The 461373-nt window shown below is 37.4% G+C and carries 444 protein-coding genes, 1 other RNA gene, 7 pseudogenes and 3 riboswitches (2 of these 455 cut by a window edge); of the genes and pseudogenes, 301 read left to right on the top strand and 151 right to left on the bottom strand.

The genetic code is table 11. The annotated features are described in order from the left end of the window. Both QA539_RS03595 and QA539_RS03600 read left to right on the top strand, forming a co-directional pair. On the top strand, nucleotides 1–345 hold the 3' portion of the coding sequence (locus tag QA539_RS03595) for a S1C family serine protease (protein WP_419895454.1). 1062 nt of this gene lie to the left of the window's left edge; only the last 345 of its 1407 coding nucleotides appear in the window; its start codon lies beyond the left edge, outside the window; it ends in the stop codon at nucleotides 343–345. Between the two features lie 6 nt (nucleotides 346–351). After that, entirely contained in the window at nucleotides 352–1701 is a 1350-nt protein-coding gene (locus tag QA539_RS03600) for a TrkH family potassium uptake protein (RefSeq protein ID WP_419895455.1), read from the top strand. An 81-nt stretch (nucleotides 1702–1782) separates the two neighbouring features. On the opposite strand, the gene QA539_RS03605 is transcribed toward QA539_RS03600, so the two are convergent. Continuing rightward, entirely contained in the window at nucleotides 1783–3246 is a 1464-nt protein-coding gene (locus QA539_RS03605) for an ATP-binding protein (RefSeq protein ID WP_419895456.1), read from the bottom strand. Nucleotides 3247–3287: 41 nt separating this feature from the next. On the opposite strand from QA539_RS03605, the gene QA539_RS03610 reads away from it, so the two are divergent. Next, nucleotides 3288–4148, top strand: a complete 861-nt coding sequence (locus QA539_RS03610) for a hypothetical protein (RefSeq protein ID WP_219494320.1) — start codon at nucleotides 3288–3290, stop codon at nucleotides 4146–4148. A 56-nt stretch (nucleotides 4149–4204) separates the two neighbouring features. On the opposite strand, the gene QA539_RS03615 is transcribed toward QA539_RS03610, so the two are convergent. The 3 genes from QA539_RS03615 to QA539_RS03625 all read right to left on the bottom strand — a co-directional run bounded on the left by QA539_RS03615 (nucleotide 4205) and on the right by QA539_RS03625 (nucleotide 5510). Next, a complete protein-coding gene (locus QA539_RS03615; RefSeq protein WP_219494321.1) occupies nucleotides 4205–4804 on the bottom strand; it encodes a type II CAAX prenyl endopeptidase Rce1 family protein in 600 nt (199 codons plus the stop codon). A gap of 2 nt (nucleotides 4805–4806) precedes the next feature. Next, nucleotides 4807–4989 carry a YkvS family protein gene (locus QA539_RS03620; RefSeq protein ID WP_041635862.1) on the bottom strand — a complete coding sequence of 61 codons (183 nt, stop codon included), beginning with the start codon at nucleotides 4987–4989 and terminating at the stop codon, nucleotides 4807–4809. 65 nt (nucleotides 4990–5054) lie between these two features. After that, a complete protein-coding gene (locus QA539_RS03625; protein WP_219494323.1) occupies nucleotides 5055–5510 on the bottom strand; it encodes a sigma-70 family RNA polymerase sigma factor in 456 nt (151 codons plus the stop codon). Between the two features lie 212 nt (nucleotides 5511–5722). Between QA539_RS03625 and QA539_RS03630 the strand changes: the two genes are divergently transcribed. Next, complete coding sequence (locus QA539_RS03630) at nucleotides 5723–6196, top strand: competence protein ComK (RefSeq protein ID WP_419895457.1); 474 nt, start codon at nucleotides 5723–5725, stop codon at nucleotides 6194–6196. Here the strand turns inward: QA539_RS03630 and QA539_RS03635 are convergent. From QA539_RS03635 to QA539_RS03660, 6 genes are all read right to left on the bottom strand, one after another. After that, nucleotides 6193–7749, bottom strand: coding sequence for a M20/M25/M40 family metallo-hydrolase (locus QA539_RS03635; protein ID WP_419895458.1), 1557 nt, complete (start codon nucleotides 7747–7749; stop codon nucleotides 6193–6195). The two genes, QA539_RS03630 and QA539_RS03635, sit on opposite strands and share 4 nt — an antisense overlap. A gap of 99 nt (nucleotides 7750–7848) precedes the next feature. Then, a complete protein-coding gene (locus tag QA539_RS03640; protein ID WP_419895459.1) occupies nucleotides 7849–8832 on the bottom strand; it encodes an acyltransferase family protein in 984 nt (327 codons plus the stop codon). A 250-nt stretch (nucleotides 8833–9082) separates the two neighbouring features. Continuing rightward, nucleotides 9083–12682, bottom strand: coding sequence for a GW dipeptide domain-containing protein (locus QA539_RS03645; protein ID WP_419895460.1), 3600 nt, complete (start codon nucleotides 12680–12682; stop codon nucleotides 9083–9085). 214 nt (nucleotides 12683–12896) lie between these two features. Further along, nucleotides 12897–13367 carry a DUF2538 family protein gene (locus QA539_RS03650; protein WP_133421645.1) on the bottom strand — a complete coding sequence of 157 codons (471 nt, stop codon included), beginning with the start codon at nucleotides 13365–13367 and terminating at the stop codon, nucleotides 12897–12899. Nucleotides 13368–13378: 11 nt separating this feature from the next. After that, entirely contained in the window at nucleotides 13379–14671 is a 1293-nt protein-coding gene (locus tag QA539_RS03655; RefSeq protein ID WP_419895461.1) for an LCP family protein, read from the bottom strand. 78 nt (nucleotides 14672–14749) lie between these two features. Continuing rightward, nucleotides 14750–15880: a glycosyltransferase gene (locus QA539_RS03660; protein WP_419895462.1), complete on the bottom strand. Its 1131-nt coding sequence runs from the start codon at nucleotides 15878–15880 to the stop codon at nucleotides 14750–14752. A gap of 25 nt (nucleotides 15881–15905) precedes the next feature. Here QA539_RS03660 and QA539_RS03665 point away from each other — a divergent pair, with 25 nt between their 5' ends. Together QA539_RS03665 and QA539_RS03670 are read left to right on the top strand one after the other, a co-directional pair. Next, nucleotides 15906–16949, top strand: a complete 1044-nt coding sequence (locus QA539_RS03665; RefSeq protein WP_419895463.1) for a CDP-glycerol glycerophosphotransferase family protein — start codon at nucleotides 15906–15908, stop codon at nucleotides 16947–16949. Further along, nucleotides 16946–17977 (top strand): glycosyltransferase family 2 protein, encoded by a 1032-nt coding sequence (locus tag QA539_RS03670; protein ID WP_419895464.1) that lies wholly within the window; start codon nucleotides 16946–16948, stop codon nucleotides 17975–17977. Before QA539_RS03665 ends, QA539_RS03670 begins: the two co-directional genes overlap by 4 nt. Here the strand turns inward: QA539_RS03670 and QA539_RS03675 are convergent. The 3 genes from QA539_RS03675 to tagD form a co-directional block, all read right to left on the bottom strand. After that, a complete protein-coding gene (locus tag QA539_RS03675) occupies nucleotides 17974–18909 on the bottom strand; it encodes a CDP-glycerol glycerophosphotransferase family protein (RefSeq protein WP_423245841.1) in 936 nt (311 codons plus the stop codon). The two genes, QA539_RS03670 and QA539_RS03675, sit on opposite strands and share 4 nt — an antisense overlap. 79 nt (nucleotides 18910–18988) lie before the next feature. Further along, nucleotides 18989–19636 (bottom strand): hypothetical protein, encoded by a 648-nt coding sequence (locus QA539_RS03680; RefSeq protein ID WP_419895466.1) that lies wholly within the window; start codon nucleotides 19634–19636, stop codon nucleotides 18989–18991. A gap of 39 nt (nucleotides 19637–19675) precedes the next feature. Then, the gene (gene tagD / locus QA539_RS03685) at nucleotides 19676–20074 is read right to left on the bottom strand and encodes a glycerol-3-phosphate cytidylyltransferase (protein WP_120786474.1); all 399 of its coding nucleotides are present in this window, start codon (nucleotides 20072–20074) and stop codon (nucleotides 19676–19678) included. 110 nt (nucleotides 20075–20184) lie between these two features. On the opposite strand from tagD, the gene QA539_RS03690 reads away from it, so the two are divergent. Next, the gene (locus QA539_RS03690) at nucleotides 20185–22332 is read left to right on the top strand and encodes a bifunctional glycosyltransferase/CDP-glycerol:glycerophosphate glycerophosphotransferase (RefSeq protein WP_419895467.1); all 2148 of its coding nucleotides are present in this window, start codon (nucleotides 20185–20187) and stop codon (nucleotides 22330–22332) included. A gap of 368 nt (nucleotides 22333–22700) precedes the next feature. On the opposite strand, the gene QA539_RS03695 is transcribed toward QA539_RS03690, so the two are convergent. After that, a complete protein-coding gene (locus QA539_RS03695; protein WP_419895468.1) occupies nucleotides 22701–23765 on the bottom strand; it encodes an LCP family protein in 1065 nt (354 codons plus the stop codon). 295 nt (nucleotides 23766–24060) lie between these two features. Between QA539_RS03695 and QA539_RS03700 the strand changes: the two genes are divergently transcribed. From QA539_RS03700 to QA539_RS03755, 12 genes are all read left to right on the top strand, one after another. Continuing rightward, a complete protein-coding gene (locus QA539_RS03700) occupies nucleotides 24061–25317 on the top strand; it encodes a nucleotide sugar dehydrogenase (RefSeq protein WP_419895469.1) in 1257 nt (418 codons plus the stop codon). A gap of 53 nt (nucleotides 25318–25370) precedes the next feature. After that, nucleotides 25371–26558 carry a glycosyltransferase family 4 protein gene (locus QA539_RS03705; RefSeq protein WP_419895470.1) on the top strand — a complete coding sequence of 396 codons (1188 nt, stop codon included), beginning with the start codon at nucleotides 25371–25373 and terminating at the stop codon, nucleotides 26556–26558. 22 nt (nucleotides 26559–26580) lie between these two features. Next, a complete protein-coding gene (locus QA539_RS03710; protein WP_419895471.1) occupies nucleotides 26581–27387 on the top strand; it encodes an ABC transporter permease in 807 nt (268 codons plus the stop codon). Nucleotides 27388–27400: 13 nt separating this feature from the next. Then, nucleotides 27401–28534: a glycosyltransferase family 4 protein gene (locus tag QA539_RS03715; RefSeq protein ID WP_219494350.1), complete on the top strand. Its 1134-nt coding sequence runs from the start codon at nucleotides 27401–27403 to the stop codon at nucleotides 28532–28534. Continuing rightward, nucleotides 28531–28890 carry a hypothetical protein gene (locus QA539_RS03720; protein ID WP_101041764.1) on the top strand — a complete coding sequence of 120 codons (360 nt, stop codon included), beginning with the start codon at nucleotides 28531–28533 and terminating at the stop codon, nucleotides 28888–28890. Before QA539_RS03715 ends, QA539_RS03720 begins: the two co-directional genes overlap by 4 nt. A 10-nt stretch (nucleotides 28891–28900) precedes the next feature. Next, nucleotides 28901–29539 carry a hypothetical protein gene (locus tag QA539_RS03725; RefSeq protein ID WP_419895472.1) on the top strand — a complete coding sequence of 213 codons (639 nt, stop codon included), beginning with the start codon at nucleotides 28901–28903 and terminating at the stop codon, nucleotides 29537–29539. Between the two features lie 9 nt (nucleotides 29540–29548). Further along, nucleotides 29549–31729 (top strand): hypothetical protein, encoded by a 2181-nt coding sequence (locus tag QA539_RS03730; protein WP_419895473.1) that lies wholly within the window; start codon nucleotides 29549–29551, stop codon nucleotides 31727–31729. Continuing rightward, nucleotides 31701–32654, top strand: a complete 954-nt coding sequence (locus QA539_RS03735; RefSeq protein WP_419895474.1) for an ABC transporter ATP-binding protein — start codon at nucleotides 31701–31703, stop codon at nucleotides 32652–32654. The genes QA539_RS03730 and QA539_RS03735 overlap by 29 nt, the downstream gene beginning before the upstream one ends. Nucleotides 32655–32656: 2 nt before the next feature. Continuing rightward, the gene (locus QA539_RS03740; RefSeq protein ID WP_419895475.1) at nucleotides 32657–33826 is read left to right on the top strand and encodes a glycosyltransferase; all 1170 of its coding nucleotides are present in this window, start codon (nucleotides 32657–32659) and stop codon (nucleotides 33824–33826) included. Continuing rightward, nucleotides 33826–34029 carry a hypothetical protein gene (locus tag QA539_RS03745; protein ID WP_101152469.1) on the top strand — a complete coding sequence of 68 codons (204 nt, stop codon included), beginning with the start codon at nucleotides 33826–33828 and terminating at the stop codon, nucleotides 34027–34029. Before QA539_RS03740 ends, QA539_RS03745 begins: the two co-directional genes overlap by 1 nt. Continuing rightward, a complete protein-coding gene (locus tag QA539_RS03750; protein ID WP_419895476.1) occupies nucleotides 34030–36150 on the top strand; it encodes a glycosyltransferase in 2121 nt (706 codons plus the stop codon). 84 nt (nucleotides 36151–36234) lie between these two features. Then, nucleotides 36235–36627 carry a DegT/DnrJ/EryC1/StrS family aminotransferase gene (locus QA539_RS03755; RefSeq protein WP_419895590.1) on the top strand — a complete coding sequence of 131 codons (393 nt, stop codon included), beginning with the start codon at nucleotides 36235–36237 and terminating at the stop codon, nucleotides 36625–36627. Nucleotides 36628–36759: 132 nt separating this feature from the next. Here QA539_RS03755 and QA539_RS03760 read toward each other — a convergent pair whose 3' ends face one another. Further along, a complete protein-coding gene (locus QA539_RS03760) occupies nucleotides 36760–38262 on the bottom strand; it encodes a glycosyltransferase (RefSeq protein WP_419895477.1) in 1503 nt (500 codons plus the stop codon). Nucleotides 38263–38282: 20 nt separating this feature from the next. Then, nucleotides 38283–39215, bottom strand: a complete 933-nt coding sequence (locus QA539_RS03765) for an NAD-dependent epimerase/dehydratase family protein (RefSeq protein ID WP_419895478.1) — start codon at nucleotides 39213–39215, stop codon at nucleotides 38283–38285. 199 nt (nucleotides 39216–39414) lie between these two features. On the opposite strand from QA539_RS03765, the pseudogene QA539_RS10940 reads away from it, so the two are divergent. Both QA539_RS10940 and QA539_RS10945 read left to right on the top strand, forming a co-directional pair. Continuing rightward, nucleotides 39415–39591: pseudogene (locus QA539_RS10940) on the top strand (IS30 family transposase); the annotation flags it as partial. Between the two features lie 7 nt (nucleotides 39592–39598). Next, a pseudogene (locus QA539_RS10945) lies at nucleotides 39599–39766 on the top strand (IS30 family transposase); the annotation flags it as partial. Nucleotides 39767–40084: 318 nt separating this feature from the next. Here QA539_RS10945 and QA539_RS03775 read toward each other — a convergent pair. Beyond that, a complete protein-coding gene (locus QA539_RS03775) occupies nucleotides 40085–40495 on the bottom strand; it encodes an RrF2 family transcriptional regulator (RefSeq protein ID WP_219494382.1) in 411 nt (136 codons plus the stop codon). 142 nt (nucleotides 40496–40637) lie between these two features. Here QA539_RS03775 and QA539_RS03780 point away from each other — a divergent pair, with 142 nt between their 5' ends. Next, nucleotides 40638–41780: a globin domain-containing protein gene (locus QA539_RS03780; protein WP_419895479.1), complete on the top strand. Its 1143-nt coding sequence runs from the start codon at nucleotides 40638–40640 to the stop codon at nucleotides 41778–41780. Nucleotides 41781–41992: 212 nt separating this feature from the next. Further along, nucleotides 41993–42883 (top strand): nuclease-related domain-containing protein, encoded by an 891-nt coding sequence (locus tag QA539_RS03785; protein ID WP_419895480.1) that lies wholly within the window; start codon nucleotides 41993–41995, stop codon nucleotides 42881–42883. Between the two features lie 180 nt (nucleotides 42884–43063). On the opposite strand, the gene folD is transcribed toward QA539_RS03785, so the two are convergent. Then, nucleotides 43064–43912, bottom strand: coding sequence for a bifunctional methylenetetrahydrofolate dehydrogenase/methenyltetrahydrofolate cyclohydrolase FolD (gene folD, locus QA539_RS03790; protein WP_419895481.1), 849 nt, complete (start codon nucleotides 43910–43912; stop codon nucleotides 43064–43066). Between the two features lie 203 nt (nucleotides 43913–44115). On the opposite strand from folD, the gene purE reads away from it, so the two are divergent. The 11 genes from purE to purD are packed head-to-tail and all read left to right on the top strand — an operon-like array spanning nucleotide 44116 to nucleotide 55239. Continuing rightward, nucleotides 44116–44598 carry a 5-(carboxyamino)imidazole ribonucleotide mutase gene (gene purE, locus QA539_RS03795; RefSeq protein WP_283721685.1) on the top strand — a complete coding sequence of 161 codons (483 nt, stop codon included), beginning with the start codon at nucleotides 44116–44118 and terminating at the stop codon, nucleotides 44596–44598. Then, nucleotides 44585–45703 carry a 5-(carboxyamino)imidazole ribonucleotide synthase gene (gene purK, locus QA539_RS03800; RefSeq protein WP_419895482.1) on the top strand — a complete coding sequence of 373 codons (1119 nt, stop codon included), beginning with the start codon at nucleotides 44585–44587 and terminating at the stop codon, nucleotides 45701–45703. The genes purE and purK overlap by 14 nt, the downstream gene beginning before the upstream one ends. Further along, entirely contained in the window at nucleotides 45700–46401 is a 702-nt protein-coding gene (gene purC, locus QA539_RS03805; protein WP_419895483.1) for a phosphoribosylaminoimidazolesuccinocarboxamide synthase, read from the top strand. The genes purK and purC overlap by 4 nt, the downstream gene beginning before the upstream one ends. Before the next feature lies 1 nt (nucleotide 46402). After that, nucleotides 46403–46663, top strand: coding sequence for a phosphoribosylformylglycinamidine synthase subunit PurS (gene purS / locus QA539_RS03810; protein WP_120786440.1), 261 nt, complete (start codon nucleotides 46403–46405; stop codon nucleotides 46661–46663). Then, on the top strand, nucleotides 46663–47325 hold the full coding sequence (purQ, locus tag QA539_RS03815; RefSeq protein ID WP_133421616.1) for a phosphoribosylformylglycinamidine synthase subunit PurQ: 663 nt from the start codon (nucleotides 46663–46665) through the stop codon (nucleotides 47323–47325). The genes purS and purQ overlap by 1 nt, the downstream gene beginning before the upstream one ends. A 2-nt stretch (nucleotides 47326–47327) precedes the next feature. Next, complete coding sequence (purL, locus tag QA539_RS03820; RefSeq protein WP_419895484.1) at nucleotides 47328–49514, top strand: phosphoribosylformylglycinamidine synthase subunit PurL; 2187 nt, start codon at nucleotides 47328–47330, stop codon at nucleotides 49512–49514. Next, nucleotides 49493–50911: an amidophosphoribosyltransferase gene (gene purF, locus QA539_RS03825; RefSeq protein ID WP_419895485.1), complete on the top strand. Its 1419-nt coding sequence runs from the start codon at nucleotides 49493–49495 to the stop codon at nucleotides 50909–50911. Before purL ends, purF begins: the two co-directional genes overlap by 22 nt. A 2-nt stretch (nucleotides 50912–50913) precedes the next feature. After that, on the top strand, nucleotides 50914–51945 hold the full coding sequence (purM, locus tag QA539_RS03830) for a phosphoribosylformylglycinamidine cyclo-ligase (protein WP_419895486.1): 1032 nt from the start codon (nucleotides 50914–50916) through the stop codon (nucleotides 51943–51945). Then, complete coding sequence (purN, locus tag QA539_RS03835; protein ID WP_283721679.1) at nucleotides 51938–52504, top strand: phosphoribosylglycinamide formyltransferase; 567 nt, start codon at nucleotides 51938–51940, stop codon at nucleotides 52502–52504. Before purM ends, purN begins: the two co-directional genes overlap by 8 nt. Nucleotides 52505–52515: 11 nt before the next feature. Continuing rightward, the gene (gene purH, locus QA539_RS03840) at nucleotides 52516–53994 is read left to right on the top strand and encodes a bifunctional phosphoribosylaminoimidazolecarboxamide formyltransferase/IMP cyclohydrolase (protein ID WP_419895487.1); all 1479 of its coding nucleotides are present in this window, start codon (nucleotides 52516–52518) and stop codon (nucleotides 53992–53994) included. Nucleotides 53995–54003: 9 nt separating this feature from the next. Continuing rightward, nucleotides 54004–55239, top strand: coding sequence for a phosphoribosylamine--glycine ligase (purD, locus tag QA539_RS03845; RefSeq protein WP_419895488.1), 1236 nt, complete (start codon nucleotides 54004–54006; stop codon nucleotides 55237–55239). A gap of 78 nt (nucleotides 55240–55317) precedes the next feature. On the opposite strand, the gene QA539_RS03850 is transcribed toward purD, so the two are convergent. Continuing rightward, nucleotides 55318–55446: a hypothetical protein gene (locus QA539_RS03850; RefSeq protein WP_256447899.1), complete on the bottom strand. Its 129-nt coding sequence runs from the start codon at nucleotides 55444–55446 to the stop codon at nucleotides 55318–55320. A gap of 139 nt (nucleotides 55447–55585) precedes the next feature. Here QA539_RS03850 and auxA point away from each other — a divergent pair, with 139 nt between their 5' ends. The 5 genes from auxA (at nucleotide 55586) to ptsP (ending at nucleotide 60925) form a co-directional block, all read left to right on the top strand. Next, a complete protein-coding gene (auxA, locus tag QA539_RS03855; RefSeq protein ID WP_419895489.1) occupies nucleotides 55586–56848 on the top strand; it encodes a lipoteichoic acid stability factor AuxA in 1263 nt (420 codons plus the stop codon). Between the two features lie 191 nt (nucleotides 56849–57039). Continuing rightward, nucleotides 57040–58206 carry a class I SAM-dependent rRNA methyltransferase gene (locus tag QA539_RS03860; protein WP_219494406.1) on the top strand — a complete coding sequence of 389 codons (1167 nt, stop codon included), beginning with the start codon at nucleotides 57040–57042 and terminating at the stop codon, nucleotides 58204–58206. Nucleotides 58207–58265: 59 nt separating this feature from the next. Beyond that, a complete protein-coding gene (locus QA539_RS03865) occupies nucleotides 58266–58793 on the top strand; it encodes a DUF697 domain-containing protein (RefSeq protein ID WP_419895490.1) in 528 nt (175 codons plus the stop codon). 156 nt (nucleotides 58794–58949) lie between these two features. Further along, nucleotides 58950–59216: a phosphocarrier protein HPr gene (locus QA539_RS03870; RefSeq protein WP_099482422.1), complete on the top strand. Its 267-nt coding sequence runs from the start codon at nucleotides 58950–58952 to the stop codon at nucleotides 59214–59216. Continuing rightward, entirely contained in the window at nucleotides 59216–60925 is a 1710-nt protein-coding gene (gene ptsP, locus QA539_RS03875; protein WP_413474379.1) for a phosphoenolpyruvate--protein phosphotransferase, read from the top strand. The genes QA539_RS03870 and ptsP overlap by 1 nt, the downstream gene beginning before the upstream one ends. A gap of 88 nt (nucleotides 60926–61013) precedes the next feature. On the opposite strand, the gene QA539_RS03880 is transcribed toward ptsP, so the two are convergent. After that, entirely contained in the window at nucleotides 61014–61841 is an 828-nt protein-coding gene (locus QA539_RS03880) for a metallophosphoesterase (RefSeq protein ID WP_419895491.1), read from the bottom strand. Further along, nucleotides 61834–62058, bottom strand: coding sequence for a glutaredoxin family protein (locus QA539_RS03885; protein ID WP_283721675.1), 225 nt, complete (start codon nucleotides 62056–62058; stop codon nucleotides 61834–61836). The genes QA539_RS03880 and QA539_RS03885 overlap by 8 nt, the downstream gene beginning before the upstream one ends. 139 nt (nucleotides 62059–62197) lie before the next feature. Here QA539_RS03885 and QA539_RS03890 point away from each other — a divergent pair, with 139 nt between their 5' ends. From QA539_RS03890 to QA539_RS03900, 3 genes are read left to right on the top strand one after another with little or no spacing between them, the layout of a single operon-like run. Next, nucleotides 62198–63550 (top strand): cytochrome ubiquinol oxidase subunit I, encoded by a 1353-nt coding sequence (locus QA539_RS03890; RefSeq protein ID WP_219494413.1) that lies wholly within the window; start codon nucleotides 62198–62200, stop codon nucleotides 63548–63550. Further along, nucleotides 63550–64569: a cytochrome d ubiquinol oxidase subunit II gene (locus QA539_RS03895; RefSeq protein ID WP_219494415.1), complete on the top strand. Its 1020-nt coding sequence runs from the start codon at nucleotides 63550–63552 to the stop codon at nucleotides 64567–64569. The genes QA539_RS03890 and QA539_RS03895 overlap by 1 nt, the downstream gene beginning before the upstream one ends. A 15-nt stretch (nucleotides 64570–64584) precedes the next feature. Further along, a complete protein-coding gene (locus QA539_RS03900) occupies nucleotides 64585–65247 on the top strand; it encodes a potassium channel family protein (RefSeq protein ID WP_219494417.1) in 663 nt (220 codons plus the stop codon). 72 nt (nucleotides 65248–65319) lie between these two features. Here the strand turns inward: QA539_RS03900 and rnjA are convergent, their stop codons facing one another. Both rnjA and QA539_RS03910 read right to left on the bottom strand, forming a co-directional pair. After that, nucleotides 65320–67008, bottom strand: a complete 1689-nt coding sequence (rnjA, locus tag QA539_RS03905) for a ribonuclease J1 (protein ID WP_219494419.1) — start codon at nucleotides 67006–67008, stop codon at nucleotides 65320–65322. After that, on the bottom strand, nucleotides 67008–67220 hold the full coding sequence (locus tag QA539_RS03910; RefSeq protein WP_219494421.1) for a DNA-dependent RNA polymerase subunit epsilon: 213 nt from the start codon (nucleotides 67218–67220) through the stop codon (nucleotides 67008–67010). The genes rnjA and QA539_RS03910 overlap by 1 nt, the downstream gene beginning before the upstream one ends. A gap of 208 nt (nucleotides 67221–67428) precedes the next feature. Between QA539_RS03910 and QA539_RS03915 the strand changes: the two genes are divergently transcribed. Further along, nucleotides 67429–68208, top strand: coding sequence for a Cof-type HAD-IIB family hydrolase (locus QA539_RS03915; RefSeq protein ID WP_419895492.1), 780 nt, complete (start codon nucleotides 67429–67431; stop codon nucleotides 68206–68208). A 5-nt stretch (nucleotides 68209–68213) separates the two neighbouring features. Further along, complete coding sequence (locus tag QA539_RS03920) at nucleotides 68214–68471, top strand: hypothetical protein (protein ID WP_219494425.1); 258 nt, start codon at nucleotides 68214–68216, stop codon at nucleotides 68469–68471. 26 nt (nucleotides 68472–68497) lie between these two features. On the opposite strand, the gene def (QA539_RS03925) is transcribed toward QA539_RS03920, so the two are convergent. Next, nucleotides 68498–69052 (bottom strand): peptide deformylase, encoded by a 555-nt coding sequence (gene def / locus QA539_RS03925; RefSeq protein WP_219494427.1) that lies wholly within the window; start codon nucleotides 69050–69052, stop codon nucleotides 68498–68500. A 109-nt stretch (nucleotides 69053–69161) separates the two neighbouring features. Between def (QA539_RS03925) and QA539_RS03930 the strand changes: the two genes are divergently transcribed. The 12 genes from QA539_RS03930 (at nucleotide 69162) to QA539_RS03985 (ending at nucleotide 80477) form a co-directional block, all read left to right on the top strand. Beyond that, nucleotides 69162–69794 carry a YkyA family protein gene (locus tag QA539_RS03930; RefSeq protein WP_419895493.1) on the top strand — a complete coding sequence of 211 codons (633 nt, stop codon included), beginning with the start codon at nucleotides 69162–69164 and terminating at the stop codon, nucleotides 69792–69794. Between the two features lie 175 nt (nucleotides 69795–69969). Beyond that, nucleotides 69970–71085 (top strand): pyruvate dehydrogenase (acetyl-transferring) E1 component subunit alpha, encoded by a 1116-nt coding sequence (pdhA, locus tag QA539_RS03935; RefSeq protein ID WP_413474384.1) that lies wholly within the window; start codon nucleotides 69970–69972, stop codon nucleotides 71083–71085. 3 nt (nucleotides 71086–71088) lie between these two features. Then, entirely contained in the window at nucleotides 71089–72066 is a 978-nt protein-coding gene (locus tag QA539_RS03940; protein ID WP_219494430.1) for an alpha-ketoacid dehydrogenase subunit beta, read from the top strand. Between the two features lie 93 nt (nucleotides 72067–72159). Beyond that, entirely contained in the window at nucleotides 72160–73446 is a 1287-nt protein-coding gene (locus QA539_RS03945; RefSeq protein ID WP_219494432.1) for a dihydrolipoamide acetyltransferase family protein, read from the top strand. Between the two features lie 4 nt (nucleotides 73447–73450). Further along, nucleotides 73451–74857, top strand: a complete 1407-nt coding sequence (lpdA, locus tag QA539_RS03950; RefSeq protein ID WP_219494434.1) for a dihydrolipoyl dehydrogenase — start codon at nucleotides 73451–73453, stop codon at nucleotides 74855–74857. 67 nt (nucleotides 74858–74924) lie between these two features. Next, the gene (locus tag QA539_RS03955; protein WP_419895494.1) at nucleotides 74925–75203 is read left to right on the top strand and encodes a UPF0223 family protein; all 279 of its coding nucleotides are present in this window, start codon (nucleotides 74925–74927) and stop codon (nucleotides 75201–75203) included. 95 nt (nucleotides 75204–75298) lie between these two features. Next, nucleotides 75299–75841, top strand: coding sequence for a helix-turn-helix domain-containing protein (locus tag QA539_RS03960; RefSeq protein WP_099482090.1), 543 nt, complete (start codon nucleotides 75299–75301; stop codon nucleotides 75839–75841). Nucleotides 75842–75850: 9 nt separating this feature from the next. Continuing rightward, nucleotides 75851–76933, top strand: coding sequence for an ABC transporter ATP-binding protein (locus QA539_RS03965; RefSeq protein WP_219494438.1), 1083 nt, complete (start codon nucleotides 75851–75853; stop codon nucleotides 76931–76933). Between the two features lies 1 nt (nucleotide 76934). Continuing rightward, entirely contained in the window at nucleotides 76935–77741 is an 807-nt protein-coding gene (locus QA539_RS03970; protein ID WP_219494439.1) for an ABC transporter permease, read from the top strand. Beyond that, complete coding sequence (locus QA539_RS03975) at nucleotides 77738–78547, top strand: ABC transporter permease (RefSeq protein WP_219494441.1); 810 nt, start codon at nucleotides 77738–77740, stop codon at nucleotides 78545–78547. Before QA539_RS03970 ends, QA539_RS03975 begins: the two co-directional genes overlap by 4 nt. Next, the gene (locus QA539_RS03980) at nucleotides 78544–79617 is read left to right on the top strand and encodes an ABC transporter substrate-binding protein (RefSeq protein WP_283721670.1); all 1074 of its coding nucleotides are present in this window, start codon (nucleotides 78544–78546) and stop codon (nucleotides 79615–79617) included. Before QA539_RS03975 ends, QA539_RS03980 begins: the two co-directional genes overlap by 4 nt. A 92-nt stretch (nucleotides 79618–79709) precedes the next feature. Continuing rightward, on the top strand, nucleotides 79710–80477 hold the full coding sequence (locus tag QA539_RS03985; RefSeq protein ID WP_419895495.1) for a DUF4064 domain-containing protein: 768 nt from the start codon (nucleotides 79710–79712) through the stop codon (nucleotides 80475–80477). A 76-nt stretch (nucleotides 80478–80553) separates the two neighbouring features. Here the strand turns inward: QA539_RS03985 and QA539_RS03990 are convergent, their stop codons facing one another. The 3 genes from QA539_RS03990 to QA539_RS04000 form a co-directional block, all read right to left on the bottom strand. Further along, a complete protein-coding gene (locus QA539_RS03990) occupies nucleotides 80554–81219 on the bottom strand; it encodes a DUF1641 domain-containing protein (protein ID WP_219494447.1) in 666 nt (221 codons plus the stop codon). After that, the gene (gene fdhF / locus QA539_RS03995) at nucleotides 81219–84185 is read right to left on the bottom strand and encodes a formate dehydrogenase subunit alpha (protein ID WP_419895496.1); all 2967 of its coding nucleotides are present in this window, start codon (nucleotides 84183–84185) and stop codon (nucleotides 81219–81221) included. Before fdhF ends, QA539_RS03990 begins: the two co-directional genes overlap by 1 nt. Before the next feature lie 179 nt (nucleotides 84186–84364). Then, nucleotides 84365–84976 (bottom strand): YktB family protein, encoded by a 612-nt coding sequence (locus tag QA539_RS04000; RefSeq protein WP_219494451.1) that lies wholly within the window; start codon nucleotides 84974–84976, stop codon nucleotides 84365–84367. 103 nt (nucleotides 84977–85079) lie between these two features. Here QA539_RS04000 and QA539_RS04005 point away from each other — a divergent pair, with 103 nt between their 5' ends. Next, complete coding sequence (locus QA539_RS04005; RefSeq protein ID WP_219494453.1) at nucleotides 85080–85901, top strand: inositol monophosphatase family protein; 822 nt, start codon at nucleotides 85080–85082, stop codon at nucleotides 85899–85901. Here the strand turns inward: QA539_RS04005 and QA539_RS04010 are convergent. Further along, a complete protein-coding gene (locus QA539_RS04010; RefSeq protein WP_419895497.1) occupies nucleotides 85898–86770 on the bottom strand; it encodes a hypothetical protein in 873 nt (290 codons plus the stop codon). The genes QA539_RS04005 and QA539_RS04010 overlap by 4 nt on opposite strands. Nucleotides 86771–86961: 191 nt before the next feature. Further along, nucleotides 86962–87147, bottom strand: a complete 186-nt coding sequence (locus QA539_RS04015) for a DUF5325 family protein (RefSeq protein WP_219494458.1) — start codon at nucleotides 87145–87147, stop codon at nucleotides 86962–86964. Nucleotides 87148–87262: 115 nt separating this feature from the next. Between QA539_RS04015 and typA the strand changes: the two genes are divergently transcribed. Together typA and QA539_RS04025 are read left to right on the top strand one after the other, a co-directional pair. Beyond that, nucleotides 87263–89107 carry a translational GTPase TypA gene (gene typA, locus QA539_RS04020; protein ID WP_219494460.1) on the top strand — a complete coding sequence of 615 codons (1845 nt, stop codon included), beginning with the start codon at nucleotides 87263–87265 and terminating at the stop codon, nucleotides 89105–89107. Between the two features lie 10 nt (nucleotides 89108–89117). Then, nucleotides 89118–89462, top strand: coding sequence for a YlaH-like family protein (locus QA539_RS04025; RefSeq protein ID WP_219494461.1), 345 nt, complete (start codon nucleotides 89118–89120; stop codon nucleotides 89460–89462). A gap of 27 nt (nucleotides 89463–89489) precedes the next feature. On the opposite strand, the gene QA539_RS04030 is transcribed toward QA539_RS04025, so the two are convergent. Continuing rightward, a complete protein-coding gene (locus tag QA539_RS04030; protein WP_241427508.1) occupies nucleotides 89490–89966 on the bottom strand; it encodes a hypothetical protein in 477 nt (158 codons plus the stop codon). 120 nt (nucleotides 89967–90086) lie between these two features. Here QA539_RS04030 and QA539_RS04035 point away from each other — a divergent pair, with 120 nt between their 5' ends. The 3 genes from QA539_RS04035 to QA539_RS04045 all read left to right on the top strand — a co-directional run bounded on the left by QA539_RS04035 (nucleotide 90087) and on the right by QA539_RS04045 (nucleotide 95198). Further along, nucleotides 90087–90362: a YlaN family protein gene (locus tag QA539_RS04035; RefSeq protein ID WP_133420356.1), complete on the top strand. Its 276-nt coding sequence runs from the start codon at nucleotides 90087–90089 to the stop codon at nucleotides 90360–90362. A gap of 47 nt (nucleotides 90363–90409) precedes the next feature. Further along, nucleotides 90410–91609 (top strand): FtsW/RodA/SpoVE family cell cycle protein, encoded by a 1200-nt coding sequence (locus tag QA539_RS04040; RefSeq protein ID WP_219494466.1) that lies wholly within the window; start codon nucleotides 90410–90412, stop codon nucleotides 91607–91609. Between the two features lie 166 nt (nucleotides 91610–91775). Further along, nucleotides 91776–95198: a pyruvate carboxylase gene (locus tag QA539_RS04045; protein WP_419895498.1), complete on the top strand. Its 3423-nt coding sequence runs from the start codon at nucleotides 91776–91778 to the stop codon at nucleotides 95196–95198. Nucleotides 95199–95256: 58 nt separating this feature from the next. Here the strand turns inward: QA539_RS04045 and QA539_RS04050 are convergent, their stop codons facing one another. Continuing rightward, nucleotides 95257–96159 (bottom strand): COX15/CtaA family protein, encoded by a 903-nt coding sequence (locus tag QA539_RS04050; RefSeq protein ID WP_419895499.1) that lies wholly within the window; start codon nucleotides 96157–96159, stop codon nucleotides 95257–95259. A gap of 249 nt (nucleotides 96160–96408) precedes the next feature. On the opposite strand from QA539_RS04050, the gene cyoE reads away from it, so the two are divergent. The 7 genes from cyoE (at nucleotide 96409) to QA539_RS04085 (ending at nucleotide 102861) form a co-directional block, all read left to right on the top strand. Further along, a complete protein-coding gene (gene cyoE, locus QA539_RS04055; RefSeq protein ID WP_419895500.1) occupies nucleotides 96409–97329 on the top strand; it encodes a heme o synthase in 921 nt (306 codons plus the stop codon). A gap of 31 nt (nucleotides 97330–97360) precedes the next feature. Then, nucleotides 97361–98422 (top strand): cytochrome c oxidase subunit II, encoded by a 1062-nt coding sequence (coxB, locus tag QA539_RS04060; RefSeq protein ID WP_419895501.1) that lies wholly within the window; start codon nucleotides 97361–97363, stop codon nucleotides 98420–98422. 52 nt (nucleotides 98423–98474) lie between these two features. Further along, nucleotides 98475–100337 carry a cytochrome c oxidase subunit I gene (locus QA539_RS04065; protein ID WP_283721862.1) on the top strand — a complete coding sequence of 621 codons (1863 nt, stop codon included), beginning with the start codon at nucleotides 98475–98477 and terminating at the stop codon, nucleotides 100335–100337. After that, nucleotides 100337–100966 carry a cytochrome c oxidase subunit 3 gene (locus QA539_RS04070; RefSeq protein ID WP_012656642.1) on the top strand — a complete coding sequence of 210 codons (630 nt, stop codon included), beginning with the start codon at nucleotides 100337–100339 and terminating at the stop codon, nucleotides 100964–100966. Before QA539_RS04065 ends, QA539_RS04070 begins: the two co-directional genes overlap by 1 nt. Beyond that, nucleotides 100966–101313 (top strand): cytochrome C oxidase subunit IV family protein, encoded by a 348-nt coding sequence (locus QA539_RS04075; RefSeq protein ID WP_419895502.1) that lies wholly within the window; start codon nucleotides 100966–100968, stop codon nucleotides 101311–101313. Before QA539_RS04070 ends, QA539_RS04075 begins: the two co-directional genes overlap by 1 nt. A gap of 123 nt (nucleotides 101314–101436) precedes the next feature. Further along, entirely contained in the window at nucleotides 101437–102390 is a 954-nt protein-coding gene (gene ctaG / locus QA539_RS04080; RefSeq protein ID WP_419895503.1) for a cytochrome c oxidase assembly factor CtaG, read from the top strand. Nucleotides 102391–102399: 9 nt separating this feature from the next. Beyond that, nucleotides 102400–102861: a DUF420 domain-containing protein gene (locus tag QA539_RS04085; protein WP_419895504.1), complete on the top strand. Its 462-nt coding sequence runs from the start codon at nucleotides 102400–102402 to the stop codon at nucleotides 102859–102861. Nucleotides 102862–102925: 64 nt separating this feature from the next. Here QA539_RS04085 and QA539_RS04090 read toward each other — a convergent pair. Then, a protein-coding gene (locus QA539_RS04090) for an IS3 family transposase (protein WP_198479331.1) occupies nucleotides 102926–104067 on the bottom strand; the annotation gives its coding sequence in 2 pieces (ribosomal slippage) (nucleotides 102926–103797 and nucleotides 103797–104067; 1143 coding nt in all). Between the two features lie 362 nt (nucleotides 104068–104429). Here QA539_RS04090 and QA539_RS04095 point away from each other — a divergent pair. Further along, nucleotides 104430–110306, top strand: a complete 5877-nt coding sequence (locus tag QA539_RS04095; RefSeq protein WP_419895505.1) for a putative Ig domain-containing protein — start codon at nucleotides 104430–104432, stop codon at nucleotides 110304–110306. A 200-nt stretch (nucleotides 110307–110506) separates the two neighbouring features. Further along, nucleotides 110507–113191: a putative Ig domain-containing protein gene (locus tag QA539_RS04100; RefSeq protein WP_419895506.1), complete on the top strand. Its 2685-nt coding sequence runs from the start codon at nucleotides 110507–110509 to the stop codon at nucleotides 113189–113191. A gap of 108 nt (nucleotides 113192–113299) precedes the next feature. Here QA539_RS04100 and QA539_RS04105 read toward each other — a convergent pair. From QA539_RS04105 to QA539_RS04115, 3 genes are all read right to left on the bottom strand, one after another. After that, nucleotides 113300–114441 (bottom strand): IS3 family transposase gene (locus QA539_RS04105; RefSeq protein WP_198479331.1). Its coding sequence is split into 2 segments (ribosomal slippage): nucleotides 113300–114171 and nucleotides 114171–114441, totalling 1143 coding nucleotides; the frame shifts between segments, so codons are not numbered across the junction. A gap of 126 nt (nucleotides 114442–114567) precedes the next feature. Further along, nucleotides 114568–115617, bottom strand: coding sequence for a sporulation integral membrane protein YtvI (gene ytvI / locus QA539_RS04110; RefSeq protein ID WP_419895507.1), 1050 nt, complete (start codon nucleotides 115615–115617; stop codon nucleotides 114568–114570). Between the two features lie 70 nt (nucleotides 115618–115687). Beyond that, nucleotides 115688–116047, bottom strand: a complete 360-nt coding sequence (locus tag QA539_RS04115) for a YugN family protein (RefSeq protein ID WP_099482113.1) — start codon at nucleotides 116045–116047, stop codon at nucleotides 115688–115690. A 140-nt stretch (nucleotides 116048–116187) separates the two neighbouring features. Here QA539_RS04115 and QA539_RS04120 point away from each other — a divergent pair, with 140 nt between their 5' ends. Genes QA539_RS04120 through QA539_RS04130 form a run of 3 tightly spaced genes read left to right on the top strand, consistent with a single transcriptional unit; the run spans nucleotide 116188 to nucleotide 118264 of the window. After that, nucleotides 116188–117258, top strand: coding sequence for a CAP-associated domain-containing protein (locus QA539_RS04120; RefSeq protein ID WP_419895508.1), 1071 nt, complete (start codon nucleotides 116188–116190; stop codon nucleotides 117256–117258). 11 nt (nucleotides 117259–117269) lie between these two features. Then, nucleotides 117270–117692: a YlbF family regulator gene (locus tag QA539_RS04125; protein ID WP_241427494.1), complete on the top strand. Its 423-nt coding sequence runs from the start codon at nucleotides 117270–117272 to the stop codon at nucleotides 117690–117692. Nucleotides 117693–117700: 8 nt separating this feature from the next. Beyond that, complete coding sequence (locus QA539_RS04130) at nucleotides 117701–118264, top strand: class I SAM-dependent methyltransferase (protein ID WP_419895509.1); 564 nt, start codon at nucleotides 117701–117703, stop codon at nucleotides 118262–118264. A gap of 43 nt (nucleotides 118265–118307) precedes the next feature. Here QA539_RS04130 and QA539_RS04135 read toward each other — a convergent pair whose 3' ends face one another. Further along, a complete protein-coding gene (locus QA539_RS04135; RefSeq protein WP_419895510.1) occupies nucleotides 118308–119219 on the bottom strand; it encodes a glycerophosphodiester phosphodiesterase in 912 nt (303 codons plus the stop codon). A gap of 79 nt (nucleotides 119220–119298) precedes the next feature. On the opposite strand from QA539_RS04135, the gene QA539_RS04140 reads away from it, so the two are divergent. After that, nucleotides 119299–119550 carry a DUF2129 domain-containing protein gene (locus tag QA539_RS04140; RefSeq protein ID WP_413474399.1) on the top strand — a complete coding sequence of 84 codons (252 nt, stop codon included), beginning with the start codon at nucleotides 119299–119301 and terminating at the stop codon, nucleotides 119548–119550. On the opposite strand, the gene QA539_RS04145 is transcribed toward QA539_RS04140, so the two are convergent. Beyond that, nucleotides 119531–119917: a DUF7147 family protein gene (locus tag QA539_RS04145; protein ID WP_219494487.1), complete on the bottom strand. Its 387-nt coding sequence runs from the start codon at nucleotides 119915–119917 to the stop codon at nucleotides 119531–119533. The two genes, QA539_RS04140 and QA539_RS04145, sit on opposite strands and share 20 nt — an antisense overlap. 71 nt (nucleotides 119918–119988) lie before the next feature. On the opposite strand from QA539_RS04145, the gene rsmD reads away from it, so the two are divergent. Next, nucleotides 119989–120525: a 16S rRNA (guanine(966)-N(2))-methyltransferase RsmD gene (gene rsmD, locus QA539_RS04150; RefSeq protein WP_283721655.1), complete on the top strand. Its 537-nt coding sequence runs from the start codon at nucleotides 119989–119991 to the stop codon at nucleotides 120523–120525. Continuing rightward, nucleotides 120522–121019 (top strand): pantetheine-phosphate adenylyltransferase, encoded by a 498-nt coding sequence (coaD, locus tag QA539_RS04155; RefSeq protein ID WP_219494491.1) that lies wholly within the window; start codon nucleotides 120522–120524, stop codon nucleotides 121017–121019. The genes rsmD and coaD overlap by 4 nt, the downstream gene beginning before the upstream one ends. 1 nt (nucleotide 121020) lies before the next feature. On the opposite strand, the gene QA539_RS04160 is transcribed toward coaD, so the two are convergent. Beyond that, nucleotides 121021–122094, bottom strand: coding sequence for a tRNA(Met) cytidine acetate ligase (locus tag QA539_RS04160; RefSeq protein WP_419895511.1), 1074 nt, complete (start codon nucleotides 122092–122094; stop codon nucleotides 121021–121023). A 124-nt stretch (nucleotides 122095–122218) separates the two neighbouring features. On the opposite strand from QA539_RS04160, the gene QA539_RS04165 reads away from it, so the two are divergent. The 32 genes from QA539_RS04165 (at nucleotide 122219) to QA539_RS04320 (ending at nucleotide 155271) form a co-directional block, all read left to right on the top strand. Next, nucleotides 122219–122734 (top strand): YceD family protein, encoded by a 516-nt coding sequence (locus tag QA539_RS04165; RefSeq protein WP_219494495.1) that lies wholly within the window; start codon nucleotides 122219–122221, stop codon nucleotides 122732–122734. A gap of 19 nt (nucleotides 122735–122753) precedes the next feature. Then, entirely contained in the window at nucleotides 122754–122927 is a 174-nt protein-coding gene (gene rpmF, locus QA539_RS04170; protein ID WP_041635879.1) for a 50S ribosomal protein L32, read from the top strand. A gap of 144 nt (nucleotides 122928–123071) precedes the next feature. Beyond that, complete coding sequence (gene bshC / locus QA539_RS04175) at nucleotides 123072–124661, top strand: bacillithiol biosynthesis cysteine-adding enzyme BshC (RefSeq protein ID WP_419895512.1); 1590 nt, start codon at nucleotides 123072–123074, stop codon at nucleotides 124659–124661. A 138-nt stretch (nucleotides 124662–124799) separates the two neighbouring features. Beyond that, nucleotides 124800–125231 (top strand): division/cell wall cluster transcriptional repressor MraZ, encoded by a 432-nt coding sequence (gene mraZ / locus QA539_RS04180; protein ID WP_012656658.1) that lies wholly within the window; start codon nucleotides 124800–124802, stop codon nucleotides 125229–125231. A 9-nt stretch (nucleotides 125232–125240) separates the two neighbouring features. After that, on the top strand, nucleotides 125241–126173 hold the full coding sequence (gene rsmH, locus QA539_RS04185; RefSeq protein WP_219494499.1) for a 16S rRNA (cytosine(1402)-N(4))-methyltransferase RsmH: 933 nt from the start codon (nucleotides 125241–125243) through the stop codon (nucleotides 126171–126173). A gap of 12 nt (nucleotides 126174–126185) precedes the next feature. Then, a complete protein-coding gene (gene ftsL / locus QA539_RS04190; protein WP_086042285.1) occupies nucleotides 126186–126554 on the top strand; it encodes a cell division protein FtsL in 369 nt (122 codons plus the stop codon). Continuing rightward, nucleotides 126541–128790: a penicillin-binding protein gene (locus QA539_RS04195; RefSeq protein ID WP_423245805.1), complete on the top strand. Its 2250-nt coding sequence runs from the start codon at nucleotides 126541–126543 to the stop codon at nucleotides 128788–128790. The genes ftsL and QA539_RS04195 overlap by 14 nt, the downstream gene beginning before the upstream one ends. 36 nt (nucleotides 128791–128826) lie before the next feature. Next, nucleotides 128827–129795 carry a phospho-N-acetylmuramoyl-pentapeptide-transferase gene (gene mraY / locus QA539_RS04200; protein ID WP_283721652.1) on the top strand — a complete coding sequence of 323 codons (969 nt, stop codon included), beginning with the start codon at nucleotides 128827–128829 and terminating at the stop codon, nucleotides 129793–129795. Further along, entirely contained in the window at nucleotides 129796–131133 is a 1338-nt protein-coding gene (gene murD, locus QA539_RS04205; RefSeq protein WP_419895513.1) for a UDP-N-acetylmuramoyl-L-alanine--D-glutamate ligase, read from the top strand. A gap of 10 nt (nucleotides 131134–131143) precedes the next feature. Then, nucleotides 131144–132031, top strand: a complete 888-nt coding sequence (locus tag QA539_RS04210) for a cell division protein FtsQ/DivIB (protein ID WP_219494505.1) — start codon at nucleotides 131144–131146, stop codon at nucleotides 132029–132031. A 117-nt stretch (nucleotides 132032–132148) separates the two neighbouring features. After that, on the top strand, nucleotides 132149–133525 hold the full coding sequence (ftsA, locus tag QA539_RS04215) for a cell division protein FtsA (protein ID WP_219494507.1): 1377 nt from the start codon (nucleotides 132149–132151) through the stop codon (nucleotides 133523–133525). Between the two features lie 32 nt (nucleotides 133526–133557). Beyond that, nucleotides 133558–134691 (top strand): cell division protein FtsZ, encoded by a 1134-nt coding sequence (gene ftsZ, locus QA539_RS04220; protein ID WP_086042291.1) that lies wholly within the window; start codon nucleotides 133558–133560, stop codon nucleotides 134689–134691. A gap of 67 nt (nucleotides 134692–134758) precedes the next feature. Then, nucleotides 134759–135565, top strand: a complete 807-nt coding sequence (pgeF, locus tag QA539_RS04225; RefSeq protein ID WP_419895514.1) for a peptidoglycan editing factor PgeF — start codon at nucleotides 134759–134761, stop codon at nucleotides 135563–135565. After that, on the top strand, nucleotides 135543–136205 hold the full coding sequence (locus QA539_RS04230) for a YggS family pyridoxal phosphate-dependent enzyme (protein WP_419895515.1): 663 nt from the start codon (nucleotides 135543–135545) through the stop codon (nucleotides 136203–136205). The genes pgeF and QA539_RS04230 overlap by 23 nt, the downstream gene beginning before the upstream one ends. A gap of 9 nt (nucleotides 136206–136214) precedes the next feature. Beyond that, nucleotides 136215–136736 carry a cell division protein SepF gene (locus QA539_RS04235; protein ID WP_219494513.1) on the top strand — a complete coding sequence of 174 codons (522 nt, stop codon included), beginning with the start codon at nucleotides 136215–136217 and terminating at the stop codon, nucleotides 136734–136736. Next, nucleotides 136733–137026 carry a YggT family protein gene (locus tag QA539_RS04240; RefSeq protein WP_419895516.1) on the top strand — a complete coding sequence of 98 codons (294 nt, stop codon included), beginning with the start codon at nucleotides 136733–136735 and terminating at the stop codon, nucleotides 137024–137026. Before QA539_RS04235 ends, QA539_RS04240 begins: the two co-directional genes overlap by 4 nt. Before the next feature lie 74 nt (nucleotides 137027–137100). After that, nucleotides 137101–137874: an RNA-binding protein gene (locus tag QA539_RS04245; RefSeq protein ID WP_419895517.1), complete on the top strand. Its 774-nt coding sequence runs from the start codon at nucleotides 137101–137103 to the stop codon at nucleotides 137872–137874. Nucleotides 137875–137888: 14 nt separating this feature from the next. Beyond that, a complete protein-coding gene (locus QA539_RS04250; protein WP_219494518.1) occupies nucleotides 137889–138455 on the top strand; it encodes a DivIVA domain-containing protein in 567 nt (188 codons plus the stop codon). Between the two features lie 250 nt (nucleotides 138456–138705). Beyond that, nucleotides 138706–141450 carry an isoleucine--tRNA ligase gene (gene ileS / locus QA539_RS04255; RefSeq protein WP_419895518.1) on the top strand — a complete coding sequence of 915 codons (2745 nt, stop codon included), beginning with the start codon at nucleotides 138706–138708 and terminating at the stop codon, nucleotides 141448–141450. 136 nt (nucleotides 141451–141586) lie between these two features. Next, the gene (gene lspA / locus QA539_RS04260) at nucleotides 141587–142078 is read left to right on the top strand and encodes a signal peptidase II (RefSeq protein WP_099483238.1); all 492 of its coding nucleotides are present in this window, start codon (nucleotides 141587–141589) and stop codon (nucleotides 142076–142078) included. Next, a complete protein-coding gene (locus tag QA539_RS04265) occupies nucleotides 142065–142970 on the top strand; it encodes an RluA family pseudouridine synthase (protein ID WP_219494521.1) in 906 nt (301 codons plus the stop codon). Before lspA ends, QA539_RS04265 begins: the two co-directional genes overlap by 14 nt. A 155-nt stretch (nucleotides 142971–143125) precedes the next feature. Next, on the top strand, nucleotides 143126–143650 hold the full coding sequence (pyrR, locus tag QA539_RS04270; protein ID WP_133418592.1) for a bifunctional pyr operon transcriptional regulator/uracil phosphoribosyltransferase PyrR: 525 nt from the start codon (nucleotides 143126–143128) through the stop codon (nucleotides 143648–143650). Between the two features lie 106 nt (nucleotides 143651–143756). Next, complete coding sequence (locus tag QA539_RS04275) at nucleotides 143757–145067, top strand: uracil-xanthine permease family protein (RefSeq protein WP_419895519.1); 1311 nt, start codon at nucleotides 143757–143759, stop codon at nucleotides 145065–145067. 11 nt (nucleotides 145068–145078) lie between these two features. Further along, nucleotides 145079–145960, top strand: coding sequence for an aspartate carbamoyltransferase catalytic subunit (locus QA539_RS04280; protein ID WP_419895520.1), 882 nt, complete (start codon nucleotides 145079–145081; stop codon nucleotides 145958–145960). A gap of 11 nt (nucleotides 145961–145971) precedes the next feature. Further along, nucleotides 145972–147255: a dihydroorotase gene (locus QA539_RS04285; protein WP_419895521.1), complete on the top strand. Its 1284-nt coding sequence runs from the start codon at nucleotides 145972–145974 to the stop codon at nucleotides 147253–147255. Continuing rightward, nucleotides 147248–148342, top strand: coding sequence for a glutamine-hydrolyzing carbamoyl-phosphate synthase small subunit (gene carA, locus QA539_RS04290; RefSeq protein WP_419895522.1), 1095 nt, complete (start codon nucleotides 147248–147250; stop codon nucleotides 148340–148342). Before QA539_RS04285 ends, carA begins: the two co-directional genes overlap by 8 nt. Further along, on the top strand, nucleotides 148335–151508 hold the full coding sequence (gene carB, locus QA539_RS04295; protein WP_219494531.1) for a carbamoyl-phosphate synthase large subunit: 3174 nt from the start codon (nucleotides 148335–148337) through the stop codon (nucleotides 151506–151508). Before carA ends, carB begins: the two co-directional genes overlap by 8 nt. Before the next feature lie 11 nt (nucleotides 151509–151519). Then, nucleotides 151520–152278, top strand: coding sequence for a dihydroorotate dehydrogenase electron transfer subunit (locus QA539_RS04300; protein WP_219494533.1), 759 nt, complete (start codon nucleotides 151520–151522; stop codon nucleotides 152276–152278). Beyond that, nucleotides 152275–153192 carry a dihydroorotate dehydrogenase gene (locus tag QA539_RS04305; RefSeq protein WP_413474417.1) on the top strand — a complete coding sequence of 306 codons (918 nt, stop codon included), beginning with the start codon at nucleotides 152275–152277 and terminating at the stop codon, nucleotides 153190–153192. Before QA539_RS04300 ends, QA539_RS04305 begins: the two co-directional genes overlap by 4 nt. Continuing rightward, on the top strand, nucleotides 153189–153887 hold the full coding sequence (pyrF, locus tag QA539_RS04310) for an orotidine-5'-phosphate decarboxylase (protein WP_419895523.1): 699 nt from the start codon (nucleotides 153189–153191) through the stop codon (nucleotides 153885–153887). The genes QA539_RS04305 and pyrF overlap by 4 nt, the downstream gene beginning before the upstream one ends. Beyond that, nucleotides 153877–154488: an orotate phosphoribosyltransferase gene (pyrE, locus tag QA539_RS04315; protein WP_419895524.1), complete on the top strand. Its 612-nt coding sequence runs from the start codon at nucleotides 153877–153879 to the stop codon at nucleotides 154486–154488. Before pyrF ends, pyrE begins: the two co-directional genes overlap by 11 nt. Before the next feature lie 63 nt (nucleotides 154489–154551). Beyond that, nucleotides 154552–155271: a hypothetical protein gene (locus QA539_RS04320; RefSeq protein WP_219494540.1), complete on the top strand. Its 720-nt coding sequence runs from the start codon at nucleotides 154552–154554 to the stop codon at nucleotides 155269–155271. 56 nt (nucleotides 155272–155327) lie between these two features. On the opposite strand, the gene QA539_RS04325 is transcribed toward QA539_RS04320, so the two are convergent. Together QA539_RS04325 and pulA are read right to left on the bottom strand one after the other, a co-directional pair. Beyond that, the gene (locus tag QA539_RS04325) at nucleotides 155328–156974 is read right to left on the bottom strand and encodes a phospho-sugar mutase (RefSeq protein ID WP_419895525.1); all 1647 of its coding nucleotides are present in this window, start codon (nucleotides 156972–156974) and stop codon (nucleotides 155328–155330) included. Nucleotides 156975–157053: 79 nt separating this feature from the next. Beyond that, a complete protein-coding gene (gene pulA, locus QA539_RS04330; RefSeq protein WP_419895526.1) occupies nucleotides 157054–159093 on the bottom strand; it encodes a type I pullulanase in 2040 nt (679 codons plus the stop codon). A 198-nt stretch (nucleotides 159094–159291) separates the two neighbouring features. On the opposite strand from pulA, the gene glgB reads away from it, so the two are divergent. From glgB to QA539_RS04385, 11 genes are all read left to right on the top strand, one after another. Continuing rightward, nucleotides 159292–161211: a 1,4-alpha-glucan branching protein GlgB gene (gene glgB / locus QA539_RS04335; RefSeq protein WP_219494545.1), complete on the top strand. Its 1920-nt coding sequence runs from the start codon at nucleotides 159292–159294 to the stop codon at nucleotides 161209–161211. 36 nt (nucleotides 161212–161247) lie between these two features. Further along, a complete protein-coding gene (locus QA539_RS04340) occupies nucleotides 161248–162396 on the top strand; it encodes a glucose-1-phosphate adenylyltransferase (protein ID WP_419895527.1) in 1149 nt (382 codons plus the stop codon). Then, the gene (gene glgD / locus QA539_RS04345; RefSeq protein WP_419895528.1) at nucleotides 162396–163499 is read left to right on the top strand and encodes a glucose-1-phosphate adenylyltransferase subunit GlgD; all 1104 of its coding nucleotides are present in this window, start codon (nucleotides 162396–162398) and stop codon (nucleotides 163497–163499) included. The genes QA539_RS04340 and glgD overlap by 1 nt, the downstream gene beginning before the upstream one ends. A gap of 17 nt (nucleotides 163500–163516) precedes the next feature. After that, nucleotides 163517–164917 (top strand): glycogen synthase, encoded by a 1401-nt coding sequence (locus QA539_RS04350; protein WP_419895529.1) that lies wholly within the window; start codon nucleotides 163517–163519, stop codon nucleotides 164915–164917. A 10-nt stretch (nucleotides 164918–164927) separates the two neighbouring features. Further along, nucleotides 164928–167333: a glycogen/starch/alpha-glucan phosphorylase gene (locus tag QA539_RS04355; protein ID WP_419895530.1), complete on the top strand. Its 2406-nt coding sequence runs from the start codon at nucleotides 164928–164930 to the stop codon at nucleotides 167331–167333. Between the two features lie 132 nt (nucleotides 167334–167465). Further along, complete coding sequence (locus tag QA539_RS04360; protein WP_283721637.1) at nucleotides 167466–167837, top strand: GntR family transcriptional regulator; 372 nt, start codon at nucleotides 167466–167468, stop codon at nucleotides 167835–167837. 1 nt (nucleotide 167838) lies between these two features. Beyond that, nucleotides 167839–168936, top strand: coding sequence for a DUF1648 domain-containing protein (locus QA539_RS04365; protein ID WP_419895531.1), 1098 nt, complete (start codon nucleotides 167839–167841; stop codon nucleotides 168934–168936). Nucleotides 168937–168986: 50 nt separating this feature from the next. After that, nucleotides 168987–169082, top strand: a riboswitch (TPP riboswitch). 36 nt (nucleotides 169083–169118) lie between these two features. Continuing rightward, nucleotides 169119–169796 (top strand): thiaminase II, encoded by a 678-nt coding sequence (gene tenA / locus QA539_RS04370; RefSeq protein WP_419895532.1) that lies wholly within the window; start codon nucleotides 169119–169121, stop codon nucleotides 169794–169796. 178 nt (nucleotides 169797–169974) lie between these two features. Further along, the gene (locus tag QA539_RS04375) at nucleotides 169975–170985 is read left to right on the top strand and encodes a PTS sugar transporter subunit IIC (protein ID WP_219494561.1); all 1011 of its coding nucleotides are present in this window, start codon (nucleotides 169975–169977) and stop codon (nucleotides 170983–170985) included. 96 nt (nucleotides 170986–171081) lie between these two features. Further along, on the top strand, nucleotides 171082–171666 hold the full coding sequence (lepB, locus tag QA539_RS04380; protein WP_419895533.1) for a signal peptidase I: 585 nt from the start codon (nucleotides 171082–171084) through the stop codon (nucleotides 171664–171666). Between the two features lie 153 nt (nucleotides 171667–171819). Continuing rightward, entirely contained in the window at nucleotides 171820–173217 is a 1398-nt protein-coding gene (locus QA539_RS04385) for an alkaline phosphatase (RefSeq protein WP_423245842.1), read from the top strand. Nucleotides 173218–173262: 45 nt separating this feature from the next. Here QA539_RS04385 and QA539_RS04390 read toward each other — a convergent pair whose 3' ends face one another. Then, nucleotides 173263–173994 carry a transglycosylase family protein gene (locus QA539_RS04390; RefSeq protein WP_419895534.1) on the bottom strand — a complete coding sequence of 244 codons (732 nt, stop codon included), beginning with the start codon at nucleotides 173992–173994 and terminating at the stop codon, nucleotides 173263–173265. A gap of 531 nt (nucleotides 173995–174525) precedes the next feature. Here QA539_RS04390 and QA539_RS04395 point away from each other — a divergent pair. After that, entirely contained in the window at nucleotides 174526–176565 is a 2040-nt protein-coding gene (locus QA539_RS04395) for an ATP-dependent Clp protease ATP-binding subunit (protein WP_419895535.1), read from the top strand. A 95-nt stretch (nucleotides 176566–176660) separates the two neighbouring features. On the opposite strand, the gene QA539_RS04400 is transcribed toward QA539_RS04395, so the two are convergent. Continuing rightward, nucleotides 176661–178343 (bottom strand): Rqc2 family fibronectin-binding protein, encoded by a 1683-nt coding sequence (locus QA539_RS04400; protein ID WP_283721631.1) that lies wholly within the window; start codon nucleotides 178341–178343, stop codon nucleotides 176661–176663. Nucleotides 178344–178476: 133 nt separating this feature from the next. Between QA539_RS04400 and gmk the strand changes: the two genes are divergently transcribed. The 12 genes from gmk (at nucleotide 178477) to QA539_RS04460 (ending at nucleotide 191844) form a co-directional block, all read left to right on the top strand. Further along, a complete protein-coding gene (gene gmk / locus QA539_RS04405) occupies nucleotides 178477–179097 on the top strand; it encodes a guanylate kinase (protein ID WP_101141978.1) in 621 nt (206 codons plus the stop codon). Further along, the gene (gene rpoZ, locus QA539_RS04410) at nucleotides 179097–179306 is read left to right on the top strand and encodes a DNA-directed RNA polymerase subunit omega (RefSeq protein ID WP_099483212.1); all 210 of its coding nucleotides are present in this window, start codon (nucleotides 179097–179099) and stop codon (nucleotides 179304–179306) included. Before gmk ends, rpoZ begins: the two co-directional genes overlap by 1 nt. A gap of 55 nt (nucleotides 179307–179361) precedes the next feature. Then, on the top strand, nucleotides 179362–180540 hold the full coding sequence (gene coaBC / locus QA539_RS04415; protein WP_419895536.1) for a bifunctional phosphopantothenoylcysteine decarboxylase/phosphopantothenate--cysteine ligase CoaBC: 1179 nt from the start codon (nucleotides 179362–179364) through the stop codon (nucleotides 180538–180540). Then, nucleotides 180537–182918, top strand: a complete 2382-nt coding sequence (priA, locus tag QA539_RS04420) for a primosomal protein N' (RefSeq protein WP_419895537.1) — start codon at nucleotides 180537–180539, stop codon at nucleotides 182916–182918. Before coaBC ends, priA begins: the two co-directional genes overlap by 4 nt. Before the next feature lie 152 nt (nucleotides 182919–183070). After that, complete coding sequence (def, locus tag QA539_RS04425; RefSeq protein ID WP_419895538.1) at nucleotides 183071–183553, top strand: peptide deformylase; 483 nt, start codon at nucleotides 183071–183073, stop codon at nucleotides 183551–183553. Next, nucleotides 183546–184478: a methionyl-tRNA formyltransferase gene (fmt, locus tag QA539_RS04430; RefSeq protein ID WP_419895539.1), complete on the top strand. Its 933-nt coding sequence runs from the start codon at nucleotides 183546–183548 to the stop codon at nucleotides 184476–184478. The genes def (QA539_RS04425) and fmt overlap by 8 nt, the downstream gene beginning before the upstream one ends. Beyond that, on the top strand, nucleotides 184468–185772 hold the full coding sequence (gene rsmB / locus QA539_RS04435; protein WP_419895540.1) for a 16S rRNA (cytosine(967)-C(5))-methyltransferase RsmB: 1305 nt from the start codon (nucleotides 184468–184470) through the stop codon (nucleotides 185770–185772). The genes fmt and rsmB overlap by 11 nt, the downstream gene beginning before the upstream one ends. Next, complete coding sequence (gene rlmN / locus QA539_RS04440; RefSeq protein ID WP_012656707.1) at nucleotides 185772–186863, top strand: 23S rRNA (adenine(2503)-C(2))-methyltransferase RlmN; 1092 nt, start codon at nucleotides 185772–185774, stop codon at nucleotides 186861–186863. The genes rsmB and rlmN overlap by 1 nt, the downstream gene beginning before the upstream one ends. A 4-nt stretch (nucleotides 186864–186867) precedes the next feature. After that, a complete protein-coding gene (locus QA539_RS04445) occupies nucleotides 186868–187605 on the top strand; it encodes a Stp1/IreP family PP2C-type Ser/Thr phosphatase (protein ID WP_283721626.1) in 738 nt (245 codons plus the stop codon). A gap of 1 nt (nucleotide 187606) precedes the next feature. Continuing rightward, entirely contained in the window at nucleotides 187607–189577 is a 1971-nt protein-coding gene (gene pknB, locus QA539_RS04450; RefSeq protein ID WP_419895541.1) for a Stk1 family PASTA domain-containing Ser/Thr kinase, read from the top strand. Nucleotides 189578–189648: 71 nt separating this feature from the next. Then, nucleotides 189649–190518 (top strand): hypothetical protein, encoded by an 870-nt coding sequence (locus QA539_RS04455; protein WP_419895542.1) that lies wholly within the window; start codon nucleotides 189649–189651, stop codon nucleotides 190516–190518. 48 nt (nucleotides 190519–190566) lie between these two features. Further along, nucleotides 190567–191844 carry a cytochrome P450 gene (locus QA539_RS04460; RefSeq protein ID WP_419895543.1) on the top strand — a complete coding sequence of 426 codons (1278 nt, stop codon included), beginning with the start codon at nucleotides 190567–190569 and terminating at the stop codon, nucleotides 191842–191844. Between the two features lie 28 nt (nucleotides 191845–191872). Here the strand turns inward: QA539_RS04460 and QA539_RS04465 are convergent, their stop codons facing one another. Continuing rightward, nucleotides 191873–192160, bottom strand: coding sequence for a rhodanese-like domain-containing protein (locus QA539_RS04465; RefSeq protein WP_419895544.1), 288 nt, complete (start codon nucleotides 192158–192160; stop codon nucleotides 191873–191875). 69 nt (nucleotides 192161–192229) lie between these two features. Here QA539_RS04465 and QA539_RS04470 point away from each other — a divergent pair, with 69 nt between their 5' ends. The 4 genes from QA539_RS04470 to QA539_RS04485 all read left to right on the top strand — a co-directional run bounded on the left by QA539_RS04470 (nucleotide 192230) and on the right by QA539_RS04485 (nucleotide 194763). Beyond that, the gene (locus QA539_RS04470; protein ID WP_219494587.1) at nucleotides 192230–192523 is read left to right on the top strand and encodes a hypothetical protein; all 294 of its coding nucleotides are present in this window, start codon (nucleotides 192230–192232) and stop codon (nucleotides 192521–192523) included. A gap of 79 nt (nucleotides 192524–192602) precedes the next feature. Beyond that, nucleotides 192603–193478: a ribosome small subunit-dependent GTPase A gene (rsgA, locus tag QA539_RS04475; RefSeq protein WP_219494590.1), complete on the top strand. Its 876-nt coding sequence runs from the start codon at nucleotides 192603–192605 to the stop codon at nucleotides 193476–193478. After that, on the top strand, nucleotides 193478–194128 hold the full coding sequence (rpe, locus tag QA539_RS04480) for a ribulose-phosphate 3-epimerase (protein ID WP_419895545.1): 651 nt from the start codon (nucleotides 193478–193480) through the stop codon (nucleotides 194126–194128). Before rsgA ends, rpe begins: the two co-directional genes overlap by 1 nt. Next, nucleotides 194125–194763 carry a thiamine diphosphokinase gene (locus tag QA539_RS04485; protein WP_219494593.1) on the top strand — a complete coding sequence of 213 codons (639 nt, stop codon included), beginning with the start codon at nucleotides 194125–194127 and terminating at the stop codon, nucleotides 194761–194763. Before rpe ends, QA539_RS04485 begins: the two co-directional genes overlap by 4 nt. 46 nt (nucleotides 194764–194809) lie before the next feature. Here the strand turns inward: QA539_RS04485 and rpmB are convergent, their stop codons facing one another. Continuing rightward, on the bottom strand, nucleotides 194810–194998 hold the full coding sequence (rpmB, locus tag QA539_RS04490; protein WP_219494595.1) for a 50S ribosomal protein L28: 189 nt from the start codon (nucleotides 194996–194998) through the stop codon (nucleotides 194810–194812). A gap of 253 nt (nucleotides 194999–195251) precedes the next feature. On the opposite strand from rpmB, the gene QA539_RS04495 reads away from it, so the two are divergent. The 21 genes from QA539_RS04495 (at nucleotide 195252) to rplS (ending at nucleotide 214963) form a co-directional block, all read left to right on the top strand. After that, nucleotides 195252–195626, top strand: a complete 375-nt coding sequence (locus QA539_RS04495; RefSeq protein WP_099483194.1) for an Asp23/Gls24 family envelope stress response protein — start codon at nucleotides 195252–195254, stop codon at nucleotides 195624–195626. Between the two features lie 10 nt (nucleotides 195627–195636). Beyond that, entirely contained in the window at nucleotides 195637–197286 is a 1650-nt protein-coding gene (locus tag QA539_RS04500) for a DAK2 domain-containing protein (protein WP_419895591.1), read from the top strand. Between the two features lie 67 nt (nucleotides 197287–197353). Beyond that, nucleotides 197354–198019 (top strand): L-serine ammonia-lyase, iron-sulfur-dependent subunit beta, encoded by a 666-nt coding sequence (gene sdaAB, locus QA539_RS04505; protein ID WP_219494599.1) that lies wholly within the window; start codon nucleotides 197354–197356, stop codon nucleotides 198017–198019. Between the two features lie 12 nt (nucleotides 198020–198031). Next, the gene (gene sdaAA / locus QA539_RS04510; protein ID WP_219494601.1) at nucleotides 198032–198922 is read left to right on the top strand and encodes an L-serine ammonia-lyase, iron-sulfur-dependent, subunit alpha; all 891 of its coding nucleotides are present in this window, start codon (nucleotides 198032–198034) and stop codon (nucleotides 198920–198922) included. After that, the gene (recG, locus tag QA539_RS04515; protein WP_419895546.1) at nucleotides 198891–200927 is read left to right on the top strand and encodes an ATP-dependent DNA helicase RecG; all 2037 of its coding nucleotides are present in this window, start codon (nucleotides 198891–198893) and stop codon (nucleotides 200925–200927) included. The genes sdaAA and recG overlap by 32 nt, the downstream gene beginning before the upstream one ends. Nucleotides 200928–200939: 12 nt before the next feature. Continuing rightward, nucleotides 200940–201569 (top strand): class A sortase, encoded by a 630-nt coding sequence (locus QA539_RS04520; RefSeq protein WP_419895547.1) that lies wholly within the window; start codon nucleotides 200940–200942, stop codon nucleotides 201567–201569. Nucleotides 201570–201732: 163 nt separating this feature from the next. Beyond that, nucleotides 201733–202296 (top strand): transcription factor FapR, encoded by a 564-nt coding sequence (gene fapR / locus QA539_RS04525; RefSeq protein ID WP_099483189.1) that lies wholly within the window; start codon nucleotides 201733–201735, stop codon nucleotides 202294–202296. Between the two features lie 2 nt (nucleotides 202297–202298). After that, a complete protein-coding gene (plsX, locus tag QA539_RS04530; protein WP_099483188.1) occupies nucleotides 202299–203279 on the top strand; it encodes a phosphate acyltransferase PlsX in 981 nt (326 codons plus the stop codon). Continuing rightward, entirely contained in the window at nucleotides 203272–204168 is an 897-nt protein-coding gene (gene fabD / locus QA539_RS04535; RefSeq protein ID WP_413475318.1) for an ACP S-malonyltransferase, read from the top strand. The genes plsX and fabD overlap by 8 nt, the downstream gene beginning before the upstream one ends. A 1-nt stretch (nucleotide 204169) precedes the next feature. Beyond that, on the top strand, nucleotides 204170–204904 hold the full coding sequence (gene fabG / locus QA539_RS04540; RefSeq protein WP_419895548.1) for a 3-oxoacyl-[acyl-carrier-protein] reductase: 735 nt from the start codon (nucleotides 204170–204172) through the stop codon (nucleotides 204902–204904). 30 nt (nucleotides 204905–204934) lie between these two features. Beyond that, nucleotides 204935–205168 carry an acyl carrier protein gene (locus QA539_RS04545; RefSeq protein ID WP_041635894.1) on the top strand — a complete coding sequence of 78 codons (234 nt, stop codon included), beginning with the start codon at nucleotides 204935–204937 and terminating at the stop codon, nucleotides 205166–205168. Between the two features lie 151 nt (nucleotides 205169–205319). Next, the gene (gene rnc / locus QA539_RS04550; protein ID WP_413475316.1) at nucleotides 205320–206048 is read left to right on the top strand and encodes a ribonuclease III; all 729 of its coding nucleotides are present in this window, start codon (nucleotides 205320–205322) and stop codon (nucleotides 206046–206048) included. Beyond that, on the top strand, nucleotides 206048–209626 hold the full coding sequence (smc, locus tag QA539_RS04555; RefSeq protein ID WP_419895549.1) for a chromosome segregation protein SMC: 3579 nt from the start codon (nucleotides 206048–206050) through the stop codon (nucleotides 209624–209626). The genes rnc and smc overlap by 1 nt, the downstream gene beginning before the upstream one ends. Next, nucleotides 209623–210873, top strand: coding sequence for a signal recognition particle-docking protein FtsY (gene ftsY / locus QA539_RS04560; RefSeq protein WP_219494615.1), 1251 nt, complete (start codon nucleotides 209623–209625; stop codon nucleotides 210871–210873). Before smc ends, ftsY begins: the two co-directional genes overlap by 4 nt. Next, on the top strand, nucleotides 210866–211210 hold the full coding sequence (locus QA539_RS04565) for a putative DNA-binding protein (protein WP_219494617.1): 345 nt from the start codon (nucleotides 210866–210868) through the stop codon (nucleotides 211208–211210). Before ftsY ends, QA539_RS04565 begins: the two co-directional genes overlap by 8 nt. An 11-nt stretch (nucleotides 211211–211221) precedes the next feature. Further along, nucleotides 211222–212574, top strand: coding sequence for a signal recognition particle protein (gene ffh / locus QA539_RS04570; RefSeq protein ID WP_219494619.1), 1353 nt, complete (start codon nucleotides 211222–211224; stop codon nucleotides 212572–212574). Nucleotides 212575–212716: 142 nt separating this feature from the next. Beyond that, nucleotides 212717–212992, top strand: a complete 276-nt coding sequence (gene rpsP / locus QA539_RS04575; protein ID WP_041635895.1) for a 30S ribosomal protein S16 — start codon at nucleotides 212717–212719, stop codon at nucleotides 212990–212992. Between the two features lie 5 nt (nucleotides 212993–212997). After that, nucleotides 212998–213225: a KH domain-containing protein gene (locus tag QA539_RS04580; RefSeq protein ID WP_219494621.1), complete on the top strand. Its 228-nt coding sequence runs from the start codon at nucleotides 212998–213000 to the stop codon at nucleotides 213223–213225. A gap of 48 nt (nucleotides 213226–213273) precedes the next feature. Continuing rightward, on the top strand, nucleotides 213274–213771 hold the full coding sequence (rimM, locus tag QA539_RS04585; RefSeq protein WP_419895550.1) for a ribosome maturation factor RimM: 498 nt from the start codon (nucleotides 213274–213276) through the stop codon (nucleotides 213769–213771). Then, complete coding sequence (gene trmD, locus QA539_RS04590) at nucleotides 213771–214493, top strand: tRNA (guanosine(37)-N1)-methyltransferase TrmD (RefSeq protein WP_219494625.1); 723 nt, start codon at nucleotides 213771–213773, stop codon at nucleotides 214491–214493. The genes rimM and trmD overlap by 1 nt, the downstream gene beginning before the upstream one ends. A gap of 122 nt (nucleotides 214494–214615) precedes the next feature. Next, nucleotides 214616–214963 carry a 50S ribosomal protein L19 gene (gene rplS, locus QA539_RS04595; RefSeq protein ID WP_012656731.1) on the top strand — a complete coding sequence of 116 codons (348 nt, stop codon included), beginning with the start codon at nucleotides 214616–214618 and terminating at the stop codon, nucleotides 214961–214963. Nucleotides 214964–214979: 16 nt separating this feature from the next. On the opposite strand, the gene QA539_RS04600 is transcribed toward rplS, so the two are convergent. Genes QA539_RS04600 through QA539_RS04615 form a run of 4 tightly spaced genes read right to left on the bottom strand, consistent with a single transcriptional unit; the run spans nucleotide 214980 to nucleotide 221492 of the window. Then, entirely contained in the window at nucleotides 214980–217580 is a 2601-nt protein-coding gene (locus QA539_RS04600; RefSeq protein ID WP_419895551.1) for a YfhO family protein, read from the bottom strand. Beyond that, nucleotides 217564–220158 (bottom strand): YfhO family protein, encoded by a 2595-nt coding sequence (locus tag QA539_RS04605; RefSeq protein ID WP_419895552.1) that lies wholly within the window; start codon nucleotides 220156–220158, stop codon nucleotides 217564–217566. Before QA539_RS04605 ends, QA539_RS04600 begins: the two co-directional genes overlap by 17 nt. A 3-nt stretch (nucleotides 220159–220161) precedes the next feature. Then, nucleotides 220162–220539, bottom strand: a complete 378-nt coding sequence (locus QA539_RS04610; protein WP_419895553.1) for a GtrA family protein — start codon at nucleotides 220537–220539, stop codon at nucleotides 220162–220164. Then, a complete protein-coding gene (locus tag QA539_RS04615) occupies nucleotides 220536–221492 on the bottom strand; it encodes a glycosyltransferase family 2 protein (RefSeq protein ID WP_219494633.1) in 957 nt (318 codons plus the stop codon). Before QA539_RS04615 ends, QA539_RS04610 begins: the two co-directional genes overlap by 4 nt. A gap of 122 nt (nucleotides 221493–221614) precedes the next feature. Between QA539_RS04615 and ylqF the strand changes: the two genes are divergently transcribed. The 27 genes and pseudogenes from ylqF to infB all read left to right on the top strand — a co-directional run. After that, nucleotides 221615–222487 carry a ribosome biogenesis GTPase YlqF gene (gene ylqF, locus QA539_RS04620; protein ID WP_219494634.1) on the top strand — a complete coding sequence of 291 codons (873 nt, stop codon included), beginning with the start codon at nucleotides 221615–221617 and terminating at the stop codon, nucleotides 222485–222487. Next, entirely contained in the window at nucleotides 222477–223262 is a 786-nt protein-coding gene (locus QA539_RS04625; protein WP_419895554.1) for a ribonuclease HII, read from the top strand. The genes ylqF and QA539_RS04625 overlap by 11 nt, the downstream gene beginning before the upstream one ends. Nucleotides 223263–223370: 108 nt before the next feature. After that, a complete protein-coding gene (sucC, locus tag QA539_RS04630) occupies nucleotides 223371–224540 on the top strand; it encodes an ADP-forming succinate--CoA ligase subunit beta (RefSeq protein WP_419895555.1) in 1170 nt (389 codons plus the stop codon). A gap of 15 nt (nucleotides 224541–224555) precedes the next feature. Further along, a complete protein-coding gene (gene sucD / locus QA539_RS04635) occupies nucleotides 224556–225464 on the top strand; it encodes a succinate--CoA ligase subunit alpha (RefSeq protein ID WP_219494641.1) in 909 nt (302 codons plus the stop codon). Between the two features lie 130 nt (nucleotides 225465–225594). Continuing rightward, on the top strand, nucleotides 225595–226482 hold the full coding sequence (dprA, locus tag QA539_RS04640) for a DNA-processing protein DprA (protein ID WP_419895556.1): 888 nt from the start codon (nucleotides 225595–225597) through the stop codon (nucleotides 226480–226482). An 85-nt stretch (nucleotides 226483–226567) separates the two neighbouring features. After that, a complete protein-coding gene (topA, locus tag QA539_RS04645; protein WP_219494822.1) occupies nucleotides 226568–228637 on the top strand; it encodes a type I DNA topoisomerase in 2070 nt (689 codons plus the stop codon). 164 nt (nucleotides 228638–228801) lie between these two features. Then, complete coding sequence (trmFO, locus tag QA539_RS04650; RefSeq protein WP_419895557.1) at nucleotides 228802–230103, top strand: FADH(2)-oxidizing methylenetetrahydrofolate--tRNA-(uracil(54)-C(5))-methyltransferase TrmFO; 1302 nt, start codon at nucleotides 228802–228804, stop codon at nucleotides 230101–230103. A gap of 59 nt (nucleotides 230104–230162) precedes the next feature. Then, complete coding sequence (locus tag QA539_RS04655) at nucleotides 230163–231035, top strand: tyrosine recombinase XerC (RefSeq protein WP_419895558.1); 873 nt, start codon at nucleotides 230163–230165, stop codon at nucleotides 231033–231035. A gap of 11 nt (nucleotides 231036–231046) precedes the next feature. Beyond that, complete coding sequence (hslV, locus tag QA539_RS04660; protein WP_419895559.1) at nucleotides 231047–231589, top strand: ATP-dependent protease subunit HslV; 543 nt, start codon at nucleotides 231047–231049, stop codon at nucleotides 231587–231589. A gap of 10 nt (nucleotides 231590–231599) precedes the next feature. After that, entirely contained in the window at nucleotides 231600–232973 is a 1374-nt protein-coding gene (gene hslU, locus QA539_RS04665) for an ATP-dependent protease ATPase subunit HslU (protein ID WP_419895560.1), read from the top strand. A 16-nt stretch (nucleotides 232974–232989) separates the two neighbouring features. Beyond that, the gene (codY, locus tag QA539_RS04670) at nucleotides 232990–233763 is read left to right on the top strand and encodes a GTP-sensing pleiotropic transcriptional regulator CodY (protein ID WP_219494652.1); all 774 of its coding nucleotides are present in this window, start codon (nucleotides 232990–232992) and stop codon (nucleotides 233761–233763) included. Nucleotides 233764–233971: 208 nt separating this feature from the next. Continuing rightward, nucleotides 233972–234739: a 30S ribosomal protein S2 gene (gene rpsB, locus QA539_RS04675; protein WP_086038570.1), complete on the top strand. Its 768-nt coding sequence runs from the start codon at nucleotides 233972–233974 to the stop codon at nucleotides 234737–234739. Nucleotides 234740–234864: 125 nt separating this feature from the next. After that, complete coding sequence (gene tsf / locus QA539_RS04680) at nucleotides 234865–235746, top strand: translation elongation factor Ts (protein WP_219494655.1); 882 nt, start codon at nucleotides 234865–234867, stop codon at nucleotides 235744–235746. A 144-nt stretch (nucleotides 235747–235890) separates the two neighbouring features. After that, entirely contained in the window at nucleotides 235891–236613 is a 723-nt protein-coding gene (gene pyrH, locus QA539_RS04685) for a UMP kinase (RefSeq protein ID WP_219494656.1), read from the top strand. 25 nt (nucleotides 236614–236638) lie between these two features. Then, nucleotides 236639–237196, top strand: coding sequence for a ribosome recycling factor (gene frr, locus QA539_RS04690; RefSeq protein ID WP_219494658.1), 558 nt, complete (start codon nucleotides 236639–236641; stop codon nucleotides 237194–237196). A 140-nt stretch (nucleotides 237197–237336) separates the two neighbouring features. After that, on the top strand, nucleotides 237337–238086 hold the full coding sequence (locus tag QA539_RS04695) for an isoprenyl transferase (protein ID WP_283721623.1): 750 nt from the start codon (nucleotides 237337–237339) through the stop codon (nucleotides 238084–238086). Nucleotides 238087–238096: 10 nt separating this feature from the next. After that, nucleotides 238097–238882, top strand: a complete 786-nt coding sequence (locus QA539_RS04700; protein WP_099483165.1) for a phosphatidate cytidylyltransferase — start codon at nucleotides 238097–238099, stop codon at nucleotides 238880–238882. A gap of 156 nt (nucleotides 238883–239038) precedes the next feature. Further along, complete coding sequence (locus QA539_RS04705) at nucleotides 239039–240169, top strand: 1-deoxy-D-xylulose-5-phosphate reductoisomerase (RefSeq protein WP_219494662.1); 1131 nt, start codon at nucleotides 239039–239041, stop codon at nucleotides 240167–240169. A 2-nt stretch (nucleotides 240170–240171) separates the two neighbouring features. After that, complete coding sequence (gene rseP / locus QA539_RS04710; RefSeq protein ID WP_419895561.1) at nucleotides 240172–241452, top strand: RIP metalloprotease RseP; 1281 nt, start codon at nucleotides 240172–240174, stop codon at nucleotides 241450–241452. Between the two features lie 83 nt (nucleotides 241453–241535). Next, the gene (locus QA539_RS04715; RefSeq protein ID WP_219494665.1) at nucleotides 241536–243242 is read left to right on the top strand and encodes a proline--tRNA ligase; all 1707 of its coding nucleotides are present in this window, start codon (nucleotides 241536–241538) and stop codon (nucleotides 243240–243242) included. Nucleotides 243243–243313: 71 nt separating this feature from the next. After that, nucleotides 243314–247618, top strand: coding sequence for a PolC-type DNA polymerase III (locus tag QA539_RS04720; protein ID WP_423245843.1), 4305 nt, complete (start codon nucleotides 243314–243316; stop codon nucleotides 247616–247618). A 114-nt stretch (nucleotides 247619–247732) separates the two neighbouring features. Beyond that, on the top strand, nucleotides 247733–248200 hold the full coding sequence (rimP, locus tag QA539_RS04725; protein WP_219494667.1) for a ribosome maturation factor RimP: 468 nt from the start codon (nucleotides 247733–247735) through the stop codon (nucleotides 248198–248200). A 9-nt stretch (nucleotides 248201–248209) separates the two neighbouring features. Continuing rightward, the gene (gene nusA / locus QA539_RS04730) at nucleotides 248210–249271 is read left to right on the top strand and encodes a transcription termination factor NusA (RefSeq protein WP_219494669.1); all 1062 of its coding nucleotides are present in this window, start codon (nucleotides 248210–248212) and stop codon (nucleotides 249269–249271) included. Nucleotides 249272–249281: 10 nt separating this feature from the next. Further along, on the top strand, nucleotides 249282–249569 hold the full coding sequence (gene rnpM, locus QA539_RS04735; RefSeq protein WP_219494671.1) for an RNase P modulator RnpM: 288 nt from the start codon (nucleotides 249282–249284) through the stop codon (nucleotides 249567–249569). Beyond that, the gene (locus QA539_RS04740; protein WP_219494672.1) at nucleotides 249566–249898 is read left to right on the top strand and encodes a YlxQ family RNA-binding protein; all 333 of its coding nucleotides are present in this window, start codon (nucleotides 249566–249568) and stop codon (nucleotides 249896–249898) included. Before rnpM ends, QA539_RS04740 begins: the two co-directional genes overlap by 4 nt. Then, nucleotides 249891–250053, top strand: a pseudogene (locus QA539_RS10950) (translation initiation factor IF-2 N-terminal domain-containing protein); the annotation flags it as partial. The gene QA539_RS04740 and the pseudogene QA539_RS10950, both read left to right, overlap by 8 nt. 185 nt (nucleotides 250054–250238) lie before the next feature. Then, nucleotides 250239–252071: pseudogene (infB, locus tag QA539_RS04745) on the top strand (translation initiation factor IF-2); the annotation flags it as partial. An 82-nt stretch (nucleotides 252072–252153) separates the two neighbouring features. Here infB and ilvA read toward each other — a convergent pair. The 5 genes from ilvA to ilvD are packed head-to-tail and all read right to left on the bottom strand — an operon-like array spanning nucleotide 252154 to nucleotide 258030. Continuing rightward, on the bottom strand, nucleotides 252154–253416 hold the full coding sequence (ilvA, locus tag QA539_RS04750) for a threonine ammonia-lyase IlvA (RefSeq protein ID WP_219494675.1): 1263 nt from the start codon (nucleotides 253414–253416) through the stop codon (nucleotides 252154–252156). Nucleotides 253417–253428: 12 nt separating this feature from the next. Beyond that, on the bottom strand, nucleotides 253429–254421 hold the full coding sequence (gene ilvC / locus QA539_RS04755; RefSeq protein ID WP_101144158.1) for a ketol-acid reductoisomerase: 993 nt from the start codon (nucleotides 254419–254421) through the stop codon (nucleotides 253429–253431). Beyond that, nucleotides 254421–254666 carry an ACT domain-containing protein gene (locus QA539_RS04760; RefSeq protein ID WP_219494677.1) on the bottom strand — a complete coding sequence of 82 codons (246 nt, stop codon included), beginning with the start codon at nucleotides 254664–254666 and terminating at the stop codon, nucleotides 254421–254423. The genes ilvC and QA539_RS04760 overlap by 1 nt, the downstream gene beginning before the upstream one ends. Next, nucleotides 254663–256330 carry a biosynthetic-type acetolactate synthase large subunit gene (ilvB, locus tag QA539_RS04765; protein ID WP_219494679.1) on the bottom strand — a complete coding sequence of 556 codons (1668 nt, stop codon included), beginning with the start codon at nucleotides 256328–256330 and terminating at the stop codon, nucleotides 254663–254665. The genes QA539_RS04760 and ilvB overlap by 4 nt, the downstream gene beginning before the upstream one ends. 11 nt (nucleotides 256331–256341) lie before the next feature. Next, nucleotides 256342–258030 (bottom strand): dihydroxy-acid dehydratase, encoded by a 1689-nt coding sequence (ilvD, locus tag QA539_RS04770; protein WP_219494680.1) that lies wholly within the window; start codon nucleotides 258028–258030, stop codon nucleotides 256342–256344. Nucleotides 258031–258382: 352 nt separating this feature from the next. Here ilvD and rbfA point away from each other — a divergent pair, with 352 nt between their 5' ends. From rbfA to rny, 18 genes are all read left to right on the top strand, one after another. After that, a complete protein-coding gene (gene rbfA, locus QA539_RS04775) occupies nucleotides 258383–258727 on the top strand; it encodes a 30S ribosome-binding factor RbfA (RefSeq protein WP_012656768.1) in 345 nt (114 codons plus the stop codon). Nucleotides 258728–258784: 57 nt separating this feature from the next. Continuing rightward, nucleotides 258785–259681 carry a tRNA pseudouridine(55) synthase TruB gene (truB, locus tag QA539_RS04780; RefSeq protein ID WP_219494681.1) on the top strand — a complete coding sequence of 299 codons (897 nt, stop codon included), beginning with the start codon at nucleotides 258785–258787 and terminating at the stop codon, nucleotides 259679–259681. A 9-nt stretch (nucleotides 259682–259690) separates the two neighbouring features. Further along, a complete protein-coding gene (locus tag QA539_RS04785; RefSeq protein ID WP_219494682.1) occupies nucleotides 259691–260644 on the top strand; it encodes a bifunctional riboflavin kinase/FAD synthetase in 954 nt (317 codons plus the stop codon). 107 nt (nucleotides 260645–260751) lie between these two features. Beyond that, on the top strand, nucleotides 260752–261021 hold the full coding sequence (gene rpsO / locus QA539_RS04790; protein WP_015912457.1) for a 30S ribosomal protein S15: 270 nt from the start codon (nucleotides 260752–260754) through the stop codon (nucleotides 261019–261021). A gap of 114 nt (nucleotides 261022–261135) precedes the next feature. Next, nucleotides 261136–263247, top strand: coding sequence for a polyribonucleotide nucleotidyltransferase (gene pnp, locus QA539_RS04795; protein WP_219494683.1), 2112 nt, complete (start codon nucleotides 261136–261138; stop codon nucleotides 263245–263247). Nucleotides 263248–263307: 60 nt separating this feature from the next. Next, nucleotides 263308–264498: a M16 family metallopeptidase gene (locus QA539_RS04800; RefSeq protein WP_419895563.1), complete on the top strand. Its 1191-nt coding sequence runs from the start codon at nucleotides 263308–263310 to the stop codon at nucleotides 264496–264498. Between the two features lie 67 nt (nucleotides 264499–264565). Further along, complete coding sequence (locus QA539_RS04805) at nucleotides 264566–264820, top strand: hypothetical protein (RefSeq protein WP_219494685.1); 255 nt, start codon at nucleotides 264566–264568, stop codon at nucleotides 264818–264820. A 120-nt stretch (nucleotides 264821–264940) separates the two neighbouring features. Further along, nucleotides 264941–266614: a ribonuclease J2 gene (gene rnjB / locus QA539_RS04810; protein WP_419895564.1), complete on the top strand. Its 1674-nt coding sequence runs from the start codon at nucleotides 264941–264943 to the stop codon at nucleotides 266612–266614. 59 nt (nucleotides 266615–266673) lie between these two features. Beyond that, on the top strand, nucleotides 266674–268914 hold the full coding sequence (locus QA539_RS04815) for an FtsK/SpoIIIE family DNA translocase (RefSeq protein ID WP_241427499.1): 2241 nt from the start codon (nucleotides 266674–266676) through the stop codon (nucleotides 268912–268914). An 11-nt stretch (nucleotides 268915–268925) separates the two neighbouring features. Then, entirely contained in the window at nucleotides 268926–269639 is a 714-nt protein-coding gene (locus QA539_RS04820; RefSeq protein WP_413475280.1) for a GntR family transcriptional regulator, read from the top strand. A gap of 9 nt (nucleotides 269640–269648) precedes the next feature. Beyond that, nucleotides 269649–270881 carry an EF-P 5-aminopentanol modification-associated protein YfmF gene (gene yfmF, locus QA539_RS04825; RefSeq protein ID WP_419895565.1) on the top strand — a complete coding sequence of 411 codons (1233 nt, stop codon included), beginning with the start codon at nucleotides 269649–269651 and terminating at the stop codon, nucleotides 270879–270881. After that, nucleotides 270881–272149, top strand: coding sequence for an EF-P 5-aminopentanol modification-associated protein YfmH (gene yfmH, locus QA539_RS04830; RefSeq protein ID WP_219494689.1), 1269 nt, complete (start codon nucleotides 270881–270883; stop codon nucleotides 272147–272149). Before yfmF ends, yfmH begins: the two co-directional genes overlap by 1 nt. Further along, nucleotides 272142–272849 carry an SDR family NAD(P)-dependent oxidoreductase gene (locus QA539_RS04835; RefSeq protein ID WP_419895566.1) on the top strand — a complete coding sequence of 236 codons (708 nt, stop codon included), beginning with the start codon at nucleotides 272142–272144 and terminating at the stop codon, nucleotides 272847–272849. The genes yfmH and QA539_RS04835 overlap by 8 nt, the downstream gene beginning before the upstream one ends. Before the next feature lie 10 nt (nucleotides 272850–272859). Continuing rightward, nucleotides 272860–273651, top strand: coding sequence for a YmfK family protein (locus QA539_RS04840; protein ID WP_219494691.1), 792 nt, complete (start codon nucleotides 272860–272862; stop codon nucleotides 273649–273651). Between the two features lie 15 nt (nucleotides 273652–273666). Then, nucleotides 273667–274488, top strand: a complete 822-nt coding sequence (locus tag QA539_RS04845) for a helix-turn-helix domain-containing protein (protein ID WP_219494692.1) — start codon at nucleotides 273667–273669, stop codon at nucleotides 274486–274488. Nucleotides 274489–274504: 16 nt separating this feature from the next. Continuing rightward, nucleotides 274505–275086: a CDP-diacylglycerol--glycerol-3-phosphate 3-phosphatidyltransferase gene (gene pgsA / locus QA539_RS04850; protein ID WP_419895567.1), complete on the top strand. Its 582-nt coding sequence runs from the start codon at nucleotides 274505–274507 to the stop codon at nucleotides 275084–275086. A gap of 277 nt (nucleotides 275087–275363) precedes the next feature. Continuing rightward, the gene (gene recA, locus QA539_RS04855; protein WP_219494694.1) at nucleotides 275364–276425 is read left to right on the top strand and encodes a recombinase RecA; all 1062 of its coding nucleotides are present in this window, start codon (nucleotides 275364–275366) and stop codon (nucleotides 276423–276425) included. Nucleotides 276426–276751: 326 nt separating this feature from the next. Further along, nucleotides 276752–278311, top strand: a complete 1560-nt coding sequence (gene rny, locus QA539_RS04860) for a ribonuclease Y (protein ID WP_219494695.1) — start codon at nucleotides 276752–276754, stop codon at nucleotides 278309–278311. 75 nt (nucleotides 278312–278386) lie between these two features. On the opposite strand, the gene QA539_RS04865 is transcribed toward rny, so the two are convergent. Continuing rightward, complete coding sequence (locus QA539_RS04865; protein WP_041635906.1) at nucleotides 278387–278569, bottom strand: hypothetical protein; 183 nt, start codon at nucleotides 278567–278569, stop codon at nucleotides 278387–278389. Nucleotides 278570–278664: 95 nt separating this feature from the next. On the opposite strand from QA539_RS04865, the gene QA539_RS04870 reads away from it, so the two are divergent. The 7 genes from QA539_RS04870 (at nucleotide 278665) to QA539_RS04900 (ending at nucleotide 285092) form a co-directional block, all read left to right on the top strand. Beyond that, a complete protein-coding gene (locus QA539_RS04870; protein ID WP_099483140.1) occupies nucleotides 278665–279459 on the top strand; it encodes a TIGR00282 family metallophosphoesterase in 795 nt (264 codons plus the stop codon). A gap of 104 nt (nucleotides 279460–279563) precedes the next feature. Beyond that, complete coding sequence (locus QA539_RS04875; protein ID WP_419895568.1) at nucleotides 279564–281297, top strand: 2-oxoacid:acceptor oxidoreductase subunit alpha; 1734 nt, start codon at nucleotides 279564–279566, stop codon at nucleotides 281295–281297. After that, a complete protein-coding gene (locus tag QA539_RS04880) occupies nucleotides 281298–282161 on the top strand; it encodes a 2-oxoacid:ferredoxin oxidoreductase subunit beta (RefSeq protein ID WP_413475273.1) in 864 nt (287 codons plus the stop codon). Between the two features lie 68 nt (nucleotides 282162–282229). Beyond that, nucleotides 282230–282328: riboswitch (TPP riboswitch) on the top strand. A 34-nt stretch (nucleotides 282329–282362) separates the two neighbouring features. Continuing rightward, a complete protein-coding gene (locus QA539_RS04885; RefSeq protein ID WP_219494698.1) occupies nucleotides 282363–283364 on the top strand; it encodes an ABC transporter substrate-binding protein in 1002 nt (333 codons plus the stop codon). After that, complete coding sequence (locus tag QA539_RS04890; protein ID WP_099483136.1) at nucleotides 283364–283651, top strand: thiamine-binding protein; 288 nt, start codon at nucleotides 283364–283366, stop codon at nucleotides 283649–283651. Before QA539_RS04885 ends, QA539_RS04890 begins: the two co-directional genes overlap by 1 nt. Next, nucleotides 283651–284385, top strand: a complete 735-nt coding sequence (locus tag QA539_RS04895) for an ABC transporter permease (protein WP_419895569.1) — start codon at nucleotides 283651–283653, stop codon at nucleotides 284383–284385. The genes QA539_RS04890 and QA539_RS04895 overlap by 1 nt, the downstream gene beginning before the upstream one ends. Next, nucleotides 284382–285092, top strand: a complete 711-nt coding sequence (locus tag QA539_RS04900; RefSeq protein WP_241427501.1) for an ABC transporter ATP-binding protein — start codon at nucleotides 284382–284384, stop codon at nucleotides 285090–285092. The genes QA539_RS04895 and QA539_RS04900 overlap by 4 nt, the downstream gene beginning before the upstream one ends. A 50-nt stretch (nucleotides 285093–285142) precedes the next feature. Here the strand turns inward: QA539_RS04900 and QA539_RS04905 are convergent, their stop codons facing one another. Beyond that, nucleotides 285143–285820, bottom strand: a complete 678-nt coding sequence (locus tag QA539_RS04905) for a DedA family protein (RefSeq protein WP_219494700.1) — start codon at nucleotides 285818–285820, stop codon at nucleotides 285143–285145. 138 nt (nucleotides 285821–285958) lie between these two features. Here QA539_RS04905 and QA539_RS04910 point away from each other — a divergent pair, with 138 nt between their 5' ends. From QA539_RS04910 to miaA, 12 genes are all read left to right on the top strand, one after another. Continuing rightward, nucleotides 285959–287677 carry an ABC transporter ATP-binding protein gene (locus QA539_RS04910; RefSeq protein ID WP_219494701.1) on the top strand — a complete coding sequence of 573 codons (1719 nt, stop codon included), beginning with the start codon at nucleotides 285959–285961 and terminating at the stop codon, nucleotides 287675–287677. Then, complete coding sequence (locus QA539_RS04915) at nucleotides 287670–289520, top strand: ABC transporter ATP-binding protein (RefSeq protein ID WP_219494702.1); 1851 nt, start codon at nucleotides 287670–287672, stop codon at nucleotides 289518–289520. Before QA539_RS04910 ends, QA539_RS04915 begins: the two co-directional genes overlap by 8 nt. A 143-nt stretch (nucleotides 289521–289663) precedes the next feature. Next, entirely contained in the window at nucleotides 289664–291193 is a 1530-nt protein-coding gene (miaB, locus tag QA539_RS04920) for a tRNA (N6-isopentenyl adenosine(37)-C2)-methylthiotransferase MiaB (RefSeq protein WP_219494703.1), read from the top strand. A 2-nt stretch (nucleotides 291194–291195) separates the two neighbouring features. Beyond that, nucleotides 291196–291621 (top strand): RicAFT regulatory complex protein RicA family protein, encoded by a 426-nt coding sequence (locus tag QA539_RS04925; RefSeq protein WP_219494704.1) that lies wholly within the window; start codon nucleotides 291196–291198, stop codon nucleotides 291619–291621. Between the two features lie 89 nt (nucleotides 291622–291710). Then, nucleotides 291711–294251 carry a DNA mismatch repair protein MutS gene (gene mutS / locus QA539_RS04930; protein ID WP_219494705.1) on the top strand — a complete coding sequence of 847 codons (2541 nt, stop codon included), beginning with the start codon at nucleotides 291711–291713 and terminating at the stop codon, nucleotides 294249–294251. Between the two features lie 9 nt (nucleotides 294252–294260). After that, nucleotides 294261–296162 carry a DNA mismatch repair endonuclease MutL gene (gene mutL / locus QA539_RS04935; protein WP_419895570.1) on the top strand — a complete coding sequence of 634 codons (1902 nt, stop codon included), beginning with the start codon at nucleotides 294261–294263 and terminating at the stop codon, nucleotides 296160–296162. Continuing rightward, entirely contained in the window at nucleotides 296162–296704 is a 543-nt protein-coding gene (locus QA539_RS04940) for a glycerol-3-phosphate responsive antiterminator (RefSeq protein WP_219494707.1), read from the top strand. Before mutL ends, QA539_RS04940 begins: the two co-directional genes overlap by 1 nt. A 133-nt stretch (nucleotides 296705–296837) precedes the next feature. Continuing rightward, nucleotides 296838–297656: an MIP/aquaporin family protein gene (locus QA539_RS04945; RefSeq protein WP_099483127.1), complete on the top strand. Its 819-nt coding sequence runs from the start codon at nucleotides 296838–296840 to the stop codon at nucleotides 297654–297656. 17 nt (nucleotides 297657–297673) lie between these two features. Continuing rightward, the gene (gene glpK, locus QA539_RS04950; RefSeq protein WP_219494708.1) at nucleotides 297674–299167 is read left to right on the top strand and encodes a glycerol kinase GlpK; all 1494 of its coding nucleotides are present in this window, start codon (nucleotides 297674–297676) and stop codon (nucleotides 299165–299167) included. A 20-nt stretch (nucleotides 299168–299187) separates the two neighbouring features. Next, nucleotides 299188–300861 carry a glycerol-3-phosphate dehydrogenase/oxidase gene (locus QA539_RS04955; RefSeq protein WP_219494709.1) on the top strand — a complete coding sequence of 558 codons (1674 nt, stop codon included), beginning with the start codon at nucleotides 299188–299190 and terminating at the stop codon, nucleotides 300859–300861. Nucleotides 300862–300989: 128 nt separating this feature from the next. Next, nucleotides 300990–301886 (top strand): alpha/beta fold hydrolase, encoded by an 897-nt coding sequence (locus tag QA539_RS04960; RefSeq protein ID WP_219494710.1) that lies wholly within the window; start codon nucleotides 300990–300992, stop codon nucleotides 301884–301886. Next, a complete protein-coding gene (gene miaA, locus QA539_RS04965) occupies nucleotides 301879–302817 on the top strand; it encodes a tRNA (adenosine(37)-N6)-dimethylallyltransferase MiaA (RefSeq protein ID WP_219494711.1) in 939 nt (312 codons plus the stop codon). The genes QA539_RS04960 and miaA overlap by 8 nt, the downstream gene beginning before the upstream one ends. Before the next feature lie 229 nt (nucleotides 302818–303046). On the opposite strand, the gene QA539_RS04970 is transcribed toward miaA, so the two are convergent. Beyond that, on the bottom strand, nucleotides 303047–303520 hold the full coding sequence (locus QA539_RS04970) for a glutathione peroxidase (protein WP_419895571.1): 474 nt from the start codon (nucleotides 303518–303520) through the stop codon (nucleotides 303047–303049). A 58-nt stretch (nucleotides 303521–303578) separates the two neighbouring features. Between QA539_RS04970 and hflX the strand changes: the two genes are divergently transcribed. From hflX to glnA, 4 genes are all read left to right on the top strand, one after another. Next, a complete protein-coding gene (hflX, locus tag QA539_RS04975; RefSeq protein WP_219494713.1) occupies nucleotides 303579–304856 on the top strand; it encodes a GTPase HflX in 1278 nt (425 codons plus the stop codon). Nucleotides 304857–304860: 4 nt separating this feature from the next. Further along, on the top strand, nucleotides 304861–306120 hold the full coding sequence (locus tag QA539_RS04980; RefSeq protein ID WP_219494714.1) for an aminotransferase class I/II-fold pyridoxal phosphate-dependent enzyme: 1260 nt from the start codon (nucleotides 304861–304863) through the stop codon (nucleotides 306118–306120). An 86-nt stretch (nucleotides 306121–306206) separates the two neighbouring features. Beyond that, nucleotides 306207–306560, top strand: coding sequence for a MerR family transcriptional regulator (locus QA539_RS04985; RefSeq protein WP_419895572.1), 354 nt, complete (start codon nucleotides 306207–306209; stop codon nucleotides 306558–306560). Nucleotides 306561–306576: 16 nt separating this feature from the next. Further along, nucleotides 306577–307914 carry a type I glutamate--ammonia ligase gene (gene glnA / locus QA539_RS04990; protein ID WP_219494716.1) on the top strand — a complete coding sequence of 446 codons (1338 nt, stop codon included), beginning with the start codon at nucleotides 306577–306579 and terminating at the stop codon, nucleotides 307912–307914. 212 nt (nucleotides 307915–308126) lie between these two features. On the opposite strand, the gene QA539_RS04995 is transcribed toward glnA, so the two are convergent. Then, nucleotides 308127–308516, bottom strand: a complete 390-nt coding sequence (locus QA539_RS04995; protein ID WP_219494717.1) for a hypothetical protein — start codon at nucleotides 308514–308516, stop codon at nucleotides 308127–308129. A 268-nt stretch (nucleotides 308517–308784) separates the two neighbouring features. Between QA539_RS04995 and QA539_RS05000 the strand changes: the two genes are divergently transcribed. Together QA539_RS05000 and QA539_RS05005 are read left to right on the top strand one after the other, a co-directional pair. Then, on the top strand, nucleotides 308785–309288 hold the full coding sequence (locus QA539_RS05000) for a hypothetical protein (protein WP_219494718.1): 504 nt from the start codon (nucleotides 308785–308787) through the stop codon (nucleotides 309286–309288). 101 nt (nucleotides 309289–309389) lie between these two features. Further along, nucleotides 309390–309740: a hypothetical protein gene (locus QA539_RS05005; protein ID WP_219494719.1), complete on the top strand. Its 351-nt coding sequence runs from the start codon at nucleotides 309390–309392 to the stop codon at nucleotides 309738–309740. Between the two features lie 153 nt (nucleotides 309741–309893). Here QA539_RS05005 and QA539_RS05010 read toward each other — a convergent pair. The 3 genes and pseudogenes from QA539_RS05010 to QA539_RS05020 all read right to left on the bottom strand — a co-directional run. Beyond that, nucleotides 309894–310145: pseudogene (locus QA539_RS05010) on the bottom strand (integrase core domain-containing protein); the annotation flags it as partial. 95 nt (nucleotides 310146–310240) lie between these two features. Further along, on the bottom strand, nucleotides 310241–310768 hold the full coding sequence (locus QA539_RS05015) for a hypothetical protein (RefSeq protein ID WP_120786769.1): 528 nt from the start codon (nucleotides 310766–310768) through the stop codon (nucleotides 310241–310243). A gap of 117 nt (nucleotides 310769–310885) precedes the next feature. Next, nucleotides 310886–312232, bottom strand: coding sequence for an aspartate kinase (locus QA539_RS05020; protein ID WP_219494722.1), 1347 nt, complete (start codon nucleotides 312230–312232; stop codon nucleotides 310886–310888). Nucleotides 312233–312423: 191 nt separating this feature from the next. Between QA539_RS05020 and QA539_RS05025 the strand changes: the two genes are divergently transcribed. From QA539_RS05025 to QA539_RS05040, 4 genes are read left to right on the top strand one after another with little or no spacing between them, the layout of a single operon-like run. Further along, entirely contained in the window at nucleotides 312424–313638 is a 1215-nt protein-coding gene (locus tag QA539_RS05025; RefSeq protein ID WP_419895573.1) for a homoserine dehydrogenase, read from the top strand. A gap of 1 nt (nucleotide 313639) precedes the next feature. After that, entirely contained in the window at nucleotides 313640–314701 is a 1062-nt protein-coding gene (thrC, locus tag QA539_RS05030) for a threonine synthase (protein WP_419895574.1), read from the top strand. Continuing rightward, nucleotides 314701–315603, top strand: coding sequence for a homoserine kinase (thrB, locus tag QA539_RS05035; protein WP_219494725.1), 903 nt, complete (start codon nucleotides 314701–314703; stop codon nucleotides 315601–315603). The genes thrC and thrB overlap by 1 nt, the downstream gene beginning before the upstream one ends. A gap of 26 nt (nucleotides 315604–315629) precedes the next feature. Further along, on the top strand, nucleotides 315630–316439 hold the full coding sequence (locus QA539_RS05040) for a Cof-type HAD-IIB family hydrolase (RefSeq protein WP_219494726.1): 810 nt from the start codon (nucleotides 315630–315632) through the stop codon (nucleotides 316437–316439). Nucleotides 316440–316575: 136 nt separating this feature from the next. Here QA539_RS05040 and QA539_RS05045 read toward each other — a convergent pair whose 3' ends face one another. The 4 genes from QA539_RS05045 to QA539_RS05060 all read right to left on the bottom strand — a co-directional run bounded on the left by QA539_RS05045 (nucleotide 316576) and on the right by QA539_RS05060 (nucleotide 319943). Next, nucleotides 316576–316893, bottom strand: coding sequence for a hypothetical protein (locus QA539_RS05045; RefSeq protein WP_219494727.1), 318 nt, complete (start codon nucleotides 316891–316893; stop codon nucleotides 316576–316578). 62 nt (nucleotides 316894–316955) lie between these two features. After that, a complete protein-coding gene (locus QA539_RS05050; RefSeq protein WP_219494728.1) occupies nucleotides 316956–318395 on the bottom strand; it encodes an amino acid permease in 1440 nt (479 codons plus the stop codon). A gap of 176 nt (nucleotides 318396–318571) precedes the next feature. After that, nucleotides 318572–318721, bottom strand: a complete 150-nt coding sequence (gene rpmG / locus QA539_RS05055; RefSeq protein WP_283722175.1) for a 50S ribosomal protein L33 — start codon at nucleotides 318719–318721, stop codon at nucleotides 318572–318574. A gap of 28 nt (nucleotides 318722–318749) precedes the next feature. After that, nucleotides 318750–319943: a GTP-binding protein gene (locus QA539_RS05060; RefSeq protein ID WP_283722174.1), complete on the bottom strand. Its 1194-nt coding sequence runs from the start codon at nucleotides 319941–319943 to the stop codon at nucleotides 318750–318752. Nucleotides 319944–320122: 179 nt separating this feature from the next. Here QA539_RS05060 and QA539_RS05065 point away from each other — a divergent pair, with 179 nt between their 5' ends. The 4 genes from QA539_RS05065 (at nucleotide 320123) to QA539_RS05080 (ending at nucleotide 322275) form a co-directional block, all read left to right on the top strand. Continuing rightward, nucleotides 320123–321070: a metal ABC transporter solute-binding protein, Zn/Mn family gene (locus QA539_RS05065; protein WP_419895575.1), complete on the top strand. Its 948-nt coding sequence runs from the start codon at nucleotides 320123–320125 to the stop codon at nucleotides 321068–321070. A gap of 13 nt (nucleotides 321071–321083) precedes the next feature. Then, nucleotides 321084–321353: a 30S ribosomal protein S14 gene (gene rpsN, locus QA539_RS05070; protein ID WP_041635978.1), complete on the top strand. Its 270-nt coding sequence runs from the start codon at nucleotides 321084–321086 to the stop codon at nucleotides 321351–321353. Nucleotides 321354–321472: 119 nt separating this feature from the next. Beyond that, nucleotides 321473–321886 carry a hypothetical protein gene (locus QA539_RS05075; RefSeq protein ID WP_219494733.1) on the top strand — a complete coding sequence of 138 codons (414 nt, stop codon included), beginning with the start codon at nucleotides 321473–321475 and terminating at the stop codon, nucleotides 321884–321886. Between the two features lie 8 nt (nucleotides 321887–321894). Further along, nucleotides 321895–322275, top strand: a complete 381-nt coding sequence (locus QA539_RS05080; protein ID WP_219494734.1) for a VOC family protein — start codon at nucleotides 321895–321897, stop codon at nucleotides 322273–322275. 336 nt (nucleotides 322276–322611) lie between these two features. Here the strand turns inward: QA539_RS05080 and QA539_RS05085 are convergent, their stop codons facing one another. Continuing rightward, nucleotides 322612–323316 (bottom strand): ZinT family metal-binding protein, encoded by a 705-nt coding sequence (locus tag QA539_RS05085; RefSeq protein ID WP_219494735.1) that lies wholly within the window; start codon nucleotides 323314–323316, stop codon nucleotides 322612–322614. Between the two features lie 116 nt (nucleotides 323317–323432). Here QA539_RS05085 and QA539_RS05090 point away from each other — a divergent pair, with 116 nt between their 5' ends. Continuing rightward, nucleotides 323433–323573, top strand: coding sequence for a hypothetical protein (locus QA539_RS05090; RefSeq protein WP_219494736.1), 141 nt, complete (start codon nucleotides 323433–323435; stop codon nucleotides 323571–323573). A gap of 26 nt (nucleotides 323574–323599) precedes the next feature. Here the strand turns inward: QA539_RS05090 and QA539_RS05095 are convergent, their stop codons facing one another. Next, a complete protein-coding gene (locus QA539_RS05095; RefSeq protein WP_219494737.1) occupies nucleotides 323600–323809 on the bottom strand; it encodes a PspC domain-containing protein in 210 nt (69 codons plus the stop codon). A 315-nt stretch (nucleotides 323810–324124) separates the two neighbouring features. Beyond that, nucleotides 324125–324745: a transcriptional repressor LexA gene (lexA, locus tag QA539_RS05100; protein ID WP_219494738.1), complete on the bottom strand. Its 621-nt coding sequence runs from the start codon at nucleotides 324743–324745 to the stop codon at nucleotides 324125–324127. 144 nt (nucleotides 324746–324889) lie between these two features. On the opposite strand from lexA, the gene QA539_RS05105 reads away from it, so the two are divergent. The 4 genes from QA539_RS05105 to QA539_RS05120 all read left to right on the top strand — a co-directional run bounded on the left by QA539_RS05105 (nucleotide 324890) and on the right by QA539_RS05120 (nucleotide 327774). Beyond that, complete coding sequence (locus tag QA539_RS05105) at nucleotides 324890–325111, top strand: hypothetical protein (RefSeq protein WP_419895576.1); 222 nt, start codon at nucleotides 324890–324892, stop codon at nucleotides 325109–325111. 84 nt (nucleotides 325112–325195) lie between these two features. Beyond that, nucleotides 325196–325432 carry a DUF896 domain-containing protein gene (locus QA539_RS05110; protein ID WP_219494740.1) on the top strand — a complete coding sequence of 79 codons (237 nt, stop codon included), beginning with the start codon at nucleotides 325196–325198 and terminating at the stop codon, nucleotides 325430–325432. Between the two features lie 23 nt (nucleotides 325433–325455). Further along, nucleotides 325456–327441, top strand: a complete 1986-nt coding sequence (gene tkt, locus QA539_RS05115; protein ID WP_419895577.1) for a transketolase — start codon at nucleotides 325456–325458, stop codon at nucleotides 327439–327441. Between the two features lie 102 nt (nucleotides 327442–327543). Next, nucleotides 327544–327774, top strand: a complete 231-nt coding sequence (locus QA539_RS05120; protein WP_041635981.1) for a YneF family protein — start codon at nucleotides 327544–327546, stop codon at nucleotides 327772–327774. A gap of 97 nt (nucleotides 327775–327871) precedes the next feature. On the opposite strand, the gene QA539_RS05125 is transcribed toward QA539_RS05120, so the two are convergent. Further along, nucleotides 327872–328393: a hypothetical protein gene (locus tag QA539_RS05125; protein WP_419894901.1), complete on the bottom strand. Its 522-nt coding sequence runs from the start codon at nucleotides 328391–328393 to the stop codon at nucleotides 327872–327874. A gap of 152 nt (nucleotides 328394–328545) precedes the next feature. Here QA539_RS05125 and QA539_RS05130 point away from each other — a divergent pair, with 152 nt between their 5' ends. Together QA539_RS05130 and QA539_RS05135 are read left to right on the top strand one after the other, a co-directional pair. Further along, a complete protein-coding gene (locus tag QA539_RS05130) occupies nucleotides 328546–329220 on the top strand; it encodes a cytochrome c biogenesis CcdA family protein (RefSeq protein ID WP_147404560.1) in 675 nt (224 codons plus the stop codon). 11 nt (nucleotides 329221–329231) lie between these two features. After that, nucleotides 329232–329711 carry a CcdC family protein gene (locus QA539_RS05135; protein ID WP_099483102.1) on the top strand — a complete coding sequence of 160 codons (480 nt, stop codon included), beginning with the start codon at nucleotides 329232–329234 and terminating at the stop codon, nucleotides 329709–329711. Between the two features lie 10 nt (nucleotides 329712–329721). Here QA539_RS05135 and QA539_RS05140 read toward each other — a convergent pair whose 3' ends face one another. After that, complete coding sequence (locus QA539_RS05140) at nucleotides 329722–330207, bottom strand: DUF2621 domain-containing protein (RefSeq protein ID WP_012656908.1); 486 nt, start codon at nucleotides 330205–330207, stop codon at nucleotides 329722–329724. Between the two features lie 93 nt (nucleotides 330208–330300). Here QA539_RS05140 and QA539_RS05145 point away from each other — a divergent pair, with 93 nt between their 5' ends. From QA539_RS05145 to QA539_RS05165, 5 genes are all read left to right on the top strand, one after another. Beyond that, entirely contained in the window at nucleotides 330301–330501 is a 201-nt protein-coding gene (locus QA539_RS05145) for a DUF1659 domain-containing protein (RefSeq protein ID WP_041635982.1), read from the top strand. Nucleotides 330502–330524: 23 nt separating this feature from the next. After that, the gene (locus tag QA539_RS05150) at nucleotides 330525–330743 is read left to right on the top strand and encodes a DUF2922 domain-containing protein (RefSeq protein ID WP_419894902.1); all 219 of its coding nucleotides are present in this window, start codon (nucleotides 330525–330527) and stop codon (nucleotides 330741–330743) included. A 78-nt stretch (nucleotides 330744–330821) separates the two neighbouring features. Beyond that, entirely contained in the window at nucleotides 330822–331940 is a 1119-nt protein-coding gene (locus QA539_RS05155) for an exonuclease SbcCD subunit D (RefSeq protein WP_219494743.1), read from the top strand. Beyond that, nucleotides 331927–334953 (top strand): AAA family ATPase, encoded by a 3027-nt coding sequence (locus QA539_RS05160; protein ID WP_219494744.1) that lies wholly within the window; start codon nucleotides 331927–331929, stop codon nucleotides 334951–334953. Before QA539_RS05155 ends, QA539_RS05160 begins: the two co-directional genes overlap by 14 nt. A 92-nt stretch (nucleotides 334954–335045) precedes the next feature. Continuing rightward, entirely contained in the window at nucleotides 335046–335669 is a 624-nt protein-coding gene (locus tag QA539_RS05165) for an SCO family protein (RefSeq protein ID WP_219494745.1), read from the top strand. Nucleotides 335670–335697: 28 nt separating this feature from the next. On the opposite strand, the gene mscL is transcribed toward QA539_RS05165, so the two are convergent. Further along, on the bottom strand, nucleotides 335698–336060 hold the full coding sequence (gene mscL / locus QA539_RS05170; protein WP_219494826.1) for a large conductance mechanosensitive channel protein MscL: 363 nt from the start codon (nucleotides 336058–336060) through the stop codon (nucleotides 335698–335700). 194 nt (nucleotides 336061–336254) lie between these two features. Between mscL and QA539_RS05175 the strand changes: the two genes are divergently transcribed. The 3 genes from QA539_RS05175 to QA539_RS05185 all read left to right on the top strand — a co-directional run bounded on the left by QA539_RS05175 (nucleotide 336255) and on the right by QA539_RS05185 (nucleotide 341211). After that, entirely contained in the window at nucleotides 336255–337805 is a 1551-nt protein-coding gene (locus tag QA539_RS05175; RefSeq protein ID WP_419894903.1) for a glycine betaine uptake BCCT transporter, read from the top strand. 173 nt (nucleotides 337806–337978) lie between these two features. Continuing rightward, complete coding sequence (gene acnA, locus QA539_RS05180; RefSeq protein WP_419894904.1) at nucleotides 337979–340687, top strand: aconitate hydratase AcnA; 2709 nt, start codon at nucleotides 337979–337981, stop codon at nucleotides 340685–340687. 86 nt (nucleotides 340688–340773) lie between these two features. Then, nucleotides 340774–341211, top strand: a complete 438-nt coding sequence (locus tag QA539_RS05185; protein WP_219494748.1) for an acyl-CoA thioesterase — start codon at nucleotides 340774–340776, stop codon at nucleotides 341209–341211. 109 nt (nucleotides 341212–341320) lie between these two features. Here QA539_RS05185 and plsY read toward each other — a convergent pair whose 3' ends face one another. Then, a complete protein-coding gene (gene plsY / locus QA539_RS05190) occupies nucleotides 341321–341908 on the bottom strand; it encodes a glycerol-3-phosphate 1-O-acyltransferase PlsY (RefSeq protein ID WP_419895593.1) in 588 nt (195 codons plus the stop codon). Between the two features lie 196 nt (nucleotides 341909–342104). Between plsY and parE the strand changes: the two genes are divergently transcribed. The 3 genes from parE to QA539_RS05205 all read left to right on the top strand — a co-directional run bounded on the left by parE (nucleotide 342105) and on the right by QA539_RS05205 (nucleotide 348112). After that, nucleotides 342105–344141: a DNA topoisomerase IV subunit B gene (gene parE / locus QA539_RS05195; RefSeq protein ID WP_419894905.1), complete on the top strand. Its 2037-nt coding sequence runs from the start codon at nucleotides 342105–342107 to the stop codon at nucleotides 344139–344141. After that, on the top strand, nucleotides 344134–346545 hold the full coding sequence (gene parC / locus QA539_RS05200; RefSeq protein WP_419894906.1) for a DNA topoisomerase IV subunit A: 2412 nt from the start codon (nucleotides 344134–344136) through the stop codon (nucleotides 346543–346545). Before parE ends, parC begins: the two co-directional genes overlap by 8 nt. A gap of 130 nt (nucleotides 346546–346675) precedes the next feature. Next, nucleotides 346676–348112, top strand: a complete 1437-nt coding sequence (locus tag QA539_RS05205) for an alanine/glycine:cation symporter family protein (protein ID WP_219494828.1) — start codon at nucleotides 346676–346678, stop codon at nucleotides 348110–348112. Nucleotides 348113–348144: 32 nt separating this feature from the next. Here QA539_RS05205 and QA539_RS05210 read toward each other — a convergent pair whose 3' ends face one another. Beyond that, entirely contained in the window at nucleotides 348145–349116 is a 972-nt protein-coding gene (locus tag QA539_RS05210) for a DUF1002 domain-containing protein (RefSeq protein WP_419894907.1), read from the bottom strand. Between the two features lie 90 nt (nucleotides 349117–349206). Between QA539_RS05210 and glcT the strand changes: the two genes are divergently transcribed. The 4 genes from glcT to mprF all read left to right on the top strand — a co-directional run bounded on the left by glcT (nucleotide 349207) and on the right by mprF (nucleotide 356200). After that, the gene (gene glcT, locus QA539_RS05215) at nucleotides 349207–350067 is read left to right on the top strand and encodes a glucose PTS transporter transcription antiterminator GlcT (RefSeq protein ID WP_419894908.1); all 861 of its coding nucleotides are present in this window, start codon (nucleotides 349207–349209) and stop codon (nucleotides 350065–350067) included. Nucleotides 350068–350181: 114 nt separating this feature from the next. Continuing rightward, complete coding sequence (gene ptsG, locus QA539_RS05220; protein ID WP_219494753.1) at nucleotides 350182–352221, top strand: glucose-specific PTS transporter subunit IIBC; 2040 nt, start codon at nucleotides 350182–350184, stop codon at nucleotides 352219–352221. Between the two features lie 176 nt (nucleotides 352222–352397). Then, nucleotides 352398–353534 (top strand): AI-2E family transporter, encoded by a 1137-nt coding sequence (locus tag QA539_RS05225; protein ID WP_419894909.1) that lies wholly within the window; start codon nucleotides 352398–352400, stop codon nucleotides 353532–353534. A gap of 131 nt (nucleotides 353535–353665) precedes the next feature. Beyond that, nucleotides 353666–356200: a bifunctional lysylphosphatidylglycerol flippase/synthetase MprF gene (gene mprF, locus QA539_RS05230; protein ID WP_419894910.1), complete on the top strand. Its 2535-nt coding sequence runs from the start codon at nucleotides 353666–353668 to the stop codon at nucleotides 356198–356200. On the opposite strand, the gene msrA (QA539_RS05235) is transcribed toward mprF, so the two are convergent. Continuing rightward, nucleotides 356197–356700, bottom strand: a complete 504-nt coding sequence (gene msrA / locus QA539_RS05235) for a peptide-methionine (S)-S-oxide reductase MsrA (protein ID WP_219494756.1) — start codon at nucleotides 356698–356700, stop codon at nucleotides 356197–356199. The genes mprF and msrA (QA539_RS05235) overlap by 4 nt on opposite strands. Before the next feature lie 121 nt (nucleotides 356701–356821). Between msrA (QA539_RS05235) and QA539_RS05240 the strand changes: the two genes are divergently transcribed. Beyond that, nucleotides 356822–357763: an LCP family protein gene (locus QA539_RS05240; RefSeq protein WP_219494757.1), complete on the top strand. Its 942-nt coding sequence runs from the start codon at nucleotides 356822–356824 to the stop codon at nucleotides 357761–357763. A gap of 30 nt (nucleotides 357764–357793) precedes the next feature. Here the strand turns inward: QA539_RS05240 and QA539_RS05245 are convergent, their stop codons facing one another. Together QA539_RS05245 and QA539_RS05250 are read right to left on the bottom strand one after the other, a co-directional pair. Continuing rightward, nucleotides 357794–357982 (bottom strand): 2-hydroxymuconate tautomerase, encoded by a 189-nt coding sequence (locus QA539_RS05245; RefSeq protein ID WP_041635987.1) that lies wholly within the window; start codon nucleotides 357980–357982, stop codon nucleotides 357794–357796. A 48-nt stretch (nucleotides 357983–358030) separates the two neighbouring features. Further along, nucleotides 358031–359035, bottom strand: coding sequence for a cation diffusion facilitator family transporter (locus QA539_RS05250; RefSeq protein ID WP_419894911.1), 1005 nt, complete (start codon nucleotides 359033–359035; stop codon nucleotides 358031–358033). A gap of 160 nt (nucleotides 359036–359195) precedes the next feature. Here QA539_RS05250 and QA539_RS05255 point away from each other — a divergent pair, with 160 nt between their 5' ends. Next, a complete protein-coding gene (locus tag QA539_RS05255; RefSeq protein WP_219494759.1) occupies nucleotides 359196–359582 on the top strand; it encodes a sporulation protein in 387 nt (128 codons plus the stop codon). Nucleotides 359583–359760: 178 nt separating this feature from the next. Here the strand turns inward: QA539_RS05255 and QA539_RS05260 are convergent, their stop codons facing one another. After that, a complete protein-coding gene (locus QA539_RS05260) occupies nucleotides 359761–359901 on the bottom strand; it encodes a hypothetical protein (protein ID WP_186309442.1) in 141 nt (46 codons plus the stop codon). Between the two features lie 92 nt (nucleotides 359902–359993). Between QA539_RS05260 and QA539_RS05265 the strand changes: the two genes are divergently transcribed. From QA539_RS05265 to QA539_RS05275, 3 genes are all read left to right on the top strand, one after another. After that, nucleotides 359994–360458, top strand: coding sequence for an NUDIX hydrolase (locus QA539_RS05265; protein WP_219494760.1), 465 nt, complete (start codon nucleotides 359994–359996; stop codon nucleotides 360456–360458). A gap of 85 nt (nucleotides 360459–360543) precedes the next feature. Beyond that, nucleotides 360544–360795 carry a type II toxin-antitoxin system Phd/YefM family antitoxin gene (locus QA539_RS05270; RefSeq protein WP_086042489.1) on the top strand — a complete coding sequence of 84 codons (252 nt, stop codon included), beginning with the start codon at nucleotides 360544–360546 and terminating at the stop codon, nucleotides 360793–360795. Beyond that, a complete protein-coding gene (locus QA539_RS05275; RefSeq protein ID WP_219494761.1) occupies nucleotides 360795–361055 on the top strand; it encodes a Txe/YoeB family addiction module toxin in 261 nt (86 codons plus the stop codon). Before QA539_RS05270 ends, QA539_RS05275 begins: the two co-directional genes overlap by 1 nt. Here QA539_RS05275 and QA539_RS05280 read toward each other — a convergent pair whose 3' ends face one another. After that, nucleotides 361056–361505, bottom strand: a complete 450-nt coding sequence (locus tag QA539_RS05280) for a GNAT family N-acetyltransferase (RefSeq protein WP_219494762.1) — start codon at nucleotides 361503–361505, stop codon at nucleotides 361056–361058. Nucleotides 361506–361587: 82 nt separating this feature from the next. Between QA539_RS05280 and QA539_RS05285 the strand changes: the two genes are divergently transcribed. Continuing rightward, nucleotides 361588–362328: a hypothetical protein gene (locus QA539_RS05285; protein WP_419894912.1), complete on the top strand. Its 741-nt coding sequence runs from the start codon at nucleotides 361588–361590 to the stop codon at nucleotides 362326–362328. Between the two features lie 9 nt (nucleotides 362329–362337). After that, nucleotides 362338–362655 carry a phosphotransferase gene (locus QA539_RS05290; protein ID WP_419894913.1) on the top strand — a complete coding sequence of 106 codons (318 nt, stop codon included), beginning with the start codon at nucleotides 362338–362340 and terminating at the stop codon, nucleotides 362653–362655. A 42-nt stretch (nucleotides 362656–362697) separates the two neighbouring features. On the opposite strand, the gene QA539_RS05295 is transcribed toward QA539_RS05290, so the two are convergent. Both QA539_RS05295 and QA539_RS05300 read right to left on the bottom strand, forming a co-directional pair. Further along, entirely contained in the window at nucleotides 362698–363009 is a 312-nt protein-coding gene (locus QA539_RS05295) for a Txe/YoeB family addiction module toxin (RefSeq protein ID WP_419894914.1), read from the bottom strand. Beyond that, entirely contained in the window at nucleotides 363002–363259 is a 258-nt protein-coding gene (locus QA539_RS05300; protein ID WP_419894915.1) for a type II toxin-antitoxin system Phd/YefM family antitoxin, read from the bottom strand. Before QA539_RS05300 ends, QA539_RS05295 begins: the two co-directional genes overlap by 8 nt. Before the next feature lie 182 nt (nucleotides 363260–363441). On the opposite strand from QA539_RS05300, the gene QA539_RS05305 reads away from it, so the two are divergent. From QA539_RS05305 to QA539_RS05325, 5 genes are all read left to right on the top strand, one after another. Next, nucleotides 363442–363963 carry a GrpB family protein gene (locus tag QA539_RS05305; protein ID WP_419894916.1) on the top strand — a complete coding sequence of 174 codons (522 nt, stop codon included), beginning with the start codon at nucleotides 363442–363444 and terminating at the stop codon, nucleotides 363961–363963. A gap of 87 nt (nucleotides 363964–364050) precedes the next feature. Then, a complete protein-coding gene (locus QA539_RS05310; protein WP_419894917.1) occupies nucleotides 364051–364197 on the top strand; it encodes a hypothetical protein in 147 nt (48 codons plus the stop codon). A 51-nt stretch (nucleotides 364198–364248) separates the two neighbouring features. Beyond that, entirely contained in the window at nucleotides 364249–364545 is a 297-nt protein-coding gene (locus QA539_RS05315) for an isochorismatase family protein (protein ID WP_419895594.1), read from the top strand. Between the two features lie 131 nt (nucleotides 364546–364676). After that, entirely contained in the window at nucleotides 364677–365144 is a 468-nt protein-coding gene (locus QA539_RS05320) for a hypothetical protein (protein WP_419894918.1), read from the top strand. Between the two features lie 194 nt (nucleotides 365145–365338). Next, nucleotides 365339–366601 (top strand): Y-family DNA polymerase, encoded by a 1263-nt coding sequence (locus QA539_RS05325; RefSeq protein WP_419894919.1) that lies wholly within the window; start codon nucleotides 365339–365341, stop codon nucleotides 366599–366601. A gap of 165 nt (nucleotides 366602–366766) precedes the next feature. On the opposite strand, the gene QA539_RS05330 is transcribed toward QA539_RS05325, so the two are convergent. Beyond that, nucleotides 366767–367318: a helix-turn-helix domain-containing protein gene (locus QA539_RS05330; RefSeq protein WP_219494772.1), complete on the bottom strand. Its 552-nt coding sequence runs from the start codon at nucleotides 367316–367318 to the stop codon at nucleotides 366767–366769. A gap of 108 nt (nucleotides 367319–367426) precedes the next feature. On the opposite strand from QA539_RS05330, the gene QA539_RS05335 reads away from it, so the two are divergent. After that, nucleotides 367427–368614: a CynX/NimT family MFS transporter gene (locus tag QA539_RS05335; protein ID WP_283722170.1), complete on the top strand. Its 1188-nt coding sequence runs from the start codon at nucleotides 367427–367429 to the stop codon at nucleotides 368612–368614. Nucleotides 368615–368677: 63 nt separating this feature from the next. Here the strand turns inward: QA539_RS05335 and QA539_RS05340 are convergent, their stop codons facing one another. Then, nucleotides 368678–370291 (bottom strand): ABC transporter substrate-binding protein, encoded by a 1614-nt coding sequence (locus QA539_RS05340; protein ID WP_419894920.1) that lies wholly within the window; start codon nucleotides 370289–370291, stop codon nucleotides 368678–368680. Nucleotides 370292–370384: 93 nt separating this feature from the next. On the opposite strand from QA539_RS05340, the gene QA539_RS05345 reads away from it, so the two are divergent. The 3 genes from QA539_RS05345 (at nucleotide 370385) to QA539_RS05355 (ending at nucleotide 373529) form a co-directional block, all read left to right on the top strand. After that, nucleotides 370385–371599, top strand: a complete 1215-nt coding sequence (locus tag QA539_RS05345) for an MFS transporter (RefSeq protein WP_419894921.1) — start codon at nucleotides 370385–370387, stop codon at nucleotides 371597–371599. Between the two features lie 163 nt (nucleotides 371600–371762). Further along, on the top strand, nucleotides 371763–372803 hold the full coding sequence (locus tag QA539_RS05350; protein ID WP_419894922.1) for a M42 family metallopeptidase: 1041 nt from the start codon (nucleotides 371763–371765) through the stop codon (nucleotides 372801–372803). A 69-nt stretch (nucleotides 372804–372872) separates the two neighbouring features. Beyond that, entirely contained in the window at nucleotides 372873–373529 is a 657-nt protein-coding gene (locus QA539_RS05355; RefSeq protein ID WP_219494777.1) for a type 1 glutamine amidotransferase domain-containing protein, read from the top strand. A 28-nt stretch (nucleotides 373530–373557) separates the two neighbouring features. Here QA539_RS05355 and QA539_RS05360 read toward each other — a convergent pair whose 3' ends face one another. Further along, nucleotides 373558–373923, bottom strand: coding sequence for a hypothetical protein (locus tag QA539_RS05360; RefSeq protein WP_012656944.1), 366 nt, complete (start codon nucleotides 373921–373923; stop codon nucleotides 373558–373560). After that, complete coding sequence (locus QA539_RS05365; RefSeq protein ID WP_219494778.1) at nucleotides 373914–374585, bottom strand: hypothetical protein; 672 nt, start codon at nucleotides 374583–374585, stop codon at nucleotides 373914–373916. Before QA539_RS05365 ends, QA539_RS05360 begins: the two co-directional genes overlap by 10 nt. 210 nt (nucleotides 374586–374795) lie before the next feature. On the opposite strand from QA539_RS05365, the gene QA539_RS05370 reads away from it, so the two are divergent. Next, nucleotides 374796–376037, top strand: coding sequence for an aminoacyltransferase (locus tag QA539_RS05370; RefSeq protein ID WP_219494779.1), 1242 nt, complete (start codon nucleotides 374796–374798; stop codon nucleotides 376035–376037). A gap of 21 nt (nucleotides 376038–376058) precedes the next feature. Then, entirely contained in the window at nucleotides 376059–377333 is a 1275-nt protein-coding gene (locus QA539_RS05375; RefSeq protein ID WP_219494780.1) for an aminoacyltransferase, read from the top strand. Between the two features lie 98 nt (nucleotides 377334–377431). On the opposite strand, the gene QA539_RS05380 is transcribed toward QA539_RS05375, so the two are convergent. Further along, complete coding sequence (locus QA539_RS05380; protein ID WP_419894923.1) at nucleotides 377432–377815, bottom strand: MptD family putative ECF transporter S component; 384 nt, start codon at nucleotides 377813–377815, stop codon at nucleotides 377432–377434. 153 nt (nucleotides 377816–377968) lie between these two features. On the opposite strand from QA539_RS05380, the gene pepF reads away from it, so the two are divergent. From pepF to QA539_RS05405, 5 genes are all read left to right on the top strand, one after another. Further along, entirely contained in the window at nucleotides 377969–379768 is a 1800-nt protein-coding gene (gene pepF, locus QA539_RS05385; RefSeq protein ID WP_283722163.1) for an oligoendopeptidase F, read from the top strand. Between the two features lie 17 nt (nucleotides 379769–379785). Then, nucleotides 379786–380487 carry an SDR family oxidoreductase gene (locus tag QA539_RS05390; RefSeq protein WP_283722162.1) on the top strand — a complete coding sequence of 234 codons (702 nt, stop codon included), beginning with the start codon at nucleotides 379786–379788 and terminating at the stop codon, nucleotides 380485–380487. Between the two features lie 64 nt (nucleotides 380488–380551). Then, nucleotides 380552–381079 (top strand): helix-turn-helix domain-containing protein, encoded by a 528-nt coding sequence (locus QA539_RS05395; protein ID WP_086039228.1) that lies wholly within the window; start codon nucleotides 380552–380554, stop codon nucleotides 381077–381079. A gap of 11 nt (nucleotides 381080–381090) precedes the next feature. Beyond that, nucleotides 381091–381648 (top strand): IS3 family transposase, encoded by a 558-nt coding sequence (locus QA539_RS05400; protein WP_419895595.1) that lies wholly within the window; start codon nucleotides 381091–381093, stop codon nucleotides 381646–381648. Nucleotides 381649–381706: 58 nt separating this feature from the next. Next, nucleotides 381707–381955, top strand: a complete 249-nt coding sequence (locus QA539_RS05405; protein WP_219503253.1) for an IS3 family transposase — start codon at nucleotides 381707–381709, stop codon at nucleotides 381953–381955. Between the two features lie 44 nt (nucleotides 381956–381999). Here QA539_RS05405 and QA539_RS05410 read toward each other — a convergent pair whose 3' ends face one another. Further along, on the bottom strand, nucleotides 382000–382866 hold the full coding sequence (locus tag QA539_RS05410) for a CvfB family protein (protein WP_219494784.1): 867 nt from the start codon (nucleotides 382864–382866) through the stop codon (nucleotides 382000–382002). A 174-nt stretch (nucleotides 382867–383040) separates the two neighbouring features. On the opposite strand from QA539_RS05410, the gene QA539_RS05415 reads away from it, so the two are divergent. The 9 genes from QA539_RS05415 to lysA all read left to right on the top strand — a co-directional run bounded on the left by QA539_RS05415 (nucleotide 383041) and on the right by lysA (nucleotide 393065). Further along, complete coding sequence (locus QA539_RS05415; RefSeq protein WP_283722161.1) at nucleotides 383041–384642, top strand: ABC-F family ATP-binding cassette domain-containing protein; 1602 nt, start codon at nucleotides 383041–383043, stop codon at nucleotides 384640–384642. A gap of 62 nt (nucleotides 384643–384704) precedes the next feature. Continuing rightward, nucleotides 384705–384878, top strand: a riboswitch (Lysine riboswitch). A gap of 71 nt (nucleotides 384879–384949) precedes the next feature. Next, nucleotides 384950–386173 (top strand): aspartate kinase, encoded by a 1224-nt coding sequence (locus QA539_RS05420; RefSeq protein ID WP_219494786.1) that lies wholly within the window; start codon nucleotides 384950–384952, stop codon nucleotides 386171–386173. A gap of 18 nt (nucleotides 386174–386191) precedes the next feature. Further along, nucleotides 386192–387181 (top strand): aspartate-semialdehyde dehydrogenase, encoded by a 990-nt coding sequence (locus QA539_RS05425; RefSeq protein ID WP_283722159.1) that lies wholly within the window; start codon nucleotides 386192–386194, stop codon nucleotides 387179–387181. 11 nt (nucleotides 387182–387192) lie between these two features. After that, nucleotides 387193–388083, top strand: a complete 891-nt coding sequence (gene dapA, locus QA539_RS05430; protein ID WP_419894924.1) for a 4-hydroxy-tetrahydrodipicolinate synthase — start codon at nucleotides 387193–387195, stop codon at nucleotides 388081–388083. Then, nucleotides 388080–388802, top strand: coding sequence for a 4-hydroxy-tetrahydrodipicolinate reductase (dapB, locus tag QA539_RS05435; RefSeq protein WP_419894925.1), 723 nt, complete (start codon nucleotides 388080–388082; stop codon nucleotides 388800–388802). The genes dapA and dapB overlap by 4 nt, the downstream gene beginning before the upstream one ends. A gap of 12 nt (nucleotides 388803–388814) precedes the next feature. Beyond that, nucleotides 388815–389534, top strand: a complete 720-nt coding sequence (gene dapD / locus QA539_RS05440; protein ID WP_219494829.1) for a 2,3,4,5-tetrahydropyridine-2,6-dicarboxylate N-acetyltransferase — start codon at nucleotides 388815–388817, stop codon at nucleotides 389532–389534. A gap of 54 nt (nucleotides 389535–389588) precedes the next feature. Continuing rightward, nucleotides 389589–390734: a M20 metallopeptidase family protein gene (locus QA539_RS05445; protein WP_219491635.1), complete on the top strand. Its 1146-nt coding sequence runs from the start codon at nucleotides 389589–389591 to the stop codon at nucleotides 390732–390734. After that, the gene (gene alr, locus QA539_RS05450) at nucleotides 390731–391816 is read left to right on the top strand and encodes an alanine racemase (RefSeq protein WP_219491637.1); all 1086 of its coding nucleotides are present in this window, start codon (nucleotides 390731–390733) and stop codon (nucleotides 391814–391816) included. Before QA539_RS05445 ends, alr begins: the two co-directional genes overlap by 4 nt. Continuing rightward, entirely contained in the window at nucleotides 391794–393065 is a 1272-nt protein-coding gene (gene lysA / locus QA539_RS05455) for a diaminopimelate decarboxylase (protein WP_413474601.1), read from the top strand. The genes alr and lysA overlap by 23 nt, the downstream gene beginning before the upstream one ends. Before the next feature lie 143 nt (nucleotides 393066–393208). Here the strand turns inward: lysA and cspA are convergent, their stop codons facing one another. Then, a complete protein-coding gene (gene cspA, locus QA539_RS05460; RefSeq protein WP_016912585.1) occupies nucleotides 393209–393409 on the bottom strand; it encodes a cold shock protein CspA in 201 nt (66 codons plus the stop codon). Between the two features lie 214 nt (nucleotides 393410–393623). Beyond that, entirely contained in the window at nucleotides 393624–393923 is a 300-nt protein-coding gene (locus QA539_RS05465; protein ID WP_219491643.1) for a DUF1033 family protein, read from the bottom strand. Nucleotides 393924–394049: 126 nt separating this feature from the next. On the opposite strand from QA539_RS05465, the gene QA539_RS05470 reads away from it, so the two are divergent. Genes QA539_RS05470 through QA539_RS05480 form a run of 3 tightly spaced genes read left to right on the top strand, consistent with a single transcriptional unit; the run spans nucleotide 394050 to nucleotide 396202 of the window. Beyond that, nucleotides 394050–394316 carry an acylphosphatase gene (locus QA539_RS05470; protein ID WP_219491645.1) on the top strand — a complete coding sequence of 89 codons (267 nt, stop codon included), beginning with the start codon at nucleotides 394050–394052 and terminating at the stop codon, nucleotides 394314–394316. Between the two features lie 18 nt (nucleotides 394317–394334). Next, nucleotides 394335–395042 carry a 5-bromo-4-chloroindolyl phosphate hydrolysis family protein gene (locus QA539_RS05475; protein WP_419894926.1) on the top strand — a complete coding sequence of 236 codons (708 nt, stop codon included), beginning with the start codon at nucleotides 394335–394337 and terminating at the stop codon, nucleotides 395040–395042. Nucleotides 395043–395044: 2 nt separating this feature from the next. Continuing rightward, nucleotides 395045–396202, top strand: coding sequence for a toxic anion resistance protein (locus QA539_RS05480; protein ID WP_219491650.1), 1158 nt, complete (start codon nucleotides 395045–395047; stop codon nucleotides 396200–396202). Between the two features lie 12 nt (nucleotides 396203–396214). On the opposite strand, the pseudogene brnQ reads toward QA539_RS05480, so the two are convergent. The 26 genes and pseudogenes from brnQ to QA539_RS05610 all read right to left on the bottom strand — a co-directional run bounded on the left by brnQ (nucleotide 396215) and on the right by QA539_RS05610 (nucleotide 419812). Then, a pseudogene (gene brnQ, locus QA539_RS05485) lies at nucleotides 396215–397544 on the bottom strand (branched-chain amino acid transport system II carrier protein). An 84-nt stretch (nucleotides 397545–397628) separates the two neighbouring features. After that, nucleotides 397629–399470: a vWA domain-containing protein gene (locus QA539_RS05490; RefSeq protein WP_419894927.1), complete on the bottom strand. Its 1842-nt coding sequence runs from the start codon at nucleotides 399468–399470 to the stop codon at nucleotides 397629–397631. Continuing rightward, nucleotides 399470–400252 carry a MoxR family ATPase gene (locus tag QA539_RS05495; RefSeq protein ID WP_419894928.1) on the bottom strand — a complete coding sequence of 261 codons (783 nt, stop codon included), beginning with the start codon at nucleotides 400250–400252 and terminating at the stop codon, nucleotides 399470–399472. Before QA539_RS05495 ends, QA539_RS05490 begins: the two co-directional genes overlap by 1 nt. A gap of 156 nt (nucleotides 400253–400408) precedes the next feature. Beyond that, nucleotides 400409–400615, bottom strand: a complete 207-nt coding sequence (locus tag QA539_RS05500) for a DUF6501 family protein (protein ID WP_219491658.1) — start codon at nucleotides 400613–400615, stop codon at nucleotides 400409–400411. Nucleotides 400616–400655: 40 nt separating this feature from the next. Next, nucleotides 400656–401507 (bottom strand): VOC family protein, encoded by an 852-nt coding sequence (locus tag QA539_RS05505; RefSeq protein ID WP_419894929.1) that lies wholly within the window; start codon nucleotides 401505–401507, stop codon nucleotides 400656–400658. 68 nt (nucleotides 401508–401575) lie between these two features. Further along, the gene (gene odhB / locus QA539_RS05510) at nucleotides 401576–402811 is read right to left on the bottom strand and encodes a 2-oxoglutarate dehydrogenase complex dihydrolipoyllysine-residue succinyltransferase (RefSeq protein ID WP_413474593.1); all 1236 of its coding nucleotides are present in this window, start codon (nucleotides 402809–402811) and stop codon (nucleotides 401576–401578) included. A gap of 13 nt (nucleotides 402812–402824) precedes the next feature. Then, complete coding sequence (locus tag QA539_RS05515) at nucleotides 402825–405599, bottom strand: 2-oxoglutarate dehydrogenase E1 component (RefSeq protein WP_419894930.1); 2775 nt, start codon at nucleotides 405597–405599, stop codon at nucleotides 402825–402827. 93 nt (nucleotides 405600–405692) lie between these two features. Beyond that, entirely contained in the window at nucleotides 405693–407063 is a 1371-nt protein-coding gene (locus QA539_RS05520) for a HAMP domain-containing sensor histidine kinase (protein ID WP_419894931.1), read from the bottom strand. Next, nucleotides 407060–407731 carry a response regulator transcription factor gene (locus QA539_RS05525; RefSeq protein WP_413474590.1) on the bottom strand — a complete coding sequence of 224 codons (672 nt, stop codon included), beginning with the start codon at nucleotides 407729–407731 and terminating at the stop codon, nucleotides 407060–407062. The genes QA539_RS05520 and QA539_RS05525 overlap by 4 nt, the downstream gene beginning before the upstream one ends. Before the next feature lie 11 nt (nucleotides 407732–407742). Further along, nucleotides 407743–408339 (bottom strand): GNAT family N-acetyltransferase, encoded by a 597-nt coding sequence (locus tag QA539_RS05530; protein ID WP_012656972.1) that lies wholly within the window; start codon nucleotides 408337–408339, stop codon nucleotides 407743–407745. Nucleotides 408340–408534: 195 nt separating this feature from the next. After that, nucleotides 408535–409158 (bottom strand): phosphatase PAP2 family protein, encoded by a 624-nt coding sequence (locus QA539_RS05535; RefSeq protein ID WP_413474588.1) that lies wholly within the window; start codon nucleotides 409156–409158, stop codon nucleotides 408535–408537. An 11-nt stretch (nucleotides 409159–409169) separates the two neighbouring features. After that, nucleotides 409170–410180, bottom strand: a complete 1011-nt coding sequence (locus QA539_RS05540) for an undecaprenyldiphospho-muramoylpentapeptide beta-N-acetylglucosaminyltransferase (protein WP_244595302.1) — start codon at nucleotides 410178–410180, stop codon at nucleotides 409170–409172. 63 nt (nucleotides 410181–410243) lie between these two features. Next, the gene (locus tag QA539_RS05545) at nucleotides 410244–411710 is read right to left on the bottom strand and encodes a S41 family peptidase (protein WP_099483575.1); all 1467 of its coding nucleotides are present in this window, start codon (nucleotides 411708–411710) and stop codon (nucleotides 410244–410246) included. Nucleotides 411711–411792: 82 nt separating this feature from the next. Next, on the bottom strand, nucleotides 411793–412014 hold the full coding sequence (locus tag QA539_RS05550) for a YozE family protein (RefSeq protein ID WP_219491683.1): 222 nt from the start codon (nucleotides 412012–412014) through the stop codon (nucleotides 411793–411795). After that, the gene (locus QA539_RS05555; protein ID WP_219491686.1) at nucleotides 412014–412514 is read right to left on the bottom strand and encodes a PTS sugar transporter subunit IIA; all 501 of its coding nucleotides are present in this window, start codon (nucleotides 412512–412514) and stop codon (nucleotides 412014–412016) included. Before QA539_RS05555 ends, QA539_RS05550 begins: the two co-directional genes overlap by 1 nt. Nucleotides 412515–412528: 14 nt before the next feature. After that, nucleotides 412529–412960, bottom strand: coding sequence for a peptide-methionine (R)-S-oxide reductase MsrB (gene msrB, locus QA539_RS05560; RefSeq protein WP_219491687.1), 432 nt, complete (start codon nucleotides 412958–412960; stop codon nucleotides 412529–412531). Continuing rightward, on the bottom strand, nucleotides 412950–413480 hold the full coding sequence (gene msrA / locus QA539_RS05565) for a peptide-methionine (S)-S-oxide reductase MsrA (RefSeq protein ID WP_099483572.1): 531 nt from the start codon (nucleotides 413478–413480) through the stop codon (nucleotides 412950–412952). The genes msrB and msrA (QA539_RS05565) overlap by 11 nt, the downstream gene beginning before the upstream one ends. Nucleotides 413481–413484: 4 nt before the next feature. Next, nucleotides 413485–414033 (bottom strand): DUF2140 family protein, encoded by a 549-nt coding sequence (locus QA539_RS05570; RefSeq protein WP_241427512.1) that lies wholly within the window; start codon nucleotides 414031–414033, stop codon nucleotides 413485–413487. Next, complete coding sequence (locus QA539_RS05575) at nucleotides 414026–414871, bottom strand: DegV family protein (protein WP_419894932.1); 846 nt, start codon at nucleotides 414869–414871, stop codon at nucleotides 414026–414028. Before QA539_RS05575 ends, QA539_RS05570 begins: the two co-directional genes overlap by 8 nt. Before the next feature lie 4 nt (nucleotides 414872–414875). Continuing rightward, entirely contained in the window at nucleotides 414876–415604 is a 729-nt protein-coding gene (locus QA539_RS05580; protein ID WP_283722145.1) for a lysophospholipid acyltransferase family protein, read from the bottom strand. Further along, complete coding sequence (locus QA539_RS05585) at nucleotides 415597–416079, bottom strand: dihydrofolate reductase (RefSeq protein WP_219491699.1); 483 nt, start codon at nucleotides 416077–416079, stop codon at nucleotides 415597–415599. The genes QA539_RS05580 and QA539_RS05585 overlap by 8 nt, the downstream gene beginning before the upstream one ends. Nucleotides 416080–416088: 9 nt before the next feature. Beyond that, nucleotides 416089–417039, bottom strand: coding sequence for a thymidylate synthase (locus tag QA539_RS05590; protein ID WP_283722144.1), 951 nt, complete (start codon nucleotides 417037–417039; stop codon nucleotides 416089–416091). 247 nt (nucleotides 417040–417286) lie between these two features. Next, a complete protein-coding gene (locus tag QA539_RS05595) occupies nucleotides 417287–418117 on the bottom strand; it encodes a hypothetical protein (protein ID WP_419894933.1) in 831 nt (276 codons plus the stop codon). Then, nucleotides 418065–418499: a BrxA/BrxB family bacilliredoxin gene (locus QA539_RS05600; RefSeq protein WP_283722143.1), complete on the bottom strand. Its 435-nt coding sequence runs from the start codon at nucleotides 418497–418499 to the stop codon at nucleotides 418065–418067. The genes QA539_RS05595 and QA539_RS05600 overlap by 53 nt, the downstream gene beginning before the upstream one ends. Further along, nucleotides 418496–419620: a virulence factor gene (locus QA539_RS05605; protein WP_419894934.1), complete on the bottom strand. Its 1125-nt coding sequence runs from the start codon at nucleotides 419618–419620 to the stop codon at nucleotides 418496–418498. Before QA539_RS05605 ends, QA539_RS05600 begins: the two co-directional genes overlap by 4 nt. 9 nt (nucleotides 419621–419629) lie before the next feature. Continuing rightward, nucleotides 419630–419812, bottom strand: a complete 183-nt coding sequence (locus QA539_RS05610; protein WP_413474579.1) for a zinc-finger domain-containing protein — start codon at nucleotides 419810–419812, stop codon at nucleotides 419630–419632. A 126-nt stretch (nucleotides 419813–419938) separates the two neighbouring features. Here QA539_RS05610 and QA539_RS05615 point away from each other — a divergent pair, with 126 nt between their 5' ends. Together QA539_RS05615 and QA539_RS05620 are read left to right on the top strand one after the other, a co-directional pair. After that, complete coding sequence (locus QA539_RS05615; protein ID WP_219491712.1) at nucleotides 419939–420619, top strand: queuosine precursor transporter; 681 nt, start codon at nucleotides 419939–419941, stop codon at nucleotides 420617–420619. Further along, a complete protein-coding gene (locus QA539_RS05620) occupies nucleotides 420619–421008 on the top strand; it encodes a ribonuclease HI family protein (protein WP_219495198.1) in 390 nt (129 codons plus the stop codon). Before QA539_RS05615 ends, QA539_RS05620 begins: the two co-directional genes overlap by 1 nt. Before the next feature lies 1 nt (nucleotide 421009). Here QA539_RS05620 and QA539_RS05625 read toward each other — a convergent pair whose 3' ends face one another. The 4 genes from QA539_RS05625 to QA539_RS05640 all read right to left on the bottom strand — a co-directional run bounded on the left by QA539_RS05625 (nucleotide 421010) and on the right by QA539_RS05640 (nucleotide 427591). Next, on the bottom strand, nucleotides 421010–421780 hold the full coding sequence (locus QA539_RS05625; RefSeq protein ID WP_419894935.1) for an HAD-IIB family hydrolase: 771 nt from the start codon (nucleotides 421778–421780) through the stop codon (nucleotides 421010–421012). After that, a complete protein-coding gene (locus QA539_RS05630; protein ID WP_283722138.1) occupies nucleotides 421777–422733 on the bottom strand; it encodes a hypothetical protein in 957 nt (318 codons plus the stop codon). The genes QA539_RS05625 and QA539_RS05630 overlap by 4 nt, the downstream gene beginning before the upstream one ends. Before the next feature lie 63 nt (nucleotides 422734–422796). Further along, nucleotides 422797–423669 carry a 5'-3' exonuclease gene (locus QA539_RS05635; protein ID WP_283722137.1) on the bottom strand — a complete coding sequence of 291 codons (873 nt, stop codon included), beginning with the start codon at nucleotides 423667–423669 and terminating at the stop codon, nucleotides 422797–422799. Between the two features lie 526 nt (nucleotides 423670–424195). Next, a complete protein-coding gene (locus tag QA539_RS05640; RefSeq protein ID WP_419894936.1) occupies nucleotides 424196–427591 on the bottom strand; it encodes a dynamin family protein in 3396 nt (1131 codons plus the stop codon). 122 nt (nucleotides 427592–427713) lie between these two features. Here QA539_RS05640 and QA539_RS05645 point away from each other — a divergent pair, with 122 nt between their 5' ends. The 3 genes from QA539_RS05645 (at nucleotide 427714) to QA539_RS05655 (ending at nucleotide 430106) form a co-directional block, all read left to right on the top strand. Then, complete coding sequence (locus tag QA539_RS05645; protein ID WP_419894937.1) at nucleotides 427714–427890, top strand: cytochrome c oxidase subunit 2A; 177 nt, start codon at nucleotides 427714–427716, stop codon at nucleotides 427888–427890. A 12-nt stretch (nucleotides 427891–427902) separates the two neighbouring features. Further along, nucleotides 427903–428379, top strand: coding sequence for a cytochrome B5 (locus QA539_RS05650; protein ID WP_198479482.1), 477 nt, complete (start codon nucleotides 427903–427905; stop codon nucleotides 428377–428379). Between the two features lie 71 nt (nucleotides 428380–428450). Then, the gene (locus QA539_RS05655; protein WP_101140911.1) at nucleotides 428451–430106 is read left to right on the top strand and encodes a b(o/a)3-type cytochrome-c oxidase subunit 1; all 1656 of its coding nucleotides are present in this window, start codon (nucleotides 428451–428453) and stop codon (nucleotides 430104–430106) included. A gap of 46 nt (nucleotides 430107–430152) precedes the next feature. Here QA539_RS05655 and QA539_RS05660 read toward each other — a convergent pair whose 3' ends face one another. The 6 genes from QA539_RS05660 to QA539_RS05685 form a co-directional block, all read right to left on the bottom strand. After that, nucleotides 430153–431163, bottom strand: a complete 1011-nt coding sequence (locus QA539_RS05660; protein ID WP_419894938.1) for an MsnO8 family LLM class oxidoreductase — start codon at nucleotides 431161–431163, stop codon at nucleotides 430153–430155. 113 nt (nucleotides 431164–431276) lie between these two features. Beyond that, nucleotides 431277–432395: a THUMP domain-containing class I SAM-dependent RNA methyltransferase gene (locus QA539_RS05665; RefSeq protein WP_219491728.1), complete on the bottom strand. Its 1119-nt coding sequence runs from the start codon at nucleotides 432393–432395 to the stop codon at nucleotides 431277–431279. Between the two features lie 127 nt (nucleotides 432396–432522). Further along, an RNA gene (gene rnpB, locus QA539_RS05670) (RNase P RNA component class B) lies at nucleotides 432523–432890 on the bottom strand. Between the two features lie 49 nt (nucleotides 432891–432939). Then, nucleotides 432940–433254 carry a cell division regulator GpsB gene (gpsB, locus tag QA539_RS05675; RefSeq protein WP_219491731.1) on the bottom strand — a complete coding sequence of 105 codons (315 nt, stop codon included), beginning with the start codon at nucleotides 433252–433254 and terminating at the stop codon, nucleotides 432940–432942. A 10-nt stretch (nucleotides 433255–433264) separates the two neighbouring features. Beyond that, nucleotides 433265–433816, bottom strand: a complete 552-nt coding sequence (locus QA539_RS05680) for a DUF1273 domain-containing protein (protein ID WP_419894939.1) — start codon at nucleotides 433814–433816, stop codon at nucleotides 433265–433267. Further along, the gene (locus tag QA539_RS05685) at nucleotides 433813–434148 is read right to left on the bottom strand and encodes a DUF1798 family protein (RefSeq protein WP_099483547.1); all 336 of its coding nucleotides are present in this window, start codon (nucleotides 434146–434148) and stop codon (nucleotides 433813–433815) included. The genes QA539_RS05680 and QA539_RS05685 overlap by 4 nt, the downstream gene beginning before the upstream one ends. A gap of 77 nt (nucleotides 434149–434225) precedes the next feature. On the opposite strand from QA539_RS05685, the gene recU reads away from it, so the two are divergent. Continuing rightward, nucleotides 434226–434831 (top strand): Holliday junction resolvase RecU, encoded by a 606-nt coding sequence (recU, locus tag QA539_RS05690; RefSeq protein WP_283722133.1) that lies wholly within the window; start codon nucleotides 434226–434228, stop codon nucleotides 434829–434831. A gap of 21 nt (nucleotides 434832–434852) precedes the next feature. Further along, nucleotides 434853–437201, top strand: coding sequence for a transglycosylase domain-containing protein (locus QA539_RS05695; RefSeq protein ID WP_419894940.1), 2349 nt, complete (start codon nucleotides 434853–434855; stop codon nucleotides 437199–437201). 78 nt (nucleotides 437202–437279) lie between these two features. On the opposite strand, the gene QA539_RS05700 is transcribed toward QA539_RS05695, so the two are convergent. The 9 genes from QA539_RS05700 to QA539_RS05740 form a co-directional block, all read right to left on the bottom strand. Beyond that, nucleotides 437280–437591 (bottom strand): YpoC family protein, encoded by a 312-nt coding sequence (locus tag QA539_RS05700; RefSeq protein ID WP_419894941.1) that lies wholly within the window; start codon nucleotides 437589–437591, stop codon nucleotides 437280–437282. Beyond that, nucleotides 437588–438241 (bottom strand): endonuclease III, encoded by a 654-nt coding sequence (gene nth, locus QA539_RS05705; RefSeq protein WP_419894942.1) that lies wholly within the window; start codon nucleotides 438239–438241, stop codon nucleotides 437588–437590. The genes QA539_RS05700 and nth overlap by 4 nt, the downstream gene beginning before the upstream one ends. Beyond that, nucleotides 438231–438905: a DnaD domain protein gene (locus QA539_RS05710; protein WP_419894943.1), complete on the bottom strand. Its 675-nt coding sequence runs from the start codon at nucleotides 438903–438905 to the stop codon at nucleotides 438231–438233. The genes nth and QA539_RS05710 overlap by 11 nt, the downstream gene beginning before the upstream one ends. 128 nt (nucleotides 438906–439033) lie before the next feature. Continuing rightward, entirely contained in the window at nucleotides 439034–440329 is a 1296-nt protein-coding gene (gene asnS, locus QA539_RS05715) for an asparagine--tRNA ligase (RefSeq protein ID WP_419894944.1), read from the bottom strand. Between the two features lie 73 nt (nucleotides 440330–440402). After that, on the bottom strand, nucleotides 440403–442955 hold the full coding sequence (locus QA539_RS05720; protein WP_283722127.1) for a helicase C-terminal domain-containing protein: 2553 nt from the start codon (nucleotides 442953–442955) through the stop codon (nucleotides 440403–440405). 9 nt (nucleotides 442956–442964) lie between these two features. After that, on the bottom strand, nucleotides 442965–443930 hold the full coding sequence (locus tag QA539_RS05725; protein WP_419894945.1) for a biotin--[acetyl-CoA-carboxylase] ligase: 966 nt from the start codon (nucleotides 443928–443930) through the stop codon (nucleotides 442965–442967). Continuing rightward, complete coding sequence (locus tag QA539_RS05730) at nucleotides 443917–445128, bottom strand: CCA tRNA nucleotidyltransferase (RefSeq protein ID WP_419894946.1); 1212 nt, start codon at nucleotides 445126–445128, stop codon at nucleotides 443917–443919. The genes QA539_RS05725 and QA539_RS05730 overlap by 14 nt, the downstream gene beginning before the upstream one ends. A gap of 17 nt (nucleotides 445129–445145) precedes the next feature. Further along, nucleotides 445146–446279, bottom strand: a complete 1134-nt coding sequence (gene bshA / locus QA539_RS05735; RefSeq protein WP_419894947.1) for an N-acetyl-alpha-D-glucosaminyl L-malate synthase BshA — start codon at nucleotides 446277–446279, stop codon at nucleotides 445146–445148. 14 nt (nucleotides 446280–446293) lie between these two features. Beyond that, complete coding sequence (locus QA539_RS05740) at nucleotides 446294–446611, bottom strand: nucleotide pyrophosphohydrolase (RefSeq protein WP_419894948.1); 318 nt, start codon at nucleotides 446609–446611, stop codon at nucleotides 446294–446296. Nucleotides 446612–446669: 58 nt separating this feature from the next. Here QA539_RS05740 and QA539_RS05745 point away from each other — a divergent pair, with 58 nt between their 5' ends. Further along, on the top strand, nucleotides 446670–447542 hold the full coding sequence (locus tag QA539_RS05745; protein WP_419894949.1) for a YitT family protein: 873 nt from the start codon (nucleotides 446670–446672) through the stop codon (nucleotides 447540–447542). 51 nt (nucleotides 447543–447593) lie between these two features. Here the strand turns inward: QA539_RS05745 and QA539_RS05750 are convergent, their stop codons facing one another. From QA539_RS05750 to QA539_RS05840, 19 genes and pseudogenes are all read right to left on the bottom strand, one after another. Then, nucleotides 447594–448289 carry a zinc metallopeptidase gene (locus QA539_RS05750; protein ID WP_219491764.1) on the bottom strand — a complete coding sequence of 232 codons (696 nt, stop codon included), beginning with the start codon at nucleotides 448287–448289 and terminating at the stop codon, nucleotides 447594–447596. A 49-nt stretch (nucleotides 448290–448338) separates the two neighbouring features. Next, the gene (locus QA539_RS05755; RefSeq protein WP_219491766.1) at nucleotides 448339–448917 is read right to left on the bottom strand and encodes a DUF1405 domain-containing protein; all 579 of its coding nucleotides are present in this window, start codon (nucleotides 448915–448917) and stop codon (nucleotides 448339–448341) included. A gap of 53 nt (nucleotides 448918–448970) precedes the next feature. Further along, nucleotides 448971–449759 (bottom strand): menaquinol-cytochrome c reductase cytochrome b/c subunit, encoded by a 789-nt coding sequence (locus QA539_RS05760; RefSeq protein WP_419894950.1) that lies wholly within the window; start codon nucleotides 449757–449759, stop codon nucleotides 448971–448973. Nucleotides 449760–449789: 30 nt separating this feature from the next. Beyond that, the gene (gene qcrB / locus QA539_RS05765; RefSeq protein ID WP_012657017.1) at nucleotides 449790–450464 is read right to left on the bottom strand and encodes a menaquinol-cytochrome c reductase cytochrome b subunit; all 675 of its coding nucleotides are present in this window, start codon (nucleotides 450462–450464) and stop codon (nucleotides 449790–449792) included. A gap of 11 nt (nucleotides 450465–450475) precedes the next feature. After that, the gene (locus QA539_RS05770) at nucleotides 450476–450979 is read right to left on the bottom strand and encodes a ubiquinol-cytochrome c reductase iron-sulfur subunit (protein ID WP_012657018.1); all 504 of its coding nucleotides are present in this window, start codon (nucleotides 450977–450979) and stop codon (nucleotides 450476–450478) included. A gap of 117 nt (nucleotides 450980–451096) precedes the next feature. After that, a complete protein-coding gene (locus tag QA539_RS05775; RefSeq protein WP_219491771.1) occupies nucleotides 451097–451522 on the bottom strand; it encodes a DUF2487 family protein in 426 nt (141 codons plus the stop codon). Nucleotides 451523–451524: 2 nt separating this feature from the next. Then, nucleotides 451525–452052 carry a YpiB family protein gene (locus QA539_RS05780; protein WP_219491774.1) on the bottom strand — a complete coding sequence of 176 codons (528 nt, stop codon included), beginning with the start codon at nucleotides 452050–452052 and terminating at the stop codon, nucleotides 451525–451527. Beyond that, nucleotides 452039–453253, bottom strand: coding sequence for a tetratricopeptide repeat protein (locus tag QA539_RS05785; RefSeq protein ID WP_283722122.1), 1215 nt, complete (start codon nucleotides 453251–453253; stop codon nucleotides 452039–452041). The genes QA539_RS05780 and QA539_RS05785 overlap by 14 nt, the downstream gene beginning before the upstream one ends. Then, nucleotides 453253–454554: a 3-phosphoshikimate 1-carboxyvinyltransferase gene (gene aroA / locus QA539_RS05790; RefSeq protein WP_219491781.1), complete on the bottom strand. Its 1302-nt coding sequence runs from the start codon at nucleotides 454552–454554 to the stop codon at nucleotides 453253–453255. The genes QA539_RS05785 and aroA overlap by 1 nt, the downstream gene beginning before the upstream one ends. Next, entirely contained in the window at nucleotides 454551–455624 is a 1074-nt protein-coding gene (locus QA539_RS05795) for a 3-dehydroquinate synthase (RefSeq protein ID WP_419894951.1), read from the bottom strand. The genes aroA and QA539_RS05795 overlap by 4 nt, the downstream gene beginning before the upstream one ends. A gap of 9 nt (nucleotides 455625–455633) precedes the next feature. Then, nucleotides 455634–456794: a chorismate synthase gene (gene aroC / locus QA539_RS05800; protein ID WP_419894952.1), complete on the bottom strand. Its 1161-nt coding sequence runs from the start codon at nucleotides 456792–456794 to the stop codon at nucleotides 455634–455636. 119 nt (nucleotides 456795–456913) lie between these two features. Then, on the bottom strand, nucleotides 456914–457360 hold the full coding sequence (ndk, locus tag QA539_RS05805) for a nucleoside-diphosphate kinase (RefSeq protein WP_219491789.1): 447 nt from the start codon (nucleotides 457358–457360) through the stop codon (nucleotides 456914–456916). Between the two features lie 71 nt (nucleotides 457361–457431). After that, nucleotides 457432–458409 (bottom strand): hexaprenyl-diphosphate synthase large subunit, encoded by a 978-nt coding sequence (gene hexs-b / locus QA539_RS05810; protein WP_219491791.1) that lies wholly within the window; start codon nucleotides 458407–458409, stop codon nucleotides 457432–457434. Between the two features lie 5 nt (nucleotides 458410–458414). After that, nucleotides 458415–459137, bottom strand: coding sequence for a demethylmenaquinone methyltransferase (locus QA539_RS05815; RefSeq protein WP_283722118.1), 723 nt, complete (start codon nucleotides 459135–459137; stop codon nucleotides 458415–458417). Beyond that, nucleotides 459130–459561 carry a hexaprenyl-diphosphate synthase small subunit gene (gene hexs-a, locus QA539_RS05820; protein ID WP_219491796.1) on the bottom strand — a complete coding sequence of 144 codons (432 nt, stop codon included), beginning with the start codon at nucleotides 459559–459561 and terminating at the stop codon, nucleotides 459130–459132. The genes QA539_RS05815 and hexs-a overlap by 8 nt, the downstream gene beginning before the upstream one ends. Nucleotides 459562–459661: 100 nt before the next feature. Next, nucleotides 459662–459934 (bottom strand): HU family DNA-binding protein, encoded by a 273-nt coding sequence (locus QA539_RS05825; protein ID WP_041636009.1) that lies wholly within the window; start codon nucleotides 459932–459934, stop codon nucleotides 459662–459664. A gap of 111 nt (nucleotides 459935–460045) precedes the next feature. Then, on the bottom strand, nucleotides 460046–460747 hold the full coding sequence (locus QA539_RS05830; RefSeq protein WP_419894953.1) for a hypothetical protein: 702 nt from the start codon (nucleotides 460745–460747) through the stop codon (nucleotides 460046–460048). Continuing rightward, nucleotides 460740–460946, bottom strand: a complete 207-nt coding sequence (locus QA539_RS05835; protein WP_219491800.1) for a DUF2768 family protein — start codon at nucleotides 460944–460946, stop codon at nucleotides 460740–460742. Before QA539_RS05835 ends, QA539_RS05830 begins: the two co-directional genes overlap by 8 nt. Before the next feature lie 9 nt (nucleotides 460947–460955). Then, nucleotides 460956–461373, bottom strand: a pseudogene (locus QA539_RS05840) (NAD(P)H-dependent glycerol-3-phosphate dehydrogenase); it runs 582 nt beyond the window's last position.

The following is a 461373-nucleotide window of genomic DNA, read 5'->3' on the forward strand; positions in this document are numbered from 1 at the left end:
TTTTCTATACCTGCAAATGATGTCAAGAAACATATTAAAGCCCTAGAAAAGAGCGGTTCAATCAAGCGTCCGAAACTGGGGATCAGTGTAGAAGATTTAGCGGCAGCTGAATATACCGGAAACTTGAAACAAGGTGTGCAGATCATGCAAGTAGAAGCAGCATCTGTCGCACAGCAGGCAGGTCTTATGCAGGGTGACGTTATAACACATCTTGATCAGACGAAGATTGAAGATAAGATCCACTTCAGAAAAGTATTGTTCAACGATAAGAAGATAGGCGAAACGTTAACGGTTAAGCTTGAAAGACAAGGTATCAAAAAGACGATTAAACTTAAATTAAAGTAAGGAAGAATGATGATGACGAAGCTATTGATGCGGCTTACACCACAGCAAGGTATTGTACTCTATTATCTTGTTGCAATATTTATTTCATTCTTATTGTTGCGTATTCCGTACGTACATAAAGAAGGGATTACAATTTCATATATTGATTCGCTGTTTGTCGCAGTTTCAGGTATTAGTGTGACAGGGTTGTCCCCTGTATCCATCGTGGATACATATTCGACATTCGGACAGATGATAATTATTTTCATACTGAATCTCGGGGGTATCGGGGTTATGGCGATGGGAACGCTTCTTTGGGTTATCCTTGGTAAGAAGATTGGGATGCGCGAACGTCAGCTCATTATGGTCGATCATAATCAGTATAAGATGAGTGGCGTCGTAACATTAATTCTTGAGATTGTGAAGACGATGCTTGTAATTGAGCTGTGCGGTGCATTAATGCTAGCTTTTTATTTCTATAAGGATATGGATAGCATTACAAAGGCGCTGTTCCACGGGATGTTTGCAGCAGTATCTGCTACGACCAATGGCGGACTGGACATTACTGGAGACAGTTTAAACTCTTATGCAAATGATTACTTCGTACAGACGATAACGATGTTCCTCATTGTACTAGGAGCCATCGGATTTCCTGTACTCATCGAAGTTAAGAGTTATTTGACGAACAAGATACCGAACTTTCGCCTCAGTCTCTTTGCTAAGCTGACGATCGTCACATATATGCTGTTATTTATCCTTGGGACACTGACCATCTATGTGTTTGAATACCATCATGCCTTTAAGTCCATTTCGTGGCATAAAGCTTTATTTTATGCGATGTTCCAGTCAGCAACGACACGTAGCGCAGGACTTACGACCATCGACTTGACACAGCTGACAGATGCCACACAGTTCTTTATGTCTGGTCTGATGTTCATCGGTTCGAGTCCTAGTTCGGTAGGTGGTGGAATCAGAACGACGACATTTGCGATTCTGATACTATTTCTTATCAACTATAGCAATGGAAGAAACTCTATTAAAGTCTTCAACAAAGAGATTGACCCGATCGATATTAACCGTGCATTTGCCGTTATGGTGCTTGCGACGTTAATTTGTTTCAACGGACTGCTGCTTATATTATCATTTGAAAATGGTAAATATGGACTGCTTGAAATCTTCTTCGAGGTGATGAGTGCATTTGGTACGTGTGGGCTTTCTCTTGGCATTACTGCGGATCTGTCTAACTTGAGTAAGGTGGTCATCATGGTCTTGATGTTTATCGGACGTGTCGGATTGATTTCGTTCATTATTATGCTCGGTGGCAAGGCTGAACCAGAGAAGTTCAGATATCCGAAAGAACGTATCATGATTGGATGATCAATCGTTAAGTTAAGCAGCACATAATAATAAAAACCCGAATGATAAGAAGAAATGTCTTTCTTCATATCATTCGGGTTTTTATTGTACTGTCGGGAAAGAAATAATGAATGTCGTACCTTTTTGTTTCCTTGATACCACTTCAATGAAACCGTGATGGGCATCAACGATACTTTTAGTTATCGGTAGACCGAGCCCCGTGCCGTGCAGTTTTGTCGTAAAGAAGGGGTTGAAGAGTTCTTGCTGCACGTCTTTATCCATGCCTTCACCATTATCGATAAAGCGGATGACAGTAAATCCATTGGCATTCTCAACCGTAATCTTAAGTATTGCGGGGTCTGCATGTACCATTGCATCTTTGGCATTCTGGATCAAGTTGATGAGCGCTTGTTTGAACTGATCTTTAGAAACACTGATGAATGTCGGTTCATCTGTAAACTGTTTGACGACCATAATATTATGAATAGCCAGGTCGTAATCCAGAAAGTTTAAGATATCACGTATTATTTCTCGGACATCCACACGTTCTGTATCGACTGTTGTCGGTTTACCAAGTAACAGGAACTGGCTGACGATTAGATTGATACGTTCGAGCTCGCTTTTAACGATATGGAACTTCTGGTTATTATGTTTAGGATCGTACTCTAGTTCAAGTAACTCAACGAAGCCCTTTATTGAGGTCAGCGGGTTCTTGATTTCATGTGCAGTATTGGCAGCCAGCAACCCGATAATTTCTTTACGCTGCGTGTTGATATCTTTAAGTACCTTTTCGTTAGCACGTTTATTTCTGTAGCTGATATATAGTAGGTGTAATGTTAAGAAGATCAAAGATGCGATAAGCGTATAGATAAGCGCAGTGCTATAGACATCATAATAAATATTCCTATTTGTCGTCAGTGTGATTTCCCATGGTACTTTAAAGAACTTTTCGCTTGCAGAAATAGAATTTCTGTGTGGATTGATGGACTGGAAGATGATCTGATCATCAAAATCTTTGATAGTGACGGTCGTATCCTTCTGTAGGGAATCGATAACCGCGCCAATCGTATTCACATCGATTTCCATCGTGATGATATACTGCTGATTTAATTTGTTCACGCTTCTTGAAATGTAGAAGACCTTCTTATTAAATTCATTTTTTGTGACATTGCTAATTGAAGCGTGGTTCGAATTCGGCTGAACATTTCCCATAAAGAATGCGCGCGATTTCAATTTACTCCCGACTCTCATCTTTGAAGTTGCATGAAGAATCGTGCTCTTATCATCTAGTATATAGATGTTGATGATGCGAGGATCATTATGCTTAATCTCGTCCATCCTTTTTGTGACAGCGCTTGTATACTGAAATGACGTCGTAAGATTATCGTTGATAGATAGGGACTCATTGATGAATGAATCAACTTGATTACTATAAATATTGATTGAGCGTCTTAGTTCATCGTTAAGCTTTTCTTTTTCTAATTCTGCAAGCGAATAAGTTATGAGTATATTCATCAGGATAAATAGTATAAAATGATAAAGTACGTACTTTTTTATATTTTTCATAGGCACTCCACAGTAATTATTTAATAAGGGCAGGGGATTTCATGAAGAAAGGAATCATTAATATACATATTATCATAACAAGCGATATATGCGGGAGAATGTTCAGTGAAAGCAATCATCCTGGATTGATAAAAGCAGCGACGTTTGTAAGAATGCGTCGTACAGGCGATGATCTGTTACTGTTGAATAATGGACAGACATTAACGGGTTCTTATGCTGCGGAATACTTTGCAGCGCATCGATCATTTAGAAGAAATCCGCAGATTACGATAATGAATGCGATGCACTATGATGCCAGCAATATCAGTATCCATGACTTTAAGCTCGGCAGAATGTACTTCAACCGCTCACAGAGTCTAAGCGATTTTCCTTTTATTTCGGTGAATATCATCAATTCACGAACGAAGGAACCTTACTATAACAAACCCTATATTATCAAGACGATTAAAGGCATTAAGATTGCAGTCATTGCGATAAGCGAGATAGGAGATGTTACAGATATCATTGAAGATATTGAAGTGGAGCATCCAGTCAATGCTATACGCACATGGATACGTTATCTGTATGATGAGGAGAATCCGGATTTCGTCATTGGCTTGCATAATGGAGATATTCAGACGATTGAAAGAGATGGCCATCTGCGTACAGAAGGACTGGATTTAATTATTACCAACAGTAATGAAAGACTACAGGACACAGAGAGAGAGATCATCTATACTTCAGGTCAAGAACACTTAACGCAAGTGGATCTGGAATTTAAGGAACGCACGAATTCCTTTGAATATATTAAAAAGGATGTCGCTCCTGTAAGTATCGATCTATACCCAAATGATCCGAATCTGATGGAGAAAGTCTATTATGACGAGAAAGAATATAGACAATATAGTGAACAAATACAATAAAAAGTCTGACCTTAAGAAATCGTATAATTTCTTAAGGTCAGACTTTTTCATTGCGATTATTGCCCATAGATGATGAGCGTAATAATTGCTGTTACTGCACCGAGAACAGGCGTTATCAGTCGTTTCGTATAAAGATAGCTGAATGATAATATGAGCTGGATGATAAATAGTATAACGACAACTTCTAGGTCGACGGCATAGCTAAACAGCAAGGCGGATAATAGACTACTGATGACACCGGCAAGTATAGGGTGCATGTAACGTGTCATATTATCCTGCAGGAGTGCACGCATGAATAGTTCATGTAATGGAACGGCAACAATCAATGTGATGATGAGCTGCCATTTATAGTACACACCCATTGCTACAAGCTCACGCAGTAGTGCAGTAAATGATAATGCGAAATTCAGCTGTAGCAGGATACGATATATCAAGACGATAATAACGCTCGTTATCAGTCCCGCACCGATTGACGTCATCAGTCGTTTCGATGTGATATTACGCTCATAGAAGATATAGCCAAGCGATGAAAAGAGCAAAAGGCCGGTATAGACATGCCAGAAGACCTGTGCTTCATCACGTAACAAAAAGAGTACCACATGCATGAAAGCATAAATAGCAAATAGTACAACAAGCGCGTGGTCAATTTTTTTCACGGCTATGCCTCGTGAATAATCTTATAGCGTTTATGGTTGATTACAGTTCTTTCTGGTATTTCAAGCTTTTCAAAGTTTTCCATGTACGTACAGTCAACGATCACAGAATTTTCATTGATTTTTTCGACCACACCTTGCAGTCCGTCATGAAATTCAATGATATCTCCAATTTTAGCAACAGTCATAGTCATCCTCCTCAAAAAAGTACTAATGAACATTATACTAGAAAAGCATGCTGATGAGTATCTTTTTATATCAATTTCTGAAGTTTCTTCTGACAGGATTTGCGATATGCTTTCAGTGAAGAGGTGCTCAAGTTCATCAGCTGTGCAATTTCTTTTTGTTTATAGCCTTCTAGTGTCAGCATGAGCCAAGTATATTCATTAGGTTTAAGTTGCTCTAAAAAGGCCTGGTATTCTACTAGAGATTCATCCATATAGGTGAAGGATTCTATTGCTTCCATCGGTGCATAACGATCCAGTTCTCGTTTCAATTTGCGAATTTCATCGATAAAGCAGAAGTTCAGCTTCGTAAAGATATATTGCTGCATATCAGGCGTTTTCGTAGGATCGTACGTATGATAAATATTCCATAATCGGATTGTGGCGAGCTGATACATATCGTCATACATATATTGCAGGCGATACTTGTGGATCAAATAATGGATGATGCGTTCGTTATCTTGTAGCAGCTGTTCAAATGACATTGAAGATTCCTATTCTCAACATCTAGATATTGTTGTGATTTCCGGATAGCTTTATGTTAAAAAAAGAAATGATAAATAGGTAATTAATAAACGCACAAAATCTGTTGAAATGTTAAAGATTTTGTTAATTTTTCGTTTAAAATGCTTAAAAATCATCCAAAAAAAAGAAGATTTTGTATAATTATGTTGTAAAACAAATAAGGAGTGCTGTTATGGAGCTGCCAATATCTATACATACAATGTATCTCTATCAATATGGAGAAGTTGAAGGTCGGACAGAGTTAAGACGTTTTAATGAACAGACGATTATCATGGACAGGCCTGCAGATCAACTGCTCGATGAAACCCTTGTGCTCTTAGGGAGTTCACTTAGAACACGCAAATCATCTGCAAGGGTTCTGATGCGTACGAAAAAGTATATTCCGATTATGATGGAGGCGCATTTGAACTGGGCATTTTTTCAGGTTCATCAGAATAAGCAGCATTATAAAGCGTATATTAATCAGAAATATGTAACATACATAGAGGGGAGCGATGAATATACAGATATTACATTTCTGGACGGCGCGAAACTGCGTCTGCCACAGAAGGTGAAACATGTTCAGAAACAATATGAAAAGTGTATCTGTCTTGTCGATACACAGTATAAAATAATAAAACGACAATCATTGTATGATTGTCGTTAATGATGCCATAGGAATTTCTGTATCACTTTTTCGATGATATCAGGAATTTCTTCACTCACGCTCTTGATATGTATGCGTTCTGAAAGCTGATGAGGATCCTTACCGAAGGCACCAATATTGATGACAGGTGCACTTAGTGCCTGCATATCGGCAAACGGTATGCTATAGTTACGACCGTATCCAGGTGTCTGATTCATATAGAAATCCGCATCTTTCATGCTTGCCTGATAGTTCACATAGCTTAGATCTGAAATGCCATTGAAATAATGAATCTTTCTAAGCTTACGATGGTAGCATTTATCCATCTGCTTTATCGCGTATTTCGATATCTGTGTAACGAGCTTATCCTCACTTGAATTTATTGCCGGATAATAGGGTGGTGCAAAGTAGATGACGACAGTATAATCATTATGATGATGGGATGACAGTAAACCTTGAACAATCTGTTCAGTAATTTCCTGGTCAGTCTCAGCAGTAATCAATTGTTCGATATCGACATCATCTTGCTTTAGCAAATCGTGATAGGTGATGACGTTAATGTTCGGCATATCAGGCATGATGTGGGACAGGTCACGTTTAATTTCACTTACAGTACGGCGGACGATATGTTCAAACTGACTGAGCACACTTTCAGCCGTCTTTCTGAAGATAAACACATTATAATAAGCAGATGAGATAAACGGTGTCTGAACATTATAATCCTGCTTTAAGTCATGCATCTTTAAGGCAACAGGTAGCGGGGTCGTCTCTTTCTTATAATGTTCAGTGAATGCCGCATTGTATTCAATCTCCTGATTGATGCGACTGATAATATAGTTAGAACTGAGTCCTTTTAGGGGTTCACCTACATGTGTCTCCTTACCGTAGACCATCACACCAGGCATCAGCTTGCCAATGGAACCTGTATAGATATAATGTGTTTCATCGCTAGGAAGCTGGCTGAATGAAGGCTCAGAATTCATAATCAGCTTAACATCCAGCTGCAAGGACTGAACCCATTCATTTAAGAATGTAGTTGCAGCTTTCATACCAGATGATCCAACTTCTTCGTCCGGAACAGAAACGAGGATGATATTGACCGGCCAGGCCTCTAATGTCGCTTTTTCTAATATACTCATCTGCATCATCAATCCAGACTTCATATCCATCACACCGCGACCGAACAAATAGTGGTCAGAATGCACATCTCTTTCAACATCTTCATCAAATAGCGCCTGCCCTTTGAATGCTTCGATTAACGCATCACTGTCGAAAGCGTATGCCGCTAACTGCCCGTAGTCCTGCACATCCACTGTATCGTAATGACTCATCATAATAATGGTGCGATCCGTATCATAGCTCCGATATAGCGCACAAATAGCATTCTTATGATCTGATGTTTCTACAAGCTGAATATGAGATTCCGTATGCTTAAAGTAGTCGAGCTGTTCCAGCTGCTGCTTTAAGAAGAATGGGAAACGCTGTTCTCCTTCGCTGTTTGTCACACTGTCATTCTTTACAAGTCGTTTCAATAATTCAATTCTAGCTTCCGGGGTCTGCCATAATGTGTTCATAAAAAACTCCTTAAATAAGAATTGTGAGCGTCTCTGTTGCTGTCACTTACTCTTATTATACGCATAAAAAAGAATAAAAAAATAGCAATAGAACTAAAGCTACTTTTTTAGTTCTATTACTGGTGATGTGAGCTGTTTCACTTTACGATGGCTGAAGAAGTAGACGAGAAAGACCGTCGTGAGCACCATAAACGTCAATATAGAGAAAATATGGTCATTAAAGTAGTGGTTGAGGTTCTTCGCACGGAAGATACCGACGAATAATCCGTGCAGTAAATAGATGAACATCGTCCTCGAACCGATATAAGTCAATCTGAGCTCTCTGTTCGGCACAATATTCAAGAAACTTACCGTACTGATCAATATAATCAAGTACACTGCTGCGCGTTTAAGGCCACTATATATATCTGGTGTATGTGTTTCCAGTGATGCATAAGGTTTACTACCGAACAGCCAGCTGAAATCAATCTTAAAACACATATAGAAGATAAAGACAAAAAGCAATGTAATTATGGAGAATAACACATAGCGCTTATCTCTGACATGTTTAAAGTGTTCAGGCTGAGCATAATAACCGATAAGAAATAACGGCAGGAATACAAGCGTTCTGGACAGGCTTAACGTGTTGTTGATAAAGTCAAAGTAACCTGCTGCGATACCAATGAAGAACGTTATAGGCAGCACGATCTGAGGCTTAATGTCTTTAATAAAGAACAATATCAGCTGCCATGAAAATAAGCTCATCAAGAACCACATCGCCCATTGTGGATCGAAGGGATTTAATTTAATCGTCGACACATCATCGATGACATAATAATAAACAGCATAGAAAGTCTGAAAGATGATGTAAGGGACCAGCAGTTTCTTTGTGACCTTCTTAATATAGCCAGGTTTATGAATACCTTTAGCAAAGTAACCGGAAATGAGAACGAATGCAGGCATATGAAAGCTATAGATAAACATATAAAGTGCATATAAGAACGGACTCTCATCAATGTATGAACGTAATAAATGACCAAATACAACGAGAATGATGAGGTAAAGCCGCGCATTATCGAAATAGAACTCTCTTTGTTTTGTCATGGTTTACTCCTTTCAAATGATATAGTTTGCAACGATATCTTATATTGGAATAGATTATACATTTCGTTTCTAACCAATAACTACTATAGCCGTTATTCATTCCTTTTAATCATTAAATTGCAGAACACCAAGAATTGCATATTCTTGCTGTTCTTTTTATTGTGCGATAAAGGAATACAGCATAAAACCCGAATGATACAGAAAACACTGTATCATTCGGGTCTTGGATTGTTGCTTGTAAGCTTGAAGATTAGTATTCATGGATGACATAGTTCACTGCATCTAAACCTAATGTCTTGTACATGCTAGCGATAATCGCTGCATTCTTCGCTGCCCAGTTAATATCAGTTGCATATTGATGGGTTGCAGGATTTGCTGGATTCCACCTCATCTGATGTAATGTACGCTGACCATGATCGATATAAGCACTTCTGACATACTTTGCACCGCCGACAATCGCTTTAGACGGATTATCCCATCCTTGTGCTTTAGCATATTTAATGCCGCCGACTTCTGGGTTGTTATCATCAGCCTTTGCACCGTACATATTAAAGTACTTCGTGCCTTTTGAAGTAGTCGCAGTATTCGTGCTGTTGATACTAAGTCCATTTGCTAGCCTGCTTGAACCATGACCCGTCTCTAATATCGCATGGGCAATCAGGTAGACTTCATTGATGTTGAATTGCTGTGCTGCTTTAGCGAATGCTCGGCCTTGTCCGGCAAGTGCACCTTTACCGACAAGCAGCTTGTCTAATGTCTTTGCGTTGATGCCTTCTGATTTACCAAGGTCCAGGAATTGATATTTCATTACAGGGTCTGTTAGTTTATCTTGCGTACGCATTGCCTTTGTAACTTCAGCAGCTGTAGCGTTGCGTACATTGTATGCGCTCTTAGACGTACTGAACACAACTTTAGGTGCGCTGCCTGCATGAACTTTAGCAAGGTTCATCTGCTTTTTGACTGCAGCAGATAATGTTGTCGGTGATTTCAGCTTCGTAATGTTCTGCGTGAATAAGTCACTGGATGATACATAACCGATCTTGTTGTTATTATAGATGACCTTATGCCATAACGTACGGCCGACCTTATCCGTGCGAATCACTTGCAGTGTACCCCCTTTAACAGCAGACAGTTTATCGGTACGCTGTTTGTTCGCACCACTTGGAATATTATAGATATAGCTGGTCGGTTTCTTCACTGTATGTGCGGACTTTGTCCAGCTGACCGTAGCGGTCGGTACCGTCTTGATAAACTTGCTGCTGATCCATCCAAGTACCTTATTATTATCTGCTACCTTATAGTACGGTTCGTTGTTGCGTTTCGCAGTTTCGTTTACATAGACTTGAGTATCCACAAGCTTTGTAACAGGTTTGATTGTTTTGAGATCTTTATAGATCAGCACTTGTTTCGGTGCTGTACGACCAATCAGTTTCACCGGTTTAGACTTTGTGATGACAGGGGTTCTGTCTACTGAAATTTCATGCTGTTTCAGCCAGCCACTAATATTATTTAATGTACCATAAACATAGACAGACTGATTCACCGTCATTTTCTTAGAAGGTGTAAATGATTTGCCGATGAAGGGTTTCAACTGCTTTACAACTTGTCTCATCGTACCATCTGGCATGCTGTATAACGAAGTTGCTTTGCTGTTTACTTTATATTTACCATTCATCTTAACTTCTGAAGAACGGCTTGAGACTACAGCGTCACTTGCTTTCACCCAGCCACGCGGGATCTTTAGCTCATCTGTTAATGCATAGTAGGTTGCTCCGTTATACGTTGCTTTCTTATTCACATAATACGTACGGTTCGCCTTATCTGATGCATTAACACCTGACTTCTGATCAACTGAGGCGTAGATCTTAGAAGTTGGAAGTTTAACTTTAGCAACCATCTGAGCTGCAGACACCTTGATCGGCTGTGGTGCAGGCTTAACAACCGGTTTAGGGGCGTTCAGTGTCAGTTCGTTAAAGTTAATCCATCCTGTTAAATTGTTCACCGTACCGAAGTAGTAGTTCGTCTTTCCGACAGTGACTTTCTTTGTAGGTGTAAACTTCTTGCCGACATGTGATTTTAAGTTTGTAACAATTTGACTCGCTGTACCCCAAGGCGTCTTGTAGAGACTCGTTGCTTGGTTGTTAACGTTAAAGTTGCCCGTAACCGCCGTTTCAGCACTGCGATTCACTGCAGTCGTATCATTTGCTTTTACCCAGCCACGTGGCGTTTTCGTTTCGTCTGTAAGCGCATAGTACGTATTGCCGTTTAATGTCGCTTTCTTATTCACATAGTAAGTGTTGCCGGCCTTTTGACCCGCACTCACACCCGTTGCACTGTCAACAGAAGCATAGACTTTCGCCTTCGTGCTGTTGACGCGCGCCATCATCTGAGCGCTTGAAGTTGTTACTGTGCCCTTAACCGTCTCAGCAGGCTTTGGTGGCGTCGGTTGCACTGTAACCGGAGGCGTAGGTTTCGTACCATTTAACTTATAGTTATATTTCTCCTGTACAAGACTATAGAACTCATTGAAGGTATAGTTGTTTTCAGCGAACCAGCCAACGGGATCTGAGTGATCCGTACCGCCGAGATAGTTTGAAACGGCCTGGTGTGACCATACGGTACCTTTACCGTCGTTATGTGCATTATCAACCGGTAACTTATAGTAGATGAGATTCGTCGCCAAGTAATCTGCTAAGTTATTAACAGACTTACTGAAACGATCTTTCCCGTATACACGCACGAGCTCAACATTAATATTACGAGAATTCGATACACCGCCAGCTCCCCATGATAAGTAATCTGTATTCGCTGTCTCGATAATGTTATTATCATCAACGAAAGCGTGAACAAATGCGTTATTAATATTACGCGACATATATGAAATCTCGCCTTCAATCGTTGAATTCGGATTGGCGGTTTCATGAGCGACGATTCCTTCAGGCTTCGCAACACCATTACGATAGGCAATCTGTGGTGCATCCTTGAAATAACGTGTTTCATATTGAGGAACTTGATAATTATTATATTTGATATATTCATTTACTGACATGTTTGAAGGACTTTGAGCCTTTAACGTTCTGACATTTGATTTATTGTTTAAAGTACGTGCCTTGATGGACTTTGGTGCTTGCGCCTGTATGTTACTTTGTGTTGCTGAAGTCTTAAGTGTTGAAGCAGCTGTCTTAGGCGCTGTCGACTGTGTAGTAGTGTTCACAGATTTTAGAGCAGGTGCAGTCTTATTGGCTGTAGCAGCCGTTTGAGGTGCAGTCGATTGCGTAGTAGCGTTCACAGATTTTAAAGCGATAGCCCTCTTATTGGCTGCAGCAGTCGTTTGAGGTGCAGTCGACTGCGTCGTAGCGTTCACAGATTTTAGAGCGGGTGCTGCCTGCTCTACAGTCGGTGTCGTGGGTGTAACTGAAGTGTTCACTTTAGCAACGGTCGCTCTTTGTTTCTCAGCTGTCGTATCTGCTTGAACAGCAGGTGCTTTATCTGCAGATGAAGGTGACGGAGTGGCAGTCGTCTTAGGCGCCGTTGTAGACGAAGGCGTTGTCGCAGTCGATTTAGATGTTGAAGTTGTCGCAGCTTTACCTGCTTGAGACAAGCTGTATTGAGATTTTACATCTACAGTCGCCGTCTGAGTCTTCACTGGAACAGCTTGTGCTGGTGTTGGCTGCTGTGCAGGCGATGTCGCAGTCTCTTGTACAGTCTTTGTTGCTGTTGTAGGTGTGATATCAGTCTGTGTTTTTTCAGGTGTTACTTGTGTTTGTTCAGCTGCATGCGCCACCGTTGTTCCTCCAGCAAGCATCATTAACAGTGCAGCAGGTGTTTTGTAGTAAAATTTATTATCCATGTAAGTTTCCTTTCTAATATGAACTTATTAACAATGTAATTATATACTGTCAGAAAATTTTAGTATATAAGCTTAATGATTTGTAATAATCCCTTAACATTTGCAACACCAATCTTGATGATACGGCCCTGGTCATTATCACTATATATATCGAGTAAAGAACTAAAGCTGTACATAATAAAAAGGACTTATACCGTGTATAAGTCCTAATCGTCTAAAGCGCTTCTAATCTGATGATTGCTGTGTATTGCCAGAAGAGCTTCATCGTATTAATATTCCAGTGATTCATACCCATCGCAAAGCCGGAAGGTTTGAAGATCTGAACATCAGAAACTTCAAGCGCAGCTGCGATTAAATACTGATAATGCACATCAATTGATTTAAAGTTCTCACTTAAGTGTCCGTCATCAAATACGAAATCCAGTGGCACATCATAATCGAATATATTAAGCTGCTCAAAGATTTCAGGAATTCCTACAATATAGCAGGCGCCATCCATGAGCGGATTTTCGCTGGCATCTCCATAATAGATGAGTAATGCTTCATAGTTCTGACGGTGATAATCGTTCACGTAAAAGAAATCTTTACGCAAATTCTCTCTGTCTTTGTTCTCGATCATGATTGTTTCTAATCGATCAAAAACTTTATCAATATGCTGATACTTCTCATAAGTTTTGCGTGTCATAGGGGCCTCCCTTAATAAATATTCGTATCTATCTGTTCTTCTATAGTTGCTTCACTATTAAGATTGTTTTCTGGCACTACAGTTTCTGTAGTGTTATCTAGCTCCGGTGAAGGAGATTCACTGCTGTCTGTAGTATCATTAAACTCTGGTGAAGGGGCTTCACTGCTGTCTATAGTATCATCAAGCTCCGGTGAAGGAGATTCACTGCTGTTTGTAGTATCATCAAACTCTGGTGAAGGGGATTCGCTGCTGTCGTTAGTATTTTCATAAGCATCTCGAACTTCTTCTCTGTCCAGCTCCATCAAAGGAATGAGATCATTATAAAGCGTACGTACCTGGTAGTCCAGCAGGTCATCTTCTTCAGTCATCTTAAGCTCAAGGTCTTCATGCAGTAGTTTAGAAATATCATAGACGTCTTCCATTACTGGATTATAATAATAAACACCGTTATACATATAATCCGTGCCTTGAAGCTGACGTTGTGTAAACTTTACATCATTTGAAGCATAATACTGTGCCATCGCACTGATATCATTAAACGTTAAGTTATGCTTTGCATTGTTACCAAGAATCTCTATCAGATCGTCCAGCTTGCTGATTGAACCTGAATCTTTCGCTTTCTTAGCCAGTGCAACAATCATCTCCATCTGACGTTTACCACGACCAAGATCGGTGTCTACACTTCTGCTTCTGGCAAGGGCTAAAGCTTCATTGCCATTTAGAAGCCGGCGACCTTTCTCTATCTTAATTCTGCCTTTGTCATTCTTCGTCGGTTCGTCGATATCAAACGGCACATCGAACGTAATACCGCCAAGTTCATCCACAATGTCAACGAACGCCTGCATGTTCACTCTTACATAGTAATCTACTGGTACATTGAACTTCTGCTCCACAGCATGTGCTGAACTTTTAGGACCACCTTCAGCGTGCGCATGCGTAATCTTATCATACATCTTAACAGATGGAATGTAACTTAGTGTATCACGCGGTATACCAATCAGGCGGACTTGTTTGTCATCACGGTTAAATGTCGCGAGAATCATAGAGTCAGTACGTGCCTCGCTTATCTTCTGACCATTGTCGCGGCGCTCAGGACTGTCATCGATACCGAGGAACAGAATAGAGAAATTATCTACGGAAGGATTAACGGTCTTATCACGCAGTTGAGACTTTTCGTATGCTTTATTATAGGATGTATCGATTGCCGTCTTTGTTGAATGATATAGATAAGCACCATAAGCGACAGGGACTGCAATCAGGCTGAGTGACAATAGTATAAGCATCCATTTAAATATTCTATTCATTGTTACACTTCCTATTTTCAAATTAATAAACTATTTAATTATAAAGGCATAGAAGAGCATTTACAACTTTAGTTTATTTTAAAGTAATTGACGTCTTATTATGTTATATATCCCATCTTCAGAGAACTGAACGACTGTTGCATAGCCACCTTGTTTAAGATGTTGTCGCAACTGTGTATCATGAATAAGGGTAAGCATAGCTTCTCCGAATAACTGCGTGTTAAAACAATCTACTACCATCGCATTATCTTCATTGAGTAATGCTTTCGGTCCGATAGGTGCATTAAAGCTCACCACGTTACAACCTGCTTGCATGGCCTCAAGAATCACCATACCAAATCCTTCAGAACGAGAGGGCACTGCTACAATCATACTTCTACGATATATAGATGCAACATCCTGTGTCATGGGGTGAATGGAGATAATATCGTCGAGATGATAATGAGTGATCATGTCACGTAATTGACTCTGTTCATGGCCCTCACCGTATATATTTACTTTAAAGTCATATTCACGTAATGAAGGCGCGATATGATAGATACTCTCTATAAACAGATCGAATCCTTTCTCGTGTTCTAAACGCCCAAGACTTGAGATGATCGGTTGTTCATCTCGATGATAAGTAGTTTCTGGGATAATATTTGGCAATGTAAACACGTTCGGATGAAATGATGAATAGATATTACGATCTTCATCCGTTAACGTTGTAATGTAATCTAAGTTAGAATATGTAGATTTTATTAAAGACTGTAAACGTTCTGGATGTGCATTAAAGTGCATATGCTCCATACCGATAGTGGTTGTACGGCTATACTGTGCAATTAATATATTATACGTTGCACGTGTTCCGACAAGAAAGTCAGTATCAACATGCTGGATAGCCTGTATGATCTTACGTTCAATATATGCTGAGAACTGATTTAAACCGGGTTCATCAGACTGAATCACTTTTGGCTTCAGCAATGGTGTGAATGTATGAATTCTGTTCATAATCATTGGCACAATGTTTAATTTATTACTATAATCAATAATACATTCAACATTTATATTTTCGTGAGTCGGATAAGCAGGCGAAGTTTTACTTTTAAATACAGATAACAGTGTTACATCGTGACCTCGTGTACTTAATGTATTTGCAAGATTAATGATGGCTCTCGTTGTTCCGCCGATATAATATATATTGTGAACTAAAAATGTAAATGATTGCATGATAAACTCCTGACTGAGGTGTAGTATGAGAACATTAATCAAAGCGAGCTATATAATCCTATTAAAACTGTTAGATCGATTCATTGTTACCAGGCCAAAACCAAATCATATCGTAATAACAATGACATTTACAGAAGATCTATTACCGATAATAACGCAACTCGCTTCACAAAAAATCGATATTTCTCTATTATATCATCCGAAGTATAACGATGTTGTAAAGAAACAATTAAATTATCATAACATTAATGCGATTCCATTAAATAATAAATATCTATTTCAGCATATCAAGGCGGTGAAACGTGCGAAAGTTATACTGATCGATACGTACTATTTAATGTTCGGTGCTATTACAAAGCATAGAGATCAAGAAGTCATTCAAATATGGCATGCATCCAGTGCATTGAAACGATTCGGACTTGAAGATCGTTCTGTAGACGTATCAAACACCAAGATGATCCAGCAGTATAAAGATGTATATGACTTTACTGATAGTTATATCGTTGCGGGTGATCATATGATAGAAGTATTTAAACAATCATTGAATGCATCCGATAAGAACTTTATTAAAACCGGACTACCAAGACTTGAATATTCAACTGCATCACAAAGTGAAGCCGATACAGTACTATTTGTTCCGACATACCGAGATTACACGTTGAAGGAAAGCGATAAACTTAAGCAAGAACACGTGAAAAACCTACGCATCCGTGCACACCCTTCAGACCATAATTATGAGACGGATACCGAAATTTCGCAATTAACATTAGATGCGTGCTTGAATCTTGCAGATATTATTATTACAGATTATAGTTCACTCGCGATAGAAGCACTGTATAAAGGAAAGCGTGTCATGCTATATGTGCCGGATGAAGCGGAATATGAAGCTTCACGCGGATTAAATCAGTACTACTATGCATTGCCACAAGAAATAAAAGCATATACAGTTGAAGCATTACAGCAGAAGCTGATGCATATTGAACGTATCGACACAGATGGATGGACAAACTATCAGACGCAGCATGCAACACAAGATATCATTCAGTATATAAAGGAGCGATTACAGTGATAACGGTCATTATACCTGTATATAACGCGGAAGCCACAATAACACGTGCGCTTGATTCTGCGAGAGCAGCAGATTACATTATCTGTGTGGATGATGGCTCTACCGATAAAAGTCGCGAGCAGATTAAATTATGGCAACATCAAAATAGCAAACAAGTCATCTATATACATCAAGACAATCAAGGCGCGGCTAAAGCACGAAATAAAGGAATCATCGCAGCGACCTCAGACTACGTGATGTTTTTAGATAGTGATGATTCACTTGCTGAAGGCGTGATTGAGCATTTTAAACAACTGAGACAGAAACAACCAGCACACGATGTTTATGTAGGACACATACAGCATATGAAATCAAACAAATTAATTCCAATTAAAAGCCACACCTACACGTCAGGATCGACAACGTTATCTCGATCACCGGAATTGATGCAGTCAATCGGACCAGGAGCAAAGTTATACCGTAGAGATATATTATCACAGTTTGATGAGGATATTACATTCTGTGAGGAACATGCCTTTAATATTAAATGCCTGATGAATCGTGTCTTTGTAACGGATAAAGTTGTCTATTATTATCACATATCCACCGGATCCATCACTCAAAGCTATCAAAACGGCTCTGAATATATTAAAGATGCTATAAAAGCACGTCAACGTGTCTTTGATCTACTGGCAACCTCACAAAATTCACAGGAGCTTATGCAATACTATAGCTATAGAATGGACGAATTGATTGTCAGTTATTTAATCAAACACGTTTTGCGTGTTGAGCATGATGAAAAGTTTATCGATGATGTAATTCGCTATATCGAAGAGATGAGAACAAGCACCTACAACAATCAGAGCCTAAATCAAATCGTGCTCTTTGTAACACTGTATGGTAATAAATCAGAGCGACAACAGCTCGAACACTATATCAAAGCACATCACTTTAAATTGAAGAACTATATTTTACATCACCCTGTTAAAGGACAATTGTTTATACTAAAAACAAGAATAAAGGACAAAATAAAGCAGCTGCGTAATTAATGCAGCTGCTTTAAAATATAGTCATGTAATGGTTCGTTACTTGAAGTAGTATTGACATACTTATCAATATTGTAATAAGTTTCTGAGAGAATGGCATTGAATAAATCGTCCCTGTGATAATAAATTAAAGGTGATAACGTGTCGATAACGTCATTGTACACACCTCGAGAAGAAGTGTAACTTTCGATATCATCCATAATCATATAACAACGTTTATTCAGTGCAAGTGCATCGAACACAACAGATGAATAATCTGTCACGACAACATCACAGACAACGAGTAGATCTTCAGTTGGTAAATCACTGATAATACCATGAACAATTTGTGTTGATTCTGGATGTGGTTTCGAAATCACCTCATAATCAGTAAGCATATTAAAGTCAATCGGTTCATAGTCATACGTTTTCCATGTCGGAAGGTAGAGGAGTAATTGTTTGTTTGGATCAAGTGCATACTTTTGACACACACTTTCTCTCAGCTGTTCATAGGTTGCTCTATTACGAATCAGCTGTTTCATGTAATGCACTCGTGGATAGCCGACATCCTTTATACGTGAAGGATTGATATTAAAGGCTGTTTCAAATAAATGATTTGCTGACGGTGTATCTGTAATGAATACGTCCGTTCGTTGGAGCTTATTATACTTTCTAAGACGATATAAGAAGACAGAAGCATTCTGTACAGACTCTTTACTATCTAAAAACAACTGTTTAATTGGCGTACCATGCCATAGATTGATCACAGTACCCTTTGTATGAAAATCATCAGGTGCAAAGGATTCTAAAATTACGACACGCGCATTCAGAATAATAGCAGAGGATTCATTGACAGGTATCACACGGACGTTCAATTGCTCGAGTGTATCACGGTGGTGATCGCTCACGAAATAAATATCAAATGCATTAAAGCGTGAATCCTCCAATAAAGACATAAGCAAATAACGTGAGTTACCTCTAAAATGATAGTCGAAACCCATAAAAACAATATAAGGTTTTGTATCTCCGACAGCCTCACTCATTAGATCTTTGGTAAGGACGAATTTTTCGTTGGAAAAGTATATTGTAAAATCGCTTAAATAAAGAGGGTGGAAGCTTGAAATTTTGATTTAAACGATCTACGGACAATGTATAGGGCTTATTAATTGAATGAAATTCACCTTTTGAGCGTATACCATGAAATTGAAGGTACTGCTGCCATGGATATGACAACTCAGACTGTGCAATGGTACTTAACAATGCCTTAGACGGATAACTTTTCGATTCAAAGTCAAAGACAACATGTCCATCTATAGTAACTTGATCACTTAAATGCAGCACATAAATCATAATATCTATCGCACTGTCAAAAGTAATATCTGCTTTAGCTAACTGTGATTTCAATAAACGACTATTGTACACAATAGAAGCACAAAGATAGGGCTGCACAATCGCGCTTGCATTCACAACATCAAGGCCGAAACAATCGTATAAATTAATATACTTTTGATCTACCGTATAATCTACAAAAGTATGGAGTGCACTTGTCTCTACACAATTCAGCTGTGTGTCATTTACACGCATAGATGCATCAACCACAACAACATGATCCCGCTCACCAATCCATTCACACAGTTGACGACCAGATACTGCTTGATTTAATTTAACAATTTGTATACGCATACGTCACCTCATAAAAAAACCAGGACAATAGCCCTGGTATTATTTTGCGTCTCTGCCATATAACTCTTTTTTTATTTGAGTTGTTGAGATACCTTCAGTACGTTTAACATACACAACTTCACATTGATCTTTAAGAAAATCAAATTCGCCTTCCCAGTCATGCCCCATAACGAAAGTATCAACCTCAAATTTCGATACATCTGTTTTCTTCTGTTCCCAGTCATTTTCAGGGATAACTAAGTCAACATAACGAATCGACTCTAACATCATCTTACGTTGTTCATAATCATAATAAGATTTCTTGTTTTTAAGCTTATTAAACTCGTCAGTTGAAAGTGCTACAATAAGATAGTCACCCATCTCTCTCGCACGACGAAGTAATTCAATATGACCATAGTGCAATAAGTCGTATGTTCCATAGGTAATAACGCGTCTCAATAGATTGGCCTCCAGTATTTTATGTATAATTGTTAAGTTTATGTTAATATATTATAGAGATTTTGTAAACGTTTATAAATATAGTGCACTAAATGAATAAGGAGAAAAGTATGAATAAAATATCAGTAATAATACCCTATTATAATTCTGAAGATTATATAGTTGATACTTTAAAGAGTCTTGAACAACAGGAATATAAAGATTTTGAAGTGATCTTGATTAATGACTACTCAAATGACCAGTCTGAGACATTGATTGAAAGCTGGATTAAAGACAAGAATTTAAATATTAAACATTTGTACAATGAAAAAAATATGGGCGTGGCCTATAGTAGAAATCGAGGTCTAGAACATGCTACAGGTGATTGGATCTATTTTTTAGACGCGGATGATACAATTTCTTCTTTTACTTTAAAGTATATGTATGAGCATACAGAAGGTTTAGATGGCGTAATCGCACCAATGAATAAGTTTACTGTAAAAAAAGTAGAACGCATCAGTGAAGTTGAATTAGAAACTGAAACCATGTCGAATGTAACGAATCCAAATGCATTTCTTAGAAGAAACACAGTTTGCGGCATATTATATAAAAAATCTATAATCGATGAACATCAAATTAAATTTAATGAAAAGCTGCGTCTATATAGTGATTATGCTTTTTCGGTTGAATATCAAAAACACGTTAATGCCTTCATTAAAATCAAGAATAATGGATTTTATTATAGAGGTGAGGTGTACGATCCATTTAACAAACCTAATCTCTCGAAAAGTGAATTTGATTTAATGTTCAATTATTACGTCAAAGGCTATTTTTATGCACGTACGGTGGCCGACGACATCCGAGTGAAACGTTTCCTTGATAAAAAAATGATGGGAAGAATTAAAAGATATTTTAATCCGGACTTACGCCAAATCGCACAAAGATATAAACAACATGCTAAAACTTTAAATAAAATATTCTATGTTATGGATAAAAAGAGTTACAAACAATCAGGATTATTAATGAAAAGAGAAATCAGGTTATTAAAAAGGAAACAGTATGCTAAAGCGTATGAATTAAATAAATTTAGAAAGCAATCAAGAATATACAGAAGATTACTACTGAATAAAAAGTCGCGTGCACGTTCATTATATGATCTGAATCTTCATAAGAAAGCAATCAATGATAAACAGATTGTATTTGAAAGCTTTGCAGGTAAGAGTTATTCAGATAGCCCGAAATATATTTATGAATATATGTATAAAAACTATCCGGATTATACTTATATCTGGGTATTAAATCATCCTGATAAATTTGACATCCCTGGACCAGCGAAGAAAGTTAAAAGACTTTCGAAAGAATTTTATGAGGCATATGCAACAAGTAAGTACTGGGTCGCAAATGCACGTATCCCACTTTATTTAATAAAAAAACCAGGTCAAGTTTATCTTCAAACATGGCACGGAACGCCTTTAAAGCGTCTAGGTAACGATATGAAAGTTGTTAGAATGCCAGGAACTACGACCCCGGCATATAAATATAATTTCAAGAAAGAGACTGACCGATGGGATTATTTAGTTTCACCGAATAAATATTCATCTGAAATCTTTAAAAGTGCGTTTTGGATGGACCAAGAACGTCTTCTTGAAACCGGATATCCAAGAAATGATATCTTGACAACCAAACAAAATGATCAATCATTTATTGATAATCTAAAACAGAAGATTGGTATACCTGAAGATAAAAATGTCATCATGTATGCACCCACATGGAGAGATGATGAATTTATTAAAAAAGGGAAATATAAATTTGAACTTAAAATAGATTTAGAAAATCTTCAAAATACAATAGGAAGAGATTCTGTAATTTTACTGAGAATGCACTATTTAATAGCAAGTGCACTTGATATCTCGGAATTCGAAGGCTTTGCCTATGATGTATCAAGCTACCCAGATATTTCAGAGTTATATTTAATTAGTGATTTATTAATAACAGATTATTCATCAGTATTCTTTGACTACAGTATATTAAAGCGACCAACGGTATTCTTTAGTTACGATATTGATAAGTATAAAGATGATTTACGAGGATTTTATTTAGATTACCACAAAGATTTACCTGGACCGATCTATACAGACGCGTACAGTTTAGCAATGGCATTGAAAGACATTGATGTGTTGGCGTTGAAATATTCAACTCAAATAGATAAATTTCACGAAAGATTTAATCAGTGGGAAGATGGCAATGCAAGTGAGAAATTAATTAAAAAAATATTGTAAAGTAATCGTCAGATTGAGTGATAAATTTATTGATTGTTGTATTATATAACGGAATAACTAAGTCACTCTTAAAAATGAAGAATGAAATTTATCTGAAAAAACTTTATAGAATAAATAAGGAGAACGTCTTTGCTGTATATCTTTGCCTATGAAAGGTGAATAGAAACCAAACGGTCATTGTGAAAGAAATATACTAACTTTAAATAGACATATTTTTAAAAGAATAGATGCCTTTCATTTATTCCTTCAGAAACTGGACTGTCTCAATATGATGAGTTTGAGTAGAAAAAAAGCAATATTCCTTCACTATATGGTGAAGGAATATTGCTCTTTTTATTTTACGCATGAATATATTTTTATTATATTCCTTAATAAGCGAACTCATTTGTTTGTGTTTCAATTGTTGGTGTTTCAATTGTTTGCTCTTCAATTGCTTGTGTTTCAATTGTTTGGGTTTCAATAGTAGGGTATTCATAAGTGTCATTTTCTAAAGGTTGCGTTTCTAAGCCCAGGTTCTCTAGATACGTATTCTGTATGTGATTCTTTTCCTCTAGATTAGGAATAAAGTACCATAGGTTGTCGTTAAGAAATTGACCGTATCCTGTTAATTGAAATCTTTCGACCGTATTTAATGATTCTGAATAATTGCTGATTAAAGTTTTCAGGTCATCAAATGTCACATCTGTTACGACGTTTCCTTCTATCGTTTTTAATAATGAATCAATTTTAGATACAGAACTCATACTAATCAGTTTATCTGCCAGCGCCTGAATCACTAATTGCTGGCGTTCTTGTCTTCCGAAATCTCCGCCTGCGCCTACTTGCTTCCTACTTCTAATGAAAGATAGTGCTTCTTTCCCATTAAGATGCGTCAGTTCGCCTTGTACGAAATCATGACCTTCATAGCTGAAGGTTGCATTACTTACGACGTCGATTCCTCCGACTGTATCGATCATTTCTTCTATGCCATCCATATTGATTGTGGCGTAGTAGTCAATTGGGACATTCATTAATTTTTCCACAGATTCTACTGCCATTTTAGCACCGCCATGATTATATGCGCGATTAATTTTTTCGTGTGTATTATGCCCGGCAATTTCACTGTATGTATCTCGAGGTATCGATACCATTACGCTTGTATTTTTCGTTGGGTTGATACTTATGATGATGATCGTATCTGAGCGTCCTGCATCTCCTGTAGCGAGTCTTGTTGTATTAGAGTCAACTCCGAACAGTGCGATTGAAATAGCATCATGATCTTTGATTGATACTTGTTCCTTGCGTAGGTCGGACTTTTCTCGGCTGATGTTTGTATGGATTACTTTAGCAGTTTTCTCTACCTTTGTGTTTAATGTTTGATAAGCAACTGCTGCAGTTGCAAGTAATCCTATTAAGATGATGATGAGTGTGATTATCCATATTCTTTTTTTCATAAGTCGCTCCTGTCATGTTGGTGATATCTTGTAATATATTAACATAAAATTAAATTCGTTGATATTAAATTTTTTTCTTTTACATTATGTTTACAATCAACATATTATATTAAAAAAGTATATAAATGAGCTGTTTATTAACTCAATATTAATAATTTATAACCAACGTAAAAATACAATGAAGATTTGTTTAATCCTCACTTTTCCGTATTTTCTTAAGCTATACTACCCATGAAGTAGATAAAAAATATTACTTAATTAAATATGAGTTTTCTTGAGAAAAGGATGGATTCATTTGAAACTTACAACAATCGGTCTAGGGTACATCGGATTACCAACATCAATTATGTTTGCGAAACATGGAGTTGATGTTGTTGGGGTAGATATTAAACAAGAAGCTGTAGATAAATTAAATAACGGCCAGATTCATATAGAAGAACCTGGGTTACAAGAAGCATTGGAGGAAGTGCTGGCCTCGGGTAAGTTCAAAGCTTCGACGACACCAGAGCAGGCAGATGCATATATCATTGCGGTACCGACACCAAATAACAGCGATGAACATAAATCATGTGATATCTCGATCGTGATGTCTGGTGTTGAAAGTATCGTCCCATTACTTAAGAAGGGGAATATAGTAATCATTGAGTCGACGATTGCACCGCGTACCATGGATGACCATGTGAAGCCTTATCTCGAGTCTGAAGGATTTATAATTGGTGAAGATATCTATCTTGTCCATTGTCCGGAACGTGTATTGCCGGGCAAGATCATGCATGAATTAGTATATAACAATCGCATTATCGGCGGAATCACCCCTGCTTGTGTTGAAGCGGGTAAGCATGTATATGGGACCTTCGTTAAAGGTGAAATGATTGAGACGCAGGCGAAGACCGCTGAGATGTCCAAATTAATGGAGAACACATATCGTGATGTAAATATCGCGCTAGCGAATGAACTCGCTAAAATCTGTAACAATCTAGAGATTAATGTTAATGATGTGATTGAGATGGCAAATAAACATCCTCGAGTTAATTTACATAAACCAGGTCCTGGTGTCGGTGGTCATTGTTTAGCGGTCGATCCGTATTTCATTATCGCAGAGGCCCCTGAGCAAGCGCTGTTGATCAAACTTGCACGTGACATCAATGTGTCTATGCCTGAATATGTTGTGCGCCGTACGAAGGACATCTTATCTAGGCTCGGCGGCAACAAAGTCACTGTATTTGGCTTGACGTATAAAGGGGATGTGGATGATATTCGTGAATCCCCTGCATTTGATATTTATGAAATGTTAACTGCATCTCAATATGAAGTTGTCGCATATGATCCTCATGTGAAGCAGGAGTTTGTTGAAAAAGATATGGGAACAGCGGTTAAAGACAGCGATTTAGTATTGATATTGAGTGATCATTCTGAATTTAAGCAGCTCACTGATGGTGATTTTGATGGAATGAGAAATAAATATATTCTTGATACTAAGAACGTTGTTAAGACTAAGGATGAATTTAAAGAAGTTAAATACTATAACTTCGGGAATTTATACAATTTATAACTACAACAACAGAATACGTTCGTATTCTGTTTGTTTTTTAATAAGGAGTTTCTATGAAAAGCATATTGCTCATCTCACAAAATTTCTATCCTGAAATCGGATCTGCAGCAAACCGTATGAAAAATATATTCAATCATCTCGTGGATCATGGGTATGATGTCTATATCTTAACGACGCAGCCCTCTTACCCGAACGAGAAGATGTATAAAGATGAAAAATACTGGAATGATGAACGGTTAAATAACGTACCTGATAATAGGGTGATCCGACTAGCGATGCGTCATGAAAAACAAAAGAAAAGTATGTCATCAAGGCTTTATTATTATATTGAATTTATGCTGAAAGTGCATTACTTCGTAAAGCATACGGAAAAATATTTCGATCTCATCTATGTTACAAGTCCTAATATATTTGCACCATGGGGGACATTATTTCTACAGCGTGACATCACTACAAACAAGACGATACTCGAAATTCGAGATTTATGGCCGGACAGTGTGTCTGCCCTCGATAAGATTAATATCGACGTATTTATGCCGATGTTAAGATTGATGGAAAAACGGATGTATAGAAATGCAAAGAAAATTGTAGTGAATAATATGTCGTTCATTCCACATATTCAGAAATATGTAAAAAATAAGGACTTTCTATTCCTGCCGAATGCGATTAACGATGAAGAACTTAACTTTCGACCGAAAAAAGCAACATTCAGCGTCGTATATACTGGAAATCTAGGCTTTGCACAGGATAACAAACAGCTAGAGGAGATCGCCGTAGCACTTAATAAGAATAAAATTCCATTTAATGCGATTGTCTATGGCATACATGCCAATGATTTCAGACGATTTGTAGATGAACAGCAACTCGAATATGTTAACGTGTTTGAAACACTGCCAAAGTCTGAATGTCTTTCATTTACGAGTGAACATCACGTGGCACTCTCCATTCTTAAGCAGTCTGAAGTATTTATGAACGTACTTCCCGGCAAGGTGATTGACGCGATATGCATGGAGGTGCCCGTTGTAACCAACTTAGGGGGCTTCACTCAAGCGCTGATACAGGATTATGAAGTGGGTATTAATATTGAATCCGCGTCAACTGAAAAACTGGTGGAAGCCATCTTAACATACAAAGATGATCCGTTCATGCTAAGGCGTCATACAGAGAACACAAAGAAAATTCGTTCTGAAGTTTTTAGATGGGAGACAAATATTCATAAACTAATGGATTTTATCAGTTAAATAAATTGAAGAGGCTGTAATTATGAAAATTATTATCGAATTGTTAAAAGAGCAGATACGCAACTTAAATCTTATTTGGAAGTTATCACGCTATAATCTTAAAAGTGAATATTCGAATCATTATCTTGGGGCATTCTGGAATATATTACAACCTCTTATGCAGGTCGTTATTTATTACATTGTCTTTGGGATGGGGTTAAGAGGGAATGCACATAGCGGAGATATGAATTATTTGCTCCATCTGATTACAGGATTATTTCCATGGATCTTTATTTCCCAGGCAATTAACGCAGGTTCTAATACGATACATGCACAGTTAGGTCTAGTAACTAAGATGAAATTCCCTTCTTCTGTACTATTGTCTATTTCATATGTCATTAACTTTATTAATTTGTTATTTACGACACTGATCATATTTTTAATTTCATACTTTAATCACTTTGTATCGTTTGGTCATTACTTTGAATTTCTGTATTTCATATTTGCATCCTATATGCTGATCTTTGCATTTAATCTTATTATGAGTACATTGGTCATTCTTATCAGAGATACGAAGCAGATGCTACAGAACGTGCTGCGTATGTGTTTCTTTGTTACACCGATATTCTGGGATGCAAATACGGTTTCACCTGTACTAAAGGTGATTACGATGCTCAATCCATTTGCTTATCTCATAGGAATATATCGCAATGCATTCATTGAAGGAGAAGGGATGCTCTATGGGAATATCACAGATCATCTTTATTTCTGGACGTTTACATTTTTATTGCTGTATATAGGCGGACATATTCATTATCGATTCAAGAATCGTTTAGTAGATTATTTATAAATTGAGGTGCAAAATGAAATATTTGTTAATTACAAACGCTTACCCAAGTGAAGATAAGATTTATTCGAATGCATTCATCCATAGAAGAGTAAAAGCATACCAGCAGGCAGGTCTGGATATTGAAGTTGTCGTTATGACGACGAAAGTAAGATTTGATGCTGTCTATGACGGGGTCACTGTAAAGTTTCTCGATGAATTCCAGCTCGCTGATTATGTCAATGGTCATCCGTTCCATAAGCTGCTGATTCATTTTATGAATCTGAAGATGTTCCAGGCATTAAAGATGATGCACACAGTACCTCCAGTAATTATATGGATGCATGGGTTTGAAGCCGAACCTTGGTTTTCAAGGTATTACAACTTCTTATCGAGCAAGCAGTCATTTTTAAATGTAATGGAAAGAAAAGATAGTTATTACGAAGAAGTTAAAGAGATGTTTCTTGCATTGATGGATAAGGATCTGTATGATGCGACGTTTATCTATGTCTCAAAAAGCTATAAAGAAAAATATGTCGATCCATATCTCGGGAAGGTACCTGATCAATATCATATTATCCATAACCCGATTAATGAGTCCCTATTTCCGTATCGTCAGAAAAAACCGGAAGATAGATTTAACATTTGCAATATCAGACCTTATACAGCTAAGAACTATGCGAACGATATTACAAGAGATGTCATTATCGGTTTAAGCAAGAAGAAATATTTTGATGAGCTGACTTTCGAACTGCATGGTGACGGACCTTTATTTGATGATATAACGAAACCGCTTCAAAAATTCAGTAATGTCAAATTAAATAAAGCATTTGTGCAACAACATGAGATTCATGAAATTCACGCAAGAAACGGCATCTACCTTGGACCTACTAGACATGATTCGCAAGGTGTATCGCTGTGTGAAGCGATGAGCAGCGGCCTTGTGCCTATCTCCAATGATATCGGTGCGATTAAGGAATTTATATTAGACAAGGAAACAGGGCTTGTTGCAGATAGGGATGATGTTGCAGGAATGATCGAGCGTATCGATTTTCTGGTGAACCATCCTGATGTGTTTCTGCGTCTCAGCCACAATGCAGCGCAAGCGATAAGGCGACTGACTGGAGAAGAAATGATAACGAAAAAAGAACTTGAGGTGATTGAACGATGACAAATGAAGTGAACTGGGAAGCGGCATATAATGATTTAAAGTCTCAGATTGAATTTATGATGGAAGATACGAGACAGTTACTGGTAGATAATCCTGTCAAACTAAAGATCAATAAGATTGTCGTAGATAAAGATGAGACGTTCTCTTCATTAATTGTCGACGCTTCTGGTGATACGATGATGTATGCATGCTATCTCTATCATCAAAGGTCAAAGAAAGAGCTGGTCAAGACAAAGTATCAATATAGCAACACGTTCGTATTTCAACTACCGAAAGGGAAGTACTTTGCACGTCTCTTCGTAAAAAATCGCATGACGGGTCAGAAAGAAATCGATACGATTTCATTTACTGTGTAAGGAGGATATTATGACTTACGAACTGATTACGCGCTATCCTAAAGCAAAGACAACACTCAAAGTAAGTGCAGGAATTGATGCAAGTATATTGAAGCATATCACTCAGCAAGTAGATGATATCGATATATTACTGTCTGAAAGTCTTCCTGTTGAAGAAGGTACAAGAGACCTCGGAGATTTAGTGCATGCAACTCATGCTAAGAGGTTAACGTTGCGCATTCCAGTCTCTTTGTTTGATACATGTAAAGACAGTATCAACATTGAATATGAATTAGCAGAGATAGGTAATAATGCTGTTCATGTGTTCATTACATATAATTTAAAAAATAGAACGTTATCATCTATCAATAGCAGCAACATGATCAAGTGGTATCAAATTCAGCAGTATGAAAATATGGAAGCGTATATAGAGGGAACGGTGAACCGCACGATATATAAAGAGATGAAACAGTACCGAAGTCAACTTGGATGGGCAAATGCTAAGATTGAACGCTATGAGTCAAAGGTTCAGGCAGGTATTCGTGAAGATGAAGCGGCGAAATATAATGAGTTAATGAATAAGTATAAAGAAACTTTAAAACGATTAAATAATCTGCGTAATTCAAGACTCGGTAAATTACAGATTAAATATTGGGATTTAAAAGGATAGGTGAAGAGATTGAACTATCAGCATGATGCAAAGCTAAGATATGATGATCTGATACGTGTACGAAAGAAAATCGGTACGATAATGGAAGGGCTGACGATCATTACTGAAGCACTGGACTATGGTCACATACAATCACACTTATCCTATATTGTTATCCCTCAGGATAAGGCGGTATATGATGAACTTATTCGCAATCATCAATACGACAATGTATTGGTACTATCACCTGCGAAACAACTTGATATTAAAGAAGTTCTGAAATATGTACGAACTTCACATCTAACGTTTGTAAAAGATATTAAAGATCTTATATGTTCTGATGAACCTGTACATTTCAGGTCGAACCATATCTATATTGCGCAACGCGTTATGAATAGCGAGTTGAACCATGTACTGAAAGATGAAGAGACAAAAGAAGATGAAGAGATAGCGCCTGCACAGATCGATACGGAAAAGCAAACGTCTAAAGTAGTTCATCCTAATGTCGTAAAGATTCATGTCGATATTGAAGCTCTAAACGACTATGAACTACAGGACGGTGCTGTAGAATACCCTATGAATCATCTGCTTACTAAGCTCTATGAGTTTTACGGGATTATCATACCTAAACAATTTCTAGAGACCCATCGTTTGAAAGTGTCAATTACCGATAACCGTTTCGAAGCTATCACGGAAATGATATGTCATCATGCGTTTGTGATTACACCGCTTGCTGACATTCAGTATGTTGCTGAAGTGCGCAACCTTCTACACACTAAAGACTTAGAGACGATGCCTTCTTTAAATTATCTTAACGAAGTCGCACTATATCGTAATACTACGAGTGTCAATTCATTTATTCAGCATGTGGCGGATATCTTGTTACTCAGAATTGGTAATAAGATTGATAAAGGTGAAACAAAGCTTGAGATAGAACTAGATAAACTGAAAGCATTTAAAACGATCAACCTTGAAATTCTGAATAAAGGGCGTGCAGAGGAGCTGGTCATCGCCTACTGCTTCCCGCCATACAATGATACTTCTGGCAATGTCATGGCAAAGCGTATCTATATGGAAGGGAATAAAGTAGATATTATCTCAAATAATATGGATAGGATCCGTAAGAAGGATTATTCATTGGAAGGCATTGCAAAAGGGCTGATCGATACAAAGTTTATCGTTGATGCCAAACAGGCATTCAGCAGCTATGAAAGTATCGAAACGTTTACGCATCTAGGCATGGAGATATTCAGCACATTCAAAGATAAATATAATAAACTATATAGCCGTGCAATGTTCCCGGCGTCCCATTTCCTGGCGTATGAGATTAAACTGAGTAAACCTGAGATATACTGGCGCGCAGAATTCTCTGATCCATTATTAACAGATGTAAAATCTGAGAAAAGATTTTCACCGATTAAGTCTAATGAATACATTGAACATTTAAGAGAGACGCTACCTGAAGCCTATCAGGCGTTAGTCGATGACAACGTATTTAATGTATGTGAAATCTTACCACTCGCCTATGCAGATGAACTTATATTCACGAATAAATTACAGCTAGAATACATTATCAAACGCTTTGACAGTGATATACAGGAATCGATTCGTAAGCGTGCAATCATTTCTGCACATCCGACGTTGCCACAGTCATTCTATCATATGGAGCAGGCGAACTATGAATATGATGAGGCACAGCTCAACTTTGCATACTTCGGTAATTTCTATGATACACGTGGATTCAGAGAAATCGAGTTAATGTGTAAATACTTGATTTTAGATGGAATTACAAACTTCAAGGTTAATGTCTTCACAAATATAAATGCGAAGACGAATGGATTCTATAACAACAGCGATTTTAAAGATTATATTAGATTGAATCCCTACTTAGATTACTTTGAGTTCTTAAATTTAACTGAACAGATGGATATTCTGATGATTTATGATGCGCATACAAAAGGGATTAAAGAAGTTAATCCATATTTGCCATCTAAGCTTAGTGATTATCTCGGAAGCTCGGCTTACACACTGGCATTTATCGAAGAAGATAGTATATTATCTGAACAAGTGAATGAAAAGCTGTACAAAGTAGATATGAACCATTTTTCTGCATACGGAGCAACTGTTCGTGAAATAAACACACACCTTAATAAAGCGTTAACATTGAAAGAGGAGGTGTCTTATGGAGGTAGTGAAAGTAAAGGTCAATAACGTATCTAAAGCATATCCGGTCAACCAGAGTAAAAGTCAGAAAATACTGGATATCCTTAAGTTCTGGCAGCATAAGACACATGACGATGTGTATTATGCGCTGAAAGATATCAGCTTCGAAGTGAATGCTGGGGACAGTGTTGGACTTGTTGGATTAAATGGTGCCGGTAAATCAACGCTCTCAAACCTCTTGGGAGAAGTCATCTCACCTACTGCGGGGACGATTGAAATAAACGGCAGAAGCTCACTGATCGCTATATCTGCAGGATTAAATAATGAATTATCAGGGGAAGAGAATATCCGTATGAAATGTCTGATGCATGGTCTGACTGAAGAACAGATTAATGACCGTTTTAATGATATCATCGACTTCTCTGAACTCGGAGACTTCATTAAGAAGCCGATTAAGACGTATTCCAGCGGGATGAAATCACGCCTTGGTTTTGCGATCGCTGTCCATACAGATCCAGACGTACTCATTGTGGATGAGGCACTGTCTGTAGGGGATGACACATTCTCTAATAAATGCATCGAACGTATGAAAGAGTTTCAAGAAGAAGGGAAGACCATCTTCTTTGTCAGTCATTCTATCGGTCAGATCCAGAAGATGTGCAATAAAGCGATATGGATTCATTACGGCAAAATTGAAGCGCAAGGAGACTGTATTCCGACAGTCGGTTTATATGGCAGGTTTATTAGAAAATACAATCAGTTTGATAAAGAACAGCAGCTTGCATATAAAGAAGAACAGCTTCAAAATCAGATAGGCTCGATCAATGAAATAGAAGTAAATAAAGAAAATGTATCTAAAAATACATTATTCGGTCTGATCGGTGTTACAGCATTATTTATATTCAGTATGCTGTCTCAATTAAATGTCATACCACTATCACATTATCTAAATATGTTAAAAGGGATGTTTTAACCGTGAAAAAGGTGACCATGTTTGTCTGGAACAACTTTACTAATGACGCAAGGGTGACAAGAGAAGCGAAGACACTTCAGTCACATTATGATGTCGCTGTCATCGCTAAACGTGAAAATAATGAACGTCATATCCCGCTTAAACAAAGTTATAAGGAAGGATATAATGCTGTACGCGAACATAAGACAGAACTACCGAAATTTATAGCGGATCACATTTATAATAACAAATTAAAGACCATACTTTTAAAGCACATGCCGAATGCTTTCTTGATGATGAAGATGATCCAGGAAGGCTACAGGCAAGATGCAGATATTTATCACAGCCATGATCTGAATACGTTAATTCAAGGAGTTGCCTGTGCAAAATTGAGAACAGATAAACGTATACTAATATTTGATGCTCATGAAGTGAATACTAGCCGTACAAACTATAAGGCAGGTCTAGTCGGGACAATAGAAAAGTTTCTGATTCGATTTACGGATCGTACAATAGTAGAGAATGAGACACGTGCGACCTATCATGAGTTACTCTATGGATATCGACCGATGTCGCTCTATAACTACTCGGAATACTATGATATAGACGAAGTTGAAGCAATAGACCTTCCTCTTAAGTATGATAAAACCTTTATTTATCAAGGCGGACTACAGGAAGGACGTGGTTTAGAACGACTGCTTCGTGCGTTCTGGCAGGCGGATATCCCTGCAAATCTACTGATGGTGGGGGACGGAAAGATTCGTCCTCAGCTTGAAGCATTAACACGCTCGCTCAACTTACAGGACAAGGTGACCTTTACCGGTCGTGTTCCTTATGAGTCGTTACGTTCGTATACAAAGATTGCATATGCAGGATTTCAGATTCTGGAAAATGTGAATTTCAATCATTATTCTGCATCGAGCAACAAACTGTATGAGTATATGATGGCCCATGTACCTGTAATTGCCACAAATCTTCCTGAAATAAAAAATGTAGTTGAAAAAGAAGGGATAGGGCTTATCATAAAGCATGATTCAGAAGAAGAACTTACAGCAGCTATTCGTAAGATGTTTGAAGATGAAGCAATGAGAGACCAGATGAAAGCGCAGATGAAGATCAGTAAAGAGCAGTATAACTGGGAGAAGGAAAAGCAGAAGCTGCTGAATCTATATCAAGATCTTGAGGTGGACTGATGACAGAACAAGAGAAGAAGATACTTGTGGAGAGTTTAAATAATGAAAGATATGCACTGAACCAGCTTAAATATAAGGACATGGAAATCGCACTGCTAAAGAAGAAGCTCAGTCTATATGAACATAGATGGCATAAACTAATGAATCTCCTACCTGTGAAAGTATTACGCAGTGCAATGCGCTATGTAAAGGGGCTGAAGTAAATGCGTATAAGAAAGAGAATTCAGGAGATCGACGCGCTGCTATCAAGAATTGAACAAAATGCACCTCTATCTATTGAAGATGCAGTAGAAGCAATTGAGCAGCCGATAAAGCATAAAGGCATATCCGTCATCGTCCCCTTATATAAGAGCCGAAAGTATTTGCACCAATTAGTAGAGAATATTAACACCTTCAAAACAACGACGTTTGAAGTGATCTTTGTGTTGAATGGAGATGAAGACTCTGTTGAGGAAGACAAAGAGACCTTGAATTCACTTACAAAAGAATTCAAGTATCACATCATTGAATCAGGTCATGGCGCATCAATCGCCCGCAATAAAGGAATTGAAATTGCTCAATATTCTCATACGCTCTTCCTGGATGCAGATGATACACTTCATCCACACACATTATTTGAGCTAAGTAAGCATCTCGATTTCTCAAATATTTCTGTATTTCATCTCTATAATGTTCATAATGAAGAGATTGAACAGGATAATATCATAGAAAAAGAAAAGAACCAGCTTAAAGGACAACTGACATCTGACTATATGAAACTGACTAAAATATTATCCATGAACGGCGCGAAGCTGATTCCGACACATTATTTAAAGACCATAAGGTTTGATGAAACACTGACATCAGGAGAAGATGTCGTACTGATGACGCACATCTTAGCACGCTTCAGACCGATCATCAATGTCATTGACAGTACAGTATGTGTCTATTATAGACATATGACCGAGCACTCGGTAAGCAGGCAGTCGATGAGCTATGCATTTAACGTTACAGATAGAATCAGTGTTATACAGACACTCGCACAGTTACTCGACGCGGAAGACGATACATCAATAAGACAGTTCATTATGAATCGCATGGATGCTCAGGCAGGATTTATCAATAGATATCTGCATCATGATGTGACAGCTTATCAGCAGGTGATTCAGGATTTACAGCGCATACATGCTGAATACCTTCCGTATCAAACTGTAAACAAAGGACTCGCACAGACACTATACATCGGATATTGCTTTGCACCGTATAATGATACAAGCGGTGTTATCCTGGGAAAACGTATCGCCGAACGCAAAGTACCTGCTGATGTGATCTCCAATAATATGAGCGATGTGAGAACAACAGATTACACATTAAACGAACTATCAGACCCATATATCGCGAAACATTATGGCATTAACAGTAAATCCTCATTCAGTAACTATCAGCTGATGAATGTATTCGTGCAGCAAGGCACCAAGAAGCTAAAGAACAATACATATAAAGAAATCTATTCCAGAGTACTCTGGCCGGCGAGTCATCTATTAGCATGGAAACTAAAGACAAATAATACAAAATGGATTGCTGAGTTCTCTGACCCTGTACTATATGATATTAAGAATAAAGAGCGACACAGTAAAGTGCCATTTACCTATGTCAATAAAATAAAAAGACAGGCACCAGAAGAATATCATCCATACATCGATGATAACCTGTACAATATCGTAGAACTGCTCCCCTTTATATTTGCAGATGAAATCGTATTTACAAATAATAAACAGAGAACACAGATGATAAAGAGATTTACAGAAGACATACAGCAGGCAATTATCAAGAAATCAGTCATCACTCCACATCCAACACTGGATGCACAGTACTATGAGAAACAACGTGCACTGATCACAGTCGATAAAGCAACGTTCAATATCGGTTATTTCGGTAATTTCTATGAAACGCGTGGCCTTAAAGAAATTCAGGAACTGATAGATCATCCAGAACTTATTGAAGCACTCAATCCATCAAACTTACCATTAGAATTTCACATCTTTACAAGTAGTCCTATCAGTGTCAGACAGATGGTTAGTCTCTATGAAATGACTCAAGTAAATGTACATGAAGCATTGCCATACTTTGAATTTCTAAATGCGACGAAGCAATTCGATGCGCTTATTGTTATGGATGCACACACGAAGGGGATTAAAGAAGAGAATCCATATTTGCCGAGTAAGTTAAGTGATTATAAGGGAAGTGGCGTTCCTGTAATTGCATACTGTGAAGAGGGAAGTCCGATGGATGAGATGGAAACAATTCAAGGGATTAAGATTAGAATTAAAGAAGATGATGTGTAATGCGTCATCTTTTTTTGTGAATCTAAATTGAATTCTTTTAAATATTAACAATGGTTTGTTGGTTTTTATATAAAAATAAATGATATCGGTCGTGGTCAGATGGAAGTGCTTAATGATCGTGTAGCGAAGAAACGTGAAATTGTTGACCGCTATGTTGAGGGTCTTAAAGGAATCGACGGAATTTATTTCATGAAAGAACTAGAAGATAGCTTTAGTAACAGATGGTTATCTACGATGATTGTTGATAGTGAGAAAGTCGGCAAAACATCTGTTGAAATTATTGAACGTTTAGCCGGATTTAATACTGAAGCACGTCCAGTGTGGAAACCAATGCACTTACAGCCGTTATTTGAAGGTAAAGAATTTATTCAGGATGAGCATCAGGATGTTTCGAAATTCTTATTTGAGAATGGAATATGCTTGCCATCAGATACGAAGATGACTGAAGCAATTCAAGATACTGTGTCATTGATATGATTAAGACCTTTATAAATAGCTAATATAATGTCACCCCTCGATATATATCAGGGGTGATTTGATATAGGCAATAAAAAAATCACAAATCTTAACATTTCAAGATTCGTGATTTTTCCCAAAAGACTGTAGTGGTTATGATGTAACAGCTTTTATTAGAGAATCAAAATTATTAATTGCAGCTTGATAAGTAATGCCTTCTTTTGTTTTGACATTTTCTAATGGATTTTCGCTTATTGAAATCATTGCTTCTGCAAATTGCTCAATATTGTTAGGTTCAATTAAGTAACCATTTTCTCCATTCACTATAATTTCTCTTGGTCCATATCTGATATCATAGGCGATTACAGGACAACCTTCATTTATACTTTCCATGATACTTAATGGAAAACCTTCAAATTTACTAGTTAAAAGAGAAGCTTTAGATTCTCGGAAAACTTGAGCTGGATTATTGGTAAATTCTTGAATAGTAACTTCGTTTTTTAAATTATATTTCTCTATTAGATTCTCAATTTTTGTACGTTCTGCTCCTTTAACACCACCATATAAAACTAATTTAGTTTTATATCCTTTTTCTTTATATAGTTTATAGCTTTCTATTATATGAGATATTTGTTTTTCTTCGCTAAATCGTCCCATAAATACAAATTGATCTTTTTTGTCATTAATAATATCTTTAGGAGCATTTATGAAATGAGGAATTACTTTGAATTTTTCATCTGGTATATTGAAATCATTCTGAATATCTTCTTTTTGATGATTGGTAAGCACATAATATTTAGCTATTTTATCAGGATTATTAAGTGCGAGTTTATATGATCCTTTGATTTTTTCTCCTTCAAAATGCGAGCTATGGAAAACTAATATAGGTTTTATCTTTTTAGTAGAATTTATCAACGATTTGTCTAATAATCTTGCATCGTTAAAAATAATATCTTGATCTGAAAAATTAAAATCAAAAAAGTATGTGAATAACTCTTTTTCATTATTAAAACTTTCAACTAAAGTGCCATTAGAATAAATAAAGATACCAATTAATTTATTGTCATTTGTTTCTTCGTAATACTTTTTACAATATGGTTGCTCTTTTAAATCATAGAAAAATTCTGCTAATTTTTTATTTAATTTTCTTGAATAATTAGTTATTCTATGTAAATATCCTTCTTCGTTATATTCCCAACGCTCAACTTTATGTTTTACTCCTTGGACAAAATAATCTTCAAATTTAACTATATTTGAGTCGGAATAAAATTTTCTATACAACAGATATTTCCCTGTATCTTTATCATAATATCTTTCACAATTATTATCTGAATCTTTTTCTATGATATAATTTGATATTTTTATATTTTGTATTTTATTATTACTTTTGTTTATAAAAAGAAATGATTTGGATGGTTTTGTAAGCAATTGAAAGCCAGATAACCAGTCATAGAGATTAATGATTTTTATATTCTCTTTTAAAATTTTTTTATCATAAAAAATTTTATAAACAGAGTTATAATTCGGATTATAATTTGTAGTTAATATTGTTTGTTCAAAATCAAATTCATCATCTAAAAAATTAATCCTATTTAATAAAGATTTAGTTCGTCCACCATGTACTGGAGGTAATGTTGAAGCTACTGTATATATCATAATATTATCCCTCATTCACATTATTTTTTATTGTATCTTAAGTACTCTCTTATACCTTCATTTATTGTATATCTAGGAGAATACCCTATCTTTTCTAATTTTGTTATATCCGCATAAGAATACTTTATATCTCCTTTTCTTTCATCTTTATATTCATAAGGTATTGAATAATTATAATATTCTTGAAATACATCAAAAACTTCATTTAATGCAGTTTGTCTTCCAGTACCTACATTAAAAATCTCTCCATTGACTTCATCACTATTTAAAACTAACCAAAAAGCTTGGATTAAGTCATCTATATATACAAAGTCTCTAGTTTGTTCACCATCTCCGAAAAATGTAAACTTTTCTTTTTCTGAAAATTTTTGATTAAGTATGGATAGTACTCCAGAGTAATCTGATTTAGGATTCTGTCTAGGACCATATATATTAAAAAATCTTAATGATACAGTAGGTATATTATATAAATCATGATAAATTTTTGTATATTGCTCACTGGCATATTTTTGAATGGCATAAGGTGATAATGTATTAATTTGTGAATCAACAGATTTCGGCAATCCGTCTAATTTTCCATAAACTGCTGCTGAAGAAGCAAAAACAAATTTTTTAATATTAGAATTATATTCTTTAATAAGATTCAACAAGTTAATTGAAGCATCTATATTAATTCGATTAGACTGAAGAGGTTTTTCTATTGTCTCAACTACACTCACCATAGCAGCTAAATGTATTACAAATGTAAACTCATGTTTTTGAAAAATACTTTCGATATAGTCGTAATCACTTATATCTTTAATGTATATATTTGTTTGCGGAACAAACGGAATATTCTCTAAGCTGCCTGTTGATAAGTTATCTATAATATGAACATCAATATTATTATCTATTAATTTCCTCGCTATATGAGATCCTATAAAGCCTGCGCCACCTGTAATTAATGCTTTCATTGTAATCCTCCATTTTAGATTTTTTAAGTTTAGTAAAAAAATATTATATTAACAATCAATATTTATAGGAGCAAAGCAGCTATATAACTTTTTATTAAAAAGGCGTCGATTGTAAAACAAAGTTAGTCAACTAAAATAGCCGTCTGTGCTAAATTCAATATGTATTTCCGATAAAAGAAAAATAAGGAGTTAGTACAGAATGTCCTATAAACATTTTAACACGGATGAACTCACGTTCATAGAATCATATTACCAAGAGTATAAGCAAAGAAAATCAAATTGTGGCAGACATAGAATAGTACTTCCAGAAAATCAGTCAGCTTATATTCGAGAAAAAGTAGCCGATGGCTGGACACCTGACACCATTATTGGCAGAGATGATCACTCCATCGCAACGAGGATTGAATGAACATTTTAACAGTATACATAGACGCAGTGGATTAGATAAAGAACTAGACTTCATTTTAGTCCCTGATGGGCATATCATTAGTGTTGCTCAACGTATTAATTATCGTCCCAGAAAATCGCTGGGCTATAAAACATCATTGTAAGTATTTATGAGTTTAATCGAAGATGAGAAATTGTCTAACTTATTATGACAAACGAAATATTATAAAAAATGCTATCAATAATAATTTTAAACTTGAAGAAATTTACAAAAATAAATGAATTTACTGATAATAATAATACACAAAGAATTGTAGATGAGCTGGCTGTGTTAAATATCATATAGCATTTTTAGTGTCACCCCTCGATATATATCAGGGGTGATTTTTTTGCGTTTTCTGATGAAGCTGATGATTTCATTCTTCGTCATGCTGTTACTATTCTTTGTATTATAAAAGGACTTTGGATTATCCAAAGTCCTTTTATAACGCGATTTTTCTAAACAATATATCCTGCAGCGTATACTTATCTAGTACTGATAGATATGCATTCAATGCTTCACCGAGTACACCTTGCAGCCCACATATCCCTGCAATCGGGCATGTGTTTGTCTCACGATCAAAACATTCGACTAAGTTGAAATGTTCCTCGGTCTTTCTTATTAAAGCACCGATATTAATTTCTTCAGGTGCCATCTTGATGCGTATGCCGCCACCGCGTCCGCGCGTCGTTTCAATATAACCGAGCGTAGCGAGGTTATTCACAACCTTCGTCAGGTGATTCTTAGAAATCCCGTAAAAATTTGCAATTTCATCTATTTGAACACGGTGCTCTTGACGTGCGATATACATCAGGACACGTAATGAGTAATCTGAGTAAAGTGTTAGTTTCATGGTCATCTCTCCTTATCATCCATATTATAGCATTAGAACGTGAATTTTTTGTTCATATATTATATAAATGATTGTAATTTGTGTGGATGAGGTGTATATTAAAGATGTATTTATAATGTATCTTTAAAGAGGGGGAGTTAATGTGTTAACAGAAGAAACTAAGAATATTATCAAGGCGACGATTCCGGTACTAGAGGAGCATGGTACGGAGATTACTTCAGCATTCTATCAGCATATGTTTGAAGCGCATCCTGAGTTACTCAATGTCTTCAATAAGACGAACCAGAAGTTAGGGCGTCAGCAGACAGCATTAGCACAGACAGTTATCGCTGCGGCGAAGCATATTGATCGTCTGGAGGCGATTGTTCCGAATGTCAACCAAATCGCGCATAAGCACAGAGCGCTAGAGATTAAACCGGAGCATTATCCGATTGTGGGTGAGAATTTGATCTGGGCGATTCAGCATGTACTAGGTGATGCGGCAACACCTGAGATTGTGGAGGCCTGGACAGAGACATATGGAGTGATTGCTGATGTATTTATTCAGATGGAGGCAGCACTGTATGATGAAGCGGACTGGCAAGGATTTGTACCGTTCAAGGTTGTAGCGGTTAAGGAGGAGTCTCCTGAAATTAAGTCATTCACGGTGCAGAGTGATGCGGTTCAATTGAAACCTGTGAAAGCGGGTCAGTATATTACGGTGAAGGTGCATCCTGAAGATGAAACAAATGATGCATTACGTCATTATTCAATCTGTTCTGTTAATACATCTCGTGGACTTAAGTTTGCGGTTAAGCGTGACGTTGCAGGTGAAGAGAGAGGGATGGTCTCTAACTATCTACATGATCATGTGAAAGTAGGAGATGAGATTCTGTTATCTGCGCCGGCGGGTGAGTTCCTAGTTGATACTGATAATAAGGACCTCGTATTTATAAGTGGAGGCGTAGGTATGACGCCACTCATGAGTATGTTAGAGGATGAGGTGGATAAACGCAGCATTAAATTTATTCATTCAGCTTATAACCGTGATGCTGTTCCATTTAAAGATGAGATTACGAAGCTTCATAATAACAGCAATGTTGCGTTCTACTTTAACTATTCAGAAAGTGCGGGGCGCTTAACGAAAGAGAAGCTATCACGAATTATGAACGGTAACGAAGAAATCTATATGTGTGGTTCCGTTGGATTTATGGAAGGCATGCTTGAGATCTTCAGTGATATGGGCATCGATAGAAGCCGCGTACACTTCGAGCCATTTGGTCCGAAGATGAGTATTACAGTATAGTATCTGGTTAATAGAGCTATTAAAGCACAGCGCTAGCTGTGCTTTTTTTATTATGATATTTTAATTTCTGCATGAATTTTAAGCAGTTTTTTAATGATTTCTTGAAATTTTTTAATTTCTGCTTTATTTAAGGTTATTTTGATGTGCAGTTTTTGAAAAATAGGTTTTTGACAGATTTGGTGGTTACGGGTATGTTTTTTGTGAGGTGACATATGATAGCGAAATTTCATGAAACAAATGATAAATTATTGCTGCTGTACGAGTTATATGGTCGATTAGATTTATCTAAATCAGATTATGATTTATTGAGGCGTTATTTGTCTGGACTTGAAGGTGAACGCAAATTTCTGGATGTTATGGGTGAAATCGATGGTGTTGTGATCCTCTGGGATATTTATCTGGAGGACTATAGTGCGCAGTTTGATTTTTTAGTGTTAGCTGGACAGTATGTGTTCCATTTTGACGTTAAGCATTATAGTGGGGTTTATGCGTATAGGGATGGGTTGTTTAAAAGTGCGAATGGTCGTGTGAATAAGCGTTTGATGATGCAGCTTACTGCTAGTGAAGCAGGGCTAAAGCAGTTTTTACTGAAGTACGGCTTTCATTACAAAGTGACAAGTCGTGTTGTATTTATGAACGAATCGTTTCAATTAATCGGGGATACAGATAAATATATTTTGTTTTATTATGATATTGGACGTGTCGTGGACTATTTAAAGGGAAACGCCGGCATCTGTGAGGATATGATGAGGCTGAGTGAGACGCTGATCGCCCATCACGGGGATGAGTCCAAGTTTTATAATACTGATGATTATGATATGGATGATATAAAGCGAGGTATACGATGTCCGAAGTGTCGTCGTGTTGGTATGATTCGAGATGTTAAGGGTCATAAGTATCAATGTCGATGCGGGCATAGGGTGAGTAATCGTGAAGCGGTCGATATCGTGTACCGTATGTTAGAACTGTTTCGCGTGGATAAGATTCGTAAATGTGATCTGAATCGTCATCTAGAAATGCCGAACCGTACATTACAGAGAATTTTGAGCAAACATTATATAAAAAAAGGGATTAATCGAGGTATTTACTATGAAAAGAAGTAAAAATGGCACTGAAAATGGCGCTGAAAAATGATTTGAGTGCCATTTTCAGCGCCAAATCAGGTTATTTAAGAAATATTGGCACTCAAAAATGTACCAAAATAATAGCATATTAAATATTGGCCCGATAATGTACCTGCACGCACAAAAAAGACACCCAACTTCAGTTGAGTGTCTCACCTATTATTTCTGCGCACGTTTCGCTGCAAGTAATGTATTATTTAATACCATTGTAATCGTTAAAGGTCCTACGCCACCTGGTACGGGCGTGATTGCGCCTGCAACTTCAGAAACTTCATCATATACAACGTCCCCTGTTAACTTTCCGTCAACGACTGTATTTCCTACATCTACAATCACTGCGCCTTCTTTCACGACATCCTTCGTCACTAATCCTGGTTTACCTACAGCAGATACGATAACATCAGAGCGTTTTAATACTGCATCCATATCTTTACTGCGAGAGTGCAGTAATGTTACCGTTGCATTCGCATCTGTTAGCAGTTTCGCAACGGGTTGTCCTACGATATGGCTTCTCCCGATGACCGCAACATCCTTTCCTTCCAGGTCTATATCTGCATGCTTTAAGATTTCCATGATGCCCAGTGGTGTACAAGGGATATATGTTTCAACCCCTGCATAGAGTCGGCCGATGTTGATCGGATTGAAGCCGTCAACGTCTTTTTCTGGTGCAATCTTCTCAAGCACTTTCGTTTCATCGATTTGTTTCGGTAGTGGGACTTGAACAAGGATTCCATGTACATCGTCATCCTTGTTCAACTTGTCGATTTCTTCTAATAACGCCACTTCAGTCGTACTTTCATCAAGATGGATGATACTTGAGCTCATACCGATCTTCTCAGCAGATTTCTTCTTATTGTTCACGTAGCTCTGGCTTGCACCGTCATTTCCTACGAGGATCACAGTTAGATTTGGCGTAACCCCTTGTGCCTTTAACTGTTCGACTTCCTGTGCAAGGTTCGCACGATAATCCGCTGCAATTTTCTTTCCGTCTAATACTTTTGCTGACATTCCAGTTCCCTCCATTTATTCGAACATTTAATATTATTATAGCAGTAAACAATCTAAAAATACGAACAAAAAAATAAAAATTAATAAAAAAAACAATAATTGTTCGTTTTTACGTTGAAATCTGTATCTGTCATTGTTATGCTATATAAGTAATATACACATAAATGAAGACGGTTTTCAAATAATTATAAAGGGTGATAGTTGTGACAGTAGCAGTAATAATGGGGTCTTCTTCTGACTGGGAGACGATGAAAGAAGCGGTTACAATGCTTGAAGCTTTCGGCATCGACTACGAGGCGAGTGTTGTATCTGCGCATCGTACACCGCTCGCGATGATTGATTTTGCGAAGTCTGCTCGTAGTAAGGGCATTGAGATTATTATCGCGGGTGCTGGTGGTGCGGCGCACTTACCGGGAATGGTCGCTTCGATGACGACACTTCCGGTGATCGGTGTACCGATTGAATCGAAGGCTTTGAAGGGAATGGATTCCTTATTATCAATTGTACAGATGCCTGGTGGAATTCCGGTAGCCACGACTGCTATCGGTAAGGCGGGTGCTAAGAATGCCGGTATACTTGCTGCACGTATGCTCAGTCTGAAAGATACTGCTTTAGTAGCACAGCTGGATGATTATGAAGCATCTTTAGTCAAGAAGGTGGAGGCGATGCAGCATGACCTTAAATAAATTTGCGCTCGGTGACACGATTGGTATCATCGGCGGGGGTCAGCTAGGTAAGATGATGGCACAGTCTGCACAGCGTATGGGATTTAAAGTTGCTGTGCTTGATCCTGATGAGCGCTGTCCTGCACGCTTCGTGGCACATCATTTCGTGCATGCACCGTACAATGATATTGCAGGGTTGAAAACGTTAAGCCGCTATAGCGACGTCATCACATATGAATTTGAGAATATTAATGCAGAGGCACTAGAAGTCATTGCGAAAGAAAATCATGTACCTCAAGGTTTTGAGACGGTAAACATACTGCAGAATCGTCTCAGTGAGAAGGAAGCCATCGCAAGAAGTGGCGCTACGGTTGTTCCATATAAGCGTATCGAAGGTCCAGCGGATGTCGATGATGCTGTGCGTGAAATCGGTCTGCCACTCGTACTGAAGACTGTGTTCGGCGGTTATGATGGGAAAGGACAGCTTGTTGTAGCGGAGAAAGCACAGCTAGAAGAAGCATATAACATGGCTGATGGTACTATTCTCGTTGCAGAGAAGCGTATTGCGCTGGACCGTGAGATATCGATTACAGCGTCACGTAATCTTCAGGGAGAGGTCGTCTACTTCCCTGTACAGGAGAATGTCCATCGTAACCAGATCCTGTTCAGTACGATGGTGAAGCATGCGCATGAGTATACAGAAGCTGCGATTGCTGAAGTGGAGAAGATCATTCATAAGATTCATTTCGTGGGTACGTTTACTGTGGAATTCTTTATTGATAAAGAGGGTAAGCTCTATGTCAACGAGATCGCACCGCGTCCTCATAACTCCGGACATTACTCTATTGAAGCGTGTGATTATTCGCAATTTGATACGCATATTCTGTCGGTGCTTGGCTACAGGTTACCGAAGCAAATCAAGCTCCACAGTTCTGCTGTGATGTATAATCTGCTCGGCCAGGATCTAGACTTGATGGAACATCTCTTCCCAGAACATCCAGAATGGCATGTCCATGTATATGGTAAAGAGGCAAGGAAAGAAAATAGGAAGATGGGACATATTACCCTATTGTTAGGCGATGATACGGATACTTATTATCCTATATATAAGGAGCTGATGAAATGACTTTAGTTTATGAAGGAAAAGCAAAGCGTGTATACAGTACGGATGAGGACCATGTGTTCCGCATCGAATATAAAGATGAAGTAACAGCGGGGAACGGTGCAAAGAAAGATAGTATGGCTGGTAAAGGTCGGCTGAACAACTTGATTACAAGCTATTTCTTCGAGCGCCTTGCACAAGAAGGGCTGGAGTCTCACTTTATCAAGAAGTTAAGCGACACTGAACAGCTGGTTAAAGCAGTTACGATTATTCCGCTTGAAGTTGTTGTCAGAAACTATGCTGCAGGTTCAATTGTTAGGCGTCTCGGCTTTGATAAAGGCACGCAGTTCAAATCACCGCTTGTTGAGTTCTATTATAAGGAAGATGCACTGAATGATCCGATTATTACAGATGACCATGTGAAGTTACTGGGTATCGCAGATGATCAAGACATCGCTGAACTGAAACGTCAGGCGTTAATCATCAATGACATGCTCGTTAAGATGATGGATGAGATGAACTTACAGCTCATTGATTTCAAGATTGAGTTTGGTAAGGATCAGGACGGTAACATCCTGCTTGCAGACGAAATTTCACCGGATACTTGCCGCATCTGGGATAAGGACACGAAAGAAAACTTTGATAAAGACGTATACAGAGAAGACACAGGTTCACTGATTGATACTTATACTCAATTCTATAATAAACTGGAGGCGTTATAAAATGACTAAAATCGAACTATACATCACATTACAACCACAGGTATTAGACACACAAGGACAAACGTTAACACGTGCGGTACATGACCTGGGCTACACTCAAGTCAACGATATTCGCGTAGGTAAAGTGCTATATATGACAGTTGACGAAGCGAGCGAACAGGCCGTTGCGAACATAGTCAATACATTAAGTGAGAAATTATTTGCGAATACTGTAATCGAAGAATACAGCTACAAAATTGTTGAAGATGAGGAGACGAAATAATGAAATTTGCTGTGATTGAATTTCCAGGTTCAAACTGTGATCGCGATATGTTCAATGCAGCTTTGAATACTGGCTTTGAAGCGGAATATGTAGATTATCGTAAGACGTCACTTGAAGGTTTTGATGGTGTGTTAATTCCAGGAGGATTCTCATTTGGTGACTACCTGCGCTGTGGTGCGATGGCACGTGTTGCGCCAATCGTTCCTGAAGTAAAGCGTTTAGCTGCTGAAGGTAAGCCGGTGCTTGGTGTATGTAATGGATTCCAGATCCTGACGGAGATCGGGTTATTACCAGGTGCGCTAATGCATAATACGAAGCATCAGTTTATCTGTCAGAATGCGCCGCTTAAGATCGTCAATAACGACACGAAGTTTACACATAAGTATGATAAAGATGAAACAGTGATCTATCCGATTGCGCACGGCGAAGGAAATTACTACTGCTCAGATGAAACGTTAGCTGAACTGAAAGCAAACAATCAGATTATCTTAACGTATCATGACAATCCGAACGGCTCGATCGAAGATATCGCAGGAATCGTGAATCAAGCAGGCAACGTATGTGGTATGATGCCTCACCCGGAACGTGCGATGGAAGCATTGCTTGGTACGGATGACGGTGTGAAATTATTCGAATCCATTTTAGAAAGCTGGGGGAAATAATCATGGTCAAGTTTCTAGAACCAACTGCAAATGAAATTAAAGAGAATAAATTATACCAGGATATGGGGCTTTCAGATAAAGAGTATGACAAAGTTGCCGATATTCTAGGACGTATGCCAAACTATACTGAAATCGGAATCTTCTCAGTAATGTGGAGTGAACACTGTTCATACAAACATTCTAAACCTTTCTTAAAGCAGTTCCCGACGACAGGTGAACGCGTATTGATGGGACCGGGTGAAGGCGCAGGTGTCGTGGATATCGGTGATAACCAGGCCGTTGTATTCAAGGTTGAATCCCATAACCATCCGTCTGCCATTGAACCGTACCAAGGTGCAGCGACAGGTGTCGGCGGTATCGTCCGTGATATCGTATCCATCGGTGCACGTCCAATCCAGTTACTTAACAGCTTACGTTTCGGTGAACTAACAGAGAAGCAGAACCAGCGTCTATTCAAAGGGGTCGTTTCAGGTATCGGCGGCTACGGTAACTGTATCGGTATTCCGACAGTTGCAGGTGAAATCGAGTTTGACCGTCAGTACGAAGGCAACCCCCTTGTCAATGCGATGTGCGTCGGTATTATCGACCATGACAAGATCCAAAAGGGAACAGCGAAAGGCGAAGGCAATCCTGTTATCTACGTGGGACTTAAGACGGGTCGTGACGGGATTCACGGTGCAACATTCGCTTCTGAGGAGTTAAGTGAAGAAAGCGAATCTAAACGTCCATCAGTGCAGATCGGCGACCCGTTTGTCGGTAAGAAGCTGATGGAAGCGACACTTAAAGCCATCACCTTCCCTGAATTAGTCGGTATCCAGGATATGGGTGCGGCAGGTCTGACATCATCAAGTTCTGAAATGGCGGCGAAAGGTGGCAGCGGTATCCATCTTGAACTCGAGAAAGTACCAACGCGTGAAGCGGGTATCTCACCATATGAGATGATGTTATCTGAAACACAGGAACGCATGCTACTTGTTGTTGAAAGAGGGACGGAACAGAAATTCTTAGAGTTATTCGACCATTACGAATTGGATAATGCAGTGATCGGTGAAGTAACAAATACAGACCGCTTCGTATTGACATATGAAGGTGAAGTATTTGCAGATATTCCGGTTCAGCCATTATCTGACGAAGCGCCGGTGTACGTACTAGAAGGTCGTGCAGCAAAGTTTGATGATGTGCATCACGACTACTCTAATATCGATGCACAGGATACATTGATGAAGTTGTTATCTCACCCGACGATGGCTTCTAAGAGCTGGGCATATTCACAGTACGATCAGCAGGTCGGTGCAAACACAATCATTAAACCAGGACTATCAGCAGGTGTAACACGTGTTGAAGGTACGAAAAAAGCCATCGCTGCAACCTTAGACGGTGAAGCACGTTACGTATATAACAACCCGTACGAAGGCGGTAAGATGGTCGTTGCAGAAGCATACCGTAACCTAGTAGCTGTCGGCAGTTTACCTCTTGCGATGACGGACTGCTTAAACTACGGTAACCCTGAAAAACCTGAAATCTATCAGCAGTTAGCAGACTCTACACGTGGTATGGCTGAAGCGTGTGGTGCACTGAATACACCTGTTGTTTCAGGTAACGTCAGCCTATACAATGAAACGAAAGGTGACGCAATCTTCCCGACACCAGTAGTGGGTATGGTTGGATTGATTGAAGATGTTGATTACCTAGTAGATTTCAAACCTTCTAAAGGAGATACAATCTATTTCGTTGGTGATATTAAGGCAGACTTCGGTGGCAGCCAGATCGAGAAGCTATTATTCAATGAAGTCGCACATACTGATGTAACGATCGACCTCGAGCAGGAAGTAGCACGCGGTGAAGCGATTCGTCAGCATATTATTGACGGTAAGCTTGGTCATGTTCAAGCGGTCGGTAAAGGTGGGGTCGGTGTGAAACTTGCACAAATTGCAGCATACTTCAATACAGGTCTTGAAGCGCAGCTTGATGTGAATGATGCAGAACTGTTTGCTGAAACACAGGGGAACTACATTGTTATTGCGAAACAAGGTATGGAAATTAATATCGAAGGTGCGCAAGCAGTCGGTACATTCGGTACAGAATCATTTAAATTATCTACGAACCAAGGGGAAGTTACATTAGACGTGAATCGTATAACGGAGGCTTGGAAAGGGGCAGTTCACGCATGTATGACATCAGAGGTCTAAACGAAGAGTGTGGTGTATTCGGTATCTGGGGTCACCCAAATGCCGCGGAACTCACTTATATGGCACTGCATTCATTACAGCACCGTGGTCAGGAAGGTGCAGGTATCGTATGTTCTGACGAGAAGAATATTTATGGTGCGCGCGGCATGGGATTATTACCTGAAGCGATCAGTGAGGTGAAACTCGAGTCATTAAGCCGCTTTCATCACGCAATCGGTCATGTACGCTATGCAACGACGGGTGCATCTGAACTGTCTAACGTTCAGCCATTTATCTTCAAGCATTCTAAGGGCGACATTGGTCTTGCACATAACGGAAATTTGACGAACGCTGAGCAGATTAGGCTTGCACTAGAATCTGAAGGTGCAATCTTCCAGACGTCCAGCGACTCAGAAGTGTTAGGACATCTGCTGTTAAAGGCGAAATCAGATAATAAGCTGAATAACTTGAAAGCATCATTAAATCAGATTAAAGGTGCATTCTCATTTCTCGTGTTACATCCTGAAAAGCTCTTCGTAGCACGTGATGCACACGGTGTACGACCGCTGATGCTCGGTAAGGTTGATGGTGCATACTGTGTGGCAAGTGAAACGTGTGCGTTTACAGCGGTCGGTGCAGAATATATTCGTGATATCGAACCTGGTGAAGTGCTTACCCTATCCCATGAGGGTCTGGCAGAAGATGCCTATACGATGAATACACAGTCCAATATGTGTTCTATGGAATATGTCTACTTCGCACGTCCGGATTCAGAATTCCGTAAGCATTCATTATATGAAATACGTAAAGCTTTAGGGCGTAAACTCTATGAGGAGATGAATATCGCAGCGGACGTTGTAATCGGTGTACCGGACTCTTCATTACAGGCAGCGAAAGGTTTCTCTCTTACAAGTGGGATTCCGAACGAACAAGGTCTGCTCAAGAACCGCTACATCGGCAGAACATTTATCTCGCCGGATCAGAAGATGCGCGAACGTGCGGTCCGTATGAAACATTCACCGATTCGTGACGTCATTGAAGGTAAACGTGTCGTCGTTATCGATGATTCGATCGTACGTGGTACGACGAGCAAGTTTATCGTGAAGACATTGAAGCAGGCAGGTGCGAAAGAAGTGCATATGGCAATATCTAGTCCACCGCTCATTCATCCGTGTTATTACGGTATTGACGTATCAACGCACGCAGAACTCATCGCGGCAAATAAGAGCATTGCTGAAATCGAAGCAGAGCTGGAAGTAGACTCACTTACGTATTTATCGGTGGATGGTATGCACGAAGTATTCCGTTCATTTGACTCAAAAGGTGAATGTAATGCCTGCTTTACAGGGAACTACCCGATTGAAATCGTGGATCATGTATTACCGGAAGAAAAAGAGAAGAAGAAGAAGGGAGTATAATTATGGCTGAAAGTTATAAACAATCAGGCGTTGATATCCATGCAGGATATGAAGCGGTTGAACGCATGAAAAAGCATGTGAATAAGACGATGCGTAAAGAAGTGCTTGGAGGGCTCGGCAGTTTCGGTGCGGCATTCGACTTATCACAGCTGAACATGAAAGCACCTGTCCTCGTTTCAGGTACTGATGGGGTAGGTACGAAATTACGTCTTGCAATCGATAGTGATCGTCATGACACAATTGGAATCGATGCAGTGGCAATGTGTGTGAACGATATTTTAACGACAGGTGCGATGCCGTTATACTTCCTTGATTACTTAGCATTAAATAAAGTAGACCCTGTAATCGTCGAACAGATCGTTAAAGGTGTTGCTGAGGGCTGTGCTGAAAGTGAATGTGCACTGATCGGCGGAGAAACTGCAGAGATGGGCGATATGTATCATACAGGTGATTATGATATCGCTGGATTTGCTGTCGGTGCTGTTGAGAAGGATGCATATATTACAGGTGAACGTATCGCTGAAGGTGACGTGATATTAGGACTTGCTTCAAGCGGTATTCACTCAAACGGTTACAGCTTAGTCCGTAAGATCATTAAAGATAACAATCTCGATCTAGATGCTGAATTTGATAATGGTAAGACATTACTGGATGTCGTGTTAGAACCGACACGTCTCTATGTCAAGCATGCAAAGGCAATATTGGATGCAGCGGACGTACACGGTATGTGTCACGTGACCGGGGGTGGCTTTATTGAGAACGTTCCGCGTATCTTTGTGACTGAAGGACTATATCCGGAGATCGATGTCACAAACATTCCACGTCAGAAGATCTTTGACTTATTACAGGAAAAAGGCAGCATCGACAAGATGGAGATGTACAATATCTTCAATATGGGTATCGGATTTATCTTTATCGTGCCGGCTGATGCAGTTGAAAAAGTGCGTGCAGCCGTTAACGAAGAAGTGTTTGAAATCGGACGCGCCGTACGTGGGGATAAAGCAATCGACATCAAAGGTGTGGAATATGACTAAAGTCGCGATCTTTGCTTCAGGTAATGGTTCGAATTACGAGAAGATTATGGAGCATATTCAGGCAGGATTCCTGGATCATATTGAAGTGACAGGCCTCTATACAGATAAACGTAGCGCGTTCGCAATTGAGCGCGCACGTCGTTTTGATACGCCTGTACATGTCTATGAACTGAGAGCATTCGACGATAAAGCGGCATATGAGACAGCGATACTGGAACAGCTAAAGCGTGATGGTGTGGAATGGGTCATTCTTGCCGGCTATATGAAGCTTGTTGGCAGTACGTTACTTGATGCGTATGAAGGAAAGATGATCAACATCCATCCATCGATATTACCGAGCTTTCCTGGTGTTAACGCTGTCGGACAGGCGCTAGATTATGGCTGCCGTGTCAGTGGCGCTACTGTCCATTACGTTGATAGCGGTATGGATACAGGTAAGATCATCGACCAGATGAGCTGTCCGATCTACGAAGAAGATACAGAGGAAACATTGCAATTACGTATTCAGAATCTAGAGTACGAACTCTATCCACGCGTCATCAAGAAAATTATTCGATAAGGAGTCTACTTATGAGAAAAGCATTACTAAGTGTGTCAGATAAAACGGGGATCATTCCATTTGCACAGCAGTTAACAGAACTTAACTTTGAACTTTATTCAACTGGTGGTACGAAACAAGCATTAGAAGATAGCAATATTGCGGTAAAGTCAGTCAGTGAACTAACAAACTTTCCTGAAATTATGGACGGACGTGTGAAGACATTACACCCGAACATTCACGGTGGGATATTAGCGGACCGCAGCAACCCTGAGCACGTAAAAGCAATGGAGACTCACGGTATTCAGCCGTTAGATTTAGTGGTCGTGAATCTCTATCCGTTTGAAGCGACAGTTGCAAATCCAGACGTTACTGAAATAGATGCCATCGAGAATATCGATATCGGTGGGCCGACAATGTTACGTTCATCAGCAAAGAACTTCAAGCATGTCATCACTGTTGTAGACCCGGCAGATTACGAGGAAGTCATCGAAAAATTAAAAGCCGATACTTTAGACGAGACATTCCGTAAACAGCTGATGATCAAGGTGTTCACACACACCAATAAATACGATGCAGCCATTGTTAACTTCTTCAGCGATAATACATCAACGCTGCGTTACGGTGAAAATCCGCATCAGAAGGCGCGTTTCATCAAGACAGATACAAAACCGAACACGTTAGCTGGTGCACGCATTCTGCACGGCAAGCCGCTGAGCTTTAACAATATTAAAGATGCAGATGCAACACTGTTCTTAGTGAAGCAGTTTGATATGCCTGCTGCAGTTGCTGTGAAGCATATGAATCCTTGTGGTGTCGGAACAGGCGAAGTCGTCAGCGAAGCATTCCAGAATGCATATGATGCTGACAGCCAGAGTATCTTCGGAGGAATCGTCGCATTAAACCGTGAAGTGGATAAAGCAACAGCTGAAAAGATGCACGCCATCTTCCTGGAAGTAATCATCGCGCCGAAGTTCAGCGACGAGGCACTTGAAATCTTGACGGCGAAGAAAAACATTCGACTGCTTGAAATTGATATGGATACAGATAAAGATGAAGAAGAGTTCGTATCTGTTTCTGGGGGCTATCTCGTTCAGGATAAAGATCTGCTGAACGTAACGCGTGAGGATATGCGTGTCGTAACAGAGACAGAACCGACAGAAGCACAATGGAAAGCAATTGAGCTTGGCTGGAAAGTCGTTAAAAGCGTGAAGAGTAACGCCATCGTCCTTGCAAACGATAAGCAGACAGTAGGAATCGGTGCAGGTCAGATGAATCGTGTCGGTGCAGCGAAGATTGCCATCGAACGTGCCATTGAAATGAATGATGATGTCATCCTTGCAAGTGATGGCTTCTTCCCGATGTCTGATACGGTTGAAACTGCATATGCCGCAGGTATTAAATGTATCGTTCAGCCAGGGGGCTCTATTAAGGATCAGGATTCAATCGACAAAGCGAATGAATGCGGCATCGCAATGGTGATGACAGATGTCAGACACTTTAAACATTAGGAGGCAGCTATGAATATATTAGTAATCGGTAGTGGGGGTCGTGAGCATGCACTGGCGAGAAAGCTTGCACAGTCACCACGTGTCACGGAAGTGTTCGTTATTAAAGGCAATGATGCGATGGCCCGCGTGGCAACGCTTGTGGATATCGCTGAAGATGATCATGATGCTATCGTACAGTTTGCGCAAGATAACACGGTTGAACTTGTCGTTGTCGGCCCAGAGCAACCATTGATCGATGGCTTAAGCGATCGATTAAGTGAAGCAGGCATTAAAGTGTTTGGTCCGAACAAGAAGGCTGCCCAGGTGGAAGGCTCTAAAGACTTTGCGAAAGCATTGATGAAAAAATACGACATCCCGACAGCAAGCTATGAAACGATTGATAATAAAGCAGATGCACTAAAATACTTAGATGAAAAAGGGACACCGATCGTCATTAAATACGACGGGCTTGCTGCTGGTAAAGGTGTCGTCGTTGCAATGAACCGTGATATGGCGGTTGATGCCATCAATGATTTCTATGCTGAAGCAGGGGCTAAAGTGGTCTTTGAAGAGTATCTTGAAGGGGAAGAATATTCACTTATGGTAATCGTCAATGATGATTTCTGTATCCCGTTTGATACGATCGCACAAGACCATAAACGTGCTTTTGACAATGATGAAGGTCCGAACACTGGTGGTATGGGTGCATATTGTCCAGTAAATCATATCTCTCAAGATGTCCTTAAGACAACATATGATACAATCGTCTATCCGACAGTGCGTGCAATGCATGAAGAAGGGCTGAACTACTTCGGCGTACTCTATGTCGGTGCAATCCTTACAGCTGAGGGACCGAAAGTTATTGAATTTAACGCACGTTTCGGGGATCCAGAAGCGCAAGTGCTATTAAGACGTTTAGAAACAGATCTCGTAGCGTTGATTGAAGCTGCTCATAATAAGACTGAACTGGACTTAGTATGGCGTAACAAGGCGATATGTGGTGTCGTGCTGGCATCGAATGGTTATCCGGGCAGTTACGATAAAGGTGCAGTCGTAGAAGGCTATGATTATCAGGATGACTATATTGTGAGTGCGTTGAAACGCGTTGATGACACGTGGGTAACGAGTGGAGGACGTGTGATGCTTGCATTGGGTGAAGGTGATAATCTTCAACAGGCACAGCAAGCAGCATATGAAAATGTTAAGAAAATTAAGAGTGACGGTCTATTCTACAGAACAGATATTGGAAATAAAGGTCTGAAATAAAATGCACAAGAGAGGCTGGGACATTTGTCCCAGCCTCTCTTGTATTAAACGGCGGAACACTTTTGTCCCAGCCTCTATTTATTCAAATGTTTTTTGTACGTCTTCTTTAGTCTGTTCCTGACCTTCTGAATTACTATCTTGTTTTTTCTCTTCTTGTTCTTTAGCTTCTTCTGCATTATTCTTTAACTCTTCGTATTTTTCTGTCATGATAATTCCTCCTAAAAGTTGTTATAGTTTAGTTTACCCCTCTTCTCGATCATTAAACATCTCAGTCTTAAGCATGATTTTATTGAAATGCTAGGACATTTCTCATAAAACACATTATAATATGGAATGAGGTGGAATTATGAACTGGATTAAAAAACATTTCGAGATTCTGATTGGATATCTATTAGGTACCATGAATATGATTCTTGGAATATTTATCATTGTGAATCACAAACAGATTTCACATTTTAAAGATGTCGATATCAATAAGATGCATATGTATAGTTTCTTTGATTTTATCAATATTTATTCGTTTGAGCTGATCAAGCTGCTGAGTCATTATATTAATCAGTTTACACTTTTGTCTGGTGTGCTATTTATTGTCATAGGAGGGGCATTCTTCTATGTATCACGTAAGCTCAGACAGACGACACTTTATGATAAGGTGATTGCTCAAGTCTACCTTTTGTTCGGTGGATTACTGTATATCATCACATCGATTCTTATTTTTGAGATGTATGGCTTCTACGCACTGTTATATCTGCTTTTCTTCATCAGCGTCGTCTACTATACTTTGAACAGAAAGCGTCTGAATACGCATTTTAGAAAGCTGCATATCAATATTCTTATATTCATCTATGCGCTTGCATATTTTATGACACAGCTTGCGGTCTATGATAATTTGAATGAAGAGAAGGTGACACCGCTCGATGTGATGACCCTCAACTTCTTCTTTATCCTGCTTGTGCTTTTAGCAACATTATGTCTTGTTAACTATGTATTCTTGAAGCGTACGCTCGTTAAAGCATCCGATCACATGAAACGTACTGAGAAGAAGCGGGATTCTAAGATCAGCCGAATGATCCGTGAGAATACGAACATGACGATCAATAGGTTATCTGAAGAGTCGCTGAAATTAGATGAAAAGGTCGTCCTTATGATGCAGAGATGCTCTCTAAGAAAGCTCATCAACCTACAGGATGAGGATATCCCGTCGTGGTTTAAGTATCCGCGCTGGATCAAAGCATTTCATATCGAACTGCTACTGAGCAGTCTGCTGTTTATCATTACAGTAATCGAACTGAATAACCGCAACATGCTGTTTGAAGCGACGAAGTTCAATGTTGTGAAGATGCAGTATTTCTACGAATGGATTAATTTATTCGGAATGCTTTTAATCATAATTATGTACATCTATTTTACATTGATGATTCATTTTAGATCTCGCGGTTACTTCGGGCAGTTATTTACAATCTCATTTTTAATGATTAAAGTGATTGTTAGTTTCTACTTGATGCTATTTAAAGGAATCAACTTATCCCTATTCATCCCTCCGATACTTATATTACTGCTGTTAATACAGTTACCGCTGTATATAATCCATTTGCAGAAAAGGTACTGATAATTTCAACTGAATGTTTTTCTGAAATTCTATTGTGGAAAACTGGGATTCACGATATAATCGTTATGGAAACGTTACCATGGGGATGGGAGAAATTTCCGTGAATCAAATAATGAACGTGGAATAGACATCTGATAGAGATGTCTATTTTTTATGGTATAGTTAATGTATTAAATTTTAAGGAGAAATGTATGAAAAATGTAACGATTAAACGTAGTAAGCAGCAGAAATTTACCCATGGTTATGTCCTGCTGGAGACAGATGATGTGTATCAGACAGACCAGATTGAAGAAGGGGAGCTGTTCACCGTTAAGACCGAGCAAGGTGAACTTATTGGTACATTCTATTCAGGGTTACAGCATAAAGGTCTTGGATGGAAGGTAAGTGATGCATATTTACAGTTTATCGATGCTTCATATTTTATTAACCTCTTTGAAACCGCGAATGCAGAACGTGCCTCTCTATATAATAGTACAGATACGAACGCCTTCAGATTGTATAATGGTGAAGGCGACGGACTTGGGGGCTTTACGATTGATTCATACGATGGACACCTGTTGATCACGTGGTATTCAAAGGGTATCTATCATTTTAAGCAGGACATAATTGAAGCGGTGAAAGCTGTATTTCAGTATAAGACAATCTATGAGAAGCTACGCTATGATAAGAATGTGCCGACCAATCAGGTAAGCGATGAAGGTACGGAATTTCCAATCATAATTAAAGAGAACAATCTGCATTATATGATCGATCTGACGGACGGTGCGATGACCGGTCTGTTCTTAGATCAGCGCGATGTAAGAAAGAAGCTGCTCCATATGGATACGAAGCATCGTGATATGCTCAATCTGTTTGCGTACTCAGGTGGTTTCTCTGTAGCAGTGGGCAGTAATGGCTACAAGACAACCAATGTAGATATTGCGAAACGTTCGATTGAACTGATGCAGCAGAACTTTGCATTAAACGAGATGAATCTGGATGACCAGACATTTATCACGATGGACGCATTTGATGCGCTCGCTTATTTTACACGTCACCTAAAGACATTTGATATCATCGTAATCGACCCGCCGAGCTTCTCACGTCATAAGAAGAAGGTATTTACAGTTAAGGATAACTATCATGAACTGATTACACAGGCGCTGCCGCTCGTCAATTACGGCGGATATCTGGTACTGTCGACAAATGCGTCGAATGTATCACTCAAACAGTTCAGAGCAATGATAGAAGAGACGCTGACAGACCGTGCCGATTATGAGATTGAGCAGATCATGGGTCTACCAAAAGACTTCAAGACGACAGACAAGTATAAGGCATCTAAATATTTGAAGGTCGTGTTTGTAAAGATTAAAGGATGATTAAACAATAGCTATTCTGGGAATAAAGCTTTAGATATTTATTTTAGGAGGAATCTATTATGGGATTATTAGATACTGCCATTAATATGACGGCAAAACAATTTAAGAATAAAGAAGTGAAGACCCTCAGCTTACCGCAAAGTGAAGAGGATATTATAGAACGCCGTAAACGCGCAGAAAGTATGCTACACAATAAATCACTTATGTCGTCTGCTGCAGCCGTCGTGCCAATACCAGGGCTTGATGTGACAGCAGATTTAAAGCTGATGACTGATATTATCGAGAACATCAATAAAGAGTATGGCTTAAGTCATAAGCAGGTTAGCGGTTATGCAGATGATATTAAACAGAAGATCGTCTTTTCAGCTGCGAAGTCTGGAAGTGACTTCATCGGCAAGAAAGTTACAAAAGGCTTTGTTGCTGTGGTATTCAAGATGATGCTACGTCGTGAAGCACTGAAACAGTCAAAATGGGTGCCAGTTATCGGTCAGGCGGTCAGCGGTACAATCAGCTATTATATGATGAAGAAGCTCGGTGAGCAGCATATCGACAAATGCGAACGTGTCGCACGTGACCTTATCGTTTAAATGCTTTGTGAACATTTTAACAGAAATATTTGACAGCTTGTTGCTCTGTATCCAAATGATTGAGTTTCGTCAAAAAATTTGGTATATTGAAAGCGTATAGACAAGTAGTTTATATATTAAATTAATGCATAATGCAGCCAAAAGGAGATTATTATTATGGAACAAAAATCTTATGTAATTATTGACGAAACAGGAATCCATGCACGTCCAGCAACAATGTTAGTTCAAACTGCAAGTAAATTTGAATCTGATATTCAATTAGAATATAATGCGAAGAAAGTAAACTTAAAATCAATCATGGGTGTTATGAGTCTAGGTGTGGGTAAAGACGCAGAAATTACAATCTATGCTGAAGGTAGCGATGAGAAAGAAGCAATCGATGCAATCAGTGAAGTATTAGTTAAAGAAGGTTTAAGCAAATAATGACAACTTTAAAAGGTATCGGTGCATCAGATGGCATTGCAATTGCCAAAGCATACCTTCTGGTTGAACCTGATCTGTCTTTTAACAATGAAAAAGTAACAGATGTAGATGCAGAAGTTGAGAAATTCAAAGCTGCCATCAATCAATCAAAGGTAGAGTTGACACAGATTCGTAACAATGCAGAAGTAGCGCTTGGGCCAGATAAGGCAGCAATCTTTGATGCACATCTGCTTGTACTTGAAGACCCTGAACTTATTAATCCGATTGAAGATAACATTCGAAATAATCAGATGAATGCAGCAACAAGCCTCTCTGAAGTTTCAACGAACTTTATCACAATATTTGAATCGATGGATAATGAATATATGAAAGAACGTGCAGCAGATATTAAAGATGTATCTAAACGCGTATTGTCGCATATTCTTGGTGTGTCACTACCAAATCCAACGATGATTGATGAGCCTGTTGTCATCATTGCAGAAGACTTAACACCTTCTGATACGGCGCAGCTGAACAAGAAGTTTGTTCAAGGATTTGCGACAAATATCGGTGGGCGTACAAGCCATTCAGCGATTATGAGCCGTTCATTAGAAATTCCAGCGGTTGTTGGTACTAAAAATATTACCGGTGCTGTGCAGCAAGGAGATTTTGTAATTGTTGACGGTATTTCAGGAGAAGTCATCATCAATCCAGATGAGCAGACGATTACGGGGTATAAAGCACGACAATCTGCTTTCTTGCAAGAGAAAGAAGAATTAAAGCAGCTGGTTAACGATAAGACGGTCACTAAAGAAGGTAAGCACGTAGAGCTTGCTGCGAACATCGGTACACCGAATGATCTTGAAGGCGTTAAGAATAATGGTGCAGAAGGTATCGGACTCTATCGTACAGAGTTCCTTTATATGGGACGCGATACTATGCCTTCTGAAGACGAACAGTTTGAAGCATACAAGAAGGTGCTATCTGAGATGGATGGTAAACGTGTTGTTGTGCGTACATTAGATATCGGTGGAGATAAAGAGCTTCCGTACTTAAACTTACCGAAAGAGATGAACCCGTTCCTTGGATACCGTGCGATTCGACTTTGTCTGGATCAGCAGGATATCTTTAGAACGCAGCTTCGTGCGTTACTGCGTGCATCCATCCACGGTAAACTGAGCATCATGTTCCCGATGATTGCGACAATTAACGAATTCCGTGAGGCGAAAGCAATCTTAGAAGAAGAGAAAGCGAGTTTAACTGCAGATAAAGTTAAAGTTGCTGACGATATCGAGCTTGGAATCATGGTAGAGATTCCTTCTACAGCAGCAATGGCCGATATCTTTGCGAAAGAGGTTGACTTCTTTAGTATCGGTACGAATGATCTTATTCAATATACGATGGCAGCAGACCGTATGAGCGAACGTGTCTCTTATCTTTACCAACCTTACAATCCAGCAATCTTAAGACTGATCAAGCAAGTCATTGATGCCAGTCATAAAGAAGGTAAATGGACAGGGATGTGTGGAGAAATGGCAGGAGATACGACAGCGATTCCGTTATTGCTAGGTCTAGGTCTTGATGAGTTCAGTATGAGTGCGACAAGTATCTTAGGTGCACGTCGCCAGATTAAGAACTTAAGTCAGCCAGAGATGGCGAAAGTAGCTGAGCAGGCTTTAAACTGCGCGACACAAGAAGAAGTTGTGCAGCTCGTAGATGCATATCTATAATCTGAATTAAATTTAAGTTGAATCAATAAAACCCGAATAATAGGGAAAATGTAATTCATTTTCTCTATTATTCGGGTTATTTGTATAGTTATTTATTAATCTCGATCAGGGTGATCTCCGGTCGCGCACCGATGCGTACTGGAAAATGGGTCGTTCCGAGCCCGGTTGAGGTATGGAGCTGCATCTTATGCTGCCTGTACTTTAATGTATAGAGTCCGCGGTAATACTTTCTACCAAGCATCGGTCTCACTGGTGCACCGAGTATTGGCAGGGCGATCTGTCCGCCATGTGAATGTCCGGAGAGCTGCAGATCGACATCGAACCGTTTCGTGAAACGTGCAAAGTCAGGTTCGTGGATGAGTGCAATGGTATAGGCATCATGTGTCTTGTTGTAAAGCATCTGATCGATGTTACCGCCGCTATTGATGATATCGTCAGTCCCGCACATATAGATCGATTCATTATCATATGTAATATACTTTCCGTAGTTGTTCAGGATCTCAATTTCTGCATGCTGCATCACGCGTTCCAGGTCATGTGTGCGATGTGCGCGCTGATCGTGATTGCCATATACGAAGAACTTGTGACGCGCCTGTATCGTCTTAAAGAGCGGTATATAGCGGTCAGAATTTTCTTTGAAACGGTCCAGATTATCAAATACATCTCCTGTGATACAGACGATATCAGGTTTCTGCTGATTCACCTGTTTGATTACATGGATAAGATCTTCATAATCAAACTGAAAACCGATATGCATATCTGAAAGATGGACAATCCGTAAAGGTCTATCATGCTTCTTATGGAGTCCTTTAAGTTTGATGTGGCTGAGCTTCAATTGATTGACGGGATTAGGCATCAGCGGAATCAGTCGTTCACCGAAATGGTCGATAAAGGCATACATCAATTGTTTAAGCATGAAGATACGCTTCAATCTTGTCGATATCCGGCTGATAGAAGAGCGCGTCGTCAATCTTGATAAGCGGCGTGCTCATCGCATCGTAGTCTATCATTTCAATCTTATAGGGCATATGTGAAATATTTTTTTCGGTAAATGTATAACCTTTATTAGTGAAATATTGTTTTATAAATGTACATGGCGGACAATCGTCCTGTGTATAGATTTCAATATTCATAACAGTGCTCCTTTTTTTATAATGACATGATTATAACACAGATTTGTCATAAATAAGTGGTTCAATTACTTTAAAAAAGGAACAGAGTAATATACAATAAATGTTATGTGAGTATTATCACAAAAGGAGGATTTTATTAATGGATGGACTCGTTATGAGTAGAATTTTAACTGCGATGACTTTAGGTTTTCATATTATCTTCGCAACGATTGGCGTGGGTATGCCACTTATGATCATGATTGCTGAAGGTATCGGTATTAAGACAGGGAATATGAAATATATTGCACTTGCACGTCGTATGGCGAAAGCATTTACAATTACTGTCGCAGTCGGCGTTGTAACCGGTACAATTATCGGATTACAATTATCGTTACTTTGGCCGTCATTTATGAAGCTTGGGGGCCAGGTGATTGCATTACCATTATTTATGGAAACTTTTGCGTTTTTCTTTGAAGCAATATTTTTAAGTATCTACCTTTATACGTGGGACCGTTTCAAAAATAAATGGATACATTGGATATTAAATATTCCGATCATCATCGGTTCAACGCTAAGTGCACTATTTATTACAAGTGTGAACTCGTTTATGAATACACCACAAGGTTTCGATCTGAAAGACGGGGTGCTGGTGAATATCGATCCGATTGCAGCGATGCTCAATCCTTCATTCTTCGTACGTGCATTCCATGTAGTGACAACAGGTGGGATGACGATTGCTTTCTGTGTGGCAAGTGTCGCGGCAGTGAAATTACTGAAGAATAAGTTTGCTGAAGATAGACAGTATCATAAGTCAGCACTCAATATGGCGATGATTGTCGGTCTAATCTTCAGTTTATTGACCATTCTTGCAGGTGACCTTTCTGCGAAGTTCCTGCATAATGAACAGCCTGAGAAGCTTGCAGCGATGGAATGGCATTTCGAATCTGAGAAGCAAGCAGATCTTGTACTCTTCGGTGTGCTAGATGAAAAGACACATGAAGTTAAAGGTGCGATCAAGATTCCTGGTGTCTTAAGTTTTCTGGCAGATAACAGCTTTAATACAGAAGTTAAAGGATTGAATGAGTTTAAAGCAGATGAACGTCCGCCGTTAATTATTCATTATTTCTTTGATCTGATGGTATTTTTCGGGATGTTCTCATTTGCTGTGAGTGTCCTTTATGTCATCTTGAAGAAAGTACGTACAAAGGTGAGTACGAGCAACTTTATGCTTTATTTAATGGCACTTACAGGTCCGTTATGTATGCTTGCGATAGAGTTCGGCTGGTTCTTAGCTGAGATGGGCAGACAACCATGGTTACTCAGAGGATATATGAAAGTCGCTCAAGGCGTGACGCATGCAGAAGGTGTCAGCTTAGTGCTTGTAGGCTTTGGGTTACTTTATCTCATAATCGGATTCAGCTGTAGTTATGTACTCATCAGAATGTTCAAGGATAAGTCTGCAGCACAAGATATTGAAACATATGAATCAACGTATAATGGGGGTAGAGCATAATGGACTATCAACATATTGGAATACTCGTACTGTGGACGTTCTTATTCGGTTATATTATTCTCGGTGCCATTGATTTTGGTGCAGGATTCTTTATACTGTATGCCAAGCTGACACATCAGGAGAACGATTTAAGAGACGTCATCAAACGTTACTTGAACCCGGTATGGGAAGTAACGAATGTCTTCTTAGTCTTCTTCTTTGTAGGAATTGTCGGATTCTTCCCGGACACTGCCTACTATTTTGGAACGACATTACTGATACCTGTAAGTATTGCACTCCTGTTGCTGACGATACGAGGTTCGTTCTATGCGTTTGAGACATACGGTAAGGACTCTAAACTTGCATGGGTTGCATTATATGGTATCAGTGGATTGCTGATTCCGGCATCATTCTCGACAGTTCTGACGATTTCTGAAGGTGGATTTATTCATGAAACGAAGAAGGGGATCGCACTCGACTGGCTTGAACTCCTGATGAGCCCATTTTCATGGAGCGTAGTGTTTCTATGCATCATTTCCGTGCTGTTTATCTCTGCAGCATTCTTGACGGTCTATGCAAAGCGTGCAAATGATATGAAGGCGTATGGAATCTTAAGAAAATGGTATTTAATATGGGCATTGCCGATGCTTGTCATCTGTCAGTTCACATTCTTAAGTTTAAGACAGCAGAACGCACTGCACTTTAACACAGCAGTAGGTGATTACTGGTGGCTCTTCGGACTCAGTATCGTATGCTTCTTAATTGCACTGGTGCTGTATTACTTAGAGAAATCACTTGATATCGCATTTATCTTTGTCGTGCTGCAGTTTGCGACAGCATTCTATGGTTACGGCATCAGTAAATTACCATATATCCTATACCCATATGTGAATATGGATAAAGCAGTCGTGAATGAGACGATGGCCTTTTATTTAGTCGTCGCATTTATTTTAGGTTTACTTTTACTGCTCCCTTCATTATATTTATTAATGAGATTGTTTATCTTTGATGCAGATTATGTCAAAGGGAAAAAGAAATAATAAGGGGTAGTCATTATGGAAAAAGAATTTGTTGTCATTGGGCTTGGCCGGTTTGGTGGTAGTATCGTAAAAGAATTAAGTGCCCTTGATATGGACGTTATGGCGATTGACTCAGATGAAGCGCGTGTCAATGAGTATGCTGATATTGCGACGCACGCAGTGATTGCAGATACGACGGATGAGAATGTACTGAAAAGCCTGGGTATCCGTAACTTCGATCATGTCATTGTCGCGATTGGGGATAATATACAGGCAAGCATCTTGACGACATTAATCTTAAAGGATCTTGGTGTTAAGAAGGTTACAGCGAAGGCGCAGAATGATTATCATGCGAAAGTACTGAACAAAATCGGTGCAGACACAGTGGTACATCCAGAACGAGATATGGGCCGACGCATTGCGCACAATGTTGCGAGCTCCTCTGTACTGGATTATCTTGAACTTTCTGATCAGCACTCGATTGTTGAGATCCGTGCAGGTGAAACATTGCAGGGACATACTATTCTTGACCTGGATATCCGTGCAAATTATGGTATCAATATTATCGCGGTTAAGCGTGGCAGAGAGATTATCGTGTCACCTGATCCGGCTGTCGCGATTGAGAATGGAGACATTCTTATAATGATCGGTCATGATAATGATCTGAACCGTTTTGAGAAGAAGATTATGAAAGAATAGAAGATAACCCCGAATGATTCTAGAATCATTCGGGGTTATTGTTATTTAAATATACAGTGACGAGGGTGTATATTATTCTTTCTTATCTTTATTAACATCCATGATCATTGGAAGGATCATTGGTTTACGTTTCGTCTTTTCGTAAAGGTATGGTGCAAGCGTTTCGCTGATGACATTCTTAATATGATGCCATTCAAGTTCTTCGCCAGAATTTAATTTCTCGATAACGCGTTTTTTAAGTAGTCTGCTCGCTTCATAGATCATATGTCCAGATTCGCGCATATATACAAAGCCGCGAGAGATGATGTCAGGACCACTAAGCAGCTGATTCTTTTCGAAATCCACGCTGACAACTACGATGACTAAGCCTTCTTCTGACAGCATCTTACGGTCTTTGATAACAACGTTGCCGATATCGCCGATACCACTACCATCAACAAGTACATTACCAGCTTGTACACGACCTGCATGACGTGCTGAGTCATGTGTTAATGCCAGTACGTCACCATTTTCGTGAATAAATACATTATCTGGGTTCACACCACAGTCGACACCGAGCTGTCCGTGCAGGCTCTGCATACGATACTCCCCATGAATCGGCATAAAATACTTCGGTTTCATAAGGCGCAGCATCAATTTCTGTTCTTCTTGAGAACCGTGTCCAGATGTATGGATATTTGATAATTTACCGTGGATAACATCAGCGCCTGCTTTGTAAAGGGCGTTGATCGTACGGTTTACGCTTAATGTATTCCCTGGAATAGGGGAAGAACTGAAGATTACTGTATCTTCAGGAATAATAGAAATCTGACGATGCGTGCCATTGGCGATACGTGACAGTGCTGCCATCGGTTCCCCTTGAGAGCCGGTACATAGAATCAGTAATTTATGTTTCGGTACTGTATTGATCTTATTCGCTTCGATAAATGTTTCAGGGGGTACTTTAATATAGCCGAGTTCTGTACCAATCTTAATATTGTTCTCCATAGAGCGTCCGAATATGACAATCTTGCGGTCGAACTTCACGGCTGCCTCAATTGCTTGCTGCACACGATAGATGTTTGAAGCGAATGTCGCAAAGATAATACGACCTGTACACTTACGGAAAATTTGTTCGACGTTCTGTCCCACTTCACGTTCACTGATCGTAAAGTTCGGAATTTCAGCGTTTGTTGAATCTGATAATAGGCACAGCACACCTTCTTCGCCAAGACGTGCCATCTTAGCGATGTTGGCAGGTTCACCAACAGGTGTAAAGTCGAACTTAAAGTCGCCGGTATGCACAATCTTACCTTCAGGTGTATCTACAATGACACCGTATGCTTCAGGTATAGAGTGTGTCGTTAAATAGAAGGACACCTTCAAGTGTTTAAATTCAAAGATACTGTCTTCAGTTATTGGATTTAAACTTGCGGTCCTAAGCAAGCCATGCTCTTCTAATTTATTACGAATAAGGCCTAATGCTAATGGTCCGCCGTAAATTGGAACATTCAGCTGTTTCAGTAAGAAAGGCACGCCGCCAATATGGTCTTCGTGTCCATGGGTTATAAATAAGCCTTTAATTCTCTCTTTGTTCTCAATGAGATACGTGTAGTCAGGAATGACATAATCGATACCAAGTAACTCGTCCTCTGGAAACTTAATACCTGCATCAATGACGACAATCTCATCCTGATACTCTATTGCGTAGGTGTTCTTACCGATTTCGCCCATACCTCCAAGCGCGAAGACACCTACTTCATTTTTGCTTAATTGTTTCATTAAATTTTCTCCACGCTGTAATTTTCAGCTTTTTGTTCATACTCAAGGTGTGCACCTTCAAGTTTCTGAACAAATTCGATGTTGTAAGGACGATCGATTAAATATCTTCTCACTTGTTCTTCGCTCACTGCGTCGAAAAATTTAACCTGTGTGTTTTCACGAATGATTACTTCTGCTTTGTCTTCTTGATATAATACTTTAAAAATTGCCATGTTTATTGCCTCCTATAATTTACATAAAGAATGCCCTAGAAGTCTAGGGCTTAAATAACCGTACAAGACATTATTAAAAATGTATGAGTACTACTATATTACATGATTTTTAATATAAGTGTAAAGCCTTATGAAGCGAATAATCATATTTATATGAAAATGTACTGAAAACTGATAGTTTATAAATAAATATAGTAGGAGGACAATGATGGAACATAAATTAATATTATTTGATATTGACGGTACGCTTTATGATTACGACAAAAACATTCCAAATTCAACGATGGCTGCGATAAAGGCGTTGCAGACACAAGGGCATACTGTCGCGATTGCGACAGGACGTGCGCCATTTTTGGTGCAGCCAGTTCTGGAAGAGACAGGTATTAAGAACTATGTGTCATTTAATGGTCAGTATGTCTATGCGAATGATAATGTCATCTATGAAAACCCGCTCGATACTGAAAGCCTTAAAGCACTTGAACATGTTGCACATGGACATGATCATCCCGTGGTCTTCTTAACACATGATGACCTTGTAGCGAATATTGATTTCCACGAGTATATCAAGACAAGTCTGGATACGATGCATATGGCGCATCCACGTAAAGCTGATACTTTCTATATGCAGCACAAAATCTATCAGGCGCTGATATTTCATCAACAAAGTGAGGATGGAATCTATGATGGGCAATTTGAACATCTGAAGTTTATACGATGGCATGAACTGAGTCGTGATGTCGTGCCTGCTAACGGCTCCAAGATGAGGGGGATAACGCACCTTGCAGCCTCGCTTGGATTTAATATTGAAGAGACGATTGCGTTTGGTGATGGATTAAATGATATCGAGATGATCCAAGGTGCTGGCATTGGCGTTGTGATGGGCAACGGTGTTGATGAATTGAAACAGTATGCAGATTTCGTTACAAAAGCAGTTGATGAAGATGGTATAATGTATGCAGTTAAAGCATTAAATTTAATTGAAGGATGATGACGATGAATACACATGCACAAGAAATGTTAAGAGAGTCAGAAAATAAAGCGATTCATCTTAAAATGATAGAATTTAATGTCAGAGGAAATGATGTCGTAGCTACATTCTTGTACGAAGACCTGTTTGAAGCAGAAGATGTACATTTGGCGCCGAGACCGAAAGATCCGATGTTTCTGCATGTTGATGAGCTTGATGAAGTCACACAGGTGCTAGGTGAAAAAGGGATTGCATACCAAGTTAGAAACGATGAATTTATTTAAAAAAACCGAAGCTTAAGCTTCGGTTTTTATTCAACTGCAATGGCATCCTTTTGTACTTTCATTGGATCTGCTTTATCGATATGATCATAGAACATGACACCATTCAGATGATCGATTTCATGCTGAGCGACGATTGCACTGAAGTCCTTCAATCTAAGCTTCACTTCTTCGCCATCTGGGGTATACGCCTTGACGGTGATACGCGCATAGCGATGTACGATGCCCGGTACAGCTTCATCTACACTCAGGCAGCCTTCACCGGTCGGTAGATAGGATTTCTCGACACTATGGCTGATAATCTTGGGATTGATGAGCTGATGCGTCACATAATCGCCCTTTTTTTCGTCGTAGAAATGGATGACGAGCATGCGTTTCTTATAGTTCAGCTGTGGAGCGGCGATGCCGACACCACTTCTTAGCTGATACTTCCTGCTTTGTTCTTCATCCTGGCTCATCTTAAGAAACTCAAGCATATCATCGATCAGCTGTCTGTCTTCTGTTGATAGGGGGAGGGGAACTTCCTCAGCTTTCGCTCTTAATGTAGGATGTCCGTCCCGAATAATGTCTTTCATTGTTAGCATTGTCTTCACTCCTCAGAGTAAAATATATCAGATTATTAAGATATGTGCTATCGTTTGAAAATGATTTTGAAAAGATATAACATAAAGCCATAAATTAAGGAGGTTCAATATGAAGATAAGTAAATTAATATTTGCTTTGTTAATGGTTCTGTTATTAGCTGCCTGTCAAGGTAAGACAGAAGCGCTCGGCAATTTTGCCACGCAGATCGACACTTCTGTAAAAGCGGAAGAACCTGTTAAGACAACAGGTGAAAAACTACAGAAACTAGAGAATGATAAAGTGAAAATCTTTAATCAGATCAATAAAGCGAAGCAAGGTGAAATTAAAGGCTACGCTGACCAGCTGCTTAAAAATACTGACGACAGAAGAGATGCCATTGAAGAAGAAATAAAGGCAATGGACAAATCAAAAGGAATTTATGAAGATGCAAAAGCGATGACGAAAGATATCAAAGATGAAACACAGAAAAAGCAGGTCGCATCATTTATAGAGGTGAATGATAAAAAGTACACGCAGCACCAGCAGCTTATGAATAGCTATAAAGACATCCTTAAAACAGAGAAAGATGTATTTACATATTTGAAACAGCCACAGCCAAAATCTAAGGTGGTCAATGCCAAGATTGAAAATGTTACTAAGAAGTATGAACAGTTCAACAAAGATACTACGGCCTATGCCAACATGTTAAGAGCAGTCGAACAAGAGAAGACGAAAATGACAGATATCTTGAACGGTAAATAAGTGCTGCTGTTACATTTTTGATATATAACAGGTTCATTGTTTACTATAACACAGCGTGAAATAATCCTTATTTCATGCTCTTTATATTGTCACAAACTTTTTCTTTAACAGTAATACAATTTTGTGATATTATGAACTTGTAACGTATAAAAACTAGAAAGGTTTGGTGAATTGAATGGCTCCGAAAAAGCAAGCTCCATTCGATGCAGTTTCGACTCTACAAGAGATCGAATCAAAATTTGAAGTAGTACAAGTATTAGATTTAGATGGCAATGTCGTTAATAAAGACTTTATGCCTGACTTAACGGATGAACAATTGGTTGAATTAATGGAGAGAATGGTCTGGACGCGTGTATTAGATCAACGTTCTATCTCTCTTAACCGCCAAGGACGTTTAGGATTCTATGCGCCGACTGCGGGTCAGGAAGCTTCTCAATTAGCTTCTCATTATGCTTTAGAGAAACAAGATTACATTTTACCGGGTTACCGTGACGTACCACAATTAATCTGGCACGGTTTACCACTTACAAAAGCTTTCTTATGGTCCCGTGGACACTTTGTTGGGTCTCAAATGCCTGAAGGAATGAACGCTTTAGCACCACAAATCATCATCGGTGCACAATATGTTCAGACTGCAGGGGTAGCACTTGGTCTTAAGAAACGTGGTCAAGATGCAGTAGCAATTACTTATACAGGTGACGGTGGTTCTTCACAAGGTGACTTCTATGAAGGTATCAACTTCGCATCAGCATTTAAAGCACCTGCAATCTTCGTTATCCAAAATAATAACTATGCAATCTCAACACCACGTAGCAAACAAACAGCTGCGAAAACATTAGCACAAAAAGCAGTAGCGGTCGGTATCCCTGGTATCGTTGTTGATGGTATGGATGCTTTAGCAGTATATCAAGCAACGAAAGAAGCGCGTGACCGTGCAGTTGCTGGTGAAGGTCCAACATTAATCGAAACAATCACTTACCGTTATGGTCCACATACGATGGCCGGTGATGATCCTACACGTTACAGAACTTCAGATGAAGATGACGAGTGGGTGAAAAAAGATCCGTTAGTACGTTTCCGTAAATTCTTAGAAGCAAAAGGATTATGGTCTGAAGAGAAAGAAAATGAAGTAATGGACAGAGCGAAAGAAGACATTAAAAACGCGATTAAAGAAGCGGATGCGACACCAAAACAAACTGTGACGCAATTAATGGAGATTATGTACTCTGATAACGTTCCTCAAAATATTAAGGAACAGCTGGAAATTTATAAAGAGAAGGAGTCGAAATAAGTCATGGCACAAATGACAATGATTCAAGCGATTACAAATGCGCTTCAAACAGAACTAAAAAATGACGAAAACGTATTAGTTTTCGGAGAAGACGTTGGTGTCAACGGTGGGGTATTCCGTGCGACTGAAGGACTTCAAAAAGAATTCGGTGAAGATCGTGTATTCGATACACCACTTGCTGAGTCTGGTATCGGTGGTTTAGCGGTAGGTTTATCATTAACTGGTTTCCGTCCAGTAATGGAAATTCAGTTCTTCGGATTCGTATTCGAAGTATTCGATTCAATTGCAGCACAATTATCTCGTCAACACTTCCGTTCAGGTGGAACAAAAACTGCACCAGTTGTTATCCGTTCACCATTTGGTGGTGGGGTACATACACCAGAACTTCATGCAGATAACTTAGAAGGTCTAATGGCGCAAACGCCTGGTGTTAAAGTTGTTATCCCATCAAACCCATATGATGCTAAAGGATTATTAATTTCAGCAATTCGTGATAACGATCCTGTTGTTTACTTAGAGCATATGAAATTATACCGTTCATTCCGTGAAGAAGTACCTGAAGAAGAGTATACGGTTGAAATCGGTAAAGCAGCAGTGAAACAAGAGGGTACTGATTTATCAATCATTACTTATGGTGCAATGGTTCAAGAATCTATGAAAGCAGCAGAAACGTTAGCGAAAGATGGACATTCAGTAGAGGTCATCGACTTACGTACTGTTCAACCACTTGATATTGAAACAATCGTTGCTTCAGTTGAGAAGACTGGTCGCGTTGTTGTTGTTCAAGAAGCGCAAAGACAAGCGGGTGTTGGTGCGAATGTCGTATCTGAAATTTCAGAGCGTGCGATTTTAAGCCTGGAAGCACCTATTGGACGTGTATCAGCCCCTGATACTGCTTATCCATTTACTCAAGCAGAAAACGTTTGGTTACCAAACAAAGAAGACATTATCGCAGTAGCGAAAAAGACGTTAGAATTCTAATCTAGAAGATAAACGTGTAAAATGAAAAGTGACATCATGATGTTACTTTTCATTCATTTATTTTAATTCTTAATTCTTTAGGAGGAATTTATTGTGGCATTTGAATTTAAGTTACCTGCCCTTGGTGAAGGGATATTTGAAGGTGAAATCGTAAAGTGGTTCGTTAAGTCTGGCGACGAAGTACAAGAAGACGATATTTTGTTAGAAGTACAAAGTGATAAATCTGTAGTAGAAATTCCATCTCCAGTAACAGGAAAGATCAATACGATCGTGGCTGAGGAAGGAACTGTAGCAAATCTAGGTGAGGTTATCGTAACAATCGATTCTGATGACGCACACGCACAAAATGATGCTGCAGAATCAAAAGAAGAACCAAAAGAGGAAGCACAAGCTGAAACTACAGAAGCGCCTAAAGCAGAAGCACAAGCACCTGCACAAGACGTTGAAGTTGATGAAAACCGCCGTGTTATCGCAATGCCTTCAGTACGTAAATTAGCCCGTGATAAAGGGGTTAACATTAAAGCTGTTCAAGGTACTGGTAAAAACGGTCGTGTCTTAAAAGACGACGTTCTAGCGTATGCTGAAGGTGGACAAACAACTGCAAGTACACCTGAAGCACCAGCTCAAGAAGCACCAGCACAAGCAGCACCTCAACCAGTTGCAGCACCAGAAGGTGACTTCCCAGAAACACGCGAGAAAATTCCGGCAATGCGTCGTGCAATTGCAAAAGCAATGGTGAACTCTAAACATACTGCACCACACGTAACATTAATGGATGAAGTAGAAGTACAGGCATTATGGGATCACCGTAAGAAATTTAAAGAAGTTGCAGCTGAACAAGGTACGAAATTAACATTCTTACCATACGTTGTAAAAGCGTTAGTTTCAGCACTTAAAGCATATCCTGCTTTAAACACTTCATTAGATGATGCGACTGAAGAAATTGTACACAAACATTATTACAACATTGGTATCGCTGCTGATACTGAACGCGGTCTATTAGTACCTGTTGTAAAAAATGCAGATCGTAAATCAATCTTCGCGATTTCTGATGAAATCAATGAATTAGCAGTTAAAGCACGTGATGGCAAACTTTCTCCTAGCGAAATGAAGGGTGCTTCATGTACAATAAGTAATATCGGTTCAGCTGGTGGACAATGGTTCACTCCAGTTATTAACCATCCTGAAGTTGCAATTTTAGGTATTGGTCGTATCGCGCAAAAACCAATCGTTAAAGATGGAGAAATTGTTGCAGCACCAGTTCTTGCATTATCATTAAGTTTCGACCACCGTCAAATCGATGGCGCAACTGGACAAAGTGCAATGAACCATATTAAACGCTTGTTAAATAATCCAGAATTATTATTAATGGAGGGGTAAACAGATGGTAGTTGGAGATTTTCCTATTGAAACAGATACTATTGTAATTGGAGCAGGTCCTGGTGGATATGTTGCAGCAATTCGTGCAGCACAATTAGGACAAAAAGTAACAATCGTAGAAAAAGGAAACTTAGGGGGCGTTTGTTTAAACGTAGGTTGTATTCCTTCAAAAGCAATGCTTTCAGCTTCTCATAAATACGAAACAGCGAAACATTCTGAAGAATATGGAATTAAAGCTGAAAACGTAACTTTAGATTTCTCTAAAGTTCAAGAATTCAAAAACAGTGTTGTTAATCGTTTAACTGGTGGCGTTGGTTCTTTACTTAAAGGCCGCAAAGTTGAAATCGTTCAAGGTGAAGCTTACTTCGTAGACCAAAACAACTTGAAAGTGATGACTGAAAAAGCTTCTCAGACTTACACATTCAAGAATGCGATTATCGCAACAGGTTCACGTCCAATCGAAATTCCAAACTTCAAATTCAACAAACGTGTTATCGATTCAACAGGTGCATTAGCACTTCCTGAAGTACCAGAACACTTAGTTGTTGTAGGTGGCGGATATATTGGTTCTGAATTAGGAACAGCTTACGCTAACTTCGGTTCAAAAGTTACAATTTTAGAAGGCGCTAAAGATATCTTAGGCGGATTCGAAAAACAAATGACACAAGTTGTTAAAAAAGGTCTTAAAGCTAAAGGTGTTGAAATCGTTACTGAAGCAATGGCGAAGTCAGCTGAAGAATCAGAAAACGGTGTTAAAGTCACTTATGAAGCTAAAGGCGAAACACATACAATCGAAGCGGACTACTGTTTAGTAACTGTAGGACGTCGTCCAAATACAGATGAGTTAGGTCTAGAAGGTTTAGGCATTAAAATGACTGATCGTGGTATCATTGAAGTTGACGCTCAAAGCCGTACTTCAGTTGAGAACATCTACGCAATCGGTGACATCGTTGCTGGACCACCACTTGCACACAAAGCTTCTTATGAAGGTAAAGTTGCAGCTGAAGCTATTTCAGGTGAAAAATCAGAAGTAGATTACTTAGGTATTCCTGCTGTATGTTTCACTGAACCTGAATTAGCGACAGTTGGTTACACTGAAGCAATGGCTAAAGAAGAAGGATTAGACTTTAAAGCGTCTAAATTCCCTTACGCTGCAAATGGCCGTGCATTATCAATCGGTGAGACTGATGGTTTCTTAAAACTCATCACACTTAAAGAAGACGGATTATTAATCGGTGCGCAAGTTGCCGGTGCTGGTGCATCTGACCTCATCGCGGAACTTGGTTTAGCAATTGAAACGGGCATGACTGCAGAAGATATTGCATTAACAATCCACGCTCACCCAACATTAGGTGAAATTACGATGGAAGCAGCAGAAGTTGCAATGGGTCACCCAATTCACACAATGTAATAAACTTTACAATTTCAAAGTACTATTCATATTATATGAATAGTACTTTTTTTATGGAGGAATGTATATGAACTATAGTTATCCAATCGATACAGAATGGTCACAAGATGAGATTATAGATGTTGTTAATTTTTTGAGCTTGATTGAAGATGCGTATGAACGTAGTGTGAATACTGAAGATTTTCTTACGCTTTATCGCGCTTTTAAACAAGTGGCACCGACGAAGTCAGAGGAGAATCGTATCTTAAAGTCATTTGAACAAGTATCGACGTATTCCGGCTATCATACTGTTAAGCGTGCACAACAAGCGAAAGAAAATAACGAAAAAGTATTTTCAATGAAGTAAATTTTTAATGAATATTGAAATGTACATCGATTTTTGATACATTTAATACATTATTAAACTATTTGTTTATAATTATTAAACTAAGGTGTGAATGTATGGATATCGGAAAAAAGATAAAAGATTTAAGGCGCCAGAAGAATTTGACACAAGAAGAGCTTGGCGAACGTACAGATCTCTCAAAAGGATATATTTCACAGCTGGAACGCAATCTATGTTCCCCTTCAATGGAAACATTCTTTAATATTTTGGAGGTCCTGGGCTCTAAGCCAAAAGATTTCTTCAGTGAACAGCAATATGAGCAGCGTATTCATTATCCAAAGTCAGAACAGACAATCTATGATGAGTATGATGATGGCTACATGATTAACTGGCTCGTTCCAGATTCTAATGAATTTGATATGGAACCGGTCATTATAACGATTGAACCCGGTAAGAAGTATAAAAAGTTTTTACCAAGCATGTCAGATAGTTTTATCTATGTGTTACAGGGTGAAGCGAGTATTCATATCGGTAGAAGAGATTATCATGCGCAATGTGGGGAATCGTTCTATTTTAAGGCGAACGAATCCCATCAATTATTTAATCGAACAGACAAAGTGGCACGCGTACTGATTGTGGCGACAGAGTCTTACTTATAGAGGTGAACAATGAAACAATTTATTCAGTTTAACCATGTGACAAAGGCATATGGAGACAATACGATTCTTAATGATATCAGCTTTGAAATTGAAAAGGGTAAGTTTTATACCTTGCTTGGACCATCAGGTTGTGGGAAGACGACGATATTACGTCTGATTGCCGGCTTTGAGAAAGCATCAAGTGGCGATATATACTTTGATGAAGCGCGTATCAATGATGTACCGCCGAATAAACGTAAAGTGAATACCGTCTTTCAGGACTACGCCTTATTTCCACATTTAAATGTGTTTGAAAATGTAGCGTATGGTCTACGTATCAAGAAAGAAAATGAAGACAGCATTAAAACGAAGGTCCGAGAGGCGTTACAGCTTGTAAAACTTGCAGATTTTGAAAACCGTGATATTAAGGATATGAGTGGTGGACAACGTCAGCGTGTCGCGATTGCACGTGCCATCGTTAATGACCCGGAAGTGATATTACTTGATGAACCGTTAAGTGCCCTTGACTTAAAACTCAGAACAGAGATGCAGTATGAACTGCGAGAAATTCAAAATCGTCTCGGTAAAACCTTTATCTTTGTTACACATGACCAGGAAGAGGCGCTTGCAATGAGCGATTATATCTTTGTAATGAATAAGGGTAAAATTGAACAAAGTGGTACACCACTGGATATCTATGATGAACCTGTGAACCGTTATGTGGCGGACTTTATCGGAGAATCAAACATTGTAGACGGTATCATGGTCAAAGATTACGTCGTTGAGATGTACGGCAAACGCTTTGCATGTGTCGATAAAGGATTTAAACCAGATGCAAAGGTGGACATTGTAATACGTCCAGAAGATATCGAAATCACTGCACCTGAAATGGGTAAAATTCATGCGCTTGTAGACTCTACACTGTTCCGTGGTGTGCATTACGAAATCTGCTGTATTGACGAAGCAGGGAATGAATGGATTATTCAGTCGACGAAACCAGCGACACCGGGTGAACGTGTAGGACTTACATTTACCGAGGAAGCAATACATATTATGCTGCCTGGTGAGACAGAAGAAGAATTCGATCGTCGTATTGAATCATACGAGGTGTAGTATGCAAAGAGCGAAAAACTTTTTCTTAGTCCCTTACATGCTCTGGATTATTCTGTTTATCGTAATGCCGCTCGTTATGATATTTTATACGTCGTTTACGAATCACGATGGGCAGTTTACTTTTGAGAACTACCAGTCTTTTTTGACTCCGACATATTTAAAGATGACCCTATCTTCCTTTATTTATGCATCGATTATTACCTTATTTTGCTTAATTATTGCATACCCGATTGCGCTCGTCTTAAAGCAGGCGAAACATAAACAGCTATGGTTGCTGATTATTATCTTACCGACTTGGATCAATCTGTTATTAAAGACGTATGCGTTCATCGGTATATTCAGTAAACAAGGCACTATCAATGATGTGCTGCACTTCTTACATCTACCTGCAGCAAATCTACTGTTTACAGATACAGCATTTATCTTTGTATCTATCTATATCTATATACCATTTATGATACTGCCGATCTTTAATAGTATGAATGAAATTCCGGACAATTTAATCCAGGCATCACGCGATCTCGGTGCATCCGAGTGGATGACCTTTCGAAAGATCATCATGCCCTTATCACTTGAAGGGGTGAAAACAGGGATACAAGTTACATTTATCCCGGCTTTAAGCTTGTTCATGATTACCCGTCTGATTGCAGGGAATAAGGTTGTCAACTTAGGGACAGCAATTGAAGAACAGTTTTTAGTGACACAGAACTACGGAATGGGTTCGACGATTGCCGTATTCTTAATTTTAGCGATGGCATTTGTGATGATCATCACGAAATCTAAAAACGAAAGCGAGGATATAAAATGAAACTAAGAGGTAAATTATTTTTAGCGGTCGCACTTTTCATTTTATATTTCCCGATCTTCTATTTAATGTTTTATTCCTTTAATTCTGCTGGCAATATGAATCATTTTGAATCCTTTACGTTAGATCATTACAAGGCAGTGTTTGAGAATAAGCGCCTACTCGTTATTATCGTGAATACACTCGCTGTGGCACTTATTGCAGCAAGCATCTCTACAGTGATTGGTATCTGTGGCGCTATTGCGATACACTATATGCGCAATAAGAAGATTAAAATCGGACTATTGACATTAAACAATATATTAATGGTAAGTTCTGATGTAGTGATCGGCTCTTCGTTTTTAATCTTATTTACTGCGATTGGTCACTTTACAGGGCTTGGGCTTGGATTCTGGTCTGTACTTATATCACATATCGCATTCTGTGTGCCCATCGTGGTGCTGCTCGTATTACCAAAACTATATGATTTAAATACATCTCTTATTAATGCGAGCTATGACTTAGGTGCGAGCACATGGCAGACGATCAAAAATGTCATTATCCCGCATATACTCCCTGGTGCACTTGCTGGATTCTTTATGGCACTGACTTATAGTCTGGATGACTTTACAGTCAGTTTCTTCGTCACTGGAAATGGCTTTAGCGTATTATCTGTTGAAATCTACTCGATGGCACGTAAAGGCATTTCAATGGAAATCAATGCGATCAGCACATTAATGTTCTTAGTGGTGATGACAATCATTGCAATTTACTACGTAGTAACAACAAATGCAGATAAGAAGAAGTTAAAGGCAGGTGCAAAATCATGAAACAACTGATGCAGCTAATCTTCATCTCACTTGCAGTTGCCGTATTATTATTATTCTCAAGCCGCTTTATCAATCCACCGCCATCAGGTGGAAAAGGGAATGTCCTCTATGTATATAACTGGGGCGAATATATCGATCCTGATCTGCTTAAAAAGTTTGAGAAGGAAAAAGGGATTCGTGTCGTACTAGAGACGTTTGATTCCAATGAAGCGATGCTCGCAAAGATTAAGAATGGGGGGACAAGCTATGATATTGCTGTCCCTAGTGAATATGCGATTCAGAAGATGAAAAATGAAAAGTTATTGCTGCCCATCGATCATAATAAAATACCAAATCTAAAAAATATTAATAAAGATTTTATGGATCTCCCTTTTGATAAGAAAAATGAATACTCTATCCCATATTTCTGGGGTACTGTAGGCATTCTATACAATCCGGACACAACGAAAGACATTGATTTTTCGAGCTGGGATAGTTTATGGGATAAGCGCCTGAAAGACGACGTTCTTATTGTTGACGGTGCCCGTGAAGCACTTGGATTAGCGCTGAATAGTATGGGGGAATCTTTAAATGAGACTGACCCTGATAAATTACTTAAGGCTGAGCAGAAGCTTGAGAAACTTGCACCGAATGTAAAAGGTGTTGTAGCAGATGAAATTAATACGATGATGGTACAAAAAGAAGCGGATGTTGCGGTTGTATGGAGTGGCATGGGTGCTGATATCATGACAGAAAATGAAAATCTGGACTTTGTTGTACCAAAAGAAGGATCGAATCTATGGTTCGATAATATCGTCATCCCAAAAACGGCACAAAATATTGAAGGGGCACATGAATTTATTAACTTTCTGCTTGATGCACAAAATGCAAAAAAGAATACGGAGTGGGTCGGATATGCGACACCAAATAATGCGGCTTTAAGATTACTGGATAAAGAAACACGAGAAGATGAACGATTCTATCCAAATAAAGCAGTGCAGGAGAAGCTGGAAGTATATGAGGACCTTGGTTATGAAAATATAAAAAGATATAACGAACTCTTCCTTAAATTTAAGATGTCTTTGAGATAAGCGTATGTTGATTTCAGCCAATTTCAATATTTATGCATAAAATTTATTTGTGAGGGTACTATATAAGAAATAAGTTTAAAGGAGATGGATATATGAGTCGTAGAGAATATACTCAAACAGTACAACCCGTAAGTCGAGTTCCTGAAAAAATCTTTGGGTGGTTAGCATGGTTACCACTATTAGCACTTTCATTATTTGGTCTTTATCAATTATTAGTGAATGGGAACAACCCAGAATTCATTCAGGCAATGAAAGATGGATTGAATGAAGAGATGCAGAAAAATAACCAAATGGCAGATGCCTTTAACCAAATGGGGTTAACAGTTGAAGAAGCTGTACCATTATTTGTTAAGAGTTTCTGGTATTTCTTAGCTTATTCTTTAATCCCGATTATTTTAGGATTAATCGGATTACTTAAGATGAAGAAGAGAATCTTTGCAGGAATAATGTTATTGCTTGCTGGATTGTTTACAACACCATTCTTCTTTACATTCATCTTAGGATTTATTCCATTATTCTTCTTTATTTCAGCAATACTTTTATTTGCGCGTAAAGATAAAGTAATTAAGAATAATGACTATTATGAAGACCCTGCACATGTTGAGCGTGAACAGCACGCTGCACCATCATATGTTGAACGCGATGCTCGTATCGAAGAAGAAAAGGATTTCACTTATGATGCAGACGACAAGCATGACGATGTCGTGGTAGATGATGTAGAACGTTCTACAGTTCGTGAAGACAGAGTAGATACACATTTCGATAACAATATCGATAGTGATTCAGACCGTGTAACTTACGTTGATAAAACAAAAGATGCAGTCGACGAACGTCGAGACAACTATAACAATAGAAGATAAGTAAAACTTAAGACCAATATAAAAACCAGAAACGATTGTTTCTGGTTTTTATTATGAGGACAGGATTACTGTCCTTTTATTTTTTTAAGAGTAATGAGCCGATTGAAAGTGCTGCGCCACCAAGCGCTGCAATGCCAACGTACTTTGAATTTGAAGTGCCGCGTACTTCATCCCGCTTAGATTTACTCGGAAGTTCTGTGTGATGTGCATGCGCTACATCACCCGTATTTGTATGTACAGGGTCAACGATGCCCTGCTCCTGTTTCAGCTGCTGGAAGGATGTACCGAAACCCTTAACAAACTTTGTCAGTACGATAGAACCTTCAACGAAATCTTTATTTGTTAATACTTTAAGTAATCCGGTCCACCCAAGTGGTGTGCTTTGATTATATTCAGTCGATAATTTCAGACCTTTATTGAACTTCAAGATCATCGGTTCGATATCATTGAAGTTAAACTTACCTAATCCTTGGACGAGTAGGAGTGCGTTACGAATCGCCTGGTCACTTTCAGTTTCATTGATGGCCTTTAACACACGCGTTAATATCGGATCGCTTTGAGAGAGCGCAGCATTGGCTGCATTTAATGCTTCATGCTCATCGAGCTGTTCGAGTAAACGGAATAATTTAAGTAACGTATCTTTATGCTGGATCAGCTGATCTTCTAATTCACGTAATTCCTTTTGTCGGAGTGCTTCAATATCTACTTCAGTCGGTTTAATTACACGTGTTGGTTGTGCCATTATCTATCACCTCTCATTTTAACGATATCGCCTGGATACACATAGTCATCTCGTCTCCATTTCGCTTCAACGTTAACGCCCATTTGTGGTACACGGTTCCCGAAGCGGAAGTTGTTTTCTGGTAATGGTGATTTGTTGCCTTTATCTAGGATGATAAGCTTTGCCTTTGTTTCTTTGTAAGCTGGTGTTGATGTGTCTTTATCTGCGATAGAGCTTGAGAGCAGGTTAATCGCTGCATCGCCATTATCGTTCATCGGTAAGTAAACTTCTTTGCCGAATACACGGTCAGTAATTAATGCGCGTACATCAACCTTGCCGTAGGGTGACTGTAAGCGTACGAGGTTACCTGTTTGAATACCACGTTCGTCTGCAAGTTCCTGAGAAATTTCTAAGAATGCATCCGGTGTTTCCATTGCAAGACCTTTAACTCGATATGTCATATTACCTTCGTGGAAATGCTCAAGCAATCGTCCGTTGTTAACATGAATATCATATTGTGCTTCATATTCAGTCGGCTCTGTCCAGTCAACAGGGAAGAAGTTCGCTTTCTTATCATCAAATGGGAAGCCTTCTGTAAATAATAACGGAGAATCTGTGCCGTCTTCTTTAACTGGCCATTGTAAGCTATTGAACCCTTCTAGTCGATCATAGGATACACCTGAGTATATTGGTGTTAATGACGCGATTTCATCCATTACGTCACCTGGATGCGCATAATCCCAGTCTGCGCCCATATGCTTTGCAATCTCTTGAATAATCTTCCAGTCTGGTTTCGTACCTTCTAAAGGTTCCATTACTTGATAGAGACGCTGAATACGACGCTCTGTATTCGAGAATGTTCCTTCTTTTTCGAAACTTGGTGCTGCAGGTAGAATAACATCTGCATATTCAGCAGTTTTTGAGAAGAAGATGTCTTGTACAACGAAGAATTTCAGCTTTTCAAATCCTTCGCGGACGTAGTTGATGTTCGAATCAACGATACCCATATCTTCACCTTTTAAGTATAATACATCAAGCTCATCCGCATGCATTGCATCTACCATCTGGTGGTTATTCTGACCGACATTAGGGTTTAATGCTACACCCCATGCTTTGCTGAATTTTTCAAGCACCGCTTTGTCTGCAATCTTTTGGTAACCAGGAAGATGTGTTGGCATGCTTCCCATATCTGAAGCCCCTTGAACATTGTTGTGACCACGTAATGGATAAGATCCTGCACCTGGTTTCATATAGTTACCTGTTACTAGCAATAGGTTAGAGATCGCAGTAGAAGTATCACTACCCCCACGTTGCTGAGTCACACCCATCGCCCACATAACGGCTGTCGTTTTTGCTTCATGGATCATTTCTGCAATCTTGATAATTTCTTCTTTCGACATGCCAGTATGTTCTGCAGCATAATCGATTGTGTATTTCTGTAGTCCTTCAACGAGGGCAGTGTAGTTGTTCACATGCTTATCGATGAATGCCTGGTCCTGCCAGTTATTGTCGATAATATATTTCGTTACTGCATTTAACCACACTAAGTCACTACCTGGATTCGGACGCACGAACATATCAGCACGTTCTGCCAGCTCATGTTTACGGATATCTGCTACAAGTAATTTAGAGCCGTGTAATTTCTGAGCACTCTTTACGCGCGTTGCGATAACAGGATGTGCTTCAGCTGTGTTCGTTCCGAGTCCAATAATCAGTTCTGCACGTGCAATATCTGTAATCGAACCTGAGTCTCCTCCGTAACCAACCGTACGCCATAATCCCATCGTTGCAGGAGACTGACAGTAACGTGAACAGTTATCTACGTTGTTCGTACCTACGACTTGACGGGCAAGCTTCTGCATTAAGTACGATTCTTCATTTGTACACTTAGAAGAAGTGATGAACGCTAATCTTTCAGGACCACGCGTATCAATCGTCTCTTTAAATTTAGAAGAGATTAAGTCGAGTGCTTCTTCCCAGGTCGCTTCTCTAAAGCCATCCGCTTCACGAATTAATGGCTTCGTTAGACGTTCACCTGAATTTACGAAATCCCAGCCGAATTTACCTTTAACACATGTAGAAATCTGGTTCGCCGGTGCTTCAGGGCTTGGTTCTACTTTCAGCACTTCGCGACCTTTCGTCCATACTTCGAAAGAACATCCGACACCACAGTACGTACAAACTGTCTTAGTCTTCTTGATTCTATCCTTACGCATCTCTGCCTCAACGTCTGAGATGGCCATAAGCGGTGTGTACCCTGTTTCTACTGCTTTCGTAACTTCTACAGCCGGACGGAATGCGTCCTTAAGCATACCAGTTAAGAAACCAGCTTCACCAACCATGCCAACTTCCATCATTGCATTACATGGGCATACGGTAGAGCAGTGACCACAATTGACACAAGAGGAATCATCGATATTTAAGTCCGTATTCCCATCCCAGATGACACGTGGACGTTCTAATTCCCAGTCAATCATCAATGTTTCATTGACCTGTACATTCTGACAGGCTTGCACACAGCGACCACAAAGTATACATTGATCTGGATCATAACGGTAGAACTTACCGATATTCTTTGGTGCACCTTTAGGAGACTGGGCAGTAGCCTGATGATCTATCTTTAAATTCTTAACGGTATTATGTACTGTACAGTTTCCATTGTTAAAATCACATACTGTACAATAAAGTTCATGATTACGTAATATTCTGTCCATCGCAATCATCTGTGCTTCAAATGCTTCACTTGATCCTGTCTTGACAATGTCCCCGTCTTTAAGCTGTGTACTACATGAACGTACGAGCTCACCATTGACTTCAACGATACATGCATCACATGTTTCGATTGCACCAAGATCGGGGTGATAGCATAGTGCTGGAACATCAATGCCCTTAAACCTTAAGTAGTCGAGAATGCTTACATTGTTCGGAACTTCCATCGGTTTGCCGTTCAGCGTAATACTGACCGTTTGTGATGTTACATCATTCATAAAATTACCCCACTTCATATTTATTTTAAAAAATATATGCCCTAACCTAATTATAAATTATCTGAGTATTATTGCAATTTTATTATTGAATTGATTTCAGTAATGAATAGAAATAAAACAGATAAAAATATGAGACGAGAACAAATGATGCGTAATCATCTGCCCTCATCTCATACGTATTAAATATATAAAGGAAGTAATTTAAAAAACGTATCTTCTACCGCTGCTAAAAACTTTTTATCTGACATCAATGCATCATCATCAGGTAAGAATACTTTGCCGAATAATAGTTCTCCTTTTTTTACATTGATGAGACGATCGATATAACGTTTCAGCGCATCTTCATCTAGTGAATGAACTGCTTCATATGTCTTTTTCATATGATCGCCCTTAATGATAAAATCACGATCAAGTGCTAATATGTCATTAACTTGCTGCTGCCACTTTGCCGCCATGCGCTCTTTTTCAGGGGATTCATAGATAATACCAAAGAGTACGAAAACGTGGTCATCGAAGAGTCCAATCTGGAAGTGGGGCAGCATCTTGTAACCGCGTTTGTTTGTTGAAAATGCAACCCATGTATCGTTCGGTGGATTCGTTTTACGACGCAGATGTTTCGCTACATGTGGATAGAATGTTTCATCTGTATGCTGAGATAAATAGCTGCTAAAATATTCACCAAGTGCTTCTAGCTTCGGACGCGTTGTTTCGATCAATGCTTCCATACGCGGCTCTAAGCCTTCCACGTTAAAGACATTGAAATCTTTTGAAGTAAAATGATATTTTGCCATAGTTCACTCACCTTTTTCTTTTATATATACTATTATATACATAAAGTTGAAACAATTTTGCTTATGTTTAAGATATTGTATAATGATCCTAGGAGGAGATGCTATGGAATTATTTGAATTTATGAAACAGATTGTTTATCAGGCTGGCAGTAATATTAGAGCTCAACTTAATCAGCCGTTATTAATAGAAACGAAATCAAATCCAAATGATCTTGTCACGAATATGGATAAAGAAACCGAACAGCTGCTGTATGATGCAATAATGCAAGCTTACCCAATGCACCATATTATCGGTGAAGAAGGAAGCGGTACAGATATTACCTCTATGGAAGGTACGGTATGGATTATCGATCCGATTGATGGTACTTTGAACTTTGTACATCAGCAGGAAAACTTTGCGATTTCTGTCGGTGTATTTGTTGATGGGAAGAAGTATGCGGGTGTCATCTATGACGTCATGCGTGACACGATGTATAGCGCACGTGCAGGACACGGGGCATACAAGAATGAAGAGCCGATAGCACCACTTATTGATAGCGAACTGCATCAATCTATCATCTCGATGAACCCGAACTGGTTAACGAAAGATTATACGAAAGACATCTATAGTGACATCGTCATCAAAGCAAGAAGTGCAAGAAGCTATGGTTCAGCAGCGTTAGATTTCGCCTATGTTGCAACAGGCAAGGTGGACGCTTATATTACGCTCAGGCTACATCCATGGGACTTTGCCGGTGGCGCCATCATCGCTGAGGAAGTGGGGGCAGTCGTTACGAACCAGCTGAATGAACCGCTGGATATGCTCCATGCGAATTCAATTATGGTGGCAAACAAAGCGCTCCACGATGAAATTTATACACAGTATTTGAAACCACATTCAGCTGCTCTTGATAGCATCCATCAAGAGAGGTTCCATCGCCGTTAAATATAATAGGCACCTTTAGTTGTGCCGAACTTCTGGAAGTGTTTATTCAGCAGTTTCGTGAGTATAAAAGGTGGGAAGTAATGCGCTGTAAATTCAGCGAAATTACGTCTCGTCAGTCTTTGTTCGGATAATATCGCTTTAAACTGTGAAATATTATGATTGAACAAGCTTTCTGAATCGATGATTGCATTACAATGTGTGCAGTAATTCAGAGATTTGAAGCGGTTGAGTGTATTCAGCGCTAAGCAGTCAGGACAGCTGACACCCTTTTTGTAGTCGGGGAGATGGATTTCATGTATTACAGAAGTATCGACTAAGACAGTGCTAATGGTGCTGTTTTTTTTTTTTGAGCAGATACTCATGCGCTCAAGATAGGGTAAAATCTGATCCTTTAGCAGAATATCGCCCGGGTGACTATGGATATCAAGCATGAAGGTCTCATTGAACATCACACATTTTGTATACACGGGCAGTTGCGTTGAAGTTTCAGGCATCACATTGATAACAGAATACTTCATACAATGCAGTTCGGAAATATCGGCGTGTGTGGTATAAGTTGTGCTATTTATAAGCATACCGTCACCGTCAATATGATGTAAACCGCTATAATCATTGAACTTAAATAAATGTACTGCATTATCAGTGATAATAATCAGGTTGATATAGATATTGTGATGCGTCTGATACTGCCATATGCACTCAAAGTGTGTATGGTCAATCTGATTTAAAAGCGCCATAAAGGCATGCTCAAGCTGATAACGTTTATTCAGCTCATGTAGCTGTGCGGCGCAGTGCGTATTGGATGTACGATGGACAAGCGATTCCAGTGCAGTTAATGTATGAGGTTTGCTTAATGGTTTAATGTGCATATCAGTTCTCCTTTGCATTGATGATTATAATATAGCGACTCAATTGGAGATATTCAAATTGCTATATTTAAAAAATTACAAAAAAATCACACTAAAATTTAAAAATTTTAGTGTGATTAATTAAAAATAGTATGAAAGATTAAAAAATAGTGTCTCAAAATTAAAAAGCGGTAAATCGATAAAAAATTTTTTTAAAGCTCACCATTTTCACGAAACTTCTTCTTGAAAGTGAAGCCTACGCCAAAAGTGGCGATAAATAATATCACTGCTATACCTATAAGTAATAAGTTACCTTCAGCAAGTCCGATACTAAAGAGGATAAGCATCAGTACTGCGAAACAAGCAAGTGCGAATTGTGTAATTGTACTTTTCTTCATATAAATTTACTCCTTTTTACTTTCTATAAACTCCATGATATATTAATATCGTATTATATGATATAATATCACAGTTACATAAAAACTGTAAGTTGATTAAGAAGGGAAAGACCACATGACTAAATTAAGAGAAGATGTACGTAATATTGCAATTATAGCCCACGTCGACCATGGGAAAACGACTTTAGTAGATGAATTATTAAAGCAATCGGGAACATTCCGTGAGAACGAGCAGGTTGATGAACGTGCAATGGATTCAAATGATATCGAAAGAGAACGTGGTATCACGATTTTAGCAAAGAATACAGCGATAGACTATAAAGGAACGCGTATCAACATTCTGGACACACCAGGACACGCCGATTTTGGTGGAGAAGTGGAACGTATCATGAAAATGGTAGATGGTGTTATTCTTGTTGTTGATGCATACGAAGGAACAATGCCACAGACGCGTTTCGTATTAAAGAAAGCGTTAGAACAAAACTTAAAGCCAGTTGTTGTAGTAAATAAAATAGATAAACCTTCAGCAAGACCTGAAGAAGTTTTAGACGAAGTATATGATTTATTTATTGAATTAGAAGCAAATGATGAGCAGCTCGATTTCCCTGTAGTGTATGCTTCAGCAATCAATGGAACTGCAAGTTTAGATGCAGCGACACAAGATGAGAACATGCAGAGCTTATACGAAACAATTATCGATTACGTCCCTGCACCGATTGATAACCGTGATGAGGATCTGCAGTTCCAGGTTGCATTACTTGATTACAATGACTATGTTGGTCGTATTGGTATCGGTCGCGTATTCCGTGGAACGATGGAAGTGGGTCAACAAGTATCATTGATTAAATTAGATGGTACAATCAAGAATTTCCGTGTGACGAAGATCTTCGGTTTCTTCGGATTAAAACGTGTTGAAATCGAAAAAGCATATGCAGGAGACTTAATCGCAGTCTCTGGTATGGAAGATATTAACGTAGGAGAAACTGTGGCGCCAGTTGACAATCCTGAAGCGTTACCTGTTCTGCGCATCGATGAGCCGACTTTACAGATGACATTCTCTGTAAATAACTCACCATTTGCAGGTAAGGAAGGGAAATTCGTTACAGCACGTAATATTCAAGACCGTCTTGAATCACAGCTTGAAACAGACGTATCATTACGCGTTGAATCTGTAGGTCCGGATAGCTGGACTGTATCTGGCCGTGGGGAACTGCATTTATCCATCTTAATCGAGAATATGCGTCGTGAAGGTTTCGAACTTCAAGTATCAAAGCCTGAAGTTATCGTAAAAGAAATCGACGGTAAGAAATATGAGCCGTATGAGCGTGTACAAATTGATGTACCGGAAGAACATACAGGTTCTGTTATAGAATCTCTTGGAGTACGTAAAGGTGAAATGGTAGATATGGTTAATGGTGGTAATGGCCATACACGTCTTATCTTTAACGTGCCTGCACGTGGACTAATTGGATACCGTACGGAATTTATGTCGATGACACGTGGTTACGGTATTTTAAACCATACCTTTGATGAATATCGTCCATTACTTAAAGGACGTATCGGTGGTCGTCGTAACGGTGTTCTTGTGTCTATCGATAAAGGGGTAGCAAGTACGTATGCCATCTTAGCGCTGGAAGACCGTGGTGTAAACTTCATGGAACCAGGAACTGAAGTATATGAAGGCATGATCGTTGGTGAAAACTCACGTGATAATGACTTAACGGTTAACATTACGAAAGTGAAAGCAGCAAACAACATTCGTTCTGCGACAAAAGAACAGACAACAACGATGAAGAAACCGAGAATCTTAACACTTGAAGAAGCGTTAGAATACTTAAACGATGATGAGTTAGTGGAAGTTACACCAGAATCTATTCGTCTAAGAAAGAAAACATTAGATAAATCGCAACGTGAAAGAGAACAGAAGAAAGCTAAAGCTGCATTACAGGAAGAAGAATAGGAGTGATTAAATGAACTTTCTTATAGGGAACGTAAGCACGGATCCTGAACAAAGAATGTCATTTCTCGCAAAACTGTTTGCAGTAGATAAAAATCCAGAAGCTGGCATGTGGTATTTACTTATCGCAATCTTTATACTAAGTGCAATCGTCTATAATCTAGGCTTTGCACGTAAGTTAAAGCTATGGCAGAATGTAGTGATCTATATCATGCTATTTTTAGGATGCATCATACTTAACTTCCTTGCGGTATTTCTACCGGTAGGGGAAAGCCTGATCATCGCAGCCATCGTTTTAGGATTATATCGCTATCGACTGCATAAAGAACGTAATCAGAAAATAGAAAACAGAGATTAGGCAGCAGCCTGATCTCTGTTTTTATGTCTATATAATTTCAATTCCCGTTACATGGGCAAGTTTCAAATTTAGTGTATCTTCCAGTAAATAGGCATCGACCATCCCGTCATCATATAGACGTTTACCATCTTTAGAAAACTGAACATAAAAATTCGGTAACGCATCTAATTGAATCTCAGCACTTTCAGTTTCGTTAGTCAGCCTTATACGTGTAGCATCCTGATGAGGCTCGGCATTCCTAATAAATGGTTCGAGGTTCATTAAGAATGTCCCTTCAAGCAGTTGCTGCTTCTTGTATTTCTTTTCTGAAACAAGTGTCGGAGGCTTTGAACCGCCTTCTAATATCTCTCGATTCCATTCATAATTATCCTGAAATGAAATGGTATCATCATCAAGTTTAATCGTTTTCTTGATTGTATCCATCTCAACTTTACGATCATCAAAGATAAAAGTTGAAGGATCCAGTGTAATATTAAAATTTACTTTTCCCTTAATTTGAATTATCATCACAATCACCCTTTCAATCATATTATGATATACATTGGTCGATTAGTAAATGCTTGATTTTTAAAGGCTCGTGCTATAGAATTTTAAAGTATAGAATATGAAATGAGGGAGTATGCTATGCAGGGGAATAATGATTACAAACAAAAGGCATATGACCAGCTTAATCAAGATGCAGACAAGATTCTGCAGCTGATTAAAGTCCAGATGGATAACTTAACGATGCCTCAATGTCCACTTTATGAGGAAGTTTTAGATACACAGATGTTCGGGTTAAGCCGTGAAGTTGATTTTGCAGTGAAGATAGGACTTGTGGACGCCGATGAAGGGAAAGCATTACTTGTGACGCTTGAGAAAGAATTATCTAAGCTCCATGATGCGTTTACCAATATTTAAGTCTAAAGCGCATGCTTTAGACTATTTTTTAGAAATGAGCGGATTTGATGAATTACTTGAAAGAATTTTTTGATTATGTTAAGCACAATACTAAATATGTGGATTTTCCGTTGCTGATTACATATGTTGTACTTACGCTTACAGGGCTTGTGATGATCTACAGTGCGAGTATGGTTGCGGCGACACGTGGGACATTGACCGGTGGTATACCTGTCAATGCAAACTATTTCTATGTTAGACAGTTGTTTGCAATTATCCTTAGCTTCGGTATCGTTTTTGTAATGACTTATTTTATGTCGATTAATCTGTTGTACAACAAGAGATTACAGCAGTTTGCAATCTTTGGTGTCATGGCGCTGCTTATTCTCACCCGAATTTTCGGACGTGAGGTCAATGGTGCGAAGAGCTGGCTAAACTTAGGATTTATGCAGCTACAGACTTCTGAGCTATTGAAGATCGTGGTGATCATCTACCTGGCATATATCTATAACAAGAAACGTAATCTTGATAAACTGAGTACGGATATCATCGCACCACTTATTCTCGTAGGACTTTGTTCTGGTTTAGTACTGATGCAGAATGATTTCGGCTCCACAGCACTGATCCTGATGATTGTTGGCAGTATCTTCTTATATTCAGGTATTGCTATTAAGACGGTACTTAAGATGGGGGCATTAGTCGCTGTGAGTCTAGCGACCGTTACATTATTTTCTCTAGGCACGGGCCTTACAAACTTTCTCGGTGCCCATCAGAAACAGCGTTTTGAAGTACTTGCAAATCCCTTCAAAGATGAAAGTGGGGCAGGATATCACCTATCCAACTCACTGCTTGCTATCGGTAATGGGGGATTCTTCGGTAAAGGGTTAGGTAACGGGGTGATGAAGCTTGGGTATCTGCCTGAGCCGCATACCGATTTCATCTTTGCCGTGATTGCGGAAGAACTGGGGCTGCTCGGTGTGATTGTCATCATCAGTCTGCTCTTTTATATTGTGTTTAAAGGGTTTGTCTATGCAGCAAGCGCGCGTACAATGTTTCATAAGCTGATCTGTGTCGGCGTATCCAGCTATATCGGAATCCAGACATTTATTAATCTCGGTGGAATCTCCGGATTAATTCCTTTAACTGGAGTGCCGTTACCATTTTTAAGTTATGGTGGATCGAGTTTGATGAGTTTATCTATTGCAATTGGATTACTGCTTATGACATCGAAGGATATTAAGCGAGATAATGAACGAAGAAAAGTATAGAAATAAATTAGAGACTGGGTGATTAATGCCTTTCTCTTTTTTTATACTACCATGTGAAAGCGATAACAATATGACGAGTTCGTGTCAATTATGGCTAAAAGCAGAATGTTCTTAACAATTATAATATAATGTATAAGAAATGAAATGAACTGAGTGGAGGCTGTATATGAAAACGATTAAGAAATTACTTGTCGCTAACCGTGGTGAAATTGCAATACGTATTTTTAGGGCTGCTACAGAACTACATATTCCGACTGTTGCAATCTATTCTAAAGAAGACAAAGGTGCACTTCACCGATATAAGGCAGATGAGGCTTATCTCATTGAAGGCGCAAGTCCGTCTGATTGCTATCTTGACATTGAAGCGATTATAGAGACTGCAAAATCATGTGGTGCAAATGCAATTCATCCGGGGTATGGTTTCTTAAGTGAAAATCAGCAGTTTGCAGTGCGCTGTGCACAAGAGAATATCATCTTCATCGGTCCGGAAGTCCGTCATCTCGATATGTTTGGTGACAAGATAAAAGCACGTAATACAGCAATCCAGGCTGGACTTCCGGTGATACCCGGAACAAAGGATGCAATTAAAGGTTTAGATGAAGCGGTGCAGTTTGCACATGATAAGTATCCGGTTATGATAAAAGCACTGTCTGGTGGCGGTGGAAAGGGCATGCGTATCGTGCGCAATGCTGAAGAACTGGAAGAAGCCATTTCACGCGCGCAATCAGAGGCAATGAAATCCTTTGGAAGCAGCGAAATTTATATTGAACAGTATATAGATGCGCCGAAGCATATTGAAGTTCAGATCATTGGAGATAAGTTCGGCAATATTGTTCATCTCTTTGAACGAGATTGTTCAGTACAACGTCGACACCAGAAAGTAGTTGAAGTTGCGCCATCAGTCGGATTAAGTGATACCGTAAGAATGAACATCTGCAACGCTGCGGTTGATCTGATGCAGCAGATTTCATACGTCAACGCCGGGACGGTAGAATTTTTAGTTCAGGGAGAGGATTTTTATTTTATAGAAGTAAACCCGCGTGTTCAAGTAGAACATACGATTACAGAGATGGTCACAGGGATAGATATCGTTAAGTCACAGCTACTGATAGCTGATGGGGCAAAGTTAAGTGATGAACGCATCGCGATTCCACAGCAGCACGAGATTGTGACACACGGCTATGCGATTCAATGTCGAATTACGACAGAAGATCCTGCTAATAACTTTTTACCGGACACAGGTCGTATCACAGCGTATCGCTCAAGTGGCGGGTTTGGTGTGCGTCTTGACGCAGGTGATGGCTTCCAGGGCGCTGAAATCTCTCCTTACTATGATTCACTACTCGTTAAATTGTCTACGCATGCCCTTACCTTCAAGCAGGCTGAAGAAAAGATGGTACGTTCATTAAAAGAAATGAGGATCCGCGGTATTAAGACAAACTTACAGTTCCTTCTGAATGTAGTACAGCACCCTATGTTTACTGCAGGTAATTACAATACGCGTTTCCTGGAACTTTATCCTGAATTATTTGACATAGAAGCCCCTAAAGATAGAGGGACGAAGACGTTAGCATATATCGCTGATATTACTGTGAACGGTTTTCCGGGTATTAAAAAGACAGAGAAACCTGACTTTGAACTTCCGCTTACCAAGACCTTTAAAGCCACTGGTTTATCAGGAACGAAGCAGCTGCTGGATGAACATGGGCCATCTTATGTCAGCGACTGGATCAAAGCGCAACAAGAAGTACTGATTACTGATACAACATTTCGAGATGCGCATCAGTCATTGCTGGCAACGCGTGTGCGTACTAAAGATATGCTTGCGATCGCATCACAGACCAATCATCACCTAATTGATAGCTTCTCATTAGAAATGTGGGGTGGTGCAACATTTGATGTAGCATATAACTTTCTGAAAGAAGATCCGTGGGAGAGGCTCAGAAAGTTACGAACGGCTGTACCAAACATACTATTTCAAATGCTCTTAAGAGCATCGAATGCTGTCGGTTATAAGAACTATCCAGATAACGTTGTGCAACAGTTCATCCGAGCGGCAAGTGATAATGGTATCGATGTCTTTAGAATATTTGATTCGCTTAACTGGCTCGATCAGATGAAAGTAGCCAATGAAGCGGTACTGAATGCAGGTAAAATTTCTGAAGGGACCATCTGTTATACCGGCGATATATTAAATCCAAAGCGTTCAGATGTCTATACGCTAGACTATTATTTAAAGATGGCTAAAGCGATGGAACGAGAAGGATTCCATATCCTAGCGATAAAAGATATGGCTGGCCTGTTGAAACCTGAAGCAGCTTATATATTAATTCAGGCATTAAAAGCAGAAGTATCATTACCAATTCATCTGCATACACACGATACGAGTGGTAATGGTATTATGACGTACAATAGAGCAATCGATGCAGGTGTTGATATTATTGATACGGCGATTTCCAGTATGAGTGGACTGACAAGTCAGCCTTCGTTGAACAGTCTCTATTACAGTTTAGAAGGAAAAGACAGACAGGTACGTGCAGATATAGAAGGACTTGAAGCACTTTCACATTACTGGTCAGTGGTGCGCAAGTTCTATCATAACTTCGAAAGTGATATACAGTCACCAAACACTGAAATATACCAGCATGAAATGCCAGGAGGACAATACTCGAACATTGAACAGCAGGCGAAAAGCTTAGGTCTTGGCGATCAGTTTGAAGCGGTTAAAGATATGTATAAAAGAGTGAATATGATGTTCGGTGATATTGTTAAAGTTACACCATCTTCCAAAGTCGTCGGGGACATGGCATTATACATGGTGCAGAACAACCTTGATGAACAGACAGTTATAGAACGCGGAGAAAGCCTTGACTTCCCGGACTCCGTCGTATCCTTCTTTAAAGGAGAGATTGGACAACCGGCAAATGGCTTTCCTGAAAGATTGCAAAACGTCGTATTAAAGGGAAAAGAACCGCTTACTGTACGACCTGGGGAAGCATTAGCACATGTAGATTTCAATGAACTGCAGCAGACGCTTACAGAACGTTTTCAAGATGTCGCTGAGGAAGATGTCCTCAGTTATGCACTATATCCGAAAGTATTTGAAGTATATAAAGAGACAGAAGCGCGATATGGCAATATTTCATTGCTCGACACACCGACATTCTTCTATGGTATGCGCAAAAATGAAACTGTAGAAATAGATATCGATGCCGGCAAAACGCTGATTGTCAAACTACTGAGCATCGGACATGTGCACGAAGATGGATATCGTACGTTATATTTTGAACTTAACGGGATGCCAAGACAAGTACGTGTGAAAGATAATGCGGCTGAAGTAAGTGTCAATACATTACTTAAAGCAGATGCTAAGAATAACAAGCATATTGGAGCGCAGATGCCAGGTACGGTTGGAGAAATTAAAGTGTCAGCAGGAGCGCACGTTCGTGCGGGTCAAACGTTGATGATTACTGAAGCGATGAAGATGGAGACAAGTGTACAGGCGCCTGTAGATGCGGTGGTGAAACACATCCATGTAGCAACTGGAACAGCTATCCAGACAGGCGATTTGTTAGTCGAGTTTGAATAAAATAAAATAAGCGTTGGCAATGATTACATTGCCGACGCTTGTTTTTATGTGAAATCATTTATTTTGCTCTGCTAATAAGCAGGATAAAGTAACATAACAGGCCAAAGAGTAAAGTTATAAACAAGGCATGGAGTAACGCGATATAGAGATTAACTGCTGTAAATATCGTTAATGCACCAGTTGTTACTTGTAAACAGATTAATATGAAAGCAATCATATAACCGTATTTAATAACACGGTACTGCGCGTAGTTTCGCATAGCATGAAAGGCAACATAAGTCAGCCATATAAATAGAATGAAAGCAAGCGTTCTATGGCTCATCTGCACCCATTCATAGAAGTTCTGTGGCAGTGTAAACGCACCCTTACGACAGAGCGGCCAGCTGGAGCAGGCGAGGCTTGCTTTCTCATGGCGTACGAGTGCACCACTATAGATAACAAAATAGATAAAGCTTGTGAGCCCGATCGTATGACGTCTAAGCTTCGGCTGTAATGTGAGTTTAGTTGCATCAAATTTCTGATCGACTTCAAAGATAAGCAGTGTAAGTAGAAATACAGCACTGAAGCTAATCAGTGATATTCCGAAGTGAAGCGCAAGTACAAAACCATTCTGTTGCCACATCACTGCCGCCGCACCGATCAAAGCCTGTGCAAAGATAAATCCGATGCTCATATAGCAAAGGAACTTTGTTTCTTTCTTGTGTCCAATATATTTTATGCTGAGTATTACAAGCCATGTCACAGATAATAATGCGAGACCTGAGACGCCACGGTGAGCAAGCTCAATCAAGGTCTCTTTCGGAATATGAGTTGGTACAAACTTTCCGTGACAAAGTGGCCAGCTACTACCACAGCCATCTGCAGATCCTGTCTTTGTTACGAGTGCACCACCAATCTGAACAAATAACATGAGCACGGTCGTAAACAATGATAACCATTTTAAATTCTTTTCTTTTAACAACAAAAACACCTCTATCTATATTCTTAACATCTATAAATAATGTCATTTTATCTCATTTCTAAATAGTATATACTTAAGTTATAGTATATCAATCATAGGGATAAGTAAATGTGTCACATTCGTGAACAATTGAAATTACTTGTAAAAAAGAAAAATGTCACAATTTAATTTCGAAAATGTATAGAAAATGTGACAGTTTTCATATATTATTGTTATTATATGCGTTAGTATTGTAAAAGGAGGGTGAAAATGCAGAATGAACACATTTTAAAAGGTGTTAAACCAGTTGAACGGCGTCTGACTTTTAAAGATGTAAAAGCGATTGTGAAGCTTGGACTCGTACAAGGCAATTTAATACCGGCGTTTGCAGGTGCGTTTATTGCAATTATGTTAAGCGGTCGTTCATTTTTAAGTAGTATACCTGAACTTTTAACGATGCTTTTCGGCACTACACTAATTATGGCAGGAAGTTGTGCACTGAATAACTTTTATGACCAGGATATTGACAGTATTATGCCAAGTAAGCAAAATCGACCATCTGTAACCGGTAAAGTTTCTACAGCTTCGATTCTACAGCTCAGTCTTGTGCTTATGGTCGTCGGAGAAATGCTTTTGTTCATGATTAACATCGAGACAGGAATCATCGGATTTCTTGGCATCTTTGGCTATGTTGTCTTATATTCAGTCTGGTCTAAACGACATCTTGTGTCCAACACAGTAATAGGAAGTTTTCCAGGTGCGATTCCGCCGCTTGTTGGCTATGCAGCGATTGAACCATCTCTTAGCAGCACAGCGTGGATGCTTTTCATCATTATGTTTATATGGCAGCCTGCACATTTCTATGCGCTTGCGATTAAACGTAGTGAAGAATATGCACTTGCTAGCATACCGATGCTACCTTCAGTTAAAGGGTTTAAACGTACAAGGCTTTCCATGTTATTTTGGGTGCTGCTTTTGTTACCGACACCATTTTTTATGCAGGAACTCGGCACGGTATTTATCGTACTTGCTTCGGTACTAAATCTAGGATGGCTGTTATTAGCGATTTCTGGATTTAAATCAAATGTTAAAGAAAATAAATGGGCAATGACAATGTTTGTTTATTCTTTAAACTATTTGATGATATTTTTTGTTATGATAGTAGTAGTTACATTAATTCAAACGATTTGATTATGAATGGTGAAAGAGGGGTTAGAATTTAATGAAGAACAATTTAAAAAATGTAAAGCTGATCGGTTTATTTTCATTATTGTTAATGACCTTAGCGGGTTGTGGTAAAAATGAACTGTCTGCTTTACGTCCTGCAGGGGAAGTTGCAAAGGATCAATTTAATTTAATGATGCTTGCGGTAGGTATTATGGTTTTCGTTATTATTGTAGTAGTAGCTATCTTTATTTTAGCAGTATTTAAATTCCGTCGTGGCAAAGTCGGTGAAGACTTTGTACCGAAAGATGTTCATGGGAACCATAAGTTAGAAGTGATCTGGACAACGATTCCAATCATCTTACTTATCATCTTAGCGATACCAACTGTTATGTTAACATTTAAACTAGCAGATACGAAAGCAATGGATAAGGTTGATGCTAAAGGTAAGAATAAAGAAATGATTGTTGATGTAACTGCAAATCTGTACTGGTGGGAATTTGAGTACCCTAACGAAGGTATCGTAACAAGTCAGGAACTTGTTGTTCCTACAGATACAAAAGTTTACTTCCGTCTGCATTCAGCTGACGTAAAACACTCATTCTGGATTCCGGCAGTGGGTGGTAAGATGGATACAAACGTTGAAAACATCAATAAATTCTACTTAGTGTTTGATGATAAGAAAGCGCAAGACGCGAAAAACATGTTCTACGGAAAATGTGCGGAATTATGTGGACCGTCTCACGCATTGATGGACTTCAAAGTTAAAACAATGGATAAAGACCAGTTCAAAACTTGGGTATCTGATATGAAAGCTATCAAAAACCCTGTAGCAACAACAGATGCTAAAGAGGGCGAAAAAGTATTCAAGCAGTCTTGTCAAGGTTGTCATGCTGTAACACCAACTGGTAAAGGTGCTAAAGGTCCAAACTTAACAACATTTGGTGACCGTAACCGCGTTGCTGGTGTTATGGATCATAATGAAGAAAACCTTAAAAAATGGATTAAAGATCCTGAATCAGTAAAACCTGGTAATAAAATGACAGGTGCTTACAAAGTTTCAGATAGTGAAATTGATGCGCTAGCTAAATACTTAATGGAACGTAAAGTTGAAAAGTAGTAAATAAAGGGAGGTTACACATTTGGCTACACAAAAAAAGCGTGGTTTACTAATGGAGTACTTAACGACAGTAGACCATAAAAAAATTGCAATTCTTTATTTAATCATGGGTGGATTGTTCTTCGCCATGGGTGGTATCGAAGCGATGATCATTCGTATTCAGCTTGCAGTTCCTGAAAATGATTTCGTCTCTGCGGGATTATTCAATGAAATGATTACGATGCACGGTACTACAATGATTTTCTTGGCAGCAATGCCATTACTGTTTGCATATATGAACGCAACAGTACCGTTACAAATTGGTGCACGTGACGTTGCATTCCCATTCCTAAATGCATTAGGGTTCTGGTTATTCTTCTTCGGAGGTGTATTCTTAAACTTATCTTGGATTTTAGGTGGCGCACCAGATGCAGGGTGGACTTCATATGCTTCACTGTCACTTGCATCAGAAGGGCATGGGATTGACTTCTATGCATTAGGTTTACAAATTTCAGGTGCTGGTACTTTAATTGCAGGGATTAACTTCCTTGTTACCATTATTAATATGCGTGCTCCTGGTATGACATTTATGCGTATGCCATTAATGACTTGGACAACATTAGTTGCTTCAGCTTTAATCGTATTCGCATTCCCTCCACTGACTATCGGATTATTCTTGCTTATTTTCGATAGAATGTTTGGAACAGGATTCTTTGTAGTATCACAAGGGGGTAACACAATTATCTGGGAACACTTATTCTGGATTTTCGGTCACCCTGAAGTATACATTTTAGTATTACCAGCATTCGGTATTTTCTCTGAAATATTTGCAACATTCTCTAGAAAACGTTTGTTCGGTTATTCTGCAATGGTATTTGCAACAGTATTAATCGGTTTCTTAGGCTTCATGGTTTGGGCACACCACATGTTCACTGTAGGTCTAGGTCCAACAGCGAACGCTATTTTCGCAGTAGCGACAATGGCAATCGCCGTACCAACTGGTGTGAAGATCTTCAACTGGTTGCTTACTATCTGGGGTGGTAGTATCGAATTTACGACGCCGATGTTATATGCATTAGCGTTCATCCCTACATTCGTAATGGGTGGTGTTACTGGTGTAATGCAGGCATCAGCACCAGCTGACTATCAGTACCATGATTCATACTTTATCGTAGCGCATTTCCACTACGTAATCGTTGGTGGGGTAGTATTCGCGTTACTTGCAGGGTTGCATTTCTACTGGCCATTAATGTTCGGTAAGATGTTAAGTGAGAAATTAGGTAAAGTTTCCTTCGCACTATTCTTTATCGGTTTCCATCTAACATTCTTCCTACAACATTTCTTAGGATTAATGGGTATGCCACGTCGTGTATTCACTTACTTACCTGGTCAAGGTTATGACACATTTAACTTAATCTCTACTATCGGTGCTTTAACGATGGCCGTAGCAGTCATTATTTTATTGATAAATATTATCTTAACTACAGTGAAAGGTCCTAAAGTAGGACGTGACGCTTGGGGCGATGGCCGTACGTTAGAATGGTCATTACCAATCCCAGTACCATTTTATAACTTTGCACAGACACCACTTGTGCGTGGATTAGATGCATTTGATCTTGAGAAGAAACAAGGTAATGGTGAAATCTTACCAGCTGAGTCATTAGGTGATGTTCATATGCCAAATAACTCAATCTTACCATTCGTTCAGTCATTAGGATTATTCGTTGCAGCATTTGGTGCTTTATACTTAGCAGATGGACAAAAATGGGCACTTGATGCAGTTAAAGATTTACCGGTTCAACCATGGGCTCCATTTGTATTAGTTTTAGGTTTAGCGATTACAGCAGGAGCAATGATCGCACGTTCTGTAGTTGATGATCACGGTTATCATATTACTAAAGAAGAGCTTATCGAGTACGAAAGAGGTGTTAAATAATGGCACATCATGAAGAACAGATGACAGTCGAGAGATGGCCAAGTCATCCTGAGACAGCTTCATTAGAAGGTAAGAACAAATTATTAGGATTCTGGATTTTCCTAGGTGGAGAAACAGCACTATTCGCATCATTGTTTGCAACTTATTTAGCACTTAAAGACCATGTTCCTAGTGAAGATCATCTTTTAGCGAAAGATTTATTTCACTTACCACTTGCATTTGTAATGACGATGTTACTTTTAACTTCGTCACTTACAAGTGTGTATGCACTGTATCACATGAAGAACTATGATTTCAAAAAGATGATTACTTGGTTAATTATCACAGTACTTCTCGGTTTGGGATTCTTAGGACTAGAAATTTATGAGTTTGTTGAATATGTTCATAAAGGTCATACTTTCCGTTCAAGTGCTTTTGGTTCAGCTTTCTACTTCTTAGTAGGAACACACGGATTCCACGTTATTATTGGATTAACATGGATTATTCTGTTAATCGTACGTAATATGAAGCGTGGTTTAAGCGTATATAATGCAGCGAAATTTAATACAGCAGCATTATACTGGCACTTTATCGACGTAGTCTGGGTATTCATCTTTACAGTAGTTTACTTGTTAGGGGTGTTAGGATAATGTCAAATGAATTAAATCATACGAAATTTAATCAAGAACGCTATGAATTTGAGAAACGTTCAAGAACAGAAGAAATGAGAATGCAGGTAACAACTTTTGCAATTATGATCTTCTTAACATTTGTTTCTTTTGCAATGGTTGCAGCTGGACTAAGCAAAGAGTTTGTTATCCCAGCAATCTTATTACTCGCACTCATTCAAGTTATTCTTCAATTCTATTACTTTATGCATATGAAACATAAAGGGCATGGAACAGCTCAGTTATTTATGTTAACTGGATTGTTTATCGCAGGTAGTTTTATTGTTATGGCGCTTTACTTAACTTGGTTAGGTGACCCATTAAAATAAGAGTGAACCCGGAGTAATCCGGGTTTTTATTTTTGCCACAAATTAGTTGAAATATTGTGCTTTATTCTTCAAATTGTACGCTATAATAGAAATGAATGAAGTATAAATTTTTGGAGTGATTTTATGGGTAGTATTAGTTCTATCAGGATATTCGGATTTTTAGCGAACTGGAGTCCTTTCTTTTTAGTTGCCATTATTTTCACGACTATCGTGTTTTTCATGATAACAGGGAGATGGCGCCATGAAATTCCTGGCAATCGACCGTTGAAACGTTCAGAAGCAGTTATATTTATTATATGTATGTTTTTACTGTATGCAATGAAAGGTGCGCCAGTTGACTTGCTCAGTCATATTATCTTTAGCTTCCATATGTTACAGATGGCCATCCTTTACTTACTTATTGTGCCACTGTTATTCTTTGCGATACCGGAATATCTAATTGATTATTGTATTAAACTGCCTATTATTGAACGTGTCTTTAATTTTCTGACGCGTCCGATTATAGCACTGATTACGTTTAATGGATTGTTCTCAATCTATCATATTCCAGCCATACTGGATGGTTTAAAGCAGAATGCGACATTACACTCATTGTTTACAATTCTTTTGTTTATTACCGCATTCTTTATGTGGTATCCAATATTTAACAGGACAGCTCTTGAGCGTAAGCAGCTGTCAGGTCTTGTGAAGATTGGCTATATCTTCGCAATCGGCGTACTTTTGACACCGGCATGCGGGTTGATTATCTTTGCCAGTCATGCCATGTATAAGACATATACAGATCCAGCGGCATGGATGAGTGCCATGACCCTTTGTGTGCCTACAGGGACATTACAGGATATCGTTCAAAATTCGAGTATTAGTGGCCCGCAGTATTTCACAAATATGACACCAAAAGAAGATCAGCAGACCGGTGGCGTAATCATGAAGGTGCTACAGGAAATATTCTTTGGCTTCATGCTGTTCCATGTTTTCTTTAGATGGTCAAGAGAAGAGAGAATGAGTTCTGAGGAAATAACACAGAGAAGTTTGGATGAAAAGTTACAGCAGGATGCTTATTTTAATCAATTCAGATAGGAGAAGAATATGAATTTACCAATTTTACCTACAATCAGTACGACATTTATCGTTATCAGTGCCATACTGGTAGCAATCGGATGGTTCAAAATCGCACGAAGAGATATCGAAGGACATAAGAAGACGATGCTGCTAGCAGGTGCCGCGGCCCTTACATTCTTTATTATCTATGCTACTAGAACAGTATTCATTGGAAATACAGCATTTGGCGGACCTGATAGTATCAAACCGTACTACACGATCTTTCTGATTTTCCATATCACACTTGCAACGACCGGTGGGGTACTTGGATTAATCAATATTATTACGGGTCTTAAAGATAATTTAAAGATTCATCGTAGATTAGGACCGATTGCCTCAATTATCTGGTTCTTCACAGCAATTACAGGTGTAGCTGTTTATCTACTGCTTTATGTATTCTATAAAGGTGGAGAAACAACATCGGTTATTAAAGCGATTATAGGTGGCTAAAAAAACGATCAGACACAATGGGCACTGCACCCTTACTAAGGGAGCTCAATAAAAAAACTATTTTCTAGGCTGCTAATTTCCTATATTCTATAGGGGATAAGTAGCCTAGTTTTTGTTGAATTCTAACTTTATTATAGTTTTCAATGTAATTTTCGACAATATCTATTACAATGGTATTAGAGCTTCTAAGCTCACTGTTTAAGTAGAATGTTTCACACTTTAGAGAGGCATGAAAACATTCTATTGGGGCATTATCAGCTGGCGTTCCCTTACGGGACATGCTTCTGGTAATGCCTTTTTCTGTACATAGGGCATAGTATTCATAAGAAGTATAAACACTTCCTTGATCACTATGTAATATAGTACCTGGTTCCAATTGAAGTTGTTTTAATGTCTCATTTACTAATTCTTGATTTTGTTTATTACCGATTTTATATGCCACAATTTCACCATTGTAAGCATCCATGATAGATGAAAGATACAACATTGTATTCCCGAAGGGTAAATAAGTGATATCTGTTAAAAGTACTTCTAAAGGTTTCTCTGCTTTGAAGTTTCTATTTAATAGATTATGTGTTTTATAATATGCATTCCCTGGTCTTTTCGATTTTTTCATTCGTACTTTACAATTTAAATTATGTTTTTGCATAATCCTTTGTACTTTTTTGTGATTAATTGGTTTATTATTTTTTCTATTTAACAAGGCAGTTATTTTTCTATAACCATATGTAAAACGATGTTTCTTACATAGTTCTATAATTTCTCGTTCATCCTCAGATATACTGAAATCTTTGTTTTTCCATCTGTAATAATTTGATTTTGGAATATCTAAAGTTTCTAAAATGACTTTCACTGTATATTTAGATTTCAATTCATTTACTAATTCAACAACTACCTCTGGGACCACTTCCTTTCCAATTCCTTGTACTTTTTTAAAATTTCATTTTCTACTTCTTTGCGCTTTAATTCAATTTTTAGCGTCTCAACAGTACTCAATTCTTCATTTCCTTTTCCGTAGGAATATTGTTTACCTACTTGTTGATTGAATCTATGTGTTTCCCCATTTCTATACCATTTCCACCACACTTTAACTTGAGATTCATTTTTAATATTTAAAGCATCCATTATTTCTCTTGTACTATATCCTTTAAGTTTCATTTCTACTACTTTATATTTTATTTCAACTGAATATGCCACTCTTTTCATAGAAAAAACACCTCCGTATAAATTCATTTTAATATGAATTCAACGAAAGTGTTTTTATTTTACTCCCATATCATGGGGTTAGCGCAATTCATTTTAATATGAATTCAACGAAAGTGTTTTTATTTTACTCCCATATCATGGGGTTAGCGCAAAAGGGGTTCGTTGGCTTTTTGATTTTAAGAATAAAATTTTGATTAATGAAAAGTTTAATAAATAAAATTTTTTTGTTTTTAAAATTGCTAATATTTAAATGTTATCTATGTAATAATTTCGAATTTACAAAAAAGTATATTCACATCTTATCTTTTTTGTTACTATTATGATAATTATTATTATATCCAAAATATGAGAGGAAGTATTTAATGTTTAAAAATAACAGATATTCTATTCGCAAATTTTCTGTTGGAACTGGGTCAGTAATCATTGGTGCAATGCTTTATTTGAGTACACCTAATATCGTAAATGCAGAAGAATCAAATGCATTAAAAGAAGAAAGTCAGAGTACAGAAACGACTACAAATACAGATTCAAATAAGAATATAGAAACATCAAATGAAACTGAAGTACCAAATTCAGTTGAAATACCAACTGAAGAATCGACTGAGAATTTGCCAACTGAAGAGAAAACAAATGATTCTACAGAAACAGCAGAAGATTCAACAACAGAAGAAAATACATCAGATTCAAATGCTTCAGGAGATAATACGACAGCAGAACCAAAAGAACAAAGTGATTTTACTATTGAACAAATTGATAATCAAACTGTGAATTCAGAAGACGCAATTAATCCAATAAGGATTAATGTGGAAGGTTCTGAGAATAATACAAATGAAGTCCGAGGATTACCAGATGGCCTTACATATGATTCAAATACTGATACAATTTCAGGCACCCCTAATACTCCTGGTAACTATATGATCACAGTTACTTCTAAAAATGATTCAGGCGTTCAAAAAGAGTCTACTTTTACCATTAATGTAGAAGAAGCTGAAAAACCATCAACAGAGGAACCACAAACAAACGATGACTCGAAATCAACTGAAGAAGATACGACTGAAGTGCCAACATCAGATGAACAAAAATCAGATGGAAATTCAAAAAGTGAAGATCCTAAAGAAGATAAAAGTGATACAACAGAGGAACCAAAATCAACTGAAGAAGATACAACAGAAGAACCAAAAACAGATGACAAAAAATCTTCAGAAGACTCAAAAGAAGCTGACGCAGATCAATTGAAGAATCCTTCTGAAGAACAAAAAAGTGATAAAGACTCAATAAAAGAACAACCAAAAGCTGACGACAAGAACTCATCAAAAGAAGATGCAAAAACTGATGAAAATTCAACGAATGAAGATTCTAATGAAAATAAAAAAGACACAACAGAAAAACCGAAATCAACTGAAGAAGACACAATAGAAGAACCATCAACAGAGGAACCATTAAATAATAATAATCAATCTGATAATGTTGGCAATGGTTTGTCTACAGGTGACTCTGAAAATGATAACAAAATAGACCCAAATGTTGATGCTACAGACTTAAAAACAACTAAGCCATTAACAGATAAAGAAAAAGAAGATATAGACCAAAAATCAAAAAATAAAAGTAAGACTGATAAAAATTTAAAAGCTTTAAGTGCATCTTCATCAAAAGTGGAAAAAGAAGCAACAAAAGCCGATGGTAGTCCATTGGGTGGAGATGATGTAAATAGCAAGATTAAATCTAGTAATGTTAAGTTTCAAGAGGGTACATGGAATAAAGGTGCTGCTTTTAAAATAGGTTTCGATATATCTATTCCGAATGACGTAAAAAGAAATGATTATTTTACTGTACATATACCTAAAGAAATAAATCCTACATCTGCAGATAGAGATAATGGCATACTATTAGGAAATGATGCAAATAGTATTTATGCAAAAGGTACTTATAATCGTGCCGATAATTCATTTACATTCAAGTTTACTGATAATATAGAAAAATATAAAAACACTAGTGCACACGTTGATTTGTTAGGGTTAATCAATTTTAAAGAAGCAACCAAAACAGATAACTATAACTTGAATTTAAAAATTGGTGATTCAGAATATAATGCTACAAGAAAAATAGAATATTCAACTGATGCACGAAATTTAGATTTATATCAAGATTCTAGTGTTCAAGAAAAAGTAGATGATCATAATCCATATAACACAACATATACAGTAAACGGTAAAGCTAGGACTTTAAATAATGCCAAGGTTAAAATAACTCCATATAATGGTACTAAAAAAAATCCTGATGTAATTAGCCAATTTAATAAAGATATTACTAAAGTTCAAATTTTGAAAGTTACTGATAGGAATACATTGAATCAAAGTGGAAGTGATAAAAATGTCGCTTATGTAGATGTATCATCATCACATAATATAATCTTTAATAGTGACGGTTCTATAAGTATAGATTTAGGAAATACTAATAGTACATATTTAATCGTTGTGAATTCAGAAACAAGTAAACCATTTGTTCCTGAAACTTTTATAGAGGGTACAATACAATTAAGTGCAAGCAATATTGCTTCTGTAAGTAGCCAATCTAAAATAGGAAAAAGTAAACCATCAAGTAATAACTCATCAGGTGTAAATGTTGATGATACGACACCACCCGTTGTTGATAAAGTTGATAATCAAACAACAGAAGTAAATTCGGCAATAGATCCGATTGTTATCAATGCGAATGATAATAGTGGTGAAACAGTTCGAAATGACGTATTCGGTTTACCAGATGGTGTTACATATAATTCAGAAACGAATACAATCTCAGGTACACCTACAAAAGCAGGAACATATGAAGTAACTGTTATTTCGTCAGATAAAGTATATAACGAAACAGAAACGACATTTACAATTACAGTAGAAGATACAACAGCACCAACTGTGGACCCAATTGAAAATCAAACAACTGAAGTGAACACACCAATTATTGATGTTACTTTAAATGGCAAAGACAACAGTGGAGATCCAGTGACTCATAATGTAACTGGTTTACCAGACGGTGTGACTTATAATGAAGAAACAAATACAATTTCAGGTACACCAACAAAAGCTGGAAACTATAATGTGACTGTTATAACGAGTGATGAAGCAGGCAACGAAACAGAAACAACATTTACAATCACAGTAGAAGATACGACAGCACCTACAATAGATCCAGTAGATAACCAAACAACAGAAGTAAACACACCTATTAAAGATGTAACATTGAATGGTCAAGATAATAGCGGTCAACCAGTGACACATGAAGTAAATGGCTTACCAGAAGGTGTGACGTATGATCCAGAAACGAATACCATTTCAGGCACACCGACAACAGTAGGAAGTTACGACGTAACAGTAGTTTCAACAGATGAGTCTGGTAATACGACAGAAACAACATTCACGATAACAGTTGAAGATACATTACCACCAACGGTAGATCCAATTGAAGATCAAACAACAGAAGTGAACACACCTATTAAAGATGTAACGTTGAATGGTAAAGATAATAGTGGAAAACCAGTGACTCATGAAGTATCAGGGCTACCAGAAGGTGTAACTTATGACCCAGAAACAAATACCATTTCAGGCACACCAACAACTGTAGGAAGTTATGACGTAACAGTAGTTTCAACAGATGAATCAGGTAATACAACAGAAACGACATTTACAATCACTGTTGAAGACACAACAGCACCTGATGTAGATCCAGTAGAAGACCAAACAACAGAAGTAAACACACCTATTAAAGATGTAACATTGAATGGTAAAGATAATAGTGGAAAACCAGTGACTCATGAAGTATCAGGGCTACCAGAAGGTGTAACTTATGACCCAGAAACAAATACCATTTCAGGCACACCAACAACTGTAGGAAGTTATGACGTAACAGTAGTTTCAACAGATGAATCAGGTAATACAACAGAAACAACATTCACGATAACAGTTGAAGATACATTACCACCAACGGTAGATCCAATTGAAGATCAAACAACAGAAGTGAACACACCTATTAAAGATGTAACGTTGAATGGTAAAGATAATAGTGGAAAACCAGTGACTCATGAAGTATCAGGGCTACCAGAAGGTGTGACGTATGATCCAGAAACGAATACCATTTCAGGCACACCGACAACAGTAGGAAGTTATGACGTAACAGTAGTTTCAACAGATGAATCAGGTAATACAACAGAAACGACATTTACAATCACTGTTGAAGACACAACAGCACCTGATGTAGATCCAGTAGAAGACCAAACAACAGAAGTAAACACACCTATTAAAGATGTAACATTGAATGGTAAAGATAATAGTGGAAAACCAGTGACTCATGAAGTATCAGGGCTACCAGAAGGTGTAACTTATGACCCAGAAACAAATACCATTTCAGGCACACCAACAACTGTAGGAAGTTATGACGTAACAGTAGTTTCAACAGATGAATCAGGTAATACAACAGAAACAACATTTACAATCACAGTAGAAGATACGACAGCACCTACAATAGATCCAGTAGATAACCAAACAACAGAAGTAAACACACCTATTAAAGATGTAACATTGAATGGTCAAGATAATAGCGGTCAACCAGTGACACATGAAGTAAATGGCTTACCAGAAGGTGTGACGTATGATCCAGAAACGAATACCATTTCAGGCACACCGACAACAGTAGGAAGTTACGACGTAACAGTAGTTTCAACAGATGAGTCTGGTAATACGACAGAAACAACATTCACGATAACAGTTGAAGATACATTACCACCAACGGTAGATCCAATTGAAGATCAAACAACAGAAGTGAACACACCTATTAAAGATGTAACGTTGAATGGTAAAGATAATAGTGGAAAACCAGTGACTCATGAAGTATCAGGGCTACCAGAAGGTGTAACTTATGACCCAGAAACAAATACCATTTCAGGCACACCAACAACTGTAGGAAGTTATGACGTAACAGTAGTTTCAACAGATGAATCAGGTAATACAACAGAAACGACATTTACAATCACTGTTGAAGACACAACAGCACCTGATGTAGATCCAGTAGAAGACCAAACAACAGAAGTAAACACACCTATTAAAGATGTAACATTGAATGGTAAAGATAATAGTGGAAAACCAGTGACTCATGAAGTATCAGGGCTACCAGAAGGTGTAACTTATGACCCAGAAACAAATACCATTTCAGGCACACCAACAACTGTAGGAAGTTATGACGTAACAGTAGTTTCAACAGATGAATCAGGTAATACAACAGAAACAACATTTACGATAACAGTTGAAGATACAACAGCGCCTGATGTGGATCCGGTTGAAGACCAAACAACAGAAGTAAACACACCTATTAAAGATGTAACATTGAATGGTAAAGATAATAGCGGTCAACCAGTGACTCATGAAGTAAGTGGCTTACCAGAAGGTGTGACATATGATCCAGAAACAAATACCATTTCAGGCACACCAACAACTGTAGGAAGTTATGACGTAACAGTAGTTTCAACAGATGAATCAGGTAATACAACAGAAACAACATTTACGATAACAGTTGAAGATACATTACCACCAACGGTAGATCCAGTAGAAGACCAAACGACAGAAGTAAATACACCAATCAAAGATATAACGTTGAATGGTAAAGATAATAGTGGAAAACCAGTGACTCATGAAGTATCAGGGCTACCAGAAGGTGTAACTTATGACCCAGAAACAAATACCATTTCAGGCACACCAACAACTGTAGGAAGTTATGACGTAACAGTAGTTTCAACAGATGAATCAGGTAATACAACAGAAACGTCATTCACAATCACTGTTGAAGACACAACAGCACCTGATGTAGATCCAGTAGAAGACCAAACAACAGAAGTAAACACACCTATTAAAGATGTAACATTGAATGGTAAAGATAATAGTGGAAAACCAGTGACTCATGAAGTAAGTGGCTTACCAGAAGGTGTGACGTATGATCCAGAAACGAATACCATTTCAGGCACACCGACAACAGTAGGAAGTTACGACGTAACAGTAGTTTCAACAGATGAGTCTGGTAATACAACAGAAACAACATTCACGATAACAGTTGAAGATACATTACCACCAACGGTAGATCCAATTGAAGATCAAACAACAGAAGTGAACACACCTATTAAAGATGTAACGTTGAATGGTAAAGATAATAGTGGAAAACCAGTGACTCATGAAGTATCAGGGCTACCGAAGGTGTAACTTATGACCCAGAAACAAATACCATTTCAGGCACACCAACAACTGTAGGAAGTTATGACGTAACAGTAGTTTCAACAGATGAATCAGGTAATACAACAGAAACGACATTTACAATCACTGTTGAAGACACAACAGCACCTGATGTAGATCCAGTAGAAGACCAAACAACAGAAGTAAACACACCTATTAAAGATGTAACATTGAATGGTAAAGATAATAGCGGTCAACCAGTGACTCATGAAGTAAGTGGCTTACCAGAAGGTGTGACATATGATCCAGAAACAAATACCATTTCAGGTACACCAACAACTGTAGGAAGTTATGACGTAACAGTTGTTTCAACAGATGAGTCTGGTAATACGACAGAAACGTCATTCACGATAACAGTAGAAGATACAACAGCGCACGATGTGGATCCGGTTGAAGACCAAACAACAGAAGTAAACACACCTATTAAAGATGTAACATTGAATGGTAAAGATAATAGCGGTCAACCAGTGACTCATGAAGTAAGTGGCTTACGAGAAGGTGTGACATATGATCCAGAAACAAATACCATTTCAGGTACACCAACAATGGTAGGAAGTTATGACGTAACAGTAGTTTCAACAGATGAATCAGGTAATACAACAGAAACAACATTTACAATCACTGTTGAAGACACAACAGCACCTGATGTAGATCCAGTAGAAGACCAAACAACAGAAGTAAACACACCTATTAAAGATGTAACATTGAATGGTAAAGATAATAGTGGAAAACCAGTGACTCATGAAGTATCAGGGCTACCAGAAGGTGTAACTTATGACCCAGAAACAAATACCATTTCAGGCACACCAACAACTGTAGGAAGTTATGACGTAACAGTAGTTTCAACAGATGAATCAGGTAATACAACAGAAACAACATTTACGATAACAGTTGAAGATACATTACCACCAACGGTAGATCCAGTAGAAGACCAAACGACAGAAGTAAACACACCTATTAAAGATGTAACATTGAATGGTAAAGATAATAGCGGTCAACCAGTGACACATGAAGTAAATGGCTTACCAGAAGGTGTGACGTATGATCCAGAAACGAATACCATTTCAGGCACACCGACAACAGTAGGAAGTTACGACGTAACAGTAGTTTCAACAGATGAGTCTGGTAATACAACAGAAACAACATTCACGATAACAGTTGAAGATACATTACCACCAACGGTAGATCCAATTGAAGATCAAACAACAGAAGTGAACACACCTATTAAAGATGTAACGTTGAATGGTAAAGATAATAGTGGAAAACCAGTGACTCATGAAGTATCAGGGCTACCAGAAGGTGTAACTTATGACCCAGAAACAAATACCATTTCAGGCACACCAACAACTGTAGGAAGTTATGACGTAACAGTAGTTTCAACAGATGAATCAGGTAATACAACAGAAACGACATTTACAATCACTGTTGAAGACACAACAGCACCTGATGTAGATCCAGTAGAAGACCAAACAACAGAAGTAAACACACCTATTAAAGATGTAACATTGAATGGTAAAGATAATAGCGGTCAACCAGTGACTCATGAAGTAAGTGGCTTACCAGAAGGTGTGACATATGATCCAGAAACAAATACCATTTCAGGTACACCAACAACTGTAGGAAGTTATGACGTAACAGTTGTTTCAACAGATGAGTCTGGTAATACGACAGAAACGTCATTCACGATAACAGTAGAAGATACAACAGCGCCTGATGTGGATCCGGTTGAAGACCAAACAACAGAAGTAAACACACCTATTAAAGATGTAACATTGAATGGTAAAGATAATAGCGGTCAACCAGTGACTCATGAAGTAAGTGGCTTACCAGAAGGTGTGACATATGATCCAGAAACAAATACCATTTCAGGTACACCAACAATGGTAGGAAGTTATGACGTAACAGTAGTTTCAACAGATGAATCAGGTAATACAACAGAAACAACATTTACAATCACTGTTGAAGACACAACAGCACCTGATGTAGATCCAGTAGAAGACCAAACAACAGAAGTAAACACACCTATTAAAGATGTAACATTGAATGGTAAAGATAATAGTGGAAAACCAGTGACTCATGAAGTATCAGGGCTACCAGAAGGTGTAACTTATGACCCAGAAACAAATACCATTTCAGGCACACCAACAACTGTAGGAAGTTATGACGTAACAGTAGTTTCAACAGATGAATCAGGTAATACAACAGAAACAACATTTACGATAACAGTTGAAGATACATTACCACCAACGGTAGATCCAGTAGAAGACCAAACGACAGAAGTAAATACACCAATCAAAGATATAACGTTGAATGGTAAAGATAATAGCGGTCAACCAGTGACACATGAAGTGTCAGGATTACCAGAAGGTGTAACATATAATCCAGAAACAAATACAATCTCAGGCACACCGACAAAACCTGGTGAATACACTGTTACAGTTGTAACTAGAGATAGTGAAGGCAATGAAACAACGACAAAATTCGTTATAATTGTAAAAGATGATTCATCAAATGATGGTAACAATCCAGGCGATGATGAAGATGACGACAACTCAGGAGATAACGGAGACGATTCATCAAACGATGGAAACGACAACTCAGGAGATAATGGAGACGATTCAACAAACGGTGGAAACGACAACTCAGGAGATAATGGAGACGATTCAACAAACGGTGGAAACGACAACTCAGGAGATAATGGAAACAATTCATCAAATGATGGGAATGATTCTAAAGAATTGCCAGATACAGGTGAACAGGATAAAAACTTAACTTTATTTGCATCTGTTATTGCGTTATTTGGTGGAATTTTAACATTTAGAAGAAAGAAAAAAGATTCTAAGACCGATAAGTAAAATAGTTAGAATCTTAACTAAAAGATAAACATTTTTAAACACAAAAGGACTGATAAGAAAATTTGGCACTGCACCCTTACTAAGGGAGCTCAATAAAAACACTATTTTCTAGGCTGCTAATTTCCTATATTCTATAGGGGATAAGTAGCCTAGTTTTTGTTGAATTCTAACTTTATTATAGTTTTCAATGTAATTTTCGACAATATCTATTACAATGGTATTAGAGCTTCTAAGCTCACTGTTTAAGTAGAATGTTTCACACTTTAGAGAGGCATGAAAACATTCTATTGGGGCATTATCAGCTGGCGTTCCCTTACGGGACATGCTTCTGGTAATGCCTTTTTCTGTACATAGGGCATAGTATTCATAAGAAGTATAAACACTTCCTTGATCACTATGTAATATAGTACCTGGTTCCAATTGAAGTTGTTTTAATGTCTCATTTACTAATTCTTGATTTTGTTTATTACCGATTTTATATGCCACAATTTCACCATTGTAAGCATCCATGATAGATGAAAGATACAACATTGTATTCCCGAAGGGTAAATAAGTGATATCTGTTAAAAGTACTTCTAAAGGTTTCTCTGCTTTGAAGTTTCTATTTAATAGATTATGTGTTTTATAATATGCATTCCCTGGTCTTTTCGATTTTTTCATTCGTACTTTACAATTTAAATTATGTTTTTGCATAATCCTTTGTACTTTTTTGTGATTAATTGGTTTATTATTTTTTCTATTTAACAAGGCAGTTATTTTTCTATAACCATATGTAAAACGATGTTTCTTACATAGTTCTATAATTTCTCGTTCATCCTCAGATATACTGAAATCTTTGTTTTTCCATCTGTAATAATTTGATTTTGGAATATCTAAAGTTTCTAAAATGACTTTCACTGTATATTTAGATTTCAATTCATTTACTAATTCAACAACTACCTCTGGGACCACTTCCTTTCCAATTCCTTGTACTTTTTTAAAATTTCATTTTCTACTTCTTTGCGCTTTAATTCAATTTTTAGCGTCTCAACAGTACTCAATTCTTCATTTCCTTTTCCGTAGGAATATTGTTTACCTACTTGTTGATTGAATCTATGTGTTTCCCCATTTCTATACCATTTCCACCACACTTTAACTTGAGATTCATTTTTAATATTTAAAGCATCCATTATTTCTCTTGTACTATATCCTTTAAGTTTCATTTCTACTACTTTATATTTTATTTCAACTGAATATGCCACTCTTTTCATAGAAAAAACACCTCCGTATAAATTCATTTTAATATGAATTCAACGAAAGTGTTTTTATTTTACTCCCACATCATGGGGTTAGCGCAAATGTCTGATCGTTTTTTATATGCATAAAGGTTCAGAGGATTATACTTTAAAGTTTAAATTAAAGGCACCTGACTCTAATACGATGAGTATGATGATCAATACAATCGGACCGATGAAGAAACCGACAAAGCCCATAAGCTTTAATCCGATAAACATCGCAATAAGCGTAGGGAGTGGACTGAGTCCAACGCCTTTGCCCATCACTTTCGGTTCTAATACTTTTCTTTGAATGAGCAGGAAGACCGATAATAGAACGAGTTTGACAGCAAGTGATGAGTCCCCTGTTATATATGCATAGAGCGCCCATGGAATAGTCACACCTGTAGCACCGAGTATGGGCAGCAAATCGACGAGGCAAATGATAAAGCTTAATACGAGTGCATTTTTCGGTGTGATAAATAACAGTCCGATAAAGGTGAAGAACCAGGTGATTCCGGATAATATAAAAGCCGCACGCAGCATACCAAATACGGATGAGGATACTCTTTTCCATATATACATCGCTTTTTCATAGGTTTTGTCATACGTATGCTTTCTGATAAAGGCATGCATATTCGGTATTTCCAGCATAAATAAAAATAAGGCGACTAAGAACACAAGTCCAGAAATAAAAGTTTCTGGTAAGCTTGCAACTAAATTAGTGATACGTTCAGCGTTAAAATAGTTTAATATAGCATCTCTCAGATTAAATAGAAATTTCTGAGTTTCATCAAATAATGCATTGGAAACACTTTCTGGAATCATCTTAGCAAGTCGTGCTTCGAATTGTGTCCATGCATCTAATATATTGTTCATCTTGTCTGGCAGGTCTTTTGAAAACTGAATAATATGCTGGATAAGCTTCGTTAAGAATAAATACATAAATAATAGGATAAACGACAGGATAGAAGTATAAACAATCGTTACGCTCCATTTTCGGCTCCTCACCTTTTGCTCCAGCAACTTTACAAAGGGCTCTATCATCAGCGCCAGAATAAGTGCGACAATAAGCGGAATGGATATCGGAACGATAAAGTAGAAGAAGAGCAGTGCGATGACCGCAACTGCTAAGAATGCGATATTTCTTTTTGTTATTAGTCGTTTGAACATTGCATCACCTCATATAATAAACAACCGAATGAAACATAGAAAATTATGCATCACTCGGCTATACTTAATATTATTTTTGAATTGCTACGATATCATTAAATACTTTATTGATTGTTCGTTTGCAATGGTCCACAAGCTTATCTGAGAAGTATTCATCTTCTCCGTATTCAATACCTGTTGGATAATAATGTTTACCTAAATAAGGGTCCATCATCTGAAGTTTGGCATCACGTGCTCCAACATCCCCTTCAACTGCGTAACCAGGAATACGTAGGTAGTAGATTCCTTCATCAAGTTCGTATTTTAAGTCGTAGGTTACACGTTCGTAATCCCAATGCCCGCCAAGAACAAAGCCATGCTTATTCATTACGTGCTGGATTAATGATTGATCAGCAACGATTGATTCAATGCCTGAATTTGCGAATACCATATTATAGTTCCTCCCTAAGTCATTCTACTTTTAATTTTATGATAAAATCATACTTTCTGCAATCGAATATTCATTTGATTTTAAATAATGTTAAAATAGTTATAGAATAAAGGAAGATTGTCAGGAATTGAGGTGTATTTTTGAAAAGTATATTGATAAAGTTATTATTTATATTACTTGGCTCGATATTTTTATTTTATCTGTTCTATTCGCCGTCGAGCAAGTTTGATATATTAGAAAATCCAGCAAAGGATAAAGTTTCGCATAAACAAATTGAAAAAAAAATAACGCATTCAGTAAAGCAACCTGCTTTAACTGAGGGGATCGGTCAGTATATCGGTAAACCTATCGATGTACTGACGGATAAATTTGGTTATCCGAATCGTATCTATAGTTCGAACTTCAGTTACAGAAATTTTGTTTATAAATTGAAGGATGCCTATTATATTGTTGGAGTGAAAGACAACCGCATCAAGATGATCTATGCGACAGGTAAGGATGCAGATGTTGCACCGTATGAAATATTAAGTCCTTCCGGCAAAATGTTCGATGGTAGCAATATCGTATCAGAACCTATTATTTCTACGCAGGATGGAGATTATCAGTTCCAGTTATCTGAGGCTGATATAAAGACGCAGGCACTTGTGGAATATGAAGGGCTCTTTATGCAGGCCTTTATCGATAGGTTTACAGGTAAAATAATGGCTGTGAGATATCTTTCTCCGGATACATTAGTAGAAATGCAGCCCTATGCAATGAGTTATAACGGAAAGACGATAGAGAAGAAGCTCAAGGATGAAGTGCATCGAATAGAAGAAATTGCTATTAACAGTAATGAGGTCCTGACGATGTTTGAACTGACAAACACGATGCGTGAACTGAATGAACTTGAACCTCTAGATACGAATGAAATTATCAATCATACTGCTCAGTTTCAAGTAGCTAAGCTCAGCAATGAGAAGCAGCAGGTCACATCGGTAGAAGATGAGATCGGCTCTAAACTCAGTGCCGAAGGAATCGATTATCATCATCTGTCTCAAAACATAGCCTATAACTTTGAAGATGTACCAGGTGTTATCAATAGCTGGATGAATTCAGTGGAACATCGTAACAATCTATTGAATAAAAACATCAATGCGATGGGTGGAGGCATTTCAGGGAGCTATAACTCACTTATATTTTTAGAGGATTTATCATTGAAAGAAGATTAGGAAGTGAAGTCTTGTTATATACAGAAGAAATATTTGAATGTATTGAAAGTGCTGAACACATCAATACGATGTTAAAGCACAGTAGCGCCTATCATGAATACCGTGATAGCTATATAGAAATTGCACAAAATAAAGAGGTGCAGCAGCTGAAACGTGATTTTCTGAAAATAAAAATACAATATGAGGAAGTTCAACGATTTGGCAGGTATCATCCAGACTATACGAAGATTATGATGGAGACAAGAAAGCGTAAGAAGGCATATGATATGCATCCACTTGTAGTCCTGTTTAAACAGAAGGAAACGCAATTGCAGCAGTTACTAGATGAGATTATTACCATCGTTGCACATGCGATTTCAAATGAAGTAAAGGTTGAAAGAGGGAATCCATTTTTTGTAGATCATGTTTGCAGTTCGGGGTGTGGCTGTAGTTAGGAGGATATATGAAAGAGGATAAGTTGATTCAAAAATGGATAAGAAAGAAGGCATTTTTGAATCGGCTGGATGAAATGCTTTATCGTAGTCGAAGTACAGATTTGCTCTACACACAGTGGATGAGTGCCTATGTACTTAAATATATTCATTTTAACTATCATGATAAGGTGCTATGTATCGGTTGTCATGGTGGAAAGTGGGTTAGTGATATCGATAGAACGGTGAATATCAAAGGATATATACTCGATCAGTCCGTACGTCAACTCCAGTATGCCATGCATCTTTATCCGCATTTCAACTATGATATTTCTGATGAGCATCTTCCCTTTAAAGAGCGTAAGTTTCATAAAGTGATTATCAATCAGCCTTTTGACAGTTTCTATGAACATGAGGCGCTCATTCAAGAACTGCAGCGTGTTACAAAGAAAAAAGGGCGCATCATCCTGTTTCAGCGTAAAGGTATTTTACATCCAAAGTTGAATCTTGAGCCATTGTTACAAAATACTATATTAGCGGTGGCACAAGAAACTGCATATAAAAATATGCTGATTTATGAGCTTAAAAGAAAATAAATAAGAAACATCGTGCGTACGCACGATGTTTCTTATTATCATATTATTGACTAATATTTCGTTTAAGTCTCATCGCAATGTCTGGTCGATCGGTGACGATTGTATGGGCACCAGCCTTTAACAATTGTTTCATCTGATCGATACTATTGATAACCCAATAACCGGGGGCGACATTTTGAGATTGCAGAAATTGTATAAACTGAGGTTGTGCCAATGAAATGCCATAAAAATGCGTAGGAATCTGAAACGTATCTGCCTGTACATGAGCCATATTTTTATAGTTGGTACTATAAAGCAGAAAAGTACGTGCGACTTCTTTTTCTCCGGCACCATATGCGATCTCTTTATCACATCGGTTACGGAAGCGTCTGATCTGCTCATCATAGAAACTTGTGATTAATACTTGATTGAAAGCTTGAGCATCTTCAATGACTGCATATAATGCATCGATGATACGTTTGCCAGCAGCTGTATCCGGTCCATCTTTAATATCAATATTAATACGAATATCTGGAAATATGCGGATAAGGTCTGATAATGTTACAATCTTTGCATCTGGATGGGCACGAAATGGCTGCTCACCATTAATATCTGTAAATCGGTAGCCAAAGTCAAGCATCTGTAACTCTGCTAACGTGTGATCATATACAAGTCCTGATCCATTACTCACGCGGTCAACCGTAGCATCATGCAGCACAACGACCTCATTATCACGCGTTAAGCGAATATCAATCTCAAAGCCATCTACATCAAGTGTCTGAGCATGCTTAAACGCAAGCATTGTATGTTCAGGACGTAACTGCAGCCCGCCACGGTGTGCAAATATATAAGGTGCATGACCTTTAAAGTATGGTTTAACATTTTTGGCTGCTGGCGCTTTTCGTCTGCTGATAAGCGCTGTACTAACGGTGTAGAAAGCACCACCTATGGCAAGTAGTTTCATATATTTATTCAACTGTTTGACCTCCGAATAATTTTGATAATTTAATTTTAACAGAACACATGGTACTATTAAAGAAATGAAAGAGAGGAATATGATGATGTCCATCGTTGAGAGAACACAACTCATAATTTATATAAAGAGTCCGAAACACGAAAGACAGCTACGCAAATTCGGACATATCGTGCATATTAATCGTAGTGAAAAATGGTTATCAATGTACATAAATAACGATAAACTAGAATGGACGCTTGAACAGCTTGAAAAACTTAAGTTTGTTACAAACGTCGTAAGTTCTTCATACAAATTACTGAAGAAAGATTATTCTAATACATCGGTGGAATAATACGCTGTAGACGTAAGACACCTGTTAAATATTGATAGTAGAGTTCATCTTCATAAAAATGCTGCTTGCTTTTTATCTCGTGCTCTATCACTTTGATATTATATTGATCGGCCCAATTCTTGAGCATATCATATTTCTTGCTTTGACCATGATATGGATATTTGATGCATTCAAATATGCTGTACATTGCCTGAAACTTATCCTGTGCCGGATGCATAATCAGAATACAGGACGTCTTCGGCTCAGCTTCAAGTGTCGTATGCAGAAATAATAGACAGTGGACGCGTTCGTGATTATATTTCATCAGCTGTTCGAATTCAAACAGGTCGCTTAATCCTGTTCCTAGAGGTATAAATGTCTGTTTCATCGTTCGACTCCTTTTTAGGTGATAAATTAAGTATACTAAATTTTTTATGGAATGGAATATGGGGGAGTATTATGAGAGTTATCGGTGGTAAATATAAGCGCTTTCCTTTAGAAGCGTTAAAAGGTGTCACAAGTCGTCCGACGACAGATAAAATAAAAGAGACGATGTTCAATATCATTGGGTCACTGGAAGGAAGCGGGCTTGATCTATTTGCTGGCAGCGGTGCTCTTGGAATAGAAGGGATAAGTAGGGGACTAACGCATGTTGTATTTGTAGATGGCAGCTTCCAGGCGGTCCAGGTCATCAAGAAGAATGTTTCAAAGCTTGATGAACAGGTTGAAGTCTATAAGAACGATTATAAACGAGCGCTCAAGGCTCTTGTTAAGCGAGAGATGCAGTTCGATATCATCTTCTTAGACCCTCCATATGATAAGGGGATTATTGATGATGCACTGCCGTTCATTCGCGCAAACAAGTTACTTAAACCAGGCGGCTTAATTATGATAGAATGTGAAAAGCACGAAACAATCGATACGTTAGATTATGAAGTGCTGAAACATGAGAATTATGGCATTACAAAACTAATCTTATTAAGAGGGATAGAATGAAGAATATAGCAGTTATACCTGGCAGTTTCGATCCGATTACTTTAGGGCATCTTGATATCATTAAACGCAGTGCAGGGCTCTTCGATGTGGTTCATGTATCAGTGCTGAACAATGCAAGTAAACAAGGGTTCTTTACGATTGAAGAACGTATCGAAATGATTAGTGAAGCGGTTAAAGATATTCCGAATGTTGAAGTTGAGTATTTTCAAGGACTACTTGTGGACTACTGCAACAAAGTAGGTGCAAAACAAATTGTGCGTGGTCTACGTGCAGTCAGTGATTTTGAATATGAGATGCAGCTGACAAGTATGAATAAGAAGCTTAATGATGATCTTGAAACATTATATATGATGACGAATAATCAGTATTCATTTATTTCATCAAGTATGACGAAAGATGTTGCAAAGTACGGTGGAGACGTTTCAAGTATCGTACCCCCAAATGTTGAACTTGCTTTAAAACAAAAATATGCAGAAATAAACAGAAGACCTTAGTTTAAGGTCTTCTGTAGATTACTGGGTTGTTGAATTCTGTCTGTGATTGACCCGTCAGTATGTTGTATACATCAGTAGCTTTAACTTCCAGCGAGAAATAATGCACATTCTGTTTGTTAATATTCGTTATAATTGGAACAGGACAGAGAGTCTTCACTTGTTTAATATAATTTCTTCCTTGTTCATTCATAGCAAGTACACGGATTGCTTCAATCTGAAGCTTTGATTCCGGTACGTTGAGCAGGATATAGGTGAGTAGTCTTCGAATCCGTGCTTTCGTATAACGCTTAGTACTTAAGCATTCTATAAGGTGATCATAGCTTTGAGCCTCATGAATATACTTCTTGATGCGATATTCCAGACCTTCATACATCGTGTATATTGTGCGCAGTGTACTTAAGTCGCTCGAAACGATGCGGTATTTTAACAGCTGAAAGAGCATGTCTTTATTTAACGGATGTGCGATATACTGTAATGAAGACTGAGGCAGCGCATGCTGGAAGCGTGCTGCGTTATAATAGGCTTTACGGATTGCTGTTGCGCTTGAAATTTCTCCGGTCAATGATTCATCAAGATAGGCATTGCTGACCCTTTGTACGGGAAAGAACGATAGTCCGGTATGTGCACCTTGTCTTATATATTGTACTGCAAGGATATCGTTACTCTTTAGGCCGTTTGACATAAGTTCTGCGTATCCGATATCTCTGCGTGTCGGTTTTATATTATCAAGTCGCATCGCTTCGTGAGTGAGTGCTTGCAGATCATTGCTTTCGCTCCCGAATGACAATGTATCAGCCTGTAACATGTGTGCTACTGATACGCCGCCATATGCGAAATCATCTGCATAGCTCATCGCATAGAATTGCGGTAATTCAACGACAAGATCACAATGATGAATGGCCATCTGTGCACGCTGAAATTTACTGACGAATGCAGGCTCACCGCGCTGCGTAAATTGCCCGCTCATAATCGCGATGATAACATGCTCAGGAAATGCTGCTTTTATTTTGTTGATATGAAATAGGTGTCCGTTATGAAATGGGTTATATTCTGCGATGATCGCTATTGCCTTCACTAGTATTTCTCCTTTTCAGCGTTTATAATGACATTGTAACAGATTTATCTGTTAAGAAAATATCTTGACAAAGTACATATATAAAGTGTAAAATAAATTTTGTGTTTGTAAGAGGTGAAACCATATGAAATGGTCATTAACTGAATTAAGAAAGCATCGTGATAATGCTTTGTCAGTTGATTCAGAAATCAACTTAAATGAATTAATCAAAAGCCTGGACTTAGTCGATTTATCTCTGATACATGTTGAAGGTAAGCTGACACCGAAGTCTAACGAAGTTATCGCTGACTTACATCTTACGGGTCATTATGTAATGACGTGTGCAAGGTCGCTTGAAGATGTAGTTGTTCCGTTTGATATCCAATCGATTGAGTATTTTGATGATAGTGAATTTGAAGTTGACTATGAAGATAACAGACATCCATTAGAAAATGGTGTGATTGACCTTAAACCTGTTATCCAGGAGTTAGTCGTGCTCAACAAACCTGCACGTGTGGTAAAGGATGATGTTGATCTGACATTAACGAAAGGTAACGGTTGGGAAGTTATTGATGAAAGTCAATTAGAAGAGGAATTACCTAAGGTTGATCCTAGGTTAGCGAAACTTCAAGCTTTAAAAGACAGTATGTCTGAACAATAAGTGATAGGAGGCAAAAACAATGGCAGTTCCATTTAGAAGAACATCTAAAACAGCGAAAAGAAAACGTCGTACACACTTCAAATTATCAGTGCCTGGTATGGTTGAATGTCCATCATGCGGAGAAATGAAGTTATCTCACCGCGTATGTCCATCATGTGGGTCATACAATGGTAAAGAAGTAGTATCTAAATAATAGTGATTGCAAGAGGCCGGAAACAAATTCCGGTCTCTTTTATTGTGTCATTGCTGACTAAGGCTACTTATTTATAAGCCGTTAAATTGTTTTTTAAGATGATAATCATTATACTAAGTAGTGATTATATGCGAGGTGTAGATAGTGGAACATTATAAATTTTTAGAAGAGTCATCAGGGTCATTTATTGATCGATACATACATACGGAATTGAGTGCGTTCTATCATTATGCAGTAAGCGAGGCGGGACTAGCGGCAAGAAGTGACGTACGTCCTAATGGAAGAGAACGAGAACTGAGCGATGTGATTGCACAATATATGGGCGATGACATCTCACATGCTCAGCGCACTAACATTGCAGCAATAAGAGAAGGTCACCAAGTCGTTATCGGTGGACAGCAGGCAGGACTCTTTGTCAGCCCGATGTATACAATCCATAAGATTATCTCTATTGTTGTTATGGCGAAGGAACAATCAAAGCGACTTGGAAAGCATATCGTACCGGTATTCTGGATTGCAGGAGAAGATCATGATTTTGATGAAGTGAATCACGCAAATATTTATGACAACGAAAGCATTATTCATCGTGTGAAGTATTATCCAAAACAAGAGGTAACGGATTCTGTCAGTCACGTTCAGATGGAAACAGAAGCCTTCCATGCAGCGTTAAACAAACTGATTTCATTGCTGGATGAAACTGAACATACGAAACCGCTTTTTGCAATGCTCTCTCAACTTCCAGATAACTGGACGGAACACTTCCATAAGATTGTACACGAGCTATTTAAGGCTTATGGTGTTCTGTTTATTGACAGTCATTATAGTCAATTGAGGGAATTAGAGCGAGAACTGTTAACTTGGCAGTTTGAGCACCATCTTGAGATCGATCGTGCTTTTCGTGAGGGGCAGGACAAACTTGCTGAAACTATAGGTGAACGTCAGATTGTTACGGATACGAATGTTCATATGTTCATGCAGTATGATGGTATCCGTCAGTTGCTGAAGTATGAAGCGGGGAAGTATGTGTTACCAAAGTCAGAGGTCTCATTTACTAAAGAAGAAATCTTGCAGATGATTGCCGCGTCACCAGAAATATTCTCAAATAATGTCGTGACAAGGCCGCTGATGCAGGAACTTGTATTTAATACGCTCGCTTTTATCGGTGGACCTTCAGAAATTAAGTATTGGGGAGAACTGACACAAGTATTCAATCTTGCGAATATTAACATGCCAGTTGTTGTGCCGCGTATGCGTATTACGTATATTACTCCGGAACATTTAAAGATTATGGCACGTTACGATATATCAATAGATGGACTGTTTCAAGAAGGTATAGAGTATTTTGAGCAAAACTTCTTAAAGTCAAAAGAAAACTATCTAGTTGAACAAGAGATTAATGCGATGCAGCAGCAGCTGGATGCATCTTTTAAAGCGATTCAACAGCTAGATAGTGATGTAGAGCTAGCAAAACTGGCACAAAAGAATCTTCAACACCATCATATGCAGTTCAACTATTTTTTAGAGACATATCGCAAGCAGATTAAACGCAGACATAATACTGAGATGAAGCATTTCAACAAGCTGCGCAATGAGCTGACACCTGGGGGACTGCAAGAGCGTATCATGCACCCCGCGCAATTATTGAACCGTTATGGCCTGGATGTATTCTCTGATGTTATCGATACGTTTGAAACGTATCAGTTCGAACATTTAATAATTAAAACAAATGAATAAGACGAAGCCTGTTACATTGATCTTAACAATGTAACAGGCTTTTTCTGTTTTAAACAATTAATTATAAAAAAAATTGCATAAATAGTGGAGGAAAGTGGGGGGGTATGGTAAATTAGATTTAAGGCGAGGTGAATCGAAATGTTTATGGGTGAATTTCAGCATCAGCTTGACGCGAAAGGCCGAATGATTGTGCCTGCTAAATTTCGCGAAGAATTAACTGAACATTTCGTGATTACACGTGGCCTTGACAAATGTCTCTTTGGTTATACATTAACCGAGTGGGCAGCTATTGAAGAAAAACTAAAAGCATTACCACTCACAAGAAGAGACGCTAGAAAATTTATGCGTATGTTCTTCTCCGGAGCGGTGGAAGTCGAGATGGATAAGCAAGGACGTATCAATATTCCGAAACATCTGATGGAATATGCGGGTCTATCTAAAGAAGCTACAGTTATCGGTGTATCTAGTCGCATAGAAATTTGGGATCGTAAGTTATGGTCTGATTTCTATGAAGAGACAGAAGAAGAATTTGAGACAATTGCAGAAGAATTAATTGATTTTGATTTTTAGGAGGATTCTATGTTCCATCATGTAACAGTATTATTAGAAGAAACGGTCGATCAGCTGAATATTGATCCAAATGGGATATACGTCGACTGTACATTAGGTGGAGCAGGACACAGTCTATATCTTGTGAAGCAATTGCAGGAAGGGCACCTCATATCGATTGATCAGGATCAGACTGCGATTGATAATGCGCACATCATACTGAAAGATTATCTCGATAAGGTAACGTTTGTTAAGGATAATTTTCGCAATCTTTCTGATATCCTCACACAGCTTGGTATTCAGAAGGTTGACGGGATTTTATATGATCTAGGAGTATCAAGCCCGCAGCTTGATGTAGGAGAGCGTGGTTTCAGCTATCATCAAGAAGCTAAGCTTGATATGCGTATGGACCAGACACAGGCACTATCAGCTTATGAAGTGGTCAATACCTGGCCATACGAGAAGCTTGTTTCTATATTCTTCCGTTATGGTGAAGAGAAATTTTCTAAACAAATTGCAAGAAAGATTGAAGCTGAACGTGAGTTACAGCCAATTGAAACAACGACTGAACTAGTTGAAATTATTAAAGCAGCAATTCCGGCACCCGCAAGAAGAACTGGAGGGCATCCAGCTAAGCGTGTCTTTCAGGCGATACGAATTGCTGTCAATGACGAATTAGGTGCCTTTGAATCTTCTATAGAACAAGCGATTGATAGTGTTAAGCCGGGTGGAAGAATTTCAGTCATTACATTTCATTCTCTTGAGGATCGATTATGTAAGCAAGTCTTTCAGGAGTACAGTAAAGGGCCAGACATCCCTCGTGGGTTACCGGTCGTTCCCCCTGAATACCAGCCGAAACTAAAGAAAATCACTAGAAAACCAATTATATCCTCAAATGAAGAGCTCGAACATAATAATAGAGCGAGAAGCGCAAAGCTTAGAGTCGTAGAAATATTAAAATAAAGAGGTGACAACATGGCAGTAGAGTACATCAATCCGAACTATTACAATCAGGTCAATGAACAAGTTAAAGTTAAATCTGTTTCAAAAACACATGTTGTTTCCCTTTCAAAGCTTGAAAAATTAATTTATTTAACATTAGTGTCATTGATTGCGTTTGTAAGCATCTATATGCTATCTTTGAAATATGATGCGTATCAGACGAACACTCAAATTGCAGCAATCGAAGGAAAGATTGTACACCAGCAAAGTGTCAACGGAGAACTGAATTCTGAAGTGATGAAACAGTCTTCATACGAACGTGTCTATAGTAAAGCGAAATCATATGGATTAAGCTTGAAAAACGATAACGTAAAGGTAGTGCAAAAAGATGTCACGAAGTAAACTAAAACTAAAGAAAAACAAAATAGGAGCAGTCCTCTTGATCATGCTATTCGGACTGCTCTTTTTTTCATTGATTTTTAAATATAGCATGATCATGCTTACAGGAAAGTCCAGCGGCCAGGATCTTGAAATGCGTGCGAGCGAGAAATATGTTCGGAATATCGTCAATCAGCCTGAACGTGGTAAGATTCTAGATCGCAATGGACAGGTGCTTGCAGAGGATATTGAATCCTATAAGCTTGTCGCAATCCTCGATAAACGATTTTCAGAAGGAAGTAAGCAACCGCGACATGTCGTTAATAAGAAGAAGACAGCTAAAGCTTTAGCTGACATCATCGACATGAAAGAAAAGGACATCTATAAAGTGCTGAGCAATAAAAAAGCATTTCAGGTCGAATTTGGTAAGGCGGGTAAAGACCTGACGTTTGATCAGAAACAGAAGATACAGAACTTGAAGATGCCTGGACTCACATTCTTCTCTGAGAAGAAAAGATTTTATCCAAATGGGAATTTCGCTTCTCATTTAATTGGTTTTGCAGAAAAAAATGGAGATACAAATGTGATGACCGGAATGCTTGGTAGTGAGAAGATATTCGATTCTTATCTATCGGGAAAACCAGGTAAAACGACCTTTAAACAGGATATATGGAACTATGTACTGCCTAAGTCAGGCAATGTCGTGCCGGCACAGGATGGGGATGATGTTAAGCTGACGATTGATAAGAACATTCAGATTTTTGTGGAAGACTCACTCGATATGATGGTCAAACGCTATAACCCGAAAGACATCTTTGCTGTTGTAATGGATGCAAAGACGGGAGAAATATTAGGAAGTAGTCAGCGACCAACGTTTAATCCTCAGACAAGAGAAGGATTCGGAGAAAAATGGGCGAACGATCTGTATCAGAATACGTATGAGCCAGGTTCTACTTTTAAGACTTACGGTCTTGCAGCAGCAATTGAAGAAGATCAGTATGACCCGAAAGCGAAGTACGAATCAGGTGAACGAGAAATAGATGGCATAACGATTTCTGACTGGAATGACGTTGGGTGGGGAACAATCACTATGAGCAAAGGATTCCAATTGTCTTCAAATGTGCTGATGATGAAACTGCAGGACAAAGTAGGCACCGATAAGATGAAGACATATTATGAAAAGTTTGGTTTTGGCAGATCGACGCAATCCCTTTTCGATTCAGAAGCTACCGGGCATATTTCGTGGAATGATGAACTGAGTCAAAAAGTAAGCTCATTCGGGCAGTCTACAACCGTAACTCCGGCTCAGATGTTACAGGCTGAAAGTGCAATCGTCAATGAAGGTAAGATGCTGAAGCCCTATTTTGTGAAGTCCATTACGAGTAAAGATAATAATGATATTTACACTGGTCAGAAAGATATCATTGGACAGCCGATTTCAAAATCGACAGCACAAAAAACGATGCAGCAGCTCTATGATGTTGTAAATGGTAAGGAGATGCATGCATTTAACTATGGTCTAAAAGATTATAAAGTTGCTGGTAAGACCGGTACAGCACAAGTGCCGGATACGGAAAAAGGTGGCTACGTCCAAGGGGCTAATCCATATATGGTCAGCTTTATGGGGTATGCACCAGCCAAAGACCCTAAAGTTATCATCTACTACGGTATGAGTCTTGCACAGAAGAATGATGCTGAAGCATATGCACAGGGGGTTTCAAAAGGGTATACACCCCTTATGGAAAATACATTGAAATATTTGAATGTAGGATCACCTAACAAGGATAATGCAAAGCTTATATTTAATACGCCGGATGTCATTGGAAGTAAGCCTGATAAGGCATCTACTGAGATTGAAAGTGCTTCGCTTCAACCTGTTCAGATTGGAAGCGGCAGTACTGTGATGAACCAGTTACCTGCTAAGGACACGAAGTTAATAGCCGATAATAAAGTATTTATTCTGACTGAAGGTACAAAAGTGATGCCGGATATCACTGGATGGAGTAGACGCGATCTTCTGATGTTCAGTACGTTGACCGGAGTAGAGATACAGTTTAAAGGTAACGGTTATGCCATCAGCCAGTCTATTGATGCAAATAATCCTATAAAGCAAGGTGATAAGCTGACAGTTGAACTTGATTCATTAGATCCTCTAAAACAGTCTCCAGTCTACAACGATGTTATTAAAGCACAGCTGCAGCAGGAAAAAGAAGTGTTAAAAGAACAGATAAAAGATAAAAAACTAAAAAATTCGAATTAAAAGAAAGGAAATCAGTAATTCTGATATGTGAAACTTATGCATGAAATTTATTTTGGAGTCATTACATTTATACTTACCGCAATACTTGTCCCTTTGTTTATCCCTCTATTAAAAAGAATGAAGTTTGGTCAGTCTATTCGTGAAGAAGGGCCGAAAAGTCATATGGTAAAGAGCGGCACACCGACAATGGGAGGATTGACGTTTTTAATCAGTACGATCTTACTAAGTGCGATCGCCTGCTTCTTCGTTGAAGACAATGGACCGTTGATACTATTGATACTTGTTACAGTAGGGTTCGGACTTATTGGATTTGTCGATGATTATATTATCGTTGTAAAAAAGAACAATCAAGGTTTGACATCGAAACAGAAACTTTTATTCCAGATCATTATTGCAATTCTTTTCTATGTCGTAAGTAATGTTCTTGGATTACTATCACTCAGCAACGAAATTAATATTCCATTTACGGATATCGGGATTCCATTATCTATATTCTATGTCATCTTCATCATCTTCTGGCAGGTAGGCTTCTCAAATGCAGTCAATTTAACGGATGGTCTTGACGGACTGGCAACAGGGTTATCAATCATTGCATTCAGCTGTTATTTTTATCTTGCAATCGTGCAGGGTGCTACAGCAATAGCTTATTTCTCAGCAATCTTAATCGGGAGTCTGTGTGGGTTCTTGATCTATAATAAGAACAAGGCGAAGCTGTTTATGGGTGATACAGGTTCATTAGCACTTGGTGGGGTTATCGCGACAGTATCGATTATGCTGAATCAGGAATTAACGCTGATTTTTATAGGCTTTGTATTTGTTGTTGAGACATTGTCGGTGATGATGCAAGTCACATCATTCAAACTGACTGGTAAAAGGATCTTCAAGATGAGTCCGCTTCACCATCACTTTGAGATGGTGGGCTGGAGCGAATGGAAGATTGTAACCGTGTTCTGGATTGTCGGTATATTAACTGGACTCATCGGAATTTATTTAGGAGTGAATTAAATGAAACATATACAAAAGTATCAAGGGAAAAAGGTGCTCGTTCTCGGACTTGGAAAAAGTGGCTATGAAACAGCGAAACTGCTGTATCGTCTTGGGGCACAAGTTACGATCAATGACGGTAAAGATGTTTCTCAGACAGAGCAATATCGCGAACTGACAGAGATGGGCATTACTATTATCGGAGGCCATCATCCCCTTTCATTGCTTGAAAATACGACGCTCATTGTCAAGAATCCAGGTATTCCTTACACATTACCGTTAATAGAACAAGCACAAACATTGAATATTCCTATCATTACTGAAGTAGAATTAGCTTATGAAATTACCGAAAGCTCCATTATCGGTATTACGGGTACAAATGGTAAGACGACTGTTACATCCCTCATTGGAGATATGTTTAAATCACATCAACATGCAGGGTTACTATGTGGGAACATTGGTTTTGTAGCTTCGAAAGTCGCTCAGAATGCAGGCGTTCATGATACGCTTGTTATGGAATTATCATCGTTCCAGCTGATGGGAATTCAAGAATTCAGACCGCATATTGCGCTCATTACGAATATTTATTCCGCTCATCTGGATTACCATGGTAATCAGCAGAACTATACTGATGCTAAGATGCAGATTATTAAAAATCAGACCAGTGAAGATTACCTTATATTCAATGATAAGCAACGTACATTGTTGCAAAAATATGATATAAAGTCCAAGGTCGTCTATTTTTCTACTGACGAAAAAGTAGAAGGTGCGTATATAGATCAAAACAAAGTATATTTCTATGATGAATTTATCATCGATGTGGAAGACATCGTTCTGCCAGGCATACATAACCTTGAAAATGTGCTGGCAAGTATTGCGGCTGCAAAACTTGCAGGCATAGATAACATTCATATTTGCGATACATTAAAGACGTTTGAAGGGATTAAACATCGTCTGCAGTTTGTAACTGAGACAGACGGGGTGAAGTATTACAATGATTCTAAGGCCACGAATACATTAGCAACAAGCTTTGCGCTCGATTCATTCCAGCACCCGATTCATTGGCTTGCAGGGGGACTGGATAGAGGGAATGGGTTTGAAGAATTAGACACACACATTCATCATGTAAAGCGAATGTATATTTTTGGAGAAACAACTGAAAAACTTACAGCTTTTGCAGCGCAGCATCATATCCCTTGTACGATATGCAAAGATGTGACAGATGCAGTGATTAAAACTGCATCATATGTTGAACAAGGTGAGGTAGTGCTGCTCAGTCCGGCATGTGCCAGCTGGGACCAATATCCTACGTACGAAGTAAGAGGAGAACACTTTATCAGTCAGGTCAAATTAATTTAGAGGTGATATGATGGAGGATAAAATTATTCATACACCCCGTTTTGATGAACAAGGAAGAATGCGCAGAAAGAAACGTCAGAGACTGCAACTATTTATCTTCTTAAGCATTGTTGCAATCGTGTCTTTGATTCTTATCTATATGTTCACGAGTATCAGCTATGTAAAGAAAATATCAGTTAATGATACGTTGATTAACAGTACAAAGACAATCAAAGAGAAATCAGGTATTCAGCCTAAAGCGCGTATCTACAGTCTGGATACGAAACAAATTGTGTCAAATATTGAATATCTTGATGGGGTAAAATCAGTTACTGTCAGACGTCATTTTCCGAATGTAGTCAGTATCAATGTAGAAGAATATGATGTGCTTGGTGTTGTAAAGGATGGTGAGCACTACCATCCTGCACTGGAGAATGGACAGATTCTACATAAACATAATTACGCTGAGCCATCAGAAGTACCCCTTCTAAATAATTTTAGCAGTAAGGCGCTGAATCAGCTTGTTAAAGTTTTACGTGCCTCTGATGATGAAATCATCAATCAAATTTCAGAGATTAACTTTATACCGAAAGCAGAAGCTTCTAACCGCGTCCAGTTCTATATGAAAAATGGACTGGAGGTTATCGGTGATATGCGTACCATCGACAACAAACTGAATTACTTCCCGGCGATGGCAAGTAAACTCAAAAAAGATAGTAACGGTCGAATACTGAAACCAGGTATTATCGATCTTGAGGTCGGAGCAGTATTTATCCCCTATGAATCGAAGCAAGCCGAGGAAAGAAGAATTGAATTAGAAGCAGCGATGGAAGAACGCTCTCAAAAAGATAAAGCTGAGCTTGAAAAATCTGTAGAAAAACTGAAGAAAGAGTTAAATCAGGTCAAAAAGAACAGCTAAAGTATAAATTTTCAAAAAAAAAAGTCTAATATTCATAAAACAGTTTATAGTTTTTCAAATAACGACTATAATAAGAATAGTGTATGACTGAATAAAATGTTTAGGAGGTGCCTATCGATGGAAGAACATTATTACGTATCAATTGATATCGGTTCATCGAGTGTAAAAGTAGTGGTAGGAGAAAAGTTTCACAATGGCATTAATGTGATAGGTACAGGCCAGACTTTTACTACAGGTATTAAAAATGGAATGATTGATGATTTTGATGTCGCACAGCATGCGATTAAAGATACAATTAAAAAGGCGCAGATTGCCTCAGGAATTGAAATTCAGGATGTTTTCTTAAAGATGCCAATTATCTATTCTGAAATTCATGATGTAGTGCATGAAATTAAATTTGAGGGTGCTTCAACTGAAATAACAGGTGAACATATTGAAGATGTTCTGGATGGCATTCGTGCTAAGAATGCTTCAAAAGATATTGAGATTATCGGTGTCTATCCAAAGATGTTTAAAGTCGATGATCTGCATGAAGTAACGGATCCAAAAGAAATGGTTGCGACACAAAGCCTGGCAGTAGACGCAGGCGTTATCACAATTGAACGCAGTGTACTTATCAATATCTTAAAATGCGTCGAAAGCAGTGGCGTGCATGTTCTGGATGTCTATTCTGATGCTTATAACTATCAGCACATCCTGTCACCGACCGAAATTGAACTTGGCACGTGTGTCATCGATATTGGTGACCAGTTAACGCAAGTGGCATATTATGAACGCGGTACATTATTTGATGCAGATCATGTTCAGATTGCAGGGAGTGATATTACTGAAGATATCTCTGAAGAACTGAATATTACATTTGATGAAGCTGAAAAAGTTAAAGAACAATATGGACATGCGTTCTATGACCTGGCGAGCGAACAAGATGTATTTAACGTTACGCAGATTGACGCCGAATCCCCTGTGAGTTTCAGTCAGAAGGATCTGAGCGATATTATCGAAGGTACAGCGGAAGAAATCTTCCTTGAAGTATTTGAATTACTGCAGGAAATGGGATTAAATAAAATTAACGGTGGCTTTGTACTTACAGGCGGAACCAGTAATATGCTCGGAATTAAGGAATTACTTTCAGATATGGTAAGCGAGAAGGTAAGAATTCATATTCCACAACAGATGGGCATTAGAAAGCCTGAATTTACTTCAGCAATCTCGACAATCAACAGCGGTATAGTATTTGATGAATTATTAGATTATGTTACAATTAATAATCATGATGTGCCTTCAGAAACAGAAGAACAACCAGTTGAAGCTGAGCCGAAGAAAAGCGCATTAGATGGATTATTCAAACGTAAGAAAGACAATGTTGAAACGCGTGTCTATACTTCTAAAGAAGAAACGAAGGCTGCACCAGCAGAAAGTCATCAAGATGCGCTTGACAATGATGAAGAAAAACCAAGTATGATGAAAAGGATAATGAAATCATTATTTGATTAAAATGGCCATTTAAAATATTAGGAGGAAAAACAATGTTAGAATTTGAACAAGGCTTTAATCACTTAGCAACTTTAAAAGTTATCGGTGTTGGTGGAGGCGGTAACAATGCCGTCAACCGAATGATCGATCACGGTATGAACAACGTAGAATTTATTGCGATTAATACGGATGGCCAGGCTTTAAACTTATCTAAAGCTGAATCAAAGATTCAAATTGGTGAAAAGTTAACACGTGGACTTGGTGCAGGTGCAAACCCTGAAATCGGTAAGAAAGCCGCAGAAGAATCACGTGAACAAATTGAAGATGCAATCCAAGGAGCGGATATGGTATTCGTTACTGCTGGGATGGGTGGCGGAACAGGAACTGGTGCTGCACCTGTTGTTGCTAAGATTGCCAAAGAGATGGGGGCATTAACCGTTGGTGTTGTGACACGTCCATTCTCATTTGAAGGTCGTAAACGTCAGACACAGGCTGCTGCCGGTGTTGAAGCAATGAAAGCGGCAGTTGACACATTAATCGTCATTCCAAATGATCGTCTATTAGATATCGTTGATAAGTCAACGCCGATGATGGAAGCATTTAAAGAAGCGGATAACGTATTACGTCAAGGGGTACAAGGGATCTCAGATTTAATCGCGGTATCTGGGGAAGTGAACCTAGACTTCGCAGACGTTAAAACAATCATGAGTAACCAAGGTTCAGCACTGATGGGTATTGGTGTATCAAGCGGTGAAAACCGTGCAATCGAAGCAGCTAAAAAGGCAATCTCTTCTCCATTGCTTGAAACGTCAATCGTTGGTGCTCAAGGGGTTCTAATGAATATTACCGGCGGAGAATCATTGACTTTATTCGAAGCACAAGAAGCGGCAGATATCGTTCAGGACGCAGCTGACGAAGATGTAAATATGATTTTCGGTACGGTTATTAATCCGGAATTACAAGATGAAATCGTTGTAACAGTTATTGCAACAGGATTTAATGACAAACCGACACGTTCGGTATCTCCTGCAAGCTCATTTGGTCATTCAGCACCAGCACCTGAGCGTGAAGTGCGCAATGAAACACCCGTACAGGAAACAAGAGAGCGTCAATCAAACGATGAAGGACTAGATGTACCAAGCTTTATTCGAGATCGTGGTTCAAGAACACGTCGATCAAGAAGATAATGAAGGCTTTAATATTAGGAGTGGACCATTCTCATGTTCCACTCCTTTTTCAATATTGGGGGTCGTTATGGATATATTTAAGAGAAAAGCTGTTACGTTTAACTATAAGGATGATGAACATATAATTGGTATTACAGGTCGCAATGGTGGTGTCAGTGACTATCCAGAGCTTTCTTTGAATATGGCAAGATATATAGAAGATGCACCAGAAAATGTATCTCGCAATCAACATCGTGTTGCTCAAGAAATCAATTTTGATACTTCAAAGTGGGTCTTTCCAATTCAAAAGCACGGAACTCATATTAAAGAAGTTTCATTAGAAGACAGAGGGATAAATATTACTGAATTGACCACTGCTCTGGACGATGTGGATGGCCTCTATACATATGATAGAGAAGTATTATTGACCATGTGTTTTGCAGATTGTGTACCCATCTATATCTATAGTGTGACCGATAACTTTATCGCGCTCGGACATGCGGGTTGGCGTGGTACTGTAGGAATGATCACCGAAAAGCTCATTAATGTATATAAAGGTGATAAGACACATCTGCATTGTGTGATCGGGCCTTCGATTAGTGGCAAGGCATATGTCGTTAATGATGAGATTAGAGCAAAGTTTATGTCACTGAATCTCCAGCTGGAAGATTGCTTTATACCGAATGGTGATATGTATGAAATAGAGCTGAAAGAAATCAATAGGCGTATCGCGCAGCATGCTGGTATTGCCGCTTCGCATATCCATGTCTCACAGCGCTGTACCTCAACTGGAAATGAGGATTTCTTCTCATATCGAAAAGAAGCAGGTAATACCGGCAGGATGTTAGCTTATATCGGAAAGAGGGATGACAATGGAAGTCAGAAAGAATCTTGACACAATTAAACAGGAAATTGAAAGTGCACTTCAGAAATCTGATGATCACAAAGCTCCGACTATTATTGCAGTGACAAAATATGTTACAATAGACCGAGCAAAAGAGGCGATGGAAGCAGGTATCTGTCATCTTGGCGAGAATAGAATTGAAGGCTTCCTGGAAAAGCGTGAAGCTTTAGGTGATGCGACGATGCACTTTATAGGCACATTGCAATCACGTAAAGTTAAGGAGGTCATCAATCAGGTGGATTATCTGCATTCACTTGACCGATTGTCTCTTGCAAAGGAAATTGACAAACGTGCTGAAAAGACGATCAAATGTTTTGTACAGGTAAATGTTAGCGATGAACAGAGTAAACACGGAATTAAGAGAGATGAAGTGATGGACTTTATTCATGCTTTAGCATCTTATAGTCAAATTGAAGTGGTTGGCTTAATGACGATGGCGCCAGCAGATGCAGATGAATCAGAACTAAGAACATATTTTAAGGCGATGAAGCAGCTGCAGCTGGAGGTTCAGGATGCACACCTATCTTATGCACCATGTACAGAATTATCTATGGGCATGAGTAATGATTATCAGATTGCAGTAGAAGAAGGTGCGACGTTTATTCGTATCGGTACGAAGCTCGTCGGTTAGGAGGATATAATGGCTTTTAAAGATGTATTTAAAGGATTCTTTGCATATGAAGATGAAGAAGATTATGTAGAGGAACAAAGTGACAAAGTAAGAGAACCTGCGCAAAAAAAGGTTGTCAAAGAAACTTATGTTCCTGAAAAAAAGGTTGTACGTACAGAAAGTTTCCAAAAACAATCGAAACCTAAGATGAAAGTGAATGAAGAAAAAGTGACGAAAGCGAATGTTGTTAATATGCATGATGATATAATGAATGTAAGCTCAAAAGTATGTTTGTTTGAACCGCGCGTATTCTCAGACACACAAGATATTGCAGATGAATTAAAGAATAGACGTGCAACGCTCGTAAATCTGCAGCGAATCGATAAAATATCAGCAAAGCGTATTATCGATTTCTTAAGTGGTACAGTGTATGCTATTGGCGGAGATATACAGCGTATCGGTCAGGATATCTTTTTGTGTACACCTGACAACGTTGAAGTGGCAGGTACGATAACAGAAATGCTAGAGGCACCAGAAGAGGAGAATGAATGAGTACATATATGATTGTTTATAATCTATTTAATTTTTTAATGCTATTTTTAGAAATATTTTACTGGGGCATGATCATCTACTTCTTTATGTCATGGCTGCCAGGAGCAAGAGAATCAAAGATTGGTCGCATGATGAGTAAGGTATATGAGCCGATACTAGAACCCTTTAGAAGAGTGATTCCGCCACTAGGTATGTTTGATGTTTCGTCAATAGCGGCATTGATTGTTTTGCGCTTTTTCATGAAAGGCATCGCAGCGATATTCACCATCATATTAAACAGTTTGGCATAAGTCGTACCGGTTATGATAGCTTTGTTACTTATAAACTATTATGACCGGTAAATTATGTTTGGGAAAGGGAATTTATGAGTATTTATCAGCATTTCAGATATGAAGAAATTGATACTGTTAAAGTATTGGAAGACCTGGTCGCACAGGCAAAAAGCCAGTATGCACCAATACTCACGCACTTTTTAGATCCAAGACAGCAGTTTATTTTAACGACGCTCGTCAACAGAACGGATTTAAACGTATCTTTTTATGGTGGAAGTGGCGAAAGAGAACGTGTCCGTGCACTCATTTATCCAGAATACTATGAAGTACAGCAAGAAGATTTCGAGGTTAGTGCCTTTAAAGTGAAATATGCACAGAAGTTTGTAACGTTAACCCATCGCAACGTTCTTGGTGCACTCATGCAACTTGGATTTAAACGTGAGTATCTCGGGGATATAATTACAGGTGACGAATTACAGATTGTAATTGCCTCTCATTTGAATGATTATCTAGTACAGCATCTGACAAAACTTAAAGGATCAACCGTAAAACTTATTGCGATAGATGCAGATACATTGAATGAGGCCGTTGAAACATATCAATCACATCATGCCACAGTTTCTAGTTTAAGGCTCGATGTGGTTGTTGCTGAAATGATGCGTAAATCAAGAGCGATAGCACAAAAGCATATCGAAGCAGGTCATATTAAGGTAAATCATGTTATAATAGATAAAGTAAGCTTCGTTATTGCGTCTGGGGATACACTCTCAATTAAAGGCTATGGTCGTGCGCAGCTTACTGAAATAGGAGATTTAACGAAAAAGAATAAAAACCGAATTACATATAAAACATTATTTAATCAATAGTACGAGGTGAGACAATGAAATATAGTCCAGAAGAAATTAAGTTAAAACAGTTCAACGTAGTACATAAAGGTCTGAATGAAAATGAAGTCCGTAACTATCTGGAAGAATTAAGCAATGAACTTGAAACATTACGTCGCGAAAAGAAGATGCTGGAACAGCTGATTGCTGATAAAGACGAGAATATCAATCGTTTTAAGAATGTAGAGAATACGATTTCTGATGCTATCCTAGTCGCACAACGTGCAGGCGATGAAATTAAGGCAGCTGCAGGCATGCAGGCAGATGTCATTATTAAGGATGCAAAAAGTCATGCAGATCTCATCGTGAATGATGCTATGCAAAAAGCGCGTGAAATTGCTTATCAGACAGAAGATATGAAGCGCCAATCTAAGATTTTCAGATCACGTTTCCAGCTGTTAGTTGAAGCGCAGCTAGACCTTCTTAAAACTGAAGACTGGGATTATTTGCTTAACTATGAACTGGATACACGTCCATTACAAGAAGATGCTGCCCCTCAAATAGATCCAGCTGTAAATCAAGGTGGCGGATCAGTAGATAAAAATGAAATTTCTGAAAACTAGGACTTACGTTTTTTAAAGTTTCATGTTAATATTAGAAATAACAAACATGTAGAACCGGATTGAAGTCCTGTTATGAAAGCGAACGAGGGATAGTGTGAGCCTTGGCATAACGCCTTTAATCAGATCACTCTACTCAAAAAAATCATACTAAACATAAAGCGAGCTCTGTAAGAGTTAATCCAGGTGGTACCGCGGCAATTGTCGTCCTGATTAATGATTATAGACTCGCTTTTTTTAAAGGAGAAGAACTATGGATTATAAAGACACATTATTAATGCCGAAGACAGATTTTCCGATGCGTGGAGGTTTACCGAATAAAGAACCCCAAATTCAGGCGCAGTGGGATGAAAAGAAGCTCTATGAAAAAATATTAAAGAAAAACGAAGGTAGAACGCCTTATGTTCTTCATGATGGTCCTCCTTACGCAAATGGACAGATTCATATGGGACATGCATTAAATAAAATTATTAAAGACATGATTATGCGTTATAAAGCTATGAATGGATTCTATGCCCCTTATGTACCTGGATGGGATACGCATGGTCTTCCGATTGAAACGGCACTGACGAAAAAAGGAGTGGACCGCAAATCAATGTCTGAAGCGGAGTTCCGCGAATTATGTCGCGCATATGCCTTAGAACAAATTGAATTACAAAAGTCCGATTTTAAACGATTAGGTGTTAATGGTGACTGGGAGAATCCATACATTACATTGCAGGAAAAATTTGAAGCTGAGCAGATTCGTCTGTTCGGTGACATGGCTGCTAAAGGATATATTTATAAAGGTAAAAAACCTGTCTACTGGTCGCCTTCAAGCGAATCTTCATTAGCTGAAGCAGAGATTGAATATCAAGATAAAGTATCTCCTTCAATCTATGTTGCATTTGATGTATTAGATGGTAAAGGTTTAGTCGATGATGATGTGAAATTTGTTATCTGGACGACGACGCCTTGGACATTACCCGCTAACGTTGCGATTGCGTTAAACAAAGATTTAGACTATGTACAAGTACGTGTAAATGATACATCATATATCGTAGCACAGGCTTTATTAGATAATGTTTGTGATGCAGTTGGCTGGGAAAAAGAAGGTGTTCAGATTGAGAAGACATTCAAGGGTGCTGACTTAGAATTTGTTAAAGCACGTCATCCATTTATCAATCGTGAGTCTTTAATCATCTTAGGGGATCACGTTACAACAGACGCTGGTACAGGATGTGTACATACTGCGCCAGGACACGGGGAAGATGACTTTATCATCGGTCAGAAATATGAGTTAGATGTGATCTCACCTGTGGATGGTAAAGGCGTTTACACAAGTGAAGCTGGTGAATTTGAAGGGATGTACTACGACAAAGCGAATAAAGTAATCACTGAGAAGTTAGAAGCTTCAGGTCACCTATTAAAACTTGACTTCTTCAAGCACTCATATCCGCATGACTGGAGAACGAAGAAACCAGTTATCTTCCGTGCCACACCACAATGGTTTGCATCGATTAATAAAGTGCGTCAAGATATCCTGGATGCAATCGAAGAAACAGAATTTAAAGTGGACTGGGGTAAGACGCGTATTTACAATATGATTCGTGACCGTGGTGACTGGGTGATTTCACGTCAGCGTGTATGGGGCGTGCCACTTCCAGTATTCTATGCCGAAAATGGTGACATCATCATGGATAAAGCGGTAATTGAACATGTTGCGACACTTGTTGAAAAGCATGGGACAAACGTTTGGTACGAAAGAGAAGCGAAAGATTTATTGCCAGAAGGGTTTACACATCCAGGTAGTCCGAACGGAGTATTTACAAAAGAAACAGATATTATGGACGTTTGGTTTGACTCAGGTTCATCTCACCGTGGTGTATTGGAAGCGCGTCCGGAATTATCATTCCCAGCTGATTTATACTTCGAAGGGAGTGACCAGTATCGTGGATGGTTCAACTCATCGATCACAACAGCAGTTGCTACACGTGGCAAGTCCCCTTATAAGAAATTATTATCGCACGGTTTCGTAATGGATGGACAAGGACGTAAGATGAGTAAATCATTAGGAAATACAGTACTACCAGAGAAAGTTGTCAAACAGATGGGTGCAGATATTATCCGCCTATGGGTAATGTCCGTAGATTATTTAGCAGACGTTCGTATTTCTGATGATATCTTAAAGCAAGTCTCTGAAGTATATCGTAAGATTCGTAACACATTTAAGTTCCTGTTAGGAAATGTAAATGATTTTAATCCGGCAACGGATGCCGTTCCTTATGCAGAACTTGTAGAGATTGATCAGTTTATGTTAAATAAATTATATACATTCGTTAATAATGCACATAAACATTATGATAATAACGATTACTTATTCATGTATCAAGAGTTACAGAACTTTATCAACGTAGAATTAAGTAACTTCTATCTGGATTATGGTAAAGATATCCTTTATATCGAAGCACAGGATAGTCATGTCCGTCGTAGTATGCAGACGGTTGTCTATGAAGTATTGACATCATTAACGAAAGTGTTAGCACCAATTATTCCACATACTGCTGATGAAATCTGGAGCCATACGCCACATGTGGATGAAGAAAGCGTACATTTAGCAGATATGCCAGAAGTACAGACTGTAGACACAGCGTTGATCGGTAAATGGAATCATTTCCTAGAGATTCGCGATGATGTACTAAAAGCAATCGAAGAAACACGTAACGATAAAGTAATCGGTAAATCACTTGAAGCGGCTGTATATATTCAGGCGAAAAACGAAGAGGACCAAGCATTGCTCAAATCATTCGATAATCTGCATCAACTCTTCATCACATCTTATGCAGAAGTTGTTGATGAACCGCAAGGAACAGATTATAACTTGAGTAACGTACTTGTAAAGCATGCTGAAGGTGAGAAATGTGAACGCTGCTGGAATTACTCTACAGTACTTACAGAAGAAAGCCACGCACACCCACATGTGTGTCCAAGATGTTTATCAGTACTTGAATCTAAATAATATTAAAACCAGGATCTCCTGGTTTTTTTTTTTTTTTTTTAGTATTTTAAAATTAAATAAAAATATTATGTAAACTAATAAGTTTGAAGACGAAACGACGTTTATGTGTTAAAATAACAAAGATTGGAGTGAGGACATGAATCGTAAATATCGCATTATACCAATGACTTTATATACCGCCATATTGATATTGATGGATCAAATTTCAAAATATATTATTGTAAAGACAATGAATATCGGAGAGAGCATACCTGTAATCGGTGATGTATTACAAATAACTTCTCATCGTAATTACGGAGCGGCATGGGGAATGCTTCAAAATCAGATGATCTTCTTCTATATTATTACTATCATCGTACTCATTGCACTTATCTATTTTTATTATAAGGAAGCAGCAGATAATTTACTGATGCAGTGTGGACTAATGCTTATTTTTGCAGGTGCAATCGGAAACTTTATCGACAGATTATTTAGAGGGAATGTCGTTGATTTTATCGATACGAAGATTATTAACTATGACTTTCCGATATTTAATGTTGCAGATAGTTGTCTGACAATCGGCGTATTTATTTTACTTTATGAGCTTTTATTTAACCAAAAAGAGGAGAAATCACATGGAAACATTTAATTTTGAAATAAACGAAGAAGAAACAGGCATACGTATTGACAAATTTCTTGCGGATGCAAATCCAGACTGGTCACGCAGTCAGATTCAGGACTGGATTAAAAACGATCTCGTTTTAGTGAACGGCAAAGTCATTAAATCGAATTATAAACTGCGTTTAAATGATGAAATTTCAGTGACTGAGAAACCAGTAGAAGAGATCGATCTCGTAGCACAAGATTTAGGTTTAGAAATTTATTATGAAGATAAGGACGTTGCTATTGTCTATAAACCAAAAGGTATGGTGGTACATCCTGCACCAGGACATCCAGATGGAACGTTAGTGAATGGATTGATGCATGCAATCACAGACTTATCAGGTATCAATGGTGAGATTCGTCCAGGCATCGTTCATCGTATCGATAAGGATACTTCAGGACTATTGATGATTGCCAAGAATGATATTGCACATCGTGGTCTAGTCGATCAGCTCGTGGATAAATCCGTTACGCGTAAATATACGGCATTAGTTCATGGCGTGATTCCGCATGAATTTGGTACAATTGATGCGCCGATTGGGCGTAATCAGAAAGACCGTCAGGAAATGGCTATTGTTGACAATGGTAAACACGCAGTTACACACTTTAATGTGCTTGAAACATTTGATAAGTATACACTTGTAGAATGTGTGCTTGAAACAGGTCGTACACATCAGATTCGTGTGCATATGAAGCATATCGGTTTTCCACTTGTCGGAGACCCGAAATATGGTCCGAAGAAGACGATGGATATCGGTGGACAGGCGTTACATGCAGGCGTATTAGGCTTTGAACATCCTGTTACTGGAGAATATATTGAACACAGTGCACCGCTTCCAGAATACTTTGAAGAACTGCTGACAAAGTTAAGAAAATAGTGTGTAATTTTACTTTTTCGATTGACAAAACATTTTAGAGTGTTAGTATTAATCTAAATAAATCACGTTAAGCTTTTAAATAAGTCCAGAGAGACTTATAAGGCGTCGAGAAAACCTCACGTCTATTTGGCGTGAGGTTTTTTAGGAGGGACACTATGGATAAGCGTATTATTCTTGATGACAAGGCAATTGACCGCACGTTGACGCGAATCGCACATGAAATATTAGAGAACAATAAAGGTGCACATGACCTTGTATTACTCGGTATTAGAACGCGTGGTATTTATCTGGCACAACGCATTCAGTCTAAAATTGAGAAGATTGATGGAATTACTGTGCCTACAGGTGTATTAGATGTAACACAATATCGTGATGATGTGACAGATCGTGTCTCACAGGACGTCGTTGCATATACGATTGATACAGATATGAATAATAGACATGTTGTCATCGTTGATGATGTGCTCTATACAGGGAGAACAGTGCGTGCCTCGCTCGATGCGATACTTGATCATGTACGTCCAAAACGTATCAGCTTAGCTACGTTAATAGATAGAGGGCATCGTGAACTTCCGATTCGTGCAGACTTTATCGGTAAGAATATTCCAACAGCATTAAGTGAAGAAATTGTTGTCATGCTGGATGAAGTTGACGACAAAACACAAGTATATATTAAGTAATCCTTTTAAATTGGTACGAGAGACCAGCAAAGGGTTTAAGTGATAACAGACACTTAAGTCTCTTTGCGTACGCAAAGAGACTTTTTTTATTATATGGAGGGATATTATGACAAACGAAGAAATTTATGAACGAACAGTTGAACCAATTTTAGATGTGCATGAGAAACCGAAAGCAAGTGAGTGGTTACTCTTAAGTTCTCAGCACTTATTTGCAATGTTTGGTGCAACTGTACTTGTACCTTTTCTGACGGGGCTACCTGTGTCAGCAGCGCTTATTGCTTCAGGGTTAGGAACTTTGCTCTATATATTGATTACTAAAGGAAAGATTCCTGCATATCTTGGCTCAAGCTTTGCATTTATCACACCGATTATTGTGGGATTAAAAACACATAGTCTAGGTGAAATGTTGATGGCGCTTTTTATGAGTGGTCTGATGTATGTGATTATCGGAATAGTCATCAAGTTCGTAGGTGTGAACTGGCTGCTTAAATTACTGCCACCTGTTGTTGTCGGGCCTGTTATTATGGTCATCGGACTTGGACTAGCACCTGTAGCTGTAAACATGGCGATGTATACAAATAGTGGGACGATGGAAGGGTATAGCATTAAATACTTATTTATTGCATTCGCAACACTCGTTACAGTGATTATCTTCTCGGTGCTCGTTCGAGGCTTCCTGTCAATCATTCCAGTACTCATTGGCATAATTGTCGGATATATCACAGCATTAGGTCTTGGGATCGTAGATTTAAGTGGCATTCAAAAAGCAAAATGGTTCCAGCTTCCGGACGTACATGTTCCGTTCGTAAGCTATACACCGAGTATTGACTGGATGCTTGTCCTTATTATGCTGCCAATCGTCTTCGTAACAGTGAGTGAACACATCGGTCACCAAGTTGTGATCAATAAGATCGTCGGACGTAACTTCTTCAAAGATCCGGGATTACATCGCAGCTTAATTGGAGACGGTGTCTCAACGATGCTTGCTTCAATTATCGGTGGACCACCGAGCACGACATATGGTGAGAACATCGGGGTGCTTGCGATTACACGTATCTATAGTATATGGGTCATCGGAGGGGCCGCAGCACTTGCCGTGATTCTTGGATTTGTAGGTAAGTTTACAGCCCTCGTATCAAGTATTCCGACACCAGTTATGGGTGGTGTCTCAATATTATTATTCGGGATTATTGCTTCAAGTGGCTTAAGAATGCTCGTCGAATCCAAAGTGGATTTTGGGGATAAGCGTAACTTAGTGATTGCTTCAGTCATATTAGTGCTGGGTATCGGTAAAGCACATCTTGACTTTAGTGTCGGTCAAATCAACTTGAACATCGAAGGCATGGCGCTCGCAGCACTGGCTGGAATATTACTTAATGCGATATTACCTGAATCAAAAGTACATGAAGACTATTAAGGGGTGGAATAATGAAACATCTGCATTCGATTACTGAACTTTCAAATGATGAAATTATGCACACGATTGAACGTGCAATAATGATTAAAAATGGTGAAATAAAACGCTATGAAAATATTTATACGGCAAATCTCTTCTTTGAAAATTCAACACGTACAAAATGCTCATTCGAGATGGCAGAGAGAAAGCTCGGCCTGCAAGTCATACCGTTTGAAACGAGTACTTCAAGTGTAACGAAAGGTGAAAGTCTGTATGATACTTGTAAGACGCTTGAGCGTATTGGGTGCGATGTGCTGGTAATCAGACATCCTGAGAATAATTATTACGAGCAGTTAAAGTGCCTTAACATACCGGTAGTCAACGGAGGAGATGGCAGCGGTCAGCATCCGACACAGTGTCTACTGGATTTGATGACCATCTATGAAGAATATGGAAATTTTGAAGGATTGAAGATAATCATCTGTGGAGATATCTTAAATTCACGTGTCGCAAGAAGTAATTATCATGCGCTTTCTAGTCTAGGTGCACAAGTTAAATTTGTTGCACCTGAAATTTGGCAGGATCATTCATTGGATGCTGAATATGTCAGGATTGATGATGCGATTGAAGAGGTTGATGTCTGTATGCTGCTACGTGTGCAGCATGAACGTCATGACGAAGATGCTTCAAACTTTTCTCAAGTCAACTATAACAGGATGTATGGGTTAACAAGAGAAAGGTATGATAGATTGAAGGAGGACGCTATTATATTACATCCGGCCCCAGTGAATCGGGGTGTCGAGATTGATAGTGAACTTGTCGAAGCGCCGAAGTCACGTATATTTAAGCAGATGGAAAACGGTGTCTACACACGTATGAGTATTTTAAGTCAAGTCATTGAAAATAATCGATAGGAGTGTTGAATATGTCAACTTTATTAAGAGGCGGAAAAGTATTAGTTAATGATGAACTTGTTTCAAAGGATATTCGAATAGAAGACGGGAAAATAGTCGAGATGGGTGAAAAGTTAAACGTCTATAATTCAGAGATTATTGACCTTGACGGTAAGTTTGTAACGCAGGGCTTTGTTGATGTACATGTTCACCTGCGTGAACCTGGTGGTGAACATAAGGAGACGATTGAGACAGGCACACGTGCAGCAGCACGCGGTGGATTTACAACAGTCTGTCCGATGCCGAATACACGACCAGTTCCTGATAGTGTGGAACATATTGAAGCATTGAATCAATCGATTAAACAGAATGCGAAGGTGCGTGTGTTACCGTATGCATCTATCACCGAAAGACAACTTGGAAAAGACTTAGTGGATTTTAAGGCGCTAAAAGAACACGGTGCATTTGCTTTTACAGATGATGGTGTCGGTGTACAGACAGCATCTATCATGTATGAAGCGATGCAGCAGGCTGCACAACTTAATATGGCGATTGTTGCCCACTGTGAAGATAATTCACTCATTTATGGTGGTGCAATGCATGAAGGGAAAGTATCAAAAGCCCTTAATATTCCTGGTATTCCTTCAATTTGTGAAGCTGTACAGATTGCTCGAGATGTACTATTAGCTGAAGCAGCGGATTGTCACTATCATGTGTGCCACGTATCGAGTAAAGAAAGTGTGCGTGTCATACGTGACGCAAAGCGTGCAGGCATTAAAGTGACGGCAGAAGTGACGCCCCATCATCTATTACTGAATGAAACTGCAATTACAGAAGATGATGCGATTCTTAAGATGAATCCACCGCTTCGTAGTGAAGAGGACCATCAGACATTGATAGAGGCATTACTTGACGGCACAATCGACTTTATCGCAACAGATCATGCACCTCATGCTGCAGATGAGAAGGATCAGCCGATGATAAAAGCACCGTTTGGTATCGTTGGCAGTGAAACAGCATTTCCATTGTTATATACAAAATTCGTTAAAAATGAGGATTGGACATTAGGCCAGCTTATTGACTATTTAGCAGTAAAACCAGGTCAAGTGTTTGATTTACCATACGGCAAATCTTTAGAAGTTGGTAGTATTGCAGACATCGCAGTCATTGATCTCGACGAGGAATATGAAATTAAAGCTGAAGACTTCTTATCAAAGTCAAACAACACACCATTTATCGGAGAACATGTCTACGGCAATGTGAAGCTAACACTTGTCGAAGGACAAATCGCTTATCAGGAGGGGCAACATGCGTAAACAAAGATATCTTGTATTAGAAGATGGCACTACATTTAAAGGATATAGATTTGGAAGTGACAAAGAGGTAGTAGGAGAAATCGTATTTAATACTGCGATGACAGGTTATCAGGAGACATTATCAGATCCGTCATATACAGGACAAATCATTACATTCACTTATCCGTTAATCGGAAACTACGGTATTAACCGTGACGACTTCGAAACGCTAACCCCGTCTCTTAAAGGTATGGTTGTGCGTGAAGCATGTGATTTGCCGAGTAACTTCCGCAATATGGCAACACTGGATGAGACATTAAGAAGCTATGATGTTCCAGGTATCGACGGTGTAGATACTAGAAAATTAACACGTATAATCCGTCAGCACGGGGTACTGAAAGCTGCCATCATCAATGATGAAAGTAATATTGATGTGACAATTGAACGTTTGAAAGAAGAAACGCTACCTACAGATGAAGTTGCGCAAGTATCAACAAAAAGTGCATATGTGTCTACAGGTAACGATCTGCGTGTCGTGCTTATCGATTTCGGAAAGAAAGAAAACATTGTCCGTGAACTGAACTCACGTGGCTGTGATGTAACAGTAATGCCATATACGACAACAGCTGAGGAGATTATCAGGCTGAGACCGGACGGTGTAATGCTGTCGAACGGACCAGGGAATCCAGAAGTTGTAACTGAAGGAATAGAAATGATAAAAGGGATTTTAGGAAAAGTTCCATTCTTCGGTATATGTCTAGGACATCAGCTGTTCGCACTCGCAAGTGGTGCAACGACATTCAAGATGAAGTTTGGACATCGTGGTGCTAACCATCCAGTGAAAAACTTAGCGACAGGTAAGATTGAAATCACATCTCAGAATCATGGTTACGCGGTGGATCCGGAATCGATCAAAAACACAGACCTTGAAATTACACATACAGCTTTAAACGATGGAACAGTAGAAGGGCTGAAGCATAAGGCATTACCTGCATTCTCGGTGCAGTATCACCCAGAAGCGTCACCAGGTCCTCATGATCCAAACTATTTATTTGATCAGTTTATCGACTTAATGAAAGAAAATAAGGAGCGTGTCACAAATGCCTAAACGTAATGATATCAAAACAATTCTCGTAATCGGTTCAGGGCCAATTATTATTGGACAAGCTGCAGAGTTTGACTATGCAGGTACACAAGCATGTCTTGCATTAAAAGAAGAAGGATATAAAGTAATATTAGTGAACTCAAACCCTGCAACGATAATGACGGATACTGAAATTGCAGATAAGGTTTATATCGAACCCTTAACGTTAGACTTTGTCTCACGTATTATTCGTAAAGAGCAGCCAGATGCATTACTGCCGACACTTGGTGGACAGACAGGATTAAACATGGCGGTTCAGCTGCATGAAGCAGGAATTCTGGAAGAAAATAATGTTACGCTGCTTGGAACGAAATTATCTTCAATAGAACAAGCGGAAGACAGAGATTTATTCCGTAACTTAATGAATGAATTGAATGAGCCTGTCCCTGAAAGTGATATCGTTAATACGGTTCAACAGGCGATTGATTTTGCGACAAGTATCGGTTATCCGGTAATCGTTCGTCCAGCATTCACGATGGGGGGAACAGGAGGCGGTATCTGTCACGATGAAAAAGAACTCGTTGAAATCGTGACAAATGGTCTGAAGTATTCACCTGTGACACAATGTTTGATTGAGAAATCCATTGCAGGTTATAAAGAGATTGAATACGAAGTGATGCGTGACTCAAACGATAATGCCATCGTAGTATGTAATATGGAGAATATCGATCCAGTTGGAATTCATACAGGAGATTCGATCGTTGTCGCACCGAGTCAGACGTTGACAGACAAAGAATATCATATGTTACGTGACGTATCGCTGAAGATTATCCGTGCATTAGGGATAGAGGGTGGATGTAACGTACAGTTAGCACTGGATCCCCATTCATTCAATTACTACATTATAGAAGTAAACCCACGTGTATCACGTTCGTCAGCGCTTGCATCTAAAGCTACAGGTTACCCGATTGCGAAACTTGCCGCGAAGATTGCTGTAGGATTAACGCTTGATGAGATGATGAACCCAGTAACAGGTACAAGCTATGCTGCATTTGAACCAGCGCTTGATTACGTTGTATCTAAGATTCCGCGTTTCCCATTCGATAAATTTGAAAAAGGTGAACGTGTGCTAGGTACGCAGATGAAAGCGACTGGTGAAGTTATGGCGATCGGACGAACATATGAAGAGTCATTGCTTAAAGCAATTCGTTCGTTAGAGTATGGTGTACATCACCTTGGATTACCAAACGGTGAAGACTTTGAACTTGATTTCATTAAACAGCGAATCGGTGAACAAGATGATGAGCGTCTCTTCTTCATCGGTGAAGCAATCCGTCGAGGTGTGACTTTAGAAGAGATTCATGAGATGACACAAATTGATTATTTCTTCTTAAATAAGTTCCAGCATATCATTGATATCGAGCATGACTTAAAGGACAATGTCGGTGATATCGATCACTTAATCTGGGCTAAGAAATACGGATTCAGTGATAAAGTGATAGCCCATCGCTGGAATATGACAGAAAAAGAAATCTATGATATCCGTCATGCAAACAATATTCTGCCTGTTTACAAAATGGTGGACACATGTGCATCTGAATTTGAATCGAATACGCCTTACTTCTATGGCACATACGAAACTGAAAATGAATCTATTCGTTCTGATAAGAAGAAAGTTGTCGTGCTTGGATCTGGACCAATCCGTATCGGTCAAGGGGTAGAGTTTGACTATGCAACTGTGCATGCCGTATGGGCAATTCGTGAAGCAGGTTATGAAGCAATTATCATTAACAATAACCCCGAAACAGTGTCAACAGATTTCTCTATTTCAGATAAACTATACTTTGAACCTTTAACGGAAGAAGATGTGATGAACATCATTAACCTGGAGCAGCCAGAAGGCGTTGTAGTTCAGTTTGGTGGACAGACAGCAATTAACTTAGCTGAAAAACTTACGAAATATGGTGTGAAAGTATTAGGAACATCTTTAGAAAATTTAGACCGTGCGGAAGATCGTAAAGAATTCGAAGCGTTAATGCAGAGAATTGAAATTCCTCAGCCTCTGGGTAAAACTGCAACTTCTGTTGAAGAAGCAGTAGCAAATGCAGACTTTATCGGCTATCCTGTCCTTGTGCGTCCTTCATATGTACTCGGTGGACGTGCGATGGAAATTGTTTATAACGAAGAAGAACTAATCAATTATATGACGCAAGCTGTTAAAGCGAGTCCTGAGCATCCTGTATTAATCGATAGATATTTAACAGGTAAAGAAATTGAAGTTGATGCGATTTGTGATGGTGAAACGGTCGTAATTCCAGGCATTATGGAACATATCGAACGTGCAGGGGTTCACTCAGGTGACTCGATTGCGGTATATCCACCGCAAACATTAACTGAAAAGCAAATTGCGACGCTGGAAGACTATACGAAACGTTTAGCACATGGTTTAGAGATTAAAGGATTACTGAACATTCAATATGTTATTAGTAATGATGAAGTATTCGTGCTTGAAGTAAACCCACGCGCGAGCCGTACGGTACCATTCTTAAGTAAGATTACTGACGTACCGATGGCAAACTTAGCGATGAAAGCAATTTTAGGTGAATCGTTAATTTCTAAAGGTTACAAAGACGGACTTGTTCCTTACAAAGAAGGTGTTTATGTCAAAGCGCCGGTATTCAGCTTCTCTAAACTTAAAAATGTTGACATTACACTCGGACCTGAGATGAAATCTACAGGTGAAGTGATGGGTAAAGATATTACGTTAGAAAAAGCACTATATAAAGGGCTGGTTGCAAGTGGACTTCAAGTTAAGGATCACGGAACTGTGCTTATTACAGTTGCTGATAAAGATAAAGCAGAAGCACTAGGGCTTGCAAAACGTTTCCATGAAGTAGGTTATCGCATTATGGCAACGAGTGGTACAGCGAAGTTGCTTAAAGAAAATGATATTCCGGTTGTTGAAGTGAGTAAGATTGGTAGCGAATTTAACTTACTTGATGTTATTCGTGACGGACATGTCCAGATTGTCATCAATACAATGACGAAAGGGAAGCAAATTGAACGTGATGGCTTCCAGATTCGTCGTGATTCAGTTGATAACGGTGTACCATGTCTAACATCTCTTGATACAGCACGAGCATTACTTGAAGTCATTGAAAGCATGACATTTAATATGAATCAAATGTAGGGGGTCTATTGATGCAGGAAGAGATGCGAGTCGTTAAACAAACAAGTATCGCAAGAAATATATACGAAATCGTTTTACAAGGTGACATTACAAAAAACATGACAAAGCCGGGACAATTTGTGCATATGCGTGTTGGCAACAGTTCAGAGTTTATGCTGAGACGTCCAATTTCTATCTGCTCAGTAGATCAACAGGCACAGACTTTAACGTGTTTATATCGTGCTGAAGGAAAAGGTACAACGCAGTTATCACAACTGAAATCAGGTGATAGCGTAAATATATTAGCACCACTAGGGAATGGTTTTCCAGTAGAAGCTGCACAGAAAACAGCATTACTCATCGGTGGAGGTATCGGTGTACCACCATTATATGAATTATCTAAGCAACTCAATGCACGTGGCATTAAAACAATCCACGTGCTCGGCTTTCAGTCGGCTGAAGATATGTTTTATATTAAACAGTTTGAAGCGCTTGGTACGACGCATGTTGCGACAGTTGATGGGACATATGGTACGAAAGGTTTTGTAACAGATGTTATAAATGCGATACCGGTCGACTATGATACGTTCTATACATGTGGTCCAATCGTCATGATTAAGGCGATACAGGAGACGTTACCACATACGCCAGGTTTTGTTTCATTGGAAGAGCGTATGGGATGCGGTATCGGGGCATGTTATGCATGTGTATGTGAAGCGGATAATGAAGATGGCTACGTGAAGATTTGTACGGACGGCCCAGTATTTGAGAAAGGGGCACTTGCACTATGAGATTAAATATTGAACTACCAGGATTGAACTTAAAAAACCCGGTCATGCCTGCGAGTGGATGCTTTGCTTTCGGTAAAGAGTATGCACAGTTTATGGACTTAAATGAACTCGGTGCAATAATGATTAAAGCTGCGACACCAGAACGCAGATTCGGTAATCCGACGCCGCGTGTTGCAGAAACATCAAGTGGTATGATCAATGCGATAGGATTGCAGAATCCAGGTGTCGACCATATTATTCAGCATGAACTGAAGTGGCTGGAACAATTTGAAACACCCATCATCGCAAATGTTGCAGGTTCTAAAGTTGAAGATTACGTTGAAGTTGCAGAGAAGATTTCAAAGGCTCCGAATGTGTGTGCACTTGAACTTAATATTTCATGTCCGAACGTTAAGGAAGGCGGTATACAGTTCGGGACTGATCCTGACACTGCGAAGGAATTAACGCGTAAAGTTAAAGCAGTATCAAGTGTTCCAGTATACGTCAAGCTTTCTCCAAATGTTACAAACATTGTAGAGATGGCGAGTGCAGTTGCTGAATATGCCGATGGTATTACGATGATTAACACATTAGTAGGGTTAAGGATCAATGAAAGAACGGGTGCTCCGATTATTTCTAACGTAATCGGAGGGTTAAGTGGCCCTGCTGTTAAACCAGTTGCGATGCGTATGGTTTATGAAGTGCGTCGCGCATTGCCGAATATTCCGATTATCGCTATGGGTGGCATTACAGAAGCACAAGACGTTATCGATTATATTTCAGTTGGTGCAGATGCCGTCGCTGTTGGTACAGCTAACTTCCAGAATCCAACAGTTTGTAAAGATATCATTGATGCATTGCCAGGTCTTTTAGATAAATTGGGTGCTAATCATATTCATGAATTAAAAGGACGTACACAGGAGGCAGTGAAATGACAAAACCCATTATAGCTTTAGACTTTAAAGATATGGAAGCCGTAAGAATATTTTTAAAGCCGTTCAATGAATCATTATTTGTTAAAGTAGGGATGGAACTTTATTTACAGAATGGCCCGGATATCATAAAAGAAATTCGTAATCAAGGTCATGAGATCTTTCTGGACTTAAAGTTGCATGATATTCCGAATACAGTAGGTCAGGCAATGAAAGGATTAGGAAATCTAGATATTCAGATGGTGAATGTACATGCTGCTGGCGGCTCCATCATGATGCAGCGTGCCTTAGAAGGGTTACGTGATAGCGGTAGCACTGCGTCACTCGTTGCAGTGACACAGCTGACAAGTACTTCCGAACTCATGATGCAGCAGGAGCAGAACATTCAGTCTTCCATTAATGACAGTATTTTAAACTATGCAACGTTAGCACAGAAGTCTGGACTTGATGGTGTCGTATGTTCGGCAAATGAAAGTGCAATGATTAGAGATGCATTAGGGGCATCATTCTTGAAAGTAACGCCGGGTATTCGTACACCTGAAGATGCAAAAGGCGATCAAGTACGCATTGCAACGCCTGAATTTGCGAAATTGAATGGTGCAACACATATCGTTGTCGGGCGTTCAATTACACAAGATACAAATCCAGTCGCAAAATATCATCAAATAAAGAAAGCGTGGGAAACAGATGTTAAATAAAGAAATCGCAAAAGCATTGCTAGAAATTGAAGCAGTATCATTACAACCGAATGATATGTTTACCTGGTCCTCAGGAATTAAAAGTCCGATATACTGTGATAATCGATTAACAATGAGTTATCCTGCGGTACGAGATCAGATTGCTGAAGGTTTAAAGTCTTTGATTGAAACACATTTCAGTGATGTAGAGGTATTAGCAGGAACAGCGACTGCAGGTATTCCACATGCAGCATTTACTGCACAGAAGATGAACTTACCGATGAGTTACGTGCGCTCATCCAGTAAAAAACATGGTAAAGGGAATCAGATTGAAGGCCGTGTATTAGAAGGGCAGAAGGTTGTTGTCGTAGAAGATTTAATTTCTACTGGGGGATCAGCGATTGAAGCAGCGGATGCATTAACAGCGCATGGTGCGGATGTATTAGGCATCGTTGCAATATTTACATACGGATTAAGCAAAGGGAAAGAAAGATTAGCACAAGCAGGATATCCATACTATACGCTTTCTGATTTCGATAGTCTCGTTGAGGTTGCAAGTGAGACAGGGGAGATTGAACAAAGTGATATTGAAGGATTAATTAACTGGCGTGATAACTTATAAGCAAAAAGAAACTGTTTAATGTATACTATCATTAAACAGTTTTTATTTTTTTGAGGTGAGAGAATGGGCAAATGGGACCACATTAATAAGTTTATTAAAGAAGATGACGATAGAAAGAACGTTGTCAACGATTCATTGGACCAGCAACATGTAAAGACCAGCAAAAGAAAACAGGTAATCGCACAAGTAAAGCAACCGATTAAAGAATTTGATTACCATATCGATTCTTTCTTGAACTATGCTTACCGCTCATTTGTCATGCCGAATAAAATAATAGATAACAGCAAAAGTAGTAAATATTTTTATTTTGCGGTTAGTAACTACTGTATCTTCTTGTGTATGCTCTATCTGCTTGGTGCATTTCACCTACGTACGTTTAATAATCTGGAAGGCATTAATTATGTAGTCAGTGGGGGTACATTTGCTTTAATCGCTATTCTAATGACGTATTTAATTCAGATGCTTGCTTTAAATCGGAGTAATAACTTCTATAAAGTATTTGTAGATACGATCAGCTACTATACGCTGTACAATTTCTTTATGCTTATCGAGCTGCTTTGTGTGTATCTACGCCCAGAATTCGTCATGATCATCTATACGATAAGATTTTTAATTATTATGACAGTGCCGATCAAACTCTTCTTTACATATAAAGAGATGAACAAGATAGAGATTGATGTCTTCCCGTTGCATATTCTATATATCATCATTATGGTGAGCTATATTTATATTACTAGAGACATGCCATGGCTGAACTTCTTTAAGTTTGTTCCTTCTGTGTAAATAAAGTACTAAATAAGCACTTGAAGCCTCTGAGGTTTCAAGTGCTTATTTAGTAATTAATTGAAGAAAGCCTGGTTCATTTCTTCTGCAAGTGATGCGATATCATCTGTAATCATTGATATGTATAGCTTGATTTTCGGCTCAGTACCTGATGGACGTAGTGCAATCCATCCATTCTCAAAATGAAACTTTAGCACATCAGCTTTCGGGAGCTCAATCTTTGTTTCAGAACCATCAGCATAAGAAGTCTGTGCAAGATAATCATCAACACGGATAACTTTTTGACCTGCTATTTCAGAAGGGAATTGGGCACGGCTTTCACTCATTATCTTTTCGATATGTGCTTTGCCTTCTTGGCCTTCAAAGGTGTGGGAGAATAATTTCTCCTGATAATGACCATATTTAGAATAAATGTCATTCATCTGGTCTACAATTGTACGCTGTTCATTCTTGAGCTCACTTGCCAGTTTGATAATGAGCGGGACGATTTGAACAGCATCTTTATCACGTACAAATGGACCGGCCATATAACCGTAGCTTTCCTCATAGCCAAATATATAGTTATACGCTAAAGAAGATTCAAATTGAGCAATCTTCTCTGCTATAAATTTAAAACCTGTTAAGACGTCAAACATTTTTACATTGTTTGCTTCAGCAATCTTGCGGCCAAGGTCACTCGTTACTATGGATTTTACTGCAGCACGATTTTCAGTCGTTTTAGTAGACTGAATACGATAGTGGAGGAGTAAAGCGCCTATTTGATTCCCATTGAAATAATGAAATTTGCCATCTACATATGCAACGATTCCCATACGATCCGCATCCGGATCTGTCGCAATCATTAGATCTGCATTTGAGGCTTTCGCGTAATTGACAGCCAAATCAAATGCGTCATGATCTTCTGGATTCGCAGATTTTACAGATGTAAAATCGCCATCTGGAATCGCCTGTTCCTTAACCACTTCATATTGCGTAAAGTTAAGTGCATCTAATAGTTCAGGTATGATCGGTACACTTGTACCATGCAAACTTGTAAAAACGACTTTAAGATCAGATGCCGGGATATCTTCGACGAGTGAAATAACTTCCGATTTATAGGCATTGATTATGCTATCATCTAAATATTCAATCCTACTTTGTGCTAGCAGTTCAGCTTTACTTGTAGAGTTAAGTGCAAATACATCATCAATATCATCGATAAAAGCACTTACCTTTTGTGAAGCTTCAAGCGCCAGCTGTCCGCCATCTGGACCATAGATCTTAATCCCGTTATATTCAGGTGGATTGTGGCTTGCAGTTATCATTACGCCTGCATCGGTCTTTAGGTGACGCACAGCAAAAGACAATTCAGGTGTCGTATGATATCTGTCGAAGATATATGTCTTAACATTATGGTGACCTAATACTTCAGCAATTGCATCACAGAATTCCGGAGAGAAATGTCTCGTATCATATGCGATGACCACGCTCGGTTCTGCTTTAAGTTCAATGAGATACTGTGCAAGGCCTGTTGCTACTTTCTGCACCGTGTATTTATTCAGACGGTTCGGTCCAAGTCCAATCTTACCTCGAATACCAGCTGTACCAAAAGATAAATTGCCTACATAACCCTCTTGCTTATCCTGTTCAGATAACTTTTCATAAGCTTCAATACTGATTAAACTATCATCGATATGTGCTTCCCATGTACTTTGATTTGTCAAATGTTCCATCTCCTTATATAGATTAACTTCATTAAATCATGAATTGTATGCGCCGACCACTGATATGCTGACAATTTATTTAAAAATTCTTTTTTAGTAGCAGACATTGGTACGGATTTAATGTCACTTGTGACTGGACGAGCTTCTGTTGAGTGCTTTCATTCGTCAGTACTACTTCATATTGACCCATTCTTGGTAAGGATACGTCATAATTGATCGCTGTAGGATTAAAAAGAAGTATAAACTCATATCTTCTATCGAAAAGCAATACCCCGAATAAAGGCTGGTCAATGTTAAGTTGTATGATACGTTTTGACTTATTTTCAAGCGTCTGAACCTTAAATATTTCATAAGTACGTCTTATTTTTATGGCTTGTTTGATGACATCAAGTTCTTTGTCATATTTGATTCTTCTGTTCCAGTCGATTCTATTGATGAAATCACTCAAGTTGTATGTGTTACCATGCCCATATTTTGTCCTAAAAAACTCTTGTCCAGCATGGATGAAAGGAGTCCCTAGTGACAGAATGGTGAAGATTGTAATCATCTGATGAATCTTATGCTGCAACTGTATATCGGTCTGAGTCGTATAGTTGATGCGGTCAAATAATGTATGGTTATCATGTACTTCTGCGTAGTTAATCGACTGCTTGGCTGGGATACCTGTCTGTCCTGTGAAGAGTGTGAACATTCTTTCATAGTATCGCCCTTTTCCGTTGAAATAGCCTCGATCCTTAAGTTCGAAATTGTTCCCTTTTAATGTGTCCCTAAAGAAATCGTTAAAAAAATGAACGTCAGGGACTTGATCGATATTCTCATGAATCGTCTTTATAGCGTCCGGCATTGCACTATATAGATTCCAGCCTTCACCTAGGATAAAGCCATATTTATTCTTACTTTGAATCAATCTTTCGATATGCTGCATCGTCTCAATATCAATAACACCCATCAAATCAAAACGGAAGCCGTCGATCTTAAAGGTATCAATATAATATTCTAATGTATCCAATATATATTTACGCATCATGACGCGTTCTGTCTTAACATCGTTTCCAACCCCAGTGCCATTGCTTAATGTACCATCTTTATGATAGCGAAAATAATATCCTGGCACGAGCTGTTCAAATGGAGAAGTCTCCATCTTATATACATGATTAAAGACGACATCTAAAATCACACCCATATCTGCTTCGTGATATTTCTGTACTACCATCTTTAATTCTTCGATTCGTTTCACAGGATGCACCGCGTCTGTAGAATAACTGCCATCAATCGTCTGATAGAATTCCGGATCATATCCCCAGTTGTAATTGGACGTGAAATCAATATCATCAACGCGAGCGAAATCGTTTACGGGTAATAATTCAATATGACTGGTGCCTAATGATTTTATATAATCAAAGCCAGTAGTATGCCCCGTATGGGTTGAGGTTCCTTCTTCGATTAACCCTAATAATTTGCCTTTATGCTGTATACCGCTATTCGGATGCATCGAGAAGTCTCTTGTGTGGACTTCATAAATAATGACATCATTACGTTCTATTTCTGGAAATTGAGAAGGAAAGTCTTGCACTTGATTCATATCGATGACCACGCTTTTCGTACTATTGACAGTTAATCCTTTAGCGTAGGGATCGTTCACTCGTATTTTCTTGTTGTTGATCATGACTTCGTACTGATAGGAAATACCATGGAGATTATTATCAACGACAACGGTATATGTACCGTTGTTCTTACGAGTCATTTCATACGTATGGTCATCTGTTACGACGATTATAGACTGCGCAACTGGTGACCATACAGAGAATGTCGTCTTATCATCTTTAATCGTTGCACCGAGGGTTTCATCCAGTGCACTAAATGCTGATTCAAAATTTGAGGTTCTCGTGATATCTCCTATGAATAATGGAATTTCTTGCCCGTCATATAATATATGATATGTTTGAGACAGATGTATAGGATGTGACATCTTCAATTTATAATAGTAGTTATTTTCAAGTTTAAATTGTTTCATCAATTCTAGTTTGAAGATACCATCATTATCGATTTGAAAATGTCCATTTAATTTTACATTTGATTGAACGGTTATGAGATTAAAATCATCTATATAAGCTTGCAATGGTAAAACCTCCTACTCGTTTAATATTATAACGTGTAACATGGAAAATATAAAAGTAAAAATATTTTGAATATAGGAAATTTTATTCATTTAAAGGGTATAATATAGAGATGAAAATATAATTAAATAATGTTTAATTAACATATCGTTCACATTTTTCAATTATACTGAAAATAAGCAATATGACGGAGGGATGAAATGGTAACTGAATTAGATCGATTTTTATTTCATCAAGGGACGCATTATGCATCCCAGCAGTTTATGGGCGCTCATTTCAACAAAGAGAAAGGTGAGACAACATTTACCGTATGGGCACCACATGCGCGCAAGGTAAGTGTTGCATTAGATGCGAATCAATGGACGGGTACTGGATACGAACTTGAGAAAGTACCGGATAGTGGATTGTTTACAGGTACATTTAATGTATGTATTGGTTCAATCTATAAATATTTAATCGAAACTAAACAAGGTCAACAAATATTCAAGGCGGATCCTTATGCATTCTATGCTGAGAAACGACCTGCAACAGCATCGGTTGTCACGGATATCTCCTATCAATGGTCAGATGAAGCATGGCAGAGTAATAAGACTTCTCCTTATGATCAACCAATCAATATTTATGAAGTTCATCTTGGAACGTGGAAAAAACATAATGTTGAGCGCTACGAAGGAGAATCCATCGATGCGTTTACAGATCGTTCATATTATACATATAGAGAAATGGCGGAGTCCTTAATCCCGTATGTGAAGAAGATGGGCTATACTCATATTGAATTGATGCCAATTACTGAACATCCTTTCGATTTGTCCTGGGGTTATCAAGTAACGGGTTATTTTGCACCTACAAGCCGATTTGGTACACCACAGGATTTCAAATATTTTATCGATCAATGTCATCAGCACCAAATTGGAGTGATACTGGACTGGGTACCGGCTCATTTTTGTAAGGATGCGCACGGTCTCAGGATGTTTGATGGGACTCCGTTATTTGAACATCCCGATATGTATCGTGCAGAAAAACGTGGCTGGGGGACGTTGACCTTTGATTTTGGACGAACAGAAGTACAGAGTTTCCTCGTGTCAAATGCACTATTTTGGTTGAGTGAATATCATATCGATGGTTTGCGTGTGGATGCTGTACATTCAATGACGGATCTTAATTTTGAGAATCATAAAGCACATGAGAGAATTTTTAATGAGGATGGGACAACGATTCATAAAGAAGCGGTTGCGTTTTTACGGAAGCTGAACACTGAAGTTTTCAAACATTACCCGTATACATTAATGATTGCAGAGGACTCATCAGATATGAAGAATGTTACAGCGCCAGTTGCTTCTGGCGGACTTGGGTTTAACTTTAAATGGGATCTTGGATTTATGCACGACACGCTTGATTATATGGAACTCGATCCTATTATGAGGCAGCATCACCACAATTATTTGAACTTTCCACTTGTCTATCGCTACGACGAAAACTTTATCCTGCCTTTCTCACATGATGAAGTGGTCCACGGTAAACTTAGTATGCTGGATAAAATGCCGGGAGATCAATGGCAGAAGTTCGCGCAGTATCGCTTATTATATGGCTATCAGATGACCCAGCCGGGTAAGAAGCTTAACTTTATGGGTAGCGAGATTGGAATGTATGCTGAGTGGAAAGATAAAGAGCAGCTGGACTGGTTCTTGCTGGACTATCCCATTCATCAAGGACTGCAGGATTTTGTTCAGGATATGAATAAGCTGTATTTAAAAGAAAGACCACTATTTGAATTAGATTACAAAACAGAAGGCTTCAAATGGATAGATGCAGACAATAATACACAGAATATTGCGAGTTACATGCGTACAGATCGTAAGGGTAACACTTTGATTATAGTGCTTAATTTCTCGAAGGAAGTTTATTATGACTTTACCGTGGCAGTAGATCAGCCTGGTAAGTATAAAGAATATTTTAATTCAGATAAAAAAATATACGGTGGCTCTAATCAAGTAGTCAGTAACTATCTTTTTTCAGAAACTATCGAGGTAACCGGTTTCAAACATGCGATAAAAGGGAAAATACCACCGTTCGGATTTGTAATCTATAAAAAAGTTAAAGAACGAAAAAGAACATCATAGATATTACAAAAAAATATGAATGAGGTAGGGGATATCATGTCAAATGAAGTTGTTGGAATGTTACTTGCAGGTGGAAAGGGAACGAGATTAGGTCAGCTGACAAAAAATATTGCAAAGCCAGCAGTGCCTTTTGGAGGAAAGTATCGCATCATTGACTTTACATTAAGTAATTTATCGAACTCAAATATATCGACAGTAGGAGTGCTTGTTCAGTACGCACCACTAATGCTGAACCGACATATTGGATTAGGAAAACCGTGGTCGCTTGATAAGCAGGATGGTGGCGTTACTGTGCTTGCTCCATTTGCTGATCAGGAAGGCGCTTCGTGGTTTGAAGGTACTGCCGATGCAATTACAAAGAACATTCATTTTATCGATCAGTATGACCCGGAATATTTACTGATTCTTTCAGGAGATCATATTTATCAGATGGATTATCAGCAGATGCTCGATTTCCATAAAGAAAAGCAGGCCGATGCGACGATTTCTGTAATTGAAGTGCCGATTGAAGAAGCAAGTCGCTTTGGAATACTAAATACTGAAGAGGATCTTAAGATTTATGAATTCGACGAAAAACCAGAACATCCAAAGAATAATCTTGCGTCGATGGGAATCTATATCTTTAGCTGGAAAGTTTTACGTGAGTATTTAATCGCAGATGAACAAGATACGCAATCTGAACATGACTTTGGTAACGACATCATCCCCAAAATGCTGGATGCTAACAAACTTCTTTATGCGTATCGATTCGAAGGATACTGGAAGGACGTAGGTACGATACAGTCCTATTGGGAAGCGAATATGGATTTACTAGAAGAAGATTTAAAAGAGCTGTTAAACAGCAAGTCATGGCCAACGTATTCTCATGAAGAAAACTTGCCGCCACAATATGTAGGTACTCAAGCAAATATCGATGATTCACTCGTCTGTCCAGGGTCATTTATCTTTGGTCATGTCGATCATTCAGTGCTGTTCAGCGAAGTTACGGTAGGCGAAGGTGCTATCGTTCAGGATGCAATCATCCATCCAAAAACTGTAATCGGTAAAGAATGTACAATCAGAAAAGCAATTATCATGGATAACCTTATCATTCCAGATGGTGTTACGATTGACGGAACAAATGAGCAGGAACCGATTGTTGTTGGTCCTAAAAATATTCATAAATTTACAGGAGGTCATGCATAATGCGTTCGCTTATGGGATTAATCAATTTATCAAATGAACAGGATTATTTAGAAGAACTCACGTATTTTCGAAATGGTGCGAGCGTTCCATTTGCAGGGAGATATCGTCTGATAGATTTCAGCCTTTCTAATATAGTAAGTTCGGGTACTGATCAAGTTGCAATCTTTGTCAACCAGAAGTACCGTTCTTTAATGGACCATCTTGGAAATGGTGATGATTTTGGGCTTGATGACCGAAAATCAAAATTATTTGTGCTCCCTCCGGATTGGCACGATCCATCGGATATTTCTAAAGGAGATTTAAGGCATTTTCATAACAACCGTGATTTCTTTATTAGAAGTAATGCAACGGATGTGATTATTTCTGGATCACAGCTGATTGCAAACACGGACTTTAAGGACGCATTTAAATTTCATATAGAAAATGATGCAGATATCACATTGATTTCAGAGAATGTGGATAAGCTTGAAGAAATGCATCAACCATTATTACGTGTAAATAATGAAGGTTCGAAAGTGACATATCTTAACCATGATAGTGCCAATGCCCACGTATTTACTGGAACATATATTATAAAGAAGGATAAATTATTTGAAATCATGGATTACTGCATTCAGAATTATAAAGATAATTTCTTCTTCCATGGTATATTCGAAAGAATAGATGAGCTGGATGTCACATATCATGATATTCAGGAAGTGACAATGTACATCAACTCGCTTAAGACATTCTATAAGAATAACTTGAGCATTTTAGAGCCTGAACGTTACAAAGCAATATTTATGAAGGAAAATAGAATTAAAACAAAGATTTCTAATCAACCTCCGACAAAATATATTGGTGATTGTACCGTTCTAAATTCGACTGTTGCCAATGGGTGTGAAATTGCAGGACATGTTGAAAACAGTATTCTTTACCGCGGCGTATGTGTTGAACCAGGTGTAACAATAAAAAATTCAATTATTATGACCAATTGCCATATAAAAGCGGGTGCTTTGATTGAAAATGTTATATTAGACAAAGACGTCATTGTGAATGAGCATCAGAAATTGATTGGGTCACAAGATAAGCCGTTTGTTGTTGCGAAAAGACAAACAATTTAAAGAAAGTTGGAAAAGTGATGAAAAAGATATTATTTGTAGCTTCAGAATGTACACCTTTCTTTAAGTCTGGAGGACTCGCTGATGTAATCGGCAGTCTTCCTCAATATTTAAATGAAACAGGTGACTGTGAAGTGCGTGTGATTTTACCACTTTATCAAGACTTAAAATCTGAATATAAGGAACAGCTTAAAGAAGAAATGATTTTTCAGACACATGTAGGCTGGCGTTTTCAATATACACGCATTCTATCATTAAAATGGAATGGTATTATATATTATTTTGTTGATAATATGCAGTATTTCAGTCGTGATACACTGTACGGTTATGATGATGATGGAGAACGTTTTGTCTTCTTTTCAAATGCTGTAATAGAATTTATCTATAGAGGAGATTATAAACCGGACGTACTTCATGGACATGACTGGCAAGCGGGGGCGGCAGTTGCCTTTTGTAATATAAAGCAACCTGTTGCTGGAATGCGTACTGTATTCACAATCCACAATATCAAATATCAAGGAATGCTGATGTACGATGCGTTTGACAACCTTTTTAACCTCGAGCGCGTTCATTTCGCGGGTTTCGAGTGGAGAGGCATGCTGAATCTTATGAAAGCAGGTATCTTCCATGCTGATAAGATTACAACGGTATCTCCGAGCTATGCTGAAGAAATTAAGTCACCATACTACGGCGAAGGGCTTGAAGACTTATTGAATATGCGTGCACGTGATTTAACAGGTATTGTCAATGGGATAAATGTTAAAGATTATAACGCGCTTACTGATAAGAACATCGCCGTCAATTTCAAAAGTTCGATACTTAAGAAACGAGAGAACAAGACGATACTTCAGGAAACGTTCGATCTTCCGAATTCTGCTCATATACCGATGTACGCAATAATCACGAGGATGGTAGAACAAAAGGGTCTGCATCTTGTGATGCGTATTATGGAAGAATTTATCCAGAATGAGGTACAGCTCTTTATCATGGGAAATGGCGAAGTAGAGTTTGAAAACTACTTTAATTATCTTCAGGAGAAGTATCCAGATAAAGTACGCTTCTATAGAGGGTTCGATGAGCAGGTTTCAAGACAAATCTATGCAGCAAGCGATTTCTTTATCATGCCATCACTTTTTGAACCTTGTGGTCTGAGTCAACTGATCGCGCTGCAATATCGCTCAATTCCAATAGTTCGTGAAACAGGGGGACTGAAGGATACCGTCATTCCATTCAATGAAGTGTCGATGGAAGGTACTGGATTATCCTTTGCCAACTATAATGCACATGAATTATTAGATAGGCTTTATGCATCATTATTAATCTATCATGATGAAAATAAATACAAAGCTCTGATTAAGAACATCACAAAAGTGAATCATAGCTGGGATGCTTCAGCACGACAATACTTAGACATCTATTAAGGAGACTTCAATGAAAACATATACAAAATCAGAATTTCGTAAAGTATTAGAAACTAAGTTGATGAATAAACGTACTGCAACCTTGGAAGAGTCTACAGATAACGATATATTCTACGCAATATGCTCTATATTAAAAGATGAAATTAATCAGGCAGGAGTGGATACTAGACATCATAACATTGAAGCTAAAAGACGCCAGATTAACTATCTATCGATGGAATTTCTGATTGGAAGATTAATTGAAAGTAACCTATTGAATGCCGGACTATTAGATGTATGTAATGAAGTACTGACTGAGCTCGGTCGTGACCCTAAGAAAATTTATAGTGAAGAAAATGATGCTGGATTAGGAAATGGTGGTCTTGGTAGACTTGCTGCGTGTTTCTTAGATTCTATCGCCTCTTTAGGATATATGGGAAACGGTTTTGGTATACGTTATCGCTATGGGTTATTCGAACAGCGTATTGTTAACGGTACACAAATTGAATTGCCAGATAACTGGTTACAGGAAGTATACCCTTGGGAAACAAGAAGAATAGAGGAAGCAGTGCCTGTAAATTTTGGAGGTCAAGTCACTTCAGAAGTACTTGAAGATGGCAATCTTAAATTTACTTATAGTAACCAGGAGACAGTACTTGCAGTGCCATATGATGTAGGTGTTGTAGGATATGATAATGATAATGTCAATCAGCTGCGTCTTTGGAGTGCTGAACTACCACACGACACGATAGATCATGGAGATAACAAGAATCGACTTGAGCATATGCAAAGTGTAGAACGTATTTCAGGTTTCTTATACCCTGATGATTCAACTGAAGAAGGTAGATTCTTACGTCTCAAGCAACAGTATTTCTTAGTTTCATCTACGATTCAGACGCTGATCAATCAATTCAAAGAACGCTATCAGCTGCCTGTAACAGACTTCCATAAGTATCATTGTATTCAGATCAATGATACGCATCCTACATTCGGTATTCCAGAACTGATGCGTATTCTGATGGATGAAGAAGGGCTCGGATGGGATGACGCGTGGCACATTACTACGCACACATTTGCCTATACGAATCATACAATCATGCAGGAAGCGCTAGAGAAATGGCCAGTATATCAAGTTCAGAATGTTAACCCGCGTATCTTTATGATTATCAATGAAATCAATGAACGTTTCTGTAAGAGTGTATATGAAGCACATCCAGAAATGCGTGATAAGATTGGTGATCTTGCAGTCATCAGTAATAATGTGGTTCATATGAGCAAGCTTGCTATCGTCGGTTCTTTCAGTGTGAACGGTGTAGCTGCGCTCCACTCTGAAATTATTAAAGATTATACATTTAATGATTTCTATAAGCTGACGCCAGAGAAATTTAATAATAAGACGAACGGTATAACGCATAGAAGGTGGTTGATGACCTCTAACCCTGAGCTGTCAAACTTAATCAGTGATACTATCGGAAATAACTGGGTGAAACATCCTCAGGAATTAACGCAGTTGATGCATTATTATAATGACGATGCTTTCCTGGATCGATTAGCTGAAGTGAAGCTGCACAATAAAAAAGCACTTAAAGAGGTCATCTACAATAAGACAGGCATTGAAGTAGATGAACATTCTGTATTTGATGTGCAAGTGAAAAGATTACATGAGTATAAGCGACAATTATTGAATTTACTGCGTATTATCTACCTCTATAATGAAATTAAGCGTAAGCCGTCTATAAAAATACAACCGATAACATTTATCTTTGGTGCCAAAGCAGCACCGGGATACCATATTGCTAAAGAAGTGATCAAACTGATTCATGCTGTTGCAAATGTAGTTAATAATGATACAGATGTTGATAATAGAATTAAAGTTGTATTTCTAGAAAACTACAATGTGACATTAGCTGAAGATATTATGCCGGCAGCAGAAATATCAGAACAGATTTCAACTGCATCGATGGAAGCATCAGGGACAGGTAATATGAAGATGATGATGAATGGTGCGATTACACTTGGTACGATGGACGGTGCGAATGTTGAAATTGCTGAGCTTGTAGGTAAAGAGAATATCTTTATCTTTGGTTTAAGTTCTGAAGAAGTCATTAATTATCAGTTAAATGGTGGCTACCGAGCAGAGGACATCTATAAGACGGATTCACGTGTGAAAAATGCGATGGACGCGCTTATCAATGAACAGTTCGGCAGAAACTATGCATTTAATGACCTGTACTACCATGTACTGACAAACAATGATCCGTACTTCCTGCTTAAAGACTTTAACTCATATGTTGATATTCATTTGACTGCGATGGCAACATATCAGGATAAGAGGAAGTGGAATCAGATGAGCTTGACGAATATAATGAAGTCGGGTCAATTCTCTAGTGACCGAACGATACAGCAATATGCGACTGATATTTGGAAGTTGAATTAATTAAGGGCTGAGACGATAAAGTCTCAGTTTTTTTATGGAAATTTCGCCATCATCTGTTATACTAAATATATAACAGAAACTTTTTATTTTGTATTTTAAATTGTTCTATAATATGTATAACAAAAAGGGGTGTTGACAATATATATTGAATTAAATGAAGGGAGCACGACTCCTGTATATTTGCAGCTTGCGAATGCGATAATTGCGAATATAGCATCAGAAAATGCAGTGCCATATGATGCGTTACCTTCAAGCAGAAGTTTAGCTCGTGGATTACAAATTAACATGCATACTGTGAATAAAGCATACCATTACCTGGAAGATAAGGGGTTGATACTCGTTCAGCCTAAGTCAGGTGCGATCATTCATCCGGATGCATTGAAGGCTGCTACGAAAGCCGAACAGGAAGATTTGCTGGAACGATTAAAGCCGATAATCGATGAAGCGAAATGCAAGCAGGTCGATATATCAGACTTATTAAAAAAATTAGAGGAGCGTGAATAATATGGAAGCCGTTATTACAACTATTATCTTACTTTGTACAGGTCTACTCTTTTTACTGAATGCACGATATATCAGAAGAAATATTCTCTTTAGTGTGTATGTTCCGGACAGTAAGCGTAATGATAGTAAGGTGAGAAATATTGCGCAAACGTATAAACGAAATGTATTCATTATCAGTATATTATTTGCAGTTATTCATTTATTGTTGAGGACGATATTACAATCTGAATTGCAGTTTATCCTGTTTACGATACTTATATTCCTATTGATTATCGCAATGATCTGGATATATAGAAGTGCATTTAATCAGATGAGATCTTTAAAAGAAAAAGAAGACTGGATGGCAGACATTAAAATGTATAAAGCTGTAGATACAAGTTTAATGGATGAAGAAAATTCGACGACTTCATACTTCTATATGATACAATTCGTAATGCTCATGGCAGCGGTAATATATGTTGCAATGAACTATCATACAATACCTGACACAATTGCGACGCACTGGGGGCTTAATGGTGTACCGGATGATTGGAGTGATAAAAATATAATAACTGTATTCTTCCCTTCAGGCATAGCACTCTTTATGATATTTGTGTTATGGGGTTCAAGCAAAGGGTTATCACTTTACCAGTCAAATGTGAGTCCGGCAAACAAAGAAGCTTCGAAAAAGTATGCGACAGATACGAAGCGCAATAACGAGATGTTACTGCACGTCATATCATTTATTATGACAATTTTATTTATCTTCATTCTCGTAAGACCTGTTCTGTTCGGGAAAGAATATATGCCACCTTATATAATGGAAAGTATTATATTTATATCAATTGTCGTGGTGATATTTGGTATTATTCAGCAGATTAGCAATGATAAGAAGTATCGTGCCTCAGCCGCTTTAAATGATAAAGCACCGTATCATAATGAAAAAAATTACATATGGGGACTGTTTTATTATAATAAAGAAGATGATAACGTGTGGGTACCAAAATTATCTGAATTTGGGATGACACTCAATATGGCAAGACCAGCTGCATGGTTTATCGCATTTATGATTATTGTGTTTCCTATAATACCGATAGTGATTATGATTATAATGACTTGAGATAAATATTTAATATGATACGATTATACTATACTACAAATAAAAATAAAAAATGTCACTAGGGGTGCATTCGTGCTGAGAGGAGTAATCCGACCCTTTGAACCTGTTTGGTTTATACCAGCGTAGGGAAGTGCTTAATGCCTATACCTGCGTATAGGCATTTTTTATTGAGGAGGAATAACATGTTTACTGAGCGCATATTAAAGCGTGTCGAACCGATCTGGGCTTCTTATCTGGAACATCCTTTCGTTAAGGGGCTAGGTGATGGTTCGCTTGAGAAGGAAAAGTTTCAGTTCTGGTTAAAACAAGATTATGTTTATTTAATTGATTATGCTAAATTAATGGCGATCGGGAGTGCGAAGGCACCTGACCTGCGTGTGATGGGCATATTCTCTAAACTGCTGCATGGTACGTTGTTTATGGAGATGGATTTACATCGCAGCTATGCGAAACAGTTTGGCATTTCTGAAAGTGAATCAGAAGCAACTGAAGCGGCATCAGTGAATACAGCGTATACGAGCTATATGCTGAACCATGCACAGCGTGGTGGTGCCGAACATGTTACGGCGTGTCTGCTTGCGTGCGCATGGAGTTATAACTATATCGGGAATCATTTAGCGGAGCAGGACGGCGCATTAGATGATAATAATCCATATCGTGACTGGATTGAAACATATTCAGGGGAAGCATTTACGGAACTTATGAATGATGCAATTGCACTGATGGATGAGCTTGCTGAAGGTATGCCGGAGCGTGTACTTGCAGATTTAGAGGAGATTATTGTTAAAACAAGCTACTACGAGTATATGTTCTGGGAGATGTGTGAATTTAAAGCACATTGGGACATTCCAGTGAAGTAAGTTGTAATGTTAGAATAGTTAAAGTCAGAAGCTAAGCGGATGCTTAGCTTCTTCTTTATTATTTATTTAAAAAGAAAATTTCGAAAAGTGTGAAATGTATACGACAACAATCGATTATTTTTTGTTACTATAATAAGAACACATATATATATTATAAAAACAGGAAGGGATTGTTGATGTGGATATTTTGATTGGAACAGGTTTCTTACTCCTTGTCCTTGTGCTGTTTACGTTATTTACGTATAAAGCACCATCTGGTATGAAGGCGATGGGGGCATTAGCGAATGCCGCGATTGCAACATTTCTTGTCGAGGCGTTTCAGAAATACGTTGGTGGAAATATATTCGGAATAAAGTTTCTAGAAGAATTAGGAGATACAGCCGGAAGTCTCGGTGGTGTAGCAGCAGCTGGTTTAGTTGCTTTATCTATTGGTGTATCTCCCGTTTATGCACTCATTATAGCAGCAAGTTGTGGGGGCCTTGATTTATTACCCGGGTTCGTTGCAGGGTATGTCGTTGGTTATGTTATGAAATATGCTGAAAAATATGTGCCTGAAGGTGTTGATCTAATTGTAGGAATTATTATTATCGCGCCGCTTGCACGTATGCTTGCAATGCTTGTTACACCATTAGTAAATAATACGCTAATTAAAATTGGTGAAGTGATACAGCAATCTACAGATGCGAGTCCGCTGGTTATGGGATTTGTGCTTGGTGGTATTATTACGGTTGTAGGAACTGCACCACTGAGTTCGATGGCTCTAACAGCACTACTTGGTCTGACAGGGTTACCGATGGCGATTGCTGCAATGGTATCATTCAGTTCAGCGTTTATTAATTCAACGATGTTCTATAAATTAAAGTTAGGAGATCGTGCCTCTATCTTAGCTGTTGGCATCGAACCGTTATCACAGGCAGATATTATATCCTTAAATCCTGTACCGATCTATTCTTGTAACTTTATCGGTGGTGCACTTGCGGGTATGGTTATTGCACATTCTGGAATGATTAATGATGCACCTGGAACAGCGAGTCCTCTAGCTGGATTTTTAGTGATGTTCGGCTTTAACGAACCACTTCAGATTATTGGATGGGGTAGCGTTATTGCGGTAATCTGTCTAATTGTTGGGCTAGTAGGAAGCCGTATATTTAAATCTTATCCTCTGCGCAGGAAATCAGAATTTATATAATTGGTTTATACATCTAAAGTATGGCAGTATGACATTATCTTTTTATATATTATTAATGGTATAATAGCATAGAATTTTGAAATAAGGAGATAACATATGTTAAAAGAGATAAAAGAATGGATCATATCAATACTTGTTGCACTTGTCGTTTTCTATATCGTACATACATTTTTATTTGCAACGTATGCAGTCAATGGTGACTCTATGTTCCCGACGTTTAAGGATAAAGAGCGCGTGATTATCAATAAGATTGCGACAAAGACAGGTAGCATTGATCGTGGAGATATTATTGTCTTTCATACAGATACTAAAAATGACTATATAAAGCGATTGATTGGTAAGCCTGGCGATACGGTTGAATATAAGAATGATAAACTCTATATAAATGGACAGTATATTCAGGAAGATTATTTGAAAGAAAATCGCAAGAACAAGACGAATGAAAAGCTGACGGATGATTTTACTGTAGATATGTTAGTAAATGCGGACGGTAATAAGAAGATTCCTGAAGGTAAATACCTGGTATTAGGAGACAATCGGGAAGTCAGCCTTGATAGTAGAAGAGAATTAGGACTTATTGATAAAAGCGATGTCGTGGGTAAAGTAGCTCTGCGTATATGGCCATTTGATGCGTTTACGCGTTATTTTTTCGAAGACAACTTTGATAAAGTGAATAAATAAAAATGGTTGAGACGATTTTAGTCTCAACCATTTTTATTTACATATATTTATTAATCCTTAATAAATTATTTACAAAGGTATTATAATCTCTTAATAATTGATTGTTAATCTAAACAAGTAATAAAAATTTCTTTTACATTTGGAGGAATATTAATGACTAGATTTCGTTATATTACAGCTGGAACATTAGCTGTATCTACAATTTTATCTGCAATTGCACCGACCACTGCATTTGCGGGAGGAAAACCTTTGCCACAAAATAATGGTGTAAAATCAGAGGTCGTTCAATGTGGCAATAAACAGAAACCAAAAAATGTTATCTTTATGATAGGTGACGGCATGGGTCCTTCTTATACTTCAGCATATCGATACATGGAAGATAAGGAAGAGACACATGAATTAGATCCAGTTGCTTTCGACCATTATTTACTAGGTGCACAACGCACAATTGCTGATGATGATCATGAGAATATTACAGATTCAGCATCTGCAGCGACAGCGATGAGCGCCGGTACTAAAACTTATAATAATGCAATCGCTGTTGATAAACAGAAGAAAGAAGTAAAGACTATTCTTGAGCAGGCGAAGGAAGTAGGTAAAGCTACGGGTTTAGTTGCGACAAGTGAGATTACACATGCGACTCCTGCAGCATTTGGGGCACACGACATTTCTAGAAAGAATATGCCGCAAATTGCTGATGATTATTATGATGAAATGATAAATGGACAGCACAAAGTAGATATACTGCTCGGTGGCGGTAAAGAATACTTTGAACGTAAGGATAGAAATTTAGTCAAAGCATTCCAAAAAGATGGATATCGCTATGTCACAGATAAAGCTTCTTTGACAAAAGCAGCGCAATCTAAGAATCAACAAATTCTAGGTCTGTTCTCACAAGGTGGGATGCCGAAGATGATAGATCGAAATGAAAGTATGCCGTCACTTAAAGATATGACCGAAACTGCCTTGACAAAATTAAGCGGTGATAAAGATGGGTTCTTCCTGATGGTTGAAGGATCTCAGATTGACTGGGCAGGACATGCAAATGATATTACAGGTGCGATGAGCGAAATGAAGGATTTTGACTTAGCTTTCCAGACAGCGATTAACTTTGCGAAGAAAGACTGTAATACGTTAGTCATTGCAACTGCCGATCACTCTACAGGTGGAATGTCGATGGGACAAGGTGGAGAATATAACTTCCTTGTTGATCCTATCAAACAGATGAAGCATACTCCTGAATATTTGAGCGCAGCGTTGCTGAAAAAAGATGCAAATATAGATAAAATAATCACAGAAAATATTGGATTTGCATTAGAAGCTGCTGAAATGAAAGCCATAAAAGAAGCTGTTGCTAAAAAAGATGATGAAAAGATTGAGGATGCAATTGAAGCGACAGTTAACAAACGTAGCTACACAGGATGGACAACGAATGGCCATACAGGAGAAGATGTAAACGTCTATGGATATGGTCCAGGTGCACAAACTTGGAGAGGTAATATGGATAATACAGATAACGCAAAACGAATTTTTGAATATCTTAAGAAATAAAAAATGAATGTGCCAAACGGCACATTCATTTTTTATTTCTTAAGATTAAGCTGTAACCCATTGAGATGGACCAGCTGTATTGTATAACTTAACAGCGGCTGCATCTTGGACTGCTTCAGGTGCTGATGCTGGAGATACGCCTCTCCACTCAGCTGGAGCTACTGAATCCCAAGTAGATTGTAAGAATTGGTATTTACCTGCTGCGCCAGAAGTTGGGTTAATTATACGGATATTTCCGCCAGATTCACGTTGAGCAATTGCTTGTAAATGTGAGTTAACACTTACTGGTGAAGTTGCTGATCGTGTTTGAGCTGGCGCTTTATATGTTGATTGTGCTTGATAGTTCTGCGCTTTAGGTGCTGCATATGTTTGAGCAGGTGTCTGCGCTTTAGGTGCTACATACGTTTGAGCAGGTGTCTTTGCTACAGGAGCCTGTGCTTGTACAGCAGGTGCCTCCTGTTTGAAGTTGTTATTCGCTACTGAGCTGAATGCTTCTGAATCTGCTGATCCAGTATGGTTATATTCCCAAGTCCAGTGCGCACCATTTGAATCAAAGGTAAAATGATAGCCATCCTTAGTGAATTCATAGTGATAAGCCCCTTCGTGTACAGGGTTTTCATTTAAAGCTGATGGGTTGTTTAATGCTAAGTTTGCTAATTCAGCTTTGTTGATTTGATTTGCTTCTGCTGTTTCCGTAGATGCATCTGCTTGAGAAGCTGAAACACCAGTTACTCCTAATGCTAATGCTAATGTTGAAGTCATAATTGCTTTTTTCATTATATAAAATCCTCCAGTAATTTGTTTAATTAATATTCTGAATCAAAGTAAGATTCATTTGGCTAAGTGACACTACATACACTAACACAATTAATATGTCTGTGCGTTACAGCTACATAACAATTCATTACAACGTTGAAATGTTCTCGTAATATTTGTTGAAATGTACTATGTCTGTAACAGCACATATTAAAACATAATCAATTCGATAATACAAATAAAAAGGGATATAAATTTAATAATCTAAATATGAATTGGAAATTAATTTTCAAAATAAACCTTAAGTAAAGATTTTTATTTTTATATAAATCGCAGCAGCTTCTTTCATTTTTCTTCATGTTAATATATGTAATTAATTACAATTAAAAATATAATTATTTTTATTTAACACAATAAAAATATGAATTCAATTGGTCAAAGATAATCAAAATTATATTTGACTATCTTTGACTATTGGTGTATAATGTAATTACAGAAGTGATAAGAAACTTCTGTTAGCACGATTAAAATTGAATATAGGAGTGATTTAATATGAATAATGGTATTTTTGATAATAATTTTGATGCGATTTTTAATAGAATGTTTAATGAAATGAATGAAGGGCAGGTCTCACGCAAGTTCTATATTAACGGACAGGAAGTATCGAGTGATGCGATGCAGCAACAACAACATCAACATCAACCTCATACTTCAAAACAAACGAGCGATAGTTTCTTAAATAAGATAGGAAGAAATTTGACAGAAGAAGCAAGAAACAACCAATTAGATCCCGTTATAGGTAGAGAATCCGAAGTTCGTCAAGCTGCTGAAGTATTAAGTCGTCGAATTAAGAACAATCCGATACTAGTCGGTGAAGCAGGTGTAGGTAAGACTGCAGTCGTTGAAGGTCTTGCCCAGGCAATTGTAAAAGGGGATGTACCAGCTTCGATTAAGGATAAGGAAATCATTTCAATCGATGTGTCAGCGCTTGAAGCGGGGACTCAGTATCGTGGTGCGTTTGAAGAGAATGTACAGAAATTACTTGAAGAAGTAAAAGCGCAAGGGAATGTAGTATTATTCATCGATGAAATTCATCAGATTATTGGCAGTGGGTCGACTGGAGGAGACTCTGGAAGCAAAGGTTTATCCGATATATTAAAACCAGCGCTTAGTCGTGGTGAGATATCTATTATCGGTGCAACAACACAGGACGAGTATCGCAATAACATAATGAAAGATCCGGCACTTGCTCGTCGTTTTAATGAAGTCGTTGTGAATGAACCGTCGAAAGCAGATACAATTAAAATCTTAAAAGGAATTAAGGAAAATTATGAAAACCACCATCATGTTAAGATTGATGATGAGGTGATAGAAACAATCGTTGATTTATCTATTCAATATATGCCGGGCCGCATGCTACCGGATAAAGCAATTGATTTGATGGATATTACAGCAGCGCATATTTCATCCCGTAATACGGTTGTAGACAAAGTAGAGACTGAAAAAGAAATTGAAACGCTCGAAGCTGATAAGATGCAGGCAGTCGAGCAGGAAGACTTTAATCGTGCGCAGGAATTGCAGATGAAGATTAAAGCTTTAAAAGACAAATTATCAGCCGGTGTGGAAAGTAATCATGTCACAAAAGAAGATGTGTCTGCTACTGTAGAACGCATGACAGGTGTGCCCGTTTCTCAGATGGATGATAATGAAATTGAGCGTCTAAAACATATGCAATCCAGACTTGAAGGTAAAGTCATCGGTCAGGATGAAGCTGTTCAAGCTGTTGCGAAAGCAATCAGACGTAATCGTGCAGGATTTGATGATGGTAATCGTCCAATCGGCAGCTTCTTGTTTGTAGGTCCAACAGGTGTCGGTAAGACAGAGCTTGCTAAACAACTCTCTTTAGAACTATTTGGTACGACTGAATCGATGATCCGTCTGGATATGAGTGAATATATGGATCAGACAGCTGTCTCTAAAATGATCGGTACAACTGCCGGTTACGTTGGATATGATGACAACTCGAATACATTAACTGAACAAGTACGTCGTAATCCATATTCAGTTATCTTATTAGATGAAATTGAAAAAGCAAACCCTCAGGTTCTCACATTGCTGCTACAAGTATTAGATGATGGCGCTCTGACTGATGGTCAGGGTAATACGGTAAACTTTAAGAATACGATAATAATAGCAACAAGTAATGCATCGTTTGGTGAAGACCGTGAACGCACATCCATTTATGAAGAGTTAAAAGGATACTTCAGACCTGAATTCTTAAACCGCTTCAATGCGATTGTTGAATTTAAGCATTTAGCTAAAGAAGATTTGAAACAAATTGTAGAACTATTGTTACATGATGTGCAGGAGGTAGTTGCACGTAAATCAATAGATATGGAAGTGACAGAACGTGCGAAAGACTGGTTAGTCGAGCATGGCTATGATCAGGCTTTAGGTGCAAGACCATTACGTCGATTGATCGAAAGTGAAGTACGTGATTCTATTACAGATTACTATTTAGATCATATTGATGTAAAACAGGTGACCATCGACCTGAATGAAACAGAAGATGGTTTAATGGTTAAAGAATAATTATTAGGATGAGCATGAGCAGGGACCAGATTACTAAGTAATCTGGTCCCTGCTCTTTTTTTGTAAAAAATGAAAAGGAAGTACCAAATTAACAGTTAATTTGGTACTTCCTTATTTAAATAGCTGTTTCTTAAATGTTCGACATAGTCTTCTTCAGGTGTAACCATGACAGTACTCTGATCGGTATACGTTACGAATCCGGGTTTAGCACCGCTTGGTTTATGCACATGCTTGATTTCTGTATAATCAACTGGAATTTTAGAAGAACCTTGTGCTTTTGAGAAGTAGCCGGCAAGCATTGCAGCATCTTCAACTGTGCCATCTGTTGGATTGCTATCAAGAATTACGACATGACTGCCTGGAATATCTTTTGTATGAAACCATAGATAGTTGTTACGCCCTAATTTATGCGTAATGTATTCATTTTGAAGGTTATTGCGGCCGACCACAATTTCTTGGCCGTCACGCGATAAGTAATAATCGATAGAGGACTGCTGTTTTTTGGATTGTTTTGTTTTATGTTTTTTCTTGATCAAGTTTTGCTCTGCAAGCTCTGTACGGATATCATCGATATCGTCTACAGAAATATGATCCAGCTGCATCTGAATCGTCTCTATATATGCTATTTCATCCTGAGTCGCCTTTATTTGCTCAGCAGCATGTGCTTTACGTGTTTTTAGACGGTTATATTGTTTGTAATAATACTGTGCATTCTCTGCTGGTGATTTTCTTGGGTTCAGTGGAATTGTCACAGTTTCTTCATTATAATAGTTCTTCGTTGTGAATTCATCCATGCCTTGTTTGAGCTGATACATGTTGCTCGTTATAAGTTCTCCATAAAGATTCATCTTGTCCATCTGTTTTGTCTGTTCTAGTTCATCAACAAGTTTTGCGAGCTTCTTTTCATTTTTTTGAAGTAATGAATTTAAGTGACGTGAAAGATCATTCGTCTGATTACGGACACGTTCACGCACTGCTCGGTCTTTATAATAGATATCCAGCATCTCGCTTAAATTATGATAAGTTTCGATACTTGTACCGTGCGCTACTGGTCGGAAATAGAAATCTTCTTTGCCATCAATGGAAAACGTTGAAGCATTTGTTTGTAACGTCTGCATAAATCGATTAAATGCGATATCGATATCATTATCCATCGATAGCATCTCCTTGACTGCGAGAGGACTGAATCCTTCAAGTAGTCTTAGTACTGCTTTATGAATAGCGAGCGTGTTGTCAAGCTTGTCACTGATTGTATCTACTGTGAATGGATTTGTCTTTTTGTCTGTCGGTGGGAACTCGTAGTTGAATCCAGGCATTAAAGTACGTGCGCTGTTTGTGTTGGGTGTTAAGTGTTTGAAGCTGTCTAATATTTTATTGCTATCATCTGTTAAGATGATGTTACTATGTTTCCCCATTATTTCCAGATAGAGATGTCGCTTAATACGATCACCAATTTCATCGGTATTATTGATAGTAAAATGAACAATACGGTCATTTCCAATCTGTTCGATACGTTCGACGATACCACCTTCAATATGTTTACGCAGCACACGTAAGAACATCGGAGGTTCAAATGGATTATCGAGCTGATTATTTGTGATTTGCATACGTGCAAAGTTTGGATGTATTGAGAGCATTAATTTTTGATTTTTGCGGTTCGCTCTTATCGTTAAGATGACCGTAAATTGATCGGGTTGTGTAATCTTATTGATTCGTGCTGTTTCTAAAAATGATATTTCTTTAATCATCTGATGCGTAAATAAGCCGTCAAAAGCCATGTCTTCACCTTCTTTTTATAATGTTTATAGTGTAACATGAAATAACAATTTCACAAGGCGAATGTTTCATCTATATTTTTATTCATTTATATGATAAATTTAATTTATATCATTTTTATGAAAGGTCGTAGACATGGATATAGAAAAAGGTTTATTAATTGTATTATCTGGTCCCTCTGGAGTTGGTAAGGGAACTGTGCGTCGTGCGATATTTGAGGATCCGGATACTGATTTCGAATACTCAATTTCAATGACGACTAGAAACAAACGGGAAGGCGAAGTAGATGGTGTAGATTATTTCTTTAAGTCACGTGAAGAATTTGAAACACTGATCGAGCAAGATGCATTTATCGAATATGCTGAATATGTCGGGAACTACTACGGGACCCCTGTACAGTATGTTAAGGATACTATGGAACGTGGTAAGGATGTATTTTTAGAGATTGAAGTTGAAGGAGCAAAGCAAGTCAGAAAGAAATTTCCTGAAGCACTATTCATCTTCTTAGCGCCACCAACACTTGAACATCTAGAGGAACGACTTATCGGTCGTGGCACTGAAAGTCAGGAAGTCATCAATCATAGAATAAGTGAAGCACGTAAAGAAGTGGAGATGATGAATCTCTATGATTACGTAGTGATCAATGATGAAGTGATGGATGCAAAGGAAAAGGTTCAGATGATTGTTGAAGCTGAACATTTAAAACGTGAACGTGTAGAAGCACGATTCAGAAAAATGATACTGGAGGCAAAATAATGTTAAACCCACCATTAGATAAATTAAAAGAAAAAGTGAATTCTAAATATTTAATCGTAACCCTTGCGGCGAAACGTGCACGTGAAATGCAGGATCATCCAGATGTAAAATTGAATGACCGATACCTATCGTATAAACCTGTTGGTCAGTCTTTAGAAGAGATTGCTGCAGGTAAGATTCATATTACAAGCGAACACCCTGAGGAATAGTATAAACTGACAAATGTAATGTTTGTCAGTTTTTTTATAGGAGGAATTTAGACTTATGAAGATTGTATTAGGCGTTACTGGTGGGATTGCGGTATATAAAGCGATAGATTTAACAAGTAAGCTCGTACAGAATGGTCATGAAGTGCGTGTCATCATGACGGAGAGTGCAGAGCAGTTTGTAACGCCACTTGCATTTCAGGCGTTAAGCAGAAATCCTGTATACACAGATATCTTCGTGGAACAGAACCCAGCTGAAATTCAGCATATTGCTCTTGGAGACTGGGCAGATATTATGATCATCGCACCATTAACTGCATCAACGCTCGGTAAGATTGCACATGGTATCAGTGACAATATGCTGACTGCAACTGTACTTGCGTTTACGAAGACGATTTATTTAGCACCTGCCATGAACAGTAATATGTACAATAACCCGGCAGTAACGGACAACATTCAAACGTTACTGAAGCGTGGATTCAAATTCATAGAACCGGGAGAAGGTTTCTTGGCGTGTGGCTATATAGCAAAAGGACGCATGAGCGAACCACTTGATATCATGAAGTTTATTGGTGAAGATAATATAGAAAAAGATTTGCAAGGCAAGAAAGTATTGGTCACAGCAGGACCTACAATTGAAACGATAGATCCAGTGCGCTATTTAACGAACCGTTCATCGGGTAAGATGGGCTATAGTTTAGCTGAAGCAGCAAGCCTGCGAGGTGCAGATGTAACATTAGTATCGACAGACGTAGGAATACCTGTGCCGAAATGTGTACATCATATTAAGACTGAAAGTGCACAAGATATGTTCAATGCAGTAAAAGATAATATGGAACAGGATATTATTATTAAAGCAGCAGCAGTAGCAGACTATACACCAGTAGAAACACATGACCAGAAATTAAAGAAACAAGAGGGAGATCTCACGATTACATTTAAACGTACAGAGGATATACTGAAATATATTGGTGAGCATAAGACGACACAATTTGTAGTTGGCTTTGCAGCTGAGACAGAGCATGTCGAAATGTATGCACGCGGCAAATTGAACAAGAAAAATGCAGATGTTATTGTTGCAAATAATGTGGGTGATAAATCTATCGGATTTAAATCGAATGACAACGCTGTAACGATGTATTTTAAAGATGGAACGCACATCGATATTCCAAAACAATCTAAGCTTAACATTGCACATGAAATATTATCACATGTAAAAGAGAAGGGATTTAAGTGATTGCAAAAGTTATCGTAGACGTTAATAGTAAACGTGTTGATAAGTTGTTTGATTATTATATTCCGGAACATCTAAAAAGCGATATCGTACCTGGCCAGAGAGTTGTTGTGCCGTTTGGTCCACGAAAAATACAGGGTTATGTTATCACAGTGACGGATAATGCAGAATACGACAAGCTGAAGCCTGTCATTGCGATTCAGGACTTTATACCGGAACTTACGCCTGAATTAATAGATTTAAGTGAGTGGATGAGCTATTCTCACGTCTCAAAGCGTATTGCAGTGCTCGATGCGATGCTGCCAAACGCAGTAAAAGGGAAGTATAAGAAGATATTCCGTTTAATAGATGATGAACGTATGCCGCAAGAACTCAAGCAATATTTTAAAGATGCAACCTTAACACTGGAACGCGCGCAGCAGCTTGAAATTGTTTCGCTGCTCAAGCCATATATTGAATGTGGTGACGTCGTTGAAGATATCGAAGTCTCTCAAAAATACAAGAAAAAAACATTCGTCGGTGTGAAGCTTAATCATTCGAATGTAGATGACATCATTTCACAGCTAAAATCTGAAACGCAGATACGTGCGATCGAACTCATAAATGATGCAGGAGAACTGACATTGATCGAACTGAAAGAAGAGGGCATATCAAACGCTGTAGTCAATAACCTAGTCCAAAAAAGATTTTTAGAAAAAATTAATATTGAAACGACGCGTGATCCATATGCGCATAAAGTGTTCTTTGAAGATAAGGAAAAAGCACTGCATGATGAACAGCAAAGTGCATATAACGCTGTTATGGCAACTATTAATAAAAATCAGTCAGAAACATTCCTGTTACACGGGATTACTGGAAGCGGTAAGACAGAGGTATATCTTCAGCTCATTAAAGAAGTGCTGGACAAAGGACAGGATGCCATCGTACTGGTACCTGAAATTGCGCTGACACCTCAGATGGTAGATCGATTCAAGTCCCGCTTCGGTGATGAAGTGGCCGTACTGCACTCAGGCCTTTCTAACGGTGAACGCTATGATGAGTGGCGCAAGATAAAGATGGGGGAGGCACGCGTATCTGTCGGTGCAAGGTCCAGTATATTCGCACCATTTAAAAATATCGGCATCATCATTATCGATGAAGAGCATGAAACAACATATAAGCAGGAAGACTATCCACGATACCATGCCCGCGAAATTGCAGAATGGCGTGCCAAGTATCACCATTGTCCGCTCGTGCTCGGAAGCGCCACACCATCACTTGAAAGTTATGCACGTGCAGAAAAAGGTGTATATACGAAACTCGAAATGTTAACACGTGCAAACAAATCCGCGATGCCTGAGATGATCGTCTCGAATATGCGAGATGAACTAATGCAGGGAAATCGTTCGATGTTCTCCGGCGTACTGCATGATAAGATTCAGGAGAAGATTGATAAAGGAGAGCAAGTCGTGCTCTTCTTAAATAGAAGAGGGCACGCACAGTTTATGCTATGCCGTGACTGCGGACACGTACCGATGTGCCCGAATTGTGACATTAGTTTAACGTATCATAAATATACGGATGAGCTGAAATGTCATTATTGTGGACATAAGGAACCACCTGTTAATATATGTCCGAGCTGTGAAAGTGAACATATACGCGAAATGGGTGTCGGTACGCAGAAAGTTGAAGAGATAATTTATCAGACGTTCCAAAATGCAAAAGTCATCCGTATGGATAATGATACGACGCGTAAGAAAGGTGCACATGAACGACTGCTTGAACAGTTTAAAAACGGAGAAGCAAATATTTTACTCGGTACACAGATGATTGCAAAAGGACTGGATTTCCCGAACATTACACTCGTTGGCGTACTGAACGCCGATACGATGCTCAATTTACCGGACTTCAGAGCAAGCGAGAAAACATTCCAGCTCATAACACAAGTCGCTGGACGCGCTGGACGAAGTGAAAAGACAGGCGAGGTCGTCATTCAGACATATAATCCTGAACATTATGCGATTCAGCACGCAGTAAATTATGACTATAAAGCATTCTTTAAAGAGGAGATGGAATACAGAAGACTCGGCAAGTATCCGCCGTACTTCTATATGATCTATCTTAATATGCAGCATCATAATTTAAAGACCGTACTGACCGAAAGTAAGCATATACATGATATATTAGTGCAGCACCTATCACCAAAAGCATATGTACTCGGACCCGCACCGAGTCCAATTGCACGAATTAATAATCAGCATCGTTTCCAGATATTGATTAAGTTTAAATCAGAACCCGAACTGTTAAAGGCACTTAACTATCTGGATGACCGTTACCATGAACTGTTTGTGAAAGATAAGTTCTCGCTGCATATAGATATAAACCCGTATATGATGATGTAATCATTCGTCATCTCTCTTAAAATATAGTAAAATAACACTAAGTGCTCTCTTTAACTTTGTTTAAGGAGAGTTTTATCATTTATATCAATACGTGGTAATACAGTGCGTTTTCATGTAAAATAGAATGATTGAAGATATAAAGGAGAAGTTACGTGATTAAACAATTAATAGAAGAACAAAACCCATTGTTACATCGTGAAGTTAAGGATGTTACGCAGTTTGATGCGAGTCTAAAGGCATTGATCAAAGATTTAGAAGATACATTATTCCATCATGATGGCGTTGGGATTGCTGCACCTCAGATTGGTGTGGATTTAAAGGTTGCATTAGTAGATATGGAATCAGACGGTATATTGCAACTTGTGAACCCGAAGATTGTTTCCTATTCAGAAGAGACGGAAAGTGATGTAGAAGGATGTCTGTCAATTCCTGGTGTATTCGGTCTTGTCGATCGTTCGATTGAAATTGTAATCGAAGCAAACGATCTAGATGGTAATAAGATTGAAATGACTGCGTATGATGATATTGCGCGTATTATTCAGCATGAAGTAGATCACTTATACGGGAAACTGTTCACAGAAAAGATGACGAAACAGTTAACTGAGGAAGAACTGGAGGAGATGTACGGTGAGTAAGATTATATTTATGGGTACGCCTGACTTTTCAGCACCAATCTTAAAGGCATTACACGAATCATATGGGGTGAGTCTCGTTATTACACAGCCGGATAAGCCTGTCGGGCGTAAACGCGTACTAACACCGCCTCCTGTTAAGGTGATGGCAGAAAGCTTAGGCATTGAAGTGTACCAGCCGGAATCGATGAAAAGTGATGAAGCATTCGAGAAAGTGCTTGCGCTCAGTCCAGATTTAATCGTTACTGCTGCTTTCGGTCAGATTTTACCGGAGCGCGTTCTTGAGATTCCGCGTCTCGGTTGTATTAATGTACATGCGTCGCTGTTACCGAAGTATCGTGGCGGTGCACCGATTCATAAAGCGATTATTAATGGTGAGAAGTATTCGGGTGTGACGATTATGTATATGGTGAAACGTCTTGATGCAGGAGATATGATTGACACTGTGAAAGTTCCGATAGAAGTTGATGATACAGTCGGAACACTTCACGACAAGTTAAGCGATGCAGGAACGCAGCTATTACTTGAAGTAATGCCTAGCGTACTGGATGGCACGAATAGTCGTACATCCCAGAATGACAGTGAAGCGACATTTGCCTCTAACGTCAGTCGTGAAGAAGAATTTGTTACATTTGACCGCAGTGCACTTGAAGTGCATAACCATATTCGCGGGCTAAGTCCATGGCCTGTTGCATTTGCGAACTTTGATGGTAAGGTTATGAAGCTGTGGGCTTCAGAAATTGCTGAGGGCAGTGGTGTACCTGGAGAAATTATTCAGGCAGACAAGTCTGGTATAGTTATTGCGACGAATGATAGAGCAGTGCGTATTACATCATTACAGCCTGCTGGTAAGAAACGCATGGATGCTGCAAGTTTTGTTGCAGGTGCGAAGTCACAACTTGTTGGGATGAAGTTTAATGAAGCATAATGTGAGAAGTGTCGCACTTGAAATACTGGATGCAGTTTTAACAGAAGGTGCATATAGTAATCTACTGATTAATGAAGCGATAAAGAAAGGTTATGTTGAACCTGTTGACCGTGCGCTCTTAACGGAACTTGTATATGGCACGCTGCAGCGTAAACTGACGTTAGAATTTTATGCGGCGCCGTATATTAAGACGAATATTAAAGGGTGGATGAGAAGACTTATACTTATGAGTATTTATCAGTCTGTCTATTTAGATAAAGTGCCGGATCATGCCATCATCAATGAAGCGGTGGAGATAACGAAGCGCCGAGGCTCAGTGGGTGGTGCGAATACGGTAAATGCAATTTTGAGAAACTTTCAGCGTAATCCGTTACGTGATTTAAATGAAATAAAGGATGACCTAAAGCGTTTAAGTGTTGCAACAAGTACACCACTTTGGCTGATAAAGCACTGGAATACACACTTTGGATTTGACACAACGCGTGAGATGGCGGAAGAATTTCTAAATTATCCGGATACGACAGTTCGTGTGAACACGACGAAGATTACGCCAGAAGATGCAATAAAACGTCTGACTGAAGCGGGTTACACTGTTAAACAATCAGAAATTCTACCTGAATGTTTAACAATCGATGGACCGCCTATCGTGCAGCATGAATTATTTAAACATGGTTTCTTAAGTGTTCAGGATGCTTCAAGTATGCTTGTTGCGAATGTGCTGGATCCACAACCGGATGAAACAATACTTGATGCATGTAGCGCACCAGGTGGTAAAGCTTGTCATATTGCAGAGAAGATGAACAGAACAGGACATATTGATAGTCACGACGTTCATCCACATAAGATAGATCTAATCCAGTATAATATCACACGACTATCACTGCGTAATATTCATCCGAGCGTGCACGATGCAACAGTTCCGTTTGATAAACAGTATGATCGTGTATTAGTGGATGCACCGTGCTCGGGCTTTGGTGTAATGAAACGTAAACCAGAGATAAAGTATGAGAAGACACAGAAGGATATCGATACGCTTTGGCCACTGCAGCTTGAAATATTGAAAAATGTGGCTAACGCAGTGAAACCTGGTGGTGTTCTCGTATATTCCACTTGTACGATCGAACAGATGGAAAATGAAAACGTTGTGTATTCATTTATCAAACAAAATGAAGACTTTGAAATAGAAGCGATTGAACTACCGGTTATCGGTAAGAAAAAATTGTTGCAGGTGTTGCCGCAAGACTTTAATTCTGACGGCTTCTTCATTGCAAAACTAAGAAGGAAGTGTAAATAATGGCATTATTAGAAAAGAAAAATAAAAAGTTCATGCCGAACTTTGATAAACCCTCAATTTATTCATTACAACTCGGAGAATTAAAAGAATGGCTGGCAACGCATGGTCAGCAAAGCTTTAGAGCGAAACAGATTTACGACTGGTTATACGTAAAACGTGTTAACTCATTTGAAGAGATGTCAAATTTATCGAAAGAACTGCGTAAAGTGTTAGAGGATAACTTTACGATGACAACGTTAAAAACTGTTGTTAAGCAGGAAAGTAAAGATGGGACAATTAAATTTCTATTTGAATTACAGGATGGATATACGATTGAAACAGTGTTAATGCGTCATGATTATGGCAATTCAGTGTGTGTGACAACGCAAGTAGGCTGCCGTATCGGTTGTACGTTCTGTGCATCAACTCTAGGTGGTTTGAAACGAAATCTAGAAGCTGGCGAAATTGTTGCACAAGTACTAAATGTTCAAAAAGCATTAGACGAAGTAGAGGAACGAGTAAGCCATGTCGTTATTATGGGTATTGGTGAACCATTTGAAAACTATGAAGAGATGATGGATTTCTTAAAGGTTATTAATCATGATGATGGTCTTAATATCGGTGCGCGACATATTACAGTATCTACATCAGGCATCATCCCACGTATCTATGACTTTGCCGATGAAGAACTGCAGATCAACTTTGCACTTAGTTTACATGGACCAAATAACGATATTAGAAGTCGCTTAATGCCGATTAACCGCGCTTATGATCTAGAGAAGTTAATGGAGTCAATAGAATACTATGTCAATAAAACAGGACGCCGTATTACTTTTGAATATGGATTATTCGGTGGTGTGAACGATCAGGTTCATCACGCTAAAGAATTAGCCCAGCTGATTAAACACCTAAACTGCCATGTCAATTTGATCCCTGTAAATCATGTGCCTGAACGTGACTATGTTCGTACTCCGAAAGAAGATATCTTTAAGTTTGAAAAAGAATTAAAACGCAATGGAATCAATGCTACAATTAGACGTGAACATGGCTCTGATATTGACGCAGCTTGTGGTCAGTTAAGAGCGAAAGAGAGACAAGAAGAAACGAGGTAGAGATATGCATGCACGCTTTTTTACCGATATCGGTCCAGTAAGAGCAAGAAATGAAGACGCAGGTGGCGTTTATTATAATCATACAGGCCAGATGTTAATGGTGATTTGCGATGGTATGGGCGGACATAATGCAGGAAATGTTGCCAGTGCATTGGTCAACGATATGCTTAAATCACGTTTTGAAGAAGAAAATTTCATAGAGTTTGAATATGCAGAAAGCTGGCTTAGAAATAACATCGCTGAAATTAATCGTGAGCTCTATAAACAATCTCATTTGAATGACGATAACCAGGGTATGGGGACGACACTTGTCTGCGCATTGCTTTACGATAATCATGTGGTCATCGCGAATGTCGGAGATTCAAGAGCCTATCTTATAAATGAACGAGAGCTTAGACAAGCGACCAGTGACCATACGTTTGTCAACCATCTTCTTTTGGCTGGGGGTCTGACGAAGGAAGAGGCGAAACATCATCCTCAACGTAATGTAATTACAAAAGTTATGGGGAGTGATAAACATTTGCATCCTGATGTATTTGTATATGATTTTAATAGATATAATTATATTATGTTAACTTCTGATGGATTGACAGATTATGTTGAAGAAACACAGATACATGACATATTTAAATCTATTAATCTAATCGAAGATATCGGTAATCAGCTGATTGAGACTGCTATAAACAGCGCTGCTAAAGACAATATTTCGATTGTGATCGCTTCTTTAAAAGGGGGCATGTAACATGCTCGGTACGATCGTTAGTGAACGTTATAAGCTTCTAAAGTATATTGGCGGAGGCGGCATGAGTAGCGTGTATCTTGCTCAAGACATTATCCTGAATCAGAGGGTTGCGGTTAAGATAATTAATATTCCTCACGTTGATGTTGAACGTGCTGTTCAAAGATTTCAGAGGGAAGTTCAAAACGCTACGACATTGTCTCATCCAAATATTGTTAAAGTGCTTGATGTAGATGAAGATGAGCGACACTATTATTTAGTCATGGAATACGTAGAAGGTCCAACCCTCCATGAATATATACAGCAGCATGGCCCATTATCACCTGAAGAATCTGTATTTTTTACTAAACAGATTTTGAGAGGGATTGAACATGCTCATTCATACCGTATTGTGCATCGTGATATTAAACCGCAAAATATATTGATGACAGACAATAAAGAGCTTAAGATTTCCGATTTTGGGATCGCACGTGCACTGAGTGAGACAGCGATGACTCAGACAAATCATATTATGGGGAGCGTCCATTATCTCTCTCCAGAACAAGCAAAAGGAATCAGGACCGATGAGTCAAGCGATATCTACTCCATAGGTATCGTGCTATTTGAAATGCTTACTGGGCATCCCCCCTTTGAAGGGGAGTCCGCAGTTGGTATCGCGATTAAACATATCCAGGAGACGATTCCTTCGATTCGTGAGGAAAATAGCGCTATACCCCAAAGCCTTGAAAATGTAGTCAATAAAGCAACGATGAAAGATAAGCTCAGAAGGTATCGAACGACTCAGGAGATGTATGAAGACGTAACAACTGCGCTTGATGCTAGCAGAACTAAAGAAGATAAAGTAGCAGAGATAGACGATAAGACAAAGATGATTCCTATTGTTAAAGACAGTAGGACTGAGACCCCATCTGTTAAGGAAAGTTCGATTCATAAGGAGCAATACGTTGAGAAACCAGCAAATAAAAAGCGGTGGCTTTTATGGCTTGTTCCATTGATCCTTATGTTTACCTTAAGTACCGTTGTATATGCGGCTCTATTCAAAGTATATAAAGTAACGGTCCCTGAACTAAATGGAAAATCTTTAACACAGGCAACTCAAATTTTAGACGATAATAATTTGAGAAAAGGCGAGGTCAGCTACACGTTTACAAATGAAGACGAAAAAAATCAAGTTGTTGATACAAAGCCACTTGCCGGTAATAAGATAGATGCACATTCGAAAGTAGATTTAAAAATCTCAAAAGGGGCTAAAACTTTCACTATTGGTGACTACGTCGGGGAAAATATTAAGGATGTAAAGAAAGAACTGGAAAAACAGCAGCTTAAGCGCATTAAACTGAAAGAAACCTTTGACATGGCTTCCTCCGGAGAGATTCTGAAACAAAGTGTAACTGCTGGTACTAAAGTTATTCCTGAGGATACAGAGATAATTCTGACAGTTTCTAAAGGTACAGAACAAGTATATGTTCCTGATTTTACGGGGCAGTCCTACGATATTGCAAAAAAGGAACTAGAAGCGCTCGGTTTTATTGTCAATGTGGCGCAAAGTACAACTTCTGTATCGATACCAAAGGGCAGAATTATTTCTCAGGATATACGTAATATAAATTATCAATACGGCTCAATCATCAATTTCGTTATATCTAAAGGTAAGGAAAGTTCTTCCGAGGACAAGGCATCATCAGAAAAACCAAAAGAAAAGAACGATACGAGCGCTTCCAATTATGACAAATCATATTTTGGAACATTTACGATTCCATACCGTGGAGAAGGTTCTAAGCAGAAAGTTGAAATCTTTATTCAGGATAAAGATAATGATATAGACAAAGTGTATGAATCATATAAGACGACAGAGAGCACGACAAAGAATTTTAATCTCACAATAGGTAAGGATAAAGAGGGAATCATCCTCGTAAAAGTTGATGGTAAGACGTATATGAATGAACACATCAATTATAATGAACTCGGTAATTAACTGGATGCAGGTGCATCCAGTTTTTTTCTTTTGCTTTTCAATGTATAATAACTATAAAAGGGGGAGTGTCTATGAAATATCATCATATTTTTAAAGCTGTATCAGAAAAAATTAGTGAGGTATTACATATACATGATGAAGCAACGAAAGAGCTCTATACGACGATTGTGAAGCAGCTAGCTCCTGGTAACGATTTTACCTTCGCTGAAATTATGAAAGAATATCTTGCAGAATATCAGCAGAAAAGTTTTAAGTTTTATCAACATCAACGTCATAGCGGATTCGTAGTAAATAGAATAGACGAGGGACTTGAAGTGATTGAAGTGAATGAGGATACACGATTTGTAACCGGGGATATTATTACACATTTAAGCGGTGATGCTGTTGATGTATTGAGTGACCGTTACCGCAAGCAGCTCTTTCATGATACGTTCCATAAACAAGAATGGGCACCCCTAATCATGAAGCAGCACGATGCAGATATAAGGAGAGGAAGTGAGCATTATCACTTCACATTAAATAGCTATGCGTTACCTGAACCTCAAGTTCTTATCCGAGATACATATCAGCAGATTACTATCTATGCACCGGATCAACTTGTGAATATTCAAGAAACTATCATTAAAGATACTCCAATTATACTAGACTTAAGATACACAAAGGGGGTACAGCAACTATATGATATCCAGCCGGAAATCATATTGATCAGCAGACATACTGAAGGAAGTGCTGAAGCCTTTGCCTCTAACAGTGATGCATTAAAAGTAGGTGAAGAGACTTTTGGTGCATTAAGTGTGTATGAAACACTTGAATTAGGACCATATACTTTTGAATATGGTATAACCGGTGAAAGAACAGCATATCCGGATGTAGAAATTGATAATGAAGCTGCACAAGATAAGATTTTAGAATATGCAGTGAATCATGTTAGAAATATCTAATTAAGGGTAGAGTTTACTATTGATTACATAAATATGGAGGGTATAACAATGAGTAAAAGAATTCCTAAAGATAGAGGTATTGATAATTCATTCAAGATTATGAAAGAAGGCTATGAATACGTTCCCGCACGTATGAAGAAATTCAATACGAATATTTTCGAAACGCATGTTTTAGGAGGTAAAGCTGCTGTTGTTATCAGCGGTAAAGACGCAGCTGAATTATTTTATGATAACGATAAGACAGAACGTAAAGGTACATTACCTAAACGTGTTGTAAAGACGTTGTTCGGTAAAGGTGCAATACATACTACAGCGGGTAAGACGCATATTGATCGTAAGGCATTATTTATGTCTCTTATGACCGATGAAAACTTAGCCTACTTAAGAAAGCTTGCGCGTATTTACTGGTTCCAGAACATTGAGCATATGCAATATAAACAAAAAGTAAATGTCTATGAAGAAGCAACTGAACTGCTTACTAAAGTTGGACTACGCTGGGCAGGTATTGCTGATAACCCTGATAATATCAAAAAGATGGCAGATGACATGAATAAGATGATTGATTCATTCAGTGCGATTGGTTCATTATATGGCGGCTATCGTGAAGCGAAAAAAGCACGTGCACGTGTCGAGCAATTTCTGGAGGATCAAATTAGAGCTGTGCGTAAAGGAAAGATTCATCCGGAAAAAGGAACTGCCTTATATGAATTTAGTCACTGGGAAGATATGAACGGTAAACCAATGGACGCAAGACTTTGCGCGGTTGACTTGATGAATGTCATACGTCCGCTTGTCGCAATCAATAAGTTTGTGAGCTTTGGTGTGCTAGCGTTGCACGAGTTTCCTGGAGAACGTGTTCGTGTTGCATTAAACGAAGAGGATTATGCATATAAATTCGTGCAGGAAGTAAGAAGATATTATCCGTTCGTTCCATTCCTGCCAGGTAAAGCGAAAGAAAATATTACATTTGATGGTTACAAGATTAAAAAAGATACGATGATGCTCCTGGATATCTATGGTACATTACATCGAGACGATTTATTCAGTGAACCTGAAAGATTTAATCCTTACCGCTTTGAGAACTGGGACGGAAGCCCATTTGATCTGATCCCTCAAGGCGGAGGAGATTATTACACAAATCACCGCTGTGCAGGTGAATGGATGACGATCATCATTATGGAAGAAACAATGAAATTCTTTGCAAATGAAATCTCTTATGATGTACCACCTCAAGACTTTACAGTGGATACGACAAAGTTCCCTGGTAAAGTGGCTTCTGGAATGGATATTGAAAATATAAGGGTGAATATCGACCGTACAAAATAAAATGACTGAGGCGTGCGCCTCAGTCATTTTATTTTGTGATTTCACCTTGCCAGTCATCCATCCCTTGGTCGACTACTGTAATGTTTAAATTCTCATTATCGAGATATTCAGCAGCCTGAAGCGCACGTCCTCCACGCTTACAGATGATGATGTATTCATCTTCATCATTAAATGAATCGACTGAAGCAGGAATTGTATCCAGTGGGATATTCTTTGCACCTTTAATATGCCCTTCATTATATTCTTCTGGTGTTCTTACATCAATAATATGTGCTTCTGTACCAATCTGTAACGCATCTATTGTAATATGTTTCATATTATTTTCCTCCTTTTTTGTTTATCATACACTGTTTAGGCTAAAATTAAAAATATAACAAAAGAGGTGATGAAGATAATATTATTTACGAATCCATTGGACAGGGTGCAGGAATTTATTGCAGATAAAGAAGCACAGTTACATCATATGATTGATATGCTCACGACGATGATTCTATTAGGTTTTGGATCTATTCTGGTTATTTTAGGATTTACTTTATATTTGCTTTACAAAATATACAGACAGACGAGTAAGCATTATGTCGATCGAATTAAAGCTGAGGTTGAAAAAGAGCTCATTCAAAAGTATAACCTTGAGCTTAAAGAGGAATATAAATCATACTTACAAAAAAGAGTTGACTGACCACTTCGAATTCTAGAAGTGGTTTTATATATATTCACAGCTAAGAGAATGTTATAATTTAAGTGAATATTAAGAAGAGGTGATATGTATTAAAGGTCAGATTATAAAAGCATTAAGTGGTTTCTATTATGTGAAAAGTGAGGCGAAAATATATCAGTGCCGTGCGAGAGGTAATTTTAGAAAACGCGGTATTTCTCCGTTAGTAGGTGATTTTGTAGAATTTCAAGTTGAAAATGAGACGGACGGCTATATCTTGTCTATTGATGAAAGGAACAACAGTATGGTACGTCCACCTGTAGCAAACATTGATCGCGTAATCGTGGTTCTAAGTGCAAAAGAACCTGAATTCAGCTTGAATTTACTGGACAAGTTTCTCGTTAAAGTCGAATCTTATGGCATTGAACCTGTAATTCTTGTGACAAAGAAAGACCTGATTAATAAAGAAGAGGCATTATTTATTGAACGTGCACTAAACCAGTATGAATCTATCGGATATGAAACTTATTTTGTGACCAATTTGAATGAACAGTCTTATGACGCACTCGTTCAAGGAATCACTGTGCTGGCAGGCCAATCAGGTGTGGGTAAGTCTTCGTTTATCAATAGCCTCATTCCTGATGCTAATTTAAATACCGGTGTCATCAGTAACGCTTTAAATCGTGGTAAACATACGACAAGGCATGTCGAACTAATACCACTACAAAATGGTTATATTGCAGATACACCAGGGTTTAGTTCTCTTGAACTTGATAACATCGATAAGTATGAACTTAAAAATATGTTCCCGGATTTTGTTAAGCTTTCGCCTCAATGTAAGTTTAGAGAATGCCTGCATCTTAATGAACCGAAATGCGCGATAAAGACAGCGCTGGCAACAGGTGAAATACTGCAATCAAGGTATGATCATTATTTACAGATGATGTCTGAAATTGAGAATAGAAAGGTGAGATATTAATGAAAGTAGCTCCAAGCTTGTTGTCCTGTAATTTTCTTGAATTGAAAGAGGAAATAGCTGACCTCCATGCAGCAGGTGCAGATTACCTTCATTTTGATGTGATGGATGGCCAATTTGTTCCGAACATTTCTTTTGCTTTTCCAGTATTACAGCAAATTAGAAGTATAACAGATCTGACGATTGATACACATTTGATGATACAAGATCCGGAACGGTATATTCAAGCATTTGCTGATGCAGGCAGTGATATTATCACTGTGCATGTAGAATCTACGAAGCATATTCATAGAGCGTTGCAGATGATTCGAAATGCTGGCAAGAAAGCAGGGATTACACTTAATCCAGGAACGCCGGTCGAATCGATTATCCCGGTTCTTGATATGGTTGATCTTGTTCTCGTTATGACAGTTAATCCAGGTTTCGGTGGTCAGTCATTTATCAAGAGTGGTGTTGATAAGATTCGTTCCTTAAATGAATATCGAAATAAGCATGGACTTTCATATGAAATAGAAGTTGATGGCGGTGTCAATGAAGATACAGCACTTTTATGTAAAGCAGCCGGTGCTGATGTGCTTGTAGCAGGTTCTTATTTCTTTAAGCATGATGATTATAAAGTACCAGTAAAGATATTGAAAGGAGAAGTAGGATGAATCTTCATATATTATGTACGCAGCTGGAAGTAGATGAATCGATATTTGAGATGTATGGAAGTGATGACTGGATAGGTGTGGATTATGGTGCGTTGATGCTGATTGATCATAACATTCGACCAATCGCAGCATTTGGAGATTTCGATTCTATTGATGAGACAGAGAAATTACGTATAGAGTCTGTTATCGATATCGACCTTCTTCCTGCTGAAAAGAATGAAACAGACCTTGAAGTTGCAATGCAGTATGCGAAAGACTTAGAATACAACAAAGTATTTATTCATGGTGCGACGGGCGGAAGACTCGATCATTTTCTTGGAAACCTGCAGACATTATTGCATCCAGAAATATTATTGTCGGCAAGCGAATTTCATATCGTTAATGCGTATAATACGATTCAGGTACTTACTGCAGGCACACACATTATTGAACATGAACCTGATAAAAAGTATATATCCTTTATTCCGGTGAATGACGGAGTAACTTTGACACTTGAAGGATTTAAATATGATGCTGATCGCCTGGAAGTGAATCTTGGAATTACAAGAACGATTTCAAATGAATTTGTTGAGCGTCGTGCGCAAGTTACGGTAGAACAAGGGATGGTTTATTGTATACAAAGTACAGAGCAATAAAAAAAGACCTTTCACACAAAGGTCTTTTTTGTATCTATATATTCAATTAAACGCGAGTCACTTTACCTGATTTTAATGCACGAGCTGAAACCCATACACGTTTAGGCTTACCATCTACTAAGATGCGGACTTTTTGTAAGTTAGCTCCGAAGCGACGTTTGCTGTAGTTCATTGCGTGAGAACGATTGTTACCTGTTACGGCTTTACGACCTGTAACATGACATACTTTAGCCATTGTTTTTGCCTCCTTTAATAGAATATAGAGATACACTTATCTTTTACATACCATAATAATTTAACATAATTCAATATGTAATGCAATAAATTTTTGTTTATCAGTTGTAACAATAGAGTAAAAATTACAGTAGTTACTTAAGATAATATTATATATAATATTATTTTTACCTTTAAACAATAGATTTCTTGTAATTATGAATATTTATTGATTATAATAATATGACGAGTGTATAAACAAGGGAGGCAATGAAATGACATTAGAAATAACAAATGAATTTGGTTCAATCGATATCTCTAGCGATGTTATCGCAACGATTGCAGGTGGAGCGGCAGTTGAATGTTATGGTATCATCGGTATGGCAAGTAAACATCAGGTTAGAGATGGTATTGCAGATATTTTAGGGCGTGACAACTATTCTAAAGGTGTTATCGTAACAAATAATAACGGTACTTTAGATGTTGATATGTATATTATTGTTGCATATGGCACAAAAATTTCTGAAATTGCAAGTAATGTACAATCGACAGTTAAATACACTTTAGAACAAACTTTAAACTTAACGGTTAATTCAGTAAACATATACATTCAAGGTGTACGTGTCATCAAACTGGATGATGAAGAATAGGGAGGATTTCATAATGAAAACAATTGACGGCAAGCTATTTGCTGAAATGATCATCACAGGAGCAAATAACTTATCTCAAAATGCAGACTATGTAGATTCACTGAACGTCTTTCCGGTACCAGATGGTGATACTGGAACGAATATGAATCTTTCGATGAGTTCAGGTGCGAAAGAAACTGAGGAGAATATTGAAGCACATATTGGAAACGTTGGAATTGCATTCTCAAAAGGTTTATTAATGGGAGCACGTGGGAATTCGGGCGTTATTCTATCACAGCTATTCAGAGGGTTTTCTAAGTATATCGAAGCGGAGAGTGCGATAGACGCCCAAAAATTTGCTAAAGCATTTCAAGCAGGTGTAAAAACAGCTTATAAGGCAGTAATGAAACCCGTTGAAGGTACCATTCTTACAGTTGCCCGTGAAGCTGGAGAAGCTGCTATGAAGGCTAGTGAATCAACGGATGACTGTATCGTAATTATGGAAGCGCTCGTTAAAGCTGGGAACGAATCATTAAAGCGTACACCAGACCTACTTCCAGTATTAAAAGAAGTTGGGGTAGTAGATAGCGGCGGTCAGGGTTTGATGTATGTCTATGAAGGATTCCTTGCTGTTTTAAAGGGTGAAACAATTGCAGCACCTGTTAAGCGAGATATTAATGACGACTTTATTAATGATGATCATGACTTCGGTGATGTGGTTAAAACTGAAGACATCGTACCAGGATTCTGTACTGAATTTATGGTTCGATTTAAAGATGGAATGAAACCATTTAATGAAGATGGTTTCAGAGAAGATATGTCTAAGTTTGGTGACTCGCTCCTTGTGATTTCTGATGAAGAAATCGTTAAAACGCATGTTCACTCAGAAACACCTGGGGAAGCATTAACATATGGTAGTCAATATGGAGAGATTATCAAGATTAAGATAGAGAATATGCGTGAACAGCATCGCGAAGTGCTACGTAAGCGTGGTATTAAGGAAACTAAAAACGAGATTGAGAAAGTAGAAAAAGCGTTGATCACAATTTCTATGGGTGAGGGTATTACTGAGTTATTCAGGTCAATTGGTGCAACGCATGTTATTAGCGGTGGACAGACGATGAATCCATCTACTGAAGATATTGTAAAGATTATTGAAGCAAGTGGATGTAAAGAAGCGGTCGTTCTACCGAATAATAAGAACATAATTATGGCTGCAGAACAAGCAGCTCAAGTTGTGGATATTCCTGTAGCAGTAGTGCCGTCTAAGACAATACCACAAGGATTAGGTGCGATGCTTGCATACAATCCGGAAGCATCTAGTGATGACAATAAGGCATCAATGACAGAAGCGATGCAGCATGTGAAGTCAGGTTCCGTTACATATGCTGTCAGAGATACGACTATTGATGGTGTTAATATTGAGAAAGATGCATTTATGGGTATTAATGAGAGTAAGATTACGGTATCGGATAAAGATCAGAACAAAGTATGTATTGAATTATTGAAATCAATGATTGATGAAGATGCAGAAATTGTTACGATCATTAAAGGAATCGATGCTGCAGATGAAAATGTTGCTGCCATTGAAAATTTCTTAAGTGAAAATTATGAAGATATTGAAATTGAAATACAAGATGGAAAACAGCCTATATATAGCTTTATGTTTTCTGTAGAATAAGTTAATCTATATGTATTAGAACTACACTTTAAAGTGTAGTTCTTTTTAATGGATAAGGGGGAGCTTTATGAAATATAGAAGTGTATTTGATATTATCGGCCCGGTGATGGTGGGTCCATCATCTTCACATACAGCAGGTGCAGTCAGAATCGGTTTAGTTGCCAGAGATTTATTTGGAAGGATGCCGGATGCTGTTGATATCTATTTATATGGTTCATTTATGGAAACATATAAAGGACATGGAACAGATGTGGCATTAGTTGCAGGTCTGTTAGGTTTTGATACGGATGACAGTCGTATTCCAAAAAGCGTTGAACTTGCGGAAGAAGCAGGATTACAGATAAATTTTATTGAGATGACAGAAGAAAGAAGTCACCCTAATACTGCCGTTCTCAACATGAGAAGTCATGATCAGCAGCTCTCTATCGAAGGCATTTCAATTGGAGGGGGTAAGATTGAAATAGTTGCATTAAATGGTTTTCCGATTGCAATTTCGGGGAATTATCCTGCGTTACTCGTATTTCATAAAGATACGTTCGGCACGATTGCGAAAGTTACAAGTATTCTTAGCGACCACAAAATTAATGTCGGTCAGATGCAGGTCTCACGTAAGGAAAAAGGCGACCTTGCTTTAATGACATGTGAACTAGATGATGAGATAACAGATGATGTACTAGAGCAGATTAGGCGTTGTGAGGGTATTCAGACTGTAACGTTGATGACAGAATCATAGAGGGGAGAAGTTATGTTTAAAAGCGTAGAAGAACTGATACATATTTGTGAGACAGAAAATAAAAGCATAGCAGACGTTATGATTGCACAAGAGATGGCTGTAAGTAAGCTTGATTACGAAACAGTAATGTCGAATATGGAAAGAAATTTAATCGTAATGGAACAAGCTGTAGCGCGTGGTCTGGATGGTGTTACAAGTCCTACAGGTTTAACTGGAATGGATGCGGTGAAGTTACGAAATTATATTGCAAAGGGCAATACGTTGAGTGGCGCGACCTTGCTGGATGCAGTTTCAAAAGCGGTTGCGACAAATGAAGTGAACGCTGCCATGGGATTAATTTGTGCAACACCGACTGCTGGCAGTGCTGGAGTAGTACCAGGAACATTATTTGCTATGAAAGCAAGACTGAATCCATCGCGTGAACAGATGATTAAATTCTTGTTTACGACTGGAGCATTTGGATTTGTTGTGGCTAATAATGCCTCTATCTCCGGTGCTGCAGGGGGGTGTCAGGCAGAAGTAGGCAGCGCAGCAGCTATGGCAGCAGCAGCGATCGTAGAGATGGCTGGTGGCTCGCCACAGATGAGTGCACATGCATTCAGTATTTGTCTTAAGAATATGCTGGGTCTTGTATGTGATCCTGTAGCTGGACTTGTAGAAGTACCGTGTGTAAAAAGAAATGCAGCTGGTGCATCCAACGCTATTGTATCAGCAGATATGGCGCTTGCAGGTGTGGAGAGCAGAATTCCGACAGATGAAGTAATTGAAGCGATGTATAAGATAGGTTTAACAATGCCAAGTGCACTGCGTGAGACAGGTCGTGGAGGTCTTGCAGGCACTAAGACTGGCCAGGAAATGAAGGAAAGAATCTTTGGAAAATCAGCATCTTCTAATAACAGATAGTACATTGAAGGAGTTAAGAGGTGTCGGCCCGAAATCTTTAGAGAGTCTCAATTCACTCAATATACATTCTATTGAAGACCTCATATTATATCTGCCTTATAAATATGAAGATGAAACCGTCATTAATTTACATGAAGCCGAAGAGGGTGCAAAAATAACGGTGCAGGGTGAAATTTACTCTGCGCCTGTTTTGGCTCATTTTGGGCGCGGAAAATCTAAAGTATCATTCCATATGATGGTTGACAATGTCGCGGTGAAGATAGAATTCTTTAATCAGATGTATGTGAAGCGGATTGCAGAGATAGGCAAGACGGTCAAAGTCACCGGCAAATGGAACAGATCAAAGCAAGTGATTCAAGGCAGTAAAATATCAGAAGATGAACATTCAGGTGTGCAGCTTGTCCCGCAATATAGTCTGAAAGGTTTGATTAAGCGAGCGCAGTTTAGAAAAATGATTGACAGCGCGTTTCAGACCGTGAAAATTCATCCCTTTTTGCCGGATCACTTAAAAGTGAAATATAAACTCTGGGATCTGGATCAATCGCTATATGAGTTACATATTCCTTCAAACCATAAACATTTGCAGCAGGCACGTAGAAGTTTTGCTTTTTGTGAATTATTACTCTTTCAGCTTAAGATGCGTATGCTTAATCAGCTTGAACAAAGCGGGGCGCCACATAGCAAGGTCGATTATGATATTACGAAGGTTAAGGCGTTTATTGATACGCTGCCCTTCGAACTGACAGATGCACAAAAACAAGTTGTCAATGAAATATTTCGGGATATGAAGCATGAATTTCGCATGAATAGGCTGCTCCAAGGTGACGTAGGATCAGGGAAGACTATTGTTGCTGCAATTTGCATGTATGCATTAATGACTGCAGGTAGACAAAGTGCATTGATGGTACCGACAGAAATACTAGCTGAACAGCATGCAGAAAGTTTATCTGAAATCTATGGTGAATCACTAAACATTGCGCTTCTTACAAGTTCAGTCAAAGGTAAAAAGCGGAGATTAATTTTAGAAGCGTTAGAATGTGGCGATATCGATATCATTGTAGGTACACATGCGCTTATCAGTGAACCCGTGCAATTTCATGATCTCGGTTTAGTTATCACCGATGAGCAGCATAGGTTTGGAGTAAATCAACGTAAATTATTACGTGAAAAAGGCAATGATGCAAATGTACTCTTTATGACGGCTACACCGATACCACGTACATTAGCAATCTCTGTATTTGGTGAACTTGACGTTTCAACGATTAAACAGATGCCAAAAGGACGTAAACCCATTATTACAGAATGGGCGAAACATGAGGAAATTGAAATTGTCCATGATAAGACTGCACGTGAAATACGAGCAGGCCGACAAGTCTATGTGATATGTCCGCTGATTGAAGCTTCAGAACATTTAGATGTAAAAAACGCAATTGAAATCTATGAAGCTTATCAAAGGCTATTTGGCACTGATAAAGTAGGACTACTCCATGGTAAGATGAAGACAGAAGAAAAAGATGAAGTGATGAATAAATTCCAAAACCATGAATTTGATGTTATAGTATCTACAACAGTCGTTGAAGTCGGTGTGAATGTTCCGAACGCTACGATGATTGTCATCTATGATGCAGAACGCTTTGGTTTATCTACTTTGCATCAGTTAAGAGGTCGTGTCGGTCGAAGTTCTTACCAAAGTTATTGCATATTGGTGGGCAACCCAGAAAGCGAAACAGGCATAGAAAGGTTGCAGATTATGACGCAGACAACAGATGGCTTTGTACTCAGTGAAAAGGATCTGGAAATGAGAGGACCAGGTGACTTCTTCGGCATTAAGCAAAGTGGTCTACCGGACTTTAAGGTAGCAAATATTGTTGAGGATTATCGCATGCTGGAAGTTGCGCGTGACGAAGCAAGCGAGTTAATACTAAGTGGTGCAATCGCGCAACCTGAATTACACGCATTAAAGATGCGTCTAGATGCAGACCTTGCTGAACATCAACTTGACTAAGAGGAGATTGAAATGAGAGTTATCGTAAGATTGATCGGAGTTCTATGTATCGTAGCAGCGATTACGATGTTTTTCTGGCAGGATATTCGTGCGTATTTCACGCATTCAGTCAACCAAAAGATTATACAGTCATATGAGAAGAATGATGATAAAGTAAATGTTAATGGTTTTGAAAAATGGATCACTAAAACGGAACCTGAAAAATTAAAGCTTAAAGACAATATGATCGGCTACTTAAAAGTTCCGGCTGCAGATATAAACGAGCCATTATATAAAGGACCGGCAACCCAAGAAGCAATGAAAAATGGTGTCGTACTTGTAGATAAAGGTGAAAAGATAACAGAACAGAATGTTGCGATTGCGGGTCATCGTGTAGAAGGTGCAGGGATTCGTTTCAACTATCTGGACCGTGCAAAAGTTGGCGATACTGTTGAATTATTATCGAGAAGCGGCAAGAATATTTATAAGATTACAAAGATCTATGATGTGCAACCGACTGAAGTCGGTGTACTAGATGAAAAGCCTGGAAATCCACAGGAACTTACCTTGATTACGTGTAACGATTATAACCCAGATACTTTAATGTTTGAGAAGCGAATGATTGTCAAAGCGCAGATAATTGAAAGAAATGGTCAAAAGTAGCAGGTCAAAAGGTAAAATAGATACGCTTATAAAAATGAATCGTTTTGTGAAGGTCAAAGGAATAAGGCATACAAATGTCTTTTCCTTTTTTTGTTGCAGTGTGTTTATATTTTTGTTATATTTACTAGTATTAAGACCAACTACTAATAAGGGAAATGAATGCATGAAAAAGTTGTCAAAGCACTTAAGACAGGAACAGTTACAGCAATTATTGGAAAACGACCCATTCATAACGGATGAAACATTAAGTCATGAATTTAATGTAAGCATACAGACCATTCGACTTGACCGTCTGGAACTTAATATACCTGAATTAAGAGAGCGTATTAAGAATGTAGCGGTTAAATCACACGACGAAATTAGAACGTTATCTATGGATGATATTATTGGAGAAGTTATCGATATTGAACTTGATCATATGGCATTATCTATTCTGGATATTAAGAAAGAGCATGTGTTCAGTCGAAATAACATTGCGAGAGGACATTATTTATTTGCACAGGCAAATTCACTGTGTGTTGCTCTAATCAATGATGAATTTGCACTGACTGTTTCAAGCAATATACATTTCCAGAAGCCTGTAATGCTTGGTGACCGAGTTATAACAAAGGCAGTGCTTATTGAGAAGAAGGACCAAAGAGCAAAGATCGAAGTCTTCAGCACAGTCAATCAAAGTCAAGTGTTCTATGGCGAGTTTGAGATGTATTACAATAATAAAGGAGCTTAAATATGATTAAGATAGCAGTAGATATGCATGGGGGAGACAATGCACCAGACATTGTTCTAGATGGAATTGAAATGTTCCTTAAGGAATTTAATGATGTAGAGATCCATCTGTACGGTGATGAAAAAGACAATCGACTTAATCATCCGCGACTAAAGATGCATCATACAACGCAAGTCATCACGATGGAAGATGAACCTGTGCGTGCGATTCGACGAAAGAAGGATGCTTCCATGGTGCGTGCAGCAGAGAGCGTGAAACTAAAGGAAACTGATGCTGTTGTTTCTGCTGGTAATACGGGTGCATTGATGGCTGCGGGATTATTTGTCATCGGAAGAATAAAGGGAATCGAACGTCCTGCACTTGCGCTGACATTACCAACAATTAATGATGAAGGATTTATGTTACTGGATATGGGTGCAAATGCTGATGCCAAGCCAGAACACCTCGTCCAATATGCTAAAATGGCATCGATTTATACGCAGAAAAATCGTGGTATCAGTAACCCGTCTGTAGGACTCGCAAATATTGGCACAGAAGATAAAAAAGGGAATCAACTCGCACGTGATACGTTTAACCTACTAAAAGAAGAGACATCAATCAACTTTATCGGTAATGTTGAATCTAAAGCACTGCTAAACTATGCAGCAGATATCGTGGTTACTGATGGATTTACAGGAAATATGATTCTAAAGACCTTAGAAGGTACAGCGAACAATATCTTTAAGATGCTGAAAGAAACTTTGTTAGCTTCAACAAAAACAAAAATTGCAGCAGGGCTCATAAAAAAAGATTTGATGCAACTTAAAAATAAGATGGATTACTCAGAGTATGGAGGTGCCGTATTATTTGGAGTTGATGGAATTGTTATTAAAGCGCATGGTTCGAGTGATAAGAAAGCATTCTTCAATGCGCTTAAACAAGCACGACAATCAGCAACAGAAGATGTTATATCATTGTTAAAGCAAGAGGTAACACATGAGTAAGCGGGCGCTACTGTTTCCGGGACAAGGGTCACAGTTTATTGGTATGACCGACGATTTTAACGAGCGGGGACAAGAGACGCTTAAACAATTGAATCGTCTGTTTGATGTCGACCTCGTCAATATTATGCACCATGATGAAGCAGTTAATGACACGAAGTATACACAACCGGCAATTGTAATGCACAGCGTTGTATTGTTAGAGCAAATTCAACAGCCGTTTGACTATTGTCTAGGCCATAGTCTAGGAGAATACAGTGCATTAGTCGCATCTGGTGTATTAACTAAAGAGGACGCTGTTCAAATCGTCTACAAACGAGGTCAGTTAATGAGCGAAGCATATCCTCAAGGTGTGGGAAAGATGGCGGCAGTTATTGGAACAGATCGATGGGTTATAGAAGAGGCTTGTGAAGCTGTTAGCAATGATGGTCATCTATTAAACGTTGCAAATATTAATGGTCCAGGACAAATTGTTGTGTCTGGTCATACGCAATGTATAGAAGCACTCATTGACAGAAAACATGAACTCGGCTTAAAGAAAATTATTCCGCTCAATGTGAGTGGTCCATTTCATTCAGAGCTTATGAAAGTAATCGAAGAAGAATTCAGGGCGTATCTTGAGCAGTTTGATTTTCAAGAAGCACAAATTCCTGTTGTGCAAAATGTAAATGCATCATCAGAAATTGATGCGAAGCGCATCAAGGAGAATTTAGTAAAACAATTATATTCTCCAGTGGAATTTACAGATTCTATTCGTTATCTGATTGATCAAGGAGTCACTGAGTTTGTTGAAATCGGACCTAAAAAGGTGCTCACTGCACTCGTAAAAAAGATAGAACGTAATATTACTGTTAGAAATATTACTACTACAAATGAAATAAGTGAGGTTTAATATGAAAGCGGCTTTAGTTACGGGAAGTTCCAGAGGTATCGGCAGAAGTATTGCTTTAGCTCTGGCAGACGAAGGATTTAATATTATCGTCAATTATTCAGGAAATGAACAAAAAGCAAAGCAGGTTGTACAAGCAATTATTGATAAAGGTCAAAAAGCTGTTGCGATTAAAGCAGATGTCAGTAATCATGAAGAAGTTAAATCGATGATAGATCAGTCCATTGCTACTTTTGGATCGTTAGATTGTATCGTCAACAATGCAGGGATCACTAGAGATAATTTAGCGATGCGTATGAAGAGAGAAGAATTTGCAGATGTCATCGATACGAATTTAACTGGCGTATTCAATGTCATCCAGGCTGCCTCAAGACAATTACTACGCCAACGTGCAGGAACTGTCATCAATGTCAGCAGTATCGTTGCAAGTATCGGAAATGCTGGACAAGTCAATTATGTTGCAGCTAAAGCAGGTGTTGAAGGAATGACGAAAACCTTTGCTCGAGAATTTGCCAGCCGTGGTATCCGTGTTAACGCAGTAGCCCCTGGATTTATTGAAAGTGACATGACTGACGTGCTGGATGACACGCTTGTTCAAACGATGAAAAGTCAGATACCGTTAGGTGAGATGGGCCAACCTGAAGATGTTGCGTATATGGTAGCATTTCTGGCGAGTGATAAAGCACAGTATATTACAGGACAGACATTTCATGTTAACGGTGGTATGTATATGCAGTAATCACTATAATTATTTTAAGGAGGTGAAATTATGGAAAACTTCGACAAAGTAAAAGATATTATCGTAGATCGTCTTGGTGTAGATGCAGATAAAGTAACTGCAGAAGCTTCGTTCAAAGACGATTTAGGTGCCGATTCTTTAGATATCGCTGAATTAGTTATGGAATTAGAAGATCAGTTTGGAACTGAGATTCCTGATGAAGATGCTGAAAAAATCAACACGGTTGGTGATGCAGTGAAATATATCGAATCATTAGAAAAATAATATAAGGCTATAAATACATAATCCGAACACACCATTTGCAGCTGTGTTCGGATTTAAGTTATTAATGATGATTATTTTAAAGTTTATTAAGCAATCACTTTTTTTTACAGCGTATATAACGTAAAATAAAAACATAGATAAGGAGGACGAAATGAATAAAAGACAGCTAATAATCGATAAATTTAAAGTAAAGTTAAACAAGGTGCTCACACACCTGGATATTATACCAAATGATGTTGAACTGTATGTACAGGCATTCTCACACTCGAGTTTCATTAATGATTTCAAGCTTGATAAAAATAAGGACAATGAACGCCTGGAATTTCTAGGAGATGCGGTGTTAGAATTGATGGTTTCACAATATTTATACCAGCAGCATAGTGATCTGCCAGAAGGTAGGCTGACAAAGTTGCGCGCTGCAATTGTATGTGAACCTTCACTTGTGATATTTGCGAAGATGTTGAAGTTTGATCAGTTGATTTTGCTAGGCAAAGGCGAGGAAAAGACAGGTGGCAGAACGCGTCCATCTTTAATTGCAGATGTATTTGAAGCCTTCGTTGGGGCGTTATATCTTGATCAAGGGCATGATGTAACAAAAAGATTCTTTAACAGCTATATTTTTCCTGCTATAACTGAAGATCTGCTGCATGGCCTTATTGACTATAAGACTTATTTACAGGAATATATTCATAAAACTAAAAACTTACAAGTTACCTATCGCCTCGTTAAAGAGGAAGGACCGGCACATTTCAAAGCGTTTACGTCTGAAGTTTATGTTGAAGATAAAGTGATTGGTACAGGCACAGGAAGAACGAAGAAAGAATCAGAGCAACAGGCAGCCCAAACTGCTCTATTGCTTCTGACAGCAGGAGAGTCATAATGGTTTATTTACAGTCGGTAGAAGCAACTGGTTTCAAGTCGTTTGCAGATAAGACAACAGTGCTGTTTGATGAAGGTGTTACAGCGATTGTTGGACCAAACGGTTCAGGGAAAAGTAATATTACAGATGCTATCAAGTGGGTGCTTGGCGAACAATCAGCAAAATCCCTTCGCGGTGCAAAGATGGAAGATATCATCTTCTCAGGTGCACAGGATAGGAATGCAACTAACTTTGCACAAGTAACACTTACGATCAATAATATTGAGCGCAGCCTTGCTGTTGATTCTGATAAAGTACTGATTACTCGTAAACTCTTTCGCTCTGGTGAAAGTGAATATTTCTTGAATCATCAGAAAGTAAGACTTAAAGATATCACGGAGTTATTTCTAGATAGTGGTCTTGGTCGTGATGCTTTCAGTATTATTTCTCAGGGAAAGGTCGATCAGGTATTGAATGCTAAGCCGAGCGAACGTCGACAATTGATTGAAGAAGCGGCCGGTGTATTGAAGTATAAGAAACGTAAAGTGGAAACTGAACAGAAGCTTGAAGACACGATGAATAACCTCAGTCGTGTGCACGATATTATTTTTGATCTAAAGGATCGCGTAGAGCCCCTTAAAATTGAAGCGAGTATTGCTGAAGAATATATCGCATTATCTGAAGAGATGAAGGATGCAGATATTCAAGTGACGGTACATGATATCAAGGAGAGTAGTGCAGAATATGAACGTCTGCAGCAGGAGATTCAAAGTTTTGACGAACAGCTTAAATATAGGAAGGATAAGAGTGCACGTATTTCTAATAAGCTGGATGCACATAAATCGGAAAGAAATGAACAGCAGAAGCTTCTTGAAACGTATAAGTCTGATTTGTTACACATTACTGAGCGTATTGAACGTAATATCGGTCTGCTGAATGTGAATAAAGAGCGTCTCATTCACCAGGATGCGAACTTTGAGGAGAAACATCAGCTGCAAAAAACACTTGCCCAGACGCTGGAACATACAAAAAAAGAGTTATCAGCAACAGAAGCGAAAATACAAACTTTAAAACAGGAAAAGTTATCAAAAAAACAAAAACTATCCCAGACAGAGCACGACCAATCTGCATTAGTCGATGACATCGAAGCATTGATTGAAGAGACAAGAAGTGAATACTATGAACAGTTTACGATGAAGACGAAACTTGAAAATGATATACAGCATATGAATTCAAGGATCGAACAGTTTAATCGTAAGGAAGAAGCGCAAGTTGATGAATCGACAATGACACAGTATGAAGATTTGCTCTCAGAGCAGCAGTCGTTGAACGAACAGATTAATAGTATGGAACAGATGGTTGATAATAAACGACTATCCTATACAGAGCGTCAGCAACATATCACTAAGCAAAAGCAGCTTTACTTTAGGGAAAGTGAAAACTTAAAACAAGCTGACCGTTTTATCTCCACACTAGAATCTAAAGTGAACCGATTAAAAATAATGCAGGAAGAATATCAAGGGTATTATCAAGGTGTCAGGTTACTGCTAAAAAATAAAGAGAAGCTCCATGGTATTCATCATACGGTACTTGATACCATAGCAGTAGAACCTCGCTATAATGATGCGCTGGATAGTGCTTTAGGTGGGGTCTTACAGCATATTATCGTAGAAGATGCACAAGCTGCACGTAAAGCGATAGAATTCTTGAAGTCAAAGCAAGCAGGACGTGCTACATTTCTACCGTTAAATGTCATCAAACCTAGAAACATCACGAGTGATATCTTAACTGGATTGACCCAATTCGAAGGGTATATCGGCACTTTAAATACGCTTATTACAGCAGATCATAAATACAAAAATATTATAGATAATATTGCAGGACATATTATCATCGCAACGACACTTGCTGAAGCCAACAAGATTGCAAAGTTTGTATCATACAGACATAAAGTTGTAACACTGGATGGACAAGTCGTTAATCCAGGAGGTTCAATGACAGGTGGAAGTAAACAAAAACCGACGCAAGCCTTGTCATCTCGAAATGAATTACAGCAATTGTCTCAGCAATTAAACGACTATGAATCACAAACTTTACAGCTAAGAGAAAAGGTAAGTCAGTTGAATGAATCAATTTCAGAGGCTGAATTCCAGCTTGAACAGGATAAACAGAGTGGAATTCAGCTGCGTGATGAATTACATCAGCTAAAGTTAACGCGTGAAGAAATTCATATAAAGCTAGAGCGTCTGCAGTCAAAGCTTGAGACTAGAACACAATATGATAAAGAGCGACAAGAAATCAATCAGCTGGAGAAAGATAAAGCGCTTATCTATGACAACATTCAGACAATCGAATCACGACTATCGGAACTAACAGACAAAATAAAGTTATATCAGAATAATGCACAGAATAAAAAATCTTTACTTGAAAATATGCAGCATGAAATGCACAGTATTAATAAATCGATAAATAAGCTAGAAGCAGATATTCATTATTATCAAAAGGTAAAACGAGATCTGTTAGACAAAATAGAGACAACAGAAGGCGAACTTAAACATTTAAGTCAACTTGAGCATGCGATTGACCGAGAAAAGCTTCAAAAAGAAATCATTCAACTTGAAAAAAGTGTTGATGAAGACAAAGAAAAGAAAAGTTTTCTGCATCGACAAATTGAAAATATACAGCAGACTCTCGGGGAATATATCGAACAAGAAGCCGAACTTGAAATGCAGAACAAAGAACTTGTGCGTCAAATAAGTGGCATTGAAAATGGCATCGGTGAACTCAAAGTACAGCATTCGAGATTAGATGTAAAGCTTGAAAACTATCTCGAACATCTAAACTTTACTTATGAAATGACCTATGAGGCTGCAGAGGACTATATATTTGAACATCGCTTGACGGTCGATGATGCAAAGCAGTTAAACGAATTAAGAAGTCGTGTCAAACTGACAAAGATTGCCGTCGATGAACTAGGACCTGTGAATATGAATGCGATTGAACAATATGCAGCAGTGAGTGAGCGTTATGAATTCTTAATATCACAGGAAGCAGATCTACTTGAAGCCAAAGATAATCTAGAAATGATCATAAGAGATATGGATCATACAGTTGCTGAGCGCTTTAAGACTACATTTGAAGTGATATCAAATGCTTTTGAGCACATCTTCAAACAATTATTCGGTGGTGGAGAAGGACGATTGATTCTGACTGAAGAAGATTATTTAACAAGCGGAATAGATATCTATGTTCAGCCACCAGGAAAGAAAAGACAGCACTTGTCATTGTTATCGGGCGGTGAACGTGCGATGACTGCGATAGTTCTGCTCTTTGCAATTTTAAATAGAAAGAAAGCACCATTTGTGATTCTGGATGAAGTGGAAGCAGCGCTTGATGAAGCAAATGTCAGTCGATTTGCGCACTATTTAACAACTTTAAAGGAAGATACCCAGTTTATTGTGATTACTCATCGTAAAGGGACGATGGAAGAAAGTGATAGACTTTATGGTGTTACGATGCAGAACTCAGGGATATCTAAACTAGTAAGTGTTAATCTTAAAGAAATTGACGATAAAAAATTTAAGGAGTTGACGAAATGAGTTTCTTTAAAAAATTAAAAAATAAATTTGTCGGAAATAACGAAGAAACAACGGATCCATTGAAAACATTAGCACCAGACGATACACTAGATCCGCAGCAGGAGGATCCAACTCATGATGTGCAGACAAGCGAAAGTGTAAGTCGCGCTGAAGTTATTGAACAGCCGAAGAAAACGGAAAAGAAATCTGACTGGGACTTCGACTTTGATGATGATGATTTAATTTCCATCGAAGAGTTTGAGGAGCTTGAAGCACAGCAGATTGGTGCGAAATTCCGTGAAGGTCTAGAGAAATCTCGTGAAAACTTCCAGAATAAACTTAACGATTTACTTGCGATGTACCGTACTGTTGATGAAGATTTCTTCGAAGCTTTAGAAGAAATGCTGATACAAGCAGATGTTGGATTTAATACGGTCATGGATTTAGTGGAATCTCTTCGTATGGAGGCGAAACGCCGCAATATTACAGAGACCGCTGACTTAAGAGAAGTTATCGTAGAGAAGATTGTAGAGATCTATGAACAAGAAGACGATAAACTACAGGAAATGAACATCCAGGAAGATGGACTGACTGTAATACTTATGGTTGGTGTTAACGGTGTCGGAAAAACAACGACAATAGGTAAACTTGCGCATCGCTACAAAGGACAAGGAAAAAAAGTGATGCTTGCTGCAGGAGATACCTTCCGTGCTGGCGCCATAGAACAGCTTCAAGTATGGGGTGACCGTGTCGGTGTTGAAGTAATTAAGCAAAGTGAGGGCTCAGACCCTGCAGCTGTTATGTACGATGCAATCGGGGCTGCGAAAAATCGTGGCGCGGATATTTTAATCTGTGACACAGCAGGGCGTCTTCAAAATAAAGCAAATTTAATGACAGAATTAGAGAAAGTTAAAAAAGTATTATCTCGTGCTGTACCAGGTGCTCCGCATGAAGTGCTGCTTGCATTGGATGCGACAACAGGACAAAATGCGCTCGTACAGGCAAAAGCATTTAAAGAAGTGACAGATGTATCGGGAATTGTTCTGACGAAGCTAGATGGTACCGCAAAAGGTGGTATCGTACTTGCAATTCGAAACGAACTGCACATCCCTGTTAAATTTGTCGGACTCGGTGAAAAGTTAGATGACTTACAGCCGTTCGATGCAGAAAGTTATGTATACGGATTATTTGCTGATATGATTGAAGCTTCTACTGAAGAAGAGAATAAGGCGGCAGAAGTAATGAAGGATAATTCAGACGATGAATGATCTGCTAAAGACGATGCGCATGAACTATCTGTTTGACTTTTATCAGTCATTATTAACAGATAAACAGAGAAACTATCTCGAAAAGTATTATATGGATGATGAATCACTGTCTGAGATTGCTGAAACGTTTGATGTATCAAGACAAGCAGTTTATGATAATATTAGACGGACTGGTGATTTATTAGAAGAATATGAAAGTAAGCTTGGTCTATATCATAAATTTGAACAGCGTCAGGCTATATACGAAGAGATGCTTCAATTAACTAAATTACAGAATAATGCACAACGTAATCAGCAGTTAGAAGCATATATAGAACAATTACAAAGAATAGAATAGGGGGTCATTGTATGGCTTTTGAAGGATTATCAGATCGACTCCAGGCTACAATGCAGAAGATTAAAGGTAAGGGTAAAGTTACAGAAGCGGATATAAAAGTGATGATGCGCGAAGTACGCTTAGCATTACTTGAAGCCGATGTTAACTTTAAAGTGGTAAAAGAATTTGTTAAGACAGTATCCGATCGTGCGATTGGTTCAGAAGTGATGCAGTCATTAACGCCTGGACAGCAGATTATTAAAATTGTACAGGAAGAACTAACGACTTTAATGGGTTCTGAGAATACTCAGATTAATATGAGTAAGAAACCACCGACTGTTGTGATGATGGTAGGTTTACAAGGGGCAGGTAAAACGACGACTGCAGGTAAGCTTGCACTTTTAATGCGCAAGAAATATAACAAGAAACCACTGCTTGTCGCATGTGATATCTATAGACCAGCTGCAATACAGCAGCTACAAACAGTAGGGAAGCAGATTGATGTACCGGTATTTACTTTAGGGGATCAAGTATCCCCTAAAGAAATTACAGAACGTGCACTGCAACACGCAAAAGAAGAACATCTGGACTTTGTGATTATCGATACAGCAGGACGCCTGCATATTGATGAAGCATTGATGAATGAGCTTGTTGAAGTTAAAGAAATCAGTCAACCTGACGAAATTATGCTTGTCGTAGATTCTATGACAGGTCAAGATGCAGTGAATGTCGCTGAGAGTTTCGATAATCAGCTGGATGTTACGGGTGTTACTTTAACGAAACTTGATGGAGATACTCGTGGTGGGGCAGCGCTCTCGATTCGAAGTGTCACACAAAAACCAATTAAGTTTGTCGGTATGAGTGAGAAACTTGATGGACTAGAACCTTTTCATCCAGAACGCATGGCATCTCGTATTCTAGGTATGGGTGATGTGTTAAGTTTAATCGAAAAAGCACAGTCTCAAGTAGATGAATCTAAAGCGAAAGAACTTGAACAGAAGATGAAGACCTCATCATTCACTTTTGATGATTTTCTGGAGCAACTCGAACAGGTTAAAGCTCTAGGGCCTCTTGATGAACTGCTTAAGATGATTCCTGGTGCGAACAAGATGAAAGGTCTGAATAATGTTAATATGAACGCTAAGCAAATCGATCATGTGCAGGCAATTATACGTTCAATGACGAAAGAAGAACGTAACAATCCGGCGATTATCAATGTATCACGTAAGAAGAGAATCGCAAAAGGGTCAGGCAGAAGTTTATCTGAAGTGAATAAACTGATTAAGCAGTTTGACGAGATGAAGAAGATGATGAAGCAGTTTACAGGAATGAAAAAAGGTAAAAAAGGGCGTAATCCATTCCAGGGCATGAATTTACCGTTTTAATATTTACTAAAAGACAGAAAAAACTTGATTTTTTCTGTCTTTTATATTAAATTTATTTTTGTAAAGAAAAAACACTTTACAGGAAGTAAGTTTCCTGTTAATATTAGTACTTGAGAAAAGATTAGAAATGGAGAGATTTATAATGGCAGTAAAAATTCGTTTAACTCGTATGGGTTCTAAAAGAAACCCATTCTACCGTATTGTAGTAGCAGATGCACGCGCACCACGTGATGGTCGTATCATCGAAGCAATTGGAACTTATAATCCAGTTGCTAAACCTGAAGCAGAAATCAAAGTTGATGAAGCTTTAGCTTTAAAATGGTTAGCTGATGGCGCAAAACCAACTGATACAGTTCGTAATATCTTATCAACGCAAGGTATTATGGAGAAATTCCATAACCAAAAAATCGCGAAGTAATCGCTATGGAAAAATTAATACAAACCATTGTTACACCGCTTGTGAGTCATCCTGAAGATATTAAGATCACGAAGGAAGAACATGCATCCAGCATTACGTATCATCTATCAGTCAATCAAGACGATAAAGGTAAAGTAATCGGTAAACAAGGTCGTATTGCTAAAGCAATGCGAACAGTTACGAGTGGTGCAGCGCTTGCGTCTGTTAAGAAAGTGTTTGTAGAGATTGATTAAGGGTACCTTTTTTGGTACTCTTTTTTTATGAGATGGAGGTTTTGTGAAATGGAAATGAATGTAGGGAAAATCGTCAATACACACGGTGTGAAAGGCGAAGTAAAGATTTTAACGGCATCTGATTTTGCATCAGAACGTTTTAAGCCGGGTAAAGTGCTAATGATTCCATTTAAAGATGAGCGAGTTACGCTCACAATCAAATCGTATCGCACCCATAAAAACTTCCATATGGTAGCATTTGAAGGTTTAAACAATATAAATGATGTAGAAAAGTATAAGGGTCTGGATGTCTATCAGGATATTGAGAATGAAGATATTATATTGGACGAAAATGAATACTTCTATTCAGATATTATTGGGTGCACTGTGTTTGATGGCGAACACGAAATCGGTATTGTGAATGATATCTTTGAAACAGGAGCAAACGACGTATGGGTTGTTCAAGGCGATAAAGAATATTTAATTCCATACATTGAAGATGTTGTTAAGTCAATCGATATTGATAATAAAACAATCATCATTGAAGCGATTGAAGGGTTATTATAATGAAGATTGATTATTTAACATTATTTCCTGAAATGTTTGACGTGCTGAATCACTCTATTATGAAACGTGCTCAGGAAAAAGGAATTGTGGAGCTGAACACGGTTAATTTCAGAGATTATTCAGGTAATAAACATAACCAAGTGGATGATTATCCATATGGTGGGGGGCAAGGCATGGTTCTAAAGCCAGAACCGATATTCAATGCAATGAATGCCATTGATAAAACGAGCAAGACACGTGTTATCCTTATGTGTCCGCAAGGAAAACCTTTCACGCAGCAAGTGGCTGAATCGTTAGCACAAGAAGAACATCTTGTATTTATTTGTGGTCATTATGAAGGATATGATGAACGTATACGCGAGCATCTTGTAACTGATGAACTCTCTATCGGTGATTATGTATTAACCGGCGGAGAACTTGCAGCAATTACAATGACAGATGCAATCGTGAGACTGATTCCTGAATCAATAAAAGAAGAGAGTCATAGGGATGATTCATTCTCAACAGGATTACTTGAACATCCACAATATACGAGACCAGCTGACTATAATGGAATGAAAGTACCGGATGTACTGCTTAGTGGTAACCATAAGCATATCGACTCATGGCGCCATGAAATGCGCTTGAAGCGTACTTTTGAACGCCGACCAGATTTATTAGAACACTACCCACTGACTCAGTCAGATAAAGAATATTTAGAACACCTTAAACATGATAATTAGGTGTCAATATATATTGCTTTACACAGTGAAGTATGATATTATTTTAAAAGTGTGAATCACACATAAATCACTATGATCCGCTGAGCGAAGACTTAAGAACATAGGCAGAAGGAGAAGGTAAAATGAATAACAAATTAATCGAAGCAGTAACAAAAGAACAATTACGTACAGACATTCCTGCATTCCGTCCTGGTGACACTTTAAAAGTTCACGTACGTATCGTTGAGGGAACTCGCGAACGTATCCAGGTATTCGAAGGTGTAGTAATCAAACGTCGTGGTGGTGGAATTTCTGAAACTTTCACAGTTCGTAAAATTTCATATGGTGTTGGTGTTGAGCGTACATTCCCTGTACATACACCTAAAATCGAGAAAATTGAAGTATTACGTCGTGGTAAAGTACGTCGTGCTAAATTGTACTACTTACGTAGCTTACGTGGTAAAGCTGCACGTATTAAAGAAATTCGCTAATATTAGACAAACAGAGCTAGAGACTTATGTCTCTAGCTCTGTTTTTTAAATAACGAATATATAAGAAGGTAAGAAGCATTCCTATAACAGAAATTACCTGCATTAAATGGAAATATGGTGGTGTATATTTAATCGTTATATGTTTTGCGTCAGTATCAACCTTAACGGCTGTCATCAAGTAGTTCCCTTCAGAAATCTGAGCTTTTTTACCATCAACTTTAGCACTCATACCTTCTAAAAATGGAACAGGTATAACCACATAGCCTGCTTTATGCTTTGCAAGTGTAATTTCCATCTTGTCTTTATTCTTCTTAAACAAATGTGTATTTGTATTCTTTGATGCTTCTTTTAGTTGTTGGTAATCCTCACCATATATTCCAAGAAGTTTATAGTGATAAGTACCTGTCTTTAATTTTAGATCGATAACATCTGTTGCTTTGACTTTTAACGTGATTACAGGATTAAATCGGCGATAATCATCATTCAAAGGTTTTCTTGACTGATAAATTTCGTTGATCCAGACATAATGATAATCTGTAGCTGTCTTTGATTCAATGCTCAAAGTTACATAAAGATCCTTATACTTATTGATTTTCTTGCTACCGAGTTTATAAGTGATGCCGCCGTTTTCCTGATTCACAATAAGTTTATTGCCCTGAAGTGTCGCATTACGCAATTGCGGCTCGGCATCTTGCATTAAGTTCTTCTGTGGTTTAATCTTGCTGTCGCCCTTGCCTTCAAGTACAACACCATTTAGCATCGCGTGTTCTCTATCTATAGGCTGTTTCAGTTCGTTTGCATTATATACTTTATCGGTGACACGAACGAATGGAAGTCTATGAGTATTATTATAGACATAGTACTTTTGCGACAAGTCATTCTCAGCATAGAGGTTACCACGCTCATACCCATAGGGGATAGTCATCGATTCATTGATTCTGATAATCTGATTGACATTAAATAAACTATTTAAGTTTGCGCGTTCACCAAGACGATAGTAAATAGAGTTACTATCCGTATCCATCGTAATATTTAGATCCTTATCATAAAACTGATAGATATCTTTGTTGAAGATACTTGAATATAATTTTATCCCATTGAACTGCAGTAACATCGGTGTATTATGTGTGATCGATGTCTGCCAGTCTATACGGTCACCAGGCTTTAGCACCGCCTTGATTTCATCGATAATTCTGTTTTGAATCGGCGATTGATAAGTTTGACTTGTAATATATTCGATATTTCGCTCCTTTTCAGGATGCAACGTATCAATCTGTTCGGTCATATATTCATATACAAAGAAATTGGTCATAATAAAAATAACGGCATGTATGAGTATATACAGGTATCTTTTTTTATTGTAGATATAATATCCGATTAGAACACAGATTATCGGAATATAGATCAGCCAGATCAGAAACTTCTCGTGACCAATTACAGAAACAGGATAGATGAATAGTGCAGGTATTAAAGAAATTAGAAATGACTTCATTTTAAGTTCGCTTAATTTATCAAGATAGATCGCAGCTAGAATGGAAGTCGTAAATACAAGTAGATAGACCCATCTCCTCTGATCAATTGAGAATCCGTTAAAGAAACTATCAAAATATGGGCTTAAAGAACCGATCATAAAGATAATAGAAAGTATCGCATAAAGTCTATAATCATAATGCTTATACAATACAAACGTCGCTAAAGCGATAACAGCCACTGCTGAAATAACGACATAATAGCCATCATAAAATAAATTATAGAAACCGACCATATCAATGATAGGATTGAGCTTAATTGGGGGTAGTGTTCTGTCATTCATTAAATAGCTTGTAGCACCAGTGAAAAATCCGACACTGCTGATCATCAGTGCAAGGATGCCGCTTATGCTACCTGTAATCAGCTTTTCCTTTAAGTTCAGTAGATCATCATCTTTACTAAAGATCGATCTATATAAAAAATATACAGATACGAAAATAAATTCATAGTAGCTAAAATAAAAGTTAGCATGCAGTGTCAGCGCAACTGCAATTATAAAAAGAAGCGGCTTTCTTTCTCTGAACAGTCGTTCGAGACCAAAGATTGTCATTGGGAGCCACAACATTACATCACTAAAGAAGCTCCATGTAAATGTAAAGAAGTAGTACACTGTTGACCAGCCATAAATAAAGCTGCCGGTAAATGCGGCATAGCGGTTTATATTCATATATCTTAAAAATTTATAAGTCACAAAAAATATAAGTGATAGTTTGATGATTGAGATGAAAATTTGATTTTTTGCCCAGAATACTGGGTCAGTCACATCATAGGATAAAAAAATATCTCCAATATAGATACAGATAAAATTTAAATATGTTATTGGCGATGTAGAATAATAATAAGAAAGACTTTTAAGAAAGTCTCCACCGATGCCAAAGTCCATATCATAGAAGAAATGAAAATGAGAGAACTTATTATAAAGATACATCTGAAATGGCAGCATCTGTGCGATACCATCACCCTTGCCGGTGAACAATGTCCCACGGTCAAACATACGAAAAAGGACAACACTATGTGCGATACATGCACATAGTATTGAAACAAGCAATAGAGATATATTGGGATAACGCTTAAATCTTTGTCTCATCTTTAGTTAACCTCGTAAATTTAATGTAGAGTACAGCCAGGATGATACCCATCAATGACAATAGTATCATGAGATAAAAGTATGGAGGTGTGTATTTTAGAACAACTTCTTTTGTGTCTTTGGTTACTGGGATCGTAGTCATAATATAATTGCCGCGCTTTACCTCTGCTTTCTTTCCATCCACGTAAGCTTTCATGCCATCACGATAAACGATAGGAACAACCATCGTGCCATCTTTAGAAGATTTTAGGTTGATGGTCATTTTATTACCTTCATCTTTGAAATTATAGTCAATTTCTTTCTTCATGCTCTTCAACTGCTTATAATCTTCACCATAAATACCATTGATTTTCAGTTTATAAGTACCAGGTGTAAGACCGATTAGAATCTTTCCGTTCTGAGGTGATTTTACACGATACAGCAAATCATCATAATGTGTACGATACTTACTTGTCTGGAAAAGACGATTGTTGGCATATTTGTTTACATTAATCTGATGATTTGTGATAGGTGAAATGATTTCAACGTGCATATCGACATAGAAATCCTTGTATTGTTGTTGTAGGTTTTGAGGGATTTCGATGATTAACCCACCACTTGGAGGATTGACTTTAAGCTTCTCATTTTGGGTAAGCCAATTTGATCCGCTTGTATTGATGTGTACCTTATCGATTAAATTTTTATTTTTCTTGAAAGGATAGCTTGTAGGTTCGTCTTCTGAAATGATACCTTCCATCATCGCATGTTCTCGGTCGATAATTTCAGTGAGATCCCTAGTATTGACAAATTTATTTGTAATCCTGACAAAAGGAATGGTCTGTGTGTTCTCATAAACTTTATATTTTCCGTCATTCTGAACGAGTTTAAAGTTTTCGGGTACGTCAGTCTGATATGCTTTACGAACGAGATACTTGACGTTGAACAATGACTCAAGGTTGCTTCTTGACTGGAAGGTGGAGTATCGACTGACTGACTCCTCCTTCAGATTAATCTTCATGTCTTTAAAATAGAAATCGACTAAAGCACCATCGAATATACTTGAATACAGACTTACACCTTTAAACCCTTGATACATCGGTGTGTTATCTTGTTCAAGCACCCTCCAGTCGATACGTTCGTCAGCTTTCGTCTTTTGTTTTAGCTGATCGATAATATGCTGTTGCAAAGGTGAATCATAAACACTTGATACAATATAGCTCATCTTCGCACGATCATTGATACCCGGATTATAATTATCCAGTTTATTATGCACTCGAATGACGTCCCAGTTGAAGATAAGAATTAAGATAATCATAGAAATATAGAGCGCACGCTGCTGTTTTTTATCCTTTACGATTAATACTAATAGTCCGACGATAATGATGATCGGAACAATATATACCCAACTCACCGCTTTATGAATCACAAGATGACTCGCAAAGACCATCGATATCCCGGGAATAACGGAGATGAGATAGTGTTTAACCGTGATTGTTCTAAAGTGCATAATATACATTCCGATCAGACCGCTTGTGAAGAAAGATATTAAATAATGCCAGCGTTTTTGTGGAGCACTGAATCCATTGAATACAGCATCTATAAAGGGTGTAAGACTGAAACACATAAAGATAATCGACATGATACTAAAGAATCTGTAAAAATAATTGTCATATAATTTAAAAGTAAAGATGGCCTGAACCGCTAAGAATAATACAATGACTAAGTAATTGTCATAGAAGATATTTGCATTTTGATCAAAAGAATCAAATAAAGAAATACCCGCTTTATATGGTGCACGTTCATTTTGTAGAAAGCTCTTAACACCATAGAAGAAGAACACACTGCTGATCAGTAATCCGATGATCGACATGATAACAAAATGAGGCCACTGTGTTTTACGGGGCACAACATCATATTTTGATTTGAATATATTTCTTGCAATAAAATAGATAAGTCCTGCAAGCAGGTGATAATATGCGAAATAGAAATTATTAATAAATATAAGTGCTGCTGCAATGATAAATATAGAATGTTTCTTATTCTGAATGAAATATTCAATTCCAAGCAACATAAGTGGTAAAAAAATAAAGACATCGCTAAAAAATGACCAGTACAATGTAAATCTGAAATATATAGCGGACATGACAAATAAAAAAGCAGCAAGCATTGCTGATGATCCTGCTAAACGAATCTTTCTAAAGTATAAGTAACTGAAAATAATAGCGATAGCAGATTTAACGATAGAAACATAAAAAGCGTTTTTGGCCCAAAAAGAAATACTGTCTGTTTTAAAGTTGAAAAATACATCTAGAAACCAGACGCATATGATGTTTATAAAGTAAATAATATTTGTTGAATAGTAATATGATAAATCCGTAAAATAATCGCCACCAAGACCGAAATCCATACTGTAGAAGAACTCACCATTAATAAATTTCTTATAAAGGTAAAGCTGCATTGGCAGCATTTGTTCTAATCCATCATTTGGACCTGTAAAAATTGTACCATCCTGCAAAAAACGGTAAATATAATAACTATGCCCAAAGATAGCAAGCATCAAGGCAATTACTGGAATAAATATTTTTCTGTTGTTTTTCATCATTTACTCCTTTGTTAAGATATAAGTTGTAACGAAATAAGTAATAGGTATCGTAAAGACTAGTGCAGGGAAAGGGGCATAAACTTTATGGATATGCAGTAATTCCACGAATATATAGAGTAGCAGCGTCTGTACACCCATATTCACAACCTGCGTCAGTGGAAATTGAATAAATTTTTTAAAGGTGGGTTTCACTTTATACACAAAATAACAGTTTAAAAAATAAGAAATAATAAATGACACGAGAAATCCCGTTAGATGACTCGTTAAATAACCTAAATGTAAAACCTTTAATAATAGCAAATAGACAAGGTAATAATTGAATGTATTAATGAAACCTACAACAATAAACTTGATCAGTCGACTGTAACGTTTTATCATATGCGTGTTCTCACGTTCTCCTGCAGCTCGTTTTTACTAATATTAGTTTCGCTAATAATGTAGTGGGGTCGACCCTTTGTCTCATAATAAATCCGACCGATATATTCGCCGATAATGCCAAGGCCAAACAGTTGAACGGAACCGAGAAACAATACCGATGCAATGATTGTGAAATATCCAGGTGACTCTACGCCGTGGCGCATAATTTGTATGAAAGTGATCAATATATAGAGTAAGCATAACGTCATAGTGAGTGCGCCAAAATGGAAACAAAGACGTAATGGTTTATTGTTATAGCTAATAATACCGTCAATTGCATAGTCAATCAGTCTTTTTGGAGAGAATGAAGACTGTCCTTCAAAACGTTCAATATTTTTAAAGTTTAATGTCTTTTTGCTGAAACCTACCCATTCAAATATCCCTTTAGAAAATCGGTTATATTCTTTTAAGGAAAGGATGCTATCAATCACACGTCTTGAGATCAGACGAAAATCACCTTCACCATCTGTTAGCTGAATATCAACTGCATTGTTGATAAGCTTGTAAAATAACTGAGTTGGGAATTTCCTGATGACATGCTCTCCTGAACGGTCTCTGCGCATGACCACTTGGTCATATCCTTCTTCATAATAATGAATCATCTCCGGTATGCGTTCAGGAGGGTGCTGGAAATCAGCATCTAAAATAACAGCACAGTCTCCACGAGCTGCATTGAGTCCGGCGATCATAGCAGACTCTTTACCGAAATTGCGAGAAAAGGAAATGTACCTTATTTGTGGAAAAAGGGTTGCCTGCTCTTTTATGATTGATAAAGAATGGTCTTTACTTCCATCATTGACGAGTATGAGTTCATAGTTGTAGTTGTTATTATGCATCACAGCATCAATCTGTTCAGTAAGTAGCTGAATATTCTTCTCTTCATTATAAATTGGTGCGATGAGTGAAATTAGCATAAAGACTCCTTAAGTAATGTGTTAAAATATTAATTATAAATCATAAAGATATTTTAACATACAATGAAGTAAATCGTATTTTGTATGATGATTAAATTAAATAACTGGAAAGAAGTGAAATTATGGCAATACAATGGTTCCCAGGACATATGGCAAAGGCAAGGAGAGAAGTTACAGAGCAGCTTAAGCTCGTCGATGTAGTATTTGAGCTTGTTGATGCACGCATCCCTTACTCTTCACGAAACCCTATGATTGATGAAGTAATCAAGGATAAACCGCGCGTCGTATTATTAAACAAGATGGATATGGCAAATTTAAATGAAACAAAAAAGTGGATGTCCTATTTTGAGGAACAGGGCTTTTATCCTGTGCTCATTGATAGCAAAAATGGTAAAAATCTATCCCAAGTAACGAAAGCGGCAGAAATCGTTACTAAAGAAAAGTTTGACCGCATGAAGCAAAAAGGGTTACGTCCACGTGCAATTCGTGCAATGATTGTCGGCATTCCAAATGTGGGTAAATCAACTTTAATTAATCGCCTTGCAAAGAAATCAATCGCAAAGACGGGGAATATGCCAGGGGTTACAAAGAAACAGCAGTGGATTAAGGTTGGAAAGACATTGGAACTATTAGATACACCCGGGATTTTATGGCCGAAGTTTGAGGATCAGACTGTCGGCAAAAAATTAAGTTTAACAGGTGCAATTAAAGATAGCATTGTTCATTTAGATGAAGTCGCTATATATGGGATTTCGTTTTTGCAGGAAAGAGACCTGAACACATTTAACAAGCACTATAATATTGATGTCACAGCAGATACGCCGTATATTGAAGTATTTGATGCGATCGGCAGAAGCCGTGGCCTAAAGTTAAAGGGTAATGAAATAGATTATGAATCGGTTGTAGAATTAATTATAAGAGATATACGTAACGAAAAAATAGGAAAATATACATTCGATCATATTTCAATGTCAGAGGTTGATGATGAAGAGTAATGACTATACCATCGCTTTACTTAAAGAAAAAGTAAGAGAGATGAATCAAACAGAACTTATTGATTTTTTTGAAGAAGAGTCGAGAAGTGGTGCGTTAAAAGTAAAGCAGGCGAGAGAAAAACAAGTCGCGCAGGAAACTCAAGCAATAGATGAATATGAACAAATGCTCGAATATGAACGTCGCTATAACGGAAAAGTCGTTTGTGGTATTGATGAAGTCGGGCGTGGTCCATTAGCGGGCCCAGTTATCGCATGTGCTGTCATCTTAAACGATGGCCATCACTATATTGGTCTAAACGATTCGAAGCAGTTATCAAAGCATAAGAGGGAATCGCTTTATGACGCATTAACACAGTCGGTTGCATATGCGATAGGAGAAGCAAGTGTGGAGGAAATTGATAAATTCAATATATACGAAGCAACGAAACTTGCGATGCACAGAGCGATAGATAAGTTACCTGTAAAGCCTGACGTACTACTGATAGATGCGATGAAACTGAATACAGGTTTAATTGAGGAATCAATCATTAAAGGAGACGCTAAAAGTATTTCTATCGCTGCAGCAAGTGTTATTGCGAAAGTTTATCGCGATCACCTGATGGAAGAGATTCATAAAGATATTCCTTACTATGATTTTAATCAAAATGCTGGATATGGCACTAAAAGACATTTAGAAGGTTTGATGCAGTATGGGATAACAGAGCATCATCGCAAATCATTTGAGCCGATTAAATCAATGATAAAAACAGAAGAAAACGCAAAGACAATTACGTAACTATCGTAATTGTCTGTTTTTTTTAAGCGTTTGCGGTTTACAATAGCGCTTTCATTTTTTATAATTGGAACGTAAGCTAAATTAATGTGCACTATAGGAGGATGGACAATGAATATCCATGAGTATCAAGGGAAAGAGATTTTTCGCTCTATGGGTGTAGCAGTTCCGAACGGTTCTGTTGCTTATACACCTGAAGAAGCAGTTGAAGTAGCTAAAGGTCTAAAAGAAGGGGTCTACGTCGTTAAAGCTCAAATTCACGCTGGTGGCCGTGGTAAAGCTGGCGGTGTTAAGATTGCAAAATCTTTAGACGAAGTTGAAAGCTACGCGAAAGAATTAATTGGAAAAGTATTAGTTACGCATCAAACTGGTCCTGAAGGTAAGGAAGTTAAACGTCTTCTAGTTGAAGAAGGATGCGATATAAAAAAGGAATATTATTTAGGTTTCGTACTAGACCGTGCTACAGACAGTGTAGTATTAATGGGTTCTGAAGAAGGTGGGACTGAAATTGAAGAGGTAGCTGAAGCGACACCTGAAAAAATCTTTAAAGAAGTGATCGATCCAGTTGTTGGATTAATGCCTTATCAAGCACGTCGTCTAGCATTTAACATTAATATTCCGAAAGAATCTGTAAATAAAGCAGTAAAAATTATGCTAGGTCTATATGATGTATTTATGAAGAAAGATGCTTCAATCATTGAAATTAACCCACTTGTAACAACAGGTGACGGGGAAGTTTTAGCGCTTGACGCTAAAATTAACTTTGATGCAAACGCATTATTCCGTCAAAAAGACGTTATGGAACTACGTGATTTAGATGAAGAGGATCCAAAGGAAATCGAAGCATCTAAATATGATTTATCATATATCGCTTTAGATGGGAATATCGGTTGTATGGTAAACGGTGCCGGTCTTGCGATGGCAACGATGGATACAATTAATCATTTCGGCGGAAATCCGGCGAACTTCCTTGATGTAGGGGGCGGCGCAACGAAAGAGAAAGTTACTGAAGCATTCAAAATCATTTTAGGTGATGAGAAGGTTGAGGGGATTTTCGTTAATATCTTCGGTGGTATCATGAAGTGTGATGTAATCGCAGAAGGTGTTGTTGCAGCGGCTAAAGAATTAGAATTAACAATCCCATTAGTGGTACGTTTAGAAGGTACAAATGTGGATCAAGGTAAAGAAATTCTAGGTAATTCAGGATTAGCAATTACACCAGCAAGCACGATGGCTGAAGGTGCACAAAAAATCGTTGAATTAGTAAAAGAAGCTAAATAGGAAGCGGGGATAATCGTGGGAGTATTTATTGATAAAGATACAAAAGTAATCGTACAAGGAATTACAGGATCAACAGCATTATTTCATACGAAACAAATGATTGAATATGGTACAAAGATCGTTGCCGGTGTTACACCAGGTAAAGGTGGTATGGAAGTTGAAGGCGTACCGGTATTTAATACCGTTGAAGAAGCAGTAAAAGCAACAGGTGCTACCGTATCTGTTATATATGTACCAGCACCATTTGCTGCAGATGCAATTGTTGAATGTGTAGATGCTGAATTAGATTTAGCAATCTGTATTACAGAACATATTCCAGTATTAGATATGGTTAAAGTGAAACGTTATATGCAAGGTAAGAAAACACGCTTAGTTGGACCGAACTGTCCTGGTGTTATTACTGCTGATGAGTGTAAAATCGGGATTATGCCAGGATACATTCATAAAAAAGGTCACGTTGGCGTTGTAAGCCGTTCTGGAACATTGACTTATGAAGCAGTGCATCAGCTAACACAAGCAGGTATTGGTCAAACAACAGCTGTAGGTATCGGTGGAGATCCTGTAAACGGTACGAACTTCATCGATGCACTAGAAGCGTTTAACAATGACCCTGAAACTTTAGCTGTTGTGATGATCGGTGAAATCGGTGGGACAGCTGAAGAAGAAGCTGCTGAATGGGTAAAAGCGAACATGACGAAACCTGTTGTAGGCTTTATCGGTGGTCAGACTGCACCTCCAGGTAAACGTATGGGACATGCTGGTGCGATTATTTCTGGCGGTAAAGGTACGGCTGAAGAAAAGATTAAAACAATGAATGCTTGCGGCATTAAAACTGCAGCGACACCTTCTGAAATTGGTTCTACATTAATCGAACGTATTAAAGAAGAAGCAGGCTTATACGAAAAATGTTTAACAGTTAAATAAAAAAGAATCCGGACGACCTATATATGAGTTATAGGTCGTCCGGTATTTTTTTATTAATATTTACAAATATTAATACTTAAATGAAATGAAATTAAAGAACACCTATTAGAATAGTAATGAGGTGATAGATATGAAACGACATCATAAACTTTTAAAACTCATTTATGCAGGTTTCACGACTCAGGAGTTACACAAGATATATAATGTTTACCATTCATTTGATTTAAATTTTCTTCAGCTCAAGCCTATATTACGACAAATTTTTAACTGCCATGAGCGCACGCTGGATAATAAGTTATCAAAATTTCAGAATCTCAAAATCAAAACGCTGTTAGAAGAGCTTGCAAACAAGGAGATCACCCCAATCTATTTTGATTCAGAAGCGTACCCACAACTACTGCTTGAAATTTATGATTATCCTTTTGTTTTATTCGCAAAAGGCAATATTAATCTTCTTAACTATACGAATGCCTTAGCGATTGTAGGGAGCAGAGATGCAACGAATTATACAGCAGATGCCCTGGACCAGATTGTACCGGTACTGATAAAAAATAATATATACATCGTCAGTGGCTTGGCAAAAGGCGCAGATAATTATGCGCATCTGGCATGTAACTTTTATGGAGGTCATACGATTGGAGTCCTCGCGTATGGTCATGATTTCATCTATCCTGCAGAGACTACTTTAATAAGAAGGCTGATGGAAAAACATCACATCGTGATAAGTGAATATCCACCGGCTACACCAATACAAAAGTTTAGATTTCCAGAACGTAATAGAATTATTAGCGGTCTTGCTCAAGGCATCCTGATCACTGAAGCAAAAGAGAGGAGTGGGAGTTTAATAACGCTGGATCAAGGTTTAGAACAGAATAGGAACATCTATTGTCTGCCAGGACCTATCATTCATGAACTTTCAGCAGGATGTAATAAAAGGATCAAAGAAGGTGCAAAGCTTGTTCAATGTGCACAGGATATTATAGAAGATTATTTTTTTCCTGATATTTCAAAAAATTAAAACTATATTTATGAGTTTTATTTGACAATCACTTACTTATACGTATATTATTTATCATTGAAAACAAATTAAGTAAGAGGGGGATATACAATTGGCAGAAAATCTCGTCATTGTTGAGTCGCCTGCAAAAGCTAAAACCATTGAAAAATATTTAGGGAAGAAATTTAAAGTGGTCGCATCTATGGGGCATGTACGTGATTTACCGCGTAGCCAGATGGGCGTTGATACTGAAAATGATTTTGAACCAAGATATATAACGATTAGAGGAAAAGGGCCTATCGTACAAGATTTAAAAAGACATGCAAAGCGTGCGAAACATGTTTATCTTGCGAGTGACCCGGACCGTGAAGGTGAAGCGATTGCCTGGCATTTGGCACATATACTGAATATAGATGAAAAAGCAGAATCCAGAGTTGTATTTAATGAAATTACAAAGGATGCTGTCAAAGAGAGTTTTAAGCATCCAAGACAAATTGAACAAAATCTTGTTGATGCTCAGCAAGCACGACGTATACTTGACCGTCTCGTAGGTTATAATATTTCTCCGGTATTATGGAAAAAAGTTAAAAAAGGACTTTCGGCTGGCCGTGTTCAATCTGTGGCACTTAAGCTTATTATTGATCGAGAAGAAGAAATCAATGCGTTTAAACCAGAGGAATACTGGACGATTGATGGATTATTTGAATATGATAAAAAACAGTTCAAGGCAAAGTTCTTACATGAGAATAATAAACCTAAGAAATTAAAGCAGGAAGACGACGTTAAAGCAATTGTCAAACAACTGAAATCAGATACATTTAAAGTGACAGATGTCACAAAAAAAGAAAAACTCAGAAATCCTGCACAACCCTTTACTACAAGTTCGCTGCAACAAGAAGCTGCACGTAAGCTTAACTTCAAAGCACGTAAAACAATGATGCTTGCACAACAATTATATGAAGGGATCGACCTTAAGAAACAAGGTACAGTCGGGCTGATTACATATATGCGTACGGATTCTACTCGTATTTCAGATACTGCAAAGAATGAGGCTGCAAGCTATATTGAAGAACATTACGGTAAAGAATTCTTGTCTAAACGCAGAAGTAAGAGTGGAGGTGCCCAAGATGCACATGAAGCAGTACGCCCAACATCGGTGATGCGTACGCCTTCTGAGATGAAAGCGTATCTTTCTAGAGATCAGCTACGCCTATACAAATTGATCTGGGAGCGTTTTATGGCAAGTCAAATGGCTGCAGCAGTCATTGATACGGTCAGTGTAGACCTTGTTCAGGATAATATTAAATTTAGAGCAAATGGTCAGACAATTAAGTTTAAAGGATTTATGAGCGTGTACATCGAAGGTCAGGATGAAGAGACTGAAGACGGAGAGAATAAATTGCCGGTGCTGGAAGTGGGTAACACAGTTAAGGCTGTTAATATCGACGAAAATCAGCATTTCACACAACCACCTCCACGCTACACTGAAGCACGTCTTGTTAAAACGATGGAAGAAAAAGGTATTGGCAGACCTTCAACTTATGCACCAACCATAGATACGATTCAAAAGCGTAATTATGTAAAAGTTGACCAGAAGAAATTTTATCCGACGGAGCTTGGCATCATTGTCAACGAGTCTGTTAAAGAATACTTTCCTGAAATTATTGATATTGATTTCACGGTGAATATGGAGACATTATTGGATAAAATTGCAAGTGGAGATATGGAATGGAAGAAAGTTGTTTCAACATTTTATGGTGATTTTAAAACGCATGTTGAACGTGCAGAAGCAGAAATGGAAAAGATTGAAATTAAAGACGAGCCAGCAGGAGAAGATTGTGAGAAATGCGGTTCTCCGATGGTATATAAAATGGGACGTTACGGTAAATTTATGGCCTGTTCAAATTTCCCTGACTGCAGAAATACAAAAGCAATCGTCAAAACTATTGGTGTACCATGTCCAAAGTGTAAAGATGGCGAAGTTGTTGAACGTAAATCTAAGAAAAATAGAATTTTTTATGGCTGCAGTAATTTTCCAGAATGTGATTATATTTCTTGGGATAAACCTATTGCAAGAAATTGTCCGAAGTGTGACACGCAGCTTGTGGAACGCAAAAAAGGGAAGCAGACACAAGTTGTATGCACGAATTGTGATTATGATGAGAAGCCTCAATAACACATCCATAAATAATCATGTTAATCTGAGAACAGATTTGAAATATAATCTGTTCTCTATTATTTTTTCGATTTTTGTGAAAAATGAATCTGTTTTTAATAATAATAGTTTATTTCATTACAAAATTGTAATACAATCATGAAGGATATTCAGGAGGAGATACTATGACAATTGTAAATATAATTGGCGCTGGGCTTGCGGGTAGTGAAGCGGCATACCAATTAGCAAAACGAGGTATTAAAGTTAAACTATATGAAATGAGGCCGGTAAAGCAGACCCCAGCTCATCATACAGACAAATTTGCTGAACTTGTCTGCTCGAATTCATTACGAGGCAATGCGTTGACGAATGCTGTCGGTGTTCTTAAAGAAGAGATGCGTAGACTCGATTCGTTAATCATCAAAGCTGCTGATAACGCAAGCGTACCCGCAGGCGGAGCACTAGCTGTAGATAGACATGAATTCAGTGGATATGTGACAGATACATTAAAGCAACATGCAAATATTGAAGTTATCAATGAAGAAATTACGGAGATACCAGATGGACCGACGATAATTGCGACTGGCCCATTAACTACTGAAAGCTTATCAAAACAAATTCAGACGCTAACAGGACAAGATCATCTCTACTTCTATGATGCGGCTGCACCTATCATTGAAAAGGATTCAATCGATATGGATAAAGTGTATTTGAAGTCGCGTTATGATAAAGGTGAGGCTGCATATTTGAACTGTCCGATGACAGAAGAAGAGTTCAATACATTCTATGATGCTTTACTTGAAGCAGAAGTAGTGCCATTAAAGGAATTCGAAAAAGAAATCTACTTTGAGGGCTGTATGCCGTTTGAAGAGATGGCGAAGCGAGGGCGTAAAACACTATTGTTTGGACCAATGAAGCCTGTTGGTCTAGAAGATCCTAAGACTGGGGAACGTCCATATGCAGTTGTCCAGTTACGTCAGGATGATGTAGCAGGAACACTTTATAATATTGTAGGTTTTCAGACACATTTGAAGTGGGGCGCACAAAAAGAAATATTAAAGCTGATTCCTGGTCTTGAAAATGTGGAAGTTGTCAGATATGGTGTTATGCACCGCAACACGTTTATCAATTCGCCGACAAATCTACAGCAGACGTATCAATTTAAAGGCAATGACAGTCTGTTTCTGGCTGGACAGATGACAGGTGTAGAAGGTTATGTGGAAAGTGCAGCAAGTGGATTAGTTGCAGGAATCAATATGGCGAAGTATGTTGACAATAAGCCTGTGATTACATTCCCTGAAAATACAGTGATCGGTTCAATGGCATATTACATCACGCATACAAGCAGCAAGAACTTTCAACCGATGAACGCCAATTTCGGACTCTTGCCAAGTTTAGATAAACGTATTAAAGATAAAAAAGAACGATATGAAGCGCTCGCAGCACGCGCATTAGCTTCTTTAGAGCATTTTAAAGTTACTTTATAGTGTTTTAGTTGTGTGTCAATTTTAAATTGTGATAGAATTCAGATAAATAGGAGGACTGTATGGATACTAATGATTTGCAAAGATTCTTAACTTACTTGAAGAATGAGCGTAATTTTTCAGACCATACTGTTACCGCCTATAAAAATGATGTACTGCAGTTTATTGCGTTTTTAGAACACGAACAGTTAGAGTTTAGAACTTTTGAATATCGTGATGCGAGAAATTACCTCGTGAGTCAATATAATAAAGGGCTTGAACGTACGACGGTGTCGAGAAGAATTTCTGCGTTACGCTCTTTTTATGGGTTTTTATATGATGGAGACGAAAGCAATCCCTTTGTACAACTTGTTCATCCGAAACAAAAGAAGTATCTGCCTGAATTCTTCTATGAAAAAGAGATGACTTTATTGTTTAATAGTATCGACATGTCAAAACCGTTCGCAGTAAGAGATAAATTCATACTTGAGATGCTGTATGCTACAGGTATGCGTGTTTCAGAGTTTATTGAGCTGAAGAGTGATGCATTCGATCTAGGACTTATGACAGTAAAGGTGATGGGGAAAGGGCGTAAAGAAAGAATTATTCCTTATGGCGCCTATGCACATCAGTCATTACTGGATTATCTGGATTTTAGAAACGGCAAGATGATAACGCATGACTATTTACTGATCAATCAGCGGGGTGGTCCTCTCACTGCTAGGGGACTGACATATATTCTTGATATGCTGATTAAGAGGAGTAGTGCGGATGGACATATCCATCCCCATAAATTAAGACATACATTCGCAACACACTTATTGAATAATGGAGCAGATTTGCGTACTGTTCAGGAATTGCTTGGCCATGTCAATTTATCGACAACGAGCAAATATACGCATATAACGAAAGCGCACTTAAGAAATTCATATTTAAACGCACATCCAAGAGCATAAGGAGTGAAAGAATGAATAATCAATTACATGCTACGACAATTTTTGCAATCAGACATAATGGTCGAGCGGCAATGAGTGGTGATGGTCAAGTGACACTCGGCCAACAGGTCATTATGAAACAGACTGCAAGAAAAGTGAGAAGACTTTTTAATGATGAGGTCGTGGCGGGATTTGCCGGCAGTGTTGCAGATGCATTTACGTTATTTGAAATGTTTGAAGCAAAACTTCATGGATATAATGGTAATTTATCACGTGCAGCAGTTGAGCTTGCCAAAGAATGGCGTGGCGACAAAATGTTACGTCAACTTGAAGCGATGCTGATTGTTATGAACAAAGATGAACTGCTTGTCGTGAGTGGTACAGGCGAAGTGATCCAGCCTGATGATGATATTATTGCGATTGGTTCAGGTGGGAATTATGCGCTAAGTGCGGGGCGTGCATTAAAGCGTCATGCCAGCACATTGAGCGCCCGCGATATCGCACAGGCTTCTTTAGAAACAGCAGCTGATATATGTGTATTCACAAATCATAATATTATTATTGAAGAAATTTAGGAGGCAAATCATGAAGTCAGCGAACTTAACGCCAAGACAAATCGTTAGTCATCTTGATGAACATATTATCGGTCAGCAGGATGCAAAGAGGAAAGTGGCGGTAAGCTTGAGAAATCGTTACCGTCGTATGGCACTAGATGATGAGATTCAAAAGGAAGTCATTCCTAAGAACATATTGATGATTGGGCCAACGGGTGTCGGTAAAACAGAGATAGCGAGACGAATGGCAAAGCTGGTTGGCGCGCCTTTTGTAAAAGTAGAAGCAACCAAATATACAGAAGTCGGTTATGTAGGTCGCGATGTTGAAAGTATGATAAGGGATCTTACAGAAAATGGTGTCAGGTTAATTAAAGAGAAGAAAAAACAGGAAGTTCTAGAAGAAGCTAAACGAAATGCAGAAGAACGCCTTGTTAAGTTGCTCGTTCCAGCGATGAAGAAAAAAGAAAATAAAGCTGGAAATCCATTTGAAATGCTGTTCAATCAAACTATCCAAGAAGAAGAAGATGCACCAGATGAGCATGTAAAATTAAAACGTAAAGATATTCAAGTTCAGCTGAAAGCAGGAAAGTTAGAAGATGAAACTGTCAAGATTAAAGTAGACCAAGAATTTAAAGGATTGAATATGTTCGGTATGGATATGCAGAACAATCAAATGCAGGATATGTTCAGTCAGATGATGCCGAAGAAGAAGGTTGAACGTACGTTAAAGGTTTCAGATGCAAGGGACGTTCTGATTGATGAAGAAGCAACAAAGCTGATCGATGAAGAATCAATGCATAGTGAAGCTGTAGTCTTAACTGAGCAGTTAGGAATTGTATTTATCGATGAAATAGATAAGATAGCCGGAGGTAATCAAGGGCCGGATGTTTCAAGACAAGGTGTTCAGCGTGATATATTACCGATTGTTGAAGGTAGTGTAGTTCAGACGAAGTATGGAGCGGTTAACACTGAACACATCCTATTCATAGGTGCTGGGGCTTTCCATGTGTCCAAACCAAGCGACCTGATTCCAGAGTTACAAGGGAGGTTCCCGATTCGGGTGGAGCTTGATAAGCTTTCGGTAGATGATTTCAAAAGAATACTAAAAGAACCGAAACTATCGCTGTTAAAACAGTATGAAAGTTTGCTGGCGACAGAAGATGTTACTATCCAGTTTACGGATGAAGCGATTGACAGACTCGCGGAAATGTCCTATGAAGTGAATCAGGAGACAGATAACATTGGTGCAAGACGCCTACATACAATTTTAGAAAAGATGCTTGAGGATCTGCTATTTGAGGCTTCGGAAATGCCGAACGCACATGTAGATATTACTGCGCAATATGTCGATGCTAAACTAGGAAACATTACAAAAAATAAAAATTTAAGTGAATTTATACTTTAAAGGAGTGCCTTTTAATATGGGATTATTACAAAAAACGAGAAAGATTAACAAACTTTTACAGGAGCATAAAGGGATTGCAGTTGATTTTAAAGAAATGGCAGATTATCTTGGTTCAACGATGCAATCTAATGTGTTCATCTTATCACGTCGCGGAAAGTTATTAGGTTTTGGTGTTAATGAACTACTTAAGAACGAACGCATTATCAAGATGCTTGAGGAACGTCAGTTTCCAGAAACATATGTTGAGCTACTTTTAAATATTGATGAGACAAAGAGCAATATTCAAATAGAAAATGACCTTTCTGTGTTCCCATCTGAAAATGCAGACTTATTCGCTCAGTCTAATACGGTTATTATCCCGATAAAAGGGGGCGGTACACGCCTTGGAACGCTTGTATTAGGCCGTGTAGATAGAGCGTTTGATGATGAGGATCTCGTACTAGGAGAATATGCAGCTACTGTAGTAGGTATGGAAATTCTGCGTGAAAAGCACGCTGATGTTGAAAAGCTTGCGAGAGATAAAGCAGCAATCAATATGGCTATTAATTCACTATCGTATTCAGAGAAAGAAGCGATTGAACATATCTTTGAAGAATTAGGGGCATCAGAAGGATTACTTGTTGCTTCTAAAGTAGCAGATAGAGTCGGAATCACGCGTTCGGTTATCGTTAATGCACTCCGTAAGCTTGAAAGCGCAGGAGTTATTGAATCGCGATCGCTTGGTATGAAGGGTACATTTATCAAAATTAAAAAAGAACATTTCTTAGAGGAACTATCTGCGTCACATTAATCAATGTGATAAATATACAAACTTATAAGAGATAATTTATGTTTCTTTTAATTTTTATTATTGAATGTAATATTGATTTATGTTATATTAATCTATGGCTAAAAAGCCAAATTCACACATTACAGATAAGTATTTCGGACGGTGCAACATCTGTTGTTTCTGAAATTGCCTGTAATGGCGGAATAAAACCAATTAGGAGGAAATTAAAATGGCAGTAATCTCAATGAAACAATTGCTAGAAGCTGGTGTTCACTTCGGTCACCAAACACGTCGCTGGAACCCAAAAATGAAGAAATATATCTTCACTGAAAGAAATGGTATTTATATCATCGACCTTCAAAAAACAGTTAAGAAAGTTGAAGAAGCATACAACTTCGTAAAATCTATTTCTGAAGAAGGCGGTACTGTATTATTCGTAGGTACTAAAAAACAAGCACAAGAAGCAATCAAAGAAGAAGCGGAACGTGCAGGTCAATTCTTCATCAACGAACGTTGGTTAGGTGGAACATTAACAAACTACAAAACAATTTCTAAACGTGTAAAACGTATTTCAGAAATTGAAAAAATGGAAGAAGACGGTACTTTTGACGTACTTCCTAAAAAAGAAGTAGTTGAACTTAAAAAAGAATATGATCGTTTAATCAAATTCTTAGGTGGAATTCGTGAAATGAAATCTATGCCTTCAGCATTATTCGTAGTAGACCCTCGTAAAGAGCGTAACGCGATTGCAGAAGCTAAGAAATTACACATTCCAATCGTTGGTATCGTAGATACAAACTGTGATCCAGATGAAATCGATTACGTAATCCCTGCAAACGATGATGCGATTCGTGCCGTTAAATTATTAACTGGTAAAATGGCTGATGCAATCTTAGAAGGTCGTCAAGGCGTATCTAACGAAGAAGTTGCAGCTGAACAAAATATTGATTTATCTGAAGAAGCAGAAGTTAAAGCAGAAGAAACAACTGAAGCTTAATTGAAATAAAAGTGATAAGTGTATAACATTTATCACTTTTTTTAAAAGCTAAAGCATTTGCTTTAGTTTTAATTAAAATTTTAGTAAAATAAAACCGTAAACATAAATCTCTGGAGGTATTATACATGGCTATTACAGCACAATTAGTTAAACAATTACGTGAAAGAACAGGCGCAGGTATGATGGACTGCAAAAAAGCATTAACTGAAACAAACGGAGATATCGACGCAGCAGTTGACTACTTACGTGAAAAAGGAATTGCGAAAGCTGCTAAAAAAGCTGACCGTATCGCTGCTGAAGGTACAACTTATGTTGCTTCTAGTGGCAACACTGCAGTTTTATTAGAGTTAAACTCTGAAACAGACTTCGTTGCACGTAATGAAGGTTTCCAAGCATTAGTTAAAGAAATGGCAGATCATATTCTAGCAACTAAACCAGCTGATCTTGATGCATTAATGGCGTCTGAAATCGAAGCAGGTAAAAATGTTGAAACTAAATTGAACGAAGCAATTTCTACAATCGGTGAGAAATTAACTTTACGTCGTTTCGTATTAGCTGAAAAAACAGATGCAGATGCATTTGGTGAATACTTACACATGGGTGGACGTATTGGAGTATTAGCAGTAGTTGAAAATTCAACTGATGCTGAAGCTGCAAAAGACGTTGCAATGCACATCGCTGCATTAAATCCGAAGTTCGTTTCTCGTGAACAAGTTTCTGCTGAAGAATTAGAACACGAAAAAGAAATTTTGAAACAACAAGCATTAAATGAAGGTAAACCAGAAAATATCGTTGAAAAAATGGTAGAAGGTCGTCTACGTAAATATTTAGAAGAAATTTGTGTGGTTGATCAGCCATTCGTTAAAAATCCAGATCAAACTGTTGCTGAATTCTTAAAATCAAAAGGTGGTTCATTAAAATCATTCGTACGTTATGAAGTTGGAGAAGGTATCGAGAAACGTCAAGATAACTTTGCTGATGAAGTAATGGGGCAAATGGGTAAATAATGTTCTGATAAAGACACTTCGGTGTCTTTTTTTATACATAAAAGGTTAGAAAAACTACATATAATGATTTATTTAACAGAAGATTATTGATATAATGGCTATAGTTTTGTGTACAGTACACATATTTTGAGAGGACGGGTAATAATGATTGAAACTTCTAAATATAAACGTGTCGTATTAAAGTTGAGTGGAGAAGCGCTTGCTGGAGAAACAGGCTTTGGCATTAATCCGTTTGTGATTAAAAGTGTTGCGAAACAAGTGGCAGAAGTAGCGAAGATGGATTGTGAGATTGCTGTAATCGTAGGCGGTGGTAACATATGGCGCGGTAAAACAGGAAGTGACCTAGGTATGGACCGCGGTACTGCTGACTACATGGGGATGCTTGCTACGGTAATGAATTCATTAGCATTACAGGACTCTTTAGAACAATTGGATTGTGACACGCGTGTGCTAACTTCTATTGAAATGAAGCAAGTTGCAGAACCTTACATTCGACGTCGAGCGATACGCCATCTTGAGAAAGGTCGTGTTGTCATCTTCGCTGCTGGTATTGGGAATCCTTATTTCTCAACAGATACAACAGCTGCATTACGTGCTGCCGAGATGGAAGCAGATGTCATTCTGATGGGTAAGAATAACGTAGACGGTGTATATTCAGCTGATCCGAAACTAGATCCAAATGCGAAGAAATATGAAACCTTAACATATATCGAAATGTTACAAGAAGGTCTACAAGTAATGGATTCAACAGCAAGCTCATTCTGTATGGACAACGATATTCCACTCATGGTATTCTCAATTATGGAAGATGGTAATATTAAACGTGCAATTATGGGTGAAGAGATAGGGACTATCATCACAAAATAAAATATAGAATCAAAGGAGAAAAAGAATGACAACTGAAATTATGAATGAATTAAAATCAAAGATGGAAAAGAGTATCGAGAGCTTACAGCGTGACTTTGCTGCGATTCGTGCGGGCCATGCAAATGCTAATCTGTTAGATCGTGTATCTGTAGTTTATTACGGTGCTGAAACGCCAGTTCAGCAATTAGCAAGTATATCAGTTCCTGAAGCAAGAATGCTTTTAGTTACGCCATATGATAAAACATCAATTGATGATATTTTAAAGGCAATTAATATGGCAAACCTTGGTGTTAACCCGACTTCAGACGGGAATGTAATCCGTATTACAATACCAGCTTTAACAGAAGAACGCCGTAAAGAACTCGTTAAAGAAGCTAAGAAAGAAGCAGAGAATTCAAAAATTGCGATTCGTAACATCCGTCGTGATGCGAACGATGCACTTAAAAAAGCTGAAAAAGCTGGAGACATTACTGAAGATGATTTAAAATCATTTTCTGATGATGTTCAAGCTGAAACTGATAAATTTATTAAAAAGATTGACGAATTAACTGCGTCTAAAGAAAAAGATATTTTAGAAGTATAGGGTACCTGTAATAAAATAAATTATAGTTTGAATAAATGGCGAGCCAAATCATTTTTGGCTCGACCTTTTTTTGTGATTTTCATGAATATACATATATCTTATGTTAAAATATATGAATAAGTTGAATTACGGAGGCGGCTATGTTCCCATTTAAGAAAAGGAAAGTGACAGAAAATATTCAAATGAGTAAAGCGCATATTCCGAAACACATTGCTATTATAATGGATGGTAATGGGAGATGGGCGAAAGCTAAGAAGATGCCGCGCATTAAAGGGCACTACGAAGGCATGCAGACAGTAAAGAAGATAACAGGACATGCAAGTGATCTCGGAGTAGAATATTTAACATTGTATGCATTTTCTACCGAAAACTGGTCACGACCTAAAGATGAAGTAAATTATTTAATGAAGTTACCAGGAGATTTCTTAAATACCTTTCTTCCGGAATTGATTGCAAAGAACGTAAAGGTGGAAACGATTGGATTTATTGATGATCTGCCAGAACACACAAAGAAGGCTGTACTAGAGGCGAAAGAAAGAACAAAGGATAATACAGGGTTAAAGTTAGTATTTGCATTAAATTATGGTGGCAGAAAAGAAATCATCTCTGCGGTACAGTTAATTGCAGAACAATATAAATCTGGAGAGCTTTCATTAGATGAAATCAATGAGTCTCAGTTTAATGAATTTTTATTTACTAAAAATATGCCGGATCCAGAACTTCTCATCCGTACATCTGGTGAAGAGCGCTTAAGTAACTTTCTAATCTGGCAATGTTCATATAGTGAGTTTGTGTTTGTAGATGAATACTGGCCGGACTTCACAGAACAAAGTTTAGATAAATGTATTTCAATATACCAGAATCGACATAGACGATTTGGTGGATTATAAGGAGTAAATCATGAAAACAAGAACGATTACTGCGATAATCGCAATGGCAATCTTTTTGCCCGTGGTTGTATATGGTAAGCTGCCACTATTAATTATGGCATACTTACTTGCGATTGTAGCGCTAAAAGAAGTGTTGAATATGAAGAATATTAAGCTTTATTCATTACCCGGTATTATTAGTGTAGTCGCAATATGTTTAATTATGTTACCAGAAAAAAGTAAGCTTGTTGCGCTCGATTATCAGGTTCCTTTTTTAATATTAATGAGTTTAATTATGCTGAGCTATACAGTGATGAGTAAGAATAGATTCAATTTCGTGGATGCTGCATTTTGTATGCTTGCAGTTGCATATATTGGGATTGGGTTTATGTATTTCTATGAAACGCGTAACAACGGTCTGATTTATATTTTATTCGCTTTACTTATCGTATGGGTAACAGATACAGGTGCATACATATTTGGACGTTTATTTGGCAAGAATAAGCTGTGGCCAGAAATCAGTCCCAATAAAACGATAGAAGGCTTTGTAGGAGGTATTCTAAGTTCTACTATAATAGCAATTATATTCAGTATCAATTATGATATGCCGCTATCGATCCTGCCACTGATTCTTTTAACTTGGTTATTCAGTATGTTCGGGCAGCTCGGTGATTTAGTGGAAAGTGCGCTAAAACGTCACTTTGATGTTAAAGATTCAGGTAATCTGTTGCCTGGACATGGCGGAATACTCGATCGCTTTGATTCTTTTATCTTTGTACTGCCTTTGATGAATATATTATTGATTAGTTTCAAATAAACAATCACAGCATTATTTTATACATAATAACCCAGTTCATGTTTTGCTAAATCGTGAACAGGGTTATTTTTTCATGTGATAAATGTATTTGAATGCTTATTATGATTGCAAGATTTATGATAGAATAAAGCTATTAAACGTAAAAAAGGTGAAACAATGAAAAACATAGGAATATTAGGTGCCAGCGGATCAGTTGGTACACAAGGATTAGATATAATTAGACAATATCCGCATGCTTACAAGCTTGTGAGTTTTTCGGTTGGTAAAAATATTGATCTGGCAAATGAAATTATTGAAGAATTTAGACCGGACATCTGCTGTGTACAAAATAAAGAAGATGTAGATAAGATTAGATCAACGGCTATTAAAGTCGTATATGGTAATGACGGATTGATGGAAATAGCTGCATATCACAAAAATGATATGCTCTTAAATTCAATTATGGGGAGTGTCGGATTAAAGCCTACTGTTCATGCGATTAAACACGGAATCGATATTGCGCTTGCCAATAAAGAGACGCTTGTTGTTGCAGGTGAAATTATTATGCAGCTCGCCCGTGAAAATAATGTGAATATAATACCTGTAGACTCAGAGCATTCTGCAATCTTTCAGTGTTTAAATGGTGAAGATCATAAACATATTGAGAAACTGATTATTACAGCGAGTGGAGGTTCATTTAGAGATTTATCTCGCGCGGCACTGAAAGATGTTACTGTACAGGATGCACTGAAACACCCGAACTGGTCGATGGGTCAGAAGATTACAATTGATTCTGCGACAATGATGAATAAAGGACTTGAAGTCATTGAAGCAAGATGGCTGTTTGATATGCCAATCGATAAAATTGAAACTCTGTTACATAAGCAAAGTATCATACATTCAATGGTAGAGTTCAATGATACAAGTGTGATTGCCCAGCTTGGGACACCGGATATGCGTATGCCGATTCTTTATGCATTTAGTTATCCGGATCGTCTCGCACGTAAAGCAGAACGACTAAATCTTGCTGAAGTTGGTCAGCTGGACTTTAAGGCGATGGATTTTGATAGATATCGATGTCTGAAACTTGCATATGATGCAATCAGGATTGGTGGCACGATGCCAGTCGTAATGAATGCAGTCAACGAAGTTGTCGTGCAGCAGTTTTTAGATGAAGAGATTGACTTTTTAGATATTGAGACAATTATTGAACGTGAAATGAATGCACATGATGTGATACAAAGTCCAGATCTTGAAACCATTCTTGAAATTGATGCGCAGTATAAGTCAAGAAAGTATGAGGTGTAGCGATGTTAGGATTATTAGCCTTTATATTAGTCTTCGGATTAATCGTTACCGTGCATGAACTTGGACATTTAATCTTCGCAAAACGTGCAGGTATTATGTGTCCGGAGTTTGCAATCGGTATGGGACCGAAGCTCTTCTCTTACAAGAAGAATGAAACGCTGTACACGATTCGTATGCTGCCAGTTGGTGGGTATGTGATGATGGCTGGAAGCGGCATGGAAGAAAATCCGCTAAAAGCAGGGATGAATGTTAATATTAAGAGGAATCCTAATGGCGAAGTGACGCATATTCTGCTTGATGAACAGCATCAATTCCAGCAAATCGAACAAATTGAAGTCGTTGATAGTGATATGGATGATGCAATGTTTATTGAAGGTATCAATCAATATACGCAGCAGCAAGAGCATCTTCGTATTGCAGAACAGTCATATTTTGTCCGTGAAGGAGACTTGATTCAGATTGCTCCTCCTAGCAGACAGTTCAGAACGAAGAAACCATTGCCAAAGTTCTTAACATTATTTGCAGGACCATTCTTTAATTTTCTGTTGACACTTGTACTATGTATTATCATTGCATTTATGATAGGTTCTCCTACAAATGCTGTGAAAGAAGTAGCTGAAGATTCTCCTGCAATGAGTGCAGGACTGAAGGCTGGTGATAGAATAGTACAGCTCAATGATGAGAAGGTAAGTACATTTGGCGAAATAAAATCTTACCTTGCGAATAATGAGGGTAATCCGTTAAGCGTAACCGTTGAACGTGGAGACCGTGCTGAAAAGATAGAACTGAAACCTAAAAAGATTGTCACTCAGATTTCTAAAACAAAGAAAGAAACGACTTATCAGATCGGTTTCTTACCAGAAAGACAGTTTTCATTCACAGACCCATTTATAAATGGCTTTAATGAAACGATGCGCTATGCAACGCTGATTTTTACATTACTTATCGAACTGTTTACTTCTATATTTACAGGGAGTTTTTCATTTAATATGTTAAATGGACCTGTAGGTATCTATAAATTTACAGATACTGTTGCGCAGCAAGGACTTATCCCACTGCTTAATTTAGCAGCAATGCTTTCTATAAACATCGGGATTATGAATTTGATACCTGTTCCTGCTTTAGACGGCGGACGTATATTGTTTGTTCTGTATGAGGCTATATTCAGACGTCCTGTGAATAAACGTGTAGAGATGATTATCGTCGGAGCAGGGGTAATATTTATGTTCTTTGTGATGATAATGGTGACGTGGAACGATATTTCAAGATATTTCTTAAAATAAACAGCACTGTGCTGTTTATTTTTTGTTTGATTAATGATTATTTTATTATATGATATATGTATTATAGATTTTAGGAGGCAGCTATGAAACAGAGTAAGATGTTTATTCCAACATTAAGAGAAGTTCCAAGCGATGCAGATAGCAAAAGTCACCAGCTACTGCTTAAAGCAGGGATGATCAAACAAGTCGCAAGTGGTGTATACAGCTACTTACCGATTGCGAAACGTGTATTGAACAAGATTGAGGCTATCGTACGTGAAGAGATGGAAGCGATTGATGGTGTCGAAATACTAATGCCTGCCTTACAGCCTTCAGAGCTTTGGAGCGAATCTGGTCGCTGGCAAAGTTACGGCGCAGAGCTTATGCGTATGACAGACCGTCATGGTCGTGAATTTGCGCTTGGACCGACGCATGAAGAAATTATTACATCACTAGTGCGTGATGAATTAAAGTCTTATAAGAAGTTACCGGTAACGTTATTCCAGATTCAAAACAAGTTCCGTGATGAAAAGCGTCCTAGATTCGGATTGTTACGTGGCCGTGAATTTATTATGAAGGATGCATATAGCTTCCATGCGACAGAAGCATCACTTGATGAGACATATCAAGACATGTATGATGCATATTCCAAGATCTTTACACGACTTAATCTGCAGTTCCGTCCAGTTATCGCAGATAGTGGTGCAATTGGTGGCAGCCACACGCATGAATTTATGGCGTTAGCGGAAATTGGTGAAGATACGATTTGTTATACAGATGGCAGTGATTATGCAGCAAATATCGAAAAAGCAGAAGTCGTATACCATCCAAATAAGAAACATACAGAAGAGAAAGCATTAGAAAAAGTACATACGCCTGGTGTAAAAACAGCGCAGCAGTTAGCAGATTTCTTAAAGCGTGACTTAGATGAAATTGTGAAATCAATGATTGTTAAAGTCGATGACCAGTTTGTAATGTTCTTAATTCGTGGACATCATGAATTAAATGATATTAAGGTAAAATCATTCTTTGGAACTGAACATGTAGAGATGGCAACAGATGATGATATTCGTTCAATCTTAAATGCGAGTCCAGGTTCATTAGGCCCAGTAGGAGTTAATAAGATTGATATCTATGCAGATAACAGTGTACAGGATCTAAATAATTTAGCAGTCGGTGCAAATGAAGATGACTATCATTATGTGAATGCGAATGCCGATCGTGACTTTAACGTGAAAGCATATGGTGATTTCCGATTTATTTTAGAAGGTGAACCAGCTGCAGATGGTAGTGGTCCAGTTAAATTTGCTGAAGGTATTGAAATCGGACAAGTATTTAAACTCGGTACAAAATATAGTGAGAGCATGAATGCGACTTTCTTAAACGATCAAGGCCGAGCAGAGCCTATGATAATGGGATGTTACGGAATAGGCGTTTCACGTACATTATCAGCAGTAATCGAGCAGCATAATGATGACAAAGGTATTATATGGCCAACTGCTATTACCCCATATGAAGTGCATATCATCAGTGTGAATCCTAAGCAGGAAGCCCAAAAAAACCTTGCAGACCAGCTCTATGCTGCATATCGCACGCAGTATGAAGTACTGTATGATGACCGAGCAGAACGTGCGGGTGTGAAATTTAATGATGCAGATTTAATCGGAATACCGGTTCGTGTGGTGGTTGGGAAACAAGCAGCCGACGGTATTGTCGAGGTTAAGAACCGTCGTACTGGGGACGCTGTTGAAGTCCATATAGATGACTTACAAGAAACGATTCAATCAATTTATGCATCTTTTGAATCATAATTTGATATAATGAATAATAAAAGTAATACGCACCTGCGTGTTACTTTTTCATTTTGAAGGTGGTAAAAAACGTGACAATAAATAATAACGAAAAATTTAAAGTATTGTTAAAGCAGCTGCAGATTGAAGATTTATTTACAATACCTGATCTCGATGAAGCAGAACTCACTAAGATTGATGTTTATAAGAATGACCTTAGATGGCATATGTACTTTAAATTTCAAACGCACCTGCCATATGAATTATTTGCTCTGCTTAAATCTAAGATTAAAGAACATTTTGAACATATTGCAACAGTGACATTTGAAATAGCAGTATTGGATGCTCTTGATACAGAGAAACTCTGCGCATATATTCCTTATGCGATTAGCCAGACGAATATGAGTCCAAGTTTAAAGCATCAGTTAAATAGTAAAGCGTTTACATTCAGCGGTGATATATTAAAATTCAATGTGACGAATGATATCGAGAAAGTTCACTTTGAAAAGAACTGTAATGGCGCGCTTCTTAAAGCCTTTAAAGACGTAGGTTTTAATGTCTCACGTTGTGTATTTGAAGTGTCAGACAATGCTGAACAAGAAGAGCTGGCATCTTTAGAAGCGTATATACAGGAAGAAGAAGAAAATCATAGTAAAATATTAAGAGAAAAGATGATCGAACGAGAAAAACAGCGTAAAGAAGATGATGGCCCTGAAGTGACACGTTGTCAGATTGGGAAGCCGATACAAATTGAAAATGTTAAACGTATCGAATCCATTATCGAAGAAGAATATAAAGTTGCACTTGAAGGTGTAGTCTTCGATATCGATATTAAAGCACTAAAAAGCGGACGACATATCGTGCAGCTTAAAATAACAGATTACACAGATTCTTTAATCGTTAAGATGTTCACACGCAAAGGTAAAAACGACTTAGAGCATTTTGAGTCATTGAAAATTGGTGACTGGGTGCGTGTACAAGGTCGTATTGAAATGGACACCTTTGTACGAGATTTGGTCATGATGATGGATGATATCGAGGCCATCAAAAAACCTGAAAAGCAAGATAAAGCACAGGACAAACGTGTTGAATTCCATCTGCATAGTGCGATGAGCCAGATGGATGGTATTACGCATATCGGAAAATATGTTGCTCAAGCTGCAAAATGGGGCCACAAAGCAATCGCGGTAACTGATCATAACGGCTGTCAGGCATTTCCGGATGCACATGCTGCAGCAAGTGCAGCGGGCATTAAGATGATCTATGGTATAGAAGGGATGCTTGTCGATGAGGGTGTGAACATCAGTTACAAACCACAAGATATACCACTGAAAGATGCGACCTACGTTGTCTTTGACGTAGAGACAACAGGTTTAAGCTCACAATATGATAAAATTATTGAACTTGCGGCAGTTAAAGTGAAAGACGGAGAAATCATCGATAAGTTTGAGCGCTTTAGCAATCCCGGAGAACGTCTGAATGAAACGATTAAGAACTTGACTGGAATTACTGATGATATGCTTATAGATGCACCGCCAATCGAATCTGTATTGAAGGATTTTAAAGATTTTGTAGGGGATGCAATCTACGTGGCGCATAATGCAAGCTTTGATATGGGATTTATCGATACTGGTTTCGACCGTCTAGGATATGGAACAACGGAAAATGGTGTCATCGATACGTTAGAACTTTCAAGAACGATCAATACTGAAATGGGCAAACATGGCCTTAACTTTCTTGCCAAGAAGTATGGTGTAGAATTAACACAGCACCATAGAGCCATCTATGATGCTGAAACGACTGCGCATATCTTTGTGAAGATGTTAAAACAGATGGAAGCGCTCGGTGTTACGAATCACAAGGAGATTGACCTGAAGCTCTCAAATAAGGATGCTTATAAACGTGCGCGACCGATGCACGTAACATTAATCGTCCAGAATCAAAAAGGATTAAAGAATCTTTTCAAAATCGTAAGTGATTCTATGGTGGAATACTTCTATAGAACACCAAGAATCCCGCGCTCACTTTTAAATAAATATCGTGAAGGTATACTGGTCGGAAGTGCGTGTGATAACGGTGAAGTGTTTACGGCGGTGATGCAGAAGGATCAAGAAGAAGTTGAGAAAATTGCGCGCTACTATGATTATCTTGAAGTACAGCCAAAAGCACTATATCAGCATCTTTTAGATAAAGACTTAATCCGTGATAATGAAACGATGGAAGAAATCTATAAGCGTATCCTCGATGTTGGTGAAAAACTAGATATTCCAGTTCTAGCCACAGGTAATGTCCACTACTTAAATGAACACGATAAGATTGCACGTGAAATCTTGATTGCATCAAATCCGGGTAATCCGTTGAATAGGCAGACATTACCAGATGCACATTTTAGAACGACCGATGAAATGTTAGATGCCTTCCATTTCCTAGGAGAAGAGAAAGCTTATGAAATCGTCATTAAAAACACAAATGAACTTGCTGATCGTATAGAGACGGTTATTCCTATTCAGGATAAACTGTTTACACCGAATATCGACGGTGCAAATGAAGAAATTCGAGAGATGAGCTATGCACGTGCACGTAGTATATACGGGGAAGAACTTCCTGAAATTGTTGTTGCCAGATTAGAGAAGGAACTGGATAGTATAATAGGTAATGGATTTGCCGTTATATATTTAATTTCTCAGAAGCTCGTGAAGAAAAGTCTGGACGATGGCTACCTGGTAGGGAGTCGTGGTTCGGTTGGATCAAGTTTTGTAGCGACAATGACTGAAATCACTGAAGTCAATCCATTACCTCCGCATTATATTTGTCCGAAATGTAAATCAAGTCACTTCTTTGAAGATGGAAGCGTTGCGAGTGGTTTTGACTTACCCGATAAATCATGTCCATCATGTAATGTGCCATACATTAAAGAAGGGCAGGATATTCCATTTGAAACGTTCTTAGGATTTAAAGGCGATAAAGTTCCAGATATTGACTTAAACTTTAGCGGAGAATATCAGCCAATTGCGCATAACTATACAAAAGTACTATTTGGAGAAGATAAAGTGTTCCGGGCAGGTACGATTGGTACGGTTGCAGAGAAGACGGCATTTGGTTATGTGAAAGGCTATATGAATGATTCAGGTGCGCATAAACGTGGTGCTGAAATTGATAGGCTTGTAAAGTCATGTACGGGTGTCAAACGTACGACAGGACAGCATCCTGGCGGTATTATCGTTGTGCCAGACTATATGGACATCTATGATTTTACACCGATTCAATATCCTGCAGATGATCAGTCCAGTGCATGGAAAACGACTCATTTTGATTTCCATTCTATACATGATAATTTATTGAAGTTAGATATACTCGGACACGATGATCCTACGATGATTCGTATGCTACAGGATTTATCAGGTATGGATCCTAAGACAATTCCTGTCGATGATAAAGAAACGATGAAAATATTCTCGAGCCCTGAATCCTTAGGTGTCACTGAAGAGGATATATTATGTAAGACTGGAACCCTAGGTGTGCCAGAGTTTGGTACTGGCTTCGTGCGTCAAATGCTTGAAGATACAAAGCCTTCATCATTCAGTGAGCTCGTGCAGATTTCTGGATTATCTCATGGGACAGATGTATGGCTTGGCAATGCTCAAGAACTTATAAAGAGCGGGACATGTGATTTAAGTTCTGTTATCGGATGTCGTGATGATATTATGGTGTATTTAATGTATGCCGACTTAGAACCATCACTTGCATTTAAGATTATGGAATCTGTGCGTAAGGGTAAGGGACTATCTGAAGAATTTGAAGCTGCAATGCGCGAGAATAAGGTGCCTGAATGGTATTTAGATTCATGCAAAAAGATTAAATATATGTTCCCGAAAGCCCATGCAGCGGCATATGTACTCATGGCAGTACGTATCGCATACTTTAAAGTGCATCATCCGTTATATTATTATGCAAGTTACTTTACTGTTCGTGCGAGTGACTTTGATTTATTGACGATGACGAAAGACAAGCATACGATTAAAGCAACAGTGAAAGATTACTATAGTCGTTTTCATGACCTCGGTAAGAAAGAGAAAGATGTACTCACAGTGCTTGAAATTACTAATGAAATGGCGCAGCGTGGCTTTAAGGTTCAGCCGATTTCACTGGAAAAAAGTACAGCCTTTGAATTCATCATTGAAGATGACACATTAATTCCGCCCTTTATCTCTGTTCCGGGTCTAGGTGAGAACGTTGCGAAACGCATTGTAGCAGCGAGAGACGAAGGACCATTCTTGTCAAAAGAAGAGCTGAATAAAAAAGCAGGCGTTTCTCAAAAGATCATTGATTATCTAGATGAACTCGGAAGTCTTTCTGGTATGCCTGATAAGGCACAGCTCTCAATTTTTGACTTGTAATTGTTTGATGAATGCACAACTTTATGTTATGATTTAATTGTTAAAGAAAATACTCTACTAGCGAAAAGAGTGGGAATCCCCGCTCTTTTCTTACGTTTATGTTAGGAGGATTATATGAGTAAAGTTACAGAACGCGTTGAAGCGATATGTCAGCCGGTAGTTGAATCTTTAGGGTTTGAACTTGTAGATGTGGAATATGTGAAAGAAGGTCCGGATTACTATCTACGTATCGCCATAGACAAACTAGGTGGTATCGATATTAGTGACTGTGCACTGGCAAGTGAAAAAATCAGTGAAGTGATGGATAAAGAAGACCCGATTACAGAAGCTTATTTCCTAGATGTTTCATCTCCAGGTGCAGAACGTCCGCTCAAAAAGGAAAAGGATTACGAGAACGCAATTGGTAAGCATGTCTATGTAAAACTTTATGAACCTGTTGAAGGGGATAAAGAATGGATCGGTGAATTAAAAGAAGTCTCAAAAGATACGATAACATTGTCAGCAAAGATTAAAACGAGAACAAAAGTGATTGAAATTGACCGTAAGCGTATTGCTAAGATTCGTCTTGCAGTCATTCTATAGGAGGCAGTTATGAAAAACAATGAATTATTAAATGCGATTGATTTTCTTGAGAAAGAAAAATCGATTCCAAGAGACGTATTAATAGAAACGATTGAAGCAGCTTTGATCACTGCTTATAAGAAAAACTATAATTCGGCCAACAATGTACGCGTTGAACTGAATATGGACAATGGAGCATACCGAGTATATTCACGTAAAGACGTAGTTGAAGAAGTAATGAATCCAAGAGATGAAGTAAGTCTTGAAACAGCATTATTGTCGAACCCCGCATATGAAATCGGCGATATATATGAAGAAGATGTTACACCAAAAGATTTTGGACGTGTTTCAGCACAAGCTGCAAAGCAAGCTGTACTACAAAGATTAAGAGATGCAGAACGTGGTATATTATATAATGAGTTTATCGATAAGGAAGATGATATTATGACTGGTATCATCGACCGTGTGGATCACCGTTATGTCTATGTGACTTTAGGTAAGACAGAGGCTGTTTTATCTGAAGCAGAAAGAAGTCCGAATGAAGTTTATCGTCCGACAGAACGTATTAAAGTCTATGTCAACAAAGTTGAGCAGACGACTAAAGGACCTCAAATCTTTGTGTCACGTAGTCATCCAGGATTATTAAAACGTTTATTCGAACAAGAAGTTCCTGAAATTTTTGATGGCACGGTAGTGGTGAAATCTGTAGCCCGTGAAGCAGGAGATCGCTCAAAGATCAGCGTCTATTCCGATAATCCTGATATCGATGCTGTGGGAGCATGTGTCGGTGCGAAAGGTGCTCGTGTTGAAGCGGTTGTGGAAGAACTCGGTGGAGAAAAAATTGACATTGTTGAATGGAGTGCAGATACAAAGACTTTCGTTAAGAACGCATTAAGTCCATCTCAAGTTGTCGATGTATTGGTAGATGAAGCGAATCAGTCAACAACAGTAATTGTTCCGGATTATCAGTTGTCGCTCGCTATTGGTAAGAAAGGTCAGAATGCACGTCTTGCTGCCAAGCTAACGGGTTGGAAGATTGATATTAAATCTGAGACAGATGCTAAAGAAGCGGGCATTTACCCGGCAGAATAGGGGGGGTTTAATGAAGCAGCGTAAAATACCCATGAGAAAATGTATTCTTTCTAATGAAATGAAACCTAAGAAAGAACTGATTCGTGTCGTCAAAAATAAAGAAGGCGAAATATTTGCAGATGCGACCGGTAAGCAAAATGGGCGTGGTGCATATGTTTCGATGGATTTAGATATCGTAAATAAAGCACGTGAAAAAAAGAAATTAGAACATTATTTCGAGACCGATGAAACGGTGATGAATCCAGTATATGATGAAATTATTCGACTCATCTATAGAGAGATGATTCCAAAACGATGACATCTAAAGATAAGTTATTAAACCTGCTAGGTCTTGCGATGCGTGCAAGAAAATTATCTACTGGAGAAGAACTTGTATTAAATGATGTACGAAGTAAACGTGCTAAGCTCGTCATCATTTCTACAGACGCATCAAACAATACTATGAAAAATGTTTCGAACAAATGCCAGTCCTATCAAGTCGCTCTAGAACAAGTATGTACAAGGTATGAACTAGGGTATGCACTTGGTAAAGATGAACGTGTAACAATTGGCGTTCTGGATGCTGGATTTGCGAAGTCAATGAAAGCTTTGATTCGAGACATCAATGAGGAGAGAAGCTATGAGTAAAAAGAGAATATATGAATACGCAAAAGAAGTCAACTTAAAAAGTAAAGATATTATCGATGCATTAAAGAAAATGAATATTGAAGCATCGAGTCATATGCAGGTAATCGAAGCAAAAGAAATCAGTGCATTAGATAAAATCTTCAAGAAATCTGATGCTAAAGCAGAAGTGAAACCTGAGCAAAAAGCTGAATCAAAAAAAGAAGAACCTAAAAAAGAACAGCCTAAAAAAGAAGAACAGAAAAAGCAAAGCGATCAGAAGAAGCCTCAAAATAATAATCAAAAACGTAATCCAAACCATCGTCCTGGAAGTCATAATAAACCAGGTACGGGCGGTCCATCTAAAAACAAAAAAGGTAAAGGCAAAGGTAAACAAAAACCTGAACCAAAACAAGAAGTACCTGTTGTAAAAGAAACACCATCTAAAATTACGTATGAAGAAGGCATTACAGTAGGAGAGCTAGCTGAAAAACTAGGTAAAGATGCTTCTGAAATCGTTAAAAATTTATTTATGGTCGGTATTATGGCTAATATCAATCAATCTTTAAATCAAGAAGCAATCGAGCTTATTTGTGATGAGTATGGCGTAGAAGCTGAACTAGAAGTTGTTGTCGATGCAACAGACCTAGAAACATATTTTGAAGATGTAGATGCTAATGAAGAGGATATTATGGAACGTCCGCCTGTTGTTACAATTATGGGACACGTTGACCATGGTAAAACAACATTACTTGATTCCATCCGTAATACACGTGTTACTGCAGGAGAAGCAGGAGGAATCACACAGCATATCGGTGCATATCAAATTGAATATAATGATAAGCCTATTACATTCCTTGATACACCAGGACATGCTGCGTTTACGACAATGCGTGCACGTGGGGCGCAAGTAACAGATATCACAATATTAGTAGTAGCAGCTGATGATGGCGTAATGCCACAAACGGTTGAAGCCATTAACCATGCGAAAGCAGCAGAAGTACCAATCATCGTTGCTGTAAACAAAATTGATAAGCCAACTGCTAATCCAGACCGTGTAATGCAGGAACTTGGTGAGCACGGATTATATCCTGAAGATTGGGGCGGCGATACTATCTTCGTTCAAATCTCCGCAATTAAAGGTGACGGAATCGATGATTTACTAGAAATGATTCAGCTTGTAACTGAAGTTGAAGAATTAAAGGCAAATCCGAAACGTACAGCGATCGGAACTGTAATTGAAGCGGAATTAGACAAATCTCGTGGACCAGCTGCATCTTTACTTGTTCAAGATGGTACGCTTGAAATCGGAGACTCTATTGTTGTTGGTAATACGTTCGGTCGTGTCCGTGCAATGGTCAACGATCTTGGCAAACGTATCAAGACAGCTGGACCATCTTTACCAGTAGAAATTACTGGACTTCAAGATGTACCTTTAGCTGGAGATCGTTTTGTTGTATTTAAAGATGAGAAGAAAGCGCGTCGTATTGGTGAAGCACGTCAGCAGCAGAATATTTTAGCGCAGCGTCAGGAATCTCAAAAAGTTTCTCTTGATAACTTATTTGAACAGATGAAACAAGGTGAGATGAAAGACTTAAACGTTATCATCAAAGGTGATGTACAAGGTTCAGTTGAAGCGCTGGCAGCATCACTTATGAAAATTGATGTTGAAGGTGTTAACGTACGTATTATCCATACAGCAGTGGGTGCAATTAATGAATCTGATGTTACTTTAGCGTCTGCATCTAACGGTATTATCATTGGTTTCAACGTCCGCCCTGATGTTAATGCGAAACGTGCGGCAGAAGCTGAAGGTGTAGACATGCGTTTACACCGCATCATCTATAAAGTAATCGAAGAAATCGAAAGCGCGATGAAAGGGATGTTAGACCCTGAGTTTGAAGAAAAAGTGATCGGTCAGGCGGAAGTTCGTCAAACAATCAGTATTTCTAAAGTCGGTACAGTAGCCGGAAGTTATGTGACTGACGGTAAGATTACGCGTGATTCACAAGTACGTATCATTCGTGATGGTATCGTCGTTTACGAAGGTCAGGTTGATGCATTAAAACGTTTTAAAGACGATGTACGTGAAGTGGCACAAGGATATGAGTGCGGTATCACGATTGAAAACTTCAATGACATCAAAGAAGGCGACATCTTTGAGGCCTTTGTCATGGAAGAGATTAAACGCGTCTAATAAAGCTATTTCTGAGAGTTGAAAGAAGAGAAGACTAAACTACAATATTAAAACACTTCACGAAAATTCGTGAAGTGTTTTTTTAGATTAATAGGGAATAGAGCATTTCATTATTGTTAACGGCGATATACTTAGGATCGAACTGCTGCACACGTTGGTAGAGACTATTTTTATCGCTCTTATCTTTCAGTTGTACGCCAATGATGACAGCACCTTTACTTCTTGCAGTTTTCTTGAGGTATTCAAACTTTGTGATATCATCTTCAGGACCCAGTACATCGTTAACAAATGTTTTCAGTGCACCTGGTCGCTGTGGAAAGTTAACGATAAAGTAATGTTTTAAAGATTCATACAGGAGTGCACGTTCTTCAATTTCATTCATACGATTGATATCATTATTGCTACCGCTGATGATACATACAACATTCTTGCCGATGATATGATCCTTAAAATGTTCCAGAGCACTTACACTCAGTGCACCTGCAGGTTCAGCGACAATCGCTTGTTTTGTATACATGTCGATGATTGTGCTGCAGACCTGTCCTTCATCGATAGCGATACAATCATCGATCACCTGTCGTGCGATATCAAATGTCAGTGCGCCCACAGTTGCTACAGCAGCACCGTCTACGAATTTATCGATAGCATCTAATGTGAGTCTCGTCCCTTTTTCAAGAGATTGTTTCATGCTGCTTGCACCACGAGGTTCTACTGCAATGATCTGCGTTTCTTTGCTGACATCCTTAAGATATGTACCAACACCTGATATTAATCCGCCACCACCGACCGCCTGAAAACAGTAGTCGATTACAGGCTGATCCATAAAGATTTCCTTTGCGACAGTTCCTTGGCCAGCCACTGTATGATTGTTATCGAAAGGATCGATAAAACTAAGGTTATGATCTTCTGTATATTGTAGCGCGGCAGCAAGACACTCATCAAATGTATCTCCATACAGTTTAATCTCCACGTTATCTTGCCCAAAGAACTTGACCTGTTCTATCTTCTGGTTCGGTGTAGTTACCGGCATAAAGATGACTGCGTGCAGGTCGAGTTTATTTGCAGTGTAGGCGACACCTTGTGCATGGTTGCCGGCACTGGCACAGCTGATACCTTGCTGTCGAACCGCGGGCGTCAGCTGGCTGACGGCATAATAGGCCCCTCTTAGCTTGAACGAGCGTACCCATTGCAGATCTTCGCGTTTCAGGTAAACATTGCACTGATATTTTTGAGATAGATATAGATCCTTTTCAAGTGGTGTATGCTTGACTACATGTTTCAGTACTTCATATGCCGCTTCTATATCATCTTTTGTAACAGGCATCTTTGTATGCGTATGGTTCATACTATTCCTCCTCTAGTTGTTATTGATAAACGGCATCATCGTTCTAAGGTCTGCACCGACTTTCTCTATAGGATGTCCCGCCTGGGTACTTCTCATAGATTTAAAAGACTCAAATCCATTATTATTGTCTTCGATAAACTGCCTGCTGAATGCGCCAGACTGGATATCAGCTAATACCTGTTTCATATTCTCCTTAACTTCAGGTGTAATAACGCGTGCACCAGAGACATAATCTCCAAACTCAGCGGTATTAGAGATGGAATGTCTCATCTTCTCCATACCGCCTTCGTACATAAGGTCTACAATCAGTTTCATTTCATGCAGTACTTCAAAATAGGCGAGTTCTGGCTGATAACCTGCTTCCGTCAGTGTTTCAAAACCATAGTGGATGAGCTTTGTGATACCGCCGCAGAGTACCGCTTGCTCACCAAAGAGGTCTGTCTCTGTTTCTTCTTTGAAGGTCGTTTCGATGACGCCCGCGCGTGTAGCACCGATGCCGTGTGCATAGTTCAGTGCAAGGGCCTTTGCGTCACCAGTTACATCTTGATCGACTGCAAATAACGCAGGAACAGCACTGCCTTTAACATATTCACGTCGAACAAGATGTCCTGGTCCTTTTGGTGCGACTAAGAAGACATCAACATCGTCAGGTGCTTTGATTGCACCAAAATGTACATTAAATCCATGAGCGAAAACTAAAGCCGATTGTGGTTTGAGATGAGGTGCGATTTCCTCGTTGAATACACGCTGCTGTACTTCATCCGGCATAAGGACGACGGTAACATCTGCATGTTCTACAGCTTTACTGACGTCATATGCTTGAAATCCATCTTCTTCAGCCTGTGTTCTGGACTGTCCTTCACGTACTCCGATGACCACGTCATAGCCACTGTCCTTAAGGTTCAATGCATGTGCGTGTCCTTGAGAGCCGTAACCTAGTACTGCGATTTTCTTATTTTTTAAGTATTCCTTATTTACATCGTTATCATAATATACTTTAGCCATTATAAAACCTCCTGAGTTGTGTTGTTTACTACTGATAATACAGTTATTGGTTTTTCTAGTTGTTTGATGACAGTATGAATGTTCTGGCCGTTTCTTAATGCTACTTCCAATGTCAGATTAAATTGTCCGCCTTCTGATTGTCCATGCAGTGCTATAACTCTAATGTCTCGTCGGAAACAGATGCTTGTAATACGATTCAGCACTTCGGGACGGTCTGTCATGCAGATGCTAAGCGAGTAGTTCATTCGTATCCCTCCACTTCATGATTAGGTTTCCCAGATGGAACCATTGGAACCACCATCTCATCAGGGGAGATTCTGATCTCGATGAACGCAGGACCTTGATAAGCAAGTGCTTCATAAAGTGTCGCTTCCAGAGCCTGTTGCTGCGTGATAAGGTAGGGTTTGACGCCATATGCGTTGCTCAGCATCTGAAAGTCAGGCTGTCCACTGAAGACTGACTCGCTATAACGCTGACCATGGAATTTATGCTGCCATTGTTTCACCATGCCGAGCGTACCATTGTTCAGCATGATGATTTTGACCGGGAGCTGATATTCGTTTAATATCGCCATTTCCTGGTTGGTCATCTGAAAGCCGCCATCACCGACAATAGCAACTACCATCTGATTAGGTGCGCCAAGCTGTGCACCGATTGCAGCAGGAATACCGTAGCCCATCGTGCCGAGACCACCACTTGTGATCAGCTGTGCCTTCTTGAATGGATAGTATTGGGCGGTCCACATCTGATGCTGACCTACATCCGTTGCAACAACGGCTTCATCTGTAAACCTACCGATAAGTTCAACCACATGTTGTGGTCTGATGAAAGTTTCGGCCTGTCTATACTTGAAGGGGTACTGCTGATGTCTTTCGATACATATCTCTGTCCAGCTGCTGTCGACAGAGCAAGGTAGATCCAGCAGCTGTGTAAGAACCGACCTGACATCTCCGTGGATTGCGAGGTCAGCTTGTATAACCTTATTAAGTTCACTTTGATCTATATCGATATGAACGATCTGTTTGTTCTGCTGAAAGGCTGCAACATCTCCGATGAGCCTGTCATCGAACCGACTCCCGAAGTTGATCACGCAGTCACTTTCAGAAAGTGCCATGTTCGCAGCATAGCTCCCATGCATGCCCCCCATACCTAAAAAGAGGGGATTATCGTATGGAACTGCGCCAAGTCCGAGCAATGTTGTCACTACTGGGAGATGGTATTTTTCTGCAAAACGTGTCAGCATATCGTTTGACTGAGAATGATTGATACCTGCCCCTGCCAATAGAAGCGGACGCTGTGCTTGAGCAAGTAAATTTGCCAGCTCGTGGACTGTTTCAATGTCAACATTTGGTGCAAGTGTGTAACCCGGCAGGTTCATCTCAGTCTGTAGCGGGCCTCTAGCCTTACTGATACCGATATCTTTAGGAAAATCTATAACTACTGGTCCTTTACGTCCTGTACTGGCTACGTGAAAGGCTTCGTTGATAACTCGAGGTATCTCTTCGACTGAGCGAATCTGATAGTTATGTTTCGTGATTGGTGCTGTCAGCGAAATCAGATCTGCTTCCTGGAATGCATCTAGTCCGATACCTTGCTGATGCACTTGTCCTGTGATGACGACAAGGGGCAATGAGTCACAGTAAGCATCTGTTATACCGGTTACTGCATTCGTCGCTCCAGGACCACTTGTCAGCACGACAACCCCAGCTTTGCCACTTGAACGTGCGTAGCCTTCTGCGGCGTGTATCGCACCTTGTTCATGACGTGTCAGGATATGTTTGAAAGGTGCATCGTAGAATGCATCATAAAGTGGAAGTACCGCACCTCCTGGATATCCAAAGACGTATTCTACATCGTTGTCAACGAAAGATTGCACAAGCAGTTGTGCGCCTGTTTGTTCATGGTTCATGGTATTCCTCCTTATAATAGATGTTCTGGTATCTGCATGACACCGCCTGTATTAGCACTTGTGACAAGTGCTGTATAACGTGCGAGGTATCCAGATCTAACTTTTGCCTTAAAAGGTTGTAGGTGTGCCTTACGTTGCTTTAGTTCATCATCTGTTACATCGACGTTCAGCGTACGATGCACAAGGTCGATGGTGACCATATCTCCATCTTCAATGAGTGCGATAGGTCCCAAAGCCGCTGCTTCAGGTGAGATATGTCCGACTGCAATACCACGGGTTGCACCTGAGAACCTTCCATCAGTGATCAAGGCGACCTCCTTACCGAGGCCACGTCCGACGATGGATGAAGTAGGGGCAAGCATCTCAGGCATCCCTGGACCACCTTTTGGACCTTCGTATCTTATAACGACGACATGGCCCGGACGTACTGTATGGTTATCGATTGCCGCGACCGCTTCGTCATGGCTATCAAAACAAATGGCTGCACCGGTGAACGTCTGTATAGAAGGATCGACACCGCCTACTTTGATAACCCCTCCAAGTGGAGCGATATTACCATGAAGCATCGAAAGACCGCCGTGTTCACTGTAAGGGCTATCCAGTGTATGGATGACTTCCTCATTTTGTATTGTGTGAGCAGCATTATTGTCGCGTAGAGTAGCACCAGTAACTGTCATGCGGTCAGGATGAAGAATTCCTTCACGCTTCATCAGTTCATTGATGATTGCAGGTACACCCCCTGCGTTATGTACATCATGCATGGAGTAAGAAGAACTTGGTGCAATCTTCGATAAGTAGGGTGTTTTTTCAGCTATTTCGTTGATACGCTCTAAGTCATAGTCGATACCCGCTTCGTTTGCAAGTGCGAGTGTGTGAAGAACAGTATTTGTGGAACCACCCATCGCCATATCCAGCGCAAATGCATCGTCGATTGCCTCTTTTGTTACGATATCCTTCGGTTTGATATCACGTTTGACAAGATCCATCAGCTTAAACGCACTCTCTCTGATCAGTGCTCTACGTTCTTTACTGACGGCAAGTGCAGTACCATTGAAGGGGAGTGCAAGTCCGAGCACTTCCATCAGACAGTTCATGGAGTTTGCAGTAAACATACCAGCACAAGAACCACATGTCGGACATGCATTTTGTTCCATATCAAGAAAGTCCTCTTTTGTGAGTGTACCTTCCTTGAACGCACCGACCGCTTCAAACATGCTAGATAATGTCAGTGCCTTGCCGGTAGCGGATAATCCTGCCTTCATCGGACCTCCTGAGCAGAAGATAGCAGGAACGTTCGTTCTTACAGCAGCGAGCAGCATGCCAGGTGTTATCTTATCGCAGTTCGGAATATAGAAGACACCATCAAACCAGTGGGCATTGATAACTGTCTCTGCTGCGTCAGCTATGATTTCACGGCTCGGCAGAGAATACCTCATGCCGATATGACCCATAGCGATTCCGTCATCAACACCGATCGTATTAAATTCAAACGGTATGCCACCTGCTTCTCTAATCGCTTCTTTTGCGATGTCTGCAAGTTCTCTTAGATGAACATGTCCAGGGACGATATCGATATATGAGTTGCAGATTGCAATAAATGGTTTATTCATATCTTCTGGTGACTTAATTTGTCCCGTTGCGTGCAGTAGGCTGCGGGCCGGTGCTTGTTCAGGTCCTTTTTTGATCATATTACTTCTCATATAAATCCTCCCTTAATTTTACAAACAAAAAAAACGATGCCCTGAATAGGACATCGTTCCCAGTCCTATTCATGTGAAATAGGACTTAAACTTATAAGTAGTGTAATCTACCTACAGTTCCAGTCCGGACCGATAATAATAATAATGTTGTTAAGTTGTAAATGTCTGTTATTCATCATCATCTGTCCTTCCTGTTTTTTTGTATGTTACAAATTTAAAGTAAAATGACATAGATGTCAACACAATATTTAAAATTTTCTAAAAATTAAGCAAAATACAAAAACGCAAAAATTGACAATCAGCAGTTTGAATCCTTATAATAAAAGTAATCGAAAGTATAGAGGTGAAGTATATGAGTTTAAGAAGTGAACGAGTTGGTGAACAGCTGAAGAAAGAAATCAGTGAAATTATCAATCAGAAGCTAAAGAATCCGAATGTCGGCTTTGTAACAGTGACAGAAGTTGAGGTTACGGGTGATTTAAGTCTAGCATCGGTTTATGTAACGGTGCTTGGAGAAGAGAAGGAGCGTAAGAAATCTTTAGAAGGTCTGGAGAAATCTAAAGGATTCATTAAATCAGAAATCGCACATCGTATGGATTTACGTATTGTACCTGACTTAAAATTTAAATATGATGAGTCCATTGACTATGGTAATAAAATCGAGCGTATGATTGCGGAATTAAATAGAGATAAATAGACCAATCACACTTTTTCATGTAAACTATTTTAGAGTTTACTGAAGGAGTGTTTTTTTATGGATGGCATTATCGGTATTAATAAGGCGCGGGGGATGACGAGTCATGATGTGGTGTTTAAGCTACGTAAAATTTTAAGGACGAAGAAAGTCGGTCACACGGGGACACTTGATCCTGAAGTGGATGGCGTATTGCCGATTTGTGTCGGTAAGGCGACGCGTATCAGTGATTATGTGATGCAGAGTGGTAAACGTTATATTGCAGAGGTGACCCTCGGCGTTCAGACGGCGACTGAAGATGCTCATGGTGAGGTTGTGAATACGGCATCGATTGAAGAGGGAATGTATACAGAGGCGCAGGTCGATGAGGTGTTACTTCAACTAACGGGTTCAATTAGACAAGTTCCTCCGATGTATTCCGCGGTTAAGGTAAAAGGACGTAAATTGTATGAATATGCACGTGAAGGAATTGAGGTTGAGCGTCCAGAACGTACAGTGGAGATTTATGAATTAATACGTACAAGTGCTGTTCGTTTTATTGATGGTAAATGTATATTCAATATTGAAGTCGCATGTGGTAAAGGGACATATATTAGAACGCTTGCCACTCAAGTAGCAGATAGTCTAGGTACTATTGGTCATATGTCAGATTTGACACGAACGGAGAGTGGTGGATTTAAGCTTGAAGACTGTATTACAATAGATGAATTACGTGAAGTACCCTATGATGCGATAGCTGAGCTTCTCAAACCGATAGAGGCGGGTCTTGCCCATATGCGGCATGTCGCTGTCGATGAGCCGACATCCGTCAAGATTATGTATGGCCAAAAGTTACGTCAGATGAGCCCGCCGATTGAAGATGAGACGGTGATGACGTACAATGATAAGGTAATAGCAATTTTCATACCGGATGAGAAGCATCCAGGTTTGATCAAAGCTAAAAAAGTATTTAATTAGGGGATAGCTATGAAAACAATTGAAATGATACATCCAATAGAGCAATGTTATGATCACGAACCATGTGCCCTTGCAATTGGTTTCTTTGATGGGATTCATACTGGACATCAGAAGGTCATTGAAACCATGATATGTATTGCTGAGAATAAAGGACTGAAAAAAGCGGTGATGACGTTTGACCCTCACCCTTCTGTCGTCTTAAATCCTGAAAAACAACGCACAGATTATTTGACGCCGATGCAGGAGAAGAAGCATATATTAGAAGCGATGGGTATTGATTATTTATTTATCGTGCCGTTTACTTCTTCGCTCGCTCAAATGGAGGAGCATGACTTTATCTCGAATTATTTCACTAAAAATCATGTAAAAGAAGTTGTAGCTGGTTTTGATTTTACTTATGGTAAATATGGAAAAGGAAATATGCTTAAACTTGAAGCGGATAAAGATGGTTTCAATGTAACGACTGTAGAAAGACATGCGCTAGCTGACGAGAAAGTTTCTACTACTTTAATTCGTAAAGATCTGATTCATGGCGATATTGAATCAGTGAATGCACAACTTGGAAGACCTTATAAAATTACTGGTCTTGTTGTTCAAGGTGAAAAGCGTGGACGTACAATTGGATTTCCGACGGCAAATGTTGAGCCGAATGAAAACTTTGTATTGCCACGTTTAGGTGTGTATGCCGTTACGCTGAAGCTCGATCAGACTGGTAAAATATATAAAGGCGTCTGTAATGTGGGGGTAAAACCAACCTTCCATGACCCTGAAAAACAGCAAGTTTCGATAGAAGTGAATATCTTTGATTTCAAAGACTCAATATATGGAGAACGTGTTGAAATTGAATGGTATGAATTTTTACGTGCTGAAAAGAAGTTTGATGGTATTGATAGTCTGATTACACAAATAAATGCAGATAAAGCACAGGCAATTGAAATATTGAATGACATTCATCTTGATTAATTATTGATTCATGATATAATAACGAGGAACCTTTCCTTGGCTTATAGATCACTCCGACTTTATGCTCAGGTTACGGTGTCAATTAAATTTATAGGAGGCTATTAACAATGGCAATTTCACAAGAACGCAAAAATGAAATCATTGCACAATACCGTGTACATGAAACTGACACAGGATCCCCAGAAGTACAAATCGCAGTTTTAACAGCAGAAATCAATGCGTTAAACGAGCATTTACGTACACACAAAAAAGACCACCATTCACGTCGTGGTTTATTAAAAATGGTAGGTCGTCGTAAAAACTTATTAACTTACTTACGTGAGAACGATGTTCAACGTTACCGTGAATTAATTAAATCATTAGGATTACGTCGTTAATTCTAATTTTATCGAAAGAAACCTATGTTTCTTTCGTTTTTTTTATGCGATTTATGACATAATATGAATTGTCATGTTATGATTAAGGATATATGTGAGAGAGGAGATACATACATGTCTCAAGAAAAGAAAGTTTTTAAAACAGAATGGGCAGGTCGTCCATTAATTATTGAAACTGGCCAGTTAGCAAAGCAAGCAAATGGTGCAGTACTCGTACGCTACGGGGATACGGTAGTATTATCAACGGCGACAGCAAGTAAAGAACCTAGAGATGTGGACTTCTTCCCATTAATGGTCAATTATGAAGAGAAATTATATGCGGCAGGTAAGATACCTGGAGGATTCAACAAACGTGAAGGCCGTCCAGGTGAGGATGCTACTTTGACCTCACGATTGATTGACCGCCCGATTCGTCCGTTATTCCCGAAAGGTTACCGTCATGATATTCAGGTCATTTCTATGGTTATGAGTGTAGATCCAGATAATTCACCTGAAATGGCAGCGATGATCGGTTCATCTATGGCACTTTCGGTTTCAGATATTCCATTTGAAGGACCAATCGCAGGTGTGAACGTAGGTTTAGTTGATGGAGAACTCATCATAAATCCTAATGTTCAGCAGCGTGAAGTTTCTGTTCTGGACTTACAAGTTGCAGGTCATTTTGATGCGGTCAACATGGTTGAAGCGGGTGCGAAAGAAGTAGCGGAAGATAAGATGCTTGAAGCAATCATGTTCGGTCATGCTGAAATTAAGAAACTTGTTGAATTCCAGCAATCGATCATTGATGAGATACAACCTGTAAAGTCTAGGTTTGTACCTGTTGAAACGGATACAGCCTTAGAATCGAAGGTAGAGCAATTATCAGAAAGCTTTGGACTATCTCAGGCGATTCAAACTCAGGAGAAGCTTGCACGTGAAGAAAATATTACAGCAATCAAATTAAAGGTCATCGAAGCTTTTGAAGGTGAAGGTGAAGCTGTTATCACTGCAGTGAACAAGAAGTTCGATGCACTGATCAAAGAAGAAGTGCGTCGTCTTATCACAGAAGAAAAAGTGCGTCCGGATGGACGTCGCCCAGACGAAATTCGCCCGCTTGATTCAGAAGTCGGCATTTTACCTCGTGTACATGGATCTGGTCTATTTACACGTGGACAGACTCAAGCCCTATCTGTAGCAACATTAGGTGCATTAGGTGAACATCAGATTATCGATGGTCTTGGTGTAGAAGAAGAGAAACGTTACATGCATCACTATAACTTCCCGAATTTCTCTGTAGGTGAGACAGGACCAATTCGTGCACCAGGTCGTCGTGAAATTGGTCATGGTGCACTAGGTGAACGTGCGCTATTGCAAGTCATTCCAGATGAAAAAGAATTCCCATATACAATTCGTGTTGTATCTGAAGTTTTAGAATCAAATGGTTCGAGTTCACAAGCATCAATCTGTGGTTCTACGCTCGCCTTGATGGATGCTGGTGTACCAATTAAAGCACCAGTTGCGGGTATTGCAATGGGTCTTGTAACAAAAGATGATAATTATACGATTCTATCTGATATTCAAGGTATGGAAGACGCACTTGGTGATATGGACTTTAAAGTTGCAGGGACAAAAGAAGGTATCACAGCAATACAGATGGACATTAAGATTAACGGGTTAACAGAAGATATCTTACGTGAAGCATTAGAGCAGGCGCGAGTAGGTCGTCTGCATATTATGGAACATATGTTATCTACAATTTCTGAACCAAGAGCAGAACTTAGCCAATACGCACCTAAAATTGAAATTATTCATATTAATCCTGATAAGATTCGTGATGTTATCGGACCAGGTGGTAAGAAAATTAACGAAATTATCGATGCAACAGGAGTTAAACTTGATATTGAACAAGATGGTACAGTCTTCATCGGTTCAAGTGATGCATCAATGATAGAAGAGGCGAAGAAGTTGATCGAAAATATTGTACGTGAAGCTGAGGTTGGCCAAATTTATATGGCAACAGTAAAACGTATCGAGAAGTTCGGTGCATTTGTTGAAATCTTCCCAGGTAAAGATGCGCTCGTACATATCTCGCAAATTGCTTTAGAACGTATAAACAAAGTAGAAGATGTTGTGAAGCTTGGTGATCAGTTCTTGGTGAAAGTCACTGAGATTGATAAACAAGGTCGCGTAAATGCATCACGTAAAGTGCTGTTAGAAGAAGAGAAGAAAGCATCAGAAGAAAAGTAGATTATTAAGGTGAGGCGATATGTCTCACCTTTTTATTTGATTTGTCAGTGAGGAGATTATTTGGAGCATATTAAACTTAAGAATGATATGACATTTGCATATCACGAAACAAAATTAGAGGTCGTTCATATTGGACTTTACATTAAAGTGGGCACATCGGATGAGGCAGGGTATCCAGCAGGTATCGCACATTTTATTGAACATATGGTGTTTAAAGGAACGGAGCAGTTTCCATTTCAAGCATTATCAGATAAAATTGATGCAATTGGTGGAGAAGTCAATGCCTATACGACTAAGACATATACATGTTATTCGATTAAGACGTTAAAGCGATTTGAACGTGTTGCCATTGAATTGCTGAAAGAAATGGTGTTCTGTGCTACATTCCCGAATGATGAACTTGAAAAAGAACGTCAGGTCATTCTAGAAGAGATAAAGATGATCGAAGATGATGATGAAGAACGTGCATTTGAGCAGTTCGAAAGCGCGTTACTTGAAGGCACTGCATTTAACACACCGATTCTTGGTACGGCTGACAGTGTTAATAATATTACTCAGACAATGCTTCAAGCGTTTTATCATAAATTTTATCAGCCAGATAATATGATCTTGTCGTACGTTGGAACTGATTATCATTTTATTAAGGATTACTTTGAGCAATTTAACTCTGTTCACAAAGTGATACGCCCACTGAAAAGATTTAAAATGAACACGATTCATCTTATGCATCATAAAGAAAGTATGGAACAAGCACATGTTATACTGGCGCATAGAGGGATCAGCTATCTGGATGAAAAAAGTACATGCTATGAGATTATAAATAATATCTATGGTGGCAGTATGACGAGTTTGCTATTCAGAAGGTTAAGGGAAGCACTAGGGTTATGCTATGCATTATATTCATCGGTCGATGCTTATGAAGAAGGTGGGATTCTTTATACATACTTCGCTACTGACGCAAAAAACATAGAACGATGTATGGCAGAGATTCATCTTATACACAAGCAGCTTGCAGCAGGTATTGAAGAATCGTTGCTTTTAAAAACGAAACATTATCTTGTAACAAATTTATATATGAATCTAGATTATGATGGGTCCATTATGGAGCATATGGGTAAGAGCATACTGCTTTACAATAAGATATATGATATACATGAACTGGAAGAAAAAATAATGGCTGTTACATTAGAAGAGGTAAATGAAGCGCTGCAGGTTTTTAAGAAAGCGTATGCAAGTTACCGAATATACTAGGTTTCTATAGATTAATCCTTGCTAAAAATGTATAATATGAATGACTATATAACAAGGAGATGTAACTATGGTATTTGATAAAATTCAGGTGAATGGTTCAGAAATTGAAGCAGAAGGACGTTTTAGAATTGAAGATGAAACTGTACATGTGTCAACGACAAGCGAAGATGTGGGATTAGCGTTCAAACAAGTTGAGACAACAAATGCACCTGTGCAGCTTGTACTTTATAAAGGGGATACAGATCGCTATGCATCTGAAGGGCTAACATTAAAGCACTATACAGTAGCTGGTGGCGAATTTAAGATGGAATTAGAAAAATAATAGCAGATGTGCGTAAGCCTTATTATAGAGGCTTACGCATTTTTTATTGTTAAATTGTCTATATTTAGCTTATAATATAAGAAGTATGAATTGAACGGGTAGAATTTAGGAGGAACTATTTTGAATCTAGTAAAAAAAGATAATGAACATATAAAGATGACACCCCTTGGTGGTGTAGGTGAAATAGCAAAGAACATGTACATCGTTGAAGTAGACGATGAAATGTTTATGCTTGATGCAGGACTTATGTTTCCTGAAGATGAGATGCTTGGAATAGACGTAGTTATACCAGATATCAACTATGTCATTGAAAATAAGGCGAAATTAAAAGGAATATTCCTTTCGCATGGACATGTTGATGCAATTGGAGCTTTAAAGTACATTATGAATCAGATTGATGCACCTATCTATGGATCACGTCTGACGATTGCACTTGTTAAAGACCGAATGAAAGAAGCAAATATAAATAAGAAGATTAAGTACTATACTGTAAATAATGACTCGATTATGCGTTTTAAAAATGTGAACGTATCATTTTTCAGTACGTCACACAGTATTCCAGATAGCATTGGTATCGTGATTCATACATCACATGGTGCAATTGTTTATACTGGTGAATTTAAGTTTGATCAAAGTTTATCCGGAAGTTATAGACCAGATATTACAAAGATGGGTCAAATTGGTGATAACGGTGTACTTATGCTGATCAGTGATTCCACAGAAGCTGAGAAACCGGGTTACAATACACCTGAAAATGTCATTGAAAGTCATATCAATGACGAATTTGCAAAAGCAAATGGACGTATCATTGTTTCCTGCTACGCATCGAACTTCATTAGAATACAGCAAGTATTAAACAGTGCAGCTAGAAATAACCGAAAAGTATCATTTCTAGGTAAATCATTAGAAAGTTCGTTTAATACGGCACGTAAGCTGGGATACTTTGATATAAAAGAACAATTGCTGATACCAATCAAAGATGTGGAGAAGTATCCTAAGAATGAAGTCATCATTATTTCGACTGGTACTCAAGGTGAACCGATAGAGGCACTTGCACAGATGGCGCTCAATAGACATAATATACTGAATATAGAAGAAGGAGATACAGTATTTATTACGACGACACCTTCATCTAATATGGAAGTCATATTAGGCTCTACAATTAATCATCTTGTTAAAGCAGGTGCGAAAGTCATACCAACTAATAAGAAGATTCATGCTTCTGGACATGGATGTATGGAAGAGCTTAAACTGATGCTCAACTTAATGAAACCTACTTACTTTGTTCCAGTTCAAGGTGAATTTAAGATGCAGATTGCTCATGCGAAGCTTGCTGCTGAAGCAGGTGTACTGCCTGAACATATCTTCTTATTAGAAAAGGGGGACTGTCTGAACTTTGACGGTGAGTATATGCTTGCGAACGAAAAGGTAACAGCAGGTAATGTCTTGATTGATGGTATTGGTGTTGGAGATGTCGGCAATATCGTATTAAGAGACCGACGCCTTCTGAGTGAAGATGGTATATTTATTGCTGTCGTAACGATCGATCCAAAAAATCGTACCATCGCTGCAGGACCTCAAATTCAGTCAAGAGGATTTGTTTATGTACGTGAGAGTGAGGATCTTCTCAAAGAAGCTGAAGAAAAGGTTAGAGCTATTGTAGAGGATGGTTTGACTAAAAATAAAATTGAATGGGCTGAAATTAAGCAGGAAATGCGTGATAAGCTGAGCAAGCTGCTCTATGAACATACGAAACGCCGTCCGATGATCATTCCTGTAATTTCAGAAATTTAAATTATAAATAAACAAGCTATTAATAGCTTGTTTATTTATTTAGTAAGGTAGGTGTCAGTATGGCTATTAAAAAGAAAACACGTAAGAAAAAACGTAATACAAAGAAGAAGGATAATATACCCTATCGTTATTTGATTGCTCTTTTGATTATTGGACTTATCTTTGCCGCCATATTTCAATTTGGAATCATTGGCGTAGGCATTGACAGTCTATTTACATACTTTACGGGTAGTGCACGGTTTTATGCGTACATACTGATTCTTTTAGTGACGATATACTACACCGTCAATCAAAAGATGATACCACTGAATCGTCGCGTTAATGGCTGGTTATTGATGCTTGTAGCGCTACCTTCATTTTTACAGGTTATAGAGCATATGTTAAATGGTAAGCCCATTGTGCCGTTATTTAATTCAATTTATGAGCTTCAATCTCATTCAGGTATTCATTTTTTTGGTGGCGGTATCATAGGTTATCTGTATGATATGGTGTTCAGTACATTAATCAGTACATTTGGCTCACTTTTATTATCGCTACTGATGATAACCATCAGTACATTGCTGATTCTTGGAAGATCTATTCGTCTTGCTGCCGAAAAAACATTCCTGTGGCTCATGAAATATCTACGCCTGTTAATGGCTAAAGTTACAGACTATGCAAAAAAGGACAGGAACACACAACAAAATGAGGTCATCGATGTGTCTGACCTTCCTGTACTTACTCAAGATGCTGAGGATATCCCAATTTATGACAGTGTAGAGCAATTTGATAACAATGAAGATCTTGTGGAAGCTGAAGCGTTTATAAGTACAAGTAAAGATGTACCATCTAAGATGGGTAATATGGATCTTGAAACAGTGGAACATACAAGTGCAACAACAGAAGATGAGAATCCGAATTATAAGCTCCCACCGATTACTTTATTACATCCTGCTGCTGAAAAAGCAAAGAACAATATGCAGAACGTAAAAAAACGTGGACAACTTTTAGAAACGACTTTAAAGAATTTTGGGGTCAATGCAAAGGTGAGTCAAATTAGGATTGGACCCGCTGTTACCCAATATGAAGTACAGCCTGCTATGGGAGTTAAAGTCAGTCGCATCGTCAATTTACATAACGATATCGCGCTCGCACTTGCTGCAAAAGATATCCGTATAGAAGCGCCGATACCTGGCAAATCGGCAGTTGGTATAGAAGTCCCGAATCAGTCGGTCTCTATGGTCACGTTACGAGAAGTGCTGGAAGCATCTCCTGTAAACGATAATAAGCTGAAGGTTGTGCTTGGAAGAGATATCTCAGGAGAAGCGATCACTGCAGAACTTGACAAGATGCCGCATTTACTTGTGGCTGGTGCAACCGGAAGCGGTAAGTCGGTGTGTATTAATGGTATAATTACAAGTATACTTATGAATGCGAAGCCTCACGAAGTGAAGCTGATGATGATCGATCCTAAGATGGTCGAATTAAACGTCTATAATGGTATACCGCATCTACTGACGCCAGTGGTCACGAATCCTCAGAAAGCTGCTCAGGCGCTGCAGAAGATTGTTGGTGAGATGGAACGTCGTTACGATTTATTCAGCCATACTGGTACACGAAATATAAAAGGATATAATGCGTATCTTGAAAGACAGAATCAGGAGATGAACGAAAAGAATGCGAAGCTTCCATATATAGTAGTCATTGTTGACGAACTAGCTGATTTGATGATGGTGGCAAGTAAAGATGTAGAAGCAGCCATTATGCGACTAGCACAGATGGCACGTGCGGCGGGGATTCATCTGATCATCGCTACTCAGCGCCCATCTGTAGATGTAATCACAGGTTTAATTAAAGCAAATATTCCTTCGCGAATTGCGTTTAGTGTAAGTAGTGCTGTTGATTCAAGGACGATTCTGGACAGTCAAGGTGCAGAGAAACTGCTCGGTAAAGGAGATATGTTATATTTACCTTATGGGCAATCTAAACCGACGCGTATACAAGGGGCTTTCTTATCTGATGCTGAAGTAGAAGCTATCGTTCAGTTTGTTACAAGACAGCAGTCTGCAAATTACGTTGAAGAGATGACGCCTACAGACGTAAAAGAAAGCGAAGCTAATTCAGAAGATGAACTTTATCAGGAAGTATATGCATTTGTAATCGAAAAACAGAAAGCTTCAGCCAGTTTACTGCAGAGACAGTTTAGAATTGGATACAATAGAGCGGCACGTTTAATTGATGAACTGGAAGCAAACGGAGTAATTGGTCCCGCTACGGGAAGTAAACCAAGAAATGTTTTAATAGAACAAAATGAAGAATAGGAGCGGTAATATTGTCTGTAAATCATGAAGTTGTCTATACGAAGGACTGGATTCTATCAAAGATATATTCTGGAGATTTCAATAGTCATAAACCGATACCCTCTCAATATGAGATTTCAAGACAGTTAAATATATCACGTGATGCTATTGAACTCGCATTTCATGAACTTATAACTGAGCAAATTATAACTGAACACTTTCAGGAAGGTTATTTTGTCAAAGAGAAGCCCCCATTCAACTATCCGGTTGATGAACTAAAGAGTATTACTTCTATGATTGAAGAAGCAGGTTACGTAGCCGGCACCCTCATTATCAGCCAAGACATTGAACAACCGTCGCTAGATGATAAAAGTGTGCTGCGTATAGATGATGATCGAAAAGTGACAGTTATCGAGCGTATTCGTACTGCCGATGAAACCCCGGTTGTTTATTGTCTGGATAAAATTGATATGATGAACTTTGAAATGGATAGCGGCATCAATTCACGGTCATTATTTGATGCACTTATGGATGCAGGGTTAGCCATCAGCTATGCTACGACTGAGATAGAATCAATCGGCTATGAGCCGTATATTTCTAATGCGCTGGATTGTGCGCCTGATGATAGTTTACTCCTTTTCAAACAGATTCATTATAACGATAATCATGATCCTGTACTTTATTCGATGAATTATTTTAAATCGAGTCAAGTCAAGTTTAAAATAAGACGTACAAAGAAAGATTAGGTGAATCACATGTCACATCACATTAATTATTTAAATACTTCTCAATTTAAGACGATATCGCTCGTAATTAAATTTAAAGCACCGCTTGATGAATCTACAATGACTGCAAGAAGTGTGTTATCAAAGTTAATGCAGAAAACTTCACAGAAGTATCCTACAGAAATAGAGATGATGAATCATCTATCAGAACTGTATGGGGCAAATTTATACAGCTCTGTTTTAAAACAGAACAATGCACATGTCATCACTTTAGGTATAGATATTGTTAACGATAAATATTTAACAGATACAAACTTACTTGAAGAAGCTTTTAAATTATTACACGAAGTACTATACTTCCCGAATGTGCAGAATCAGGCTTTTAATACACGGCTTGTGAATCAAGAAAAACGCTTATTAAAGAATAAATTTTTGGCGATAAAAGAAAATATTGGGCAATATGGATTTTATCAGTTGCTGCACACAATGTTTCCGGAGGACCCGAACCGACTACCAAGCTTTGGCGATGAGCATCAACTGGACAATATTGATGGCAGAGCGTTGTATCAAACCTTTCAGAAGATGAAACAAGAAGATGAAATTTATTTCTATGCAGTAGGTGAAATCGACTCAGAAGAAATTGAATCACTTTATGAAAAATATATACAGCTCAATTCTTCAACGGTAACTTTAAATGACAGCAGACCTGCATCGAATAAAGAGACAAATTATGTTGAGGAAACAATCGATACCACACAAGCGCGGCTTAATATAGGTATGAAGTTTGAAGTGCATCATCCAGACAGATCGTACTTCAGCTTTATCGTATTGAATCATCTCTTTGGTGGAGATGCGTCCAGTATGCTCTTTATGAACGTTAGAGAAAAATTGAGTCTAGCTTATCAAATACATAGCCAGATTGATGCGCGCAGTGGATTGCTGTATGTACTTGCAGGTGTAAATCAGCAAAATAAAGCACGTGCAATCGAAACGATTCAAAACCAATTTGAAATGATAAAAAGTGGTGAGATTGAAGAAAAGATGGTAGATTTGTCAAAAAGACTGATTATCAACAGCCGACTTGAGTCAACGGATCGTCCGAAAGGATTTGTGGAAACAAGTTTTTCTAATACATTTGGGTCTGAAATATCACAGGAAGAATGGATTGAAGGCATTCAAGCTGTGACAAAGGCTGACATCATAGATTTAGCGAAAACTGGATGTTTTCACACAATATATTGTCTAGTGAGTGAGGTGCAATAATGAAGAAAACATACTATCGTTCTATAGATGAATCACTTTATGAATATCAGCTTGATAATGGTCTTGATTTATTTATCATACCTAAAAAAGGGTTTAAAAAGTCCTATGTTACTTTAACTGCTAAATATGGTTCTATACATAATGATTTTTATCTCGATGACCAGTTGATACATATGCCAAAAGGGATTGCACATTTTCTTGAACATAAGATGTTTGAAAAAGAGGACGGAGACATGTTCAATGAATTTTCTGAGCATGGCAGTTCTGCTAATGCATTTACATCGTATGACCGAACGAGCTATTTGTTTACGACTGTCGAAAGTCTCAAAGAAAATATCAAGCTACTAATGCATATGCTTGATACCCCATATTTTACGCCAGAAAGTGTGCACAAAGAAGTGGGTATCATTGCTGAAGAAATTAAGATGTATCAAGACCAGCCCAACTATAAGCTCTATTATCAGACTTTAAATGCGATGTATCATCATCATCCCGTAAAATATGATATCGCGGGTACGATAGAAAGTATCTCTGAAATTACTGACACTACTTTATATCAATGCTATGAGACCTTTTATCATCCGGAGAACATGGTTATGTTTATCGTAGGAGATGTAGCACCCGAGGAAATGTACCAATATGTTAATGGTTTAGGTACAAAAAGAGATAAATACGTTCCAGCCGAACTTATGAAGATTGATGAACCGACGGATGTGTATGTACCGATGATCCAATCAAAGGGAAGTATACAAAAGGATAAGTTGATGCTTGGTATTAAGACGAATGTTCATCATCGACATGAATCTCATATGAAAATTGAAATGGAAATGCTTTTTGCATTAGATCTTTTATTTGGAGAGCAGACTGATTTTTATCAATCGCTACTAGATGAACACCTCATCGATGACACGTTTGGGTATAGTTTTATTATTGAACCTACTTTTTCTCATATATTGATCGCCGGTTCAACTGATAATATTGAAGAACTGAAGAAACGTATTTTATTACAGCTGAATCATTTTGAAATGCTGAATGATGAGGCGTCCTTTAGACGTCTGATAAAACAGACAATAGGTGAATATGTTTCCAGTATGAATAGTCCTGAATATATTGCTAATCAGTTTACACGCTATTTCTTCAATGGAGACATTCTCTTTGATTTATTACCGATACTCAATCAGTTACAACTCGAGGACTGTATATCAACGTATAAAACAGCGATAGCATCTGCCTCAATTACAGATAGCAGGATGCTACCGAATGGGTAAATATATGGTTATTGGAGCGAGCGGAGATATCGGCAGTCAGATTACACGAGATTTGCTATTGGATGGACATGAAGTCATCGCTCAGTACTTTAGTGCAGATATTACGCAGTTGAAAGAACAGTTTATTGGACAGGCAATTTCTTTTTTACAGCTTGACTTATCGGTTCCTTTACAAAAGAATCCTTTTGAAACATGGATGACAGCACATCTTGATGGTTTAATCTATGTTGCTGGTAAGTCCTATTTTTCAGAACTTCGTGATGTCACAGATGATAAAATTCATGAACAGTACGCGATTCATTTCTTTAACCTTGTGAAGTGCGTTCAATATACTTCTAGTGGCTTATTACAAGGAAATAATGGTAGAATTATTGTAATTAGTTCTATATGGGGTGAAACAGGTAGTAGCATGGAAAGTATCTATAGTGGTTTCAAATCGGCACAAATCGGCTTTATAAAATCTATCGCTAAAGAATATGCACAAACAAACATTACCGCAAACATTATTGCACCGGGCCTCGTTGCCGGAAAGATGACGGATGCACTTGGAGATGATGTGCAGGACATCATTGAACAGATTCCTCAAAGAAAATGTGTACAGCCGGTAGAAATCAGCCATTGTGTACGCACTCTGCTACACCAGTATGCCCATACGACAACAGGCACTGTAATACGGATCAATGGTGGCTGGTATATATAGGAGGAAGCGAATGGAACAAACTTTAAAAAAGGAATGGTACCTTGAATATGAGATAGTGATTAATCGTGCGGGTCTTCTAGGAGATGTATCAAGTTTACTAGGTGCACTTGGAATCAGCATCATTACGATTAATGGTGTTGACCAGGGAAAGCGTGGACTGCTCATTAAGACAGATGATGTTGAGAAGGTGAAACGATTCGAGCATATTATCAGTCAACTTGATGATATTGAAATCGTTAAGCTGCGCGAACCGAGATTGACAGATCGTCTCGCAGTGCGCCATGGGCAGTATATACAGAAAGATACCCATGAGAAAAATACTTTTCGCTTTGTTCGTAAAGAACTGGGAATACTGGTCGATTTAATGGCAGAGCTCTTTAAAGAGGATGGGCATCGATTGATTGGAATTAGAGGGATGCCGCGTGTAGGGAAGACGGAATCTATTGTCGCAGCAAGTGTATGTGCACATAAGAAATGGTTATTTATTTCTTCGACAATGATTAAGCAGACAGTGCGTAATTCTTTATTTAAAGGAGAATATGATGACAGTCATATTTACATTATAGATGGCGCGCTATCAATCAGACAAAAGCCAGAGCATCTGGATCTAATTCGTGAAGTAATGGCACTGCCTGCAACGAAAGTGATTGAACATCCTGATTTATTTGTACAGAAAACCGATTATACATTAGAAGATTTTGATTATATTATTGAGATTCGTGAAACTGAAACTCAAGAAATTACTTATGAACAATTATCTAAAAATAATTTGTTTGATAACGATGAATTTGGATTTTTTTAATAAAGGAGCACTTTAATGAAACAAATTGGACAAATTTTAAGATCTAAACGTGAATCTCTTGGTATGACATTAATCGACCTTGAAAAGAAAATTAAAATCCAAAAAAAATATATTGAAATGATTGAGAAGAATAATTTCGAACACCTGCCAAATCCAGATTATACACGAGGTTTCATTGAAAAATATGCACGTTGTGTAAATCTTAATGGGAAAGAATTGATTAAACAGCATGAATCAGAACTTCCAGTCGAAAAAAAATCGGCTAGAGAAGCAATAGGCACTTTAAAGGCGACGCATATTACAGAGAATGATCATTCAACGCGTAAATTGTTTTATATCATTATAGCGAGCTTAGGTATTCTTTTCATCATATGGATACTCAGTCAACTGCTCTTTACAAATAAAGATGAGACGTTTAAACCCGCATCTCTCAATCCTTCACGTAACATCCCTGTTGAGAAGAAACAAGAAACTATATCAAAGGCTGACGAACCAGCTGTTAAAACGCAGGTGAAACCTGAAACAAGTCTGACATATAAAAACTTTGATGGTAGTAATTTAACCTATGAAGTTAAGTCACAGCAACCCCTGACCGTGAAGATCGTTTCTAAGGTGCCGACATGGGTACAGGTATTTGATGATAAGAACAAGAACTATGTATACAATGAAATTAAAGAACAGAGTTTCAACATTGATAAGGATGCCAAGGAAGTAACAATTATTTCAGGTAATTCTACTTCAGCAGATATCTATATAAATAACCAGAAAGTTTCGGTTCCAAAGGAAGCAGAGAATCTTATCACGCGAACTTATTTCTTTAAAGTTTCAAAAAAATAGAGTTAGGATGAATAAAATGAATATACCAAATCAAATTACAGTGGCTAGAGTACTTTTAATACCGATATTCATAGTATTCTTACTCGTAGATTTCAATATGGGTGATATTTCTGTGCTTGGGTCTGAAGTAATGCGCATCGAACAGTTTATTGCAGCATTAATTTTTATTTTTGCTTCGCTGACGGACTGGATAGATGGCTATTTGGCGCGTAAATGGCAGCTCGTAACGAATATGGGAAAATTTCTAGATCCATTAGCAGATAAATTACTTGTTTCAAGCGGTCTAATAGCATTAGTCGAGCTTGATGCGATACCTTCATGGGTGGCAATCGTTATTATTGCACGTGAATTTGCAGTTACTGGACTGCGTCTTTTACAGATTGAGCAAGGGTTCGTTTCTGCTGCAGGACAATTAGGAAAGATTAAAACCGCAGTAACCATGCTTGCGATGACACTACTGTTACTTAATGAACCATTTTCAGAGTGGACAGGTTTTAACAGTGGCTATCTTCTCATGTATGTCGCAGTATTCTTCACTGTATTATCTGGAATTGAATATTTTTATCACGGACGCGATGTATTTAAAAATTCAAAGTAGCATAAAAGACATTTAGTATACTAAAAATACTAAATGTTTTTTATTACAATAATTAAATTTTAAACATGTCATTTTTCAATTTTCTCAAGTATCACTGGAATAAAAACGCTTACACGTTCTTATTTTTTAATTATTACACAAAAAATACAAACAGACGTTCGCATTTTACTTGCTATTTTTAACATTAATGCGTATAGTATTAAATGTAGTAAATAACAGCTAAAGAATATTTAATAGTTCAATATACAATCATTAATTGATCTTCAGGAGGATATATATGAGTGAAAGACAAAAAGCATTAGACACAGTTATTAAAAATATGGAAAAATCATTTGGGAAAGGTGCAGTAATGAAGTTAGGAGACCGTACTGACCGTAATGTCTCTACAGTATCAAGCGGCTCTATTACATTAGATAGTGCACTTGGTGTCGGTGGTTACCCGAAAGGTCGTATTATAGAAATTTATGGTCCTGAAAGTTCAGGTAAGACAACGGTGGCACTACATGCTATCGCAGAGGTACAGCGCCAAGGTGGAGTTGCCGCATTTATTGATGCTGAGCATGCACTTGATCCGGTATATGCTAAGAATCTTGGAGTAGATATCGAAAATCTTTACTTATCTCAACCCGATCATGGTGAACAAGGACTGGAAATTGCAGAAGCATTTGTCAGAAGTGGTGCGGTAGATATTATTGTGGTCGATTCAGTTGCAGCCTTAACACCTAAAGCGGAAATTGAAGGAGAGATGGGAGACTCGCATATGGGACTTCAAGCGCGTCTTATGTCTCAAGCGTTACGTAAGTTATCAGGTTCTATATCTAAGTCTAATACGATTGCAATATTCATCAACCAAGTACGTGAGAAGATTGGTGTAATGTTCGGTAATCCAGAAACGACTCCAGGTGGTCGTGCGCTTAAATTCTATTCTTCAGTGCGTCTCGAAGTACGACGTGCAGAACAATTGAAACAAGGTCAGGAAATTGTAGGGAATAGAACAAAGATTAAGGTCGTTAAAAACAAAGTTGCACCTCCTTTTAAAGTAGCAGAAGTTGATATTATGTACGGTAAAGGTATTTCTCGTGAAGGAGAAATCGTTGATTTAGGTGCAGAATATGAAGTGCTGCAAAAGTCAGGGGCATGGTACTCTTATGATGGAGAACGTATTGGTCAAGGGCGAGAAAATATTAAGACTTATCTGAAAGAAAACCCAGAAGTACGTGACGAAATCGATCAGAAGATTCGTAAGGCGATGGGTGTCGGTGCTTCGTTAGAAGAGGCGTCAGCACAGAAAGAAGAAGTGCCAGTAGAAGATAAGTTATTCGACGATGAGTTAGAATAGTTAACAGCCTAAGGGAGGAGCGTAGTGCCTCTCCCGATTTTATAGCGGATGATGTTATTTATTTTTAACATCGTTCGTTTTTTATAGATAAATTTTCGTCATTATGAACTTAGTTTACATGCGAGAGTGAATATCAGATTTATATTATGGTAAATTTGTAACAAATTAAAATTTCATACAACAATTTGAGTAAAATGATGTAAATTTATATATTTAATGAGGATGACAGCTTGACGAGTATAACTCATAAACGTACAATTAATTTATATGGATATACTTCATATAATGTTTTATTGATATATAAAAGCAAATAAGGAGGTGTTTATGTGAGCTTAACTATCCTCTTATTCATTTTGCTTAGTATCATAATCGGTGTTGCAATCGGTTATTTTGTTGCGAAGAACGTATTAACAAATCAGCAGATTCAGGCAAGAACAACTGCAGATTTTATCGTTACTGAGGCTAACAAAGAAGCCGAAAGTCTTAAGAAAGAGAAGCTTCTTGAAGCGAAGGAAGAATATCAAAGACGTAATGATCGTCTGGAAGAAGATTATAAGGAAAGACGTTCAGACTTAGCGAGACAAGAAGCAAGACTCCTTCAAAAAGAAGAAAACTTAGATCGTAAAAGTGACCTTTTAGATAAAAAGGATGATCTTTTAGAACAAAAAGAATCTAAAATTGAAGAAAAGCAACAGCATGTAGATGCGTTAGAGCAAAGTGTTCAAGGAATCATAGCACAACATGAACAAGAATTAACACGCATCTCCGGACTGACACAAGAAGAAGCGAAGCAAGAAATTATTGATCAGGTTGAAGAAGAATTGACGCATGATATTGCAGTCATGGTAAAAGAGAAAGAGCAGGAAGCAAAGCAGAATATTGATAAAAAAGCGAAAATGCTTCTAGCTACGACTGTACAGCGATTGGCTGCTGAACATACTTCTGAATCTACAGTTTCTGTAATTAACCTTCCAAATGATGAGATGAAAGGTAGAATAATTGGCCGAGAAGGTCGTAATATTCGTACATTGGAAACGCTAACAGGTGTAGATCTTATCATCGATGACACACCAGAAGCGGTCATCTTATCCGGATTTGATCCAATTAGAAGAGAAATTGCGAAAACAGCGCTTGAATCTTTAGTGTCTGATGGAAGAATTCATCCAGGTCGTATTGAAGAAATGGTTGAAAAGGCAAGAAAATCTGTGGATGAAATCATACGAGAAGCAGGAGAAGCTGCAACGTTTGAACTTGGTATACATAATCTGCATCCTGATATCGTGAAGATACTTGGACGAATGAAATATCGTACGAGTTATGGACAGAATGTACTGAAACATTCCGTAGAAGTTGCACACCTTTCTGGTATGTTAGCTGCAGAACTAGGACAAGACGTTGCGCTCGCTAAGCGTGCGGGACTTTTACATGATATTGGAAAAGCGATTGATCATGAAGTTGAGGGATCGCACGTTGAAATCGGAGTAGATCTTGCGAAGAAATATCGTGAACATCCAACCGTAATTAACGCAATTCATTCACATCATGGAGATGTGGAACCAGACAATATTATTTCTATTCTTGTGGCAGCAGCAGATGCATTAAGTGCAGCACGCCCAGGTGCCAGACGTGAAACACTTGAGAATTATGTACGCCGCTTAGAACGTCTGGAAGAAATTTCTGAAAGCTATGATGGTGTAGAGAAATCATTTGCGATTCAGGCAGGTAGAGAAATTAGAATCATTGTGACGCCTGAAGAAGTCGATGATTTAAAAGCACATCGTATCGCAAGAGATATTAAAAACCAGATTGAAGAAGAGCTTCAATATCCTGGACATATAAAAGTAACTGTTGTGCGAGAAATGCGCGCAGTTGAATATGCAAAATAGGTCGTGACACGAGCGGTCAGACATGAGTAGAATCAAAAAAGATGACTAGAAATGTTATATTTCTAGTCATCTTTTTTACATTGTGGACCAGTATTGCATGATAGATAATCCAATCGAGAAAATGATGCCCCCAACTAGTGCTGATTTATACTTAGGGGGCTGTTTTACTGTTCTAAAATAATTCGTTATGCGATCACATATCATATATGTAATAAAAAATACGATGAACAATGTGACTGCTGTTCCGATAAAATGCATTTTATCACCTCATTTTTGATTGTATCAATAAAAATCATTTAATTCATTTATGATTTTCTATATAATAAAGACAAATAGAGTAGAGGTAGTGAATTATGAGAATATTATTTATCGGTGATGTTGTAGGTGCGGTTGGGCGTAATATGTTAGATGAGTACTTACCACAGCTTAAAAAGAAGTATGGACCGAATATTACGATAGTCAATGGTGAGAATGCTGCGCATGGAAGAGGGATTACAGAAAAGATATTTAAAGAAATGATGACGCTCGGAGTTGATTGTGTCACGATGGGTAACCATACATATGGCGTGCGTGATAGTTATGAGTTGCTAAATAGCGATCATAAGATTATTCGTCCAGCAAACTTTCCTGATGAAGCGCCAGGTAAAGGAATGGAAATCATTAAATTTAATGATAAGAAGATTGCTGTGATCAATCTACAAGGGCGAGCATTTATGATGCAGAGTGACTGTCCGTTTAAGAAGTTCGATGCGCTATATGAAATCGCTAAACAGGAGACGGATTATATCTTTGTAGACTTTCATGCTGAAACAACAAGTGAAAAAGGTGCATTTGCATATTATGCAGATGGCCGAGCGAGCGTCGTTGTTGGGACACATACACATATTCAGACGAGTGACAACCGTATTTTACCTAGGGGTACGGCTTTTATTACAGATGTCGGTATGACAGGTTACTATGATGGGATACTTGGTATTAATAAGGATGAGGTCATTCACCGCTTCTTAACAGGAATGCCAGTTAAACATGTTGTTCCAGATACGGGACGTGGTGTGTTAAGCGGTGTATTTGTAGAACTTAAATCCAATGGTCAAGCAAAGAAAATTGAAAGAATACTTATCAATGAGGATCAACCGCTCAGTCGATAACGTATCGGCCATTCGACTGATTTTTATATAATTTACCTATGTCTGTTATATAGACATAGGTTTTTCTGTTATATTAGAGATAGTTAATTTAGGGAGGAATTGTTTTGAAGACACAAATTTCTTGGAAAGTCGGCGGTCAGCAAGGTGAAGGAATTGAAAGTACTGGAGAGATATTCTCAACTGCGCTGAATCGTCTGGGCTATTATTTATATGGTTATCGTCATTTCTCATCACGTATTAAAGGTGGACATACGAACAATAAGATTCGTGTATCAACAACACCTGTCTATGCTATCAGTGATGATCTGGATATACTTGTGGCATTTGATCAGGAGACGATTGATTTAAACTATCATGAACTGACGGCTGAAGGTATAATGCTAGCAGATAGTAAGTTTGATCCTGTTGCACCAGAGGATTACAATGGCGCATTTATTAGTATGGGATTCACTGAAATTGCAAAAGAACTTGGTACGGCATTGATGAAGAATATGGTGGCGGTCGGTGCTACAGCGAATCTTATAGGCGCTGACCTAAAGCACTTCGAAGTTTTAGTGGATGACCTGTTTGCTAAAAAAGGTGAAAAGATCTGTACATTAAATAAAGAAGCGCTACACAAAGGTTATGCAGAAATTGAAAGTCATTCAGAACTTACTGTGGATTATAAATTAGAACCTTCAACCGAAGAAGGACATTTATTTATGATTGGTAATGAAGCAATTTCACTTGGCGCATTAGCAGGTGGAGCACGTTTTATGGCTGCATACCCAATTACACCAGCGAGTGAAATTATGGAATATATGATTGATAAATTACCACGCTTTGGTGGGACTGTAATTCAGACAGAAGATGAGATAGCTGCAGCAGTTATGGCAATAGGCGTAAACTATGCGGGCGTACGTGCATTTACTGCATCAAGTGGTCCAGGACTATCGTTAATGATGGAAGCGATTGGACTGAGTGGTATGACTGAACAGCCGTTAGTCATCGTAAATACGATGCGCGGAGGTCCATCTACAGGATTGCCAACGAAACAGGAGCAGTCAGACTTAATGCAGATGATCTACGGAACGCATGGCGAGATTCCAAAGATTGTCCTTGCACCAACAACTGCTGAAGATGCCTTCTACTTAACGAACGAGGCATTTAATCTAGCGGAAGTATATCAATGTCCGGTTATTATTTTAAGTGATTTACAGCTTTCTTTAGGGAAACAGACTGTTCCTGTACTTGATTATAATAAGATTAATATTGATCGTGGTTCACTTGTTACTGAAGTTGAACCAACGGAGGATAAAGCATACTTCAAACGCTATGCGGTAACAGATAATGGCATTTCACCACGTACGATTCCTGGTGTGAAAAACGGTATCCATCATGTTACAGGTGTTGAACATAACGAAGAAGGAAAGCCGAGCGAATCTCCCGTAAACCGTGCAAAGCAGATGGAAAAACGTATGCGTAAATTAGAACAGCTGAAGATTACTGAACCTGTTGTATACAATACGTATCATGAAGATGCAGATGTGTTAGTGATTGGTTATATTTCAACGTATGGAGCGATTGATGAAGCAATCCATCGTGTAGAAGGAAAGGTAAACCATCTGCATATGAAACAACTTCATCCGTTTCCGACAGAAGAGGTTCAGCAAGCGATAGATAAAGTGAAGAAAGTGATTGTTGTTGAACATAACTTTAACGGACAACTTGGACAGATTATCAAGATGAATACGAATCATCAAGGTAAGATGATTCAGATGAGTAAGTATGATGGTACACCTTACTTACCTCACGAAATTGAAGAGAAAATCAACGCAATATTAAAGGAGTTAATATAGATGGCAACATTTAAAGATTTCAGAAATAATGTGAAACCGAACTGGTGTCCTGGCTGTGGGGACTTCTCAGTACAAGCGGCGATACAAAAAGCATGTGCGAACATCGGCTTAGAACCAGAACAGCTCGCGTTAATAACAGGTATCGGCTGTTCTGGACGTCTGTCTGGATACGTAAATTCATATGGTGTGCATTCGATCCATGGTCGAGCATTACCGATGGCACAAGGTGTGAAGATGGCAAACCAGGAGCTTACAGTTATCGCTTCCGGTGGAGATGGTGATGGTTTTGCGATTGGTATGGGGCATACGATTCATGCGCTACGTAGAAATATTGATATCACGTATATTGTAATGGATAATCAAATTTATGGACTGACTAAAGGACAGACATCACCAAGTTCAGCACATGGATTTGTCACTAAGACAACGCCAAAAGGCTCGATTGAGAAGCATGTTTCTCCGCTTGAACTTGCACTTGCAAGTGGCGCAACTTTTGTCGCACAAAGCTTTTCTAGTGATATAAAAGATTTAACATCAATTATTGAAGCGGCAGTTAATCATAAAGGATTCTCATTCGTCAATGTATTTTCTCCGTGTGTCACATACAACAAAGTAAATACGTATGACTGGTTTAAAGAAAATTTGACGAAACTTGCTGATATTGAAGATTATGATCATACCAATAAACAGCTGGCGATCAATACAGTACACGAACAAGATGGGCTTGTTACAGGTATCGTGTATCAGGATACCGATGCACCGACGTACGAATCACAAATTGATGGCTACAGTGAGAACTTAACAAAAGCAGATCTAAATATTAAACAAGAGGAATTTGATGCTTTAATGGCTCAGTTCAAATAAAAACTAAGTATCTGTACCTTATTTATAATAAAGCTGTTATACTAAAACAGTACAAAATAATATAAATTTTTAAACACTAGGGGAGTTATTCTGAGATTGGATTCGTCCTAAACCCTTATATACCTGATCTGGATTATACCAGCGTAGGGAAGTGTCAACTGACACAACCTGCAATCAGGTTGTGTTTTTTTGGAGGCTAATATGAATAAAAAGTTATTGTTAAGTGCGAGTTGTGTCATTTTACTAGCAGGCTGTGGAGATCAGTCAGCCGATAAAGGTAAGGAAGATAAGAAAGAAAAAGTGACGATTATGCTGGACTGGACGCCGAATACAAATCATACAGGACTATATGTAGCACAAGAGAAAGGTTACTTTGACAAACAGGGTTTAGATGTTGAAATTAAGACACCTGGTGAAGTGAATGCCGATCAGCTTATCGCAGCAAACAAAAAAGATGTTCAGTTCGGAATTAGTGCACAGGAAACAGTGACGCAATCACGTTCTGAAGGCATTCCAGTGAAATCGATTGGAGCAATTATCCAGCATAATACGAGTGGATTTATGAGCTTGAAAGATAAGAATATTAAATCACCGAAAGATTATGCAGGGAAAACATACGGTGGATGGGGTGCACCGATTGAACAGCCAATGATTGATGCAGTTATGAAAAAAGACGGAGCATCAGTGAAAGACACTAAAATTATCAATATGGGAAATACTGATTTCTTTACTGCATCTAAGAAGAATATCGATTTCGCATGGGTTTATTATGGATGGACTGGAATCGAAGCAGAAACACGTAATATCGATGTAAATATGCAGTATTTAATTGATTACGATAAAAATCTGGATTATTACACACCTGTCGTTATTGCAAATGAAAAGTATTTAAAATCAAATGGTGAGACAGCTAAGAAATTTATGACCGCACTTAAAGAAGGTTATGAGTATTCAATTAAACATGACAAAGAGAGTGCAGATATTTTGATGAAGTCTGTTCCAGAACTTAAAAAACAAGAAAAGCTCGTATATGCATCACAAAAATATTTGTCACCTAAATATCAGGATGATGCGAAATACTGGGGCTATCAGGAAGAACGTATCTGGAAGAATTTTGGACAGTTTATGAAAGATAACAAAGTGATTACTAAAGACTTCATTGCTAAAGATGCATTTACAAATGAATATGTGGAGGGTAAATAATGGCAGATACAATAATGAGCATACAAATTATTCCGAAGACGCCAAATGGTGAAGATGTAATTCCATATGTTGATCGCGCAATTGAAGTGATTGAAGCATCAAACTTAAAGTACATCGTGAATCCGCTTGAAACATCAATTGAGGGGAACATGAATGAGTTGCTTAAGTTAATCGAATTAATGAATAAAGAGATGCGTGAAATGGGGTGTCCATCTATTATTTCACAAGTAAAGTTTTATCATGCCGAAGAAGTATCGATGGATGTGCTTGTACAGAAGTATAGATGATGAAATATGTTAAGTTTTTTCTATTTTTTATAGTACTACTTTATTTTTGGGAACTGCTCGTTCGGTTACTACAAGTTGATGCATATACGTTACCTGCGCCAAGCGTAATATTTATCAGCTTCTTTAATGACTTTAACACATATCATGTGCATTTATATCCGACTATATTACTCGTTATATTAGGCATTATTTGCTCGGTATTATGCGGTATTACTGTAGCCGTACTATTACGTTTAATCCCTGGGCTGCATGAGTATGTCTATCCATTGCTCATAATGAGTCAGAATGTACCCGTTATCGTCATTGCACCACTACTAGTCATTTGGTTCGGATTTGGAATATTGCCGAAACTTATCGTGATAACACTTGTGTGTTTCTTTCCGATAACTGTGAGCTTACTTGAAGGATTTAATGAGACAGATAAAGAATTAGAGAAATATATGAAGATGATGGGGGCAACGCGTCTTGAACGTTTCAAAAAGCTTGAATGGCCAAATAGTATGCCTTATTTCTTTAATGGATTAAAGATTGCTGGCACATACTCAGTAATGGGTGCAATCATTTCTGAATGGCTTGGCAGTGATAAAGGTTTAGGTAAATTTATGCTTATAGCTCAGCGTGCATTTCAAGTAGATCAGGTGTTTGTAGCAATTGTCTGGATCATTATCTTTGCTATGGTCATTTATCTTGTTATATATATTATTCAGCGTATTGTATTGAGGTGGCAACGATGATTCCTATTATTCAACTTAACGATATTATGCATCGTTACGATAAAGATATTGTAATTAATAATATTAACCTAGAACTGAATAAAGGTGAGATTGTTGCATTGATCGGCCCGAGTGGCAGCGGTAAGAGTACGATATTAAATATTATCGGCGGATTACTCATCCCTTCAAGTGGCGAGTGCTTATTGCAAGGGGAACGTATCAATGGGAAAACAGGACATGTGTCCTTTATGCCTCAGACACACTCACTGATGCCATGGCGTACAGTGATACAAAACATTAACCTCGCAACAGAGATCAGTGCGAATGATAGCGTGAATAAATCAGAACAATTGTTAGAAAGAGCAGGCTTCACTTCCATTAAAGATAGATACCCCAATGAGCTTTCTGGGGGAATGAAGCAGCGTGTTTCATTCCTACGTGCATTAAATACAGAACATCAATTACTGTTACTGGATGAACCATTTTCAGCATTGGATGAAATAACACGTAATGATATGCAGATCTGGTTGAGGTCTTTATTATTGGAGAGTGATAAAACGGTGCTGATGATTACACATAGTATTGATGAAGCAATTAAGATGAGTAACCGTATACTCGTTTTAAATCAGAAACCTGCTACGATAGTCAGATCGATAGATGTGAACCAGGATTTATCTGTTTCGCAAATCGCAGAATTAAAAGCACAAATTATTCAATTATTAAAATAACCGAATGTGAGATTGACTCACATTCGGTTATTAATATTAATGGTGATGCATTAATATTTTTTTCTGTCTTCATTTCTTTTCATCTTTCTTCTGACGGAATAGGATTGTAAGAAGCTAAAGACGGCAGGAAGCACTGATACTAATATAATTAATATTAATACGATTTCAAAGTTGTCTTTAACGATCTTTATATTCCCGAAGAAGTAACCTGCAAGTAGGCATATACCAACCCACAGAATTGCACCGATAATATTATACGTAATAAAGTAACCATACTTCATCTTACTGGCACCAGCTACAAACGGTATAAAAGTTCTGATAAAGGGCATAAAGCGGGCAATTGCAATTGTTTTACCGCCATGAGTATTAAAGAAATCCTCTGCTTTATCAAGGTGTTCCTTCTTAATGAATTTACCGAGTTTAGGATGATTATAGACACCAAGTCCAAGAAATTTACCGATGTGATAATTAACCGTGTCACCGATTACAGCTGCAGCAAACAACACGATAAATAATATCCAGATATTTAATGCGCCTTGAGGGGCGAGTGCACCAGCTGCAAAAAGCATTGAGTCTCCAGGTAAGAATGGCATGATCACAAGTCCTGTTTCTACGAAGACGATTGAAAATAAGATTGCATAAGTCAATGTTCCATATTCTTTAACGATATTCACTAGATGTTCGTCAATATGTAAAATAAAATCCATAAGTTGACTGATAAATGACATGGTTAAACCTCGTTTCTCCAAATAATTATTAATTATACTTTATTTTAAAAAAAGTTGCGATGGAATAGAGCATAAATTATACATTTCGGAAACCGATATGTATAATAGTATAAAATAAACAAAATGGGAGGGGTTCTATTGAAAGAGATATTAAAGTTTACAATACCATATCGCTTATGGATTGTTATAGCGCTCATACTAATGCTATTAGAACTAGCGGTTGAACTCAGTTTACCGATTATATTATCGCTCATTATTAATGAGGGATTAATCAAGCAGAATATGGATATTACGCTTCAATATTTAATCATACTGCTGATCATAAGTGTTGCTGCGTTTATCTGTGGTGTGATCAATTCATTTATTTCGAGTCATGTCTGTCATGGTTTCTCCTTTGACTTGAGAAACGCCTTGTTCAAGAAGGTGCAGCAGTTTTCACTTAAACACATAGAAAGCTTTAAGACATCCAGTATCATTACACGATTGACAAATGATGTGATTGCGTGTGAAATGGTACTTTTTATGAGTTTACGTATTATGTTGCGTGCACCACTTCTAGTGTTGGGTAGTATCATCATGAGCTTTATTGTTGCGCCGCACTTAGCACTCTATCTTTTAATTGGTGCTCCGATAATATTTGTGTTTCTGTATTATACTTCTAAGGCAGGTATGAATCTGTTTACACGTGTTCAGAAAAAACTTGATGGACTGAATCGTAATATCCAGCAGAATTTATCTTCTGTGCGTATGATACGTGCGAATATGAGTGCAGACTATGAATCTGAAAAATTCGAACATACCGCCTTAGATCTTAAAGAAGATACAACACGTGCACTAAAGTTGATGGAACGTATACTTCCATTTCTTTTGATCGTAATGAATATCGCATTATTGTTCGTAATTTATATTGGAGCGATAGATGTCACTAATAACGCACTGAATGTAGGTGCACTCGTAGCAGTCATTAACTATGCCCTCAGAATGCAAGGTGGGTTTTCAATGTTTGCATTTATCATCATTGCGTATTCAAGAGCAAAAGCAAGTGCAGAACGTATGTCTGAAATATTAACTACTGATGTAGATACATATCACGGAGGCACGGATATTGAAGTGAGTGGTGGCGCATCAATTGTATTTGATAATGTATCGTTTAAATATCCGTTAAGCCATCAAATGGTGCTTAAAGACATTTCTTTCAATATTGAAGCGGGGGAGAAATTCGTTATTATGGGTGCGACAGGATCTGGTAAAAGCGCTTTACTTAGTCTGCTCCCTAGAATGTATGAAGTGACACAAGGTAAGATTATGATCAATGGCATTGATATTAAAGAAATGGAGATTACAGATCTTAGGGATATGATTGGATATGTACCTCAGAGAAACATACTGTTTACAGGTAGCGTGTTTGATAATATCCTATTTGGAAATGCACATGCTGAATCTGAGGATGTAACAGAAGCAACGAAGATCGCACAAGTCCATACGAATATTCTGGATTTCGATGCACAGTACGACACCAAAGTCGGACAGCAAGGTGTGAATTTATCGGGTGGACAGAAACAACGACTCGCGATTGCCAGGGCGGTCATAAAGTCGCCGAACATCCTGATTTTAGATGACAGTACATCTGCGCTTGATATCCATACAGAGAATAATTTATTTGAAGAATTATCTAAGCTAAGTATGACGCGTATTATTGTGACACAGAAGATCCAGACAGCAATGACAGCTGACCATATCCTGTTATTAGATAAAGGAGAAATCGTTGGTTTCGGGGATCATCAGTCATTGATAGAAACATCAGAACTGTATCAAGCAATCTATCACTCGCAGGAAAGAGGTGATCTCCATGATTAAATCGATATTGGGTCATCCAGTAATTTTAACGCGTAAAGATATAAAAGAGAGCAAAAGTATTAAAACAGATCAAAGAGGCAATCCAATACCGAAATCACGCAATTGGAAATACGCTATCGGTGGCATCTGGTCCTTGATGGAAGGCAATAGGTTAAAGCTTACAGTTGTTATAGTGTCGGTGATTATTTCATCTTTATTAGGACTCGTAGGACCATATATGATTGGACAGATGATTGATAATAAAATACTGAAGAAAAATTTTGAAGGCATTGAAAATGATCTTCTGATTCTGTTCTTTATATTTATAGGTTTATCATTATTTTCATATGTTGCTGCAATAATTATGGTAACGATCGCTCAGGAAACGGTGTATAAATTACGAATGCTGCTATTTAGTCGACTTCAGAAGTTACCGATACCATTTTTTGATAAACGCCAGCATGGTGAACTGATGAGCCGTATGACAAATGATATCGATACAATATCTCAAGTGCTGAATTCGTCATTTATACAGTTTACATCAAGTATTATAACGATTATTGGTACAATTATTGTGATGTTGCTGCTTAGTCCACTGTTAACGTTATTAACGATGATGATCATCCCTTTAATGTTAATTGCGATGCGCTGGATAACAAATCGTACGAGTATTCTGTATAAAAGAAGACAAAGAGCAATCGGTGAAATGAATGGTTATATTGAAGAGATTATTTCAGGTCAGGAAGTTGTAAAGTTATTTACAAGAGAAGCCCGTGTGACCGAAGGATTTACTGAGAAGAACGCAAAAGTAAGAGATATCAGCTACTGGTCGGTATCTTATTCTGGTCTTATTCCGAAAGTGATGAACTTCTTTAACAATTTATCATTTGCAATTGTAGCAGGTATCGGAGGGGTATTAGCACTAAACGGAAATGGTATTACTGTCGGAACAATTGTTATATTTGCAGAATATGCAAGACAATTTACACGTCCTTTGAATGATCTGGCCAATCAGTTCAACACTGTATTATCTGCATTAAGTGGTGCAGAGCGTGTCTTTGAAATCATCGATACTGAACCTGAAGTAGATATCGATAACAGTAATAGAAATTTAACGATACGTGGGGAAATTTCATTTGAACAAGTGACTTTCAAATATAACGAAGAACAATTAAAACCAACCATTAATGATGTGACGATACATTTAAATCAAGGGGAATCTCTCGCCTTAGTTGGTGCGACAGGAGCAGGTAAAACGACACTTGTACAGCTATTGGCAAGGTTTTATGAAATTAACGCAGGTAAAATAATGATTGATGGTATCGATATAAAAGATATTCCAAAACAAACGTTACGCAATCAGATGGCTTATGTGCTGCAGGATCCATTTATCTTTGACGGTACGATTCGAGAAAATATAAAGTACAGAAATCAGCACGTCTCTGATGAAGTCATGATTCAGGCAGCAAAAGATGCAAATGCTTATGATTTTATTATGAGATTAGAAAATGGTTTCGACACAGAAATTAGTTTTGAATCAACACATCTTTCCCAAGGTGAAAAACAGTTAGTCAATATCGCGCGTGCGCTGATATTAGATCCAAAGATTTTGTTGCTGGATGAAGCGACGAGTAACATTGATACCGTTACAGAAATGAAACTTCAGCAGGCGATTGAACGTCTAATGAAAAATAGAACGAGCATCATCATTGCGCATCGCTTAAATACGGTTAAAAAAGCTGATAAAATTGTTGTACTTGAAAAAGGTGAAATATTAGAACAAGGCTATCAAAAAGATTTAATTACAAGAGATGGTATTTATGCGGAAATGTTAAAAAGTGGAGATGAAGCATTATTAGAATAAATTTAATCCGTCATTATTATATAAATGACGGATTAAATTTATGTTTTTATGTGAGATGTATCTACAGTAAAAATACTTTGAAAATATTTGATATAAAAGCTATACTATAGTAATGATATTATGAATAAAATGGGGTTATTTAAATGAACGAAGAAGGTAGAATACAATCTTCAGGTGCAAAAGGCAAAGCAGTACCTGAGAAAGATTATAGCAAATATTTTGAGCATGTTTACCAAGGACCAAATCTAAAAGAAGCGAAGCGTCGTGGCAAAGAAGATGTGAATTACCATAGCGATTTTAAAATTGATGAACAGTATCGTGGGTTAGGTCGCGGTCGTAAATTTTATATTAGAACTTATGGTTGCCAGATGAATGAACATGATACAGAAGTAATGGCAGGGATCTTTGAGGCTCTAGAATATGAAGCGACAAGTGATGTCAATGATGCAGATGTTATTTTACTCAATACGTGTGCCATTCGTGAAAATGCAGAGAATAAAGTTTTCGGTGAAATTGGGAATCTAAAACATATCAAACAAGCGAAACCAGATGTACTCATCGGTGTATGTGGATGTATGTCACAAGAAGAATCTGTAGTGAATAAGATCTTAAAATCTTATCAAAATGTGGATATGATCTTCGGTACCCATAATATACATCGACTGCCAGCAATATTAGATGAAGCCTATATGTCTAAAGCGATGGTTGTAGAAGTCTGGTCTAAAGAAGGCGATGTTATTGAAAACTTACCAAAGTCACGACTCGGTGATACGAAAGCATGGGTCAACATTATGTACGGCTGTGATAAATTCTGTACATATTGTATTGTGCCATTCACGCGTGGTAAAGAACGTAGTCGTATGCCAGAGGAGATTATTGCTGAAGTACGTGATCTTGCGCGACGTGGGTACAAAGAAATTTGTTTACTTGGACAAAACGTAAATGCTTATGGTAAAGATATCGATGGACTGAACTACGGATTAGGCGATTTACTTGCAGATATTCAGAAGATTGATATTCCACGTGTACGTTTCACTACAAGTCATCCATGGGACTTTGATGACCGCCTTATTGAAGTGATTGCTGCAGGAGGTAACATTGTACCGCATATCCATCTTCCTGTTCAAAGCGGTAACAATGAAGTGCTGAAGATTATGGGGCGTAAGTATTCACGTGAAAGTTATTTGGAGCTGATTGGTAAAATTAAAGCAGCGATGCCAGAAGTTGCACTGACGACAGATATTATCGTAGGTTATCCGAATGAAACAGAAGAACAGTTCCAGGAAACATTATCTCTCTATGAGGAAGTTGCTTTTGACCATGCTTATACTTACTTGTATTCTCCGCGTGAAGGCACGCCGGCTGCAAAGATGAAAGATAATGTACCAATGCGTGAGAAAAAGGATCGTCTGCAACGATTAAATAAACTTGTTGGTGACTATACTGAACGTGCATTGTCCCATTATCTTGATCAGGAAGTAATCGTACTATGTGAAGGACCTTCTAAGAAAAATGATGAAATTCTCGCAGGATACACTGAAAAGAATAAATTAGTGAACTTTAAAGGACCGAAAGAAGCAATTGGACAGCTTGTTAAAGTAAGAATTACAGAAACAAAACAATATTCAATGAACGGCGAACTAATAGAAATTATTAAACCAGTTGAGGTGTAGAGATGTATACAAATGATGAAATTTTGGAAAAAGCAAAAGAATTAGGTAAGATGATGGCAGAAACAGAAGCAGTTGAGTTCTTTAAACGTGCAGAGGCACAGATTCATGAAACGCAGGTTGTCAGAGAGAAAATGGCGTCTTTAAAATCATTACAAAAGCAAGCCGTCAACTTCGAACAATACGGCAAAGAAAAAGCATTACAGATGGTCGAAGAAAAAATTGCAAAAGTTGAAGCTGAACTTGATGAAATGCCAATTGTTGATCAGTTCAAAGAAGCGCAATTTGAAGTGAATAGCATATTACAGATGGTTTCTCATGCAATCAGCCAGACCGTAACGGATGAGATTATCGTTTCAACAGGTGGCGACTTATTAACAGGTGAAACGGGTGCAGAAAAGAAAAATGCAGCACCTGGATGTGGAAATTAATAACAATTAAAGGGGTTGAGACGATTCTTGTCTGAACCTCTTTTTTAAACGAATCCCTAAATGGAAATTATGAATAAAGGATTGAGAATATGTCTAAACCTACACCGATGATGACACAATATTTACAGATGAAAGCGCAATATAAAGATTGTATCTTGTTCTTCAGGCTGGGTGATTTCTATGAAATGTTCTATGAAGATGCCGAATTAACAGCGAAAGAACTAGAGATTACATTGACGCGCCGTGATAAAAAAAACAATATTCCAATGTGTGGGGTACCGCATCATTCAGCAAAAGTTTATATCGAACGTTTAATTGAAAAAGGTTATAAAGTTGCCATTGCTGAACAGATGGAAGATCCAAAACAAGTTAAAGGAATGGTAAAACGAGAAGTTGTTAAAATCATAACGCCTGGAACGGTTATGGATGATATGATCAGTGAAAACGAAAGCAACTACATTGCAAGTATTCATTATGAAGAGGTGTTTACACTTGCTTATAGTGATGTATCTACAGGTGAGCTAAAAGTGACCCGATTAAATGAGGATGAAATGTTAAATGAGTTATCATCCGTAAATCCGAAAGAAATCATTACAAATATCGATTTGAACGAAGTACTAATCAATAAAATAAAAATGATTACGGATGTCATTTCAAGATTTGAAGTAAATGATACATTTAAACAGGCTGACAGTGTTGATCAATCGCTGCAACCAGCAGTTAATTTATTATTATCTTATATCCAGTATACACAAATGCGTGCGCTTGCCCATATCGACGAAGCTGTATACTATGAACCAGTGCATTATATGCGTCTTGATATGTATGCGAAACGTAATCTAGAACTTACTGAAAGTATACGTCATAAAAATAAGAAGGGCACCTTACTGTCTATATTTAATCAATGTAAAACACCGATGGGGAATCGCCTTGTTAAAGAATGGATCGAACGACCATTACTGAACCATCAGGAGATTGAAGAGAGACATAATGGTGTCGAATTATTTAATGAGCATTTCATTTTAAGACATCAACTGAGAGAGGCGCTAACGCATGTATATGATATTGAGCGTTTAGCAGGACGTGTACAGTTTGGTAATGTCTCGGCTAAAGATCTTGTGCAGTTAAAATACTCATTAGAACAATTGCCTATGATACAATCACTTCTAAAAGAACACGATGAAGTGATTCGTACATTAGATAATATCGATGCATTACAACCATTATACGATATGTTAGAAGCAAGTTTATTGGACGAAGCACCGACTTCTATTAAAGAAGGTAGTATCTTCAAAGATGGATTTAATGATGATGTTGACGAACTCAGATATGCCTCTAAAAATGGTAAGCAGTGGCTAAATGAACTTCAGGCAAAAGAACGTGAACGCACAGGTGTGAAGTCACTAAAGATTGGTTATAACAAAGTTTTTGGTTATTATATTGAAATATCTAAAGCGAATCTTGTTAATTTAGATGTTGATGCGTTCGGATACACGAGAAAGCAGACGTTAAGTAATGCAGAACGCTTTATAACAGAGGAACTTAAAGAAAAAGAATCTTTAATTCTCGGTGCAGAAGAGAAGCTGATGAATCTTGAATATGAACTGTTTATTCAACTACGTGATTTTGTGAAAACATTTATATTAAATTTAAAGCAGCAGGCAAAAAATATCGCAGTGCTTGATTGTCTTCAAAATTTCAGTGAAATTGCTACAAAACATCAATATACCAAACCGATTATATCTAGCACTAAGGTATTGAACTTAAAAAATGCAAGACATCCAGTTGTTGAAACAGTGATGGAACGTGATCAGTATGTTGCAAATGACTGCAAATTAGATGACCATACGTTTATTTATTTAATTACAGGCCCTAACATGAGCGGAAAAAGTACATATATGCGACAAGTCGCATTAATTAGTATCATGGCGCAGATGGGAGCATTTGTACCAGCTTCTTATGCTGAAGTTCCGATTTTTGATCAGATTTTTACGAGAATTGGCGCAGCAGATGATCTTGTATCAGGACAAAGTACCTTTATGGTAGAAATGTTAGAAGCAAAAAATGCATTACAGAATGCGACAGAAAATAGTCTGATTATATTTGATGAAATTGGAAGAGGCACAAGTACATATGATGGTCTGTCATTAGCGCAATCGATGATTGAATACGTTCACAATAAGATTGGTGCAAAAACATTGTTTTCAACCCATTATCATGAACTTGTCGACCTTGAACAAACACTTGATGGTCTGAACAATATCCATGTTGCAGCAAAAGAATATAATGGCGAACTAATATTTCTGCACAAAGTGATGCCGGGTGCTGTCGCACATAGTTATGGTATTCATGTTGCTAAACTTGCACAGTTACCAGCTGAGATCATTGCACGTTCCAGTGAATTATTAGATGAATTTGAACACAATGAAAAGGTTAGAAAAGGAGATTCAAATAAGATAATTCAACCATCATTTAATTTGTTTGAAATAGAAAACGAGGATATTAATAATAATAATTCGAATCATGAGCATGAATTAATTATTCAGCAAATTAAAGATATATCGATTGACGAATTAACGCCGATTGATGCGTTATTGAAATTACAGGAAATCAAATCCCGAATAAAGTAGGTGGATCACTTGGGAATCATTAAAGCTTTAGATAGTACGATAAGCAATAAAATCGCAGCAGGTGAAGTGATAGAACGCCCGCAATCTGTCGTTAAAGAACTCGTTGAAAACGCCATTGATGCAAAGAGTACAAGTATCACGATTGAAGTTGAAGAAGCGGGTTTATCAAAAATCAAAGTAACGGATAACGGATCTGGAATTTTAGAAGAAGATCTTGAATTAATGTTCAGAAGACATGCAACAAGCAAAATAGAAAATGAGCACGATCTATTTCATATTCGTTCACTAGGATTTAGAGGAGAAGCATTAGCATCTATTGCTTCTGTTAGCAAAGTGCGCGTCACTACATGTCATGACGGGACGATAGGCCGTCAAATTGATGTAATTGACGGAGAAATAGTAGATAGAACTTTGGCACAGGCACGTCAAGGAACAGAAACAACTGTCGAAGGTCTTTTCTATAATACGCCTGCTCGATTAAAATATGTAAAAAGTCTTCATACAGAGCTCGGGAAAATTACAGATATCATCAATCGATTTGTTATCAGCTTCCCCCATATTAAATTTACTTTAGTAGCAGATGGCAGAGTACTTATAGCCTCAAATGGCAATGGTAAGATGCAGGAAGCGATGGCTGTGGTCTACGGGATGAAAATCGCACAGGACCTAGTTGAGGTCAACGGCCGAACAGGTGATTATGAAGTGCATGGTTTTATTGCCAAGCCGGAACATACAAGAAGCAACAGGCATTATATGTCTCTTTTTATCAACGGGCGTTATATCAAGAACTTTATGCTCACAAAAGCAATATTATCAGGCTATCATACGTTATTACCTGTTGGAAGGTATCCTATTCTTGCAATTAATATCGTTATGGATCCTGCATTAGTAGATGTGAATATTCACCCGACAAAGCAAGAAGTAAGATTATCTAAAGAATCTCAGTTGATGGAGCTTATCGAGCGATTGATAAAGGAAAAGATCTGGAAACAGAATTTAATTCCAAAAGTAGAAAAGAAAAAGGTGATTGAAACATTTCAGCAGCAAAAGTTTGAATATGATCTATTAAGAGAACATCATGATAAGATAAAACAATCCGACCATAGTGAACATACACCAGTGAATCAAATCGATGAAAACTTTAAAGAACAGCATAAAGCAGCACGACTGGATAAACAAAGAATTCAGGACGGTGAAGGCACTAAAGAAACATCAGGATTTATTAGTGATTCAGAAGCAGAATTAAATACAACTGCAGAAGTCTTACCAGAAACAAATGAATCATCTGACGTAATTGAAAATACAAGTACTAATACATCCCATGCTAAAAGAAAGATCCCTTACATGGAAATTGTCGGTCAAGTTCATGGGACTTACATCATTGCTCAAAATGAGGATGGTATGTTTATGATTGATCAGCATGCAGCACAAGAAAGAATTAAATATGAGTACTTCAAAAAACAAATTGGTAATGTAGGATTGGAAATGCAGTCGTTACTCATTCCGATTACAGTAACTTTAAGTAAAGATGAAGCAATAAACTTAAATAAAATCAATATGCTGCTTAAAGGTATTGGGATTCATCTTGAACATTTTGGAGGCAATGATTATATAGTAAATGATATCCCTGTATGGTTCCCGGACAACTATGAAGAAACGGTACAGGAATTGATAGATTATGCTCTGCAACATCGACAGATAGATTTGAATAAATTCCGTGAAGAGACTGCGATTATGATGAGCTGTAAAAAATCGATAAAAGCGAATCATTATTTAAGGATTACAGATATGAACTATTTACTAGAAGAACTTGCACATACTGTAGAACCATACACATGTCCGCATGGCAGACCTATCATCATTCAATTTACAACTTATGAACTTGAGAAACTATTTAAGAGGGTGATGTAATGATTTTACCGGCAATCCGTTCTATGAAAGATCTTGAGAAGTTTGTGACGACTCAGTATTCCACCTGTGTCATATTAGATATGCATATTGGCCATATCAGTAACTATATTCAATTTTTAAATCAGCACCAGAAGTCAGCATTTATACATATCGACTTAATTAAAGGGATGTCATCTGATGAATATGCGACAGAGTATGTTATACAGAAGTATAAAGTTGATGGTATCGTATCCACAAAACCAAAGATTATAAAGAGGGCGAACCAGCTCGGTGTTAAAACGATTCTCAGAACGTTTATCATAGACTCAAGTGCACTGAAAAAAAGTTATGAGCTTATACAAAGTGCTGATCCTGATTTTGTCGAAGTACTGCCTGGTCTGCTTTATAAGGCAATTGAAAATATTCACAAAGTAACCGGCAAAAAAATTATTGCAGGGGGCCTTATTGAATATCCAGAGGAAGTGGAGATGGCATTATCAGCAGGTGCTACGTATGTGACGACAAGTAATAAGGACCTTTGGAAACATTGTGAAATAAAATAATTGACAACGTTTACATTATTAGATATGATTGTGTTAAGTTAATATTTGGGACGTGTAGAAGAGACCTCTAATTTGAAGTATTAGGGGTCTCTTTGTCTTTTTTTAACTTAACTAAACAATGAGGAGTGGGTCTATGAATGCTTTTGTGGGAGAATTAATCGGGACTGCAATCTTAATCTTATTTGGTTGTGGTGTAAATGCGAACGTTAATTTAAAGGGGACGTACGCAAAAGGCAGTGACTGGATTGTTATCGCAGTAGGTTGGGGTCTTGCTGTGGTTATGGGTGTGTATGCAGTCGGATCAATTACTGGTGCGCATTTAAATCCAGCAGTTACAATAGGAATGGCAGTTGATGGCAGCCTTCCGTGGAATCAAGTCCTTCCGTATTTTGCGGGGCAGATGATTGGAGGGGTACTGGGAGCAGCATTAGTATGGTTCCAGTTTATGCCGCATTTTAAAGAAGAAGATGATGCAGGTACTAAACTTGGCGTATTTGCTACAGGACCAGCTTATCCTAACTATGTTTCTAATTTTGTATCAGAAATCATAGGGACATCAATCTTAGTTATGGCACTGTTATTCATTGGCGGAAATAAATTTTCTGAAGGTTTGAACCCTCTTGTAGTAGGGTTATTGATTATAGCCATCGGAGTAAGTTTAGGTGGAACAACTGGGTATGCAATCAATCCGGCACGTGACTGGGGTCCGCGTATCGCTCATACGATTCTGCCGATACCAGGTAAAGGGTCTTCCAACTGGAAATATGCAGTGGTTCCAATGGTAGGTCCGATGGTAGGTGGTGTCTTCGGCGCTACATTATTCCATGTTTTATTCAAAGAAGATCAATATATGTTATTTGGTCTATCAATCGTATTAATTGTCGCTACATTAGTGCTTGGTGTATTCTTGAATAAAGCAGTATTAAAAAATGAAAAAACAGACTTAATATAAAACAAAGGGTGATGATTATGGAAAAATACATTTTATCAATTGATCAAGGGACAACAAGTACACGTGTAATTGTTTTTAATAAAGATGGAGAGATTAAAGGGGTATCTCAAAGAGAATTTACGCAGCATTTCCCAAAAGCAGGTTGGGTTGAACATGATGCCAATGAAATCTGGTCAACTGTATTATCATGTTTTGCATCCGTCCTTACAGAATCGAATATAAGACCTGAACAGATTGAGGGTATTGGTATCACAAATCAACGTGAAACAGCAGTCGTATGGGATAAAAATACAGAGCGTCCAATTTATAATGCAATCGTATGGCAGTCTCGTCAGACGCAGGAAATCTGTAATGAACTTAAAGATAAAGGACTGGAAGATGAATTTAGAGAAAAGACAGGCCTTCTACTCGATCCTTATTTTTCTGGTACGAAAGTCAAATGGATTCTTGATAATGTAGAAGGTGCTAGAGAAAAAGCTGAGAATGGTGATCTATTATTCGGTACGATTGATTCGTGGCTTGTATGGAAACTTTCTGGATGTAAAGTACATGTAACTGACTACTCAAATGCAAGTCGTACATTGATGTATAACATTCATGAATTGAAATGGGATGAAGAGCTCCTTGAATATTTAACTGTACCTGCTTCAATGCTACCTGAAGTACGCCCATCAAGTGAAGTATACGGTAAAACAGCAAATCATCATTTCTTTGGTCATCAGATTCCGATTGCAGGTATTGCTGGAGACCAGCAGGCAGCGCTATTTGGACAAGCATGCTTTGAGTCAGGAGAAGCTAAGAACACATACGGTACAGGTTGCTTTATGTTAATGAACACAGGCGAAAAAGCAGTTAAGAGTGAAAATGGCTTATTAACGACTTTAGCTTATGGTATTGATGGCAAAGTCAACTATGCGCTTGAAGGATCCATCTTTGTTGCGGGAAGTGCAATTCAATGGTTACGTGATGGTATGCGTATGATTCAAAGTGCTCCGCAAAGTGAAGAGTATGCTACAAATGTTACAGATGCTGATGGTGTGTATGTCGTGCCTGCATTTGTCGGACTAGGTACACCTTACTGGGATTCTGAAGCACGCGGTGCAGTTTTCGGTCTAACGCGTGGTACACAAAAAGAACATTTTATTCGTGCAACACTTGAGTCACTTGCATATCAGACCCGTGATGTTCTTGATGCGATGGAAAAAGATTCGAAGATTGAAGTTAAAACATTAAGAGTTGATGGTGGTGCTGTCAAGAATGATTTCTTGATGCAGTTCCAGTCTGATATTTTAGATGTACCAGTAGAGCGACCGGAAATTAACGAGACAACTGCCTTAGGTGCAGCATACCTGGCTGGACTTGCAGTGGGTTACTGGAAATCAAAAGATGAAATTCGTGATCGCTGGAACCTTGAAAAGCAGTTTGATCCTAAAATGGATGAAACAAAGAGAGATGATTTATATAAAGGCTGGCAGACAGCGGTTAAAGCTACACAAGTATTTAAAAAATAAGATTTAATGGAGGAATAATAATGCAACTTTCAAGTCTGAATAGAAATCAAACATTGAACAAAATGAAGGAAGAATATTATGATATCGTAGTGGTTGGTGGTGGTATCACTGGTGCAGGTATCGCATTTGATGCAGCGCAGCGCGGTATGAAAGTCGCACTCGTTGAAATGCAGGACTTTGCAAGCGGAACTTCTTCACGTTCAACAAAGCTTGTTCATGGTGGATTACGTTACTTAAAACAGCTGCAAATTGGCGTTGTAAGTGAGACTGGGAAAGAAAGAGCGATTGTTTATGAAAATGGACCTCATGTAACGACACCAGAATGGATGCTCTTACCGATGCATAAAGGGGGTACGTTTGGACCAGCAACAACGTCTCTTGCATTAAAAGTTTATGACTTCTTAGCAGGTGTAAAGAAATCGGAAAGAAGAACAATGCTATCTGCAAAAGAAACATTAGCGAAAGAGCCTCTCGTAAAAGAAAATGGCCTTAAGGGTGGGGGCTATTATGTTGAATATAAAACAGATGATGCGCGTATGACGATTGAAGTGATGAAACGTGCGGCAGAATTTGGTGCTGATATTTTAAACTACACAAAAGCAACCGGTTTTACTTATAACAAGAAAAACAAAGTGAGTGGTATTGAAGCAATTGATACAATCTCAAATACGAAGTTTAAAATTCAAGGGCGCAAAGTTGTCAATGCATCTGGACCATGGGTTGATGAAGTGCGTGGAAAAGATTATTCGAAAAATAATAAACAACTCCGTCTGACAAAAGGAATCCACCTTGTCTTTGACGAAAGTGTTTTTCCGCTCAAACAGGCAGTTTACTTTGATACTGAAAGTGACAAACGTATGATTTTTGCCATTCCTCGTGATGGTAAAACGTATGTCGGTACTACAGATACATTCTATAATAATGATAAGACAAGTCCTAAAGTAACACAGGAAGATCGTGATTATATCATTGATGCAATCAACTATATGTTCCCGACTGTAAAAGTTAAAGACGAAGATATTGAATCAACTTGGGCTGGTATTCGTCCTCTAATCTTAGAAAAAGGGAAAGACCCATCTGAAATTTCGCGTAAGGATGAAATTTGGGAAGGTAAATCAGGTCTTCTGACGATTGCTGGTGGTAAATTAACAGGGTATCGCCATATGGCACAGGAGATCGTTGATTTAGTTGCAAAACGTTTAAAAGAAGAATATAAGCTTAGCTTTAAAGAAAGCAACACGAAACATGCAACAATTTCTGGTGGAGATGTAGGAGGCAGTACTAATTTTGAGCACTTTATTGAAAAGTCATTGAAACCTGAACTCTATAGTTATCTGCCGGAAGATGAACAAAGATTTCTGATTAAAAAGTATGGTTCAAATGTAGAGAAATTATTTAACATTGCACATACGAAACATACTGCTGAAGTCAATGGCCTGCCTTTAGCTTATTACGCACAACTTGTATATTCAATCCAGGAAGAAATGGTGATTAAACCTACTGATTTCTTGACACGTAGAACAGGTGATCTATATTTCGATATTAAAAAAGTTGAACAATATAAGGAAGCGGTTATTGATACGATGGCTAATTTGCTTAACTATGATAATGCGCAACGCACAGAATATACACGTGAGCTTGAACAAAAGATTAATGAAGCAAAATCACCATCTGTTCAAGTTTCGGTAGAATAAATTACGGAGAATAGCAATTGTGATTCAAACCATCCAAATAATATTTGGATGGTTTTCCTATATTTTCAGATGATGATAAGGCTATGACGAAAATAAATTGTTTCGCTATAATAAAGATGAGGTGAAGAATGATGGAAATTACAAATAAGTTTATTACATTGAAGGATAACACACGTATTGCATTTAAACTTTATAGACAAGAGGAAAGCAAGGGTGTCATTCAGATGCTTCATGGTATGGCCGAACACAAAGAACGTTATGATGCAGTGTGCAGATATTTCTGTGATATGGGGTATGATGTGCTGATACATGATCACAGAGGGCATGGCAAGGATATTGGAAGTTCAGAACAAGGACATTTCCCATCGATTGATACTTTGGTAGAGGATGCATATGAAATATTTGAAACATTTGATTTTAAAGGAGAATTTATTTTGTTCGGACATTCTATGGGAAGTATCGTCGCTAGAAAATATGTTATCCGTTACCCTGGTTTATTCGATAGACTCATATTGTCAGGTACTAGTTTCTATAGTAAGAAATATGAGGCAGCTGCGCTATTGCTTAAACCACTATTAAAGATACATCCACCCTATAAAAAGCTAGATTTCGTCAATAAATTGACTCTGAACGATTTTAATCGTAAGTTCAGACCTTTACGAACAGAGAGTGACTGGATCAGTTTGAATGAGGATAATGTCGATGCTTTTGTCTCAGATCCTGATGCAGGATTTAATATGTCGATAGGTGCTTTAAATTCAATTAATGAATCATTAAAGTTTACTAGCAGTAAGAAGAATGTTAAACGCATGAACAAATCGTTAAAGATTCTGCTTATTGCTGGTCAGGACGATCCGTTTTCTAATTTCGGGAAAGGGGTGGAAAAGACAGGTCGATTATATAAAAAATGTGGAATTAAACATGTCTTTATCCAGCTCTATGAAAATTCAAGACATGAGGTATTATTTGAAAAGAATCAAAATGAAGTATTACAAAATATTAGAAAGTGGTTGAAGAATGAATAAAATTCCGTTAATCGTTATTGTGGGACCTACAGCTGTAGGTAAAACAGCATTAAGTATTGAAGTAGCGAAAGCTGTTAATGGTGAAATTATTAGTGGGGATGCGATTCAAGTCTACCGAGGTATGGATATCGGTAGTGCAAAGATTACACAGGAAGAGATGGAAGGCATCCCGCATCATCTGATTGATATTTTAAACCCAGATGAGGCATATTCAGCAGCACAGTTTAAAGTCCATGCTGAAAAGCTAATTGAAGACATATATAGCAGGGGAAAAACACCGATGATCGTCGGCGGAACGGGATTATATATACAAAGCGTACTATATGAATATGAATTTGTAGAAGAGGATCAAGCGCTGAAGAAAGAACTGATGGATCACTATGAAAGTCTGGATAAGGAGACGCTTTATCGTCTGTTAACTGAGAAGGATATGAAGGCTGCGTCTCAAATTCATATTAATAATAGACAGCGAGTGTTACGTGCTCTGACATATTATGAAATGCACCATAAATCTATCACTGACCAGAAGAAGCTTCATACATTAAGTTCTAAATACGATACATATATTATAGGGCTTAATATGCCGCGTCCTACACTATATGACAGAATCAACCGCCGTGTATTGCTTATGGTCGAACAAGGACTTGTTCAGGAAGTGAAGACATTGATAAGTAAGGGCTATAGACAGAGCCAAAGCATGACTGCAATAGGATATAAAGAGATGATTCCTTATATAGATGGAGAAGTTTCGTTGAATCAGGCGATAGAACATTTGCAGCAAAACTCCAGGAATTTTGCAAAACGTCAATTGACATGGTTCAATAATCAGATGACGATTGAATGGTTTGATACGTCTGAATTGACGATAGAATCAATCGTCGAACAAATTACTACAAACATACAGAGGGATGATAATGATGAATTCAGCTAAACTGCAGGACACATTTTTAGATAATTCCAAAGAAATCAGCAAGAATTAACAGTATTTTTAACAAAAGGCTTTCATATAGAAGGTGTGGTACTCAACTATGATAAATGTCATCCAGCTTAAAGCAGGAGATAAACACAATCTCATTTACAAGCATACCATCTGTACTTTTGCAGTGTAAATATGTTGTAAGTAATAAAGAACAATTCCTCTGAAAGGAATTGTTCTATTTTTATAGATATTTTTCTATATGCTTTTTCAACTGCTCGGGTGTAGTTGTAGGTGCAAAACGCGCAACAACATTACCTTGTCTATCAACTAAAAATTTTGTGAAATTCCATTTGATCTTACTGCCCATGATCCCTTTTGTCTCTTCTTTTATATATTTAAACAGCGGGTGTGCGTTATCTCCATTCACATCTATTTTTTCATGAATCGGGAAAGTAACGCCATAGTTCAAACGACAATTCTGTTCAGCTTCAGCCCCACTTCCGGGTTCCTGGCCTCCAAATTGATTACAAGGGAATCCCAATATAGTAAACCCTTGTCCTTTGTATTCCTGGGAGAGTTTTTCAAGTCCATCAAACTGTTTTGTAAATCCACATTCGCTCGCAGTATTAACGATCAGAACAACTTGATCTTTGTATTCTGCAAGTGAATATGATTCGTGATTTGCTTTAGTAACCGTATATTCGTATATAGACATATAAACGCATCCTTTCTAAATATGTTAAAATGAAGTATCAAATAATTGAGGTGAAACTTTGAAAGATACACAAAAAGCGACTGAACGTGCTCTTATTATAGCAGTTCATCTAAAAAAGGACGATGATTTTAACTTCGGTGAATCGTTAGAGGAAATTAAATCATTATGCCATACAGCTGGCATTGAAGTTACCGAAGTTGTTATTCAGAATAAAGATAGAGCTGATAATAGTTATTATATAGGTAAAGGAAAGTTAGAAGAAATATTAGAGTTAAAGGAACGAGAAGATATAGCATTCGATATGGTTGTTGTTAATAATGAACTCACAACAAGTCAATCGAAACATTTAAATGAAGTGCTTGACTGTAAAATAATAGACCGTACTCAGCTTATACTGGATATCTTTGCACAACGTGCAAAAAGTCGAGAAGGTAAATTACAAGTGGAGCTTGCCCAGCTCGAATATTTATTGCCAAGATTATCTGGACACGGACTAAGTTTATCAAGACTTGGTGGTGGTATCGGGACACGTGGACCTGGTGAAACGAAACTAGAGATGAATAGGCGACATATCAGAAGCAGAATTCATGATATCAAGCTACAACTCGAAACGATTAAACAACATCGGCAGCGTTATAGAGAAAACCGAAAAAAGAGAAATATATTCCAGGTTGCGCTTGTTGGTTATACGAATGCAGGCAAATCGACATGGTTCAATGCACTTTCAGACAGTGACACATATATGGAAGATCTACTGTTTGCGACGCTTGATCCGAAGAGTAAGATGATGAAGCTGCATGAAGGTTATCCAGTACTATTAAGTGATACTGTTGGTTTTATCCAGCAGTTGCCGACTCATTTAATCGAAGCATTCAGTTCGACATTAGAAGAGGCGAAGTATGCAGATATTCTTATTCACGTCGTTGACAGAAGTCATCCAAACTATATGAATCATATCGATACGGTCGTTGCTCTGTTAAAGGAGCTAGATATGGATACAATTCCGGTACTTACGCTTTTGAATAAAAAAGATAAGCTCGAATCCTTCGTCACAGCTGCAGGGAAAGATGAATTGCTTGTATCAGTGTTTGATCAACAAGATAAGACACATATACAAAGCAAACTCATTGATATGATGCAGCGTAATATGTCAAAATACACAATTGAAGTTGAGAAGGATGCCGGACAGATAATCGCTTTCCTGAAGGAACATACACTAGTTTCAGCAATAAATTTTAATGAAGACAAAGATAAATATGAAATATGTGGCTATGAACATCGTCGTGAAGGTATATTAAATAAGCTATTAAGTAATGAACAGATAAAGAGGTTATAATACTATGAAAATTACGAAGTATGAACAGCTCCAGCAATTAATCGATGACAATGAAATTAAAATCACGCCGATATTTAAAAGGATAGAATCTATCGCCCTTTATAATCAAAAAAAAGTAATAGATGCATTTAATGATATAAAAATTACAGACGCTGATCTCGGCGGTACGAATGGCTATGGCTATGATGATAGCGGGCGAGATAACTTAGAAGCGGTGTATGCACATGTTTTTAAGACAGAGGATGCCATCGTTCGTCCACAAGTCATCAGCGGGACACATGCAATAACGCTTGCATTAAGCGCTAACTTACAATTCGGGGACGAATTACTCTACATAACGGGTCAACCCTATGACACGCTTTTGGAAGTTATCGGTATTACAGGTAACGGTATCGGTTCATTGATTGAAAATGGTGTTGCCTATAAGGATATCGATTTGGTCAACAATGAAATCGATATCGAAAATGTCTTAGAAGCTATAACATCAAAAACGAAGATGATAGGTATTCAGCGCTCTAAAGGGTACAGCTCACGTAAATCATTGACAATTAAACAGATAGGTGAGGCAATATCAGCGATAAAAGATAAACATCCTGATGTTATTGTATTTGTCGATAATTGTTATGGTGAATTCACAGAAATTCAGGAACCGTCAGAAGTGGGTGCAGATTTAATTGCGGGCTCGCTCATTAAGAATCCAGGAGGTGGACTGTGTAAAATTGGTGGTTATATTGCAGGACGTGAAGATTTGATTGAGCGTGTTGGATATCGTCTCACAGCACCAGGTATCGGCAAAGAAGCAGGTGCCTCACTTTACAGTCTGCATGAAATGTATCAAGGATTTTTCCTGAGCCCGCATGTTGTGAGTCAGGCACTAAAAGGCGCAGTATTTACTAGTGCGATGCTTGGGTCTTTGAATCTGAATACAACGCCACTTTGGAATGATGAGCGAACAGACCTCATTCAATCAGTCATCTTCAATGATAAAGAAAAGATGATTGCATTTACACAGGCTATTCAGATGGCATCTCCTATAAATTCACAGTATTTACCGATGCCGGCATATATGCCTGGCTATACGGATGATGTTATTATGGCAGCAGGCACATTTATACAAGGCGCATCACTTGAACTTACAGCAGACGGTCCGATACGTTCACCGTACGAGGTTTATGTTCAAGGCGGATTAACTTATGAACACGTTAAACTCGCAATAATAAAAGCGATTGAAATACTGATTGAAAAAGAAATTATAACGTTATAACAAATCCATGTAAGGTTTCCTTACATGGATTTGTTTTTTATAAAAAAATATGATAAATTACAACTATGTTCGAAAGGGTGTTGAAGATGCGTGATGCAATAAGAAGAAATATGCCGGTGTTTCCAATGAGTGTCGTTATGAAACTAACAGAGCTTTCTGCAAGGCAAATTAGATACTATGAATCACAGTCGTTGATTACACCTAAACGAACAAGTGGGAACCAAAGACTATTTTCAATGAACGATCTGGATTTATTACTTGATATTAAACTGCTTTTAGAAAAAGGGTTTAATATGAAGCGTATTAAATCGATTATCAATGAGGAGAAGTCACAACAACCCACATTTGAGATTAAAGAATCTCTTGATTACGAAGTTTCAAAGCTCGACCGTAGTAAAGTCCCTATTAACCGTGGGGATTTGTCAAGATTTTTTAAATAAACAACTGGAGGATATTATGGCGAAATTTACAAGAGAAGACATCATCAAGTTAGCAGAGGAATCAAACGTACGTTATTTAAGACTACAATTTTCTGATATTCTAGGTACAATTAAAAACGTAGAGGTGCCTATCAGCCAGTTAGAGAAAGTACTAGATAATGAAATGATGTTCGATGGTTCATCAATTGAAGGGTTTGTTCGTATCGAAGAATCAGATATGAAATTATATCCAGACTTAGATACTTGGGTTATTTTCCCATGGACTTCTGATAAAGGGAAAGTTGCGCGTTTGATCTGTGACGTATATAAGCCAGATGGTACACCATTCTCAGGAGATCCACGTAGTAACTTAAAACGTGTCTTAAAAGAAATGGAAGCGTTAGGATTCACTGAATTCAACTTAGGACCAGAACCAGAATTCTTCTTATTCAAATTAGATGAAAAAGGGGAACCAACACTTGAATTAAATGATAATGGTGGATACTTCGATTTAGCGCCTACAGATTTAGGTGAGAACTGTCGTCGAGACATCGTTTTAGAACTTGAAGACATGGGCTTTGATATAGAAGCGAGTCACCACGAAGTAGCGCCGGGTCAGCACGAAATCGACTTTAAATATGCAGATGCAGTTACTGCATGTGATAACATTCAAACATTCAAATTAGTTGTTAAGACAATTGCGCGTAAACATAATCTTCATGCAACATTTATGCCTAAACCATTATATGGTGTAAGTGGTTCAGGTATGCACTTTAACGTTTCGTTATTCAAAGGGCCGAAAGAAAATGCGTTCTATGATCCGAACGGAGAAATGGAATTATCTGAAGATGCGCGTCACTTTATCGCAGGAGTTCTTAAACATGCAAGAGGATTTACTGCAGTGTGTAACCCATTAGTAAACTCTTACAAACGTTTAGTACCTGGTTATGAAGCACCAGTTTATATCGCATGGAGTGGCCAAAACCGTTCGCCATTAATTCGTATTCCTTCATCACGTGGACTATCTACACGTGTAGAAGTACGTTCAGTTGATCCATCTGCTAACCCATATATGGCATTAGCAACGATTCTTCAAGCAGGATTAGATGGCATCAAGAATAAATTAGCTTGTCCAGCACCAGTTGATCAGAATATTTATGAAATGAATCGTGAAGAACGTGAAGCAGTTGGTGTAGAAGACTTACCATCAACACTTTACACAGCGATTAAAGCGATGAAAGAAGACGATATTTTAAAAGAAGCACTGGGTGACCACATCTATCGTGCATTCATCCACTCAAAAACTATTGAATGGGACATGTACCGTATGCAGGTGTCTGAGTGGGAACGTGACCAATATATGAAGCAGTATTAATAGAAGTAGGCTGCATATTGCTTATTAAATCAAAGACAAATAGAATTTATCTAGTAAATGCCAGGTATTAAACAAAATGAATATATAATCAAAATCAAATATCTAAAAAGGGAGAGAATCTAGTATTCTCTCCCTTTTTAAATGGAATCAATATTTCAAAGCTTGTGTAAGTTCTAATGTTATAGGATAAATGTCCTATAATAAAGGTTTAATTAAAGTGTAATGGATGATAAGAATCTTGTAAAAGAATCATAAGTGATATTAAGTCTTATTGATAATCCTGAATCTGTAGCTATATTTGAGTATTCAATTCCGGAGTCCAAATTAATGTAAACAAGAATACCGTCCTCTAAATCAATTATTGTGAAAGATAAGTCTGGTTCTGTAAAATATAGAAAGTTGAGAGTATTTTCAAGCTTATATGTATTCATTAAAAGTATATCTTCTTCGAATAACGCGATTTCTTTTGAAACATTCCTATTGTCATAACTTATTATCAAGTTATATACAGTACATACATCTCTTTCTTCCTTTTTTACTAATATAAGAGCTATATTATTTTCTTTATAGTCTCTATCTTTAAGTACGAACTTTTTTTCCATATTTTTGTGTCCTTTTATACATTCTTTTTTTGTATATATGAAGTTACGACATGATTATTTTTTACTACTAATATTGTACCTGTCGCTTTATTTTATAGAATTTTAGCACCTGTGTTTCTACCTGTGTATTTGACTAAATAAAACTCCTATTAATTTTATATAATTATAATGTAGTTTAACACAATTTACTAAAAATAGTATAAAATAGGTTTGTTGTCATGTAGAAATATTATAAAAGGTAGAATAAAATTATAAAAGGTGAGAGTATATGAAAAAACATAGAGGACTTAAGAGAATATTTAAATCAACCTTGGATAATTATCATGAAAATTTTATTAAATATAATGGATATATAGAATTATATGTTCCGCAAATAGGTTTTATGAATGAAGATATCAATGGGAAAGAATATCAAATTATCAATGTTCTAATTGAAAATACTAAACATTCTATTCCAAAGGATGCAAATTTTATGTATGTGATAGATGAACTAAATATTTTGAATAGTCATATAATTATAAGTGACGATAGTAATGATTTTAATTTAAACCTCAGGCAGGAATCTTTAGAAAAAATTCCTAATTATCTCAAACAAATAGAAAGTAAATTTGATTTGAAGTTCAAGCGCATGGTCTCTATAACGGAAATGAACTTTGTAGATTATATTAATTTAGGTGAAAATGATAAGTTAGATATACTTTATTACATAAGAAAAGACGAAGAAAAAGTAATATTTGTAACAAATGTATTGTGGACTTGGAGTAGTATGTGAAAAGAAGCATAGAACATATAAAACTTCATTAATATCTTGCATTTGTTTACTTAAAAAATAGTAGGGGTATTTTATATTTTAATAAACAGTAGGAGAATAATATGAATATATTTACTTGTTGTGTTTGTGGTTACCTAGATTTAGATGAAACTCCATATTACGAAGACTTTGCGGGTAGCAATGTCATATGTGCTTGTTGTGGTTTTGAATATGGTGTCGATGATTATGATAATCCAGGCATAAACTATGAGACTTTAAATGATAAAGAAGCTGTAGAAAAGGCACACCAATTATCGAGAGAAGAATGGATTAAAAGTGGATGTAAGGTGTTTGATCCTACAGTATACAGCCCTATAGATATTAAAGATGGAAAGTTAGAAAAAAGAAAAGTTATAGAACAGTTTAAAAATATAAACTATAATTTTGATAATAATCCACATAAAAGAAGTTAATTAACTGGTTATGCAGGAATGTAAAATAAACTGTGTAAGTAGAGTGCGTACGACTCTGCTTCGCAGTTTTTTTATTTTCCTAGCGCGCTAACGCTTACTTGATCCATAAAAAGTGTTGGTTAAAAATCAAACCAATGGAATGTCAACAGTTTCTTAGACACTTTTCATGTGTAGAACTTTAAACGCCATTGGTGTTAAATACTGTAATGAAGAATGTGGTCTAAAATTGTTGTACCAATTCACATAATCAAATAATTCTGTTTCTAACTGTTCTAAGCTTTCAAATTTCATCTGTTTTGCAAATTCGGTTTTCAGTGCTTTCATCGTTGCTTCTGCAACTGCATTATCATAAGGTCAACCTTGAGTACTTAATGAACGCTTGATTTCAAAAGTCTTTAAACAATCTACGTGTCGTAAGGTTGCATAACTAATAAAGAAACAGACATATTCATTAACGAATATGTCTGTTTCTCTTGGGGTTACTAGTAAATAAGATATAACTAACAAATATCAGTATAAATATCTTTAAGTTTAAAGTAGTATGGACTATCAAAGTCATTACGCATATAATCATGATTCAAGTGATTATAAAATTCAATTAATCCTTCTTTTACAGCATGATTGAATTCATTTAAAGGTAATGAATATGTTGTACGTTTATCTTTTTCTTCTAAAATTGTAAGAACAATATTATTTTCTTTTTTAAATGTATAAATTTCAAAATCTACATCTAAATATGAAATTATATACTCATTCATAATAGTTGCTTGATATAAATCATACCATAGCATATATAAGTCACCAGTCTGAACATGTTTGTCTACAATTATATTTCCACTGTCTTCAATACAAATACTACCTTCAAAATATCCTTCATTATCTTCATTACTAAACAATTCAACTTTTTTAAAATCTGCACCGATTGGAATAAGAGAAAGTCTTCGCCCTTCAGATGTTAATTGGTTATTTTTGTAATTATATTCTAAGTCATTCAAATGTATATTATAAGCAAAGCTTGTAACTCTCAAAACATAGCCCTCCATTTTTAATTAGGGTAGAAAGAAGATATTTTACCACTTGAGTTAATAGAAATATGTGAATCGTCTATACTTAATTGGAATCGGTTCCTCTATATATGAGCTTTGTTAATGCGTAAAATATGCCTCATATGCGGCAATTACCGCTTGGTCTGCATCTTTATCCTCGATGCCAAACATCATACTTATTTCTGATGAGCCTTGATTGATCATCTTTAAATTGATATTGCGAGCCTTAAATGCCTCTGTTGCTTTATTAGCGGTACCTACAAGTGTTTTCATACCTAGACCTACAACCATCAGTATTGCGATATTCTTTTCTATTGAAAGAGCGTCTACTTTTAATTCGTGTTCTATTTTTTCTAGTAACTTTGCTTCCTTTCCTTCAAGCTGGTGGGCGCGTAATATAATACTAATATCATCGATTCCAGAAGGCATGTGTTCATATGAAATATTCATATCTTCTAGAATTGATAAGAGACGACGTGTAAATCCAATTTCTCTGTTCATCAAATATTTCTTCATATTAATACTGGCAAACCCTGTATCACAACTTACACCAACGACACCTGTAGATTGTCGTGTATTCGTAATGAGTGTTCCTGGGTGATCTGGGTCGTTCGTATTCTTGATGTTTACAGGTATTTGAGAGCGATAGACAGGAAGTAATGCCTCATCATGAAACACACTGAAACCAGCATAGGAGAGTTCTCGCATTTCTTCATATGTCAATTGTATAATTGAAGCAGGATGATCAACGATGTTGGGATTTGCTGAGAAAATACCTGATACATCTGTAAAATTCTCATAGACATCACTGCTTAAACTGCTGGCGATAATTGCTCCTGTAATATCACTGCCTCCACGAGAGAAGGTGTTGATATCTCCGTTCTTATTAACACCAAAAAATCCAGGAATGATTACTTTGCCTTCAGCATGAGCGAGATTATTTTTTATTTTTTCATAGCTTTCTTCTAATACAATGGCATTAGAGGGTTCATCGCTGACGATAAGCCCAATATCTCCTGGAGATAAATAAGTTGTCATTATTCCTTGTTCGTTGTTGTAGCTTGCTATAAGCTGCGCATTGAAATCTTCTCCGCAGCTCTTCAAAGCATCTGTCAGTCGCTCGGGCTGATCTTGATAGCGCATAATATAGTCATTGAGCTGAGTACGGAAAGTCTCGATTAATGAGTGACGTATATTCAGCTCTCGTTCTATTTGTAGAAATCGTTCAAGTATTTGTGAGATGAGCTCCTGATAATCTTTTTTATATGTAACAGCTTCTACCAGAGCAATAAGCAAATCTGTAACTTTAACATCCTTATTATGACGTTTTCCGGGTGCAGATACGACAATGTATTTCCTCGTTGCATCATTATTAATAATATTCAGTATCTTTTTAATCTGTTTAGCATCGGCCACACTTGAACCACCAAATTTACAAACTTTCATAAAATCACTCATTTCGCTTAATGTTATTGTTATTTTATCTTTAAAGTGTAATAGAATATAGAGTATATGATCATTTTCATAAATTATTCTATAAATCTTTACATTGATGATGTTTTAGTTATACTATATTTATGAATCCTTTTCAAGAATACATTTGTATTCTTGGTAAAAACATAATCGGGAGTGAGATAATGAAACAAATTAATATTGCGTTATTAGGTCTAGGAACGGTGGGTACGGGTGTCGTTCAGATCCTTAAGGAGAACCATGAACAGATAAAAGAGAAGCTGAATACGGATATTCGAATTACATGGATACTTGTTTCTGATGTAACAAAGCCAAGAAGTATCGAGACCGCACATTATCAACTCACTGATAATATAGAAGATATCAAAAATGATGATACGATAGATATGTATGTCGAAGTAATGGGTGTAATAGAAAATACGAAAGAGATATTACTCTATGCATTGAATCAGAAGAAGCATGTAATTACTGCAAATAAAGATCTGCTTGCAGAGCATCTAGAAGAGATGGAGCAAGCGGCCCATAATAACGGTGTCTCTTTAAAATATGAAGCCAGCATCGCTGGAGGTATTCCTGTAGTAAATGCTTTGAATTATGGCTTAAACGCGAACGGTATCGGCAAGTTTATGGGAATATTCAATGGAACGTCTAATTTTATATTGAGTAAGATGACACATGAAAGACAATCTTATGAAGAAGCATTACGAATTGCTACAGAATTAGGTTTTGCTGAAGCAGATCCTACAGCAGATGTAGATGGTATAGATGCTGCCAGAAAAGTAACCATTATGAGCTATCTTGCTTTTAATCAATTCAGAAAACTTGAGGATTGTCGATATACAGGGATCAGAGAAGTGAAGTTATCGCATATCGATATTGCCAAAGCTTTTGGATATCGCATTAAATTGATTGGTAGTGGTGTCATGAATGGTGATGATGTATCTCTATATGTAGAGCCGATGTGCATTCCATCTGATCATCAGTTATCGCATGTCGAATACGAATATAATGCAATTTACATTGATGGAAATGCTGTTGGAGATACAATGTATTACGGTAAAGGAGCCGGTAGTCTTGCAACTGGAAGTGCTGTTGTCAGTGATATCCTGAACGTAATAGAACTCATAGGGACAGATCTTCACAACTTGCCGCTGCATCTTGAAATTAAGCAGGAGACGCGTGAACAGCCTTCTTGTTTACTTTTGATTATCGATTTGTATGCAGATAGTAATATTGAAGAAATACTGAATGAAATTTCAGTTGAAAGACATATTGTAAGGGATGGCATGCTTGCAATTGAAACAGACCGAGAAGTAAATTATGAATATCTAGAAGAACAGCAATTAAACTATAAAACTTATAGAATTGAAGGTGTATAGAATGAACAGATGGTCAGGGTTAATCGTAGAATATAAGCATTTTTTACCCGTAAGTGAGGCAACACCGAAACTCACATTAAATGAAGGTGGTACGCCATTGATACATTGTGCTCATCTTTCAGAGGTTCTTGAAAATGAAGTATATGTGAAATATGAAGGTGCGAATCCTACAGGTTCATTTAAAGACCGCGGTATGGTGATGGCTGTAGCAAAAGCTAAAGAAGAGGGGAAAGAAATTGTCATTTGCGCTTCTACGGGAAACACTTCAGCTTCAGCAGCTGCCTATGCTGCAAGAGCCGGAATGAAAACGATTGTAGTAATTCCGGAAGGGAAGATTGCTATGGGTAAATTGGCTCAGGCAATCGTTTATGGAGCTGATATCGTTTCTATCGAAGGTAACTTTGATGAAGCATTGAAGATTGTAAGACATGTTGCAGAAAAACGTGATGATATCGCACTAGTAAACTCCGTTAATCCATATCGACTAGAAGGTCAGAAGACAGCTGCTTTTGAAGTAATTGAACAGCTTGGACAAGTTCCAGACGTGTTAGCGATTCCTGTTGGAAATGCTGGTAATATTTCGGCATACTGGAAGGGGTTTAAAGAATATGATGCAAATCATAACGTTGGTTTACCAAAAATGTATGGTTTCCAGGCAGAAGGTGCTGCACCGATTGTAAAAGGTCGTATTATCGAGCAGCCAGAAACGATTGCTACTGCGATTCGTATCGGGAATCCTGCAAGCTGGAAGCTCGCAGATGCAGCACGTGATGAATCGGAAGGAATGATAGATGCTGTAACAGATGATGAGATACTAGAAGCATATGACTTAATTGCAAAGAAAGAAGGTATCTTTGCTGAACCGGGCAGCAATGCAAGTATTGCTGGTCTGTTAAAGTTAAAACGTGAAGGTCGTCTGTCAAAGGGGCAGACGATTGTTGCAGTATTAACGGGAAATGGGCTTAAAGACCCGCAGACTGCGATTGATTCAATTGAAATACAGCCTGCTGTGCTAAAGAACGATGAATCAGCGATTATTAGATACATTGAGGAGCGAGTATAATGCTATATATAAAAGTCCCAGCGTCAACATCCAATTTAGGACCAGGATTTGATTCGATCGGTATGGCTGTAAACATCTATCTTGAACTTGAAGTAGAAGAAAGTGAAAACTGGGAAATTCAGCATCTCGGTGATGTACTATCTGAACTGGATGATAATGATGATCATTACATCAGGAAGATGTGTCGACTGTTTATGCAGCAGTTTAATCTAGAAGAAAAAAAGTTTAAAGTTATAATGTATTCTGATATCCCATTAGCGCGTGGCCTGGGAAGTAGTGGTTCAGCACTCATTGCAAGCCTTGAAATTATCAATCATTTCTATCAATTAAATTTAACAAGAGAAGAACGTATTCGTATACTCTCTCGAATTGAAGGACATCCAGATAATGTTGCACCGAGTATTAAAGGTGGTATTGTTGCAGGATATTATAATAATGTAACCGATGAAACGGTGACATTAGATGTTCCTGTGATTAAGTGGCCGATCATGGTTGTAGTTCCTAATTATGAACTGAAAACTGAAGCATCAAGAAATGTCCTTCCCGACCACATATCGTTTGAAAATGCAGTTCGTGCAGGTGCAATAGGTAATATGCTTATAGCAGCACTTTACTCTGAAGATTATAGGACAATGGGGAAGATGATGACAAGTGATCTTTATCACGAACAGTATCGTGCACACCTTGTGCCGCATTATCAGATGGTGAAGGATGTTATCACTGAGGACTGCTTTGCATTTTTAAGTGGGGCAGGGCCATCGATCTTTATTGTATCTCATCCTAAGCAGTATGATGAAAATCGTTTCAATCTACTAAAGTTACCCGACTGTGACGTAAAAAGCATAGAACCCGATCAGGAAGGCGTAATTACCTTTGAAAAAGAAGGTCGTATGGTAAACTAATACTATCAATTTTTAGGAGTGAGAAAATGAACTATAAACTGATAGTGCTCGATATGGATGATACATTACTATCATCTAAGAACGAAATATTGCCTTCAACGATCAAGGCATTGATAGAGGCACAGAATAATGGTGCTATGGTTGTGCTGGCATCCGGCAGGCCGACAGGTGGCATGATAGATGCAGCAGAAATACTACAGCTGGACACACATCAATCCTATATTATCAGCTATAACGGGGCTGTTGTAACAAGGATGAATGATCGCACAGTTGTAGATGCAACATATGTTCAGCAAGCGCATTTTAGTGAAATTTTACGATTTTTAAGAAAGGAAAATGTAATGGCACTGACATATAAGGACAACACAATTTATTATGAAGGTCAGTCAGCCTACGAACAAGTAGAAGGTGAACTTACAGGTTTAGAAATGATTAAAGTAGACAATCTGCAAACTGTCATTACAGAAGATGTGCCTAAAGTGATGGGCGTCGGAGATATTGAACATATTGAGGTTTTAAACAAGCAGCTGGAAGGAAGTTTTGGTTCTGACATCCACGCTACGACCTCAAAGCCATTCTTCCTTGAATTTATGCATCGTGATGTTTCAAAAGGAAAGGTGTTACAACGTCTGGCGGAGCAGCTTGGAATTCAGCAGTCAGAAATTATTGCATTTGGTGACAGCAATAATGACAAAGATATGCTTGAATTTGCAGGACTGGGCGTGGCGATGGGGAATGCGAATAATACGATTAAAGAAGCTGCAGATGTCATCACACTCAGTCATGATGAGGATGGAATCGCACAAATAATAGAAACATATCTATATAAAAAATGATGCTTCATTGATATGTTGATGATAATGAAGCATCTTGAAAATTATGTAATCTATGGAGTACGAAGCAATGATGTTATAATCTTGATAAATCTAGGGGTCAGAATTTTCTGGCCTCTTTTTTGACAAGCAGCAACAATTATTTTGCTGTATGTGTCCATTCTGAAGCATTGCGATGTCTTTTTGTATGTGCAAATATATTATCAGCAGCATAATCTTCATTTGTATAGACAGTAATATCGTAGAATACCATATCGTCTTCAAACGGCTCATAAAGGTACGTATCCTTTAGATGGTCGAATAATCGGATCATTGCTGTGCGATCTAGTCCTGGATATTCACGTAAAATCTTTTTAATAATCTGGTTATGTTTTTCATAGACACCCTGCACTACAATTACAAATTTTTCATCAGTTTTTAGTACGTCATCAAATAGGTTAATTTGTCCATTACTCATTATCACCACTCCTTTATACATATTATACAAAGAAACCCTACACAATGTATAGGGTTGTTGTCTTATAACGTATGCTTTTCAAGATTGATATCTTCAAGTTTAATGACTTTTGTACGTTTAACTAATTTATAGCTAAAATAAGTTATGATTGCAACGATAATAGGAATATATGATTCAACGACCTTAACATAATTCATCGCCTTAATATCGCCAAATGACTGACCAACTAACAAGAAAATAATGGTACAAATTACGATAATCGGTCCTAATGGGAATAAGGGTGCTTTATATGCAAGTAAAGCGTCGATATCTTTATTTTGTTTTATAATTGCATTTCTTAGACGCATATGACTTATTATACTGATAAGCCATACGATTAGAACAAGCGATCCCACCATGTTTAATAGTTTGAAATAACCTCCTGCATTGATGTTTGCATAGATTAATGTGAGTATAACGAAACCTGTTGTTACTATTAATGCATTAAATGGCATATTATTTTTATTTAGTTTTCCAACAAACCTCGGTGCTTTATTATCCTGACTTAATGATAATAATAGTCTGCTTGTTGCGTACAATCCAGAGTTACCTGCACTAAGCACCGCAGTTAATATCACTGCATTCATTACAGAAGCAGCAAACAGGATACCTACTTTATCGAATACGATAGTAAATGGGCTCATAGACACATCGCTATTCTCATTAATGAGCTGAGGATCTGTATATGGGATAATACAAGCAATAATAAATATAGAACCGATATAGAACAATAAAATTCTCCAGAAGACTTGCTTAATTGCTTTTGGCATAGATTCACTTGGATTCTCAGACTCGCCCGCTGTAACAGCCACGACTTCAGTTCCACCAAATGAGAATCCAGCGACAATTAATACTCCCAGTAATCCGAATATACCATTATGGAAAGGGGCATCACCAACCGTAAAGTTTTTAAATCCAATAGGCTCACCACCAATAATTCCAAAAATAAGTAATAACCCCATGATCAAAAATAAGAAGATGGTTGCTACTTTAATAATACTGAACCAGTATTCAGCTTCTCCGAAAGATTTAACAGAAAATGCATTCAACATGAAAATCAATGCTAGAAAAATAAGACTCCATATAAAAGGATGAATGCCACCGAACATCTCCCAGTAACTTAGGACTTTAGCAGCAGATAATATATCGACACTTGTTACTAAGCTCCAAATAATCCAGTAAAACCAACCAACTGTAAACCCTGCAGCTGGATCAATAAAACGGGTTGCATAAGCATTAAATGCACCAGACACGGGATAAAATGTTGCGAGTTCTCCAAGTGCTGTCATTAAAAAGTAAATCATAATACCGATAACAGCATATGCGACTAATGCACCACCTGGTCCAGCTTGTGCAACAACTGCACCACTTGCCATGAATAATCCTGTACCAATCGAACCTCCGATTGCTATCATTGAAATATGGCGAGTCTTTAAATCTCTATCCATCTTCTTATGTTCCATATAATCACCTATCTTCCTAAAAATATAATCCCTATTGTAAGATAATTAAGAAAATTTATCAAGAAAAAGTTTTAATGCGTTTATGCTTTTAAACGTTAAAGTGTAAATGCGAGTAAAAACTGGACTATGAAAATAAGTGTTGACTCTTCGCAGTCCAGAAAAATTGTTAATAATTATTATTTTGTCTCACGGTGTAAGGTGTATTTTTTTAATCTTGGACAGTATTTCATCAATTCAAGACGCTCAGGATTATTCCTTTTATTTTTCTTCGTGATATAGTTTCTATCGCCACATTCCGTACAAGCTAAAGTAATATTTACTCTCATTTTGTTCACTCCTATAAATTCATTTGTTTTAGTCTAATATGATATCAGGATTTGTTTCTGCTACCGTAAACTGAGGCAGAGGATCATTAAATATTGTCCAGTCCATCTTCATTTCTTCGTCTGTTAATAAACAGTGATCAAGGTCAGATACAATTTGCTGTTGATTCATTTCGATTCCGATAAAAACGATTTCAGTCTGGCGATCACCGAATGCATCCCATCTCTCCTTAAGTGTAGGATCTTCTATCATTTCCAGAGCTATCTCATCCGTACTTAACGTTGCAATCCATTCACCAGCACCTTGAATCTGCATCGAGTTACCTGCCTGGCTGATTAATCCACACATATCATTACGGGATGCCAACCAGAAGAATCCTTTTGAACGTATAACATCTAATGAAAAGTTTTCTAGGAAATGCATAAAACGTTCAGGATGGAAAGGGCGCTTTCTTCTATATACAAATGAGCCGATACCATACGCTTCAGTTTCCGGTGTATGCTCATCGTTTAATTCTTTTAACCATCCGGCACTTTGAGATGCTTTTTCAAAGTCAAATAACTTCGTGTTTAAAATTTTATCCATGTGGATTTTTGAGTGATCTGTCTCATAAATTAGTGCATCCGGGTTTAACTGATGGATTAATGCACGTAGTTCCTTAACATCTTCCTCATGCACTAAATCCGTTTTATTTAATAGAATAACATTTGCAAATTCAATTTGATCAATTAATAAGTCAATGACTTCACGTGTATCATGCTCATCATTTGCCATCTGGCGTTCAAGCAGCGATTCACCTGATGCATAATCATCCCAGAATCTGTTCGCATCAACAACTGTAACCATCGTATCTAACACTGTATTGTCACTTAAGTTTATACCTAGCACTTCATCGTTTAATGTTAACGTTTGAGCTACTGGTAAAGGTTCAGAGATGCCAGTAGATTCAATAACAATATAATCTAATTCTGAAGTTGTAATGAGCTTATTAATTTCAACCAGCAAATCTTCTCGTAACGTGCAACATATACAACCATTTTGTAACTGTATCATCTTTTCATCGGTACGTGACATATTTACTAGGTCAGCATCAACATTAATCTCGCACATGTCATTTACGATGACACCAACACGTTTGTCTTCGTTATTCATCAATATATGATTAAGCAATGTTGTTTTCCCGCTTCCTAGAAATCCGCTTAATACCGTAATAGGGACTTTCAAATGTATAACCTCCAATTCGTAATCATTACGTTTTAATATGTTATCGCTTTTATGACCATTTGTAAAGTAAAAAATCAAAAAGATAATTCTTCAGATAATCTTGCTTCTATCTATTGCATTTGTAAATAAAGAAGTATAGAATATTAAAACGTAACGATTACGAAATAGGAGATGATGAAATGAAGAAGTATTTTTCACTATTAGTGGTAATGGTAGTGATGCTGTTATCAGCTTGTGGTTCAGCAGATACAGTTCAAAAGGAGGGTAAACTAAAGGTCTATACGACAGTATTTGCATATAAGAGTATTATTGAGCAAATTGGTGGATCGCACGTTGAGGTGCAATCAATTTATCCGAAAGGAATCGATATCCATACTTTTGAGCCTACACAAAAAGATTCTTTACGTGTAGCGAAATCTGATATCTTTATCTATTCAGGTAAAGACTTGGACCTGGTTGGTGCTAAGATTGCTAATATTGCAAAAGATAAAACTAAAGTCGTGTCATTAGTACATGAAATCAAAGAATCTGATTTGCTTGCCAGTGAATCACATGAACATGGTGATGAACATGAACATGGTGATGAACATGAAGATCATAATCATGGCGTACATGACCCGCATATATGGCTAGACCCAGTGTTTAATAAATCTTTTGCAAAGACGATAAAAGATGAGCTCGTTGCTAAAGATAAAAAGCATAAGAAGGCCTATGAAGAGAACTATAACAAGCTGATCAAAGATCTTGATGCCATTGATAACAAGATGAAAGATATTGCGAAGAATAAAAAACATGATACGGTATATATCTCTCATGATTCATTAGGTTATCTTGCACACCGCTATGGATTTATGCAAGAAGGTGTATCTGGTATGAACAATGAAGAACCTTCCCAAAGTGATATTATCAATATGATTAATAATATTGAAAAGTCTAAAGCATCGGTGATTTTATATGAGCAGAATATACCATCCAAAACGACAGATATTATTAAGAATAAAACGAATGCAAAAACGGTAAGGTTTCACAATATGGCTGTATTAACAAAAGACGATAAAGGGAATATTACGTATCAGCAATTAATGGAAGATAATGTCAAAGCTATTGATGAAGCTTTAAATAAATAGGAGGAGCGATATTTTGGCTAAAAAATCAAAAATAGCAAAAGAACTAAAAAGGCAGCAGCTGGTAGAACAATATAGAGAACAAAGAGCAGCGTTGAAAGCTGCTGGAGATTACGTCGGTTTAAGCAAGTTACCAAGAGATTCATCACCTTCAAGACTTACGAACAGATGTCATATTACAGGAAGACCGCGAGGCGTTTATCGTAAATTCGGACTTTCTCGTATCGCACTAAGAGAACTTGCGCATAAAGGACAGCTACCTGGTATAAAAAAATCGAGCTGGTAGTACATGCTTAATTAGAAAGGTTAAGGCCATAAAAAGTCTTAGCCTTATTTTTATGTTATAATTTTTATTATGTCATATGTTTGATATAATAAAATGAAATTATGATCTAGGAGTAAATCATGAAAGAAAAAATAACTGCATCACTTTTAATCACGACTGAAGATAAAATATTGATTCAAGACAATGGCAACAAGCGAATGAAATTACCAGGTGTCGTAAAAAAAGGTCAATATACAATTAAACAGACTGCTGAGCAATTTGCGCGTAAGTTAAATAAAGAAATCAAAGTAGGAGGTATCTTGTTTGTTGTTGAGGAGAAAAAGCCGTTTAAAGGATTGATTTTTGAGACGATGGTTAATGATACTGCTTTTGTTTTCAATACACGCAATCAATCTGAATTTAAAGTAAGACATCCATATGCGTGGCTTGATTTTGATTACCTCGATCAGCTTGATATCGCTGATGAATTAAAACAGCTGATTATATCCAATCAAGTGATAAAATCAAGTGTGCCCTTAATCAATCTACATTAGGAGATATTATGAAAAGTTACTGGTTAAATTTTGCTGTTACTGATGTTGAACGTGCTCTAAACTTTTATCGTAATATCGGATTTGAAATCATTGATGAACGAAGTAACAATGAAACATTAGGTGCCTTTAAAATTGGTGATAATACGATATGTATATTTAAGCAGGATATACTTGAGCAGTTTATGCAGACACCATTAAAAGGTTACGCTGATCACCCTGAGATTATCATTTCCTTTGATCTGCCTGAAAAACACAATGTCGATGAGTTATATGAACGTATTGTTCAGTCGGGCGGAAATGCAGTAAGTAAGCCTACGGTAAAAAATGGTTATTATGGGTTTATATTCACGGATCTTGATGGTCATTATTTCAATGTGATGGTAATGTGAGGTAATTTATGTATAAGAAAATTGTAATATTAATTTTTACCGCAAGTATTCTGCTGTTATATTTTCTTCCTTCGATACACGGAAGGGGACAGATTAATCTCTATGTCCGCCTGCTGCTTTATGTTCTTACACTTCTTGGTTTATACATGAGTATGCTGATTGGACATATAAAGATGCGAATGCTCTATACTGGATTATTTGTATTGTTGACGGCAATAATATTGTTTATGCATACCTTTAATATATGGATATAATAGACTTTGATAACGGTTAAATACGATTAAAAAGAAGAGAAGATGACAGGGAATATTAATTTCTCGTCATCCTCTCTTCTTTTTAATGTGCCAGCATTTCTTCTTGTATTTCTCTAGCAGATAGGTCATCAGGATAGTATGTTGGCCAGTTTTCAAGTTCTTTTAGGAGTGCTTTACGATCATCCCCCATATAGATATGGAAATGAAGTGCACGTTCAGGAGCGATGATATGATCGCTGAACTGCACATAGTTGGGTGCCTCATTATCTCCATATACTTTTTTGAATATGTATCTAACGCCGCGATTTCCTTTTTCATAAGTCAGAATCTCTTTGCCATCATATTCATACTTAGCACGATGTTTTTTATTTTGTTTTGTAAAGATGATGTCTTTTTCACCAATTTTGATATGGGCGACATCAGTCTCGTATCCTTTATTATAGTATTCCTTTACTTCTTTCTTCGACTTATTCTGATCTTCCGCTTTATGTTCGAATACTTTATCAAGAGATCCATCTTTTAAGAAGGGATACACAGACTGCCAGTCACCTTCCCAGTCTGTTAACCGCCTGTCTTTTACAGCGTCATCTTCAAAATACCCTTCGTAGATTTTTTTGTCTGAATCTGTCAGATGATGTTCATGTTTGTGACTATGTACCTGTTTGTCTTTATGATGTTCAATCTTCTGTTCTTTTTTTACAGCTGCTTTATCTTCAGTGGTGTCACTACATCCAGTGAGCAATATAGCAAGTGAGACAGTTGTACCGATAATCAATTGTGTTTTCATATGTATTCTCCAATCGTAATTATTACGATTTAAATATTACTTCAACCCACATGATTCGTCAATGGTAAATTTATGGTAGAATGAATTTAAATATATTGAAAGAGGAATTTGTCTATATGAAACTAACTTTGATTTTTAGCTATGTACTGCTATTATTTGTCTTAAGATATGGATTCCAAATATTGAATGATCAAGTAACGCTTCTGCTACTGATTGGTGGATTAGCATTATTCGGATTTTCAAACAGAAAAAAATAGAGCAGGGTGAAGGCTTCCAGCTCTATTTAGTAGTTATCCAGAACATCTGTATCTTTTGGCATAAATAAGGCGAGTAGGATATAGATTGTAAATGTAGGTATATTCGCTGTAAAAAATGAGACTAAAATGAATGTGATTCGAACTACTTTAGAATCAATATTAAAATATTCACTAATACCACCAAGAACTCCAGCAACATAGCGATCAGTTGTTGACCTTGTAAGACGTTTTTTCATTATCTATCACTCCTTTTTTTAAATATAGCAAATAGATGTAGATTATTCCAATGATATACTAAAATGTTTAACATATAGTATTATGGGTATAGTAAAGATAGATTATTTAAGGGGATAGTAACATGGAAACAACAGAGAAGAAAAATGAAAAAGATATACTTGAACAAGTTAAAACGATATTAGGCAAGTAGGATCCAATTGATAAATAATATTACAACACCCGAGCCAGTTAGAAAAGTTTTATTCTAACTGGCTCGGGTGTTGTGATATTGGTATTAAAAATTATATACATGTAGCAAAACGTATGGCCTAATATTAAAATTCTCTGAATAGACCTACAACTTTACCAAGAACAGTGACTGAATCAAGGTAAAGCGGTTCCATTGTCAGATTCTCGGGTTGTAGACGGTAACGATTATTTTCTTTGAAAAAGCGTTTAACTGTCGCTTCATCTTCATCTGTCATCGCAACGATAATATCTCCATTTTCTGCGATGGACTGTCTTCTTACAATTACTTTATCTCTATCAAGAATGCCCGCTTCAATCATACTTTCCCCAACGACTTCTAAAATAAATATGTCACTGTTATGGCTAGAAGTGAAGTGTGCAGGTAATGGAAAGTATTCTTCAACATTTTCGATTGCAGTAATCGGGACCCCTGCAGTAACCTTTCCGATAACCGGTACATGAATTGTAGCCTCAGAATAATCTTGTGAATTTTCACCGTGTATAATCTCAATGGCACGGGGCTTCGTTGGATCTCGTTTAATATAGCCTTTTTCCTCGAGACGAGAAAGGTGGCCGTGCACAGTCGAACTTGAGGCAAGTCCAACAGCTTCTCCAATCTCTCTTACACTCGGTGGATATCCTTTAGTTGATACAATATGTTTTAAATAATCATATATTTCTTCTTGTCTTTTAGTGAGTTCTCTCATTTTAAACACTCCTTATATGTGGTGTTACACGTATTATAGCATACACGTTCGCATGTAACAAACATTTGTTCGTATTTTTATTGACATAGAACACACGTTCTGATAAAGTGTGAATACAAACAAATGTTCTAGGAGGAATTTGATATGACCGTTAGAATTTCTAAGGAATTTATACTATATTGTATCTTGTTTTTAATGATTACGCTTTTTTCGGTACTTTATATAGAACAATCGCAAGCTATTTATTATAATGAAGCACCTAGATTTACCGAACAGATAGGAGAACAAGACAATGGCAGATTACCGCATTCCGATTCTTATCATGATCCTGTTTCCAATGGTGAGGTACTTGGTGTTGTAAATTAATTAAAATATTTAATGTATTATGAGTGTAGCCAGTTGGTTTCACTCGTTTTTTTTGGTATCTTTATAATGAAAGGAATGAGAGTTATGCTAGATGAAAATAAGATGAAGAGAATTAATGAACTAGCTCAGAAGAAAAAGACAGCAGGTCTTACGGAGGAAGAAGGTAAAGAACAGACTTTATTACGTAAAGAATATTTACAGTCCTTCAGACAGTCTTTCAAGAAAACGATTGAGAACACGACCGTCATAGACCCTGAAGGTAATGATGTAACACCTGACAAGGTGAAAGACATTCAAAGATTAAATAATATCAGAAAATAAATTTTGTAGATGGGAGCATTTATATGTTTAATGAAAAAGATCAATTGGCAGTAGATAGTATTAGAGCTTTAAGTATCGATCAGATTGAGGAAGCGAATTCGGGCCATCCGGGGTTACCTATGGGTGCGGCACCTATGGCTTACACTTTATGGACACGTCATCTTAATTTCAATCCGTCATCACATCATTTCTTCGATAGAGATCGATTTGTACTATCAGCAGGACACGGTTCAGCTTTGTTATACTCATTGCTGCATGTTTCTGGTGGACTAGAAATAGAGGAACTTAAGCAGTTTAGACAATGGGACTCTAAAACTCCGGGACATCCAGAATACCGTCATACTAAAGGTGTAGAAATCACAACAGGGCCACTAGGGCAAGGATTTGCGATGAGTGTCGGTATGGCGATGGCAGAAAAACATCTTGCTGCAACTTTCAATCAGCAGTCAGATATTATTGATCATTATACGTATGTATTAGTTTCAGATGGAGACTTGATGGAAGGTATATCACACGAAGCTGCAAGTCTTGCAGGTCACTTAAAACTTAATAAATTAATTGCTTTATATGATTCGAATGATATCTCTTTAGATGGAGAGCTGAATAAAGCGTTCTCTGAAGATGTTAAAGGGCGTTTCGAAAGCTATGGCTGGGAACATATTTTAGTGTCCGATGGTAATGATATGGAAGCCATTGATAAAGCTATTTCAGTAGCGAAATCAAGTGATAGACCTACGATCATTGAAGTTAAGACAATTATTGGTTATGGTTCTCCGAATAAGCAAGGAACGAATGGCATCCACGGGGCTCCATTAGGAGGAGATGAGCGTAAGCTTGTATTTGAAGCATACGGTTTAGAGGCAGATAAGAAATTCCATGTAGATCCAGCCGTTTATGAAATATTCCAGCAGACGATGCTAAAACGTGCAAATGAAAAAGAGCAGTTATGGAATGAGAAATTTGCGCAATTAGAAAAAGAAAATGCTGAACTAGCACAACAGCTTAGACAAGCGATAGCTGGTGAATTAAATTCTGACTATGCGGAGGCTTTACCGGTATATGAGGCTGGTACATCAGCTGCTACCCGTGCAACGAGTGGTGATATGATCCAGGCAATCGCAAAAACAGTTCCTTCATTCTTTGGGGGATCTGCAGATTTAGCATCTTCTAATAAATCAAATGTTAAAGATACAGAAGACTTTTCGGCTGAAACGCCTGAAGGAAAGAATATCTGGTTTGGTGTCAGAGAGTTTGCAATGGGTGCTGCTTTAAATGGTATGGCTGCTCACGGTGGGCTTAAAGTATACGGTGCGACATTCTTTGTGTTTAGTGACTATTTGAAGCCGGCAGTAAGATTATCAGCGTTAATGGGCTTACCAGTCACATATGTATTTACACATGACTCAATAGCAGTTGGTGAAGATGGGCCGACACATGAACCAATCGAGCAGCTGGCTGGTTTACGAGCGATTCCTAACTTAAATGTGATTCGTCCGGCCGATGGTAATGAAAGCCGTGCCGCCTGGAAAATTGCGCTTGAATCAACTGATGCACCGACTGCACTTGTCCTTACGCGTCAGAACTTAACTGCGATTGATATTGAACAGGACAAACTAGAAGCGGGAGTTGCACGTGGTGGTTATGTTGTATATCAGTCTGAGCATCCGGAGATATTAATAGTCGCAACTGGTTCGGAAGTGAATTTAGCGATTGATGCAGCAAAAGTGTTAGAAAAACAAGGTAAAGGCGTTCAAGTGGTATCAATGCCGAACACTCAAAAATTTGATGCACAAGATAAATCATACAAAGAAGAAGTATTACCATCTTCAATTAAGCAGCGTGTTGCAATTGAAATGGCTGCTTCTGATAGTTGGTACAAATACGTTGGTCTGGATGGACTTGTAATTGGTATTGATAAATTTGGTGCAAGTGCACCTGGAGAATTAGTTATGGAGAAATATGGATTTACTGTAGAAAATGTTGTAAATAACATTTTGAATATGAAGTAAATAAAAGGCTGTATATCAGCCTTTTATTATTTATAGAAAACATATTGAAAAAAAAGTTTGTTTTTAGTAAAATTTTAATGGTATAAGAAAGTGGGTGAACAAATGGCTACTTGGATTTGGATATTGATTGTACTACTTGCATTAGCAGCAGGTGCTGCTTTAGGATTCTTCCTGGCAAGAAAATATATGATGGATTACTTGAAGAAAAATCCACCGATCAATGAAGAAATGCTTCGTATGATGATGATGCAAATGGGTCAGAAACCATCTCAAAAGAAAATTAATCAAATGATGCAGATGATGAATAGAAATATGAATCAAAATCTTAAATAAATAAAGGTCTTTAATGAGACGCCAAGACCCGTGAATGATTGTATGAATCACTCACGGGTCTTAATGTTTTAATTTTTAAAATCATTTATTGGACTGGTTATGTAGATTCAGCAGGAAGAGTTTCAGCAGAATCTGTTGTCTCAGTTTCAGCTATTTCTTCAGTAACAGGAATATCAGTTGCTTGTTCTGTTGGTGGTTCCTGAGTAACTGGCTGCTGTTCAGCAGGATATGTCTGTTCAGGAAGTGGTTCTACAGGTGCTTCTTGTATTGGTGCTTCAATAACCGGTGCTTCTGTAGCCGCTTCTTCAGAAGATTCGATTGCTGGTGCTTCTGTTGATGGGCTTTCAGTCGCTGGTGCTTCAGTTGTAGGTACTTCTGTAGTAACGGTTTCGGAATCAACCGCTGTTTCAGTAGATTTTACGCGTTCTTTGACAGCTGTAATTTTTTTCTCTGCTTTTTCAGTTAATTTATTATCAGGCTTTATTTTATGGTGCTGTATTATTTCATTAGAAGGTTCATCACTAACTGAAGTAGTAATCTCTGGTGGACTCTCTCTATTACAGGCTGTAAGACTAATCAGACCCAGCATAATGCTAATTGACACTATCGGTTTTTTCATTGAACTTCCTCCTCGTTATTTATTTAAATATATCATATTTTATTCAATTATTATTTATTTTTTATCAACTTTTTGTCACATTTAATTCATAAAAATCATCTTAATTTGAAGTGAATATTTGCTAAAATAGAATGGAATGGAGGTTTTTTTTGATGAATGATATTACGATAGCGGTTGCATTTGGTGCAGGTTTATTAAGCTTTGTGTCTCCATGTGTATTACCGATATATCCAGCATTCTTATCCTATATCACCGGTGTTGGTTATAATGATCTGCAAGATTCGAAGTTGAATCGAAATGCACTGTTACATACGATATTCTTTTTACTAGGTTTTTCAGTCGTCTATATTTCTCTAGGTGTCGGTATCGGGATATTTTCGGACTTTTTACTGTCATATGACAATACAATACGTATGCTCGGTGGATTGCTCTGCATTATATTCGGATTGATCATTTTAGGTATCTTTAATCCTAAACTATTGATGAAAGACCATAAATTCGAATTTAAAAATAAACCAGCAGGATTTTTAGGGTCGTTTTTAGTAGGTATTGCATTTGCTGCTGGCTGGACGCCTTGTATGGGTCCGATTATTGGTGTAATTTTTTCTATGGCAGCTGTAAATCAATCACTCGCGCTTATATATATGATTATGTATGTATTAGGATTTTGTATTCCTTTTTTCCTGCTGACATTCTTTATCACTAAAATTAATGTACTAAAGAAATATAGTCAGTTGTTAACTAAAGTTGGAGGGGTTATAATGATAATCATGGGCTTATTGCTATTCTTTGATAAGCTGACGGTTATCAATCAGTACTTTAGTTGAAAGTAGGTTAAATCATGTATTTTATCGTTTCTATGCTTGTTGCATTATTTATGGGTATGGCTGTTATTGTTGTCAGGATGAAAGCACAGAATTATCCGACGAATGTTAAGAAGATTATTTTACCGCCATTTTTTATGTCTACAGGTGCACTTATGTACATATTTCCCTATTTTAGATTGACAACTATGGAGATAATAGAAGCTGTAGTTGTAGGGATGTTTTTTTCCATATTTTTAATTTTTACATCAAATTTTGAAGTGAAAGACCAGCAGATATATATGAAACGATCTAGATTATTTCCTTTGATTCTCATATCTCTTCTTGTCATCCGCTCAGCAATGAAATTTTTCCTGAGCAGTTCAATACATCCGGGTCAACTAGCAGGAATGTTCTTCCTGCTAGCCTTCAGTATGATAGTCCCGTGGCGTATTGCGATGTATAGAAAGTATATGAAAATTGCGCGTACAATAAATAACAGCAGTGAGCATTAGCTCACTGCTGTTATTTTTTTGCGATTTCAGAATGCTCGAAGATTGAGAACTTCTGCTTTTCGTCATCAGCATATTTAAAATAATGCTCATATGGCGTATAGTCAATATTCAATTGATTGAGTTTTTTCTTCATAAAAGGATGATCGCGTTTTGGAGTCGCAATGATATATCCCCTTAAAATATGATCAAGTTCAATATCTTCTGCACCTTCATCAAGTGCAATCTTCGAAATTCGTCCGGCGATTCTTTCCTTAGCAACTTGTCTGAACAAATCTGGTACAGGGCTGACAAGTTCATTCAGAAGGTTGCGTGCATCGTCATTCCATAACGGAAGGGCTTTATTGATATAGTATTCCTGCCAGTCCAGTTCACTTTTACCATCGTCTTTCGGCAGCCTCTTTAGAAACTTTCTGAACATAAAGAACCCACCGATAGTAAGCAACCCCATAAAGAGTATTGTCCATAAAAAAATTAAAATAATAAACCATTCATTCACGTCATCACCTCATCACATATTATATAGAACTGAAAATGTAATGTCTATCTAATAAAGATATGACGATATATATAGCGTAAAGGAGGTGAAACAATGATAAAGGATGTTATTCTCGAGCTTGCTTTTGTTAAAGAAGTTACAGAAGAAGGTAAATCTATTATGAAAACACGTAGATTCAATCAGGTCGTTCTGAACATCACAGATGAAGAAGCGCGTGCTTTTGCGCTATTAGTTTCAAGACTTACTGGTGAGGTTTATGTATCTGTGAATAAGATTGAAAAGAAAGAAATATAAAAATTTAAGAAAGGAGAGATAAGATGAAAACACTTCAGCTTAATTTTGTTACAGAAATCGGAAAGAATTATACGATGTCAATCATAAGACCTAAAGAAGGGGTGACATCTGAAGAGGTATTACAAGTAATGGAATCTTTGATCAGTCAAAATTATATCACGACAAATTCAGGTGCATTAAAAGCGGTTAAATCTGCAAAACTAATTGATCGTACGGAACAGATTTTATTTGAAAATAAATAATAATGATCTCCCTGTCATTATCAGCACATCTCAGCAATGAGATGTGTTTTTTAGTATAATGATGTATGAGGTGAGCACATGAAAATCATGCATTTAGGGGACTTGCATATTGGCAAGACAATTAATCAGCAAAATTTATTAGAGGAGCAATCGATATTATTGAATAGGCTGGTTCAAGATATCAGGGAAGCGTCAATTGATGTATTAGTGATTGCTGGAGATATCTATGATCGTTCAATCCCTTCCAGGGAGGCAATGAAGGTGTTTGAAACCTTTATCTATGAAGTGAACCAGGTGCAGAAAATTCCTGTACTGCTGATCAGTGGTAATCATGATAGCGCAGAACGTCTTGGCTATGGTAAGGCTTGGTATAAAGGGCATGAGATGCATATCGGCACTACAATTGATGATGCTTTGAATCCGGTTTCGATCGATGGAGTTGACTTTTATCTTGTCCCTTACGTAGAACCGGTTGTTGCACGACACTACTTTGAAGACGATAGTATTCGCACGCATCATGATACATATAAGAGAATCATTGAACAAATTGAACAGCGTATCGATAAAGGCAGAATAAACATTTTAGTAAGCCATCTATTTGTTACAGGAGGTATGACAACTGAGTCCGAAAGAGAAATCATCGTAGGTACAATAGAGAATGTCTCGCTCAAGCTTTTTGATGCATTCGATTATGTAATGCTCGGACATCTTCATACACCTGACGCAATACGTGATGAAAAAGTGTTCTATAGTGGAAGTATCATGAAATATTCGTTCGATGAAGTGCATCAAAGAAAGGGTTACAGAATTTTTGATCTTAAAAAGCAGCAGGTTAGTTTTATTACATTGTCACCCCCGAGAGATCTGGAATATGCTACTGGAACGTTTGGAGATGCAATTAAAATGAAGTTAGCTGTAGATAGGAATTCATATTTAAAGCTTGAGTTAAGTGACATGGAGCATATCAATGATCCGATGTTCAAGCTTAAGCAAGTATATCCGTATCTATTAGAATTAAAGCCAATGATAAACAATAGGGATATTCATTATAAACAAAGAGAAGTACAGCAGCTCTCACATCTGGAACTTGTCAAACAGTTTTATTTAGATATGACGGATAGTGAGATGGATGAAACGCAGACGTTATTAATAGAACAGCTTATTAATGAAAGTAGGTTAATGGATGAGACCGATTAAGTTAGAGATTCAGCATTTTGGACCATTTAAAAATGAAACGATTGACTTTAAGCAGCTGAATAACCATACACTTTTTCTTATTAGTGGTAAGACAGGTTCAGGAAAGACTACCATTTTTGATGCGATGATGTATGCCCTTTATGGCACGGCGTCCACTTCTTCCAGAAATCATAAGGCGATGAGAAATAAACACGCATACGATGAAGAAGAGACGATGATTAAATTTCAATTTTCCATCAAGGATAAACAATATTTAATTATTCGCAATTTACCACACATAAAGGCAGGGAATAAGACGCCGATCACATCTAAATTAGAAGTTTATGAAATCCATGACAATGAGAAGCGCTTAATCAGTACCAATAAAAAGACCGAGACAAACCAGCTGATTGTAGATATCGTCAAGCTGCAGGCAGATCAGTTTAGACAAATCCTTATACTGCCGCAAGGGGAATTTAAAAATTTTCTTGTATCAGATAGCGAAAGTAAGAATGAGATATTAAGAACACTGTTCGATACGAAGCATCTTGAGCTGATGGTCAAGCGATTAAAGGAGAATGTTGATGATAAAATCGATGCTATAAGAATGAAGGAAAAAGAGATTGAATTCCATATACAGCAGCTCGGTGTCGGGTTTCCGCCATATATGGTTACTTACGACGAACAGATCCGTACAGCTAACTTGTATTACGAAGCGTTACAAAAGGTCTTTTCACAGAACATATCAGAATTAAATGATAAATCAAATGAACTGAAGCTTAAAGGAGACGCCTTGAAAGCGGCGGAGATATTAAATAATAATATACAATCTGTCAAGCAGCATAAACATCAGCTAGCAATGTTATATGAACAGCGTGAAGAAATAGAGAATACACAAAAAACGGTTCAGCAACTCGTGCAGTTCGAATCCTACCTTTCCTGTATCAGTCAGCTGGAGAAATTGAAGAAAGATGATGCGCATTTAAGCGTGCAAAAAAAGGATGAAGAACAACAGATTAGTGAAAATAAGGATAAGCTTCAGCAACTGAAAAGTGCATTAAACGAAGTTATGCAAGATGATGAAGAAATGAAGCGGCTCAATCATCAATTAATAGAACAGGAAAGATTTGTCGATGAAAAATACCATGGTCTAGAAGAAGATGTCAATACGCTAAATGAACTGAAAAATGAAACGACAGCATTGAGCGATAAGCTATCAAGTACACATCAAGCAAATGAGACCATTCAAAGTTCCCTAGAAGCGTTGATTCAAGAAAAGACAAAATTATATGAAGAAAAGGTGAAGCTTCAGAATCATATTCGTGATAATGAAACGATTATCTCATTGATCAACGAATATGATTCACATTATAAAGCATTGCAAGCGATTAAAGAAAATCAGGACATGCTAACAGAAGAACTATTGTCATGTGAATCACTTATCGAACGTTTTAATTTCGGAGATGATCTGCTGGATATTGATGCAGTGGACTCTATTCGTGCACAATTGAAAATAGGTCAAAATTGTCCGGTGTGTAATCATATCGTCACCGAGAAAACGGATGGTGTTCATCATGAATACCATAACCTTGTACAAAGAAGGATGACGTTGTCACGTGAACAAGAGGCCAATGCAACTAAGATAGAGTGGATTGAAGCGTTGATGAAGGCAGTCACCGATAAGTTACTTGCATATGAGCAGTTTAAAGTTACTTATAAACATGAAGATATGCAAAATACTGGTGAACTGCTTATTCATGAACAAGAGATGTTAACGCAGAAACTTGAAACGCTCAATGACCATTTAAATCATATCGATCACGAGTACGAGGACCTGAGTAATGAACTTAAAAATAACAAAGCCTCCATTATCTCCTTAAAAGACGTTATCGATGCAAATGAGAAAAAGATCAATGAACGCAATGGTAAAAAAGAGCGATATCATACATTTGTATCATTCACAGGGTTTAAGAATTATGATGATTTCAAGGCTCAGTTTGATGAGAAAAGGGATCTCTATGAAAATTATGATAAGCATCTGAATCATCTAAACGAAACGATTGCCTCTTGTTCAGAACTCATCCGATCAAAAGAGAATATCGTGGATAAATATAATACCCATCTTATCTATAACGAAAAATTATTAAGCCAATTAGAATCAACAAAAAACTCATTTCATATATCGGATAAAATAGTGGATGAATATATGGACAAAGATATAGAGCAAGAACTAGAAACGTTGCAGAGTGCTGTTGAAAGTTATTATAAAGATATTCATTTTCATGAAAATACGATAAAGACCTTAGAGGATTTGATTGGCGGAAAAAAAGCCCCTGATATTGAAAAGCTGTCAAATGAATATGCTGAGCTATCGTCTAAAGCGAAAGCGTTTGAACAAGCAATCAATGATGAGCGTAGTCAGTTAAAGCTGATGAACAATATCATAATGCAGCTGGAAGTAGTACATAAAAGTTATGTCAAGCAGATGGAGGATATAGGTTCTGAGATCAGACTTTTCGAAGTACTGAACGGAAAGAATACTTTAAAACTATCAATCGAAAATTATGTGCTCGTATACTATCTGGAACAAATACTTCTGTTAGCTAATGAAAGGTTACTTCAGATGACCCATAACCGATACAAGCTCGTAAGGAAAAAGGAGGTTCACTCCAGAAAAAAAAGTGGGCTTGAAATTGAAGTCTTCGATTATCACACAAATAATGTGAGGGATATTACAACGCTTTCTGGAGGTGAAACATTTATCGCCTCTTTATCATTAGCGCTAGGCTTAAGTGATTACGTCATGCAGATTTCAGGTGGAATCAATCTGGAGTCGGTGTTCATTGATGAAGGTTTCGGAAGTTTAGATAGTGATACGCTTGAGACAGCGATTGAAGTTCTGATCGAACTCCAGCAGACCGGAAAACTGATCGGTATAATTAGTCATGTACAATCGCTCCAGGAAAATATGCCTGCGATATTAAAGGTTAGAACTGACGGTTTTAATAGTGATACAGAATTTCAGTTGAAGTAATTGTAACAACTATGTCAAATTTATATGAAGTATGGACTTTTAATTGATAGTCAGTTTGCTATAGTATTATATGAATACATAAGGAGGTCACTATGAAGCAGTTAAATATTTTCTTAATATTATTTTTAGCATTAATAATATCAGCGTGCAGTAATTCAAGATTAGAACCAAAGTCTTTATATGGCAATACAATGACTGAGTTCAGTGGAACGGATGAAACCGGTAAGTCAATTTCAAATAAAGATCTTAAAGGAAAGGTCTGGCTAGTGGATTTTATCTTTACTAACTGTGAAACAGTCTGTCCACCCATGACTTATAATATGAGTCAGGTTGTCGATCAGCTTGAGAAGGATGGCGTCAGTCATGATGATTATGGCATCATCAGCTTTAGTGTCGATCCTAAGAAAGATACGCCAAAGAAACTTAGTGACTATATCAATCAGCATAATCCTCCAAAAGGGATTTGGAAAGCTGTGACACAGTATGATGAGAAGTTTATCAGACAGTTTGCAGAAGAGAACTTCAAAACTATCGTCGTTCCACCTACAGCCAATAACTCACAGGCTACACATGGTACATCGTTTTATCTTGTTGATCAGAATGGGATGATAATAAAAGATTATGCGGGAAAAGATACTGGAGATAAAAAATTTCCGAAGTCAGAAATTGTGGAAGACGTTAAAACGATGATCGAAGAAGGACCGTATAAAAAATAAAAAAACTTCACCATGATGGTGAAGTTTTTTATTTGGAGCGTAATAAGTCTCTGATTTCAGTTAATAACACTGTATTCTCTTCGACTGCTTCTTCAACTTCTTCAACGTCGCTTTTACGCGTAATCTTATTGATAAGTTTAATAAACAAGAAGATTGCACCTGCAACGATTAAGAAATCGATGATTGATTGAATGAAGACACCGTATTTGATTCCTTTATAAGCCCAGCTTGATGCAAAATCTGTATTTCCAAAAATAAGACCAATGACCGGCATAATTACATCAGCCACTAATGAAGAAACAATTTTACCAAATGCACCCCCAATAACAACTGCGACAGCTAAATCAAGTACATTTCCTTTTACAGCAAACTCTTTGAATTCTTTTAATATAGACATGTATAGTCACCTCCTACTATATTTAGTTTACATTGTAACATTTTAAAAATCAATTCATTTTCATAAATTATTTATAGTTGCCTACTTTAAAAATTAGGATTTGAAAAAACGTTTCTATTTGTGTAATTAATTATAGTTTGTTATACTTAGAACTGTTTTTTAAAATTTTAATTTGGAAGGAGTATTTTATGACATCAGGAAAAAAATTGACACCTGTATTTTTTATTGCGTTATCACTTGTAATCATTACTGTTTTGTTAGGTGTAATAAGTCCGTCGGGATTTGGTGAGGTTACGAGCCAGATTAATGCATTCATTACAAAATATTTCGGTTGGTATTATGTAATGATTACGTCGATATTTGTATTTGCCTGTTTGTTTCTGATTCTTAGCCCTATCGGTAAACTAAAATTAGGTAAGCCATCAGATAAACCAGAATTTAGTACAATATCTTGGTTTGCGATGTTATTTAGCGCAGGGATGGGTATCGGACTCGTATTCTATGGTGCTGCAGAACCATTAAGCCACTTTATAAAATCACCAACAGCTGATGCTCAGTCAGATGAAGCGATGATGGATGCATTTCGCTATACGTTCTTTCATTGGGGATTTCACGCATGGGCTACATATGGAATAGTCGCTTTAGGCCTTGCATATGCTCAATTCAGGAAAGGTGAAGCGGGATTATTATCAAAGACATTAAGACCATTGCTTGGCGATAGAGTAGATGGTATTTTAGGAACAATCATTGATGTACTTGCAGTATTTGCAACTGTAGTTGGGGTTGCAGTTTCATTAGGAATGGGTGCTCAGCAGATCAATGGTGGTTTGCATTTCTTGTTCAATGTACCAAATACGATTAACGTAAAGTTAATAATCATTGTCGTTGTTACTATATTATTCTTAATGAGTGCTTGGAGTGGTCTATCAAAAGGGATACAGATTTTAAGTAATTTTAATATAGGGATAGCAACATTATTACTTGTTGCAGTTCTCTTTTTAGGTCCAACAGTGTTAATTATGAATATATTTTCAACATCGTTAGGGAACTTGCTGCAGAACTTCTTGTCTATGAGTTTTGATGCTGCACCTTTAGACCAGTCGAAACGTGAGTGGATGAACGGCTGGACAATCTACTATTGGGGTTGGTGGATGAGCTGGAGTCCATTTGTTGGTATATTCATTGCGCGAGTTTCTAAAGGACGAACAATTCGAGAGTTTTTAATTGGTGTATTACTCGTTCCTACGATTATCAGTATGCTGTGGTTTAGTGTCTTCGGTGTAAGTGGGATACAGATATTTAAGAAATTCCCTGAAATTGGTGATCTTGCTGTTGAAACACAGCTGTTCGCAATATTCGAGCATATGCCGATGGCGATGGGATTATCATTAATAGCATTACTACTAATTTGTACTTTCTTTATTACATCAGCTGATTCAGCGACATTTGTACTGGGTATGCAATCTACAAATGGATCGCTTGAGCCCGCAAACAACATCAAGGTGATATGGGGACTGGCACAGTCAATTATTGCTGCGGTACTTTTATATGCTGGGGGACTGAGTGCCTTGCAAAGTGCAGCGATCATCGTAGCTTTTCCATTTTCGTTTGTACTTATACTGATGCTGTTATCATTATATAAAGATGGCAATGCAGAACGTATGAGAATAGGCCTCACGTTAAAACCTGATAAGAAATTCAGAAAATCATATCAAGAAAATCAAAATAACCAAAAATAATAAATTTTAAAATACCTGTCGACAAATCAATTGTGAATTGTCGACAGGTATTTTTTATAAGTAAAACTTATAGCTAAGTATAGCTAATTTGGAATGTGATAATATTTACTTCTTATAAAATATTGATTAGAATGAATATGTAAAGGCTTTATCAATAAATAGGGGGAACACATATGAATTCAAATTTACAGCAAACTGCAAAACAGACATTTGAGTTAAACGGTAAGACTTTTACGTTTTACAGTTTAAAGTCACTAGAATCACTAGGGCTTGGACAAGTTAAGAAGCTTCCTTATTCTATCCGTGTGTTACTTGAGTCTGTTCTTCGTCAATACGATGGGCGAGTGATTAACGAAGAACATATTAAACATCTTGTTAAGTGGGGGAAGAAGAACGATCCTAACGCAGAGGTTCCATTTAAGCCATCACGTGTTATTTTGCAGGACTTCACAGGAGTACCTGCTGTCGTTGATTTAGCATCACTTCGTAAAGCGATGGATGATGTAGGTGGAGATGTAACAAAGATTAATCCAGAAGTACCGGTGGACCTTGTAATTGACCATTCTGTGCAAGTGGATGCATATGGTAACGAAACAGCGTTACAAAGAAATATGGAGCTTGAATTTGCACGTAATAAAGAACGTTATCAATTTTTGAACTGGGCGACAAAAGCATTTGATAACTACCGTGCAGTACCACCAGCAACAGGTATTGTGCATCAAGTTAACTTAGAATATTTAGCAAACGTTGTTCATGTGCGTGATGTAGATGGTGAACAAGTTGCATTTCCTGATACTTTAGTAGGAACTGACTCTCATACAACGATGATTAATGGTATCGGTGTGCTTGGTTGGGGTGTTGGTGGTATTGAGGCTGAAGCGGGTATGCTTGGTCAACCTTCATACTTCCCAGTACCAGAAGTAATTGGAGTTAAACTTACTGGAGAGCTTCCTGAAGGTACAACTGCAACTGACTTAGCATTACGTGTAACGCAGGAATTACGTAAAAAAGGTGTAGTAGGAAAATTTGTTGAATTCTTTGGTCCGGGCGTAGTGAATTTACCACTTGCAGACCGCGCGACAATTGCCAATATGGCACCAGAATATGGTGCGACTTGTGGTTTCTTCCCTGTTGATGAAGAAGCGCTAAATTATATGCGTTTGACTGGTCGCGATGAAGCACATATCGAGCTCGTTAAAGAATATTTAGTGAAGAATGATATGTTCTTTACAACAGATAAAGAAGATCCAACATATACTGATACATTAACTCTTGATTTATCTACGGTTGAAGCATCATTATCAGGACCTAAACGTCCACAAGATTTGATTAAATTAAGCAATATGAAAAAAGAATTCGTTAAATCTGTTACTGCTAAAGCTGGTAACCAAGGTCACGGCTTAGATAAAGCTGAATTTGACAAAACTGCCACAACAACTTTAGCTGACGGAAAGTCTATCACAATGACAACGGGTGATATTGCAATTGCAGCAATTACATCATGTACAAATACTTCAAACCCTTACGTTATGTTAGGTGCTGGCCTTGTTGCAAAAAAAGCAGTAGAAAAAGGATTACAAGTCCCTGCCTACGTAAAAACATCACTTGCACCGGGTTCTAAGGTTGTAACAGGATATCTAGAAGATTCAGGACTTCAAACGTACTTGGATCAATTAGGATTTAATACTGTAGGTTACGGATGTACAACATGTATTGGTAACTCAGGTCCGTTATTGCCTGAAATTGAAGAGACAATTTCTAATGAAGATTTATTAGTGACATCTGTATTATCAGGTAACCGTAACTTTGAAGGCCGTATCCATCCTTTAGTTAAAGCGAACTACTTAGCTTCACCGCAGCTCGTTGTCGCTTATGCTTTAGCGGGTACTGTTAATATCGATCTTCAAAACGATCCAATCGGTAAAGGACATGACGGTAAAGATGTATTCTTAAGAGATATCTGGCCGACAATTGATGAAGTTAAAAATGAAGTAAATTCAGTAGTAACACCAGAATTATTCCGCAAAGAATATGAGAATGTATTTAATTCAAATGCAATGTGGAACCAGATTGAGTCTACTGATCAACCATTATATGATTTTGATCCAACTTCAACATATATTCAAAATCCAACATTCTTCCAGGGTTTATCAAAAGAACCAGGAAGCATTGCACCATTAGAAAATCTCGCCGTTATGGGTAAATTTGGTGACTCAGTAACAACTGACCACATCTCTCCAGCAGGTGCTATCGGTAAAGATACGCCAGCAGGAAAGTACCTGCGTGAGAATGGCGTAGAAATCCGTGACTTCAACTCATATGGTTCTCGTCGTGGTAACCATGAAGTAATGATGCGTGGTACATTTGCAAATATTCGTATTAAAAACCAGATTGCACCTGGTACGGAAGGTGGATATACTACTTACTGGCCAACAGGTGAAGTTATGCCTATCTTTGATGCTTGTATGAAATATCAGGTAGATGGCACAGGACTGGTTGTATTAGCAGGTAATGATTATGGAATGGGTTCTAGTCGTGACTGGGCTGCAAAAGGTACTAATCTTTTAGGTGTGAAAACTGTAATCGCGCAAAGTTACGAGCGTATTCACCGTTCTAACTTAGTCATGATGGGTGTACTACCTTTACAGTTCTTAAAAGGGGATTCAGCAGAAAAATTAGGTCTGGATGGCAGTGAGAAGTTCTCTGTAGATATTCATGAAGGTATTAAACCTCGTGATGAAGTTAAGGTAACAGCAGTTAAAACAGATGGTACTCAAGTAGAATTTAATGCTTTAGCTCGTTTTGATTCAGAAGTGGAGCTCGATTACTACCGTCACGGTGGTATCCTTCAAATGGTGCTACGAGGCAAATTAGCTGAGTGATAGGTTGACAGGGACTTTTTTGTCCCTGTTTTTTTATTGAAACTGGTGTATGATAGATACAATAGTATAAATAAGGAGTCAGATGAATGTATATAACAGAAAAAGATATTGAGGTTCGATACGCTGAAACGGATAAGATGGGTGTCGTCTATCATGCGAACTATTTAATCTGGTTTGAAGTTGCAAGAACGGATTTTATAAAGAAAGCAGGATTTAGCTATCAAGCGATGGAAGATGAAGGATTAATCTCTCCGGTGGTGGATGTATCGGTACAATATAGGAAATCGATTACTTATCCAGAGACAATTACTGTAAGAACATGGATTGAACGATATAGTAAGCTTAAGACCATTTATGCATACGAGATTGTTAAAGAAGATGGAGCCATCGCAGCGACTGGTAGAACAACGCATGTCGTTATAAAAAGAGGTAGTGAAATCCCTATCCGACTTGATCGTTACTATCCTGAATGGCATGAGAAATATATTGAACTTTCATCTGATGATAACGATAATATCAATTGATTATACAGCTTAATTAAGAAAAGTTGGAATATAAAAATCCGGACACTGTGGGGAGTCTATCGTTTGACTTCAGTGTTCGGATTTTTAATTCTGCTATAAAAGGGATATATTATTTTTTAAACTGTATCTTAGGCTCTGTTCCTGAAATAATTCTCCTGATATTGCTGCTGTGACGAATAATAATAATCAACATAATCAGAAATGAGATGATCTTCAAAATGATATCATCGAAAAATAATGTAGTAATAAAGTTTCCGATGCTCGTCAAAATACTTGTTAACGATACCATTCGTGTTGTAAACAGTAAGGCAAAGAATATTACAGCGATGATAAGGAAGATCAATGGATTTACTCCAAGAATCACACCGGCACTTGTTGCTACTGCCTTTCCGCCTCTAAATTTCAAGTAAATAGGGTAAACATGACCAATTATTGCTGCAAGTCCAAACCATATACCATGAATATCAAGGTCAAATATAATTGGAAATATTGCAGGAAGAACCCCTTTCGCAACATCGAATATCGTGACAAATATACCGGCATTCTTACCTAATACTCGAAAAGTGTTGGTTGCACCTAAATTTCCACTGCCAAACTTACGAATATCTTTGTTAAATAATAGTTTGCCTACAATCAAACCTGTTGGAATTGCACCAAGTAGATAGGCAATTGCTAGTAATAATGCAATCTGCATAATTTTTCTCCTTTATGGGTAGGTACTAATAGTAATTCATAACTATATCTATTATAACGCATACAAAAATAGTTGTGTAGAAAAATATTATAAAAAATAAATAATATTATTATGTAAACTTAAATAATAACGATTTGTAAAAGCTTGCATTTTTAAGGGTTTCATTTAAAATAATGAATGTATATAAATTTTCGAACGTATGTTTGTAGGAGGTAAGCACTTGGCAAATAATCAGTATAATGATGAATCCATTCAAGTCTTAGAGGGTCTTGAAGCAGTTAGAAAAAGACCAGGGATGTATATAGGATCTACGGATTCAAGAGGATTACATCATCTTGTATATGAAATTCTTGATAATTCAATTGACGAAGCATTGAATGGTCACGGTAATGAAATTAACGTTGTTCTCAATGCAGATGACTCTGTAACAGTAACAGATAATGGTCGTGGTATGCCAACAGGGCTGCATAAGACCGGAAAGCCAACGCCAGAGGTAATATTTACTGTGCTGCATGCAGGAGGGAAATTTGGTCAAGGGGGCTATAAGACAACTGGAGGACTGCACGGAGTTGGAGCTTCTGTTGTTAATGCTTTAAGCAGCTGGCTCGAGGTGACAATATATAATAATGGAAAGATATTCAAGCAGCGCTTTCAAGATGGTGGAGTACCCGCTACAACGTTAGAAGAAATCGGGAAATCAAAAAAGACAGGGACGACTGTGACATTTAAACCTGACCCATCTATCTTTAAACAGACAGTTAAATTTAATTTTGATACGTTAAGTGAAAGGTTACGTGAATCTGCATTTCTACTCAACAACCTTAAAATCACGATCACTGATCTTAGAAATAATGAGGAACGTCAGGAAGTGTTCTATTACGAGGATGGATTAAAAGATTTTGTCAACTTTGTCAACGAAGGTAAAGAAACGTTACACGAAGTGGCGAAGTTTAGCGGTAAGTCACATGATATCGAAATTGAAGTCGCATTTCAGTTTAACGATCAGTACTCAGAGACCGTTCTTTCATTTGTTAATAATGTGAGAACGAAAGATGGTGGTACACATGAGGTTGGGATGAAGACTGCTATCACACGAGTATTCAATGAATATGCCAGAAAAATCGGAGAGTTGAAAGCTAAGGATAAGAATCTCGATGGTAATGATATTCGTGAAGGGATGACTGCAATCATTTCGGTTAAGATTCCCGAGAATCTACTGCAGTTTGAAGGACAGACGAAGTCGAAGCTTGGAACGAGTGAAGCGCGTAGTGCAGTGGATAGTGTATTAAGTGAACAACTTCCATTCTATTTTGAGGAAAACGGAGTATTAAGTCAGAAATTAGTGAAGAAAGCGGTAAAAGCAGCTCAGGCAAGAGATGCTGCACGTAAAGCACGTGAAGAAGCGCGAAATGGTAAGAAGAATAAACGTAAAGAAACATTATTGTCAGGTAAACTCACACCTGCACAAAGTAAGGATACGAGCCGTAACGAACTTTACCTAGTCGAAGGAGATTCAGCAGGTGGTTCTGCTAAACTTGGGCGGGATCGTAAGTTTCAGGCGATTCTTCCGTTACGTGGTAAAGTTATCAATACAGAAAAAGCAAAGCTCGAAGATATTCTAAAAAACGAAGAAATCAGCACCATTATTCATACGATTGGTGCAGGTGTCGGAAATGATTTTGAAATTAAAGATGCAAACTATGACAAAGTCATTATAATGACAGATGCGGACACAGATGGTGCACATATTCAAGTGCTGCTTCTGACATTCTTCTTTAAATATATGAAACCTTTGATTGATGCTGGCAAAGTTTATATTGCGTTACCACCGTTATATAAAGTTTCTAAAGGTAAAGGGAAGAACGAAGTCATTGAATATGCCTGGACAGATGATGAACTTAAAGGGGTTCAAAAGAAGGTAGGTAAGGGCTTTATTCTACAGCGATATAAAGGGCTTGGAGAAATGAATGCAGATCAACTATGGGATACGACGATGAATCCTGAGACGAGAACTTTAATTCGTGTTGAAATCGATGATGAACTTAGAAGTGCTAAACGTGTCTCAACATTAATGGGAGACAAGGTTGAACCACGACGTGACTGGATTGAACGCCATGTTGAGTTCGGTATGCAGGAAGATGTAAGCATCCTGGAAAACGATGAAGTCGAACGCTTAACAGAAGTAGAGGATATCGAAACAATTCAGGATGATGAAAAGGGTGAGGATAATGAATGAGAATATACAAAGTCTTCCGCTTGAAGATGTAATCGGTGACCGTTTTGGTCGCTATAGTAAATATATTATACAGGATCGAGCGATTCCGGATGTACGTGACGGGCTTAAGCCCGTTCAACGCCGTATTTTATTTGCGATGTACGCAGAAGGAAATACATACGACAAGAACTACAGAAAAAGCGCAAAAACGGTTGGTAACGTCATCGGAAACTATCATCCGCACGGGGATTCATCCGTGTATGATGCAATGGTCCGTATGAGTCAGGACTGGAAACTGAGACATGTCCTTGTTGAGATGCATGGTAATAACGGAAGTATCGATAACGATCCGCCTGCAGCAATGCGTTATACTGAAGCTAAGTTATCTAAGCTTGCTAACATCTTGCTTGAAGATATTAATAAAGAGACCGTTGATTTTGTACAGAACTTTGATGATACTACGATGGAGCCGATGGTATTACCGGCGAACTACCCGAATCTACTCGTTAATGGGTCGACTGGTATTTCAGCTGGATATGCTACGGATATACCCCCGCACAATCTGGATGAAGTGATTAATGCGACGTTAAAAGTCATAGATAAACCGAATATATCTACTGATGAAATAATGCAGGTACTACCAGGACCCGATTTCCCGACAGGCGGCATAATAATGGGTAAATCAGGTATTAAACAGGCATACGAGACAGGAAAAGGTAAGATACAGGTTCGCGGAAAAGTAGATATTGAAAAACTACGTGGTGGGAGAGAAGAGATTATTATCTCAGAAATTCCATTTGAAGTGAATAAGAGTAATCTTGTTAAGCGTATTGATGAACTCCGTGCAGATAAGAAGGTCGACGGAATTATCGAGGTGCGTGATGAAACGGATCGAAACGGATTAAGGATTGCTATCGAGTTGAAGAAAGATGCATATAGTGAAGGCATTCTTAATTTCCTTTATAAAAATACAGACCTACAGGTTGCATATAACTTTAATATGGTAGCAATTAGCGATCGTCGCCCGAAACTGCTAGGGGTTCGTGATATGCTTAACAGTTTTATCAGTCATCAAAAAGAAGTTGTTACAAGACGCAGTCAATATGACTATGATCACGCAGAGAAGCGTATGCATATTGTTGAAGGATTGATCAAAGCACTTTCTATATTAGATCAGGTAATTGAAGTCATCCGTAATTCGTCAAATAAAGCTGATGCAAAACACAACCTGGTACATAAGTTTGATTTTACTGAAGCACAGGCTGAAGCAATCGTTATGCTTCAACTCTATCGATTAACCAATACAGATATTGTGGCATTAGAAGCAGAGCATGAAGCATTAAAAGATAGACTCAAGCAGTTATCACTTATATTGAATGATGAGACGCATCTGAAAAAAGTGATCAAAAAGGAATTAAAAGCAATCCAAAAGGAATTTAAAGAAGTGCGCCTGAGCAATATTGAAGAAAAAATTGCAGAAATTAAGATTTCTAAGGAAATCCTTGTTCCCAATGAAGAAACAGTGATCAGTATTACAAGGGAAGGTTACATAAAACGCACATCTCCACGTAGTTTTAGTGCTAGTGGTGTAACCGAGCTTGGTATGAAAGAAGACGATCAATTACTAGCTTATCGTGAAAGCAATCTTCAGCATATAACGTTAGTATTTACAGATAAAGGACGATATATGTATATTCCAAATCATCAGTTGCCTGAAATAAGATGGAAAGATCTTGGAACGCATATTTCTCAAATTGTACCAATAGATGGCGATGAGCGCGTGATTCATATGATTACGGTCACGGACTTCAATTCAGACGCGAAAATTTTAGCCGCTACAAGAAATGGTATGATAAAATTATCTTCGTTGAAGGACTTTGAAGTTACAAGATATTCTAGACCGCTCATTAATATGAAGCTAAAAGATAATGATGTTGTGAATACTATTCATGTAGTAACGGGCAGTGAACATATTCTTGTCGTTACGAAGCAAGGCATGAGTCTGCATTATTCATTAACGGAACTTAATGATACAGGACTTAAAGCTGCAGGTGTTAAATCAATCAATCTTAAAGATAATGATGTTGTCATAACAACGGAAATCATCTATCCAGAAAGTTCATTGCTGATCGCAACACAACGTGGTGCAATGAAAAAAATGGATATTCAATTATTTGAAGAAGGAAAACGTGCCCAACGCGGTCTGATGATACTAAAAGAATTAAAAAATAATCCTCACCAGATTATCGGTGCATACATCATCACTGAAGATATGGCATATACACTCGTATCGGAACACCATGAAAAACATGGGATAACAAAAGCAATCAGAAAAACAGATCGTTATACTAATGGCAGCTTTATCATCGATGAGAAGGCTTTTGGTGAAGTTGTTAAACTTTATATAAATTCTGTGGATTTATAAAGTTTGTGTAGACCCTTACACTATCTATGGTAAAATAGTTTTAGTCTTATTTTACTTTGAATAGTGGAGGGTTTTTATTTTGGATATATCAAAAGTAAATTTTGATGCGTGGATTCCGGAATGGTTTAAGATGATAGTATCTACCGGAAATGATATGATTTGGTCGCAATTTTTAATTGGATTATTATTGCTTGCCGGATTTTTCTTTAGTTTAAGTTCTAGATTTATACAGCTTCGCTGGTTACCAGAGATGTTTAGAGTCATCGGTGAGAAACCAGAGACATTGGATGATGGACAAAAAGGCATATCTTCTTTCCAGGCGTTTGCTATTAGTGCAGCGAGTCGTGTAGGTACCGGAAATATTGCAGGTGTTGCCACTGCTATTGTTCTTGGCGGACCTGGTGCAGTATTCTGGATGTGGATTATTGCTTTTTTTGGTGCAGCAAGTGCATTCTTTGAGGCGACGTTAGCGCAAGTTTATAAGGTTAAAGATGAAAAGGGTGGCTTTCGTGGAGGTCCGGCATATTATATGGAACAGGGGCTTGGACAGAAGTGGTTAGGAACAACTTTTGCGCTTTTAATAACTGTTACGTTTGCATTTGTCTTCAATACTGTGCAATCAAATACGATTGCCGAAAGTTTAAATACACAATATAATACACCTGCATGGATTACAGGAGTAGTTCTAGCAATCATTACAGCGATTGTAATTTTCGGTGGTGTACGATGGATTGCAAATGTAACTTCTGCTGTCGTACCTGTTATGGCAATTTTTTATATTCTGCTTGTGCTCTTTATTTTAATTATGCATATTGGTGATGTAATTCCGATGATAATCAGTATTATAAAAGGCGCATTCGGTATGGAACAGGCATTTGGCGGTGCATTAGGTTTTACTATTATGCAGGGGATTAAGCGTGGATTATTCTCAAATGAAGCTGGTATGGGATCAGCACCTAATGCTGCTGCAACAGCTGCTGTTAGCCATCCGGTAAAGCAAGGTTTAATTCAGTCATTAGGTGTATTCTTTGATACGATGATTGTATGTACTGCAACTGCAATTATGATCTTATTATACTCAGGATTAGAGTTTGGGGAGAAAGTACCACAAGGTGTAGCAGTTACACAAGCTGCGCTAAATAACCATGTCGGTAGTTTCGGTGGTTTCTTCCTGACAGTAGCAGTATTCTTATTTGGGTATTCTTCAGTGATTGGTAACTATTATTATGGGCAATCAAATATTGAATACTTAACGACTAACAAAGTAGTCATGTTTATCTTCAGATTTATTGTCGTACTCATGGTATTTTTCGGTGCAGTAGTTAAAGTAGAGACGGTCTGGGCGACTGCAGATTTATTTATGGGGCTTATGGCGATCTTGAATATTACTGCGCTTATCGGATTAGCACATGTCGTATTTGAAGTTGCTAAAGATTACGGAGAACAGCGTAAGAAAGGACTTAATCCTGTATTTAGAACAGAGAATGTTAAAGCGGATTTATCAGACGTTGAGACTTGGGGAGATAACCCGTATCACTTTAGAGATAAAGAAATAAATCATAAATAAAAATACTAAGCTGCAGCTGCAGCTTAGTATTTTTATTTGAAAAGACTCGCTACCCAGTCGATTATAGACTGGATGAAGTTCATAATCTTGTCCCAGAAGCCTTCATCTTTCAGTGTGTCACTAATATTATTACCAAGTTCCTTTGCTTTATCTGTAGCTTTTTTAAAGCCTTCAGAATTTTTGATATCATCTACATAGTTTTTTGTGCCTTCAATAAATTTATCTTTATTTTCACCACTGAAAACGCCGTTATTTTGTGCATTTTCTATAAAGTTAACGATAATATTAATCTGATTGTCATTAATGATATTTGTCAGACCATTATTCTCAATCTTCTGAATAACAATGTTTTTGATTTCTGTCGTATTTAGATTGGCACCTTGCTTTGCAATCTCTGCTTTCGCTTCAGCGATCGCTTTATTGAGCTGTTCTTGAGAGTAACCATTGACATCTGTATTTTGTTCGTTAATGTTAGAGATAGAATTAAGTTCATCCTGAGCAGCTTGTGTCTTCGACTGATCGATTGGCTCACCTTGTGTTTCGAATGCTTTATAGACACCAGCGAGTGCACTTTCACCGGTAACATCTTCAGCGGCTGCAATAGTAACATCAGCATCAGTTACACCTGCTGTAAGTAAAGCATTCTTATAAGTATCCTCAGTGATTTTAGTGATTTTACCGGCAGATTGGTTTATATTTAAAGTGAGACCACTACCAGCAGATAGCTTTTTGATACGAATACTAGACTTTAATACATCGTTACTTGATTGGAGATTTAAGTACTTTCCTAAGTCTTCAGCATAGACATACGTCGTTTTATCCTGGGCATCCGTTTGAAGCAGGTCACTCGTCTTATCTTTAAGGACGTTATTCTGTTCTAATGCTGCACCATACACTGTCACTGCTTCAGACCATGCTTCTTGCGTTACCGCGTGGGCACGCTGAGGGATCATGAGCATTAACGAAAGAAATACTGTTAATATTAAAATAATAAGTTTTTTCATATATAATCCTCCTGATAATTTATATATTTTTAGTATATACCTTTATATTATCATGGGCATGTTTATTGTGATATAGGTCTTTGGAATGAGGTGTTATTTTTGAAATATCATGTGATTAAAGTATTGAATAATAATGTTGTGATAACTCAAGGACATGAAGGAGAAACTATCCTGATAGGCAAAGGTATAGGCTTTGGTAAGAAAAGTGGGGCAGTTTTAAAGGATAGTGAACTTGAACGTATAGAGAAGATATTTGAACTTAAGTCATCTTCTGAGCAGGAAAGATATAAGTCATTATTAACTCTAACAAATGATGAAGTAATCCAGACAGTCATAGAAGTGATCGAATTTATCGATCATAAAACGAATGGAGAGATGAATGATAATATTCTTTTATCTCTTACGGATCATATCATTTTTGCATTAAAACGTTATCAGGAAGGCATCATTGTGGCCAATCCTTTCCTGAAAGAAACTGAAAGTCTCTACAGACAGGAGTTTCTGATTGCTGAACAGGTCGTAGCGATGCTGAATGACAGGCTGCAGGTACAATTCCCGAAGACAGAAGTAGGTTTTATTGCACTGCATATCCATTCGTCGGTGAACAATCACTCGTTAAGAGATATGCGTCTGATGACTGAAGTTGTTCAACATGCAATAACGATTATTGAGCAAGATCTAAAGGTTACTGTTGATAGAGATTCTATTACATATTCAAGATTTTTAAGACATATTACATTTACTGTGCAACGTGTGATGTCTGATGAGAGGATGCCGGAACAAAAAACATTAGAAAGCCTATTGAAACAGCAGTATCCTCTGTGTTACAATACATCTGTAAAGATCGTGAAGATGATGCAGACTTATTTAAATAAGCCTGTCTATGACTCGGAATTGGTATATCTTACGATGCATATTCAAGCATTTAATACTGAAGTTGATAACGTGTAACTGATAATGCAGGCATGAGTTATCACTGGTACATGGGACCAGTGTGTACTCATGCCTTTTTATATGGGACACTGCATCACTTTACATCAAAAAACTATTTAGGAGGAATACAGTATGTGGAAAACGTTTTTCGGTCAATTACAACGTATCGGTAAAGCATTGATGCTTCCGGTGGCAATCCTTCCAGCTGCAGGGTTACTGCTAGGAATTGGAGCAGCATTACAAACAGAATCATTAGTAGATTTTTTCCCGTTTTTAGCGAATGACATTGTCGTAAAAATTGCTTCAATGTTACAAGCTGCAGGTGGAGTTATCTTTGATAACTTACCATTACTCTTTGCTTTGGGAGTGGCCGTAGGACTTGCAGGTGGCGATGGGGTTGCAGCGATAGCAGCCTTTGTAGGATATCTAGTTTTAAATGTAACTATGGGTCAGATTGGTGGTATCACTGCTGAGAATGTTACAAAAAGTCCAGGATACGCTACAATTTTAGGAATTCCAACGTTGCAGACGGGTGTTTTTGGTGGAATAATTATAGGTATTTTAGCCGCATGGGCTTATAATAAGTTCTATAATATTAATTTACCGCCATTTTTAGGTTTCTTTGCTGGTAAAAGATTCGTGCCTATTGTAACGGCATTTAGTTCGTTTATATTAGGGATAATAATGTTCTTTATCTGGCCAGTAATTCAAAGTGGTATGAATGGTTTATCATTGTTCTTGATGGAAGAAAACAAGGCATTAGCCGTATTCTTCTTTGGAATGATTAAACGATTATTAATTCCATTTGGTTTGCATCATATCTTCCATGCACCTTTCTGGTTTGAATTTGGTACATATACGAATGCAGCCGGAAAAGTTGTACATGGTGATTTAAATATCTTTATGGCTCAAATACAAGATAAAGTACCTTTAACAGCTGGAGCATTTATGCAAGGTGAATTCCCTGTTATGATGTTTGGTTTGCCAGCGGCGGCGTTAGCCATCTATCATACAGCAAAACCTGAAAAGAAAAAATTTGTAGGAGGATTAATGGCATCAGCTGCATTAACTTCATTCTTAACAGGTATAACTGAACCTTTAGAATTTTCATTCTTATTTGCAGCACCAATTTTATTCTTTGTTCATGCAGTGTTAGATGGATTATCATTCTTAATACTATATCTAATGGATTTACACCTCGGTTATACATTTTCAGGAGGATTTATTGATTTCTTCACCTTTGGAATGTTACAAGGCAGAACTCCATGGTGGTTAGTAATCCCTGTCGGATTAGTCTATGCATTGATTTACTACACAGTATTTAGATTCTGTATTACTAAATTTAACTTAAAAACACCTGGTCGTGAAGATGAAGAAGTTACAGTTAAAGAAACGTCTACTAATGAACTTCCATTTCACGTGCTTGATGCAATGGGTGGTAAAGAGAACATCAAACATCTAGATGCTTGTATTACAAGACTTAGAGTTGAAGTTAACGATAAGTCCAAAGTAGATGTCGGCGAGTTAAAAGCATTAGGTGCAGCTGGCGTGTTAGAGGTAGGAAACAATATGCAGGCAATCTTTGGGCCTAAGTCAGATCAGATTAAACATGATATGGCTCGAATCATTTCAGGAGACATAACGCGTCCAGAACAAACGACTGTCACTGAAGAGATGAATACGGTTAAAGCTGAAGAACAAATCGAAGCTGTACCAGCAATAGAGGAACATATTGTATATGCTCCGATTACTGGTGAGGTAGTAGATTTATCTCAAGTACCAGATCAAGTATTCAGCCAGAAGCTAATGGGAGATGGGGTTGCAATCATACCTTCTGTCGGTGAAGTGGTAGCACCATTCGATGGAGTCTTGAAGATGGATTTCCCGACGAAACATGCGATTGGACTTGAAGATGAAAACGGTCTTGAAGTTTTAATCCACTTCGGATTAGAAACCGTTGGATTAAAAGGTAACGGATTTGAAATGCTCGTAGCGCCTGGTGATAAAATCACTAAAGGTCAGTCGTTGTTAAAAGTAGATCTGGATTATATCAGAGCAAATGCGGATAGTGATATTACACCAATTATCTTCACTAATTTGAATAATCAAATGATCCATGATGTCAACTATGGAAAAATTCAATCTGGAGAACGTTTACTTTCAGTTAAATAAGTAAAATCAAGGAACATCAAGGAACATCAAGGGACATCTATCTGTAGCGATGTCCCTTGCTTTTTTTTATTATATGTGGTTAAATTTCTTTATATTGTATAAATAAATATTATAAATATATTATGTAAACTAAAAGTATATAAGTAAAATAATATGTTACATAAGGAAGGGCGCGTATGTCAGATCATAATTTTTTTCAGTTTTTTGGGGGCAGAAAGTTATTGTTCACATTAACTGTATTAATATTAACTGGAATATTAGTATTGATAGTTAATCAAATTTCTTTTATCTTTAAACCATTTATCGTTATCTTCAATACAGTAATAGGTCCTGTCATCTTGGCTTTCATTTTATATTATCTTTTGAATCCGCTTGTCAATTTGATGGAACGTTATCGTATTAATAGGTTATGGGGTATCATTATATTGATTGGTACCATTATCAGTCTTTTTGCTTTACTCATCACCTGGCTAATTCCTGTTATAGAAGTTCAGATCACTGGGTTGGTTCAGAATGCTCCAGATTATTTAAATCATCTATTAAAAGACTTTAATAGATTATCTAACAATTCCAAGTTTGCTCCATTCCTGCAGAACATTCAGGAATGGGTAAATACAAATCTTAGTGATCTTCCAAAGAAGGTAGGAGAGTACCTTGGTGATTTTTCAACTCGTCTGCGATCGGTTGTCGATACAGTTGCAAGCGTAGCTATTGTCATCATGACTTTCCCATTCGTACTCTTCTTTTTGCTGAAAGATGGCGAACAGTTCAAAAATTATGTATTAAAGTTAACACCACCAAAATTTAGAAAAGATCTTCATGATATTTTAGATAAGATGAATGTTCAGGTCGGTTCGTATATACAGGGTCAGATGTTTGTTGCTTTCTGTATCGGAGTGCTATTGTTTATTGGTTATATGATTATCGGGCTTGAGTATGCTTTAATTCTTGCTTGTATCGCTGCAGTAACGAGTGTGGTTCCATATTTAGGACCAATGATTGCTATCAGTCCTGCTATTGTGATTGCGCTAGTTGATTCACCTGTCATGTTGTTGAAGCTTGCAGTTGTATGGATGGCCGTGCAGTTTTTAGAAGGTCACTTTATTTCTCCTAATATTATGGGAAAGACAATGCAGATTCATCCTTTAACAATTATTTTTGTTCTGCTTTGTGCAGGGAATCTATTGGGTTTAATAGGCGTTATATTAGGTATTCCTTTATATGCTATATTAAAGGTTTTGACTCAGTATATATTCGATAAATTTAAGAAACGTTATAATACGTATTTATCAGAAGATGGGGAAGTATATTGATTTTGAGATAAGTCATCATTCCAGACGGATGATGACTTATTTTTCATTTATTTCCAATAATATTTGGTTTTTTTCTTGTTTTTCTGTAGAATATGTATGAATTCAAATTAATTATTGTGAGTAGGGGTTTTATGAAAATATTATTTAATAATTATCGGAATGTAATTAAGTTTTTATTTATGGCATTACTGTTTATTTTTGTGATATATCGTCTAAAGGGTGAGTTATCGACGATTGACTTCAAATCGACGATGACGGCATTTAAACATTTAGACTCTATACAGCTGGCGATCCTTATTTTTTCTGGTCTTATTTCAGTCAGTATTTTATCTTTATATGATTTTGTATTAGCCAAGAGGATGCATCTGGAAATCAAGCATATGAAACTCTTTAATGTTAGTTTTATTGCAAATGCATTAAATGCGGTTATTGGATTTGGAGGAATGATAGGGGCAGGGCTCCGCTTACTTATTTATAGGAATTATACTGAGGATGATAAAACGCTTATCAAGGTCATTTCAATGATGTTGTTATCGATGATTTCAGGGATGAGTATTCTGAGTTTAGGTATCGTTTTTAATATATTTCCGAATACCCATGCTTTTGATCAGTACACTTGGTATAAAATTGGTATTTTTATCATTGCGCTCTATTTGCCGGTATTTCTTCTGTACACACTTATTAAGCCTGTTAACAATGATAAATTTCTGGGAATAATATTTACGCTTGTGTCAAGTGTTGAATGGCTGGCAGCGAGCGGTGTATTCTATCTGATATTTAAGTTTATACATATCGATGTCCAGTATTCGTTAATTATAGGTATCTTTGTTATCGCTGCTTTAGCTGGATTACTCTCCATGGTTCCAGGTGGTTTTGGTGCTTTTGATCTGATGATCCTTATTGGATTTAAAAGTATTGGCATCACCGAAGAAAATGTATTGCTTGCACTCGTCATATATCGCGTTGTCTATTATTTCGTTCCTTTCCTTGTCGCAATGGTTTTATCCACCTTTGAGTTTAAGGGATTTGCAAAGAAACAATTTGAAGAACGCTTTGAAGATAATAAGTATTTTGCACCTGCGATTGAAACAAGTTCATTATTTTTAAATCTGTTAAAAGATGTGTTAATACATCTACCAGCTATAGCCCTTGGTATCCTTTCTTTTATTACTGGGTTTGTATTTCTGATGACAAACAGTATATTGATAAACGATGCTATCTTTGATGTCCAGCACAATACATACACCTTCTTATCTTCTTTCTTCACGCTTGCTTGCTTACTGCTGATGATAAATGCGAAAGGTGTGATGCATGATACGAGACGTGCACATATCATCAGTATTGTTGCTGCTGCTGTAATATTAATCATTCTTTTCTTAACATTTGGAAATTGGCTTGTATACATTTGGATTGCAGCACTTATTTTACTTCTATTTATTGGGAATATGAACATTAAGATGATTAAACGTCCAATCACACTGTTTAGAGCAGGCTTAACGATACTGTTTTCTGTCATTATCCTTTCGCTCAATAGCTGGCTTATCAGAATACAGCTAAGTGAACTATTGGCACAGGATAGTATCGATTTTGACGGCAATTTAATGAGAAATTATTTTCTATTCTTTATTATTGCAACAATATTACTAATCAGTTTAACTTCGTATTTCTTCAATAAGAAATATATTGCTAATATCGCAATGGATGTTTCTGAAGAACAGCGTGCACAAATTATTGATATGTATGGAGGTAACTTTGTCAGTCACCTTCATTATTCTACCGATAAATCGTATTTCATTAATCAAGCTGAAGATGCTTTTATCATGTTTCAGACACATTATGATACAATTTTCGTGCTTGGAGATCCTATAGGAAATAAGCAATCATTCAGAGATTTATTATACGATTTCTACAACCAAGCTAACTATTATGGATATGAAATCATCTTTTATCAGGTGAAACCTGATTATCTTCCTTTATATCATGATTTCGGAAATATCTTCTTCAAGTTAGGTGAAGAAGCAGTGATACCTCTTAACGATTTTACTATCAGTGGTAAGAAGAAACGTGCATTTCGTGCAACGGTGAATAAGTTTGAATCACAAGGCTATTTTTATGAGGTTGTGCATCCACCATTCAGTTCGGATTTTATAAACCAGTTACAAACTGTATCTGATGAATGGTTAAATGGAAGATCAGAAATGAACTTTTCAGTTGGAAGCTTTAATGCGTATTATCTCAATAAGGCACCTGTTGGCGTCATAAGAAATGAAGAAGAAATCATAGGATTTGTATCATTTATGCCGACAAATTATAATCACTCTATTTCAGTTGATATGATCCGCTGGAAAGAGAATGAGTTTCAGATGATGGACGGTCTATATTTAAATACGATGTTATACGTCAAAGAACATTACGATTACTTTAATATGGGAATGGCACCACTATCGAACGTTGGCAGCCATAGATATGCATTTTATAGAGAGCGCTTTGCAGGAAGGATATTTGAGACAATTTCTCATATCTATAGTTTTAAAGGATTACGTAACTATAAAGAGAAATTTAATCCGAACTGGGAGCCACGCTATCTCGTCTATAAGAAGGGGAATAGTCTGATGACGTCTATGATAAGAGTGAGTTATCTCATTAATAAAAAGACAAGAAATTAATTTTTCTTGTCTTTTATTTTTTGTCTTGTTTCTTGTTCTCTTTTATAACGTTCAGGATCCTTCTTATAGAAGTCCTGATGATAGTCCTCTGCCTTATAGAATGTCTTTGATTCTCTTATTTCTGTGACAATCTGTTTATCGAAATTAGGTTGAATGTTGCTAATATAGTTTTCAGTAATCTCTCTTTGGTTATTATCTGAGTAAAAGATTGCCGTGCGATACTGACTTCCTCTATCTTGATATTGCCCATCATTGTCAGTCGGATCAATAATCTTAAAGAATATTTCAAGTATTTGTAACGTCGTGAATACTTGATCATCATATTGTATTTCTACGACTTCAAGATGACCAGACGTACCGGTTTTTACTTGTTCATAGGTTGGATTTTCAATATGCCCCCCCATATAACCACTAGTGACTGATGATACGCCATCATATGTATCAAAAGGTTTAACCATGCACCAGAAACAGCCACCTGCTAAGTATATTTTCTTTTTCATATATTTCTACCTCCTTTTTGTTATTTTACTTTATTATTTGGAAAAGAAACCGATATATGCTTGCAATAATGTAAATTCTTTTATAAGTTTATTATATTGTAATATAGAAAGCAGGGTATATATGAGCGAAGGGATAACGCCAAGAAGAAAAAGAAAGAAAATCAGATTAAAAAAACTACCATTTGTAATTTTGGGATTAGTTTTATTACTTATACTGGTAGTAGTTTTTATCAAATCAAGTTATAATAGTGGCCTAGATTTAGCAGCAAAACATGGACAAAAGCATGTCAACTATGACTTTAATGGAGTATCGAATAAAGACGGTAAATCAAATGTTTTAATTTTAGGTCAAGATCGCATGATTGATGGCTCAGCAAGAACGGACTCCATTATGATTGCACAGTATGACTTCCTTAATAAGAAGGTAAAAATCATTTCAGTCATGCGCGATATATATGCTGAAATCCCCGGATATAGAAACTATAAAATTAATACAGCCTACACGTTAGGTGGGCCGGATTTATTGCGTAAGACGATAGAGAAAAATTTAGGTATTCCAATAGAACATTATGCGATTATAGATTTCAAAGGGTTCGAAGCCATGGTAGATGAAATCTCACCGTCTGGAGTACCGGTAAATGTGGAAAAGGATATGTCTGAGAATATCGATGTATCTTTAAAGAAAGGTCAGCACAATCTAAATGGTAAAGAATTACTAGGTTATGCTCGTTTTAGACATGATGAAGAAGGGGACTTTGGACGCGTAAGACGTCAGCAGCAAGTGATTTCTGCGTTAAAACAAGAGATGGTCAGTCTTCCTGTACTCTTTAAAACACCGAAATTGGCGGGTATTGCAAGAGGCTATGTCAATACAGACCTTAAAGATGGCGAGATATTTCGAATGGGTACAAGCTTTGTTATTCGTGGTGATAAGAAGCAGAGCACATTGACTGTGCCAGTAAAAGGAAGCTTTCAGCAGGCAAGCTATCCTGAAGCAGGGGCTGTACTTGAAATAGATAAAGAAGTGAATAAAAAGGCGATACAGAAGTTCTTAAATGAGTAAAAACAGGAGAAGCGATTGCTTCTCCTGTTTTTATTGTTGATCTGATAATAGTTGACCCGCTACTGCATAACGCTCTTTTTTAAGTTCTTCAATAAATACATGAACTTTCTCTTTCGGCGCTCCAGAGTTACGACTTACAACTTCCGTTACTTCTTCAACGATTTTCTTTAACTGTTCTTCAGAACGACCTTCAACTAATTCTACTGTTACGAATGGCATAAACATTCTCCTTTACATCTTAAATTTATTGTTCAAAGTTATAATATACTATTCATAGATATTACGGTTAACAGAGGATCCATTACCACTTACCCAGTCGTCCATGCCGTCGTCTTCCATAATCTCGACGTTAACATCTGTAACATGAGGCTGTTTTAATAATGCGCTCGCTACCGATTTTTTGATTTCTGTTAATTCTCTTAAATTAAATTCATGGTTTGAAACTTCGATCAATGCTTCAACGTGCTTATCTTCGCCTTCTTTCATTACAACAAGACGTTTGATATCTGAAACATCAGGATGTTTTAATATCACTTTAGAAGCATTAACTTCCATCTCTTCATCTGCACGTCCGATTGCACCAGCTGCATTTTCCATGAAGACTTTAAACACAACATAGAACATTGCTAAACCGATGATGACTGAAACGATACCTTCAACCTGACTCCATCCTGTAAAACGAGCAATAATAATAGCGATTAATGCAATGAATCCTCCGCCAGTTGCCACTGTATCTTCCATGAATACCAGTTTCGTTGCAGGTTTGGCACTTCCAATATTAGCATAACTAGTAGTTAAAGGATGAAGGCCAGTGGCAGGTTTGTGAACTTCCTCAAGTACTTCTTGTCCTGCTTTATATAATACTGATCCTTCTAATACAACCCCAATTAATAATACACCAATAGCAATTAAAAATTGATTTAACGATTGCTCTTGATGCGTCGGATTCATAATATGATGTATCCCTTCTAACACTGTTTCATAAGCTAAAATTGCAACGATGATCACGGCGAATAAACAAACGATGTTAACCAGGCGGCCATATCCAAATGGAAACCTTTCATTCGGTGCTTTCTTAGAAACAGCTGAGCCGACCCAGACAAAAAGTTGGTTTGCAGCATCACCATAAGAGTGCATCATCTCTGCGAACATTGCAACGTTACCGGTAAATATATAGGCAACTAGCTTTAAAGTACCTAAAATAAAGTTGACGATTGCTGCAATTAAAGAAGATTTACTCCCTTTTTTGAGTAATGTAAATAATCCTGTCATAGAATTCTCCTAACATATTTAATTTTATATTTACTTTACCTATTATAGGTGAAAATAAACATAATAAAAAGGATACTTGATTGATTTAATGCTATTACTTTATTTTAAATTTTCAATTAACTATGCGACAATAGAAGTAACTTATTTCAGGAGGGTTATTATGTTTAAAGAATTATTAACATCTATCGGTATCGGAGATTCTAAAATCAACACAAAGCTGGAGAAAACATCATTCAGGTTAGACGAAGATATTAACGGGGTAGTGGATGTACACGAATTAGATGGGCTGGAGATCGATCACATAGAACTGTCATTAATTGAACGTAAGAAAAATAAGGATGAAATGAGCCAATTTGAATACTTAGATGAGAAATTAGCATCATTTACCATCGAAAACAGAGGATCAGAAACAATTCCATTCACATTTCCGGCAATTCATAACGTAGAAGATGTAAATCATACGTTCGTGATCATTACACATGTATTTGTCAGTAGCTCAGTTGATTATTATGATGAAGATGAAATTTACTTTGAAAGTGTCCGTTAAATTTAGTAAATAAAAATTGATATAATTTCTTAAATTTTCAATATTTCTTAATAGAAAACCGTCAAAAGGGAACACGTTATTACGATATAAAGATTCTAGTTTTTCTTTTAGGTGATTTACCTCTGTTATTAAGCTTGCCGGATATTGATATTTTATTATGTTAATTTCAAATTCGTCTTCATCGTGTATGATGAATAAGCTTTCTGAGTGGCAGAGACTTAAGAAGAATGTATGATTCATTCTCCTCTATAAGTTCTGATTTCCATGAATAGTGAATAGAATGGTCGTATTTATATGTATTAACATTGTATTCTTTCATTTAAACCTCCGTTGTAAATTTATTGATTTAATTATATGATATATTAATCAGAAAATTCTTTAAATAAAATTATATTATTAGAGGAGTAATTTATGGACATCACATTTACAAAAGATAATATGCGTTTCAAATATAGAGCTTCAGCGCTAATTATAGAAAATAATCATATTTTATTACAAAAATTCAATGATTACTGGACACCACCTGGCGGCAAAGTTCAAATGCTAGAAGATTCTAAAATAGCCTTGAAAAGAGAGATATTAGAAGAACTATCAACTGACATAGAGATAGAACAAATTGCTATTTTCATTGAACAAACATATCATTCACAAGAAAAGTCATTCCATGAGCTCGGCGTTTATTATTTTTGTCATTCCAAATCATTATGGGATAGAGGAATATCTATAATCGGAAATGAAAATGGAGAAGATATGGAGTATCGATGGTTCCCGGTAAATGAAATCGATAAGATCAATATTCAACCAGTAATATTAAAGGAAAAGCTGTTAAGCGAGAATAAGGATTTTGAACATATTATTAATCATGAAAAGGACTAAGGAGGAATTTAGATATATTTATTTGGACAATTCTATCTCTAATGTTATAATGTACACGATATTGTACGTTACGGGAGGGTCATTTATGAATACTTATACACCTACTAGTGCTAGAAAAGATTTTTTCAACATTATAAAATCTGTTAATGAAGATAGTAAGGAAATTTACATTGCACCAACTAAAATTGGAGAAAAAGGAGCTGTTTTAGTTGGTGAAGATGATTGGAATGCCATTCAGGAGACGTTATTCTTATTAGAAAAAGGTATTGCTTATCAAATCGAACAACGTAAAGACGAAGAAGAAATTGATTTTGACAGTACATGGGATAATATTTAATGTACAAAGTGGTTATGAAATCTAGTGTCAAGAAAGATCTGAAAAAGATAAAAAACACACACTTAGAAACGAACTTTCTAAAAATCATTAAACAGCTTAAAGAAAATCCATATAATAATAACCATTCTTTCGAAAAACTAATTCCCCCAATAAAGGGGTTTTATTCGAGAAGGTTAAATGTACAACATCGTGTTGTTTATACAGTAAATGACGAAGATAAAATTGTAACAATCTATTCAGCATATGGGCGTTATGAGTGATCATTCTACAACTTTACTGAGCATTATCTTATCCATCGCCCTAATACCATTTTCCATAATGACTTCTTTATATTCATTGATAAAGAAGTCTTTTTCTATTTCTTGAATTCTAAATCCACACTTTTGATATAACGCGAGTTGATTCAGACTTGAGTTCGCTGTGGCGATGATTAACTTATCGTATCCTGAATGCTTCGCTATTTTCTCCGCTTCTTCTAACATCACCTTACCATAACCTTTCCCATGATAAGCTTCACTTACTGCAATGTTCATTATTTCAATGGTTGATTCACTAACTTCTTTTAATACGACAACACCAATAGGTTTACTTTGTTCTAATATATACATTGAACTTTCACTAATATATCGATTAATCATTTCAATCGAAGGGTCAGCTAATAGCAATAACTCTAAAATTTCATCGTTGATTTCATAAACTTGTTTTAACATCGAATCACCTTTTTGTAAGAATTTTCTGTATAATATCATTATATATTTTTTTCTTATGATAAACACAGAAAGGTGCATATTAATGAAACCAATCTATACTTTTGAACAAGCAGCTGATTTAAATAAGTATCATGCTGATATAACATATTTCCATACACAAATTAATGATTTCCAAAAATACCTTATAGATAATTTTCAGTTAAAGGATATACCAAATGGTGTATTCTGGACATCACGTTTTGTGATGGAGGAGGTACTCGAAAAGCCAGTACCTGCTTTTACGAGAGATGAAGCGATTTATATGTGTGCTGATCGTGATTATTGGGAACAATATTTAACAGCGTTGCTTCCAGAAGTTTTAAAAGATAAATACACGTCATATTATACCGAACACACTAAAGATGAGATGCTAGCAATATTAGGACATGAACTCGCGCATCATATTAATCTATTTCTTGCTGAATTTGATGAAGAGAAACCAACGTGTGAAGATATGTGGTTTGAAGAAGGAATGGCGACTTATCTTCCTAGAAAGTTCTTTTTTGATGAAAGATTATTCTGTGACGTATATCATCTAGAAAAGACGCTCTATGAATATTATTTAAATGAATTTGGTGACCTACCTTTAGAACACTTTACATATGATATTTACTCGCACCCAAAGGAATATATTATGTTCCATTACTGGATGAGTTTTGTTAAAGTCACTCAGTTTGTAAGTCTTGTAGATGGAGATGTATCACGTTTATTTAAACTTTATCATGATTGGGATAAAGAAGGGAGAAAGGTATCTTTAGCGCATTATTTTAAAACACATATTTAGGAGGGTGCCATGCATATTGATGATTTAAATGATCACTTACCAGGCTTTCATTTTTTGAAGTTAGAAAGCTTTAACAAGGGTTGGTCGGATGATCAAAAATATATTGTTACAACTCGAGATGATAAGTATCTATTACGTCTTTCTTCTATTGATAGAATAGAGGATATTCAATTGCAAATTAATTTAGTTGAACAGTGTATGAACCTTGGACTTCCAGTGCAACAATTAGTATCACACGGCGACTATCATAATCATTATTGTTTACTATACCAATGGATTGAAGGTCATGAAGCTAAAGAAATATTACCGAAAGAAAATCGAACGTAAGAAATCGATGTATCTAAACTGTGAATATAAATACGATAATGATCAGTGTTTATTTAATGTAATAGAAAAGTATGAAAATCGTATCATCTTATAATGAAAACGACATTGTAAAATACAAATTGAATCATCTTCTATCTTATATACGAGCCTATGTTCATGAGTTATCCTTCTGCTATAGCAACCTGTATAGTTTACTAATAATTTTTCTGGCTTACCAATACCTTCATTTGGGCCATCAATCATAATACTCTTTATTAGTTTATTTATTTTCTTTAATACAATTTTATCGTTAGTTTGCCAGTACGTATAATCTTCAAAACCACTTGAATAAAATAGTATCTTTTTCTTAGGCATCTAAATCAAGCTCAACTTGAAGTAAGTTATTTTTATCAATTGATTCATCAATCGCTTTTTGTAATCTTTCGGCATTCGCAGGTGTACTCTGTAAATAAAGTGTTTCAATCATACTATTATAATCTTGTTCAGATAATATCACGGCATTATGAGTGTTTGTTGTGATTGTGTAAGGTTCACAGTCTTCATTAACAATATCTATTATTTTTCTAAAGTTTGATCTTGCATTAGAATATGTTGTTACTTTCATTTTATCCCCTCCTTGTACAATTATATTGTCCGCTTTTGTTTTATTATGTATATTTTGATTACTTTTTACTATTTGGTTTTATGTATGATATGATAGTTGCTATTTTGTTAATGTTCTACTATTTTAATTTTCAGAAAATTGTTTATAATAAACATATGATACGTAAATGGAGGTTGGATACTTTGACATTAGGCGTTTATAGAGGGCAGGTAGTTTTGAGTGATTATCAAGATGCTTGGGTAAATGATTTTGAGCAAGTAAAACAAGACATTATTAAAGCTACTGACATAGAATCGAACGATATTCAGCACATTGGGAGTATATCAATACCTGGATTAGCAGCTAAGCCAATTATTGATATATTGATTGGAGTTGAAGATTACAAAAGTATGCCGAAATCATTTTATGATGCATTAATAACGATAGGGATTTTCCGTTTACGAGTTGAGAGAGCAGATGAGATTGTGTTAGCAAAATTCGAAGGTGACTCATTCCAAAAACATACTTGCTTTATTCATCTTGTATCGAAAGAACAACAAAAATGGACAGATTTATTAAAATTTCGTGATTATTTACGATCTAATCCTGATGCTAGATATGAGTATCAACATTTAAAGGAATATCTGTCAATACAATATCCAGACAACAGAGCTAAATATACGCAGGAAAAAGAGGCATTTGTCAATTCTATTTTAAATAAGTAGAATAAGTGCATTATTTTACCAATTTATTCGAATGGATAAAGAATTATAATATATTTATTTTTAATATATTTATTTTGAGGTGATATTTTGGAAGCTTTATTAGTTATTGATTTTCATACACACTTTTTAGAAAAGGGTGATTTTTCAGTATTTAAGAAGAATGCTATTCATATAGTAGAAGTATTTAAAGAAAACAAATTACCTGTCATTGCAGTGGAACATATTAATCACTAAACAAATAAGCCATTTCCTTTAGAGCCAGTTATTCATAAAAATGCCGATAAGATTTATTCTAAAAATAAACCCAGTGCTTTTAAAGATACGGATTTGCAACAATATTTAATTTCACTTGGTGTTACTGAACTGATCATTATCGGTTTTAATATGGAATATTGTATTTTATTTAATGCGATTATTGCTAATGAACTTGGCTTTAAAGTTACAGTAATCGAAGATGCTTGTGCTACAGTTAATAATTCAGAAACATATGAAATGCCTGGGTTAGATATTAATGACTTTGTATCTACAGTTTTGCATTGGTCTGATGAAGTAGAAGTTCTGATGATAGACGAGTATGTGTGAGTTGGGGTCATTTTTAGCTGAGGATAAATTTTAGGTTTGATATTTCTAATTTTCATATAAATAAACAATATACCTATCGATTCATGATACTATATTAGTGAACTACACTCTTAATAGGATGTGATTATTTCATGGATATTAATAATCTAAAGCTTACTCAACTCTATTTGAATCAACGTAAAGTGGATGAGGTAAGTGAATGGCTGGATGATGTTTCTGTCAAAAATACAATAATCTCAGTAATTCAGTACGACAATCAATTTTATATCGTTGATGGTCATACACGATGTTTCGTTGCTTTTCAAAAAGGGGTTATTGATATCCCGGTTGAAATTTATGATGTTGATAATACATCAGTAGAGATGCAATTATATCTTGATTGTATAAAGTGGTGTGAACAAGAAAATATTTATCATATTAATGATTTATCCCATCGCATTCTAGTAGAAGCAGAGTTTGAAAAACTATGGATTGAGAGATGTCAAAGTCATATGGAAGATATTCAGGATGCTCGTGATGCTAATATTGCTTATCGTGAGCATTTGAACTACAAAGTAACCTATACTCACGAAGAAGTCATGAAATATTTCACTCTGTAATCTTATCGTGTGTATGTTTAATGATTTATTCTTTGTTATGATTGTATTTACTCCGTCTAATATGGAATTGTATCCCATAATAGACGGACTTTTTATTTGATCGAAAACAGAACGTATGTTCTATTTTTATTGAAAACGAACATACGTTCTGTTATGATTAAATTAACATAAAGATTATAAAGAGGGTGCTTAATATGTATGATTACAGTTTATGCGAGAGAAGAGATGTACTCTGTATTGACCAGAAGAGTTTCTTTGCCAGTGTTTCCTGCATCATGAAAGGGCTTGATCCCATGACGACAAAGCTTGCTGTTGTAGCAGATACAAAACGCCAGGGTTCTGTCGTTCTTGCTGCTACATCGCCACTTAAAGCTATTGGTATTAGAACAGGATCACGTCTATTCGAAATCCCACATCATCCGGATATTTATATTATCAATCCCTCAATGAAGGAATATCTAAAGGTCGCAAGTCAAATTTCAGAAATTGCTCTGAAATATGTCGCACCAGAAGATTATCATCAATATAGTATTGATGAATTTTTTATGGATGTGACAAACAGCTACCAACTGTTTGCAGATTCGAGTTATGATTTGGCATTAAAGATAAAGGATGAAATCTATGAGAAAACTCAAATTCTCTGTGCTGTAGGTATAGGTCCAAATGTGTTGCTAAGTAAGATTGCGCTAGACATGGAAGCTAAGAAAGCAGATCATGGTGTTGTACAGTGGCGTTATGAAGATGTACCTGAGAAGATGTGGTCGATAGAACCATTAAGTACTTTCTGGGGGATTAATCGACGTACAGAGAAGAAGCTGAATCAGAAGGGCATATTCACCATTGGACAACTTGCAAATTATCCTCTTCACTATTTAAAGCGTGATTTCGGTGTGATTGGTGTTGATCTTCATCTGCATGCAAATGGTATTGATTCCAGCATTATAAGAGAGAAACACCAGATCTACAAACCTTCTGTGAATAAGAGTCAGATTCTAATGCGTGATTATCATTTTCACGAGCTCCGTGCAGTCGTGATTGAACATATCGAAGAGGTTACATTTCGATTACGTGCGGATAATCGTATCGCCAGAACAATCAGCTTTACAATCGGTTATAGTGATGAAGGAAGCGTCAGTAAGAGCTATACGTTATCAGAAGGTACAAATCTTACTTCAGATGTATTTAGAATCGTATGGGGGTTTATGCAGCAGATGTGTGATTCGAATAGAAAGTATCGTACTGTAAATATCGCTCTGACAAACTTGATGAAGGAAGAAGATAGGCAGCTTTCACTATTTGTAGATGAGTTTGAACGTGCGAAAGAAGAACGTCTAGAAAGAACAATTGATGAACTGCGTACCCGCTTCGGGAAGAATAGCGTACTTCGTGCAATCTCCTACACTGAACAAGGCACCGCGCGTAAACGTAATGGATTGATCGCTGGTCATAAGGCGTAGTCAGATATCATAGATTTAAACAAGCACTCTATTATGGTAGTGAAGCGTATATGCGTGATATAGATTTATCAAATGAATCTGAATAAGAAGATATCACAATAATGAAACCCTATCGAGCGTAAATATGCTTGATGGGGTTTCGTGGGTTATTAAGTATATCAACGATTAAGAAAAATGATATTTAATCACCAATGTAATCTCTGCCGGCTTTTCTGATGTATTCCGATATGTATGATCTAAGCCTCCTGAAAAACGGATTGAATCATCTTTTTCAAGTGAATATGAAGCCCCATCCACGATTATCGTAAATAGCCCTTCATTAACGATGATATATTCTTCAGAATGCGCAGCCTGATCACTTGAAATAATTTCAGAATGCGGCTGTAATGTCATCTTCAATATTTCAATCTGTTCTTCACTATCATAATACGGTGTTATCTGAATAAGACCGTCTTCAGAATAGATTGTTTGAATATCATTCTTTTTGATCACATGCACCGTATTTTCAGATTCATGTAAAAGTTTAGATAATGGGACTTTTAAGCCGTTGGATATTTTCCAGAGGGTAGAAATTGTCGGATTCGATTGTCCTTTTTCTATTTGATTAAGCATCGCACGACTTACACCAGAAATTGAAGCAAGCTTTTCGAGACTTAATTGCTGTTCTTTTCTTATATGCATTAGGTTTTGTGACACGACTAAATTAATTTTTTCCATATTAAACCTCTTTCTTGACTATATTAGACGAAAAGTATAATATAACAGATGTTATTTTATAACAGATATTTTGTTCATTATAACAGATTAATAGAAAGAGGGATTGTTTTGTACACAAAAAGGTTTAGAGGGTTGAAGCTTTTATTACTGGTTGCTGTGTTATTGTTATCAGCAAACTTACGCGCACCGCTCACATCAGTTGGCGTATTATTACCTGCAATCAATGATGACTTACAGCTGTCAGCATTTGCTACAAGTATTATCGCGATACTGCCATTGCTGGCATTCTCATTTGCTTCATTATTTGCTGCACCTGTTAGTACCAAGATAGGATTAAATCGAACGATCGTCCATGCTTTGATTGTCATTACAGTTGGTATTATACTCCGATCATTAGGAAGTAGCACGTTATTATTTACAGGAATCCTGTTAATCGGTATAGGGATTGCATTCGGTAATGTACTAGCTCCAGTATTTATAAAAGCATCATTCCCGTTACAGGTTGGTATCGTGACAGCATTATATACAGTTAGTATGAATATATTTGGTGCATTATCATCAGCAGTATCCGCACCAATTGCAAAGGCTACAAATTATAATATTTCATTAGCAATGATCGGTATTGTTACAATCATCACACTAATCTTCTGGATAATCGTATTACAGAAAGATAAAGATGTAGAAGCACCACAGGCTATAACAATGACATCAAGTATTTGGCGATCACCACTGGCATGGCAGATAACACTATTCATGGGTGGACAGTCGGTCATTTTCTATAGCTTGATCAATTTTCTTCCGATAATACTAAAGGAACAACATATACCCGTAGAAGTAACAGGAGGTTATTTAACAGTATTACAAATAGCAATTATTATCTTTACATTTATTATTCCGATGATTGCAGCTAACATGGCACACCAGGTTTATTTAGGGTGTATAAATGGGCTGTTATTTATTGCGGGAATAGCTGGGATGATTTATGGCGATGTTAAATATATGCTTGTTTATATCCTCTTCATAGGCGTAGCACTTGGAATATCATTTGGGCTTGTAAATTTATTCTTCTCTCTGAAAACAGAATATACACATACAGCGAAACAGTTATCAGGAATGGCACAGGCAATCGGCTATTTATTTGCAGCACTTAGCGTACTTATCTTCGGCGTAATTCATGATTATACACATGACTGGAGTCATTCATTATATTTCCTATTGGCAGATGCTTTATTGATGCTCATAGTTGGAATGCTTGCAGGACGTAAACATACGATAGAAGGAAATACAATTAAATAGAAAACCTTAAAAAGTAATCACCATTCATAAAACAAAAAACTTTCAGGTCTCCTGAAAGTTTTTTTATCGTTTAATCACAAGCTCTGAAAAGTTATAAAATCCAGCAGTAGTCACTTTGGCGTTATGAATGCTGATTGGTACTTTAACATCTTGAGTAATGTTGAAGATAGGGTAGAGGGTATGTGATTCAAATAACGACTGATTAATCGCATGATTCAGTACGTGCCACTCGCGGGCATCTGTTGTGATATATCTATTATAATAATCCCTTAAAAGAGGATATTGTTGTGATAAATGGTGATGCATCGTTTTATTTTGATAGAGCATCGTAAAGTATTCAAAGGATTCCGCTTCACTAAAGAACATACCGTGGATATAGATATCCCCCTCAATTGTTATTTCACTTTTAAAGGAAGTCATAATATCGATAGGTTTTAATACCGTTTCTATATTGTATTGCTTTAAATACCTTTTATACTGGAGCATCTTTTTTTCGATATAGCTCGGATAGACCATTGTTATAGAGAAATGATCTTCTAATTTATTTAGTGATTTAAGCGAAAGTGGCTGATCTTTCAGAATATAAGGGGTTCCTTTACTTGTGTGTATATCTGTAACTTGATGAACGGACTGCTGAAATAAGTAATGCACAGTTGCTTTCTGTATATCTGATAGCTTATTTTGTGCGAGTGACAGGACATAATAAAAACCATCTGTTACTTCGATATGCTGGAACGTATCACTATCACTTAACGTAAAGTTACTTTCTTTAAGCTTCGGTATATAGATCAATTCCACTTCATCAATATATGATTGATAGCCATAATACTGATCAAATGATTTTAAAGTCGTTTGAAATTCATTATTCATTGCGATATAAAATGGTCCAGTACCGATAATTTGCTGCTTATCCTGCTTATCCTGCTTATAGATTGCAAGATTTAACTTACATAATATGTCTTTGAAATATGGAAAATCGTGATAATATACTTTAACTGTAAGTTTATTAATCACTTCAATTGACACAATTGGATTTAATAGCACTTTCGTCTCCTGATACGCTATCGCATGACTCAGACATCGTTTAATATCTTCAGCAGTTACTTGAGTACCATCATGAAAGTAAACATTCTTCCGTAAATATATCACTGCATAATCATCATAGAAATCGATATGCTGTGCTATCTTATAATGATATTGATTCGAATGTCTATCATATGCGATTAACGTGTCATAAATATTACTTAATATATTTGAGCTATTGATATCAACCACTTCTAAAGGATGAGAATAGAGTGGGGCGTAGCGCTTCTTAACGACTAATTTATCTGCATCAGCTGTAGATACCCCAAGTAATTGATTCGCTTTCGTAATCAGCATCTGTTTATGATGAATAGACCAGTCCCACGTTAAATATTGAATAGCATCTGACAATTGATGTCGCGTTAGCATTGCATTCACCTTATTGAAATATAATGTATCGATATCCACGAACCATTGAACCGTTGATTTATTCCCGCGACCACGTGCACTCTTAAAAGTTAGATAACCACTATCCTGCCATCTTTTTAAACTTCTGGATAAATGCTTCTGACTCACCTTTAACTGTTCACTGACAGACGATTGATGAAATGCTGTAATCTTTAAATTATAGAATGACAGTAATAATCGCTCCATAGCTCCTCCTAAAAGTGGACTAAAATAAAATATTGTCCATTTTTTAATCATTAAGTCTACTTTATCATATGTAGAAAGTTAGGGGGAATGAAAATGAAAGTTCGTGATTTACCGATTAATATCCAACTCAGATTGTGGGGTTCATTTGTCAATCGCTGTACTTATAGTGCGACACTACCATTTATTGCACTTTATTTAACTGATCAGCTGAATGCAAGAATCGCTGGATTGTTTTTAGCATCAATCGTCTTTGTCCAGTTTATCAGTAATATTTGGGGAGGTTACTTAGTCGACCAATTTCCGAGAAAGAAGATGCTGATATTTGGTTCATTCACAGAAGCATTATCGCTAATATTTATGTGGCTAACCGTTGTCAACTCATGGATTTATCTATTTATGACGACATTTATACTCTTTACCATATTTAGTGCATTTCGCAGACCTTCTATGAGTGCACTTGTACAGGATTCAGCAACAGATGAAAATAAGAAATTATTATATCGTATGGATTACTGGCTAATAAATTTATCACTGGCAATCGGAGCACTCCTGGGTGGGCTATTCTATAGCGAACATAAAAGCTGGCTATTCTTTGCTTCAGCTATGGTGGCACTTATATTAAGTTTCTTATATATGAAATATATTGAAGAAACAAACAGCTTTATCCGTAAAAAAGAACATAATAATGTCTTTGTAGACCTGTTCATTGCCTATCAGACTGTCGTTAAAGATAAACGATTCGTATTGATGGTAATCGGTACGATGTTCATTGCAACTGTGGAGCTCATGACAAGTACTTACGTTGCTGTAAGGCTTCATAAGAACTTTGAAACGATTTACTTATTCAACTTTGAAATTACCGGTGTTCGAATGTTTACAATCATTAACCTCGTTAATACAATTACCGTTGTTTCATTCTCTTTACTAATTGGTAAATGGTTAGATAAATTTAAAGTAAGTAGAATCCTAGGATTTGGGCTATTGATGTACGCAATAGGATATGCTATGCTCACTTCAGCAAATATGTGGTGGCTGATTATCATAGCCATACTTATTGCTACATTTGGTGAAATGATTTTTGCGCCGATTAAAAGTGCTGAAATGCTGACACTAATACCAAAAGAAAAACGAGGTACCTATAATACATTCAGTTCATTCACGTTTAGTGGCGCACAGCTATTATCTAATGGGTCTTTAATCCTCGGAACATATTTAAATCCATATGCGATGAGTGTAGTTGTGTTTGTGATTGTTACAATAGGGGCAATGCTCATGATGAATAGCTTGTTTAAAATGAAAAAGAATTAATATTACATAGATATAAAAACTTTCAGTAGACTGATAATTCCTTAGAAAATTTAATAAACTTTCAGTAGACTGAAAGTTTTTGTATTTTTCTTATCAACCATTGTACTCCCTCTCATTATCAGATAAGATTAAATTATCAGTAAATTTGAAAAGGAGAATGAAAATGTATCCAGATGTTAATAGCACGATGCAAGAGATTGAGCGTTTAGTAAATATTCCAGGTCCGTCAGGTTTTGCGTTTAAAGCAATTGCCTATGTGACTGAAACGTTAGAAGCGGTTGGTTACGATGTACAGCAGACTAATAAAGGCGGGGTATTAGTTACTGTACCTGGAAAAGATGATACACGTCATAAATATTTAACAGCGCATGTTGATACGTTAGGTGCGATGGTTAAAGAGATTCTACCGAGCGGCCGCTTACGTTTATCAATGGTGGGTGGTTTCAGATGGAATGCTGTTGAAGGGGAGTACTGTGAAATCCATGCGAATGATAAAGTGTATACAGGAACGATCTGTCTCCATGAGACAAGTGTCCATGTTTATCGTAACGCAGGTGATATCAAACGTGATGAGGATCATATGGAAGTGCGTATTGATGAAACTGTGAAGTCTCAAGAAGATACTGAACAGTTAGGTATCAGTGTCGGAGATTTTATTACGTTTAATCCAAGATGCGAGATTACTGAATCCGGATTTATAAAATCGCGTCATCTAGACGATAAGGCAAGCGCTGCGATGCTGATTCAATTGTTACGTCATTTAAAAGCTGAAAATATTGAACTGCCGCATACGACACATTTCTATTTCTCAAATAATGAAGAGATCGGTTATGGTGGTAACTCTAATGTTCCGGAACAAGTTGTAGAATATATCGCTGTTGATATGGGGGCGTTAGGTGATGGGCAGGCATCTGATGAATATACGGTATCCATCTGTGCAAAAGATAGCTCAGGACCATATCACTATCAATTGAAACAACATTTAGTAAATCTTTGCAAAGATAATAATATTGATTACAAAGTAGATATTTATCCATATTACGGTAGTGATGCAAGTGCTGCAATGAGTGCTGGTCACGATATTAAACATGGTCTATTTGGAGCGGGTATTGAATCTAGCCATGCGATGGAACGTACACACAAAGATTCGCTACTGAACACAGAAAAACTTATCTATCATTATGTTGTGAGTCCTGTACTTTAAGTTAAATGTTTTTATTCACTCCCTTTCTTCGTTATAATGTATTTATAACAAAGAAAGGGAGTGTTTATTATGGCGAAGAAAGTTCTAATGGTTTTAACGAATCACGACACTTTGAACGATGGCACACCAACAGGTCTTTGGCTCGGTGAGGCTGCAGAGCCTTACAAAGTATTCCAACGCAATAATATTGAAGTAGATTTCGCTTCGATTCAAGGTGGTGCTGTACCACTTGATCCCAATTCTACTCAGAACGACGAAACGAAGAAATTCCAGGACGTCGTACAAAAACTAGGGAAAACATTGAAATTAAGAGATATCGTATTTGAAAACTATGACGGCATATTCATACCAGGAGGCCATGGTACAATGTACGATCTACCAGGAGATCCTGATTTACAGAATATATTGGCGTTCTATAAAGATGATAATCGCGTTATCGGTTCAGTTTGTCATGGTCCAAGCGCATTTATAGGGGCTAAACTAAAAGATGGCAGTTCATTGATCGATGGCGTCAAACTAACTGGATTCACAAATGAAGAGGAACAACAGATGAACTTGGACAACAACGTTCCGTTCGCTTTACAAACTGAACTCGAAACAAACGGCGCAGGTTTTGTGAAAGGTAAGGCATTTGAATCAAATGTCGTAACGGATGGTAAGTTTGTAACTGGACAGAACCCTCAGTCCAGTACAGATGTTGCAGAAGCATTTGTAAAAGCACTATAATAAAAACCGCACTCTTGTGCGGTTTTTATTATATAAAGACAAGCTTGAAAATGATGCCGTTAATGATGCCTATAAGGAGACTTAGCATCGTCCCAAGTAAAATATATTCACTTTTTTTATCGATTTTATCAGGATTATGATGCGTACCATCATCTTTAAGATCATTAAACCGTAATATTGATTTGCTTGCTATTACAAGCCCGATTGCTGTATATTCGCCGAGTATAAAAAATAAAATAACCAGCATTCTTTCTATATAACCTATAAGTAATCCGATGTTATCGGATGTCTTCATTTCACTCGCGCTCATAAAAGTTAAAATACGTTTAACGACCGGGCCTGATAGCAGGTAGAAGAGTGTACCTATCAGCATGATGATTATTTTTAGAGCCATGTTAAACCTCCTTGTAACGACTGGATGATTGAAGGTTCAATAGTGCATTGTGCATCAGAAAATGTTAAATGTTTCTTGATTAGTCCGAGCTGCTTGTAATGCGCTTTATTCAGATGTTCTGAAATAGTGGAAACGCTCTTGTTGTTCAGCTGAGCAATTTCTTTTTGTGTATCGATATAGAGCGACTGCTGGAAGATCGCTTGCTGTAACAGCGAATGATTTTGGACAATTTCAGTAAGATAAGGGAATAAGACATCATTATAAAGCGACATGTCTGTTGCTTCAATCGTAACATAAAAATCACTGATATCTGATTTCTTAATGCGCTCCAGATTATTACGTGCTGCTTTTGTCAGCTTACTGTTCCAGTGTTCAATATGCCGTTTAGGAACCTCCTCATTGCCTGCTGCAATACCAAATTTTACTGGCTGAGATTTATAGGGCCATAACAGTTTAATATAGTACGATATCAATAGCGTCGCATGTGTACAATCACTAACAAAAAAAAGTTCATCGCCCATTCTGTAATTAATATAGCTGAAGTTAAGGGATTGCGTCCATTGTTCGATACTTTCTGTCATCCCTTCGAGAGCTTTACTGATGTCATCTGTATTATTCAGCTGTGTACTATTTGAAACGTCCATAATAAATATAGAAAGCATAATACCCCTCCAAAATTCGGTTATATAACCGAATTTTTAAAATTCCGGCTATATAACCGAATTTTATCATGAGCAACGTAAAATCACAAAGATAGTGCATTAAAGATTGAAGTAATAGCCTTAAAAGGAGCCGAACTATAATTATAAATGATTTTTACGGTATGAATATGTTAATATGATGCTTGAGATGATAAAAGAAGGAGAAAACAAATGAAATTTACAACACTTACACGTGAAGCATTCAGTGCTTTCACAGACCAGCATCCAAGTCATTTTACACAGATGGCTGTAAACTATGATCTGAAGATCTCAGAAGGTATAGAGACACATCTGCTCGGTGTGAAAGATGAGAATAATGAAATCATAGCAGCAGGTCTATTTACATCAGTTCCTATAATGAAAATCTTCAAATATTTCTATTCAAACCGTGGTCCTGTCATGGATTATCACAATAGAGAACTCGTCACGTTCTTCTTTAATGAACTTAAGAAGTATATGAAACAGCATAAAGCGTTAAATTTAAGAATAGACCCTTACGTACCATACCAGTTACGTAATCACGATGGGGACATCATCGAAACATATAAGACAGATGATATTTTTGAAATATTGAAATCCCTTGGTTTCAAGCATGATGGGTTTACAACTGGATTTCACCCGATACACCAAATCAGATGGCATTCAGTCCTGGACCTAAAAGGTAAAACTAAGGAACAGCTCATAAAGGATATGGATAGTCTTAGGAAGCGTAATACTAAGAAGGTCATTAAAAATGGTATTAAAGTAAGATATCTGGAAAAAGACGAGCTCCATATTTTCCGTTCATTTATGCAGGATACAAGTGATAAGAAGGATTTCGAAGATCGTGGAGATGAATATTATATCTCAAGATTAGAAAAATTTGGAGATCGTGTGAAGATGCCGCTTGCCTATATTGACTTTAATACTTATATTCCCGAGCTAGAAGCAGAGCTTACAGAAATAGAACGTGCAATAGACAAAGCCAAAGCTGATATCGAGAGTAAACCAGAAAATAAAAAGGCACAAAATAAGTTAGCGGATAACGAAAGACAAAAACAAGCACTTTTAGAGAAACTGAAAGAAGCACAGCAACTGAAAGAAAATCATGGTGACACATTACCGATTGCTGCTGCGTTTTACTTTATAAATCCACATGAAGTAGTTTATTATGCCGGAGGGTCTTCGAATGAATTCAGACATTTCTCTGGAAGTTATGCAATTCAGTGGCACATGATCAACTATGCTATAGATCATGGCATCGACAAATATAATTTCTATGGCATTAGCGGTATCTTCAATGAGGATGCACCTGACGCGGGTGTTATTAAATTTAAAAAAGGTTATAATGCCGATGTCGTTGAGTATATCGGTGATTTTGAACTCCCTGTCAATAAAGGTGTCTATAATATATACAAACGAATCAAGAAATAAGTATTACTGGAGGCAGTATCTATGAAGTTTACAGAATTAACCGTTGAGGAATATGACCAATATATGTGGAAAACTGAGGCGATGAGTCATTATTTTCAAATGAAGGAGAATATAGAAAATCGTGAACAAAAAGGTTATCCCGTTGTATTGCTTGGTGTAAAAGAAGGAGAACGCGTCATCGCTGCAAGTCTCTTCTCGAAGATTCCGATGCTTGGAGGTTATCAGTACTATTCTAATAGGGGACCTGTGATGGACTTCCATGATTCGAAACTGGTTGACTTCTTCTTCAGAGGTCTTGACCATTACTTGAGACGTCATCAGGCAGTATTCGTAAAGATTGATCCTTATTGGATATACAAACGTTATGACAAGGATGTCAATGAAAAGGATGATGCTGCGAACGATGAGATTATTCATCAGCTCAAACAGCTTGGCTATCAGCATAAAGGATTCAAAAGAGGATACTCACCAGATGAACAAGTACGCTGGATGAGCGTCATGTATTTGCATGGAGAGACCCCGCAATCTCTGATGAAACAATTTGATTCCCAAAGAAAGCGCAATATCAAGAAAGCACAAAAATATGGTGTAAAAGTACGAATGCTGCATAAGGATGAACTGAATCTATTTCTTGATCTCTATCGAGAAACTGAAGAGAGAACCGGATTTATATCAAGACCGGATGACTATATGCAAGGATTCAATGATACATATGGAGAAAATATACTACTACCATTAGCGTATATAGACTTAGATGAATATATGCAGCAACTTTCCGAAGAACTTACACAAGCAGAAACTTCACGAGATCAGATGATGGCAAATGAAAATAAGAGCGAAAAGCAACTGACGAAAATTGCGCAGAAAGATCGTGATATCGATCACATAAAACAAGAGCTGCTTGAAATAAGCGAATTGCGAAAAACAGATGGGCAAATACTAGATCTGGCAGCGGGCATGTTCTTCCAGAATCATTATGAAGTGAATTATTACTCAGGGGGTTCAAGCACAAAATATAACAAGTTCATGGGTCCATATGCAATGCATTGGTATATGATCAATTATTGTCTGGACCATGGCTATGACCGTTATAATTTTTATGGTGTGTCCGGAGATTTCACTGAAGACAGCGAAGATTATGGTGTATATCGTTTTAAACGTGGGTTTAACGCACAGATTGAGGAGCTCGTCGGTGACTTTATAAAACCAATCAATAAAACTAGATACAATGCATATCAGCTATTAACAAATGCGCGTACTAAAGCTGCACAAATAAAACAACGTATAAAAAAGTAATCACTTTAAGTGATTACTTTTTTATATATTTTAGTTTACATAATATATATTATCAGAAGTTATAGATTAGAAACAAACCAGAACCTACTCGTTCTGGTTTAATGCTCTTTTTCATGACGTTTTATAGATTCCATCTCTGATCGATTCTGTATATCATCATAACGTTTCTGTTCATCTAATGCTTGTTGTTTCATGCATTTTGCTTTTCTATGATCGCGTGTCACATACCAGAAAATGATGCTTAAAATTAATGCAATCACAGACAGAAATACAGCATATCCTAACAAGGGCTGATATTTGATGGCATAAAAATTAGGTAAAATAAACGCAGCAATCGCTAAAGCTAAAAACGTTAGAACCGGTGCGAAAATAAATTTTCCCATCAACAATCCAAATAGTATTGAAATAACAACCATTCCTACAATTGAAATCAATAAAAAGTTTGGGATTTCATAAAAACTAATATCTCCTACTATAAACATCCAGTCACTCCTTTATCATTTATTTAATACTTTTAGTATTATATCCAATTTGTCGCTAAATATAACATAAAATCATAAATAAACGAACTTTCTAAATTATTAGAATAGTAGTACAATGAGAGTGTTAATTTAAAAATGAAAGGAAGATGATTTATGGGATTACCATCAAGAAGTGAAGTTAATGTGTCAGAAACATGGGATTTATCTCCCCTATTTAAAGATGATGCTTCGTTTTATCAAGCGTTAGAACAAGCAGTAGAAAATGCACGTGAATTCAACAAGAAATATAAAGGTAATTTAAACAACGCAGACATAATCCATGAAGCGTTAGATACATATGCAGAGCTTAATATCGTATTAGATACTTTAGGAAATTATGCAAACTTGCAGTTCAGCACAGATCAGACAAACCCCGATGCCGGAAAACTATATAGCAAATTTTCTTCAAGTTACGGTAAGATTGCAAGCGAGCTTACATTTTTAAATTCGGAACTTATAGCAAAAGAAGAATCAGAGCTTATAACTTTGAAAGATACCCTGCCATATAGTCGTTTCTTTGAAAAATTAATTAAAGCGAAACCATATGAATTACATCCAGAGGTTGAAAAGGCTTTAGCATCGTTCTCTCCAGTGTTTAATGCTCCTTATAATTTATATGATACGACTAAAATGCAGGATATCGATTTCGGTACATTTGAAGCACACGGTAAGACGATACCGATGAGTTATGTTTCGTTCGAAGGTGAACTAGAAGTTGATAATGATACAGAAGTTAGACGCAACGCCTTTAAAGCTTTCTCTAATACTTTGAGAAGGTACGAACACACTACAGCAAAGACTTATGATACACAAGTGCAGCAGGAAAAGATTGAATCTGAATTAAGAGGATATGATTCAGTCATTGACTTCCTGTTACATGATCAGGAAGTGTCACGTGATCTATACAATCGCCAAATTGATTTAATAACGAAAGAACTTGCTCCACATATGCGTCGTTATGCAAAACTGATACAAAAAGCAAATAAACTTGAAACAATGAAATTTGAAGACTTAAAAATTTCATTGGATGAGTCATCTGAACCAGATATTACAGTAGAAGAATCACGTGATTACATTAAGAAAGCACTTTCTGTAATGGGCGAAGAATATATGCAGCTCGTGAACGATTCTTATGACAAACGCTATATTGATTTTGTACAGAATAAAGGGAAATCTACTGGTGCTTTTTGTGCAAGTCCATATGCTACGAATCCGTTTATCTTAATTTCATGGACGTCTAAAATGACTGAAGTATTTGTGTTAGCACATGAATTAGGACATGCTGGTCATTTTAACTATGCGAATAATAACCAGAATATATTTGATGCTAACTGCTCGCTGTATTTTGTAGAAGCACCAAGTACGATGAATGAAATGCTTATGGCAAATTACTTATTAAAAGAATCGGATGATCCTAAGTTTAAACGCTGGGTGATTGCATCGATTATCTCTAGAACGTACTATCACAATTTTGTGACACACTTGTTAGAAGCGGCATATCAACGTGAAGTCTATAATCGCGTAGATGCAGGTGAATCGCTTACTGCCCCACTTCTTAATGAAATAAAGCGTAACGTCATTTCAGATTTCTGGGGAGATGCTGTGGAAATTACTGAAGGTGCGGAACTGACATGGATGCGTCAACCTCACTATTATATGGGGTTATATCCGTATACGTATTCTGCAGGACTAACGATTGCGACACTTATGTCTAAACGAATATTAGAAGAAGGACAACCTGCTGTAGAAGCTTGGACTGAAGTATTAAAGGCTGGTGGCTCTAAAGCTCCTGTAGAACTTGCCAAAATGGTCAATATTGATTTAACTACGGATGCCCCACTTAAAGAAACGATTGCTTATATCGGAAGTCTCGTTGATGAACTTGAAAAGCTAACAGAAGAAATTGAGAATTAATAAAGGACTGATGTGTAATGTCTAAACAAAAAGTAGTTGTCATTACTGGTGATCAGAGTGGTATCGGTAAATGTATTAAAGAAAGTTTTGAAAAAATTGGCGCAATTGTATGTGGTATCGATATACAGGAAGGAAGTTTTTATCACGGTGATATCGCTGATGAGAAGGTACTGGAAGCATTTGTGTCGAAAGTAATAACACACTACCAAAAAGTAGATATTATTATTAATAACGCATTACCAGCTATGAAAGGTATTGATGATTGTACATATGAAGAATTTCAACATGCGCTTTCAGTCGGTGTAACTGCCCCATTCTATCTTGTGAAGTTATTGAAACCTCATCTAAGTGAAGGTGCGTCAATTGTAAATATCAGCTCTACTCGTGCAGCGATGAGTCAAGCTCAGACTGAAAGTTACAGCGCAGCAAAAGGCGGTATTCATGCGCTTACCCATGCACTGGCAGTGAGTTTAAGCGGCATTGCGCGTGTAAATGCTATCAGTCCGGGGTGGATTGACACTACAAATACAATCTATAAAGGTGCAAATGCGTACCAGCACCCTGCAGGTCGTGTTGGTAAACCTGAAGATATTGCGGAAATGGCCAAATTTCTATGTTCAGAAGCAGCAGCATTTATAACAGGCGAAAATATTACGATTGACGGTGGTATGAGTAAATTAATGATTTATCACAATGACCAGGGATGGTCATTACAATAAAAATAAAAAAACGGCTGAATTGAAGTGCACCCCTAAAGTTGAACCTTAAAATTCAACTTTAGGGGTGTTTATTTTGAATAAAAAGCATGATCTTGATTTTAAATTAAAACTAATCAAAGAATATAAAGAAGGAAATATTGGTTATGATTCATTAAGTAACAAATATGATATCGATCCTTCACAACTAAAAACATGGACTTACCAATTTGATACCTTCGGTATTGACGGTCTTATATCCAGTATGACCAGAAAGAAATATTCAACAGATGAAAAATTAAGAATCATTCAGTATAGAATTACTAATCAACTTTCATATAAAGAAACTGCTAGAATCTTTGATATTACTAATCCTACTTTAATAGCTCAGTGGCAGATGAAATACAATCAATATGGTATCCTAGGTTTAGAATCAAAACCGAAGGGTCGTGCGTCTAAAACTATGAAAAATAAAAAGGTTGATAACACTAGTTTAAACGAAAGTGAACGACAAGAATTAATACGCTTACGTGAGGAAAACAGGAGATTAGAAATCGCAATTGCTCTCGAAAAAAAGTTACAATCCTTAGCTCGAAAAAATCAAACAAAGAAATAGTAGCTGCTATTATTGAGTTAAGGAATGAATCTAACTATAAGTTAAAAGAAATATTATCAGTAGCTATGATAGCGAAAAGTGTATACCATTATTGGAAATTACGACTTAGTGTCACTAAACATAAAGACAATTATTTAATTACTTTGATTAAAGAAATCATTAACAAACATAAAAATAGGATAGGTTATCGTACAGTAACCGACGAACTAAGAGAGTTAGGTTTTGTAGTTAACCATAAAAAAGTTCTTAGAATAATGAGAGAAAATAATTTACTTTGTACAAAGTTTAAGCATAGAAATAGAACATATAAGTCGTACAAAGGGAAAGTTGGCAAAACAGCTAAGAATAAATTGAATCGCAGATTCGTAACTAATCGCCCATATCAAAAATTACTTACTGATGTAACACAATTCAACATTAAAAATGGAACTAAGCTATATCTGTCAACAATTTTTGATGTATGTTCGAAAGAGATTATTTCTTATTCAATTAGTAAGCGTCCAACATTGGAATTCGTTATGGAATCATTGTTAAAAGCAATTAATGTAATTCCGAGACCTTCCCTATAGAACTACAATCCATTCCGATCAAGGGTGGCAATATCAGCATAAATCTTGGGTACAATCTTTGAAAAAGAATAGAATTATTCAAAGCATGTCTAGAAAAGGTAATTGTCTTGATAATTCTCCGATGGAGAATTTCTTTGGTATTTTAAAACAAGAAATGTTTTATGGAGAAACATTTGATTCTTATGATGAACTAGAAGAGGAGATTATTGACTATATGGAGTATTATAATTTAGTCAGAAAGAAGAGAAAATTAAAAAGCAAGACTCCTGTAGAATACAGAAATCTTGCTTTAATGAAAGTAGCTTAATAAAAAGTTCAACTTTTTGGGTTCACTACAAATCAGCCGTTTTTTTATTGATTTAATTTAATTTTATCGGGTTCAATAGTAATGCGCTTATTCTTATATAATCTGCCGATTGCGCGTTTAAAGCTACCTTTGCTCATATTAAATACTTCTTTAATCGCTTCAGGATCTGATTTATCAGAAAACGGAAGCTCCCCGCCATACTCATTCAGCATCGTTAAGATCATTTCAGAATCATCATCCATACGTTCATGCGCAAGTGGTAAAAATGAGCCGTTTAATATCCCATCTTCTTTATGACCAATGATACGTACTTCTACAGCTTCACCAAGACGTGGTTCGCTACGTCGTTCTGATTCATGTACGAAGATTTTATACCCTTCTTTTGATAGTAAAAATGTGCCGACACGTAAGAGTCGATAAGGATGTGCTGTAATCGTTGTATGAAGTAATGTTTCAGGCGCCGCTGTATACATCGTATCTACAATCGTTTCACTTGCAAGACGACCATATAACTGATCATTTCGGTCAACGCGTAAACATGCAAATACTTCATCTCCTGCCTCAGGCCACACTTCTTTTAATTTGGGAAGATCTTCCCAAGGGATGATGATCTCACGTGGTATACCGATATCTACGGTTACACCATCACGGTCTTTTTTGATAACCTTTACCCAATCATAACGATCTGTTGAGATATCAGGTATGTTTTGTGTTGCAAATAGATCGCCAGTACGACCTGGATAAACGAAAAATGAATAATCTTCGCCGATTTCTAGCTCATCACCCTCTAATACTTCAGATGCATTGAGCTTTACTTCTTCGCTGTTTGGTCCTAATAAATAATAAGTAGATCCTTCTAAACGGTCTACACGAAGGAAGTCGATACTTCCTGATAATTGTTTTTGTTCCATATGTCTCTCCTTTAAGGCTCTGCCTTTATCAATTACTTATTATAACACATAATTAAAATATAGTCTGTTAATGTATAAATGTACCGGAAAGCATGCTATTATTGAATATGGAATGCAAATTTGTTATCCAAATATGGTATAATTTACGCGAAATAATTATAAAGGAGATCATACATGTTACAAGTATCTAATGTAAGTTTACGTTTCGGCGATAGAAAGTTATTCGAGGATGTAAACATTAAATTTACTCCAGGCAACTGTTATGGTTTAATCGGTGCAAATGGTGCCGGAAAATCAACTTTTTTAAAAATCCTATCTGGTGAAATTGATTCACAGACAGGCCACGTTTCATTAGGAAAAGATGAGCGTTTATCTGTTTTAAAACAGGATCACTTTGCTTATGAAGAGGAACGCGTATTAGACGTCGTACTTCGTGGGAACGAAAGATTATGGACTGTAATGAAGGAAAAAGATGAAATCTACATGAAACCTGACTTTTCGGATGAAGATGGTATGCGCGCAGCTGAACTTGAAGGCGAATTTGGTGAAATGGGAGGCTGGACTGCAGAAAGTGATGCACAAGTATTACTCTCTGGACTCGGTATTAAAGACGATCTGCACGAAAAGAAAATGTCAGAGCTTGAAAACAATCAGAAGATCAAAGTGCTCTTAGCACAGGCACTATTTGGTGAACCTGATGTATTATTACTGGATGAGCCGACGAACGGGCTTGATATCCCTGCCATCAGCTGGTTAGAAGAATTTTTAATCAACTTTGAGAACACTGTGATCGTAGTATCCCATGACCGTCACTTCTTGAACAACGTATGTACGCATATTGCTGATCTTGACTACGGTAAGATTAAGATCTATGTTGGTAACTATGACTTCTGGTATCAGTCGAGTGAACTTGCACAGCAAATGTTACAGGATTCAAACAAGAAGAAAGAAGAAAAAATTAAAGAACTTCAAGATTTCGTTGCACGTTTCTCAGCAAACGCATCAAAATCTAAGCAAGCAACGAGCCGTAAGAAGATGCTTGAAAAAATTGAACTTGACGACATCCAGCCATCAAGTCGTAAGTACCCATTCGTTAACTTTAAACCTGAACGCGAAATCGGTAATGAGCTGCTTCAAGTGCAAGGATTATCAAAATCAATTGATGGCGTTAAGGTCTTAGATAACATTTCATTCACAATGAATCCAAATGATAAAGCTGTGCTTGTCGGTGATTCAGAGATTGCTAAGACAACATTACTAAAAATCTTGGCCGGAGAAATGGAGCCTGATGAAGGTACTTATAAATGGGGTGTCACTACAAGTCAGACGTATTTACCAAAAGATAACTCTGAATACTTTGATGGCAAAAACATTGACCTTGTAGAATGGTTACGTCAGTATGCTCCACCAGAAGAACAAACTGAAACATTCTTACGTGGTTTCCTAGGACGTATGCTTTTCTCAGGTGAAGAAGTTCGCAAGAAAGCAACCGTATTATCAGGTGGAGAGAAAGTACGTTGTATGTTAAGTAAGATGATGTTGTCTAGTGCAAACGTATTATTATTAGATGAACCAACAAACCACCTCGACTTAGAAAGTATCACTGCAGTAAATGATGGCCTTAAAGCATTTAAAGGCTCAATCATCTTTACTTCACATGACTTTGAATTCATCAATACTATCGCTAACCGTGTCATCGACTTAAATGTAACTGGTGGTCTATCAAAAGAGATCACTTATGAAGAATACTTAAAGGAACAAGGCGTATTAAAATAATTTTCTAAAAATACTTTACAATTCAGAATACTTTTTGTATGATTATATTCATAACTTAATAAAGAAACAGATGAGGCGCATCAATCATGAGTACATAACTACCCTACTGCAATAAGTTATGGAAAGGGTGCGATGCCGAAACGCTATATTATGTTGCAGCATATATAGTGTTGGATTCACAGGTTAAGAGCTAGGAATCTGTCATTATATTACTATAATGGAGTGCATCGCTTGTATATAAACGTTAACAAGCCCGGAGCATATCCGGGCTTGTTTTTTTGTTGCAGATGCCATAGGGGGATTTTAATTGCATAATCAAATAACTCAATCAAACATTCGTATATTAAAGTTTGGAGGTACATCAGTTAGTGATTTCGATAAGATTAGCACAGTCGCTAATTACTTAAAGGAACGCACAGAAAATAATGAAAAACTAGTTGTCGTCGTTTCTGCAATGGGAAAAACTACAGATGACCTTATGAGAAATGTCAGTTCAATCTCTAGTACACCGAAAGAAAGTGCATTAGCGATGCTGCTTACTACTGGAGAACAGCAGACCATCTCTTACTTATCGATTATATTGCATGATCTACACGTTGCATCTATTGCGATGACCGGTAGTCAGGCGGGCATTCGCACGAAAGGACATTATCTTAAAAGTAAGATTACTGAAATTAATGATCAGAAGCTCATTGAAAATTTCAAATCACATGATGTTATCATTATCGCAGGGTTTCAAGGTATAAATGAACAGGATGAAATTACTACGCTCGGCCGTGGTGGTAGTGATACTACGGCGGTAGCACTAGCAGCAGCGTTAAGCGCTCCTTGTGAAATTTATACAGACGTTACAGGTGTCTTTGGAACAGACCCACGTATCTATCCTGAGACAAGACATATAGATGAGTTAAGCTTTGAAGAGATGATGGAACTCTCCTCTCTCGGATCTGGAGTACTTGAGACAAGAAGTGTTGAAATTGCTAGAAACTATAATATTCCGATTTATCTCGGAAAAACTTTATCGAATGAGAGAGGAACCTGGATTATGCCAAAAGACCAAATACTCGAGAAAAAAGCAGTGACTGGTGTCGCCTTAGATAACGATATGGAGTATGTGACACTAAGCTACCCGATGAATGATACGAAATTATTAAATCAATTATTTGATGAATTAGAACAAGAAGAAGTCAATATCGATATGATATCTCAAATCGTAAACTTAGATGGCCTTCAAATTTCATTCACAATGAAAGACACAGATAAGTTACAGATTGAACGTATTTTTAATAGATTAAGTACAAACTACCCGGCTATCAGCCATCAGTCGCGTTCAACGTATGCAAAGCTTTCTGTTATCGGTTCAGGTATGAGAGATATGAGCGGCGTTGCATCAAAGGTATTTAAATCATTGATTCATAATGAAATCCCCTTCTATCAGGTAACAACAAGTGAAATATCAATTTCATATGTTATAGATAAAGAAAACGGTGAACATGCAGTACAGTCATTATGTAAAGTATTTAATATATAAAATTAAGGAGAGTCAATTATGTATAAAATTGCAGTTGTAGGTGCTACAGGTTTAGTCGGACAAAAAATGCTTGAAGTTTTAGAAAGAAAGCAGATTCCATTTAATGAACTCGTATTATATTCCTCACCGCGTTCAGCCGGTAAATCTATGGAATATCAAGGCAAGACTTATACAGTAAGAGCTTTGACTGAAGAAGAAGCAGACCAGAAATTTGATTTTGTGCTTATGAGTGCAGGCGGTGCTACAAGTGAACGTTTTTCACCTATCTTTGAATCAGCAGGCAGCATCGTAATAGATAATTCAAGTGCTTTTAGAATGCATGAGGATATCGACCTCATTGTTCCTGAAGTTAATTCACCTAAACTTAAACGTAAAATTATCGCTAATCCGAACTGTTCTACGATTCAGTCTGTCGTACCTCTTAAACCACTGCAAGATAAATATGGTATTAGACGCGTCGCCTACACAACTTATCAAGCAGTGTCAGGAAGCGGTGTCGCAGGCATCAATGATCTTAAAAATGGCGCACAAGGGATTGCACCGACAAACTATCCCCACCCTATCTATAACAATGCTTTACCTCATATCGATGTATTCTTAGACAGTGGATACACAAAAGAAGAACAGAAGATGATTGATGAGACGAAGAAGATTCTTGGATTACAAGATGTAAAGGTGACAGCAACTTGTGTCAGAATCCCAGTTCAGGATAGCCATTCAGTTGCAATCAATGTCACACTTGATAAAGAAGCTACAGTTGAAGAGATAAAACAGCTCTTCGAAAATGACGATTCAGTCGTGCTTATAGATAATCCACAGGACAATGAATACCCTATGGCGATTACAGCGACAGGAACTGATCATGTTTATGTAGGACGAATCAGAAGAGATGACTCATTAGAGAATTCCTTCCATATCTGGTGTACTGCCGATAACCTTCTAAAAGGCGCAGCACTGAATGCGGTTCAAATTCTAGGACAGATTCATACGCATCAATTAAATCGATAAGGAGTGAAATTATGAACGTACACTTTAAAGGAACAGGTGTTGCAGTAACTACTCCATTTAATGGACAAACGATAGATTACAGATTATTCGAAGAACATTTAAATTTTCTTATCAATAATAATGTTGAAGCATTAATAATTAATGGGACAACGGGTGAAGGTTCTACATTAACAGAAGATGAAAAACTTAAAACTATTGAAATAGCAGTACGCGTTGCACATGGTAGAGTTCCTGTAATTGCTGGTACCGGAACAAATAATACGCAGGCATCAATAGATCATTCATTAAAGGTCAAAACTTTAGGAGTTGATGGTATCATGCTGATTACGCCTTACTATAATAAAACAAGTCAGCGTGGCCTCATTGCCCATTTCACCACAATTGCAGATGCTGTAGAATTGCCAGTATTACTCTATAATGTACCCTCCAGAACCAATATGACGATAGAACCAGAAACTGTCGCAACCTTAGCGGCACACCCTTATATATACGGTATAAAAGACGCAACAGGTGATATGAACTATATGAAAGCATTAAAATCTGCGGTCTCTGATGACTTCGCATTGTATAGTGGTAATGATGATAGTGTCCTGCCATTTTATGAAGCGGGTGGCGACGGCGTAATTTCAGTTATTGCAAATGTGATACCAGCAGAGTTCAGTGATGTTTACCGAATATATCAGGTTGATCGCAATCAAGCTGAGCATCAGTTCAATAATGTGCTGCCCCTCATAGATGCATTATCTGTAGACGTCAATCCTATACCGATCAAAGCACTGGTCACTTATATCGGTTATGCGAATGGTGAATTACGATTGCCTTTAGTTCCGATGTTAGAACAAGATACAAAACAGCTGATTGAAGTATATAATCGTATTGCTAAAGGAAGTGATCTTTCATGAAGATTATTTTAAATGGTTACGGAGCTATGAATCAACGTGTGGCACATCTATCTGAGAATAGAGGACATGAAATAGCAGGTATAATATTAAGCAAAAAAAGGTCAGTACCCTACCCTGTCTATACATCAGACAAATTAGAAACACTTCCAGAAGCTGATGTTATCATAGACTTTTCTAATCCAGCCTTATCTATTCCATTATTAAAAAGTGATGTCGATACTCCTATCGTTATGGCTACAACAGGAGAGAAAGAATCAATTATCGAGCTGCTAAAATTAAAAAGTGTGCACTCTCCTGTATTTTTCAGTGCAAATATGAGTTACGGTGTCCATGTACTCACGGAACTCGTTAAATATGCAGTACCGTTGTTAACGAATATGGATATCGAACTGATTGAACGTCATCATAATAAAAAGGTTGATGCGCCAAGCGGGACACTCGTTAAACTTTTAGATGCAATTACTTCAGAACGTTCATTAAACCCCGTTTATGATCGCACAGACGTTCATACCCCACGTAATAAGGATGATATTGGTATCAGTGTTGTACGTGGGGGTACAATTGTCGGCGAACACGAAATATTATTTGCAGGACATGACGAAACAATTCAGATTACCCATCAGGCATTAAGTAAAGATATATTCGCCAATGGAAGTATCGATGTTGCAGAGAAATTAATTCAGAAAGAAAAAGGCTATTACACATTTGAAAATTTATAATAAAGGAGCATAATAATGCAGGAATTTACAGCACAGGAAATTATACAATACATTAGTAACTCAGAAAAAAAGACACCAATTAAAGTTTATCTAAATGGAAACTTTTCAGATGTAACTTTTCCGGAGACTATGAAAGTATTTGGATGCGAGACATCAAAAACAATTTTCACTGAACTGTCAGAGTGGGAAAAGTTCTACGAAAATAATAAAACACTTGTGATTGATGTTGAAATTGAATATGACAGAAGAAACTCAGCAATTCCATTGATTGATCAGACAAAAGTTAACGCTAGAATTGAACCAGGAGCTTTCATTCGTGAACATGCAGTCATTCATGATAATGCAGTTATCATGATGGGTGCAACGATTAATATCGGTGCTGTCGTGGGAGAAGGAACAATGATTGATATGAATGCCACGCTTGGTGGTCGTGCAACAACTGGTAAGAATGTTCATGTTGGTGCAGGTGCAGTACTTGCTGGCGTAATTGAACCTCCAAGTGCACAACCAGTGATCATAGAAGACGATGTACTTATCGGAGCAAATGCCGTTGTACTAGAAGGTGTACGTATCGGCAAAGGTGCAGTTGTAGCAGCTGGAGCGATTGTTACTGAAGATGTCCCTGCTGGTAGTGTAGTAGCTGGGACACCTGCTAGAGTAATTAAGCAAGCTCATGAAGTAGAAGGCAGTAAGATTGAGATTGTACAGGCATTAAGACAGTTAAAGAAATAGCAGAAGGCTAATTGTGCTTGTCACAATTAGCTTTAAATTTTATGAGGTGAAACAATGGAATTAGATTATATTACACATATTAGACGCACATTGCATATGTATCCAGAATTAGGATTTGAAGAATACAAAACAACAGAATTAATCAAATCAGAACTTAATAAAATGGGAATCGCTTATGATTCTCCCCTAGGTACTGGTTGTGTTGCTTATATTAAAGGTACAGGAACATCTTCAATTGCTTTTAGAGCAGATATTGATGCTCTGCCGATTCATGAAGAAAATGATGTGCCCTACCGTTCTCTACGTGATGGAGTAATGCATGCTTGTGGACACGATGGTCATACGACAATGCTACTCGCATTAATACGACGCATTAAACAAAGCCATGATATTACACCGTTAAATTCAACTGTTTACTTTATATTTCAGCCATCTGAAGAGTCAGGTGCTGGCGCTCATCATCTACTGAATGCATATCAATTTGAAATTCAGCCTTCATATATATTCGGATTACATATGCAGCCCGATAACGATGAAGGTACATTATTAAGCAGACCTGGTGCATTAACTGCCAGCGCAACTGAATATCGTTTCTTTATTAATGGCACATCGAGTCATGTTGCCAACAAAGAACAAGGACATTCGACTGCTGAAGCCTTGACGATGATACTCAATCAACTCTCTCAAATCCAGCATTATCATCTTCCAGGCTTAAAGTCGAATATCATCCATATCGGTAAATTGCATGCAGGTGAAGCAATCAATACAGTGCCTAGCAATGGTTACTTAGAAGGTACAATCAGAACATACGATATGGACAATCTAGCAGTTATTAAACAACAGATGGATCATATTGCAACCTCTGCTCAGTTAATTACCGGTTGTACAATAGAGGTTAAATTTGCGGAAGGGTATCCTCCAACGATAAATAACGAGTTAGCATATGCATTCATGAGCGAAGCTTTGATTGATAGTAAAATCAATAGAATAGAAAAAGAAGAACCTTATTTATTTGGAGAGGATTTCTCTTTCTACGGAAAAATCATACCCAGCACCTTCGCATTTTTAGGGTGCAGAAACGAAGATAAACATTTTGTTACAGGGCTTCATACGTCGACGTTCAACTTTGATGAATCAGCACTGATATATGGGATTGACGTTCTGGAAGCAATTTTTAACAGATTTGAGGGATCAAAATGACTGCGCGATGGACTGTAGATCGTACTAAGTTTGTGGAAAATGTGAAATCCGTGAAGAGCAATACTCCTGTAATGGCCGTCGTAAAGAACAATGCCTATCATTATGGACTGGAATTTGCAATAGATGCATTTCTACAAGCTGGTATTACAACTTTTAGTACAACGAATTTAAATGAAGCAATTCTCATAAGAAAAATAGCACCCGAAGCTACTATATTTTTGATGAATCCTGTTACTCAATTCAACGACTTAAGACAATATGATATTCAAATGACGTTACCTTCTCTAGCATTCTATCATAAGTATCAGACTGAATTAGATGGGATATCAGTACATCTCGAATATGAAAATCTTCTCCATCGCTCTGGATTTAAAACATTTGAAGAAATGAAAGCTGTAATTGATGACAATAATCAGTTACCTGTTCACTTACAGATGAATATTAACGGGATATGGACACATTTCGGTTATGCCGATGAATTTGATGTTACGGAATACGAAAATGAAAAAGAAGCCTGGTTAAAAGGATTGAAATGGATTTCTGAGTATCATGCTTTTGAAATGATCCATAGTCAAAATAGCGCTAGCTTTATGAGAGATAGCCTATTTGATGATCATACACATGTCAGAATTGGCATTATTCTTTATGGAAGCAGACCCTATGCATCATTAGACGAATCTGTTACCCACCAATCATTGACTGTTAGTGCAAATGTAATTCAAGTAAGAAATATATCAAAGGGAGAATCTGCAGGATACAGCTTCGCCTTTACAGCAGAGAAAGAAACGAAGCTTGCTGTAGTAGATATCGGTTATGGTGATGGCATATTGAGGACGAGAAGTAAGCATGACTGCATCATCAAGGGTAAACGTCATCCTATCCGCGCTTTGATGATGAGTCATATGTTTGTAGAAGTAGATGATACAGTGCAAGCTGGAGATGAAGTAATATTATATAGTAACGAGATTAGAATCGATGCGTTCACTTTTAAAGGTGTCGGAGCAAATTCTGAACAGCTCAGTGCACTGAACCATCATTCATTAAAAAAGGAGTATATCAATGACATTAACGTATATCAATAATCAACTTACAATCAACGGACATAATATTCGACAAATTACTGAAGAATATGGTACCCCACTATTTATCTACGATGAGGATGAAATACGTAATCAATGCAGAAGATTTCATAGTGCATTAAAAGCATCTGGATTAAACTACACAATCTCTTATGCTTCTAAGGCATTTACATCTGTTCAGTTATTTAATTTAATGAATGAAGAGCATATGGGACTTGATGTCGTTAGTGAAGGAGAACTATTTACAGCACTACATTCTAAAATTTCACCTTCACAGATCCATTTTCATGGAAACAATAAAACAGATCGAGAAATTAAATACGCGATTGAGTCAGGGGTTGAATATTTTGTTATCGATAGCCTTGATGAAATCGAACGCATCAATGATATTGCGCGTTCATTAGAACAAACTGTAAAAGCAGTACTACGCATTAATCCTGGCGTTGAAGCTCATACGCATGAATTTATTCAGACTGGCCAGGAAGATAGTAAATTTGGTTTAAGTATCAGACATGGACTAGCAATAGAAGGCGTAAGACAAATTGAAGCCGCACCTCATATCGAATTCAAAGGCGTTCATTTCCACATTGGATCACAAATATTTGAGTCTACGGGCACAATCAAGACGATTGAACTTGTCATAAACTGGCTGACACAACACAAAATTGAAATTGATATATTAAATATTGGTGGTGGTTTCAGCATCAAATATACTTCAGAAGATATCAGCTACCCTATCGAAGAAGGTATTAAGAGGATAACTGAAACACTAATAAATGAATGTAAGAAACATTCCTATCCTGTACCAGAAATATCATTAGAACCGGGGCGCTCAATCGTTGGTGAAGCTGGTATTACAGTCTATGAGGTTGGTACTGTCAAAGAGATTCCTGATACAAACTGTTATGTATCAATAGATGGTGGGATGAGCGATCACATACGGACAGCATTATATAATGCGAAATACGAACTACTACTTGTAGATCGTAATGAAATACACGATAAAGAAGTAACCGTCGCTGGTAAATTATGCGAATCTGGCGACATTATTATGCGCAATATAATGCTCCCCTCATCAATTAAACGTGGTGATTTGCTAGTGGTTAAAGCGACAGGTGCATATCATTATAGTATGAGTTCTAATTATAACCAGATGTTAAAGCCAGCAGTAATATTTGTCACGAAAGATAACGTACGACAAGTAATAAAAAGACAATCTTTAGAACATCTGACTGCAAACGAAGTTCTTTAATCCCCTATTTATTTTTGGGGATTTTTAAATATAAATAAAAGTTTACATAACATTATTATAATATTTTATAGTTAAAAAATATTAACCCCCAACTAATGTTGGGGGTTAATATTAACGTTCATATATAATTTATTGCATTAAAATTATAATTTGACAACGTTAGCAGCTTGTGGTCCACGGTCGCCTTCAACAACTTCGAATTCCACTGCTTGTCCTTCTTCTAATGATTTGTACCCTTCTTGATTGATCGCTGAGAAATGTACGAATACATCATTTTCTCCTTCGATCTCGATGAATCCAAATCCTTTTTCTGCGTTAAACCATTTTACTGTACCTTGTTTCATAATAAGAAACCTCCACACTATATAATTCAATATGTGATTATTCACATATTACAAAATAAACATGTGCAGTGTATTTCTTATACATCTTCTTACATTTACTTTGTAATATGGAATAATCCTATTGGTTATATAATATTATAAGATACACAACTTAGATATGCAATACAATAAACTGTATATTTTAACTTTTTACAATCTTTAATCTATTGTAACATTAAAGCTTCATCGTGACGACCTGCTTATCTTTAAAGACGATCAGACTGTGAAAGATTTGAATATCATCATCACAGTCTTCACAGTAAATCAGTTCACAGTTATTATAGAATGCATGAATATTATGCTTTCCGATAAGCTCGTTTTTAAATTTTTTTCTTAGCTTATTGAGTTGCTCACTATAATATGTCTCTGTGTCTTTTAACGTACTAAATCTATTAAGTTCTGTCACACAATCCCATAAATCTTCAAAAAGCCACCATCCTTCATATTCTGCTCGAATAGTAACGACCTCATACATGGCATTCACCTCTCCATCACATTATGAATGTCATCATAAAAAAGTTCAAGTAAATGCTATTACCAATGCGATTTATTAGGAGTTTTTTGCATTCTTACTTATAATAATAAATAAGAGGTGACATTAATGAAAACATTGCATATTAAAGTTTTCGGTAAAGTCCAGGGCGTTGGATTTCGATATTTTACCGAAAGACTAGCGCTACAATATCACATTACTGGCACTGTTCAAAATGTAGATGAGCATGTAGAAATCTATGCGACTGGCGATGAAAATTTGTCACAATTTGAACAGGCTGTAATACGCGGTGCATCTCCTATGTCTAAGGTGGAGTCATATACATCAGAAGAAATATCGCCTCAGCAATTCAATAGATTTACAACGCTTAAATAAATGACAAGGATTGATTATATGAAATATAATACCTCCTATATATTAGGTGCAATTTTAGCTATACCCGTTGCGATTATAACTGGTATAATCTCCATGAACATATTTCAATTTGAAATGTGGCTTGATACTTTAATAATGTTTGGATCTTATATCATGACGTTTTTACCTGTACAGCAAAAAGCAGCACATACTTATCTTAAAGAAATTGGCCTATCAAAAAATGATTATAAATACGTTAGGAAACAGTTAAAAATTGCAGAACCAAAAATCAAACACCTATTAGTTCAATACAAGAAAGTCCGCTCATTAAGTGAACTTAAAAATGTTAATGAGATAAATAAACTGGCACGCGTGATTTTTAAGAATGTTCAGAAGTCTCCATCAAAGTTTTTTAATGTGGATAGCTTTTTCTTCTCACATCTCGACAATACGGTCAATTTATTAAATGAATATCTTTATTTGTCAAGAATGCCTCATAAAACAAAAGAGGATCAGCAACTGTTAAATCATGCAAGACTGACGTTAGATGAACTAAAGCGTACATTACAAGCCGATTTACGTGCACTCAACAAAGAGAGTTATGAAACAATGAGAGTTGAAATTAATCTGGCAGATAACTATACAACTAAACAATTATTTGATGACAAACAATCACAGATTGAGCATAAAGAGAAAGCCCCACTTCAATTTAAAAATGCAGTTCACTATGAAGAAGAGAGGAAATAACCATGAGCAATAAAAATTTAACAGACGAACTCGTAAGCAACCCTTTCGAAATTCAGAAAGAAATAATTCCTGAACAACAAAATAATATTACAACGACTTTTGATAACAGTGAGATGTCTATTGAAAAACGTGAACAAATCAATCAGATAAAAAATCAGATTGTACCATTAGATAATGAAAAGCTCTTACTTTATGGCGCAGGTGCACAGCAAAAATTATCTCAGTTCTCACACCAAATATTAGATGAGGTTCAAGGAAAAGATATTGGTTCTATCGGCAATAATCTAGATCAGCTTATGAAGAAGCTTAAAGAAGTTGATCCAGATGAAATACAGAATATCGATAAGAGTAAGGTGAAACGATTATTTAAACGTGTATCAAAATCTGTAAATGAACTTATTTCAAGATATCAATCTGTCGCAAGTCAGATTGATAGAATTTCAGTGGAACTTGATAATTCAAAGAATGTATTAATGCGTGATATCAATATGCTAGATCAGCTATACGATCAGAATAAGGAATATTTTGAAGCGATTGACATGTTCATTATCGCAGCAGAAGAAAAGAGAGATGAAATTAATAATCAACTTCTACCTGAACTTGAGCAAAAAGCGCTGCACACAAATGATCAGATGATTGTTCAGGAAGTTAATGATATGCGACATTATGTCAACAGACTCGATAAAAGAATCTATGACCTTAAACTATCCAGACAAATTACACTGCAGTCTGCGCCTCAAATTCGTATGATACAAGATGTTAACCAAACTTTAGCCGAAAAGATTCAAAGTTCAATTCTCACAAGTATTCCGTTATGGAAGAATCAGATGGCTATTGCAATGAGTCTGCTTCATCAGCAAAAGGCTTCTAAAGCGCAGCAGCAAGTTACAAATACAACGAATGAACTCCTACTCAAAAATTCAGAGATGTTAAAGATGAATACAATTCGTACTGCTGAAGAAAACGAACGTGGCATCGTTGAATTAGAAACTTTAAAGATAACACAGCAAAATATAGTAGATACTATACGTGAAACGATGCATATACAGGCGGAAGGAAAGGAAAAACGACGCAATGCAGAAATAGAGCTCAGCAAGATGGAACAGGATTTAAAAACACAGCTTCTACAACTTCAACAAGAACAAAACCAGAGATATTAATCTCTGGTTTTGTTATGAATATACAATTTTTTCTTTATCCTTACCAATTAAAAGACCAATCACATAACCTACAATTGCAAATAATAACCATTCCATCGATTCCCCTTTAAGCGGTAAGTGATCCATAAATGGTGCAATCTGAAACTGGATTTGTAGTACGGATAAGATTGCAATAATTGTCACGATAAAGATTGGAATCTGCATTGCAAGCTGCGGTGTCGGAATAAACTTAGCTAAGAGCATTGTTAGTAAAAGTGTCATCGCAATTGGATATAGTACCAATAAGACAGGAACACTCATCGCGATTACTGAACTCAAACCTTGATTTGCTAAAACTAAGCTAAACAAGGTAAACACAACTGCATACATTTTATAAGATATTTTTGGAAATATTTCATGAAAATATTCTGATACAGCTACAACTAAACCAGTAGCTGTCGTTAAACATGCAAGTGAAACGATAGCACCAATCAATAGTTTCCCGAAAGTGCCATATGTTGCGTTAGCTACATGTGTTAATAAATAAGTTCCTAAATCTAGCTCGTTATTCGAAATATTTGATAGTTCATCTTGTGTTAAATGATAACGACTGCCTATCCGTACCCAATGAAACATAGATAAATCCTAATGCAATCGCAGCTATAATTCCTGAAAAAGCAGTCTGTTTAAATAAACCTGTCTCCTTCGTGATACCTTTCCCTTTAATCGCAGAAATAACGATTACACTGAACGCAATTGCAGCGATAGCATCCATGGTATTATACCCATTTGTAAATCCAGTGAAGAAACTACGCGTATTACCAGTATAGATATTACTATCAGCTGTTACTGGAGATTCATCAGATAATAGCATAAACCCTTTAATAACTAATGCAATAATTGAAACGAGCAGTAATGGTGTTAATATGGAGCCAATTCTATCCACCATCTTGGACGGATTGATTGATAACCATAAAGTAATTCCAAAGAAAATTAAAGTGAAAATAAATAAAGACATTGCGGATGGTTTATCTAAGAATGGCACAACTGCCATCTCGTAAGAAGTAGCACCTGTACGAGGAATCGCAAAAAGCGGTCCAATCGTCAAGTAAATTGCAACTAAAAAGATGACACCGAACGTAGGATTAATCTTCTTTAATGCACCTTTATACCCATCCTCATCTAATGACCCTACAATGATGCCTAATAAAGGTAATCCCACGCCAGTTATCACAAAACCAAAGATTGCTGGCCAGAAGAACTGTCCGCTAGAAAAACCTAAATTCGGAGGGAAAATTAAGTTTCCTGCACCAAAAAATATTGCAAATAGCATAAAACCCACGATCCAAGTGTTCTTATTCATATAAAACCTCCTATTGATTAATAAAAATTATAATAACACTTTAAACCGTTGAAAACAAGCAAGTTTTTATATTTTCTGAATATTTTAAAATTGTTTCATGCTTTGCAGCAATAACGTTTTTAGTAAAGGCTGAATAATGCTTGGTAGCTTTTCCACTCCTTCCACAAAAATACAGTAGTCATTATAGATATTACGCACAGTTGCACGTGTATTATCATCTATAACTGACTGACTCAAAAAGATATTGATGACGTATACATTTTCTTTTCTGAGAGCAACGACGGCATCATGTGTATCAATAATTCCATTCGATTCATAATCAAATGCAGATGGCTCACCATCTGAAAATACAATTAAAAACTTCTGTTTTTCATTTCTTTGCTTCAGCATTTGTCCAGCAACTCTAATTGCAAGCCCATCACGATTATCTTCTCCATTTTGAAAACTCACAATATTTGCTGAGTAATTATCATTTAATGCATGTTCATAAGGAATAATATGTTCAAAATAATTTGGTTGATTATATTGATCCGCTTCAAATCCATCTTCATTGAACGCGATAATTTCATGATTTATCATAAGCTGCATGAGTGTCTCATGAAATAACACAATCCCTTTCATCGTTTCTACCATTTTATCTTCCATACTGTAAGAGGCATCAACAAGCAGCATAAATGTAGCATCAAGTTTGTAAGACGCCTGATCCTCTTTATAGAATACACGTTTTTTATCATCCAGGAACCAGGTAGTGAGTTTGCGACTTAGCTTCCCTTTGCTTAAATTCATACGGGCAGATGTCTGTTCGTGTTCAATACTTTTATTAATCACATTTACTAAAGATTTTATTTCTTTATTCACTTCATCTTTGTACAAATTGTATGTTGCTCTGCTGGACTCATTCTGTTCACTGTTTTTCCATATAATTTCAGTGTATTTATTCTCTTCTCCGACAAATTCACTGATATCATTACCGTGAGCATCTACTTGAGGAGGCGATGCTTTCCCTTTAGCCATCAACATCTCTGTGATGTCATCACCTGCATCCCCTTGCCTGTCATTCTCTTTAATATTGTTACTATTTGATCCTTCTGTTACTTCTGTTTCCAGATAAGCACCGTTCTCTGTCTTTATATCTTTTTGTTTCGTCTGAACATGCTCTGATGCTTCCATATCATCAACATCCTGGTGCGCTTTATCCATATTGGCCTTCTTATAGGCATGTGCATTCATAAAGGCATTTTTAGGGATATGATAATATTCATTGAGCATATCCTGATGGATGACTTGCTCTAGTATATAATAAACTCTATTTGCAAGATTCATACTGTCATATGTATTATTCAATGTAAATGCATCCTGCAATGCGAGTTGCATAGCAAGTTCAGTTTCCGGCTTATAGTATGACGTAAATGACAATGCATTTTCCATAAGTAATGCATGCTCAACTTGTAGAAATAATTCATCCGTAGGCATGGCCTTTGTTCTATAAAAATCAATCTGACCTTCATTGTCTTTTATTTTTTCTTTTACACGTACAGTAAAGAATTTATTTGTAAATGGACGGCTTTTTCTGATAAGGTGCATCAATCGGTATTCTTCAATCATCATAAATAACTGCTGAAATAATGATGGGTATCTTACATCTTCTTCTATAATCTCTTTTACAGCATCAAGTGCTATATATTGAAATCCATAGGCATATAATATACAGTCACTCTTTAATAATTTTATAACTTCCTCTTCTTTGCGATGTTTCCACTTAAATGATACGTTAATCGTATTTTCAACCAGATCATAATAGGCAAATTTCTGAAAATCAACTTTCACTTCATTATCTTCGAGCAACAATTGTGCAAGGTCTGTTAATGTCATAATTAATGAAGGATCAACAACTTCATCATTAAAAAGTATAAACTTTTCACTCATTAGAAATTCAGTTCCAGTGCATTTTGAATCGCATTCTGTTCACGCTCATCATCTAATTTGTCAATGATAGCTCGTTTTGCTGCACGCCCGACTGGCATCACTGTCGTTAGATCACAAAAATCTAGTAACGCACGTATTGAGCTCGCTTCTTCACTAATTTGACCTTGACTCGCCATTGTAATTAAATCATGGTTAAACTTTATGATCTGATCGATTAACTGCTCATCTTCAAGTAATGTCTGTTCTTTAATTACAGCTTTTAATATGTCACCAGAAATATAATCCATATCTATCACAACAAATCGGTTTTTCAATGCTTCGTTCATCGGTAATGTCCCTACATATCCGACATTAATCGCAGCGATCACCTTAAAGTTTTCATGGGCTGTAATTACTTCTCCTGTAAAAGGATTTGTAATCGTCTTACGATAATCAAGAACACCATTTAAAATTGGTAGAGTTTCAGGTTTTGCCATATTAATTTCGTCGATATAAAGAATATTACCTTCTCGCATCGCTTCAAGTACAGGCCCGTCAACAAAGACAATTTGACTTTCTCCGTCTATATTTTCAATAGTCTTATATCCTAATAAGCTTTCTGCATCCAGATCAACAGAACAGTTGATGCTATTCATCTTTAACTTTAATTCATCCTTTAAAGTTTCAGCTAATTTTGTTTTACCTGATCCTGTCGGCCCTTTTAGCAGTACATTTTTCTTCAGCTTCAACATGATCAATGCATCTTCTTTTATACTCGCATCACTATTTTGGTATTTAATCATTATATTCATCCTTTCAAATTATCCCATAAAAAAATAGAGGATTTGCATCCTCTATTATACTATATTGTATCCTTTTATTAAACGGGTCTGTACTATACCTCAATATTGAAGAACAAATAAATTAATCAGCTGTATCATCTCTGTTATCAATCTGTACTACTGTACTTCTTTAAAGTAATCTTTATAGTAGCCGCCTACTTTACCACTATTATCTCTGATATGATAATACTCTTCCGTTTCATTGACAACATCATAAACTTTTCCGACAGTCAGCATATCACTTACTTTATATTTTTTTGCATCTACATTAATAACTTCAACGTGCTTAATCGCTTCTTTGTTTTGCCATTCTTCATGTAACATAATCATTCTCCTTTTATAATAATTTCTTGATATTTACTGCTTACAAATTAAAATCGGGTTTTGTACTTAATTCGAATACAATTCCACATGGATCCTTAAAGAAGATTGTCTTATAAAATTTGCGATCACTAATCTCTGAATGCGGAATATTAACAGATTCTAATCGTTTCTTATAATCAAATAATACTTCTTCAGTTACTGATACTCCCACCTGCTCAATATTCGCTGCGCGTTTCTTTTCTGATGCAGCACCTTGGACGACATGGATTTCTCCACCACTACCTCCATCGCCTGAAGTAAACACCTGAACATCATTATCAAATGCTGCTAGCTGATAACTAGATGTGTGCTTTAAGTCTAATACTTGTGTCAGTATACTGGATGTTAATAACCGATTTGAAGCATTAATCAGAACTGGCCCTAAACCGAGAATTTGATGAATCGCATCTACATTACTGTCATCATCAGGCTCCCCTAAAGGAATCCCTTTATTATGTTCATCAGAAATAAGATATACGCATCTTCCGTCACAGTCGTAAAATGGTAATGCATGCTTGCCATTTAATTTAATGACGGTATCATATTTGATATTCATTTCATCAAAACGGAGTTTAAATACATAGAGGCTATAGTCCGTTGGTACTCTGAGTGAATAGGCATAAATTTCATCCGTTGTATATTTAACAAATAGAGGATTCGCAACTTCTATTACAGACAGTAATGTTCCTGCATTGCCCTTATTGTCACCGAAATACAAGTTTTTCATCGCCGTATTTTCTATATTCTCAGTTTCCTTGAGTAGTTTAAGTCCAAGTACCTTATTGTAGAAATTATAAAATCGCTGTATATCATGTGTAACAACCGTAACATGATGTAATCCATTCGTCTGCATATAAACCTCCAAAAAATAAGTCCACTATACATATTATACAATGTATAGTGGACGAACGTAAATCAATATTAGCTTTCAAGCAATAAATCTTCAGGGCTTTCGATCAGCTCTTTTATTGTCTTTAAGAATCCGACAGCTTCTTTACCGTCGATGATTCTATGATCATAGCTTAATGCGATATACATCATCGGACGATTTTCCATACGTTCTTTATCAATTGCAACAGGACGAGTAACAATTGAATGCATACCTAAAATAGCTGCTTGTGTTCCGTTAATGATTGGCGTTGACATCAATGAACCGAATACACCACCATTTGTGATTGTAAATGATCCGCCCATCATATCATCTAAGGATAGTTTCTTATCTCTCGCTTTGACGGCAAGGTCATAGATACTCCCTTCTATTTCAGCGAAGTTCTTCTTATCACAATCACGAACGACTGGTACTACTAATCCTTCTTCAGTAGAAACAGCGACACCAATATCATAGAATTGCTTTAAGATTAAGTCATCTCCATCAATCTCAGCATTTACAGCAGGATATTTCTTGAGTGCTGCTACAACCGCTTTCGTAAAGAATGACATAAATCCTAGACGCGTTCCATCATGATCTTCCTGGAACTTATCTTTTTTACGCTTACGAAGTTCCATAACATTCGTCATATCTACCTCGTTGAATGTTGTTAACATCGCAGTATTGTTAGATACTTCCAGTAATTTCTTTGCGATAGTCTGACGACGACGAGACATCTTTTCTCTTATTATGGGTTTCTCCGGGTTAGATGCCGTTTGTTTTGGTGCTTCTGATTTTTGTGCAGGCGCTGATTGTGTATTTTTAACATCATGCGAACGAATAAGTCCTCGTGGATCTTTACTATTTACATCACTTAAATCAATACCATTTTCACGTGCATAGCGTCGTGCAGATGGTGTAGCTACGATACGTTCTGATGATTTATCAGCAGCTTCCGTTTTCTCCTCAGATTTTACCTCTTCTTTAGATTCTGACTGCTCTTCAGGTGCTGATGTTTCTTGTTGAGATGCATCATTGGTAGCTTTTTGTGTTCCCCCAGCTTCAACAATTGCAATGACTGAACCTACTTCAACTGTATCACCTTCAGCAGCTTTAAGCTCTGTAACAACCCCCGCTTCTTCTGAGATAACTTCAACATTCACTTTATCTGTTTCAAGTTCTACGATATTTTCGCCTTTTTCAACACTGTCTCCAACTTGTTTGAACCAAGTCGATATTGTACCTTCTGTAATTGATTCTGCTAATTCTGGAACTCTGATTTCAGCCAATTTAATTTCCCCCTTAAATGTTTAACGCTTCACTAATAAGTTTTGATTGTACGATTTTATGAATTTCATTATCACCTTCAGCTGGTGCTGCACGATGTGGTCGCCCATAATACGATAATTTTACCTTAGCAGGCTTAATGTTATTTAATAATGGATAAATATAATGCCAAGAACCTTGATTCTTCGGTTCTTCCTGTACGAAACCAATTTCTGTTAATCCTTTTAGATCATCTATAATCGCTTTAATATCTTGTTCTGGGAACGGATAAATCTGCTCAAGGCGAATGACATGAACTTCGTCATTTGGATTTTTAGTAAGCTCTGTCATAAGGTCCACAGCAACCTTACCACTTGCAATTAAGAGTTTCTTAACTTTTGTTTTCTTGTATTCACTAGAAATAATCGCTTTAAAGCCGCCTTCAGTGAATTTCTCAATCGTATCAGAAACAAAGTTATTACGTAATAAGCTTTTTGGGCTCATTATTACAAGAGGACGCATTCTGTCTGTTCCTAAATATTGAGCTTGACGTCTTAATAAATGGAAATAGTTTGCCGTACTCGATAGATTCGCAACTGTCCAGTTGTGTTCAGCTGCTAGTTGTAAGAATCGCTCCAATCTAGCAGAAGAGTGCTCTGGACCTTGTCCTTCATATGCATGCGGGAGCAATAATGTAAGACCACTTTTTTCTCCCCATTTTGCTTCAGCACTACTAATGAAATTATCAAAGATCATTTGCGCCATATTAGCAAAGTCACCATACTGCGCTTCCCAAACCGCTAAAGCTTTATTGTTTTGCAGGTTATATCCATATTCAAATCCAACAACAGCCGCTTCTGATAACGGTGAATTGTGAATATCGAATGAACTTTGGGCACCTTCAATGTGTTGTAAAGGGATATACTTATCACCATTCTTAACATCATGGAGTACTGCGTGACGGTGTGCAAATGTTCCACGTTCAGCATCCTGCCCAGTATGTCGTACTGGATTACCATCTTGAATAATTGTTCCATAAGCTAAAAGTTCTGCATGACCCCAGTCAACAAGTCCATCCTTCATAAATGGATCATTACGTCTCTCTAAAATCTTCTGCAGCTTATTGAACACTGTGAATTCTTCTGGCGTTGATAACATATCCTCATTTAACTGTTTCAACTGTTCTAATGCTACACCTGTATCTAATTTTTCATATCCAGCTTCAACAGCTTCCGGCATTTGCATCTCACTGTCATTATTGACTGAAGATTTATCAATTGCATCATGAGCTGAACGAAGTCTGGAAGCTACATCTTCAAAGATTTCATTCATTTCATCCTCAGTAATTACGGAAGCTTCAACTAGTGACTTACCATATAGAATTTCTATACTTGGATGACCTTTAACCTCTTTATACAGCATTGGATTCGTCACTGTAGGTTCATCCATTTCATTATGTCCGTAACGTCGGTAACCTACAAGATCAATAACGAAATCTTTATTGAATTTCTGTCGATAAGCCATCGCAAGTTCAATTGCTTCGATACATGCTTCCAGATCATCAGCATTAACATGGATGATTGGTAAATCATAGCCCTTAGCAACATCTGTAGCATATGTAGTTGAACGTGAATCATAAGATTCTGTTGTAAAACCTACACGGTTATTTGTAATGATGTGCAGTGATCCTCCAACTGAATACCCCTTAAGATTACTTAAGTTCATACTTTCGAAGTTGATACCTTGACCCGGAAATGCTGCATCACCATGTATTAACACAGCAAGTGCTTTATTAAAGTCCTGTTCTGGTTTATTGACACCCTCTGTAACTTCCTGTACCGCTCTTGTCTTTCCTAGTACAACGGGCGCAACTATTTCAAGATGAGATGGGTTGTTTGCTAAAGAAATGGTCTGCGTTTTACCAAAGCGTGTCGTTGTTTTTGTACCACCTAGATGATATTTAACATCCCCAGTCCATCCTTTTGTGACAACTAGCGAACCATCTTCAGGAAGGAACTTCATTGGATCAGTATGCATAAATTCTGAAAGCATCATTTCGTATGGTTTTTCAAGGATATGTGTCAGAACGTTTAGTCGCCCACGATGTGCCATTCCAATTTCAATGTCCTGAATGTTATTTTCACTGGCAAACTTTATAACATTCTCAAGCATTGGTACAAGCGCATCTACCCCTTCAATAGAGAAACGTTTTGCACCGACGAAATTCTTATGGATATACTTTTCAAAGCCTTCTACACGTGCGACGCTTTTAAGCAATTCAACTTTCTCTTCTTTACTGAAATCTCTTTTTACCTTACTTTCAATTGTAGTTTTCAGCCACTCGCGTTCCTCACTATTGTTGATATGAGAAACTTCATAAGCAATCGGACCTTGATAAGTCTGCTGCATTTCAGTAACTGCTTCAAGAGCATTGTTTAATCTTTCTCCATAATGCTCAGAAACAAGAGAAGCAGGTAACTGCTTTAATACTTCTTCAGAAAGTCCGAAATCTTCTACAGAAAGCTTGAGATGCTGATCACGCTTCGGTTTATATAAGGGATAAATATCAGCTTTTAGATGCCCGTACTGTCTGATATTATCTACAAGGCGCATCAATCTCTTGATGATATCTGCGTCTGTATTACCTATTCTAGAATTCCCCTTACTCCCCTGAATATTAGAAAACAGTTCCTGTAGTTCATCAGAGACTGATGAAGGATCATTTTGATATTGATCGAACATTTCAAGAAGTATTCCTAAATTTGTACCAAATCTAGGAGGTGCTTCTTCTAGGTTCTTACCTTTTGTCATGGTTCCACCCTCCATTTTTATAAAACGTTTACATTTTTATTTTAACAAAGCAAAGCATGAAATTAAAGAGGTAAAACATAACTTTGTGAAATATTATGAGCGAATTGGTAGCTGTATCTTAACTTTTGTATAGACATGTAATTCACTTTCAATAGAAACAGTGCCTGAATACGTCTCAATCAATTTCTTCGCAATCGACAGACCAAGTCCATTTCCACCTTTAGAGCGTGCACGTGATTTATCTACACGATAGAACCTGTCAAAAATATTCAGCAGATCTTCTTCAGGAATACCGATACCATAATCTATGATTTCGATTTGTGCGAATTTATTTTTTTTTGTTGTCCTAACAATAATGTGTTTATTTTTCTCATCATATTTAATCGCATTATCTAAAAATATCGTTAATATCTGTTCAAAATGAAATCGATTAATCGTCAGTCTGATCATTTTTTCCGAACTATGGAAATCAAAAGTGTATTCAGATTTTAATTGCGAGAAGGCATTAATTCTTGACTTTATTTCTTCATTAATATCAATTACTTCTTGCGGCGAAGACTCAACCAGCGACAAATCTTTCGATAAAATCAATAGTTCTTCAACGAGTTTATTGATTCTAGCCATTTCTTCAATAGATATCGATAAAGATTCTTCAAGAACTTCCGGTTTATTCTTGCCCCATCTCTTTATAAGATTAAGATGGCCATTGATAATCTGTAATGGTGTTCTAAGTTCATGTGATGCGTCTTCAACAAACTGTTTTTGTTGGTCAAATGACTGCTCAAGCTGTGTCATCATCTCATTGAAAGTTTCAATGAGATCATTTGTTTCATGATATTGAGTTGAAAAAGCGAGTTTATTTTGAAAGCCATCTCTTTTTATCCGTTTCATCTGTTCAGCAATCATACGAATAGGTTTCGTAATCTGGCCTGAGAACACATAGCTTAGCATGGCCGTCAAAAATAGTGCGGTTAAGCTGGAGAAGCTGCTGATAATGATTAAGAATTCGATGACATCGTCATGGTTTTTTAAAGAGTGCACTAATACAACATAGCCATGAAAGTTGGCATTATTAAGTGGTGAATACATAACGATATAATTTTTGCCTTGATGTACTTCGTCTTTAGATACTATCTTAGTTGTTGGATTGAATGCGATATCAACCTTCTCCGCAGATTGACCCGAAATACTGAAAAGCTGTTCTCCTTGCCTATTAAAATAAACAAACGTATCACTCGATGATAGAGATCTACTAAGATCATCAATCTTCAATTCCGCAATATTTTTAGTAGCCATAATCACTGATATATCAGACAAGCTTCTTTTTGCTATTTCAGCTTCCTGCTCCTTTTGATAAACACCGATCAGATAAATGATTAAGAAGCTAAAGAGCATGAAAACGATAAATGAAATTGTCGTTGTAAGCAGCATCCACTTAATTCTTAAAGACTGTGATACCTTCATCGAATAACATACCCTACACCGCGAACAGTTTCTATCAGTTGATGCTGACCAAAAGGTTTCAGTTTGTTTCTTAAGTAACGGATGTAAACATCTACGACATTTGTTTCTACCTCATTGTCATAGCCCCAAATAGCTGTAAGCACTTTTTCTCTTGTCATAACATGTCTCTTATTCATCGCAAGTAATTTCAGCAGTTCAAATTCAGTTTTAGTCAGCTCGATAAGCTGATTATCACACGAGACAGTAAACGCCTCCTTATCAATCTGGAGGTTTCCTACAACAAGCAGATGTTCACCATCATCTTCATTCTTATTGCGACGGAGTAATGCTCTTAATCTCGCTAACAATTCTTCAATATCAAATGGTTTAACGATATAATCATCTGCACCGTAGTCAAGCCCTATTACTTTGTCATATGTCTCACCTTTTGCAGTAATCATGATTACAGGCGTGTCCTTTTCACTTCTAAGTTTTCTACAAACTTCAAGTCCATTGAGTTTAGGCAGCATTATATCGAGTAATATACAATCATATTCCGAGCTAAGTGCCTCTTGCAGACCATTTTCTCCATCATACATTACAGTTACATCGTAAGATTCATGTGTGAGCTCCAGCTCGATAAATCTCGCTAAGTTCGCTTCATCTTCAACTACTAGAATACGTTTCATCGGGACACTTCCTATGTTAAATATTTCTTTTGAATCTCTTGTATCTTCTTCTTTACATCAGGCCACTCATCATCAATGACAGAATAAATGATCAAATTTCTTCTAACACCATGTAAATTGCGCTCCTTACGTATCACACCTTCTTTTTGGAAACCAAGTCTTTCGATCGCTCTATTTGATCTCTCGTTACGTTCATCCGCTTTAATCTGTACACGTACCATATTAAGTGTCTCAAAACAGAATTCGAGCAATAAATATTTACTATCAGTATTTACAAAGGTTTTCTGAGCTTTTACACCAAACCAGGTCGTTCCGATTTCACAGGCATCATTCTCATAGTCAATATCTTTAATGCGTGTGGACCCCACTACTTCATTCGTTGCTTTCAGTACTACGATAAAAGGAATAGACTTCAACGTTTCTCTAAGATGGACTGCATCGATCACCCATTGCTCCATAAGATCCATATTGGTGGCCTGAAACAACATATAGCTCCAGATGGATTCGTGATTGATTTCATGAAGGTCTTTTGCATGCTCAATCTGCATCGGAATTAATTTTATTCTGTCATTTTCCAGTACAAGTGATTCAAATGTATGTATGCTCAATTCAATTACCTCATATCATTAATTTATAAAAAAATAATACCACAAAAAGTTTAAAATTAGCTATTGTTTAGAAAGGAACAATAAAAAGCACCTGACCGGGCAAGTCAGGTGCTTTTGGGCATAAAAGGGGGTGAAAATGCTCATCAGAGGGGGAACTCTATTTAAATGAGAATCATTTTCATTTATTATTATACCTTATTGAGAACGATTGTCAATTACTTTATCTAAAATTAATTGTGATAATAATATACAAACGACTCCTCCAATTATCCCAGCAATAATATCAGTCGGATAATGTACGCCAAGATAAACTCTACTACTTGAAATCATAAGGATAGCAAACACACACATACCGATTAAATAAGGCTTAAAGGGGCTATCCGAATGGTTTTTGATCAAGATTGCCAGACTACCGAAAAACGCACAAGATCCCATAGCATGGCCACTTGGAAAACTAAATCCTGTAATATCTATAAGACGCAATAATGTCGGTCTCTCTCTATCAAAGATATTTTTCAGCAGAGGATTAAGCACGCCAGACAAGATCATAGATAATGCGAAGAATAGCGCATCTATTTTTAACCTTTTAAGCAGAAGATAACATACTATGAGTAAAGACAGCAGAATCATAGACCAGACCTCACCGATTTTTGTGAACCCGAGCATAATTGTAGTTGTAATGAAACTTTCTGAAGAATATATAAATTCATAGACTTCATTATCAATCCATTTTCCAATGCGTGATTCATGGAAAAATGCAATCAATCCAAAGATAAAACTGAATATTAATATCAACAAAATTCTTTTCGCCTGAGACATAATTCTACTCCTTAACTAGCATCGGCTATTATTTTCATCAATAGATCATTAGCTGTATATAATGATTTTTGCGAACTCATATTTTGCTGGATTTCGTGTTGATGTTCATTTAAATATTCCAGCTTATCCATTAAATTATTCAGCGTGAATTCTTCTTCCTGTATGACCATAGCATATCCCTGGCTCTCAAACTGAGCAGCATTTTCAATTTGATCTCCTCTACTTTGATCTTTACCGAGTGGCACTAAGATCATAGGCTTCTTTAATGCAAGAAATTCAAAGATAGCATTTGAACCCGCTCTTGAAATAACATAGTTTGTAATCTTGAACAGATGATTCAGTTCTTCACCTGCATATTCTATCTGATAATATCCTTGTCTTGAAATATCATTAGAATTCCCTTTACCTACTAGATGTATGAGCTGATAATTCTCAAGCAGCATATCTAGATTTTCAAATATCACATCGTTGATTTTCTTAGAACCTAATGAACCTCCCATTATCATTACAACAGGCTTATGTTCATTCAATTGCGTGATGGCATATCCTTCTTTAATATGCCCCTCAAAGAGATCCGTTCTGATGATACTACCGACATGATCTCCGCGTTCAGCAGGGATATAGTCCAGCGTCTTTTTAAATGTCGTGTACATTCTGTCAGCAAATTTGAGTGCAATCTTATTGGCAAGACCCGGTGTAACATCAGATTCATGGATTATCGTTCTTATATTCAAAATCTTTGCTGCAATTGTAACAGGGACAGCTACAAATCCACCTTTAGAAAAAATGATATCCGGTTTTTCCTTCTTAAGTATCCTTAAAGCATCTAATACACCTTTTTGAACTTTAAATATATCCTTGACATTTTCAACCGAAAAATATCTACGTAATTTTCCGCTCGAAATCGCATAATATTTAATTTGAGGAAACTGCTCCTTTATGACCTCTGCTTCTATTCCATTTTTTGATCCGATATAAAGACAGCTCACTCCTTCTTTTTCCGCTTCAGGAATGAGTGCCATATTAACGGCAACATGCCCAATCGTTCCTCCACCAGTAAATGCAATTTTCAATTAGACAACCTCCTATTTTTTCTTTGCTTCTTGTATCGCTCTTTTAAGCTGTACATCATCATTTTCAATCTTTTTTGCAAGCTGTGTCATAAATTTATCTGTAGTCTTACCTGTCATTATGCCATCTACGGTAAGATTATTTTCCATTTGAAAGTTCTGGACAGCATACAAAGTAGATTCATCAAATGTGTTATCAACTTTACCCGGATCAAAACCTAATGCTTTAAGGCCCATCTCCATGGATTTTACTTTTGTACTTTTTACATGCAGTGTGAGTACTTCATCCGCATCGAGCATCTGACCATGCACATAAGACGGAAGATCGACCTTAATATCTGGGGTAATTCCTTTTTTATGGATCCATGTACTGTTTGGTGTCAACCACTTCTGTTCAGTATATTTAATCATTGATTTATCTTTAAACGTCGATGTTGTCTGTACGATTCCTTTTCCAAATGATTTATGACCAACAATCTTCGCCTTACCATTATCTTTCAACGCCGCTGCAAAGACTTCCGATGCACTCGCTGATCCTTCATTTAAGAGAATAACTGTTGGAAGATTCTTTGTAAGTGCGTCTTCATCTTTAGAAGCTTTCAATAATTCTTTATTACCCGATACATCTTCCATCTGAACAATAACCTTACCTTTTTCTAAGTAAGTTTCGGCCATCTTTGCTGCTTCATCTAAATAGCCCCCTGGATTATCTCTCAAATCAATTACAACTTGTTTCATCCCTTTATCACGTAGGGATTTAAGTGCATCGGTAAATTCATCAGCGGTACCTTCCTGGAATTTCATTACGGTAATAACCCCTGTACCATCCTTTTTGAAAGTATATTCAATACTGTTCATATGTATTTTATCACGCGTAATTTTAACATCGAAAGGTTCAGCATCTCCTCTTTTTAGCGTTAGTGTGACAACCGTCCCTTTCTTGCCTCTCACAAGTTTAACTACATCTTGCGTCGACTTTCCTTCGACAGATTTATCATCAACCGCCATGATAATATCACCAGATTTCACTCCAGCCTTCTGAGCCGGGGCACCCTTGATAGGACTGCTGATCATAATTTTGTTATCTTTCTCTTCAATCTCAGTTCCTATCCCCTGAAAATCTCCTTGCATTGATTCCGTAAAATCATTTTGTTCAGCACTCGTCATATATTCACTATATGGATCGTCAAGTCCACTGACCATTCCTTTGATTGCACCATCAATCAGTTTATCTTTTTCCACTTTCTTATAATACTTTTTATTTAACGTATCATATACGGCATATAACTTTACAAACTCCGATCTTTTTTGCGTATCGTCGCTTATAATCTTCTCGTTGCCACTGAGTATCGCAAATGCTGTTACAGCTGCTGTAATTATTATAGTTGATAAAAGCATCATGATAAATTTAAATGGAGATATCACATAGTTTCTCTCTACATTTTCGGTTGAAGATTTGTCATTCTTGTTATTGTCTTTCATATTTTCACATCCATATACTATTGATTATTATTTTAGTATATAAAAAATATATAAATAAAGCACGTATCATATAAGATACGTGCTAAAATTTTAACCATTCTAAATATTTCTCATATAAACGATCATATGTTGATAAAGACATGCTTGCTGTTCCATACTCTTCGATATAAGTTGATAGCTGATTATAATCGCTTTCATCTTTTGGAAACATTAAATCCAGGAACACCGCTTCAGCAAACTGACCAAACTCATTGCCCGCACCTCGCTCAGTTAAAACAAAATGATAAAATGAAGACCTTACCATTAATTTGTCTCAACAGACAGAACGACAGTTTCGCCTTGAATCAGCAATTCTGGTGCGTCTACAGTAATAGATTTCAGAGTATCTGAATTTGTGATAATTACTGGAGAGATAATAGATGACGCTTGTTCTTCAATTTTTTTGATATCAAATTCAAGCAGTGCATCACCTTTTGTCACTTGATCTCCTTGGGCAACTAATACATTAAAACCTTCACCCTTCATTGTAACAGTCTCAAGACCAACATGGATTAACAGTTCTACACCATTATTGGCCTTTATACCAATGGCATGTTTCGTTGGGAATACATTGATAATTTCACCATCGACAGGGGCAACGACCAGACCATTGGATGGTCTGATACCAAAACCTTCACCCATCATCTTCTGAGCAAAGACTGGATCTGGTATATCTTCGATTGCTATAAAACTCCCTGTAATAGGGGCGACGATCTCTATGTTCTTCTCAGGCTGACTCCCTTTACCAAACAATTTCTTAAACATTATACCACTCCTATTTATTTGTTATTGAACAAAGATAGATATTGTGTATATCCTAACGCTTCAAGTTTATCGTAAGGTATAAACTGGATGCTTGCAGAGTTGATACAGTATCTTAACCCACCTCTGTCAGCTGGACCATCATTGAAGACATGCCCAAGGTGGCTGTCACTTGCATCACTCCTTACTTCTGTACGTGTCATACCATGAGATTTATCAACGAGTTCAATGATTTCATCATCAGAAATTGCCTTAGAAAAACTCGGCCAGCCGCAAGATGAATCAAACTTGTCTTCAGAAGTAAAAAGCGGTTTACCACTCAGTTTATCGACATAGAGTCCTTTATCAAAATGGTTCCAGTATTCATTTTGAAATGGTGGCTCCGTACCGTTTTCTTTAGTCACATAATATTCCATCTCTGTAAGTTCATTTAAGTCTTTATCTTTCATCTTTATTCCCCCAATGCTTTTCAATAAATGCTTTTCTTCCAGAACCCACCTGATAACGTTCATAATGTTCCGGCGCCTTCTTATAGTAATCTTGATGCTCTTTTTCTGCAGCATAGAAATTCTTATAAGGTAATACCGGTGTTGTTATCTTTTGAGCGAATATGCCCGCATCATCGAGCTTTCTAATATACTCTAACGCTTCAATTTTTTGTTGATTGTTATGATAGAAGACTGCCGGCGTATAGCTTTCACCTCGATCATAAAACTGACCTTTATCATCTGTAGGATCAAAAGTCATAAAATAAACCTTTAATATATCTTCGTAAGAAATTTGGGATTCATCATAAGTGACTTGTACTGCCTCTCTATGACCGGTTGTATTAGTGCATACTTCTTCGTAAGATGGATTATCGACATGTCCGCCACTGTATCCACTAACTACTGACTGAACACCAGGAAATGTATCAAAAGGTTTCACAAGACACCAGAAACATCCACCTGCAAAAGTTGCTTTTTGCATGAAATCACTCCTTTATTTTTATATCAAATACCCATTTCTTTGAGGGATTAATCTCCTTGAGCAATAAATTTGTTTTACCATATTCTATCACTCCTAAATCATAGTAAAAAGCAGCTTCCTTCTTATTTAAGCTTACACCATCGGGCAGATTACCAAATTCAGAAACGATAGCCAATAGTTTCTGTTTGCCAAAAGGCAGCTTTCCAATGATTACATCATCAATTTTAAGCTTTAAAATTCCGTCCATATACACTTCTGGTGTTGTGATAAAAGATACGTGGACATCTTGATTTAAAAATTTCGATTTGTTGTGGATTAAAATCTTGCTTGACTTAAAATAAATTTTATTATCTTTATCTTGAGGTAAATACTTTGCTACCGTAGATTCCGAAAGAATCAGTGTGTCATTACTCGATAAATGATTCGTCTTAAAATTCTGTTTTGATACCTCATCGGTCAGCCTAAGATTAAAGATAGTGAATCCAACAATGATAACAGTAACTAATAAGATTGAGAGTATAAACCAGATGGGTGATTTAATTATTCTAGTCATTGTAGCCAAATACCGATAATCCTATTGCACCTGGTCCGGTATGCGTTGACACAATCGGTGTCGTAGTATGAATCGATATATTTTCATCAGTAAAAGGTTCCACTGCAGATTTCACTTTCGTAAGTAAATCATTAGCCTGTGCTTCTGATATACCAATTCTCAAATATTTATATTGTTCGCTCATTTCTTTTACTTCTTTAGTCAGAAGCTTAACGACTGAATTGATTGTACGTACATTCTGAAGAACATGAATCTCGCCATCTACCACTTCTGCAACAGGCTTGAGATTCATCAGTCCACCAATAAAGCCTTTTCCTCGCGAAATTCTTCCGCCTTTTTTTAAATAATCAAGCTGAGAAATCACTAGAAAGAGCTTTGATTGAGTTTTCATATTTTCAATAGCCGCTACTATTTCATCTATCGATTTATGCTTGATGATTAATTCTGCTACATTTTGTATTATAAATCCGTATGATTGTGCGATAAATCCAGAATCGATAACTGTGACCTTTCCATCTACCATACCGGCGGCTGTCTGCGCACTGCCAATAGTCCCGCTCAGACGATGCGTCATATGCAGACTTAATATTTCGTAACCTTCCTCGATATATTTTTGGTATATTTCGACAAACTTACCTGTGGCCGGCTGACTCGTTTTAGGAATTTCCTTAAGTGCTATTAGTTTTTCTAAATATTCATCTGATGTGATTTCTTCCTGATCCAGATATGTTTTACCCTCCATTACAATATTTAATGGTACTTGTACGATACCATGATCTTTTAAATATTGCGCTGGCAAATCGTGTGTAGAATCTACGATTAATTTAATTTTACTCATGTCGTCATCCCTCTTTATTTATTTCTGTTGCAATTATATTCTTGATATAATCAGCTGCTTCCTGTAACGTCAGATCATTAAATATATCTGGCGAAATTTCGGGCAGAATAGTCACTTTCACAGTTCCCGGAACCATTTTCTTACTATCATGTTTTTCCATAATATTTGAAGTACCTTTTATAGCCACTGGTATAATCGGCACTTGTGCTGATTTTGCAAGCTTCAGTGACCCTGCTTTAAAATCTCCTATACCATGTCCTTTACTTCTCGTTCCTTCAGGAAATATAAGTACACTATGCCCTGCTTTTAATGATGCGATTCCATCTTTTATCATCTGTAATGAAGAACGGCGATTTGTTCTATCAAGGTATATACAGTTCATCATTGTCATCCACTTATCGAGAAACGGTATTTTCTTGACTTCGACTTTGGATACAAATCCAAATGGTTTATCAATCGCGTGAATCAGTACAGGAATATCAAAATTACCTTCATGATTACTGACAAATAGGACACTATTTGTAGGAAGTGCATTTTCTTGCTTAACTTGAACTGTGACACCCGCAGTCTTCAGTACAGCATGTGCCCACTTCTTAGGTTCGATAAAAGCAAGCCTATCTCTTTTATACACATCATCCTGTTCAAGTATTTTTTTTTCAATTCGTTTAAATTGCGGTGTAATAAATGCAGCATAACCGATAATTACACTGACTGTCTTCATCATTCTAATCATTTGTATACCTCACAAGATGCATAAAGTGATGAGGTATCACATTCTTCTCATCAAGTACACCTTCTTCTATGGATTTAACTTTAAAATCTTTGAATGTATATTCAGGGAAAAATGCATCTCCAGGATATTTCTCTTCAATAACCGTGACATACATATCATCCACCTTATCAATCATCTGTTCGTATAAGTTTTGTCCACCGAATATAAATACATGACCTTCAAGCAGATCAATTTCCTCTAGACTATAAATCACATCTGCATCGTTCGGTTTAAAATCTTTATCTCGTGTGAGTACTACATTTCGGCGATTAGGTAATGCTTTACCTAATGATTCATATGTTCTGCGCCCCATTACTATCGTGTTATGCGTTGTTAATGTCTTCACTCGTCTGAGATCATTCGGAAGGTGCCATGGCATCTTATTCTCAAATCCAATTACTCTATTTCTATCATGACAAACAATTATAGATAACATATCTGCTCCTTAGACTGCAATCGGCGCTTTAATCGCCGGATGCGCTGTGTAATCGATTATTTCTAGATCTTCATACTCAATATTAAATATATCCTTATCGCTATTAATTTGAAGCTTAGGTGCTTCATAAGATGACCGCATCAACTGTGTTTCAACCGCTTCGATGTGATTCGAATAAATATGTGCATCTCCCATAGAATGGATAAATTCACCCACTTCTAGCCCACATTCTCTCGCAACTAAATGTGTTAGTAGGCTATAGCTTGCAATATTAAAAGGCACGCCAAGAAATACATCTGCACTGCGTTGATACAGCTGACATGAAAGCTTATTATTATTTACATAAAACTGAAACATTGTGTGACAAGGTGGCAGTGCCATCGAATCAATTTCTCCTGGATTCCAGGCTGATACAATATGACGTCTACTATGTGGATTCAACTTAATCTGTTCAATCACTTCCTTTAGCTGATCAGTCACACGATCCTTCGTTTCAAATTGACGCCATTGTTTACCATACACATTCCCTAGATCGCCATAGCGTTGCATAAAATCATCATCCGTCAGAATCTTTTCTTTAAAAATATTCAGCTGCTCTCGATACTGTTCATTAAATTCAGCGTCACGCAATGCACGATGACCAAAATCAGTCATATCCGGACCCATGTATTCATCACTTTCAATCCATTTTAAGAAAGCCCACTCATTCCATATATTGTTATTATATTCAAGCAAGTATCTGATATTCGTATCCCCACGGATAAACCAGATCAGTTCAGTTGCTACAAGTTTGAAAGATACTTTCTTTGTTGTCAGCAATGGAAATCCTTTAGAAAGATCGAATCGCATCTGATGTCCAAAAACTGACAATGTCCCAGTATTCGTTCTATCATCCTTATCCTTACCGGTCTCTAAAATAAGTTTTAATAAATTATGATATTCAAGGTCAAAAGAATTCATATCGCCACCTCTTTCTATTTTTACTTATATACATTATAATACAGATATATAGGCGACATTTAAAGAATTACATATTGTAATATTAAACGCGCATATTTGTATAACAGAGGAGTGAATTGCATGGATGCTTCAATCATGGTAGTTTCAGGATTATTTCTTTTATTATGCTATATGATCAGTATGTGTATTACTGAATAGTTATTATTCAGTGCATAAAAAATAAGGATCCAGGACAATTCCTGAATCCTTATTTTTTTAATATGCCATAATGTGTAATCGTATTTCTTCTGATATTCATTTCAAATGGGTACTGCGAAATTAATGGTGAATTATATTCTGCACGTAAGACTAATTTGGCGTCCCTTTGAACAACATTATCCAGTAACGATCTTGCATCCTGCTTATCCCCAGTCAAAAAATTGACTAACGCACTAATATTAGAAGTATCAACAGTATTCTGATAAAGACAGTCCACATATATCACATCAAATAGTGTATCATCCTGTTCAATGGAGCCAAAGACAAAATTAATCGAATTAAAAGCTTCTCTCAGTTCTGGGTTGATAACATTACAATAGTAATTCATGCTCCATTTTATCGCAAAATGTATATAAAAATTTTGTTCATAGGCATAAAAGTTTGCGCGCTGTAATGTTCTGGCCATCAGCATCAGGTCGTTACCTAACCCCATCGTACAGTCTGCGATAAGAAGAGAGGCATCAGCATTATCAGTAACCGCAGCAACAAGTGGTGGAAGTATGCCTGTTTTTACGTACTGTTTATATTTAATATTCATCGTACTTTCCTGGTAACTGATTTTGTTATCAATTTGAGTATAAAGATAGATACCGTTTTTCTGGATGATTAGAAGTGGTATATCACTTTCAATGAAGAAAGACTTTACTGTCTTTTTCCCTCTAATGATAACCTTCGTATCAGAATAATAATTTTCCAGATCCTTTACAATCATACTGACGTAATCAAGAACACATTCATCCGGATTAACACACGTTGTTATCCTCAGCTTATACGCAGTGTTCATCAAACTGCTCTTTAATATCCATACATAATTCTTCAACCGGTCGTCCTTCAATATGTTCTCTCGGTATAAAGCCTACGAGCGTACTTCCTTTGAATAATGCCATAGATGGACTTGAAGGCGCTTGCCCGATATAACCTCTCATTGTTTCAGTCGCCAATTTATCCTGTCCAGCAAAGACCGTAACAATATGGTCTGGTTTAACTGGATTTTGTGTCGCAACCGTAACAGCAGCAGGTCTTGCAAGGCCTGCTGCACAGCCACATACAGAATTAATGACAACAAACGTAGTAGCATCCCCTGCTTCACTAAAATGTTTATCGACCGCTTCACTACTTTCTAATGATTTAAAACCATTGTTTGTTAACTCACTTCTCATACCCTCTGATAATTGTTTCATATATTGTTCGTATGCATTCATAATGATTCTCCTTTATTTCTGTTAGCTATTTGTTTCCATACTGATCCGGCTGCGCTTTCACCATTCTTGATACGTTCGTAAGCCATCTGCACTTGTAACTTTACATCAAATGCTTCGTCTTCTAAATGAGCTTCTAAATATGGAAGACTAGTTTCGTCACCTTCATCATAGATAAACATAGCGGCACGCCATCTGACGATTGGTGCTTTATCATTTAATGCCTGGTGCATCGTATCAAGACTTGCTTTATATCCTAGATCACTAATTGTGTCTCCTGCAGTTCTTCGTACCGCAATATTTCTATCCTTCATTGCCTCATCCAGCAATGGAAGGACATCACGTGATTCTATCATGCCAAGGAACATTACAGCAAGTCTTCTTAGCTGAGGTTTATCATCACTTAATACCACTTTCAGGAACGGAATATCGCTGATATCAGGTGTCGGGTAATGATCCAGCATACGATAGCGTTCCTTCCAGTCATCTGTACTTAAATAAGTCTCTATTGAAACACGTTCCAGCTGTTTAGAATGATCTTCGTATCTATTTGCTTTACCCGCTTCAACAAGTTCCTGTAATCTTTCAGCAGGATATAGTGCATCAATCTCTTCTTTTACAGTATTAACAATCTCTTCATCTGTACCATACCTTATTCCATAATCGACCCAGCGTCTTAATAATATAACATTATCATCATCATTCTGACTGTCGAGCATTGCGTCAATAAAGCGTAAATCAAGTTGTTTACGTACTTCACTATCCAGATAAGTTATCTTAATCTGATATGGGATATTTTTGAATTCCAGTACTTCTACCTGCTTTTCACCCGAATCACTAACTGGCTGATGATTAACATCCGCTATCGATCCACTTGCAAATACCTGTTTTATTTCTGGTAGCAGTATATCCCAGTCGCTGCTCGGATTTTTATCCACTGAAATAAAATCTAATGCATGAAATACTGCTTTTACATTTTTAATATTCAGTAATTCATTGATAAATGCAGGATTAGATGCTTCAATACTTTGGTAAGTTGTACTCTTCATATCTTCTTTGTTAAAATCGAGCGTAATTTTTAATGTGTTTGGACTTGGTGTAGGTTCTATCTTTTTTATTTCCATTTTATCCTCCTATTGCAATACGTTTCCTAGTCTTTTGATTTCTATTCCAACCGTACATTTCTTTATACAGTAATTATGTGCGAACGTCTTATTATGTTCTTTACGATGATATTCTTTTAAGAGACAATGACTACAATAATGGTCATTGAGCTTATCAATAGTACGTAACGTAATTTGCTGATCACTATTCAATAAATCCACCTCATACGATATTATAACAAATTTATATATTTAAGCATGATGCTTTGCTTAACACATGTTGCATTAATACATTTATACCACTATAATACTTAAGTTAACTTTAAAAGGAGGTTTATTATGACAAATGAACTATGGGCTATCGCTGCATTTATCATGACATTTGTGATGCTCGTTATTATGTATAGGTTCTTTGGCAAAGAAGGACTTTTTGTATGGGTTGCAGTGGGCACAGTCATCGCAAATATTCAAGTCACTAAATCAGTTGAACTTTTCGGAATCACTGCAACGCTAGGAAATGTATTATTTGCATCAATTTACCTGGCAACAGACATTTTGAATGATCGTTACGGCAGACAAGTTGCTAAGAAAGCTGTATGGTTAGGTTTTTCATCCGCAATAATAATGACCGTTTTAATGACGATATCTTTACAATTCCATCCAGCTGCAAACGATATTGCACAGCAAAGTCTTAAGACATTATTCGGGGTTGTACCAAGAATCGTACTCGGTTCAATTGTTGCTTATATTATCGGGCAGTACGTGGATGTCTATCTTTTCAATTTGATTAAAAAACGTTTTTCTTCTGATCGTACATTCATTGTAAGAGCTTATGGCAGTACAGTATTCAGCTCAATTATCGACACCGCACTATTCACATTGATTGCCTTTACAGGCCTCATGCCAGGAAATGTTCTTTTTGAAATCTTTATGACCACATATCTATTTAAACTTTTGTCTACTATTTTCAATGTCCCGTTCGGATACTGGGCGAAATCGTTCCATAAAGAGGAAGCATGATGACCCAAGTTTATATAGACGCAGCAACGAGACAAGATCCTTTACAAAGTGCTTGTGGTATTATTTTCAGACATAATTCTGACATTGTAGAGTACGGTGAGTATCTAGGAGATATTGATAATCATCATGCGGAATGGCAGAGCCTGATTATCGCTCTCAAATTGAGTCTACAAAATAACTACACGTCATTACTTATAAAAACAGACTCCAAAATTGTCGCTGATTCTGTACAGAAAAAGTTTGTGAGAAAAGAAGCCTATAAAAATTATCTCAAGGAATATCTAGTGCTTGAATCTCAGTTTGAACTTATCATTTTAGACTGGATACCTAGAGCAGAGAATAAGCATGCAGATACAATCGCAAGAAGAACATTAAACAGATATAGCTGAGCTATATCTGTTTAATGTTCTGTTCTAATATATAAAGTACACCACTCTGATTATTAGAAGGCGCGATAGCACTCGCGTAAGATTTCACCTTACGAGGTGCATTTATCATTGCATAACTGTGACTTGACAGTTTGAACATTTCTATATCATTTTCTCCATCACCAAAGACAACAAGGTCATCCCTACTTACACTTAATTGTTCCATCACTATTTTAAGCATATGCGCTTTATCTGCATAGGCTGTAATATCTATACAGTGCGCTCCGCTATAGACACAATCTAAACTTGCAGGAAGCAACTCAATTATATGTGAAAGTTCATCAGCGGCAGCCGTGACTGTAATTTTCAATACAGATTCATCAATATCATCATTAACAGTAAACACCTTGATATCTGGATAATAGGGCTGTATCATCCTTCGGTAACTTTCTGAAGCTGTCTGGTGAATAAAGGCATTGTTTATCGTTGATACTACAAACTCATAATTTGTATCGATAAGACGTGTTATCGCTGTACAAACATCACGTTGCGCAATCAACTTATATCTCTTTATATCATCTAACTCAAGCGATGCGCCATTGGCACCAATATAAATAATGTCATTGTACTCAGCAAAAAAATATTTTAAATACGAAGAGTGATTACTGCTGGCTACAACGAAACGAATATTATTGTGCAGCATTTTATCATAAATATGTTTAAACCTTACCTCGTCATATTCATTATTATCATTTAAAAAAGTACCATCCATATCTACCGCAACTAACTTCATTTAGATTTTCCTTTCACGTGAAACATCGTATTCAAAGTATATTTTGTTGATTTTCCTATACCAACCTTCTTTATCTCATCATCTTTTTGAAGGCTCACTAAGGCGCGCTCTATTGTTTTTCTGCTGATATCAGCCAGCTTAAGTTCAATATCCGTTCTAGATAAAGGTGTAAATGACTGATTAATTACTTCCAGCACTCTATAATAAGGATCGTATTTGTTCATATTAATCAGTTCGAACTGATTAAAAAACTGCTCATAACATTGATGGATAATCTCGAGATAAAAACAGTAAAAGTCAACAAACGGACTATCTGGCTGCATCACTTCAAGATACTCATCTGCTCTTTCGGCTATGTATTGCTCTATATTATGGTACTTCACAACAATAAATCCGCTTTTAAGCAGCAGCAATGTTAAGAGTAGATGGGTTAATTTACGATTATCTTCCTCAAATATATGTTCTTTATTAAAAGAGTATATAAAGGTGAGAACTCGTTCAAGCGCATTATAATGATCACTTATCTGTTCATAATATGCTTGAGTTGAAGTGTGCAACATAGATGTATTTTGCTGTTTTATCTTTTCAATCATTGCATTATTACCCAATGACATTTCAAGATAAATACGTTCAATTTCTATAGGTAATAAATCAATAAACTCATAATCATTAAATATGTATACTAACGCATCTCGATAACCCATTAAAATCATATCATCATTATTTTTAATACTACTTTTATAGTCCACCATCTGAATCAGTTTGGTATTTGCAAAATAGAAGCTATCTAATTGCATTGTATATTTAAGAGCATTAATCATTGTAATTCTTTGTAATTTTTGCAAAGCAGTGTGATGTCTCTCGCCGATAAGACGCTGCATGCCTTTATACTCATATATCTGTGTTGCAAGATCCAATATTTTCAGTTGTTTAGTATCGAATATATAACTCATAATCCCACCCTTTCCTCAGTCAATTAATTATAATTGACTGAGGAAATGATATCAATCTAAAAATTATTTCCCAATCAGAAATCTACTTACAGATTTTAACTCATGCTTATCACAGACACTTCTTATAAACTCATAATCAGAAACATACGACATACGTTTTTTTATATCCTCAAGGTTGATAGGTACCTCTGTATGAATTTCAGCTAAACGTCTCGAAATTTTCAAAGCATCGATCGATGTCATGATTTTGTTTTGCTGTCCTTTTGGCAATTCTTCTAATGAAGCTAGAACGCCGCTCACATCTCGATAAGACTGGATCAATTTTACCGCCGTTTTTTCTCCTATACCTTTAACGCCGGGATAACCATCCGCTGTATCACCCATAAATGCTTTAACATCGATAAGTTGCTTTGGTTTAAGGTGATATTCTTCTTCAAATCGATTCAAATCGTACTTGCTATATATACTGAAACCTTTTTTTATAAGCCAAATTTCAATATTTTCATCTAATATCTGCAGTAGATCTCGGTCGCCGCTTATTACAGTGATATGGTATTCCTTATCAAGATATTTCGCTAACGTACCAATAACGTCGTCTGCTTCAAATTGATGAACCCCTATATTAACAAATCCTAGTTCTTCTGAAATGCGCTGCGCCATTTCAAACTGTGGAATCATCTCCTCTTGTGGTGCAGGACGATGCGCCTTGTAATTACTATCGATGTCATTTCTGAAAGTTTTGGCACCCATATCCCAGCATACAATGACGTGTGCTGCATGCGTGTCTTCGATCGCGCTAATTGCATGCTTTATAAACCCTTGCACACCATTCGTAGGTATACCCTCATGATTTCTCATATAGTTTCCATGAAGACTTGTTGCAAAGAAGTGTCGAAATAACAATGCCATCCCATCTATAATCAGTACATTTTTCATATTAATCTCCAGTCTCAATTTTATCAGGATAAAACGATATCCATTCAGAAAAGCTATCTGCATATAATGCCACGTCTCTATCCACAGATCTTAATGCCGCACGATCATTTATATATCCGCCTTCAAATCAATAATTATACGGAATATTGATTTGAAGGAATGTGACCACCAACCGCATCGATTGGTTCAAGCAATCCTATAAACCTCTCCTAAGATCTCGCATCTACAAGTATACGTTCTTCATCATTTTTCAACAAGGGTTCTATATCTAAAAATATTGATTTGTTATAATTCAAATTTTCATCGTCAATATTAATTTTTCATCCGTCATATATCATCTATTGACGGATGAAAAATATTTTATGATACAAAATATTGTGAAAAGCATCCAAATCTTCATAACTTCCATCAATAATATAGCAATCTCATCCGACGAGATGACATAAATATAGGATAGGTAAAAATACTATTTTGTATGTGCTTCTGATTAAACTGTTCAAGCTTCTGTGTATCATTATCCATATTTTCATGAATTCATCTCTAATTGCTTTAATGCTGATTTAATTTCAGAAATGACACTATCATCAATTGAAGTAGCACGCTTTTCGATAATTTCTTCAGATATATTTTTATTCTTCTCATCAATATGTGTTTCTAATGCTCCGATACCATTTTCGATTTCAGTTATTATATAGCTTTCATATTTAAGGAGTACTTGATTGATTACCGTCATGGATTGCTCATGTATATTTTCAAATAGCTCATTTCTTGAATTCATATTCTTAAGCTGCTTTTCCTTTACTACTGGAAATACGAGTTGTTCTATTTCATTGACAATGGGATTCAGCTTCATTTGATTTAATTTCAAAATAAATGAGTCAAATACTATATCTTCTGCAATCTCATATTCTATAAGGGCTGCCTTCGTGAGAGAAGTTTCGTCTCTATAACTCTGGATCGCAGCTTTATTGATTCTCGGTACAATGAACTGAAATTCATTAAGTAGTTTACTTTCTACAGATGCTTTAAAACTTTTTTCGATCATATTCAATTTTTGAGAAGTATTTACTTCTGACTTGATAACATCATAAAGCTGGATCTTCATCTTATCACGTAAGTAACTTACCTGTTCATGCAGTAGTTGTTTTATATCACTTAATACTCTACTAACTATATTCCATTCTAATGGCGGCTCTTTCTGCCACACATCATACTGTAAATTTCTTCTATTTTGCTTTGCAATATACGCTTTATAATCATCTCTCATAAATTGCGCACTTCGAACGATACGCGATGCATTGCTATTAAACTGATGTATCTTTTGAATTTTACTCGTAGAATCTACGAAATGTTCAATTGCTTCAGCAAACACGTTAAAACGTTCATCATAACCACCTAATGCTTGTTTACTAGAAACTGAATAAATCCTATCTTCAATGTTCAGCTGGTCGAGTTCAGTTCTTAAATAATCCTCTACTGCAACTAGTTCTTCGTCATTTTTTCTTAAGTCCACTGCATTGATAACAAAGAAATTTTCACTCGCTTCATTCATTACTTCAATTTCATTTAAGTAAGATAGAAATGCTTTGTCCTTCTCTGTGAACACGTGATTATAATATGAAACATATATGAGTAAATCGCTATCCGCAATAATCTCTGTCGTTTCCATCGTATGTCTGCTATTCGTACTTCCTGTTCCAGGTGAATCTATAATAACCTTGTTTTTAAGGAAATCATTTTCTAGACCTATTTTTATACGATTGACGAACGCTGCGTGCTCATCTTGTGCCGTATATTTATCAATCTCATTTTTATCTATTTCAATCGTCTGTCCATTTGATAAGTATGCTTTATAGTGATGATATTGTTTGATCACACCAGATGCGAAGCTTTTATCTTCATCAGAAAAATCATTTATCTTGTTTTTATTTTTTTCTATCCATGACTCAATGGTATTCATATTTTCACTTACTGAACATGATATCCCATTAAGCTTGTTAAGCAGCATATCTTCTGTCTTAAATGTTACAAAATGCTGTTGACCATAATACAGTTCGGTAATACTTGCTGTTGTAGGATTCGGAGAAGAAATTAAGATTCTTTCCTGTAACAACGCATTGATGAGGGCACTTTTACCCGCACTAAATGCTCCGAATACAACTATTTTAGTTTCATCATTGTGAATTCTATCAAGCTGTGCTTCTAGCTTACGCATATCTGATTTAAAATAGTCAACCGTTTTAAAGGTTTCATAGACTTCAATATTCAGTGAATCTTGTCTACCTTTTCTATCATTAATAATGCTCTGCTTGTTCACCACTTCATCAGTTTCATTAATAGACAATGTTACATACCTTCTATCTATTAATTTATCGATAGATTCTTCCAGATGAATATAGTAATGCATATAATTTTTAGTAGTGACTGACTCCATTAACTTTTCATTATTTAGATAATCATCAAATAGGATGCTTTTATCTGAAGTATGATTTGTAGTATTTAATTTAGACATATTTATACTTTTTATGAACTTTTCAAGCCAGACTTTTTGTTGCTGCACAATCTTTTTCTCTATGAATGTCTTTAATTGTTCAGAATAGATTAGAATATATTCTTTTGTAACTTCCGGCTGTGGTTTGCTCAGCGCTTTAACATCCTCTTTTGTAATATGATAGTAAATATCATCAAGTAACGCTGGTTGTTCACTATATTTCATATACTGTTCATAATAATTTTTTAGTTGGAAATTAATCTGTTTATCCAGTAGATCATTAAGCATTTCGATGACACTATCTATTTTTTCGTTTTGAATACTCTCAAGCTTTGCCTGTTTATTGAAGAATCCACCTACTTTATAGTTTGTAGCAAAGGTCTCAAGCATCGCACCTATCTTTTCCCTCAGTTCAAAAGGGATTAAATAAGCATTCTTAACAATGTTCCGTACTTCTTTTAATAATTGTTCCGTACGATTATCCTGCATCAATAGTTGCTGCTCACTGTTCAGACTCTGCTGTATATGAAGCTCATCTAGGGCATGAGATATGTCTGCTTCATCTACCTCGAGCTGTTCTAATAGCCTATCTTTTCTTTGATTTAGATAGTTTATCTGTGCGCGTTCAATATAATCGATGATTCTATTGTAGAAATCTCTATCTGCAGTTAACTCATTTACTTGCTGATTGAGTTGTTCCTTTAATTGATCAAACTGATTATGTTCAGAAGCGTAGATTGAAGTATAATAAATAGCTTCAACGTTTAAGTTCCACATCTTAATATTTTGTTCTACTTTTTCTTTGAATGCCGTAAAGAGTATTTCATTTTCATCATGTTTATCAATCTGATTAATCAAGAGAACAACTGGAACTCCCAGTTCATTCATCATCTTAATCTGGCTGAAGTTCTTTTCTGCGTTCACATGATTATATTCCACCGTATAAAAAACGATGTCACTGATGAGTAGATATTTCATTGTGCTCTGCTCGTGATTTTTGAACGTTGCATCAATACCTGGTGTATCCTGAATTACTGTACCTTCTGGGAATGCAAGGTTTTGTTTATGAATCTCTACCGATTCTATATCTGTATTCAATGTATTCACCTTTTTAACAGTGGCATAGCTTTCGACGTCACTGTATGTCTGGTTGTCCATATTTATTCTTATTAGATCTATGTTATCTCTAATAATTTGAGCGGTATTACTCGTTGTCGGAATCGGAGAACTAGGTAAAATATCCTCATCACATATCTTGTTAATCAAAGATGATTTCCCTGAAGAAAAATGACCTATAAAACTTAATACAATATAATCTGAATAAACTTTTTTTATCACTTCATTGATTTGATTCAATAATAAAGTGTTGTCTGACTTTTCCACTTCTTTTTTCAGTTGATATAATCGTTTGATCTGCTCTTTATTATCCATGTTCTACCTCATTACCTCTTTATTTGTGAAAAATATAACGAAATATCCAAAAGTGTGATATTTATCACATTAATAAACCAGTTACTCTATTATTATAAAGAAAGAAAAGCTATTAAGAAAGGATGTTCAATGTGAATGATGATAAAAATTTGAATCAAACTAAAGATCCAATTCAAGTCAATGAAGACGTTCATCATGATTTAGATTTGCGTGGAACAATGGCTGCTGTACTTGCTTTAGGAGCAATATTTGTTATCACTTGGTTTGCAATTTTTGTACTATTTATAGAACGAATTTAGGAGGGGAATACATTGCATAAGTTTGAAAAAATCTGGCTTGGTCTAGGTATGGGCTCATTAATTTTATTTTTAGGGATTATTTTTGTTTCTGCATTACATAATGGTCATGAGCCTATCGCAAGCGGCCGTGAATTTATTGCGCCGGAGCTTATTGATAAAGATGAAGTATTTAGTAACCCAGGATTACATAAAGTTGAAGGAAAAGACTGGGATTACGAACTTGTGTTTGTTGTTTCAGCATTTAACTACAACCCAGGTAAAGTTGAAATTCCAAAAGGATCAAAAGTAAAAATTATAGCAACAAGTAGAGATGTTGTACATGGCTTTGAAATTGCACAGACAAATGTCAATATGATGATTGAACCAGGTCACATTTCTAAATTTATAAAAACTTTTGATAAAAAAGGTGAATATCTGTTACTTTGTAATGAATACTGTGGCACAGGTCACGCAGATATGAAATCAAACATTAAGGTGGTTGATCAATAATGAGCGAATATAAATTGGATAGTGGGACTTTTGATGAACGTGCTTCGTTCAGAAATCATCATAGAGAAGAAATGGAAAATCGAGTTGAAATGTCCAAACCAGATGGTAAGTTGATTATGGCTCATATGTATGTTGCGATAGTTTGTTTAATCATCGGTGGATTGGCAGGATTAGTTCAGACTTTAGTCCGCTCTGGAACTTTAGAGTTACCCGCTGGTATTGGATATTATCAGATTCTTACGGTACATGGGATCATTCTCGCATTAGTTTTGACTACATTCTTTATCATGGGATTCCAGACTGCTGCAGTCATTCGTACTTGCGGAAAGCTTAGTCCATTACAACGTAAGCTTGTGTGGATCGGTTTTTGGGTAATGCTAATCGGTACTGCAATGGCAGCAACAATGGTTCTACTTAATAAAGCAACTGTGTTATATACTTTCTATGCTCCACTTAAAGCGCATGTTATCTTCTATGTAGGTATGGCATTAGTTATTGTTGGTTCATGGATTTCTGCAGCTGGACAAATTATGCGTTACGCACAATGGAAAAAAGAACATAAAGGCCAAAAATCACCTCTTTTATCTTACATGGTAGTAATTAACAATGTCATGTGGATTGTATGTTCAATAGGTGTTGCTTCTACAGTATTATTCCAGATGATTCCATGGTCTCTAGGATTAGTTGAGCGCATCGATGTTTCACTTAGTCGTACGTTATTCTGGTACTTCGGTCATGCATTAGTATATTTCTGGTTACTGCCAGCCTATATGTCATGGTATGCAGTAGTACCAAAGATTATAGGTGCTAAAGCATTCAGTGATAATCTTGCGCGTATGAGCTTTATGTTATTCTTGTTCTTCTCAATTCCTGTTGGTATTCACCACCAGTTAACTGAACCAGGAATTGACGTTACATGGAAATATGTACAGGTCGTATTAACATTTATGGTCGTTATTCCTTCTTTAATGACTGCATTCAGTCTCTTTGCTACATTTGAAGCATATGGACGAAATAAAGGTGCTAAAGGCTTATTTGGATGGATTAAAACATTACCATGGAACGATGCACGTTTCGTGTTGCCGTTTATCGGAATGGCCGCATTCATTCCTGGTGGTGCCGGTGGATTAGTTAATGCTTCTGCTCAAATGGACCAGGTAGTACATAATACAATCTGGATTACAGGTCACTTCCATTTAACAGTTGCAACAGCAGTCATTTTAACGTTCTTTGGAACAATGTACTGGTTAATACCACATGCTACTGGCCGTGTTATGACAAAAGCAATGAATAAACTCGCTATCGCACAAGGTGTGCTATGGGCAATCGGTATGTCAATTATGTCTGGTGCAATGCACTACATCGGATTATTCGGTGCACCACGTCGTTCAACATATTCTGAATATGGCGGCTCTAAAATAGCAGCAGAATGGATTCCATATCAAGTAATTCAGGCGATTGGTGGAACAATTCTTTTCGTATCCATTATCTTAGTTGTTATCGTATTTATACAGCTTGCATTCTTTGCACCAAAAGGATACGAAGCATTCCCTGTGTCAGAGGCAATGGATGAACATGCACCAGTTTATAAATTCGTTGAAAACTGGAAGTTCTTGCTTGTTGTAACGATTGCATTAATTTTAGTTGCTTACACAGTACCTATTGGTCAAATGTTTATGGATCCACCACCGGGTGCAGCTGGTATGGGTGAAGGCAAACTCTGGTAATAAAAACCATCAAGCATACGCTTGATGGTTTTTATTTTTAATTTAATTATTCTTCACTATTAATCTCATCTATAATTTCTTTAATAGATCTGAAACTCTCTATTTTTAATGCAAAGTCAAAAGTATTGTTAATTACCATCAATTCATCAAATTGATATGTTTGATACAATCTATTAATCTCATTCTTAACTTCATCTTTTCTACCGATATAATATCGTCCTCTGTTCTTGTCAATGATACGTTTGTCCTGATCACTATAGTGCATTTTATTAACCTGCTCAATAGAAGGAATGACTGTATCTCTTCCTTTAGAGACATTTAATAGCCAATGGTCCAAAATACGTCTGTGCATCTCTTTTTCTGCATCATCTTTCACAACGATGATAAAGGAACAAAATATTGTATAGGAGCGCTGCATAAATGCATTAGGAACAAATTCTCGCTGATAAATTTTAATTGCACTCTCTTGATATTTATCACTGATAAAATTCCCGAACACAAAACCAATACCTAATTTTGCTGCCCTTTTAGCACCATTATCAGTCAGCCCTAACGTAAATACCTCAGGATGTGTTTCTATTCTCGGTCCTGCTTTAACACTTCGATAATGGTGTTCTAAAGGCAAAGTGTTACGCAAAAAACCTAAAAATTCTTCTAGCATTCTATCATAATCTCTCACCTTACTTTGGGCACCATCTGTTAAAGCTTGTCTCGTGATTTCACTCCCGCCAGGAGAGTTCCCTAGGCCAATCGTCACTCGACCAGGAAACATTGCTTCTAATAAATTTGCATTTTCAGCTACCTTATAAGGACTATATTGTGGCAGAAGGATGCCTGCAGAACCTATATTAATTGAAGACGTTATCGATAATAATCTCGTCATAAGAATTTCTGGTGCATGACTGATTAAACCAGTCGTATTATGATGTTCAGCAACAAAATAGCGATCATATTTTATTTCTTCAGCAAATTGAACAAGTTCTATCGTTTGCATCAATGCATCCATCGGCGTTTCGCCTCGTGACATCGGTACTTGATCTAATATACTTAATTTCATATAATTTCACCTGCTATTCAATATATTTATCATAAATATAAACCCACACAAAACATAAATTTATACTTTGTGTGGGTAACTTGAACATTTTTACGTATTGCTTTCAAATCCTTTTATCTCTCGCCCCAATATTGATAATAGGTACATTCAATATATCCATTGAACAACTTGCGGCGTTTTGTCGCCTTCTTACCTACTAATACTTCAAATGTCTTCAAACTAGTTAATATATACAACGACCATTTAGGATTCTTTTCGATCAGTTCCCCTAGATAACTGTACATCGCTTCTACCTCTGCTCTTTCACCGATACGCTCTCCATAAGGTGGATTACCTACTATTGCACCTTTCTCACCATTTAAAGTAAGGTCATGGACATTCATCTGCTTGAATTCAATAATATCTCCAAACCCTACTTCAATCGCATTGTTACGGGCAATTTCAACCATATTCGGATCTATATCACTTGCTGTAATCGATATTTCTTTATCATATTCAGCAACTTCTTCTGCTTTAACTCGCTCTTCATCATACATACCTTCAGGAATGATATCCCAGTCCTCACTTACGAAGTCACGATTGAATCCAGGTGCGATATTTTGAGCGATCATTGCAGCTTCTATCGCAATGGTACCTGAACCACAGAATGGATCGATAAATGGTGTTTCCCCTTTCCAGTTAGATAATAATACAAGTGCGGCCGCCAAAGTTTCTTTCATCGGCGCTTCACCTTGAGCAAGACGATATCCGCGTTTATGCAGACCTGCTCCTGATGTATCGATTGTCAGCAATACTTCATCCTTTAAAATTGCGACCTCTACTTTGTATAAAGCACCACTTTCTGAAAGCCATCCTTGCTTGTTATGTGCTTTTTTCAAACGCTCGACAATCGCTTTTTTTACAATCGCCTGACAATCAGGCACGCTAAATAGCTTGGATTTAAGACTACGGCCCTGCACAGGAAACTGTCCATTTTCAGAAATGAAATTTTCCCACGGAATATCCTTCGTCTTATCGAAAAGCTGTTCAAATGTCGTGGCATAAAAACGTCCTACTACTAACTTCACTCTATCCGCACTTCTGAGCCAAAGGTTAGATTTTACAATTGCACGTGCATCACCTTGATATAGTACTCTACCATTTTCAGTCATTGTTTCATATCCTAATGCCTGAACCTCTTTCGCTGCGACAGCTTCCATTCCCATAGGGGTTGTTGCTAATAATTGATACATAATCTACTCCTTGTTTACATAATATTTTTATTGTGTTTTTATTGTAAATTTGATTCACTTCATTTTACCATTGATGTATGCAATAAAAAAAGCCCTCCATATTGGAGAGCTTAAACTAGAAAGATATCTCTATAAGCCATGTTCTGTCCCATAGTACTGCTAGCGAGCCTAGTTACTCTCGTACGCCGGTGATAATCATCTGTCTGTACTTTCATACCTCTTCTATACGTTCATTTCCGCTAGAAAAGTGCTCCTACCAAATTTGGATTGCTCACTCGAGGGGTTTACCGCGTTCCACCTTCTTTATTTCTAAAGAAGCTACGTCACTGTGGCACTTTCAAACTACTAAAACCATATCATAGACTTAGGTTCGTTCGTTGCCGTCAAATTAATGCCCTGGCTTATTGTTTCACCAGGCACGATCACTACAGCCATCTCAGGCATGTGTGAGCATGGACTTTCCTCTATAAATAAATATAGCGATTATCCGAGATATCTTTAATAATTCTATTTATTATAGCATGACTCTATTGATTTCACCATACTATTTACCAAAGACTGCTTTCTCTAAATTAGATATTCTCTTTAATAGATCAAAATTATTTGTAGTAGATACAGTGTTCTCGCTTCTACCAGTAGCAAGTCTCATTCTTAAGTCTTCAATTTCACGTTTTAATTTAACATTCTCATCATTTAATTTTAGAAGCTGCTGATTCATATCTGCCATCTTCTGATAATCTTCAATGACATCATCCAGAAAACTGTCCACGTCTTCTGGCTTAAATCCTCTGAACGCGGTACGTTCAAATTCTTTTTCGTATATATCCTTTGCTGATAATTTCAATGTAATATCCGCCATATGCTCACTCCTAATATTCTTTTGCTCTCATATATTCATTTACAAAATCTGATAAATCCTCCAACGTCACAACATCAATATTATATTGATTTTCTGCCGCAAAATCAATCAGTGTCTGCTTGAAAAATTTTGGGCTAGCCTCATGTTCATCATCATAGAAAAGAATTGTACCTTCAGTGTTATCAAGCACAAACTGATCTGTATTCCTAAATTGAAATCCACCTCTATAGACATCGTTGTGTGCAGAGGTTATAAAATCAGCACGCGCACAAATCTGATTGTAATAAAGCTGGTTCTCTTCATTCCATTTGCTATGATGCTCCAGAAACGGTGTGATGATACTCAATTTAACATCATACATTTTCTTTAGACGAATAACAACTTCAGCTGCCCATAGTTCAACACCGAGCTGACCTTCTATGATGACCCATTCCAATCCATTTTCGATATATTCTTTAAGTTTCTGCTGAAGAAATAATTTAATGTAACGCACTTCAGGCTGCTTGTTATTAAATATATTGAGTTCGTATGGTTTATAACCCGTTATATAGATAGATTTCATGTATTTATCATTCGATTCAAATAATGGAGTTCATGTTTTACAGCCTTAAACTGATCAATAAAAACTTTCTTACTCGTCTTACTAAAGAAACAACTTACAGATAATTCTTTAATATGGGCAACCATTAGCTGATATTTCTTTTCATTCATTAAAGGTAGACTGATGACTTGTACTTTATAATTTTCAAGCATAGAAAGATGCTTATCAACTTTTTCTGTAAAAGGTTGAACATCCATAACAAAATTAAATTGCTGCCCATCTTTAGAAGCTTTAAAATAATGCTCTATTCTAATGATATCATTCATTAAACTTTCAATACATTGTTGTAACATTTAATGGCTCCTCATCAGTTTTATGATACACTCATTGTATATTATATTTATTATCTTCACAAATAGGATGAATCTATATGGTCAATTACCCAAATGGCAAGCGAAATACGTCTAAAGCACTAGTTACAACAGCAAATAATCATAGTAAAATAGAATATGGAAAAAGAGGAATGCGTTTTGAAGAAGCAATCGACCATGCCAATCAATATTATTTGAAGCAGGATATCGCAGTTATCCATAAGAAACCAACGCCGATACAGATTGTTGATGTAGATTATCCAAAACGTTCTCGGGCCGTAATAAAAGAAGCATATTTCAGAAAAGCCTCTACAACTGATTACAATGGTATTTATAGAGGTAAATATATTGACTTTGAAGCAAAAGCAACGCAAAATAAAACTAGTTTTCCGTTAAATAATATACATGAACATCAAGTAGAGCATATGCAGCAGGTTTCAAAACATGGCGCTATATGTTTTATATTATTTTATTTTTCATTTCATGAAGAAGTTTTCTTGCTTCCAATCGAACCATTTTTAAAGTATTGGGACCTGTATAAGAATGAGAAGAAGAAATCCATCCCTATGAATGACATAAAAAAATACGGTTATCATGTGGAAAAAAAATATCAGCCTAGAATCGACTATTTAAAAGTTATAGATCACATATATTTTAATGAATAAATCGAGAGTGAGGAAATTTTAATGGCTAGAAAGAAGACACGTAATATAAAAAAGTTAATTCTACAAATTGCAGGCGGCATATTTCTTATACTTGCTGCACTTTTTATTTGTGGGATGCTTCTTTTCCTATATTATGCATACAAAGCACCAAAGTTTAATGAAGCATCGCTTCGTGATCAGCTTCCTACAAAAATTTACGACAAGGATGATAACTTAGTCACCGTTCTACAAATGGGACAAAAACGAGAACAGGTCAAGTTTAAAGACATTCCTGACCAAGTAAAGAATGCTGTACTCGCAACTGAAGACAATCGTTTTTATGAGCATGGTGCTATCGATTTCAAAAGGTTATCTGGTGCAATATTTAAAAACGTCTCCGGAGGTTTCGGGTCACAGGGTGCGTCTACTTTAACACAGCAAGTTGTTAAACGATCCTTTCTGACAGACAAAAAATCTATCGAAAGAAAAGCTCAGGAAGCGTATCTTTCCTACAGATTAGAACAAGAATACAGTAAAGATGAAATATTTGAAATGTACCTTAATAAAATTTATTATTCTGATGGTATCTACGGCGTAAAAACAGCTGCAAAATATTATTTTAATAAAGATTTAAATCAGCTTTCACTCGCTGAATCAGCATATCTTGCCGGTCTACCTCAGATTCCTAACACCTATAATATATATGATAATCCAGAGGCTGCTGAAAAGCGCAAGGATACTGTTCTATATTTGATGAACCGTCATGGAAGAATAACAAAGGCTGAAATGGAAGATGCACAAAATATAGACCTTTCGCAAACTTTAGTGCAGCGTACAGCCGCACAAAGACAGAACCTTGAAGAAAATGATCCGGATTATGCATCTTATATTAACGTGATAAAACAAGAAATTAAGAAGAATAAAGAATTTGAGGGTAAAGATTTACAAGATATATTAACAAGTGGTTTATCTATCTATACTACCATGGATAATAATGTGCAATTATCACTTCAGAATAACACTGATAACATGAACATCTACAAGAATAAATATCAACAGGCTGCTTCTTCTATCGTTGATACGAAAACAGGTGCCCTGATTGCAATTAGTGGCGGAAGAAACTATACAGATGTTGTCGATAGAAATTTAGCTACAGATGTACATCCAGTTGGTTCAACAATTAAACCGTTTTTAAGCTATGGACCTATAATCGAGAACGAACAATGGTCAACAGGACACAGAATTCAGGATGAAGCTGAATATGATATTCACGGCATTAAATTTAAGAACTATGACTCTCAGAATCATGGTAATGTTACAATGAGAGATGCAATAAGACGAAGTTTAAATATACCCGCATTAAAGATATTCCAGGCGGTACAGTCTGAGGCAGGAAATGACGCCTCATATAAATTCGCAAAGAATTTAGGATTAAATTATCCATCTAACGATCTCGGTCCTTCAGAGGCACTAGGGGGATCATCTTCGGAGTTTACTCCTTTACAGATGGCCAGTGCATATGCTGCGTTCGGTAATGGCGGAACATATAATGAATCTCATGCGATTCGAAAGATTGAAACGCAAGATAATGAAACTATAAAATTTGATTTTAATTCTAGAAAAGCAATGGAAGATTATACAGCATATATGATTACTGATATGTTAAAAGGGACATTTGAACCATATGGTACGGCTTACGGTAGTCAGATCCCTGGTTTAAATCTTGCTGCGAAGACAGGAACAGGAACTTATGGCGATGAAACTTACGAAAAATACAATTTACCTGATAGTGCAGCAAAAGATGTTTGGATTGTAGGGTATTCACCACAATATACGATGTCTGTATGGATGGGCTTCACACAAATGGCACAATATGGTGAGAATTCTTTTGTAGGTCCTGAAGAACAATCGCTCCCAAAAGAACTTTTCAGACAAGTTATGAGTGAAATCAGTCCAATTGATGGTCAAGATTTTGAAATGCCTTCTTCTGTGGAGAAATATGGTGGCTTTCTACAAGTTAAAGGACAATCAGATAATGGATATACAAGTAATGTAAAACCAAATAATACAAATGATGCTGTTCGGGATAATTCTCGGGCAGCTTCTACAAATACTTATCAAAATGACACGAACTATAATACGACAGGTGAACCCAACACAACTGAAGCTCGTACAGTAGAAAGCATGACGACTGAACGTCCGACAACTGAACGTGCAACGACCGAACGTGCAACGACTGAACGCCCGACAACTGAACGCCCGACTACACAAGAAGCAGCAACTGAGCGTCCGACTGCACAACCCGCTACGACTGAGCGAGCAACAACCGAACCGGCAACGCAACCGGCAACAACTGAACGTGCAACACAGCCTGCTACAAGTGAACCGTAATTAAAAACGAATATATTTATACATTTAAGCCCTTATTTCATTTCAACGCTGTTAATTGAATGAAATAAGGGCTTCTTTTTATTTTTTCTTCTTCAAATCATGGACTGCCTTTAATTTTAAAACTTCTTTCATCATCGTTTTAATTTGTTCATATCCCATATACTGATATTTATGAGATTCAAAGTATTCAATTCGGTCATGGAAGTTTAAAGGTTTCTTATCATAATCTAACTGTCTTTCTGTACTATCAATTTCATTTATTTCATTCAAAATGTTAATAAGCAATAGGTAATAGCGATCAATTTTTTGCTGATTTTCCTTCTGTTTCATTTTTCTGTTCTTAATTGCTTCGTCAATCGATGCTTCAAGTTCAATCAGTTCTTCTTTCATTGGACTATCACCTTATGTCTTTTACGGCCCTCTCTGCACATCTGTAATAATGGACATTCAAGGCACTTCGGATTACGTGCGGTACAATGATAACGCCCAAAGAAAATCAGCTGATGATGTGTCTTATTCCATCGTTCCATCGGAATGTGTTTCGTCAGTGTCGCTTCTACTTGTTTTACATTATCTTTCCATCTGCAAATGCCAAGTCTTTTTGAAACACGCTCTACATGTGTATCTACTGCAAGCGCGGGAATACCAAATGCAACAGAAACGACAACGTTTGCAGTTTTCTGCCCTACTCCTGGAAGTTCAACGAGCGCACTATGAGACTGTGGAACTTGACCATCATATCGATCAATTAGAATCCGACATAATGCCTGAATATTTTTAGCCTTATTTTTATATAGTCCTATTGAGCGTATATCATCCATTAGTTCTTCAATTGAAACTGATAAATAATCTTCCGGAGTCTTATACTTCTGAAACAAAGATTTTGTCACTTTGTTCACTAATACGTCCGTACATTGAGCAGATAGCAGCACAGCAATCGTTAGTTCAAATGGATTGTCATGCACGAGTTCACATTCAGCATCCGGAAACATCTCATCTATAATATCTAACATTTCTAATGTCTTTTTCTTACTTATCATAAGGACTCTCCCCATTTACCCAGTCAAATACAGGAATATCCGGCACTTGCTTTACCAAATTTTTCTGCTTAAACTGTTTACTTACTTCTTTTGAATCCACGACACTTTTAACATTTTTCTTTTTCCAGTTTAACAGAATTCTATCGATATACTTTATACTTAGTTTATTATGCACAGATGCCTCATTTAATGCTTCATTGATTAGATCCAGATGATGGTGATCTTTATCTAGCCAATGATTGATCGTCTGAATTTCAAGTGGTGTCAACGGTCTACCAAATGTCGTTTCAAAACGTTCAAACACCTTCTCAAAATTCAATTGATTATTATGCTGATCTGCGACTCTAGCTTGTTTTTTTAGAAGTTGATCTAACTGTTCTTCCAGGGAAGAAAAATCAAAAATTTCATTAAACTGTGCGTGATTGTCTTTAACGACGGTTATCTTTAATAGACCTTTACTAATTAAATTCTGGATAATCAGCATGATTTCATTTTGATTGATACTCATCTGTTCTGCAAGCATTTCAAAAGAGGGAAGCTGTTGGTCATCTGATAATTCTATAATTTTCAATATTACCATCAACTCAGTTTCGCTAATGTTTAACAACGGATAATATTTAAATAGCTGATGTGGTATGATCACCGGTTTTTTAAACAGTTCCATAATGCATGCTCCTTTCAACTGTTTATATTAATAATTGCAAGCTGTACATTAAAATCCGAACAATCTAGAAAATATAAACATTTTCAAACATTGTTCGGATTCTCATTTAACTTAATGGATAGAAATAATTATGGGTAGAGACGGTTCAACAGACGAGGGAACGGACTTGTTTCTCTAACATGCTCTACTCCTGATAACCATGCAACTGTACGTTCAAGACCTAATCCGAAACCTGAATGCGGTACGCTACCATACTTTCTTAAATCTGTATAATAGCTATAGGCTTCTGGATCTAAACCATGTTCTTTAATACGTTGTTGTAATAGCTCAAGATCATCGATACGTTCCGAACCTCCGATGATTTCACCATAACCTTCAGGAGCAATCATATCTGCACATTTAACAGTACCCTCTTCTTCCGGGTTCGGCTGCATATAGAACGGCTTGATACTCGTTGGATAATTGATGATGAAGACTGGTTTATCATAATGATTGGCGATTGCAGTCTCATGAGGTGCACCGAAATCATCCCCCCATTCGATATCATCGAATCCTTGTTCTTTTAGGAATTTGATTGCGTCTGTGTATGTTATTCTTGGGAACGGTGTCGTAATCTGTTCTAATTTTGTTGTATCGCGTCCTAGAATCTTTAAATCCAACTGACAATTTTTAAGTACTGATTTTACAAGGTGTGTAACATATTGCTCTTGCACTTCCAGACTATGTTCATGTCTATAGAATGCCATCTCTGGCTCAATCATCCAGAATTCAATTAAGTGGCGACGCGTCTTAGATTTCTCAGCTCTGAATGTTGGTCCGAAAGAGAATACTTTTCCATGTGCCATCGCTGCTGCTTCCATATAAAGCTGGCCGCTTTGAGATAAGAATGCATCTTCATCAAAATATTTCGTATGGAAAAGTTCGCTCGTACCTTCTGGTGCTGAACCAGTTAGTATTGGCGGATCAATCTTTGTAAATCCTTGTTCATTAAAAAATTCATACGTCGCTCTAATAATTTCATTTCTAATTTTCATAACGGCATGCTGGCGTTTAGAACGCAACCAAAGATGTCTATGATCCATTAAGAAATCTGTACCATGCGCTTTAGGTGTAATGGGATAATCTACTGCTTCATGAATAACTTCGAGATCGGTTACTTCCATTTCAAACCCAAAGTCAGAACGTTCATCTTCTTTAATCACACCAGTAATGAATAGTGATGATTCCTGTGTAATACCTTTGGCTACTTTAAATAAATCTTCACCAATGGATTCTTTAACAACAACTGCCTGCATAAATCCTGTACCATCACGTAGCTGTAAAAAGGCAATTTTACCACTAGAGCGCTTGTTTAAGATCCATGCACCAATCGTAACTGTTTGACCCACGTAATTAGGTGATTGATTAATTGTAATCTTCGTCATAAAAAATTCTCCATTTCATTGTTATTATAATTATAGTTTACCAATTATCTGCATGAAAGATAAGGGGTGTGCATTACTTTTCTTGATTAATTTGTTCGATAATTTCTGTAAAGTCTTCAATTGTTCCGGATTTGACATGAAAGGACTTTAGAACATGACTAAAGTAGTTTGCATATCGTCCTTCAAGTAGCCTACGATCAAAACAGATAAGCATACCTCTATCCTGTTCATTACGAATTAAGCGTCCTGTTGCCTGATGCAGCTTATTTACAGCACCAGGTAGCTGATAATCCATAAATACATCATTCACTTCATCTCGCATCAGCATAATATTCAGATCATCTGGGTGCATAAATGGTAATGAAATAATCATCACTGTCTTAAATCCATCATACTTAAAGTCTACTCCTTCATAGAACGTCTGAGTTGCTAAGAATATTCCATTGTCAAGCGTATTAAACTGTTCATTTAACTTCGACGTATTAACATCTGATGTCTGAGTAATAATTAACGATGGATCATACAGCTCTACAAGATAACTTCTTAGTATCTCAATCTGACGATAACTATTCATCAGAATCAATACTTTGGAAGATATATTTTCAAGATAATAATGAATATATTGCAGACATGACTCAATATACTGATCCTGTTTCATATAGTTGTAGTTCTGAATATCTGATGGAACAAAGAGTGTTGCCTTATATTTAGAAAATGTATTTTCATACTTGTAAAAATGGTCTAGCGATGGATGGAATTGCTCTAGAAACGACAAGGTCTGCATCGTACCTGATACAAAGACCTTTGATGTAAAACGGTCAAAGATTCTGTTGGTTAATATTTCATTTAATTTAATAGATTTACTTATAAGTGACATTCCCGATTTACTATTATTCTTCATATGAATATACAATTCTTTATAGACCTTTATCTGTATCCATACCGATAAGAAATATTGCTGTACGGTCTCTAATCTCGTTCGTATAGACACATCCATTTCATATGAAAGCAAAACATTAATCATCGAATGAATCTCTTTGAATAATATATATATATCATCATTCTCTTCTACTTTTACCTTTACCACGGATTTAGAGGAATAATTCTCCAGAAGATGGTCAAACATATCATCAATTTTATGATTGAGCTGGCTAATTTCAAAATCCATATCTACAAGCGTATCCAAAGTGTTAGAAGTATTATCTGGAACCGACTTTATCGTCTGTCCAATAATATATTTGATTGTTTGATAATTCAGTGCATCATAAGAATTGTTTAATGCATAATCTAAAAGCTGGTGAGCTTCATCAACAATAAGGTGTTCATAATGATTAAATATATTATCTTTTCTTCTACTTAAAAGATGCGCATGGTTCGTTATACCGATATGCAATGTTTCACTAGAATCCTCATACGAAAAATGTTGATGCTGAGCGTTATCGAACATGGAAGTCATCAATTCAAAATAAATTTTTCTCCCGCCATTTAAATTCAGTCGATCAATATCTCCACCATGTGGTTCCAATAGGTATACGATAAGCTGCATCTTTAAAAGAAGAATATCATGATTCTCTTTCTGATCATCTAGAATAAACGATACAAATTCTAACGATAAGTAATGGCGCCTACTCTTGATAATCTGAAAAGGCACTTTTATCTTCAACGCATGTTCAATTCGTCTTAAATCTTCATCAATGAGTTGATTCTGCAGAAAAATCGTAGATGTAGAAATTAATAGCGACTTCCTATGGGTACTTAAATAATAAACAGCTGCCAGTAAATAACTTATAGTCTTACCACCACCAAGATCGGCTTCAATCGTCAGAACGCTGTCTTCACGTAATTGTCTGTATATGTGCTCAGAAAGCTCACACTGCTTCTCTCGAAATGTATATCCCAGCTGACTGATCGCACGTTTAAAATAGGTGCGATATTCTTCTTCGAATGGATATAAACTTGGATTCTTTTTTGTTGCTTTATTGTAGTAGAGTCCGTTCCAGCTTTCATAATGATGCGCTTGTGTTTGTGAAACTAAGATTTCGAACAAAAGTTCATCACTTGAATAACGCATTCGTTTAGCGAATTGATAGAGCATCTTGATCGTATCCGAAGGGAAAGTCGCAACTTTTTTTATACTTTCAATAAATACTTCTGCAGTTGCGATTGCATCATCGATTGCACGATGTGCACTGCTTAACTTAATTCCAAGATCATCAGCAATAGATTTCAATTGGTATCGCTCTAGTGATGGATAGACAATCTTAAACCAATCAACCGTATCAATGATATAGCGGGGCTGAAATTTATGTCCCGATTCACTGAAGTACTTCTGTAGGAACCTCAGATCAAACTGTACATTATGAGCAACAAACACACAGCCATCTAGAAGTTTGATAATATGTGATGCGACATGACTAAAGTTTGGTGCATCTACAAGGTCGATGGCGTCAATTTTGGTGAGAGACTGTATAAAGGCTGGTATTTCGTTATTACAAGCAATAAACGTATCATATGTCTCTATTATTTTTTTATTTTGAACGATTGCAATACCAACTTGGATAATTTCATCACTATCCAGATTATTTCCCGTCGTCTCAATATCGACAACGGCATACTTTCTATTCATAAATTTCACCTACAATTCAATATCAGCACTGATAAATCGATGCATATCACCCTCTGCTGATTTTACGTTCAATGTGCCATCATTATTCAAGGAATCGGCTTGACCAATAATTACACGACTTCCTTCAGTATACTTTAATGTTCGGTCAAATATTAAGGCATATGATTCATATTCATCTTTGATTTCACTAAATGTTCCTGTTAAGAACAAATAATAATATTTCTCAACATTCAGTATTAGTCTTTCAAGGAATTCATATCTATCAATATTATCACCTGTTTCAATATGTAAACTAGTAGCAGTTGATTCAAGTTCATTCGGGAAATCAGTGCGCTGGGTATTTAAATTAACACCAATACCACAAATAATTTGAGTGATATTATCCTGGCTCCCTTTAATTTCTGTTAAGAATCCACTTAATTTCTTTTCATTCAGATAAATATCATTGGGCCATTTTATTTTAACATCTGGATGATAGTATCCAACTGTTTTAGCGAGCGCAAGTGCGATAAATAGATTAAATGTTGTTAGTTTCTGCAAACTGATGTCAGGCTGTAATACGATACTCATCCATAACCCTGTATTTGGCTGCGATGACCAATGACGTTTAAAACGACCTCTACCCTCTGTCTGCTTCTCACTAATCACTATAAAAGGCTGTGATTCTGACAAAGCAATCTTTTCTGCTTCATCCTGAGTAGACTTAAGTTCTTCAAAAATATATCCTTTATTAAATAATGAAGACCTTTCTAATATGCTACTGAGAAGATGACCGTCCCACTGTTTTGGAAAAGCAACAAGCAGATAACCTTTATTACTGATAGATTCAATCTTATATCCTCTGTCCTTTAGTTGGTCAATCGCTTTCCATACAGCAGTTCGTGATATATTTAATTGTTCAGCAATCTTTTGTCCTGACACAGAAGTATTCGACTCGAGCAACATTTTAACGATATCATTTTCATATTTCGACATTACAATCAATCCATTCCAGCAAAGTATTTTTTGTATTCTGCACCTCGTTGTGTAAAACCGCATTCTCGGTGATGCTCAGGATATCTTTTATCCACGGACCACCTTTTCTTTTATAATATTCCATTAGTATTGTACCATTGATTGCAAGACTCTCTCTCGAATGAATGGGTAGCCCGTCGTATATTTCAGAAAGTGACTTCTCATCATAAGACTTATAGTTAATATGAAGATTTTCAATATTAACCGTCCTTGCAAGACTCAGTGTACGTTTCAAGAAATCTAATCCAAAATGATAAAGTAGATATTCGATTGTTCTATCACCTTCTACCAAATGATGCAGTAGCGTTATTGTCTGTTTAATATTTTTCTTTTCAGCATTTGACAACTTCAGTTGCGGAAGTGTCTGTGAAAGTGTCTGATCATGAAGAAATATGTAACTTGAGATGTATTCATAAAGTAGTACCGGCTGGGTAACGATATAAGGCTTCATGTCTTTAAAAAACGGAATATAGCGATTAATTCCAAGTTCAAAAAATAACTTTAATGATCTTGTTACATTTACCCCTGATAAAAGTTTACATAACTCTATTATTATTCTTTCAATTGATACAGACTCAAGATATTGTGCGCTTTCCTTCATATTTTCTAACGTTTCTTGCTCAATTTTAAAATCTAATACGCTCATAAATCTTAAAGCACGTATAATCCGCAATGCATCTTCTTCAAATCTTAATGCAGGATTACCAACCGCTTGAATTAATTGGTCTTCGATATGTTTTGTTCCGTCAAAATAATCATAAAGTTGATATTTGTCTGCTGCAATCGCATTGACAGTAAAATCTCTTCGTTCCAGGTCTATTTTCAATGACGTTACAAAGTTTACGGAGTCTGGTCTTCGGTGATCCTTATATTCGCCATCCTCTCTGAACGTTGTCACCTCAAATGGGAAGTCGTCAACAAGTACTATAACTGTTCCATGTTCAATCCCGACAGGAATTGTACGTTCGAAGATACGGATCATCTGCTCTGGAAGACAGTCAGTGGTAATATCGATATCATTGACCGGGATACCCATTAATAGATTTCTAATAGCACCGCCAACGATATAGCCTTTGTATCCATATGATTCTAAAGTTTCGATGATACCGAATGCGCACTTAAATCGATGCTGCTCATGTGGCTGTAATACCTTTATCATATTCTTGATCTGCATCCTCACTGTTCTCTTGCACCTTCAATTAAATTACTGTAGATTGCTTCGTATTGATCTGTAATATGTTCAGATGAAAATCGTGAGTTGATATCTTCTATCATGTTTTTCTGGAATCTTTTATAAAGTATATCATCTGTTAACAGAGCAAGTGCATATTCTCCGGCAGCCTCCGTATCTCCAACATCCACAATATACCCTGTTTCTCCATGTCTGATAACCTCTTTAATACCTCCGGCTGTTGTTCCGATACATACGACACCGGAATGCATCGCCTCTAACAATACGAGACCGAAACTTTCTTTTTCACTCATCAATAAGAATAAATCTGCCATCTGATATAATGGTGCTACTTGTTCCTGCTTTCCAAGAAATAACACCTTGTCACCTATACCAAGCTGCTCAGCACAAAGTCGCATATTTGACAGCTCTGGCCCATCACCAATCAATAATAACTTAGAAGCAGTCTTTTCAGACACTTTCTTAAATGTTTTCAAGATGTCTTGTATGCGTTTAACCTTACGGAAATTCGATACGTGTATAACTACCTTTTCTTCTTCGGTAATACCATAGCAGGCTCTCAATTCAGGATTGGATATATTATTAAAATCTTCCTCGTTAATAAAGTTGTAGACCGTCTGAATCTCTTTATTGGGTGCAACAATTTCATAGGTCTCTTCTGTTAATGAATTACTGACACTTGTAACAACATCGCTATCCTCTATTCCAAACTTAATTGCTTCCTTGAGCGTTGAATCATAGCCTAACACTGTGATATCCGTTCCGTGTAAAGTTGTTACTATCTTTACATCTTTTCTCGCAATTTGTCGGGCAAGAATACCACAAATTGCATGAGGAACAGCGTAATGCATATGAAGGACATCAAGATCATACAGATTAATTACTTCCGCTATTTTTGTTGCAAGTGTAATATCATATGGTGGATATTGAAAGACGGAATATTGATTGACATCCACCTGGTGAACTGTAATATTGGGCATCTGAAAATGAATTCTAAAAGGTGTGTTCGAAGTAATAAAGTGAACCTCATGCCCTCGTTTTGCCATTTTTATTCCAAGTTCAGTAGCAATGATACCTGAACCTCCCATTGTCGGATAACATGTAATTCCAATTTTCATAGTAAAACCTCCAGTTATTTTCTTTCGAATCTATCAAAATCTCTTGTATTAAATTTCTCCATTGTTCTATCGAAATAATGGGTTAGATCAACATCCATTGAATTTGCAAGAGAAATGAGTACAAACAAGTTATCAGCGAGCTCCATCCCTATTTGTTTTTCTTGTTCACTTAACTTTTTTTGTTTTGGCCCATATACATGATTGATTTCACGCGCAAGCTCTCCTACCTCTTCCGTGAGTCGGACCATATTTTCCATCGGTGTAAAGTAGCCTGTCTTAAACTGGCTAATATATTTATCAACTTCTTGCTGCATTTCTTCTAATGTTTTCATTCGTTTCCTCCAAGATAACAGAATATTATGTATAATATAATTTGAAGGGAGATTAAATATGAAAATACATCTTAATATAATCAACATCTTCTTCATATTAATAGGTGCATTTATTTTTAGTTTTGGCATTGTAAATTTCAATATGACAAACGAACTGACTGAAGGTGGATTTACCGGCATTGCGTTAATATTATATCATTTATTTGGTACAAGCCCTGCTCTCATGAACTTAATTTTTAATATTCCACTATTTTTTGTTGGGTATAAGCTTCTAGGAAGGTTGTCTTTTATCTATACGCTTACAGGCACGCTAAGTGTATCGTTATTCTTATGGATTTGTGAACGCTATCCGATGCATATCGACCTAAAAGATGATCTACTACTCGCAAGTTTATTTGGTGGCGTTTTTATAGGCATGGGTCTTGGTATAATATTCAGATTCGGAGGCACTACTGGAGGCGTGGATATACTGGCACGTTTGATGAAGAAATACTTCGATATCGCTATGGGAAGAACGATGTTTGCATTTGACTGTCTTGTTCTAATTGCAACTTATATTACAATTGGCGATTACATCATAACAATGTATACTTTGGTATGTGTTTTTGTAGGGGCACGCGTGATTGATATCATTCAGGATTCCGGATACTCTGCTCGTGGCGCAATGATCATCTCAGAACGACATAAAGAAATATCAGACGAAATCAATTCATTACTTGACCGCGGAGTGACGATTATCTCTGCTCATGGTCACTACTCCCAAACTGAAAGACCCATCATCTATTGTGTCGTACCAAGAAATGAAATTACACGTTTAAAACAGATCATAAACTCAATTGACCCGCATGCATTTGTATCATTACTTGATGTACATGATGTGTTAGGTGAAGGGTTTACATTAGATGAATTTAAAAAACCCATTGAAAGATAATGGATGATAAAAGAGAGGTCAGAACAAATTTGTTCTGACCTCTACTAATGATTAATCACTATTTCTTGCCATCATGAAGAATCTTAAGAATTCTGCTACTGCTACTGCTGTTGCTGCTACATATGTCATAGCGGCTGCTGATAGTACACGTTTCGCATGCTTATATTCTTCAGCATTCACAATGCCTAATTTCTCTATTTGATTCATCGCGCGGTTACTTGCATCAAATTCAACAGGCAGTGTAACAATTGAGAATAATACAGCAAAGGACATTAAGATGACACCAGCCCAGATTGCCATAGAACCAATTCCTCCGCCTTGCTGAGAAATGCCAGTTAATACTGCTCCGACCATAATTAACAAGTAACTGAATGTTGTTCCTAAATTTGCTAGAGGCAACAAAGCGCTACGTAACTTCAGCATACTATATCCAGTCGCATGCTGAATCGCATGACCAACTTCATGCGCAGCGATTGCAGTACCAGCAACACTTGGCTGTCTGAAGTTAGAGGGACTAAGTACGACAAGCTTCTTTGATGGATCGTAATGATCTGATAGAAAGCCTTCGCCTTCTACTACTCTCACATCTGTAATACCATTCGCTGCAAGTATTTCCTCTGCTACTTGCTGTCCTGATTTACCACTTGTAGATTTCACCCTGCTGTACTTATTATAAGTTGATTTTACTTTATACTGGAAATACATCGGCACCAGCATAATAATAATAAAATAAAGAATATAGCTCATCAAAACACTCCTTAATAGATTTAATTTAATTCTAATTTATTGGTCAAAATTAATCAAATAATTTATCTCTATTCAAGATAAATAATAAAGCAAAACTAAACACTGATAACCAGAATGAAAAATAACCGATATGCTGGATATAGTCAGAAAGCATACTGTAAACCGGATACTGCATATAAACATAGTCTATGACATCATTATGAAATACCCATATTGATGCAATTCCGATTGATAATAAGCTGACTCTGAACAAAGGAACAAATAATAACGCCTGTATTGCCATAACTGCATGTGAGATTACAAGCATCATTCCCATCGCCGTGACATCATCTAGCGTAATAAAGACGAGGATATTCATAACGACAGCCCAGACACCATATTTTATCAGCGTAACGAACGCAAGGACTTCAATTATCGGAAGATGCTTATTCATTAATATTGCCGTCAGTGCAATCACTAAAAATAATGATGCAGTCGGACTATCTGGAACAAACGGTATAAAATACCATTTCGTCTGCTGAAGTTGACCTAAATACCAGTAGTATCCATACACCGTACCGACAATATTACAAAATATAATCAATGTGAGAAACTTTTTATTTTGTATCCAGTAATAATATTGTGACAAGTGATCACCTCATAAAAAAAGAATCATCTAGAATAAGATGATTCTCTAAAATATTATTTTTTCAATGGCTTTCCGTTCTCGTCAGTTTCTTCTAAACCTTCGATGAACTTTCCAACTTCTTTAATTTGTTCTTCTGTCAGCGTATCTTTAAATGAAGGCATTGCGCCACTACCATTTTTAACAAACGCTTCTACACCAGCTGCAGGTAGATTCGCTTTAACCAAGTTTGGACCAGCGCCACCTGTCAATTCTCCACCGTGACATGAAGTACAGTTAGATTTAATGATCTTTTCGTATGTCGGGTCTTTCTTATCTAAATTTGTGAATACGATTTTACCTTGTGCAGCTTGTTTCTTCCAATCATGGTAATGTGAAGATTCCCAAGTCGTATAGAAGATGATGGCTACCGCTAATAACATAAATCCTGAAGCTAATGGACGCTTATTCCATTTACGCTCTGGTCCACGATCTAACCAAGGTGCTAACATTAATGCACCGAATGCAATCCCTGGCATAACAATCGCACCAAATGTATTAAATGGTCCTGAAGCATACGTATACTTTAAGATTTGGTATAAGAATAAGAAGTACCAGTCAGGTAAAGGTGTATAACCTGTATCTGATGGATCCGCGATACGTTCTAATGGAGATGGATGCGCTACTGTTAAACATAAATATGCAACTAAGAATACCGCACCTGTCATCCATTCTTTTAATAAGAAATCTGGCCAGAAGCTTTCTGTTTTACCAGGAAATTCTGAATAATCTCGATTTAACTTTGGTTTTTCATAAGATTTAACACGTGAATCACCAACAAATTTCATCCCTTTTCCGCGATGCATCTGTATAACCTCCTTTTAGAATATTCGTGTTTATAGTGGCCCCGAAATACCTTGTTTTCTAATCATAATAAAGTGAGCTGCTAACAACGCGAATAAACATGCAGGTAAGAAGAATACATGAATCGCGAAGAATCGCGTTAATGTCTGTGCTCCAACAATATGTGGGTCACCAGCTAATAAAGTTTTTACCCATGGACCGATAAACGGTACGGATTCAGCGATTTGTAAACCTACTTTTGTCGCAAATAATGCTTTCATATCCCATGGTAATAAATAACCAGTAAACGATAATCCTAACATTACGAAGAAAATTAATACTCCGACTAACCAGTTTAATTCACGTGGTTGTTTATATGATCCCGTGAAGAATACGCGTAGTGTATGTAAGAACATCATTACTACTACTAGACTCGCACCCCAGTGATGCATACCACGTACGATAACACCTGCTGCTACATCATGCTGTAAATAATAAACTGATTTCCAGGCGTTAACAATATCTGGTACATAATACATCGTTAAGAACATACCTGATAAAACTTGTATTACAGTAATAAAGAATGTTAATCCACCAAAACAGTATACGAATGCAGAAAAGTGATAAGCAGGGTTAACATGCTCAGGCACCTCATGATCTGCGATATCGCGCCAAATTGGTGTAATATCGAGTCTGTCATCGACCCAATCATAGATTTTATCGATCATTTTGTCCCCTCCTATTTCACTAATTCATTTTCGTGTTTTTTACCGATTGTTAACATTCCGCCTTTTTCTCCAACTTTATATTGGTCTAAAGGCCCAAGCGGTGGTGTACCAGGAACGTTCTTACCATTCTTCTCATAACGACCATTATGACATGGACAGAAGAATTGGTTCGGATTACCTTTATCACCATTCCAAGATACTGTACAACCTAAGTGTTTACATACAGGAGATAAAGCAATAATTTCATCGCCTTCTTTATATACCCATGCAAATTCTGTTACTTCACTCGTGTACCATGCATCTTTTTGTTCGAATTTAAAGTCAACCTTTGTCGGTTCTTCTTTAATTTCTGAAACTTTAACGCTAGTAGTGATCATATCTCCAGCTGCACCACTTTTAAATACTGGATCTAGTGCAAAACGACCTAAAGGCATAACCATACCAGCAGCCATAAATGATCCAACTCCCATTAAGGAATAGTTTAAAAATTGGCGTCGTGTGACACGTTGGCTCATTTAATTTTCCCCCCTCTAATGCGATTCTTTTTATAAAATATACTAGGACATATCAATTTTAGCCTATAAATATAGCTTGGTCAATAAGATGTCACAATTTAAGTACTAAAATTGTCATTATTTATTCCAAAGTGTAATAATAAATTTCATCAACGATTTGACATTATCCTGAATAAATTCCTGTTTCATTTCATTATCCATAGATTCTAATGGAATGATACTCACTTTATGGACATTATCAGCATCAATTTGTAATGTTTGTGGACATACGACAACGATATTCTTGAATCCATATTCTTTAAGTTGTGTATCTATAAGACCAATCGGATCATAGTCACCTAAAATTTGCACTGGAGGCAATACAAGGAGACGTCCTTTAAACTGTTGTTCAGCACCTAAAGTTACATATTGAATCATTTCATATTGATCTGCTATATCTAAAAGTCGAGAAGTATAGTTGGCTGGTATTGCCGGGATGATTGCAGTATCAATATATTCTATCTGATCGTTCAGCAACATAAGATCATTATGATTAAAAAGCATTCCTATTCTCCTATCATCTGTAATAAATGCGTAAGTTGATTAAATTTATCCTTATCTTTATTCACTAAAGTTTCTTCAATCAAGGGCTCTATGTAACGTTTAACTTCTTTCTTTATAATTTCATTATGCTGGATATAGTGAAGCTTGTTCTTAATTTCTTTGTATTCAAAGTTATTTAATGATATTACTACATAGCTCAGCAGTTCTTTTATCTCAATTTCAACATATTTGTTATCATGAAGTATGACATCCAGATAAATATCATGATTTAATGAAGATAAATAATGAAAAATGACAAAAGCATCGGTAATAATTCCATGAGCAAGTACGAGATGACATTTAAAGTCTGGATAAATAATCAGACGATTAATAAATGCATCAGCTCTCATAATATGAATATAGGAGAGTATATCATCTCGATCTTTTAATAAGTTTAATATCCACACCGTGTTCTTGTTGTCAATATTATGATTGAGTAGCAGATATCTTATATAGTTTCTGCGGTCATCGACAATATTAGTATGCGTCATCAAACTCCGGTTCCAGACCAATAATTATTTCGTAGAGCTGTTCGCTGCGAGATTGATCTGCTATTTCTCGGGTGTAATAATAATAATCTTTCAGGAAAGAGACATTTTCATTCAGACTATTATAAGCTTCTTTATAGAAATGCTTTGCTTCTTTATCTTTTTCCAGCTGTTGATAGCTATATGCTAAATGCCATAAAATCTCTGGATCAATATCATCTTCGTCAATAACAGTGAATAACTGGACCATCTCTTCATACAGTTCTTCTTTGCGATAGTAGTCTGCTAATACTAATCCTGCTTCAGTATACGATGGATCGATTGTTAGAGCCTGGATTAGATAGTCTGCTCCTTCTTCATTATGCATCTTAATCATAATACGTCCAGTATCCACAAGCAGCTCTTTATAAAATTCATTTAATCGTATCCCTTGCTGACCTACCAAGATTGCATCTTCATATTTGCGTTCACTTTCTAACAGCTCAACTAATAACAGATATGCCTGCATAAAATCAGGATCTTTATCCAGTAAAGACTGCAGTGTCGATATTGCTCTATCCATCAGCCCGGATTTTTGATAGCTAATCGCTTTTTTGAAGAAATCATCGCTCGTATAATCTTTCTCGTCTATTTTCTCATAGTAAACTACCGCCTGATCATAATCACCCGTCTGTAATAAACTATCTGCAATCCTTAAATTCAAATTAACATTATTAATTTCATCGATACCACTATTTAATAGTGTTTCGTAGTTTCTTACAGCTGGTAGATACTGCCCGTCAAAGTAATAGAGTTCTGCTAATGCAAAGCTAAGCACTGGATCTTCACTAGATAGTTCATAAGCTTCCTTCACCTTCTCAATTGCGACTTCTGGCATATCCTGCTGTTGAAAGATATCCGCTTCAAGCATCAATCTTTCTATTGTTTTAGGAAGCCCATGTAATATCATTAGTGCTTGATCCATATCATTCGTATCGATTAAACTTTCGATATAAAAGCTTAGTACCTCAGGCTCATCGGGGTATAGTTCAAACAGCCGTTCAAACACAAGTTTACCTTCTTGTACAATACCAAACTGCATGAGGGTTGTACCCAGTTCAAAAAGTGCATCATGATCATCTGTAAATAAAGCCCTTTTAACATTATCGTTCAGGCCTTCTAGATGCTGCAGATGAATCTGATCGATTAATTGATTAATATCCATTACAAATCTCCTTTTAACTGCTTAATATGTCCTATGAAGTTCGGATATGAAATATTTACCGCTTCAAATTGATTGATTTCGATTTCTACCTTTTCAAGTAATGCTGCAACTGCAAGCATCATTCCGATACGATGATCGCCATAAGAATCAAAGATATTACGTGCACGCACATCCTTTACTTTACCGTAAACGATCATACCATCCGTTGTTGGTTCTAACTTATAACCTAATGCGTTCAGTTCAGAAACAACCGTATCAATTCGATTGGTCTCTTTCACCTTCAGTTCCTCTGCATCTCTTATCTCACTCCTGCCCTGTGCATGTGCTAAGAGTAATGCAATCACTGGTATCTCATCAATAAGCTTCGGAATTAATGAACCTTCAATCGTAATTCCTGTCAGATTATGCGTATATGAAACGATGATATCACTTACAGGTTCTGTCTGTTGTGCTTTGTCAATAACTTGAATATTACCGCCCATCATCTTGACAACTTCTAGAATACCACTTCTCGTTACGTTCGTTCCAACATCATGCAGAGTAATCATGCTGCCAGGGATAATCAATGCAGCAACAATAAAGAAGGCAGCCGAAGATATGTCTCCAGGAATATGTATATCATTCATCTTAATGTCATGTATACCATTTGGTTTTAACAGGATTGTTCTATCATTAACCTCAATATCAATATTACTGTTTTTAAACATTAATTCCGTATGATTTCGAGAGATGTCTTGTTCAGTGATGTGCACTTCATCATCTGCATATAGACCGGCTAGTAATATCGCACTTTTTACTTGAGCACTTTTCACAGGCATCATGTAGTCTATTCCCTGTACTTTAGAAATATCTCCATCATTGATGATAATCGGTGTAAACTGATTATTCCTTCCCTTAATATTTACCCCCATCTGTCTTAAGGGTTCGATCACGCGCCCCATCGGACGTTGCGCAATGGATGCATCTCCGTCCAATATCGTCTTAAATGGAAGACCCGCAAGTAAGCCGCATAATAATCGTGTCGTAGTCCCTGAATTTCCAGTATAAAGGATTTCATCAGGCTCACGAAACTGCTCATAGCCTGGTGAATCAACGATAACGTTATCCTCTTCTATTGAAATCTGAACGCCTAGCTTCCTGAAAATATTAATCGTTGAAATACAGTCATCTCCCAGTAATGGCTTTGAAATAACCGTCTTTCCTTTACTTAAACTCGCAAGCATAATTGCACGATGCGTTATCGATTTATCACCAGGAACAGAAACTTCTCCTGTTAATGGGCCATTATATTTTAATTTCACAACAGTTCACCTTCTAGCTTTCTTAACCTCTCAAATGCTTTCCTTAGTCGTTTAACATCTACTTGTTCTACTTTATATCCATTATTTTCACAGTACAATACAAAACTAATATCATTCGCTACATTCTTCTTATCCTGTCTCATAAGCTTGTAATATATATCAAAGTTATCATAGGCTAATTTCTTTAACCCGAGATGGTGCATCCAGCGCATGAGTGATAGGATGTCAGTTTCAGTCACATCACTTAAAAGTAATGCATAGATCATGCCATGCATTACTGCAATGCCATGAGGTAACTTATGATGAAATTCAATCGCATGCCCCAAAGTATGTCCGAAGTTTAAAAACTTTCTAACATCTGATTCAAATTCATCATCATGCACAACTTTCATCTTTGTCTGAATACCAAATGTTATCCACTTATCAATCGCATGCAGCTCACTCAAACAAGTTCCATCTTGAACGTCATGCATTATTTCTAATAAAGTATCACTTTTACCAATACGACCATTAGCATTGAGTAATACGTGTTTAATAATTTCAGCAAAGCCACTTAACTTTTCGCTTTGTGATAACGTATCTAGAAAATCCAGATCATAGATCACCATATCAGGTCGTTTAAATGCACCGATTAAATTCTTACCTGCGCTTGCATTGATCCCAGTTTTACCACCGATCGAGGCGTCATGAGCAAGTATTGTTGTGGGCACCTGAATAAAATGAATGCCACGTAGGACAGTTGCTGCAACAAATCCTGTAAAATCACCTGTCGCACCTCCTCCAATTGCAAAGAGACAACTGTGTCTTGTTACATGCATCGATAATAGCGTTTCTACCACCTTGCTATAATGATGTATTGTTTTCACTTGCTCGCCACTTGGAATCAACAACTTTAAGATAGAATGCTTGCTCAAGAACAAATCAATTTTCTGTTGATGCAGCTGATGAACGGATTCATCAATCAGTGCGATACGTTTATCATAATGTTTAAAGTCAAGATTTAAATTGAATGCTTCGTGTTCTACAACAATATCATAATTATTGTCTATATAGTTTGTCGTTAACTTCATATCTGCTCCTTAATAATCAAGGATTGCCTGTCTATGTCGTGCAATACTCTCTTTCAACTGCTCTAAATCATTGCTCTGGAATTCATTTAATATCTCTTTTGCCAGTTCAAACGCAACCGCATGTTCACAGACAATGGATGCTGCAGGTACAGCACAGCTATCACTGCGTTCGATTGAAGCCTGATATACTTCTTTCGTATCGATATCAACAGATTGAAGCGGTTTATACAACGTCGGTATAGGTTTCATTACAGCGTTCACTATAATCGGCATCCCATTCGTCATGCCACCTTCAAATCCCCCAAGATTGTTAGTCATTCTAGAGTAGCCGCTACCCTCTTTATAGCTGATTGGATCTTGTACTTTAGATCCAGGTAGATGCTTCATATCATATCCTGCACCGAAACCCACAGCTTTAAATGCATTGATACTGATGACAGATTGTGCAATTTTACCATCCAGCTTGCGATCATATTGCACATAACTGCCAAGACCGACTGGCACGCCGTCAGCAATAACCTGTACTTCTCCACCGATGGAGTCCCCATTTGACTTTGCTTCGTCAATTTTATCACGCATCATCTGTGCCACTGTTTCATCAATGCATCGAACATCATTTATGTCATTTTTCTTCTTAATTTCATCCAGAGTATATTCACCATTATCTCGTGCACCACCAATCTCTATGACGCGTGAATAGACACTTATCCCTAAAGATTCAAGCAGCACTTTACACACTGCACCGACAGCAACACGTGCAGCAGTCTCACGAGCACTGGATCGTTCCAGAACATTACGTAAATCTCTATGACGATATTTCATACCACCAACTAAATCCGCATGACCCGGTCGCGGCTTTGTAATCTTACGTTTATCCGGCGTCATTTCTTCACCTTCTTCTACACCCATAATCTTAAGCCAATGTTTATGATCATCGTTAATCACTTCGATTGTGATCGGACTGCCGAGTGTAATGCCATGGCGTACACCTGATGTAATTACGACTGTATCCTTTTCAATCTGCATACGACGGCCACGCCCATAACCACCTTGACGTTTGAACATCTCTTTATTAATCATGTCACTTGATAACTTCATGTTCGATGGAATACCTTCAATAATCACAGTTAGTTTCGGACCATGTGATTCTCCGGCTGTTAGAAATCTCATATTAAAACCTCACAATATATAATAAGTATTATTATAACGCACTTACAATGATATTTATAATCAAAAAGAAAAAGGTCAAGACAAATATGTCTTAACCTAAGTATTTAATCGTTTTCGATTTAGTACACCCAAGCAGATGTCACTAAGTCATAGGATAAAATTTCTTCTTCTTTAAACCATAATGCGATTTCTTTGTCAGCTGATGCGACTGAATCTGAACCATGGATGATGTTCTTACCAACAGTCATACCAAAGTCTCCGCGAATTGTTCCAGGAGCACTTTCGGCAGGGTTTGTTTTACCTACTAATGTACGTCCGATTTCAACAACGTTTTCACCTTCAAGTACCATCGCAAATACAGGTCCTGAAGTAATAAACTCAACTAATTCGCCGAAGAATGGTTTTTCGCTATGCTCACCGTAATGTGTTTTAGCTAAATCCTCTGACACCGTCATTAATTTAGCACCTACAACTTTGATGCCTTTGTTTTCAATACGTTTTACGATTTCTCCGATAAGACCGCGACCTACACCGTCAGGTTTAATCATTAAAAATGTTTTTTCCATGGTTATCCCTACCTCTTTTAATTTAGTAAATCCTTAAACAGTTTAACATTGTAAGCGATTTCTTACAATTACTAATAAATACGTTTCAACATTTTTTCATGAATTTGTACTAAATAGCTTTTGATGTTACTGTCAGGCAGTTGATCTAGATGAAATTTCGCTTTATCACCGTACTTTCTGCTCAATACTTCCGAAGAGTGTACGCCATGTCGTTTCACCTGTTCAATGATAAAATCAAATACCGCTTCATCTGAAGCTTGCTGTAATTGCATTACACTTTGTTCCAGTCTGTAATCCTCACGCTGATTTAATACATCAATCGCTGCTATAAGCGGGTAGGTGACGTGTCCATTTCGGATGTCACTTCCTACCGGTTTACCAAGTGTCGCTTCATTACTCGTATAATCCAGAATATCATCAATAATCTGGTAGCTCATACCAATGCAGTGACCGAACTGTTTGATATGATAGGTTGTATATGAATCAAGATTCGTACTCACGGCTCCTAGATGACAGCTTGCTTCAATGAGAATTGCAGTCTTACGATTAATGCGTCTTAAATACTCTGTGAATGTAATGGGATAATTAAAGCGATCTGCCATCTGATCAAATTCGCCGAAACAAACTTCTAATATTGTTTCACTGAATATTTGATGATACTGTGAATCCTTAATTTCTGCAATATTTTCTAATGCACGAGCCAATAAGAAATGTCCTGTTCGAATTGCTGTGTCCTTGTTAAAAGCCATATGCACAGAAGTATTACCTCTACGTTTGTCACTATTATCTATATAATCGTCATGAACAAGGCTTGCCATGTGTATAAGTTCCAGTGATACAGCTGTACGAATCAAATGTTCTTTATCACCTTTAGCTAGAAATCCGCTTAACAGTACAAACATCGGTCTCACGCGTTTACCGCCAGAATTTAATATATGCTTAGATGCATCGGTGATCACTGTAGATTCACTTTGAATTAACGTCTGTAACCTCTGTTCAACTTCAAATATATATGGTTGTAAAAATGCTTTATAACTCACAGCAATCATCCATTCTAGTTTTCTTTTGGTTTGTATGCGAGATGCATCGCGCTTACGCCACCTGTAAAGCCTTTGAATTTAATATGTGTAAAGCCCGTTTCAGCCATTAAATGCGCTAACGTGTATTTATCCGGGAATTCAAATGCACTTTGCTGTAACCAGCTGTATTCTTTCATTGATTTCGCGAAAACTTTACCAAAGAAAGGCATAATGTATTTAAAATACAGCTTATATCCTTGTTTAAATACTGGCATCGTTGGATGACTTGTTTCTAAGACTACAATCATTCCTCCAGGTTTTAATACACGATACATTTCTTCTAAGCCTTTCTTATAATCCGGCAGATTACGTAATCCAAAACCAATTGTCGTATAGTCAAATGTATTGTCTTCGAATGGTAAATCCATCGCATTACCATGAATAAGATTAATATTAGCAATATGATCCGTTTTTTTATGTGCGACACTTAACATGTTGTCACTGAAATCCAAGCCTGTAACGTGGCCATGACTACCTACTGCCTGAGACATCTGTATTGTCCAGTCTCCTGTGCCACAACATACGTCCAGTGCTTTTGCGCCCTTTTTAACTTTCATTTGTTTCATCGTATATTTACGCCACGATTTATGCTGATTGAAACTTATTATATCGTTTAATCGATCATATTTCGTTGAAACATTTTGAAAAACATCATGTACTAATTCACTTTTTTCTTGTCCATTTAACTGTTTACTCATAAGCCACCACTTTCTCATCATTCATATAAGGTTGTACAAACATATAATGAATTTCCTGATCTATTTCTGTTAATTTATCTTGTTCAGTTATCGTTAAACGTAATTCTTTCAATTCATTAATACGCGTGACACATCGCGTTAAAACTTTAAAGTCATCTTGTAAAAACGGCTGTGATAAATAGCGATAAAATAACGCACTTAATATGTCAGTAGATAGCACAAGCCTGTCTTTATTATTATCATTGATCACACTTTGCATACGCATACTTGTATCAATAACAACGATTGCACTTTTAACATTGTCATCTACTTTAAGATTGCTCACAATATCAATGATTTCCTGCTCAAAATTGATCATCTGAAAATATGCATATCGTTTTTTTAGCTCTTTAATCTGATTTTCTAGGTTAACTAAATATTTCATTGCCATACCTCAATTTTTGTCCTTCCATTATTATAACGATAATTCATAAAAAATGGTATAAGAACAAATAAAAAAAGCCCATAGTGGGCTTTAGATGCATTTATTTCACTGCATCTTTTAATGCTTTACCAGCTTTGAATGCTGGAACTTTGCTTGCTGGGATTTCAATCTCATCACCAGTTTGCGGATTACGTCCTTTACGTGCAGCACGTTCGCGAACTTCAAAGTTACCGAAACCAATTAATTGTACCTTCTCACCATTAGATAGTGATTTTTGAATTGATTCGAAAACAGCATCAACTGCTAAACCTGCTTCTTTCTTAGTTAAGTTTGCACTATCAGAAACTGCATTGATTAAATCTGTTTTATTCATGTCAATTCACCTCCCCAACATTATGTAAATGATATAAAATATCATTCTGTTATGACTTTAACACAATAAACGTTGTCACTGCAACGGTTATTGTATATTATCAACAATTTTTTAGCGTTGTACGGTTTTGAAAACGGGTTCATTCTTATCATCTACAGTATAAGGTACTGAATAGGCAGGTAATATTGGGTTGTCCTGATAGAGAATATATCGGATATCCTCCCCTTGTTTTACCTGATGTTTCTGTAGTGCACGACCAAGATCAAGAGAGTAATCTATCTTAAATTCGTTCCCCCCGTTGATATAAATAGGTAATGCCTCGCCCGAATAAGGGCTCTTCACTGTCGGGTATTGATCAAGACCGTATTTCTTATAGTTAATTTTATAAAGGTTTGGACCTATCTTCTTTCCTAATGCCAATTCATTCGATTTCGTCTCGAGTCGAATTCTTAAATTTTTTAAAGTATCTGATGTTCTTAGATCTACAATCATCACTTTAGGATTTTTATCTACGTCCATCATCACATACTGATAATAGCCACCCATTTCAAATGATGAGCCTGGTAACTGCGAAAGATATTTTGGTTTTAACTTTCCAAAATCAACTGGATGCTTTAAATAGATTTCATAAGTCTGATCTCTATCTTTCAGTGGTAGCAATCCACCGGTATCCTTCTGATAACTTTCAACAGCATTTTGAACCATGTTCAGCTGATCTTGAGGTGCGACTTGATTTTGTTCAAGCGCTTCTTTAGGATACATGCATCCACTGAGCAGCAAAGAAACCAGTAATAATAATAAAGATTTACGCATAACTAGAACCACCTAACACGACAAACATGAGCAGTGCACTTATAAGCAATGCTGCATATGCAAGAAACGTAACAATCATATTCAATGGTTTATTAGCAATCTTAAACCTTGCGAGATAAATAAGCATCATTGCAAGAAGCATTAGCCCAAGCGAATAAAATGATACCCACATTAAATCCATTCTAGAAATATTAAACATAGTCTACCTCTATTCGTTCGTTTTTTCTCTGTTCATCAAATTCCTAACTCCTTCATTGACATCAAGACCTTCAAACAGCACCTTATATAAGGATTGTGTGATCGGCATCTCAACACCAAATGCTTGTGCCATTTCGTTTGCAGCTTGTGTCGTACGGACTCCTTCAACGACCATACCCATTTGTGCCAGCGCTTCCTCTAGAGAAGCACCTTTACCCAGCATATTGCCACATTTCCAGTTTCGTGAATGTACTGATGTACATGTCACAATCAAATCGCCAATCCCTGCAAGCCCAAGAAATGTTAACGGATCTGCTCCCATCTTCGTTCCAAGGCGTGTGATTTCAGCGAGACCACGTGTCATCAAGGCTGCTTTAGCATTGTCTCCATAGCCAAGGCCATCTGTTATCCCTGCTGCAAGTGCGATA

The organism is Macrococcus psychrotolerans, assembly GCF_038095555.1.
GTDB classification, from domain to species: domain Bacteria; phylum Bacillota; class Bacilli; order Staphylococcales; family Staphylococcaceae; genus Macrococcoides; species Macrococcoides psychrotolerans.

Excerpts from the sequence above, each read along its gene's own strand:
- QA539_RS04245 (WP_419895517.1), top strand. The coding sequence starts at position 137,101 with ATGAGTATTTATCAGCATTTCAGATATGAAGAAATTGATACTGTTAAA.
- miaA (WP_219494711.1), top strand. The coding sequence starts at position 301,879 with ATGAATAAAATTCCGTTAATCGTTATTGTGGGACCTACAGCTGTAGGT.
- glgB (WP_219494545.1), top strand. The coding sequence starts at position 159,292 with ATGGTAACTGAATTAGATCGATTTTTATTTCATCAAGGGACGCATTAT.
- trmFO (WP_419895557.1), top strand. The coding sequence starts at position 228,802 with ATGACAATTGTAAATATAATTGGCGCTGGGCTTGCGGGTAGTGAAGCG.
- QA539_RS05550 (WP_219491683.1), bottom strand. The coding sequence starts at position 412,014 with ATGGTAAGGTCTTCATTTTATCATTTTGTTTTAACTGAGCGAGGTGCG.
- nusA (WP_219494669.1), top strand. The coding sequence starts at position 248,210 with ATGAAAAACAATGAATTATTAAATGCGATTGATTTTCTTGAGAAAGAA.
- QA539_RS05695 (WP_419894940.1), top strand. The coding sequence starts at position 434,853 with ATGGCTAGAAAGAAGACACGTAATATAAAAAAGTTAATTCTACAAATT.
- QA539_RS05740 (WP_419894948.1), bottom strand. The coding sequence starts at position 446,611 with ATGAAAACATTAGAAGAAATGCAGCAAGAAGTTGATAAATATATTAGC.
- folD (WP_419895481.1), bottom strand. The coding sequence starts at position 43,912 with ATGTCAGCAAAAGTATTAGACGGAAAGAAAATTGCAGCGGATTATCGT.
- QA539_RS05590 (WP_283722144.1), bottom strand. The coding sequence starts at position 417,039 with ATGAATTCTTTTGACCTTGAATATCATAATTTATTAAAACTTATTTTA.
- ilvB (WP_219494679.1), bottom strand. The coding sequence starts at position 256,330 with ATGAACCATGAACAAACAGGCGCACAACTGCTTGTGCAATCTTTCGTT.
- QA539_RS04925 (WP_219494704.1), top strand. The coding sequence starts at position 291,196 with ATGTATACAAATGATGAAATTTTGGAAAAAGCAAAAGAATTAGGTAAG.
- fapR (WP_099483189.1), top strand. The coding sequence starts at position 201,733 with ATGAAAAAGTTGTCAAAGCACTTAAGACAGGAACAGTTACAGCAATTA.
- QA539_RS04300 (WP_219494533.1), top strand. The coding sequence starts at position 151,520 with ATGCAGGAAGAGATGCGAGTCGTTAAACAAACAAGTATCGCAAGAAAT.
- QA539_RS05505 (WP_419894929.1), bottom strand. The coding sequence starts at position 401,507 with ATGCAGACGAATGGATTACATCATGTTACGGTTGTTACACATGATATA.
- QA539_RS03970 (WP_219494439.1), top strand. The coding sequence starts at position 76,935 with ATGCAAAGAGCGAAAAACTTTTTCTTAGTCCCTTACATGCTCTGGATT.
- QA539_RS05535 (WP_413474588.1), bottom strand. The coding sequence starts at position 409,158 with ATGTCTCAGGCGAAAAGAATTTTGTTGATATTAATATTCAGTTTTATC.
- QA539_RS05265 (WP_219494760.1), top strand. The coding sequence starts at position 359,994 with ATGGACATCACATTTACAAAAGATAATATGCGTTTCAAATATAGAGCT.
- QA539_RS04000 (WP_219494451.1), bottom strand. The coding sequence starts at position 84,976 with ATGGCAAAATATCATTTTACTTCAAAAGATTTCAATGTCTTTAACGTG.
- ftsY (WP_219494615.1), top strand. The coding sequence starts at position 209,623 with ATGAGTTTCTTTAAAAAATTAAAAAATAAATTTGTCGGAAATAACGAA.
- QA539_RS04815 (WP_241427499.1), top strand. The coding sequence starts at position 266,674 with ATGGCTATTAAAAAGAAAACACGTAAGAAAAAACGTAATACAAAGAAG.
- QA539_RS05555 (WP_219491686.1), bottom strand. The coding sequence starts at position 412,514 with ATGTTTAAGAAATTGTTTGGTAAAGGGAGTCAGCCTGAGAAGAACATA.
- QA539_RS05615 (WP_219491712.1), top strand. The coding sequence starts at position 419,939 with ATGACAAATGAACTATGGGCTATCGCTGCATTTATCATGACATTTGTG.
- QA539_RS05640 (WP_419894936.1), bottom strand. The coding sequence starts at position 427,591 with ATGGATAATAAAGAGCAGATCAAACGATTATATCAACTGAAAAAAGAA.
- purD (WP_419895488.1), top strand. The coding sequence starts at position 54,004 with ATGAATATATTAGTAATCGGTAGTGGGGGTCGTGAGCATGCACTGGCG.
- recU (WP_283722133.1), top strand. The coding sequence starts at position 434,226 with ATGGTCAATTACCCAAATGGCAAGCGAAATACGTCTAAAGCACTAGTT.
- QA539_RS05090 (WP_219494736.1), top strand. The coding sequence starts at position 323,433 with ATGAAACTAACTTTGATTTTTAGCTATGTACTGCTATTATTTGTCTTA.
- QA539_RS04460 (WP_419895543.1), top strand. The coding sequence starts at position 190,567 with ATGAGTAAAAGAATTCCTAAAGATAGAGGTATTGATAATTCATTCAAG.
- QA539_RS04465 (WP_419895544.1), bottom strand. The coding sequence starts at position 192,160 with ATGAAACATATTACAATAGATGCGTTACAGATTGGTACAGAAGCACAT.
- lysA (WP_413474601.1), top strand. The coding sequence starts at position 391,794 with ATGACATTAACGTATATCAATAATCAACTTACAATCAACGGACATAAT.
- QA539_RS05145 (WP_041635982.1), top strand. The coding sequence starts at position 330,301 with ATGATAAAGGATGTTATTCTCGAGCTTGCTTTTGTTAAAGAAGTTACA.
- QA539_RS03710 (WP_419895471.1), top strand. The coding sequence starts at position 26,581 with ATGAAAATTATTATCGAATTGTTAAAAGAGCAGATACGCAACTTAAAT.
- QA539_RS04885 (WP_219494698.1), top strand. The coding sequence starts at position 282,363 with ATGAATAAAAAGTTATTGTTAAGTGCGAGTTGTGTCATTTTACTAGCA.
- QA539_RS05795 (WP_419894951.1), bottom strand. The coding sequence starts at position 455,624 with ATGAAGTTAACGACAAACTATATAGACAATAATTATGATATTGTTGTA.
- QA539_RS04235 (WP_219494513.1), top strand. The coding sequence starts at position 136,215 with ATGGCTTTTAAAGATGTATTTAAAGGATTCTTTGCATATGAAGATGAA.
- QA539_RS05175 (WP_419894903.1), top strand. The coding sequence starts at position 336,255 with ATGACATCAGGAAAAAAATTGACACCTGTATTTTTTATTGCGTTATCA.
- QA539_RS05465 (WP_219491643.1), bottom strand. The coding sequence starts at position 393,923 with ATGTATGAGGTCGTTACTATTCGAGCAGAATATGAAGGATGGTGGCTT.
- QA539_RS03745 (WP_101152469.1), top strand. The coding sequence starts at position 33,826 with ATGACAGAACAAGAGAAGAAGATACTTGTGGAGAGTTTAAATAATGAA.
- QA539_RS05665 (WP_219491728.1), bottom strand. The coding sequence starts at position 432,395 with ATGTATCAATTATTAGCAACAACCCCTATGGGAATGGAAGCTGTCGCA.
- QA539_RS05700 (WP_419894941.1), bottom strand. The coding sequence starts at position 437,591 with ATGAAAGAAGAACTGATTGAACTTGAAGCATCGATTGACGAAGCAATT.
- QA539_RS04895 (WP_419895569.1), top strand. The coding sequence starts at position 283,651 with ATGAAATATGTTAAGTTTTTTCTATTTTTTATAGTACTACTTTATTTT.
- QA539_RS05325 (WP_419894919.1), top strand. The coding sequence starts at position 365,339 with ATGTATGATTACAGTTTATGCGAGAGAAGAGATGTACTCTGTATTGAC.
- dprA (WP_419895556.1), top strand. The coding sequence starts at position 225,595 with ATGAAACGACATCATAAACTTTTAAAACTCATTTATGCAGGTTTCACG.
- purC (WP_419895483.1), top strand. The coding sequence starts at position 45,700 with ATGACTTTAGTTTATGAAGGAAAAGCAAAGCGTGTATACAGTACGGAT.
- pyrF (WP_419895523.1), top strand. The coding sequence starts at position 153,189 with ATGACAAAACCCATTATAGCTTTAGACTTTAAAGATATGGAAGCCGTA.
- glgD (WP_419895528.1), top strand. The coding sequence starts at position 162,396 with ATGCGTTCGCTTATGGGATTAATCAATTTATCAAATGAACAGGATTAT.
- QA539_RS05075 (WP_219494733.1), top strand. The coding sequence starts at position 321,473 with ATGAAAGAAAAAATAACTGCATCACTTTTAATCACGACTGAAGATAAA.
- rbfA (WP_012656768.1), top strand. The coding sequence starts at position 258,383 with ATGAGTTTAAGAAGTGAACGAGTTGGTGAACAGCTGAAGAAAGAAATC.
- QA539_RS04715 (WP_219494665.1), top strand. The coding sequence starts at position 241,536 with ATGAAACAGAGTAAGATGTTTATTCCAACATTAAGAGAAGTTCCAAGC.
- gpsB (WP_219491731.1), bottom strand. The coding sequence starts at position 433,254 with ATGGCGGATATTACATTGAAATTATCAGCAAAGGATATATACGAAAAA.
- QA539_RS05630 (WP_283722138.1), bottom strand. The coding sequence starts at position 422,733 with ATGAGTTATATATTCGATACTAAACAACTGAAAATATTGGATCTTGCA.
- aroC (WP_419894952.1), bottom strand. The coding sequence starts at position 456,794 with ATGAGATTTCTAACAGCCGGAGAATCACATGGTCCGAAACTAACTGTG.
- coxB (WP_419895501.1), top strand. The coding sequence starts at position 97,361 with ATGAAGAACAATTTAAAAAATGTAAAGCTGATCGGTTTATTTTCATTA.
- QA539_RS03960 (WP_099482090.1), top strand. The coding sequence starts at position 75,299 with ATGGATATCGGAAAAAAGATAAAAGATTTAAGGCGCCAGAAGAATTTG.
- QA539_RS04785 (WP_219494682.1), top strand. The coding sequence starts at position 259,691 with ATGAAAACAATTGAAATGATACATCCAATAGAGCAATGTTATGATCAC.
- QA539_RS05775 (WP_219491771.1), bottom strand. The coding sequence starts at position 451,522 with ATGCTTTTTAATCATAATGATCTTATGTTGCTGAACGATCAGATAGAA.
- QA539_RS04265 (WP_219494521.1), top strand. The coding sequence starts at position 142,065 with ATGGAAACATTTAATTTTGAAATAAACGAAGAAGAAACAGGCATACGT.
- QA539_RS03980 (WP_283721670.1), top strand. The coding sequence starts at position 78,544 with ATGAAACAACTGATGCAGCTAATCTTCATCTCACTTGCAGTTGCCGTA.
- pyrH (WP_219494656.1), top strand. The coding sequence starts at position 235,891 with ATGATTGAAACTTCTAAATATAAACGTGTCGTATTAAAGTTGAGTGGA.
- QA539_RS04470 (WP_219494587.1), top strand. The coding sequence starts at position 192,230 with ATGAAGATAATATTATTTACGAATCCATTGGACAGGGTGCAGGAATTT.
- QA539_RS03765 (WP_419895478.1), bottom strand. The coding sequence starts at position 39,215 with ATGAAAGCATTAATTACAGGTGGCGCAGGCTTTATAGGATCTCATATA.
- QA539_RS05730 (WP_419894946.1), bottom strand. The coding sequence starts at position 445,128 with ATGATAAAGGTATTACAGCCACATGAGCAGCATCGATTTAAGTGCGCA.
- QA539_RS05725 (WP_419894945.1), bottom strand. The coding sequence starts at position 443,930 with ATGTCGAAATATGAAAATGATATCGTTAAAATGTTGCTCGAGTCGAAT.
- QA539_RS04695 (WP_283721623.1), top strand. The coding sequence starts at position 237,337 with ATGTTCCCATTTAAGAAAAGGAAAGTGACAGAAAATATTCAAATGAGT.
- hslU (WP_419895560.1), top strand. The coding sequence starts at position 231,600 with ATGAAGTCAGCGAACTTAACGCCAAGACAAATCGTTAGTCATCTTGAT.
- gmk (WP_101141978.1), top strand. The coding sequence starts at position 178,477 with ATGGATATAGAAAAAGGTTTATTAATTGTATTATCTGGTCCCTCTGGA.
- QA539_RS05720 (WP_283722127.1), bottom strand. The coding sequence starts at position 442,955 with ATGAATAGAAAGTATGCCGTTGTCGATATTGAGACGACGGGAAATAAT.
- QA539_RS04365 (WP_419895531.1), top strand. The coding sequence starts at position 167,839 with ATGGAAGCCGTTATTACAACTATTATCTTACTTTGTACAGGTCTACTC.
- thrC (WP_419895574.1), top strand. The coding sequence starts at position 313,640 with ATGAACAGATGGTCAGGGTTAATCGTAGAATATAAGCATTTTTTACCC.
- QA539_RS05380 (WP_419894923.1), bottom strand. The coding sequence starts at position 377,815 with ATGTTTATAGTAGGAGATATTAGTTTTTATGAAATCCCAAACTTTTTA.
- QA539_RS04760 (WP_219494677.1), bottom strand. The coding sequence starts at position 254,666 with ATGAACTACTCGCTTAGCATCTGCATGACAGACCGTCCCGAAGTGCTG.
- QA539_RS04845 (WP_219494692.1), top strand. The coding sequence starts at position 273,667 with ATGAAACAAATTGGACAAATTTTAAGATCTAAACGTGAATCTCTTGGT.
- QA539_RS03955 (WP_419895494.1), top strand. The coding sequence starts at position 74,925 with ATGAACTATAGTTATCCAATCGATACAGAATGGTCACAAGATGAGATT.
- QA539_RS03635 (WP_419895458.1), bottom strand. The coding sequence starts at position 7,749 with ATGAACACATTATGGCAGACCCCGGAAGCTAGAATTGAATTATTGAAA.
- pknB (WP_419895541.1), top strand. The coding sequence starts at position 187,607 with ATGCTCGGTACGATCGTTAGTGAACGTTATAAGCTTCTAAAGTATATT.
- QA539_RS05065 (WP_419895575.1), top strand. The coding sequence starts at position 320,123 with ATGAAGAAGTATTTTTCACTATTAGTGGTAATGGTAGTGATGCTGTTA.
- QA539_RS04140 (WP_413474399.1), top strand. The coding sequence starts at position 119,299 with ATGATGATGTCCATCGTTGAGAGAACACAACTCATAATTTATATAAAG.
- QA539_RS04350 (WP_419895529.1), top strand. The coding sequence starts at position 163,517 with ATGAAAAAGATATTATTTGTAGCTTCAGAATGTACACCTTTCTTTAAG.
- QA539_RS03775 (WP_219494382.1), bottom strand. The coding sequence starts at position 40,495 with ATGAAACTAACACTTTACTCAGATTACTCATTACGTGTCCTGATGTAT.
- QA539_RS05345 (WP_419894921.1), top strand. The coding sequence starts at position 370,385 with ATGAAAGTTCGTGATTTACCGATTAATATCCAACTCAGATTGTGGGGT.
- asnS (WP_419894944.1), bottom strand. The coding sequence starts at position 440,329 with ATGACGAAGATTACAATTAATCAATCACCTAATTACGTGGGTCAAACA.
- cyoE (WP_419895500.1), top strand. The coding sequence starts at position 96,409 with ATGCAGAATGAACACATTTTAAAAGGTGTTAAACCAGTTGAACGGCGT.
- QA539_RS03620 (WP_041635862.1), bottom strand. The coding sequence starts at position 4,989 with ATGACTGTTGCTAAAATTGGAGATATCATTGAATTTCATGACGGACTG.
- QA539_RS05095 (WP_219494737.1), bottom strand. The coding sequence starts at position 323,809 with ATGAAAAAACGTCTTACAAGGTCAACAACTGATCGCTATGTTGCTGGA.
- purH (WP_419895487.1), top strand. The coding sequence starts at position 52,516 with ATGAGAAAAGCATTACTAAGTGTGTCAGATAAAACGGGGATCATTCCA.
- rpmB (WP_219494595.1), bottom strand. The coding sequence starts at position 194,998 with ATGGCTAAAGTATGTCATGTTACAGGTCGTAAAGCCGTAACAGGTAAC.
- QA539_RS03715 (WP_219494350.1), top strand. The coding sequence starts at position 27,401 with ATGAAATATTTGTTAATTACAAACGCTTACCCAAGTGAAGATAAGATT.
- glnA (WP_219494716.1), top strand. The coding sequence starts at position 306,577 with ATGGCGAAATTTACAAGAGAAGACATCATCAAGTTAGCAGAGGAATCA.
- QA539_RS04025 (WP_219494461.1), top strand. The coding sequence starts at position 89,118 with ATGAACTTTCTTATAGGGAACGTAAGCACGGATCCTGAACAAAGAATG.
- QA539_RS05825 (WP_041636009.1), bottom strand. The coding sequence starts at position 459,934 with ATGAATAAAACAGATTTAATCAATGCAGTTTCTGATAGTGCAAACTTA.
- QA539_RS05050 (WP_219494728.1), bottom strand. The coding sequence starts at position 318,395 with ATGGAACATAAGAAGATGGATAGAGATTTAAAGACTCGCCATATTTCA.
- QA539_RS04285 (WP_419895521.1), top strand. The coding sequence starts at position 145,972 with ATGTCAACTTTATTAAGAGGCGGAAAAGTATTAGTTAATGATGAACTT.
- carA (WP_419895522.1), top strand. The coding sequence starts at position 147,248 with ATGCGTAAACAAAGATATCTTGTATTAGAAGATGGCACTACATTTAAA.
- QA539_RS05270 (WP_086042489.1), top strand. The coding sequence starts at position 360,544 with ATGAATACTTATACACCTACTAGTGCTAGAAAAGATTTTTTCAACATT.
- QA539_RS03690 (WP_419895467.1), top strand. The coding sequence starts at position 20,185 with ATGAATAAAATATCAGTAATAATACCCTATTATAATTCTGAAGATTAT.
- miaB (WP_219494703.1), top strand. The coding sequence starts at position 289,664 with ATGAACGAAGAAGGTAGAATACAATCTTCAGGTGCAAAAGGCAAAGCA.
- rimM (WP_419895550.1), top strand. The coding sequence starts at position 213,274 with ATGGAAATGAATGTAGGGAAAATCGTCAATACACACGGTGTGAAAGGC.
- typA (WP_219494460.1), top strand. The coding sequence starts at position 87,263 with ATGACTAAATTAAGAGAAGATGTACGTAATATTGCAATTATAGCCCAC.
- QA539_RS05280 (WP_219494762.1), bottom strand. The coding sequence starts at position 361,505 with ATGTTAAAACAAGTTTATGAAATCAACGATGAAATTTTAGAGTTATTG.
- QA539_RS04010 (WP_419895497.1), bottom strand. The coding sequence starts at position 86,770 with ATGCACATTAAACCATTAAGCAAACCTCATACATTAACTGCACTGGAA.
- QA539_RS04565 (WP_219494617.1), top strand. The coding sequence starts at position 210,866 with ATGAATGATCTGCTAAAGACGATGCGCATGAACTATCTGTTTGACTTT.
- purL (WP_419895484.1), top strand. The coding sequence starts at position 47,328 with ATGGTCAAGTTTCTAGAACCAACTGCAAATGAAATTAAAGAGAATAAA.
- def (WP_219494427.1), bottom strand. The coding sequence starts at position 69,052 with ATGCTAACAATGAAAGACATTATTCGGGACGGACATCCTACATTAAGA.
- mprF (WP_419894910.1), top strand. The coding sequence starts at position 353,666 with ATGAAAATATTATTTAATAATTATCGGAATGTAATTAAGTTTTTATTT.
- QA539_RS04870 (WP_099483140.1), top strand. The coding sequence starts at position 278,665 with ATGAGAATATTATTTATCGGTGATGTTGTAGGTGCGGTTGGGCGTAAT.
- QA539_RS05040 (WP_219494726.1), top strand. The coding sequence starts at position 315,630 with ATGAACTATAAACTGATAGTGCTCGATATGGATGATACATTACTATCA.
- QA539_RS03725 (WP_419895472.1), top strand. The coding sequence starts at position 28,901 with ATGACTTACGAACTGATTACGCGCTATCCTAAAGCAAAGACAACACTC.
- QA539_RS04945 (WP_099483127.1), top strand. The coding sequence starts at position 296,838 with ATGAATGCTTTTGTGGGAGAATTAATCGGGACTGCAATCTTAATCTTA.
- QA539_RS04015 (WP_219494458.1), bottom strand. The coding sequence starts at position 87,147 with ATGAAGAAAAGTACAATTACACAATTCGCACTTGCTTGTTTCGCAGTA.
- QA539_RS04075 (WP_419895502.1), top strand. The coding sequence starts at position 100,966 with ATGTCAAATGAATTAAATCATACGAAATTTAATCAAGAACGCTATGAA.
- QA539_RS05005 (WP_219494719.1), top strand. The coding sequence starts at position 309,390 with ATGAATATATTTACTTGTTGTGTTTGTGGTTACCTAGATTTAGATGAA.
- hexs-b (WP_219491791.1), bottom strand. The coding sequence starts at position 458,409 with ATGATTGCTGTGAGTTATAAAGCATTTTTACAACCATATATATTTGAA.
- QA539_RS03940 (WP_219494430.1), top strand. The coding sequence starts at position 71,089 with ATGGCACAAATGACAATGATTCAAGCGATTACAAATGCGCTTCAAACA.
- QA539_RS05320 (WP_419894918.1), top strand. The coding sequence starts at position 364,677 with ATGGATATTAATAATCTAAAGCTTACTCAACTCTATTTGAATCAACGT.
- tenA (WP_419895532.1), top strand. The coding sequence starts at position 169,119 with ATGTTTACTGAGCGCATATTAAAGCGTGTCGAACCGATCTGGGCTTCT.
- QA539_RS03645 (WP_419895460.1), bottom strand. The coding sequence starts at position 12,682 with ATGGATAATAAATTTTACTACAAAACACCTGCTGCACTGTTAATGATG.
- lspA (WP_099483238.1), top strand. The coding sequence starts at position 141,587 with ATGAATCGTAAATATCGCATTATACCAATGACTTTATATACCGCCATA.
- QA539_RS04985 (WP_419895572.1), top strand. The coding sequence starts at position 306,207 with ATGCGTGATGCAATAAGAAGAAATATGCCGGTGTTTCCAATGAGTGTC.
- yfmF (WP_419895565.1), top strand. The coding sequence starts at position 269,649 with ATGTCACATCACATTAATTATTTAAATACTTCTCAATTTAAGACGATA.
- QA539_RS05205 (WP_219494828.1), top strand. The coding sequence starts at position 346,676 with ATGATAGTATCTACCGGAAATGATATGATTTGGTCGCAATTTTTAATT.
- QA539_RS05350 (WP_419894922.1), top strand. The coding sequence starts at position 371,763 with ATGTATCCAGATGTTAATAGCACGATGCAAGAGATTGAGCGTTTAGTA.
- QA539_RS05000 (WP_219494718.1), top strand. The coding sequence starts at position 308,785 with ATGAAAAAACATAGAGGACTTAAGAGAATATTTAAATCAACCTTGGAT.
- QA539_RS04835 (WP_419895566.1), top strand. The coding sequence starts at position 272,142 with ATGGGTAAATATATGGTTATTGGAGCGAGCGGAGATATCGGCAGTCAG.
- coaBC (WP_419895536.1), top strand. The coding sequence starts at position 179,362 with ATGAAGATTGTATTAGGCGTTACTGGTGGGATTGCGGTATATAAAGCG.
- parE (WP_419894905.1), top strand. The coding sequence starts at position 342,105 with ATGTTTGTAGGAGGTAAGCACTTGGCAAATAATCAGTATAATGATGAA.
- coaD (WP_219494491.1), top strand. The coding sequence starts at position 120,522 with ATGAAGAATATAGCAGTTATACCTGGCAGTTTCGATCCGATTACTTTA.
- QA539_RS05745 (WP_419894949.1), top strand. The coding sequence starts at position 446,670 with ATGAAAATACATCTTAATATAATCAACATCTTCTTCATATTAATAGGT.
- QA539_RS05475 (WP_419894926.1), top strand. The coding sequence starts at position 394,335 with ATGAAATATAATACCTCCTATATATTAGGTGCAATTTTAGCTATACCC.
- pgeF (WP_419895514.1), top strand. The coding sequence starts at position 134,759 with ATGGATATATTTAAGAGAAAAGCTGTTACGTTTAACTATAAGGATGAT.
- QA539_RS05490 (WP_419894927.1), bottom strand. The coding sequence starts at position 399,470 with ATGAGTGAAAAGTTTATACTTTTTAATGATGAAGTTGTTGATCCTTCA.
- lexA (WP_219494738.1), bottom strand. The coding sequence starts at position 324,745 with ATGAGAGAACTCACTAAAAGACAAGAAGAAATATATGATTATTTAAAA.
- QA539_RS05525 (WP_413474590.1), bottom strand. The coding sequence starts at position 407,731 with ATGAAACGTATTCTAGTAGTTGAAGATGAAGCGAACTTAGCGAGATTT.
- QA539_RS04390 (WP_419895534.1), bottom strand. The coding sequence starts at position 173,994 with ATGAAAAAAGCAATTATGACTTCAACATTAGCATTAGCATTAGGAGTA.
- plsX (WP_099483188.1), top strand. The coding sequence starts at position 202,299 with ATGATTAAGATAGCAGTAGATATGCATGGGGGAGACAATGCACCAGAC.
- QA539_RS05625 (WP_419894935.1), bottom strand. The coding sequence starts at position 421,780 with ATGAAGTTAGTTGCGGTAGATATGGATGGTACTTTTTTAAATGATAAT.
- QA539_RS04615 (WP_219494633.1), bottom strand. The coding sequence starts at position 221,492 with ATGCTAATTTCACTCATCGCACCAATTTATAATGAAGAGAAGAATATT.
- QA539_RS05600 (WP_283722143.1), bottom strand. The coding sequence starts at position 418,499 with ATGAATGCATACGAACAATATATGAAACAATTATCAGAGGGTATGAGA.
- QA539_RS05645 (WP_419894937.1), top strand. The coding sequence starts at position 427,714 with ATGTTCAATGTGAATGATGATAAAAATTTGAATCAAACTAAAGATCCA.
- rnjA (WP_219494419.1), bottom strand. The coding sequence starts at position 67,008 with ATGAAACAATTAAGCAAAAATGAAGTAGGTGTCTTCGCGCTTGGAGGT.
- QA539_RS04900 (WP_241427501.1), top strand. The coding sequence starts at position 284,382 with ATGATTCCTATTATTCAACTTAACGATATTATGCATCGTTACGATAAA.
- QA539_RS05360 (WP_012656944.1), bottom strand. The coding sequence starts at position 373,923 with ATGGCTCTAAAAATAATCATCATGCTGATAGGTACACTCTTCTACCTG.
- QA539_RS04320 (WP_219494540.1), top strand. The coding sequence starts at position 154,552 with ATGGGCAAATGGGACCACATTAATAAGTTTATTAAAGAAGATGACGAT.
- QA539_RS04395 (WP_419895535.1), top strand. The coding sequence starts at position 174,526 with ATGAATAATGGTATTTTTGATAATAATTTTGATGCGATTTTTAATAGA.
- msrA (WP_099483572.1), bottom strand. The coding sequence starts at position 413,480 with ATGCAAAAAGCAACTTTTGCAGGTGGATGTTTCTGGTGTCTTGTGAAA.
- QA539_RS04130 (WP_419895509.1), top strand. The coding sequence starts at position 117,701 with ATGAAAGAGGATAAGTTGATTCAAAAATGGATAAGAAAGAAGGCATTT.
- QA539_RS05580 (WP_283722145.1), bottom strand. The coding sequence starts at position 415,604 with ATGATTAGAATGATGAAGACAGTCAGTGTAATTATCGGTTATGCTGCA.
- QA539_RS05225 (WP_419894909.1), top strand. The coding sequence starts at position 352,398 with ATGTCAGATCATAATTTTTTTCAGTTTTTTGGGGGCAGAAAGTTATTG.
- truB (WP_219494681.1), top strand. The coding sequence starts at position 258,785 with ATGGATGGCATTATCGGTATTAATAAGGCGCGGGGGATGACGAGTCAT.
- QA539_RS04700 (WP_099483165.1), top strand. The coding sequence starts at position 238,097 with ATGAAAACAAGAACGATTACTGCGATAATCGCAATGGCAATCTTTTTG.
- QA539_RS04070 (WP_012656642.1), top strand. The coding sequence starts at position 100,337 with ATGGCACATCATGAAGAACAGATGACAGTCGAGAGATGGCCAAGTCAT.
- thrB (WP_219494725.1), top strand. The coding sequence starts at position 314,701 with ATGCTATATATAAAAGTCCCAGCGTCAACATCCAATTTAGGACCAGGA.
- QA539_RS04145 (WP_219494487.1), bottom strand. The coding sequence starts at position 119,917 with ATGAAACAGACATTTATACCTCTAGGAACAGGATTAAGCGACCTGTTT.
- QA539_RS04045 (WP_419895498.1), top strand. The coding sequence starts at position 91,776 with ATGAAAACGATTAAGAAATTACTTGTCGCTAACCGTGGTGAAATTGCA.
- QA539_RS03720 (WP_101041764.1), top strand. The coding sequence starts at position 28,531 with ATGACAAATGAAGTGAACTGGGAAGCGGCATATAATGATTTAAAGTCT.
- QA539_RS05210 (WP_419894907.1), bottom strand. The coding sequence starts at position 349,116 with ATGAAAAAACTTATTATTTTAATATTAACAGTATTTCTTTCGTTAATG.
- QA539_RS03675 (WP_423245841.1), bottom strand. The coding sequence starts at position 18,909 with ATGTCTTTATTGGAGGATTCACGCTTTAATGCATTTGATATTTATTTC.
- ilvC (WP_101144158.1), bottom strand. The coding sequence starts at position 254,421 with ATGGCTAAAGTATATTATGATAACGATGTAAATAAGGAATACTTAAAA.
- QA539_RS03600 (WP_419895455.1), top strand. The coding sequence starts at position 352 with ATGATGATGACGAAGCTATTGATGCGGCTTACACCACAGCAAGGTATT.
- ftsL (WP_086042285.1), top strand. The coding sequence starts at position 126,186 with ATGGCAGTAGAGTACATCAATCCGAACTATTACAATCAGGTCAATGAA.
- QA539_RS04230 (WP_419895515.1), top strand. The coding sequence starts at position 135,543 with ATGGAAGTCAGAAAGAATCTTGACACAATTAAACAGGAAATTGAAAGT.
- pgsA (WP_419895567.1), top strand. The coding sequence starts at position 274,505 with ATGAATATACCAAATCAAATTACAGTGGCTAGAGTACTTTTAATACCG.
- QA539_RS05045 (WP_219494727.1), bottom strand. The coding sequence starts at position 316,893 with ATGAGTAATGGACAAATTAACCTATTTGATGACGTACTAAAAACTGAT.
- QA539_RS05410 (WP_219494784.1), bottom strand. The coding sequence starts at position 382,866 with ATGGAACAAAAACAATTATCAGGAAGTATCGACTTCCTTCGTGTAGAC.
- QA539_RS04005 (WP_219494453.1), top strand. The coding sequence starts at position 85,080 with ATGGAATTATTTGAATTTATGAAACAGATTGTTTATCAGGCTGGCAGT.
- QA539_RS04280 (WP_419895520.1), top strand. The coding sequence starts at position 145,079 with ATGAAACATCTGCATTCGATTACTGAACTTTCAAATGATGAAATTATG.
- QA539_RS04805 (WP_219494685.1), top strand. The coding sequence starts at position 264,566 with ATGGTATTTGATAAAATTCAGGTGAATGGTTCAGAAATTGAAGCAGAA.
- QA539_RS04915 (WP_219494702.1), top strand. The coding sequence starts at position 287,670 with ATGATTAAATCGATATTGGGTCATCCAGTAATTTTAACGCGTAAAGAT.
- QA539_RS05770 (WP_012657018.1), bottom strand. The coding sequence starts at position 450,979 with ATGAGCCAACGTGTCACACGACGCCAATTTTTAAACTATTCCTTAATG.
- QA539_RS04240 (WP_419895516.1), top strand. The coding sequence starts at position 136,733 with ATGAGTACATATATGATTGTTTATAATCTATTTAATTTTTTAATGCTA.
- pyrE (WP_419895524.1), top strand. The coding sequence starts at position 153,877 with ATGTTAAATAAAGAAATCGCAAAAGCATTGCTAGAAATTGAAGCAGTA.
- QA539_RS03880 (WP_419895491.1), bottom strand. The coding sequence starts at position 61,841 with ATGCTTAAACAATTGATGTATGCCTTTATCGACCATTTCGGTGAACGA.
- tkt (WP_419895577.1), top strand. The coding sequence starts at position 325,456 with ATGTTTAATGAAAAAGATCAATTGGCAGTAGATAGTATTAGAGCTTTA.
- QA539_RS04940 (WP_219494707.1), top strand. The coding sequence starts at position 296,162 with ATGATTTTACCGGCAATCCGTTCTATGAAAGATCTTGAGAAGTTTGTG.
- QA539_RS04485 (WP_219494593.1), top strand. The coding sequence starts at position 194,125 with ATGAATCTTCATATATTATGTACGCAGCTGGAAGTAGATGAATCGATA.
- QA539_RS03695 (WP_419895468.1), bottom strand. The coding sequence starts at position 23,765 with ATGAAAAAAAGAATATGGATAATCACACTCATCATCATCTTAATAGGA.
- QA539_RS04610 (WP_419895553.1), bottom strand. The coding sequence starts at position 220,539 with ATGATAAAACGTTACAGTCGACTGATCAAGTTTATTGTTGTAGGTTTC.
- QA539_RS04995 (WP_219494717.1), bottom strand. The coding sequence starts at position 308,516 with ATGGAAAAAAAGTTCGTACTTAAAGATAGAGACTATAAAGAAAATAAT.
- ptsP (WP_413474379.1), top strand. The coding sequence starts at position 59,216 with ATGACAACTTTAAAAGGTATCGGTGCATCAGATGGCATTGCAATTGCC.
- QA539_RS05390 (WP_283722162.1), top strand. The coding sequence starts at position 379,786 with ATGTCTAAACAAAAAGTAGTTGTCATTACTGGTGATCAGAGTGGTATC.
- purF (WP_419895485.1), top strand. The coding sequence starts at position 49,493 with ATGTATGACATCAGAGGTCTAAACGAAGAGTGTGGTGTATTCGGTATC.
- QA539_RS04840 (WP_219494691.1), top strand. The coding sequence starts at position 272,860 with ATGGAACAAACTTTAAAAAAGGAATGGTACCTTGAATATGAGATAGTG.
- QA539_RS04520 (WP_419895547.1), top strand. The coding sequence starts at position 200,940 with ATGAGAGTTATCGTAAGATTGATCGGAGTTCTATGTATCGTAGCAGCG.
- QA539_RS03900 (WP_219494417.1), top strand. The coding sequence starts at position 64,585 with ATGGAAAAAGAATTTGTTGTCATTGGGCTTGGCCGGTTTGGTGGTAGT.
- fabD (WP_413475318.1), top strand. The coding sequence starts at position 203,272 with ATGAGTAAGCGGGCGCTACTGTTTCCGGGACAAGGGTCACAGTTTATT.
- QA539_RS03890 (WP_219494413.1), top strand. The coding sequence starts at position 62,198 with ATGGATGGACTCGTTATGAGTAGAATTTTAACTGCGATGACTTTAGGT.
- QA539_RS04625 (WP_419895554.1), top strand. The coding sequence starts at position 222,477 with ATGAAGAGTAATGACTATACCATCGCTTTACTTAAAGAAAAAGTAAGA.
- QA539_RS03785 (WP_419895480.1), top strand. The coding sequence starts at position 41,993 with ATGATAGCGAAATTTCATGAAACAAATGATAAATTATTGCTGCTGTAC.
- QA539_RS05105 (WP_419895576.1), top strand. The coding sequence starts at position 324,890 with ATGACCGTTAGAATTTCTAAGGAATTTATACTATATTGTATCTTGTTT.
- ctaG (WP_419895503.1), top strand. The coding sequence starts at position 101,437 with ATGGGTAGTATTAGTTCTATCAGGATATTCGGATTTTTAGCGAACTGG.
- QA539_RS05370 (WP_219494779.1), top strand. The coding sequence starts at position 374,796 with ATGAAATTTACAACACTTACACGTGAAGCATTCAGTGCTTTCACAGAC.
- QA539_RS05285 (WP_419894912.1), top strand. The coding sequence starts at position 361,588 with ATGAAACCAATCTATACTTTTGAACAAGCAGCTGATTTAAATAAGTAT.
- rnc (WP_413475316.1), top strand. The coding sequence starts at position 205,320 with ATGAATAAAAGACAGCTAATAATCGATAAATTTAAAGTAAAGTTAAAC.
- QA539_RS04095 (WP_419895505.1), top strand. The coding sequence starts at position 104,430 with ATGTTTAAAAATAACAGATATTCTATTCGCAAATTTTCTGTTGGAACT.
- QA539_RS03865 (WP_419895490.1), top strand. The coding sequence starts at position 58,266 with ATGGGATTATTAGATACTGCCATTAATATGACGGCAAAACAATTTAAG.
- QA539_RS03655 (WP_419895461.1), bottom strand. The coding sequence starts at position 14,671 with ATGAATAGAATATTTAAATGGATGCTTATACTATTGTCACTCAGCCTG.
- QA539_RS03630 (WP_419895457.1), top strand. The coding sequence starts at position 5,723 with ATGGAGCTGCCAATATCTATACATACAATGTATCTCTATCAATATGGA.
- QA539_RS03990 (WP_219494447.1), bottom strand. The coding sequence starts at position 81,219 with ATGGCACAACCAACACGTGTAATTAAACCGACTGAAGTAGATATTGAA.
- QA539_RS05165 (WP_219494745.1), top strand. The coding sequence starts at position 335,046 with ATGAAGCAGTTAAATATTTTCTTAATATTATTTTTAGCATTAATAATA.
- rimP (WP_219494667.1), top strand. The coding sequence starts at position 247,733 with ATGAGTAAAGTTACAGAACGCGTTGAAGCGATATGTCAGCCGGTAGTT.
- QA539_RS04275 (WP_419895519.1), top strand. The coding sequence starts at position 143,757 with ATGACAAACGAAGAAATTTATGAACGAACAGTTGAACCAATTTTAGAT.
- QA539_RS03870 (WP_099482422.1), top strand. The coding sequence starts at position 58,950 with ATGGAACAAAAATCTTATGTAATTATTGACGAAACAGGAATCCATGCA.
- QA539_RS05025 (WP_419895573.1), top strand. The coding sequence starts at position 312,424 with ATGAAACAAATTAATATTGCGTTATTAGGTCTAGGAACGGTGGGTACG.
- QA539_RS04195 (WP_423245805.1), top strand. The coding sequence starts at position 126,541 with ATGTCACGAAGTAAACTAAAACTAAAGAAAAACAAAATAGGAGCAGTC.
- alr (WP_219491637.1), top strand. The coding sequence starts at position 390,731 with ATGACTGCGCGATGGACTGTAGATCGTACTAAGTTTGTGGAAAATGTG.
- msrA (WP_219494756.1), bottom strand. The coding sequence starts at position 356,700 with ATGAAAAAGAAAATATACTTAGCAGGTGGCTGTTTCTGGTGCATGGTT.
- sdaAB (WP_219494599.1), top strand. The coding sequence starts at position 197,354 with ATGAAATATAGAAGTGTATTTGATATTATCGGCCCGGTGATGGTGGGT.
- QA539_RS05110 (WP_219494740.1), top strand. The coding sequence starts at position 325,196 with ATGCTAGATGAAAATAAGATGAAGAGAATTAATGAACTAGCTCAGAAG.
- QA539_RS03850 (WP_256447899.1), bottom strand. The coding sequence starts at position 55,446 with ATGACAGAAAAATACGAAGAGTTAAAGAATAATGCAGAAGAAGCTAAA.
- QA539_RS05680 (WP_419894939.1), bottom strand. The coding sequence starts at position 433,816 with ATGAAATCTATCTATATAACGGGTTATAAACCATACGAACTCAATATA.
- rsmB (WP_419895540.1), top strand. The coding sequence starts at position 184,468 with ATGAAGCATAATGTGAGAAGTGTCGCACTTGAAATACTGGATGCAGTT.
- QA539_RS05275 (WP_219494761.1), top strand. The coding sequence starts at position 360,795 with ATGTACAAAGTGGTTATGAAATCTAGTGTCAAGAAAGATCTGAAAAAG.
- rplS (WP_012656731.1), top strand. The coding sequence starts at position 214,616 with ATGAATAACAAATTAATCGAAGCAGTAACAAAAGAACAATTACGTACA.
- QA539_RS05620 (WP_219495198.1), top strand. The coding sequence starts at position 420,619 with ATGACCCAAGTTTATATAGACGCAGCAACGAGACAAGATCCTTTACAA.
- sdaAA (WP_219494601.1), top strand. The coding sequence starts at position 198,032 with ATGTTTAAAAGCGTAGAAGAACTGATACATATTTGTGAGACAGAAAAT.
- ilvA (WP_219494675.1), bottom strand. The coding sequence starts at position 253,416 with ATGAACCATACGCATACAAAGATGCCTGTTACAAAAGATGATATAGAA.
- QA539_RS03965 (WP_219494438.1), top strand. The coding sequence starts at position 75,851 with ATGAAACAATTTATTCAGTTTAACCATGTGACAAAGGCATATGGAGAC.
- fdhF (WP_419895496.1), bottom strand. The coding sequence starts at position 84,185 with ATGAATGATGTAACATCACAAACGGTCAGTATTACGCTGAACGGCAAA.
- parC (WP_419894906.1), top strand. The coding sequence starts at position 344,134 with ATGAATGAGAATATACAAAGTCTTCCGCTTGAAGATGTAATCGGTGAC.
- QA539_RS05655 (WP_101140911.1), top strand. The coding sequence starts at position 428,451 with ATGGAAAATCGAGTTGAAATGTCCAAACCAGATGGTAAGTTGATTATG.
- ndk (WP_219491789.1), bottom strand. The coding sequence starts at position 457,360 with ATGGAAAAAACATTTTTAATGATTAAACCTGACGGTGTAGGTCGCGGT.
- ffh (WP_219494619.1), top strand. The coding sequence starts at position 211,222 with ATGGCTTTTGAAGGATTATCAGATCGACTCCAGGCTACAATGCAGAAG.
- dapA (WP_419894924.1), top strand. The coding sequence starts at position 387,193 with ATGAACGTACACTTTAAAGGAACAGGTGTTGCAGTAACTACTCCATTT.
- glpK (WP_219494708.1), top strand. The coding sequence starts at position 297,674 with ATGGAAAAATACATTTTATCAATTGATCAAGGGACAACAAGTACACGT.
- purM (WP_419895486.1), top strand. The coding sequence starts at position 50,914 with ATGGCTGAAAGTTATAAACAATCAGGCGTTGATATCCATGCAGGATAT.
- QA539_RS05245 (WP_041635987.1), bottom strand. The coding sequence starts at position 357,982 with ATGCCATTCGTAACAGTAGAATTAGTTGAAGGTCGTTCTGAAGAACAG.
- pnp (WP_219494683.1), top strand. The coding sequence starts at position 261,136 with ATGTCTCAAGAAAAGAAAGTTTTTAAAACAGAATGGGCAGGTCGTCCA.
- msrB (WP_219491687.1), bottom strand. The coding sequence starts at position 412,960 with ATGAAAGATAAAGACTTAAATGAACTTACAGAGATGGAATATTATGTG.
- pyrR (WP_133418592.1), top strand. The coding sequence starts at position 143,126 with ATGGATAAGCGTATTATTCTTGATGACAAGGCAATTGACCGCACGTTG.
- QA539_RS05120 (WP_041635981.1), top strand. The coding sequence starts at position 327,544 with ATGGCTACTTGGATTTGGATATTGATTGTACTACTTGCATTAGCAGCA.
- QA539_RS03750 (WP_419895476.1), top strand. The coding sequence starts at position 34,030 with ATGCGTATAAGAAAGAGAATTCAGGAGATCGACGCGCTGCTATCAAGA.
- QA539_RS03885 (WP_283721675.1), bottom strand. The coding sequence starts at position 62,058 with ATGAATATTGAAATCTATACACAGGACGATTGTCCGCCATGTACATTT.
- smc (WP_419895549.1), top strand. The coding sequence starts at position 206,048 with ATGGTTTATTTACAGTCGGTAGAAGCAACTGGTTTCAAGTCGTTTGCA.
- QA539_RS05495 (WP_419894928.1), bottom strand. The coding sequence starts at position 400,252 with ATGATTAAATACCAAAATAGTGATGCGAGTATAAAAGAAGATGCATTG.
- QA539_RS05085 (WP_219494735.1), bottom strand. The coding sequence starts at position 323,316 with ATGAAAACACAATTGATTATCGGTACAACTGTCTCACTTGCTATATTG.
- QA539_RS03735 (WP_419895474.1), top strand. The coding sequence starts at position 31,701 with ATGGAGGTAGTGAAAGTAAAGGTCAATAACGTATCTAAAGCATATCCG.
- ytvI (WP_419895507.1), bottom strand. The coding sequence starts at position 115,617 with ATGTTCAAACGACTAATAACAAAAAGAAATATCGCATTCTTAGCAGTT.
- QA539_RS05355 (WP_219494777.1), top strand. The coding sequence starts at position 372,873 with ATGGCGAAGAAAGTTCTAATGGTTTTAACGAATCACGACACTTTGAAC.
- QA539_RS05240 (WP_219494757.1), top strand. The coding sequence starts at position 356,822 with ATGAGCGAAGGGATAACGCCAAGAAGAAAAAGAAAGAAAATCAGATTA.
- QA539_RS03975 (WP_219494441.1), top strand. The coding sequence starts at position 77,738 with ATGAAACTAAGAGGTAAATTATTTTTAGCGGTCGCACTTTTCATTTTA.
- QA539_RS05375 (WP_219494780.1), top strand. The coding sequence starts at position 376,059 with ATGAAGTTTACAGAATTAACCGTTGAGGAATATGACCAATATATGTGG.
- ftsA (WP_219494507.1), top strand. The coding sequence starts at position 132,149 with ATGGAAGAACATTATTACGTATCAATTGATATCGGTTCATCGAGTGTA.
- QA539_RS04960 (WP_219494710.1), top strand. The coding sequence starts at position 300,990 with ATGATGGAAATTACAAATAAGTTTATTACATTGAAGGATAACACACGT.
- tsf (WP_219494655.1), top strand. The coding sequence starts at position 234,865 with ATGGCTATTACAGCACAATTAGTTAAACAATTACGTGAAAGAACAGGC.
- QA539_RS04605 (WP_419895552.1), bottom strand. The coding sequence starts at position 220,158 with ATGAAAAACAACAGAAAAATATTTATTCCAGTAATTGCCTTGATGCTT.
- QA539_RS04355 (WP_419895530.1), top strand. The coding sequence starts at position 164,928 with ATGAAAACATATACAAAATCAGAATTTCGTAAAGTATTAGAAACTAAG.
- codY (WP_219494652.1), top strand. The coding sequence starts at position 232,990 with ATGGGATTATTACAAAAAACGAGAAAGATTAACAAACTTTTACAGGAG.
- rsmD (WP_283721655.1), top strand. The coding sequence starts at position 119,989 with ATGAGAGTTATCGGTGGTAAATATAAGCGCTTTCCTTTAGAAGCGTTA.
- QA539_RS03665 (WP_419895463.1), top strand. The coding sequence starts at position 15,906 with ATGAGAACATTAATCAAAGCGAGCTATATAATCCTATTAAAACTGTTA.
- acnA (WP_419894904.1), top strand. The coding sequence starts at position 337,979 with ATGAATTCAAATTTACAGCAAACTGCAAAACAGACATTTGAGTTAAAC.
- recA (WP_219494694.1), top strand. The coding sequence starts at position 275,364 with ATGAGTGAAAGACAAAAAGCATTAGACACAGTTATTAAAAATATGGAA.
- QA539_RS05445 (WP_219491635.1), top strand. The coding sequence starts at position 389,589 with ATGGAATTAGATTATATTACACATATTAGACGCACATTGCATATGTAT.
- QA539_RS05130 (WP_147404560.1), top strand. The coding sequence starts at position 328,546 with ATGAATGATATTACGATAGCGGTTGCATTTGGTGCAGGTTTATTAAGC.
- QA539_RS03660 (WP_419895462.1), bottom strand. The coding sequence starts at position 15,880 with ATGCAATCATTTACATTTTTAGTTCACAATATATATTATATCGGCGGA.
- QA539_RS05250 (WP_419894911.1), bottom strand. The coding sequence starts at position 359,035 with ATGACAGGATTATTTACATTACTCAAAAAAGGGAGTAAATCTTCTTTA.
- lepB (WP_419895533.1), top strand. The coding sequence starts at position 171,082 with ATGTTAAAAGAGATAAAAGAATGGATCATATCAATACTTGTTGCACTT.
- QA539_RS04400 (WP_283721631.1), bottom strand. The coding sequence starts at position 178,343 with ATGGCTTTTGACGGCTTATTTACGCATCAGATGATTAAAGAAATATCA.
- QA539_RS04890 (WP_099483136.1), top strand. The coding sequence starts at position 283,364 with ATGGCAGATACAATAATGAGCATACAAATTATTCCGAAGACGCCAAAT.
- purS (WP_120786440.1), top strand. The coding sequence starts at position 46,403 with ATGACTAAAATCGAACTATACATCACATTACAACCACAGGTATTAGAC.
- QA539_RS04655 (WP_419895558.1), top strand. The coding sequence starts at position 230,163 with ATGGATACTAATGATTTGCAAAGATTCTTAACTTACTTGAAGAATGAG.
- rsmH (WP_219494499.1), top strand. The coding sequence starts at position 125,241 with ATGTTCCATCATGTAACAGTATTATTAGAAGAAACGGTCGATCAGCTG.
- QA539_RS05545 (WP_099483575.1), bottom strand. The coding sequence starts at position 411,710 with ATGAAAGACAATAACAAGAATGACAAATCTTCAACCGAAAATGTAGAG.
- QA539_RS03860 (WP_219494406.1), top strand. The coding sequence starts at position 57,040 with ATGAAAAATGTAACGATTAAACGTAGTAAGCAGCAGAAATTTACCCAT.
- pdhA (WP_413474384.1), top strand. The coding sequence starts at position 69,970 with ATGGCTCCGAAAAAGCAAGCTCCATTCGATGCAGTTTCGACTCTACAA.
- QA539_RS03650 (WP_133421645.1), bottom strand. The coding sequence starts at position 13,367 with ATGACACGCAAAACTTATGAGAAGTATCAGCATATTGATAAAGTTTTT.
- QA539_RS04740 (WP_219494672.1), top strand. The coding sequence starts at position 249,566 with ATGACATCTAAAGATAAGTTATTAAACCTGCTAGGTCTTGCGATGCGT.
- rpmF (WP_041635879.1), top strand. The coding sequence starts at position 122,754 with ATGGCAGTTCCATTTAGAAGAACATCTAAAACAGCGAAAAGAAAACGT.
- QA539_RS05515 (WP_419894930.1), bottom strand. The coding sequence starts at position 405,599 with ATGACAAAAGGTAAGAACCTAGAAGAAGCACCTCCTAGATTTGGTACA.
- QA539_RS05330 (WP_219494772.1), bottom strand. The coding sequence starts at position 367,318 with ATGGAAAAAATTAATTTAGTCGTGTCACAAAACCTAATGCATATAAGA.
- QA539_RS05470 (WP_219491645.1), top strand. The coding sequence starts at position 394,050 with ATGAAAACATTGCATATTAAAGTTTTCGGTAAAGTCCAGGGCGTTGGA.
- QA539_RS05540 (WP_244595302.1), bottom strand. The coding sequence starts at position 410,180 with ATGGCACTCATTCCTGAAGCGGAAAAAGAAGGAGTGAGCTGTCTTTAT.
- frr (WP_219494658.1), top strand. The coding sequence starts at position 236,639 with ATGACAACTGAAATTATGAATGAATTAAAATCAAAGATGGAAAAGAGT.
- yfmH (WP_219494689.1), top strand. The coding sequence starts at position 270,881 with ATGAAGAAAACATACTATCGTTCTATAGATGAATCACTTTATGAATAT.
- QA539_RS04250 (WP_219494518.1), top strand. The coding sequence starts at position 137,889 with ATGAAATATAGTCCAGAAGAAATTAAGTTAAAACAGTTCAACGTAGTA.
- lpdA (WP_219494434.1), top strand. The coding sequence starts at position 73,451 with ATGGTAGTTGGAGATTTTCCTATTGAAACAGATACTATTGTAATTGGA.
- ylqF (WP_219494634.1), top strand. The coding sequence starts at position 221,615 with ATGGCAATACAATGGTTCCCAGGACATATGGCAAAGGCAAGGAGAGAA.
- QA539_RS04880 (WP_413475273.1), top strand. The coding sequence starts at position 281,298 with ATGGCAACATTTAAAGATTTCAGAAATAATGTGAAACCGAACTGGTGT.
- purN (WP_283721679.1), top strand. The coding sequence starts at position 51,938 with ATGACTAAAGTCGCGATCTTTGCTTCAGGTAATGGTTCGAATTACGAG.
- auxA (WP_419895489.1), top strand. The coding sequence starts at position 55,586 with ATGAACTGGATTAAAAAACATTTCGAGATTCTGATTGGATATCTATTA.
- QA539_RS04040 (WP_219494466.1), top strand. The coding sequence starts at position 90,410 with ATGAATTACTTGAAAGAATTTTTTGATTATGTTAAGCACAATACTAAA.
- rseP (WP_419895561.1), top strand. The coding sequence starts at position 240,172 with ATGTTAGGATTATTAGCCTTTATATTAGTCTTCGGATTAATCGTTACC.
- QA539_RS04865 (WP_041635906.1), bottom strand. The coding sequence starts at position 278,569 with ATGCATTTTATCGGAACAGCAGTCACATTGTTCATCGTATTTTTTATT.
- mraZ (WP_012656658.1), top strand. The coding sequence starts at position 124,800 with ATGTTTATGGGTGAATTTCAGCATCAGCTTGACGCGAAAGGCCGAATG.
- qcrB (WP_012657017.1), bottom strand. The coding sequence starts at position 450,464 with ATGATCGATAAAATCTATGATTGGGTCGATGACAGACTCGATATTACA.
- QA539_RS04385 (WP_423245842.1), top strand. The coding sequence starts at position 171,820 with ATGACTAGATTTCGTTATATTACAGCTGGAACATTAGCTGTATCTACA.
- rpsP (WP_041635895.1), top strand. The coding sequence starts at position 212,717 with ATGGCAGTAAAAATTCGTTTAACTCGTATGGGTTCTAAAAGAAACCCA.
- QA539_RS03910 (WP_219494421.1), bottom strand. The coding sequence starts at position 67,220 with ATGGCAATTTTTAAAGTATTATATCAAGAAGACAAAGCAGAAGTAATC.
- QA539_RS04085 (WP_419895504.1), top strand. The coding sequence starts at position 102,400 with ATGAATTTACCAATTTTACCTACAATCAGTACGACATTTATCGTTATC.
- ileS (WP_419895518.1), top strand. The coding sequence starts at position 138,706 with ATGGATTATAAAGACACATTATTAATGCCGAAGACAGATTTTCCGATG.
- QA539_RS05575 (WP_419894932.1), bottom strand. The coding sequence starts at position 414,871 with ATGAGTAAAATTAAATTAATCGTAGATTCTACACACGATTTGCCAGCG.
- hslV (WP_419895559.1), top strand. The coding sequence starts at position 231,047 with ATGAATAATCAATTACATGCTACGACAATTTTTGCAATCAGACATAAT.
- QA539_RS04980 (WP_219494714.1), top strand. The coding sequence starts at position 304,861 with ATGAAAATTACGAAGTATGAACAGCTCCAGCAATTAATCGATGACAAT.
- QA539_RS05260 (WP_186309442.1), bottom strand. The coding sequence starts at position 359,901 with ATGAAAGAATACAATGTTAATACATATAAATACGACCATTCTATTCAC.
- nth (WP_419894942.1), bottom strand. The coding sequence starts at position 438,241 with ATGATAAGTAAGAAAAAGACATTAGAAATGTTAGATATTATAGATGAG.
- pepF (WP_283722163.1), top strand. The coding sequence starts at position 377,969 with ATGGGATTACCATCAAGAAGTGAAGTTAATGTGTCAGAAACATGGGAT.
- QA539_RS03680 (WP_419895466.1), bottom strand. The coding sequence starts at position 19,636 with ATGCGTATACAAATTGTTAAATTAAATCAAGCAGTATCTGGTCGTCAA.
- QA539_RS05425 (WP_283722159.1), top strand. The coding sequence starts at position 386,192 with ATGTATAAAATTGCAGTTGTAGGTGCTACAGGTTTAGTCGGACAAAAA.
- QA539_RS05300 (WP_419894915.1), bottom strand. The coding sequence starts at position 363,259 with ATGAAAGTAACAACATATTCTAATGCAAGATCAAACTTTAGAAAAATA.
- bshA (WP_419894947.1), bottom strand. The coding sequence starts at position 446,279 with ATGAAAATTGGAATTACATGTTATCCGACAATGGGAGGTTCAGGTATC.
- QA539_RS05415 (WP_283722161.1), top strand. The coding sequence starts at position 383,041 with ATGTTACAAGTATCTAATGTAAGTTTACGTTTCGGCGATAGAAAGTTA.
- QA539_RS03930 (WP_419895493.1), top strand. The coding sequence starts at position 69,162 with ATGAAGATAAGTAAATTAATATTTGCTTTGTTAATGGTTCTGTTATTA.
- QA539_RS03625 (WP_219494323.1), bottom strand. The coding sequence starts at position 5,510 with ATGTCATTTGAACAGCTGCTACAAGATAACGAACGCATCATCCATTAT.
- rpoZ (WP_099483212.1), top strand. The coding sequence starts at position 179,097 with ATGTTAAACCCACCATTAGATAAATTAAAAGAAAAAGTGAATTCTAAA.
- QA539_RS03985 (WP_419895495.1), top strand. The coding sequence starts at position 79,710 with ATGAGTCGTAGAGAATATACTCAAACAGTACAACCCGTAAGTCGAGTT.
- QA539_RS05155 (WP_219494743.1), top strand. The coding sequence starts at position 330,822 with ATGAAAATCATGCATTTAGGGGACTTGCATATTGGCAAGACAATTAAT.
- carB (WP_219494531.1), top strand. The coding sequence starts at position 148,335 with ATGCCTAAACGTAATGATATCAAAACAATTCTCGTAATCGGTTCAGGG.
- QA539_RS03920 (WP_219494425.1), top strand. The coding sequence starts at position 68,214 with ATGAATACACATGCACAAGAAATGTTAAGAGAGTCAGAAAATAAAGCG.
- QA539_RS03915 (WP_419895492.1), top strand. The coding sequence starts at position 67,429 with ATGGAACATAAATTAATATTATTTGATATTGACGGTACGCTTTATGAT.
- QA539_RS03705 (WP_419895470.1), top strand. The coding sequence starts at position 25,371 with ATGAAAAGCATATTGCTCATCTCACAAAATTTCTATCCTGAAATCGGA.
- ilvD (WP_219494680.1), bottom strand. The coding sequence starts at position 258,030 with ATGAGAAGTAATATGATCAAAAAAGGACCTGAACAAGCACCGGCCCGC.
- QA539_RS05760 (WP_419894950.1), bottom strand. The coding sequence starts at position 449,759 with ATGCATCGCGGAAAAGGGATGAAATTTGTTGGTGATTCACGTGTTAAA.
- QA539_RS05340 (WP_419894920.1), bottom strand. The coding sequence starts at position 370,291 with ATGGAGCGATTATTACTGTCATTCTATAATTTAAAGATTACAGCATTT.
- QA539_RS05635 (WP_283722137.1), bottom strand. The coding sequence starts at position 423,669 with ATGAAAAATGTACTGATTATAGATGGGATGGCATTGTTATTTCGACAC.
- QA539_RS04445 (WP_283721626.1), top strand. The coding sequence starts at position 186,868 with ATGCATGCACGCTTTTTTACCGATATCGGTCCAGTAAGAGCAAGAAAT.
- QA539_RS04495 (WP_099483194.1), top strand. The coding sequence starts at position 195,252 with ATGACATTAGAAATAACAAATGAATTTGGTTCAATCGATATCTCTAGC.
- QA539_RS03605 (WP_419895456.1), bottom strand. The coding sequence starts at position 3,246 with ATGAAAAATATAAAAAAGTACGTACTTTATCATTTTATACTATTTATC.
- QA539_RS04970 (WP_419895571.1), bottom strand. The coding sequence starts at position 303,520 with ATGTCTATATACGAATATACGGTTACTAAAGCAAATCACGAATCATAT.
- murD (WP_419895513.1), top strand. The coding sequence starts at position 129,796 with ATGAAACATATACAAAAGTATCAAGGGAAAAAGGTGCTCGTTCTCGGA.
- rpe (WP_419895545.1), top strand. The coding sequence starts at position 193,478 with ATGAAAGTAGCTCCAAGCTTGTTGTCCTGTAATTTTCTTGAATTGAAA.
- fabG (WP_419895548.1), top strand. The coding sequence starts at position 204,170 with ATGAAAGCGGCTTTAGTTACGGGAAGTTCCAGAGGTATCGGCAGAAGT.
- rpsB (WP_086038570.1), top strand. The coding sequence starts at position 233,972 with ATGGCAGTAATCTCAATGAAACAATTGCTAGAAGCTGGTGTTCACTTC.
- QA539_RS04340 (WP_419895527.1), top strand. The coding sequence starts at position 161,248 with ATGTCAAATGAAGTTGTTGGAATGTTACTTGCAGGTGGAAAGGGAACG.
- QA539_RS04165 (WP_219494495.1), top strand. The coding sequence starts at position 122,219 with ATGAAATGGTCATTAACTGAATTAAGAAAGCATCGTGATAATGCTTTG.
- QA539_RS04115 (WP_099482113.1), bottom strand. The coding sequence starts at position 116,047 with ATGGTATTCGCAAATTCAGGCATTGAATCAATCGTTGCTGATCAATCA.
- QA539_RS05150 (WP_419894902.1), top strand. The coding sequence starts at position 330,525 with ATGAAAACACTTCAGCTTAATTTTGTTACAGAAATCGGAAAGAATTAT.
- QA539_RS04305 (WP_413474417.1), top strand. The coding sequence starts at position 152,275 with ATGAGATTAAATATTGAACTACCAGGATTGAACTTAAAAAACCCGGTC.
- QA539_RS04580 (WP_219494621.1), top strand. The coding sequence starts at position 212,998 with ATGGAAAAATTAATACAAACCATTGTTACACCGCTTGTGAGTCATCCT.
- ftsZ (WP_086042291.1), top strand. The coding sequence starts at position 133,558 with ATGTTAGAATTTGAACAAGGCTTTAATCACTTAGCAACTTTAAAAGTT.
- QA539_RS05125 (WP_419894901.1), bottom strand. The coding sequence starts at position 328,393 with ATGAAAAAACCGATAGTGTCAATTAGCATTATGCTGGGTCTGATTAGT.
- QA539_RS05585 (WP_219491699.1), bottom strand. The coding sequence starts at position 416,079 with ATGTTATCTATAATTGTTTGTCATGATAGAAATAGAGTAATTGGATTT.
- sucC (WP_419895555.1), top strand. The coding sequence starts at position 223,371 with ATGAATATCCATGAGTATCAAGGGAAAGAGATTTTTCGCTCTATGGGT.
- QA539_RS05830 (WP_419894953.1), bottom strand. The coding sequence starts at position 460,747 with ATGCGTAAATCTTTATTATTATTACTGGTTTCTTTGCTGCTCAGTGGA.
- QA539_RS05520 (WP_419894931.1), bottom strand. The coding sequence starts at position 407,063 with ATGAAGGTATCACAGTCTTTAAGAATTAAGTGGATGCTGCTTACAACG.
- QA539_RS04545 (WP_041635894.1), top strand. The coding sequence starts at position 204,935 with ATGGAAAACTTCGACAAAGTAAAAGATATTATCGTAGATCGTCTTGGT.
- QA539_RS05605 (WP_419894934.1), bottom strand. The coding sequence starts at position 419,620 with ATGGAAATAAAAAAGATAGAACCTACACCAAGTCCAAACACATTAAAA.
- QA539_RS05480 (WP_219491650.1), top strand. The coding sequence starts at position 395,045 with ATGAGCAATAAAAATTTAACAGACGAACTCGTAAGCAACCCTTTCGAA.
- purK (WP_419895482.1), top strand. The coding sequence starts at position 44,585 with ATGACCTTAAATAAATTTGCGCTCGGTGACACGATTGGTATCATCGGC.
- QA539_RS05660 (WP_419894938.1), bottom strand. The coding sequence starts at position 431,163 with ATGAAATTAAGTATATTAGATCAAGTACCGATGTCACGAGGCGAAACG.
- QA539_RS05290 (WP_419894913.1), top strand. The coding sequence starts at position 362,338 with ATGCATATTGATGATTTAAATGATCACTTACCAGGCTTTCATTTTTTG.
- QA539_RS04955 (WP_219494709.1), top strand. The coding sequence starts at position 299,188 with ATGCAACTTTCAAGTCTGAATAGAAATCAAACATTGAACAAAATGAAG.
- QA539_RS05080 (WP_219494734.1), top strand. The coding sequence starts at position 321,895 with ATGAAAAGTTACTGGTTAAATTTTGCTGTTACTGATGTTGAACGTGCT.
- trmD (WP_219494625.1), top strand. The coding sequence starts at position 213,771 with ATGAAGATTGATTATTTAACATTATTTCCTGAAATGTTTGACGTGCTG.
- QA539_RS05255 (WP_219494759.1), top strand. The coding sequence starts at position 359,196 with ATGTTTAAAGAATTATTAACATCTATCGGTATCGGAGATTCTAAAATC.
- rnpM (WP_219494671.1), top strand. The coding sequence starts at position 249,282 with ATGAAGCAGCGTAAAATACCCATGAGAAAATGTATTCTTTCTAATGAA.
- QA539_RS04905 (WP_219494700.1), bottom strand. The coding sequence starts at position 285,820 with ATGTCATTTATCAGTCAACTTATGGATTTTATTTTACATATTGACGAA.
- rpsO (WP_015912457.1), top strand. The coding sequence starts at position 260,752 with ATGGCAATTTCACAAGAACGCAAAAATGAAATCATTGCACAATACCGT.
- QA539_RS03760 (WP_419895477.1), bottom strand. The coding sequence starts at position 38,262 with ATGATATATACAGTAGCTTCAACATTACCTCCAGTACATGGTGGACGA.
- QA539_RS04705 (WP_219494662.1), top strand. The coding sequence starts at position 239,039 with ATGAAAAACATAGGAATATTAGGTGCCAGCGGATCAGTTGGTACACAA.
- QA539_RS05185 (WP_219494748.1), top strand. The coding sequence starts at position 340,774 with ATGTATATAACAGAAAAAGATATTGAGGTTCGATACGCTGAAACGGAT.
- rlmN (WP_012656707.1), top strand. The coding sequence starts at position 185,772 with ATGGCATTATTAGAAAAGAAAAATAAAAAGTTCATGCCGAACTTTGAT.
- QA539_RS03610 (WP_219494320.1), top strand. The coding sequence starts at position 3,288 with ATGAAGAAAGGAATCATTAATATACATATTATCATAACAAGCGATATA.
- dapB (WP_419894925.1), top strand. The coding sequence starts at position 388,080 with ATGAAGATTATTTTAAATGGTTACGGAGCTATGAATCAACGTGTGGCA.
- mraY (WP_283721652.1), top strand. The coding sequence starts at position 128,827 with ATGCATGAAATTTATTTTGGAGTCATTACATTTATACTTACCGCAATA.
- cspA (WP_016912585.1), bottom strand. The coding sequence starts at position 393,409 with ATGAAACAAGGTACAGTAAAATGGTTTAACGCAGAAAAAGGATTTGGA.
- QA539_RS05295 (WP_419894914.1), bottom strand. The coding sequence starts at position 363,009 with ATGCCTAAGAAAAAGATACTATTTTATTCAAGTGGTTTTGAAGATTAT.
- QA539_RS04455 (WP_419895542.1), top strand. The coding sequence starts at position 189,649 with ATGAAATATCATCATATTTTTAAAGCTGTATCAGAAAAAATTAGTGAG.
- QA539_RS05500 (WP_219491658.1), bottom strand. The coding sequence starts at position 400,615 with ATGTTACATGAAGAATGGCAAAACAAAGAAGCGATTAAGCACGTTGAA.
- QA539_RS04210 (WP_219494505.1), top strand. The coding sequence starts at position 131,144 with ATGGAGGATAAAATTATTCATACACCCCGTTTTGATGAACAAGGAAGA.
- QA539_RS04035 (WP_133420356.1), top strand. The coding sequence starts at position 90,087 with ATGCAGGGGAATAATGATTACAAACAAAAGGCATATGACCAGCTTAAT.
- QA539_RS05365 (WP_219494778.1), bottom strand. The coding sequence starts at position 374,585 with ATGCTTTCTATATTTATTATGGACGTTTCAAATAGTACACAGCTGAAT.
- QA539_RS05020 (WP_219494722.1), bottom strand. The coding sequence starts at position 312,232 with ATGAAAGTTTGTAAATTTGGTGGTTCAAGTGTGGCCGATGCTAAACAG.
- rpmG (WP_283722175.1), bottom strand. The coding sequence starts at position 318,721 with ATGAGAGTAAATATTACTTTAGCTTGTACGGAATGTGGCGATAGAAAC.
- QA539_RS04600 (WP_419895551.1), bottom strand. The coding sequence starts at position 217,580 with ATGAGACAAAGATTTAAGCGTTATCCCAATATATCTCTATTGCTTGTT.
- QA539_RS05785 (WP_283722122.1), bottom strand. The coding sequence starts at position 453,253 with ATGGATATTAATCAATTAATCGATCAGATTCATCTGCAGCATCTAGAA.
- QA539_RS05570 (WP_241427512.1), bottom strand. The coding sequence starts at position 414,033 with ATGACTAGAATAATTAAATCACCCATCTGGTTTATACTCTCAATCTTA.
- QA539_RS03895 (WP_219494415.1), top strand. The coding sequence starts at position 63,550 with ATGGACTATCAACATATTGGAATACTCGTACTGTGGACGTTCTTATTC.
- QA539_RS05710 (WP_419894943.1), bottom strand. The coding sequence starts at position 438,905 with ATGGAACTGTTTAAAAAACCGGTGATCATACCACATCAGCTATTTAAA.
- ptsG (WP_219494753.1), top strand. The coding sequence starts at position 350,182 with ATGTGGAAAACGTTTTTCGGTCAATTACAACGTATCGGTAAAGCATTG.
- QA539_RS05750 (WP_219491764.1), bottom strand. The coding sequence starts at position 448,289 with ATGAGCTATATTCTTTATTTTATTATTATTATGCTGGTGCCGATGTAT.
- QA539_RS05835 (WP_219491800.1), bottom strand. The coding sequence starts at position 460,946 with ATGTTTAATATTTCTAGAATGGATTTAATGTGGGTATCATTTTATTCG.
- QA539_RS03640 (WP_419895459.1), bottom strand. The coding sequence starts at position 8,832 with ATGACAAAACAAAGAGAGTTCTATTTCGATAATGCGCGGCTTTACCTC.
- QA539_RS05160 (WP_219494744.1), top strand. The coding sequence starts at position 331,927 with ATGAGACCGATTAAGTTAGAGATTCAGCATTTTGGACCATTTAAAAAT.
- mutS (WP_219494705.1), top strand. The coding sequence starts at position 291,711 with ATGTCTAAACCTACACCGATGATGACACAATATTTACAGATGAAAGCG.
- QA539_RS05685 (WP_099483547.1), bottom strand. The coding sequence starts at position 434,148 with ATGTTACAACAATGTATTGAAAGTTTAATGAATGATATCATTAGAATA.
- hexs-a (WP_219491796.1), bottom strand. The coding sequence starts at position 459,561 with ATGAAATATTTAGTTAACCTAGAAAATCAGATTAAAGAGCTAAAAAAA.
- QA539_RS05780 (WP_219491774.1), bottom strand. The coding sequence starts at position 452,052 with ATGACGCATACTAATATTGTCGATGACCGCAGAAACTATATAAGATAT.
- QA539_RS04065 (WP_283721862.1), top strand. The coding sequence starts at position 98,475 with ATGGAGTACTTAACGACAGTAGACCATAAAAAAATTGCAATTCTTTAT.
- QA539_RS05815 (WP_283722118.1), bottom strand. The coding sequence starts at position 459,137 with ATGAGTAAACAGTTAAATGGACAAGAAAAAAGTGAATTAGTACATGAT.
- purQ (WP_133421616.1), top strand. The coding sequence starts at position 46,663 with ATGAAATTTGCTGTGATTGAATTTCCAGGTTCAAACTGTGATCGCGAT.